The sequence below is a fragment of the Geomonas terrae genome (genome assembly GCF_004791675.1).
In the GTDB taxonomy this organism is placed as follows: Bacteria; Desulfobacterota; Desulfuromonadia; order Geobacterales; family Geobacteraceae; genus Geomonas; species Geomonas edaphica.
Genome location: NZ_SRSC01000002.1, coordinates 461,016 through 922,388 on the forward strand (window position 1 = coordinate 461,016; position 461,373 = coordinate 922,388).

At 61.3% G+C, this 461,373-nt stretch carries 389 protein-coding genes, 1 tRNA gene, 1 other RNA gene and 1 pseudogene (2 of these 392 running past the window's edge); 150 read left to right on the forward strand and 242 right to left on the reverse strand.

Going from position 1 to position 461,373, the window contains the following annotated elements; translation table 11 throughout:
- Nucleotides 1-2,455 carry the 5' portion of a PAS domain S-box protein gene (locus E4633_RS09280; RefSeq protein ID WP_246037994.1) on the reverse strand. The gene continues 1,316 nt to the left of window position 1, outside the view, so 2,455 of the gene's 3,771 nt are visible here — the first part of the coding sequence; it begins with the start codon at nt 2,453-2,455; the stop codon falls past the left edge of the window.
- 277 nt (nt 2,456-2,732) lie between these two features.
- Here E4633_RS09280 and E4633_RS09285 point away from each other — a divergent pair, with 277 nt between their 5' ends.
- Nucleotides 2,733-3,557, forward strand: coding sequence for a CvfB family protein (locus tag E4633_RS09285; RefSeq protein WP_135869966.1), 825 nt, complete (start codon nt 2,733-2,735; stop codon nt 3,555-3,557).
- 86 nt (nt 3,558-3,643) lie between these two features.
- Here E4633_RS09285 and E4633_RS09290 read toward each other — a convergent pair whose 3' ends face one another.
- Nucleotides 3,644-4,318: a Bax inhibitor-1/YccA family protein gene (locus tag E4633_RS09290; protein ID WP_135869967.1), complete on the reverse strand. Its 675-nt coding sequence runs from the start codon at nt 4,316-4,318 to the stop codon at nt 3,644-3,646.
- A 223-nt stretch (nt 4,319-4,541) separates the two neighbouring features.
- Here E4633_RS09290 and E4633_RS09295 point away from each other — a divergent pair, with 223 nt between their 5' ends.
- Nucleotides 4,542-4,865 carry a hypothetical protein gene (locus tag E4633_RS09295; RefSeq protein ID WP_135869968.1) on the forward strand — a complete coding sequence of 108 codons (324 nt, stop codon included), beginning with the start codon at nt 4,542-4,544 and terminating at the stop codon, nt 4,863-4,865.
- A 76-nt stretch (nt 4,866-4,941) separates the two neighbouring features.
- Here the strand turns inward: E4633_RS09295 and E4633_RS09300 are convergent, their stop codons facing one another.
- The 3 genes from E4633_RS09300 to E4633_RS09310 form a co-directional block, all read right to left on the reverse strand.
- Nucleotides 4,942-6,006 carry an NADH:flavin oxidoreductase/NADH oxidase gene (locus E4633_RS09300; RefSeq protein WP_135869969.1) on the reverse strand — a complete coding sequence of 355 codons (1,065 nt, stop codon included), beginning with the start codon at nt 6,004-6,006 and terminating at the stop codon, nt 4,942-4,944.
- Nucleotides 6,007-6,127: 121 nt separating this feature from the next.
- Nucleotides 6,128-6,940 (reverse strand): bifunctional DNA-formamidopyrimidine glycosylase/DNA-(apurinic or apyrimidinic site) lyase, encoded by an 813-nt coding sequence (mutM, locus tag E4633_RS09305; RefSeq protein ID WP_135869970.1) that lies wholly within the window; start codon nt 6,938-6,940, stop codon nt 6,128-6,130.
- An 11-nt stretch (nt 6,941-6,951) separates the two neighbouring features.
- Nucleotides 6,952-7,083, reverse strand: a complete 132-nt coding sequence (locus E4633_RS09310) for a hypothetical protein (protein ID WP_342791904.1) — start codon at nt 7,081-7,083, stop codon at nt 6,952-6,954.
- A 401-nt stretch (nt 7,084-7,484) separates the two neighbouring features.
- On the opposite strand from E4633_RS09310, the gene E4633_RS09315 reads away from it, so the two are divergent.
- Nucleotides 7,485-9,824, forward strand: coding sequence for a PAS domain-containing protein (locus tag E4633_RS09315; RefSeq protein WP_135869972.1), 2,340 nt, complete (start codon nt 7,485-7,487; stop codon nt 9,822-9,824).
- Between the two features lie 308 nt (nt 9,825-10,132).
- Nucleotides 10,133-10,837 (forward strand): GntR family transcriptional regulator, encoded by a 705-nt coding sequence (locus tag E4633_RS09320; RefSeq protein WP_135869973.1) that lies wholly within the window; start codon nt 10,133-10,135, stop codon nt 10,835-10,837.
- A gap of 13 nt (nt 10,838-10,850) precedes the next feature.
- Here the strand turns inward: E4633_RS09320 and E4633_RS09325 are convergent, their stop codons facing one another.
- The 5 genes from E4633_RS09325 to E4633_RS09345 form a co-directional block, all read right to left on the reverse strand.
- The gene (locus tag E4633_RS09325) at nt 10,851-11,768 is read right to left on the reverse strand and encodes a sensor histidine kinase (protein ID WP_135869974.1); all 918 of its coding nucleotides are present in this window, start codon (nt 11,766-11,768) and stop codon (nt 10,851-10,853) included.
- Between the two features lie 237 nt (nt 11,769-12,005).
- Nucleotides 12,006-13,784 (reverse strand): acyl-CoA dehydrogenase family protein, encoded by a 1,779-nt coding sequence (locus E4633_RS09330; protein ID WP_135869975.1) that lies wholly within the window; start codon nt 13,782-13,784, stop codon nt 12,006-12,008.
- A 37-nt stretch (nt 13,785-13,821) separates the two neighbouring features.
- The gene (locus tag E4633_RS09335) at nt 13,822-14,994 is read right to left on the reverse strand and encodes a thiolase family protein (RefSeq protein WP_135869976.1); all 1,173 of its coding nucleotides are present in this window, start codon (nt 14,992-14,994) and stop codon (nt 13,822-13,824) included.
- A gap of 41 nt (nt 14,995-15,035) precedes the next feature.
- Nucleotides 15,036-17,384: a 3-hydroxyacyl-CoA dehydrogenase/enoyl-CoA hydratase family protein gene (locus E4633_RS09340; protein ID WP_135869977.1), complete on the reverse strand. Its 2,349-nt coding sequence runs from the start codon at nt 17,382-17,384 to the stop codon at nt 15,036-15,038.
- A 23-nt stretch (nt 17,385-17,407) separates the two neighbouring features.
- Nucleotides 17,408-19,216 (reverse strand): AMP-dependent synthetase/ligase, encoded by a 1,809-nt coding sequence (locus E4633_RS09345; RefSeq protein ID WP_135869978.1) that lies wholly within the window; start codon nt 19,214-19,216, stop codon nt 17,408-17,410.
- 315 nt (nt 19,217-19,531) lie between these two features.
- Here E4633_RS09345 and E4633_RS09350 point away from each other — a divergent pair, with 315 nt between their 5' ends.
- Nucleotides 19,532-19,834: a hypothetical protein gene (locus E4633_RS09350; protein WP_135869979.1), complete on the forward strand. Its 303-nt coding sequence runs from the start codon at nt 19,532-19,534 to the stop codon at nt 19,832-19,834.
- A gap of 21 nt (nt 19,835-19,855) precedes the next feature.
- On the opposite strand, the gene E4633_RS09355 is transcribed toward E4633_RS09350, so the two are convergent.
- From E4633_RS09355 to E4633_RS09400, 12 genes are all read right to left on the reverse strand, one after another.
- Entirely contained in the window at nt 19,856-21,562 is a 1,707-nt protein-coding gene (locus tag E4633_RS09355; protein ID WP_135869980.1) for a putative bifunctional diguanylate cyclase/phosphodiesterase, read from the reverse strand.
- 3 nt (nt 21,563-21,565) lie between these two features.
- A complete protein-coding gene (locus E4633_RS20760) occupies nt 21,566-23,092 on the reverse strand; it encodes a PAS domain S-box protein (protein ID WP_246037996.1) in 1,527 nt (508 codons plus the stop codon).
- Nucleotides 23,093-23,128: 36 nt separating this feature from the next.
- Nucleotides 23,129-25,078, reverse strand: coding sequence for a PAS domain S-box protein (locus tag E4633_RS20765; RefSeq protein WP_246037997.1), 1,950 nt, complete (start codon nt 25,076-25,078; stop codon nt 23,129-23,131).
- 16 nt (nt 25,079-25,094) lie between these two features.
- Nucleotides 25,095-25,898 carry a sensor histidine kinase gene (locus tag E4633_RS20770; protein WP_246037999.1) on the reverse strand — a complete coding sequence of 268 codons (804 nt, stop codon included), beginning with the start codon at nt 25,896-25,898 and terminating at the stop codon, nt 25,095-25,097.
- A 141-nt stretch (nt 25,899-26,039) separates the two neighbouring features.
- Nucleotides 26,040-26,678 carry a response regulator gene (locus E4633_RS20775; protein ID WP_246038001.1) on the reverse strand — a complete coding sequence of 213 codons (639 nt, stop codon included), beginning with the start codon at nt 26,676-26,678 and terminating at the stop codon, nt 26,040-26,042.
- Nucleotides 26,675-27,073 carry a response regulator gene (locus tag E4633_RS09370; protein WP_135869981.1) on the reverse strand — a complete coding sequence of 133 codons (399 nt, stop codon included), beginning with the start codon at nt 27,071-27,073 and terminating at the stop codon, nt 26,675-26,677. The genes E4633_RS20775 and E4633_RS09370 overlap by 4 nt, the downstream gene beginning before the upstream one ends.
- A 170-nt stretch (nt 27,074-27,243) precedes the next feature.
- Nucleotides 27,244-29,484: an ATP-binding protein gene (locus E4633_RS09375; RefSeq protein ID WP_135869982.1), complete on the reverse strand. Its 2,241-nt coding sequence runs from the start codon at nt 29,482-29,484 to the stop codon at nt 27,244-27,246.
- Between the two features lie 14 nt (nt 29,485-29,498).
- Nucleotides 29,499-31,538: a pilus assembly protein PilZ gene (locus E4633_RS09380; RefSeq protein ID WP_135869983.1), complete on the reverse strand. Its 2,040-nt coding sequence runs from the start codon at nt 31,536-31,538 to the stop codon at nt 29,499-29,501.
- A 67-nt stretch (nt 31,539-31,605) separates the two neighbouring features.
- Entirely contained in the window at nt 31,606-32,094 is a 489-nt protein-coding gene (locus tag E4633_RS09385) for a response regulator (protein ID WP_135869984.1), read from the reverse strand.
- A 12-nt stretch (nt 32,095-32,106) separates the two neighbouring features.
- On the reverse strand, nt 32,107-33,249 hold the full coding sequence (locus E4633_RS09390) for a sensor histidine kinase (RefSeq protein ID WP_135869985.1): 1,143 nt from the start codon (nt 33,247-33,249) through the stop codon (nt 32,107-32,109).
- A 205-nt stretch (nt 33,250-33,454) separates the two neighbouring features.
- Nucleotides 33,455-34,006: a DNA-3-methyladenine glycosylase gene (locus E4633_RS09395; RefSeq protein ID WP_135869986.1), complete on the reverse strand. Its 552-nt coding sequence runs from the start codon at nt 34,004-34,006 to the stop codon at nt 33,455-33,457.
- 21 nt (nt 34,007-34,027) lie between these two features.
- A complete protein-coding gene (locus E4633_RS09400) occupies nt 34,028-34,657 on the reverse strand; it encodes a DUF4136 domain-containing protein (protein WP_135869987.1) in 630 nt (209 codons plus the stop codon).
- Between the two features lie 179 nt (nt 34,658-34,836).
- On the opposite strand from E4633_RS09400, the gene E4633_RS09405 reads away from it, so the two are divergent.
- The 13 genes from E4633_RS09405 to E4633_RS09470 all read left to right on the forward strand — a co-directional run bounded on the left by E4633_RS09405 (nt 34,837) and on the right by E4633_RS09470 (nt 61,584).
- Nucleotides 34,837-35,319, forward strand: coding sequence for a universal stress protein (locus E4633_RS09405; RefSeq protein WP_135869988.1), 483 nt, complete (start codon nt 34,837-34,839; stop codon nt 35,317-35,319).
- 25 nt (nt 35,320-35,344) lie between these two features.
- Nucleotides 35,345-35,518: a rubredoxin gene (locus E4633_RS09410; protein ID WP_135869989.1), complete on the forward strand. Its 174-nt coding sequence runs from the start codon at nt 35,345-35,347 to the stop codon at nt 35,516-35,518.
- A 416-nt stretch (nt 35,519-35,934) separates the two neighbouring features.
- Complete coding sequence (locus tag E4633_RS09420; protein ID WP_135869991.1) at nt 35,935-36,615, forward strand: ABC transporter ATP-binding protein; 681 nt, start codon at nt 35,935-35,937, stop codon at nt 36,613-36,615.
- Nucleotides 36,608-39,106, forward strand: a complete 2,499-nt coding sequence (locus E4633_RS09425; protein WP_135869992.1) for an ABC transporter permease — start codon at nt 36,608-36,610, stop codon at nt 39,104-39,106. The genes E4633_RS09420 and E4633_RS09425 overlap by 8 nt, the downstream gene beginning before the upstream one ends.
- A 78-nt stretch (nt 39,107-39,184) precedes the next feature.
- Complete coding sequence (locus E4633_RS09430) at nt 39,185-39,862, forward strand: arylesterase (RefSeq protein ID WP_135869993.1); 678 nt, start codon at nt 39,185-39,187, stop codon at nt 39,860-39,862.
- A 211-nt stretch (nt 39,863-40,073) separates the two neighbouring features.
- Nucleotides 40,074-41,687, forward strand: coding sequence for a PfaD family polyunsaturated fatty acid/polyketide biosynthesis protein (locus E4633_RS09435; protein ID WP_135869994.1), 1,614 nt, complete (start codon nt 40,074-40,076; stop codon nt 41,685-41,687).
- A complete protein-coding gene (locus E4633_RS09440) occupies nt 41,684-49,042 on the forward strand; it encodes a type I polyketide synthase (RefSeq protein WP_135869995.1) in 7,359 nt (2,452 codons plus the stop codon). The genes E4633_RS09435 and E4633_RS09440 overlap by 4 nt, the downstream gene beginning before the upstream one ends.
- Before the next feature lie 2 nt (nt 49,043-49,044).
- Nucleotides 49,045-56,229, forward strand: coding sequence for a beta-ketoacyl synthase N-terminal-like domain-containing protein (locus E4633_RS09445; RefSeq protein ID WP_135869996.1), 7,185 nt, complete (start codon nt 49,045-49,047; stop codon nt 56,227-56,229).
- A gap of 48 nt (nt 56,230-56,277) precedes the next feature.
- A complete protein-coding gene (locus tag E4633_RS09450) occupies nt 56,278-57,321 on the forward strand; it encodes a 3-oxoacyl-ACP synthase III (RefSeq protein WP_135869997.1) in 1,044 nt (347 codons plus the stop codon).
- On the forward strand, nt 57,318-58,202 hold the full coding sequence (locus E4633_RS09455) for an alpha/beta fold hydrolase (RefSeq protein ID WP_135869998.1): 885 nt from the start codon (nt 57,318-57,320) through the stop codon (nt 58,200-58,202). Before E4633_RS09450 ends, E4633_RS09455 begins: the two co-directional genes overlap by 4 nt.
- Before the next feature lie 21 nt (nt 58,203-58,223).
- Nucleotides 58,224-59,873: a fatty acid CoA ligase family protein gene (locus tag E4633_RS09460; protein ID WP_135869999.1), complete on the forward strand. Its 1,650-nt coding sequence runs from the start codon at nt 58,224-58,226 to the stop codon at nt 59,871-59,873.
- The gene (locus E4633_RS09465; RefSeq protein ID WP_135870000.1) at nt 59,861-60,853 is read left to right on the forward strand and encodes an NAD-dependent epimerase/dehydratase family protein; all 993 of its coding nucleotides are present in this window, start codon (nt 59,861-59,863) and stop codon (nt 60,851-60,853) included. The genes E4633_RS09460 and E4633_RS09465 overlap by 13 nt, the downstream gene beginning before the upstream one ends.
- Entirely contained in the window at nt 60,850-61,584 is a 735-nt protein-coding gene (locus E4633_RS09470; RefSeq protein ID WP_135870001.1) for a 4'-phosphopantetheinyl transferase family protein, read from the forward strand. The genes E4633_RS09465 and E4633_RS09470 overlap by 4 nt, the downstream gene beginning before the upstream one ends.
- A gap of 60 nt (nt 61,585-61,644) precedes the next feature.
- Here E4633_RS09470 and E4633_RS09475 read toward each other — a convergent pair whose 3' ends face one another.
- The 4 genes from E4633_RS09475 to E4633_RS09490 form a co-directional block, all read right to left on the reverse strand.
- Nucleotides 61,645-62,028: a type II toxin-antitoxin system YhaV family toxin gene (locus E4633_RS09475; protein ID WP_129125516.1), complete on the reverse strand. Its 384-nt coding sequence runs from the start codon at nt 62,026-62,028 to the stop codon at nt 61,645-61,647.
- A gap of 2 nt (nt 62,029-62,030) precedes the next feature.
- Entirely contained in the window at nt 62,031-62,897 is an 867-nt protein-coding gene (locus E4633_RS09480; protein ID WP_135870002.1) for a hypothetical protein, read from the reverse strand.
- Nucleotides 62,898-62,904: 7 nt separating this feature from the next.
- Nucleotides 62,905-63,171 carry a hypothetical protein gene (locus E4633_RS09485; RefSeq protein WP_135870003.1) on the reverse strand — a complete coding sequence of 89 codons (267 nt, stop codon included), beginning with the start codon at nt 63,169-63,171 and terminating at the stop codon, nt 62,905-62,907.
- Between the two features lie 100 nt (nt 63,172-63,271).
- A complete protein-coding gene (locus tag E4633_RS09490; RefSeq protein WP_135870004.1) occupies nt 63,272-63,562 on the reverse strand; it encodes a hypothetical protein in 291 nt (96 codons plus the stop codon).
- 203 nt (nt 63,563-63,765) lie between these two features.
- Between E4633_RS09490 and E4633_RS09495 the strand changes: the two genes are divergently transcribed.
- The 4 genes from E4633_RS09495 to E4633_RS09510 all read left to right on the forward strand — a co-directional run bounded on the left by E4633_RS09495 (nt 63,766) and on the right by E4633_RS09510 (nt 68,295).
- On the forward strand, nt 63,766-64,386 hold the full coding sequence (locus tag E4633_RS09495; protein ID WP_135870005.1) for an OmpH family outer membrane protein: 621 nt from the start codon (nt 63,766-63,768) through the stop codon (nt 64,384-64,386).
- A gap of 200 nt (nt 64,387-64,586) precedes the next feature.
- Entirely contained in the window at nt 64,587-65,054 is a 468-nt protein-coding gene (locus tag E4633_RS09500) for a DUF2844 domain-containing protein (RefSeq protein ID WP_135870006.1), read from the forward strand.
- A complete protein-coding gene (locus E4633_RS09505; RefSeq protein ID WP_135870007.1) occupies nt 65,041-66,495 on the forward strand; it encodes a DUF3443 family protein in 1,455 nt (484 codons plus the stop codon). Before E4633_RS09500 ends, E4633_RS09505 begins: the two co-directional genes overlap by 14 nt.
- Nucleotides 66,496-66,771: 276 nt before the next feature.
- On the forward strand, nt 66,772-68,295 hold the full coding sequence (locus tag E4633_RS09510) for a S10 family peptidase (protein WP_135870008.1): 1,524 nt from the start codon (nt 66,772-66,774) through the stop codon (nt 68,293-68,295).
- A 7-nt stretch (nt 68,296-68,302) separates the two neighbouring features.
- Here the strand turns inward: E4633_RS09510 and E4633_RS09515 are convergent, their stop codons facing one another.
- Together E4633_RS09515 and E4633_RS09520 are read right to left on the reverse strand one after the other, a co-directional pair.
- Nucleotides 68,303-69,070 carry a DNA/RNA non-specific endonuclease gene (locus E4633_RS09515; RefSeq protein WP_135870009.1) on the reverse strand — a complete coding sequence of 256 codons (768 nt, stop codon included), beginning with the start codon at nt 69,068-69,070 and terminating at the stop codon, nt 68,303-68,305.
- Between the two features lie 79 nt (nt 69,071-69,149).
- Nucleotides 69,150-69,350 (reverse strand): hypothetical protein, encoded by a 201-nt coding sequence (locus tag E4633_RS09520; RefSeq protein WP_135870010.1) that lies wholly within the window; start codon nt 69,348-69,350, stop codon nt 69,150-69,152.
- A gap of 229 nt (nt 69,351-69,579) precedes the next feature.
- On the opposite strand from E4633_RS09520, the gene E4633_RS09525 reads away from it, so the two are divergent.
- Entirely contained in the window at nt 69,580-70,461 is an 882-nt protein-coding gene (locus E4633_RS09525) for a hypothetical protein (protein WP_135870011.1), read from the forward strand.
- A gap of 13 nt (nt 70,462-70,474) precedes the next feature.
- On the opposite strand, the gene E4633_RS09530 is transcribed toward E4633_RS09525, so the two are convergent.
- From E4633_RS09530 to E4633_RS09550, 5 genes are all read right to left on the reverse strand, one after another.
- Nucleotides 70,475-72,448 carry a heterodisulfide reductase-related iron-sulfur binding cluster gene (locus E4633_RS09530; protein WP_135870012.1) on the reverse strand — a complete coding sequence of 658 codons (1,974 nt, stop codon included), beginning with the start codon at nt 72,446-72,448 and terminating at the stop codon, nt 70,475-70,477.
- 191 nt (nt 72,449-72,639) lie between these two features.
- Nucleotides 72,640-73,977 carry an FAD-binding protein gene (locus E4633_RS09535; protein ID WP_135870013.1) on the reverse strand — a complete coding sequence of 446 codons (1,338 nt, stop codon included), beginning with the start codon at nt 73,975-73,977 and terminating at the stop codon, nt 72,640-72,642.
- Nucleotides 73,978-74,043: 66 nt separating this feature from the next.
- Nucleotides 74,044-74,856: an electron transfer flavoprotein subunit beta/FixA family protein gene (locus tag E4633_RS09540; RefSeq protein WP_135870014.1), complete on the reverse strand. Its 813-nt coding sequence runs from the start codon at nt 74,854-74,856 to the stop codon at nt 74,044-74,046.
- Nucleotides 74,857-74,958: 102 nt separating this feature from the next.
- Nucleotides 74,959-75,762: a GNAT family N-acetyltransferase gene (locus E4633_RS09545; RefSeq protein ID WP_135870015.1), complete on the reverse strand. Its 804-nt coding sequence runs from the start codon at nt 75,760-75,762 to the stop codon at nt 74,959-74,961.
- Nucleotides 75,763-75,764: 2 nt separating this feature from the next.
- Nucleotides 75,765-76,619 carry a radical SAM protein gene (locus E4633_RS09550; RefSeq protein ID WP_135870016.1) on the reverse strand — a complete coding sequence of 285 codons (855 nt, stop codon included), beginning with the start codon at nt 76,617-76,619 and terminating at the stop codon, nt 75,765-75,767.
- A 498-nt stretch (nt 76,620-77,117) separates the two neighbouring features.
- On the opposite strand from E4633_RS09550, the gene draG reads away from it, so the two are divergent.
- A complete protein-coding gene (draG, locus tag E4633_RS09555) occupies nt 77,118-78,035 on the forward strand; it encodes an ADP-ribosyl-[dinitrogen reductase] hydrolase (protein WP_135870017.1) in 918 nt (305 codons plus the stop codon).
- Here draG and E4633_RS09560 read toward each other — a convergent pair.
- The 10 genes from E4633_RS09560 to nifV form a co-directional block, all read right to left on the reverse strand.
- Nucleotides 78,032-78,604, reverse strand: a complete 573-nt coding sequence (locus E4633_RS09560; RefSeq protein ID WP_162604969.1) for a leucine-rich repeat domain-containing protein — start codon at nt 78,602-78,604, stop codon at nt 78,032-78,034. The two genes, draG and E4633_RS09560, sit on opposite strands and share 4 nt — an antisense overlap.
- A gap of 21 nt (nt 78,605-78,625) precedes the next feature.
- Entirely contained in the window at nt 78,626-79,417 is a 792-nt protein-coding gene (locus E4633_RS09565) for an NAD(+)--dinitrogen-reductase ADP-D-ribosyltransferase (protein ID WP_135870019.1), read from the reverse strand.
- A 90-nt stretch (nt 79,418-79,507) separates the two neighbouring features.
- Nucleotides 79,508-79,837, reverse strand: a complete 330-nt coding sequence (locus tag E4633_RS09570; RefSeq protein WP_135870020.1) for a NifB/NifX family molybdenum-iron cluster-binding protein — start codon at nt 79,835-79,837, stop codon at nt 79,508-79,510.
- A 190-nt stretch (nt 79,838-80,027) separates the two neighbouring features.
- Nucleotides 80,028-80,291 (reverse strand): ferredoxin III, nif-specific, encoded by a 264-nt coding sequence (gene fdxB / locus E4633_RS09575; RefSeq protein WP_135870021.1) that lies wholly within the window; start codon nt 80,289-80,291, stop codon nt 80,028-80,030.
- A 171-nt stretch (nt 80,292-80,462) separates the two neighbouring features.
- Nucleotides 80,463-80,852 carry a nitrogen fixation protein NifX gene (gene nifX / locus E4633_RS09580; protein ID WP_135870022.1) on the reverse strand — a complete coding sequence of 130 codons (390 nt, stop codon included), beginning with the start codon at nt 80,850-80,852 and terminating at the stop codon, nt 80,463-80,465.
- 86 nt (nt 80,853-80,938) lie between these two features.
- The gene (locus tag E4633_RS09585) at nt 80,939-83,695 is read right to left on the reverse strand and encodes a bifunctional nitrogenase iron-molybdenum cofactor biosynthesis protein NifEN (protein WP_135870023.1); all 2,757 of its coding nucleotides are present in this window, start codon (nt 83,693-83,695) and stop codon (nt 80,939-80,941) included.
- A 198-nt stretch (nt 83,696-83,893) separates the two neighbouring features.
- Nucleotides 83,894-85,357 (reverse strand): nitrogenase molybdenum-iron protein subunit beta, encoded by a 1,464-nt coding sequence (gene nifK / locus E4633_RS09590; RefSeq protein ID WP_135870024.1) that lies wholly within the window; start codon nt 85,355-85,357, stop codon nt 83,894-83,896.
- 60 nt (nt 85,358-85,417) lie between these two features.
- The gene (gene nifD, locus E4633_RS09595) at nt 85,418-86,860 is read right to left on the reverse strand and encodes a nitrogenase molybdenum-iron protein alpha chain (RefSeq protein WP_135870025.1); all 1,443 of its coding nucleotides are present in this window, start codon (nt 86,858-86,860) and stop codon (nt 85,418-85,420) included.
- Between the two features lie 44 nt (nt 86,861-86,904).
- Nucleotides 86,905-87,774, reverse strand: coding sequence for a nitrogenase iron protein (nifH, locus tag E4633_RS09600; RefSeq protein ID WP_135870026.1), 870 nt, complete (start codon nt 87,772-87,774; stop codon nt 86,905-86,907).
- A gap of 400 nt (nt 87,775-88,174) precedes the next feature.
- Nucleotides 88,175-89,317, reverse strand: coding sequence for a homocitrate synthase (nifV, locus tag E4633_RS09605; RefSeq protein ID WP_135870027.1), 1,143 nt, complete (start codon nt 89,315-89,317; stop codon nt 88,175-88,177).
- A gap of 579 nt (nt 89,318-89,896) precedes the next feature.
- Between nifV and E4633_RS09610 the strand changes: the two genes are divergently transcribed.
- From E4633_RS09610 to E4633_RS09625, 4 genes are all read left to right on the forward strand, one after another.
- Nucleotides 89,897-90,274 (forward strand): response regulator, encoded by a 378-nt coding sequence (locus E4633_RS09610; RefSeq protein WP_135870028.1) that lies wholly within the window; start codon nt 89,897-89,899, stop codon nt 90,272-90,274.
- Nucleotides 90,275-90,332: 58 nt separating this feature from the next.
- Entirely contained in the window at nt 90,333-91,148 is an 816-nt protein-coding gene (locus tag E4633_RS09615) for a glycosyltransferase family 25 protein (RefSeq protein WP_135870029.1), read from the forward strand.
- Between the two features lie 73 nt (nt 91,149-91,221).
- Nucleotides 91,222-91,881 carry an HAD family acid phosphatase gene (locus tag E4633_RS09620; protein ID WP_135870030.1) on the forward strand — a complete coding sequence of 220 codons (660 nt, stop codon included), beginning with the start codon at nt 91,222-91,224 and terminating at the stop codon, nt 91,879-91,881.
- Nucleotides 91,882-92,014: 133 nt separating this feature from the next.
- Nucleotides 92,015-93,529 (forward strand): HAMP domain-containing methyl-accepting chemotaxis protein, encoded by a 1,515-nt coding sequence (locus E4633_RS09625; protein ID WP_135870031.1) that lies wholly within the window; start codon nt 92,015-92,017, stop codon nt 93,527-93,529.
- Nucleotides 93,530-93,674: 145 nt separating this feature from the next.
- Here the strand turns inward: E4633_RS09625 and E4633_RS09630 are convergent, their stop codons facing one another.
- From E4633_RS09630 to E4633_RS09660, 7 genes are all read right to left on the reverse strand, one after another.
- The gene (locus tag E4633_RS09630; protein WP_135870032.1) at nt 93,675-94,427 is read right to left on the reverse strand and encodes a DUF1499 domain-containing protein; all 753 of its coding nucleotides are present in this window, start codon (nt 94,425-94,427) and stop codon (nt 93,675-93,677) included.
- A 91-nt stretch (nt 94,428-94,518) separates the two neighbouring features.
- Nucleotides 94,519-95,520: a methyltransferase gene (locus tag E4633_RS09635; RefSeq protein ID WP_135870033.1), complete on the reverse strand. Its 1,002-nt coding sequence runs from the start codon at nt 95,518-95,520 to the stop codon at nt 94,519-94,521.
- 204 nt (nt 95,521-95,724) lie between these two features.
- Entirely contained in the window at nt 95,725-96,678 is a 954-nt protein-coding gene (gene cysK, locus E4633_RS09640; protein ID WP_135870034.1) for a cysteine synthase A, read from the reverse strand.
- A gap of 154 nt (nt 96,679-96,832) precedes the next feature.
- Nucleotides 96,833-97,900 (reverse strand): sulfate/molybdate ABC transporter ATP-binding protein, encoded by a 1,068-nt coding sequence (locus E4633_RS09645; RefSeq protein WP_135870035.1) that lies wholly within the window; start codon nt 97,898-97,900, stop codon nt 96,833-96,835.
- Nucleotides 97,901-97,911: 11 nt separating this feature from the next.
- Nucleotides 97,912-98,784, reverse strand: a complete 873-nt coding sequence (gene cysW / locus E4633_RS09650) for a sulfate ABC transporter permease subunit CysW (protein ID WP_135870036.1) — start codon at nt 98,782-98,784, stop codon at nt 97,912-97,914.
- Between the two features lies 1 nt (nt 98,785).
- Nucleotides 98,786-99,634 carry a sulfate ABC transporter permease subunit CysT gene (cysT, locus tag E4633_RS09655; protein ID WP_135870037.1) on the reverse strand — a complete coding sequence of 283 codons (849 nt, stop codon included), beginning with the start codon at nt 99,632-99,634 and terminating at the stop codon, nt 98,786-98,788.
- A 4-nt stretch (nt 99,635-99,638) separates the two neighbouring features.
- Nucleotides 99,639-100,640: a sulfate ABC transporter substrate-binding protein gene (locus E4633_RS09660; protein WP_135870038.1), complete on the reverse strand. Its 1,002-nt coding sequence runs from the start codon at nt 100,638-100,640 to the stop codon at nt 99,639-99,641.
- Nucleotides 100,641-101,099: 459 nt separating this feature from the next.
- On the opposite strand from E4633_RS09660, the gene E4633_RS09665 reads away from it, so the two are divergent.
- The 7 genes from E4633_RS09665 to mnmA are packed head-to-tail and all read left to right on the forward strand — an operon-like array spanning nt 101,100 to nt 106,156.
- Nucleotides 101,100-102,353 (forward strand): O-acetylhomoserine aminocarboxypropyltransferase/cysteine synthase family protein, encoded by a 1,254-nt coding sequence (locus tag E4633_RS09665; RefSeq protein WP_135870039.1) that lies wholly within the window; start codon nt 101,100-101,102, stop codon nt 102,351-102,353.
- Between the two features lie 48 nt (nt 102,354-102,401).
- Nucleotides 102,402-102,617, forward strand: coding sequence for a sulfur carrier protein ThiS (gene thiS, locus E4633_RS09670; RefSeq protein ID WP_135870040.1), 216 nt, complete (start codon nt 102,402-102,404; stop codon nt 102,615-102,617).
- Complete coding sequence (locus tag E4633_RS09675; protein WP_135870041.1) at nt 102,614-103,426, forward strand: HesA/MoeB/ThiF family protein; 813 nt, start codon at nt 102,614-102,616, stop codon at nt 103,424-103,426. Before thiS ends, E4633_RS09675 begins: the two co-directional genes overlap by 4 nt.
- A 1-nt stretch (nt 103,427) precedes the next feature.
- Nucleotides 103,428-103,829, forward strand: a complete 402-nt coding sequence (locus tag E4633_RS09680; RefSeq protein WP_135870042.1) for a M67 family metallopeptidase — start codon at nt 103,428-103,430, stop codon at nt 103,827-103,829.
- 35 nt (nt 103,830-103,864) lie between these two features.
- A complete protein-coding gene (locus E4633_RS09685) occupies nt 103,865-104,809 on the forward strand; it encodes a 4Fe-4S dicluster domain-containing protein (RefSeq protein ID WP_135870043.1) in 945 nt (314 codons plus the stop codon).
- Between the two features lie 21 nt (nt 104,810-104,830).
- Complete coding sequence (locus E4633_RS09690; protein ID WP_135870044.1) at nt 104,831-105,055, forward strand: sulfurtransferase TusA family protein; 225 nt, start codon at nt 104,831-104,833, stop codon at nt 105,053-105,055.
- A gap of 30 nt (nt 105,056-105,085) precedes the next feature.
- Entirely contained in the window at nt 105,086-106,156 is a 1,071-nt protein-coding gene (gene mnmA, locus E4633_RS09695; RefSeq protein WP_135870045.1) for a tRNA 2-thiouridine(34) synthase MnmA, read from the forward strand.
- A 3-nt stretch (nt 106,157-106,159) separates the two neighbouring features.
- Here mnmA and modC read toward each other — a convergent pair whose 3' ends face one another.
- The 4 genes from modC to E4633_RS09715 all read right to left on the reverse strand — a co-directional run bounded on the left by modC (nt 106,160) and on the right by E4633_RS09715 (nt 110,771).
- Nucleotides 106,160-107,218: a molybdenum ABC transporter ATP-binding protein gene (gene modC / locus E4633_RS09700; protein WP_135870046.1), complete on the reverse strand. Its 1,059-nt coding sequence runs from the start codon at nt 107,216-107,218 to the stop codon at nt 106,160-106,162.
- Entirely contained in the window at nt 107,218-107,901 is a 684-nt protein-coding gene (gene modB / locus E4633_RS09705; RefSeq protein ID WP_135870047.1) for a molybdate ABC transporter permease subunit, read from the reverse strand. Before modB ends, modC begins: the two co-directional genes overlap by 1 nt.
- 352 nt (nt 107,902-108,253) lie before the next feature.
- Nucleotides 108,254-109,903 (reverse strand): methyl-accepting chemotaxis protein, encoded by a 1,650-nt coding sequence (locus E4633_RS09710; RefSeq protein WP_246038002.1) that lies wholly within the window; start codon nt 109,901-109,903, stop codon nt 108,254-108,256.
- An 85-nt stretch (nt 109,904-109,988) separates the two neighbouring features.
- Nucleotides 109,989-110,771: a tyrosine-protein phosphatase gene (locus tag E4633_RS09715; protein WP_135870048.1), complete on the reverse strand. Its 783-nt coding sequence runs from the start codon at nt 110,769-110,771 to the stop codon at nt 109,989-109,991.
- 158 nt (nt 110,772-110,929) lie between these two features.
- On the opposite strand from E4633_RS09715, the gene E4633_RS09720 reads away from it, so the two are divergent.
- The 6 genes from E4633_RS09720 to E4633_RS20430 all read left to right on the forward strand — a co-directional run bounded on the left by E4633_RS09720 (nt 110,930) and on the right by E4633_RS20430 (nt 115,421).
- A complete protein-coding gene (locus E4633_RS09720) occupies nt 110,930-111,904 on the forward strand; it encodes a 4Fe-4S dicluster domain-containing protein (RefSeq protein WP_135870049.1) in 975 nt (324 codons plus the stop codon).
- Nucleotides 111,901-112,749: an FAD/NAD(P)-binding protein gene (locus tag E4633_RS09725; protein ID WP_135870050.1), complete on the forward strand. Its 849-nt coding sequence runs from the start codon at nt 111,901-111,903 to the stop codon at nt 112,747-112,749. The genes E4633_RS09720 and E4633_RS09725 overlap by 4 nt, the downstream gene beginning before the upstream one ends.
- The gene (locus tag E4633_RS09730) at nt 112,746-113,504 is read left to right on the forward strand and encodes an NADH-quinone oxidoreductase subunit B family protein (protein WP_135870051.1); all 759 of its coding nucleotides are present in this window, start codon (nt 112,746-112,748) and stop codon (nt 113,502-113,504) included. Before E4633_RS09725 ends, E4633_RS09730 begins: the two co-directional genes overlap by 4 nt.
- Nucleotides 113,488-114,759 carry a Ni/Fe hydrogenase subunit alpha gene (locus tag E4633_RS09735; RefSeq protein ID WP_135870052.1) on the forward strand — a complete coding sequence of 424 codons (1,272 nt, stop codon included), beginning with the start codon at nt 113,488-113,490 and terminating at the stop codon, nt 114,757-114,759. The genes E4633_RS09730 and E4633_RS09735 overlap by 17 nt, the downstream gene beginning before the upstream one ends.
- Nucleotides 114,760-115,068: 309 nt before the next feature.
- A non-coding RNA gene (ssrS, locus tag E4633_RS09740) (6S RNA) lies at nt 115,069-115,253 on the forward strand.
- A 3-nt stretch (nt 115,254-115,256) separates the two neighbouring features.
- The gene (locus tag E4633_RS20430; protein WP_162604970.1) at nt 115,257-115,421 is read left to right on the forward strand and encodes a hypothetical protein; all 165 of its coding nucleotides are present in this window, start codon (nt 115,257-115,259) and stop codon (nt 115,419-115,421) included.
- 325 nt (nt 115,422-115,746) lie between these two features.
- On the opposite strand, the gene E4633_RS09745 is transcribed toward E4633_RS20430, so the two are convergent.
- Nucleotides 115,747-116,595 carry an NAD-dependent epimerase/dehydratase family protein gene (locus tag E4633_RS09745; RefSeq protein ID WP_135870053.1) on the reverse strand — a complete coding sequence of 283 codons (849 nt, stop codon included), beginning with the start codon at nt 116,593-116,595 and terminating at the stop codon, nt 115,747-115,749.
- A 169-nt stretch (nt 116,596-116,764) separates the two neighbouring features.
- Here E4633_RS09745 and E4633_RS09750 point away from each other — a divergent pair, with 169 nt between their 5' ends.
- From E4633_RS09750 to E4633_RS09765, 4 genes are all read left to right on the forward strand, one after another.
- Nucleotides 116,765-117,328, forward strand: coding sequence for a tetratricopeptide repeat protein (locus E4633_RS09750; protein ID WP_135870054.1), 564 nt, complete (start codon nt 116,765-116,767; stop codon nt 117,326-117,328).
- Nucleotides 117,329-117,343: 15 nt separating this feature from the next.
- Nucleotides 117,344-118,774, forward strand: a complete 1,431-nt coding sequence (locus E4633_RS09755) for a nicotinate phosphoribosyltransferase (RefSeq protein ID WP_135870055.1) — start codon at nt 117,344-117,346, stop codon at nt 118,772-118,774.
- Between the two features lie 25 nt (nt 118,775-118,799).
- On the forward strand, nt 118,800-119,432 hold the full coding sequence (locus E4633_RS09760) for an isochorismatase family protein (RefSeq protein ID WP_135870056.1): 633 nt from the start codon (nt 118,800-118,802) through the stop codon (nt 119,430-119,432).
- A 150-nt stretch (nt 119,433-119,582) separates the two neighbouring features.
- Entirely contained in the window at nt 119,583-120,650 is a 1,068-nt protein-coding gene (locus E4633_RS09765) for a 3-deoxy-7-phosphoheptulonate synthase (protein WP_135870057.1), read from the forward strand.
- A 262-nt stretch (nt 120,651-120,912) separates the two neighbouring features.
- Here the strand turns inward: E4633_RS09765 and serA are convergent, their stop codons facing one another.
- The 10 genes from serA to trpE all read right to left on the reverse strand — a co-directional run bounded on the left by serA (nt 120,913) and on the right by trpE (nt 134,353).
- The gene (gene serA, locus E4633_RS09770; RefSeq protein WP_135870058.1) at nt 120,913-122,511 is read right to left on the reverse strand and encodes a phosphoglycerate dehydrogenase; all 1,599 of its coding nucleotides are present in this window, start codon (nt 122,509-122,511) and stop codon (nt 120,913-120,915) included.
- An 81-nt stretch (nt 122,512-122,592) separates the two neighbouring features.
- Complete coding sequence (locus tag E4633_RS09775) at nt 122,593-123,213, reverse strand: phosphoribosylanthranilate isomerase (protein WP_135870059.1); 621 nt, start codon at nt 123,211-123,213, stop codon at nt 122,593-122,595.
- A 67-nt stretch (nt 123,214-123,280) separates the two neighbouring features.
- Entirely contained in the window at nt 123,281-124,636 is a 1,356-nt protein-coding gene (locus E4633_RS09780; RefSeq protein WP_135870060.1) for a TrpB-like pyridoxal phosphate-dependent enzyme, read from the reverse strand.
- 47 nt (nt 124,637-124,683) lie between these two features.
- The gene (trpC, locus tag E4633_RS09785) at nt 124,684-125,484 is read right to left on the reverse strand and encodes an indole-3-glycerol phosphate synthase TrpC (RefSeq protein WP_135870061.1); all 801 of its coding nucleotides are present in this window, start codon (nt 125,482-125,484) and stop codon (nt 124,684-124,686) included.
- Between the two features lie 3 nt (nt 125,485-125,487).
- The gene (trpD, locus tag E4633_RS09790; protein WP_135870062.1) at nt 125,488-126,546 is read right to left on the reverse strand and encodes an anthranilate phosphoribosyltransferase; all 1,059 of its coding nucleotides are present in this window, start codon (nt 126,544-126,546) and stop codon (nt 125,488-125,490) included.
- A 54-nt stretch (nt 126,547-126,600) separates the two neighbouring features.
- Nucleotides 126,601-127,170, reverse strand: coding sequence for an anthranilate synthase component II (locus E4633_RS09795; protein WP_135870063.1), 570 nt, complete (start codon nt 127,168-127,170; stop codon nt 126,601-126,603).
- A 234-nt stretch (nt 127,171-127,404) separates the two neighbouring features.
- The gene (locus E4633_RS09800; protein WP_135870064.1) at nt 127,405-127,851 is read right to left on the reverse strand and encodes a response regulator; all 447 of its coding nucleotides are present in this window, start codon (nt 127,849-127,851) and stop codon (nt 127,405-127,407) included.
- Between the two features lie 12 nt (nt 127,852-127,863).
- Nucleotides 127,864-129,744: an ATP-binding protein gene (locus E4633_RS09805; protein ID WP_135870065.1), complete on the reverse strand. Its 1,881-nt coding sequence runs from the start codon at nt 129,742-129,744 to the stop codon at nt 127,864-127,866.
- Between the two features lie 23 nt (nt 129,745-129,767).
- Nucleotides 129,768-131,816: a response regulator gene (locus E4633_RS09810; protein WP_135870066.1), complete on the reverse strand. Its 2,049-nt coding sequence runs from the start codon at nt 131,814-131,816 to the stop codon at nt 129,768-129,770.
- A 1,061-nt stretch (nt 131,817-132,877) separates the two neighbouring features.
- Nucleotides 132,878-134,353, reverse strand: coding sequence for an anthranilate synthase component I (gene trpE, locus E4633_RS09815; RefSeq protein WP_135870067.1), 1,476 nt, complete (start codon nt 134,351-134,353; stop codon nt 132,878-132,880).
- A 132-nt stretch (nt 134,354-134,485) separates the two neighbouring features.
- On the opposite strand from trpE, the gene E4633_RS09820 reads away from it, so the two are divergent.
- Complete coding sequence (locus E4633_RS09820) at nt 134,486-135,547, forward strand: 3'-5' exonuclease family protein (protein WP_135870068.1); 1,062 nt, start codon at nt 134,486-134,488, stop codon at nt 135,545-135,547.
- Between the two features lie 111 nt (nt 135,548-135,658).
- On the forward strand, nt 135,659-137,593 hold the full coding sequence (gene htpG, locus E4633_RS09825) for a molecular chaperone HtpG (protein ID WP_135870069.1): 1,935 nt from the start codon (nt 135,659-135,661) through the stop codon (nt 137,591-137,593).
- 201 nt (nt 137,594-137,794) lie between these two features.
- Here the strand turns inward: htpG and E4633_RS09830 are convergent, their stop codons facing one another.
- From E4633_RS09830 to E4633_RS09915, 18 genes are all read right to left on the reverse strand, one after another.
- A complete protein-coding gene (locus tag E4633_RS09830) occupies nt 137,795-140,824 on the reverse strand; it encodes a PAS domain-containing protein (RefSeq protein WP_135870070.1) in 3,030 nt (1,009 codons plus the stop codon).
- Nucleotides 140,825-141,000: 176 nt separating this feature from the next.
- Nucleotides 141,001-141,879, reverse strand: a complete 879-nt coding sequence (locus E4633_RS09835) for a response regulator (protein ID WP_135870071.1) — start codon at nt 141,877-141,879, stop codon at nt 141,001-141,003.
- Nucleotides 141,880-142,050: 171 nt separating this feature from the next.
- Entirely contained in the window at nt 142,051-142,698 is a 648-nt protein-coding gene (locus E4633_RS09840; protein ID WP_135870072.1) for a TPM domain-containing protein, read from the reverse strand.
- The gene (locus tag E4633_RS09845) at nt 142,698-143,570 is read right to left on the reverse strand and encodes a TPM domain-containing protein (protein WP_135870073.1); all 873 of its coding nucleotides are present in this window, start codon (nt 143,568-143,570) and stop codon (nt 142,698-142,700) included. The genes E4633_RS09840 and E4633_RS09845 overlap by 1 nt, the downstream gene beginning before the upstream one ends.
- A 51-nt stretch (nt 143,571-143,621) precedes the next feature.
- Entirely contained in the window at nt 143,622-144,206 is a 585-nt protein-coding gene (locus E4633_RS09850) for a LemA family protein (protein WP_135870074.1), read from the reverse strand.
- Nucleotides 144,207-144,303: 97 nt separating this feature from the next.
- Nucleotides 144,304-145,521, reverse strand: coding sequence for an amylo-alpha-1,6-glucosidase (locus E4633_RS09855; RefSeq protein ID WP_246038004.1), 1,218 nt, complete (start codon nt 145,519-145,521; stop codon nt 144,304-144,306).
- Entirely contained in the window at nt 145,518-146,219 is a 702-nt protein-coding gene (locus tag E4633_RS09860; RefSeq protein WP_246038006.1) for a metallophosphoesterase family protein, read from the reverse strand. The genes E4633_RS09855 and E4633_RS09860 overlap by 4 nt, the downstream gene beginning before the upstream one ends.
- Nucleotides 146,220-146,621: 402 nt before the next feature.
- Nucleotides 146,622-148,031, reverse strand: a complete 1,410-nt coding sequence (locus E4633_RS09865; protein ID WP_135870076.1) for a serine hydrolase domain-containing protein — start codon at nt 148,029-148,031, stop codon at nt 146,622-146,624.
- 237 nt (nt 148,032-148,268) lie between these two features.
- Nucleotides 148,269-149,105, reverse strand: a complete 837-nt coding sequence (locus E4633_RS09870) for a cytochrome c3 family protein (RefSeq protein WP_246038008.1) — start codon at nt 149,103-149,105, stop codon at nt 148,269-148,271.
- Nucleotides 149,106-149,227: 122 nt separating this feature from the next.
- The gene (locus E4633_RS09875) at nt 149,228-150,127 is read right to left on the reverse strand and encodes a cation diffusion facilitator family transporter (protein WP_135870078.1); all 900 of its coding nucleotides are present in this window, start codon (nt 150,125-150,127) and stop codon (nt 149,228-149,230) included.
- Nucleotides 150,121-151,839: a single-stranded-DNA-specific exonuclease RecJ gene (recJ, locus tag E4633_RS09880; RefSeq protein WP_135870079.1), complete on the reverse strand. Its 1,719-nt coding sequence runs from the start codon at nt 151,837-151,839 to the stop codon at nt 150,121-150,123. Before recJ ends, E4633_RS09875 begins: the two co-directional genes overlap by 7 nt.
- A gap of 115 nt (nt 151,840-151,954) precedes the next feature.
- Complete coding sequence (locus E4633_RS09885) at nt 151,955-152,530, reverse strand: tetratricopeptide repeat protein (protein ID WP_135870080.1); 576 nt, start codon at nt 152,528-152,530, stop codon at nt 151,955-151,957.
- A 9-nt stretch (nt 152,531-152,539) separates the two neighbouring features.
- A complete protein-coding gene (gene secF, locus E4633_RS09890) occupies nt 152,540-153,442 on the reverse strand; it encodes a protein translocase subunit SecF (protein ID WP_135870081.1) in 903 nt (300 codons plus the stop codon).
- A gap of 14 nt (nt 153,443-153,456) precedes the next feature.
- Entirely contained in the window at nt 153,457-155,055 is a 1,599-nt protein-coding gene (gene secD, locus E4633_RS09895; RefSeq protein WP_135870082.1) for a protein translocase subunit SecD, read from the reverse strand.
- Between the two features lie 36 nt (nt 155,056-155,091).
- The gene (yajC, locus tag E4633_RS09900; protein ID WP_135870083.1) at nt 155,092-155,415 is read right to left on the reverse strand and encodes a preprotein translocase subunit YajC; all 324 of its coding nucleotides are present in this window, start codon (nt 155,413-155,415) and stop codon (nt 155,092-155,094) included.
- Nucleotides 155,416-156,570, reverse strand: coding sequence for a tRNA guanosine(34) transglycosylase Tgt (gene tgt / locus E4633_RS09905; protein ID WP_135870084.1), 1,155 nt, complete (start codon nt 156,568-156,570; stop codon nt 155,416-155,418). It lies immediately after the preceding gene.
- Between the two features lie 57 nt (nt 156,571-156,627).
- Nucleotides 156,628-157,653 carry a tRNA preQ1(34) S-adenosylmethionine ribosyltransferase-isomerase QueA gene (queA, locus tag E4633_RS09910; RefSeq protein ID WP_135870085.1) on the reverse strand — a complete coding sequence of 342 codons (1,026 nt, stop codon included), beginning with the start codon at nt 157,651-157,653 and terminating at the stop codon, nt 156,628-156,630.
- Between the two features lies 1 nt (nt 157,654).
- Nucleotides 157,655-158,746 carry a SpoIID/LytB domain-containing protein gene (locus E4633_RS09915; protein WP_246038010.1) on the reverse strand — a complete coding sequence of 364 codons (1,092 nt, stop codon included), beginning with the start codon at nt 158,744-158,746 and terminating at the stop codon, nt 157,655-157,657.
- A 366-nt stretch (nt 158,747-159,112) separates the two neighbouring features.
- Between E4633_RS09915 and E4633_RS09920 the strand changes: the two genes are divergently transcribed.
- From E4633_RS09920 to E4633_RS09935, 4 genes are all read left to right on the forward strand, one after another.
- Entirely contained in the window at nt 159,113-161,221 is a 2,109-nt protein-coding gene (locus E4633_RS09920) for an HD domain-containing phosphohydrolase (RefSeq protein ID WP_135870087.1), read from the forward strand.
- A gap of 90 nt (nt 161,222-161,311) precedes the next feature.
- Entirely contained in the window at nt 161,312-162,274 is a 963-nt protein-coding gene (locus tag E4633_RS09925) for an ABC transporter ATP-binding protein (protein WP_135870088.1), read from the forward strand.
- Nucleotides 162,268-163,257 carry an ABC transporter ATP-binding protein gene (locus E4633_RS09930; protein ID WP_135870443.1) on the forward strand — a complete coding sequence of 330 codons (990 nt, stop codon included), beginning with the start codon at nt 162,268-162,270 and terminating at the stop codon, nt 163,255-163,257. The genes E4633_RS09925 and E4633_RS09930 overlap by 7 nt, the downstream gene beginning before the upstream one ends.
- A 62-nt stretch (nt 163,258-163,319) precedes the next feature.
- On the forward strand, nt 163,320-163,604 hold the full coding sequence (locus tag E4633_RS09935; protein WP_162604587.1) for an ArsR/SmtB family transcription factor: 285 nt from the start codon (nt 163,320-163,322) through the stop codon (nt 163,602-163,604).
- A 56-nt stretch (nt 163,605-163,660) separates the two neighbouring features.
- Here E4633_RS09935 and E4633_RS09940 read toward each other — a convergent pair whose 3' ends face one another.
- The 4 genes from E4633_RS09940 to E4633_RS09955 are packed head-to-tail and all read right to left on the reverse strand — an operon-like array spanning nt 163,661 to nt 167,975.
- The gene (locus tag E4633_RS09940; protein WP_135870089.1) at nt 163,661-165,001 is read right to left on the reverse strand and encodes a TldD/PmbA family protein; all 1,341 of its coding nucleotides are present in this window, start codon (nt 164,999-165,001) and stop codon (nt 163,661-163,663) included.
- A complete protein-coding gene (locus tag E4633_RS09945) occupies nt 165,001-165,450 on the reverse strand; it encodes an N-acetyltransferase (protein ID WP_135870090.1) in 450 nt (149 codons plus the stop codon). The genes E4633_RS09940 and E4633_RS09945 overlap by 1 nt, the downstream gene beginning before the upstream one ends.
- On the reverse strand, nt 165,447-167,108 hold the full coding sequence (gene recN, locus E4633_RS09950; RefSeq protein ID WP_135870091.1) for a DNA repair protein RecN: 1,662 nt from the start codon (nt 167,106-167,108) through the stop codon (nt 165,447-165,449). The genes E4633_RS09945 and recN overlap by 4 nt, the downstream gene beginning before the upstream one ends.
- On the reverse strand, nt 167,109-167,975 hold the full coding sequence (locus E4633_RS09955) for an NAD(+)/NADH kinase (RefSeq protein ID WP_135870092.1): 867 nt from the start codon (nt 167,973-167,975) through the stop codon (nt 167,109-167,111).
- Between the two features lie 138 nt (nt 167,976-168,113).
- On the opposite strand from E4633_RS09955, the gene E4633_RS09960 reads away from it, so the two are divergent.
- From E4633_RS09960 to pfkA, 3 genes are all read left to right on the forward strand, one after another.
- A complete protein-coding gene (locus E4633_RS09960; RefSeq protein WP_135870093.1) occupies nt 168,114-170,609 on the forward strand; it encodes a glycogen/starch/alpha-glucan phosphorylase in 2,496 nt (831 codons plus the stop codon).
- The gene (locus E4633_RS09965; RefSeq protein ID WP_407925452.1) at nt 170,610-171,914 is read left to right on the forward strand and encodes a replication-associated recombination protein A; all 1,305 of its coding nucleotides are present in this window, start codon (nt 170,610-170,612) and stop codon (nt 171,912-171,914) included.
- Nucleotides 171,915-172,032: 118 nt separating this feature from the next.
- Nucleotides 172,033-172,992 carry a 6-phosphofructokinase gene (gene pfkA, locus E4633_RS09970; protein WP_135870094.1) on the forward strand — a complete coding sequence of 320 codons (960 nt, stop codon included), beginning with the start codon at nt 172,033-172,035 and terminating at the stop codon, nt 172,990-172,992.
- An 89-nt stretch (nt 172,993-173,081) separates the two neighbouring features.
- Here the strand turns inward: pfkA and E4633_RS09975 are convergent, their stop codons facing one another.
- The 7 genes from E4633_RS09975 to amrS form a co-directional block, all read right to left on the reverse strand.
- Nucleotides 173,082-173,534, reverse strand: coding sequence for a tetratricopeptide repeat protein (locus E4633_RS09975; protein WP_135870095.1), 453 nt, complete (start codon nt 173,532-173,534; stop codon nt 173,082-173,084).
- Between the two features lie 15 nt (nt 173,535-173,549).
- Nucleotides 173,550-174,170: an HAD family hydrolase gene (locus E4633_RS09980; protein WP_135870096.1), complete on the reverse strand. Its 621-nt coding sequence runs from the start codon at nt 174,168-174,170 to the stop codon at nt 173,550-173,552.
- A 1-nt stretch (nt 174,171) separates the two neighbouring features.
- Nucleotides 174,172-174,492, reverse strand: a complete 321-nt coding sequence (locus E4633_RS09985; protein ID WP_135870097.1) for an HNH endonuclease — start codon at nt 174,490-174,492, stop codon at nt 174,172-174,174.
- Nucleotides 174,493-174,500: 8 nt separating this feature from the next.
- Complete coding sequence (gene rnhA, locus E4633_RS09990; protein ID WP_135870098.1) at nt 174,501-174,947, reverse strand: ribonuclease HI; 447 nt, start codon at nt 174,945-174,947, stop codon at nt 174,501-174,503.
- Entirely contained in the window at nt 174,937-175,590 is a 654-nt protein-coding gene (locus E4633_RS09995; protein WP_135870099.1) for a lysophospholipid acyltransferase family protein, read from the reverse strand. Before E4633_RS09995 ends, rnhA begins: the two co-directional genes overlap by 11 nt.
- Before the next feature lie 87 nt (nt 175,591-175,677).
- Nucleotides 175,678-177,066 carry a sensor histidine kinase gene (locus tag E4633_RS10000; RefSeq protein ID WP_135870100.1) on the reverse strand — a complete coding sequence of 463 codons (1,389 nt, stop codon included), beginning with the start codon at nt 177,064-177,066 and terminating at the stop codon, nt 175,678-175,680.
- Nucleotides 177,057-178,070, reverse strand: a complete 1,014-nt coding sequence (gene amrS, locus E4633_RS10005) for an AmmeMemoRadiSam system radical SAM enzyme (protein WP_135870101.1) — start codon at nt 178,068-178,070, stop codon at nt 177,057-177,059. The genes E4633_RS10000 and amrS overlap by 10 nt, the downstream gene beginning before the upstream one ends.
- A 460-nt stretch (nt 178,071-178,530) precedes the next feature.
- Here amrS and E4633_RS20585 point away from each other — a divergent pair, with 460 nt between their 5' ends.
- On the forward strand, nt 178,531-178,683 hold the full coding sequence (locus tag E4633_RS20585) for a hypothetical protein (protein ID WP_198419417.1): 153 nt from the start codon (nt 178,531-178,533) through the stop codon (nt 178,681-178,683).
- Nucleotides 178,684-178,743: 60 nt separating this feature from the next.
- On the opposite strand, the gene E4633_RS10010 is transcribed toward E4633_RS20585, so the two are convergent.
- The 8 genes from E4633_RS10010 to E4633_RS10045 form a co-directional block, all read right to left on the reverse strand.
- Nucleotides 178,744-179,892, reverse strand: coding sequence for a tRNA-queuosine alpha-mannosyltransferase domain-containing protein (locus tag E4633_RS10010; protein WP_135870102.1), 1,149 nt, complete (start codon nt 179,890-179,892; stop codon nt 178,744-178,746).
- Between the two features lie 29 nt (nt 179,893-179,921).
- The gene (gene rodA, locus E4633_RS10015; protein WP_135870103.1) at nt 179,922-181,022 is read right to left on the reverse strand and encodes a rod shape-determining protein RodA; all 1,101 of its coding nucleotides are present in this window, start codon (nt 181,020-181,022) and stop codon (nt 179,922-179,924) included.
- Nucleotides 181,023-181,077: 55 nt separating this feature from the next.
- Entirely contained in the window at nt 181,078-182,982 is a 1,905-nt protein-coding gene (mrdA, locus tag E4633_RS10020; protein WP_135870104.1) for a penicillin-binding protein 2, read from the reverse strand.
- The gene (gene mreD, locus E4633_RS10025; protein ID WP_135870105.1) at nt 182,979-183,461 is read right to left on the reverse strand and encodes a rod shape-determining protein MreD; all 483 of its coding nucleotides are present in this window, start codon (nt 183,459-183,461) and stop codon (nt 182,979-182,981) included. Before mreD ends, mrdA begins: the two co-directional genes overlap by 4 nt.
- 9 nt (nt 183,462-183,470) lie before the next feature.
- Nucleotides 183,471-184,295: a rod shape-determining protein MreC gene (mreC, locus tag E4633_RS10030; RefSeq protein ID WP_135870106.1), complete on the reverse strand. Its 825-nt coding sequence runs from the start codon at nt 184,293-184,295 to the stop codon at nt 183,471-183,473.
- An 83-nt stretch (nt 184,296-184,378) separates the two neighbouring features.
- Nucleotides 184,379-184,867, reverse strand: a complete 489-nt coding sequence (locus E4633_RS10035; RefSeq protein ID WP_135870107.1) for a dTDP-4-dehydrorhamnose 3,5-epimerase family protein — start codon at nt 184,865-184,867, stop codon at nt 184,379-184,381.
- Nucleotides 184,864-185,769, reverse strand: coding sequence for a glucose-1-phosphate thymidylyltransferase RfbA (gene rfbA, locus E4633_RS10040; RefSeq protein WP_135870108.1), 906 nt, complete (start codon nt 185,767-185,769; stop codon nt 184,864-184,866). The genes E4633_RS10035 and rfbA overlap by 4 nt, the downstream gene beginning before the upstream one ends.
- A gap of 117 nt (nt 185,770-185,886) precedes the next feature.
- Nucleotides 185,887-186,261, reverse strand: a complete 375-nt coding sequence (locus E4633_RS10045; RefSeq protein WP_135870109.1) for a hypothetical protein — start codon at nt 186,259-186,261, stop codon at nt 185,887-185,889.
- A gap of 185 nt (nt 186,262-186,446) precedes the next feature.
- On the opposite strand from E4633_RS10045, the gene sfsA reads away from it, so the two are divergent.
- Genes sfsA through E4633_RS10060 form a run of 3 tightly spaced genes read left to right on the forward strand, consistent with a single transcriptional unit; the run spans nt 186,447 to nt 188,145 of the window.
- Nucleotides 186,447-187,142 (forward strand): DNA/RNA nuclease SfsA, encoded by a 696-nt coding sequence (gene sfsA, locus E4633_RS10050; RefSeq protein ID WP_135870110.1) that lies wholly within the window; start codon nt 186,447-186,449, stop codon nt 187,140-187,142.
- Nucleotides 187,143-187,198: 56 nt separating this feature from the next.
- Nucleotides 187,199-187,669 (forward strand): hypothetical protein, encoded by a 471-nt coding sequence (locus E4633_RS10055; protein WP_135870111.1) that lies wholly within the window; start codon nt 187,199-187,201, stop codon nt 187,667-187,669.
- 29 nt (nt 187,670-187,698) lie between these two features.
- Nucleotides 187,699-188,145, forward strand: coding sequence for an ATP-binding protein (locus tag E4633_RS10060; protein ID WP_246038012.1), 447 nt, complete (start codon nt 187,699-187,701; stop codon nt 188,143-188,145).
- A gap of 1 nt (nt 188,146) precedes the next feature.
- Here the strand turns inward: E4633_RS10060 and E4633_RS10065 are convergent, their stop codons facing one another.
- Nucleotides 188,147-191,512, reverse strand: coding sequence for a DEAD/DEAH box helicase (locus E4633_RS10065; protein WP_246038014.1), 3,366 nt, complete (start codon nt 191,510-191,512; stop codon nt 188,147-188,149).
- Between the two features lie 609 nt (nt 191,513-192,121).
- A complete protein-coding gene (nudC, locus tag E4633_RS10070; RefSeq protein WP_135870112.1) occupies nt 192,122-192,970 on the reverse strand; it encodes an NAD(+) diphosphatase in 849 nt (282 codons plus the stop codon).
- Nucleotides 192,971-193,139: 169 nt separating this feature from the next.
- Between nudC and E4633_RS10075 the strand changes: the two genes are divergently transcribed.
- From E4633_RS10075 to E4633_RS10100, 6 genes are all read left to right on the forward strand, one after another.
- Entirely contained in the window at nt 193,140-194,168 is a 1,029-nt protein-coding gene (locus E4633_RS10075) for an agmatine deiminase family protein (RefSeq protein ID WP_135870113.1), read from the forward strand.
- 363 nt (nt 194,169-194,531) lie between these two features.
- Entirely contained in the window at nt 194,532-195,413 is an 882-nt protein-coding gene (locus E4633_RS10080; RefSeq protein ID WP_135870114.1) for a carbon-nitrogen hydrolase, read from the forward strand.
- A gap of 90 nt (nt 195,414-195,503) precedes the next feature.
- Complete coding sequence (locus E4633_RS10085; RefSeq protein WP_135870115.1) at nt 195,504-199,664, forward strand: DEAD/DEAH box helicase; 4,161 nt, start codon at nt 195,504-195,506, stop codon at nt 199,662-199,664.
- A gap of 183 nt (nt 199,665-199,847) precedes the next feature.
- Nucleotides 199,848-200,528, forward strand: coding sequence for a haloacid dehalogenase type II (locus E4633_RS10090; RefSeq protein WP_135870116.1), 681 nt, complete (start codon nt 199,848-199,850; stop codon nt 200,526-200,528).
- Nucleotides 200,529-200,582: 54 nt separating this feature from the next.
- Nucleotides 200,583-201,134 carry a cysteine hydrolase family protein gene (locus E4633_RS10095; protein ID WP_135870117.1) on the forward strand — a complete coding sequence of 184 codons (552 nt, stop codon included), beginning with the start codon at nt 200,583-200,585 and terminating at the stop codon, nt 201,132-201,134.
- 154 nt (nt 201,135-201,288) lie between these two features.
- Nucleotides 201,289-202,974: a sensor domain-containing diguanylate cyclase gene (locus E4633_RS10100; RefSeq protein ID WP_135870118.1), complete on the forward strand. Its 1,686-nt coding sequence runs from the start codon at nt 201,289-201,291 to the stop codon at nt 202,972-202,974.
- An 11-nt stretch (nt 202,975-202,985) separates the two neighbouring features.
- Here E4633_RS10100 and E4633_RS10105 read toward each other — a convergent pair whose 3' ends face one another.
- On the reverse strand, nt 202,986-203,357 hold the full coding sequence (locus E4633_RS10105) for a pyridoxamine 5'-phosphate oxidase family protein (protein WP_135870119.1): 372 nt from the start codon (nt 203,355-203,357) through the stop codon (nt 202,986-202,988).
- Between the two features lie 57 nt (nt 203,358-203,414).
- On the opposite strand from E4633_RS10105, the gene pdxR reads away from it, so the two are divergent.
- The 4 genes from pdxR to E4633_RS10125 all read left to right on the forward strand — a co-directional run bounded on the left by pdxR (nt 203,415) and on the right by E4633_RS10125 (nt 207,923).
- Nucleotides 203,415-204,809: a MocR-like pyridoxine biosynthesis transcription factor PdxR gene (gene pdxR / locus E4633_RS10110; protein ID WP_135870120.1), complete on the forward strand. Its 1,395-nt coding sequence runs from the start codon at nt 203,415-203,417 to the stop codon at nt 204,807-204,809.
- A gap of 163 nt (nt 204,810-204,972) precedes the next feature.
- Entirely contained in the window at nt 204,973-205,470 is a 498-nt protein-coding gene (locus E4633_RS10115) for a cytochrome C (RefSeq protein WP_135870121.1), read from the forward strand.
- 168 nt (nt 205,471-205,638) lie between these two features.
- Nucleotides 205,639-206,877, forward strand: a complete 1,239-nt coding sequence (locus E4633_RS10120; RefSeq protein ID WP_135870122.1) for an MFS transporter — start codon at nt 205,639-205,641, stop codon at nt 206,875-206,877.
- Nucleotides 206,878-207,050: 173 nt separating this feature from the next.
- On the forward strand, nt 207,051-207,923 hold the full coding sequence (locus E4633_RS10125; RefSeq protein WP_135870123.1) for an EamA family transporter: 873 nt from the start codon (nt 207,051-207,053) through the stop codon (nt 207,921-207,923).
- Here E4633_RS10125 and E4633_RS10130 read toward each other — a convergent pair.
- The 4 genes from E4633_RS10130 to E4633_RS10145 form a co-directional block, all read right to left on the reverse strand.
- Nucleotides 207,920-208,834 carry a carbohydrate kinase family protein gene (locus E4633_RS10130; protein ID WP_135870124.1) on the reverse strand — a complete coding sequence of 305 codons (915 nt, stop codon included), beginning with the start codon at nt 208,832-208,834 and terminating at the stop codon, nt 207,920-207,922. The two genes, E4633_RS10125 and E4633_RS10130, sit on opposite strands and share 4 nt — an antisense overlap.
- A gap of 75 nt (nt 208,835-208,909) precedes the next feature.
- Entirely contained in the window at nt 208,910-209,371 is a 462-nt protein-coding gene (locus tag E4633_RS10135) for an RrF2 family transcriptional regulator (RefSeq protein WP_135870125.1), read from the reverse strand.
- Nucleotides 209,372-209,384: 13 nt separating this feature from the next.
- Entirely contained in the window at nt 209,385-210,836 is a 1,452-nt protein-coding gene (locus E4633_RS10140) for an SLC13 family permease (RefSeq protein ID WP_135870126.1), read from the reverse strand.
- 42 nt (nt 210,837-210,878) lie between these two features.
- Entirely contained in the window at nt 210,879-211,682 is an 804-nt protein-coding gene (locus E4633_RS10145) for a hypothetical protein (protein ID WP_135870127.1), read from the reverse strand.
- A gap of 351 nt (nt 211,683-212,033) precedes the next feature.
- Between E4633_RS10145 and E4633_RS10150 the strand changes: the two genes are divergently transcribed.
- From E4633_RS10150 to E4633_RS10160, 3 genes are all read left to right on the forward strand, one after another.
- Nucleotides 212,034-213,674: a mucoidy inhibitor MuiA family protein gene (locus E4633_RS10150; RefSeq protein WP_135870128.1), complete on the forward strand. Its 1,641-nt coding sequence runs from the start codon at nt 212,034-212,036 to the stop codon at nt 213,672-213,674.
- A gap of 258 nt (nt 213,675-213,932) precedes the next feature.
- The gene (locus E4633_RS10155) at nt 213,933-216,929 is read left to right on the forward strand and encodes a BamA/TamA family outer membrane protein (RefSeq protein WP_135870129.1); all 2,997 of its coding nucleotides are present in this window, start codon (nt 213,933-213,935) and stop codon (nt 216,927-216,929) included.
- Between the two features lie 49 nt (nt 216,930-216,978).
- Nucleotides 216,979-217,581 carry a short chain dehydrogenase gene (locus E4633_RS10160; protein WP_135870130.1) on the forward strand — a complete coding sequence of 201 codons (603 nt, stop codon included), beginning with the start codon at nt 216,979-216,981 and terminating at the stop codon, nt 217,579-217,581.
- Nucleotides 217,582-217,739: 158 nt separating this feature from the next.
- Here E4633_RS10160 and E4633_RS10165 read toward each other — a convergent pair whose 3' ends face one another.
- A complete protein-coding gene (locus E4633_RS10165; protein WP_407925454.1) occupies nt 217,740-219,173 on the reverse strand; it encodes an ammonia-forming cytochrome c nitrite reductase subunit c552 in 1,434 nt (477 codons plus the stop codon).
- Between the two features lie 287 nt (nt 219,174-219,460).
- Here E4633_RS10165 and E4633_RS10170 point away from each other — a divergent pair, with 287 nt between their 5' ends.
- Nucleotides 219,461-221,446: a methyl-accepting chemotaxis protein gene (locus tag E4633_RS10170; RefSeq protein ID WP_135870132.1), complete on the forward strand. Its 1,986-nt coding sequence runs from the start codon at nt 219,461-219,463 to the stop codon at nt 221,444-221,446.
- Between the two features lie 44 nt (nt 221,447-221,490).
- Here E4633_RS10170 and E4633_RS10175 read toward each other — a convergent pair whose 3' ends face one another.
- The 7 genes from E4633_RS10175 to E4633_RS10205 form a co-directional block, all read right to left on the reverse strand.
- A complete protein-coding gene (locus E4633_RS10175) occupies nt 221,491-222,393 on the reverse strand; it encodes a sensor domain-containing diguanylate cyclase (RefSeq protein ID WP_135870133.1) in 903 nt (300 codons plus the stop codon).
- 142 nt (nt 222,394-222,535) lie between these two features.
- Nucleotides 222,536-223,438, reverse strand: coding sequence for a Ppx/GppA phosphatase family protein (locus tag E4633_RS10180; protein ID WP_135870134.1), 903 nt, complete (start codon nt 223,436-223,438; stop codon nt 222,536-222,538).
- Nucleotides 223,435-225,105: a Na/Pi cotransporter family protein gene (locus E4633_RS10185; protein WP_135870135.1), complete on the reverse strand. Its 1,671-nt coding sequence runs from the start codon at nt 225,103-225,105 to the stop codon at nt 223,435-223,437. The genes E4633_RS10180 and E4633_RS10185 overlap by 4 nt, the downstream gene beginning before the upstream one ends.
- A 134-nt stretch (nt 225,106-225,239) precedes the next feature.
- A complete protein-coding gene (locus E4633_RS10190) occupies nt 225,240-225,515 on the reverse strand; it encodes an HU family DNA-binding protein (RefSeq protein ID WP_135870136.1) in 276 nt (91 codons plus the stop codon).
- 26 nt (nt 225,516-225,541) lie between these two features.
- The gene (locus E4633_RS10195; RefSeq protein ID WP_135870137.1) at nt 225,542-226,609 is read right to left on the reverse strand and encodes a tetratricopeptide repeat protein; all 1,068 of its coding nucleotides are present in this window, start codon (nt 226,607-226,609) and stop codon (nt 225,542-225,544) included.
- Between the two features lie 36 nt (nt 226,610-226,645).
- The gene (gene rlmD, locus E4633_RS10200) at nt 226,646-227,962 is read right to left on the reverse strand and encodes a 23S rRNA (uracil(1939)-C(5))-methyltransferase RlmD (RefSeq protein ID WP_135870138.1); all 1,317 of its coding nucleotides are present in this window, start codon (nt 227,960-227,962) and stop codon (nt 226,646-226,648) included.
- The gene (locus E4633_RS10205) at nt 227,955-228,347 is read right to left on the reverse strand and encodes a hypothetical protein (protein ID WP_135870139.1); all 393 of its coding nucleotides are present in this window, start codon (nt 228,345-228,347) and stop codon (nt 227,955-227,957) included. Before E4633_RS10205 ends, rlmD begins: the two co-directional genes overlap by 8 nt.
- A 181-nt stretch (nt 228,348-228,528) precedes the next feature.
- Here E4633_RS10205 and infA point away from each other — a divergent pair, with 181 nt between their 5' ends.
- From infA to E4633_RS10240, 7 genes are all read left to right on the forward strand, one after another.
- On the forward strand, nt 228,529-228,747 hold the full coding sequence (infA, locus tag E4633_RS10210) for a translation initiation factor IF-1 (protein ID WP_129125668.1): 219 nt from the start codon (nt 228,529-228,531) through the stop codon (nt 228,745-228,747).
- Nucleotides 228,748-228,902: 155 nt separating this feature from the next.
- Nucleotides 228,903-229,466: an elongation factor P gene (gene efp, locus E4633_RS10215; RefSeq protein WP_135870140.1), complete on the forward strand. Its 564-nt coding sequence runs from the start codon at nt 228,903-228,905 to the stop codon at nt 229,464-229,466.
- A 3-nt stretch (nt 229,467-229,469) separates the two neighbouring features.
- Nucleotides 229,470-230,381 carry an EF-P lysine aminoacylase EpmA gene (gene epmA, locus E4633_RS10220; protein WP_135870141.1) on the forward strand — a complete coding sequence of 304 codons (912 nt, stop codon included), beginning with the start codon at nt 229,470-229,472 and terminating at the stop codon, nt 230,379-230,381.
- Between the two features lie 138 nt (nt 230,382-230,519).
- Entirely contained in the window at nt 230,520-231,506 is a 987-nt protein-coding gene (gene bioB, locus E4633_RS10225; protein WP_135870142.1) for a biotin synthase BioB, read from the forward strand.
- 22 nt (nt 231,507-231,528) lie between these two features.
- Complete coding sequence (gene bioD, locus E4633_RS10230) at nt 231,529-232,248, forward strand: dethiobiotin synthase (RefSeq protein ID WP_135870143.1); 720 nt, start codon at nt 231,529-231,531, stop codon at nt 232,246-232,248.
- 81 nt (nt 232,249-232,329) lie between these two features.
- Nucleotides 232,330-233,697, forward strand: a complete 1,368-nt coding sequence (gene bioA, locus E4633_RS10235) for an adenosylmethionine--8-amino-7-oxononanoate transaminase (protein WP_135870144.1) — start codon at nt 232,330-232,332, stop codon at nt 233,695-233,697.
- Nucleotides 233,698-234,008: 311 nt separating this feature from the next.
- Nucleotides 234,009-235,385, forward strand: coding sequence for a TatD family hydrolase (locus E4633_RS10240; RefSeq protein WP_135870145.1), 1,377 nt, complete (start codon nt 234,009-234,011; stop codon nt 235,383-235,385).
- Here the strand turns inward: E4633_RS10240 and E4633_RS10245 are convergent.
- Entirely contained in the window at nt 235,382-237,457 is a 2,076-nt protein-coding gene (locus E4633_RS10245) for a sensor histidine kinase (protein ID WP_135870146.1), read from the reverse strand. The genes E4633_RS10240 and E4633_RS10245 overlap by 4 nt on opposite strands.
- A gap of 560 nt (nt 237,458-238,017) precedes the next feature.
- Between E4633_RS10245 and E4633_RS10250 the strand changes: the two genes are divergently transcribed.
- The 3 genes from E4633_RS10250 to E4633_RS10260 all read left to right on the forward strand — a co-directional run bounded on the left by E4633_RS10250 (nt 238,018) and on the right by E4633_RS10260 (nt 244,416).
- Complete coding sequence (locus tag E4633_RS10250; RefSeq protein ID WP_135870147.1) at nt 238,018-240,159, forward strand: sensor domain-containing diguanylate cyclase; 2,142 nt, start codon at nt 238,018-238,020, stop codon at nt 240,157-240,159.
- Nucleotides 240,160-240,386: 227 nt separating this feature from the next.
- The gene (locus tag E4633_RS10255) at nt 240,387-242,474 is read left to right on the forward strand and encodes a PilZ domain-containing protein (protein ID WP_135870148.1); all 2,088 of its coding nucleotides are present in this window, start codon (nt 240,387-240,389) and stop codon (nt 242,472-242,474) included.
- Between the two features lie 7 nt (nt 242,475-242,481).
- Entirely contained in the window at nt 242,482-244,416 is a 1,935-nt protein-coding gene (locus tag E4633_RS10260; RefSeq protein WP_135870149.1) for an HD domain-containing phosphohydrolase, read from the forward strand.
- On the opposite strand, the gene E4633_RS10265 is transcribed toward E4633_RS10260, so the two are convergent.
- Entirely contained in the window at nt 244,404-245,219 is an 816-nt protein-coding gene (locus E4633_RS10265; protein ID WP_135870150.1) for a methyltransferase domain-containing protein, read from the reverse strand. The genes E4633_RS10260 and E4633_RS10265 overlap by 13 nt on opposite strands.
- Nucleotides 245,220-245,443: 224 nt before the next feature.
- Between E4633_RS10265 and E4633_RS10270 the strand changes: the two genes are divergently transcribed.
- A complete protein-coding gene (locus E4633_RS10270; RefSeq protein ID WP_135870151.1) occupies nt 245,444-246,700 on the forward strand; it encodes an OmpP1/FadL family transporter in 1,257 nt (418 codons plus the stop codon).
- Nucleotides 246,701-246,866: 166 nt separating this feature from the next.
- Here the strand turns inward: E4633_RS10270 and E4633_RS10275 are convergent, their stop codons facing one another.
- The 5 genes from E4633_RS10275 to E4633_RS10295 all read right to left on the reverse strand — a co-directional run bounded on the left by E4633_RS10275 (nt 246,867) and on the right by E4633_RS10295 (nt 251,773).
- Nucleotides 246,867-247,805 (reverse strand): hypothetical protein, encoded by a 939-nt coding sequence (locus tag E4633_RS10275; RefSeq protein WP_135870152.1) that lies wholly within the window; start codon nt 247,803-247,805, stop codon nt 246,867-246,869.
- Between the two features lie 131 nt (nt 247,806-247,936).
- On the reverse strand, nt 247,937-248,947 hold the full coding sequence (locus E4633_RS10280) for a transglutaminase-like domain-containing protein (RefSeq protein ID WP_135870153.1): 1,011 nt from the start codon (nt 248,945-248,947) through the stop codon (nt 247,937-247,939).
- Nucleotides 248,948-248,992: 45 nt separating this feature from the next.
- The gene (locus E4633_RS10285) at nt 248,993-249,760 is read right to left on the reverse strand and encodes a rhodanese-like domain-containing protein (protein ID WP_135870154.1); all 768 of its coding nucleotides are present in this window, start codon (nt 249,758-249,760) and stop codon (nt 248,993-248,995) included.
- Nucleotides 249,761-249,851: 91 nt separating this feature from the next.
- On the reverse strand, nt 249,852-251,015 hold the full coding sequence (locus E4633_RS10290) for a double-cubane-cluster-containing anaerobic reductase (RefSeq protein ID WP_135870155.1): 1,164 nt from the start codon (nt 251,013-251,015) through the stop codon (nt 249,852-249,854).
- Nucleotides 251,012-251,773, reverse strand: coding sequence for an acyl-CoA dehydratase activase (locus E4633_RS10295; RefSeq protein ID WP_135870156.1), 762 nt, complete (start codon nt 251,771-251,773; stop codon nt 251,012-251,014). Before E4633_RS10295 ends, E4633_RS10290 begins: the two co-directional genes overlap by 4 nt.
- Before the next feature lie 142 nt (nt 251,774-251,915).
- Here E4633_RS10295 and E4633_RS10300 point away from each other — a divergent pair, with 142 nt between their 5' ends.
- Nucleotides 251,916-252,815, forward strand: a complete 900-nt coding sequence (locus E4633_RS10300; RefSeq protein ID WP_135870157.1) for a selenium metabolism-associated LysR family transcriptional regulator — start codon at nt 251,916-251,918, stop codon at nt 252,813-252,815.
- Nucleotides 252,816-252,822: 7 nt separating this feature from the next.
- Here the strand turns inward: E4633_RS10300 and E4633_RS10305 are convergent, their stop codons facing one another.
- Nucleotides 252,823-253,149: a peptide chain release factor family protein gene (locus E4633_RS10305; RefSeq protein ID WP_246038018.1), complete on the reverse strand. Its 327-nt coding sequence runs from the start codon at nt 253,147-253,149 to the stop codon at nt 252,823-252,825.
- A 226-nt stretch (nt 253,150-253,375) separates the two neighbouring features.
- Between E4633_RS10305 and dmpI the strand changes: the two genes are divergently transcribed.
- The 3 genes from dmpI to E4633_RS10320 all read left to right on the forward strand — a co-directional run bounded on the left by dmpI (nt 253,376) and on the right by E4633_RS10320 (nt 254,447).
- The gene (dmpI, locus tag E4633_RS10310) at nt 253,376-253,567 is read left to right on the forward strand and encodes a 4-oxalocrotonate tautomerase DmpI (protein WP_135870158.1); all 192 of its coding nucleotides are present in this window, start codon (nt 253,376-253,378) and stop codon (nt 253,565-253,567) included.
- Between the two features lie 15 nt (nt 253,568-253,582).
- A complete protein-coding gene (locus E4633_RS10315) occupies nt 253,583-254,155 on the forward strand; it encodes a flavin reductase family protein (RefSeq protein ID WP_135870159.1) in 573 nt (190 codons plus the stop codon).
- A gap of 64 nt (nt 254,156-254,219) precedes the next feature.
- Complete coding sequence (locus E4633_RS10320) at nt 254,220-254,447, forward strand: hypothetical protein (protein WP_135870160.1); 228 nt, start codon at nt 254,220-254,222, stop codon at nt 254,445-254,447.
- A 68-nt stretch (nt 254,448-254,515) separates the two neighbouring features.
- On the opposite strand, the gene E4633_RS10325 is transcribed toward E4633_RS10320, so the two are convergent.
- Entirely contained in the window at nt 254,516-255,310 is a 795-nt protein-coding gene (locus E4633_RS10325) for an ADP-ribosylglycohydrolase family protein (RefSeq protein ID WP_135870161.1), read from the reverse strand.
- Between the two features lie 51 nt (nt 255,311-255,361).
- Here E4633_RS10325 and E4633_RS10330 point away from each other — a divergent pair, with 51 nt between their 5' ends.
- On the forward strand, nt 255,362-255,940 hold the full coding sequence (locus E4633_RS10330; RefSeq protein WP_135870162.1) for an acyl carrier protein phosphodiesterase: 579 nt from the start codon (nt 255,362-255,364) through the stop codon (nt 255,938-255,940).
- A 24-nt stretch (nt 255,941-255,964) separates the two neighbouring features.
- Here E4633_RS10330 and E4633_RS10335 read toward each other — a convergent pair whose 3' ends face one another.
- Nucleotides 255,965-256,243, reverse strand: a complete 279-nt coding sequence (locus tag E4633_RS10335) for a hypothetical protein (protein WP_135870163.1) — start codon at nt 256,241-256,243, stop codon at nt 255,965-255,967.
- Nucleotides 256,244-256,385: 142 nt separating this feature from the next.
- Between E4633_RS10335 and E4633_RS10340 the strand changes: the two genes are divergently transcribed.
- From E4633_RS10340 to E4633_RS10380, 9 genes are all read left to right on the forward strand, one after another.
- On the forward strand, nt 256,386-256,907 hold the full coding sequence (locus tag E4633_RS10340) for a chemotaxis protein CheW (protein ID WP_246038021.1): 522 nt from the start codon (nt 256,386-256,388) through the stop codon (nt 256,905-256,907).
- Nucleotide 256,908: 1 nt separating this feature from the next.
- Nucleotides 256,909-258,417: a CheR family methyltransferase gene (locus E4633_RS10345; RefSeq protein WP_135870164.1), complete on the forward strand. Its 1,509-nt coding sequence runs from the start codon at nt 256,909-256,911 to the stop codon at nt 258,415-258,417.
- A gap of 33 nt (nt 258,418-258,450) precedes the next feature.
- Nucleotides 258,451-259,059 (forward strand): chemotaxis protein CheW, encoded by a 609-nt coding sequence (locus E4633_RS10350; protein WP_135870165.1) that lies wholly within the window; start codon nt 258,451-258,453, stop codon nt 259,057-259,059.
- A gap of 58 nt (nt 259,060-259,117) precedes the next feature.
- Nucleotides 259,118-260,974, forward strand: coding sequence for a HAMP domain-containing methyl-accepting chemotaxis protein (locus E4633_RS10355; protein WP_135870166.1), 1,857 nt, complete (start codon nt 259,118-259,120; stop codon nt 260,972-260,974).
- A gap of 46 nt (nt 260,975-261,020) precedes the next feature.
- Nucleotides 261,021-263,258: a hybrid sensor histidine kinase/response regulator gene (locus E4633_RS10360; RefSeq protein ID WP_135870167.1), complete on the forward strand. Its 2,238-nt coding sequence runs from the start codon at nt 261,021-261,023 to the stop codon at nt 263,256-263,258.
- Between the two features lie 12 nt (nt 263,259-263,270).
- Nucleotides 263,271-264,332, forward strand: coding sequence for a chemotaxis-specific protein-glutamate methyltransferase CheB (gene cheB / locus E4633_RS10365; RefSeq protein ID WP_135870168.1), 1,062 nt, complete (start codon nt 263,271-263,273; stop codon nt 264,330-264,332).
- 17 nt (nt 264,333-264,349) lie between these two features.
- On the forward strand, nt 264,350-265,702 hold the full coding sequence (locus E4633_RS10370) for a hybrid sensor histidine kinase/response regulator (protein WP_135870169.1): 1,353 nt from the start codon (nt 264,350-264,352) through the stop codon (nt 265,700-265,702).
- A gap of 1 nt (nt 265,703) precedes the next feature.
- Nucleotides 265,704-267,227, forward strand: a complete 1,524-nt coding sequence (locus E4633_RS10375) for a sensor histidine kinase (RefSeq protein ID WP_135870170.1) — start codon at nt 265,704-265,706, stop codon at nt 267,225-267,227.
- Nucleotides 267,228-267,454: 227 nt separating this feature from the next.
- Entirely contained in the window at nt 267,455-268,870 is a 1,416-nt protein-coding gene (locus E4633_RS10380; RefSeq protein WP_135870171.1) for a sigma-54-dependent transcriptional regulator, read from the forward strand.
- Between the two features lie 114 nt (nt 268,871-268,984).
- Here the strand turns inward: E4633_RS10380 and lhgO are convergent, their stop codons facing one another.
- The 19 genes from lhgO to E4633_RS10480 form a co-directional block, all read right to left on the reverse strand.
- Nucleotides 268,985-270,178, reverse strand: coding sequence for an L-2-hydroxyglutarate oxidase (gene lhgO, locus E4633_RS10385; RefSeq protein WP_135870172.1), 1,194 nt, complete (start codon nt 270,176-270,178; stop codon nt 268,985-268,987).
- Nucleotides 270,179-270,343: 165 nt separating this feature from the next.
- Entirely contained in the window at nt 270,344-271,288 is a 945-nt protein-coding gene (locus tag E4633_RS10395; protein ID WP_135870173.1) for a 3'-5' exonuclease, read from the reverse strand.
- 21 nt (nt 271,289-271,309) lie between these two features.
- On the reverse strand, nt 271,310-272,953 hold the full coding sequence (locus E4633_RS10400) for a fatty acid--CoA ligase (RefSeq protein ID WP_135870174.1): 1,644 nt from the start codon (nt 272,951-272,953) through the stop codon (nt 271,310-271,312).
- 25 nt (nt 272,954-272,978) lie between these two features.
- Nucleotides 272,979-273,500: a PaaI family thioesterase gene (locus E4633_RS10405; protein WP_135870175.1), complete on the reverse strand. Its 522-nt coding sequence runs from the start codon at nt 273,498-273,500 to the stop codon at nt 272,979-272,981.
- A gap of 38 nt (nt 273,501-273,538) precedes the next feature.
- Entirely contained in the window at nt 273,539-273,988 is a 450-nt protein-coding gene (locus E4633_RS10410; RefSeq protein WP_135870176.1) for an SRPBCC family protein, read from the reverse strand.
- A gap of 34 nt (nt 273,989-274,022) precedes the next feature.
- A complete protein-coding gene (locus tag E4633_RS10415; protein WP_135870177.1) occupies nt 274,023-274,283 on the reverse strand; it encodes a hypothetical protein in 261 nt (86 codons plus the stop codon).
- A gap of 99 nt (nt 274,284-274,382) precedes the next feature.
- Nucleotides 274,383-274,664 (reverse strand): peptidylprolyl isomerase, encoded by a 282-nt coding sequence (locus E4633_RS10420; protein WP_135870178.1) that lies wholly within the window; start codon nt 274,662-274,664, stop codon nt 274,383-274,385.
- Nucleotides 274,665-274,674: 10 nt separating this feature from the next.
- Nucleotides 274,675-275,394, reverse strand: a complete 720-nt coding sequence (locus E4633_RS10425) for a pyridoxine 5'-phosphate synthase (protein ID WP_135870179.1) — start codon at nt 275,392-275,394, stop codon at nt 274,675-274,677.
- On the reverse strand, nt 275,387-276,751 hold the full coding sequence (glmM, locus tag E4633_RS10430; protein ID WP_135870180.1) for a phosphoglucosamine mutase: 1,365 nt from the start codon (nt 276,749-276,751) through the stop codon (nt 275,387-275,389). The genes E4633_RS10425 and glmM overlap by 8 nt, the downstream gene beginning before the upstream one ends.
- A 38-nt stretch (nt 276,752-276,789) precedes the next feature.
- A complete protein-coding gene (locus tag E4633_RS10435; RefSeq protein WP_246038023.1) occupies nt 276,790-277,185 on the reverse strand; it encodes a YbbR-like domain-containing protein in 396 nt (131 codons plus the stop codon).
- A complete protein-coding gene (gene cdaA / locus E4633_RS10440) occupies nt 277,182-277,940 on the reverse strand; it encodes a diadenylate cyclase CdaA (protein WP_135870181.1) in 759 nt (252 codons plus the stop codon). Before cdaA ends, E4633_RS10435 begins: the two co-directional genes overlap by 4 nt.
- Before the next feature lie 46 nt (nt 277,941-277,986).
- Entirely contained in the window at nt 277,987-278,820 is an 834-nt protein-coding gene (folP, locus tag E4633_RS10445; RefSeq protein ID WP_135870182.1) for a dihydropteroate synthase, read from the reverse strand.
- 2 nt (nt 278,821-278,822) lie between these two features.
- Nucleotides 278,823-280,661 carry an ATP-dependent zinc metalloprotease FtsH gene (ftsH, locus tag E4633_RS10450; RefSeq protein WP_135870183.1) on the reverse strand — a complete coding sequence of 613 codons (1,839 nt, stop codon included), beginning with the start codon at nt 280,659-280,661 and terminating at the stop codon, nt 278,823-278,825.
- A gap of 178 nt (nt 280,662-280,839) precedes the next feature.
- Complete coding sequence (gene tilS / locus E4633_RS10455; protein ID WP_135870184.1) at nt 280,840-282,216, reverse strand: tRNA lysidine(34) synthetase TilS; 1,377 nt, start codon at nt 282,214-282,216, stop codon at nt 280,840-280,842.
- A gap of 206 nt (nt 282,217-282,422) precedes the next feature.
- Nucleotides 282,423-282,935 carry a hypothetical protein gene (locus tag E4633_RS10460; protein ID WP_135870185.1) on the reverse strand — a complete coding sequence of 171 codons (513 nt, stop codon included), beginning with the start codon at nt 282,933-282,935 and terminating at the stop codon, nt 282,423-282,425.
- A 150-nt stretch (nt 282,936-283,085) separates the two neighbouring features.
- Entirely contained in the window at nt 283,086-283,937 is an 852-nt protein-coding gene (gene opp4C, locus E4633_RS10465) for an oligopeptide ABC transporter permease (protein ID WP_135870186.1), read from the reverse strand.
- Between the two features lie 33 nt (nt 283,938-283,970).
- A complete protein-coding gene (locus E4633_RS10470; protein WP_135870187.1) occupies nt 283,971-284,951 on the reverse strand; it encodes an ABC transporter permease in 981 nt (326 codons plus the stop codon).
- 53 nt (nt 284,952-285,004) lie between these two features.
- Nucleotides 285,005-286,597: a peptide-binding protein gene (locus E4633_RS10475; protein WP_135870188.1), complete on the reverse strand. Its 1,593-nt coding sequence runs from the start codon at nt 286,595-286,597 to the stop codon at nt 285,005-285,007.
- Entirely contained in the window at nt 286,594-288,312 is a 1,719-nt protein-coding gene (locus E4633_RS10480; RefSeq protein WP_135870189.1) for a tetratricopeptide repeat protein, read from the reverse strand. The genes E4633_RS10475 and E4633_RS10480 overlap by 4 nt, the downstream gene beginning before the upstream one ends.
- Nucleotides 288,313-288,528: 216 nt before the next feature.
- On the opposite strand from E4633_RS10480, the gene E4633_RS10485 reads away from it, so the two are divergent.
- From E4633_RS10485 to E4633_RS10505, 5 genes are all read left to right on the forward strand, one after another.
- The gene (locus tag E4633_RS10485) at nt 288,529-290,091 is read left to right on the forward strand and encodes a bifunctional aminoglycoside phosphotransferase/ATP-binding protein (protein WP_135870190.1); all 1,563 of its coding nucleotides are present in this window, start codon (nt 288,529-288,531) and stop codon (nt 290,089-290,091) included.
- On the forward strand, nt 290,088-290,336 hold the full coding sequence (locus E4633_RS10490) for a hypothetical protein (RefSeq protein ID WP_135870191.1): 249 nt from the start codon (nt 290,088-290,090) through the stop codon (nt 290,334-290,336). Before E4633_RS10485 ends, E4633_RS10490 begins: the two co-directional genes overlap by 4 nt.
- Nucleotides 290,336-293,569, forward strand: a complete 3,234-nt coding sequence (locus tag E4633_RS10495) for a SpoIIE family protein phosphatase (RefSeq protein ID WP_135870192.1) — start codon at nt 290,336-290,338, stop codon at nt 293,567-293,569. The genes E4633_RS10490 and E4633_RS10495 overlap by 1 nt, the downstream gene beginning before the upstream one ends.
- Nucleotides 293,570-293,661: 92 nt before the next feature.
- Nucleotides 293,662-294,003: an STAS domain-containing protein gene (locus E4633_RS10500; RefSeq protein ID WP_129125724.1), complete on the forward strand. Its 342-nt coding sequence runs from the start codon at nt 293,662-293,664 to the stop codon at nt 294,001-294,003.
- Between the two features lie 32 nt (nt 294,004-294,035).
- Nucleotides 294,036-294,461 carry an ATP-binding protein gene (locus E4633_RS10505; RefSeq protein WP_129125725.1) on the forward strand — a complete coding sequence of 142 codons (426 nt, stop codon included), beginning with the start codon at nt 294,036-294,038 and terminating at the stop codon, nt 294,459-294,461.
- A gap of 4 nt (nt 294,462-294,465) precedes the next feature.
- On the opposite strand, the gene lgt is transcribed toward E4633_RS10505, so the two are convergent.
- The 5 genes from lgt to E4633_RS10530 form a co-directional block, all read right to left on the reverse strand.
- On the reverse strand, nt 294,466-295,239 hold the full coding sequence (gene lgt / locus E4633_RS10510) for a prolipoprotein diacylglyceryl transferase (RefSeq protein ID WP_135870193.1): 774 nt from the start codon (nt 295,237-295,239) through the stop codon (nt 294,466-294,468).
- An 81-nt stretch (nt 295,240-295,320) separates the two neighbouring features.
- Entirely contained in the window at nt 295,321-295,818 is a 498-nt protein-coding gene (locus E4633_RS10515; protein WP_135870194.1) for a DUF4124 domain-containing protein, read from the reverse strand.
- 48 nt (nt 295,819-295,866) lie between these two features.
- Nucleotides 295,867-296,211, reverse strand: coding sequence for a histidine triad nucleotide-binding protein (locus E4633_RS10520; RefSeq protein ID WP_135870195.1), 345 nt, complete (start codon nt 296,209-296,211; stop codon nt 295,867-295,869).
- A 26-nt stretch (nt 296,212-296,237) separates the two neighbouring features.
- Nucleotides 296,238-297,005, reverse strand: a complete 768-nt coding sequence (locus tag E4633_RS10525; RefSeq protein WP_135870196.1) for a TlyA family RNA methyltransferase — start codon at nt 297,003-297,005, stop codon at nt 296,238-296,240.
- A gap of 160 nt (nt 297,006-297,165) precedes the next feature.
- A complete protein-coding gene (locus tag E4633_RS10530; protein ID WP_135870197.1) occupies nt 297,166-299,007 on the reverse strand; it encodes a UbiD family decarboxylase in 1,842 nt (613 codons plus the stop codon).
- 267 nt (nt 299,008-299,274) lie between these two features.
- Here E4633_RS10530 and E4633_RS10535 point away from each other — a divergent pair, with 267 nt between their 5' ends.
- The 6 genes from E4633_RS10535 (at nt 299,275) to nhaD (ending at nt 308,224) form a co-directional block, all read left to right on the forward strand.
- Nucleotides 299,275-301,785: a PAS domain-containing sensor histidine kinase gene (locus tag E4633_RS10535; protein WP_135870198.1), complete on the forward strand. Its 2,511-nt coding sequence runs from the start codon at nt 299,275-299,277 to the stop codon at nt 301,783-301,785.
- Between the two features lie 121 nt (nt 301,786-301,906).
- A complete protein-coding gene (locus E4633_RS10540; RefSeq protein ID WP_135870199.1) occupies nt 301,907-303,286 on the forward strand; it encodes a sigma-54-dependent transcriptional regulator in 1,380 nt (459 codons plus the stop codon).
- Between the two features lie 399 nt (nt 303,287-303,685).
- Entirely contained in the window at nt 303,686-304,690 is a 1,005-nt protein-coding gene (locus E4633_RS10545; RefSeq protein ID WP_135870200.1) for a TRAP transporter substrate-binding protein, read from the forward strand.
- 72 nt (nt 304,691-304,762) lie between these two features.
- Complete coding sequence (locus E4633_RS10550) at nt 304,763-305,434, forward strand: TRAP transporter small permease (protein ID WP_198419419.1); 672 nt, start codon at nt 304,763-304,765, stop codon at nt 305,432-305,434.
- The gene (locus tag E4633_RS10555; protein WP_135870201.1) at nt 305,431-306,810 is read left to right on the forward strand and encodes a TRAP transporter large permease; all 1,380 of its coding nucleotides are present in this window, start codon (nt 305,431-305,433) and stop codon (nt 306,808-306,810) included. The genes E4633_RS10550 and E4633_RS10555 overlap by 4 nt, the downstream gene beginning before the upstream one ends.
- A 130-nt stretch (nt 306,811-306,940) precedes the next feature.
- On the forward strand, nt 306,941-308,224 hold the full coding sequence (gene nhaD / locus E4633_RS10560) for a sodium:proton antiporter NhaD (protein ID WP_135870202.1): 1,284 nt from the start codon (nt 306,941-306,943) through the stop codon (nt 308,222-308,224).
- A 35-nt stretch (nt 308,225-308,259) separates the two neighbouring features.
- On the opposite strand, the gene E4633_RS10565 is transcribed toward nhaD, so the two are convergent.
- Entirely contained in the window at nt 308,260-308,748 is a 489-nt protein-coding gene (locus tag E4633_RS10565; protein WP_246038025.1) for a YcbK family protein, read from the reverse strand.
- Between the two features lie 262 nt (nt 308,749-309,010).
- Between E4633_RS10565 and E4633_RS10570 the strand changes: the two genes are divergently transcribed.
- Nucleotides 309,011-309,322, forward strand: a complete 312-nt coding sequence (locus E4633_RS10570) for a hypothetical protein (RefSeq protein WP_135870204.1) — start codon at nt 309,011-309,013, stop codon at nt 309,320-309,322.
- Nucleotides 309,323-309,379: 57 nt separating this feature from the next.
- Here the strand turns inward: E4633_RS10570 and E4633_RS10575 are convergent, their stop codons facing one another.
- Complete coding sequence (locus E4633_RS10575) at nt 309,380-310,075, reverse strand: response regulator (protein ID WP_135870205.1); 696 nt, start codon at nt 310,073-310,075, stop codon at nt 309,380-309,382.
- Between the two features lie 507 nt (nt 310,076-310,582).
- On the reverse strand, nt 310,583-310,828 hold the full coding sequence (locus E4633_RS10580) for a hypothetical protein (protein WP_135870206.1): 246 nt from the start codon (nt 310,826-310,828) through the stop codon (nt 310,583-310,585).
- 368 nt (nt 310,829-311,196) lie between these two features.
- On the opposite strand from E4633_RS10580, the gene E4633_RS10585 reads away from it, so the two are divergent.
- Complete coding sequence (locus tag E4633_RS10585) at nt 311,197-311,616, forward strand: hypothetical protein (RefSeq protein WP_135870207.1); 420 nt, start codon at nt 311,197-311,199, stop codon at nt 311,614-311,616.
- Between the two features lie 303 nt (nt 311,617-311,919).
- Here E4633_RS10585 and E4633_RS10590 read toward each other — a convergent pair whose 3' ends face one another.
- The gene (locus E4633_RS10590; protein WP_135870208.1) at nt 311,920-312,846 is read right to left on the reverse strand and encodes a LysR family transcriptional regulator; all 927 of its coding nucleotides are present in this window, start codon (nt 312,844-312,846) and stop codon (nt 311,920-311,922) included.
- A 146-nt stretch (nt 312,847-312,992) separates the two neighbouring features.
- Between E4633_RS10590 and E4633_RS10595 the strand changes: the two genes are divergently transcribed.
- Complete coding sequence (locus tag E4633_RS10595) at nt 312,993-313,895, forward strand: YeiH family protein (RefSeq protein ID WP_246038027.1); 903 nt, start codon at nt 312,993-312,995, stop codon at nt 313,893-313,895.
- A gap of 110 nt (nt 313,896-314,005) precedes the next feature.
- On the opposite strand, the gene cysN is transcribed toward E4633_RS10595, so the two are convergent.
- The 6 genes and pseudogenes from cysN to E4633_RS10625 all read right to left on the reverse strand — a co-directional run bounded on the left by cysN (nt 314,006) and on the right by E4633_RS10625 (nt 320,190).
- Nucleotides 314,006-315,655 (reverse strand): sulfate adenylyltransferase subunit CysN, encoded by a 1,650-nt coding sequence (gene cysN, locus E4633_RS10600; protein WP_135870210.1) that lies wholly within the window; start codon nt 315,653-315,655, stop codon nt 314,006-314,008.
- Nucleotides 315,655-316,560, reverse strand: coding sequence for a sulfate adenylyltransferase subunit CysD (cysD, locus tag E4633_RS10605; RefSeq protein ID WP_135870211.1), 906 nt, complete (start codon nt 316,558-316,560; stop codon nt 315,655-315,657). Before cysD ends, cysN begins: the two co-directional genes overlap by 1 nt.
- Before the next feature lie 56 nt (nt 316,561-316,616).
- Nucleotides 316,617-317,327, reverse strand: a complete 711-nt coding sequence (locus E4633_RS10610; RefSeq protein ID WP_281276764.1) for a phosphoadenylyl-sulfate reductase — start codon at nt 317,325-317,327, stop codon at nt 316,617-316,619.
- 388 nt (nt 317,328-317,715) lie between these two features.
- Entirely contained in the window at nt 317,716-319,011 is a 1,296-nt protein-coding gene (locus tag E4633_RS10615; protein WP_246038029.1) for an MATE family efflux transporter, read from the reverse strand.
- A gap of 238 nt (nt 319,012-319,249) precedes the next feature.
- Nucleotides 319,250-319,711 (reverse strand): annotated as a pseudogene (locus E4633_RS10620) (ABC transporter permease); the annotation flags it as partial.
- Nucleotides 319,711-320,190, reverse strand: coding sequence for a TolC family protein (locus E4633_RS10625; RefSeq protein ID WP_135870214.1), 480 nt, complete (start codon nt 320,188-320,190; stop codon nt 319,711-319,713). The pseudogene E4633_RS10620 and the gene E4633_RS10625, both read right to left, overlap by 1 nt.
- 228 nt (nt 320,191-320,418) lie before the next feature.
- On the opposite strand from E4633_RS10625, the gene E4633_RS10630 reads away from it, so the two are divergent.
- A complete protein-coding gene (locus E4633_RS10630) occupies nt 320,419-322,290 on the forward strand; it encodes a cytochrome c3 family protein (RefSeq protein WP_135870215.1) in 1,872 nt (623 codons plus the stop codon).
- 153 nt (nt 322,291-322,443) lie between these two features.
- Here the strand turns inward: E4633_RS10630 and E4633_RS10635 are convergent, their stop codons facing one another.
- The 14 genes from E4633_RS10635 to E4633_RS10695 all read right to left on the reverse strand — a co-directional run bounded on the left by E4633_RS10635 (nt 322,444) and on the right by E4633_RS10695 (nt 340,719).
- Nucleotides 322,444-322,755 (reverse strand): hypothetical protein, encoded by a 312-nt coding sequence (locus E4633_RS10635; RefSeq protein WP_135870216.1) that lies wholly within the window; start codon nt 322,753-322,755, stop codon nt 322,444-322,446.
- A gap of 171 nt (nt 322,756-322,926) precedes the next feature.
- Nucleotides 322,927-323,895, reverse strand: a complete 969-nt coding sequence (locus E4633_RS10640; protein ID WP_135870217.1) for a hypothetical protein — start codon at nt 323,893-323,895, stop codon at nt 322,927-322,929.
- 20 nt (nt 323,896-323,915) lie between these two features.
- Nucleotides 323,916-324,740: an MlaA family lipoprotein gene (locus E4633_RS10645; protein WP_281276758.1), complete on the reverse strand. Its 825-nt coding sequence runs from the start codon at nt 324,738-324,740 to the stop codon at nt 323,916-323,918.
- A 2-nt stretch (nt 324,741-324,742) separates the two neighbouring features.
- Nucleotides 324,743-326,029: an alpha/beta fold hydrolase gene (locus tag E4633_RS10650; protein WP_246038031.1), complete on the reverse strand. Its 1,287-nt coding sequence runs from the start codon at nt 326,027-326,029 to the stop codon at nt 324,743-324,745.
- Between the two features lie 21 nt (nt 326,030-326,050).
- Nucleotides 326,051-327,043: a TAXI family TRAP transporter solute-binding subunit gene (locus tag E4633_RS10655; protein ID WP_135870218.1), complete on the reverse strand. Its 993-nt coding sequence runs from the start codon at nt 327,041-327,043 to the stop codon at nt 326,051-326,053.
- 71 nt (nt 327,044-327,114) lie between these two features.
- Nucleotides 327,115-328,236, reverse strand: a complete 1,122-nt coding sequence (locus tag E4633_RS10660) for an ABC transporter permease (RefSeq protein WP_135870219.1) — start codon at nt 328,234-328,236, stop codon at nt 327,115-327,117.
- Between the two features lie 2 nt (nt 328,237-328,238).
- Complete coding sequence (gene rbbA / locus E4633_RS10665) at nt 328,239-331,019, reverse strand: ribosome-associated ATPase/putative transporter RbbA (RefSeq protein ID WP_135870220.1); 2,781 nt, start codon at nt 331,017-331,019, stop codon at nt 328,239-328,241.
- Nucleotides 331,016-332,083, reverse strand: coding sequence for an HlyD family secretion protein (locus tag E4633_RS10670; protein ID WP_135870221.1), 1,068 nt, complete (start codon nt 332,081-332,083; stop codon nt 331,016-331,018). Before E4633_RS10670 ends, rbbA begins: the two co-directional genes overlap by 4 nt.
- The gene (locus E4633_RS10675; protein ID WP_198419420.1) at nt 332,080-333,639 is read right to left on the reverse strand and encodes an efflux transporter outer membrane subunit; all 1,560 of its coding nucleotides are present in this window, start codon (nt 333,637-333,639) and stop codon (nt 332,080-332,082) included. Before E4633_RS10675 ends, E4633_RS10670 begins: the two co-directional genes overlap by 4 nt.
- Before the next feature lie 111 nt (nt 333,640-333,750).
- The gene (locus E4633_RS20880) at nt 333,751-333,882 is read right to left on the reverse strand and encodes a hypothetical protein (RefSeq protein ID WP_281276033.1); all 132 of its coding nucleotides are present in this window, start codon (nt 333,880-333,882) and stop codon (nt 333,751-333,753) included.
- A gap of 96 nt (nt 333,883-333,978) precedes the next feature.
- Nucleotides 333,979-335,400 carry an AdeC/AdeK/OprM family multidrug efflux complex outer membrane factor gene (gene adeC / locus E4633_RS10680; protein WP_281276759.1) on the reverse strand — a complete coding sequence of 474 codons (1,422 nt, stop codon included), beginning with the start codon at nt 335,398-335,400 and terminating at the stop codon, nt 333,979-333,981.
- A gap of 2 nt (nt 335,401-335,402) precedes the next feature.
- Nucleotides 335,403-338,561: an efflux RND transporter permease subunit gene (locus E4633_RS10685; protein WP_135870222.1), complete on the reverse strand. Its 3,159-nt coding sequence runs from the start codon at nt 338,559-338,561 to the stop codon at nt 335,403-335,405.
- A 98-nt stretch (nt 338,562-338,659) separates the two neighbouring features.
- Entirely contained in the window at nt 338,660-339,940 is a 1,281-nt protein-coding gene (locus E4633_RS10690; protein WP_135870223.1) for an efflux RND transporter periplasmic adaptor subunit, read from the reverse strand.
- A 176-nt stretch (nt 339,941-340,116) separates the two neighbouring features.
- Nucleotides 340,117-340,719: a TetR/AcrR family transcriptional regulator gene (locus E4633_RS10695; protein WP_135870224.1), complete on the reverse strand. Its 603-nt coding sequence runs from the start codon at nt 340,717-340,719 to the stop codon at nt 340,117-340,119.
- A 218-nt stretch (nt 340,720-340,937) separates the two neighbouring features.
- Between E4633_RS10695 and E4633_RS10700 the strand changes: the two genes are divergently transcribed.
- The 3 genes from E4633_RS10700 to E4633_RS10710 all read left to right on the forward strand — a co-directional run bounded on the left by E4633_RS10700 (nt 340,938) and on the right by E4633_RS10710 (nt 342,282).
- Nucleotides 340,938-341,459: a nitroreductase family protein gene (locus E4633_RS10700; protein ID WP_135870225.1), complete on the forward strand. Its 522-nt coding sequence runs from the start codon at nt 340,938-340,940 to the stop codon at nt 341,457-341,459.
- A 206-nt stretch (nt 341,460-341,665) separates the two neighbouring features.
- Nucleotides 341,666-341,890 carry a type IV pilin protein gene (locus E4633_RS10705; protein WP_135870226.1) on the forward strand — a complete coding sequence of 75 codons (225 nt, stop codon included), beginning with the start codon at nt 341,666-341,668 and terminating at the stop codon, nt 341,888-341,890.
- Nucleotides 341,891-341,913: 23 nt separating this feature from the next.
- On the forward strand, nt 341,914-342,282 hold the full coding sequence (locus E4633_RS10710; protein WP_135870227.1) for a hypothetical protein: 369 nt from the start codon (nt 341,914-341,916) through the stop codon (nt 342,280-342,282).
- Between the two features lie 103 nt (nt 342,283-342,385).
- Here the strand turns inward: E4633_RS10710 and E4633_RS10715 are convergent, their stop codons facing one another.
- The 3 genes from E4633_RS10715 to E4633_RS10725 form a co-directional block, all read right to left on the reverse strand.
- Nucleotides 342,386-344,059: an FAD-dependent oxidoreductase gene (locus tag E4633_RS10715; protein ID WP_135870228.1), complete on the reverse strand. Its 1,674-nt coding sequence runs from the start codon at nt 344,057-344,059 to the stop codon at nt 342,386-342,388.
- Between the two features lie 102 nt (nt 344,060-344,161).
- Nucleotides 344,162-344,392, reverse strand: coding sequence for an RND transporter (locus E4633_RS10720; protein WP_135870229.1), 231 nt, complete (start codon nt 344,390-344,392; stop codon nt 344,162-344,164).
- Between the two features lie 273 nt (nt 344,393-344,665).
- Nucleotides 344,666-344,842 (reverse strand): FmdB family zinc ribbon protein, encoded by a 177-nt coding sequence (locus E4633_RS10725; protein WP_135870230.1) that lies wholly within the window; start codon nt 344,840-344,842, stop codon nt 344,666-344,668.
- A 391-nt stretch (nt 344,843-345,233) separates the two neighbouring features.
- On the opposite strand from E4633_RS10725, the gene E4633_RS10730 reads away from it, so the two are divergent.
- The 7 genes from E4633_RS10730 to E4633_RS10760 all read left to right on the forward strand — a co-directional run bounded on the left by E4633_RS10730 (nt 345,234) and on the right by E4633_RS10760 (nt 353,671).
- On the forward strand, nt 345,234-347,147 hold the full coding sequence (locus E4633_RS10730) for a CheR family methyltransferase (protein ID WP_135870231.1): 1,914 nt from the start codon (nt 345,234-345,236) through the stop codon (nt 347,145-347,147).
- Nucleotides 347,148-347,178: 31 nt separating this feature from the next.
- Nucleotides 347,179-347,724 carry a chemotaxis protein CheW gene (locus E4633_RS10735; protein ID WP_135870232.1) on the forward strand — a complete coding sequence of 182 codons (546 nt, stop codon included), beginning with the start codon at nt 347,179-347,181 and terminating at the stop codon, nt 347,722-347,724.
- Between the two features lie 51 nt (nt 347,725-347,775).
- Nucleotides 347,776-349,512, forward strand: a complete 1,737-nt coding sequence (locus E4633_RS10740; RefSeq protein WP_135870233.1) for a methyl-accepting chemotaxis protein — start codon at nt 347,776-347,778, stop codon at nt 349,510-349,512.
- Entirely contained in the window at nt 349,513-351,558 is a 2,046-nt protein-coding gene (locus E4633_RS10745; RefSeq protein WP_135870234.1) for a hybrid sensor histidine kinase/response regulator, read from the forward strand.
- 40 nt (nt 351,559-351,598) lie between these two features.
- The gene (gene cheB / locus E4633_RS10750; RefSeq protein ID WP_135870235.1) at nt 351,599-352,669 is read left to right on the forward strand and encodes a chemotaxis-specific protein-glutamate methyltransferase CheB; all 1,071 of its coding nucleotides are present in this window, start codon (nt 351,599-351,601) and stop codon (nt 352,667-352,669) included.
- A 15-nt stretch (nt 352,670-352,684) separates the two neighbouring features.
- Entirely contained in the window at nt 352,685-353,062 is a 378-nt protein-coding gene (locus E4633_RS10755; protein WP_135870236.1) for a response regulator, read from the forward strand.
- A 309-nt stretch (nt 353,063-353,371) separates the two neighbouring features.
- Nucleotides 353,372-353,671: a hypothetical protein gene (locus tag E4633_RS10760; protein WP_135870237.1), complete on the forward strand. Its 300-nt coding sequence runs from the start codon at nt 353,372-353,374 to the stop codon at nt 353,669-353,671.
- Here the strand turns inward: E4633_RS10760 and E4633_RS10765 are convergent.
- From E4633_RS10765 to E4633_RS10775, 3 genes are read right to left on the reverse strand one after another with little or no spacing between them, the layout of a single operon-like run.
- Nucleotides 353,668-355,239, reverse strand: a complete 1,572-nt coding sequence (locus E4633_RS10765) for a sensor histidine kinase (RefSeq protein ID WP_135870238.1) — start codon at nt 355,237-355,239, stop codon at nt 353,668-353,670. The two genes, E4633_RS10760 and E4633_RS10765, sit on opposite strands and share 4 nt — an antisense overlap.
- A 1-nt stretch (nt 355,240) precedes the next feature.
- Nucleotides 355,241-356,086, reverse strand: coding sequence for an ABC transporter substrate-binding protein (locus E4633_RS10770; protein ID WP_135870239.1), 846 nt, complete (start codon nt 356,084-356,086; stop codon nt 355,241-355,243).
- Nucleotides 356,074-357,846, reverse strand: a complete 1,773-nt coding sequence (locus tag E4633_RS10775) for a TonB-dependent receptor plug domain-containing protein (RefSeq protein WP_246038033.1) — start codon at nt 357,844-357,846, stop codon at nt 356,074-356,076. Before E4633_RS10775 ends, E4633_RS10770 begins: the two co-directional genes overlap by 13 nt.
- Before the next feature lie 404 nt (nt 357,847-358,250).
- Between E4633_RS10775 and gptM the strand changes: the two genes are divergently transcribed.
- A complete protein-coding gene (gene gptM, locus E4633_RS10780) occupies nt 358,251-359,615 on the forward strand; it encodes a geopeptide radical SAM maturase (protein WP_135870240.1) in 1,365 nt (454 codons plus the stop codon).
- Here the strand turns inward: gptM and E4633_RS10785 are convergent.
- Nucleotides 359,584-360,987, reverse strand: a complete 1,404-nt coding sequence (locus tag E4633_RS10785) for a sigma-54-dependent transcriptional regulator (RefSeq protein ID WP_246038034.1) — start codon at nt 360,985-360,987, stop codon at nt 359,584-359,586. The genes gptM and E4633_RS10785 overlap by 32 nt on opposite strands.
- Nucleotides 360,988-361,175: 188 nt before the next feature.
- Here E4633_RS10785 and E4633_RS10790 point away from each other — a divergent pair, with 188 nt between their 5' ends.
- The 3 genes from E4633_RS10790 to E4633_RS10800 all read left to right on the forward strand — a co-directional run bounded on the left by E4633_RS10790 (nt 361,176) and on the right by E4633_RS10800 (nt 364,973).
- On the forward strand, nt 361,176-361,757 hold the full coding sequence (locus E4633_RS10790) for an HD domain-containing protein (RefSeq protein WP_135870241.1): 582 nt from the start codon (nt 361,176-361,178) through the stop codon (nt 361,755-361,757).
- A 131-nt stretch (nt 361,758-361,888) separates the two neighbouring features.
- Complete coding sequence (locus tag E4633_RS10795; RefSeq protein ID WP_135870242.1) at nt 361,889-363,802, forward strand: SpoIIE family protein phosphatase; 1,914 nt, start codon at nt 361,889-361,891, stop codon at nt 363,800-363,802.
- An 82-nt stretch (nt 363,803-363,884) separates the two neighbouring features.
- A complete protein-coding gene (locus tag E4633_RS10800) occupies nt 363,885-364,973 on the forward strand; it encodes an AAA family ATPase (protein WP_135870243.1) in 1,089 nt (362 codons plus the stop codon).
- Nucleotides 364,974-365,044: 71 nt separating this feature from the next.
- Here the strand turns inward: E4633_RS10800 and E4633_RS10805 are convergent, their stop codons facing one another.
- The 7 genes from E4633_RS10805 to rimI form a co-directional block, all read right to left on the reverse strand.
- Nucleotides 365,045-365,437, reverse strand: a complete 393-nt coding sequence (locus E4633_RS10805) for a TraR/DksA family transcriptional regulator (RefSeq protein WP_135870244.1) — start codon at nt 365,435-365,437, stop codon at nt 365,045-365,047.
- 62 nt (nt 365,438-365,499) lie between these two features.
- Nucleotides 365,500-365,655, reverse strand: coding sequence for a hypothetical protein (locus E4633_RS20590; protein ID WP_198419421.1), 156 nt, complete (start codon nt 365,653-365,655; stop codon nt 365,500-365,502).
- Nucleotides 365,656-366,193: 538 nt separating this feature from the next.
- Entirely contained in the window at nt 366,194-367,102 is a 909-nt protein-coding gene (locus E4633_RS10810) for a LysR family transcriptional regulator (RefSeq protein WP_135870245.1), read from the reverse strand.
- Nucleotides 367,103-367,269: 167 nt separating this feature from the next.
- Nucleotides 367,270-368,301, reverse strand: a complete 1,032-nt coding sequence (locus tag E4633_RS10815) for a KamA family radical SAM protein (RefSeq protein ID WP_135870246.1) — start codon at nt 368,299-368,301, stop codon at nt 367,270-367,272.
- Entirely contained in the window at nt 368,301-369,218 is a 918-nt protein-coding gene (locus E4633_RS10820) for a dihydroorotate dehydrogenase (protein ID WP_135870247.1), read from the reverse strand. Before E4633_RS10820 ends, E4633_RS10815 begins: the two co-directional genes overlap by 1 nt.
- A gap of 2 nt (nt 369,219-369,220) precedes the next feature.
- On the reverse strand, nt 369,221-370,030 hold the full coding sequence (locus tag E4633_RS10825) for a dihydroorotate dehydrogenase electron transfer subunit (RefSeq protein WP_135870248.1): 810 nt from the start codon (nt 370,028-370,030) through the stop codon (nt 369,221-369,223).
- Entirely contained in the window at nt 370,020-370,526 is a 507-nt protein-coding gene (rimI, locus tag E4633_RS10830; RefSeq protein WP_342791906.1) for a ribosomal protein S18-alanine N-acetyltransferase, read from the reverse strand. The genes E4633_RS10825 and rimI overlap by 11 nt, the downstream gene beginning before the upstream one ends.
- 83 nt (nt 370,527-370,609) lie before the next feature.
- On the opposite strand from rimI, the gene purM reads away from it, so the two are divergent.
- From purM to E4633_RS10845, 3 genes are all read left to right on the forward strand, one after another.
- The gene (gene purM / locus E4633_RS10835; RefSeq protein WP_135870250.1) at nt 370,610-371,656 is read left to right on the forward strand and encodes a phosphoribosylformylglycinamidine cyclo-ligase; all 1,047 of its coding nucleotides are present in this window, start codon (nt 370,610-370,612) and stop codon (nt 371,654-371,656) included.
- Nucleotides 371,657-371,672: 16 nt separating this feature from the next.
- Nucleotides 371,673-372,287, forward strand: a complete 615-nt coding sequence (gene purN, locus E4633_RS10840; protein ID WP_135870251.1) for a phosphoribosylglycinamide formyltransferase — start codon at nt 371,673-371,675, stop codon at nt 372,285-372,287.
- A gap of 79 nt (nt 372,288-372,366) precedes the next feature.
- The gene (locus E4633_RS10845) at nt 372,367-373,233 is read left to right on the forward strand and encodes a ChaN family lipoprotein (protein ID WP_135870252.1); all 867 of its coding nucleotides are present in this window, start codon (nt 372,367-372,369) and stop codon (nt 373,231-373,233) included.
- Nucleotides 373,234-373,262: 29 nt separating this feature from the next.
- Here E4633_RS10845 and E4633_RS10850 read toward each other — a convergent pair whose 3' ends face one another.
- The 4 genes from E4633_RS10850 to E4633_RS10865 are packed head-to-tail and all read right to left on the reverse strand — an operon-like array spanning nt 373,263 to nt 378,661.
- Nucleotides 373,263-373,559, reverse strand: coding sequence for an EscU/YscU/HrcU family type III secretion system export apparatus switch protein (locus E4633_RS10850; RefSeq protein ID WP_135870253.1), 297 nt, complete (start codon nt 373,557-373,559; stop codon nt 373,263-373,265).
- Entirely contained in the window at nt 373,552-374,484 is a 933-nt protein-coding gene (gene fliK, locus E4633_RS10855) for a flagellar hook-length control protein FliK (RefSeq protein ID WP_135870254.1), read from the reverse strand. The genes E4633_RS10850 and fliK overlap by 8 nt, the downstream gene beginning before the upstream one ends.
- Before the next feature lie 17 nt (nt 374,485-374,501).
- Complete coding sequence (locus E4633_RS10860; RefSeq protein WP_135870255.1) at nt 374,502-377,603, reverse strand: efflux RND transporter permease subunit; 3,102 nt, start codon at nt 377,601-377,603, stop codon at nt 374,502-374,504.
- Entirely contained in the window at nt 377,600-378,661 is a 1,062-nt protein-coding gene (locus tag E4633_RS10865; protein ID WP_135870256.1) for an efflux RND transporter periplasmic adaptor subunit, read from the reverse strand. The genes E4633_RS10860 and E4633_RS10865 overlap by 4 nt, the downstream gene beginning before the upstream one ends.
- 258 nt (nt 378,662-378,919) lie before the next feature.
- Between E4633_RS10865 and E4633_RS10870 the strand changes: the two genes are divergently transcribed.
- Together E4633_RS10870 and E4633_RS10875 are read left to right on the forward strand one after the other, a co-directional pair.
- A complete protein-coding gene (locus E4633_RS10870) occupies nt 378,920-381,244 on the forward strand; it encodes a PAS domain-containing hybrid sensor histidine kinase/response regulator (RefSeq protein ID WP_135870257.1) in 2,325 nt (774 codons plus the stop codon).
- Entirely contained in the window at nt 381,241-382,284 is a 1,044-nt protein-coding gene (locus E4633_RS10875; protein WP_135870258.1) for a response regulator, read from the forward strand. The genes E4633_RS10870 and E4633_RS10875 overlap by 4 nt, the downstream gene beginning before the upstream one ends.
- A gap of 214 nt (nt 382,285-382,498) precedes the next feature.
- Here the strand turns inward: E4633_RS10875 and E4633_RS10880 are convergent, their stop codons facing one another.
- The 25 genes from E4633_RS10880 to E4633_RS11000 all read right to left on the reverse strand — a co-directional run bounded on the left by E4633_RS10880 (nt 382,499) and on the right by E4633_RS11000 (nt 412,496).
- Nucleotides 382,499-383,953: a sigma-54-dependent transcriptional regulator gene (locus E4633_RS10880; RefSeq protein WP_135870259.1), complete on the reverse strand. Its 1,455-nt coding sequence runs from the start codon at nt 383,951-383,953 to the stop codon at nt 382,499-382,501.
- A gap of 151 nt (nt 383,954-384,104) precedes the next feature.
- A complete protein-coding gene (locus E4633_RS10885) occupies nt 384,105-384,350 on the reverse strand; it encodes a hypothetical protein (RefSeq protein WP_129125798.1) in 246 nt (81 codons plus the stop codon).
- A 99-nt stretch (nt 384,351-384,449) separates the two neighbouring features.
- Entirely contained in the window at nt 384,450-385,427 is a 978-nt protein-coding gene (locus E4633_RS10890; protein WP_135870260.1) for a class 1 fructose-bisphosphatase, read from the reverse strand.
- A 243-nt stretch (nt 385,428-385,670) separates the two neighbouring features.
- Nucleotides 385,671-388,685: an L-glutamate gamma-semialdehyde dehydrogenase gene (pruA, locus tag E4633_RS10895; RefSeq protein ID WP_135870261.1), complete on the reverse strand. Its 3,015-nt coding sequence runs from the start codon at nt 388,683-388,685 to the stop codon at nt 385,671-385,673.
- Nucleotides 388,686-389,089: 404 nt separating this feature from the next.
- Complete coding sequence (locus E4633_RS10900; protein ID WP_135870262.1) at nt 389,090-390,535, reverse strand: sigma-54 interaction domain-containing protein; 1,446 nt, start codon at nt 390,533-390,535, stop codon at nt 389,090-389,092.
- An 81-nt stretch (nt 390,536-390,616) separates the two neighbouring features.
- The gene (gene rarD, locus E4633_RS10905; RefSeq protein ID WP_135870263.1) at nt 390,617-391,528 is read right to left on the reverse strand and encodes an EamA family transporter RarD; all 912 of its coding nucleotides are present in this window, start codon (nt 391,526-391,528) and stop codon (nt 390,617-390,619) included.
- A 44-nt stretch (nt 391,529-391,572) separates the two neighbouring features.
- Nucleotides 391,573-392,940 (reverse strand): sodium-dependent transporter, encoded by a 1,368-nt coding sequence (locus E4633_RS10910; protein WP_135870264.1) that lies wholly within the window; start codon nt 392,938-392,940, stop codon nt 391,573-391,575.
- Between the two features lie 111 nt (nt 392,941-393,051).
- Nucleotides 393,052-393,534: a YbaK/EbsC family protein gene (locus E4633_RS10915; protein WP_135870265.1), complete on the reverse strand. Its 483-nt coding sequence runs from the start codon at nt 393,532-393,534 to the stop codon at nt 393,052-393,054.
- A 128-nt stretch (nt 393,535-393,662) separates the two neighbouring features.
- Entirely contained in the window at nt 393,663-394,586 is a 924-nt protein-coding gene (locus E4633_RS10920) for a DMT family transporter (protein WP_135870266.1), read from the reverse strand.
- A 1-nt stretch (nt 394,587) separates the two neighbouring features.
- A complete protein-coding gene (locus E4633_RS10925) occupies nt 394,588-395,289 on the reverse strand; it encodes an ABC transporter ATP-binding protein (protein ID WP_135870267.1) in 702 nt (233 codons plus the stop codon).
- The gene (locus tag E4633_RS10930) at nt 395,282-396,055 is read right to left on the reverse strand and encodes an ABC transporter ATP-binding protein (protein ID WP_135870268.1); all 774 of its coding nucleotides are present in this window, start codon (nt 396,053-396,055) and stop codon (nt 395,282-395,284) included. The genes E4633_RS10925 and E4633_RS10930 overlap by 8 nt, the downstream gene beginning before the upstream one ends.
- Nucleotides 396,056-396,093: 38 nt before the next feature.
- A complete protein-coding gene (locus E4633_RS10935; RefSeq protein ID WP_135870269.1) occupies nt 396,094-396,996 on the reverse strand; it encodes a branched-chain amino acid ABC transporter permease in 903 nt (300 codons plus the stop codon).
- Nucleotides 396,997-397,001: 5 nt separating this feature from the next.
- A complete protein-coding gene (locus E4633_RS10940; protein WP_135870270.1) occupies nt 397,002-397,877 on the reverse strand; it encodes a branched-chain amino acid ABC transporter permease in 876 nt (291 codons plus the stop codon).
- A gap of 685 nt (nt 397,878-398,562) precedes the next feature.
- Entirely contained in the window at nt 398,563-401,661 is a 3,099-nt protein-coding gene (locus tag E4633_RS10945) for an efflux RND transporter permease subunit (RefSeq protein WP_135870271.1), read from the reverse strand.
- Nucleotides 401,662-401,675: 14 nt separating this feature from the next.
- Nucleotides 401,676-402,917, reverse strand: coding sequence for an efflux RND transporter periplasmic adaptor subunit (locus E4633_RS10950; protein WP_135870272.1), 1,242 nt, complete (start codon nt 402,915-402,917; stop codon nt 401,676-401,678).
- Nucleotides 402,914-404,209, reverse strand: a complete 1,296-nt coding sequence (locus E4633_RS10955; RefSeq protein WP_135870273.1) for a TolC family protein — start codon at nt 404,207-404,209, stop codon at nt 402,914-402,916. Before E4633_RS10955 ends, E4633_RS10950 begins: the two co-directional genes overlap by 4 nt.
- Nucleotides 404,210-404,321: 112 nt before the next feature.
- Entirely contained in the window at nt 404,322-404,675 is a 354-nt protein-coding gene (locus E4633_RS10960) for a hypothetical protein (protein ID WP_135870274.1), read from the reverse strand.
- Between the two features lie 94 nt (nt 404,676-404,769).
- Complete coding sequence (locus E4633_RS10965; protein WP_135870275.1) at nt 404,770-405,063, reverse strand: TFIIB-type zinc ribbon-containing protein; 294 nt, start codon at nt 405,061-405,063, stop codon at nt 404,770-404,772.
- 53 nt (nt 405,064-405,116) lie between these two features.
- Nucleotides 405,117-405,869: a TerC family protein gene (locus E4633_RS10970; protein WP_135870276.1), complete on the reverse strand. Its 753-nt coding sequence runs from the start codon at nt 405,867-405,869 to the stop codon at nt 405,117-405,119.
- Between the two features lie 61 nt (nt 405,870-405,930).
- On the reverse strand, nt 405,931-406,791 hold the full coding sequence (gene htpX, locus E4633_RS10975) for a zinc metalloprotease HtpX (protein ID WP_135870277.1): 861 nt from the start codon (nt 406,789-406,791) through the stop codon (nt 405,931-405,933).
- A 449-nt stretch (nt 406,792-407,240) separates the two neighbouring features.
- A complete protein-coding gene (locus E4633_RS10980; protein WP_135870278.1) occupies nt 407,241-408,428 on the reverse strand; it encodes an ABC transporter substrate-binding protein in 1,188 nt (395 codons plus the stop codon).
- A 143-nt stretch (nt 408,429-408,571) separates the two neighbouring features.
- Nucleotides 408,572-409,933: an alginate export family protein gene (locus tag E4633_RS10985; RefSeq protein ID WP_135870279.1), complete on the reverse strand. Its 1,362-nt coding sequence runs from the start codon at nt 409,931-409,933 to the stop codon at nt 408,572-408,574.
- 153 nt (nt 409,934-410,086) lie between these two features.
- On the reverse strand, nt 410,087-410,833 hold the full coding sequence (locus tag E4633_RS10990; RefSeq protein WP_162604973.1) for an amino acid ABC transporter ATP-binding protein: 747 nt from the start codon (nt 410,831-410,833) through the stop codon (nt 410,087-410,089).
- On the reverse strand, nt 410,820-411,605 hold the full coding sequence (locus E4633_RS10995) for an amino acid ABC transporter permease (protein WP_135870280.1): 786 nt from the start codon (nt 411,603-411,605) through the stop codon (nt 410,820-410,822). The genes E4633_RS10990 and E4633_RS10995 overlap by 14 nt, the downstream gene beginning before the upstream one ends.
- Before the next feature lie 144 nt (nt 411,606-411,749).
- Nucleotides 411,750-412,496 carry a basic amino acid ABC transporter substrate-binding protein gene (locus tag E4633_RS11000; protein WP_135870281.1) on the reverse strand — a complete coding sequence of 249 codons (747 nt, stop codon included), beginning with the start codon at nt 412,494-412,496 and terminating at the stop codon, nt 411,750-411,752.
- Between the two features lie 226 nt (nt 412,497-412,722).
- On the opposite strand from E4633_RS11000, the gene E4633_RS11005 reads away from it, so the two are divergent.
- Together E4633_RS11005 and E4633_RS11010 are read left to right on the forward strand one after the other, a co-directional pair.
- Nucleotides 412,723-413,589 (forward strand): DMT family transporter, encoded by an 867-nt coding sequence (locus E4633_RS11005; protein ID WP_246038036.1) that lies wholly within the window; start codon nt 412,723-412,725, stop codon nt 413,587-413,589.
- Nucleotides 413,590-413,696: 107 nt separating this feature from the next.
- Nucleotides 413,697-414,752, forward strand: coding sequence for a threonine aldolase family protein (locus tag E4633_RS11010; protein WP_135870283.1), 1,056 nt, complete (start codon nt 413,697-413,699; stop codon nt 414,750-414,752).
- Between the two features lie 422 nt (nt 414,753-415,174).
- Here E4633_RS11010 and E4633_RS11015 read toward each other — a convergent pair whose 3' ends face one another.
- The 11 genes from E4633_RS11015 to pyrR form a co-directional block, all read right to left on the reverse strand.
- Entirely contained in the window at nt 415,175-415,972 is a 798-nt protein-coding gene (locus E4633_RS11015) for an ABC transporter permease (RefSeq protein ID WP_135870284.1), read from the reverse strand.
- A complete protein-coding gene (locus E4633_RS11020; protein ID WP_246038037.1) occupies nt 415,973-416,665 on the reverse strand; it encodes an ABC transporter ATP-binding protein in 693 nt (230 codons plus the stop codon).
- Between the two features lie 161 nt (nt 416,666-416,826).
- Nucleotides 416,827-419,166, reverse strand: coding sequence for an ATP-dependent DNA helicase RecG (gene recG, locus E4633_RS11025; protein ID WP_135870458.1), 2,340 nt, complete (start codon nt 419,164-419,166; stop codon nt 416,827-416,829).
- A 51-nt stretch (nt 419,167-419,217) separates the two neighbouring features.
- Nucleotides 419,218-419,415 carry a DUF1858 domain-containing protein gene (locus tag E4633_RS11030; protein WP_135870286.1) on the reverse strand — a complete coding sequence of 66 codons (198 nt, stop codon included), beginning with the start codon at nt 419,413-419,415 and terminating at the stop codon, nt 419,218-419,220.
- Nucleotides 419,416-419,537: 122 nt separating this feature from the next.
- Complete coding sequence (gene greA / locus E4633_RS11035) at nt 419,538-419,996, reverse strand: transcription elongation factor GreA (protein WP_135870287.1); 459 nt, start codon at nt 419,994-419,996, stop codon at nt 419,538-419,540.
- 122 nt (nt 419,997-420,118) lie between these two features.
- Nucleotides 420,119-423,367 (reverse strand): carbamoyl-phosphate synthase large subunit, encoded by a 3,249-nt coding sequence (gene carB / locus E4633_RS11040; protein WP_135870288.1) that lies wholly within the window; start codon nt 423,365-423,367, stop codon nt 420,119-420,121.
- 114 nt (nt 423,368-423,481) lie between these two features.
- A complete protein-coding gene (locus E4633_RS11045) occupies nt 423,482-424,390 on the reverse strand; it encodes a radical SAM protein (RefSeq protein ID WP_135870289.1) in 909 nt (302 codons plus the stop codon).
- A gap of 20 nt (nt 424,391-424,410) precedes the next feature.
- Entirely contained in the window at nt 424,411-425,535 is a 1,125-nt protein-coding gene (carA, locus tag E4633_RS11050) for a glutamine-hydrolyzing carbamoyl-phosphate synthase small subunit (RefSeq protein WP_135870290.1), read from the reverse strand.
- Nucleotides 425,536-425,627: 92 nt separating this feature from the next.
- On the reverse strand, nt 425,628-426,902 hold the full coding sequence (locus E4633_RS11055) for a dihydroorotase (RefSeq protein WP_135870291.1): 1,275 nt from the start codon (nt 426,900-426,902) through the stop codon (nt 425,628-425,630).
- Nucleotides 426,903-427,072: 170 nt separating this feature from the next.
- Nucleotides 427,073-428,005, reverse strand: coding sequence for an aspartate carbamoyltransferase catalytic subunit (locus tag E4633_RS11060; RefSeq protein WP_135870292.1), 933 nt, complete (start codon nt 428,003-428,005; stop codon nt 427,073-427,075).
- A 105-nt stretch (nt 428,006-428,110) separates the two neighbouring features.
- Entirely contained in the window at nt 428,111-428,644 is a 534-nt protein-coding gene (gene pyrR / locus E4633_RS11065; RefSeq protein WP_135870293.1) for a bifunctional pyr operon transcriptional regulator/uracil phosphoribosyltransferase PyrR, read from the reverse strand.
- 507 nt (nt 428,645-429,151) lie between these two features.
- Between pyrR and yhbY the strand changes: the two genes are divergently transcribed.
- On the forward strand, nt 429,152-429,448 hold the full coding sequence (yhbY, locus tag E4633_RS11070; RefSeq protein ID WP_135870294.1) for a ribosome assembly RNA-binding protein YhbY: 297 nt from the start codon (nt 429,152-429,154) through the stop codon (nt 429,446-429,448).
- 75 nt (nt 429,449-429,523) lie between these two features.
- Here yhbY and E4633_RS11075 read toward each other — a convergent pair whose 3' ends face one another.
- The 3 genes from E4633_RS11075 to E4633_RS11085 all read right to left on the reverse strand — a co-directional run bounded on the left by E4633_RS11075 (nt 429,524) and on the right by E4633_RS11085 (nt 434,236).
- Nucleotides 429,524-429,931, reverse strand: a complete 408-nt coding sequence (locus E4633_RS11075; RefSeq protein WP_162604568.1) for a bacteriohemerythrin — start codon at nt 429,929-429,931, stop codon at nt 429,524-429,526.
- Nucleotides 429,932-430,055: 124 nt separating this feature from the next.
- Nucleotides 430,056-432,869 (reverse strand): PocR ligand-binding domain-containing protein, encoded by a 2,814-nt coding sequence (locus tag E4633_RS11080; RefSeq protein ID WP_135870296.1) that lies wholly within the window; start codon nt 432,867-432,869, stop codon nt 430,056-430,058.
- Nucleotides 432,870-433,087: 218 nt separating this feature from the next.
- Nucleotides 433,088-434,236 carry a deoxyguanosinetriphosphate triphosphohydrolase gene (locus E4633_RS11085; RefSeq protein ID WP_135870297.1) on the reverse strand — a complete coding sequence of 383 codons (1,149 nt, stop codon included), beginning with the start codon at nt 434,234-434,236 and terminating at the stop codon, nt 433,088-433,090.
- 217 nt (nt 434,237-434,453) lie between these two features.
- Here E4633_RS11085 and rsmD point away from each other — a divergent pair, with 217 nt between their 5' ends.
- From rsmD to E4633_RS11125, 8 genes are all read left to right on the forward strand, one after another.
- Complete coding sequence (gene rsmD, locus E4633_RS11090; protein ID WP_135870298.1) at nt 434,454-435,035, forward strand: 16S rRNA (guanine(966)-N(2))-methyltransferase RsmD; 582 nt, start codon at nt 434,454-434,456, stop codon at nt 435,033-435,035.
- Nucleotides 435,026-435,517 carry a pantetheine-phosphate adenylyltransferase gene (coaD, locus tag E4633_RS11095; protein WP_135870299.1) on the forward strand — a complete coding sequence of 164 codons (492 nt, stop codon included), beginning with the start codon at nt 435,026-435,028 and terminating at the stop codon, nt 435,515-435,517. The genes rsmD and coaD overlap by 10 nt, the downstream gene beginning before the upstream one ends.
- A gap of 102 nt (nt 435,518-435,619) precedes the next feature.
- Complete coding sequence (locus E4633_RS11100; RefSeq protein WP_129125839.1) at nt 435,620-435,811, forward strand: DUF1858 domain-containing protein; 192 nt, start codon at nt 435,620-435,622, stop codon at nt 435,809-435,811.
- 313 nt (nt 435,812-436,124) lie between these two features.
- Nucleotides 436,125-436,688, forward strand: coding sequence for a helix-turn-helix domain-containing protein (locus E4633_RS11105; protein ID WP_129125840.1), 564 nt, complete (start codon nt 436,125-436,127; stop codon nt 436,686-436,688).
- A 70-nt stretch (nt 436,689-436,758) separates the two neighbouring features.
- Complete coding sequence (locus tag E4633_RS11110; protein WP_135870300.1) at nt 436,759-439,008, forward strand: NADP-dependent malic enzyme; 2,250 nt, start codon at nt 436,759-436,761, stop codon at nt 439,006-439,008.
- A gap of 111 nt (nt 439,009-439,119) precedes the next feature.
- On the forward strand, nt 439,120-439,662 hold the full coding sequence (locus E4633_RS11115; protein ID WP_135870301.1) for a beta-class carbonic anhydrase: 543 nt from the start codon (nt 439,120-439,122) through the stop codon (nt 439,660-439,662).
- Between the two features lie 180 nt (nt 439,663-439,842).
- Entirely contained in the window at nt 439,843-440,178 is a 336-nt protein-coding gene (locus E4633_RS11120) for a hypothetical protein (protein ID WP_135870302.1), read from the forward strand.
- Between the two features lie 55 nt (nt 440,179-440,233).
- The gene (locus tag E4633_RS11125; RefSeq protein ID WP_135870303.1) at nt 440,234-440,638 is read left to right on the forward strand and encodes a hypothetical protein; all 405 of its coding nucleotides are present in this window, start codon (nt 440,234-440,236) and stop codon (nt 440,636-440,638) included.
- 96 nt (nt 440,639-440,734) lie between these two features.
- Here E4633_RS11125 and rocF read toward each other — a convergent pair whose 3' ends face one another.
- Complete coding sequence (rocF, locus tag E4633_RS11130) at nt 440,735-441,625, reverse strand: arginase (protein ID WP_135870304.1); 891 nt, start codon at nt 441,623-441,625, stop codon at nt 440,735-440,737.
- An 18-nt stretch (nt 441,626-441,643) separates the two neighbouring features.
- A complete protein-coding gene (locus tag E4633_RS11135; RefSeq protein WP_135870305.1) occupies nt 441,644-442,753 on the reverse strand; it encodes a putative NPN-dependent ornithine cyclodeaminase in 1,110 nt (369 codons plus the stop codon).
- A 211-nt stretch (nt 442,754-442,964) separates the two neighbouring features.
- Between E4633_RS11135 and E4633_RS11140 the strand changes: the two genes are divergently transcribed.
- Nucleotides 442,965-444,608, forward strand: a complete 1,644-nt coding sequence (locus tag E4633_RS11140; protein ID WP_135870306.1) for a methyl-accepting chemotaxis protein — start codon at nt 442,965-442,967, stop codon at nt 444,606-444,608.
- Between the two features lie 83 nt (nt 444,609-444,691).
- Here the strand turns inward: E4633_RS11140 and E4633_RS11145 are convergent, their stop codons facing one another.
- Nucleotides 444,692-445,987 carry an L-cysteine desulfidase family protein gene (locus E4633_RS11145; protein ID WP_135870459.1) on the reverse strand — a complete coding sequence of 432 codons (1,296 nt, stop codon included), beginning with the start codon at nt 445,985-445,987 and terminating at the stop codon, nt 444,692-444,694.
- Between the two features lie 234 nt (nt 445,988-446,221).
- On the opposite strand from E4633_RS11145, the gene lepA reads away from it, so the two are divergent.
- A complete protein-coding gene (gene lepA / locus E4633_RS11150) occupies nt 446,222-448,021 on the forward strand; it encodes a translation elongation factor 4 (protein ID WP_135870460.1) in 1,800 nt (599 codons plus the stop codon).
- A 54-nt stretch (nt 448,022-448,075) separates the two neighbouring features.
- The gene (gene lepB, locus E4633_RS11155) at nt 448,076-448,750 is read left to right on the forward strand and encodes a signal peptidase I (RefSeq protein WP_135870307.1); all 675 of its coding nucleotides are present in this window, start codon (nt 448,076-448,078) and stop codon (nt 448,748-448,750) included.
- A gap of 423 nt (nt 448,751-449,173) precedes the next feature.
- Here the strand turns inward: lepB and E4633_RS11160 are convergent, their stop codons facing one another.
- The 7 genes from E4633_RS11160 to nadB form a co-directional block, all read right to left on the reverse strand.
- Entirely contained in the window at nt 449,174-450,478 is a 1,305-nt protein-coding gene (locus E4633_RS11160; protein ID WP_135870308.1) for an aminotransferase class I/II-fold pyridoxal phosphate-dependent enzyme, read from the reverse strand.
- A 242-nt stretch (nt 450,479-450,720) separates the two neighbouring features.
- Nucleotides 450,721-451,920, reverse strand: a complete 1,200-nt coding sequence (locus E4633_RS11165; RefSeq protein ID WP_135870309.1) for a cofactor-independent phosphoglycerate mutase — start codon at nt 451,918-451,920, stop codon at nt 450,721-450,723.
- 157 nt (nt 451,921-452,077) lie between these two features.
- The gene (xerD, locus tag E4633_RS11170; RefSeq protein WP_135870310.1) at nt 452,078-452,956 is read right to left on the reverse strand and encodes a site-specific tyrosine recombinase XerD; all 879 of its coding nucleotides are present in this window, start codon (nt 452,954-452,956) and stop codon (nt 452,078-452,080) included.
- The gene (gene glnD, locus E4633_RS11175; RefSeq protein WP_135870311.1) at nt 452,956-455,640 is read right to left on the reverse strand and encodes a [protein-PII] uridylyltransferase; all 2,685 of its coding nucleotides are present in this window, start codon (nt 455,638-455,640) and stop codon (nt 452,956-452,958) included. The genes xerD and glnD overlap by 1 nt, the downstream gene beginning before the upstream one ends.
- Nucleotides 455,640-455,849 carry a hypothetical protein gene (locus tag E4633_RS11180; protein WP_135870312.1) on the reverse strand — a complete coding sequence of 70 codons (210 nt, stop codon included), beginning with the start codon at nt 455,847-455,849 and terminating at the stop codon, nt 455,640-455,642. The genes glnD and E4633_RS11180 overlap by 1 nt, the downstream gene beginning before the upstream one ends.
- Before the next feature lie 13 nt (nt 455,850-455,862).
- Nucleotides 455,863-456,138, reverse strand: a complete 276-nt coding sequence (locus E4633_RS11185) for a chorismate mutase (RefSeq protein WP_135870313.1) — start codon at nt 456,136-456,138, stop codon at nt 455,863-455,865.
- 7 nt (nt 456,139-456,145) lie between these two features.
- Nucleotides 456,146-457,741, reverse strand: a complete 1,596-nt coding sequence (nadB, locus tag E4633_RS11190) for an L-aspartate oxidase (protein ID WP_135870314.1) — start codon at nt 457,739-457,741, stop codon at nt 456,146-456,148.
- Between the two features lie 380 nt (nt 457,742-458,121).
- Here nadB and E4633_RS11195 point away from each other — a divergent pair, with 380 nt between their 5' ends.
- The 5 genes from E4633_RS11195 to E4633_RS11215 all read left to right on the forward strand — a co-directional run.
- Nucleotides 458,122-458,697 carry a transglycosylase SLT domain-containing protein gene (locus tag E4633_RS11195; protein WP_246038061.1) on the forward strand — a complete coding sequence of 192 codons (576 nt, stop codon included), beginning with the start codon at nt 458,122-458,124 and terminating at the stop codon, nt 458,695-458,697.
- An 18-nt stretch (nt 458,698-458,715) separates the two neighbouring features.
- Nucleotides 458,716-459,306 (forward strand): CDP-diacylglycerol--glycerol-3-phosphate 3-phosphatidyltransferase, encoded by a 591-nt coding sequence (gene pgsA, locus E4633_RS11200; protein ID WP_135870316.1) that lies wholly within the window; start codon nt 458,716-458,718, stop codon nt 459,304-459,306.
- A 60-nt stretch (nt 459,307-459,366) separates the two neighbouring features.
- Nucleotides 459,367-459,441, forward strand: a tRNA-Cys gene (locus E4633_RS11205).
- A 408-nt stretch (nt 459,442-459,849) separates the two neighbouring features.
- Entirely contained in the window at nt 459,850-460,968 is a 1,119-nt protein-coding gene (locus tag E4633_RS11210) for a TIGR03118 family protein (RefSeq protein WP_135870317.1), read from the forward strand.
- A 130-nt stretch (nt 460,969-461,098) separates the two neighbouring features.
- Nucleotides 461,099-461,373, forward strand: the 5' portion of a protein-coding gene (locus E4633_RS11215) for a type II toxin-antitoxin system RelE/ParE family toxin (RefSeq protein ID WP_135870318.1). Its footprint extends 82 nt past the window's final position; 275 of the gene's 357 nt are visible here — the first part of the coding sequence; its start codon is at nt 461,099-461,101; its stop codon lies off the right edge, out of view.

Sequence of the window (461,373 nt, forward strand, 5' to 3'; positions counted from 1 at the left end):
CCTGGTACAGTTCCGGAGCGGTCGTGCCGCTCTTGAAGATGCGCGGATTCTGACCGGTCACCTCGTCTGCCGTATATCCGCTGACCTGGGTGAATTTGGGGTTCACATACTCGATGTTGCCGGACGCATCGGTGATCAGTATGGAGACCGGGCTCTGCATGACGGCCTGGGAGAGCTTGAGCAACTGTTCCTCCGATTGCCTCCGCTCCGTCACATCCTTGTAGATCACCACGGAACCGACCAGTTCACCCCCCTCACGAATCGGACTGCAGGTGTATTCCACATAGAAACCGGAGCCGTCCTTGCGCCAGAACAGCTCGTCACTACCCTGGTAGGAGCGCCCCTCGCAGCAGGCGGCGGCCATGGCGCATTCCTCTTCCGGGTAGTGCGAGCCGTCCTCACGGGTGTGATGCATGAGGTCATGCTGTGATTTGCCCAAGAGCTCTTCCTGAGACCAACCGACCATCTGGGCTGCTGCGGGATTAGCAAAGGTGATATTGCCGTCCCTGTCGACGCCGTTGATCCCCTCACCCGCCGCATCGAGGATGAGCTGAAATTGGCGCCTGGTCTTTTCATGCGCCTCCTGGGCCTTCTTGCGTGCAGTTATGTCTTCTACGGTCTGGATCGCACCGAGCACGGTACCGTTTCTGTCGCGAATCGGAGCGGCGGTTATGGTGAGGTAATGCAGCTCACCCTGCGGATCATGATAGGAAGTCTCCGCCTGAATCGCTCCGGCGATCAGTCCTGAGCTCATGTTGTTGCTGAAGTACCTCTCGATCCCTGCGATGTCGCCGTCAAGGACGAGGTCGGCAAGTAAGGGTCTGCCGTCGTTGTAGAAGAGGCTCGATATCTGTCGCTGTCCGAGAACATCAGCCGCCTTCACACCGGTAAGGGCTTCGAATGCGTAATTCCAGATTATGACGCGGTGCTCGCTATCCAGCACGAAGGTCGGCATTGCCGAATTTAGCACGAGATTCTCGGCGAATTCCTTTTGCGCCTGGAGCGCCGCCTCCGCGTGTTTTCGCTCGGTGATGTCGAGCATGACCCCGACAAGGCCGCCGCAGGAGCCGTTGGATGCGGCGAAGCTGGTCTTGAAGAACACGACCTCCCTAGGGGCATGGTTGCCGTCGTAAGCCCGGCATTCATATACCTGCACCCCGCCTTTGGACAGAAGCTCCAAGTCGGCGCGCTGATGGGTGTCGGCGAGCGTGGAAGTGGTCAGATCCAGCACGGTCTTGCCAAGCACGGCCTCCCTGGTCATACCGGTGAAATCAAGGAAGGCCTGGTTGCAGCCGAGGTATCTGCCATCCGGCCCCTTGTAGAAGACCGGAATCGGGGTCACCTCGATGAGCTTCTGTGAGAACTCCAACTGCCGCTGCAGCTCAGTCTTTTGTTGATCAAGCTCGTTAAGGAGCTGGTTGAAGGCATCACCCAGGACCCCGATTTCGTCACCCGTTTCGACGATGATGGGAGCGGCGTTCTCCCCCTTGCTCTGGGCGCGCTTCCTGATTTGCTCGGTGAACGAGACGAGCGGTGCAGCGAGGAATTTCATGCACAGCCAAACGACGAGCGTAGAGGCAAGCAGCACCACGACGAGCGCGCCGGCGATGTAGCTGCGGACCTTGCGGATCGGGGCGTACGCCTCCTGCTGCGGGAAATTGCTGGCGAGGATCCAGCCGGTGGTTTTGAGCCGCCTGAAGGAGCTGATCACATGGACGCCGCGCGAATTTATCGTCTCCCCGGTACCTTCGTACCCGGCGATCGCCTTGTCGTAGAGCAGGTTCACCCCGGCAGGGACGTCCTGCTTCAGGACACGGTTACGATCAGGGTGCGCGATCATGACCCGGTCCCTGTTGTACAGGTATATATAACCTTTCTCGCCAAGGACGATGCTGCCTAGCTTGGTGAGCACATTGGGCCTGGTTAGGTCAAGGCTGCCGGCGAGAACACCCGCCACGTCACCATGTTCATCCAAAAGGGGTGCGGTGAGCATGACGATGGGATGGTGGTGCGGTTGAGCCGAGATGAAGGGTTGGGAAATAAGGGGTTGGCGCGTGGCCAAGGTTTCTTTCAGATAGTCACGGTAGAGGAAATTCTTACCGACTATGCCGGGCTCGTAAGGGTTCCCTGAGATCAGCGTCCCCTGGGGGGAGAAAAGGAACAACCCGTTGTCGAACATAGCCAGGGTGTCGGGGCGTTCCCGGAAAAAACGGCTCAGGGCAGCGGGGTTATGTAGATCTTCCTTTTTGAGCGTGCTCGCCGTGGCGACAAGTTCCGTCTGCATGATGCGGAACCTATCGTCGATCTGATCGGCTATGGCGGAGACCATGTTGAACTGCTGGGTGAACAGCAGCGTCTTGAGCTGGTCGACAAAGTACAACTGGGCAGTGAGCGCAAGAACGGTAAGCAACCCGGCAAAAAGCAGGGAGATGGTAACCGTCATTTTGGTCTTCATGCTCAAGGACCGCAAGCTGCCTCCTTATGTGGCGACGTTATCGCACGGCGACTGCACGTGCGACTTGCAAACATAGTATGAAAGAAGAAGCGATGTCTATATAAAACATGGATGGTTAAGAGCGGAAAAGCCTGTGTGATTACGGTTTTTTCGCCCTTTCCTATCAAGCCTTGCCGAGAGGCCCTGAAGAAGTGAAAAAAGATCGTTAGGCCGAGGAAGCGATCTGTTATAGTATCGGTGCCTCGCCGGCAATGCATTAGGAAAAGGAGCGAAACAAATGCTGGAGATCGGCAAGTATAACCGTCTTGAAGTTAAGAAACTGAGCGCCATCGGCGCCTATTTGGACTCGGAGCTTGGGGAGATCCTGCTGCCGACCAAGTACATGCCCCCCGGGTTGCACCACGGCGAGCACCTGAAGGTGTTCGTCTATCTCGACTCGGAGGACCGCCTCATCGCAACCACCCTGGAGCCCAAAGCGCAGGTCGGGGAGTTCGCTCTCCTCGAGGTGAAGGACGTAAGCCGCGTGGGCGCCTTTCTAGAGTGGGGGCTCGAAAAGGACCTCTTGGTACCGTTCAGGGAACAGCCCCGCCCGATGCAGCAAGGGGAAAGGTACATGGTGCGGGTCTACCTCGACCCGTCCGGCCGCATTGCGGCATCGGCGCGGATCGCCAAGTTCCTCGAGAAGTCCCCAGCCGGGCTGAAAGAAGGGCAAGAGGTGCAGCTCACCTTGTACGAATTCGGTGACCTCGGCGCCAAGGTGATTATTGACGGGCGCTATGACGGCCTCTTATTCAGAAGCGAGCTATTCGGCAATTACCAGGTGGGCGACACCCTTTCCGGCTATATCGGGAAGATCAGAAACGACGGCAAGATCGACGTCACCCTGCGCAAGGCTGGAAAACAGGACACCGCCGGCGGCCGGGAAACGCTGCTGCGGATTCTGAGTGAGAGCGGCGGTTTTCTGCCGGTCGGCGACAAGTCCACTCCGGAACTAATCGCTGAGATGTTCAAGATGAGTAAGAAGAGCTTCAAGACCTTGATCGGAAACCTCTACAAGGAGGGGGTCATCGAGATAATGAAGGACGGGATCAGGCTGCGCTAGTCCATTTGCAGCGACGAAAAGAGCCCCGGGTGGTCGACACGCCGGGGCTCTTTTTGTTTTTCGCCGGGGTGGCTCACCCCGCCATGTTACCTGCGGTTACCGAAGAACCTGAGCAGGAGCAGGAACATATTGATGAAATCGAGGTAAAGGGTGAGTGCACCGAGAATGGCCCCCTTCCTTCCCGAACCGCCCATCTGCTTGATCCTCTGGGTGTCATAGGCGGTGAGACCTGTGAAGACGAGGACGCCGCAAATACTCATGACCCAGCTGACCATCGGGCTTTGCAGGAAGATGTTCACAAGAGACGCGATCACTACACCGACGAGTCCCATGAACAGAAAGCTCCCCCAGGAAGAGAGGTCGCTTTTGGTGAGGTACCCGTAGAGACTCATGGCGCCGAACATGCCGGCTGTCACCAGAAAAGTCGACGCGATGGAGGATTGGGTATAGGCGACGAAGATCGTGGACATGGTGACGCCGTTCAAGGCTGCATAAAGCAGGAAAAGGGCGCTCGCAGTGGCGCTGCTGATCCTGTTGATGGCACCGCTAATGGCAATAACGAGGCCCAGTTCGCCGAAAACTAAGGCGTAGAAGAGCAGCCGGTTGCCTAAAATGGCCTGTAAAAGGACCGGCGAAGATGCTGTAATCATGGCGACGAAGGCGGTAAGGAACAACCCTCCCCCCATCCAGCCGTAGACGCCACGCATCACAGTGCTGTTTGCGACGGTTATGGTTCTGTACTGCGTCTGGTATCTTTCCATTGATGCTCCTTGTGTGTCCGACTCTTTTAGAACCGGAGGTCATGTTCGTAGTTTCAGCTCAGTCGTTATTTATACCATTACAGCTAAGACCAGGGCATCAAAATAAACATCACCACGAGAATTTTCAAGGGTGTGTGATACAATCCAGGCTTTCGTTTCCGCGAGCGTCGAAAGAAGACGCCGCTATTACGGCTTTTGCCGCATGTATAAAGGAGGATGTACCATGTTGAAAAAGTTGGCCATCATTGTCTGTCTCATATCGATGGTTCCGGCTGCAGCCGGCGCCCAGGATGTGACCATTCTTGCCCAGGCACAGCCTGCGCAGGAGGCACCGGCCACGGTGAACCTCATGCCCCAGGAAAACCGTACCGGCGTGATCCTGGCTGCGAACGATATGCAGGGGACCCGGGAGGAGCACCCGAAAAAGACACACACCGGTCTTACCTTTAAGGAATTCTGCGACGTCCACTTCGGCGAGTACCGCTGGGTGTACTGGGTCGGTGCCGTCGCGGCGATCGTGGCCATCCATGTGGTGGCTGCAGACTAGCGACAAAAAAGGGCGGCAGGAAAGACTTCCTGCCGCCCCTGCCCTAAGCACCCCTGCCCTTTACCGCCTCTAAATCCTATTTAGCCCTTTCATACTGCAAGGGCCACGGCAGATCCACCCCGAGCGCCTTGGCGGCATGCAGCGGCCAGTACGGGTCCCTCAGCATGGCGCGCGCAAGCAGCACGGCGTCGGCCAGCCCGGTGGCAACGATCTGTTCGGCTTGCGCCGGGTCGGTGACGACCCCCACGGCCCCGGTGGCGATCCCCACCTCCTTCTTTATCTCGGTGGCAAACGGTACCTGGAAGCCTGGCCCAAACGGCGGCATGGCCTCCGGGACGAGACCTCCCGAAGAACAGTCGATAAAATCGATCCCCATGTCCTTGAGCGCACGGACGAGGTAGAGCGTCTGCTCCAGGTCCCAGCCCCCCTCCATCCAATCCGAAGCGGACACCCGGACGAACACGGGGAGATGCTCGGGCCAGATGTCGCGCACAGCCTTCGCCACCCTGAGAGGGAAACGGCAACGGTTCTCGAGCGACCCTCCGAATTCGTCGCTGCGCCGATTCGATAGAGGCGAGATAAACTCATGCAGGAGATAACCGTGCGCCATGTGGATCTCGACGACCTCGAAACCGGCGTCGATGCTGCGGCGGGCAGCTGCGGCAAACTGGCCAAGGAGAGTCTCCAGGTCCTGAACGGTGGTTTCCCTGGGGAGTACCGGGTCCTCTTTTGAGAAGGGGACCGCACTCGGGGCGATGGTCTGCCAGCCGCGGTTTCGGGCGTCGACGGGCCGCCCCCCTTTCCACGGAAGATCGGTGGAGGCCTTGCGCCCGGCATGGGCCAGCTGGATACCGGGCACCGAGCCGTGCTCCTTGATGAATCTGGTTATCGGCGCGAAGGCAGCGGCGTGCTCGGCGCTCCAGATGCCGCTGTCGTCAGGCGAGATCCTTCCCTGCGGCGTCACCGCGGTGGCCTCGACCATGACCAGTCCTGCTCCCCCGACGGCACGGCTTCCAAGATGCACCATGTGCCAGTCGGTAGGGAGCCCGTCCCTGCTCGAGTACATGCACATCGGAGAGACGAAGATGCGATTCTTGATGACCAGTTCGCGCAGGGTAAGCGGGGTGAAGAGACGGCTCATGTTGAGATGACCTCCAGGTGTGTTTGACATCTGCGGCAGTTTACCAGGCAGCGCATCAATTTCAATGAGAGAGGAAGGGAGCATGCTCTAAAGTGCACGGCATGCCTTAAAGGCTCTGCGTTCAACTCTGGCAGTGAGTGCAGAAAAAGGTGGAGCGGTTGCCGAGCCTGCCTCGTTGAATGGGCGCCATGCATTTCCGGCACGGTTTCCTCTCCCGGCCATAAACGTAGAGCTCTTGCGGAAAGTAGGCGAGCTTCTCTTCGGCGCGGGTGAAGTCCATGCTGGAACTACCGGTGGCGATGGATACGGTTAGCGTCTCCTTTACGGCGTCGACGAGGGCCTTGCATTGGGCCTCAGTGAGGCTCCCTGCGAGGGTGTCGGGGAGCATGCGGCAGCGGAAAAGGCTTTCCGCCGCGTAGATGTTTCCGATCCCGGCGACAACGGCGCTGTCCATGATAAAGCGCTGGATGGCAACCTTCCTGTTACGGCTCAAACGGTACAGATACTCGGTGTTGAAGGCAGCCGTCAGCGGCTCCGGCCCGATCTTTCTCAGCAGTTGATGCTGCATGGGGTTCTCGCTGGTCCAGTGGATCGAGCCGAAGCGACGGTAGTCGTTAAGTCGCAAGACGAGTCCTGAGTCGAGTACAAGATCGAAGTGGTCATGTGGCCCGGGCGCCGTCGCGGCAGACACAAGCCGCAGGTGCCCGGTCATGCCGAGGTGGAGCAGCAAAGACCCGTTGGGACATTCGAGGATCAAGTATTTGCCACGACGCTGCACCGACGCTATGGTACGGCCGCACAGCAGTTGTGGCAGTCCAGCCGGGACCATGGCGCGCAGCTTTGAGCTGTGCACGGAAACCGCACTGATGCGGGCACCGGTAAGGGCACGGGTGATACCGAGACGGGTTACTTCGACTTCCGGCAATTCAGGCATCGAGGTTCCTTTTACTTATCGAGCGGCATCGGGTTACAGACGTTCTCCGGGGAGTTCGCCTCAACCCCGCAGGTAAAGCAGACCACGGTGGGGCTTGTCGTTATGTGTTCGATCTCTTCAAAGCGCCCCATGCTCTTAAGCATGCATATGTGTCCTTTGTGCTCAGCTCCACATTGGCAGATTTTAGTTTCCATGACGTCTCCTCGCCTCAAAATGGCCGATTGCGGCTATCAGAAAGTACTGCAAAGGGGCATTTGCAGTCAATAGGTTCCGTGTTTTCTGGCACAAGGTCTGCGGTGCCATATCCACTTGCAGTCTATCTAGGATAATTTTTCACAATTTGCAGTTGCCACAGAGAGAAAATGTGGTTATATTAGAAAGCATTGTTAATACTAATCTTAACAGCGGGCCTGCCGTCTTCACAGTGCCAGACACTGCCGGCACTAACAGTAACAAGATGACGGCTGTGCATGCTTCCGGCTATCTTCCGGGAAAACGGCTCGACGTTATGAGTATTATCATGATTGCCCAAAGGGGTAAAAACATGAATCGAGCGGCGCAACTGCAAAACCACGTAAAGACCCCGGTCCGGACCGCCTCCGCCAGCCGGGCCGGGAGCCCCACGCCCCCTACCCTTTCTTGGGAACAGGTTTTGTGCAACATTTTGGAGCACACGCCGTTGGGGCTGTACCGGACCGACATCAACGGAGAGGTGCGCTCCACGTCTGGCGCAACGGCTGGGGAAAACCGGCTCAGATTGACTGTTGTGGAGCGCAAGGCACTCACCGAAACCTTTTGCTGCGCCATGGAGAATGAGGCCCAGTGGTCGCAGCGGTTTTGCCGTCGCTCCGCCGATGGTCACATCCGTTGGCTGCAGACCGTCATCGCAAACCTTAGGGATGAAAACGATTCCCAGATCGGCTATCAGGGTTTCACCACCGACGTGACGCATGAGGTTCATGAAAAACACGAAGTGGCGGTCAATGAGGAGCGCCAGCGGCTGGCGATTGAGGCCGCCGAACTCGGGATTTGGGATCTGGACGTCTTGACGGGCAACTGTTTCTTCAGCCCTTACTGTTACGAAATGCTCGGTTACGCCCCAGGCCAGATGCAAGGGAGTTTGGCCGACTGGATCAACATCATCCATCCGGAGTACCTGGAAAACGCGCGCAGGTCGCTGGAGGAGTGCATTGAAGGCCGCATCGACAAGTTCGAGCTAGAGTTCCGTTTGAAGACCAACGAGGGGAAGTGGCGCTGGTTCCGCCTCACCGGTAAGGCGGCGACAAGGGATGCTTCGGGTCGTGGTTTCCGGCTGGCGGGCACCCTCCTGGACGTCAACCAGGCCAAACTGATGGAACACCTGCTGCGCATGGAGCACGACCTGCTGAACCTGATCACGGCAACAAGCCCCGTGGGTATCATGTTCATCGAGCCCGACGGCAACACCGCTTTCGCCAATCCAAGGGCGGAAAAAATCCTGGGGCTTGCCAAGAAAGAAATGCTCACATGCGGGGACTGGTCACTTTTAAGGACGATCCGGTCCCCGGAGAAAGACGGCGGCGAGGAGGAATCGCTGGAAGATGTGCTGCGCCAGGGGGTGTGCCTGCAAAACGCCTGTTTTCTCTTCACGCGTCCCGACGGCTCCAGCGTCTTTCTCTCCATAAGCACCGCACCTTTTCTTGACAAGGCGAGCAAGGTGAGCGGCACCGTGGTGACCCTCGAAGATGTAACCGAACAGAAACGGCGCGAACAGGTCATCTCGGACAACGACCACCTGTTGCAGGAAACACAGAGGATAGCGCAACTCGGGAGCTACGTCCTCGACCTTGAACAGCAGCACTGGGGATGTTCCAGTAAGCTGCGTGAGATCCTCGGCATCGACGAGCGCTACCCGATGACCCTGCAGGGGCATTTCGACCTCGTACACGAGGAGTTCCGTGCCCGGTTTGTAGAAAGCTACCGCTCGGCAATCGCCCACTCCCGCCCCTTCGAGATGGAGTACAAGATCAAGCGGCACAGCGACGGCGAAGAGCGCTGGGTAACCGAGTGTTGCGAGATGACACTGGACACCGCGGGCAAGAAGCGGCGCATGATCGGGACGATAAAGGACATCACGGAACGCAAGGCGGCCGAAGAGGCGATCCGCAACCTTAATAACGAGTTGGACCGCAGGGTCATCGAGCGCACTTCACAGCTCGTAGCTGCTAAAAAAGAGATCGAATCGTTCAGCTATTCGGTTTCTCACGACCTGCGCGCGCCGCTTAGGCACATCAACAGTTACAGCTCGATTCTGGTGGAGGAGCACGGCGCCGCCCTGCCGGATGAGGCACGCTACTACCTGGAGCGGATCTGCACGGCAAGCAACAGAATGGGCGAGCAGATCGATGATCTGCTCGCCCTCACCCGGGTAGGTCGCGCCATTATGAAACGCACCAACTTCAACATCAGCCAGCTAGCGGCGGAAGTCGTGGACATGATCCAGGACGACGATGTGTCCAACGCGGCCGAGTTCGTCGTGCACCCCGCGATCAACGCCTACGGCGACGCCGCACTGGTGCGGCTCGTGCTGCAGAACCTGCTCGGCAACTCGGTGAAATACTCGTCAAGGAATCCAAACCCGCGCATCGAGTTCGGCCAGACCACGGTCAACGGCGCTTCCGTCTTCTTCGTCAGGGACAACGGCGTCGGCTTCGACATGGCCTATGTGGAAAAGCTGTTCCAGCCCTTCCAGCGTCTGCACGGATCGGAATTCGAGGGGACCGGCATCGGGCTCGCTACGGTGCGGCGCATCATCGAGCGTCACGGGGGGAGCATTTGGGCCGAAGGAAAGGAAGGCGAAGGGGCGACCTTCTACTTCACCCTCTCTCACCCACGCAAAGCCTGAGAGGGGGCCCCTCCTCTCTCGGGTCGCAGCATCCCCCGCTGTATTATAAAACAGCGTACAACAAACCCACTATCTCTGCATCGACGCCTTCACCTCAATTTCTAACGCTGCATCCATCTCAGCCCTTACGCCCTCACATCCCACGTTATTCTGCCTCCATATGCTAACTTTTCGACATTCCCGTGAGGAAAAGAGTTGTCATTTTAGCAGAACTATGTTTTACACTTAATCAAGTTCCTGATACCATGAATAGCTACACCGCAAATGGCACGACAAGAGTTGCCTGCGGTCTCACGTGCGAGGGCTTTATGAAAAAAAGCTGCCAGATGGTGGAAAGGGCCTTGGTGGAAGGACTGCTTAAAGGGGAGTTCAAACCGGGGTGTCCGCTGTCGAGTGAACGGGAACTTGCGGCACGGTTCGGGGTTAGCAGAGCGACGGTACGGGATGCGCTTCAGAAACTGCAGAGCGCCGGGTGGATCTCGGTGCAGGAGCGCCATACCACCGTCGTCAACGATTTTTGGTCTCACGGAGACCTGGAAATCCTTTCCTCGATAACGAGAAACAGCGAGGAGTTCCCGCCCGAACTGGCTGCCCACCTGCTGGAGTTGAGGCTCCAGTTCGCCCCGGACTATGCGCGCAGGGCGATCGAAAACAACGCCGCCGGGGTCGCTGCGATCCTCAGCAAGGCCGAGAAGTTACGTAACTGCGCCTCGGCGCTGGTGAAGTTCGACTGGGAGTTGCACCTTGCGATGGCCGTCATGTCCGGAAACCGCGTCTACCCGCTCGTACTGAACAGCTTTTCCGGCGTCTACTCCAAACTCAGGTCTTCGCTTTTTACCAAAGAGAAACACCGGCTGCAATTGCGCAACTACTACCGCGAGATGCTCGCCGCGGCAAGTGCCGGTAACGCGCTGCTGGCCGAGAACATCACCCGCACCGCGATGCTCTTCAGGCTGAACGATTTCAAGAACTGTTTCGGCCCGCTGCAGGGAGAACTACCGGCCCCCGCCTGAACCGTGGCCGGTCTCACGTTGTGATGGTGAAATAAAAAGAAGCGCCGACGTCGGGCTGCGCCTCTACCCAGACCCTGCCGCCATGGCGGTGCACGATGCGCTGCACCGTCGCAAGTCCAACCCCGAGCCCCGGGAAATCCTCCTCGCGGTGCATGCGCTGAAACGGGCTGAAGAGCCGGTCGGCAAAACGCATATCGAACCCGACACCGTTGTCGCGCACGAAGAAGACGCGCTCTCCCCCCTCCTCTTTGCTCCCCACCTCGATAATGGCGGGATCTTTCCTCACAGTGAACTTCCAGGCGTTGCCAAGCAGTTGTTCGAGGACGGCTCTCATAAGAACCGCGTCACCGTGCGCATGCAGATGCTCCTGAATCTTGAACTCGGCCTTCCTTGCCGGATCGGCCTCCTTCAGAGTCGCGGCATGACTCGTTGCCATCTGGGTCAAATCGAGGTTGAGCAGGGTCATCTCCTGCCGCCCGATCCGGGAAAGCCCAAGGAGAGCCTCGACCAGGTTCTCCATTTTCCGGCCCGCCCTGACGATGCAATCGAGGTAGCTAAGCGCTGTGGGTTCCAGTTTGTCGCCGAAATCTTCCTGCAAAGCGTTGCTGAAGCCGATCATATGCCTGACAGGGGCGCGCAGGTCGTGGGAGATGGAGTAACTGAGGGATTCAAGCTCGCGGCTCACGTTGTCCAGGGAAGCCTTCAGGCGCACCGTCTCGTCGTGCAGGCGGCCAAGCTCCCGCTCGGCTTCGGCACGTGCGGCCTGCTCCTGCTTGAGCTTCGCCTCCACTTGCCCCAGACGGAGTTCCAACTCCTCAGAGTTTCCCCGCGTCTCGTGCCCGGTGTCGCGCTTTGCTACGGGCTCAGCCGCGGCCGCAGCCGTGGTCCCATGCTTTCCGTGCTCATCAACGACGCTCTTCGGCCCCGCCATCTTCCCCTCCCTACGCTACTGGCACAGAGAATCTTAAAACTCTCTTAAAGGAACATTGTGCCACAAGAATTGCGTCCGGACTATTCCCGAATGCATTATTTTTTGTTCTAAAAAAAGACTATGTCAGAAAAGGGTGTTCATCAGAGAGTGCTTACGACCGGCATAAGGGCTTTTCGGAAACGACACGAGCCGGCGACACGGCTGTGTACGCCGGCTCTTTATGCACTACCTGCTGTGCTAGAAGGGATATCTTTCGGACTCTATGACTGCATCGGCTAAAAGCCGCTTCGCATCCAGAAGACCGGTCGCGTCATACTTGGTGAAGCGCCTGACCGCTCCAAGCAAGACCGCCAGCGCATCCCCCTCTTCCACGTAAAAAGCGGCCTTGCGTGCCGCAGAGGCGGCCTGCTCGTTGGCGCTAAAGGTGAAGGTAAACACCGCTGCAGAAACGGTTTTTCGGCGTGCTTCGCTCAGAGCGGGGAGGATCTTCTCAGCGCGCAGCACTACGCTCTCAAGCGCGAAAATCCCGATCACCACGTCGGCAAGAGCGAGGAGAAGCTCCTGCTCCTCCTTGATCCTGGCCTGGTATTTCCGCGCCGCGGAACCCGCAAGGACGAGGAAGAGCTGCTTGAGACCGGAGAGGAGCGCCTTTTCCCGCGCGAAGGGAACCGCCTCGTCGAGCTCTTCGAAGGACGGGGTGGTGAGGGCGTCGAGCGCCTTCATCGCCTCGCGCTCGAGCGGGAGCTCCCCTTTCATCGCCCTGGTCAAAAGGGTGCCGGGGATGAGCAGGCGGTTGATCTCATTGGTCCCCTCGAAGATCCGGTTGATGCGCTCGTCCCGGTAGTAGCGCTCCGCAGGATACTCCTGGATGAAACCGTAACCGCCGTGGATCTGCACCACCTCGTCGGCCACGAAGGCGAGCACCTCGGAGCAGAACACCTTGGCGATGGCGCACTCCATGGCGTACTCCTCGATGCCACGCTGGTAGACGTCGTAGTAGTTCGGCGTTTCCTTCGGGATGGTGGCGAGCCGGTCGTCGATCAGTCCGGCAAGGCGGTAGACGAGCGATTCGGAGGCGAAGATCCCGGCGGCCATGTCGGCGAGTTTCTCCCGAATGGCCCCGAACGAGGCGATGGGACGACCGAACTGCTTTCTCAGCACCGCGTATTTAGCACCGTCGGCAAGGGCGCCCTTGGCCGAGCCGGTGACTGCCGCGCCGAGCTTGAAGCGTCCTACGTTCAGCACGTTGAAGGCTATCTTGTGCCCCTTGCCAATCTCACCCAAGAGGTTCTCCACGGGCACCTTCACGTTGTCGAGGATCACCTGGGTGGTCGATGATCCCTTGATCCCCATCTTCTTCTCTTCCGGGCCTACACTCACCCCTTCCATGCTCCGCTCGACGAGGAAGGCGGTAAAGTGCTCCTTGTCGATTTTCGCGAACACGGTGTAGAGGTTGGCGATGGCGCCGTTGGTGGTGAACTGCTTGGTCCCGTTCAGGACGTAATGGCTGCCGTCGGCGGAGAGGGTGGCGCTCGCCCGGGCCCCGAGGGCGTCGCTGCCGGACTCGGGCTCGGTGAGGCAATAGGCGGCGACCCACTCCCCGGTGGTCAGTTTCTCCAGGTAACGCGCTTTCTGCTCCTCGGTGCCGTAATAGACGAGAGGTAGCGTCCCGATGCCGCTGTGGGCCGCATAGACGACCGAGAAGGAGCCCGAGCCGGAGATCTTCTCGGCCGCCAGCATGCTGGTCGCCTTGTCGAGCTCGAGGCCTCCGTACTCCTCGGGGACGTCGATCATGAGGAGGCCCAACTCGCCGCAGCGGCGCAGCAGGTGCACGACCTTCTCGAAGTCCTGGTGCTCTATGTCGTCACGGACCGGGATCACCTCGTTGGTGACGAACTGCTCGGTGGTGGCGCCGATCTGGCGCTGCTCGTCGCTGAAGTCCTCCGGGACGAAGACATCGTCCTTGCCCGCCTCGGTGATCAGGAATTCCGCTCCCTTGAATATTCTCGCTGCCATGACACACCTCACAAAATGGTGGTTGCTGCTCCAAGGCTCAGAGCAGTTCGAAGATACCCGCTGCCCCCATGCCGCCGCCGATGCACATGGTGACCATGCCGTGGCGCGCCTGCCGGCGCCGCATCTCGTGCAGCAAGGTTGCGGTCAGTTTGGCCCCGGTGCACCCAAGCGGGTGGCCCAGGGCAATGGCGCCGCCGTTCACGTTCACCCTCGCAGGGTCGAACCCGAGTTCACCGATGCAGGCAAGCGTCTGCACCGCGAAGGCCTCGTTGAATTCGAAAAGGTCGATTTGATCGGCGGTAAGCCCCGCCATTTTGAGCGCCGCCGGCACCGCCTCGACGGGACCGATCCCCATGATCTCGGGGGGGACACCTCTGACGGCGAAGCAAATGAAGCGGGCCAGCGGTTTCATGCCGCTTCTTTTGAGGAACTCCTCGGAGACTACGAGGGTGGCCGCCGCGCCGTCCGTCATCTGGGAAGAGTTCCCGGCCGTGACCGAACCGTTCACCTTGAAGGCGGGTTTCAGCTTTGCCAACGCCTCCAGGGTGGTGTCGCTTCTCACCCCGTCGTCCGCGTCGACCACCTCGTCATGGCACTTCATCTTCCCCTTTTCGAGGGCGCAACGAGAAGCGGTCACCGGGATGATCTCCTCGGCAAACCTCCCTTCGGCGATGGCACGGGCCGCTTTCTGGTGGCTTCCCAGGGCGAAGGCGTCCTGATCCTCGCGGGAGATGCCGTACTTCGCCACGAGGAGCTCCGCCGTGATCCCCATCGAGGCGTAGCTCTCGGGCCAGGTTGCGACAAGCCCAGGGTTGGCGCTGTACTTGTTGCCCCCCATCGGGATCATGGACATGCTCTCGGTCCCACCAGCGATGATGCAGTCGGCAAATCCCGCGATGATCCGGTCCGCCGCCGCGGCGATGGTCTGCAGCCCGGAGGAGCAGAACCGGTTCACGGTCTGGCAGGGGACCTGGTAGGGGATCCCCGCCCTCAGCGCGGCGATGCGCGCCACATTCATCCCCTGCTCCCCTTCCGGAAAGGCGCACCCTATGATGACGTCTTCGACCTGCATGGGGTCGACCCCGGTGCGCTCCACAAGCCCCCGGATTGCGGCTGCCGCCAGGTCGTCCGGGCGGACGTCCTTCAGTTTTCCCTTGTAGGCCCTGGTGGCCGGGGTGCGTACTGCTTCGACTATGTATGCTGCGCGCATGGCTCGCTCCTTTATTTGTTTCCGCCAGACGTAAAGCCCCCCTAGTTTCTGAGCGGCCGTCCTTTCTTCAGCATGTGCTGGATGCGCTCGAGGGTCTTTTTCTGACCGCAGAACTTGAGAAACATCTCGCGCTCCAGGTCCAGAAGATGCTCCTCGGTGATCATGGTCCCGGCCGGCACGTCACCGCCGGTGATGACATCTGCGATTCCCGAGGCCAGGTAGCGGTCGTAGGCCGAGATGAAGCCCCCCTCTTCCAGGTTCCAGAGCTGCGTCTTGATGCTTGCCGCGATGGAGCGGCCGGGGGCCTTGAGATCGGTCGCCGGTCGGCCGGGGCGGTAGTTCGCCGAGAGCGCGATCGCCTTCAGCTTCGCATCATGGATGCGCCGGTCGAGCGCAAGGGAGATGCCGTCGCCCGGCCGCATGAGCCCCATCCGCATCAGGTCGGCGGCGGACGTGCTCACCTTGGCCATGGCGATGTTGCGGTAGTTCTTGAGGATGAACGGCATCACATCGGCGTCCTGCTCCTCGGCAAGCCTGATGGCGCGCAGGGCCATTTCCTTCGTGCCGCCGCCCGCCGGGATGAGTCCCACGCCGATCTCCACGAGTCCCATGTAGGTCTCGGCATGGGCGTTGATGGCGTCCGCGTGCAGGCAGGTCTCGCACCCGCCCCCCATCACCAGGGCGTGCGGAGCCGCCACCACCGGGACCTTGGCGTACTTGATGGCCATCATGGCGCGCTGGAAGGCGCGTACCGTGAGGTTCAGGTCATCCCAGGCCCCTTCCGCCACGGCCATGGCGATCAGCATGAGGTTCGCCCCGGCGGAAAAGAGGCTCCCCTCGTTGGCGATGACCATGCCGATGCCGTCCTGTTCGGTCCGGCGCACCCCTTTCTGGATCATGGAGAGGGTGTCGTTGCCGATGGTGTTCATCTTGGAATGGAACTCGAGGCAGAAAACCCCGTCACCCAGATCGACCAGAGAGGCGGCGCTGTTCTTCTCCACGACGTTCCCTGCGCTCTTCAGCAGGGAGAGGGAGATCTCCCCTTCGCTTCTCGGCACCTCGCGCCACTCCCTCTCCGTTACGCTGTAGAAAAGGCGCTTGCCATCCTCGGTGCGGTAGAAACTTTCCACCTCGTTGAGAAGCTGCGGCACGGCGACGCCGTCGTACCCGGCACGCGCCACGAAGGCGGCGACCCCGATGACGTCGAGAAGCTCGAAGGGGCCGAGCTCCCAGTTGTACCCCCACCGCATGGCATTATCGACGTTCACCACGTCGTCGGCGATCTCCGGGATGCGCTTAACCGTGTAGATCAGCGTGTCCCTGAGCGTGAGCCATGCGAGGCGGGCGCCCTTGTCGTCCCCCTGGATCAGGGTCCTCACCCGCGCCGCCGGGTCATCGACCTGTTTTGCCGCGCCCACCGAGGGGAACTTGGGGGATGCGGCCTGGCGGTAGGCGCCGGTCGTCGGGTCGTAGAAGAACTTGGTGCTGACGCCATCGACGGTCTCGCGTTTGAAGAAGCCCCCCTTCCCTTTGCGGCCGGTGAGCCCGTCGGCCACCATGCGGCGCACGCTTTCCGGCACCCGGAACAGCTCGCGTTCGTCATCACCGTCAAGAATCTTGTAGCTGTTGTCCATCACGCGGACCACGGTATCGATGCCGACCAGATCCCAAAGGGCGAAGGTCGCCGTTTTCGGGCGCGCCATCGCCTGCCCGGTCACGGCGTCCACCTCCTCGATGGTAAGCCCCGTCTCCTCCATGTGACGCCAGGTGGCGGCGCCCGCATAGGTGCCGATCCGGTTTGCAATGAAGTTCGGGGTATCCTTGGCGAACACCACCCCCTTGCCGAGACGCCTGCGCAGGAACCCGGCCATCTCCTTGAACGTCTCGGGGTCGGTCTCGGCGCAGGGGACCATCTCCATGAGGCGCATGTAGCGCGGCGGGTTAAAAAAGTGGGTCACCATGAAACGGGGACGCAGCGAGGCCGGGAGCACCTGTGCCAGTGCGTTTACCGACAGCCCGCTCGTGTTGGTGGAGAGCAGCGCGTTTTCGGAGAGGTTGGGCACCACCACGTCCTGAAAGAGCCGTTTCTTCACTTCGAGGTTCTCCACGACCACCTCGATGACCCAATCGCACTCCTTGATCCGCTGCGCGTCGTCCTCGAAATTGCCGGTCTCGATGTAGCGGGCGTACTCGGGAAGGTAGAGCGCCGCTGGCTTGGACTCCAAAAGGGCGGCGAGCGCACGCTGCGCGACAACACTGCGGTTAGTTCCGGCCTGATCCGGAACCAGGTCGAGCAAGAGCACCTCGAGCCCCGCATTGGCGAGATGCGCTGCGATGGCGGCGCCCATGACACCAGCACCCAGCACGGCAACTTTGTTGATCTGTCTCATAAATCCTCCCGCTAAACGCCGGCTCAGTTGTCGGCGGCGTACATCCTGTCAATGGCGTCCTTGTAACGCTCGGAAATCACACGCCGCTTCAGCTTGAGGGTCGGGGTAAGCTCGCCCGCCTCCAGGGTGAAATCGCGCGGCAGCAGCACGAAGTTCTTGATGGTCTCGTGGTGGGCGAGGTCCGTGTTCACGGCCTCTACGCGCTGCCGGTACAGCTCCTGTACCGGCTCGTGCACCACGAGTTCTTCCAGGTCGTTATAGGTGATCTTATGCTCGCGCGCGAACTCGAGGAGCTTCTCCAGCGTCGGGACGAGAAGTGCGGTCAGGTAGGGCCTGCGGTCGCCGTAGACGTATGCCTGGGAGATGTATTTGTCGCGTTTTAAGAGATTCTCGATCGGCTGAGGGGCGACGTTCTTACCCCCTGCCGTGACGATCAACTCCTTTTTCCGGTCCGTAACGAACACGAAGCGCCCCTCGATGCGGCCGATGTCGCCCGTTCTGAACCACCCGTCACGCGTCGCCTCCTTGGTCTCCGCCTCTTCCTTATAGTAGCCCATCATCAGCTGCGGACCGCGGACAAGTATTTCACCGTCGTCCGCTACGGCGATCTCGGTTCCCTCGAGCGGAGTACCTACGCTGCCAAACCGCAGTTCCGAGAAGGTGTTGGCGCAGACGACGGGGCTCGTCTCGGTGAGCCCGTACCCCTCGAGGATCGGCACGCCGATGCTCCAGAAAAATTCGTTGATCTCGGGATCGAGGGGTGCCCCGCCGCTGGAGCAGAACTTCAGGTTCTCGCCGAAACGCATGCGCAGTTTCCTGAAGACGACCCGGTCCGCGATGGCGTGCTTAAGGGCGAGCAGGAGCGGCACCTTTTTGTCGACGTAGCGCGCCTGGACCCAGGCGCGACCGATGGCAAGGACGGTCCTGAAGAGCTTTCTCTTGTAGAGCGAGAGCTGGTGCACGTGCTCGTAGATGCGCGAATGGATCTTCTCGAAAAGCCTCGGCACGCAGACCATGATGCTCGGCTGTATCTCGAGCATGTTCTCCGCGATCTTCTCGATGCTGTCCGCAAAGGCGATCATCGCCCCCTTCGCGATGGGAAGATAGTAGCCGGTGGTCCTCTCGAGTACGTGACTCAAGGGGAGAAAGCTCAGGAACACCTCGCCATCCCCCAAAACGGCGACCTTCTCCATGGTGGCAAAGACGTCGAAAAGGATGTTTCGGTGCGACAGCATGGCGCCCCTCGGGATCCCGGTCGTTCCCGAGGTGTAGATGATGGACGCGAGGCTTTCCGGCTCGATGGAATCAACGACCGCCTCCAACTCGGCCCGCTCCTGCTCGGTGATCGGATCGTCGATCTCGGAGAGCTGGTAGAGCGTGGTGAGCGGCAGTCCGGGCTCCCCGAGGAAGCGCTCGAAGGAAACCACGAGCTGCACCATGGGGATGGCGTCTTTCACCTTTAAAAGCTTCCGGTACTGCCATTTCCCGGAGATGAAGACTATGCGCGCATCGCCGTGATTCAGGGTGTATGCGATCTGGTCCGGCGTGTTGCTCGGATAAACAGGAACGGTGACGGCACCGGCGCACAGGATCCCCATGTCCGCTATGATCCACCCGGCTCGGTTTTCCGAGAGTATGGCGACCTTGTCGCCCGGTTTTATGCCGAGTTTGCGCAGTCCGCGCGCCACCATGAGGGCGCGGTTGTAGAACTGGGCGTAGCTAAGTGTGACCCAGTTCCCCTGCTTTCTAAACTTCACAGCAAGTCGGGCGTCCTGTTTGGTCGCCTGATGCCGCAGCAGGTCGGGTATGGATCGAAACGGCACCTTTTCCACGGCAGACTCCTCGGAGCGGGAAAAACCTCTCTCCCATAGTTAAAAGATAATTGATGCAATGCGCATTACAAGCAGAAAGAGAGACTGTCGCAAAAAAAGACAGTATCTGTTGCTGTCAGTGACTTACATGACAGTCGCAGCATTTTGGAGATGAAGGATTTGACAAGTCTGCGGTAGATCAATACTATCCCGGAATACGTATTGCCCCTGACTTCGGTTTTCTTGAGAATGGATCTGCGCCGCAGATACAGTCAGTCAGCGTGCGGTAAGGCCTTCGGCACTTTTAAAAAAGCTGCAAAGCGCAAGGAGTTAACTATGATCGAAACCATGATTTCGGAGATGGAGTCCGCATTCTGCAAAGATGTCTTCAGCAAGAAAACGACCTTCAGGTTCCGGCTTGAAGATACCACCATCGTGATAACCGTGGATGGGGATGGCTATCAGGTGGAAAGAGGCGGCACGGCAGTTGTGGACTGCGACTGTGCAACCAGTGCCGAGATTTTCCGCAAGATCTGGTACGAAGGGTACCGGCCCGGGATCACGGATTTTCTGTCCGGTGCGATCGTTTGCAACAACCCGCTGCTGCTGCCCCAGTTTCTGCGCGCTTTCGGCCGGTAGCTTTCGGCCGGCCCGTCAAGGCTATGCCGATACGACCAGCCGCTCGAATTCGGCGGCAGCAAGCGGCTTGCCGATCAAATCACCCTGCACCTCATCGCAGCCCCGGTTCTCCATGAGCGTTAGTTGTTCGGGGCTCTCGACGCCGACCGCACTTACCCGCAGCCTCATGCTGTGCGACATGCAGACCACCGCCGTCACCACATCAAGCGCCTCCGGCTCGATGATGGTGTTGCTGATGAAACTCCGGTCGATCTTCAATTTCGCGACAGGAAGCCGCCTGATTCTCTGCAGCGACGATGCCCCGGTGCCGAAGTCGTCGACGGCAAACGCGACGCCACGCTCGGTGAGCCGATGCATGTTCTTTTGGCCGAGCGACCCGCCGTCCATGAGGGCGCGCTCCGGAACGTCGAGCTCGAGGGACCAGGGGCTCAACCCGTTGTCCGAAAGTTCCCGCAACACGGTCTCCGGCAGGTCGGGCTGCTGCAGTTCGCGGCTGGTGAGGTTCACGGTAAGCTTCAGGTCGAGCCCAAGCTCCTGCCATCTCCTGGCCTGTGCGCAGGCACGACTTATCACCCAGGCACCGATTGGTATGATGGCTCCGGTCTCCTCGGCGACGGTTAAAAACTGCGCGGGTAAGAGAACGCCTTGTTGGGGGTGGCGCCAGCGCAAAAGCGCCTCGGCGCCGCAAATGCATCGGCTCCCCAGGCTGTAAAGCGGCTGATACAAAAGCTCGAGTTCCCCGTTATGGGCCGCCACGCGCAGGCTCCGCAGAAGGCTTTGACGGTTTGCAGTCCGCGCGTTGATCTCGTCGTTGTAAAACAGGTAGCTGCTCCCGTCGTGCTGCTTCGCCGCATACATCGCCGCATCCGCTTTTTTCAGCAGCTCCTCTGTGCTGTCTCCGTCTTCGGGATACATACTGACGCCGACGCTGGTGGTCGCCTTCACCTCGACCCCCTCCAGCCGGAAAGGAGCTTCGAACACCCCCATGATCTTGTGCACCACCACCCCCACGTCGTCGGTCTGGGATAGGTCCGGCATAAGGACGTTGAACTCGTCCCCGCCGATGCGCGCTACCGTGTCGGACTCGCGCACACAACCTTTCAACCTGCGGGCGACCGCCTGCAGGAGCTCATCTCCGGCGGCATGACCGAGGGTGTCGTTGATCTGCTTGAAGTGGTCCAGGTCCAGAAAGAGCACGGCGAGGCTCTTTCTGTTGCGGCGCGCCTGGGCAAGCTCCAGGGTGAGAAAGTCCATGAACAGCTTCCGGTTCGGCAGGTCGGTGAGCGTATCGTGCTGCGCCTGGTGCATCATGAGCTGTTCCATACGCCGGAGCTTGATCTTTTCCCCTACCCTTTCCATGATGCGGAACAGTTCCGGGTAGTTCACCGGTTTGAGCAGATAGTGGTCGATGCCGATCTCGATGGCGTTCAAGAGGTAGGATGTTTCGCTGTGCGCGGTGACTGCGACGATGGTGGCATCCCGGTCGATCTCCTTGATCTCACGGGCCATTGCGATGCCGTTCATGTGGGGCATGTTGAGGTCGGTGATCACCACCTCCGGCCTGAATTGGCGATACATCTCCAGACCGGCGGCGCCGTCATCGGTCTGGTAGATCTTCGCCTCGGGATAGTTGAGAGAGAGCATCCTGCCGAGCATCTCGCGCGCTTCGACCTCGTCTTCCACGAGCAAAAGCGCCGCTCCGCTGAAGAGCTTTTCGGCCCGGTCCATCGGCTAAACCTCGATACGGAAACGGGCGCCTTCCCCGGTGTTGGTCACGGTGAGCGCCCCGTTCATGTTCTTTTCCACAATGGTCTTCGACATGAAAAGCCCTATGCCGGTCCCCTTGTCGGGTCCTTTGGTGGTGAAGTACGGATCGAAGACCTTTTCGATGATCTCCTGGGGGATCCCTCCCGCGTTGTCCTCGATGGTGATCACCGTCTTACCTTCCGTCACGTTCAGCCTCACTGCCACCCGCGGTCGCTCGACTTTTCGCTCCACCAGGGCGTCCTTCGCGTTCATGAGGATATTGAGGAGCACCTGCGCAAACTCGTTCGGGATGCCGACCACCCAGGCGTCGGGGTCGGCCTGCAGGTCGATCTCCACCTTTGCCGCAGCGAAGGCCCCCTGGAGTATGGTCAAGGTCTGCTCGAGAACGTCCAGGGCCCTGAACCTCTGCTTTTCCTTGTCCGGGCCGAAGAAGTTTCTGAAACCGTCGATGGTCTGGGACATGTAGTTGATCACCTTCATGGCACGGGCCACGCTCGTGTCTAGGTAATCCTCGTTGAAGAGCCCCTGGTTGTAGTAAGTGGGTAGTTCCTGCACGATGAGCCCCAGGGTGTTAAGGGGCTGACGCCACTGGTGCGCGATGTTGGCGATCATCTCCCCCATGGCGGCAAGCCGCCCCTGCCTGATGAGAAGCTGTTCCTGCCGGCGCAACTCTTCCACCGCCCTCAGACGCTCGGTCATCTCCTCCCTGAGCGCCTCCTGGGACATGACGATGTCCGATATGTTCATACAGGCGCCCACAAGCCTTAGCGGTGTCCCGTCCTCGGCATAAGAGACCCGCGCCCGCATGCTGAGCCAGCGCACCTTCCCGTCAACGGATCCGACGGTTCGGTACTCTGCGCTGTACAGCCCGGCGCCGGCTGGAGTGCGTGCGTCTTTCACGATCTGCTCCAGCCGTCCCCTGTCGTCCGGGTGAACACACCGCAGGACAGTCGCCAGATCGGTCACGGCATCTTTTGGAAGACCGTAATGCTGCCGCGCGATTGCCGACCACTCCCCCGCCCCGGTGGCCAGATCCATGGAAAAGATGCCGAGCCCGGTGGTTTCCACCGCGAGCTTCAGGGTGGCCTCGCTGTCCTTGAGCGCCTGCTCGGTGCGTTTCAGTTCCGTGAGATCGACGGCGAAACCGATCCCTTCCTCGTCGGTGTCGGCCATGCGAGCGAGGGCGGTCAACGCGGCAACACGTTGGCCGTTTCTGGAACGGATGAACACCTTCTCGTAGGTTTTGCTGATGCCCCGGGAGATGATCTCGTCCATCGCGCTCCTATCCTTTGCGTGATCCTCCGGGGCGGTGACATCAACGAGATTCAGGTCGCCGCTTCTGCACTCTGTCCCGGTGTGGCCGATCAGGTCACAGTATGCATCGTTTGCGTCGGTGATCCTGCCATCGCGGTTCCAGAAGAATATTGCAATCAGGTTGGACTCGTAAAGCCAGCGAAACCTCGTTTCGCTGGTGCGCAGCCGCTCCTGCACCCCCCTCAGCTCGTGAATGTCGGTGGCAGTCCCGTATCACTTGGCAACTTTGCCATGCTCGTCACGTTCGGCGGTGGCGCGGCTTAGGTGCCAGCGGTAACTACCGTCGGCACAAAGGATGCGCTGTTCGTTCTGATATGTCGTCCCCGTGGCGATCGCCTCCCCCCAGAGCTCGGCCGTGCGCTGCCGGTCGTCCGGGTGGATGCAACAGGCGATCAGTTCCGAAGGTGACCCGCCGCATTCATGCAGGAAAGCCGAGCCGATTCCGGTGTAGCTGTGAAAGTGTGCGTTCAGGTAATCGATTGTGCCGTCGGGATCCGCAGTCCAGACGATCTGGGGCATGGAGTCGGCGAGGTTGCGCAGCCTCCTCGTGGAACGCAGGAGTTCCTCCTCAGTCGCCTTTCGGCGGGTTACGTCGAAGATGACACCGATGAAACGGCAGGAGCTTCCCACCCGCTCGCAGACGAAGCGGCCGATCACGTTGACCCACACGGCATCACCGCTATCTGCACGGATAATCCGGTGCTCCGAGCTGAACAGCTGGTTCTGTCGACAGGCCTCATCAAGAGCAGACCGAACCCGTTCCCTGTCCTCGACGTGAATCAGATCCTGCCACATGGAAAGGGAGGCGGGGGCGGGATCCCTGCCCGGCGCCGGATATCCCATGAGGAGGAAGTGCCTGCGGGACCAGTTACCCTCTCCGGTAGCTACGTCGATGTCACAGGCCCCCATCTCAGCGGCATCAAGGGCAAGCTTCAGGCGTTCCTCGCTCTTCGCAAGCGCCTTAGCCGCCACCCTGCTTTCCGTCACGTCGGTAAAAGTGGCAAGCCCGGAGATGATACTGCCGGACATGTCGCGCAGCGGTGTCGCGTTGATGCTCACAAAACCGCGGGACCCGTCTCCCCTGAGTATCTGGTACTCTTCACCGAGCACGGTCTCCCCCTTGGTTATGGCGCGGCTCAAGGGGATATCCGGTGCCGAGACATGACTTCCGTCCAACCGGTACAGCTTCCAGCTGTCGAAATCGGACACGGTGGCCGTCTCCTCCGGTTGAACGCGGAAGATGGCACGGATGATGTCGTTTTGGTACACGACCTTACCCGAGGAGGCCTCTGCTACCACCACGCCGACGGGAAGCTGCTCAACTACCAACTCGAAGCGGTTCTGCTGAAAAGCGAGCTCGCGAAGCATGGCCTCATGCTCGGCCTGAGCCGCCTTACGCTCGGAGACGTCACGTGCGATGGTCTGGACCGCCGGGCTTCCCCGGTACACGATGACAGTGGAAGAGCCTTCCATGAACCGCTCCTCGCCGTCCAGGCGCCTGATGCGGAACTCAAGCAGCGGAATTTCCTCCCCGTCCTTCATCGCCACGATCTTATGCTCCATCGCCTCCCTGTCGTCAGGATGAATCAGATCGTACAGCGTGTGACGGCGCAGCGTATGTAGATCTCGCGCGCCGAAGACACCGAGCGCGGCGCAATTCGCGTAGAGAAAGTCGCCGCCGCGGTGCACGAGCACCGGGTCCGGGGCCATTTCCACCAGGGTACGGTAATACCGCTCGCTATCCCGCAAGAGGCGCTCCATCTGGACGCGCTCGGCGTCTTCGCGGGCGATGATGGAGATGCCGGTTAGATTTCCGGCGCTATCGAGGATCGGGGACAGGGTGAGGGACACGGGGACTTCGCGCCCCCCTTTGGCCAGGCGCACCGTCTGCAGGTTGCGGATGCGTTCGCCGCGCAAGATCTTCTCGGTGATCTCGCGCAGCTCGTCACGCCTGCTTTCCGGGACGAGGAAGGATATGTTGCGTCCGACCGCCTCTTCGGCGCTGTAGCCGTAGAGCGTTTCGGCGGCATGGTTCCAACTGGTGATGATCCCTTCACGGGTCTTACTCAATATCGCGTCATCGGAGGAGTCAACAATGGCGGCAAGATGAGCCATGGCCTCTTCGTTACCTGCCGCCTGGATTGCGCCCGCTTTCCCTGTCATGACGCCTCGCTGGTACTCATCCCTGTCTGAGGTAGCTGCCCGATTCAGGATTCTCAGCAAGGGTGAAATAAAAAGTTGCGCCCGTACCAACCTCCCCTTCTGCCCAGATACGACCGCCGTGCCTGAGCACGATGCTGTGCACGATGGCGAGCCCGATGCCGGTACCGTTCCAGGCGAACTCGCCGGGCGTATGGATGGTCTGAAAAGGTTTGAAGAGCTTGTCGGCGTATTTCATGTTGAACCCGACGCCGTTGTCCGAAACGAAGTAGACCGGCACCCCCTGCTGCTCGGTGATCCCGAACTCGATACGGGCGCGCTCCCTTTTAGAGGTGAACTTCCAGGCGTTGTACAGCAGATGCTCGAGCGCCTTTTTCAAAAGGGCCGGGTCTCCATTCACCCTCAATCCCTCGGCTATGACAAACTCCACCTCTCGCCCGGGATGTAAGACCGCGAGATCTCCTGCAACGGTTCTCGCGATGCCGCTTAAGTCGGCGTCGGCGATGGAGAGGGTGCAGCGCGCGAGATGGGTAAGACTGTTGAAGGCGTCCATGATCAGCTTGATCTGCTGCACCACGAGCCCAGCCCGCTCGGCGTACCTGCGGCAGTCGGCGTGGCCGCAGGTGCCGCAGTCTTCCAAGAGCGCGGTGCAGTACCCCTCCAGGCGGGCCACCGGGGCCCTGAGGTCATGAGAGACGAAATAGCTGAAGCTCTCAAGTTCGCTCACCGTAGCCTGGAGCAGTGAAGTCCGCTGCTCCACACGCCGCTCCAGTTCCCCGGTGAGGGTGCGCACCTGCTCCTCGGCACGTTTCAGCTCCGTCACGTCATGACATGTGCCGATCACGGTCCTGATGCCGCACGTGTCGACGACCGTCTCCGCCTCAAGTCTTACGGTCCTGAACGAACCGTCCGGGCGCAGGACCCGGCAAAAAAGCGGCCCGGCGAGCCCCGACTCCCCTGCCCCCTAGATCGCCTTCAGGACTAGGTCGCGGTCTTCCGGGACGAAACGCTCCAGAAAGGAGGCCGGCGAAGGGGTGACGGTGCCGGGCTCGACCCCGCAGATGCGGTAAAGTTCCTCGGACCAGCTCATGGCGCCGGAGTCCAGGTCCTGCTGCCAGCTCCCCAGCCGTGCGATACGCTGCGCCACCGCAAGCTGCCGCTCGTTTTCTTCAAGACGCCGGTGCTGCTGCTCCACGAGCCGTTTCAAGGCGATCTGCTCCAGCACCTTGTCGAGAACCGCGAAGAGTTCCTGGTAATTAAGTGGTTTCAGTACGTAGTTGTGCACGCCGATTTCTATGGCGCTCAAAAGGTAGGAGGTGTCGCTGTGGGCCGTGACGGCGATGATCGTCACCGCGGGGTTTATCTCCTTGATCTCGCGCGACATCCTTATCCCGTCCATCAGCGGCATGTTGATGTCGGTCATGACGATGTCGGCTTTGTGCTCGCGGTACACCTCCAGTGCGGCAAGGCCGTTCTCCGCGACGTAGACCTCGAGCATCGGGTAGTTCATGGCGAGCATCCTCGTCACCATCTGACGGGCATCCGCCTCGTCCTCGACGTAGAGCATGCTGGCAGCACCCAATTCCCTGGCCCCTTCGCTCATTCGTGCCCTCCGCCCCGCGACAGGACACTTTTGAGCCGGTCCGCGGTCATCGGCTTGTAGATGTAATCAACGACACCGAGCTCCCAGCAAGTTTCCTGATCGGTCTCGTTGTCCGAGGAGGTGAGTATGGCAACTGGAAGCTGGCACAGCCGCTCGTTTTGACGTATGAACTGCAGTATGTCGAGGCCGCTTATCTTTGGGAGCTTGAGATCCAAAAGCACCAACCTGATCCTGTCATGGCCACCTTCCTGTTCCATGCGCCGCAAAAGCTCACTCGCCTCTTCGCCGTCCCGCGCGACCAGTATCTCGTCAGTGCAGACCTTACGGATGATGCGACAGGCGAGGAACATGTCGTCGGGGTTATCTTCAACGAGCAGGATGAATGACTGAGCCATCGGCATCTCCGCGCCCCGGAGGGTAACTGCAGACCGCAAAACAGCCGAGCGCTTGGAGTAAGGTTTCGGCTCGGCTGATTGTGCTGCGACGCAGTACATTTACCACTTAACATTAGCACCCGCTTATTCTATCCGCATGCACCCCCTTGTCAAACGGCGCCGTCCGTACTTCACCCTATGGGAACCTCGATGGTGAATTCCGCCCCCCTGTCCACATTGTGAACAGTGAGCCGCCCGGGGATGTTCTTTTCAATGATCACCTTGGACATGTACAAACCGATCCCGGTCCCCTGTTCAGGGCCTCTGGTAGTGAAATAGGGATCGAAGATGCGGTCCATTATCTCTTCCGGGACCCCACCCGCGTTATCCCGTATCCTCACCGCGGCGTATCCGCCCTCTTTTTTGACCGTAATGGTGATGATGCGTCGTTCGACCTTGCGGTCGAGGAAGGCGTCGCGGGCGTTAAAGAGGATGTTGAGGATCGCCTGGGAAAACTCGTTCTGGTGCCCTGTCACTACCAAGTCGTCCACGGCGTTTAACGCTACGTCGATCTGCAGGTGGCGGAAGCTGTCCTGGACCAGCGACAGCGTGCGCCCCACCACCTCTACGACCTTGAAGGGCGCGGTGGCCTTGTCCGGCCGGAAGAAGTTGCGGAAATCGTCGATGGTGCGCGAGGTATGGTTCAGCACCTTCATGAACCTCGCCACGCTGTCGTTTAGGTAGTCACGGGTAAAGCTGCCATGGTCGTACATGACGGGCATCTCCTGCACGATGAGACCGAGCTCGTTCAACGGCTGACGCCACTGGTGCGCGATGTTGCTGATCATCTCTCCAAGCGCCGCCAGACGGCTTTGCTGCAGCAGCATGCGCTCCTTTTCGCCCAACTCCTCAAGCGCCTTCAGCCTCTGTGCGGTCTCCTCCTCCAGCTCGAAAAGGGTCCGCGAAAGTTCCTCGTGTTGCAGTTCCACCTTCTTCCGACTTAACTCAAGATCGGCGGTCCGTTCGACCACCCGGGCTTCCAGATCCTCCTTTGCCTGCTCCAGGGCACCGATGAGCTCGCAGTTGCGATAACTGATGCCGATCACCGAGGCGGTCCCCATCATGAGGCTCACGTCACGCTCCACGAGAGGGCGCTTGCTCCTCACGTTCTCCGCAGTCAAAACCCCGATGGACATTCCCTCCGAGGTGATGGGGCAGCAGATGAACGACCTCGTGCCGTTTTTAACGGCGCAGGCCAAGGTGCGTCTGCCGAGGGTCTCCTGCTCACGTTCGAGGTCGTTTATGAGAAAGGGGCGTTTCTCGTTGAAGCAGGCGACGTAGACGTCACGACCGGCGCCGTTTTTGTCAAGGTGAAGCGACAGCCCGTTCAGACATTCAAGCTCCCGCGCGCCGTAGCCGTACGAGGCCCGCAGCTCGAGCCTGCCGCTGTTGCCGTCGGCGAGGAAAATGGCGCCCCGGTCGTATTCGAGCCGACGCTGCATGATGTCGGCGACATCGACGAGCATCTCCTCGATGCGCGTGAAATTGCCGAGCCGCTGTCCGATCTCGTTGGTGAGCATCGCGGTGTTGTAGTTCAAATCGATCAGTTCCAGGAGGTTGTCGATGGAGTCCTTGGTGCTGCTCAGGCTGTCCTTTACGGCCCGTTTCTCGCTCGTCTCCGCGGCCAGCGCCACGAGGAGCAGTAGGACCAGCGATCCGAGCAGAGCGTATCCCGAGGCCATGCCGGCGACAGCAAGGGCGATATTCAAAAGCGCCAGGGTCGGCACCAGGGTATTGCGCAGCTTCTTCAGGTAGGTGTAAGCGCTCTTCTCCCAGGTGACCACGTAGCGGCAAACCGGGTCGCCGCGAAAGACGCACTCGGGCTGCTGGATGGTGGGGAGGTGTCTGATCTCAGGGAAGTACTGCAGGTCGGTCAGCTTGTGGTTGAACATGAGGACGATCGCCTCGAAAAAACCGATGCGGTTTTCGCACTGGTACTGCTGTTCCATCTCCCCATCCACCGGGGTGACCGTAATCTCCACCGAGTTCGAGGCGAGGCGGCGCGAGCGGTAGCTCGTGCTTCTGGTGAAGTTAGCGGTCGCTTTGCTGATGATCTCGAAGGTGCTCGAGGCGTCCACGAGACCCAGGATGTACTGGCGCATGGCACCCAATACGTCGGGGGAGGCGGCGTAGCGTCCGGCCTCCCTTGCGATGCGCGGGTTGCCGGTCATCTGCAGGAGCTTTTCATAGAAACGGTCCACCTGGGTCTGACTGAACCAGTGTGCCTGGTCTGCCACTTCGTACTCCTTCATCCCCGCGTACTCAAGGAGTTCGGCGATGTCGACGTGGCTGTACTTGTGCTTTATGAGCAGGATGAAGGAATTGATGATCCTGCTGTTGTATAGCGGCTTGTCGCGCTGGAAAGCTTCCATGTCGGCTCCGGGGATCACTGCGTCTTGCGCGGCCCCTTGAGGAGCGCGTCGCAGTAGTGCAGAAAATGGTCCGTGTATCGCATGTCGAGGATCCAGAGCAGGTAGGTCTTTTCGACGGGAAGGGCCTTTTCAACGGCATACGAGTGCGGAAACACCAGAGCCGGCATCGCCCCACCTTCGTAGTGCCGGCTCACATGGCGCAGCGACAGTTCGATCAACACGCGCGGCATGCTGTCATCGATCACGAAGATGGTCACGCAGTTGGTGAGTTCCGCCATATTGAAACCGGCGTCGGTGCAGTTGACGAGAAAGAAGGCCTTAAGGCTCCCCTTGCGGCGCAGGGAGTAATGGTGGACTTCCTTACGAAAGCCAAGCCCGTTGTATTCTCGCGCAAGCCCCTTATCGCCGTTGCCCCCCGGGCGAAGGTCGAAGGCCTCGATGAGGGCGCCGCCGGAGACGTGCCGGTAGAAGCTCCCCATCTCGGAAAGATCAAAGGCGCTACTTTGGGAGAGCTCCCATTGCGGCGGAAGTGCTTCGCCCCCCCCATCGTTTTGGTAGTGAAAATAGGCGAAGAGGTCGAGCGAGCAAGTGCGCTGGTCCGCATGCTTCGCCGAGAAACCGCCGAAGACACGCGCCGGAAAACGGTTGTCGGGACGGTAGTAACAAAAGGCGTAGCGCAGTCGCGCGAAGGCGAAACTTTCCAGTTCGCTCAGGTAGTGGCTCACCTGGTCCAGTACGGCGATACCCGCCTTGGCCGCTGACTTGCGCGCTGCGTGGTGATGTATGAGCCAGGAATTGCTGTAGAAGCGGACCATGGCCAGGTGCCCTAAAATGACGCCGTGGTCCAGGTAGATGAAGTGGCGGGCGATCTGGGGATTGCCGCTGTAAAGCCTCGCGTAGGTCTCCTTGATCCTCTTCTTGTTCTCCTGGAAATGGGCGTACTTTGACGGGTAGATGAACCCGGTCTGGAAGAAGAAATCCCAGAGGTCGTCGAGATCGACCTCGGTGTCGACGTAGGACTTACGGTTCGTCACCTGGTGCAGCAGAGAGAGGAGTTTTACGTGGTCGCCGATTTCCATATCCAAAATGGCGAGGCCGCAGCGCACGAGCTTCTCGTCCCCCTTTTCGCCCGCGGGGTTGCGGGAAAGCACCTGGGCAAGACAGCAAAGGCTCATGCCGTGACCGAAGGTAATCTTAAGACCAGGGATCATCAAACCGGGCATGAGCAGAGAATCGCCCTCGCTCTCCTGGACCGAAAAGCCGGTGCCGGACATGTCGGTGACCATCAAGTTGACGCGCTTGCCGATCAGGGGGTGATTGAAGACGGCGTTCGGCGTCGGGACGAGTTCCTGCCGGAAGTTACGATATTTCTTCGGCTTGAAGCGTCGTATCGAGCTGTGCCGCAGGCTAAGAACAAAAGAGCAGGAGCCGCCTGCGGACTCCATGGCATGGACGTCGAAGACGCCCGAATAGAGCATGGTTTCGCCGCGAAACAGGCGCAAATGCACCGGCTCTTCCGTGTTGATCCAGCGTAGCGTTTCCGGTTTTTCCCACGTACCTGAGATGCGAAGCGATACCGGGGTGTAGTCGACCAGGCTGCCGTCGAAGAGGACGCCGTTCTGCATGATCTGGGCGGATACGCCTTCGGAGAGGTGCCGCCGGATCTTGCGCGCCTGGAACTCACGACAGGCCGGTGGGAGCATGAGGGCAAAGCCGCAGTCGTCAATGGTGACCGGCTCGGGATTCACCACCAGGTATTTCCTGCCGTCGGCGATGAGCAGGTAATCGAAGCGGTAGCTCTTGAGGAGTTCCCTGAGGCTCGGCACGTCCTCCCACAGGCAGTCAAGCCTCTCACCCGCGCAGGGAAGAGGCATGGCTTTCAGAAAGATCGACTCGTCGTAGGCTACGTGCCTGAGCGCCACCAGGATGGACTGGTTTTGGAAGTTGATGTAGTTCAGACGGTTAACCAGATGGCTGCGGCCGACACTTTTGCCGGTGGCTGGACTCTCCGCATCGGAGGGAACGACATGAAGTCTCGGTACCGCGTCTCCCATGGGAAACCTCGCAGGGGTACCCCGGGAAGCGCGGACTGGCGCAGTCGGGGCGGGTTCCAGACGCCGTCTAGGCGGCCGGGCCGTACTGCCCACCGGCCTCCGCAGCTGCCGCGCCGACCCCGGGAGGAACGTTGAAGCCAAGCCAGTACTGCGCCACCCCCTGCATCAGCACAAGGAGGGCGTTGAAGGAATTGGGTTTGAAAAGAAAGGAGTTGCAGCCGAGTTCGTAGGCGCGGTTCAAGTCAGCGGCGGGGACGGGGACGGTGAGCACAACGACGGGCAGCCGCCTGAGCGCCTGCTGTTCGCGCAGCCAGGAGAGAAGCCCCACCCCAGAGATGTGCGGCAACTTGAGGTCGAGCAGCATCAGCATAGGTAGGGGATGCAGTTCGCGGTCACCGAAGTCTCCAGCGCCGCTTAGGTAGGCGATGGCCTCCTCGCCGTCGTGCGCGTGTTGCACCGGCGTGATCACCCCGACCCGCTGCAGGGCAAGCCTGGTGAAATGCGCCTGATCGGGGTCGCTGTCGACGAGGAGAACGGTGTGGTGCACGTAGCTCATGGCGAAGCCTCCCTACTGCTCCTTCCTAAGTTCGATCCAGAACCTGCTCCCCTCCCCCTCCTGCGACTCGAGCCCAATGCGTCCACCCAGCCGCTGCACGGCCTTCCGGACGATGGCGAGCCCCACCCCGGTACCCGGGTAACTTTCGATACTGTGCAGCCGCTCGAAGATCTTGAAGATTCTCTCCTGATGCTGTGGAGGTATGCCGATGCCGTTGTCCTGGATGTAGAGGCGGCAGTACTCACCGGAGTCCTCTGCCCAGATGCGCAGCAGCGGTACCATCCCTTTCGGTACGAACTTGATGCCGTTGGTCATCAGGTTCAGCAGTACCTGCACGAGCACCGTGTGGTGTGCAATCACATCGGGGAGATCTCCTGCAACTTCAAGGCGGTATCCCTTGCCGCCGCTGGCGAGCTCCAGCTGCTGAGAGGCATCCCGGACCGCCTGTTGCAGGCTTACCGTCTCCATGGTGATCTCCTGGCGGCTCACCCTGCTATAGGCTAGAAGATCCTGGATCAGCCGGTCCATCCCCTGGGCTGCCGTCTTGATGCGCACCAGGTAGGCGTTTCGCTCGGCGGGGGACTGGAATTCATCATCGAGCAGGATTTCGGCGAAGGCGTGCATGGCGCGGATGGGAGCGCGCAGGTCGTGGGAAACCGAGAAGGCGAAGGTGTCAAGCTCCTCGTTGATCTCCTCGAGCTGCGAGGTGCGTTCGGCGACGCGGCGCTCCAGGGTGGCAGCCTCGTACTCCAGGCGCGCGTTCAACTGCGCGATCTTCTCCTCTTCCTGCCGGTACTTCGTGCAATCGCTGATCACGAAGCCAAGATGTTCCTCGGTAAGCGCGAAGATCCTGATCCGGTAGAAGTGGCCTTCCAGGCTTACCTCGCCCAGCTCCTGGGAGCCGCCGAAGGCGGCGATTCGGTGACAGGTCTCACGGAACCCCTCCGCCTCGAGCCAGCCGGGGAAACAATCACTGACCCGGCAATTGCCGAAGTTGAAGGACCGGCACTGACATAGTTTCACGGCTGCCGGGTTCATTTCGACGATGAGGGGCATTGCCTCCGGGTCTCTCACGTCCAGACGCAGGATGGCCAGCCCTTCTCTCATGTTGGTGAACATCAGTCGGTAGAGTTGTTCGGCCTGTTCCATGTCCATGATGGCCTCTCCCTGGGCAAACGCAGAAGAGTATAGCGAAGAGTTATTAGTTTGCACCAATGTTTCACAACAGGTAGTGCGCTTTAGCAAGCTTGAGTGTCGGATGCCCAGCAGTGGCAACGAAGTGCGGGAGCGTTCGTCCAATGGGCGCAGGTTGGATGGAGGCGCGATGGCGTGGCCTGGATGGGGATTTGATGGTGTGGTGTCAGCGTTTAGATACGTGGGGATTTTCTGCAAGGTAGAAGCGAAGCGGCTTGGCGGCCCAATCACCGGCGTAGGCGACGCCGATGCGCGGACGCGCGACGATGCACCTTTCCTCCTCGTCCATGCGTGCCGCGACGAAGAGGTTCCCGCTCAAAAGGTCGTGACCGTTGCAGCGCAAATCGATTCCCATGGCGCGACAGAGAAGCCCCGGGCCGCAGGTGCGCTCGTGTACGTTTCGCACCGGCTCGAGGGCGCGCAGCAGCACGGCGCAGGCGTTTCCTTCACGCTCGGTGACCACGTTCAAGCAGCAGTGGATGCCATAGATGAGGTAGACGTAGGCAAAGCCGGGTGGGCCGAAGAGGATGCGGGTGCGCGGGGTGAGCCCCCTGGAGGAGTGGGCGGCAAGATCCTCCTCCCCCAGGTAGGCCTCGACTTCGACGATCTTCCCCACCCGCGTCTCTCCGGCGACATCATGGACGAGGTAGGCTCCTAAGAGCTCGTGTGCGACGGTCACCGTGTCCCGATCGTAGAAGGAGCGCGGCAACGGTGTCAAAGGCAGGGAGCACCGCGGCACCTAAAAAACCCCTTCCTTTCTGAGCGCCTTGACCACCTTGCTGGCCAGTTCCTTGCCGACGCGGGTCACCTTCTCCGGTTCGGTCGCCTCGATGGTACCCGCCCAGAGCAGTTTGTCCGAACGTGCGTCGAAGAGGTTCACCTGCATGGTAGCGATGTCGTAAGTCGTCACGTAGGTCGGCCCGTACGCGGCCATGGAGCGGTAGTAACCGGGGAAATCCCAGTCCGGGAAGGCGGGCGGGTACCAGTAGCCGGGGTACGGTGTGGCGACGGCGCTCGGCTGCACCGTGGTCTGGCGCTCGACCTTGATGGTCTGCACGGTGAGAACGGCCTGAGCCCCGACCCGTCTGACGGCGCGGTCAAGCGCGTACCAGTCGGGAAGTGCGTTCCCCTGGTTGACCGAGTAGCTCGCGACCCCTTCGACTCCGTGGCTGCTCAATTCGCTCACCAGGGTGTCCTCGTACACAACCCGGCTGGACTGCTTGGGGGAGAACCCGACCACCAGCACCTTCCGGATCCCTTCGCCGCGCAGCGACGGGTTGCGCCAGGTATCGACCATCGAGACCGAAGCGCAGGAGCAAAGCATGGCAGTGAGGCAGATAAAGACGGCTATCCTGAACAGATTACGCATGTGACACCTCCGACAACAGGCTCTAGTTGCGTGATTACGGCGGCTCATCAGGTGCCCGGGCAGAAGACCCGAATACTTATACCAAGTTGCTGCGGGTTGGCAATCGTATATACTGGGTGGGTCTCGTCGGCCGAAAGCCCAGGCCCAGGGCCACATCCACTAAATCAGGAGGCAAGGCGATGGAAAATTTCAAACGCGTTCTCGTGGTAAACAGGATGAGTGAGTACTGTCGGGATGCGGTGCAGGCAGGGATCTCGATAGCCAGGAAGTACGGCTCGGAGCTCATGGTTCTGCATATCGCTACCAACCCGGAGGGGACCATGAGCATGGCGGGGGGTGCGCTGAACGCCCCGAGTGCCATTCCGGACGAGGTGAAGAACTACGCGAGCATTCAGGAGCGGGCAAAGGACGAACTGGAGCAGATGATCGGGCAGGAAATCCGGGCCGGGCTGCCGATCAAGGTGATCATCAAGGAAGGCAAACCGGTAGACGAGATCGTGCAGACGGTGAAAGACGAGCGGATCGACCTGATGGTGCTCCTTTCCCACGAGGAGGGACGCCTGGAGCACATGCTCTTCGGAAGGGATAACGACGCCGTCCTGCGCAGGATGCCTTGCAGCATCCTTCTCATAAAGCGCGAGCCCGAATCGGTGGAGTGGTAGTCGCGGAGGCAACGGGAGAATGCCCATGCAGAGATGGATCTGTACCATCTGTCAGTACGTTTACGATCCTGCCGAAGGTGATCCTGTCAACGATGTCCCGCCTGACATATCCTTCGAAGAGTTGCTACCCGAATGGCACTGCCCGGTGTGCGAGGCGGCCAAGAGCTTCTTCGAACCCCTGGCGGAAGAACCACACTGACAAAGCGAACAGAGTGGCTTTACGAACAACCTGCGGAGCAAGTCTTATGACCTGCTCTTCTTTTTGAGACCTGCAGCGCCGCGTTGTGGCGGTCTCACAGCGGGCTGTTCCTGGAACCGCTCAGACTCCGGATGTTTGCAGACTACGTCATAGCCGACCGGCAGAGCGTAGCCGCACTCGGTCTCGTCGAGGCAGCAGTAAAATAGCTCCCTGCCGAGTCCGGGCATTACGGCACCTACACTGCTGGTTCTGCAGTCGTCGTGGCGGTCACCTCTTTTTCGGCATCGACTTTTGACATTTGCCATGGCACCCTCTCCTGGTTGCATAGTGCGGGAGAGTATAATAAAAATTCTTTAACTGTAAACCCGGTCGACAAAAAAGGCCGGAAAGAGTGCACGGCACCGGAACCACACCAGATGACCATCCTGAAAGCCAAAGAGATCACGAAGCAGTACCACATCGGCAACCGGGACATCACCGTCCTCGACAACGTCACCCTGGAGGTAGCCCAGGGAGAATTCCTCGTGGTGAAGGGAGAGAGCGGCAGCGGCAAGTCGACGCTTCTCACCATCCTCTCCGGCCTGGACCGCCCGGACCGCGGACGCATCTCCATCGAGGGGCGCGACATAACCGACCTGGACGAAGACGCCATCGCCCCGCTTAGAAACAGCACCTTCGGCTTCGTGTTCCAGTCCTTCCACCTCGTCCCCTCACTCAGCGCACTGGAAAACGTCATGTTCCCGGCCGAGCTCAAGGGGGACAAGGAGGCCCGCACCAAGGCGCTCGCACTTCTCGACCGGGTAGGCCTCGCGCACCGGGTCGCCAGTTTCCCGCACCAGCTCTCGGGAGGCGAGAAGCAGCGCTGCGCCATCTGCCGGGCGCTGATCAACGACCCGCGCATCATCTTCGCCGACGAGCCGACCGGCAACCTCGATTCGGTGAACGGCGAGGCGATCCTCGCTCTGCTACTGGAACTGCAGCGCGAGCGCGGCACCACCATGATCCTCGTCACCCACAGCCCTGAAATAGCCGGGAGTGCAGATCGGGTCATCACGCTTAAAGACGGCCGGATCGTCACGGGCGCCGACCATGGTTAACACCCGCTTCATCCTGCGCCAGATGACCGGCGCGAAACGCCAGTGCGCCGTCTTCATCCTCTGCGTCGCCCTCTCCATGGTTACCCTCGTCTCCTTAGGCAGCTTCCGGGAAAGCGTTGACCGCTCGCTCTTGCGCGATGCCCAATCGCTGCACGCAGGCGACATCATCATCAGGTCCCACGCCCCCCTGCCCGCTCCACTCGAGAATGAAATCGCGCGGCTCGCTCGGGCAGGCGAAGTAAAAACTGCCCGCTACTGGGACTTTTACACGGTGGTCCAGAAAGCAAAGGATGAAGGATCGCTGCTGTGCGACCTGAAGGTGGCGGAGCCCGCCTACCCCTTTTACGGGCAGGTGACGCTTCGCTCGGGCCGTAACCTCAAAGATGTGCTGAAAGCCGGGAGCGTGGTCGTCGAGCAGCAGTTCCTGGATCGTTTGCAGGTGCATCTGGGGGATGCCGTGAAGGTGGGCAACGCAACGCTCGTCGTGCGCGATGTGGTGCTCGCCGAACCGGACCGGCCGGTGAACTTCTTCTCGCTTGGTCCGCGTGTTTTCGTCGCCGCTGCCGATCGTGAGGCGCTCGGACTGATCGGGCTCGGCAGCCGGGTCGATCACGTGACCCTTTTGCAGCTTGCGGATCAGGGAAAGCTCGATGCGACGGCGGAGCGTCTGGGCAAACTGGCCGACCAGTCCCGCGTGCGCGTGGAAACCTACCGGAACGCCGGCTCGCGGGTGAAGCGCTTCTTCGACAACCTCCTTTTCTTCCTGAACCTGAGCGGCATCTTCACCCTGCTCCTCTCCGGCTTCGGAATCCAGAGCACGCTTTTCGCGCTACTGAAGGAACAAGAGAAGACCATCGCGGTGATGAAGGCCCTGGGGGCCGGGAGCCGCTTCATCATCGGCCACTTCCTCGCCCTGACCCTAACGCTCGGCTGCATCGGGACGCTGCTTGGGCTTTGCGGCAGCGTATTCCTGCAGCATCTCCTTCCCGCCCTGTTCAGCGGTCTCATCCCGGCGCGGGTGACGCTGCAAATCTCGTTCAACGCCGTCTGGCAGGGGATGTCCATCGGCCTCATGTCGGTATTGCTCTTCACCGCCCTCCCCCTGTACCGCCTGAAAGAAGTGAAGCCGCGCGCCATCTTCGGCAAGGAGGAGACGACCACCCTATGGAGCCGTTCCACCTGGCTCATCGCCGGTGCCGGGGCCCTTTTCTTCCTCGGTATGGTGCTGGTGCGGCTGCGCGACCTGAAGACCGGGCTCTACTTCATGGCCGCACTGGTGCTCCTCATTCTTGTTTCCTACCTGCTTGCCAGTCTGGCATTGCACCTGCTCAGAAGGAGCGCTCCCGGAAACCTCGTACTGCGGCAGGCGTTGAAGGGGCTCTTCCGGCCGCACAATGCGACTCTATCAATCATGGTGACGCTCTCGGCGGCGCTCGGCGTCATCTTCTCGATCACCCTGGTTGAGAAGAACCTCGACGCCTCCTTCATCGAATCGTTTCCCCCGGGGGCTCCCAACGTATTCCTGATCGACATCCAGCCCGGACAGAAGGAGGAGGTTGGCACGCTCCTCGGCCCGGGCGCCACTTACTACCCGATCGTCAAGGGGACGGTGAGCGCCATAAACGGAGCGGTCATCGATCCGGATAAGGAGCGGCAGTCGCGTAGTGACAACCTCGGTCGCGAGATGAACCTCACCTACCGGGACGGGCTTCTCTCCGACGAGAAGATCATCTCCGGGAAGACGCTCTTCAGGAAGGACTGGGGCGACGTCCTGCAGGTTTCCGTGCTGGACACCGTGCTCAAGATGCACGAGATGAAGGTAGGCGACAACATCACCTTCAGGATCCAGGGGGTGCCCATGACCGCGCGGGTTGCCAGCGTCAGGACCCGCACCAGCAGCGGCTTCACCCCCTTCTTCTATTTCGTCTTTCCCGAGCAGGCGCTCTCCGACGCGCCGCACACGATCTTCGCCGCGGTGCGCGTGGACAAGCGGAAGATTTCCGCGTTGCAGAACCAGGTGGTGGCCCGTTTACCCAACGTCAACGTGATCGATCTTACCGAGACTGCCCAGCTTTTCGGCAGGATCATGGGGAAGCTCTCCACCATCGTCCGTTTTTTCACCTCGTTCAGCATCGTCGCAGGGGTGTTAATCGTGGTAGGATCGGTTTTCGCCACACGATATGCGCGCATACAGGAAGCCGTTTATTTCACCGTTTTGGGAGCGAGGAGGCGGTTCGTGCTCGGGGTATTTGCCGTGGAGAACCTCGTGATCGGCAGTGTGAGCGGGTTCATCGCCCTGTTGATGTCCCAGGTTGCGAGCCGGCTGATCTGCACGAAAGGGTTGGACATGACCTATGCCCCCTACCCCGTCGACAGCCTCTTGTTGGTAGTGGCGACCACCGTGCTGGTAGAGCTGGTCGCGCTCGCCGTGACCATCCCCCTGGTCCGTCAAAAGCCGGTGATCTTCCTCCGCGAGCAAACCGATGAATAGGCCAAGGAACGCCTTCCCATAATTCCCAGGCCTCCATTATTCCCATAAATCCGCTGCCGCCAAAACCAAGGAGCCCCCATGCCCACCCCTCCCTCCCGCAAGCTTCTCACCCTCTTCGCCCTAACCCTCTGCTCGGCCATCACCGCCGGTCCTGCGATCGCCGCCGGAACCGCGAAGCCCGCGGCAAGCTCCACCCAGGGTACCATCGTAGCCTTCGGCGACAGCCTCACGGCCGGCTACGGCGTGGCCGAAAGCGACTCCTACCCCGCGCAATTGCAGCGCAGGCTGCATGAGAACGGGCTTCAATGGACCGTGATCAACGCCGGGATCAGCGGCGAAACTAGCTCCGGTGCGCTTGCCCGCGTCGACTGGGTCATGAAGCTCAAACCCGACATCGTCATTCTGGAAACCGGCGCCAACGACGGCCTGCGCGGTCAGGACCCGGAGCTCACCCGGAAGAACCTCGACAGCATCATCACGAAGCTGCAGTCCAAAAACGTGGTCGTAGTGCTCGCCGGCATGCGTATGCTGAAAAACCTGGGTCCCGCCTACACGAGCAAGTTCGCCGAGGTGTACCGCCGCGTCACCAAGGAGCACAAGACCATCCTGATCCCGTTTTTCCTGGACAAGGTCGCCGGCAAGGAAGGGCTCAACCTCTCCGACGGTGTCCACCCGACCGGCAAGGGGTACGCCATCGTGACCGAAAACATCTACCCCTACGTCATCAAGGCGATAAGTCAGAAGACGCGGCGCTGACCATTCGGAAGCGGCTAAAAGTTGTCTGAACCCGCGTCTTCTCTTGCTTTTTCGCTCGATTTAATGTACAGATGCTCTGTTAAACTGGGCATCTTTGCTTACAGTCGGTGGACCTGCCTCCTCAACTCCCGACTCTTGTCCTTCTGCCGATTCATCACCTTAACGCCATCGCAATTCCGCTGCTGATTCGCTGGCAACAGGAGAATCCCGTTTGGATCTATTTTCACTTCAGGGCGATGCAAGCGTTCGCTCTGCCAGACCCGACAGTTTCGAGCCTGACACTATGAGCCTCCAAGAGGCGCTTCGTGACATACGCCATCCCCTGTACCTGCAGAAGAAAGACGGTGCCCTCGTTCCCCACCTTGGGAACGCCGAGGGACTGGCTTCCTTCGCCGGATACGCCCCCGCGTGTCTCCCGGAAAACCTGGGCGACCCCTCCTTTTGCCGCGAACTCGGCATCCGCTACCCCTACATTGGCGGCTCCATGGCCAAGGGGATCAGCTCCGCCGCAATGGCCGAAGAACTGGGGCGTGCCGGCATGCTCGGCTTCTTTGGCGCTGCCGGGCTCCCAATAGCGAAGGTCGCCGAAACGGCAGACCGCCTGAAGGCCTCCTTGGGCGACATCCCGTACGGCTTCAACCTGATCCATTCTCCGCACGAGCCTGAGCTCGAGAAGGAACTGGCCGAGCTTTACATCCGGAAAGGGGTGCGCATCATCGAGGCATCCGCATTCCTCGGCCTCACCCTTCCCCTGGTGCGCTACCGCCTGCACGGCATAAGCCGCGCCGCGGACGGCAGCATCGTCACGCCGAACCGTATCATCGCCAAGGTGTCGCGCGAGGAACTCGCCGCCAAGTTCTTCGCCCCGCCCCCGGAAAAGCTCCTGCGCGCGCTGGTTGAGAACGGCTCCATCACGCCGGAGCAGGCCGAGCTCGCAGCCCACGTCCCCCTCGCCCAGGACGTAACCGCCGAGGCGGATTCCGGCGGGCATACCGACAACCGCCCCGCCATGGCGCTTTTCCCGACCATCCTCTCGCTCGCCGCGCGCCTCGAGCGCCAGTACGGCTACGACTGCCGGCTGCGCGTCGGCCTCGGCGGCGGCATCTCGACCCCGGCCTCCTGTGCCGCAGCGTTCGCCATGGGGGCCGCCTACGTCATGACCGGTTCCGTCAACCAGGCCTGCGTCGAGTCCGGCACCTCCGACACGGTGCGCGCCCTTCTGGCCGGCACCCGCCAGGCCGACGTCACCATGGCCCCCGCCGCCGACATGTTCGAGATGGGGGTCACCGTGCAGGTCCTCAAACGTGGGACGATGTTCCCGATGCGTGCCGCAAAGCTCTACGAGATCTACCGCGCTTACGGCAGCATCGATGAGATCCCGGCCGCGGAACGCGAGAAACTGGAAAAGACCATGTTCCTTGCGCCGCTTGAGGAGATCTGGCGCGGCACCCGCGACTACTTCCTGAAGCGCGACCCGTCCCAGGTCGAGCGCAGCGAGCGCGACCCCAAGCACAAGATGGCGCTCGTCTTCCGCTGGTACCTCGGCATGGGCGCCCACTGGGCGAAAGACGGCGTGGAAAACCGCAAGATGGACTACCAGGTTTGGTGCGGCCCCGCCATGGGGGCCTTCAACGAATGGGCCGCGGGCACCTTCCTGGAGACGCCCGCCGAACGTAGGATCGTCACGGTAGCGCTCAACATCCTGCACGGTGCGGCGCACCTCACCCGCGCCAACTTCCTGCGCGCCCAGGGGATCGACCTCAGGCAGGAAGAGATCGCACCGCAACCTCTCGATATCGCACAAATCAAGGAGTACCTTTGTTGAAAACTGATGATCTGAAGCCCGCCACTTCCAGCAACGGAAATCAGCTCGCCATCATAGGCATCGGTTGCCTCTTCCCGAAGGCCGGTGACAAGGACGCCTACTGGGCGAACATCACCGACGGGGTCGACGCGATCACCGAAGTCCCCCCCACGCACTGGCCGGTGGACGCCTATTTCGACGAGGACAAGAGGAGCCCGGACCATACCTACGGTCGTCGCGGCGGCTTCCTTTCTCCGGTCGATTTCAACCCGATGGAGTTCAACATCCCTCCCAACGTGCTCGAGGCGATCGACACCTCGCAGCTTCTGGGCCTCATCGCGGCAGGCCAGGCGTTGAAGGACGCGGGTTACGGCCCGGAGCGCGCCTGGGACAAGAGCAACGTTTCCGTCATCCTCGGGGTTACCGGCACGCTGGAACTGGTCATCCCGCTGGGAGCACGTCTTGGGCACCCGGTCTGGCGCTCCGCCCTGAAGGACGCGGGTGTCGACGAAGAGACCGCCAAAGACGTAGTCGAGCGCATCTCCGACTCCTACGTTTCCTGGCAGGAAAACTCCTTCCCTGGGCTTCTCGGCAACGTCGTCGCGGGCAGGATCAGCAAACAGTACGACCTGGGTGGAACGAACTGCGTCGTCGACGCCGCCTGCGCCAGTTCCTTGAGCGCGCTGCATCTCGCTTCCATGGAGCTGAACTCCGGTAAATCCGACATCGTCGTGACCGGTGGTATCGACACCTTCAACGACATCTTCATGTACATGTGCTTCAGCAAGACCCCCGCACTCTCCCCCAGCGGTAACGCGAAACCCTTCGACGTCTCCGCGGACGGGACCATCCTGGGCGAGGGACTCGGTCTCGTGGTGCTGAAGCGGCTTGCCGACGCCGAGCGCGACGGCGACAGGATCTATGCAGTCGTCCGCGGCGTAGGCTCCTCCAGCGACGGCAAAGGGGACGCGATCTACGCGCCGAGCGCCGCAGGCCAGAAGAAAGCGCTTCTCGACGCCTACAAGAACGCCGACGTCACGCCGGAGAGCATCGGGCTCCTTGAAGCGCACGGCACCGGTACCAAGGTTGGCGACGCGGTCGAAGTGAGCGCGCTGCGCGATGTGTACGGGAAGTCCGATGCGCCGTGGTGCGCACTGGGTTCGGTGAAGTCGCAGATCGGCCATGCCAAGGCTGCGGCGGGTTCCGCAGGCCTCATCAAGGCCGCCCTTGCCCTGCACAACAAGGTGATCCCCCCTACGATCAAGGTGCAGACTCCGCAGAAAGAGGTGGTGGCCGACAACTCTCCGTTCTACCTCCCGGCCCACAAGCGTCCCTGGTTCCCGCGTCCCGACGTGCCGCGCCGCGCCGGCGTCTCGGCATTCGGCTTCGGCGGATCGAACTTCCATGTCGTGCTCGAGGAGTACCGTCCGGAGAAAGAGGCGGCCGACTGGGACGGCAACACCCAGATCATTACCCTTGCCGGCGCTGATGCGGCGGCCATCACGGCACAGCTAGACACCGTCCCGGCAGGGAGCGCGGAAGCTGCTTCGGCATGGACCGCGGTGAGGGATTTCGCCCTCGCCTCCCGTGCCTCGTTCGACGCCAAGGCACCTTGCCGCCTCGCGCTCGTTGTGGAACACGACAAGACGAACCTGGCCGCTATGGTGAAAAACGCCCGCGCCATGCTGGCAAAGAATGACAAGTCCGCCTGGCAGACCCCGGACGGCGCCTACTTCGCCTGCGGTGGCGTGCCCGGCAAGCTCGGTGTCCTCTTCCCTGGGCAGGGTTCGCAGTACAACGGGATGCTGAACGATCTCGCCTGCAGTTTCCCGCAGGTGCTCGACGCCCTCGTCACAGCCGATTCAGGTTTCCTCTCCGAAACCGGGTCGCGGCTATCCGACCTCATCTATCCGCCGTCCGCCTATGACGAGGCAACACGCGCGGGCCAGGAAGAAGCGCTTCGTGCCACCCAGGCCGCACAGCCCGCCATTGGTGCTACGAGCCTCGGTGCGCTGCGTCTGCTCCAGACTTTCGGCGTCGCCCCTGAAGCGGTCGCCGGTCACAGCTACGGCGAACTGACCGCGCTCTGCGCCGCCGGAAGGCTCGACGAAGGCGCCTTCCACGAACTCTCCCGCCTGCGCGGCAAGCTCATGGGCGCAGGCGACGGGGACAAGGGGAGCATGTTGGCCGTCTCCGCACCGCTCGCGAAGATTGCCGAGGTGGTCGCAGCCGAGAAGCTCGACCTCGTCATCGCCAACAAGAACGCCCCGACCCAGGCAGTCCTCTCCGGCGCCACCGCCGAGATCAAGCGCGCCGTCGCCATCTTCAAGGAGCGCGGGCTCACCTGCAAGGAGTTGCCGGTAGCGGCAGCGTTCCACAGCTCGCTTGTCGCCGACGCGGCGAAGCCGTTCCTGGCTGCGCTGGAAAAGATCGACATGCCGCAGGGTCGGATCCCGGTCTACGCCAACACCACCGCCGCCCTCTACCCGGCCGACACGGCCCAGGCGAAGGCGCAGCTTGCCGGCCAACTGGCCAAACCGGTCGAGTTCGTAGCGGAGATCGAGGCTATGTACGCGGCAGGGGTCACCACCTTCGTCGAAGTCGGCCCCGGCAACAGGCTTACCGGTCTTGCCCAGGCGATCCTTTCCGAGCGTCCGCATCTCGCGGTAGCCCTCGACGCCTCTTCCGGCAAACGTTCAGGCATCGCCGATCTCGCCCGCACCCTGGCTCAGCTGAGCGTACTTGGCTACGGCGTCAACCTCGCCCTGTGGGACGAAGGGCATCGCCCTGCCCCGGTCACCGGCAAGAAACCGGCCCTCAGCATTCCGATCAGCGGCGCGAACTACGTGAAACCGAAGCAGAAGAAACCGCCGGTTCCGCCCAAGCCGGTCGCGGCACCCGTTGCTCCGGTCCAGGCAGTTCCCACAAATACAAGCCAGGCCGCCGCTCCGGTTCAGCATGTGGCGCAGCGTCCCCAGGCGCCCCATCAGGTTGCGGCACCGGTAGCGCCCGTGGCACAGCCGAACTTTGCGCCCGTACAGGCAGCAGGCCAGGAGTCGCTCAGCGAATCGTTACGTCTAGCGCGTGAAGGGATGGCGGTACTGCAGAGGATGCAGGAAGACACCGCTCAGTTGCACCGTCGTTTCCTCGAAGGACAGGAAGTCGCCGCCAAGACCTTCCAGGCACTGCTCGAGCAGCAACAGCAGCTTGTCATGGGCGGCATGAGAGCGCCTGCGGCCACCGTCGCACCTCAAGTTGCGCCCGCAGCACCAGTACAGGCCGCAGCGTTTGTCGCGCCCACACCGACCTATACTCCGGCAGCCGTCGCCCAACCCGTGCCGTCGGTACCTGCCGCTTCACCGGCAGCAGTCTCGCAGCCCGCGGCAGCCATTCAGGCAGCGTCCGTCGCGGCACAGGCAGCACCCGTAGCATCTGCAAAGCCCGCTGCCGACAATGAACACATCACCCAGGCCCTGCTTGCCGTGATCGCCGAAAAAACCGGCTATCCCGTAGAGATGCTGGAACTCGATATGGGCATGGATTCCGATCTTGGCATCGACAGCATAAAGCGCGTGGAGATCCTGTCCGCGCTGCAAGAGCGTCTGCCCGGCAGCCCCGTGATCGGCCCCGAGCATCTCGGCACCCTGCGTACCTTGGGCGACATCGCCGGTCACCTCACTGCAGGTTCCGCAGCCGCAGCCCCGGTTGCAGCACCCGCTGCCACCACACCTAGCGCAGCAGCGGCCACCGAGTCCACCGATGGTGCCGCCAAAGTCACCGAGACCCTTCTCTCCGTGGTGAGCGAGAAAACCGGCTATCCCATGGAAATGCTCGAACTCGACATGGGCATGGACTCCGATCTCGGCATCGACAGCATCAAGCGTGTAGAGATCCTTTCCACCCTGCAGGAGCGTCTACCCGGCGCCCCGGTGATCGGCCCCGAGCACTTAGGCACCCTGCGCACCCTGGGCGACATCGCCGGTCACCTCGCTGCAGGCGCCGCCTCAGCGCCCGCAGTAACGGTTGCCGCGTCGACCGTCAGTGCCGCCCAGATCACCGAGACCCTCCTCGCGGTAGTGAGCGAGAAAACCGGCTACCCGGCAGAAATGCTCGAACTCACCATGGGCATGGACTCCGACCTCGGCATCGACAGCATCAAGCGCGTTGAGATCCTCTCCACGCTTCAGGAGCGCCTTCCCGAGTGCCCGACCATCGGTCCCGAGCACTTAGGCACCCTGCGCACCTTGGGCGACATCGCCGGTCACCTTGCCGCAGGCGCCGCCTCGGCGGCCCCAGTAGCAGTTGCCGCGCCCGTCGGGGCCGTCGCGTCCACAACGTCCGCGGTGTCCGCCATCAGCGCTGCCCAGGTCACCGAGACACTTCTCGCGGTAGTGAGCGACAAAACCGGCTATCCCGCAGAAATGCTCGAACTCACCATGGGCATGGACTCCGACCTCGGCATCGACAGCATCAAGCGCGTGGAGATCCTCTCAACCCTGCAGGAGCGCCTCCCCGAGTGCCCGACCATCGGTCCCGAACACTTAGGCACCCTGCGCACCTTGGGCGACATCGCCGGTCACCTCGCCGCAGGCGCCGCCTCAGCGGCCCCAGTAGCAGTTGCCGCACCCGCTGCGTCCACCGGGTCCACATCCACTACGTCTACCATCGACGCCGACAAGGTCACCGAAACCCTCCTCGCCGTAGTGAGCGACAAAACCGGCTACCCCGCAGAAATGCTCGAACTCACCATGGGCATGGACTCCGACCTCGGCATCGACAGCATCAAGCGCGTGGAGATCCTGTCCACCCTGCAGGAGCGCCTCCCCGAGTGCCCGACCATCGGTCCCGAGCACTTGGGCACCCTGCGCACCTTGGGCGACATCGCCGACTACCTTGCCGCTCCTGCGAAAGCTGCCGCCCCGGCCGCCCAGCCCGCGACTCCGGCCGTAGAAGCAATCCCGGCACCCGTCGCAGAGCCGGTACAGGCCGCACCGCAAAACATCCAGCGCAGCACCGTCGTCCCCATGCTTCTCACCGAGAATGACGACGCCGACACAATCACCCTCGCCAACGACGGCGAGATATGGGTCACCGACGACGGCTCCGCCTTCGCGGCGGAACTCTGCGGTATCCTGCTCGAGCACGGCTGCTCGGTCCGCAAGGTAAACGCCGCACAGGCAGGCCAGATCGCCCCGGCCGGCAAGCTTTCCGGCCTGGTCATCTGCGCGCCCGTAGCCGGCACCGACGACCAGTTCCTGGAGGACGCCTTCCTCCTGGCGAAAGACGCCTCGGCGGCACTCGTCGAGTCCGCCCGCGCCGACGGTGCCGTTTTCGTCACCGTCTCCCGCCTTGACGGGGCGTTCGGTTTCGGCTCCGCGAAATCACTCAAGGACCCGCTCTCCGGCGGCCTCGCCGGCCTCTCCAAGACCGCCGGTTACGAGTGGCCGGAAGTCTCCTGCAAAGCGATCGACCTCGGGGAGTTCGCACACCCCGCCACGGCAGCCGGCGCCGTCGCCGTCGAGATGCTGCGCCGCGGCCCGAGCGAAATCGGCCTCACCCCGGAAGGGCGCTTCGCACTGCAGACCACTGTGCTTCCGGCAGCTCCCGCACCGGAGCGCGCCGCTCTCGAGAAGGGCGACGTGGTCGTGATCACCGGCGGCGGACGCGGCGTTACCGCGGTATCCGCCCTGGCACTGGCAAACGAGTACCACCCCTTCCTGGTTCTGTTGGGTCGCTCGCCCGAGCCGCAGGAAGAGCCTGCCTACCTCGCAGGCCTCACCGAAGAGGCGGACATCAAGCGCGCCATCATGCAGAACGCAACCGGCAAGCTGCACCCGCGCGAGATCGAGGAGCGCTACCGCTCCGTGGTGGCCGGCCGCGAGCTGCGCGCCACGCTGGAAAGCATCTCCGCCACCGGCGCTCAGGCCATCTACCGTTCGGTCGACATCCGCGACCAGAGCGCCATGGAACTCCTTCTAGGTGAGGTGCGCCGCGCCCACGGTCCGATCCGCGGCATCGTCCACGGCGCCGGGGTCCTCGCCGACCGCCTCATCGTCGACAAAACGGCTGAGCAGTTCGAGCAGGTCTACAGCACCAAGGTGCACGGCCTCCGCTCCCTCCTGCATGCAACCCGCAACGACGAGCTGAAGGCCATCGCCCTCTTCTCCTCCTCGACCGGCCGCTTTGGCCGCGTCGGCCAGGTGGACTACGCGGTGGCTAACGAGGTGCTCAACAAGACCGCTCAGGTCGAAGCGCGTCGCCGCACCGACTGCCGCTGCGTCAGCATCAACTGGGGCCCCTGGGACGGCGGCATGGTCACCCCTGCCCTCAAGAAGGTGTTCGCTTCCGAAGGGATCGGCGTGATCGGTCTCACCGAGGGAGGCTCCTTCCTGGCCCGCGAGATCGCAGCCAACGACGCACCGGTGGAAATCGTCGCCATCGCCGACCTGCCGGAGCAGGCAAGCGTCACGCCCGCCGTACCGTCTAGGGCGCAGAACCTCTCCGAGGCATTCGCACTCACCCTGACCGTGCCCGAATTTCCCTTCCTGCGCTCCCACGTGCTGGACGGCAAAGCGGTACTCCCCATGGCCGTGATCGTCGAGTGGCTCGCCCATGGCGCTCTGCACGGCAACCCGGGCTTCCGCTTCCACGGCTTCAACGACCTGCGCATCTGCAAGGGAGTGGTTTTCGAGGACAACACCCCCTTCACGGTGAACGTGATGGCGGGGCGCGCCGAGAAACGCGAGTCCTTCTGGCTCGTCCCCGTCGAGCTTTGCAGCCCGGGTGTGAACGGCAAGACCGTACTCCACGCACGCGCAGAGATCGTTCTCGCGACTAAACACCCGGAAGGAATCCGCTCTATAACGGAAATTCCGAGCACCACCTATCAGCCGCTCGAAGGGGTGATCTACAACAACGAGCGTCTCTTCCACGGCCCCGACCTGCACGGCATCGAGCAGGTGGTCGGCTGCTCCGCGAAGGGGATCGCCGCCACGGTGAAGGGTGCCCCGGCGCCCGGGAAATGGATCAGGCGACCGCTCCGAAGCGCCTGGATCACCGATCCGCTCGTTCTCGACAGCGCCTTCCAGATGATGATCCTCTGGAGCTTCGAGCGCTTCGGCGCAGGCTCGCTGCCGTGCTTCGCGGCACGCTACCGCCAATTCCAGGAATCCTTCCCGCGTGAAGGGGTGCAGGCGGTGATCCGCGTCACCCAGGAGAGCGCGCACGGCGCCAGCGCCGACATGGAGTTCCTCGACCGCGCCAGCGGCAAACTCGTGGCGCGCCTCGAAGGTTATGAGTGCGTCATCGACCCGTCCCTCAAACAGGCCTTCCAGCGCAACAAGCTGCGCACCGTGACGGTCGTGGGGGCGGCATAAGCATGAAGCAGCAGTCCCCATCCGTAGCAATCGTCGGCATCGGCGGGATCTTTCCCGACGCGCCGGAACTGACCGTCTTTTGGGAGAATATCCGCAACGGTAAAAGCGCCGCCCGCGAGGTCCCGCAGGGGCGCTGGGCCGTTTCCGCCGACACCGCCTTCGACCCGGAGGCAGGGAAGCCGGACCACGTCTACTCCAGGCGCGGCTGTTTCATCGAGGCGATCCCCCATGCTTCCGAGCTTTCAGGCCTGCAGTTGGACCCGAAACTCGCCGACGGGCTTGATCCCGCGTTCCACCTCCTGCTGAACGCAGGCAAAAGGGCCTTCGACAGCGCGGTAACCGCAAAGCTCGACCGTTCCCGCATCGGCGTCATCATCGGCAACCTTGCCCTGCCGAGTGAATCGTCGGCGCAGCTCTCCCGCGCCCTCCTCGGGCGCTCCTTCAAGGAAAAGCTTCTTGGGCACGCGGGAAGCGACCCGATCACCAACCCGCTGAACCGCTACGTTGCCGGGCTTCCCGCCGGACTTCTCGCCTCCGCCCTCGGCCTTGGCGGCGGTTGCTGCACCCTGGACGCCGCCTGCGCCTCGTCGCTCTACGCCATCAAGCTTGCCTGCGACGAACTTCTTGCCGGGCGCGCCGATGCCATGCTCACCGGCGGTCTCTCCCGTCCCGATCCCCTCTTCACCCAGATGGGCTTCTCGCAGTTGCGCGCCCTCTCGCGCCGCGGCATCTGCTCGCCGTTCGACGCCTCCGGCGACGGCCTGGTCGTCGGCGAGGGTGCCGGCATCTTCGTCCTGAAGCGCCTCGACGACGCCCTCGCCCAAGGGGACAGGATCTACGGCGTGATCAGGGGGATCGGCCTCTCCAACGACGTGGGGGGAAGCCTGCTCGCCCCGATGGCCGACGGCCAGTTGCGCGCCATGCGTGCCGCCTACGTGAAGGCCGGCTGGACGCCGCAGGACGTCGACCTGATCGAGTGCCACGCCACCGGCACCCCGGTTGGGGACGCGACCGAAGTCGCGAGCCTCAGGGAGCTCTGGGGCGAGGTCCCGGGCAAGCCGTGCGTGATAGGGTCGGTCAAGTCGAACATAGGCCATCTCCTCACCGCCGCCGGTTCCGCAGCGCTCACCAAGGTGCTCCTCGCGATGAACGAGGAGACGCTGCCTCCCACCGCCAACTTCAGCCAGGCGCCCGAAACCTTCCGGCTCGAGGAAAGCCCGTTCCGTGTCCTGACCAAGGCGCAACCGTGGAAACGGCGTGCCGACGGCGTACCGCGCCGTGCCGCGGTCTCTGCCTTCGGCTTCGGCGGCATCAACGCCCACCTCCTCGTCGAGGAGTGGCTCCCGGAAAATAAAGCCGCGGCAGCCGCCCCCCCGAAGCAGGTCGGAGCGGTGGCCGTGGTCGGCCTCGATGCCCGCTTCGGCAAGTGGCAGGACCTTGCCTCCTTCCGTACCCGCGTGCTCGGCGGCGACGAGGCTTCGAAGCCTTCCCGTCCCTCCGACTGGTGGGGCGCCGAGAAGTGCTCCTGGTTCGACCGCGAAAAGTTCAAGGAGACCCCTTTCACCGGCTATTTCCTGGACGAGTTCGCCCAAGGGACGGACCAGTTCCGCATCCCGCCGCGCGAGATGGAGGAGATGCTCCCGCAGCAGCTTCTCATGCTGCAATCGGCGGCCGCCGCGATGAAGGACGCTGGATTTAACAACAGCGACAACCTGCGCGCCGGCGTTTTCGTCGGCATAGCACTCGACCTGAACAGCACCAACTTCGCCTTCCGCTGGTCCATCGCCGAAAAGGCACGGGAATGGGCGAAGGGGCTCGGCCTGGAACTCTCCGACGCCGAGCTTGAGGCGTGGATCGCCGAGCTGCGCGACCAGAGCGGGCCCGCTTTGACGGCGAACCGCACCATGGGCGCGCTCGGGAGCGTGGTGGCGAGCCGCGTCGCGCGCGAGTTCCGCTGCGGCGGCCCGAGCTTCACCATGTCGAGCGAGGAAAGCTCCGGCCTGCGCGCCCTGGAGACCGCAGTGCGCCAGCTGCAGTCCGAGGAGATCGACCGCGCCATCGTGGGCGCCGTAGACCTCGCGGGCGACCTGAGAGCCGTCATCGCGCAGCACCTGAACCGCCCGTATTCCGCCTTCGGGAGCGCCACCCCGTTCGACCAGTCCGCCGACGGCACCGTCATCGGCGAGGGGGCGGCCACCGTGGTCCTCAAGCGCCTGGAGGACGCGGAGCGCGACGGCGACCGCATCTACGCAGTAATCGAGGGGATCGGCGCCGCCAGCGGCGAAGTGATCCTCCCCGGCGCAGACGCCTACCGCCACGCACTGGAGCGCGCCTACGGGGAGGCTGGGTTGACGCAGCAGAGCGTCGACTTCATCGAGGCCCACGGCAGCGGCTACGCCGGTGAAGACCGCATGGAAGCGGCAGCCCTGAGCGCGTTCTTCGACGAACCCGGCGCCGTGGCCAAGCCGCGCCGTCTCGCCGTCGCGAGCGTCAAGGGAGACATCGGCCACACCGGTGCCGCCTCCGGCCTCGCCTCGCTCGTGCGCGGCTGCCTGGCCCTTTACCAGGAGATCATCCCCGGTGCCCGTACGGGCGAACGTCCGTTGGACGCCCTCTCCGGCTCCGGCACCCTCTTCCTCCCCGCCGGGTCGCGCTACTGGCTCAGAAACCGCAGTGAGGGCGCACGCCACGCAGGTGTCAGCGTCTTCGGGGTGGACGGCAGCGTAAGTCACGTGGTGCTGAAGGGTTACGAGAAGGTACCGGAACGCGCCGCACAGGAGCGGGTGGCGCCACTTGGCGCATGGGACGAGTTCCTCTTCTGCCTCACCGGTTCCGATCGCCAGGAACTCTCCGAGAGGCTGCGGCAGTTGCGTGAAGCAGCGGAGGCAAAGCCCGCGCCGGACCTCGCCGCCCTCTCCCGGAAGACCTGCTCCGACGCAAAAGTCGGCGCCGAGATGCCCCTCGCCGTGGCGCTCGTGGCTCGGAGCGCCTCCGAACTGGCATCGCTTTGCCTGCAGGGAGAGCGGATGCTGGGAGAAGATGCCGTCTACGCCGACGCGGTGCTGCACCCGTCGCTGCGCGACAGGCTCTTCTTCAACGCGACTCCGATGGGCGCCGCCGCGAAAATCGGCTTCGTCTATCCCGGTTCCGGGAACCATTTCCTCGGCATGGGGATGGAGCTCTCGGCGCGCTGGCCGGAGGTCTACCGGCGCCAGGACGCGGAAAACCTCTACCTGCGCGACCAGTTCCAGCCCGAGCAGTTCTGGAACGGCGCTTCGCTCGAGAGCGTCAACGAAGACCACCTCGCCGTCATCTTCGGCCAGGTGGCGACGGGATGTGCCGTTACCGACGTGGTGCAGCGCTTCGGGATCAAGCCGAACGCCGTGATCAGCTACAGCCTGGGCGAATCGGCCGGTCTCTTTGGCACCCGGACCTGGACCGAGCGCGACCTCATGCTCACCCGCATGAAGGCCTCCACCCTCTTCACCCGCGACTTAGCCGGAGAGTGCCGCGCCGCGCGCAAGGCGTGGGGCGAGCCTGAAGGGAAGGAGATCAACTGGTGCATCGGCGTCGTCGACGCACCGGAGCGCGAGGTGCGCCGCGCGCTCAAAAAGACCTCCCGCGTCTACCTCCTCATCGTGAACACCCCGGACGAGTGCGTCATCGGCGGGGACGTCAAGTGGGTGAAGCACCTTGTCGCCATGCTGAACTGCCGTTTCTTCGCGCTGCAGGGGGTTACCACGGTCCACTGCGAGGTGGCGCGCGAGGTTGGCAACGCCTATCGTGACCTGCACGTCTTCAACACGAACCCGCCCGCCGGTGTCACCTTCTACAGCGGCGCAGCAGGCAGCGCCTACCAGGTAAACCGCCGCAGCGCCGCTGAGTCCATCCTGGCCCAGGCGGTAGAGGGGATCGACTACCCGAAGGTGATAGAAGCGGCCTATGCCGAAGGGGTGCGCTACTTCATCGAGATGGGTCCGGGCGCATCCTGCAGCCGTATGATCGGGCGCATACTCGGGAACCGTCCCCACGTGGCCCGTTCCGTCTGCCAGCCCGGTACCGACGCCAACTCTGGACTTTTGAGGCTCCTGGCGCAGCTGACCGCCGAGAGGGTCCCTGTCGACTTGGAACCGCTCTTTGCCGCGGCCGCGACTACGACCAGCCTGCCGTCCGCAGCGAAAAAGGGACTCCGCTTCACCACCGGCGGAACCCCGTTCGCACCGACTGCTCCGCAACCCGCACGACCGTTGCAGTCGCAACCGGCACAGCCTGAACCTGCGTCTGCCGCCGCGCCGTCCAGCGCCCCGCTCAGTTCAAGCGCCACGCCCGTCGAAAAAGAGACGGCTGCGGCTTCCGCATCGGGTACGGCGCCGCAGATAAGGCAACACCCCGATGCGCCGATACTTACCCGGCAAAAACCGGCGTCACAACAAGTATTTGTGCAACCCGCACCTGCAGCGCCGACCGTTTCACATGCGGCACAGGTATCGGCAACGGAGTCGCAGATGAGGCAACCGGAAGCTCAAGCAAGGCCCGCCGCGGCGTCCCTTCAACCCGAAAGGGAGCAGGTGACCGAACCGTTGCTGCGCCAGTTCGCGCAGGCGCAGGACGCGGGCCGTCAGGCCCACGAAGCCTACCTGCGTATCGCCGACGATCTCAACCGCTCCATCGCGCAGACCCTAGCGATGCAGATCTCGCTCCAGCAGCAGATGCTCGCTGCCGGGATCCCTGTAGAGGCGGCGCACGACCTCACATCCCACACGTCCACATCCCCTCTCCCCCCGGGAGAGGGTCAGGGTGAGGGCGCTCCCATAACGTCCGCCCCCTACCCCGGCGCTCTCCCTGCCCTGTACGACTACGACGCGTGCCTGGAGTTCGCGGTAGGTTCCGCCGCCAAGATGCTCGGTCCCGAGTTCGCCGAGATCGACAGCTACCCGACCAGGGTAAGACTGCCGGACGTGCCGCTGCAGCTCGTGCACCGCATCGTCGCCCTCGAAGGCGAGCCGAAATCGATGACGCACGGCCGCGTGGTCACCCAGCACGACGTGCACCCCGGCGCTTGGTACCTGGACGGCGGCCGCATCCCGACCTGCATTGCAGTCGAAGCAGGCCAGGCGGACCTGTTCCTTTCCGGCTACCTCGGCATCGACTTCATCACCAAGGGGCTCGCCGTCTACCGGCTCCTCGACGCCGTGGTGACCTTCCACCGCGAGCTTCCGGCGCCGGGCGAGACCATCAACTACGACATCCACATCGAGCGTTTCTTCAGGCAGGGGGAAACCTACCTGTTCCGTTTCCACTTCGAGGCAACGGTGAACGGGGCGCCGCTTCTCTCCATGCGCAACGGCTGCGCCGGGTTCTTCACCCAGGAGGAGCTCGACGCCGGCAAAGGGATCGTGCGCGGCGCGGTCGACCTGCGTCCCCGCACCGGGAAGCTCCCCGCGGACTGGCGTTACCTGGTGCCGATGCAGCCCGCCTCCTTCAGCGCGGCGCACCTGGGCGCCCTCAGGCGCGGCGACCTGGCCGGCTGCTTCGGCCAGCTCTTCGCCGGTCTGCCGATCAAGCGCCCGCTCACCATCCCGGGTGGACGCATGGAGCTCGTGCATCGCGTCACCGAGCTTTCCCCGGACGGCGGACGCTGCGGGCTCGGCTTCATAAGGGCTGAGGCGGACATCCACCCGGACGACTGGTTCATCACCTGCCACTTCGTCGACGACCGCGTCATGCCCGGCACGCTCATGTACGAGTGCTGCATGCACACGCTGCGCATCTTCCTGCTCCGCCTGGGGTGGGTCGCCGAGGCCGATGGCGCGGCATGGCAGCCGGTTCCCGGCGTGGCAAGCCAGCTCTGCTGCCGCGGTCAGGTACTCGAAACGACCAAGGTGGTCACCTACGAGGTGACGGTGCGCGAACTTGGGTACCGCCCCGAGCCCTACGCCATCGTCGACGCGCTCATGTACGCCGACGGCAAGCCGATCGTGGAGATCACCAACATGTCGGCCCGCCTCACCGGCACCGATCAGCAGACCTTGCAGCGTCTCTGGCAGGGGGAAGCTCCCGCCGCAGCGCTCCACGCGGCAACACCGGCGGCGGACTACGACCGCAAGCCCGCGATTTACACCAAAGAGCAGATCCTCGCCTACAGTAACGGCAAGCCGTCCGAAGGGTTCGGCGACCGCTACAAAGTGTTCGACAGCGAGAGAAAGATCGCCCGTCTGCCGGGTCCCCCCTTCCAGTTCATGGACCGGGTCACCGCCGTTGCGGGCGAGCCGTGGGTGATGGCGCCGGGCGCCATGGCCGAGGCGCAGTACGACATCCCGGTGGACGAGTGGTACTTCGCGGCGGACCGCCAGCCGCGCATGCCTTTCTGCGTGCTGCTCGAAGCCGCTCTGCAGCCCTGCGGCTGGCTCGCCGCCTACGTTGGCTCCGCGCTCGTGAGCCCGACCGACATCTCCTTCCGAAACCTGGGCGGTACGGCCGTGCAGCACCGCCCGGTCACCCCGCAAAGCGGCACGCTGACCGCCACCGCGAAGCTTACCAAGGCGGCCACCTCGGGCGGCATGATCATCCAGGAGTTCGACTTCTCGGTATCGGACCGTCAGGGCGTCATCTACGAGGGGGAGACCATGTTCGGGTTCTTCGCCAAAGAGGCGCTGGCAAACCAGGTCGGGATACGCGAAGCCGCACCGTACCAGCCCACGGCGGCCGAGGTATCGCGCGGGCGTTCGCTCCCCTATCCCGAGTCCCACCCCTTCCCGGAGAAGTCGCTCCGCATGATCGACCGGATCGAGCTGTACGTCGCCGACGGCGGTCCTGCCGGGCTTGGCTACCTGAAGGGGACCAAGCGGGTGGTCGCCGAGGACTGGTACTTCAAGGCGCACTTCTACGAGGACCCGGTCACGCCGGGGTCGCTCGGGCTCGAGTCGTTCCTGCAGCTGGTGAAGTTCGCCGCCGTGCAGCGCTGGGGATGGCACCAGGGGGACACCCTCGCCGCCGTAGCACTCGGTCACAAACACCGCTGGCTCTACCGCGGCCAGGTGGTACCTACCGACAAGGAAGTCACCGTGCTGGCCTGGATCACCGCCGTCGACGAAGAAAGGCACGTCCTGACCGCCGCCGGTTATCTCTACGTCGACGGTAGGGCCATCTACCAGATGGAAGATTTCACGGTCCAGCTGGAGCGGTAAAGGCGTTCCGCCTACAAAGTTTTCAAGCATCCCAAGTTAAGGTGATAGATGAAGTATTCCAAGGTATACATCGAATCTTTCGGCTACGAGCTCGCCCCGGTCGTAGTCACTTCCGACGAACTGGAAGCGCGCCTCGAGCCGCTCTACAAGACGCTGCACTTCTCCCCGGGACAGCTCCAGGCGCTGACCGGGATCCGCGAACGCCGCTGGTGGGAGCCGGGCTTCCAGCTCTCCAAGGGGGCCATCGCCGCAGGCAAGAAGGCCCTCTCCGCTGCGGGAATCTCCGCCGGCGACCTCGGCGCCCTCCTCTACACCGGGGTCTGCCGTGAGCGCTTCGAACCGGCCACGGCATGCCGCGTGGCAGCGGGTCTGGGCGTCTCCGGAAACGCCGCGGTCTTCGACCTCTCCAACGCCTGCCTCGGTGTCTTAAACGGCATCCTCGAGGTGGCAAACCGCATCGAACTCGGCCAGATCAGGGCGGGCCTCGTGGTCTCATGCGAGAGCGCGCGCGACATCAACGACATCATGATCAAGAAGATGCTAGAGGACCGCAGCATGGAGAACTTTGCCAGTTCGCTTGCGACCCTCACCGGCGGCTCCGGTGCTGTTGCGGTGCTTCTCACCGACGGCTCCTTCTCCAAGTCAGGCCGCAGGAGGCTGCGCGGCGGCATCACCCATGCCGCACCGGAACACCACGCGCTCTGCCTCTGGGGCATCACCCCGGACGGCAAGGGTGGCTACGAGCAGTCCATGAGCACAGACGCGGTGAGCGTGATGAACTACGGCGTCGACCTCGGACGGCGCACCTGGGATGAGTTCCTCCCCGAGGTGGGGTGGAGCGAGAGCGACGTGGACCGCGTCGTCTGCCACCAGGTCGGCAGCGCCCACCAAAGCGCCATCCTGAAGACGCTCGGCATACCGCTGCACAAGGACTTCACCACCTACGAATTCCTCGGCAACATGGGTACCGTATCCCTGCCGCTCACCGCGGCCCTGGCCGACGAGCGGGATGTACTCTCGGCCGGTGACCGGGTCGCCCTGCTTGGGATCGGCTCCGGCCTGAACTGCCTCATGCTGGGGGTCGACTGGTGAGAGACGAAGTGAACAAGCACTACCCCTTCACCGGCCGCACCCTGGACCTCGACGGCCTCTCCTACCACTACCTCGACGAGGGGGCGGGCGAGCCCGTGGTCATGGTACACGGCAACCCGTCGTGGTCTTTCTATTACAGAAACCTCGTGCTCGCGCTCAGAAACCGCTACCGCTGCATCGTTCCGGACCACATCGGCTGCGGCTTCTCGGAGAAGCCCGGCGACGACCGCTACGACTACACCCTCTCGCGCCGCATCGATGACCTCGAGCGCCTGATCGACTCCCTCAACCTCGAAGGGAAGATCAACCTCGTGGTGCACGACTGGGGCGGGATGATCGGCATGGGTTACGCGAGCCGCCACCCGGAGCGCATCGGCCGCATCGTCATCCTCAACACGGCGGCCTTCCATCTCCCCAAGGAGAAGACCTTCCCGCTCGGCCTCAAGATCTGCCGCGACACCCTACTCGGAACCCTGCTCGTGCGCGGCTTCAACGCCTTCAGCGTCGGTGCCTCCATCGTCGGGTGCAAGAAGAACCCGATGTCGAATGAGCTGATGCAGGCATACCGCGCACCGTACGACTCCTGGGCGAACCGCATCGCGACGCTGCGCTTCGTGCAGGATATCCCGTTCGCGCCCGGCGACCGCAACTACGCCCTCGTGAGCGAGATCGCGGACTGCCTGCCGCGCTTCGCCGACATCCCGATGGCGATCTTCTGGGGTGAGCTAGATTTCGTCTTCGACACGACCTTCCTCGCCGAGTGGCAGCGTCGTTTCCCGAAGGCCGAGGTGCACAGCTACCCCGACGCCGGGCACTACATCCTCGAAGACATGAAGGACGAGGTGGTGCCGCTCATCGCCGACTTCCTGAAACGCACCTGACCCCGGAGAGCACCTGAGACCATGGCAGAGACCGAACTCGTCAATATCGCCGCGCACCTGCCGGAGATGGCCCGCCGCCAGCCCGACACCAGGGCGATCATCTTCCCGAAGGGGAAGCGCAGCCTCTCCTTCTCCGAGCTGAACCGACTGAGCGACCGTATCGCCCGCGGCCTCCTCGAAAACGGCATCTGCCGCGGCGTGCGCACCGTGCTCATGGTGACGCCGAGCCCCGAGTTCTTCGCCCTCACCTTCGCCCTCTTCAAGGTCGGCGCGGTGCCGGTGCTCATCGACCCGGGCCTCGGAATCAAGAACCTCAAGCAGTGCTTCGCCGAGGCGGAGCCGCACGCCTTCATCGGCATCCCGAAGGCGCATATCGCCCGCAAGCTCTTCTCCTGGGGCAAGGAGACCATCCGCACCTGCATCACCGTCGGGCCGCGCCTTTTCTGGGAGGGGACCACACTCGCCGCCATCATCGAGGGACAAAAGGACGATTCCCCCTTCACCCTGGCGCCGACCATGAAGGAAGACGTCGCCGCGATCCTCTTCACGAGCGGCAGCACCGGCGCCCCCAAGGGGGCCGTCTACAGCCACGGCAACTTCGCCGCCCAGGTGCAGGCACTCAAACAGGTGTACGGCATCGAGCCGGGCGAGATCGACCTGCCGACCTTCCCACTCTTCGCCCTCTTCGCCCCCGCGCTCGGCATGACCGCGGTGATCCCTGAGATGGACTTCACCCGCCCCGGTTCCGTCAATCCCAGAAAGATCCTGGGACCGATCAACGAATACGGCGTGACCACCATGTTCGGCTCCCCGGCCCTCATCAACCGCGTCGGACGCTACGGTGTCGAGCACGGGGTGAAGCTGCCGACCCTGCGCCGCGCCATCTCTGCGGGCGCGCCGGTCCCCGCCTCGGTACTCGAGCGCTTCACCAGCATGTTAAACCCCGGCGTCCAGGTCTTCACCCCCTACGGCGCAACCGAGGCGCTCCCGGTCTGCTCCATCGGCAGCAGGGAGATTCTGGAGGAGACGCGCCAGATCACCGATGCAGGGGGCGGGGTCTGCGTGGGGCGTCCGGTCGAGGGTATCCGCCTCGAGATCGTCCAGATCACCGACAACCCGATCTGCGGCTGGGACGAATCGCTGCGCGTGCCAACCGGGACGATAGGTGAGATCGTGGTGCAGGGCGAACAGGTGACGCGCGGCTACTACAACCGCCCGGAATCTGACCACATCTCGAAGATCGCCGACCCGGCCACCGATTCCTTCTTCCATCGCATGGGGGATCTGGGCGGGATGGACGAGGAGGGACGCGTCTGGTTCTGCGGCCGTAAGGCGCACCGCGTCGAGACCGAAACCGGCCCCATCTACACCATCCCATGCGAGGCGGTCTTCAACACGCACCCGGCCGTCTTAAGGAGCGCGCTCGTCGGCGTGGGCGAGCCCGGTAGCCAGCGTCCGGTCATCTGCATCGAACTCGAGAAAGGGCTCCAGGTCGACCAGGAGAAGGTGCGCAAGGAGCTCGCGGAGCTTGCGCAGGAACACATCCACACGAGCTCCATCGACACCTTCCTCTTCCACCCCGCCTTCCCGGTGGACATCCGGCACAACGCGAAGATCTTCCGCGAGAAGCTCGCGGTCTGGGCCGCTTTGAGGCTTAAATGCGCGCATTAGTCACAGGCGGAGGCGGGTTTCTCGGCTCGGCAATCGTTCGGCAGCTGCGGGCCCGCGGCGACGAGGTGGTCAGCTTCTCGCGCGGCGACTATCCCGAGCTCGCTGAGCTGGGCGTCGAGCAGCGTCACGGCGATTTGGCCGACGCGCAGGCTGTTTTACAGGCCGCCACCGGATGCGACATCGTCTTTCACGTCGCCGCCAAGGCCGGGATCTGGGGTGATTTCGAGGAATATTTCCGCGCCAATGTGATCGGGACGAAGAACGTCATCGCCGCCTGCCACGCCCTGGGCATCAGGCGCCTCGTCTACACCAGCTCGCCGAGCGTGGTCTTCGACGGCTCGGACGTCGAGGGCGCGGACGAAGCGCTCCCCTACCCCGCCCACTTCGAGGCGCCCTACCCGAAGACCAAGGCGCTCGCCGAAAAAGCCGTTCTCGCCGCCAACTCCCCTGAACTCGCGACCGTCTCTTTGCGCCCGCACCTGATCTGGGGCCCCGGCGACAACCACCTTGTGCCGCGTATCGTCGCCAAGGGACGTGCGGGCCAGCTCAAACGCATCGGCAAGCGGCCCTGCCTCGTCGACACCGTCTTCGTTGAGAACGCGGCCGAGGCGCACTTAAACGCCGCCGACCGCCTCGTCCCCGGTGCTCCCCTCTCCGGCAAGGCCTATTTCATCTCCAACGGCGAACCGATCCCGCTTTGGGACATGGTGAACCGCATCCTTGGCGCCGCAGGCGTTCCCCCGGTGACCCGCACCATACCTTCCGCCGTGGCCTACGCGGCGGGTGTCGTCTGCGAGTGCCTCTGGAAAAACCTCAAGCTCTCAGGGGAACCACCCATGACCCGGTTCGTCGCGAAGGAACTCGCCACCGCGCACTGGTTCGACATCTCCGCCGCACGCAGGGATCTGGGCTACGTCCCACGCGTCAGCATAGACGAGGGAATGGAGCTTCTGCGCCGCTCCTTAGGGGGCGGGCGGTGAGAGAGGTAGCGGGACTGGAAGACACAGCGGTACGTTACCGTCTTCTTTCCCTCCAGCGCACGGCGGCCGAGCGGGCGCGTCTGGAAAGCTTTTTGTCCGATGCGGAGTTGCGTCGCGGGTCGAGGCTTCTGGACACAGTAAAACGTGATGAATTCATGGTCGGGCATGGCTTGGTCCGGGAAGTGCTCGCGGAGCTTCTGTGTGTTGAACCACGTACAGTCGAGTTTTGTGAAGGGGAGTTCGGGAAGCCGTATCTGCGCGGTCAGGAGGAGCTTCAAGACGGGCTGCGCTTCAACGTTTCGCACTCAGGCGGAAAGCTGCTTTTAGCGGTAACTCGCGGCTGCGAGATCGGCGTCGACCTGGAAGAGATCAGGGAGGATCTGGCGTTTCGCCCTATGGCGGAGCGCTATTTTTCTTTGCGGGAAAATGAGGAGCTTTTCGGGCTGGATCCTGCGGAGCAGTTGGAGGCCTTCTACCGCTGCTGGACCAGGAAGGAAGCGTACATGAAGGGGACTGGAAGCGGCTTTTCGCACCCTTCCACCGGCTTCGACGTCTCGCTTCTTCCCGGCGCGCCGCCGGCCCTGCTGGGGCATCGTGGGGATCCGAGAGAGGTCGAAAGATGGAGCATCGTCGAACTCGATGCCGGTCCCGGCTACTGCGCCGCGCTGGCCTTCTTCTCTTCTCCTCCCCCCGGAGGGGGGAGGTTGGGAGGGGGGCATTCGCAGCGATAAGCAGGCCCCCCCCCACCCTAACCCTCCCCATCCGGGAGAGGGGACTCTTCACCTCATCTGCTACTTCATCCTGAACGCCCGATACGCGTCCATGTGGCTCTTGTACTTGGTGAGGCTCACCTCGCTGTTCAGCCAGGCGTAGATGATCGCGTTGGTCTCCTTGTCCCACTTGAAGAAGAGCCGGTGCTCCTTGGTCGGCTTCGCCCTGCGCCACTGCCGGTAGGCATGCCCCTCCGCCTCACCCTGGTAATATGAGGCGTGCTGCGGGTCCGCCGGTATCTCGTCCTTGATCGCCCGATAAACCCGCGCCAGAAGCTTCGCCTGCGGCGAATTCATGTACGTCTGCGGGTTCCTCTCCCGCTCCTTCGCCACCACGTTTATCAGCTCATCCAGCACCTGCTCGAACGCGGCGTGAAACCGGATGCGCGACTCGTTACTCACCATGATCAGACCTCCACGCCCCGCACCAGTTCCTCGATCAGCTTCATCTTGTCCGGGTCCGGCACCTTGATGTTGTCGGCGCTGCCTGCCAGCTCACGCTCCATGTAGTCATAGAGCTCGTATATGGTCCCGTTCTCGACGGAGAAGGAGAAGACATCGAAAATGCGGGGATGACAGGCGACAGTCGCGAGCCTCTCGGCGATCAGGTCCTCGTAATAGGTGGCGACCAGGCTGTCCGGAAGCACGAACCGGTAATGGATGAAGGAGGAAGCCTTGCCGGTGACCAGTTCGTAACGGTAGCTCGAGAGGATGACGTCGGTCTCGGAAAAGGCGGTGCCTATCGCCGCCAGAATGACCTTGAGATCCTGTTCCGCGAGTCCTTGGGCGGCGAGGATCGCAGTCAACTTCTCGAAGTCCCCCTGCCTCGGGTGGTGCACACCCTCGTGGCTTTCCTGCCACTGGGAGAGGAGCTTTTTCAACAGGGAAAAGCGGCCGGTGAGCGGTGCGATGCCGATCGCCGCGTTCAGAAGCTTCTGGTCTTTCGGCGCGCGGTCGAGCGCGAGCAGGGTGTACTTGGCGGACTCGTTCCACATGCAGGAGGTCTCGAGGGAGAATGCGTAATACATGAGCCCCAGGTGGGACGGGGAAAGCTCGATAGCCTGGGCGTATTCGGCAGTCATCGCCTCGATGTTATGTTCGAGACAGGCCACCATGCCGAGGAGGGCATGCGCCGAGACCGGGTCCTTCTTGAGCAGGGAATGCGCCGCCTTCCGATACCGGGCAAGCTTCAGCCCTTGGGTGACGTCCCGGCGGGTGAAGCCCCCCAGTTCGCGGAGCAACTGGGCAAAATCAGGCTGTTTCCAGAAAAGCATGTGGAACTCAGGAAAGCTCGGTGCCGCAGAAACGGCACGAGGTCTCGCGCCATTTGGAGAACTCGCGGCATTTCGGACACTGGCGATAGTGTCCGTCCACCGGGCGCAGCGGGCGCTGGAAGATGGTGACCATCACGGTGGGAGGGAAGCAGAAGTTAAGCAGGAACCACATGAGGGGATTTCTCCCCTTGGTGTAGGCAACCCAGGCACCGATAAGCCCGGGCAGCAGGAAAAAGACGCCGATGTAGCCCCACTCCATGATCTCTTTAGGCATGTCTGCTCCACGTGCATCTGGTTTCAAGTTAGAGATTGCAGCTGCCGACGCCCTCACCCGGCCTTCGGCCACCCTCTCCCGGGGGGAGAGGGAATGTCAATCAGGTCTTGGGTTCGGTCCTGGTGATGGTGCTGCGCACGTCGAGACCGAGCAGCCTGGACGCTTCGTGCATCGCGTTCAGGTACCGTTCCTTGAAGTGCGGCAGGGTCTCGGCGGGGTCCTCTTCGTCGTCCCAGGGAAGCTTGGTGCGGGCAAGCACTATGAGGATTTCCTCGAGGGCATCCCTTTGCTCTCTCAGTTCGCGGATCTCCAGCAGGGCCTCCTGCAACAGCGCCTTCTCTGCACTCTGACTTTCGATCGCCGACTGCAGCTTATGTAGTATATCGGTCATGGATCGCTCCTCTTGAGTGGAGGCATCCTATCAGCGTGCCGTATACGAGTCAACAGCGTTTATCTGCGCACGGGGCTACTGTTTTCACGGCTTCGAGAGCCTTTTCACGCAGAAGGAGAGCGTTTCTTTTAATTGCCAAACAGCCATAAAGGTTCTATGCTCTCCCTTCGCAGTCACCACTACACAGACAAAAGGACGATTACATGAACAGGTTCGCAACGTTACTCATCGGCTCCGCCCTCAGCTCGCTTGTCGCCGCCCATGGTTTCGCCGCAGAGTCCGCACCTGAAGCGGCAAAGCCCGCTGCAACATCTGCCGCTCCGGCCGCCGTCGCTTCTGCCGCTCCCGCAGCGTCTGTCGATGCCACTCCGGCAGCAATCAAAATCGGCTTCGTGGACATGAGCAAGATCGCTGAGGAAAGTGCAGAGGGAAAGGCCGCCACCAACACTTTGAAGGCGAAGTCCGAGAAGCTCCGCAAGAAGATTGAGTCGCAACAAAAGCAGTTGGAGAAGCAGAAAGAAGCCATCCAGGCGAAGCTTCCCAGCATGACTCCGAAAGAGCGTGCCGCCAAAGGGAAGGAGTTCGAGAAGAAAGTCGACGAGTACCAGAAAACGGTGCGCGCCAGCGAGCTCGAGGTGACCAAACTGCAGGACAGGCTGACCAAAGAGGTCGGCGGGGTCCTCAAGAAAGCGGCATCCGACTACGCCAAAGCGAACGGGTACCTTCTCGTTGCCGAGGAGAAAGCCGTGCTCTTCCTCGACGACAAGGTGAAACCGAAGGACCTCACTGACGAGATCATAGCTTTCATGGCTAAGTCCAAGTAACCCGCTTTTCACGCGAGAAACACGAGCCGCCCCACTTCACCAAGGGGCGGCTCTTTTTTTGCCCCGCCTCCTTGGCGTTCTGCATTTCCCCCCCTCTGTCTACAAAAAATTAATACACTCCAACAAACCTCGCCCACGCATGGTAGAATCCCCCCTTGTTTGCGTCAGGAAGGAATTTCCACGACATGAAGGGGGAAATCATGGACCTGCGTTGCCTCATGCCGCTCTGCCTTGCGGCCGCCATCTGCTTCTGTCACGGCCGGGCAGAAGCAACCCTCGGTGAGCCGGCCGACACGATCGCAAAGGACAAAAAGGCGTTGGCGGCTGTATCCCAAAAGTCACTCAGCAGCGCGCGTTTCAAGGTGCAGCAAATGGCATCCGGAACGACCAAAACAGCGATCAGGGAATACGTGTCTCCCACCGGCGTCGTCTTCGCGATTGCTTGGAACGGACTCGTTCACCCGGATCTCAAGGTGCTCCTCGGCTCTTACCACGACGACTACCGAAAGGCGCTCTCGCGCCGGGCTCGCAACCCTGGGCGCAGAGAGATGAAACTCGTTTCGGAGCGGCTGGTTGTGGAGACGTGGGGACACATGCGCAACCTGCAAGGGCGGGCATACCTTCCGGCACTGCTCCCCGAAGGAGTGAACATCGATGAGATACGTTAACCTATCAGCGCTGCTCACCATCTGTTGCCTCTTCATCATGACCGGATGCGGCGGCGGTGGTGGCGGCGGTTCGCACCCCTCCCTAACCTCAATCACGATCACGCCTGACGCCTCCACGCTCGCAGTCGGCTCGACCACACAACTCACCGCGACAGGCACCTATTCCGACAACAGCACCAAGAACATCACCAACGACGTCACCTGGAGTTCGTCTGCCGCAGGCACGGCGACGGTAAGCAACACGCAGGGGAGCAAGGGGGTGGTCACCGTCATCTCCCAAGGGGCGGTAACCATCACCGCGTCTTTTGGGGATGTTTCCGATACCACCGCACTCACTACGACACCATCCGCCAACGCGGCAAACGTCATGAAGATCACGGTGAACGGATCGCTCTGTGCCGCGGGGAGCTACATCAACAAGCCCTGCGTCAGCGTCACCATCTGCAACCCCGACCTCTCGGCCTGTCAGACCGTGAACGACATCCTGCTCGACACAGGCAGTTTCGGTCTGCGCATTTTCCAGCAGGCCATCCCCGGCCTCACCTTGCCGCAGGTCGCAAGCGGCCAGGGCGCCCTCACCGGATGCGTAGAATTTGCTGACGGGAGCTCGCTTTGGGGACCGATCCAAAGGGCGATGGTGAAGCTTGGCGACGAGCCCTACGTCTCCGTGCCGATCCAAGTAATCAACTCCAGCTTCGGATCGCTACCCCTCCCCTGTTCCAACGCTGACCCCACACCGGTATCTTCCGGCTTCACCGGCATCCTCGGGGTCGGCCTCTTCAAGGAGGACTGCGGTCTTGACTGTGCCTTTACCGCCGCGAACGGGGTCTACTACAGTTGCATCGGTACATCCTGCACCGGCGCTGCGGTCCCGCTCTCGGATCAGGTGCAAAACCCGGTGGCAGCCCTGTCCACGGACGGCAACGGCGTTATCGTCCAGCTACCGTCGGTACCGCTTGGCGGCGCCTCCTCCATCGACGGTTCACTGATCCTCGGGATCGGCACCAGGAGCAACAACACGCTCACCTCCCCGACCGTGCTTCGTACCGATTCCACCGGGGACGTGACCACCGTGATCGACAGCATCAGTTCCTTCGGTTTCTTCGATACGGGCTCCAATGCCCTGTTCTTCCCAAACCCGGACACGTCGCTACTACCGGTCTGCCCCTCGCCGAACACGGACTGGTACTGCCCACCGGCAACCCGGACACTTTCTGCGACCAACACAGCGGCGACCGGCTCACCTTCCTCTACCGTCAACTTCAGCATCACCAGCCTCGAAACGCTACTCAACACCTCGAATAACGTGTTCGTCGATATCGGCGGTCCATCCAGTTTCGGCTTCGACTGGGGACTTCCCTTCTTCATGGGACGCAGCGTTGCCTTCGGCATCGAGAGCGAGACCTCGCCGCTGGGCACCGGGCCGTACGTCGCCTATTGAGACCCCTCCAGCCGCCCTACCCCCGAAGCTGGGGCGGCCGGAGCATGAGACCGATAGGGCGCCATGACCTCCAGTAGGGGCGAATGATTATTCGCCCAGCCGACGATGCATCGACTCAGTCGTTGGCGATATCGACGCCGGAACGATAAAGGGGGGCGAATGATTATTCGCCCCTACAGTCATCCGGTCTAAATGCACGTTTGACCCTTCGAGCGCCTTCCGATACTATGACTCCTTGTGATGTCATGCATTTGCCCTCAAGGAGGCGCTCCAAAAATGAAACCAATGGTCCTGCTGGTTGCCCTGCTTGCAGCCTCGCTCTCCGTACCTTCTTTCGCCGCGTCGACACCCGACACCAAACAGGAGCCCGCAGCCCGTCAGGAGCCGCAACAACATCCCTCCGCCGCAACCGCCGCGGCCACCCGGCACAAGGTGCGCATCGACGGCAGGGAGATTGCCTACGAGGCGAGTGCGGGCACACTCCCGGTGCAAAATGACGCGGGGGAGACCGAAGCGGAGATCTTCTACGTCTCGTACCGCGTGCCGCAGGCAAAAACGGCGCCCCCACGCCCACTGCTCTTCATCTTCAACGGCGGCCCCGGCGCCGCCTCGGTGTGGCTGCACCTCGGAGCGCTCGGGCCGAAACGGGTGCAGATGCTTCCCGACGGCAACATGCCGGCCCCTCCATTCAAGCTCACCGAAAACGCCTCAAGCTGGCTCGATCTCGGCGATCTCGTCTTTGTGGATCCGGTAGGAACCGGCTACAGCCGCGGCACCAAACCGGAGCTCACCAAGAAGTTCTCCGCGGTACAGCCGGACATCGACTCCCTGCAACGCTTCATCAGGCTCTACCTCACGCGCAACCAGGCGTGGAGCGCACCGCTCTTTCTTGTCGGGGAAAGCTACGGCACCTTCCGCTGTGCCGGGCTCTCCGACCTGTTGGTCGAGCACGGCGTAGCGCTAAACGGCGTCATCCTCATCTCCAGCATCTTGAACTTCCAGACGATCGCTTTCGACTATGGCAACGATCTCCCCTACCAGCTCATCCTCCCGAGCTACACGGCAACCGCCTTTTATCACAAAAAGCTCGCACCTGAGCTTATGGCTGACCTCGACCGGACTCTCGCGCAGGCGGAGCATTGGGCATCGACGGATTACGCGCTGGCGTTGGAAAGAGGTGATCGGCTTGACGCGGAAGGGAAAAAGAGGGTGGCGACGGAGTTCGCCAGGTTTACCGGACTGGATCCGGCGTTCGTACTGAACCGAAACCTGCGCATCGACAACAGGGATTTCGCGCGTGAAATTTTGCGCAAAGAGGGACGGATGGTGGGGTTCATGGACAGCAGGCTCAACGCCGAGAACCCCGAACCGGCGAAATCTGCCGGTTTCGATGCGACGATCACCACGATCCGCCCCCCCTTCACCGCGGCGATCAATACGTACCTGCGCGAGGAACTCGGCTACCAGTCGGATCAGGAGTATTTCACCCTGGGGGGCGGTATCGGGCGGTGGGATTGGGAGGCGAAGAACAGCTATGCCGACACGGCGGAAAACCTGCGTAACGCCATGGTGAAGAACCCGTACCTGAAGATCTGGGTCGCCTCTGGGCTCTTCGACCTCGCCACGCCGCACTACGCAGCCGAGTACACCATGGCCCACCTGGGCGTCGGTGAAAAGCTGCGGGAGAACATAACGATCAGACGTTACCGCTCCGGACACATGATGTACCTCGAGACGGAAGCGCTGGCTCAGCTCAAAAAGGATGCCGCGCAGTTCATCGGCTCGGCAGTAAAACGCTAGAGCGCGTCTACTGCCAAAGCCCTGCGGGTTGCGCCGTTTCGATCCGGTCCTGCTCCTCACGCGGCAGGACCGAGAAGAAGTCGAGCCCGGTCCGCTTCTCGACCTCGCGCACCGGGACCAGGTACTTGGGCATGTCCTCGGTTTCGAGCGGCTCGTTCGGCATGATGACGGCGATTGCCTCGCGCCGCTTCGGATCGAGAATCACCTTGTATAGCGCCTCGGGAACCGCGACCCGGTTGCGTCCGATGGTCTTTCCTCCGGTAAGCGGATAGATCGGACCGCTGTAGATGAAAAGCTCGCCGCGCTTTTGGACCCACGCGCGCACCTTCCCTTCCAGTTCGGCCCAGATGCCACGGTTCATCCCCTCACCGGCCTGGGGCACCATGTTCGAGAGATAGAAACTCTCCGACATGGCCTCTTCGTCCCACGCCATATCCGCCGCAGGCGCCATGTGCCCCCTGTCGTACCCCGATCCCTTGTAATCGGAAAGCTCGGCACGGCTCCCCCTCGGGAGGTCGACGTCAGGTCGGAAGTTGTTTCCCCTTTTCAGCTTTGCAAGCAAGCGCTCCCGCGTCATGCGCTCGGCGACCCAGAGCGGCGTCTTTTTCTCGGCGTCGTGGCTCAAAAGGTACCCCTTGCGGCACAGAAGGTCGCCGGAATGCCCCGGGACGCCGAAGGCAGCGTACTCGCCGCAGTCGTCGATGGCACCGCCAAAGGCAGCGCCGGCACTCAGAAAAACGATAAGGATGAGGTTGAATAAACCGGTTCGAAGCATGGAAGGACCGCCTTGTATCCGCTCACGGCGGAGAATGCAGGCGGCAGTTTAACAGGAGGGACGCAACAGAAGCAACACCCTACAACAGGTCCCGTTCCGTCTCGACGTTGTTCATATAGAGTTTCTGGTTGATTTCCCGCACATACTCAGGTTCCGTTTTGGACAGGCCACGCAATTCGGACAGGTAGTCGAGGTACAACTTGAACAGGTAACAAAACAGTCCCAGTCCCAGACAAGGGAGCACGCACCCCAGCACCAGAATGAACCCGGAATATCCCACGCCGACCTCCTTGGTTGTAATCTCAGGATCCAGCGTGGCAAATATATATTAGTCTAAATTAATGTCAAGCAGACCTACCATTAATGTGGTGCATGAATTGCGGCTCAACGAAGGAGCTCGGAGCGAGCAGGACAACGGTGAAAAAAAACTAACCGGCCTCATTTACACAAGGATAAAATCATCTATCATAGCCATTGTCTTTACATGCCGGTCTCACAGCGAGGTATCAATGACAATGCATGAGGATTTCCTGGGCAACCACAGCCACAGTCCAGCAGCGCAAGCGTTTCATCGTACCTCTATATCCGGGCAGCCCGCCGAGGTAAAAGCAAAGCTGATTCACAATGTCAGACGAAACTCCAAACGGTACGGCGTTCTTACCTCCTCTCACATCCTGACCGTCATCGCCCAGGACCTCCCCGCCAACTTTCATTGTCCGCTTCTGGAATCCATCTCGCACGACCCGCTCTGCAGTGACATCCGCACCCTTGTGACCAAGTCGGGGCAGCTCTTCTTCTACTCGATCGCCCATATGAGCATCGAAGATGCCGCGACCAAGGGACAACTAGAGGAAGTAAAGTTAGCCATGGCGGAAAGGATCCGCAGAGACTCACGCATCGCCACGGCACTCACGCCACTGAACGCCATGTTCGCCCTTTTCCCCGAGATAACTCAGGTGAAGGTCTGTGCCATGCTGAACGAAATGCAGACACAGGCGCACTACCGGGATATAAAGACGGTCTCTTCCACGAGCGGCGAACTTTACCTCTACTGCGATGCCCATGTAACAGAGAAGTACGCGAGCATGCTAGCGAGATCCGCGGTCAGCGACGCCTGCCAGACCATAGTCGATACGGTACGGGAAGAGTCGCGCCTCTACCCGAAACCGACGAAGGTCTCCGCCTTCACAAGTCAGGTCTACGGCATCCCCCCAACGACGCTCCAGCCATGCATCGTTCGGGTGCTCAATGCGACGGAATACGCCGACATAAGGAAGCTGGTGCACCCGGAGACCGAGTCTGAATACCTCTACTCGAACCTGCACATGACCGAAGAGCAGGCGGTCGCGCTTATGAAGTGGCTCGAGGAAGGACGACAGCCTTCGACCTGAAAACCGGGCGGCACTAAAGCGCTAGAGCGACGACCTCGGCGATGTCCTTCACCTGAGTCTTGCTTCCGGATACTTCCTTTATGCCGTCCTCGAACATGGTCATGCAAAACGGACAGCTGACACAGACGGTAGCCGGGCTTTGCGCCAGTGCTTCCCCCACCCTGTTTCGGTTGATCGGCGTCCCCTCGTGCTCTTCGAGCCACATCCTGCCGCCACCTGCGCCACAACAGAAAGCGTTCTCGCGGCTGCGTTCCATCTCAGCGGATTCCGCTCCGGTACTTTTCCGCAGCACCTCGCGCGGCGCATCGTACACGTCGTTGTGACGCCCGAGATAGCATGAATCGTGAAACACCACCTTCCCGAGATCAACCGTCTGCGATAACTCGAGCCTTCCACGCTGCATGAGATCCAGGATCAGCTCGCTGTGGTGCATCACCTCCAGTTGGATCCCGTACTGGCGATAGTCGTTCTTGAGTGTGGTGAAACAGTGCGGACATTGGGTGATGATCTTCGCAACGCCCTTTTCCCTGAACTGCCGCGCGTTCTCCTGCGCCATCTGGTCGAAGAGGTATTCGTTACCGAGGCGCCGCACGCTGTCACCGCAGCATTTCTCCTCCTTCCCAAGGACTCCGTAGGAGACGCCCGCCGCGTCGAGCACCCTGGTGAGCGCTACGCTCACCTGCTTGTTGCGCGCATCGAAGGCCCCGGAGCATCCGACATATAGCAGATACTCGGTCTTTCCCGCTTCGAACGGGCGCAGTTCCAGCTGCGAGCTCCACTTGCCCCGCTCCGAAGGCGCCATCCCCCACGGGTTCGAACGCTGCTCCATGTTCTCGAAGAGGTTCAACAGTTCCTCTGGAAACCGCGCCTCCATCTGCACCAGGTGACGCCGCATCTTGACGATCTTCGGCAGGTGCTCGATGAAGACCGGGCACGCCTCCATGCATGCGCCGCAAGACGTGCAGCTCCAAAGGGCGGCTTCGCTCGTCGCAGCCTTCCCCTCGCCCCCGATGAGCGAGACGCAGCGCTCCGCTTCAGTATCGCCGGCGAGTTTTTCCATCACGGCGCCGTTTCGCAGTAGGTTCTCCTTGATGGCATGGATCACCTCACGCGGGTTCAGCGCCTTGCCGGTCGCCGCCGCTGGGCATGACTGCTGGCAACGGCCGCACTCCGTGCAGGAGAAGGAGTCGAGCAGGTCCTTCCAGGAAAGCCGGTCCACGGTGGCGGCTCCGTAAGTACTGTTCGCCATGAATTCTTCGCGCTCCTGGGTGTTGCTCTTCCCCATGGTCCGCAAGAAGACGTTCGGTATGGCGGTAAGTATGTGCATGTGCTTGCTGTACGGCAGAAAGTTCATGAAGCCGAGCAACACTACGGCATGGATCCACCAGAAGAGCCGTCCGGCGGAATCAAGGTTGGGGGCAAGGGGCGAGGTCTGGAGCAGATGCGCGGCGAGGTTGGACACGGGCGTTGCCGTGGACGTCGCAAGTGCCCCCTGCGCGATGCGCACGCCGTTCAGTCCGAAATAGGCGAGCATCAGGGTCGCGATCATCGACAGGATCAGGTACGCCTCGAAGGTCCTGGCACCTTTAAAGGGCGGGTTCGCGGTGCGGCGCGCCGCGGCCACGGACACCGCGACCAGCGTGGCAAGCGAGCAGACGTCGAACAGCAACAGCAGGGTCGCATGGAACGGCGCCGGGAGCAGATCGAAGGATAGCGCAGGGACGACGCCGGAAACGAGAAACTCAAGGTTGGCTGCGGCGAGGACAAGGAAGGCCCAGAAGATGACACCGTGGTTCACGCCGAAGGGGCGACTCACCACTCGTTTCTGTCCCACGGCGTAGATGAGCATCTCCCTAAAGCGGGCGACCGGCCGGTCGAAGCGGTTGTCACTGGTGCCGACGGCGACCAGCGCCAGGCGGCGATAACAGCTCACCGTGAAAGCGGCAAGGGAAAGAGTCAAAAGGGAGATGAATAGAGTCTGTTCCATGGGTGCTCCGTTAAAGTTGCAGGAAGAATTTGGAAGAAGCTGCCTTTGCCCGCGACGCGCCGCAGGTGACCTCGCGCCCCCCCTTGCAAAGAGGGGAACGTTTGGCAGGCTTTCTGCTCCGAGGCAACACTCACGTGCCTCCACGTAATTTCCTGAAGAACCTTCGCAAAGGTGGGAACGTGCTGCCGTGCTTACTGCTTCGAGACTAGCGCACATGCCTCCCCGGCATTTCCTTTCACGTTCCTGATCCCGGCGGTGAGTGCCGGGATCACTTCGAAGAGGTCGCCGACGATGCCGAAGGTCGCCACCTCGAAGATGGGCGCTTCGGCGTCGCGGTTGATGGCGATGATGACGTCGGAGTCCTGCATCCCGACCAGGTGCTGGATGGCGCCCGAGATGCCGCAGGCTATGTAGATCTTCGGACGCACCGTCTTCCCGGTCTGTCCGACCTGTCGGTCTTGCGGGAGCCAACCTGCGTCGACAGCGCTGCGCGAGCCCCCCACCACACCACCGAGTTCATCGGCAAGTTCTTCGAGCATGGCGAAGTTCTCCTTCGCCATGAGGCCGCGGCCGCCGGAGACGATGAATTCGGCTCCTGCCACGTCGACCTTCTCCTTGCCCCCCTTTTCGGTGATGACCTCGAGAACCCGCGTGAAGATCGACGCCTCGGAGACGGGACAGCTCTCCTTTATGAGGATGCCGGTGGCGCCTGCGCGCTGCGCCGGCATGGGCATCACGTGCGGACGGACCGTCGCCATCTGGGGCCGGAAGCGGTCGCACATGATGGTGGCCATGATGTTGCCGCCGAAGGCCGGGCGTGTCTGCATCAGGTTCCCTTTTTCATCGATGCCGAGACCGGTGCAGTCGGCGGTGAGTCCGGTCTTCACCCGTGTTGCCACGGCGCCCGCGAGATCGCGCCCCATCCCCGTCGCCCCCATCAGCACGACCTCGGGCTTATGCTTGCCGATGAGGTAGCACATCGCCTCGAGGAAGGGCTCGGTGCGGTACTGGCGGAACACGGGATCGTTGATGAGATAGGCCTGGTCGGCCCCGTAGCTGAAAGCGAGGTCGGCAAGAGGCTGGATGCCGCTGCCGATGATCACCGCCGAGAGAGGGACGCCTAGCTTGTCGGCTAGTTCGCGCCCGACGCCGGTGAGTTCCCAGGAAACCTTGGCCGCTTCGCCGTCGTTTTGTTCGATGAAGACCCAGACCCCCTTGTAGGCCGAGATCCTGCGTCGGCGCTCGAGTTCCTCGTCGTCCGCCTCCTCGCCGCCGTGTTTCTCGAAGCTCGCGATGATGGCCAGCTCCTCCGGGGTGTAGAACATCTCCAGGGCGCCGGCCGGGCACGCCTTAACGCACTTCACGCAACCGATGCATTTGTCGGCAGCGATGATCGGCTCGCCCTGTTCGCTCATCTCTACGCCGTTCACGGGGCAAACGCTCTGGCAGCGTGCGCCGCAGGCGATGCACTTGCCGCTTATCACCCGCGCCTTGCCGCGCGGCCTTTTCAACTTTTGTGGTTCAGTCATGGGTTCACCCTGTTTGTTTTAGTGCCAGTCCGACTGGTCCGACTGGTCCGACCGACGAGCGATCTGTCACACCGCCAGCATATCCCCTTCGATCAGCCGCTCGAGCAGCAGGCGGGCGGCACCCGCGGGGTCGTTCATGCCGTCGCCGACGATCTCCCCTTCCTTCCTCTCCGGGGAGAAGATCCGGCTTACCCAGGTGGGGGAGCCCTTGAGTCCGACGCTGTTCACATCGAGCTGCAACTGCTCGTTGCTCCAAACCTCTACTTCGGCCTTAGCTGAAGCAAGCCGCATGGGAACGGTCGGGTAACGCGGCCGATTCAATTCGCGCACCACGGTGATCATCGCGGGCAGTCGCGCTTCCACGATCTCGTAGCGCCCCTCCAGCTTGCGCCTCACCGTAATCGTCCTTTCGACCAGATCTATCTTCTCGATCCGGTCGACAAGGGTCAGCTGGGAAAAGCCCAGACGCACCGCGATACCGGGCCCAACCTGGGCGGTGTCACCGTCGATGGTCTGCTTGCCGCAAAAAACTATCCCCACTTCTTCATCTTCGCGGAGCTTGGCGATGGCAGCGGAAAGGACGTTGCTGGTTGACAGGGTATCGGCGCCGCCGAAGACCCGGTCGGAGAGAAGGACGCTTCGGTCTGCTCCGAGCGCGAGCGCTTTTCTGAGCGTGGCTTCCGCGTTGGGCGGCCCCATGGAAAGCGCCACCGCCTTGAAACCATGACTGTCCTTGAGGCGCAGGCTCTCCTCCAGGGCGTGACTGTCATATGGGTTGATGATGAACGGAATCCCGTCTCTCACCAGCGTGTTGGTCACTGGATCGATCTGTACCTGCGTCGTATCTGGAACCTGCTTGATACAGGCAACGACTATCATACGCCCTCCATTAATGGCATAGCCTCGGGTTAAACATTGTACTTACCGGCTTACAGCAGTATTGACATATCAAATTACCAACTTATGATCCATCATCGCTAATCACCCCATACTTCCCATACTTGCCAAGGCATAGACGCTTTGAGGATGGTAGTCGGGAACGGCTCCAAGATACATCAGTGCATTGTTGCCACGGATCGAGAAACCTTTGCGTGCAAGCAGCGAGGCTGCCGCAACATTGCCGGCGGGAACATCCAGAAAGATAGGCTCGGCGGTGCTACATAGAGCGAGTTCAAAGAGAGCTGCCGCCTGCTCGTCTCCGAGCGCACCCCACGGTCCCACTTGCATCCCCCCCTCCCAATGCTGCGTACAAAGAAAGGAGGCCTCTGCGCAGAACACCCGCCCCCTGCTGCTGGTTACCTGGAGCAAGGCCTCACGCCAGTCACCCCAGCCGTAAGCATCCACCTTCCCGATGACGTTCCGGTCAATGGGAGCTGCGGAAAAGGGTGTGCACACGACACCACCCTCCCCCACCCATCGGTTGATGCTGTCGATCGCAACGAAACCAAGCTTGCGGTAAAGATCCACACCTTTCGCCGAGGCGGTGAGCCAGACCGTTTTCACACCCGCACAAAGCAGCGCGTCGATAGCGCCGCGCATCAGTTCCATCCCGATGCCGCGCCTGCGGTGTCGCGGGGCAACTAGCAGGTTGCCGATCCAGCCGCTTTTATCGTGGCGCACCGCGGTTACGTAACCCAGGACCTCGTTTCCTTCCCGCTTCACAAGACACCCCTTTGGGAAGGCCTGCAGCAGGAACTTCAGTTCCCACTCGCCGCAGACCCACCCCTCGTCAGTACCCATGGCGATAAATGGGGCTATATCGTCGTTGCGAAACGGTGCCGTCATGATCAAAGGGGCGTCGTGGCAAGCTGCAGGTTTTCGCCGATGAGCCCAACCGCGTCGGCCCGGCACTGCTTGCAGTGTTTGAACTGCCCTATGGTCTTCTCGTTGTCGCGGCGCAAGGCATCGAGCCTTTCCACCGAGGGGGCTTCGATGTGGGCGAAGTCGGCCTGCGGGATGAGGGGCATGATGTTCATCACGAAGGCGCCTAATTCCTTGACCTTCTTGGAGATGAGTGGTATCTGCTCGTCGTTGACTCCCGGGATGAGCACCGTGTTGATCTTTATGGTCATCCCAAGCTCTGCCGCCAGCCTGATCCCCTCCAACTGGTTTCTCAGCAGGATCTCGCCCCCTTCTTCGCCGGTGTAGGTGGTGCCGTTGTAATGCACATGGGAGTAAATCCTGCCCCCCACCCTGGGATCGAGGGTATTGAGCGTTACGGTGAGGCTGTGCAGCCCAAGCGCATACAGAATCGGCATCTTGTCGGGCAACAGCAGGCCGTTTGTGCTCATGCACTTGATGAGGTGCGGGAATTCCTGGTCCACGAACTGGAACGTCCGGAAAGTCTCGTCGTTGAAAAGCGGATCACCCGGACCAGCTATGCCGATCACCTTGATGATCGGGCCGGTTATGGGGCTCGCCATCACCTCGCGGACTCTGACGATCGCCTCTTCCGGGGAAAGCAGACGGCTGGTCACGCCGGGGCGCGATTCATTGGCGCAGTCGTGCCGCCTGGTGCAGTAACCGCACTTGATGTTGCATTTGGGAGCCACGGCGAGGTGCATCCTGCCGTTTTTGTGGTGGTTGCCGCCAAAGCAGGGATGCCCCTGGATCTTCTCCATCTTTTTGCACGCCGTTGCCATGATATCCTCCTTGATCCTCGCTCCAGGCTGGTCCTGAAAAACGAAAAATGCCCGGTCGGATAGTGTTCTCCGCCGGGCATCGTTGCCGTCAATGTGAGATACCTCTTTGTATCTGTTGATCCTCGTTGAGCATTTAGCGTGCCAGCTTCCGGGCTGAAGACGTCTACACAACCTCACGATACGGCGGCTAAGCCGGTTCATGGCGGTCTCAGCGCCTCCACATCCATTGCTGCATAAGGGTTTAAGGACTTTTATACGACATCGCCGCTGTAGTGCCTGATTGTGCCTGACAGTGCCAGTTGTAAATGGGCGGTGGCGCTATCAGCAACAGGCTGTGATGCCTATCAGGTACCCATGAGACTATTTTTTGTGCACGGCAGGCCGGCATAACCTTCCTGAACACGTTTCGAAGAGAAGCGCAAACCGCAGCTTCGCGCGCTTCCGTCGCAGCATGAGCAATTTCAAGGCGATCGGAGTGGATATTGCACCGTAGTCTGCATGAGCTTCCATTCCTTCCATAGCGAGACAGTGTCCAGAGCGCGGGGGGCCTTCATCGGTCTCGCGGTTGGCGACGCGCTCGGGGCTCCGGTTGAATTCATGACCCGTGGCGAGATAAAGGGAAAGTACGGCGTCTTAAGGGAAATGGTTGGCGGCGGATGGCTCAGGCTCAAACCGGGACAGGTGACCGACGACACGGAGATGTCGCTCTGCCTCGCACGGGCCATCAGCAGGGCCGGAGGTTGGAGCCTAAGGGACGCCGCCGACAACCTCGCCGCTTGGCTTAAGTCTAAGCCGATAGACGTCGGAGACACCTGCCGGCGCGGCATTCGGAACTACATGCTGCACGGCACCACGGAGACCCCACCGAACGAATGGGACGGCGGCAACGGCGCCGCCATGCGCACCCTTCCAGTCGCCCTCTGTACCGTTGGGGACGCCACCCTTCTCAAGACCTGCACCATCGGCCATGCCCACCTGACCCACAATCACCCTCTCTCCGATGCGGCCACCCTTTACCTCGGGCGCCTGCTGCATCTGGCCCTTACCGGCCGCTCCATGCAGCGCATGAGGCGCGAAACTGCCGACCTGATTTCCCTCTACCCGAATTTCAACTTCGAACCATACAAGGGGCTCGCCTCAGGATACGTGGTCGACACGATGCAGACCGTCCTCCACTGCTTCTTCAGATCACGTTCTTTCGAAGGATGTGTGACGGAAACGGTGAACCAGGGAGGAGACGCCGACACAACGGGCGCCATAGCCGGCGCACTTGCCGGTGCATACTACGGCGAGGAAGCGATCCCCGCACGGTGGAAGAAGAAGCTTTCGAAGGGACTTGTGAGCGAGATCGTCGAGCTTTCAGAGCAGTTGGTGCAACTTTCGCCGCTATTTACAGAAAAGCAACATCGCTTCTAAGCAATTAAGTAAAGCTCCCGGCATGGCCTCAACGACTCATGCATCGCACCCAACGACTCGTGCATCGCTCCCAACGACTCGTGCATCGCTCTCAACGACTCGTGCATCGCTCTCAACGACTCGTGCATCGCTCTCAACGACTCGTGTATCGCTCCCAACGACTCGTCCATCGCACCCAACGACTCGTCCATCGCACCCAACGACTCGTCCATCGCCCCCAACGACTCGTCCATCGCAGCTAACGACTCGTTCATCACCCCCAACGACTCGTTCATCACTCCCAACGACTCGTTCATCGCTCCCAACGGCTCGTCTATCGCACCCAACGGCTCGTCTATCGCACCCAACGACTCGTCCATCGCACCCAACGAATCGTGCATCGCTCTCAACGACTCGTTCATCGCACCTAACGACTCGTTCATCACTCCCAACGACTCGTTCATCACTCCCAACGACTCATTCATCGCACCCAACGACTCGTGCATCGCTCCCAACGACTCGTGCATCGCTCTCAACGACTCGTTCATCGCACCCAACGACTCGTGCAACGCTATCGAGAACTCATCCACCGCTCACAAGGACTGATGCTCCTACACGGTACACATGAGCCGTGTAACCCTGAACTCACCGCCGACGACGAGGCACTCTCCCTCCCCTTTCAAGATGGAGTTGGGCAGAAGCTCACTGAAAAAGAAGATCTTGGCGAGTGGGACCCGAACCTCCCAAACGATGAAGCCGAATTCCCAAGCGCGTTCCTCGTCGGTCGTAAACGAGTTCAGGTTGTTGAGTCGCACGATCTCTTCGCGCTTCGAGACGGTCTCCAGTATATCGTGCTCCGAACGCTCGAAGGTCCCGCGGTACAGGATGAGGTGCTTACGGTCGGGATAGCGTTTGGCGAGTTCGTACTGGCAATATTCATAGAGCAGGTCCAACTGGGAATTGATGGCGGAGGTCCGCGCACTCCCCTTGGTTCGGTCGATGGCGTACTGCAGGTAGTTTTGGTCATGGATACCGGTTATGCGCACGTTGTGGAAGGTAGGTGGAAGCCCCATCCGGCTCTCGACCCATCCCTTCAGCACGGCGCCCTCCACCGAGTTGGAATCCATCATCCACCCCCTTAGAAAGCGGAGGTAGCTGTTTTTGAGACTCTTGCGCGCCAGGGCGGTTTCCTGCTGCCATTGATGCAACTGGAATTTCACCGACATGTAGTCGTTGAAGACCGAGGCGCGCTCTTCGGCGGAATCTATGCCGTCGAGCTTGTCGAAGAGGAAACGGTTCACCGCACGTACCCCCTGGATCTCGAGAGGTTGCGGGTGGTCGTTGAAGTGGCGGGAAGCGATGACCCACGGGGGAAGGTTGCAGTGGTTGAATGAATTCTCCATTGAATCGCCACTTTTGTTACGGATTAAGGTTAAGGTTGGAATCCGGGACTCGCACGGATTAGCCGGAGTTCCCAGCAAGTACCGGGCTTTCTACAGCACTTTGGCAAGATCCTTCAAGACGGGCTCTATCTCGCCTTCTATCACGTACGGCTCGACGCCGAGGCGTTCAAGCTCAACCTTGGGAGCTTCACCGATCATGGAACAGACCACGGCACGGCATCCTTTGAGGGCGTCGGCGGTGTCCTTCAGCGTGTGGGCCCTGAGCGGGTGCTCCGGATCGAAGCGGCAGTACTTCTCGACCGGACGCTCCTCAACGAAACTGACCGTGTCGTCCTCCACGCGGTAGATCAGGAACCGCTCGACATGCCCGAAGTGCTGGTTGATTTCCTTGCCATCTCTGGACGCGACTGCAAAAAGCATCGGAACCTCCTAAACACAAATCAATTGGAAGATCCAGCCCCCTCCCCCCGGAGGGGGGAGGATGGGAGGGGGGAAGACTGATCGAGCCGCTGCGCCCCCCTCCCTGCCCCTCCCCCTCCGGGCCTTCGCCCACCGAAGGGCTTCGGTCCGCAGGCGGGGGCGGGAACTAGTAGATCCTGAATATCTGTCCTTACGCCACCACCGGTTCGAAGGTGAAGCATTTCTTCGAGCAGGTTCTGCCACAGGCCTGGCAGCCGATACAGTTGCCGGGGTTCTCCACCTTCATGAACATCTTGGCGGAATCGTCCTCGTCGACCTCTTCGAAATTGAGCACACTGTGGGCGCAGACCTTGAAGCAACGGCCGCAGCCAATGCAGGTTTCCTCGTCAATGGACGTGATGAACTGCGGGGTCCACTCTTTCTTGTCCTTGGTTAAACCGGTGATGTAAGCCATGGCAAATCTCCTTTTTTCGATGTATTGACTGCTGATTATCGATTCATTGCTTTAACCTTTACTGTTCCTGCAACGTCCCCTCCCCTGGAGGGGGAGGGCCAGGGAGGGGGCGCGAAGCTACTTCTCCCCCTTCCCCCCTCCCGACCTCCCCCCTCCAGTGGGAGGAGTTGGCTACTCTTCGTCGAGGAAAGAAGTCGCATGGTCCTTGTTCATCGCCTTGCGCAGCCAGGGCGGCGGGTTACCTCTGAGCACCTCCTGCATCCGTTCGATCGATTCCTTGAGCCCCACCTCCACGTTGGTCTTCATGGGATGGATGCGTTTGGCTACCAGCTTGGCCGCGGCCGGCCCGCCGATCTGCATGGTATAGACGATGGCGCAGTCACTAAGGAGATTCGCCCTCGCGGCGATGCGGTCCTCCTCGTCGCTGCCGCTTTCGCCGACGGTGAGGGTCTGAACGTAGTGCGCTTCCTCCGGCCCCACTTCCCACACGTGAAACGAATCAGCTTGCCCGAAGTGCATGTCGATGGATTCACCGGTTTTACTCGTAAAAGCGATCTTCATAGCGGTCTCCTTTGAAGGCGATGTCAGGATATTACATCTGCCGACGCCCTCACCCTGACCCTCTCCCAAGGGGAGAGGAGACTGTTTTAGTTGTGCGCCAGCTTCTGCGCTTCTTTCGCATTTGCCTGGAAGATGTTGGCAACCTCGAAGATGAGGTTCAGCGTTCCCTGGTAGCCCACCCACATCTTGTGATGCGATCCGAGCCGGTCGAATACCGGCATCCCGGTCCTCAGGTGCGCCCCTATCCCCAGTTTCTTCGCGGCCTGCCTGCCGTTCGAGTTCGCCACCAGGAGGTCTGCACCAGCAGCACTCTTTTCCAGATCTTCCAGATCTCCCACGAAGAGATGCTCAACCGGCAACTGGTCAAGCCCCCGCGTCCTCGTCGCGGCGATGGCCACCTGAATGTCGCAGCCAAGGCTCGCGAGGAAAGTGGTCATCCCCTTCAGGTGGTCGGCCTCCAGCGCCAGAGCGATCTTCTTCTGCCCCAACTGGTAATGGCAGTCGACCATGGCGTCCATAAGACGGCTCCTCCAGCGCCTGAGCTTCTCGGGAACGGGACGCCCGGAAACCTTGGCAAGCGTCGCCATCAGGAGGTCGGACTCGGCGAGTCCCGTGATCGAGGTGAAGCCGTAACTCGGGATGCCGTACTTGTCCTTCAGAACTGCGGCGGCATCGGCCAGCGAATCTCCAAAATAGAGCGTCGCCTGGCTTCTACCCGCAGCCTTGATCCGTTCCACGGCTATCCCCCCTACGGACAGGGCGGAGACCGTCGCGTCGATGTGTCCGTCCAGCGCGTTGGAGATGTCGGGAACGATGATCGGGTCGAGCCCGAAAGACTGGCACAACTCCGCGATTTCCTCCACTTCCGCCGGCGTTAAATGACACCCGGGCAGGATACTTACCTGTCCAGGTACTGGGATATCCCCTTCCGGGATGGTGGCTAGAATCGCCTCGACCGCGGCGGCATATCCCTCCTGCATGGAGCCGCAGTAGTCCGGGGTGGATGCGTGGATCACCGGGATCTGATCATGCTCGGGATGCGCCTCGCGGAATTTCACGATCGCGCTACGCACGTCGTCCCCCATGGTCTCGGTAAGACCGGTGGTCATCACGCCGACCACCGCCGGCTTGAACTTCTCCATGACGCGGTTCAGCCCGAGCTTCAGGTTCTCCCACCCACCGAAGATGGCGGCTTCCTCGCTCATGCTGGTCGAGTTGAGGGCGATGGACTCCTTGAAGTGACGCGAGAGCTGCAGCCTTATGAAGGTTGAGCACCCCTGGGCGCCGTGCAAAAGTCCCAGCATCCCGTCGATACCGAGGTACGCGAGCGTGGCGCCGAGCGCCGGAGAGTTCTTCTGCGGGTTCACCGTCGCGTGCTTCGTCGGGACTTTCACGCGGGAAGCTTTCATGTCGAGGGCGGCAAGGCGCTCTGCGTGTCCCGCGGCGAACGCGAGATCCGTTTCCAGCGAGGCGGCGTCCTTCTCCCACGGCGCCTTCGCGTTCAGAGCGGTCCAGATCGGGTTGTTCACGGTCAGGTCGAGCTGCTTTGCGAAGGTGACCATGCCTGAATAACCGGCGTAGGGGTGGCTGCGGCCGTGGTTAATATCCAGAAAGGGCGTTTTGGTCTTGAGGGCCAGGTATTTTGTCTTCCCTCCGGCAACGATCAGATCCGGAAGCTTGTCGTACATGACGGATAAAAGACCGGCCGTGCTGGTGTCCGCGATGATGGAAGCGTCCTCGTGCATGAGCGCCTTCATGCGGTAGAAGTCCTCAAGCGTGGAGTTTTGAGTACCGGCGGCGAGGATGTCGACGCCAAGCTCGGCCAGCGCGTTAACCATGGACCATGTCTTGACGCCGCCGGTGAAGAGAACCGCCCTCTTCCCGACGAGCCGCTCGCGGTAGGGCGCCAATTCTGCGCGGCAGGCCTCCTCGCACTCGGCGATAAGCGCCTCGACCCGCTCCTGCATAACCCGCTTCTCCAGGCCGTTCACTTGGTCGTCCAGCTCGCGGGCGATGTCGCGCAGCGCCTTCGCCACGTCGGTCATGCCGTAGAAGGATTCCTCCAGGTACGGGATGCCGTAATTCTTCTGCATCTTCTTGGCGAGGTTGGTGAGACTCTTCGAGCAGACGATGATGTTCAGCTTCGCGCGGTGTGCGTAGCGCAGGTCCTCGAATTTGGCGTCGCCGCTGATGCAGGAAAGGACGCGGATGCCGAGCCGGTCGAAGAGCGGCAGCATCCCCCACAGGTCGCCTGCGATGTTGTACTCGCCGATCAGGTTGATGTCGTAGTCGGTGGTGTACTCGGGCTCGGCGGTGCCGATCACGTATTTGAAGAGGGTCTCCCCCGCGAGGCGGTTGCCGATGTTCTTGTCGCCGATGAAGCCGGGGGTGTTCACCGGGATCACCGGTACGCTCACCTTGTCGCGGGCCGCCTTGCAGACCGCCTCGATGTCGTCGCCGGTCATGGAGGTGACGCAGGTCGCGTAGACGAAGATGGCCTTCGCCTCCGGGTAGCGCGCCGCGAGTTCCTGGATGGCGCGGTAGAGCTTCTTCTCACCGCCGAAGATCACGTCGTTTTGCAGCATCTCGGTGGTGAAGCCGCGGCGGTAGATCTGGGAGTCGGAGGAACGCGCGCCGCGGTTGTCCCAGGAGTTTCCGGCGCAGGCGATGGGGCCGTGCACCAGGTGAATGACGTCAGTTATGGGCATGAGGACGACGCGCGCACCGTCGTAGGCGCAGCTGCGCTCGGTCCCTTCGCCCGGTTCGGATTTCTTGCAGAACTTGGGAGCCCCGGCGTCGTGTGTCTCGCAATCTGTCGTGTCGTACCAATCCGGCTTCGCCATTGGAGCCTCCTTTTTGTGTGCGGTTTGCTCAGCAACCCCTCTCCCCCCGGGCCTGCGCGCCGAAGCGCTTCAGTCCGCGAAGGCGGGAGAGGGTGCCCGAAGGGCGGGTGAGGGAGTTGCCCAAAGTGACACGGGTGCCTGTGGCAACGCCCTCACCCCTGCCCTCTCCCGGAGGGAGAGGGAGTTATGGCGTCGGGGTTACCTCATCATCTCGAAGTTACGGTCGTCACAGGTCTCGTCACGGATGTCGATGAACTTGTTGCAGATGGTGGTGAGCATGTTGATGGCGCCCTGGTAACCGATGAGCGGCATGCGGTGCAGGTTCACGCGATCAAAGATCGGGAAGCCGAAGCGGAACAGCGGCACCTTGGCGTCGCGGGCCATGAACTTGCCGTGGGTATCGCCGATGACGGCGTCGACCGGATCGGTCATGAGGAGGCTCCTCATGTGCCAGAGGTCCTTGTTGATGTAGATCTTGCACCCGGCGCCGTAGGGGGAGCCGTCGAGGAGCGCCTGCAGCTCCTTCTCGAGCTTCTTAGTCCCCTTGCTGCAGAGGATGTGGTACGGACGCGCACCCATCTCCAGGAGGAAGGTGACGTACCCGATCAGGTAGTCGGGGTCGCCATAGAGGGCGAACTTCTTACCGTGGATGTACTGGTGCGCGTCGGTCATGGCGTCGACGGCGCGCCCCCTCTCCGCCTTCAGGGATTCGGGGATCGGCTTGCCGAATTCCCTTGCGAGGGTCATCAGGAGCTGGTCGGTCTTTTCAACGCCGAACGGGGTCGGCATGGAGATGTGCTTCCCGGAGAAGTTGTCCTTGATCCAGTTGAAGGTCTTGGCGCTCGCGTAGGGGGCGACGGTGAGGGTCACCTTCCCGTTGACGGAGTCGGCCGCATCCTCGAGCGGCGTGCCGCCCGGATAGGCGCGGTAGGTGCCGTCGAGCGGGGAATCGAAGGATTCGGAGATGTCAGCAAGCAGCGTGCTCGGGATGCCGATCTCCTTCAGGATCCGCTTGTACTCGCGGTAGTTGCCGGTGTTGGCGTCGAACCCGGCGATGAGGTTCAACTTACCGGTGCAGCGCCCCTCGATCTTCTTCCCCTCGGTGAGGGTCTGCAGAATGGAGAGGAGCATCGCGTCGTAGCCGTGAACGTGCGAGCCGTTGAAACTCGGGGTGTTGGCATAGGGGAGCGGGTAGTCCTGCGGCACGATCCCCTTGTTCCTCGCGTTCTTGATGAACGCGGTCAGGTCGTCGCCGATGACCTCCGGCATGCACGAGGTGAAGATCGCCATCATCTTGGGCTTGTAGATGGTGTAGGCGTTTTCCAGCCCTTCGTGCAGGTTGTTCTGTCCCCCGAACACCGCGCCATCCTCGGTCATGGAATCTGACACGGCCGGCGCCGGCTCGCGGAAGTGACGGTTGAAAGTGGAACGGTAGTAGGAGGCGCATCCCTGGGAGCCGTGCACGAAGGGGAGCGTCCCCTCGAAACCGTGCGCGGCGAGCTCCGCACCCAGCGGTTGACAGGCGTGGGCCGGATTGATCACCAGCGCCTGGCGGGCGAAGTTCTTCTCCTTGTACTCCTCGCTATTGATCCACTCGGAAACCCGGCTCACTTCCTCTTCGGGTATCTCGGTGACGTATTTCACGGCAGCTTCTGCAGTCATAGTATTGCTCCTTTCGGCCGGAGACTAATCCGTCACACGGCGGTAGGTCTTGGTTGTGTTCTAGAAGGGTGCGTTCACGAGTTTCCATGTCGGGCTGTTCACCGCCATGTCGATGTCGCGGGCAAAGATCGGGAAACCGTTGTAGGCGTGGTAAGGACCGGAGTAATCCCAGGAGTGCATCTGCCGGAACGGGATCCCCATTTTCTGGAACAGGTACTTCTCCTTGATGCCGGAGCCGACCAGGTCGGGGCGCAGCTCGTTTACGAACTGCTCGAGCTCGTGTTCGGAGGCATCGTCGTAGATGACGGTCGCCTCGGGCATCTCGGGGGAGGTCCTCTCGTAGTCGTCGCCGTGGGCGAACTCGTAACCGGAACCGACCACGGTCATGCCGAGGTCCGCGTAGGCGTTCACGGTGTGACGGGGGCGCAGGCCGCCGACGTAGAGCATTACCGTCTTACCTTCCAGGCGCGGACGGTACTCGTCGATGACCGCCTGCATGATCGGGTCGTACTTGGCGATGACCGCCTCCACCCTCTCCTTGATGTAGTCGTCGAAGTACTCGGCGATCTTTCTCAGGCTCTCGCGGATCTTGGTCGGACCGAAAAAGTTGAACTCGACCCAGGGGATGCCGTACTTCTCTTCCATGACGCGGCACATGTAGTTCATGGAGCGGTAGCAGTGGATCAGGTTCAGCTTCACCGTGTGGGTCGCCGCGATCTTCTCGAGCTCGCCGTCGCCGGTCCATACCGCCTTGACGTTGAGTCCTATTTCCTCAAGCAGAGGTTTAACGCTCCAGACGTCGCCGCCGATGTTGTAGTCGCCGATCAGGGCGATGTCGTACGGGCTCGCCGGCTCGCGGAACTCGCGGGTGCCGATGATGTGGTCGCGGATGGTGTCGTTCGAGATGTGGTGACCAAGCGACTGGGACACGCCGCGGAAGCCCTCGCAGTTGCAGGGGATGACCGGGATGTCGAGATCCTTCGATGCGGTCTTCGCGACCGAGTTGATGTCGTCGCCGATGAGACCTACTGGGCACTCGGACAGGACCGAGATCCCCTTGGCGAGCGGGAAGAGCTCGTGGGCCTCCTCGAGAAGGGTCCTGAGCTTCTTGTCGCCGCCGTAGACGATATCTTTCTCCTGAAAGTCCGAGGTGAACTGCATGGCGAACTGGGAGACGCCGTTCACACCGGTGACCAGGTTGCGGCGCGTGCCCCAGGAATACCAGCCGCAGCCGACCGGACCGTGGGAGACGTGCACCATGTCGCGGATCGGACCCCAGACGACCCCTTTGGCACCGGCATAGGCGCAACCACGGGCGCTCATTATGCCGGGGACCGTCTTCCTGTTGCTCTTGACGCAGGCCCCCTCCCCCGCGTTCGGGGCGAGGTGCGGCGCCCTCTTCTTCTTCGCTTTATCGGGATAGATCTCCATGGCGGCGTCGATCATCGCCTGCGTCGACTCCATGGTGATACCGTCTACCTTCTTCTTTGTTTCCTCAGACATATCTGGCTCCTTTTAAGGGGCGGCGCCGGCCGCCCCTTCCCGAATTAGACCGCTGCCGCCTCGGCCACGCCCACGATGCTCTCGTCCTCGGCCTCCATGATGCCGAACTCCATGAGCAGGTCTTCCAACTCCTCCATCTCGAGCGGGGTCGGGACCACCAGCATCTTGTTGTCCGCGATCTTCTGGGCAAGGGTGCGGTACTCGTTGGCCTGCGGGTGTTCCGGGGAATACTCGATGACGGTCATCCTGCGCAATTCGGCGCGCTGCACCTGGTTGTCGCGGGGGACGAAGTGGATCATCTGGGTGCCGAGCTTCTTCGCGAGGGCGTCGATCAGTTCGTACTCCTTGTCCGTCTTTCTCGCGTTGCAGATCAGGCCGGCGAGCCTCACCTTGCCGGAGGAGGCGTATTTCAGGATCCCCTTGGCGATGTTGTTGGCGGCGTACATGGCCATCATCTCGCCGGAGCAGACGATGTAGATCTCTTCCGCCTTCCCTTCGCGGATCGGCATCGCGAAGCCGCCGCAGACGACGTCGCCCAAAACGTCGTAGAAGACGAAGTCGAGGTCCGGTGTGTAGGCCCCGTTCTCCTCGAGGAAGTTGATGGCGGTGATAACGCCGCGCCCCGCACAGCCGACACCCGGTTCCGGTCCGCCGGACTCGACGCATTTCACGTCGCCATAGCCGACCTTCATCACGTCCTCAAGCTCCAGATCCTCTACCGTACCGAGTTCGCGCACGAGGTCCATGACGGTGGACTGCGCCTTCGCGTGCAGGATGAGGCGGGTGGAGTCCGCTTTGGGATCGCAGCCTACGATCATTACCTTCTTGCCGATGGAGGCGAGGCCTGCCACGGTGTTCTGTGTGGTGGTGGATTTGCCGATGCCGCCCTTGCCGTAAATCGCGATCTGTCTCATGTCTTCCTCTCCTTTTGGTTGCCCCGCCGACCGCGTCCACCCTCAGGCTGGAGCGCTTAGTCACCGTCGCCGGCCTATCCGGCAAACCTGGCACCTGGCATGCTCCTGTTCGGGGCGGGCTGCGATGCGGGGCTCGTTTGATTTGCGGGGGCCCTAAATAAAAAAAAGGCGCTCCGTTACTGCTAACGTGGGCGCCTTTGCCAAAACTCTCGACGGGATACGACGTCGTATCCTTTATTCGGTTGTTGTCTTACTATTAGCAGCTACCGTGCCAAGTTGTAACCTATAGCTGTTACAGGGTTTTGCCGATTGCGAGTGCTTCTTCTGCCGCCTTCGAAGTTGTATACCGGGGCAGCTGCCTAACTATTGTGCAGCCGACGTCTCGGACTTCTCGGAACTGTCAGGCGGCCAGCGAGACGGCGCGACCCTCGTGCAGCTTCAACAGGTCCCGGGGGGCCAGGGGGCCCTTGATGCGCTGCGCGGTGCTGCGCACCTTTTCCATGAGCTCCTGCGCCTCCTCCCTCGAAATGGGGATACCGATCTGGCGGTAACTCTCCACGATCCCGTTCGTACCGGAATGTTTACCGGCGACGATGTGCCGCGTGAGCCCCACCTCCTCGGGTGCGAAGACCTCGTAGTTGCGCGGATCCTTCAAAACCCCGTCCGCGTGCAGCCCGGACTCGTGCGCGAACACCTTCTCCCCCACCACCGCTTTCCAAGCCGGGACCTCACGATTCGAGGCGCGCCCGACGAGCCGCGAGACGCCACGGAAGCGTCTCGTATCGATACCGACGTCTATGCCACAGGCCACCTTGAGCGCCATCACCACCTCTTCGAGAGCCGCGTTCCCCGCCCGCTCTCCGAGACCGTTCACCGTGGTACTGATGCAGCGCGCCCCTCCCCTCACCCCGGCCAGGGCATTCGCCGTGGCGAGCCCCAGGTCGTTATGGGTGTGCACCTCGATCTCAAGCTCCGGCACCGCCGCGGTGAGCCGGGCCACCTTCTCATACATCCCGAACGGTTCCAGGACGCCCAAGGTATCGCAGAAGCGGAAACGGTCGGCGCCGTGCGCACGGGCGATGGAGAGAAGCTCAATCAGGAAATCACCGTCGGCACGGCTTGCATCCTCCCCTCCCACGCAGACGTAGAGCCCCTTCGCCTTGGCGAAATCGAGAGCCCGCTTCAACTGCTCCTTCACCCACTCCCTCGTTTTATTGATCTTGTGCTCGATCATGATGTCCGAAACGGAGAGGGAGATGTCGACGGCTTCGACACCGCAGGCAAGGCTCGCCTCGATGTCCGGGATCACCGCGCGGTTCCAGGTGATGAGCCGCGCCGACAGCCCCAAGTCTACGAGCGCCCTGATCGATGCCCTCTCTTCTTCCCCCATTGCAGGAATGCCGCATTCCAGTTCGTGGACCCCCATGGCGTCTAGATGCCGGGCGATGGCAATCTTCTCGCGTGCGCTGAACACAACACCCGCGGTCTGCTCGCCGTCGCGCAGGGTTGTGTCGCCGATACGTACCTTCACTTCCTCAACCATGTCGCCTCCTTCCGGGGAACATGCGCCCCCCTGTCAAAGCGTGACGGGCGTCGTTGCCCGGAAGCTGCGTCAACCGCAACCTGAGCATGCCTTGAGCAGGAGCTGTGCCAGATGAATGCGAGACTTCGGTATACGGGCAGACGCGAGCACCTCAATTTCGTGCCCCGGGTCGCCCCCTCCCCTTGCGTGAGGGAGTACGGGGGTGGGGTAAGAGGCGATTATTTCCGCTGTTTGCGGCTTTACCCACCCTCCATCCCCCTACCGTAAAGGAAGGGGGCCGTGCGAGTGACGTTCTTGGTGCAATAGCAGAAAAGAACGTTTTGGGGGCAAGGAGCACTTAGGTCGGGATGACTTGGCGGGATGCGCAGGCTGACCTCGCATTATGCGGCGCGCTTAAAATAGCGGCACAATGAGCGGTCCATAGACTGGAAGCGCTCTTGATCAGGAGGACACTTGGTCATAGAAGTCCTCCCTGTGAACTTTTTCGTTGTTCCACATTAACCCTGGTGCTATGATCCGGCCAGCCAACCCACATATACATATTGCGGTTTTCAATTGTCACGAACGGAGGCATATGCCATGGCTTTGAAAGACGTACGGATACTTATCGTTGACGACGAGTCTTTTTTCCGTGACTCGCTGCGGGAGACGCTTGAGAAGATAGGTTTCACCGTGGTTGGGGAGGCGACAGACGGCAGACAGGCGGTGCGGCAATACCTCACCCACCGACCTAACATCACCATAATGGACGTGTACATGCCCGAGAAAAACGGCATCGACGCCACGCGCGAGATCCTCGCCATCGACCGGAGTGCGAATGTCCTGACAAGTAGCGCCTCGGACTGTGCCAGCGACACGCAGGCCGTGCTGAAAGTTGGCGCAAAGGGCGTGCTGAAAAAGCCGTTCGAAGCGAGAGAAATCTACGACACCATCAAGACCATACTGTGCGGCCGGTAATATCAACCAAGGGGAATAGAGAACCACTACCCGGGATGAACTGATACGGGACGGGAATATGTACAACGGCTTCTACATCAATCTTGACCGCGCAGTGCAAAGAAGAGAAAGCCTGGAGCAGCGGTTGGAGGAGAGCGGTCTTGCCGGCTGTTACCAGCGTTTCGCCGCCATCGACGGCCGTTCCATCACCTACGGTCCCGACGCCGTCCCCGGTTCGGCGGTGTTGGGATGCACGCTTAGTCACCTGAGCATCATCAAGGGTCAGTTGGGAAGCAGCCGGCACGTCCACATCGTCGAAGACGACGCAATGCTGCACCCCGACATCGGCCGGGTCTTTGAGAAGTTCGTCGAACTGAAGCAGGATGAGGAGTGGGATCTGCTCATGACCGACGTCTTCCTGCCGCCGGACCTCTACCTCTTCAAATATCTGCACGAAAGCTATCAAAAGCTTTCCGCCACCGGCTCACTCTCCTTCTTCGACATCGGATCATGGGAATTCGCAGGCACCAACTCCTACTTCATCAACAAGAGGAGCATGGAGGGGTTCCTGCAGATGGCCGAGCACTGTTTCCCCCCGGAGACGCCTTACGACCTTAGAATCAGGGAACTTGCCAAGCGAAAGAAACTTAAAGTATTCCTCTGTTTTCCTTTCTTCAGCACTGTGTCCAGTACGAGCGGCGACTCCACGATAGCCGGAAGCTTTACCCACGTTCTACCGCTCACCGAGTACAGGCGCGCCTTTTACGTGTCGGCAGACCGAGAGGCCATCGCCCGCGATCTGGAGACCCTTTGCAAGGAAGAGGCGGATACGTTCACCAGGATCTACCTCAACCTCGTGAAGTGTATGGTAAGTCCGCAACACGAAGCGTTCTAGCCCGCCTGCGCACCAACCTGAAGCCACACGGTTAACTATCCGGTGACATGAATACACAACCAGGAGATCTGCAATGAGAAGAATCAAAGCGGCAATGATGGCGCTCGCACTATACAGCGCACTCGGCAGCAGCGCGGGCGCGACATCTGCGCGCTACGTCACCCTGGATGGGCTGGAAAAGAGCCTTCCCACCACTCCCATCGTCGCAGGATTCGACATCGACGACACGGTGCTCTTTTCCACCCCCGCCTACTCCTACGGTGCCAACAACGGGGAAGGTCCTGGCGGCACGAACCGCTACGGCGCCGATTACCTTGCGAACCCTCAGTTCCGCAAGGACCTGAACCAGTACCTGGACAAGTTCAGCATGAAGAAGAAAGCAGGTGAGGAGCTGATCGCTATGCACAAGCGTCGCGGTGACACCATCGTCTTCATCACCAAGCGAAACTGCTATGACGACGATGCGGAGGTGATCCAGAAGCGCATGAACAAGCTATTCGCGCTCACCTCTCAGGTCTTTTGCACCAACGAGCAGTCGAAGACTCCGTACCTGGAGAAAACCGGAGCGAGGATCTATTACGGGGATGCCGACACCGACATCGAATATTCGATGCAGGTCAAAGGCGATAAGGTAAGACCGATCAGGGTAGAGAGGAGCAGGATGTCGACCAACAAGGGGGAATACCACCCGGGGAAATACGGCGAGGAGATCCTTGCCGACTCGGAGAACTGAGAAGAACCTGCATCCAGGCCGACCACGGCGCGAGTAGGCCTTCGCCTTTCCTCTTAAGTAATTGTATACAGTGCCGATAAGCCAAGGGCTATTGCAACTATCCGGCTAGGGTGCCGGAAAAAGGAGTTGGCCCATGTCTATATCTAAGAGGTTGTTCCTGCTGTTGGTCGTCGCGGTCATGGGGATGCTGGGACTCACCATCTTCAACGAGTTTCAAACCGGGAGGGTCTATACCGCCGCCAATTTTGGCAACGTCAACACGGTACCGAGCCTGGTAGCCCTTGGGCGGGCTTCTACGGCTATGCGCAACCTGCAGACCTGGACCCTTACCCACGTCCTGAACACCGACGCAGGCAGGATGGCGGAGCTCGACAGGTCGGTTCAGACCGAGAAAGACGAACTGGAAAAGGCGCTGAAGGATTACGATCAGTTGCTCGTCGACGACAAGGACCGGCAACTGTTGGCGAACGACCGTGCCGCGGTCGCCGAACTGTACGCCTTCACCGACAAGATCCTCTCCCTGTCCCGCGCGAACAAGAACGAAGAGGCGCGTGACTATTTCTCGCATAACCGCTCAGTCAGCAAGAAAGCCGACGACGTTTTCGAAGCGCATCTCCAATACAACCTTTCAATGTCAGACAAGGGGAGCAAGGAAGCGGTCGCCATAAAGAAATCCTCGCTGATCCTTGCCATCGTTTCCGCTGCGGTGGTGATAGCCATCGTGGTCTTCGTCGCACTCTTCATCATCCGTTCCGTTCGGGCCGTCGTCGCCGAGGTGCTTGACGCAGCCAACAACGTATCGTCCGGCAGCCTGCAGATGTCGCAGGGGGCGGAAGAACTGTCGCAGGGGGCCACCGAGCAGGCAAGTGCCGCGGAAGAGGCATCGTCTTCAATGGAAGAGATGTCCGCAAACGTGCGGCAGAACGCGGATAACGCCCTGCAGACGGAGAAGATCGCCCTTAAAACGGCGGCCGACGCGAAGGAAAGCGGCGAGGCCGTCACAAATACGGTCCAGGCCATGAAGGAGATCGCGGGGAAAATTTCCATCATCGAGGAAATCGCTCGGCAGACCAACCTCCTAGCCTTGAATGCAGCCATCGAAGCGGCAAGGGCTGGCGAGCACGGCAAGGGGTTCGCGGTCGTGGCAAGCGAAGTGAGAAAGCTCGCGGAACGTTCGCAAAAGGCGGCGGCCGAGATCTCCAGCCTATCCCAGGCAAGCGTGGAGGTGGCGGACAAGGCCGGCGAGATGCTGGCAGAGATGCTGCCGAACATCCAGAAGACATCGGAGCTCGTCCAGGAGATCACGGCGTCGTGCAAGGAGCAGGACACCGGCGTCCAGCAGATCAACAAGGCGATCCAGCAGCTCGACCAGGTGATCCAGCAGAACGCGTCGGCCGCCGAGGAGATGGCGAGCACCTCCGAAGAGCTTTCGACCCAGGCAGACCAGTTGCAGAGCGCAATCTTGCAGCTGACTGCGGGTGAAGGGAGCGGCAAACAAGGCGCCAGACGGCGCGTCCCCCCCGCAAAACCGCCCGTCAGAAAGACGCCCGCCCAGACACAAGGCAAGTCTGGTTCCAGCCAGAAACTCACCTATTCCGGGGCCGACCTCGATATGGAGGAGCGCGATCAGGGGTTCGAGCGGTACTGACGGGGTGGGATAAGACAGCAGCGTGGGGTGAAAAAACCGAGGGATGGACGCAGCATCCCCGGCCAGGCGTTCCCACGCTTGAGCGCAGGAACCATTACATTGCAAAGATGCCGCGACCGCGTGACGCTACGGTCGCGGCATCTTTTTATCTGGCGGCGGGCGCCATCTTCGCCAGGAAGGCCCTGATCCTCTTCGCGTTGGTCCCGACATCGCTGATACCGACCCTGGAAACGGAGCGGACGTCGAGGAGGGATCGGTCGCCGGCCGGCACGATCCTTATCGCGATATCGTCCTTGAAACCGAACCAGCGCGTCGTGTCGGTTGCCTCGATGATCCACTCCGCCGGACGCTCGGCCACCACGGTCCACTTCAACTCCCGCGCGATCAAAAGCGCCCTTTTGTAGGCCTCGTCCGCAGGCATCGACAGCACCACGGTCTTGAGATCGGGATAGGCCTTCAACTGCTGTGTCGCTACGTCGATCCCGCCATACCGGACCCCGGCGCCGCGCGCGCTGCTGATGGCCACGAAATGAGGCGGGTTGCTGAGATCGGTGCTTATGTCGTGGATGCGCGGGTAGCTTTGCGCCTGGAAATTCCAGTAAAGCGGAATGGCGAAAGCGAACAACGCCACGATGAGGGCCAGCAAGGAGATGAATATACCCTTGAAGTGCCGCCGCCGGACCGACACGACGGAGGACGCCAGGGCAAGCACGGCGCAACCGAAACCGATGTAGCCGGCGAGTTTTATCATGGTGAAACCGGTTCTGAAGTCCCACAGGTTCAGCCGGGCGCCGGGACCCGATGAGAATAGGAGCAGGAAGGCGCTGGCCGCGCACGCCGCGGCGAAAAACGGCAGCACCATGCTTGTTACTGCGGCTGAAGGTTTCTTCTCTTCCATACGCCCTCCCTTCGTGACGTCACCCCGATGCTATGACACGGCTAGTGCCATTCCACCAAGACGCTACAGCGGCACCCTGAGCCGGGTCCGGTCATGGGACGATACCGGCGACCACGCCGGCACCGTTGGGAAGCTCGATGGGGAGGCGGCGCACCCCCTTCGCTCCAGCCGACTCGAGCATCCCGAAAAGCTCGCTCTCGCTGTAGGACTGCCCGTCCGGAGTGCCAAGCAGCATGTTCAGTGAGAACAGCGCCGGGAAAACCGGGGCGTCCCTCGTATCGTCGAGGATAAACTCCTGTACCAGGATCATCCCTCCCGGTTCAAGCGCCGCGACCGCCTTTTTCAGCACGCTCTGACAGGCATCGGGACCGATGCCGTGCAGCACATGGGAAAGCCAGGCGACGTCAAACCCGCCCGGCAGGTCGTCCTGCTCGAAATCGACGGCGATGAAGCCGATGCGCTCGGAAAGGTCGAAGCGGGCGACGGTCTGCTCTGCGAAACCGCGCGTGGTCGGAAGATCGCAGATGACGGCGTCGAGTCCCGGGTTTTGCCGGCAGAAATGTATCGCGTAGGTGCCGGGGCCACCGCCCAGGTCCATCAGGCGCCTGCGTCCGCTGAGGTCGATCTGCGGCACGATCTTCGGTGCGATCATCTGGGCTAAGTTGAACATCCCCATGAGGAAGCTTTCCCTTGCGCTCTCGGCATCCTCGTGGGAGACGCGCTCACGCACGGGATGACCGGTCTGCACGGCTTCGTCGAGCCTGCTCCACCCGTTCACCAGGTGATGGTGATGCATGATGATGTGCCCGAGGTAGTCGGGTGAGGTGCGGGACAGGAACTTTGCCGCGAAGGGGGTGGCGAGGTACTCCCCTCCCCTCTTTTCGAGAAGCCCCAGTGCCGCCAGGGCATCGAGCAGCATGGCGAGGGCACGGCTGTCGCAGCCGATCGCTTCAGCAAGCCTGAGAGCGGATGACGGCGCGGCGGACAGGGGCGTGAAGACGTTCAGTTTCACACCGGCGTGGAGGGTACAGGTACTCCAGTAGCTTCCGGAAGTCTCAAGCAGTGTCGCGGGCGACCATTCTTTCTTTTCCACACTCCCCCCTGAGGTGCCGAGGTCGCCGTCGTAGGTGCCAAGACGACCATCGTGCTGAAATCATTGAACCCGGCAAGTCTACCCGGCGGCGACATCAGCGTCAAGCAGAGCCGCCGCCGGGTGGCCCATGGAGATGTCCATCGCAGGAAACAAAAAAAGCCCCGGGAAGTCCCGGGGCTTTTTTAAAGGGAGAAGCAAAGTTGGTTACGCTTCGTCGAAAAGCGCGGTGGAGAGGTAACGCTCGGCGAGGTCGGGAAGGATCACCACGATGGTCTTCCCGGCGAACTCGTCCAGGTTGGCGAGGCGGACGGCGGCTGCCGCTGCGGCTCCACTGGAAATCCCGACCAGGAGACCTTCCTCCTTGGTGAGCCGCTTGGCGAATTCGATCGCCTCGTTGCTCTCTACCTGCTCGACGCGGTCGATCAGTGAGAGATCGAGCGTGTCGGGGATGAAGCCGGCACCGATCCCCTGAATCTTGTGCGGGCCGGGGCGCAGTTCCTGACCGGCGAGTTTCTGCGTGATAACCGCGCTTTCCTTGGGCTCGACGGCCACGGCGACGACGTTCTTACCTTTGGTGTGCTTCAGGTAGCGGGCGATACCGGAGATGGTGCCGCCGGTCCCTACGCCGGAGACGATGACGTCGACAGCGCCGTCGGTATCGGCCCAGATCTCAGGACCCGTCGTTTTCTCGTGAATGGCGGGGTTAGCCGGGTTCTTGAACTGCTGCGGCAGGAAGTAACGGGCCGGATCGGAGGCCACGATTTCCTCCGCCTTGGCGATGGCCCCCTTCATCCCGGCGGAACCGGGCGTAAGGATGAGGTTCACCCCGAGTGCGGCCAGTACCCTGCGACGCTCGATGCTCATGGTCTCGGGCATGGTAAGGGTCAGCTTGTAGCCGCGGGCTGCAGCAACGTACGCCAGCGCTATGCCGGTGTTTCCGCTGGTCGGCTCCACGATCTCGACACCCGGCTTGAGCACGCCACGCTCCTCGGCATCCCAGATCATGTTGGCGCCGATGCGGCACTTGACCGAGTAGGCGGGATTGCGCCCCTCGACCTTGGCCAGAACGGTTGCCTTGGCCCCCTTGGTCACATGGTTCAGACGCACGAGCGGCGTGTTACCGATGGATTGGGAGTTATCCAGATAGATACGTGACATGGCGGTTGCTCTCCTTTTTGTTTGGATCCCGGCGCATGGTGCCGGACGCATGGATTTCTTACAGGCGTCTGTATTTTTATATTTAACCTGCAACGTTGTCAACTATTTTATTTATGTTCTTGATAGACAGAGTGTACTTTGATCGATGGTGCCGTTAGATCTGGTAATCATTGACAAAAAAACGAACGTTACGCGGGCGTGCGAAGACCTGCTCCCCCACCTGCAAGGCCAGCCGATCCGCCGCATCACGGGAGAGATCGACCTCGAACTGCTCGCCTCCGGCATGCAGCAGATCGACCCGCACCAGGGGCCCCACCCGCAGTACGCCACGCACCTGGGCCGCGATCGCATCACTCCCGCTACCGTGACGCGAGATGTCGATATCGTGGGAGCGCACGTAGCCGACTGCGGGGCCGTCTGTGCCGGAGGAGGAACCGGAGGCGGGAAGCCGCACCCCTCCGAGTTGAGCCACGCCGTTGTCGATCCGGCCGTGAAACAGGTTGACCTTGCCGAGAAAGTCGAAGACGAAGGGGTTCGCCGGATGGTCGTAGACCTCGCTCGGCGTCCCTTCCTGCTCGACCTTGCCCCGGTTCATCACCACGATACGGTCGGCCACTTCGAGCGCCTCCTCCTGGTCGTGGGTCACGAAGACGCTCGTGACATGGATCTCGTCGTGCAGCTGTCGCAGCCAGCGGCGCAGTTCCTGGCGTACCTTCGCGTCCAGGGCGCCGAACGGTTCATCGAGCAGCAGCACCTGGGGTTCCACGGCCAGCGCACGCGCCAAGGCGACCCGCTGCCGCTGTCCCCCGGAGAGTTGCGACGGGTAGCGGTCCCAGAGATGCTCCATCTGGATGAGCTTCAGCAGTTCGAAGACCTTGCTCCGGATCACCTCCTTGCCCGGCCGGGTCCTTTTCGGTTTCACAGAAAGACCGAAGGCTACGTTGTCGAATACGTTCATGTGCCTGAACAGGGCGTAATGCTGGAAGACGAAGCCGACCTTCCTGTGCCGGGGGTCGTGCAGGCTCGCGTCTTCCCCGTTCAGAAGGACTTTCCCCTCGTCGACGCTCTCAAGCCCGGCGATGATGCGCAGCAGGGTCGTCTTCCCCGACCCGGAGGGACCGAGGAGGGCCACCAGCTCCCCGGAGGGTACCGAGAGGCTGACGTCGTCCAAGGCGGCGAAGGCGCCGAAACGTTTGCTCACATTTTCTATTTCGATGCTCATCTTTTCTCCTTTCATGCCCCGGCTTTTTGAAGCTGGCGCATCTTCCACTCGGTAAACGTCTTGAGCGCGAGGGAAACCAGCGCGAGCAGCGCAAGCACCGAGGCGACCGCAAATGCGGCGACGAAATTGTACTCGTTGTAAAGGATCTCCACCTGCAGCGGAACGGTGTTGGTCGCGCCGCGCACGTGCCCTGAGACGACGGAGACCGCGCCGAACTCCCCCATCGCCCGTGCGTTGCAGAGGATAACCCCGTACAGAAGCCCCCACTTGACGTTGGGCAGGGTGACCCGAAGGAAGGTTTGCAGCCCACCGGCCCCGAGGGTGAGAGCGGCCTCCTCTTCTTCGCGCCCCTGCGCCTCCATGAGCGGGATAAGCTCCCGCGCTACGAACGGGAAAGTGACGAACACGGTCGCGAGCACGATGCCGGGCACAGCGAAGATGATCTTGATGTCGTGCGCCTGAAGCCAAGGTCCCAGCCACCCCTGCAGTCCGAAGACGAGGACGTAGACGAGCCCGGACACCACAGGAGAGACCGAGAACGGCAGATCGATCAATGTCACGAGCAGGCTTTTGCCCGGAAAGGTGAACTTGGCGGTGCACCAGGAGGCGACGATGCCGAAAAACAAGTTGAACGGAACGCAGATAACCGCCGTGACAAGGGTGAGCCTCATCGCGGAGAGCGCATCCGGCTCGAGGAGCGCCGCACGGTACTCCTGCCACCCCTTCGAAAGCGCTTCGGAAAAAAGGGCTCCGAGAGGCAACAGCAGAAACAGAGTGAGAAAGAGCACGGTGCCGCCGACCAGGAGCAGCCGGACGGGGAAGGGCTCGGCGAGAGCCCCCGCCTTTTGGACACGAAAGACGCCGGGATAATGGGAACTGTTCATGTCATTGCTCCGCATAGCGCCTGCTCCATTTCTGCAGCAGGTTCAGTACAAGAAGCAGCATAAATGAGACCAGCAGCATCACCACGGCTACCGCCGTTGCGCCTGCATAATCGTACTGCTCCAGCTTGGTGATGATCAGCAGCGGCGTGATCTCGGACACCATCGGCATGTTCCCTGCGATGAAGACGATGGAGCCGTACTCGCCTACAGCACGCGCGAAGGCCAGGGTGAAGCCGGTGAGGACCGCGGGAAACATCAGAGGGAATACGACCCTCGTGCATATCTGCCACCGGTTCCCGCCAAGGCACGCCGCCGCCTCCTCCACCTCGCGATCGAACTCCTCCAGCACCGGCTGCACGGTCCGCACCACGAAGGGGAGACCGATGAACACCATGGCCAGCCAGATCCCGACCGGCGTGAAGGCGACCTTGACACCGAGCGGTTCCAGCACCTTTCCGAGCAAGCCGTTGGAGGCGAAGATACCGGCCAGGGTGATGCCGGCAACCGCGGTCGGGAGCGCGAAGGGAAGATCGACGAGCGCGTCGAGGATCCTCCTTCCGGGAAACCGGTAGCGGACCAGGGTCCATGCCACGATGACGCCGAAAAAGGCGTTGGTCAGGGCCGCAAGGAGCGCGGCACCGAAGGTGACGCGGTAGGAGGCCAGCACGCGCGGAGCGGCTACGGCGCCTACAAATTCGTCCCAGCTTAGTGTGGCCGCCTTGAAAAACAGGGTGGACAACGGGACGAGAACGACCACGAGCAAGCAGAGGAGCGTGTACCCCATGGTGGGGGCGAAGCCGGGCAGGTTTCCCCACCCGGCGGCGTGACTTTTCTTCAAGCTTCTTGCCATGACATCACCTGCTCGGCCGGTAGATCTGGTCGAAGGTGCCGCCGTCGGCGAAATGCGTCTTCTGAGCCCTGGTCCACCCGCCGAAGGTCTGATCTACCGTCACTAGTCTCAATTTAGGGAAGAGCTTCGCGTATTTGGCGGCCACCTTGCGGTCCGAGGGGCGGTAATAGTTCTGTGCCGCGATTTCCTGACCTTCCTGCGAATAAAGGTATTTCAGATACTCCTGCGCGACCACGCGGGTGCCTTTGCGGTCGACAACCTTGTCCACCAGGGCGACGGGCGGCTCCGCCAGAATGCTGAGCGAAGGAACCACGATCTCGAACCTGTCTTTGCCCAGCTCGTTCACGGCGAGAAACGCCTCGTTCTCCCAGGCGATGAGGACGTCGCCCTGCCCGCGCTGCACGAAGGTGGTGGTGGCCCCCCGGGCCCCGGAATCAAGCACGGGAACGTTGCGGAAGAGCTTGCCGACGAACTCGCGGGCCGAAGCCTCGTTGCCTCCCTTCTGTTTCAGGGCGTAGGCCCACGCGGCGAGGTAATTCCACCGCGCACCGCCGGAGGTCTTCGGGTTTGGTGTGATGACGCTTATCCCCGGGCGCACCAGATCGTTCCAGTCCCTGATCTGCTTCGGGTTACCCTTACGGACCAGGAAGACGATGGTGGAGCTGTAGGGAGAGCTGTTTTTAGGCAGGCGTTTCTGCCAGTCCTTCGGGATGAGCTTCGCCTTGTTGTGGATCTCGTCCACGTCGTAGGCAAGGGCTAGCGTGACCACGTCGGCGTCAAGGCCGTCGATGACCGCCCTCGCCTGCTTTCCAGACCCGCCGTGCGACTGCTTCACGGTGACATCCTGGCCGGACTTCTGTTTCCAGTGCCGTGCGAAGGACTTGTTGAAATCCTGGTAAAGCTCCCGGGTCGGATCGTACGAGACGTTCAGCAGCTCGGTAGCGGCAAAGACGTGGGATGCGTGAAAGAGTGTTGCGACCAGCAACAGCATGACAATACGGTACATTTACTCCCTCCTTTTTGGGCGGCCGCCGCACCTATTCCGGGCAAAGCGGCTCGCGTGTTAATGAGCATTACATGACAAGAACGAGAGATGGTTGCGGCGCGCCCGACACTATCTACTCTACCAAACAAGTAGACATAGCACTAACACTACCCGAATCATCGGGTCAAGTATATTAACAATAAAAGCAGTTCAGTTCACCACCTGACTGCTCAACAAACTCGCAACAAAAGGCATAATAATATAGGCTTACCCCCTCGTAACCTCATATCAAAAAAATACTACTCGCAACGATTTAGTTGATTAACCAGGGATTTCCGCCCTAAAAGATTTCCACACGGCCACACAGTGGTTACCAGATATATTTCTTGACAAAATGAGTAACTAAAACTACCCTCGCACAACCCTTGCGCCGAGTGCTGGTTTAATCGGTGTCTTATAGTTGGAATGGGAGGAGCGACCGTGGGAGTAGTTGACGGCAAATTGAGGTTCGACACGAAGCTGATCCATGGCGGGTCAAGCAGGGACGCTTCCGGCGCCACCAAGACGCCGATCGTTCAGGCGTCAGCCTTCGCTTACAACACCGCAGAGGAACTGGAAGACGTCTTCAGGGGAAGAGCGGTCGGGCAGGTATATACGAGGATCGGCAACCCGACCCTGGAGGGCCTGGAAAAACGCCTCGCCGCGGTTGAGGACGGCATCGCCGCCGTCATCACCTCCTCGGGAATGTCGGCCATCACCACCGCGGTCATGGCCGTGGTGCGCAGCGGCGACGAGATCCTTTCCTCGTCTTCGCTCTTCGGCGGCACCTACTCCCTGTTTCACGACACCCTCTCCAACTACGGCATCACCACGAGCTTTTTCGATCCGGTCGACCTGTGGGCGCTGGAGGCGGGCATCAACGAGCGGACAAGGCTCATCTTCGTGGAGACCATAGGCAACCCGAAGATGGACGTGCCCGACATCGCGGCGTTCTCTGCTGTGGCGAAGAAGCACGGCATCCCGCTCATGGTGGACGCGACCGTCTCGACGCCCTACCTTGCGCGCATGCGCGAGCTCGGCGCCGACATCATCGTCCACTCGACCAGTAAGTACATTAACGGCACGGCCAACTCCATCGGAGGGGCGATCATCGATGCCGGCAGCTTCAACTGGAACAGCGCCCTCTTCCCGCATTTCGAGCCCTTTTACAAGAAGTATCGCAACTTCGCCTTCACGGCCCGGGTGAGAAAGCTGATCCACAAGGACTTCGGAGCATGCGCCGCGCCACTCAACGCCTTTCTCTCCGGTGAGGGGCTCGAGACGCTGTCGCTCAGGATGGAGCGTCACTGCTCGAACGCCATGAAGCTCGCCTCCTTTCTGCACGCGCACCCGAAGGTCGCCTGGGTGAACTACCCGGGGCTTGCCGACTCGCCGTTTCACAACGTCGCCAGACGCCAGTTCAACGGGCGCTTCGGCGGGCTGCTCACCTTCGGCCTTGCCGACCGGGCCGCCGCCTTCCGGTTCATCAACGGCCTCACGCTCGCGAAGAACCTGGCCAACATCGGGGACACGAAAACCCTCGTCATTCACCCGGCCTCCACCATCTGCGCCGATTACACGCCCGAGGTGAAGGCGCTCATGGGTGTCTCAGAGGAACTGGTGCGGGTATCGGTGGGAATCGAGGCACCGGAGGACATCCAGGACGACTTCGCTACCGCTTTGGAACAGGTTTAACGCTGTTTTTTGCCCAATATCTATGCTATCAAACGAGGAGCGCATCTAATGAACCTTATGGTCAACGGCAAACCGGCCAGTATCACCGAAGCACAACCCGTCTCCATCACCTACCTGCTCGAAGCGCTGCAGGTAGAGCAGCGCGAATACGTCACCGTGGAACTAAACGGCGACATCATGGACCGCGCGCAATTCGACGGAACCACGGTGAAAGACGGCGATAACGTAGAGTTTCTTTATTTCATGGGTGGAGGTAGACCGTGAAGCTCACCGAAGAGCAGATCAACCGCTATTCGCGTCACATCCTTCTTAAAGAGGTCGGCGGCAAGGGACAGCAGAAGCTGATGAACGGCCGCGTGCTGGTGATCGGCGCAGGGGGCTTAGGCTCCCCGATCGCCCTGTACCTCGCCGCAGCCGGCGTCGGGACCATCGGCATCGCCGACGCGGACCAGGTCGACCTCTCCAACCTGCAGCGCCAGATCATCCACAGCACCCCGGACGTCGGCAAGGCCAAGGTCCTTTCAGCGAAGGAGAAGATGGTCGCCATCAACCCGGATCTGAACGTGGTCACCTACGAGACCTGGGTCAACGCGGACAACATCCTCTCCATGATCGAGGGGTACGATTTCGTCATCGACGGCACCGACAACTTCGCGGCGAAGTTCCTCATCAACGACGCCTGCGTGCTCGCCGGCAAACCCTACTCGCACGGCGGCATCCTGCAGTTCGACGGGCAGACCTTCACGGTGGCCCCGGGTGAGTCTCCCTGCTACCGCTGCGTCTTCCCGGAGCCTCCCCCCAAGGACGTCATCCCCACCTGCTCCAGGGCGGGGGTCATCGGCGTCCTCCCCGGCATCATCGGGACCCTGCAGGCGACCGAGGCGATCAAGTACCTCCTGGGCATCGGGGACCTTCTGCACGGCAGACTCCTCACCTACAACGCCCTGCGCATGCGTTTCCGCGAGGTTCCCATCCGCAAGAGCCCGAAATGTCCGATCTGCGGCGAGCACCCCACCATCACCGAGGTGAAGGACGAGCTCGACGCCCTGACGGTCTGCGACCTGGGGCACTAGCATGCTGGAGATCCCCAGAGAGATACTGGAGGCGACCATCGCCCAGGCAAAAGAGGGCTTTCCCCTCGAGGTGTGCGGCATGATGGGCGGGGTGGGACACCGCGTCACCACGCGCTACCCGATGACCAACACCGACGCGAGCAACGAACACTTCACCATGGACCCGAAGGAGCAGTTCGCCGCAGTGAAGGCGATGCGCGCCGCGGGCGAGGAGATGCTGGTCATCTACCACTCGCACCCCGAGTCGCCGGCCCGCCCCTCCCAGGAGGACATCCGGCTCGCCCTCACACCGAACGTCTGCCACCTGATCATCTCCCTGGAGAGGCCGGACGAGCCGGTGGCGAAGGCGTTCCGGATCACAGCCGGGGTCGTGGAGCCCGTACAACTTACCATCGCAGGGTAGTCCCCCTACCCTTTGCTATCGAACAGGAGAGCGTTTTGGCAGAACAGAAAATAGATCTGAGGAACCTGAAGGCCGGCGGCTTCATCAAGGAGCGCGGCAAGGATTTGTTCACGGTGCGCCTGCGCGTCCCGGGTGGGAGGCTTTCGGTGGACCGCCTGGCGAAGATCGCCGAAGTCGCGCAGAAGTACGGTAAGGGTTACGTGCACCTGTCGGTGCGCCAGTCCATCGAACTCATAAACGTGAACTTCGCCGATTTCGACACGGTGGTCGCGGAACTGGGCGAAGAGCAGCAGAAGGTCGCCTCCTGCGGCGCCCGGGTCCGCGTGCCGACCGCCTGCGGCGGCTGCGAGTACAACCCCAACGGCCTCGTGGACACCCAGAAGTCGGCCCTTCAGGTGGACGAGAAGCTCTTCGGCACCGCCACCGGCCATCACAAGTTCAAGGTATGTTTCGCCGGTTGCCCCTTCGACTGCCCCAAGTCGGCCATCAACGACGTCGGGTTCCAGGGTGCGGTCTGGCCGAGGCTTGAGGCGGACGCCTGCATCGGCTGCGGGCTGTGCGCGAAATCGTGCGCCGAGGGTGCCCTCGCCATGGCGGATGGCAAGCCGGTATTCGACGCTGAAAAATGCATCTACTGCGGCGATTGCATCAAGGTCTGCCCCACCGGCGCCTGGAGCGCGGCGAAAAAAGGTTACACGGTCCGCATCGGCGGGAAGTGGGGACGCCGTCCCCTGGTTGGAACGCTTTACGCCACCTTCTTACCGGAAGAGCGTGCCGTAGACTTCATCGCCGCCGTGCTTGCCTGGTACCAGGAGAAGGCGGAAGGGGCCGGACGGGTGCGGCTGGGCGACATCATCATCCGCGAGGGGTGGCAGTCGCTGCTTAACCACCTGCGCCGCGACTTCGCCGACTTCGTCGTCGCCGAAACCACCGCTCCGCAGGTCATCGTCAACCAGATACCGCTTCCGAGCCAGGCCTGAAGCACTTATAGAGGAACCTCCATGCAAACCATCGATTTAAGGGGCGTTACCTGCCCGACCAACTTCGTCATGGCCAAACTCGAGCTCGAGGATATCGAGGCGGGGACCACCGTTGAGTTTCTCCTGGACGACGGGGAACCGGTCAAGAACGTGCCGAGAAGCCTCAAGGACGAGGGGCACAAACTCTTGGGCCTCCAAGAACAGGATGGTTACTACACCCTGCTCCTGGAAAAGGGTGCGGATTAAGAGGCGGGCGCTTCAGCGGGAATGAAAGAGATGTCAGAAAGAAAAAGAGTACTAGTGGCGATGAGCGGCGGCGTCGATTCCTCGGTGACCGCCGCTCTTTTGAAGGAACAGGGTTACGATGTGATCGGCGTGTCGCTGCAGCTCTACGACCGTCCCGAGAACACCCCCTCCGGCGGCAAGACCTGCTGCTCGCTCACCGACGTGATGGACGCGGCCCGGGTCGCCAAGAAGCTCGGCATCCCCTTCCAGGTGATCGACATGCGTGAGCGCTTCAAGGAACTGGTCATCGACGACTTCGTGGCCGAGTACGCCTCCGGGCGCACCCCGAACCCCTGCGCACGCTGCAACGAAAGGATAAAGTTCGGCCTGCTCCTCGAGACGGCCGACGCCCTGAACGCCGACCTCCTCGCCACGGGGCACTACGCCCGGATCGAAAAGGACGAGGACGGCGTGTTCCAGCTGTGCAAGGGGCACGATCCCCGCAAGGACCAGACGTATTTTCTCTTCGCCATGAACCAGGAGCAGCTCTCGCGCACCATCTTCCCGGTGGGGAGGATGGAAAAACCGGAGGTGCGCGCACTGGCGGCACGCTTCGGCCTTCCGGTGGCAAGCAAGCAGGAAAGCCAGGAGATCTGCTTCATCCCGGACAACGACTACGTCCGCTTTCTCGAGGAGCGTGGCGTCTCAAACCCCGGCGGCGACATCGTCGACCGTGAGGGGAAGAGGCTGGCAGGCCACGACGGCATCCACCGCTACACGGTGGGGCAGCGGCGCGGGCTCGGCATCGCCTGGAAGGAGCCTCTCTACGTGACGGCGCTTGATGCCGAAAACGCGCGGGTCGTGGTGGGGCCGAAAGAAGAGCTTTTAAGGACAGAACTGCTCGCCGACCAGCTCACCTGGACCGGCGCCCCCATCTCCGGGATATTCCGCGGTGCCTGCAGCATCCGTTACCGGCAGCAGCCGGTTCCTTGCCGCGCCGAGCCGCAGGCGGACGGTGGGCTCAGGATCGCCTTCGACACCCCGCAATCCGGCGTCACCCCCGGACAGGCCGCAGTCCTCTACGACGGCGACCGGGTCGTAGGCGGCGGCTGGATCCTCTGACGCTCAGCTGAGGCGCCTGAAAGAGGCCGCCTTGATCACGGCATAAATCTCGTTGCGCGCCTGGATGGCCAGGTCGTCCGCGGCCTGGACCACCACCTCGGCTATCAAAGTCTCGTGGCCGCAGCGCAACTCCACCCCCACCTTGTTCCCGGACGGAAAGGTGTCCACCACGGTGCATTTCAAAAGGTTTCTGGCGCTTATCGCCTCAGGGTGGCGCGTGAAGAGGATGATATCGCGCGAGGATAGCTCGAAGACCGCCATCGGCTCCTCGTCCCCGGCAGAGATGAAGAGTTCCTCCAACCCCCACCGGTACACGTACAGCCCACCCATCTTGCGCAGTTTCTCCAGCTGCAGCACGTTGATGTAACCCACCTGGCTCCCCCCCATCCGCTCGCGCGCGAGTTCTTCCGGCGTCGTCTGCGCCAGCACGCGGCCTCCCGCCATCGAGATGACCCGGTCCGTCATGAGCCGGATTTCGAGGAGCGAGTGCGAGATGAAAAGATAAGGAATCCCGAACCTTTCACCGGCACGTTTCAGGTAATGGATGATCTGCAGCTTGAGGCCGTCGTCGAGCGCCGAGAGGGGTTCGTCCATGAGCAGGAGGTGCGGATTGGCGAGGATGGCGCGCCCGAGCGCCACGCGCTGACGCTCCCCTCCCGAGAGACGGTTCACGCCGCGCCCCAGGAGTTCACCGAGCTGGAGCACCGATACCAGCGTGGCAAAATCGACGCTGCGCCGCCCCACCCCGCTCCTTTTGTACCCGTACCTTAAGTTCGCCTCGACGCTTAGGTGCGGGAAGAGGCACGCATCCTGGAAGACGAGCGAGATGCAGCGCCGCTGCGGTGCTACGTTGATCCCCCTTTTGCTGCTGAACAGACACTCCCCATCCAGCCATATCTCTCCCTCTTCAGGCCTCTCCAGTCCGGCGATCAGCTTTACCAGGGTGGACTTGCCGCTTCCGGAGGCGCCGAAGATGCCGACCTGGCTCCCTGACGCAGTGCAGTCGAGGTCGAGATTGAAGGATTCTGCGAAACTCTTGCGCACCTTCAGAGTCAGCTCCATCAGGTCCTCCTTGCCAGGCGTTTGACGAGCGCCTCGTGGCCCGCGAGCACGAACACGGAAATGCCGACGGCGACGGCGCACAAAGAAAGGGCGGCCCGCTCTCCGCCGGGCGAGGAGGCGTAATCGTAGATGGCTAGTGGAATGGTTTGGGTGCTGCCGGGCATGTTCCCGGCAACGATGATGGTGGCGCCGAATTCGCCGAGGCTTCGGGCGAACATGAGCGAAGCGCCGGAAACGACGCCGGAGACGGACAGGGGGAGGATCACGGAGAGTAGCGTGTCGATGGGCCCGGCACCCAGGGTGCGCGAGGCCTGCACCAGCCTCCCGTCTATCCCCTCCATGGCGATCCTGATGGACCTTACCAGAAGCGGAAAGCCGACGATGGCCGACGCCAGCACGGCGGCCTTCCACGTAAAGATGAGGCGCACGCCGAAAAGATCCAAAAGAGGCGCCAGCCAGCCGTTTCTACCAAGGGAGACGAGCAGCAGGTACCCCATGACAACGGGAGGCAGGGTGAGCGGGAGGTTCACCAGCACCTCAAGGAGCACCTTGGCCCGGAACCGGAAGAAGGTCATCAGGTAGGCGTATAGAAAGCCCAGGGGGAGGCTGATCAGGGTCGCCGTGAGGGCTACCTTGATGGAGAGGATGATGGCGTCGCAATCGGCACTGCTCAGAAGGGGCATGGCTCACCTCGCTGTGATGCCCATCTTCTAGCAGGTTCCGTTCCAGATGTGGTAAACGGTAAAAACGCCTGTTTCAGTGGAATTCTAAGTGCTGCGGCAAAAGTGGGCGGGCCTGCACCGTGGGCGTTTGCTGAAATTTAAAGCAGCGCGGCGGCAAATGCGCCCCTTCCATCGCGAAGAGGGGCCATGAACTAACAAAAGCAAATCCCCCCTGTCCCCCCTTCGCAAAGGGGGGAACGTAAGGCTCATGCAGCGCTTCGTCGTAGCACCAAGCTACTTCAGAAAATCCAAGAAAAAGGGGACGGCCGCATGCAAGGCCGTCCCCTTTTCCGCTGACAATATGTCAGTCGCCTCAGCCGACGAGCCTGAACCGGCTCACGATGCGCTCGAGGTCCTTCACGCACCCGGTGAGCTGGGAGGCCTGCCCCGCGCACTGGTGCGCCCCATCGGCGGTCCCCTGCACAAGGTCGGTGATCTGTCTTATGTTGCCGCTGATCATCCCGGTGGTCGCGGTCTGCTCCTCGGCAGCCTGAGCGATCTGCACCACTTCTCCCGCCACGGCATTCACCTGCTCGAGGATCTCCTTTAGCGCCGTGCTCGACTTGGTCGCCTCGGCAGTGCCGTTTTCGACCTCGTGCACCCCTTCCTCCATGGCGTAAACGACCTCTTTGGTATCGGACTGGATCGCCTTGATCATGTCGGCGATTTCCCTCGTCGCTCTGGTGGTCCGCTCAGCAAGGGCCCTCACCTCGTCGGCGACGACGGCGAAACCCCGCCCCTGCTCGCCGGCACGGGCCGCCTCGATGGCTGCGTTCAGGGCGAGGAGGTTGGTCTGGTCCGCAATGTCCTCGATGGTCCCGATGATGAGCCCGATCTGATCGCTGCGTTCTCCGAGCTGTTCGACGGTCGTGGAAAGTCCTTTTACCCGCTCGGCGATGCGCTGCATCACGGTGATGGTATTGCCTACCACCGACACGCCCGTTTCAGCGATGTCGCTCGTGGTGCGCGAATTGTCTGCTGCGTGTTGGCAGGTCCGCGATATCTCCTGGGACGTAGCCGCCATTTCTTCGCTGGCGGTGGCGATGGTGACGGTCTCGGTGGCGACGACCCCGGCGTTGCCCGCTATCTGCCCGGAGGCGACTGAGAGCTGATCCGCAGAGGTGACGAGGGTGATCGAGGTGGCGTTGATCTGGTGCATCACCTCGGCGAAACGCTCGACCATCGTCTTCATGGTCTCCATCATCACCCTGACGCTCCCCCTCCCCTCCACGGCGACCTGCACGGAGAGATCGCCCCCCGCAATGCGCTCGAGCACCGAGGTGCAGGCCGAGAAAGATCCCTGGATACTCCTGATGATGAAGAGGCTCAAGAGCACGCAGCCGAGGGTGACCGCGATGCACATGACGATGAGCACGGCAAGCGAGCGCGATAGCTCGCTGACGGTCGTTTTTTCCAGGGCACTCCCCTTGCTGTCGGCGATTTGCACGAGCTTGTCGATAGTCGCCCGGTGTTCCTCGTACAGGCCGGTGAGCCTGGTCAAAACCTCGCCGGCCTTGGACGCATCACCCGAGGTGACGGCAGGAAAGAACTCGTCCGTCGCGGTGCGGTAAAACTGCTCCGCAGGCCGGTAGGAGGACTCAACGAGCAGGGTCTTCTCCTCGCCTGCGGCAAGTTCCTTGACCCAGAAGGCGTGGCGCTCTTCGTATTCACCCTTCAGCTTCTTGAACGATTCCTGCAGTTTTTGCAGCTTGGCGGGGTCGGTCTCACGGGAAGCCTGCAGCACGACGAGATAGGACTCGATGATGTACTCGGGAGGGGGGAGTATGTCGGCAACGAGATCCTTTCCCTGGACAAGCTGGGCGTAAATCGGGCCGTTCACCTTTACCCTGTTTATGATGGAATGCGCCGTAATGGATACCAGGATCAGTCCCGCGATTGAGACTGCCGCCATGGTGACGATTAGTTGCAGAATGCTGAACCTTGATACTTGGGACTTGCTCATCGTTACCTCACAGAGGGATTGGTTCACTCCGTCAACCGTTATCGGCTTCCCACTGGAGGTGCTTGAGGTAAAAAATGCGGTGCTTTTACCGTGACTGCAGGAGGGTGCCCCTCAGAAGAGTCAAAGCGGCCTCCTCGCCGACCTCGGCTGTTATGGCCTCCTTCCCTTTTTGCAGCATCTCGGCGAGACCTTCGGGACGATGAGCGTCGCTGCCGATGCAGGAATAGAGACCGTGACGCAGAAACAGTAGGGCACGCTCCCGGACCTCGTTCCCGTAACGTCCGGCGAAGCTGCCGAGGTTACCCTGAAACACGCAGCCCGCGCGCTTCGTAGCCATGATCGTCGAGTCGTCCGACAGTTCGGAGGTTTTCTGCCATCCCATAACGGAGAAAAGCGCTCCATGCAGACCGTGCTCGCGCACCTGCGGTTCGAAGGCGCGGCACCGCTCCGGGTGCGCGATCAAGGGTTCAAGGCCGAGCCGGAAGAATCTCTCCACCATGGAGGAGAGCAGTTCCGGGCCGTCCCGAAAGGGGACCTCCACCAGCATCCTCCTGTCCTCCGGCCTGGCGTGGACCGATTCGAGCAGCAACTCGGGCAGAAACTCGTCGAGATAATGCTCGCACCCCGGTACGAGTTGAAGAGGGATGCCGGCGTCGTTTAGATGCCCCTGCAGCACGCTCACCGCGCTGGTAACGCGGGCGGGATTATTCTCAAAGCAGCCGCGGATCATGTGCGGCGTGCAGACTACGGTACGGAAACCGAACTCACTGAGGATCCTCGCCATGGCAAAGGACTCTTCGAGATCGGTTGCGCCGTCGTCAACGGCAGGCACGATATGGCAGTGATAGTCGGTAAAATCTTTCTCCATATAGTTTCTGTAGCACCTATGCCGGTCGAAGTCAAAAATCACCAGTGAAAATTGCCGTTTCTCCTCGCGATCAGAGCATGTAACGCTGGCAGTCGCAGTATGGCACTTGCCTTTGCCTTCTCCGCCGATAAAATTGAGCCTTGTGCAAGGGGGTAAAAATGGAGAAGTCCTTCCTCGAAGCGACACAGCTAAGCAGTTTCCTTGAGAAGCTACGGCTGTTCGGCGAACTGCACGGTCCGACAGTGACCGATGCCGGAGTCGCCACCTTCGCACCCATTACGGCTCCCTCACAACTTCGCATCAATTACCGCAGAACCCAGATCCCCCCAAAGAAATACCTGCTCCCCTTCCGGGAGCAACTCCTGAGCTACCGGGACGGGCGCTACGCTGAACCCGCCGAAGCCCAGCCCCCCATCGTCCTTTTCGCCCTTCATCCGTGCGACCTGGCCGGGATCGCCTACCTGGACCTTGTCTTCCTCGGCGACAACACCGATCCGGGGTATGCGGCGCGCAGGGCGCGGCTCACCCTGGTCGGCATCTCCTGCGAGCCTGATGATTTCTGCTTCTGCTCTGCTCCGGATTCCGCTGCCAACTGCGACGCATTCCTCACGGCGGTTGAAAGCGGATACCTCTTCTCCGCGGTTACCGCGCGGGGGGAAGAGATTGCCGCGGCGGCAGCTGATCTCTTCAGCGCAGCCGACGTCCCTCAGCCGGTGGCAGCGCAGCATCCGGGAACTGGCGTCGCCCCCCAGGATCCCGAACTGCGCTTCTCGGACAACCCGCTCTGGCAGAAGTTCGCCGACACCTGCGTCTCATGCGGTGCCTGTTCCGTCTGCTGTCCCACCTGTTACTGCTTCGACGTGCGTGAATATCCCGCTCTCGACGGCGGGGGAGTACGCATCAGGGAGTGGGACAACTGTTTCTTCGCGACACACGGAGAGGTGGCGGGCGCGAACTTCCGCCCCACGCGTCTCGACCGACTGCGCTACCGTTTCCTGCACAAATACTGCGGCTTCACGCCGCTGCAGGGCACCACCTCGTGCGTCGGCTGCGGACGCTGCAAGGCCGTCTGCCCAGTCGGCATCGACCTGCGCGAGCTCTTCAGTGCGGCACGTGGGGAGATGTCGCCATGAACGAGAGGGTAAAAGACATGCACCTGCCGTTCACCGCCCGGCTTATCGAGCGGCATGAGCTCACCGAGGATACATCCCTCTTCCGTATCGCCCCCGAGGGGGCGGCCCTCCCTCAGCTGTCCCGTTTCGTCCCGGGTCAGTTCGTTCAGATCTCCGTTCCCGGCGCGGGAGAAGTCCCGATTTCGCCGGCCGACCTCCCGGGAGAAGACGGGACGCTTGAACTGTGCGTGCGCCGCGTGGGACACGTGACCGAGCTGTTGCACCAACAGCTCCCGGGAGCACCGCTCGGCATCCGCGGTCCTTTCGGCAACGGATTCCCTCTGGAGGAAATGACCGGCCATCCCGTTCTCTTGCTCGCCGGTGGCCTCGGCATTGCTCCGCTACGCTCACTACTCATGCACCTTCTCAGGCACCGCGACCGTTTCGGCGAGATCACCCTGATGTACGGGGCGCGCCAGCCAAGGCTCATGATGTTTCGCGAGGAGATGGCGGCACTCGCCGCACGCGGGGAGATGCGGCTGTACCTCACCGTCGATTTCGCACCGGAAACGAACGGCATCCAATCCTGCGCGGTCGGGCTGCTGCCTGATCTACTGAAGGGGTTCCGCTTCGACGCACCGGCGACCTACGCTGCGGTGTGCGGTCCCCCTCCCCTGTACCGCTGTCTCATCGCCGATCTCGAGCAGGCGGGGGTGGCGCCGGGGCGTATCATGCTGAGCCTCGAACGCAGGATGCGCTGCGGCATTGGGCGCTGTTGCCACTGCGCCATCGGGCAGAAACTCTGCTGCGTGGACGGCCCGGTCTTACGGGCCGGCGAATTAAAAGACATACCGGAGGCGCTGTGAAACCTGTAAGGCTTGCCATAGCAGGACTCACCGCCTGCTCCGGTTGCCAGCTCACCCTGCTTAACTGTGAGGATGAGCTCCCGGATGTGCTGCGTCGCTTCGAGCTCGTTTATTTCCCGATGGCGCAAAGCGGCGGCCGCCGCGAAGGACCGTTCGACGCCGCCCTCGTCGAGGGCGCCGTTTCCACACCGGCAGATCTTGATATGCTCTTCAGTCTGAGAAACGCGAGCCGCCTGCTCGTGGCGTACGGAACCTGCGCCGCTTTCGGCGGCGTCGCCGCCATGAACAACGGCCAGTCACAGAGACAGGAACTGCTCCAGACCGTGTACGGGAGCGAGGCGAGCCTGCCTGAGAGCTTCGCCCCGGCCCCCTTCGGTAACTTCGTGAGTGTGGACTGGACCATACGCGGCTGTCCTCCCGAGAAGGAGGAGGTCGTAGAACTACTCGCCGCACTCCTTGCGGGGACCCTCCCGCCGGTCCGGTCCTACCCGGTCTGCACCGAATGCCGCAGCAGGGAGAACCTCTGCCTCCTTTTGGAAAAAGGGGAGCTGTGCCTTGGGCCCGTCATACAGGGTGGATGCAACGCGCGCTGCCCTGCTACGGGCATCGTCTGCGAGGGTTGCCGCGGCCCGGTGCGAGAGGCGAACGTGGCACAGGAACTGGAGCTTCTGCTCGAGCGGGGCTTTGGCCGCGAGGAGATCGAGCGCAGGATGAACAGGTTCAAGCCGGGGTGGGACTATGGGCAGCGTCGTTGAAATAAACCCGTTGACGAGGCTCGAGGGGCACGGCAGCGTGAAGGTCTTCCTTGACGGCGCCCGCGTCGAGCGGGTGGAGCTGCACCTGAGCGAGTCCCCTCGCCTTTTCGAGGCCCTCCTGGTCGGGAAGAGCTACGCCGAGGTCCCCGACATCGTGTGCCGCATCTGCTCGCTATGCTCGACGGTACACAAGGTCACGGCGCTGCTCGCCGTCGAAGACGTCCTCGGCATCGAGGTCTCCGAGCGGACCTCGCTCACCAGGGAGCTCATGCTGAACGGGGCTACCGTCCAGGACCACGCGCTACACCTTTATTTCCTGGTGCTCCCCGACCTCCTCGGCGTTCAGGGTGTCGCAGAGCTTGCCGGCGCGGCGCCGGAACTCGTCAAGCAGGGACTAGCCATCAAGAAGGTCGGGAGCCTCATCCAGGAGACGATCGGGGGGCGCCTGATCCACCCGGTGAACATCCGCCTTGGCGGGCTAGGACGCGTGATCCCGAAGCCTGAACTTACCCAACTGAGAGACGAGTTGCGCCTGGCGCTCCCCGCCTGCCAGGACGTCTGCCGGCTCTTCAGTACCCCGTTTCCCTTCCCCAAACTCCCGGAGCCCGCCTTTCTCGCCCTCGAGCCTTTATCGGCCCCACTTGCCTCGCGGCGCTTGCGCCTCAGTCGTGACCGCTCTTTTGCCGTAGGGGAATACCGGGAACATGTCGAGGAAACGTTTCTTGCGCACTCAAACGCGAAGCTTTCAAAGGTGATGGGGGTGGAGGCGACCGTGGGGGCCCTGGCCCGCTTGCATCATGGCCCCACCTTGAGCGACGGCGCACGTGAGATTTTCAAGGCACACAGGCATGAACTGATCGGGAAGGACATACGGGGCAACAACCTGGCCCAGGCCATCGAACTCTACGACGCTGCCGAGCGCGCCCTTCAACTCGTCGACCGTCTATTGGAACTGGGACCCGGCCCCGATGCCGGCGTCGCTGCGTCGCCGCGCGGCGGCACGGGAACCGCGGCCTGCGAAGCACCGCGCGGGGTGCTGATTCACAGCTATACCTTCGACGACGCAGGCATTTGCACGCAAGCCGATGTGATCACCCCAACCGCCCTGAACCAAGGTGCGATGGCTCGTGACCTGCTGGCGCTCGCGCGCGGCATGGAGGGTGAAGAAACGGCGCGCATGACCGCCGCGCTCGAACGGCTGATCCGCTGTTACGATCCGTGTATCTCGTGTTCGGTCCACACCTTCCCACTGTAGCTGCGCTAACCGGTGCTGACTCGGGGCGCTGCAAGGAAGCAACTTTTGTTGCACCCCGACACGGAACAGGACATCCCGGCAAAGGGCAACTGTCATACCAACAAGCAATAAAACTGGTCAGACAGGTCCTTCTAGCCGCTATGACGAAAGGGAAAAGACGGCGAAATAATTGCCGCTTTACGGAACAGTCATAATTGAAAAAAATGCAGTTTTACAGTCATTTACATCAGATGAAATTAATTTCATCTCCGTGTTGACTCTCTCTGGAGCGTTGCTACAATACCATCAAGCTTTAGCATGTGAGTGCGAGCCGCTCTGGAATACTCGTAGCGCATCCATTTGGGTCCCTGACTACCTTTTCATCACACTGTCTCTGGTTTCAGACGTGGTGAGCAAGCCCTCACAAGCAGAGGGAAGCCTGAAGCGTCTCACCGGGGAATGTTGCGACAGAGGTCAGTAATCCAAGTCTTCCCGCACGGTGTTCCGGAGCAACCAAATTGGCGTTACTGGGAACAACGCTGAAAGCGACTTATCTCATCCGCCAGGCGGTTCGCCGCTTGAAAAAGGGTTGCGAAACGGAAACCTGCTGCGCGGCGGCACCGACCACGCAGCAACAACCGCGACGCTTCACCGACGGATCGGAAGAAAGTGTTCCGCTTTAACGCCAATGTACGAAAAGGCCCATGGAGATCCCATGGGCCTTCTTTATTAAGTCCTTGTAAAACAAAGAAATACGTCACACCCCGCGACAACGCCTCATAAATATAAGTAGTTATATTATCAGGGCAAATATCGTTACCGATATTCCACAAAACCTGTGGAAAACTCTGTGGGAAAACCTGACCGCGTGGCTAGAAAGTGGCGTTTTCGTCGCTAATGATAGCGTTTTGCCTGTTTTTTAGGCAGCGCCTTCTCCCGATCCCACGGCATCAAAAAGGGTCACGACCTGTTAGGCCGCGGACGCGCCTGTCATCCCCATAACTTAACTCAATCCTTCAATCCCGCCTCCAGATTCGGGTAGAGCAGGGTGATGCCGAGCTCTCTCAACATCTTTCCGCTATCGACGATGCGCCCTTCGGAGAAATAGGAGATCATGAGCGGCGTCATCACCTTGCGCGCCTCTTCCATGGTGACCTGTCTAGGCCTCGGTAGTCCCAGCTTGTCGGCGGCTGCGTTGAAATAGGCGGTCATCGAGCTGGGGGCCCCGTCGCTTACGTTGTAGATCGCGCCGTCCGGCCCCCTGTCGAGGGCGGCAAGGCAGATGCGGGAGAGATCGTCGGCGTGGATCCTGTTGCTGGGAAGCGACTCCTCTTCGCGCAGCACCGGCTGGCCCGTGGTAAGCTGCGACACCGGCAGGCGGTCCGGCGCGTAGATCCCCGTGACCCGTAGTACGACCACCGGAACGCCGTGCTCCAAGCCCCACTGTTGAACTATGCGCTCCGCGTGCAGCCGCCTCTTGCCGCGCGCGGTCTGCGGCACCGCCTCGGTTTCCTCAGTGACCACGTCGCTGCCGTGATCCCCGTAGACGCCGCTCGTACTTATATAGACGATCTTCGTCGGTTCGCTGCCGTCGCCGATACCGGCAAGGAAGTTACGCATCCTGGTGTCCTCGATCCCTCCCCCCGGCGGAGGAGCCAGGTAGATGACGCCGGCACCGCGGGTCGGCAGGCCCGCCAGCGTTTGCGGCTCATCGAGGTTCCCGGCGCAGTGCGTCACCCCCTCCAGTGGCGCTACTTCGTTCCTGTTGAAAGTACTGACCTTAAGCCCCCGCTTAAGAGCGAGAGAAGCGACCCTGCGTCCTATGGCGCCGCAGCCGATGACAAGCAGATGTTCCATATGATCCCCTTTCTGATGGATTCCCCGCCACGACAAGTCCCGCAGCGCCTACTTTATCTATCAAATGGCGCCGGCGATGTCAGCAAAAACCTGGGGAGGCGTCAGGGTTACCCAGTTTTTGTAAATATCCTCTAACATGCTATCTTTGTGCTTTCCGCGGAGGTCCGCTATGAAGCACCGCAAGGGGACATACCTCGCACTGCTCATCGTCACCGGCTTTGCCACCGGCGCCCTTGCCCCAACGGGTGAACCGCTCAGGATAGGTAGCGAGGAGTACTTTGAAGCCGACGACTGGTTCGAGGCTGGCGTGGAGCTAAACGGCGACAGGAATTACCCGGAGGCGGCCGAGGCCTTCAGCAGGAGTATCGCTCTTGAGCCGTACAACGCGCTGTCCTGGTTGAACCTCGGCACCGCCCAAGCCCTCGCCGGTGACTACCCGCATGCCATAGACTCGCTCAAGAAATCGGTAGAACTGGACCCTTCTCTCGCCCTTGCCGTTTCGAACCTCGGGGAAGTCTATTTCCGGGTAGACCGCTACGAGGAGGCGGCGACCGCCTACAAGGATCTCCTCTCTCTCTGGCCCGGAAATGCAAACGCACTGTACAAGCTTGGACTGTCACATCTCATGCTGAACGATGCGGGCAAGGCACAGGCGGAGTACCTGTTACTGAAAATCATCGACCCGGAACTGGCAGAAAAGCTGCATCGTGCGATAATTCAGGGTGCCAAATGACTAAAAGGGGGCGCCATGCGTTATTCGCCGCTGATTACCGACCTTTATGAGCTAACCATGCTCGCAGGCTACCATGAGCAGGGGATGCACGAACGTCCCGCCGTTTTCGATCTCTTTTTCCGTCACAACCCGTTCAAGGGTGGATACGCCGTCTTTGCCGGGTTGGAACCCGCGCTTTCCTACCTCGAGGATCTCTCCTTCAGCGAGGAGGAACTCGCCTACTTAGATAGTCTGAAACTCTTCCGCCCGTCGTTTCTCGACTACCTCGCCGGTTTCCAGTTCAAAGGAAGAGTCATCGCCCCCGGTGAAGGGACCGTGGTATTCGGTACCGAGCCGCTGGTCACCATCGAGGGGGGACTTGCCGAAGCGCAGTTCGTTGAAACAGCACTATTGAACATCATCAACTTCCAGACCCTCGTCGCCACCAAGGCCGCGCGCATCAAACAGGCCGCCGGGGACGCCACCGTCCTCGAATTCGGCCTGAGACGGGCCCAGGGGCCCGACGGCGGTTTGTCCGAGGCCCGGGCGGCTTACGTCGGCGGGGTGTGCAGCACGAGTAACGTTCTCGCCGGCATGCGCTACGGCATACCGGTCAGGGGTACCCACGCCCATAGCTGGATCATGGCCTTCCCGGACGAACTCACGGCATTTCGCCGCTACGCAGACAATTTCCCGGACAGCTGCATCCTCCTCATCGACACCTACGACACCCTCGGTAGCGGGCTCCCCAACGCGCTCACCGTGGCCCGGGAACTGCGTGAGCGTGGCCATGAACTGGTGGGGGTGCGCATCGACTCGGGCGATCTTGCCTATCTCTCACGCCAGGTCAGAAGCGCCTTCGACGCCGCAGGCTTCCCCGCTGTCAAGATCGTCGCCTCGAACGAACTGGACGAGTTCGTCATCGAATCGATCAGAAGCGAGGGTGGCCAGGTGGACATCTACGGCGTCGGCACACGGCTCGCCACCTGCGCGGGAGAAGGAGGAGGCGCTCTCGGCGGGGTCTACAAGCTCGTGAAAATCGACGGCGAGGCGAAGCTTAAGATAACGAGCGACCTGGCGAAGTCCACCCTGCCGGACCGCAAGCGGGTGCTGCGCGCCGTGGCCCCCGACGGCTCCTTCATTCAGGATGTCATCGCCCTACATGACGAGGAGGTGCTCCCCGGAGCACAGGTATTCGACCCCGCCAATCCGATTCAGCAAAAGCGGATACCTCGGGAGGCACGACTTATAGAGTTGCGCGGCACGGTGATGGTGAACGGCAGAAGGTGCGCCCCCTCCCCCACCCTGCAAAGCTGCGCCGAGCTTTCGAACAGCGAGCTCAAACGGCTGCCCGAGGGTTGTCTGCGCCTCGTCAACCCGCACCTGTACAAGGTCTCCATCAGCCCGGGTGTCAACACGCTCCGGCTAAAATTGATGTCTCAGATCCAGAGCAGGTACGGCGAATAACCGCTCACCTGCAAAGGAGGTCTCGATGAAAAGGAGATCTGCCCTTCTTGTCGTAGATGTTCAGGTTGATTTCTGCCCCGAGGGAGCGTTGGCCGTTCCGGACGGCGACCAGGTCCTGGCGCCGCTCAACCGTTACCTCGACCTCTTCAGCGAGGCGAGTACCCCCGTATTCGCCTCGCGGGACTGGCACCCGCCGGCCAGCAAGCATTTCCGGGAGAACGGCGGAATCTGGCCGCCGCACTGCATCCAGGGGACCGCGGGGGCCGCCTTCCACCCACGCCTGAGGTTCCCGGAGGGTACCATCGTCGTCTCGAAAGGGATGGCCGACTGGGACGACGGCTACTCCGCCATGGCAGGCGTCACGGAAAATGGCACCCCGCTTACCATGCTCTTGCACCGCATGGCCCTGGACCGCCTCTACGTCGGCGGACTCGCTACCGACTACTGCGTCAAGGAGACGGTCCTGGATGCACTGAAGGAAGGTTTTGCGGTGACACTTTTGACCGACGCGATGCGCGGCGTGGACGTTCAGCCGGGCGATTCCCACCGCGCGGCAAAGGCGATGCTGGAGGCGGGTGCCGAGGAGGCTTCCTTCGACTCGGTGCTCAGCGCGCTGACCGCGGACCGAAAGGGCGCAGGTCACGCCAAACGCGGCTAAACCGTCGGCTTTTACAGCGTTTTTTATACCTGCACCATACAAAAATATGCTCAGGGCAAAATTCCTACGCCCCCGGGCATTTTTTTTTGACAGCGGATGGGAAACGCGCTAGATTACGCCACATTAAAAACCGCTAGCGGGGAGCATACGATGATTAAGACCAACAACCTGAAGATCAAAAGCATCACCCCGATCATTGCACCGACCGACCTGCGGCAGGTCTTTCCGATCTCCGTGCAGTCGGGCGCCTGCGTAACCGAGAGTCGCGCAGCCATCGCCAAGATACTGAGGGGCGAGGACAAGAGGCTCATGGTTGTGGTCGGCCCCTGCTCGATCCACGATCCCAAGGGGGCGCTGGAGTACGCGGAGAAGCTCGCCGCCCTGTCGAAGGAAGTATCGGAAGAGCTCCTCCTCATCATGCGCGTTTACTTCGAGAAGCCGAGGACCACGGTAGGGTGGAAGGGACTCATCAACGACCCGGGCATGGACGGCACCCACTTGATCTCCAAGGGGTTGGGCATCGCGAGGGGTCTTCTCTGCAAGGTGACCGAGATGGGACTTCCGGTAGCGACCGAGATGCTCGACCCGATCACCCCCGAGTACCTGGCCGACCTCCTTTCCTGGGGCGCCATCGGCGCGCGTACCACGGAATCGCAAACGCACCGCGAGATGGCGAGCGGGCTTTCCTTCCCCATCGGTTTCAAAAACGGCACGGACGGTAACCTGCAGATCGCCATCGACGCCATGAATGCGGCGCTCCATTCGCACAGCTTCCTCGGCATCAACCGTGACGGGCTCTCTTCCATCATCCAGACCACCGGCAACCCCGACGTCCACATGGTGCTCCGTGGCGGCAACAAGAAGCCGAATTACTACCCCGAGGACATCGCCAAAAGCGAGGAGATGCTCAAGAAGGCGGGCCTCACCCCGACCCTCATGGTGGACTGCAGCCACGGCAACTCGGAGAAGAAATACGAGCGCCAGCCCGAGGTGCTGAGAGCCGTTGTCGACCAGATCGTCGCCGGCAACCGTTCCATCTCCGGCGTGATGATCGAGAGCTACCTTAAAGACGGCAACCAGGCGTTGCCGAAGAACCTGGCCGAGCTTAAATACGGCGTATCCATCACCGACAGCTGCATCTGCTGGGAAACCACCGAGAAGGCCCTGCGCGAGGCGCACCAAAGGCTGAAGGCCTGCGGCGGGAGGAAGATCTCCTAACGACCCCCTACAGATGCATTAACGCAAAGACGCAAAGGCGCGGAGACGCAAAAGGAAAAGCGGGTAACCCGAAAGACCTTTCAAGTCTTGGACTTTGGTTTTGCAGTTTCCATCCAGAAGGTTTTCTTTGCGACTTGGCGGCTTTGCGTCTTTGCGTTGAAGCTTTAAAACCCTTCAAAAGCAAAAGGCACAATATTCAAACCATAAAAAAAGCCCCCCGGCGGACGCCGGGGGGCTTTTTCGTTCTGCAGCTATCGCAACACTACTTCGCGGTGACGAGGTAGAGCGGTTTGACGAAGTTGGCTTCGGTCGCCTCCCTCACCTCCTGCACGACCTCGGCGGGTACTGCGGAATCGAGGGAGAGGATGACCATCGCCTCCCCTTTCTTCTCGCGGCGACCGAGGTTCATGGCGGCGATGTTGATCTCGTGCTTGCCGAGGATGGTGCCGATCTTGCCGATGATGCCCGGGCGATCGCCGTAGGCAAGAAGCAGCATGTGCTCCTCCGGACGGAAGTCCATCTGGTAGTCGCGCAGCTTCACGATGCGCGGCACCCCTTCGAACGCGGTGCCGGAGATCAGGCGCTTCTCGCCGGAGCCCTCGATGGTCACGGTGATCATGTTGGAGAAATCATCGGAGTGGGTGCTCTTCACCTCTTCGATCACGATCCCCATGTTGTCCGCGACGAGCTGGGCGTTGACCATGTTGACTTCCTGCTCGACCCTGCGGTTAAGCAGCGAAGCGAGGCCGCAGACGGTGATCGGGGTGCAGTCGTACTGGGCGAGACCGCCGGTGTAGGTGAAGGTGATCTTGTTCAGGTTGGTGTCGACCAGTTGGATGATGAAGTCGGCCAGCACGTTCACAAGGTTCAGGTACGGACGCATCTGCCCCATGAGGGAGGCGTCGAACTTCGGGATGTTGATGGCGTTCTCGATCGGCTGCTCGTCCATGTAGCGCAGGATTTCCTTGGCCACGTCGACGGCGACGTTCACCTGAGCCTCAAAGGTGTTGGCGCCCAGGTGCGGGGTGACGACCATCTTCTCGTGACCGATGAGCTTTTTGAGGACCTCGCTGTCGGGCGGCTCCTGGCTCCAAACGTCGAAGGCTGCACCGGCTACGCGGCCGGAGTCGAGGGCTTCCAGCATCGCCTCTTCGTTGATGATCCCGCCGCGGGCGGCGTTGATGATGATCACGCCTTCCTTAGTGGCTGCGAGCTCCTTCTTGCCGATCATGTTGTGCGTTTCGCTGGTGAGCGGGGTGTGCACGGTGATGATGTCGCAGTTCTTGATGATCTCGTCGAGGGTGACCAGCTTGACGCCGAGGTCGTGAGCGCGCTTCTCGGCGATGTACGGGTCGCAGGCGAGGACCTCGCACTCGAACGCCTTCAGGCGGGTGGCGACGCGGCCGCCGACCTTACCGAGGCCGATGACGCCTGCGGTCCGCCCTTTGAGCTCAAAGCCGGTGAAGGGGGCGCGTTTCCAGGCGCCGCCCTTAAGGGAGTTGTTCGCCTTGGTTACGTTGCGGCAGAAGGAAAGAAGCAGCGCCATGGCGTGCTCGGCGGCGCTGTTGGTGTTGCCGAAGGGGGCGTTGACCACGATGACGCCTTTGGCGGAGGCATAGTCAACGTCGACGTTGTCGACGCCCACACCGGCGCGGGCGACGAGCTTCAGGTTGGTCGCTGCGTCGAGCAGGGGCTTGTCAACGGTGGTGCCGCTTCTGGTGATGATAACGTCGTAATCACCAATGATCGAGTAAAGCTCTTCTTTCTTCAGTCCCAGCTTGATGTCCATCTGCACGCGCGGGTCACGCTGCAAAATCGCCAGTCCTTCCTGAGCCACCTCATCGGTTACGATAATCTTCATTGCCACTCCTTTGCTTTGGGTTAGAAACCGTTCTACGTTCAACGTTCTACATTCTACGTCCGTATTCTACGTCACACCGCATCAGATCGGGTGCGGATGTTTTGCCAGCTGGATGAAGCGCCGCACCTTGTCAGGGTCCTTCAGGCCTGGTGATGCCTCGACGCCGCTTGATACGTCGACGCCGTAGGGGCGCACCTGTGTCACGGCTGCGGCGATGTTGTCGGGGGTGAGCCCTCCGGCAAGCACGATGGGGCCGTGCTCCTTGGCGGCAATGGCGCATTCCCAGTCGAACACCTCACCCGTCCCCCCGTGGGCGTTGGGCGAGTACGCGTCCAGCAGGTATGCGGCCACATGGAATTCCGGCAGCGGAACGAGACTTTCGGGTCCGCGGACACGGAATGCCTTCATGATCCGGCGCCGCACCAGCGTGCAGAACTCGGGGCTCTCCTCGCCGTGCAGTTGTACGATGTCGAGCCCGCAGTGGTCGGCGGTTCGGTTCACCACGTCCAGATCGGCGTTGACGAAAAGACCCACGACCTGCACGAGCGGAGGAAGCTTGGCAATGATCCCCGCCGCAGCCTCCGGGTTGACGTAACGGGGAGACTTCTCGAAGAAGACGAACCCCAGGGCGTCCGCTCCGGCATCCACCGCCATGAGAGCATCGTCCACCGATGTTATGCCACAGATCTTGACCTTTGTCATGGGCGTATACCCTTAGAATCGTTCAATTTGCTGCTGACATCCGGCAGCCTGAGCAGCGTTGAGACTTCTACAAACAGACCTTGGGCAGCCTTTCCAGCGACTGGCGGATCGACTCCTCGGGGTACTCATAGTCTTCGAGCTTGCCGGAGAGGTACGCGTCGTAAGCCATCATGTCGAGCTGGCCGTGGCCGGAGAGACCGAAGAGGATGGTCTTCTCCTTCCCCTCCTCCTTGGCAAGCACCGCTTCGTCGATGGCGGCACGCAGCGCGTGGGAGGACTCGGGCGCCGGAACGATCCCCTCGGTCCGTGCGAAAAGAAGCGCCCCTTCGAAGCAGGCATTCTGCTTGTACGCCTTCGCCTCGATCTCGCCGGCGTGGTAAAGCTGCGAGATAAGCGCGGACTCGCCGTGGTAACGAAGCCCGCCCGCGTGGATTCCCGGCGGCATGAAGTCATGCCCCAGGGTGTACATCTTGGTGATCGGCGCAAGCTTCGCGGTGTCGCCGTAGTCGAAGGCGTAGATCCCCTTGGTGAGGGTCGGGCAGGAGGCAGGCTCGACCGCGAGGCAGCGCACCTTCTTGCCGTTCGCCCGGTCACTAAGGAACGGGAAGGCAAGACCGGCGAAGTTGGAGCCGCCGCCGCAGCAGGCGATGACCACGTCCGGGTAGTCTTGGGCTAGCGCCATCTGCTCTTTCGCCTCGAGGCCGATCACGGTCTGGTGCAGACAGACGTGGTTCAAGACGCTGCCGAGCGCGTAGTTCGTATCGTCATGGGTCGCCGCATCCTCGACCGCCTCGGAGATGGCGATGCCGAGGCTACCGAGGTTGTCCGGGTCGTGTGCGAGTATGGTGCGCCCGGCGTTGGTGAGCTCGGAGGGGGACGGAATCACCGTAGCACCCCAAAGCTGCATCATGCTCTTTCTGTACGGCTTCTGCGTGCAGGAGACCTTGACCATGTAGATGGTGCACTCCAGACCGAACATGGAGCAGGCAAGGGCGAGCGAGCTCCCCCACTGCCCGGCACCGGTCTCGGTGGCGAGCCTGCGGATGCCGGCCTGTTTGTTGTACCAGGCCTGCGGGATGGCGCTGTTCGGCTTGTGCGAACCGGCAGGCGACACCCCTTCGTATTTGTAGTAGATCTTCGCGGGGGTCCCAAGCGCCTGCTCGAGCCTGTGGGCACGGAAAAGCGGGGACGGACGCCAGATACGGTATTTCTCACGCACCTCGTCCGGGATGTCGATCCAGCGCTGGGTCGACATCTCCTGCTCGATGAGCGACATCGGGAAGATCGCGGTCATGTCCTCGGGGGTGACCGGCTTCAAGGTCGCCGGGTTGATCACCGGCTCGAGCGGACCCGGCATGTCGGGGATGATGTTGTACCACTGTTTCGGGATGCGCGATTCATCAAGCAGGAACTTGGTATTCATAGCCTCTCCTTTTCAGTTGGAACATTGCATTCCATAATACGGGCGCCCTACCCCACCAGTTCGGCGAGTTTCGCCCCCACGTCGGCCTCTCGCATGAGCGATTCGCCGATCAGGAAGGCGTGCAGCCCCTTTTCCATAAGGTGCACGATCTCCTCGCGTTTGTTGATGCCGCTCTCCGCGACGATGATGCGCCCCGCGGGAACCATGGCGGCAAGCCGCTCGGAGGTGGCGATATCCACCTCGAAGGTGCGCAGGTTCCGGTTGTTGATGCCGATCATGCTGCAGTCGGTCTGCAGCGCCATCTCGAGCTCGTGCTCGTCGTGCACCTCGAGGAGCACGTCCATGGAAAGGTCGCGGGCAAGGGCGTGGAAGTCACGCAACTGCGGCACGTCGAGCATGGCGGCGATGAGGAGGATGGCATCGGCCCCGGCGGCGCGGGCCTGGTAGATCTGGTAGGGATCGAAGATGAAGTCCTTGCGCAGCAATGGGAGCGAGACCTGTTCCCGGATCAGGGCGAGGTAGCTCAGGTGCCCCATGAAGAAGTGCTCGTCGGTAAGCACGGAAAGACAGGTGGCGCCGTTATCCTGGTAGGTGGTGGCGATCTGCAGCGGATCGAAATCGGCCCGGATCAGCCCCTTGGAGGGGGAGCCCTTCTTCACCTCGGCGATGATGGGTGTCCACCCGGAGCCGAGGGCATTGATGATGGCGTTCTGGAAGCCGCGCGGGGTGTCCTCGAGATCGCCCAGACGGTCCATGATCTCGTTGAGCGGTACGGCGGCCATCGCCGCTTCCAGCTCGCCCTGCTTGTGGTCCACGATCTTCTTCAGTACGTCTGGTACCTGGGTCATCTGCTACTCCACCTCGTTGGTGAGCGCTACGAGCCGCTCCAACTGTTTAAGGCCACTGCCGGAATCGATGGTCTCGGTGGCGAGCCTGATCCCCTCTGCGACGTCCTGAACCTTTCCGGCCGCAAGCAGTGCGTAGGCCGCGTTCAAAAGCACGATCCGGCGCTTGGCGCCGTCCTTGCCGGAGAGGATATCCCGGACGATGACGGCGTTGCCTTGTGCGTCGCCGCCATGCAGTTCGGTGAGCGGCGCGCGCTCGAGGCCGAACTGCTCAGGGGTGATCTTGTACACCCTGACACCATCAGGTCCGACTTCGCCTATGGTGCTCTCGCCGGTAAGGGTAACCTCGTCCATCCCGTCGCAGCCGTGCACCACGTAACCGCGGCGGCACCCGAGTTTCTTGAGCACGTGGGCGAGTTTTTCGACCAGATCTTCGCGGTAGACGCCGAGCACCTGGCAATCTGCCGCGGCCGGGTTGGTGAGCGGGCCCAGGATGTTGAAGATGGTGCGGACGCCGATCTCGCGGCGGGGGCCGATGGCGTGCTTCATGGCGCCGTGCAGCGCCGGGGCGTATAAAAAGCCGATGCCGATCTCGGCGATGCTGCGCTCAACCGTTTCGGGGGTTACGTTCAGGTTCACGCCGAGCGCCTCGAGGACGTCCGCCGAGCCGCAGGAAGAAGAAACCGCGCGGTTGCCGTGCTTGGCGACCTTTACGCCGCAGGCGGAGACGATGAAGGCGACGGTGGTGGAGATGTTGAAGGAGTTGGTGCCGGAGCCGCCGGTACCGCAGGTGTCGAGGATGGTCTCACGATCGAGGTTGATGTCGTCGCGGTCGATGCCGAGGACGCTTTTGCCGACCCGGATCGGCATGGCCCGGTCGCGCATGACCCGCGCGGCGCCCGTGATCTCGTCCACCGTCTCCCCCTTCATCCTGAGGGCGGTGATGAAGGAGGCTATCTGCGCGGGCGTGGCGCCGCCGGACATGATCTGGTCCATCACCTCGATCATCTCCGCCTCGCTCAGGTCCTCCCTCTCGACGACACGTGCTATTGCCTTGCGAATCATAGCGACTCCTTCACAAAAGAATTTAAAGGCCGGGAGAGCTGCCCCGGCCGGATACTATCTCGACATCTCGAGGAAGTTCTTCAAAAGGTCCATCCCCCCTTGGGTGAGTATGGATTCCGGGTGGAACTGCACCCCCCAGAGCGGAAGAGTGCGGTGCCGCATCCCCATGATCTCCCCCTCCTCGACCCAGGCAGTCACCTCCAGCTCGGCAGGAAGCGTATCGCGCTCGACGATGAGGGAGTGGTAGCGGGTGGCGGCGAACGGATTCGGAAGCCCCTTGAAAAGCCCCTGACCGTCGTGATGGATGGGCGATGTCTTGCCGTGCATCAGGGTCGCGCTCCGGATGACCTTCCCGCCGAAAGCGTAGCCGATGGACTGGTGCCCCAGGCAGACACCCAGGATCGGGATCTTGCCTGCGAAGCGGCGGATCGCCTCGACCGAGATGCCTGCCTCCTCGGGCGAGCAAGGCCCGGGGGACACCACGATCCGGTCCGGCGCGAGCGCCTCGATATCGTCAAGGGTGATCTTGTCGTTGCGGAAAACCTTCACATCCTCACCCAGTTCGCCAAGATACTGGACGATGTTGTAGGTGAAGGAGTCGTAATTGTCTATCATCAGGAGCATGGCTGGTAACCTGCGGGAACCGGAGGCGTTAGATGCGGCGTCGCGGAACCCCACCCTTTTGGTGTCTTATGCGAATCGCAAAAATATAAAGGTTTTGCCGAAGAAACTCAAGAGATTCCGTCAGGAAATGCGCAAAAGAGGCGGACCAGGAGGGGTGATGCGGGGTAAATTAGGGTGGTATCCCACCCGCGGGCGTGGGAATATTTCACACCCCCAAAAAGAATTTTGCCCTCCCTAGCCGGAGGGGCGTTTGTTCCAGGCAAGCCAGTAGAAACCGAGGTCTTGCAGAAGACGGCTGAAGGAGTCGAAGTCCACCGGCTTCGTCAGATAACTGTTGGCGTAATGGTTGTAGGCCTGGGCAAGGTCGCGCTCGGCCGCCGAGGTGGTAAGGATGACCACCGGGATCGCCTTTAACTGTTCCGAAGCCTTCACCTGTTTGAGCACCTCTATGCCGTCGACTTTCGGCAGGCGCAGATCAAGCAGTACGAGGTGCGGGCGCGGGTAGCTCAGTTGGTCGACGAAGCGCCCGCGGTTGTGCAGATAGTCGAGAGCGGCCTCGCCGTCCTCGACATGGAACACGCGGTTGGCAAGGCCCGCGTCGGAAAGGTTTCTAAGCGCGAGTTCGGCGTGGTCCGGGTTGTCTTCCACCAAAAGAATGCACAACGGTTCGCCTTCCACCATGTGTTCCCCCTTTCAGCTTTCAGTTGCCGCGGCAGGCGGCGTCATGTTCAGCGTGAAACAGAAGGTGCTCCCCTGCCCCGCGCCCTCCGACTCGACCCACAGCCTCCCGCCATGGAACTCGATGATGCGCCGCGCGAGGGCAAGCCCGATTCCGGTCCCCTCGGAACGGGCATCGAGCTTGTTGAACAGGCCGAAGATGGTCTCATGGTACTGCTGCGCCACCCCCATGCCGTTGTCGCGGACCGTGAAGACCGCGCCTTCCTCACCGTCGCGCACGCCGATCTCGATGCAGGGGTGCGGTTGCTCTCCGGCGTACTTGATGGCGTTTTCCAGAAGGTTCTGGAGCACCTCGCAGATGCGTCGCTGGTCCCCCCACACCGTGGGAAGTTCCTGCTGCAAAAGTACCTCGACACCCCGCTGCTCCAGGGGACCTGCCAGTTGGGCGAGCACCTCGTGGGTGAGGGCGTTCATGTCTATGAGGGTCGGCGCGTTCACGATGCGTCCGACGCGGGAAAGCTCCAGAAGGTCGTCAAGGAGTGCCGTCATCTTGTCGGCGGCGGCCATGATGCGGCGCACGTCGCCGTCAAGCCGCTGCGACTGACCGTTTTGGAGATCCTTGATGACGGCCCCGGCGAACCCCTTGATGGTGATGAGGGGACTCTTGAGATCGTGAGACACCGTGTAGGTGAAACGCTCGAGTTCGGCGTTTTTCGCCTCCAACTCGAGCTCGCGCTCCTTGCGCTCGCGTACCTCGCTTTCCAGGAGAAGCGCCTGTTCCCTGAGTGCTTCGTCGGCACGCTTTCGGTCGGTAATGTCGCGGTTGCTCGCCCTTACACCGCTCTCCGCCCCCTCTTTCGTGTAGACGACGCGGCAGATGTGCGAGATCCAGCGCACCTCGCCGTCAGGGCGTACGATGCGGAAATCGATCGGACTGGGGTTCCCATCAAAGGAAGCGTGTTCGTGGTCCAGGTATGCGGCGAGATCGTCGGGATGGATGACCCTCTCGATGAGGGTGTGGTCGGCATAGAACGCTTCATGGCCGTAACCGCAGAGCTTTTTGCAGGACGGCGATACGTACCTGAAGGTCCGGTCCGGCGCCTGCCAGTACTCCCAGTCGTCAGTGTAGTCGGCAACGGTGCGGTATCGCTCCTCGCTCTTTTCGAGGACCCGGGCGCTGCGGGTCAGGACGCGCGAACCGGTACCGATCATCCCCACACCCAACAACCAGAGAATGGAGTGACTTGCCACGCCCCCCATTATTACCGATGCGAAGGCCCCCTCGTTCGGTTCGATGGGAACGGAGGCGCTTATGCCCCCGCGGATGTCACCGACCTTGTACCCCTGCCTGGCATGACACTTAAGACACCCCTCTTCGGTGACGAACGGGCGCATGAGCCTCATGTACCTGCGCCCGTTGATCACCTGAACCTCGCTCACCTCCTTAACTCCCTGCTCGAACTTGAGCAGGGCCCGGGCTTCCCACGGGTCGGGAACGTTCTCGGGGCGTATCGGCTTCAGGCTTGTTATGTGACCGCGCACCAGGTTCTTCTGGCTGTCGGCCAATTCGAAGACCTGCCGGGTCATGTAGGCGGGGTTGACCAGGGTTAGTGCACGCCCTGACGGGGTGACGACGTCGCGTTCGGGGACCATGGCAAGGTTCGGATTCGGCGGGCTGGAGGCACTAACCGTTACATAGACGCCGCCATGATTGGTTGCCCAGCGACGGTAGAGGCTGTCCTTCTCGTAGGTGGCCCGTGCCTCAGCGCGGGCGATCTCGAGAACGGTATCCTGTTCGTGCTTGTAAAACCATAAGAGTGAAACCGCGATGCCGGCAGTCCAGAAAAGGGCGAGCACAATGGAGAAACGGCGTATGGTGTGTATCTGCGTTACCATGCCAGCGGGACTCCTTTTCGGCGTTAAGGGCGGTCCAGCATGTCACGGACCTTCGTGAGAAGAACCGCGGGCTTCACAGGTTTCATGACCAGTTCGGCCCCCTCGTCGAGATCGCTTCTGCTGCGGATGATATCGGCGGTGTAGCCGCTAGTGAAAAGGATCTTCGCGTCAGGAGACATGCCGCGTATGTGCTCAGCCGCCTCCTTGCCGTTCATCACGGGCATGATGATATCCATGAGCACCAGGCCGATCTGCGGGTTCTCCTTGAATTTCTGCACCGCCTCCAGACCGTTGGCGGCGTGAATGATGGTGTAGCCGAACTGCTGCAGGATCGAAGAGACCAGGTCGAGAACGTGCAGGTCATCCTCGGCTACCAGGATGGTCTCCGTCCCCTGCATCACCGGCTCGGGTGCGGGTGGCCCCTTCTTCTCGCGCTTTTCGGTTCCGATGGCAGGAAGGTAGATGCGGAAAGTGGATCCGATGCCGGGCTCGCTGTAGACGTTCACGAATCCCCTGTGCTGCGTGATGATCCCATACACGATGGCAAGACCGAGGCCGGTCCCCTTGCCGACCACCTTGGTGGTGAAGAAGGGATCGAAGATCTTCTTACGCGTCGTCTCGTCCATCCCCTCCCCGGTATCGGAGATGGTCAGGAGGGCGTAGTGGCCGGGCTCCCCGAAGCCGTGCGCGTGCACGAAGGCCTCGTCTATTTCGTGATACTCCGTCTGAACCATGAGCCGCCCACCCTTAGGCATGGCATCGCGCGCGTTGGCCCCAAGGTTCATAAGCACCTGTTCGATCTGGCCGGTATCGACGACGGCCCAGAGCGGCTCCTCGGCCAGGGACGTGGTGAGAGTGATGTCCTCGCCGATGATGCGCTGCAGGAACTTCTCAACCCCCTTCACGATTTCGTTCAGGTTCGCAGGAGCCGCCTTCACCTCCCCCTTGCGGCTGAAGGCGAGGAGGCTCCGGGTCAGGTTGGCGGCACGATCCGCAGCGGCCGAGATCTGCAGCACCTTATCCCTTACCGGGCTACCCTCATCGATATCCAGCTTCAACAGTTCGCAGTACCCGCCGATCACGGTGAGTATGTTGTTGAAGTCATGAGCCACGCCGCCCGCGAGGATACCGACCGCCTCGAGTTTTTGGGAGTGGCGCAGCTGTTCCTCGAGCTTCACCCGCTCGGTGATGTCGAGCGCGATGGCCAAAAGGCGCTCGCTTCCGTCGACGACGATCCGCTCGCAATAATACTCACCTTTCAGAACGCGACCGTCCTTCGCGTGGAGCGTGACCACATACCCGGTCACGATCCCTTCCTGGTTGAGTTTATCCAGCAGCGCCGCCCGGTCCGCCGCGTCGATCCAGCCGAGGGAAGTCGAGGTTTTCCCGAGTACCTCATCCCGACTGTAGCCAGAGAGGTCTACGAACTTGCGGTTCACGTCGATGAAGACACCGTCATCCATGTCGGTGATCACCATGATGAGGGGGGCGCTGTCGAAGGCCTTGTGAAACTTCTCCTCGCTAAGGCGCAGGGTCTCCTGGGCGAGTTTTCGTTCGGCGATCTCTTTCTTCAAGAGAAGCGCCTGTTCCTGCAGCGCCTCCTGCGCCATCTCGCGTTCCGCCACCTCGTGCTCCAGGCGGTTGCTTTGTACTCTTAACGCCTCCTCGGCCCTGCGGTGCTCGAGGATGTGGTCCCACTCGCGCAAAGCGCGCTCGACGATGCGCGGCATGGCGTCGAAAACCTCGGGCATCTTGACCACGTAGTCGATGGCACCCGATTTCATCGCCTCGACCGCTACCTGTTCGTTGCCATGCGAAGTCATCACCACGACCGGAGCAATGTCGGCCGATAGCGTTACCAGGTCTCCACCCTTGCCGTCGGGCAAAAGGTAATCGGTGAGCACGATATCGTAGTCACGGGTGCGTACATGCACCAGGGCTTCCTGGAGGCTTCCGGCAACGGTCAGCTCGTACTGGTCGGTACATTCGCTGAATCCGCGACGTATCAGTTCTGCGTGGGAATCGTCATCTTCGACAATGAGGACCTTCTTCACGGGACAAGCACTACCCATACAATCGGCTCCTGCGGCGGCATCAAACAGATCGGAAGATAGGTTGGATTAACGTGAAAATTCTACTATGTTTTTTTCTCCTGTGTGTTATTCCCTTCACAATATAAAATTAAATTACACACATTTTGTCTATTCAATGCCAGTTTTTTTCTTGGCAGTGAATAAGAGGTATAAACACATTGACGGATTAACACACCGGTTCTGCGCAAAAAAGTTTGGGCTAGACGTTTTAACAGAAGAGGGAAATTAGTCAGTGCAAGTTATACCAAACGTGAGGTCGGCCTCGCATATCCCACCCGCATCGGTACGACTTTTCAACGAGCGCACGCTAATTTGAAACGCGGCCGCGGAAATTTACAACGCGTGCGTAGAAACTTGAAACGTCCTCGTACAAGTTTGCAACGCGCACGTACAAACTTGGAACGTCCCCGTGGAGGTTTGCAACGCGCGCGTACAAACTTGAAACCTCCCCGTGCAAGTTTGCAACGCACACGTACAAGCTTGAAACCTCCTCGTGCAAGTTTGCAACGCGCACGTACAAACTTGAAACATCCTCGTGCAAGTTTGCAACGCACACGTACAAGCTTGCAACATCCTCGTGCAAGTTTGCAACGCACACGTACAAGCTTGCAACGTGGTCGTGGAAATTCGCAACACCTAGGTACCAACTTGTCGCGGCTCTTCAGATAATTCCGGGGAAACGTGTGTGTGTTAGTTTCGAAGCAGTGATCATGGCATTACGTTCCCCACTTTGCGAAGGGGGGACAGGGGGGATTTGCCTTGGTCGGACCTACAAGCACCCGCTGCCGCAGCCATCGCGCGCGCAATGTTAAATCTAAATAGCAGATGAAGAACAACCGCCTTAGTCTCTTCCTTTAGAAAATGAAGGTGGGACAAAAATCAAATCCCCCCCCGTCCCCCCTTCGCAAAGGGGGGGGCATGGTCACCAGCTGCGCTTCGTGGACACATTTTCCCGCCGTCCCCGGAATTCTCGGGCGCACCAATAAAAAAGGCGGCCGGAATTCCGGTCGCCTTTTTCTGAGCGTTGCAAACGATGAGGTCTAGTCGATGCCGCGCTCGGCCATCTCGATCGCCTTCACCACGGCCTTAGCCTTGTTCACCGTCTCCATGTATTCGGAGGCGGGGTCGGAGTCGGCCACGATGCCGGCACCGGCCTGCAGATGCACTTTGCCGTCCTTGATGACGAGGGTCCTGATGGCGATGGCCATGTCCATGTTGCCCGAGAAGGAGAAGTAGCCGACGGCCCCGCCGTAGACTTCACGCCGCGCCACTTCCAGTTCGTCGATGATCTCCATGGCACGCACCTTAGGCGCTCCCGAGAGGGTGCCCGCCGGGAAGGTGGCACGCACCACGTCGAAGGCGTCAAAGCCCGGGGCAAGGTTTCCCTGCACGTTGGAGACGATGTGCATCACGTGCGAGTACCGCTCGATGACCATCAACTCGGAGACCTTCACGCTTCCCGTGGTGCAGACGCGCCCGAGGTCGTTTCTCCCGAGATCGACCAGCATGACGTGCTCGGCACACTCTTTGGGGTCGGCCAGAAGGTCGCGCGCCAGCTCCTCGTCCGCAGCAGGGGTGGCGCCGCGCGTGCGGGTGCCGGCAATGGGACGCAGCTCAACGAGTTCCCCCTCCTTGCGCACCATGACCTCGGGGGAGGCCCCAACCACCATGGTGTCCTCGAGACGGAGGAAAAACATGTAGGGCGACGGGTTCAGCGTCCTCAGCACCCGGTAGATATCGAAAGGATCGACGGTCAGGTCGCCGGAGAAGCGCTGGGATAGCACCACCTGGATGATGTCGCCACTTTTCACGTACTCCTTGGCGCGCGTCACCGAATCCTCGAACTCCTCCCGCTTCACGTTGGAGGTGAGATCCACCTTCCCGTTGGCGGTTTTCTTCGGCTGCACGGGAAGGGGTTTCTTCAGGCGCTCGATGAGCCCTTCGATCTTGCTCACCGCGTCGGCGTAGGCCGCCTCGGGAGAAGTATCTCCGTCAAGGTGCGCGTTGGAGACGACCTTGATCTTCTGACTCAGGCTGTCGAAGATGATCATGGTGTCGGTGATGATGAAGTAGGAGTCGTAAGTATCGATGAGTCTCGGGTTGCTGTCCGGGAGGGTCTCGAAATGGCGCACCGCATCATACCCCAGGTAGCCGACGGCGCCGCCGAAGAACCTTGGGATCCCGGCCACCTCGACCGGCTGATAGCGAGCCATGTAGTCGCGGATGTAGTTCAGCGGATCGGCCACCTCGACGCGGCTCACCGCCCCACCCTCCACGATCTCGACCCAGTTGTCCTTGCCGCGTATCACCACCGCCGGCGATGAGCCGAGGAAGGTGTAGCGCCCCCACTTCTCCCCACCCTCGATACTCTCGAGCAGAAAACCGAAACGACCGTCGTCGATCTTCTTGAAGGCACCTACCGGAGTATCCAGGTCGGCCAGGATCTCACGAAAGACCGGAATCAGGTTGCCTTGTGCGGACAGGGTCTGGAACGAAGCGAAATCGGGGAAATACATGGGGCTCCTTGTTGCGCTGCGAGGTGTTTGGTGGGGCTATCCCCTTGCCGGGCAAAGAGTTTTAGCCCGACTTTATTAACATAGCTGGGAAATGGTGTCAAGAAACGGGGGATCTGGTAGAATCAGGTGCTAATGAAAACCATGCCGGTACTGAACACAATTAAAAAGCGTCTCTCGGCCTTCGCACTCGGGGTGGTCGACCTCGTCGTGCGCTTCAAGCGCACCACGGAGAAGATGTTCCTGCCATGGGACAAGTGGGTGAAACCGGAGGGAAGCATCGCGCGGGAGAAGCTGTTCTCGCGTTTCCCGCGCTACCTGAAGGAGCCCGCCGGAAGCGTGCGCTGCGGCGAGGGGTGGTATCCGCTGGTGTGGGATCTCTGCACCGCCATAGAGGCGATGGAGCACCTCGGCATGCCGCGCATCGGGCACTTCAAGGCTGAGGAGCGTCTGGGCGGGCTTTTCGTCCGGGTGGAGTCTGGCTCCTTCATCGTGAAGGAACTCGCCCGCGACGCGGAGCACAGAGCTGCCGCAATCTGCGAGGAGTGCGGTGAACCGGGGTCGCTACAGCTTGGCCACGGCTTCGCGAAGACGCTCTGCCAGTTGCATGCGGCGCAGCGCAAGCCCCACAAGGTGAAGACCGTCCCCATTCCAGAGAACCTCGCCACGCAAAGGCCCAAGCTACTTTTCCTGGATACCGAGTTCACCGATTTCGACTACCCGCAGTTGATAAGCATTGCCCTGGTCGCCGAGAGCGGCGAGAGCTACTACGCCGAGCTGGAAAACGGCTGGAGCCGCGAGGGATGCTCCGCGTTCGTGGTCGAGAAGGTGTTGCCGCAGTTAACCGGCGGCGAATTCTTTCAGGAAAGTGGCTACGCGGCGCGCCGGTTGCGCGAATGGCTCGCCGGCTTCGGGGTGCCGATACGCGTGGTGACCGATGCGCCGGGGTACGACTGGGTGCTCATGCTTGATCTTTTGCATCACGAACTCCCCCCCAACCTCTACCCTACCCCGCTCAATTTCTACAGCGAGAGCCTCCCCGAGCTGCGCCCGCTGCTCAAACAGGCCCACGACGACGCCTGTCGTGACCTTTCGCCGCACCATGCCCTGCAAGACGCCGAGGCGCTGCGCGAGGCATGGGAGGTGATGAAAGAGCACCTGCACCCCGCGATCCTTAGGCAGTACCTCAAACTTTAAAACCGAAGCTACAAACCGGAACACTTTTTTCCTCCCGCCCCTTGAAATCCTTACCCGCAATGCTTATGTTCCGTCGAGCACCCACTCAAGTACAAAGGAGACCACGAAGACATGGCCAAAACCGTCAAGAAGTTCGAGACCGAGGTCCAGCAGCTTTTGGACCTGGTGATCCACTCCCTCTACTCCAACAAGGAGATCTTCCTCAGGGAGCTCATCTCTAACGCATCTGACGCCATTGACAAGATAAAGTTCGAGTCCCACTCCAACATGGAACTGCTGGAGGGGAACGCCGACTGGAAGATCAAGCTGCATGCGGACAAAGAAGCGGGAACCATCACCATCATCGACAACGGCATCGGCATGAGCATGGACGAGGTGGCCGACAACATCGGCACCATCGCCAAGTCCGGCACCAAGAGCTTCGTGGCCGCCCTCAAGGAAAAGAACCTTTCCGAGAACCCGGAACTGATCGGCCAGTTCGGCGTCGGCTTCTACGCCTCCTTCATGGTCGCGGACAAGGTGGAGCTCACCACCCGCAAGGCGGGCGACAAGCAGTTCGGCTGCCGCTGGGAATCGGCCGGTGACGGCTCCTACTCCATCGAGGAGGTCGAGAAGGAGACGCGCGGTACCGAGATCGTGTTGCACCTGAAAGACGACATGAAGGAGTTTCTCGATGAGTGGAAGATCCGCTCCATCGTGAAGAAGTACTCCGACTACGTCCAGTACCCGGTCGTCATGGACGTTACCCGCTCCGAGCCGGTGAAGGACCAGGACGGCAACGTCATCGAGGGTGGCGGCAACATCGAGAAGACCGTCGAAGAAACCTTGAACTCCATGAAAGCGATCTGGACCCGCCCGAAGAGCGAGATCACCGAGGAGGAGTACGAGGAGTTCTACAAGCACATCTCCCACGACTACGACAAGCCGCTCTCCACCATCCACTACTCGGCCGAAGGGGTGAGCGAGTTCAAGTCCATCGTCTACATCCCTTCGCACAAGCCCTACGACCTCTTCCTGCGCGATCATAAAAAGGGCGTGCATCTCTACGTGAAGCGCGTGTACATCACCGACAACTGCGAGGCGCTCCTCCCCGACTACCTCCGTTTCGTCAAGGGTGTGGTCGACTCGGCCGACCTGCCGCTGAACGTCTCCCGCGAGATCCTGCAGGAGGATGTGCAGATCAAGCGCATCCAGAAGTCGCTCGTCGGCAAGATCCTCTCCACCCTCTCCGATATGAAGGAAAAGAACATCGACGATTACCTGAAGTTCTACGGCGAGTTCGGGCCGGTGATGAAGGAAGGGATCCATTTCGATTACGCCAACAAGGAGAAGCTGCAGGACCTCCTCCTCTTCGAGAGCTCCAAGACCGAGAAAGGGAAGTTCACGTCGCTCAAGGAATACGTCGAGCGCATGCCCGAAGGACAGAAGGAGATCTACTTCATAACCGGCATGTCCCGCGAGTCGGTTGAGAACTCCCCCTACATGGAGGCCCTGCGCAAGAAGGACTACGAGGTCCTCTACATGACCGATCCGGTCGACGAGTGGGTGGTGCAGGCGATCAACGAGTATCAGGAAAAGCACCTGAAGGCGATCGACAGGGGCGACCTCGAACTGGACAGCGAGGAGGAAAAGAAGGAGAAGGAAGCGAAGAAGGAGGAGGCCAAGAAGGAATTCGGCGGCATCCTCGACTTCATCCAGGAAACGCTGAAGGATAGAGTGAAGGAGGTGCGTCTCTCCTCCCGCCTAACCGAGAGCGCCTGCTGCCTCGTGGCGGACGAGATGGGGCTCAACGCGAATATGGAGAAGATCCTGAAGGCGATGAACCAGGAAGTGCCGGAAGGGAAAAGGATCCTCGAGCTCAACCCCGAGCACCAGATCATGCAGGTGATGACCGCCATGTACGAGAAGGACAAGTCGAACCCGAAACTCGCCGACTACAGCGAGCTCCTCTTCGACCAGGCCCTTCTGACCGAAGGCTCCCCGATCAAGGATCCGCTCCGTTTCACCAGGCTCGTAAGCGAGCTCATGGTGGTCGGCGGCAAGTAGCCGGCAACGCCCTACGCATAAGACGGCAAAAGCCGGGAGGATCGCATCCTCCCGGCTTTTTATTTTTCAGGTAACAAGAAGCAAATCCCCCCCGTCCCCCCTTCGCAAAGGGGGGGGCGCGAGGTCACCTGCGGCGCTTCGTGGACACACTTTTTCGCCTTTCCCTGAATTCCCGAAGTACCTTATTTGCCCTGCCGGAATTTATTCCCCCAGCACTCCTCGCAGCGTCCTGCTCATCTCGTTCACCCGATACGGCTTTTGTATGAACCCCGAAGGCCCGGCACCTACGAACTTCATGGTGACTTCCTGCTCGTTGTAGCCGCTGGAGATGACCACCTTCACATCCGGCTGCAACTCCCGCAGAGCCCGGAAGGTCTGTTCCCCGTCCAGATGGGGCATGGTGAGGTCCAGGAGCACGCAGACGATCTCCTCTTTATGCCGGCGATAGACTTCAAGCGCCTCCTGCCCGTCGCAGGCGAGCAAAACGTCGAAGCCCATGGTCTCAAGCATGTCGCGCCCAAGCCCCCGGATGCTCTCCTCGTCGTCGGCGAGCAAGACGGTGCCGCTGCCCCGCCAGAGCGGACCCGGATCGGCAGCCTCGTGGTGATCGGCGTACCCCTCTACGCAAGGCAAAAGGAGGCGGAAAGTACTCCCCCTTCCCTTCTCGCTGTAGACCTTGATAGCCCCGTGATGTGCTCTCACGATCCCCAGAACCGCTGCCATGCCGAGGCCGCGTCCCGTGAACTTGGTGGTGAAAAACGGGTCGAAGATCCGGGGTATCACCTCGCGCGCCATGCCGCAGCCGTTATCGGAAACTTCGATCACCACGTAGTCCCCTTCCGGGAGCCGGTCGTCGATCCAGGACTCGGATAGGTACGCACGGTCGCAGAAAAGGCGTTTGGTGCTGATGACGATCATGCCATTGGCATCGCCCACCGCCTCGCTCGCGTTGAGCACGAGGTTGAGAACGACCTGCCGCAGTTGAGTCGCGTCGCCGCTTACCGGCGGGAGCCCCGGCGCAAAGTCGTAGCGCAGCATCACCTTCTTCGAGATAGAGACCTCGAGCATCTGCCCCATCTCCTGCACCAGCCGGGTCATGTCGAGTTTCTCAATGACGAATTTACCCCTACCAGAATAAGCCAGCATCTGCCGGGCGAGGTCAGCCGCACGGCTCGCAGCCTGTTCGATCTGGGCCAAGTTTTCGCAGGCGGGCGAATCGGGCGCCATCCGCATCAGCGCGAGGTCGGCGTTACCGAGGATCACCATCAGGATGTTATTGAAGTCGTGGGCGATGCCGCCTGCGAGCACCCCGAGGCTCTCAAGTTTTTGCACGTGGAGCATCTGTGATTCGATCAGGCGCTTCTCCTGTTCCAGGCGCTTGCGCTCCGTCATGTCCACGGCGATAAACATCAGGTGATGCTTCCCCTCAACATCGAAGCGCGACAGGAAGCATTCTACTTGCAGCAGTTTTCCAAACGAGGAAGTCGTAGCGATCTCGATGCTCCTCGTCTGGCCGTCGGAGAGCACCAGCTCCGCGGCAGCACGCATCCCGGCCTCCCAGGACGGAACTTCGCGGAAATTCTGACTGAGCAACTGCTGCACGGTCCCACCTGCTAGATCCGACGCCGCCTGGTTCGCCTTGACGCAGGCGCCGCTTTCTCCCTCGTACACGAGAATGGCGGTAGGGGAAGAAGCGAGCAGCGATTCGAGCATGGCAAGAGCCCGGTCGCGCGCCTCCTCGATCATCTTTCTCTCAGTGATGTTGTCGTAGACCCCGAGTATGCCGGTCACGGTCCCGGTTTCGTCGCACAAGGGAACCTTGGTCGTGTCCACCCACAGGTGCCGGCCGCTCGCCTGCAACTGCTGCTCTATGATGTGGCACTTGGGACGGTTGCCCTCCATGACGGCGCGGTCATCGCTGCGGTAGGCGTTGCTCTCCTCCCGCAGCCAGGGGAGGTCGTAATCGCTCTTGCCGGCGATCAGCTCGGGGTCATCTAGCCCGGCCGCTTTTGCAAAGACGATGTTGCACCCCTGGTAGATACTGTCGCGATCCTTCCAGAAGACGAACTGGGGGATGGTGTTGATGATCTGGGCAAGCATGTTGCGCCCGCGGCGCAGTTCCTCCTCGGCGCGTTCCCGCACGGCAAGCTCGAGTTTCAGCTGTTCGTTGGTCAGCCGCTGCGCTTCGGTCCTCTCAGCTACCCTCACCTCGAGCTCTTCCCTCGCGCGGCGTTGTTCTTCCTCGGCCTGTTCCTGGCGCAGCAGACGGAGGTAGATCACGCGGGACAGGGCGGAGGTGACCGTCAGGAACAGCACAACCAGCGCCAGGATCTGCAGGAGTTCGCGGTGCCAGCGCATCAGTATCTCATCGGGAAGGAGGGCTATGCTGATGTACAGGGGGTAACGGCCGACCTTGCTGTAGGAAACGAGCCGTGGCGTACCGTCTGTGCTCCGGTCGGCATAATAGGTGTCACTCGACATCCCTCTAGCGATGCGCTTTTGCATCTCCGGAGAGACAGGCTTGCGCCCGAGCTCCGTGCTGACCGGGAGTTGCTGCGGGTGTCGCAGGATCAAATTGAGGGACTCGTCGCGCAGCGTGATGCGCCCTCTCACACCGACGTCGATCGTGGAGAGCATGTTGCGGATCTTCTCAAGGGGGATGGAGCAGTAAACGACCCCGGCGAAAGCACCGTTCGCACCGCTCACCCTGCGGGCAAGAATGACCACCCATTTGCCGCTGATAAGCCCAAGGACCGGCTTGGATATGACCAGCGCAGCCCGCGGGGTGTCGCGCAACTTCACGAAATAGTCGCGCTCCTCAATGCTCTTCCTGGAACCGGGGTCGACTCCGGTGCCGTAGAGGATGTTCCCCTTCTCGTCGGCCATGCGTATGCTGTCCAGAGCCGGTAACCGTGTATGCTGAGCGATGATGAAGGCGTTCAGGGTATTCGCGGAGATCCCTCCCTGCCGGTGCTGGCGTGCGGCCTCGTCCACCACGCTAAGGAGCGAGATATCGGCAGCGTCGAGAACGCCGGAGATGCTGTAGACGAGGGTCTGGGTGAGATTGCGCCCCTGGATCTCCGCACTTCTCAGGTACTGGTCCCTGCTCTGCCGCAAGGTCACCGTCCCCAAAACGATGACGAAGAGGTTGACGGCAAGCACCAGTGCCACGGTGCGCGCCATCAGTGTGGTCCCCGAAGTTTTTGTTTTCTCTGGCAGCGAACTTCGCATATCTGATCTCCAGCGGTCCGGACCTCAACTGGTGGACCGGCCGTGCGGGGCACGCACGGCGGCGGTACTTACCGGTACCTTATCGGCGCAGCGCCATCATTTCATTAGTCAAATTGGAATATGGGGGAAAGAGGAAGAGGCGGCCGTCGTGAAACGGCCGCCCGTAAACGAAGTGTTCAGGCGGTCTTCCCATACAGGGCTTCCCTGCTCGCGAAGGCCCGCTTCACACGGGTGAGAAGTCCTATCTCCTTCACGGGTTTCAGTACGAAATCGAAGAAACCCTTTTCCAGGGCCTCCTTCTCCTCGTCGGGGGTCGCCGCGGCGGTCATGAGGATCACCGGCATGTAGCGGAACTCAGGGATATTGCGGATGGCGAAGAGGAACTCGTACCCTCCAAGTTTGGGCATCACCTTGTCCGTAATGACCAGTTTGGGCTTAAGGGTGAAGATCTTGCTGAAAGCATCCATGCCGTCCAGGGCAGTTTCCACCTGGTACCCCTGGCGGGTCAGGATCTTCGACACCATCTCGCGGGAGAGCTGGTCGTCCTCGACAAGGAGGATGGTCTTGCTTGCGCCGCCGCCTATGGCCTGACCCAGGTAGTGCCGGGCGATGGCGCGGTTGATGTCGAGGCGGGTGGCGACGTAGAGCACCAGTTTCAGGTTATGCTGCGCCGAGATGCTCGCGAAAAGCTTGTCGGTGGTCGGGTCGGCCACGGCGAGCCCCAGCCTGCCGTCATCCAGCTTGAGCGGGAAGATGCAGTGCTTCACCGCCATGTCGATGGGGATGAGACTGAGGACGTTGGCCTGGTAGGTGTACTTGGCGAAATCACCGATTTTTCTGACGTGGTACTGAATCGCCAGCGCCTCCGCCAGCTCTTCGGGCGTCACGAGGCCGATCACCTCCAAAAGCTCTCCTAAACGAATGTTCTTACTCTTGGCGTGCGAGATGAGACGGTCCACGGAGGCCCTGGTGAGGAGGCCGCGCTCGACGAAGATCTCCCCAAGAGGCTTGCGGATCGGCGCCGGGGCGGGGGTGGGTTTTACATCTGCGGTCATGCTACTTCTCCTGCAGGACAAAAAACGGTATGAAACGAGGCCCTGCCGCGGATGCCGAAGGACCAGCCGTCGCAAGGGACGGGGTGCGGCGGGCGCAGGGCGAGCCATGATAATGAGAAACTACCGGACGGGATGTCTATGTCCATATCGGCAGGATCGCAAAAAAAATGATCAGGAAATGATGAGGTTGTCAGCCAACTCGTTGCGATCGTCGGCCCTGCGGGGAAAGTGACGAGAGAGTTCTTCGCCACAGGCGGCGACGACGCCGCAGACGGCCTCACCGCCTCGTCCGGCTCGCAGCCCCTGGGCGAGCTCTTCGGCGAGCTTCTTCCAGTAGCCGGGGGGTATCTTTTCGTTGATGCCGCGGTCTCCTACGATCCAGACCTTGCGCTCGAGAAGGGAGATGAAGATGAGAATCCCGGTTTCCTCCCGGGTTTTATAAAGCCCCTGCTGGTAGAAGGCGACCAGGGCGCGCTCCTGCACCGCCTCGGTCAGACGCCTGGGGCCGACGAAGGAAAGTTTTAGCTGCGGGAAACGGCGCAGGAAGAAAAGTAGCGGCAGGTACAATATGGCCACCAACGGTATGTAGGTCCAGATGGTGACGTGATGCCACAAGACGGCGACCACGACGCCGAAAAAACCGGCAAGCAGCAGGGCGCCTAAAGCCTCCGCCTCTCGATAGCGGTCACTTTCCGAGACCACCATGGTGGCGATTTCACCGCTGGACGCCGCTTCGGCACGAACCACGGCCTGACGGATCGCCTCCTTTTCGGCGTCGCTGAAGTAATTGTGAGCAATCGACTTATGCGAAAGGTCCATCACCAGTCTCCCGAAGCGCCGCCGCCACCGAAACTGCCGCCGCCACCTGAAAAGCCGCCCCCTCCCCCGCCGAAGCCGCCTCCTCCGAAACCACCCCCTCCGTACCCGCCGAAGAAAGGAGGTCCGCCCATGAAGCCGCCTCCTCCACCTGAGGAGAAGAGAAAGGCGATGAAGAGACCGGCGAGAAAACCTACCACGGCAAGTATGCCGAGAAGCAGCATAGAGAGCCCGGAGAAAGATATGAAAGCCGCGATGGGAAGCCCTATGGCACCGGCCACGCCGCCGAGAACGCGGGAGATGCCGCCCAGGAACACGGAGGCGACCAACACGAACAGGAGCAGGGTGAGGATGGGAGGGGCGCCCTTCTTACCGTGACGCAGGTCGGTCGGTTCGGCCTTGTACTCGCCGCGGACCGTGGCCATGATGGCGGCGACACCTCGGGCAATGCCGACGTCGAAGTTCCCCTGCTTGAAGGCGGGGGAGATCTCGTTGCGGATGATGCGCCCGGACATAAGGTCGGTCAGCTTCCCTTCGAGGCCGCGCCCCACCTCGATCCTGATCTTGCGATCGTTCTTCACCACCAGTAGCAGCGCGCCGTTATCCTTTCCCTTCTGGCCGATCTGCCATTTTTCGACGACTTTTATCGAGTACTGCTCGACCACCTCCCCTTCCAGGCTCGGAATGGTGAGGACCACGATCTGGGTGGAGTCGCTCTTCTCGAAGGCGGTGAGCTCGTCCTCGAGTTCACGCGCCGCCTGAGGAGAGAGCATCGAGGCGTAGTCGTTCACGTGCCCGCGCAAGGCTGGCACCTCGGCGGCCCAAGAGCCACCAGCAACCAGAAGCGCTATCAAAAGGAAGAGCAGTTTCTTCATGAACTCTCACACCTCGTTCTCAACCTGCTGCTTTTCGAGTAACCGATAAGGTTAGAACTTGACCTTCGGCGCCACCTTCGCTCCCTCTTCAGCCTTGAAGGGCTCCTTACGCTGCAGATGCAGCATAACGGAATTGGTGAGCGAATTCGGGAAGGTGCGGATCGAGGTGTTGAAGTCCTGAACCACCTGGTTGTAACGCACGCGCGCCACGTTGATGCGGTTCTCGGTCCCTTCCAACTGGTTCTGCAGGTCCATGAAGTTCTGGTTGGCCTTGAGCTCAGGGTAACGCTCGACGACAACCATCAGGCGCGAAAGGGCGCCGGAGAGCTGGGATTGCGCCTGCTGGAAGTTCTGCAACGCCTTGGGGTCGTTGATGGCGTCCTTGGTGACCTGCATCGAGCCCACCTTGGCACGCGCCTCGGTGACCGCCTTGAGCGTGTCCGCCTCATGTTTCGCATACCCTTTCACCACCTCGACCAGGTTGGGCACCAGGTCGGCACGGCGCTGGTAGGAAGCCTCTACGTCGCCCCAGGCTGCGAATACCGCCTCTTCCTTGGCCTGCATGGTGTTATAACCGCATCCGGAAAGGGATGCGATGGTCAAAAGCGCCACGAACATCAGGATCAAACGTCTCATAGTCTCAACCTCCTTGAACAGCATGTGCACAATAATAATCATGAGAGGGACTAATGTCACCCTCTAAGCAAAAAAAAACAAGGAATATCAACGGGCCTCAGATGATAAGGCGAAGATCACCGGTCAGGCTGTGGCCCGCGAGCAGGTACATGGCTGCGTTCCACGACTGCCTCGGCATCCCCATCGGTTCCCCGCTCCTGCCGTGAAACCACTCGTTGAATTCCCATCCGTTGACGCGGCTGCTGTGCGCCATCTTGATCAGTTCTTCCCGGGCCATCGCCTTCTCTCCCAGTGCGGCGAGGAGCATCACCCAGAAGCCTCCCACGAAGGGCCAGGCGCCACCGTTATGGTACTGCCAGGGGAGGTTCTGCCTGTGCCGCGCCATGTAGGAGCGCCAGACGCCCGAGTGCTCGTCGATGGGAACACCTACCACGCGCACCGGATGCGGTTCGTGCGCCCTGAGCGCTACCACAGCGGAAACCATCCTGCAGGCGTCGGAAGGGTACCCGAGACCGGTCAGGTAGGCGAGGATATTGCCGAAGATGTCGACTTCCTCTCCCCAGGCGGACAGGTTGACCCAGCTCAGCATGAAGGGGGTGGACCGGCTGCGGTTGCGGATGTAGTGGCGCATGAGGCGCACGCGCTTTTGGAAAGGTACGGCTGCGTCGAAGGGGTGAAAGAGTTGCTGCGCGAAACGCCTGGTCTCGCCGGTGCAGGGGAGCTGGTAGAGCCGCTTGACCCAGTACCAGAGCGCGTTGGTGTAAAGCACGAAACCGGAGCGCGGCATGATATCGGCCCAGTCCGAGGCCTCGTTTTGCGGCAGCAGGTGCCACCCCTGGTGTTCCTGGCAGCTTAGCCAGTTGAGGGCGCGCTCGGCGTGCTGGGAGAGCCGTTCCGCCAGGGTGAGCCGGGGGTGGGTACGGTCGAGGAAATGGAGGGCGATCAGCCACCAGAGGGTCGCGTCGATACACCCTGCGTACCAGAAATCGACCTCTCCCGTTTCCGGCTTCACGTACTTCGGGATCTGGCCGTTTCCCGCCTGATGCCGGGCCAGGGTGAGCAGCCCCTGCTCGGCCGCCTGGACGAGGGAGTCCTCGCCGGAAACGGCCATGCCGAGGGCACAGATGGCGGCATCACGTCCGAAGATGGCGTCGTAGTTGCGCGCGCTTGAACGGTCGTTGCGCGCCGAGGCGAGCACGCCCGAAGGGGTGGAGTTTTCCAGCAGAAGAGCGATCGCCTCGCGGCGGCACTGTTCGAGCAACGCGGTATCGGCATCACCGCACGGCTGAGCAGGCAGAACCGGGGCGTCGGTCACTTGAGGGGCACCATCTGATAACTTGCCCGGCCGTTTTTCACCCGGACCACGATGATGTGATAGACGCGCTCGCCGTAGCGGCTCATCCAGGCAAGCGGAGCCCCCGCTCCCCCCGAAATGAAGGCAGGCTTGCCGCCGAAGAGGTCACGGTCGTAGACATGCGAGTGGGCGAAGAAGCTTGCCTGGACCGGGCCTGAGGAGGCGATGACGCGCGCAAGCTCGGAGGCCCCGTCAGTAAAGGTGTGTCCGCGCCAGCGTGAAGTCTCGGGCGGCACGTGCATGGCGAGAAAAGTCGCCTGCGGGGCCGTGGCAAGCTCCTTCTCGAGGAAAGAAAGCTCTGGCGCCTTAAGCTCCTCCCCGGCGTTGTCGACGACGAGCACCCTGAGGCCGAGCCGCTTGCTCCCGAACCGGTATTGCCTTGGCGCAACCAGTTTCTCGAAGACGGCGGGGCTCTCATGGTTGCCAAAGACCACGAAGACCGGGATGGCCGGGACAGTACTCTCTACCAGCGACAGGAACTTCCTCGTTTCCTCATCGCTCCCCTTGTCGGAGTAATCGCCGCCATGGAGGATGAAGAGCGGTCGGTAAGTAGCAGCGACGCTCAGCGCCTTCTTGAAGACCGCCTCGTTGCCGCGGCTGTCGCCGAGCACGACGAAGCTGTAGTCGCCGGGGGTTGCCTTCGCCGCAAGCTGCTGCATCAGAACGCTCGAACGCTGGAAGAGGGTCTCGGCGTGAGCTGCGGAGACGGCCCCGAAACTGAGCAGCAGTATAAGGATTAAGAGGGAAAACTGAGAGTGGAACTTGCAGGTGCGTGAGTGACTAGAGGTTTGAGACATTGGGATTGTTGATCTCGATACAGAGTTTACACAGCTTCTCAATGGTAGCTACCTGTGTGGCAGTGAGCCCCGTAGTGTCAGGCAGCCGAAACGAGCGACAGTCACAGCAGCGACAGAGAATCCCAAGATCAAGACCTGTATCGTACGTTTCCATGTCAGAGCCCCAGCGAAAGCATGTGCTGTTTTTAATCTGCGCGATGGTAACACAATCAGAGAGCTAAGGCAAGTTTCTTGAAGCGGTGTTCAGGCAACACAGCCAGCGGATCAGCTTCTTGATAGTGTGCGGCGCTTTTTGACACCCGCGCGTGTCTTGCCGGTATCGTTCTTGGCGACCTTGGCGGTGAGCTTGCTGCGATGCCCGGCACGGGCCTGGACCACCCGGCGTCCCGGCTTGACCGAACACTTCGCCGCACGGCGATCGTCACGGTGCCCGAATAAGGCGAGCCTGAAACGGCGCGGCTCCTTCCTGAACACGGCAGCCGACGCCGCGATGACGCGGGCTTTGACGACCTCCGCCTCGACTGCGGGAACCTCGCCCCCCGCCCCTACCCTGAAGTCGGCGGCGGCAATGGTGGAAACGTTGCGGCGCAGTTGGTTGAAGTTGTGCACGTTACGGTAATCGACGCGCCTGGTCAGCATGATCACGAACATGTCCTGCTGGGGGTCGATCCAGATCGAAGAGCCGCTGTAGCCGGTGTGGCCGTAGGAGGCATCCGAGAACAAGGTCCCCTTAGGTGCGGAGAAGGGCGAAGAGATGTCCCAGCCGAGGCCGCGCTTCACCCGGCCGTTGTTGCAGAGGTACGGGGTGGTCATCTGGCCGACCGCTTCTTCCGAGAGGATCCGGGTGCCGTCCAGGGTACCCTTCCCCAGCATGAGACGCGCATAGCGTGCGAGGTCGTAGGCCGAGCTGAAGAGGCCGGCATGCCCGGCCACCCCGCCCAGAAGGCGCGCGTTCTGATCCTGCACTACCCCGCCCAGGCTCCCCGATGTCGGGGCGATATCGCTTGTGCCGTCACGGGAGGGAAGAAAAGCCGTGTCGCGAGTGCCAAGCGGAGCGTAAATCTCTTCGCGGCAGAACTGGTCCAGCCTCTCGCCGGAAACGCGGTGCACCAGTTCGCCGAGCAGGATGAAGTTTATATCGGCATACTCGAAACCGGAGCCGGGCAGGCGCGACCGCTGTGCCGCCACCTTGCGCACGAGCCCCTCGACGCTGCGGTCCTGACCGACCATCACGTCGGAAAGGCCCGAGGTGTGGGTCATCAGGTTGAGGATGGTGATGCTGCCCTTGTCGGTGCCGGCAAGTTCCGGGAACCAGCGGGAAAGAGGGTCGGTGAGCGCGATACGTCCCTCGTCCAGGAGTTTGATAACGGCCGGGGTGGTGGCGATCACCTTGGTGAGGGAGGCGACATCGAAAATGGTCCGGTCTGTGATGGCGGGTGCCCCGGCGGAGGAGCTCACCTGGCCGCGCGCCGCGGTGGCGAGGATCCCCTCGTGATTGCCGACCACGACCACCCCGCCTGCGATGAGGTCGTCGGCCATGGCACGTTCCAGAAGGCGATCAAGGTTTGTAGTGGTGACGGCAGCGGTAACCGCGGGGTCGACCATGGCATGGAGCTTGACCGGGGCGATAAGCGGGAACGACAGGAGTAACAGAAAGAGGACTATAACGCGCACGAGCTTCCTTTTACGTTCCGTGTTGCCACAGAAACTTCGAGTTAGGACTGCGGTTGACGTTGAAGTGCAAAAGCGGGAGGTTGCGGCGGGCGAAAAGGCTTCTGCATGCAAACAAGCTGGAAGCTACGATACCGGATGGGCGGGGATTTTTTTGTGACGGAAGTCACGTTTTGGGCGCAGAAACAACAAAAGGCCCCGGGGATTCCAGGGGCCTTTTGTTTGCCTGAGAGGCGAAGCTTACTTCATGCTCGGCAGGTCGTGAACATCGAGGTGGCAACCCAGGCAGTTCGGGAAGCGATCCAGGATGGTCTTCGGATGCGGAGCCTTGTGGCACTCGGTGCACTGCGGGATGTAGCCGTGCTTGGATTTGTGGCAGGAAGCGCAGGCAACCTTGTTGTGGCGGCTGGCGGTCTTCCTCAGCTTTTCAGCGATCTTGCCGTGGCAGGAAGCACAGGTCTGGTTCCAGTCGGTACCCTGGTAGGTGACCATCTTCGGCTTGTGAACCGAGTGGCACTTGGCGCAGGCTTCGACAGGCTGATCCTTGTAGTGCGGCCTGTGGCACATGAAGCAGGACGGCTTGTAGCCGTGCGAGGTGTGGCAGCGGTCGCAGGAGACGTTGGTGTGCTTGCTCGGGAACTTGACGAGCTCGGCCTTTTCGGCGGCGTGGCAGGTGGCGCAAGCGCCGGCAAGCCTCGGGGTCATGGCAACCTTACGCGGGGTGTGCGGGTTGCTGTGGCAGCTGGCGCAGTCCTTCGCGGTCGGACCGTGGATATCGGTGTGACAGGAGGCGCACTTGGGCATCACCTCGTCGTAATTGGCCTTTTTCGGGTTGTAAGCGTGGATCACGGTGTGGCAACCCTGGCAATCGAAACGGTGCTTGCCGCCGGCGTTCTTCAGACCGTTGAAGGCGCCGGTGTGACACTGGGCGCACTGCTGCGGGGTAAGCGCAGCCGGAGCGGTGGCGTACATCTCGGGCTTTTCCGGGATGTCAACGGTCGCCATCTTGCCTGCAAAGGCCGTAGAAGCGACGAGAATCAAGGCCGCGATGAACAGCGACAGACTACTTTTTTTCATCATTCCTCCCCAAAATAACATTGTATTCACTGCAATCGACTGATCCTAATACTACCTAACATGAGTATCTGTCAAGAGAGTTGTGACAAAAGCCGACCTAAAAGGTGGGTGTAAAGGAAAAGTCACAGCCGGATGAGATCCTCGTGCGGCTCGTCGGAAGGGTTGATGTGGATCATGACGTCCCCCACGTTGTTGAAGTGGTCGAAGATGCGTTTTTTGACCTCGGTCGCGATGTCGTGAGAGTGCTTGACCGTCATGTCGGGGGGCATGTCCAGTTTCAGATCGACGATGAGGTACTGTCCTGAGTGGCGGGCCCTTATCTCGTGCACCTGGTCCACCCCCTCGACAGAACCGGCGAGGCGCGAGATGGCGTCTAGGACCTCCTGTTCGGGCTGGCCGTCCATGAGCTCGTGCGCGGAGGTGCGGAAGGTGTGGACACCGATGTGGAAGATGAAAAACGAGGTGACGCCTGCCGCGATCGGGTCCATGATGCCGACGCCGAGATAGGCACCGCCGACGCCGATCAGGGTGGCGATGGAGGTGACGGCGTCCTTTCTGTGGTCCTTGGCGATGGCAAGAAGGGCCGGACTGCCGAGGCTCCCCCCTACCCTCATGGAATAGCGGTAGAGAGACTCCTTGATCACGATGGTCGCCGCGGCGGCGACCACGGCGATTAGCGCCGGGGCCTCATAGCTCCCCTCTCGCACCGTGGAGGCGGCCCCGTAAAGGACCCATACACCGGTGCCGCAGATCACGAGGGAGACCAGGATGGCGGAAAGGCTTTCAACTTTGCCGTGTCCGTAGGGATGGTCCTCGTCGCAGGGCTTGCGCCCCACCTTGAGGGCGATGATGGTAAGCCCGATGGCGATGAAATCACAGGCGCTCTCGATACCGTCAGCGAAGACGGCGCCTGAATGGCCGTAGTGCCCGGCGGCAAGCTTGACGGCCATGAGGACGGCGTTACTCCAGAAGCCGATCCGGATCACGCGGTCCGCCTTGTTGAAACGCTCCCCTCTTAGCATGTTCCCTCCGGGCGCAGGTCCTTCACCGTAAGCTGTAGCGAAGTCCTGCCGTTCCATACGTTGATCGCCGGCGAGAAGAGGAGGTCCACGCGACCGTCCGGGACCCCTTTTTCGGCAAGGCCGAAGGCGATGGCGTCGAAACTGCGCCCTCCCTGCCCTACCCTCAGTTTCAGATGTCCGCCCCTCAGCACGCGGCTCTCCTCAACCACGGCGCCCCTCAAAACGAAGAGCGGCTCCGGGTTCCCCATGCCGAACGGCCTCAGCCGCTCGAGCTCTTTGACGAGCCCCTGGTCGATGGCGCGGGCTTCCAGTTCCAGGTCGTAGGCAAGCGTCGGCGTGAGCGCATCGGCGTCGAGGACCTCCTGGGCGGCTTCGTCGAAGCTGAGCGCGAAACGCTCCAGTTCATCCTGCGCTATGGAAAGGCCGGCGGCGTGGCTGTGTCCGCCGAAACGCAGCAGGTGGTCGGCGCAGCTTTTGATGGCGTCCAGCAGATGAAAACGCGAGATGCTGCGCCCGGAGCCGCGCCCGGTGCCGTCTTCGAAGGCGAAGAGGATGGCTGGACGGTGGAACATCTCCACGATGCGGGAGGCGACGATGCCGATCACGCCCGGATGCCACATCTCGGAGCCCAAAACGATGCTCTTTCTGCCGCGGCAGGCACCCTGTTCGAGCATGGCGCGCGCCTCTTCGAAGGTGGCCCGTTCGAGGGCCTGCCGCTCGGCGTTCGCCTCGTCGAGCTCTTTTGCGATGGTACGGGCGCGTGAGGGATCGCTGCAGAGCAAAAGTTCGAGCCCAAGGGCGGCGTCCTCGAGTCGCCCCGCCGCGTTGATGCGGGGAGCGAGACGGAAGCCGACCGCGCCGCAGCCGATTTCGCCCGTGATCCCCGCCACCTCCTTGAGCGCTTCGATGCCGACCCTGCTCCCTGAGCAGAGCTGTTTCAGCCCGTAGCTCGTCAGCACCCGGTTCGCCCCTAAAAGCGGCACCACGTCCGCGATGGTGCCAAGGGCCACGAGGTCCAGGTACTCCCTCAGGTCGGGTTCGCTGCCGCGATCGAAGCACCCTTCCTCGCGCAGCCTCGCGCGCAGTGCGACGACGAGGTGGAAGGCGACGCCGACGCCGGCCAACGATTTGAAGGGAAACGGGCAGCCCGGCTGCAGCGGGTTCACGATGGCGCAGGCGTCCGGCAGTTCCGCCGCCGGTGAGTGGTGATCGGTGACGATCAGGTCGATACCGGCCTCGCGGCAAAGGGCGGCCTCGGCGACCGCGGTGATGCCGCAGTCCACCGTCACGAGCACCTTGGCGCCCGCCTGTGCTGCGGCGGCGACCCCTTGGGCGGAAAGGCCGTACCCTTCGGTGAGCCGTTTAGGGATGTACGGGAAGCAATCGAGGCCGATGCGCGTGAAAAAGCTGATGAGAAGCGCGGAAGAGGTGACGCCGTCCACGTCGTAGTCGCCGTGCACGCAGACGCGCTCGTTGTTCGCGAGGGCGCGCGCCAGCCGCTCCACCGCCTGCGCCATCCCCTTTAAAAGCATGGGATCGTGCAGCCTGGAGAGAACCGGGTTAAGGTACGCCTCGGCGTCGTCCGGCGTCGAAACGCCGCGTTGCGCGATAAGGCGCGCGATAAGCGGGGAGACACCGCTACGTGCGAGTTCCTCGACGGCCCCCGCATCGGCTTCTCTTGCCCGCCAGCATCTATCCGTAACAGGTTTCATGCACCCTCCACCCGATGAAAAACAGTGAGAAATAATATCATAAGCGCCGCCCGCTCGCGAACCTAATGTGGAACGGCACCGGGCAAAAAAAAACCCGCCGAAGCGGGTTTTTCTTCTACTTTTTGAAGCTTGGGGGCATGTTCCCCATGGTGCTCATGTCGCTCTGGATCTGCTGCGCCGTCGGGCTCGTGGAGTCGAACTGCAGGTACTTCATCCACACCTCCTTGGCCTTTTCGGGCTGCTTCAGGTCCTGCCAGTACACCACGCCGAGGTTGTAAAGGCTCTGCAGGTGCTTGGGATCGATGGTCTGCGCCTTCTCGAAGTTGGCGATCGCCTTGTCGTACCAGCCGATCTTTCGGTACATGATCCCCTGGTCCGTCATCACGTTCAGGTTTTTCGGGTCCAGTTCCAGGGCCTTGCCGTAGGCGTTCACCGCCTTCTGGGGCTGATCGGTGTCGAAGTAGTCGTTTCCGAGCTGGATCCAGGCCTGCAGGTTGCCGGGATCCTTGGCGACGATCTTCTCCGCCTCCAAGATGCGGCGCTGGTAGTCGGTCGGGGAACCGGCGCCCTGCGGGACCGACATGGCCTGCTGGGGCGCCTTGTTATGCCCGGCGATGCTGAAGATCAGGTACCCGCCGAGAAGCCCCACGATCAACGCCACCACGATGGTGAGTACGTTTTCCCTGTTCACGGGACCTCCTTAGGCGGCCTCAACCTCTACCGCTTTCTTTTCCCAGACCGCGACGATGGGGCTCGCCACGAAGATGGAAGAATAGGTGGCCACCACGACCCCCACGACCAGCGCGAAGGCAAAATCGTGGATCACCTCGCCGCCGAAGAGGTAGAGAGATACGGCGGCAAGGAAGGTGGTCACCGAGGTGATGATGGTACGGGAAAGGGTCTCGTTGATGCTGCGGTTGAAGATGGTGAGCATCGGGTCCTTGAGACTCTTGTGCATGTTCTCGCGGATACGGTCGAAGACGACGACGGTATCGGTGAGCGAGTAACCGGCGATGGTGAGCACCGCGGTGATGAAGAGGATGTTGACCTCGCGGTGCAGCACGTAGAACACGGCGATCATGGCCAGGACGTCGTGCATGGTGGCGACGACCGCGCCCACGCCGAACTTGAAGTCGAAGCGCCAGGCGATGTAGATGATGATCCCGAGCATGGAGAGCGCCACGGCGACGAGGGTGTCCTGCTTTAGCTTCTCGCCGATGGACGGGCCGATCTCGGTGGAGCTTTCAACGGTGAAGCTGTTGCCGGGGATGCCCGCTTTCAGCGCGTCGGAAACCGCGTCGGCGGACTTGCCGGTCGACTTGTGCATCTTGATGAGGATCTGGTTGCCGCCGGTTACTTCCTGCAGCTCCACTTCCTTGATGCCGGCCTTGCCGAGCGCGTCGCGCACGGCCTGGCTGTTGGCGGGCTGGGCGAACTTGATCTGCATCGAGGTGCCGCCGGAGAAGTCGATCCCCATGTTGGCGGTGCCGCGGGCGATGGCGATGATGCCGAGAATGCCGATGATGGCCATGATACCGGAGACGAGGAAGGAGAACTTCCTCATGCCGATGAAGTCTATGTTGGTCTTCTTAATCAGTTCCATGTTCGTCCCCCTCCTTATATGCTGAGTCTCTTCACGTGGACGCGCTCCAGGAAGGCGTCAAAGATCACCTTGGTGGAAACAAGCGACGTGAACAGGTTGATGATGATACCGAGGCTCAGGGAGACGGCGAAACCCTTGACCGGACCGGTGCCGAACTGGAAGAGCACCGCCGCGGTGATGAGCGCGGTCACGTGCGAGTCCATGATGGTGAGAAACGCCTTGTCGTAGCCGGCGTCGAGGGCTGCGTGCGGCGTCTTGCCGAGCCTTAGCTCCTCCCTGATCCTCTCGAAGATGAGGACGTTGGAGTCGACCGACATACCGACCAGAAGGACGATAGCGGCGATGCCCGGCAGGGTCAGGGTGGCGCCCAGGGCCGAGAGCGCGCCCATCAGGAAGAGGATGTTAAGCACCATCCCGAAGTTAGCCACCATGCCGGAGATCTTGTAGTACATCGCCATGAAGCCCACGACGAGTACGACGCCGATGAGACCTGCCATGAGACCCTTGTGGATCGAGTCGCGCCCGAGGGAAGGACCGACGGTGATGTTCTGCAGGATCTTGACCGGTGCGGGGAGCGAACCGGCGCGCAGCACGATGGCGAGGTCGGCGGCGTCCTTCTCGGTGAAGGAGCCGGAGATCTGGGCGGAACCGCCGGAGATCCTCTCGCGGATCACCGGAGCGGAGTAGATGTTGCTGTCGAGCACGATGGCGAAGCGCTTGCCGACGTTGGCCGCGGTCACCTGATCGAACAGACGTGCGCCCGTCGAGTTGAACTCGATGGCGACGTAAGGCTGGTTGTACTGGGAATCGATCCGGATCTGAGCGTCGGTCAGAAGCTCGCCGGTGATCATGGCCTTCTTCTTCACGACGAGCGGGGTCTCGCTCACCGCGCCGGTGGCGGGATCGGTTCTCTTCTCGTAGAGGAGCTCGTCGTCCTCGGGGACCGAGCTTGCGGTCGCGGTTGCCGCGTTCACGGACTCGTCAACCAGCTTGAACTCGAGACGGGCGGTCTTGCCGATCAGCTCGATGGCGCGCTTCGGATCCTTGATGCCCGGAAGCTGCACGACGATGTGGTTCAGCCCCTCACGCTGGATCACCGGCTCGGATACGCCGAACTGGTCAATCCTGTTGCGGATGGTCTCCAGGGCCTGCGCCACGGCGCGGTCCTTCTTGACCTGGGCTTCCTTCTCGTTGATGCGCAGCTGCATGTTGACGAAGCCACCCTCGTCGAAGACCGGAAGCGCTTCGAGGTCGGGGTACTTCTTCTTGACCATGGCCTGCACCTTGTCGGCGGAACCGCGGTCGTAAAGGGTGAGCTGCACCTTGTCGCCGCCAAGACGGGCCACCTTCTTGAAGCGGAGGTTCTGGGCGTTGAGAGAGTCCTCAAGGTCGGTTGCGATCAGCTCGAGGGAGCCTTCGACAGCCTTCTGGGTCTCTACCTCCATGACGAGGTGGGTACCCCCCTGCAGGTCAAGACCCAAGTGGATCTTGTCCTTCGGGAGCAGACCGCTCCACCACGTGGGGAGCGTGTCGACCAGCGTCGGCGTCAGGTAGACGCACGAGGCGATGATGAAAATAAGGATGAGAGAAATGCGCCAGGTATAACCCTTCATGGGAAAAGCTCCTTTCGGAAAAATTGGATCAATGCATTAGTCCTGCTTCACAGACGCAATATACCCCTTGTTGATCCTGACGTTGACGCCGGGAGCGATCTCGAGGGTCACCACCTGGTCGTCCAGTGCGGTCACCTTGCCGTGCATGCCGCCGGCAGTCACGATCTGATCGCCTTTCTTGAGCGCGTCCAAAAGCGCCCTGTGCTCCTTGGCCTTTTTCTGCTGCGGCCTGATGAGCAGGAAGTAGAAGATGGCGAACATGAATACCAGCGGGATCAACCCCTGGAACTGGGCCATCATACCTCCGCCCGCAGCTGCACCCTGGGTGGGACCAGCCATCGCAAACGCCAAACCTAACATTTAGTTACCTCCTGGATTGTTTTCTTGCTCTTTCACTGCAAAAGCGGCGCTTCTTGCCGCATAAAAGTCCTTCCTGAACTGCACGAACTCCCCCTTGCCGATCGCCTCCCGCACCTCTTTCATCAGGTTCAGGAAGAAGTGCAGGTTGTGCCAGCTGTTCAGCCTGGAGGCGAGGATCTCCTGGCTACGGTACAGGTGCCTCAGATACGCCCTAGAGTAGTTGCGGCAGACGTAACAGTCGCAAAGCGGATCGATCGGGCCCTGGTCCTCGGCGAACTGTGCGCCTTTGATGTTGATCCTGCCGAAGCTCGTGAAGAGCGCACCGTTGCGCGCGTTTCTCGTCGGCATGACGCAGTCGAACATGTCGAAGCCGTTGTAGACCGCCTCGACGAGGTCTTCCGGGGCGCCGATCCCCATGATGTAGCGCGGCGCATTTTCGGGAAGGATGCCGCTGCACTCCTCCATCATGCCGTGCATCACTTCCTTTTCCTCGCCTACCGAGAGGCCGCCGAGCGCATAGCCGTCGAAACCTATGTCGGTGATCTGCTTCGCGCTCTCGCGCCTTAAGTCCCCGTGCATCCCCCCCTGGACGATGCCGAAGAGGGCCTGGTCCTCGCGTTTGTGGGCGTCCTTGCAGCGCCTGGCCCAGCGCGTGGTGAGCTCGAGCGATTTCTCTACGTAGTGGCGCTCCGCCGGGTACGGCGGGCACTCGTCGAAGCACATGGCGATGTCGGCGCCAAGCGCCTCCTGGATCGCGATGGAGACCTCGGGAGAGATGAAGTGGCGCGAGCCGTCGATGTGGGAGCGAAACTTTACCCCCTCCTCGGAGATCTTCCTCAGCTCGCCCAGGGAGAAGACCTGGAAGCCGCCGGAATCGGTCAACATGGGGCGGTCCCAGTGCATGAAGCGGTGCAGGCCGCCCAGGCGCTCGATCAGCTCGTGCCCGGGGCGCAGGTAGAGGTGGTAGGTGTTCGCCAGGATGATCTGGGAGCCGACCTCGACCAGTTCCTCCGGCGTCATCGCCTTCACCGTCGCCTGTGTGCCGACCGGCATGAAGATCGGGGTCTCGATCCTGCCGTGCGTTGTTGTCAGAGAGCCGAGCCGGGCCGCGCAGCCCGGGTCCTTCTTGATGAGTTCAAACGATATGGCTGCCAATAACTCTTCCCGTCATTAAATTCTGTGATCCTGCTTGATACCTCTGCCCATCCCGCATCAGGAGATGAACATCGCATCGCCGTAGCTGAAGAACCTGAAACGTCGCTTCACCGCCTCGCCGTAGGCGTGCAGCATGGTCTCCTTCCCGGCGAATGCGCACACTAACATAAATAGTGTCGACTTGGGGAGATGAAAATTCGTTATCAGCGCGTCGACCACGCGGAAGCGGTACCCGGGAAGGATGAAGATGTCCGCCTCCCGCTCCCCGGCGACGAGCTCCCCGGAGGCCGCGGCGTGCTCCAAAGCCCGCAGCGACGTGGTTCCAAGGGCGATCACCCTCCCACCCGCCTCCTTGGTCCTGCGGATGGCGGCGGCGGTCTCCTCGGGGATCCGGTACCTCTCCCGGTGCATGGTGTGCTCCGAGAGTTCCTCCACCCGCACCGGCATGAAGGTCCCAAGCCCCACGTGCAGAGTGACCGACGCGATCTGAACGCCCCGGCTCCGGATCTCGTCCAGAAGCTCCGGGGTAAAGTGCAGCCCGGCGGTCGGGGCGGCGACGGCTCCCTTCTCGCGGGCGAACACGGTCTGGTAACGCTCCAGATCCTCCCCTTCGGGCTGCCGCTTGATGTAAGGGGGAAGCGGCATGCTCCCGGCCCCCTCCACCCAGCCCATGAAGTCGGCAGCCCCCTCGAAGAGGACCTGCCACTCCCCGTCCTCGCGCGACACTACGGTTGCGGTGACGCCGCCGGGAAGGAGGATGCGGGTCCCCTCGCCGGGGGAGCGGGAGGCCTTGATGAGGCAGCTCCAGATCTCGTCCGCGCCAGGGAGGCGGCGCACCAGGAAAACCTCTACCGCGCCGCCAGTCTCCTTCTGCCCTTTGAGCCGTGCCGGGATCACGCGGGTGTCGTTTAAAATCAGCAGGTCGCCTGCCCGGAACTCTCCCGCGATGGCGGCGATGGTGGTCTCGGCAACCGCCCCGCTTGCGCGGTCCAGGGTCAAAAGCCTCGAGGCGTCCCTGCGGCTCGCCGGGTGCTGCGCGATCAGCTCCGGCGGGAGTTCGTAGTCGAAATCGGAAAGGCGCATGTTATCGACCGTACCCCTCGGCAAGTTTCACCCCGGGGTAGTAATAAGTCAGGATCTCCCGGTAGGCGAACCCCTCGTTGGCGCGCCCCTTGGCGCCCCACTGGCAAAGGCCGACGCCGTGCCCGGAGCCGGTGCCGACCACCTGGAGGCCGTCACCTTTCATGCGCAGCTCGAAGTTGGTGCTCTTAACGACGCCGTAGCCTAGCGCCTTTCTGAAGGCGACGCCCGGAACGGTGACCGACCCGCGGGCACACTCGGCGACCACGTCCTGCACCCTGCCGCTTTGGTTGCGCCCCCGCACGCGGAGCTCTTTGAGCCCGGAGACCGGATACCCGGCCGACCGGAGCGCGCTCTCCACCTTGCGCGTGGTGAGGTTCACATCCCACTTGATGGGGTTGGACTCGCTGCAGTAGCGGCAGGGGACGCCCTGGAGGTACGGGATGGAGAGTCCCCAGACGTTGCGGGAGGACTCGGTGTGCCCGGCGCAGTTGGAATGGTAGAAGGCCTGGATGATCTTGCCGTCGTAGGTCAAGACCTGGCCGGCGGTCTCGCGCACCCCGTAGGCGGCGCGGCCGTCCTCGGCGTCGGCGCCGTCGTAGACCTGGTCCATCACGCTCGACTCGAGCTGGTACGCGGCGCCCCGGCGTGCCTGGATCTGATACATGGCGTAGGAACGTGCGATGACCGCCTGCGCCTTGATCGCCTCGATGGGCCAGGCGGAGCTGATCTCGCAGTTGATGAGACCGATAAGGTATTCCTCGAGCGGCAGCTCGTTCACGACGAGGAGCCCCTTGTCTCCCGGGGTGACCTCGATGAGGGCACGGTACCCTTTGCCGTTCACGGTGACGCGGGAAAAAGCCGAGGCGACCAGCCGGTTCACGGTCCTGCCGTTCACGGTTACCGCACTTCCCGACCTCTTCACCTCGAGAGGCATCTCGACACGGAGCGGCTCGCCGCTGCCGTCGGTAAGGAGCACGCCGTCGCCGTCGATGCGGACCGTTTCCGCCCCTCTCAAGAGGGCGACCCGAACCATCTCGGGTCTCGTCGCGGCGGCACTCGCTCCGGCGGCGAGGCAGATGACAACTATGATCAACGTCCTGAAGAAACTCATCAATTCCGTTTACACATGGGTATGGCGCGAGCCTGAAAAGCCCTAGATATAAACCATGGAACAGCCGACAAAGTCAATAATTTTGTCGTTCTAATGCTTGACCACAGCGGGCGGAATTGGCAAGCGTTTTGCTATCATTCTCATTAATTCTTCGACGACACCGTCGCGCCCGGGAGGGGTCCCCTCACCCATAGCGCGCTAAAGTGCCGAACTCTATCGGTTTGGAGCCGCCGACGCGGCGCCGCCGGCGCCAAATAAACTGTTGCCAGAACTTGAAAAAAAGGCTATATCGCTGAGTGGCTTAGCGCTTTTGCGTGATTTGCCGCACACCTATAAGTACGGAACCGTATGTGCAACTCCCTTAAAATCAAGATACTGACCCTGGTCACTGTCATACTGGTGGTCATTATCTCCACGGTGGCCTATCAGAACTACCGGCAGCAGAAGGAAATGCTGCACGAGATCGCGAACCGCAACACCTCGGTACTCATAGAGACGATAAAGAGTTCCGTTGCCAACGCCATGCTCTCCGGCCGTTCCGACGAGGTCGCCGCCATCTTCGCACGGATCAAGTCACGCGAGTTCGTGAACTCCATCCGGATCGTCGACGAGTCGGGGAAGATCCTCAACTCCGCCGACCGCGAGGAGATCGGCACGACGCTCCCCGAGCTCGGGCGGCAGCAACTGCCGACCAGGAACCTCTCCGTACTACCCGAGGATGGGGTCTTCCTCTCCTACGCGCGCATCTTCAACGCCCCCCAGTGTTATAAATGTCACCCGGCAAGCAAGGAGACGCTCGGTCTTCTCGAGATCAAGCTCTCGCTCGGCTACATGAACGGGTTCATCACCCGGGAGCGCAACATAGCCGTGGTCTCCGCGATCATGCTCGTCCTTCTCACCGTGGCGACCATATTCGTATTCCTCGTCATCTACGTGGAGCGCCCGATACGCAAGCTGGTCCGTTCCATGGAGAAGGTGGAACAGGGTGAGTTCGACCAGGAGATCAGCCTCACCTCGAGCCACGAGATGTACACCCTCGGCAACAGCTTCAACCACATGGTCGGCACCATGGCGAACCTCATGGAGGCGACGGTCAGCCATGAGAGGGAGCTCGCCCGCACCCAGGAGAAGCTGGAACACCACCGAGAGACGCACCAGATGAACGGCAGGCTAGAGGAACAGATCCGCGAGATCGAGAACCTGAACGTCACCCTCGAGGAGCGCATCGAGGAGATCGAGGAGGCGAACTACAAGATCGCCGACCTCGCCGGGGAGCTGGAGGACAAAAACACCAACCTCGAGAAGGCGGTCGCCAAGCTCTCCACCCTGAACCGCCTAGGTCTCGCCATCAATTCCACCATCGAGGTCGAGGACCTCTACCAGCTCGTGGTGAAGACCACCATGGACACGCTTCAGGCCCAGGTCGGCTACATCGTGCTGTACGACGCCGAGCGCGGTGAACTGCGCATCACCAACCTGATCGGTTACCGCGACCCGAACTCGCAATACCTGCGCGTCCCGATGAAACCCTCCAGCGTTTCCAGCTGGGTGATCCAGAACAGCAAGCCGCTGCTCATAACCGACATCGCCCTGACGCCGGAGTTCGACCGGGTGAGCCCGCTCGGGTTCGAGAGAAAGACCCTGATCTGCGCGCCGCTCATGGTGAAGGACGAGATCATCGGCACCCTCACCGTGGTCAACAAGCTGAACAACACGGTCTACAACCACGAGGAACTGGAGCTTCTCTCTACCATCGCCGCCCAGGCCTCCATCGCCATGAAGAACGCGATGCTCTACGACGAGCAGCAAAAGACCTACCTGAACACGATCCAGGCGCTCGTCTCCGCCATCGAGGCTTCCGACAGCTACACCCGGGGGCACTCCGAGCGCGTCACCCGCTTCTCCCTGGCCCTCGCCCGTAAGCTCGAGCTCCCGGCCAATCGCCTGAAAGTCATCGAGCGCGCCGCCATCCTGCACGACATCGGCAAGATCGGCATCGACCTCTCGCTTTTGCACAAGGAGGATGCCCTCACCAGCGAGGACGTCGCCGAGCTGCAGCAGCACCCGAGCATAGGGATGAAGATCCTGGAACCGATCGAGTTCCTGCACGACGTCCGCCTTTGCATCGGGCAGCACCACGAGCGCTACGACGGCAAAGGGTACCCAAACAGCCTCACCGGGCAGGAGCTGCTCCTGGAGTCCAGAATCCTCGCCATCGCCGACAGCTTCGATGCCATGACCTCGGACCGCCCCTACCGCAAGGCGCTGAAGCTCGAGGTAGCCATACAGGAGCTCGCCGAAAATGCCGGAACCCAGTTCGACCCCGAGCTCGTGCCCATCTTCATCAAGCTGTTGAAGACGCCGAATTTCCTGCCGCAGCGCGAGGAGTACCTCGGTCTGCACGTGGTGTCGGCCTCGCAGAAACCAGGTAAGCCGCACTCCTGTATTGCCCAGTAATCCGAATAATGGTATAAGGTAAACTTTTGCAGCGCGGCCCGCAGAGCCGGTTCGCGCCATTTTTGTACCCAAAGGTAATCGGAGAGCCTCGTGCCGGCACTTCTCGAAATAACTGGACTGCGTACCGAATTCCGCGTGAAAGGCGGGACGGTGAAAGCGGTGCGCGGCGTGGACCTCGCCGTGGAGGCGGGAGAGACCCTGGCGCTTGTCGGCGAATCGGGCTGCGGCAAGAGCATCACGGCCGCCTCGGTGCTGCGTCTCGTCCCTCCTCCGGGCAAGATCGTCGCCGGTTCGATCCGCTTCAAGGGGGAAGAGCTCCTGGAGCTCTCCGAAGAAGGGATGCGCGGGATCCGCGGCAACCGGATCGCCATGGTGTTCCAGGACCCGATGACCTCGCTGAACCCGGTCTTCACTGTCGGCTACCAGGTGGCGGAGGGGCTCCGTATCCACCGCGGCCTCTCGGCGGCGGCCGCCGAGCGCGAAGCGGTTGAGCTCCTCACCCAGGTGGGGATCCCGGCTGCTATAGAGCGCATCAGGGACTACCCGCACCAGCTCTCGGGCGGCATGCGCCAGCGCGTGATGATCGCCATGGCGCTTGCCTGCGGGCCGGAACTCGTCATCGCCGACGAGCCGACCACCGCCCTGGACGTCACCATCCAGGCACAGATCCTCGAGCTTTTGGACCGGCTCATGGCGCAAAACCGGATGGGGCTCGTCCTGATCACGCACAACCTGGGCATCGTGGCCGAGCGTGCCCATAAAACCGCCATCATGTACGCAGGCGAGATCGTCGAGAGCGCCGCCACCGAGGCGCTCTTCGCAAACCCGCTGCACCCGTACACCAAAGGGCTCTTAGCCTCGCTCCCGGAGTTCGGTACCCCGGGAGAAAAGCTCGCCACCTTCGCCGGGGGCGTGCCCGACCTGAAAAGCGACTTCGTCGGCTGCCCCTTCAGGGAGCGCTGCCCGATCGGGGACGCGGAGTGCGGCAAAGCGAACATCGAAATGCGGGAGGTGGCGCCGGGACATCTCGTGCGCTGCAGGAAGGTATCGTGACCCCCATACTGACCGCCGAAAATCTGGTGAAAGAGTTCCCGGTGCGCGGAGGGATGTTCGCCCCGAAGAGAACCTTGACCGCCGTCGCAGGTGTGGACCTGGAACTCTACCCGGGCGAAACCCTGGGTCTTGCCGGCGAGTCCGGCTGCGGCAAATCGACCATGGCGCGACTCTTGACCGGGCTCACCGCCCCCACCTCGGGGAACATCCGCTACCAGGGGCGCGAACTCGCCGCCATGTCGAAGGAGGAGCGCACCCGGTTCCGCAGCGAGGTGCAGATGGTCTTCCAGGACCCCTTCTCCTCGCTGAACCCGCGCATGCGGGTCGCCGAGATCGTCGGGGAGCCGCTCGCGATCCACGGCATCGGCAACGCCTCGGAGCGGCGCGAACGGGTCGCGGAGCTTTTGCAGCGGGTGGGGCTTTCTCCCGAGCAGATGATGCGCTTTCCCCACGAGTTTTCCGGCGGGCAGCGCCAGAGGATCGGGATCGCCCGCGCCCTCGCCGTCGCACCGAAACTCGTGATAGCGGACGAACCGGTTTCCGCGCTCGACCTCTCGATCCAGGCGCAGATCATCAACCTGCTCCAGGAGGTGAAAATGGACCTCGGGCTCTCCTTCCTCTTCATCACCCACGACCTCTCGGTGCTGAGACACATGAGCGACCGGGTGGCGGTGATGTACCTCGGAAGGATCGTAGAGACCGGAAGCCGCGACGCGGTGCTCTCGCGCCCCCTGCACCCTTATACCGAGACGTTGCTCTCCGCCATCCCGAGCATTGATCCGAACAGGCGCAGAAAGCACGTGATCGCCAAGGGGGAGCTTCCCTCTCCGGTGTCGCCCCCGAGCGGCTGCCCATTCCACCCGCGCTGCCCGTACGCACGCGAGGTGTGCAGCCAGAAGCGCCCCGAACTGGTGGAGAAGGTGCCGGGACAAAAAGCCGCCTGTCATTTCTCTGAGGAAATCTACCTAGGCGGCAGCAAGTAATTCGTTGACAAGTCCAATTAGCATATATAGATTGTTTTCTAGCACAGACGGAGGATACCAACTTGGCATTTGACAAGACGAAGGATTACGGGAAAGAAGCGGAAATGCTGAAGGTGCTCGGGCACCCGATCCGCCTGAAGATAGTTGCGGGGCTTTGCGCCCAGGAATGCAACGTGAAGCACATCTGGGAGTGCCTCGCATTGCCGCAGGCGACCGTGTCGCAGCACCTGGCGCTTTTGAAGAACAAGGGGATCATCGAGGGGACCCGCGACGGGGTCGAGGTGCACTACGCTGTGGTGAGCCCGTTCGTGCGCAGGCTGATCGAGATCCTGCACGCCGAACCGTAAAAGAAGCATCCAGGCGGCAACAGGCTTTTGCGCCGCACCCTCTTCGGGGTGCGGCCTTAGGTGCCGCTTACGTCCAGTTCTGCGATCCTGAGCGACGGCGCGCCGGTTGAACCGAAGAAGCGCAGGTCGCTGCCGACCATATCCACCTTCCTGAAGAGTTCCAAAAGGTTTCCGGCCAGGGCGAGCCCCTTCACCGGATGCCGCAGCTCCCCCCCTTCCACATAGAACCCGGAGGCCCCGACCGAGAAGTCGCCGGTAATGGGATTTGCCGTATGCATCCCCATCACGTCGGTGATGAGCACCCCCTTGGCCACGCCGCCGATAAGCGCGCCTGCGTCCGCCGTTCCAGGCTCGATGAAGAGGTTGTTCGCACCGAGCCGGGGCGGGCTTTTGATGGCGCCGCGCTGGGCGTTCCCGGTGGACGCAGCACCAAGGCGCTTCGCCCAGTAACTGTCGTAGAGGTAACCCTGGAGGACGCCTGCGGTGACGAGCGGCGTATCCTGCTGCGGCACACCCTCGCCGTCGCAGGGGGCGCTCCCCATCCCCCCCTCGAGAAGCCCGTTGTCGCGCACCGAGACGAGCTCTGAGAAGATGCCCTCCCCTACCCTCCCGGCGAGGAGCGACTTCCCCTTGTGCACGCTCTCGGCGAGGAAGGAGGTGGCGAGGACGTCGAGGAGGTCCGCCGCCACGCGGTTGTCGAGCACGACCTGGCAGCGCATGGTGGGCATGCTGCGGGCACCCAGAAGCGCCGTCGCCTTGCGACCGGCACCGGCTGCGACCTTTTCCAGATCGATGGCGGCAAAGCTTGGGGCAAAGGCGAAGTCCCAGCCGGTCTGAGCGTCGCCGTCGGCCTCGGCCACGGCGGAAACGCTGCAGCTGTTGAAGCTCCCCATCGTTGCGGCGTTCAGGCCGTGCGAGTTCCGGACCAGGGTGTGGTAGACCGACTCGCCGTAGGCGCACTTTCTGACCCTTTTCACGCGCGGGTCATAGGCCCGCACCAGGCGTTCGAGCTCGAGGGCGCGCCCGATCTTTGCCTCCTCGTCAAGGGCCGGGAGCGCGGGATCGTAGAGCCAGGGGAGTTCGGGGTAGGATGCGGCGGGTCCGGGAAGGGTGTACCAGGAATCCGGGCTCTGCATGCGGGCGGCGACGAGGGCCGCGTCCACCATCCGCTCGAGTGCGGCGGGGTCCATCGTGGTGGAGAAAGAGAAGCCGAGCCCCTCTCCGGCAAGGAGCCGGACCGCCACACCGAAGGGTTCGGCGCACCGGAAGGCGTCCACCTTCCCTTCTTTCACCTCGATGGCGAGATCCCGCGCGCCGTAGAGCGCGATCTCCCAACCGTCGATGCGCCGCGCCCCGATCAGGCGCTCCACCGTCTCTGCGTGCCGGGCAAGTTCCATTAAAGCTCCAGTATCATCGCGATCTCGTCGCAGTCAGGGAACTTCACGCACTTGATGCAGTCGCCCCATACCTTGTGCGGGAGCTCCGACTTGTCCGCCACCTTGAAGCCGAACTTGGCGAAGAAGTCGGGCTTGTAGGTGAGGCAGAAGATGCGCTTCAACCCGAGCGATCTCGCCTCGTCGATGCAGGCGCCCACCACCTGGCTCCCGATGCCGCGGCGCCCGACGCTTTCGGCAACCGCCACGGAGCGCACCTCGGCCAGGTCTTCCCAGACGATGTGCAGCGCCGAGGTCCCAAGCAGTTGCCCGTCCTCCTCGAAAACGTAGAAGTCGCGCAGCGCCTCGTATAGTTCGGAAAGCGAGCGGGAGAGCATCTCTCCGCGGCTCGCGAAGTTGGTCAACAGTTTCTGAATGTCCTTTACGTCGCCAATTCTGGCCTTTCTGATCATCTTGCCGCCTCCTGAATCATCTCCCTGGCGTGTTCCAGGGTCTTGTCGGTGACGCGCGCGCCCGAAAGCATGCGCGCCACCTCGGCCACCCGCTCCTCTCCTTCCAGGAGTTGGACGCTGGTGGCGGTCCTGCCGTGCTCCACACCCTTCTCCACCTTCAGGTGCTGGTCCGCGAACGCGGCCACCTGCGGGAGATGGGTGATGGCGAGCACCTGCTGTTCGCGCGCCACGCGCTTTAGCTTCTCACCTACGAGCGCCGAGGTCGCACCGCCAATACCGGTATCCACCTCGTCGAAGATGAGGGTCGGCACCTCGGAGTCGGGGTGGAGCTGCTTCAAAGCGAGCATGAGGCGTGAGAGTTCGCCCCCCGAGGCGACCTTCGCGATCGGCCTCGGCGGCTCACCCGGGTTGGGGGAAAAAAGGAACTCGGCCCGCTCGAAGCCAAAGGACCTGGGCTCCGCGCTTTTCTCGAAGGAGGTCTCGAACACGGCGTGCTTCATGGCGAGCTCGGAGAGTTCGCGCTCCATCCCCTCCTTGAGGCGAACGGCTCCCGCCTTACGTGCACTGGTAAGCTTTGCGCCGAGCGACGCCAGTTCCCCCTCGAGATCACCGATGCGCGCCTGCAATCCCTCGCGGGTCTCGCCCCGGTTGGTGAGCGCGGCGAGCTCGGCGTCGATCTCGGCCTGGTAGGCGAGGATCTCCTCGACGGTCGCGCCGTACTTCTTCTTGAGGCGGTTGATGAGGTCGAGCCTGTCCTCGAGCTCCTCGAGGCGCGCCGGGTCGGAATCGATGCGCGCGGCGTAGTCGCGCAGGGAAAGCGCGGCGTCCTCGAGCTGGGCGTAGGCCGTTTCCAGCGCCTGGGCGACCGGCGTCAGGGCCTGGTCGATGCGCCCTGCGTCCGCCACCCCCTGAATCACGCCGGTGAGACCGCCGAGGATGGCGGCGTCGCCGCCGTAGAGCTGATCGAAGGCGCCCTGGGAGACCTCCGTGAGCCTGCCGCTGTGTGCAAGGCGCACGCGCTCCTCGGAAAGCTCCTCCTCTTCGCCCGGGACGAGCTTCCCGTCGGCGATCTCGCCGCTCTGAAAGGCGATGAGGTCGAGCCGCCTTGCCGCCTCGCGCTCCCCTTCCTCTAGCGCCTTCAACTCCTGCCTCGCGCCCTGGTACTCCTCGAAGCGGGCGGCGAACTCGTGGCGCATGGGGAGGCTTCCTGCGAAGCCGTCCAGAAGAAGCAGGTGCTGGTCCGTCTTCAAAAGGGTCTGGGCGTCGTGCTGGCCGTAGATGTTGATGAGGCTGCGGCAGACCTCGGCGAGAAGGGCAGTGGTGGCGAGCCCGCCGCCGATGAAGACGCGGTTCTTGCCGCCGGGCGCCACGGTACGCCGCACGAGGAGCTCGCCGTCGCAATCGATCCCAGCCGCGGCAAGAGACTTAAGGAGCGTATCCCGCCCGGTGAGATCGAAGACCGCCTCCACGGAGGCCTCCTTCGCACCGGAGCGGATCAGGTCCGAGCTGCCGCGCCCCCCTAAGATGAGGTTCACCGCGTCGATGATGATCGACTTACCCGCACCGGTCTCGCCGGTCAGTATGTTGAGCCCGGGGCTGAATTCGACGTGGAGTTTGTCGATGATGGCGAGGTTGGTGATCTGGAGTTCTCTGAGCACTTACCGTTCACCCCACTTGAGCTTGGTGCGGAGCACCTCGAAGTAGTCCTTGCTGCGCGACTGGATGAGCCGGGTCACCTGCGCGGCCTTGGTGATCTGGACCGTATCGCCGGAGAAGAGCTTCATCCCGACCTGGCCGTCAAGGGTGAGGAAGACGGACTCGTCAGGGGCGTATTTGAGCTTTATCGCTATGTGCGCGTCGGCGGCCATGACTAGCGGGCGGTTGGTCAGGGTGTGCGGGCAGATCGGGGTGAGCGAGATGCACTCGAGTTCGGGATGCAGGATCGGCCCGTTCGCGGAGAGGGAGTAGCCGGTCGATCCGGTCGGCGTGGACAGTATGAGGCCGTCGGCCTTGAAGGTGGTCAGGTAGCGACCGTTCACCGAGGTCTCCATGTCGATGATCCTCGCGAGCGCCCCCTTGTTGATGACCACGTCGTTCAGCACGCGGTGCAGCTCGACCACCTCGCCGTCGCGCTCCACGCTCGCCATGAGCATCATGCGTTCGCTCACCTCGAAGTCGCCGGCGAGGCAGCGCTCGACCGAGGGGTAGAGCTCGCCCAGGGTGATCTCGGTGAGAAAACCGAGGCTCCCGAGGTTCACCGCTAGGATCGGGACGTCGCGCTCCCCGACGAGCCGGGCCGCCGCGATGAGGGTACCGTCGCCCCCCAAAACCACGACGAGATCGGCGTCCTGCGAGATGTCCGAACTCTCGGCGCTTTCGGCGAGGGTGGTGCGCCTGAGCCGCCTGGAGAGGTGCTTCTCGACCTGCGCGGTAATGCCGCGGGCCGCCAGCCACTCGATGAGCTCCTCTGCGACCCCTAGGCAGCGCGGATCGTGCACTTTGGCGAAAATGGCGATTTTTTTCATCACTGGCCCTTTACTTGTACTGTAATCTAGGATTTACTAGCACAGTTGTTGTATCATGTCCAACGGAAAACTGGGGCGGTGCGGCTGCTCCAATCGGCGCCTTTCCCGTAATAACTACATGCAGATGCAGGGTGACTCATGACCGAAGAGCAGATCGGTATCAACGAAGAACTAGACGAGCAGATGCTCATCATAAAGTCATTCCTGGAACACCTGGAATACACACTGGGAAAGGACAAATACTCCGCCACCCCGTATGACAGGTATAACGCTCTCGCCTATGCGGTAAGGGATCATCTGGTTGAGCGCTGGCTCGACACACAGCAGGCCTATTACAATTCCGACAACAAGCGCGTCTATTACATGTCGATGGAATTCCTGATGGGGAGAACCCTCTCCAACAGCCTCATCAACCTGGGCCTTTGGGACGATTTCAAGGACGCGATCACCTCGCTTGGCAACGACTTCGACCTGATCCTCAACGAGGAGCAGGACGCGGGCCTCGGCAACGGCGGCCTCGGACGGCTTGCCGCCTGTTTCCTCGACTCCATGGCCACCATGTCCATCCCGGCCTACGGCTACGGCATCCGCTACGAGTACGGCATCTTCAGGCAGCACATAGCCGACGGCGCTCAGGTGGAGATCCCGGACAACTGGCTGCGCTACAGAAACCCCTGGGAGCTCGACCGGCAGGAGCACCTGCACACGGTGAAGTTCTACGGGCGGGTCATCTCTACCTTCGACAAGAACGGCAAGCTGGTACGCGAATGGGTCGATACCGACGACGTCATGGCCATGGCCTACGACACCCCGATCCCCGGCTACCAGACCCACAGCGTGAATACGCTTAGGCTTTGGAGCGCCAAGTCGAGCCGCGAGTTCGACTTGAAGTTCTTCAACGAGGGGAACTACATCCGCGCGGTGGAAAAGAAGATGCAGTCGGAGACCATCTCCAAGGTGCTCTACCCCGCCGACAACGTCGTCGAAGGGAAGGAGCTCCGCTTCAAGCAGGAGTACTTCCTCGCCTCGGCCACCGTGCATGACGTCCTGTACCGCTTTAAAAAGAAGCATCAAGACACGCGGCTACTTCCCGACAAGGTCGCCATCCAGTTGAACGACACCCACCCCACCCTCGCCATCCCCGAGCTGATGCGCGTTCTCATGGACGAGGAAGGGCTCGATTGGGACGAGGCGTGGGCGATCACCAGGAAGACCTTCGCCTACACGAACCACACCATCCTCCCCGAGGCACTCGAGCAGTGGCCGGTCTGGTTCTTCGAGCAGATCCTCCCCAGGCACCTGCAGATCATCTACGAGATCAACGAGCAGTTCATGATGGAGATCAAGGCGCACTTCCCGGACGAGCCCGAACGCCTCACCCGCATGTCCATCGTGGAAGAGCACTGGGAGAGAAAGATCCGCATGGCGCATCTCGCCATCGTCGGGAGCCACTCGGTGAACGGCGTCGCCGCGCTGCACACGGAGATCCTGAAAAAGGAGCTTTTCCGCGACTTCTACGAGATGTACCCGGAGCGTTTCAACAACAAGACCAACGGCATCACGCAGAGGCGCTGGCTCAAGATGTCGAACCCCGCCCTCTCTGCCCTCATCGACGAGTACATAGGCGACGGCTGGACCAAGAACCTCTTCGAGCTCGAGAAGCTGCGCGCCATCGCCGGGGACCCGGAGTTTCTCGGGCGTTGGCAGCAGGTGAAGCGGGGGAACAAGGAGGACCTTTGCCGCTACATCAAGCAGCATAACGACATCGACGTCGACCCCGACTCGATGTTCGACGTGCAGGTAAAGAGGCTCCACGAGTACAAGCGCCAGCTATTGAACGTCCTGCACGTGATCACCCTTTTCAACCGCATCAAGGACGACCCGTCGCGGGAAGTGGCCCCCCGGACCTTCATCTTCGCAGGGAAGGCGGCTCCGGCCTACGCGGCGGCGAAGCTCATCATAAGGCTCATCAACGCGGTAGCCGCGGTGGTGAACCACGACCCGGACGTCGCGGGAAGGATCAAGGTGGTGTTCCTCGCCAACTACAGCGTTTCCCTTGCGGAAAAGATCTTCCCCGCCTCCGACCTCTCAGAACAGATCTCCACTGCCGGCACCGAGGCGTCAGGGACCGGGAACATGAAGTTCGCCCTGAACGGCGCGCTCACCATCGGCACCCTGGACGGCGCCAACATCGAGATCATGGAAGAGGTGGGTCGCGAAAACATCTTCATCTTCGGCATGACCGCGGCCGAAGTGATGCAGCTGCGCGAGCGCGGCTACAATCCGCGGGAATACTACAACGGCAACCGGGAATTAAAACGTGTCATCGACATGATCTCCTCGGGGTACTTCTCCCCGTGGGCTCCCGACCTTTTCACCCCGCTCACCGACTCGCTCCTGGACCTCGGCGACCACTACATGCTCCTGGCCGACTACGCCTCGTACGTCGCCTGTCACGAGCAGGTGGCCGCGCTTTTCAGGGACCAGCGCGAGTGGGCGCGGCGCGCGATTTTGAACTGCGCCGGCATGGGTAAATTCTCCAGCGACAGGACCATCGACGAGTACGCCAGAGAGATCTGGGGCATCAAACCGATCGACATCCGCCCGGGGGCCGTGGAACTACAGAGGCTCTGATTGGATCTTTTCAACGGCAACCAAGAACAATTCGCGCCGCTTGCCGAGCGCATGCGGCCGCGCACCATCTCCGAATACCTGGGCCAGGGGCACCTTCTGGGCGAAGGGAAGATGCTCAGAAGGCTCATCGAGAGCGACCGGATCACCTCCCTCATCTTCTGGGGCCCTCCCGGCTCCGGCAAGACCACCCTCGCCCGCATCATCGCGGGTGCCACCAAGAGCCACTTCATTTTCTTCTCCGCCATCATGAACGGGATAAAGGAGATCCGCGAGGTGGTCAAGGAGGCCGAGGATGCCCTCAAGTACCAGGGGAAGCGGACCATCCTCTTCGTGGACGAAATCCACCGCTTCAACAAGAGCCAGCAGGACGCCTTCCTTCCTTACGTGGAACGCGGCACCTTCACCATGATCGGCGCCACCACGGAAAACCCCTCCTTCGAGGTGATCGCCCCGCTTTTGTCGCGCTGCAAGGTGCTCGTCTTGCACCCGCTTTCCGACGAGGACATCCTGGAGATCCTCAAGGGGGCGCTTGCCGACGAGGAGCGGGGGCTGGGTGCCGCCGGCCTCACCGCGGCCGACGAGGCGCTCGCCTTCATCGCCGAGCAGGCAGGCGGTGACGCGAGGATCGCGCTGAACACCCTGGACATGGCGGCCCGCCTCGCCCAGGAGGGAACGATCACCCTGGAGACGGCGCGCGACGCGCTGCAGAAAAAGCCGCTACTCTACGACAAGGGGGGCGAGGAGCACTACAACGTCATCTCCGCCTTCATAAAGTCCATGCGCGGCTCGGACCCGGACGCGGCGCTCTACTGGCTTGCGCGCATGCTGGAGGCGGGGGAGGACCCGATCTTCATCTTGAGGCGCATGGTGATCTTCGCCTCGGAAGACGTCGGAAATGCCGACCCGCGCGGGCTTCAGATGGCGGTTTCGGCGCTCGAGGCCTTCCGCCTGGTCGGCATGCCGGAGGGGAGGATCATCCTGGGACAGGCGGTCACTTACCTGGCCACCGCGCCGAAATCGAACGCGAGCTACGCGGGGATCAACGAGGCGCTCGCCGAGGTGAGAAAGTCCGGAGGGCTTCCGGTGCCGATGCAGGTCCGCAACGCGCCGACCAAGCTGATGAAAGGTTTAGGTTACGGGAAGGGTTACCTCTACCCGCACGACCACAAGGACGGCATCGTGGTACAGGACTACCTGCCGGAAGAGCTGGCCGGGAGGCGCTTCTACACACCCAAGGCCTCCGGGTACGAAAAGAGCATCAAGGAGAGAATGGAGTGGATCAGGGGAGAGCGGGAGAAGGCCTAGCGGCGCCTTGCCGCAGTCGTTGAAAACGATTCCCCGCATGTTATATTCAACCCTGGTTTGGAGGCCCCCTCTCGCAGAGGGAAACGTCAAGGGCGGCAACAGCAAAGCGGAGCGACAGATGAAGAGGATAGGGATTCTGACAAGCGGCGGCGACTGCTCCGGCATGAACGCCACCATTCGGAGCGCGACCCGCACGGCCCTCGCGCGTGGCGTGCAGGTCGTGGGCTTCCGCAAGGGGTACGCCGGGCTTTTAAAAGGTGACTTCATCGAGATGACGACCAGAGAGGTGGCCGGCATCCTGCACCGCGGCGGCACCTTCCTGCAGTCGGCGCGCAGCGAGGAGTTCCGCACCGTGCTCGGACGCGAGAAGGCGGTGCGGCACCTGCAGGATTACGGGGTGGAGGGGCTCATCGTGATCGGAGGGGACGGCTCCCTAAACGGTGCGCTCGCCCTGCACAAGATGGGGGTCCCGGTGATCGGCGTACCGGCGAGCATCGACAACGACATCGCCTTCACCGACATGGCGCTCGGGGTCGACACCGCGCTCAACAACATCATCTACGCCGTCGACTGCATCAAGGACACGGCGAGTTCGCACGACCGCGCCTTCGTCATCGAGGTGATGGGGAGAAACTCGGGCTACCTGGCCAGCATGTCCGCCATCGCCACCGGGGCCGAGTACGCCATCATCCCCGAGGTCGAGTATGACGTGGCGGACCTTTGCAACCAGTTGCGCAGGCGCTACGAGGAGGGACGCAGTAACGCCATCATCATCCTCGCCGAGGGGGCCGGGCGTGCCCAAAACATCGCCGACAACATAAAGGACGCCATCGGCTTCGAGACCAGGGTGACCGTGCTCGGCCACTACCAGCGCGGCGGGGCCCCTTCGGTATTCGACCGGCTGCTTGGCAGCCGTTTCGGCAATGCCGCGGTCGAGCAGCTTTTGGCCGGAGAGATGGGGAAGATGGTGGGGCTTTGCTGCGGCGAGATCTGCAGTACGTTACTTGAGACCGTGGTGGTGAGCGAGAAGACGACCCTGGACGAGTTGCACGAGCTTTCAAAGATCCTGGGCATCTGACAACAAGCCCCTGGCAGAAAAAAGGCCGCGCCACCGGTACGATCCGGGGCGCGGCCTTTTGTTTTACCGGTACGGCCCTGGCCGTACCTTCAGCGGAGCCCGATGCGGCTCAGCGCGATGCCGAGCCACTTGTTAAGGAAATGGTCGCGTGACAGGAAGGAGAGCGGTGGCGGCTTTCTCGTCCCAAGCTTCGCCAGCAAGGCGACGATATCTTCGCTGCCGCCCATCCCCATCCCTTGCCTCAGCACCACGATGGCCTGCGGCTTGTCGCCCGCCACCTGGTGCACCCGGGCAAGGTTTAAGTAGTGCACCGGGTTCTGCGGCTCGTGTTCGAGCGAGGCGAGGCAAAGCTCCGCCCCTTTTTTCACCTGCCCTCTCTCCTTGGCGATGCAAAAGCCGAGGTAGGAGTGGAGCTGCGGGTTGTCACCGATCTTCAGCACGCGCTCGAACTGGGCGAGCGCGGACGAAAACTCCCCTGCGGAAAAAGCGCAAAGGGCGCGGTTGGTCAGCTTCTCAGCATCTTCCTGCGGCGCGGGCTCCATAGATCGACCTCCGGATTAAAGCAGTGACAGCAGATCCTGGTGTTTCTCGATTCTCAGCGGGGCGGGGAAATCGCCGCGGTACGAGACGAAGCGGACGCCGGCTCCCTGGGCGGCCTCCCGGTCGACCACGGAGTCGCCTATGAATATCGCCTCGCCCGGTTCGATGCCGTAGTGCTCCAGCACCTTGAAGACCGGCTCCGGGTGCGGCTTCGGATTTTTAACCCGTGCCGCGGTCATGACGCAACTGAAATACCCGTCCAACCCGAAGGTGGCAAGGAGTGCCTCCATGGAACTCGAGCGGTTGGTGCAGACCGCCAGCTCCACCCGCCCCTTCAGTGCGTCAAGCGTCTCGCGCAACCCATCCTCCATCACCATGAGGGGGAAGAGCTTGCGGTAGTCGAGGCTCGCCGAGAAGGCACGTACCTCGTCCATGCGCTCCTCGCCGGCGAAGATGTGCTCGAGGACGACCTTGTTGCTGTAGGTGTGCAGGATGCGCATCGTCTCATGGTCGGCCCGGTCGAGCGGCGGCCTGCCGAAGCGCTCCAGTATCAGGTGGTAGAAGGCGTAGTTCGCCTCGAAGGAGTCGAAGAGGACGCCGTCGCAGTCGTAGATGACCGCCTTGATGCCGTTGTTCAAATCATTCTCCACGGGAAGGCTCACCCTCCCCCGTCCCCATCTGTTCGAGGTATTCCTGCCACTCGATGGGGAGCATGTGCTTCTTCTTGTTGTTGCATTCCTTGCAGCATGGAACCACGTTGCCACGCGCCGACTTGCCGCCGCGGATCACCGGCACGATATGGTCCATGGAGAGCTGGTCCGGGTAAAACCTCCCACGGCACCAGTGACACACCCCCTTGGCAACGCGGTTCTTCCACCACTGGGTGCGCCGCAGTTCACGTCCCTTCTCGCGTTCGCGCCGGATCTCCTCCTCGGAGATCTCGATGATGAAGTAATCCATCCCCGTCCCTATCTTCCTGCGCCCAGGCGGTAGCTGTCAATCGCGGCACGCGCGAGCTCGTCGCAGCGTTCGTTCTCGACGTGGCCGTTGTGGCCGCGCACCCAGACCCAGGTGATCCTGTGCATCCTGGAGAGGGCCATGAGGCGCTCCCAGAGTTCCCGGTTCAAGACCGGCTCCTTCTTCGAGTTGACCCATCCGCGCTTCACCCAGCCGTGGATCCACTCGGTCATCCCCTTTACCAGGTACTGGGAGTCGGTGGTGACGACCACGTCGCAGGGACGGGTGAGCGCCTCCAGGGCGCCGATCGCCGCGCTCATCTCCATGCGGTTGTTGGTGGTTTGCCCGTCGGCCCCGGAGAGCTCCTTAACCTTGTCACCGTAGCGCAGGATGCTCCCCCATCCGCCGACGCCGGGGTTGCCGCTGCAGGCACCGTCGCAGAAGATCTCAACTTGCATAAGGTTTACCCCCTTGCCGTTCAATCAGTTCGGCAATGGCGGCCATGACCCGGTCCACGATGAGCTGATGCGTCTCTTTGCAGTCCTCCAACTGGTACAGATCGGTGAAGTCGAGCGGCGCGCCGAAGGAAACGCTCCCCTGCAGCCCCAACCCGGGGAACGTCCACCGGTTGATGCCGACGAGGGCGGTAGGTATGACATGCGGCCTCGTGTCGTAAATGATCTTCCCGACGCCGCGGTTACCCTTGCCGAGGACGCCATCTTTATGGCGGGTCCCCTCGGGGAAGAGCATCACCTTCTGATCGGCCAAGAGAGCGTTGATCTGTTTCCCGGCCCGGACGTCACGCCCGCGCTTCACCGGGAAGGCACCCCAGGAGCGGTAAATGAGACCGGGAAACGGCTTCTCGAAGAGCTCCTCCTTGGCGGGAGCCCACAGCATCTGCATAGGGTGGCTGCGGATGACAGCCCAGGGGAGAAAAACCGTGTCGTAAGCGGAGATGTGGTTGGAAGCGATAAGCACGCCCCCACTACCGGGGATCGCCTCGCCACCCACGATGCGGAAGCGGTTGAGAAACGAAGCGTAGAAGCCGATCACCCAGATGGAGAACGTCACCCAGAAGCGGCGTAGAAATGAGACCTTCAAGAAGATAACCTCTTCATCACGTGGATTTCATTACGAAGAATGGGTATAGCACGAATGCCGGACCCGGGGCAACCGTTTCGAGCCCCCCTACCCGGGGAGCGTGAAGTAGAAGCTCGCCCCCTTGCCCGGCTCGCCTTCCGCCCAGATGCGGCCGTTGTGGCGGCGCACGATGCGGCGTACGGTGGCAAGCCCGAGGCCGGTACCGGGAAAGTCGCGGTAGCTGTGGAGCCGTTTGAAAGGCTGGAACAGTTGGTCGGCGCATGCGCCGTCAAATCCGGCGCCGTTGTCCCGTACGAAAAAGACCGTTTCGCCGCAGGAACCGGCCATGGTGCCAAGCTCGACGGCAGGGGACGGCATGCCGGAGGTGTACTTCCAGGCGTTCGACAGCAAGTTTTCCAGCACCACGCGGACGAGGCTCGCATCGCCGTTTGCGACCAGTCGCTCCGGAAGCTGGAAGGAGACCGGGTGCCCCTCGTAGTCCTGACGCAGTCGTGCCGCGATCTCGAGAGCGGTCGGGACCAGATCCAACTCGCCGCGTTCGATCTCCACCTGGGTCACACGGCAAAGGACCATGAGGGAGTCGAGCAGTTCCTCCATCTGGACGCAGCCGTCGTGCACCAGGTCGACGAAGAACCGGCCGTTGTCGTCCAGAAGCTCGCGGTACCCCTTCAGCTCCTGGGCCGAGCTGTAGACGCGGGTGAGCGGCGCCCTCAGGTCGTGGGAGATGGCCTGGCAGAAGGATTCCAGTTCCTGGTTGGTCTGTTTGAGCTCCTGAGCCTGGCGGGTCAGGGCAGCGTTCAGTTCGATCGCCTCACGCTCGGCGCTCTTCCGCGCAGTGATGTCACGGACCACCTCGATTCCGTACAGGGGCGTTCCGTCGCCGGCACGCAGCGCCGATCCGATGATTTCGACATAACCGCCGGTCGCGGAGGTCCCTGGTCCGAGTTCGCTGCGGTGCACCTGACCATCCTCGAAGGCGGCCGTAAGATGGCAGTCCTCGCACACCGTGCTTCTTTTACGATACGCCTCGTAACAGGGACGGCCGACGCTGTGCCCTGTCAACTCCTGGTGAGCGCGGTTCTGGTAGATGACATTCAGGTCCGGGTCCTGAATGGAAATGGCATCCCCCATCGCCTCGACGATACCTTCAAGCTTCGCTCGCTCCCGCTCGGCCTTGTCGAGCGCCTGCTGCAGGGCATCCTCAAGACGAGTCTCGATACGGTGAGACCTGCGTGAGTACAAAAGCAGGCAGCAAACGAGAAAGAGAACCAAGGCAAAATCGGAAATTTCGTGGGGATCGGGGTGTAACAGGAACTCGAGGAAGGTACGGTCACCTTGAATCAGGAAATCCATGACCGCGTCGGCGAGCCAAAAAATGAAGATCAGCAGGGCCCCAAGGAGCGCCTGGCAGACAAACGATGCTAAACCCGGCTCACCGAGCCGGGTTAATCGGGACAACTTGCGTACTAATTCCATACACCCTCGATCCCCGTGCCGCAGCCGGGACAGCGGCCGCCTGAGAGGAGGTTCTTCTCCACCAGGTAACCGTACCTCTTTATCAGGAGCAACCCGCAACCGGGGCAGTAGCTGCTCTCCCCCCCTTCCCCGGCAACGTTTCCTTCGTACACGTATCGAAGGCCTGCGTCAAGGCCTATCCGGCTTGCCATCCTCAGCGTCTCCACGGGGGTGCGGGGCTGGTCGGTCAGCCGGTGCGTAGGATAGAACTGGGTCACGTGCCAAGGCGTCTCGACCCCGACCTCGGACGCGATGAACCGCGCCAGGTCGCGCAGCTCCCCCTCTGAGTCGTTGCGGTTCGGTATTACCAGGGTAGTAAGTTCAACCCAGATGCCGTGCCTCTTGTAATCGAGGATGCAGTCGAGAACCTCGGCGAGCGAAGCCCCCACCACATCGCGGTAGAAAGACTCGGTGAAACCCTTGAGATCTATATTGGCGGCATCGAGGAAAGGGGCGATGGCGGCGAGGGCCTCGGCGGTTATATAGCCGTTGGTGACGAAGACGTTTTTCAGCCCTGCGGCTTTGGCAAGTCGCGCGGTCTCGTAGGCGTACTCGAAGAAGATGGTCGGCTCGGTGTAAGTGTAGGCGATGGACCGGCACCCGGTGGCGATGGCCCGCTCGACAACGGCCTCAGGGGGGACAAAGCTCCCCGAGCGCTCGACGCTCGCCTCGTCCGGCTGGGCGATGGTGTAATTCTGGCAGTGCAGGCAGCGGAAATTGCATCCCACCGTGGCGACGGAGTAGGAGCGGCTCCCTGGAAGCAGGTGAAAAAACGGCTTCTTCTCGATGGGGTCGACGTGCTCGGCAACGAGATTGCCGTACACGAGAGAGTACAGGGTCCCTTCACGGTTTTCCCGGACCCGGCAACGCCCACGCTGCCCGTTGCTGATGAGGCATCCAAAACGGCACAGCCCGCAGCGCACCCTACCCCCGTCCAGCTTTTGGTAGAACATCGCCTCTTTCATGCCGCCTCCCTTGTTGAGTCAAAGGCAAATTAACAGCGGCCAATAGTACCATTAACGCAGAAAAAATTCCAGCGCAAAGTTAGCGACATCCGTCGTCGCCGGCAAAATGGCGGCGATGCCGTATACGCGGACACAAACCGGTGTTCCACAAGCCCCGGGTGCAAAAAAAAAGTTGAAGAAGCCACTCATTTACGCAAAGGTAAACCTGATTATTCAAAAACGTCATACCTTTGTTTTATACCGGAAAATGAATTGAAATTACGAAGTGTTACGACAAGATTAGGAGAACTAATCTCCGAAAAAGAGAGAGATGTTTTAAAATGAAGGCTCGTAGCAGCGGGGGTACGCAAAAGCTAAACTACTGTTTTAGGTCATTTTTTCACAAAATTAGCACTTGACCGACCAGGCATGTTCTATATATTGTCAAAATCAAAATACCCCCAACGTAGGAGAAACAAACATGGAATGCCCGCACTGCAGCAACAAAATCGGAATCGAGATCGACATGCATTCCGACGGTTACGCGAAAGACCTTCTGGAATGCAACTCTTGTGGCACCATCTGGCTGGAGAAGGCCAGCAAGATCATCACGGTGAACAGGAAAGCGGCCTAAACGGGAAAGGGGGCGCCCCAGGCGCCCCCCCTCCGATTCCTTCCTCGCATACTTCCCCACTCACCCCGGGAACGAAGCTACCTCGGGCACCACTTGACGCTCACCCGCAGCCATCCCCTCGAAAAAGTCGTCGTACACCGGAGCAAGACGCGTCCAGTCGTAACGCGAAACGTGCCGATCCAACCGCGCGCGCTCCTCGTCCGGCTGTTTTAAAATCGACCTGAGCCGGTCCACCAGAGTCTCGTCCTCGCGGTACAGAACATGAGACGACAAGTGCTGCGGCACGTGCTCCGGGTAGGCAAGCCGGTCCGGTAGCAAAGGAACGCAGCCGCAGTAAAGCGCCTGCACCACGCTCGCCCCGAAGAACTCCTGACGCGAGGTAACCGGCAGCACGTCACCCCTCCAGAGCCACTTTGCATAATCGGCGAAGCTCTCCTGGTATCCCCACTGCACCACGCGGACACCTAGGCGCTTACGCGCCTTCTCGAACACCTCGGGCACTCTCCCGAAGGACTCCCCAAGCACCGCGGCCTCGAAAGGCACCCCCTCGTCGTCCAGCTGGTAAAGCGCCTCGAAGAAGGGTTCCGGGGCCTTGTCGAATTCCCATCGGTGGTTCCAGAGCAGAAGGGGCGCCCCCTTCCCCGCGGTTTCGGTCGGGCGATGCTGGTCGAAGCGGCCCAGATCGAGCCCAAGCGGCAGCACGCGGCTCTTGGCGGCGATTCCCCCCACCGAGTCGAGATCGACGGCATCCGGGAAGCGCCTTAAAAAGTCGGGGAGCGCCCCGAGGAAGGAGTCCATGTGATAGCGGGAGTTGAAGAGGACCGCATCAGCCGCCAGCGCGCTTACGTAGTTGATGAAGGCGTAGTGCAGGTCGCGCTGACGGGACGGATCGGGGTCGCCGGGTGACCATGGGTAGGTGAGCTGGTTCTCGTGGAAATAGACGGCGCTCGGGCAGCCGTCGGCAAGGGGCCGGGCGAGCGCCAGGAAGGTGGTGAGGTCGAGCATGTCCGTCGCCAGGATCAGGTCCGGACGCCTGCCCCCTTCGAGAAAGCGCGAGGCGAGCGTCACCGCCCCGCCGTGCATGCGCCACTTCCAGTTGCGGCCGGCGAGCGTGAAGAGTTCCACCTCATGGCGCGAGTGGGAGGCGTATTCCCTGGCCCAGGCGGCGTGCGACCCGGTGCAATAGGGCTCGACGAGGGCGATGTGCATCTTTGGCCTCCTGCGGCGGAAAAGCCGCCTCAGAACATGAAGCGGCGCATGCTGATGTTGAGGAGGATCCCGACGCCGACCATCGAGGTCACCATGGAGGTGCCGCCGTAGGAGAAAAACGGCAGCGGCACGCCTACGACGGGCATGAGACCGATCACCATCCCCATGTTGATGACGATGTGCCAGAAGAGCATCGCGGTGACGCCTACGGCGAGCAGCGAACCGAAACGGTCGTTGCACCTCTTGGCGATGCCGAGCCCCCAGAGGATCAGGAACAGGTACAGGGCGAGCATGAGCAGGCACCCGATGAAACCCCATTCCTCGGCGAAAACGGAGAAGGCGAAGTCGGTGTGCTGCTCCGGAAGGAAGCGGAGCTGGGACTGGGTCCCCTGCATGAACCCCTTGCCGAGCGTAGCGCCGGAGCCGACGGCGATCTTGCTCTGGATGATGTGGTAGCCGCTCCCCAGCGGGTCGAGATCGGGGTTCAGGAAGTTATAGACGCGCTTTTTCTGGTAGTCGTGCAGCAGGAACTGCCAGGCGACGACGACGACCGGGACCGCGGCGGCGAAGAGCGAGCCGAGGGCGGACCAGCGCACGCCGACGAAGAGGAGCATGGTACCCGCGATGAGCGAGACGAGGATCGCGGTACCGAGGTCGGGCTGCTTCATGATGAGCGCAGCAGGAACCCCTAGAAGCAGCAGCGGGTATACCAGCTCCTTAAGGGTCAGCCCCTTGAAGACGGGATAGCGGCTGAAGAAGCGGGCGAAGGTCATGATGATGACGATCTTCATCGGCTCGGAGGGCTGCATGTTGAAAAAGCCGAAGCTGATCCAGCGGGTCGCCCCCATCGTGGTCTTACCGGCGACGAGAACGAGCAGGAGCAGGATGACGACACCACCGTAGAGCCAGTAGGCGAAGTCCTCGAGCATGTGATAGTCGAGGCTGCAGACGGTGAGGCTCAGCAAAAGGCCCGCGAAGATCCAGTAGAGCTGCTTGATGTAGTACGGCGTGCCGATGTCCCGGTAGGAGGACGAGGCGCTGTATATGTTGATCACCCCGAAAGCGGTGATGAGAAGCACCACGCCCAGGAGGGTCCAGTCGAAGTTGGTGAATAGTCGTCTATCGAACATCTCTTCCTCGTATGGTTCAGCGTCGCGGCGTTACCCCCGCGTGCGCCGGACTGCGTCATTCTTCCTTCGCTCCGGTATCGGGCTCGGCAACCCCCTCGCCCCCGGCTTCTTCCTTCACGGACGCTTTGGGTACCGGCTTCTTGATGACCCCTTTCCCCTCGAAGTAGGCACGCAGGATCTTCCCGGAAATCGGGGCGGCGGCGGAGCCTCCGTGCTCGCCGTGCTCCACGATGACGGCCACGGCGATCTCGGGTTTATCGAAGGGAGCAAACCCGACGAACAGGGCGTGGTCGCGGAACCGGTACGGGATGCCGCCCTTGCTGTCGCGGAGCTTCACGACCTGTGACGAGCCGGTCTTGCCCGCCACCTTGACCTCCCAGAGCCTGGACATGCCGCCGGTGCCGTGCGCCTCGTTGACGACGGCGAAGAGCCCCTCCTTAACGAATCGGTAGGTGGAGGGCTTGAGCCCAGTCCTGCCGATCACCTGCGGCGTGTAATCCTGCAGCACCTTGCCGTCCGAGTCCACCACGCGCTTGACGAGGTGCGGCCGGTAGATGGTCCCCTCGTTGGCGATCGTCCCGATCATCGAGGCCAACTGCACCGGCGTGGTGAGCACGTACCCCTGGCCGATGCCGACCGGGAGGGTCTCACCCGCATACCACTTCTTGCCGAAGCGTTTCAGCTTCCACTCCTCGGTCGGAATCACGCCCCCCTTCTCGTTCTCGAGGCCGATGCCGAGCGGAGCACCGAGGCCGAAGGCCTTGGCGTATTTCGCGATCCGGTTCACGCCGAGGCGCTCGGCGAGCTTGTAATAGTAGACGTCGCATGACTCGCGCAGCGACTTCTTAAGATCGACGGTGCCGTGCCCCTTGTGGTCCCAGCAGCGGAAGGTGGCGTTGCCGAACTTGTAGGAGCCGGTGCACTGCACCGTGGTGTGCTCGTCGATGAGCCCTTCCTCAAGCCCCGCGATCGCCGTGATCACCTTGAAGGTGGAGCCCGGGGGGTACATCCCCTTCAGCGCCTTGTTTTCGAGGGGATGCCGCTCGTCCTCGAGATACTTCTTCCAGACGTCCGGGGGCATTCTGCCGGTGAAGAGGGCGGGGTCGAAATCGGGGCTGGATACGAAGGCGAGGATCTCGCCGGTGTTGACGTCCATGGCGACGGCCGCGCCGGCCTGCTCGCCAAGCGCCTGCTCGGCCGCCTTCTGCATGTCCAGGTCGATGGTGAGCATCACCGTGTTGCCGACGCTCGAGCCGGTCTCGGCGACGGTGCGCAGGAAACGTCCGCGTGCATCGACCTCGATCTGGCGCCCGCCGTCGGTGCCGTGCAGGTAGGACTCCCACGCCCGCTCGATGCCGCTTTTCCCGATGTAGTCGCCCGCGTTGTACTCGCGGTAGCGCTCGGAGTTCAGTTCGTCCTCGGAAACCTCGCCCAGGTAACCAAGCAGGTGCGAGGCGAGCGAGCCGTTTGCGTAGGCGCGGATCGGCTTCATCTCGATGTTGACCCCGGAAAGGGCAAGCCGGTTCTCCTCGAGGAACTCCATCTGGTCACGGGTGATGCCCGAGGCGACGACCAGCGGGTAATACTTCGCCCGCCCCTGCCCCTTGGTCCACTTGGTCTCGATCTCCTTGCGGTCGAGGTTCAGGTAGCGGGCGAGGTTGTCGATCAGCTGATCCTTGTTCTTCACGTCCTGCGGGATGACCGCGACGGAGAAGGACGGCGTGTTGGTGACGAGCACCTTGCCGTTTCGGTCCAGGATGGCGCCGCGCGGTGCCGCGACCGGGACGAAACGGAGCCGGTTGCTTTCGGACTGGTCGATCAGATCCTCTGCGCTGATCACCTGCAAGTACCAAAGCCTCGACAGGAGCAGGAAAAACATGGCGAAGGCGCCGAGGGAAAGGCCTATGATGCGGCGGCCGCCTCCGTCGTCGTCGGGAATGATGTTGTTCAAATTCTTCATCGCGCCTCCTCCACGGGGAGCCTCACCCCGGACACCAGGGAGGCGACCAGGGCGTTGATCAGGGCCTGCGGCAAAAGCGCCGGCAACAGCGAGGCGTAAAGGCCGTTCGAGACGGAGAAGACCAGGAGCATCAAGAGGTTCAACAGGGCACTCACAAGCGTTGCAATGAAGACGACCAGCACGAACAGCACCCGGTTATCGGTGTAGAGCCGGTCGGCAAGCTCAGACAGGAGCGTGTAGATGCAGAGATAGGAAAAGGCATGCAGCCCGAGGTAGATGCCGCTGAAGCTGTCCTGCAAGAGCCCCAGGAGAAGAACGGCGACTCCGGAGTAGCGGTGCGGCAGCTTAAGCCCCAGGTACACCACCAGGATGATGATCAGGTTGGGCTGGAAAGGGTCCTGCAGGTACCTCGGCAGGAGCGTCATCTGGAGGAGACAGGCGGCCACCACCACGGCGGCTATCTTAAAATAGGTTATCACTGAAAAATCCTACTCATCGCGCTGCCGGACGAGCACCAGCATCTCTTCAAGCTGCCCGATGTTCACCAAGGGGCGCACCTCAATGGTCTGGAACACCCCGTACTCCCCCTTCTTCACCATGTTGACCTCACCGATGGGAAGCCCCTTCGGGAAGACGCCGCCGATGCCGGAGGAGATCACGGTGTCGCCCACCTTTACGTCCTCGTCCTTCACGGTGAACTCCATGGAGCAGCGCCCACCCCCTGCGCCGCGCACCACACCGCGGGCGCGGGTGCGCTGCACGATGGCGGCGATGGCACTGGCATGGTCGGTGAGAAGGAGCACGCGCGAAGAGTGCGGCGCCACCTTGACCAGGCGCCCCACGACGCCGCCTGCGGCAACCACGGGCATCCCCTCGGCAAGCCCGTCGGCAGCGCCCCGGTCCACCACGAGCGTCTTGAACCAGGCCGAGCTGTCCTCGCCGATCACCGACACGGCAACCGATGGGATGGCCACGCTCTCCTTGAGCTCGAGCAGCTGCTTGTACCTTAGGTTGGCGGCAATGGCCTCGTTGTTGGCGACGATGCGCTCGTTGAGACGCTTCACGCTCTTTCTGAGCTCGATGTTCTCGCGGCGTACATCGATCAGGTCGATGTAGTTGTTCCAGATGTCGCTCAGAAAACCGGTAGCGCTCGCGGCGGAGCCGGCAACCGGTGCGGTCATGCTCATCACGGTACGCTCGACCGGGTTCGCGTGATCCCTGTTCCTCAGGTTCATGGCGTAGGTAAGAAACGCCACCAGCAGGATCAGGGCGGTCAGCAGGAATCGCCTGTAGCGGTTAAGAAGGTTTTTCATCGGCCTCAAAAATGGTTTAGGGGGCACTGCGGCCCCCTATTTGTCGAATGATGTCATCGCATGTCGCCGCGAAGAAGAGGCGCTCAGTCAAGCTGAAACGGAGAGTCCACGAGTTCCTCGTGGCGGATTTCGTCGACCGTCTCGCGTTTCCCCTCCCCCGCGTACAGCCGGTTCGGGGCGTTGAAGACGATCCCGCTCTCGAGACCGACGTTACGGTACGCATGCACCACGCCTGGCGGCACGATCACCATCATCGGCGCGTCGGCGCCTGCGTAAAGCACCTGCTTGACACCGCAGCTCGGAGAATCGGGGCGGGCGTCCCAGAGGTACACCTTGAAGTTCGAAGGCCCCATGAAGCAGAAAAGGTCGGTCTGGTCGACGTGTTCGTGCGGGCCGCGCGCCACTCCCGGGAGTGTCATCGAGATGTACGCCATGGCGGGCATGACGCTCGGTTCCAGTTCGTCGGAGCGGAAAAGTTCGGTGAGCCACCCCCGCTCGTCCAGGAACTTGCCCAGGGGCTTGCACACCACGTCGTGGATGCGCCCCTTTTTGTAAACTAATGTATCGCTCATTTCATCCCCTCCCCGCCGCAAAGCTCGGTCTCGTTGTACACCCGCACGAGGTAGTCACGGTAGGACGAGTTGGGCGTCTGCTCGATGACCCGCGCCATCCCCTTGCAGTCGAGGTAACCCATGCGCAGGGCGATCTCTTCCAGACAGGCGGTCTTGAGCCCCTGCCGTGCTTCCAGCGTGCCGATGAAGTGTGAGGCCTCGAGGAGACTCTGGTGGGTACCGGTGTCAAGCCATGCGATGCCGCGCCCGAGCTTCTGAACGGTAAGCTCGCCACGCCTCAGGTAATCAAGGTTTATGTCGGTGATCTCGAGTTCGCCGCGCGGTGAAGGCTTGAGAGCCCTGGCCACTTCGACCACGTTCCCGTCGTAGAGGTAGAGGCCGGGTACCGCGTAGCTGGACTTGGGAACTTTCGGTTTCTCCTCGATGCTGAGAACCTTGCCGTCGATATCGAACTCGACCACGCCGTAGCGCTCCGGGTCCTGTACGTAGTAGCCGAATATCTTTGCGCCGCCGTCAAAGTCGGCGATCAGCTTGTCGAGCTCCATCTTGCCGTAGAAGATGTTGTCGCCGAGAATCAGACAGACCGGGTCGCCGGCGATGAACTCTTCACCGACGAGAAACGCCTGGGCGATCCCCTTCGGTTCGGGCTGCACCGCGTAGCTCAGCCGGATGCCCCAGCGTGACCCGTCGCCGAGGAGCGCCTCGAAACGGGGGGTGTCTTGCGGCGTGGAGATGATCAGTATGTCGGAGATGCCCGCCATCATGAGGGTCGCCAGCGGGTAGTAGATCATCGGCTTGTCATAGACCGGCTGCAACTGCTTGCTGGCCACCATCGTGAGCGGGTAGAGCCTGCTGCCGGCCCCGCCTGCCAACAGGATCCCTTTTTTTATCCCTTGCGCCATACCAACCTTTCCAGAACCGAAATTGACATTTAACAAACTGTATTTACTACCACAGTGGCTCATCATGCGTCAAACAGATAATCCCGGGCGGACCCGTCGTAAACGGTACCCGGCACGCTAGAGGAGGCGTTGCTTGAGCGTCTCGTCGATGAAGCTCTCCTCGATCGCCTCCCGCGCCCAGGGCTCCTTGCAGCGCGCAAGCACCACGGCGGCCCCTTCGGCCACCGCCGGGACCGGGCTCCAGAGCGCGTTCCTGATCGAGCGCAGCCGCCTGGGGTCGGGGGCTTTCATGACGGCGAGCTCACGGCAGGAGCGGCACAAAAGCGCGAGGTTATCCTCAGCAGGTTCATCATCCGGCCGGTATTCCCAGAGACGCAGCTCCTCGTTCCCCTCGCACCATTCGCACTTGAAAGCCGCCCTCTTGCTCACGGTCTTGCCGAAAAGCTGCACCGCCTCCAGATGGTCCTTGTTTTGCTGTGCGCCCTTTGCCATTCCCGCCTCCTTGCCGCCTGAATGGCAGCGCTCCCGAGTCTAGCAGAATGGCCAACGGGATCAACAGTTTTCTCGCCCAGGCGCCATATTCGCGGGACAGTTTTCACTGGACAGCGAGCGGGATTCGCGGTTAAGGTCTCGACGGGAAACTCCCAAGACAAGCCGTAACACGAGGACGAAGAAACATGATGCTGCCGCCCCCCCTGTACCAAGGAACCCTGATCCGCCGTTACCACCGCTTTCTCGCCGACGTCGAGCTCGACGACGGCACCTTCGTCACCGCGCACACGCCGAACACCGGGAGCATGATGGGGTGCGCCGTGCCGGGGAACCGGGTGGTCCTTTCCGTGAGCGGCAACCCGGGGCGCAAATACCCGCACAGCTGGGAACTGGTGCAGGCGGACGGCGTGTGGGTCGGCATAAACACACAGCTCCCGAACCTGCTTGCCAGGGAGGCGATCCAGAACGGGACCATCGCCGAGCTTTCCGGCTACGAGAAGATCACCCTGGAGGTCCCCTATGGCACCGGAAGCAGGATCGACCTCCTGTTGACCGGCGAGCGCGGTCTCTGCTACGTGGAGACCAAGAACGTCACCCTCGTCAAAGAGCGCTGCGCCCTCTTCCCGGACGCGGTCAGCACGCGCGGACAGAAGCACCTGCGCGAGCTTATGGAGATGGTGCGCCAGGGGCACCGGGCGGTGAACCTCTTCGTGGTGCAGCGCGGCGACGGCGACGCCCTCGCCCCAGCCGACGCCATAGACCCGGTCTACGGCAGGCTGCTGCGTGAGGCGGCAGCGGCAGGCGTCGAACTCCTCGCCTACCAGGCCCGGGTCGACCTCGGCGAGATACGCCTCACCCATCCGGTCCCGGTATTGCTCTAGGTATTTGACATCCTTGGCAAGGACGCTAAAGTTATACGCGTTGCCCGGGGGGACCAATGAGAATACCGAAACTCACCATCTTCGCCAAGGAAACCGGCGTCGAAATAGCTCCCAGTGAAAAAAAACAAAACGGCAGGCCCGAAGAGGGGCGCGTCGCCTTCCGCTTCTTCCGGCTCGCCGCAGGCCGCCAGCACATCCGTTTCGTGGCGGAGCCGTGCGAGGCCTTCGAGATCTCGAGGAAGATCGCACAGGTAGAGGCGAGCGGCGGAAAGGAAACCTTCACGCACCGCTACGAATCCACCGACGGGGAGACGATAACGAAGCTCAGTGTGGAGTGCTATGAGCGCCACGGCCGGAAGGGATACGCCTTCTCCATCCAGCGCGGCGAGGAGAGCATAAACGTGGCGGCGCCGCAGGGGGAGTTTCTCTTCGCGGCCGAATTCTTAAAGCAGCTTTCCGTGGCGCAATCCTGGGTATCATGGGTGGAACCGGACTCGCAGAAACAGCAGGCGGCCTCTCCTGCCTGACCCACCAAAAACTACGAAAGCGGGACAGCGTGATAATCAAGAAGCCGAGCAAAACCCTCTATCTAAGCATCGAAAGCAGATTGTGCGACGTGGCCCTCGTGGGACATGCGGTGCGCGGCGTCTGCGCATGTTCCCCCCTCAAGGAGGAGATCTACGGGGAGATGGAGGTATGCGTGGTGGAGGCGCTCAACAACGCGATCACCCACGCCTACCGCCGCCAGGAAGGGTACCGCGTCGACACGGCCATCACGCTGCATCACGACCGCATCTCCTTCGAGGTTTCCGACGAAGGGACCGCGATCGAGGACTTCGCGCCGAGAAGCCTCGAGTTCGACCCCGAGGTGATCGGCTCCATCCCCGAAAACGGCATGGGGCTCTTCATCATCGAGACCCTCATGGACGAGGTGAGCTACCGCTCCCACAACGGCAGGAACACCCTCTCCTTCTGCCGCTACTTCACCCAGCCCCAGGCCTGACCTACCCCAGCAGGAACTCGAAGTCCTCCCGCCCGATCGAGACGCTCCCCCCCTGCTCCGCCTCCTCCAGAAGCGCCCGGTACAGTTTCAGCTTGCGCTTTTTCAGCTCCATCATCTTCTCCTCGATGCTGTGACGCATCAAAAGCCTCGTGATGGTGACCTGCCGCTTTTGCCCGATGCGGTGCGCCCGGTCCGACGCCTGGCTCTCGACGGCCGGGTTCCACCAGGGGTCCAAATGAAAGACGTAGGAAGCGCGGGTCAGGTTGAGGCCGCGACCCCCCGCCTTGAGGCTCAGGAGAAACACGCCGGGTTCGGTCGCTTCCTGGAAGTTCTGCACCAGTTCCTTCCGGCGCGAAACCGGGGTGGAGCCGTCAAGGCGCGAGGAGGCGATGCCGTGCTGGGTGAGCCCCTGTTCGACGATGTCGAGAAACGAGGTGAACTGCGAGAAGACGAGCACGCTGTGCCCTTCGGCGAACAATTCCTGCAGCTGGTCCACCAGGAATTCGATCTTCGGTGACCGGTCGTTGGCCCCGGGGAGGACGAGTCTAGAGCAGAGGCAGATCTGGCGCAGCTTGAGGATCGCGGTGAGCGCGATGATGCGCGCCTGCCCGGCGGCGTTGGAGGCGAAGGCACGCGCCACCGTCTCGCGCACCTCGGTGACGGTCCGGGCGTAGAGCGCCTTCTGCCTCGGGCTCATCTCCAGGTAGAGATCGGTCTCCACCTTCGGTGGGAGCTCCGCGGCGATCATGTCCTTAGAGCGGCGCAGGATGAAGGGACGGGTGCGCCGGATCAGCGTCTCGATGAAGTCGCTTCCCTCGCGCCCCATCTGCTTGCGGAACTGCTCGTACGGTCCGAGGAGCCCTGGGAGAGCCAGGTCCATGACCGAGAAATACTCGCCCAGGTGGTTTTCCAGCGGCGTCCCGGTGAGGGCGACCTTGAAGGCTCCCTTCAGCCTGCGTACCGCCCCGGTGGTCTCGGCGTGGATGTTCTTCACCGCCTGGGCCTCGTCGAAGACGACGACGTGGAACGGGATCTCGCGCAGCACCTCGATGTCGCGCTGTACCACGCCGTAGCTCGTAATGACGACGTCGAAACCCGCGAATTCCGCACGGCGCCCCTGGCCGCGATAGACGCCGACCTTCAGGTCCGGATAGAAGCGGGCAAGTTCGCTCTCCCAGTTGAAAATGAGGGTGGGTGGGACCACGACGAGGTGCGGCACCTCGCGGGGGACGTCGGAGACGATGGTCCCCTCCTTGAGCCCGGCCAGCAGCGCGATCGCCTGGATGGTTTTGCCAAGCCCCATGTCGTCGGCGAGGCAGGCCCCGAAGCGGTGCTCGTAGAGAAAGGCGAGCCAGCTGTACCCTTCGAGCTGGTAGTTGCGCAGGGTCGCCTGGAGCCCCGCCGGTGCGTCGAGCTTCGGTATCCCCTCGAAGCGGGTGAGACTCTCGAAGATGCGCTCGTCCTCGGGGGACAAGAGCACCCGCACGCCGTTTTTCCTGAGCGTGATCCAGTCGAGAATCTGCAGGCGCGGCACCCGCACCACCTCGCGTTTCGTATGGGGGGCGAAGAGGGCCAAGGTGCTGCTCGTGAGCGGGTCGAGAAGAAAGACGGCGCCACCGCGGCGAAAGACCCCGCCGCCGTTCAGGGCGGCCATGAGTTCGTCCTCGCCGACCAGTTCGCCGTCGGCGCGAATCTCCGGGCGCAGCTCGAACCAGTCGATGGTCGACCTGGTGGCGTCCAGGGTGAAGGTCCAGGAAACGGTCTGCAGCTCCTCGCCGGCAAGAGCGATGGAATACCCCTCCGCGACAAGCGCCGCCTTCAACTCGCCCAGGCGCCCCATGAAAACCTTGCGCTCCAGGGAGAAGTGCTCCCCCTCCCCTGCCTGCCAGAAGATGTCGAAGCCGAAGGTCTCGGCGAGGATCTCGAGCAGACGCGTCTGACGCGAGACGTCGACACCTAGGGCGAGCCACTCTCCATCCTCCGCTAGCTGCAGCAAGGTGAGCGTCCTGCGCGCCTCTTCGCAGAAACCGTTGATGATGGCGCGGGCGTCGGCTCTGATGCCGCGCTTGAAGAATTCGGCACCTTCCAGCGTCTGACGCACGAGGCGGTCGCGCTCCGCAAGGTTAGTTGAACCAAAGGCGGCGAAGCAGGCCTTCGCGATGGCAGCGACACGCTTCTTCGCCTTCAACGGCTGCGGGAACGAGGCGCGGCCGTCTCCATTCAGGAAACGGAAGGCCTCGGAGTAGAAGGAAAAGACGGCCTCCCCGGCCGCCCCTTCGGCCACCAACGGCACCATATCCTCGAGCTCGAGGATGTTTAGTCGGTAGCGCGGCTCCACGACTCTAGGCGTCACGCAGACGCCGGAGACGGAGAGGATAAGGCGCGAAGCCGTCTCCCATTCGGCGCCGAGATCGAACTGAAGCCGGTTGAAGAGCGCCGCGGGAAAACGGCAACCTGTCGCCTCCGCCGCCGGGGCTTCGGGAAGCCGCGCAAGGAGGGCGGTGAGGCTTCCGTAGAGGCGCTGGCCGGTGTCATCGACCTTCTGGATCAGGTTGCGCTTGAGATCGAATAGGTACCCCTGGTGGAGGAAGAGCGCGTCGTCCATCGAGGCGCCGTCCTCGAGGGAGAGGCTCGCGGTGACGTCCCCTTTATCCAGATCGAGCTGCAGCAGGACGGCACGAGTCACCGAGGCATCGAACGAGAACGGCCTCGTCTCATCCCCGGAAAGGTAGAGGATCGGGAAGCGCCCACGGAAACGTCCGAGGAACTCTTCCACGACGCGGCCGCGCAGCGCCGAGGAATGCAGCAACCTCAAAAAGTCGCGCATGGAGGCGGGAAGAGCCGTGTCGTAGAGCGCGACCGGCAGGAGGTTCTGCATGAGACGGAGGCGCACTTCCCCCTGCTGCCTTTCAAGCACCAGGGCATAGCCGCTATCGGCGGGAATCGTTCCCTCTTCGGCAGCGACTTCTTTAACCGGAACCAGGGAGAGTTTCTCACGGATTCCGGCCAGGTAATCGTTGGGGAGTTGCAGCATGGGAAGGGAAGCGGGGGCGAGCGCCTTTTTCACCGTGGCGAGGGCCGCGACGAGGTGCGGGCAACGCCCGTGCGGACTCCAGACGCCGCAATTACAGCTGCCGTTGAATTCGCCATGGGCGATCGACAGGCTCACCCGGCAGGTCTGCCCCGCATCCGACAGGCCGACCTCGAGGACGTCGCCGGCCTGCTGCCAAGCGACGCTTGCGACCGGAGTCCTCTTGCACAGCTCGAAGCCGTTAAAGAGGTGCACCTTGTCGGCCAGCGCGTAGATGCCCGCCGCAGGCATCTGGAACAGGTGCCGCAGCAATGGGTTGGACGGAATGTCGATCACGTGGGAACTCCCCGGGTGTGCGAGCAAAGGATCGTATAAGGTATCAGAAACAGAGCCCGAATACAACCGCGCCTTACCAAGGGATTGAAAAGAAGGCGGGAGCCGGCCCCAAGATCCAAAACCTCCCCGCCGGCAGCGAAGGTCCGGCAGCAAACATAAAACTTTATACAAGATGGACTTTATCCACTAAGACGCGACTTTATCCACTAAGTTGCGTCTTTGTCCACTAAGTTGCGTCTTTATCCACTAAGTTGCGTCTTTGTCCACTAAGTTGCGTCTTTGTCCACTAAGTTGCGTCTTTGTCCACTAAGTTGCGTCTTTATCCACTAAGTTGCGTCTTTAGCCACTAAGACGAGACTTTAGCCACTAAGACGCGACATTAGCCACTAACATGGACGGTTAGCCACTAACGTCAATTTTAGCTTAACAACGAAAGGAGGTTATTTGTGGGCGCGCACCTGCAGTTGATCCACAGTGGGGAGAAAAACGATGGGAGGGGAAAAAAAATGGGGACGGCAGCGACCGTCCCCTCGAAAAGGAGACCCAGGAGTGTGTTCCAAGGTTCACAACCACTCTTCGGACACAGCTTCCAGGACTTTAATTATTTTTTCACCCCTCGTCTTTAAGGGCGAAATTGTCGATGATCCAGCGCGCGATGCTGCGCTTTGGGGGAAGCGCCGGGGGCATGCGCTCCCTGGTGAACCACTGCGCATCCTCCAGCTCGTCGTGATCGACCCTTATCTCGCCCGACTCGTGACGCGCGACGAAGCCGGCCATGAGCTGGCTCGGGAAAGGCCAGTTCTGGCTTCCGACGTAGTTTACGTCGGTTACCTTTAGTCCGGTCTCCTCGAACACCTCGCGCGCCACGCACTCCTCAAGCGACTCTCCGAAGTCCACGAAACCGGCAACGAGGCTGTAGCGCCCGGCGGCCCATTCCGGCTTTCGCGCCAGCAGAAATTCATCGCCGCGCTTGATGAGGACGATGACGCAGGGATGGATGTGCGGGTAATGTTCGTGACCGCAGCCGCCGCAGCGCTTGCCCCAGGTGGGGGCGATGCGGGTCATGTCGCCGCTGCCGCAGCGCGAACAGTGGCTACTTTGCCGTTCCCAGTAAAGGATCTGTTTGGCGACGCCGTAGATGGTGGCCAACTGGTCCGGAAGGTCGGTCCACGGGACGGGCTGAAGCGTTTCGGGAACCTCTTCGGTTTTCCCGAGGCTTAAAAGGCGCACCGGTGCCCCGTCCCACTCCCCGAACTGCAGCGCGCGGCCGTCGTCGTTTAGAGATAAGGGGAGCTCGCCCCGGTAGAGGTCGCCATCCTGCAAGAGAAGCGCGTCCCCCTGAAGGAGGACCCAGTAGCCCGGCCTGGAATCGGTGGCCGTGTCCGGCTTCAGCTGGGTAAATCTGGTTCTTATGATCTCGCCGTTAAAGGGAAGGTTGATGGTATCGGGATATGACATGGACCGCTCCTGTTGCGTGACTGGGGCCTGCGACGCCGAGCATAATACAGGAACGGCGCAGGGAAGCAATGCCCTTTTCATTCAGAGCATTTGACTTGCATTGCTTTCGCGCGCCATGGTATTTTTTCCGTTCGCCAATACCCGGCCCAAGGCCCAAGCAGGAGATCAAGTGAACCAAAACAGAAGACTACCGGCGGAGTGGGAACTGCAGGACGGCGTGCTCCTGGCATGGCCGCACGAGAACAGCGACTGGCTGCCGTATCTCGACCAGGTCCAACCGGTTTTCGCCGCCATCATCGCCGTCATCAGCCGCTTCGAAACGGTGGTGGTAGCGGCCGACGCCCCCGAAGAGGTGTGTGAAACGCTGGCCGCCGCCGGGGCCGACCTCGAGCACGTACGCATCCTTCCCATCGACACCAACGACACCTGGGCACGCGACTTCGGCCCCATCACCGTTCTGGAAGACGGCACGCCGAGGCTCTTGAACTTCGGCTTCAACGGTTGGGGGCTCAAGTTCCCCTCCGACCTCGACAACCGGATCAACAAGCAGTTGCAGGCACAAGGTCTCTGGAAGGCGCCGCTCGACACGGTGGGCCTCATCCTCGAGGGGGGGAGCATCGAGAGCGACGGCAGGGGGACCATCCTCACCACCGAAGAATGCCTCATGAACGATAACCGCAACCCGCACCTGACCCGCGAAGAGCTGGAAGAGGAGCTGCACGGGCTTTTCGGCAGCGACCGCTTCCTCTGGCTTTCCAACGGCTACCTGGCGGGCGACGACACCGACTCACATGTCGACACGCTCGCGCGCCTCTGCCCCGACAACACCATCGCCTACGTCACCTGCGACGACCCGGATGACGAGCACTACCCTGCCCTCAAGGCGATGGAGGAGGAGATCCTCGCCTTCCGTACCAGCGGCGGGCGGCCGTACCGCTGCATCCCCCTCCCCTGGCCGGGCGCGAAGTTCGACGAAGACGGGGAGCGGCTGCCCGCGACCTACGCGAACTTCCTGGTGATCAACGGAGCCGTGCTGGTGCCGACCTACAACGATGAAAAGGACGCCGCCGCGCTGGTTGCCGTCGGCGAGGCGTTTCCGGGCTTCGAGATCATCGGCATCGACTGCCTCCCGCTCATCCTGCAGCACGGCTCGCTGCACTGCGTGACCATGCAGCTGCCGAAGGGGACGCTTAAGTAAGGCGCCGCTGGTGACCTCGCGCTCCCCCCTTTGCGAAGGGGGGACGGGGGGGGATTTGTTTTTTACAGCGGGTTCCGCAGGTTTGACAGGATTCCAAGAGCCACTTTTCCATAATAGAAGGCCAATGGTTCTGTAATCGTTCCAGGCGCAGCACGCGCGATGGCCGCATCAGCAGGTGCTGTTATGGTAAGACCAAGGCAAATCCCCCCTGCCCCCCCTTCGCAAAGGGGGGAACACTGGGGCACCTGCGGCGCTTCGTTGGAAGTGAACTCAACGTTCCCGAACTCCCTGAAGACCGGCCGAAAGCCCTACCGTGAGCGAAGGACGGAAGGAGAAGGGCTTCATAACATGACGGAGAAGAACATGAAAAAACTGAAAGTAGCCCTCGTACAGCAGGCCCTACAGGAAGGGCGTGAAGCCATGGTCGCCGCCACCATCGCCGGAATCCGCGAGGCAGCCGCCAAGGGGGCTCAGCTCGTGGTGCTCCAGGAACTCCATACCGGCAGCTACTTCTGCCAGACCGAGGACACCGCCTGCTTCGACTTGGCCGAGACGATCCCCGGCCCCTCCACCGAGCAGTTCGGCGCACTGGCAAAGGAGCTCGGCGTCGTCATCGTCACCTCCCTCTTCGAGCGCCGCGCGCCTGGGCTGTACCACAACACCGCCGTGGTACTGGAAAAGGACGGCAGCATCGCCGGCAAGTACCGCAAGATGCACATCCCGGACGATCCCGCCTTCTACGAGAAGTTCTACTTCACCCCGGGCGACCTCGGTTTCGAACCGATCGAGACCTCGGTGGGGAGGCTCGGCGTTCTGGTCTGCTGGGACCAGTGGTACCCCGAGGCGGCGCGCATGATGGCGCTCGCCGGTGCCGACCTCCTCATCTACCCGACCGCCATCGGCTGGGACCCGCGCGACGAAAAGGACGAGCAGGCGCGTCAGTTGGACGCCTGGGTGACCGTGCAGCGCTCGCACGCGGTGGCAAACGGCATCCCGGTGGTCAGCGTGAACCGCGTCGGCTTCGAGGGCGACCCAAGCGGCGCAGGCGCCGGCATCAAATTCTGGGGCTCGAGCTTTGCGGCAGGACCGCAGGGTGAATTCCTGGCACGCGGCGGCGAGGAAGAGGAGCTCCTGGTGGTCGATCTCGACATGGGACGCAGCGAGGACGTGCGGCGCATCTGGCCCTTCTTGCGCGACCGCCGCATCGACGCCTATGGCGATCTGGTGAAGCGCTACCGCGATTAGCTTCCCCATTCCTTCCCCCTCCTGCCCCCCTCTCACCAGTAGAGAGGGGGGACCGGCTGCAGCGCGTAGATTACTAAACGAGGTCCCGCCGTGAGGAACGACACCTCGCCCCAGCAAAAACTTCTCGATGCCTTCGCAGCCTGCACGCCGGAACAGCGCAGCTTGCTCCAGCTGCTTTCGGTGGTCTACGCGCCGGTCTCCAAACACGTCTTGCTTAATCTTGTCAAACGACTCCAGCTCCCCTCTCCCACCGGACAGAGTTACACCGGCGCCGTGCTTTCCGAGACGCTGGAAAACCTCAAGGCGACCGGCCTGGTCCAGGGGAGCGACCGCGGCGTCCACTGCCGTCCGCTCATCGCCCACGCGGCCACCCTTAGCGCCCACACGGAGGGACGCTTCGAGGCGATGGCGAACACGGTGCAGTCCGAGTTCCCCATAGTTTCGGAATGGGGCAGCAGTTACTATCGTGTCGCCGAGCACGGCCTGCGCGACGTCCGCATCTGCTTCTACAGGAAGGATGTAGCAGGGGCCTTTGACGCCGCGGAGAGGTACCTGAAGCAGTTCCCTTATGAGGCCATGCGCTGTCATCCCTTCATCGTTGCCTGTTTCATGCCTTACGACGACGCCTGGTTCCGCTCCCTTCCCAACCCCCTCAGAGGCACCGCACTGCTCGTCCAGATCCCTCACGCCCGTCGCCAACTGATCCCTTGCATCGCGCCGTTTAAGGCCCTGACAGACCTCCTCGCCACCGACTCCAGGGCATCGTACCTGCTGCACGACATGTACTGCCGCGAACTTCTTTGGCGCGGAAGGAGGGGCGAAGCAGAGAAAAGCGCCTGCGAGGGGGCAAGTTCCGCGCAGCTCTCGGTGCTTGCCTGCTGCGCCTTGCAGCGCGGAGCGTACCCTGATGCGGTGACCTTTTTCCGCAGGTCACTGGCGGCGTTGAAAAAGGAAACGGGCAAGCGCAAGACCTTCTTCGAAGACGGCCTTGGCCCCTTCTTCGTCATGGCGCTCATGGCGTCGAACGACCCGACGCATCTCGAAGAGGCCGCCGAACACTGCCGCTACGTCCTGGGTAAGCGTGAATGGCCCGACCAGCAGATCTTTCACCTCCTGCAACTGGTTGCCGCGGAACGGCGTGGCGAGGCAGGCATCAAGGAACTACTCGAAAGCCTGCTGTCGCGCACGACAGCGTCCCCTCTTGAGACGTTCACCCATCTGCTGGCTCTGTACTGGTGCGGCTCTGAGAGACGCAAGGTCCAAGCATCGAAACAAAAGGAGCTGGTCGCCCGCCTGCGCGAAGCCTCGCAGCTCTGGCTTGCCGACGAACTGGAACTTCTCATGGCCGCATGCGGCGTCCAGGAGGCTGCCGCAGCCTCCCTTTTGAAGCGCTATGAGGCGAAAGGGCTCGTCCCTCTCTACCGCTGCGTGGAGCCGGTGGAATCGTGGCAAAGCGCCCTCGCCGCGCTACTGCGTCTGAATGCGGGGCCGGAATCGGAGTCCGACACGGCGCTGCCTCAGTCGCGCCTCATATGGCACTTCGAGGAGTTGCGCCACAACTTCGAGATAACGCCGCGCGAACAGAAGCAGGGTGCGAACGCTAAGTGGAGCGCGGGGCGCAACGTCTCGCTGAAAAGACTCGCCGAGGAAGCGGACGCAATCGAATACCTCACCCCGCAGGACCGCCTCATCTGCGGCTGCATCAAAAAGGAGCGCGGCTCAGGATACTACGGCCGCGACACCTACCTGTTGGACCTGAACCAGGCCCTGCCGCTCATGATCGGGCACCCGCACGTGTACCTCGATTCAGGTGCGTCGGTGCGTCTCGAACTCACACGCGGCGAGCCCGAGATCCAGCTCGTCGCCGACGGTGACGGCTTTAAGCTGCAGCTCGCCCCTCCGTTCCAGCAGGGCCAAAAACTTTACTTGCAGAAGGAAACACCCACCCGCATCAAGGTCTTCGAGGCCAAAGCCGAGTACCTGAAGATCGCCGCCATCCTCGGAAACGGCCTCACGCTTCCGGCACGCGCGAAAGATCAGGCGCTGAGCGCCGTGAACGCCCTCTCCTCGATGCTGACGGTTCACTCCGACATCAGCGACGCCTCGACCGAGACCGTGGCGGGCGACGTCACCCCATGTTTCCACCTGCTCCCGTACCAGGCCGGGCTCAGGCTCGAGGTCCTCGTACGCCCGTTCTCGAACGCCGCCCCCTACTTCCGTCCGGGTTCCGGCGGAGAGACGGTGATGGCCGAGCTGGACGGAAAACGGGTGCAGGCGAAGCGTGATCTCAAACTCGAGGAAAGCCGTGCCGCCGAGGCCCTCGTCCTCCTCACCGCGCTGGGCGAAGCGGAGGAGAACGAAGGCGAATGGCTGGTCCCATCCACCGAGAGTGCGCTCGAGTTGCTTTTGCAGTTGCAGTCTTTAGGGGAATCGGCGCACGTGTCGTGGCCGCAGGGGGCGCGCTTCAAGATAAAGCAGATAGTTACCCCCTCACGTTGCAAGCTTTCCGTGAGACAGGCGAAAGACTATTTCGAGCTTTCTGGCGAGGTGAAGGTGAACGAGGAGCTCGCCCTCGACCTCCGGGAACTGGTAGATCTGGTGCGCGGTACACAGGGGCGATTCGTGCAGTTGGGTGACGGCGAGTTCATCGCCCTCTCGGCGCAATTGCGGAGATACCTCGACGACCTCGCCGCCTGTTGCGACCCGCACGGATCGACCTTCCGCTTCCATCCCCTCGCCGCCACGCTCTTCGAGGATTTCGCGGTGGACGCCGGGGAATTCGAAGGGGATAAGCAATGGCAGGCGCAACTCAAGCGTTTGCGCGAGGCGCAGAGCTTCCGCCCCGAGTTACCGAACACGCTGCAGGCCGAGCTGCGCGGCTACCAGGTGGAAGGTTTCAACTGGCTGAACCGCCTGGCGTACTGGGGTGTTGGGGCCTGTCTTGCCGACGACATGGGGTTGGGAAAGACGGTGCAGGCGCTGGCTCAGATCCTCACCATGGCGGCGAAGGGGCCGTCCCTCGTCGTCGCCCCCACCTCGGTCTGTCTGAACTGGGAGAGCGAGGCCGCGAAGTTCGCGCCGACACTCAGGTGCATCATCTACGGCGGAAACAAACGGGAAGAACTTCTGAAGGGGCTTGGGCCTTTCGACCTCGTCATCTGCAGTTACGGCCTTTTGCAGCAGGACGGCGAGCTGCTCGCAGCGGTGCAGTGGCAGGCGATCGTGCTCGACGAGGCCCAGGCGATCAAGAACATGTCCACCAAGCGCAGCCAGGCGGCTATGCAGCTCTCCGGCGCCTTCAAGATGGTGGCGACCGGCACTCCGATCGAGAATCACCTGGGCGAACTCTGGAACGTTTTCCGCTTCATCAACCCGGGGCTCCTCGGCTCACTCAAGCAGTTCAACGTCCGTTACGCCTCACCGATCGAGAAGAGCGAGGACAAGAAAGCGCGTCAGCGCCTGAAGCGGCTCATCCAGCCCTTCATCCTCCGCCGCACAAAGAACCAGGTGCTGGAGGAGCTCCCGCCGCGCACCGAGATCACTGTCGCCGTCGAAATGGGAAACGAGGAGACCGCGCTCTACGAGGCGATCAGGAAAAGCGCCCTCGAGAACTTGGCCGGCATCGGCAAGGTGGAGGGAAAGGGAGAGCTGCACCTGAAGATCCTGGCCGAGATCATGAGGCTGCGCCGTGCCTGCTGCAACCCGCGCCTCATCCTTCCCGACAGTGCCATCCCGAGTTCCAAGCTCGCAGCCTTTGCGGAGATAGTCGAGGAACTTCGGGAGAACCGTCACAAGGCCCTCGTCTTCAGCCAGTTCGTCGGCCACTTGGAGATCATCCGCAAATACGTGGAGCGGGCAGGCATCCCCCACCAGTACCTCGACGGGTCCACTCCGGCGCCCGAGCGTAAGCGGCGCGTGGACGCCTTCCAGTCCGGCGAGGGAGACCTCTTCCTGATCAGCCTGAAGGCAGGCGGGGTCGGACTGAACCTCACGGCGGCGGACTACGTCATTCACATGGATCCCTGGTGGAACCCGGCGGTCGAGGATCAGGCCTCGGACCGGGCGCACCGCATCGGGCAGCTGCGTCCGGTGACCATCTACCGCTTGGTGACCAAGGGGACCATCGAGGAGAAGATCGTCGGGCTGCACCAGCAAAAGCGCGGCCTCGCCGACAGCCTGTTGGAAGAAAGCGATCTCTCCGGCAAGGTGAGCGCCGAAGAGTTGCTGCAACTTTTGCGGGCGGATAAATGAGGCAATAATTTAGCCCTCCCCTCCCCCCATATCCCCTCTCCCCCTGGGAGAGGGTGCCCGAAGGGCGGGTGAGGGCGTTGCCCACGCAGCTACATCTCACTAACCGCAACGCCCTCACCCCTACCCTCTCCCGGAGGGCGAGGGGGAGGACCAGACTTCAAACCAAAACGGAGGGCACGACCAATGGAAATCACCCTTGCCTTTGATGTCTACGGAACGCTGATCGACACGCACGGCGTCATCGTCGCGCTGGAAAAGATCATCGGCGACAGGGCGGCCGCCTTCTCGCGCACCTGGCGGGAGAAACAGCTCGAGTATTCCTTTCGCCGCGGCCTCATGCAAAACTACGAGACCTTCGCCGTCTGCACGAGGGACGCCCTCAACTACACGGACGCCTTCTACAAAACCACACTGACCGAAGCAGAAAAGGAAGACCTGCTGGCCCTTTACCGGGTGCTCCCAGCCTATGACGACGTGGAACCCGGCTTGCAGCGCGCTAAGGACGCCGGTTTCAAGATGTACGCCTTTTCCAACGGCAGCGCCGACGCGGTGGAAGAGCTCCTCACCAACGCGGGCATCCGCCAGTACTTTCTCGACGTGGTAAGCGTGGACGAAGTAAAGTCCTTCAAGCCGAACCCCGGTGTCTACGCCCACTTCCTGCGCAGGTCCGGCGCAACCGGCGCAAACGCCTGGCTCGTCTCCGGCAACCCATTCGACGTGATCGGCGCCATCTCCGCAGGCATGAACGGCGCATGGGTGAAGCGCTCACCTGACGCGCTCTACGACCCTTGGGGGATCGAGCCGACTCTTACCGTCTCGTCACTCGCAAACCTCGCTGAAAAGTTGAAAGAAATCAACTCTTAGCACCCCGATACGCTATAGCCATCCGACCTGTCGGACCTGAAAGGGAGAAGCCTTATGTGCCTCATCATCATCGATATCCAGAATGATTATTTCGCGGGCGGCACCATGGAACTGGTCGGCATGCCGGAGGCCGCAGCTAATGCGCGTCTGCTGCTCGACGCCTACTGCGCGGCCGGGCTCCCGGTAATCCACGTACAGCATTTGGCCGCACGCCCCGACGCCACCTTTTTTATTCCCGGAACGCCAGGAGCCGAGATCAACCAGATCGCCGCCCCCATTGCATCTGAGCCTGTCGTTGTAAAGCACTTCCCCAACTCCTTCCGTGAGACGGGGCTCCTCGACCTCCTAAAATCGAAGCAGATCACCAATCTGACCATCTGCGGGGCCATGAGCCACATGTGCATCGACACCACGGTCCGCGCCGCGTTCGACCTGGGCTTTACCTGCACCTTGGCGGCCGATGCCTGCGCCACGCGCGACCTCACCTTCGAAGGGCACATAGTTCCGGCTGCAGACGTTCACGCCGCATACATGTCCGCGCTGTCGCTTGTCTTTGCGCGCGTCACGGCCACGGCGACGGTCATCGAAGAGCTAAAACGCCCTTAGCCGGGCGCGATAATCCTGAGCTATCGCTATCTCATGAAAACAATCGGAGCAAAAAGCTCATTTTCAGGTTATTATTAACCGACAAGAAAGAAAAACTCTGCCTCACCGACTTCATCGATAGACGGTGCACGGGCGTAACATTGGCGGACTGTTTGTGAGCTACCTCAACCATTCCTATAAGCGTGTCAGGATCATCGATCTCACCTTTTCATCGGCCTTGCTGCTTCTCGCAGCGATGCTGGTACTTGCCTACCACATCAGGATAGAAGTGGCGCTGTCGAACAAACTGACGGAACACAGCTATGAAGTGATCATGTCAGTCGACCAGCTCAACAACTCACTGCTGCAGGCGGAAAGCAGCAGGCGCGGTTATGTCCTGACGGGGAACCCGCAGGAGAAAGCGCGTTGTCTCTCCTTTTCCCAGAGAACGGAAGACAACTTCCAGGACCTGAAAAAGCTGACCCTTGACAACGGCTCGCAACAGGGACGACTGAACCGGCTGCAGGAATACATGAACCGCAAGCTGACCATCTTCCGCCTCTCCCTGAACGACTACGACAGAAAAGGCTTCAACCCCGACTCACAGGCACAGTTCACCGAGGAAGGATCCACCCTCATGGGCTACCTGCGCAACGGCATTCAGGATATCAAGATCCACGAGAAGGGGCTGCTTGCCGTGCGGCGCGCCGAGGAGCAAACCTCGCTTATGGTCCTCACCATGGTGATCCTGTCCGGGATGTTCATATCGTTCATCCTGCTGAGCCTGAGCTACTACATCGCGCGCAGGGAGACGCGCAATCATGTTCTTGCCGCCGATGAACTCGAATCAGCGAACAGGGACATCTCTGACCTGAGCAGCATGACACAGCTGTTACAGACATGCTCCGATTTCGAAGAGGCTCGCTCCATACTCGCAAGCTACGGGCACAAGTTCTTCAGTGGGGATTCCGGCGGTATTTACCTGATCAACCCATCGAGAACCCTTATGTCGGACGTGGCGGTCTGGGGCAATGCGGAACAAGCCCCCTTCACTCCCGACCAGTGCTGGGCCTTGCGACTGGGACAACCGCACATCTCGGCAACGGAGGCGGATGTGAGATGCCAGCACGTCCCGGAAACTGAAGGCGCCCATCTGTGCATCCCACTTTCAGCGCACCACGAGACCCTGGGGACGCTCGACCTGAACCTCGCGCCGGGAATAACCGGAGCAGAACTTGAAAAGCGCAAGGCAAAGGCGGCAGCCTTCGCCGAACAGGTTGCCTTGGCCATACGCAGCCTACAGTTGCGCGAGCAGTTGAGGGAGCTGTCGATTCGCGACCCGCTCACCGGTCTGTTGAACCGGCGCCACATGGAAGAATCGCTGTTGCGCGAGATCAGCCGTGCCACCAGGACGAAGCAGCCGCTCAGCGTGCTGATGATGGACGTCGACCTCTTCAAACATTTCAACGACACCTATGGGCACGAGGCGGGGGACCACGTATTGAAGGAGTTCGGGCACCTGCTGCAGAATCAGGTCCGTGAGAGCGATATCGCCTGCCGCTTCGGTGGCGAGGAGTTCACCCTCATCCTGCCTGAGGCGGACTGCGACACGGCCTCAGAAATCGGCAACCGGATCAGAAGCGCGGTGATGGATTTACAGCTTGTGGTGGGAAGGCAGCCTCTTGGGCGAGTCACCATCTCGGGAGGGATCGCGGTGTTCCCGGAGGATGGGGACACCATTCAGCAGCTCCTGGCGCGCTCCGACGAGGCGCTTTATGTCGCCAAGAAAAACGGCCGCAACCGCATCGAAGGAAGCTGTGCGGCCGCGGCCGTTGCGGCAAAGGGAAAGGCTGACAAGTAGAGGGCGAGCCCCTACCAGGTCTGGGTCACGGTATCGGGGGTAACCACAAACGCGGCACGCAGCCAGCTGAACTTAGCCTTCAGCAGATCGAACTCCTCACCCGAGGTCAGAAAGGCCGCCTTGCCGCGAATCAGGAAACCGGCGCCCGGCCCGTGCAATCCCTGCACCTTGCTGCTCCCGACGGTGATGAGGACTTCCGGGTTGAACGCGACGTTGGCTTCGGTTTTCTGCATGTAGCCCGCAGGGATCAGCAGGCGCCCGTCGGCGGTCACCCGGATGTAGCTGTTCCAGGTATTCACCATGTGCGGCCCGTCCTCACCCAGCGTGGCTATGGCGACTACTCCATCCTGCTTCAGGATCTCAAGCAATTTTTCTGCAACCATTTCATTTCTCCTTCGTTGTTATGCGGGCATGACGCCCGTTGATTCAGGGATACCACCATGTTCATCCTAAGTGACAGTACTCCGCTTCCCTTCTATAAGCAGCTCTACAACCAGATCAGGGAGAAGATCCTTGCCGGCAGTCTCGCGCCGGACCAGAAGCTCCCCTCGGTCAGGGATCTGGCCGCGGAACTCTCCACCAGCCGCAACACGGTGGACGCAGCCTACCAGGAGCTTTATTCGGAAGGCTTCATCTACAGCCGCGAGCGCAGCGGGTACTTCGTATCGCCCCTCGAGCGGGGTTTCGCCTCAGCGCTCCCCTACCCTTCACCCCGCCGTTCCCACCCAGGGAAACCGGATCAGCTGCGTTATGACTTTCACCCGGCACGCCTTGCGCCTGGGACCTTCCCCGTGGCGCAGTGGCGCAACTGCTACCTCGAGGCGCTGCGCGATTGCGCCGATTCCCTCACCACCTACACGGAGCCGCAGGGAGATTTGGAGCTCCGCACTAACCTGCGCGAGTACCTGGAACGCTCACGCGGCGTCATCTGCGACGAGGGGCAGATCATCATCACCTCGGGGCTGCAGCATGGCCTGGAGCTTTTATGCCGCATGATGCAGGACCGGCGTCCATCGGTCGCGCTGGAAGAGCCTGGCTACCACCTGCCGAGGGCGGTGTTCGCGAACAACGGTTACCATCTGCACAAGGTCGCGACGCACCCCTCGGGCATCGACATCGACCATCTCAGATCGAGCGGAAGCGGCATCGTCTATGTCACTCCGTCGCACCAACTACCCTTGGGGCACGTGATGCCCGTCGCCAATCGGCTCAAGCTGATCGAGTGGGCACAGACGGGGGACAACCTCATCCTCGAAGACGACTACGACAGCGAACTGCGCTACCACGGCAAGCCGATCTCGTCGTTGCAGGGGCTGCGTCCCGACGGCAACATCGTCTACCTCGGCACCTTTTCCAAGGTGCTCTCGCCGACCCTGCGCCTGAGCTACATGGTGCTGCCGCGCCCCCTGCTTCCCGCCTACCGGGCACACTTCGGAAACTACTTCTCCACGGTGCCGCTGCTGGAGCAAAGGTGCATGGCTAAATTCATGGAGCAGGGGTACTGGGAGCGCCACGTGCGGCGCATGAGGACGCTGTACCAGCAAAAACACGACCTGCTCCTCGCCGCGATCGGGCGGGAGTTCGGCGCAGACGGCGTGGTGCTCGGGGCCGACGCCGGTCTGCACGTGGTACTGCGCCTTGTGTCCGAGAACCCGGGAGAGGCCGAGATCCTGCACCGGGCCAAGGGTAGCGGGATGCGACTGGTCCCATTCTCGCAGATGTGCGCCGGAGACCCGCCTGCGGATACCCATCTGCTTTTAGGCTTTGGCGGGTTGCTTCCGGAACGGATCGATGAAGGGGTTGCCCTGCTTCGTACACTGTGTAAGGGAAGATAGCGAAAACTCAAAAACGGCAACAGGTGCAGTTTTCAACTAAATCATGGGGGCAGTAGATACAGATACGCCTTTCCTTTTCCTACAACGCTTGCTGCGTGACGACATCCCCAATGGTACAATCGTGCTGGTTTCTATCTCTAAGCCAATCAAAGGGGGGCGAAGCATGGCTTTACTGCGCAGGACCATCGCAGGAGCGCTGCTCGTGACGGTAGCAGCATCGGCACAAATGGCATGGGCGGCCGGGAAGAGCACAAGTAGTTCAGGCGCAATCGAGCGGGGACGCTATCTCGTGAGGATCGGCGGCTGCAATGACTGTCATACGAGCGGCTATGCCATGGCCGCCGGCAAGGTAGCAGAGGAGCACTGGCTGACCGGAGACCGGCTCGGCTGGAGGGGCCCCTGGGGCACCACGTACCCTGCAAACCTGAGAAACTTCATGGCGCAGATGACGGAAAAGCAGTGGCTCAGCTTCGCGCGTACCGCCGAGACCAAGCCCCCCATGCCCTGGTACGACCTGCGCGCCATGTCCAGTGAGGACCTGCGGGCCATCTACCGCTACGTCAAGGCGTCCGGCCCCAGGGGCGAGGCGGCCCCGGCTTATCTCCCTCCCGAGCAGGAGCCCCAGGGTCCCTTCATCCTCTTCCCGCAACCGCCAAAGTGATCTCTGGTCAGGCGGGAGCTGCACCTGCAGCTCCCGTCGCCTTCCCCACCCCGCTCCAGCGGAAAACCCTTCCTCGCCCGTATTCTCGTTGACTTGGCGCAGCCGACCGGTGTATTAGAGTAAAAATTTTAATGTTCAACTGAACGCAACGAGCTTCCGGAGCATGCCATGACCGCATCATCACAAGGTTCCCTGCGCCAGGTGCTGGGGCTACCCGTCATCGTCGCCGCCCTCGGCTATTTCGTCGATATCTACGACCTCGTCCTCTTCAGCATCGTGAGGGTGCCGAGCCTGAAGGGGATCGGCCTCGCCGGGCAGGAGCTGATCGACAAAGGGGTCTTCCTGCTGAACATGCAGATGGCGGGGATGCTGCTGGGGGGGATTCTCTGGGGGATCCTCGGCGACCGCAAGGGACGCCTGAAGATCATGTTCGGCTCGATCTTCATCTACTCCCTCGCCAACCTCGCCAACGGCATGGTCGGCTCCATCGAGGCCTACGCGGCACTGCGGTTTCTGGCCGGCGTCGGCCTGGCGGGCGAACTGGGCGCCGGCATCACCCTGGTATCCGAGGTGCTGCACCGCTCCATCCGCGGTTACGGCACCATGATCGTCGCCACGGTCGGGGTCTCCGGGGCGATCCTCGCCAACTTCGTCGCCAGGGAGTTCGACTGGCGCAGCGCCTTCGTCATCGGCGGGGTACTGGGCCTCATGCTGCTCGTACTGCGGCTTTCCGTCGTCGAGTCCGGCATGTTCAAGGGGATGGAAGGGGCCTCGGTTTCCAAGGGGAACTTCCTCGCCCTCTTCACCTCACGCGACCGCTTCGGGCGCTTCCTGCACTCCATCCTGATCGGGCTCCCCTCCTGGTTCGTGGTAGGCGTGCTGATAACCTTCTCGCCGGAATTCGCCAAGGCCCTCGCCGTGCAGGGGAACGTGAACGCGGGGAACGCGGTGATGTACTGCTACCTGGGCCTGGTAGGAGGTGACCTCGTGAGCGGCGTCCTGAGCCAGTTGATGCAAAGCCGCAAAAAGGTCGTGCTCCTGTTCCTGCTGCTCACCGTCTTAGGAGTGGCCGTCTACTTCAACGCCTCAGGCGTGAGTGCCGGTGCCTTCTACGGGATCTGCTGCCTGCTAGGCTTCGGCATCGGTTACTGGGCCATCTTCGTCACCGTGGCCGCGGAGCAGTTCGGCACCAATCTGCGAGCGACCGTCGCCACCACCGTCCCCAACTTCGTGCGCGGCATGACCATCCCCATCACAATGCTCTTCCAGGTGGCGAGAAAAAGCATGGGACTGGAGGCAGGCACCATCGCCGTCGGAGTGGCGACCCTCGCCATAGCGCTCTTCTCCCTTTCGCGCCTGCAGGAGACCTTCCACAAGGATCTCGATTATTTCGAGGAGTTCATTTAGACCAAAAGACTTAACGCAAAGACGCAAAGGCGCGGAGGCGCAAAGAGAACCGGATACATGGTAGAACCAAGAGTCAGGTTTTTATCTTTGCGCCTTTGCGGCTCTGCGTCTTTGCGTTGATGCCTTTTGTTTTTGGATAATAGACTTCCGCGCACCCAGGAGTTCCCCTGCACATGCACCAGGACCACAGCCGACACACGCTGCGCACTTCGCTCATCACCGCCATCGCGCCCTGCATCTGGGGCAGCACCTACGTGGTCACGACGCAGATGCTGCCGCCCAACCATCCCCTGACCGCGGCGCTTTTACGCGTACTCCCCATCGGCGTCCTCATGGCCCTCGCGCTACGCACCCTTCCCAAGGGAGAATGGTGGTGGCGCCTTTTGTTCCTGGGGCTCTTGAACATCGGCGTCTTTCAGGCGCTCCTCTTCATCGCCGCCTACCGCCTCCCCGGCGGCGTGGCCGCGACGGTGATCGCCACCCAGCCGCTTGCCGTGATCTGCCTCTCCCGGGTGCTTTTGCAGGCGCAGCACTCGCGGCTTGCCTGGGCGGCGGCAGGGACCGGGGTGATCGGCGTCGCCCTTCTCGTCCTCACGCCGGCGGCCCGGCTCGACGCCATCGGGGTCGCCGCAGCGTTTGCCGGCGCCGGGTGCATGGCGCTCGGGACCGTGCTCACCAAGCGCTGGACCTCGCCGATGCCGCTCGCCGCCTACACCGCGTGGCAACTGGTCTTCGGCGGGCTCTTCCTGCTCCCCTTCGCGCTTCTCTTCGAGGAACCGATCACGCACCTCACCGCCGTGAACGTCATGGGATACGCCTACCTCGGCATCTTCGGGACGGGGATCACCTACATGATCTTCTTCTGGGGGATAAGGCGGCTGCAGCCGTCGGCGGTCTCCCTGCTCGGGCTCTTGAGCCCGGTGATGGCGACGCTGCTCGGCTTTCTCGTGTTGGGGCAGCGGCTTACCCCGCTGCAATTGTTGGGAGGAGGACTGGTCTTGTGGAGTATCTGGGCGGGACAGCAACCGGCGTCGGAGCGTCGCTAGGACCGCTCGAGAAGGTAGGATTCTAGTTCGGCAAAGGTGGGGAGTGCGGCACGGCCGCCCAAGGCGCGCGTATTGAGGGCTCCGACGGCACTCGCCATGCGGGCGGAATCACGCAGGGAATAGCCGCGAATCAGCGCGAAAAGAAAGGCGCCGTGGTAGGCATCCCCCGCTCCGGTCGTGTCGACCACGTGTTCGACCGGAAAAGCGATCTGGTGGAACTGCTCACCGCCCCTGGCAGCGACGTGGCTTCCGTCGGTGCCGCAGGTAACGGCGACGACGCCTGGGCCCGCTTCGACGAGAGCGAGTGCCGCTTTCCCGGGATCGGCTGCACCGGTGAAGGCAGTGGCGTAGTCGTGGGCGACTATGCAGATGTCAACGAGCGGCATCAGCTCGCGGTGCGCGGGCTGGAATCGGTGCGAGCCGCCGTCGAAGGAGATCCTCACCCCTGCCTCCCGCGCGACTCGTGCTGCGCGCAGCGAGGCATCCCAGTGGCGGCCGTTCAAGTGCAGAATGCGGGCGGCTCGGATCGCATCCACCGCAAGGTCGGCGGCATCAAGCTCGCCGCTGTCCCCAGGGGCGAAGGTGATGGCCCGGGCGCCGTCGCGCCGCCGGACCAGAATGCTCGCCTGCGACGAGCTTTTCCCCTGCGCTATCGCGATGCCGGAGGTATCCACCCCTTCGCGGCCGAACTCCTCGAGGATCATACGGCCGAAGAGATCGTCTCCCAGCCGGTCGAGCATGGCGCCCTTTCCACCCAGCCGCGCCAGGGCGACCAGCGCCGTTGCCACCGGCCCTCCGCCCGCCACCGCCGTCGCATGCGCCTTCTGCACCAGCTCTCCACCCGGCAGCTCATCGACCACCATGAGGAGATCGATGGTCGAGACGCCGAGGCCGACCACATCGTATTTCATCGCCGCTCCTCTCGTTCGATATGAACGCAGAGCAATATACGGCGATAGTGACGCCGATGTAAAGGGAGTCCCGTGTCAGATGCAGAAATCGACCACGTCCGGTCCCTGGGCACCGGCCCGGTCGATCTTCTCCAGCACGTCGGCGAGCGTGGTCCCGTCGAGGATCCTGGCCATCTCGTCGCGCACATCCTTCATCACGAGCCTTATGCCGCAGGTGAGCTCACTGCCGCACTCGGTGCATCTGGCATAGGCCATCTCGCTGACGCAGGGAACCGGGGCGAGCGGCCCCTCCATGAGGCGGATCGCCTGTCCGAAGGTGATCTTCTCGGGCGGACGCCCAAGCGAGTACCCGCCTCCCCTTCCCTTGCGGCTTTGCAGCACCCCCGCGTTTTTCAGGTTGAGCAGGATGTTCTCCAGGAACTTCTTCGGAATCCTCTCCTCGCGCGCGAGATCGGCAATCAGGATCGGCCCCTGCTCGTAGCGTCGCGCCAGGTAGATAAGCGCCTTCAGGCCATATTTTGTTTTCTTTGAAATCATGCGGGTATTCCTGTCAGATCTTCAGGCCGAGTACCGGCCAGACAAACACCACCGACCCCATGAAGAGGAGCCACGAGACGGCCATGACAACGCCTCCCGCCACGATGATGTCGCGGCTTTTAAGATAGCCGGATGCGTAGGCAATTGCGGTGGCGGGCGTCCCCATGGGGAGGCAATAAGCCAAACCTGCGGGAAGCGCGATGGATAGGGTCATCACCTTGGGGTCCATCCCCATGGTCTGGCACAGCCCCATCCCGACCGGCATCAGGATGGCTACCACGGCGGCGTGGCTGATGCACTCGGTCACTAGGATCGCCACCAGCGAGATCACCGCGATCACCGCAAGCGGCGCGTGCGCGTGGTCCCCCATCCCCTTTTTCACCACCCAAACCGCCGCCCCGGTTTTTTCCAGTGCGGAGGCGAGCGCTATGGTGCCGCCGTACATCAGGATGATCCCCCAGTTGACGTACTCCTCGATCTTCTGCCAGGAAACGACCCGGAAGGTGAACAGCGCGGCAGCACCTAGGATGGCGATGGCAGCAAGGCCGGTCTTCTCGCCGAGGAACATCCAGCACCCGACCGTCCCCACCATGACGAGCGCGGTCAGGATCTCGTCACCGCTGATCTTCCCCATTTCTATGCGCTTGCCGTTCAGAAATTTAAGTCCTACTTCAACATCGTCGATGTCGGGAGGGAAGAACCTCAAGAGGATCACGAATCCGAGCACGAGGAGCGGCAGGACGATCATGCAGGCGGCGGTGGACCACTCCACGAAGGAGAAGTGAAGTCCGGTAGCCTCTTTCAGAAGTCCGGCCGCGAGAGGTGCGCGAGCACCTCCGAGGAAGGTGGCGATGCCGCCGATGATGCATCCCCACGCCATGGACATGAAAAGGAGCCTCCCGAAACTGCTCTTACCCTTCTCGAGGCGCAGCGCAGTGGTGAGTTCCGTCACCACCGGGAAGAGCATGGCGGCGACGGCGTGCTCGCTCATGATGAAGGAGAGGAAGGCGGACAGAAGGAATACGGTCAAAGCGAGCCTGGTCGGGGTCCGGCCGAAGCGGGCGAGCATGGCCCTCGCGAGGCGGGCCGAAATGCCGGTGCCGGTCATGGCGGCGGCAAGGATGAAGGCGCCGAGGATGAAGAAGACGGATTCGTTCCCGAACATCGAGTAGGTCTTCTTCGCGTCCATGATGCCGAGAAGCGGGAGCATGACCATGGACAAAAGGGCGGTGACCGCGATGGGGAGCAGTCCGGAAATCCAGAAGAAGACCGTGGCGCCGAAGAGAACCAGCGCCCGATAACCTTCCACGGAGAGGCCCTCGGGAGGAGTCAGGCGAACCAGCACGGCGATGACCAGGACCACGGCGGCCATGACCTGGTAGCGCGCGGTGCGGTCCAGCAGGATGAGCCACATGGGACGGTTGTCGATCTTGAGCGGTTTTTCTAGGAGGTGGTTGTTTTCCATTGGTGCGGCGTGCCCTCTTGCGGATCTATTTCATGACAGGGACTACAGTCCGGACGACTCGAAAGATTCTGCCACTTCCTTCACGCGCAGCAAGCGCCTGAGGTCGGAGGTGGCCAGCAAGCGACGGTCCTCAACGCTGTCGATGAAGCCGCGCAGGATCCCCTTACGCGAAGCAGGCGCCAGGGGGGTGATCAGATAGATGAGCGGCAGCAGCGGCTTGACCAGCACCTTTTTCTCTCGCCACCCGGACTGCAGGTAGCCGAACAGTTGGGTGAGGTCTTTCACGGCACCCCTGGCAGCGTCTCCCGACAGCTCAACGAGCGGGACGATGCCATCCTCCAGCAGGACATCGATCCCCGCTTTGATGGCAGCGGGAGTTTCCTGGGCCGCGGCAAGGGTTGAGACGACGGACCACCTGGGAAATATGGTGCGGGCGTATGCCAGGGCCTTAAACCGCTCTTCGTGATCGCCCCCCTCGACTGCCGCGTGTGCGCGACGGTCAGCGTGCAGGGGGATGTCGAGAATGTCGATGCCGGCGGCGTAGGCGCGATCGATCATCTGCGGCGTCGCCGCGAAGTCGAGCCTGCCGGTCAGGCGGGCATTGAAGTTCTTCTTGATGAGACGGGCAAGGTTCTCGCCGCTTGCGAAGCGGTCCCGCTCACCAAAGGTGAGGTGAAAGAGTGCGGCGTTGCTCTGGTAATGACTCTCGTACAGGGTCTCTATGGTCTGGCGCTCGGGAAGGTTGCCACCTATGAAAAAAACGTTCTCCTCCCGCCGCAGTGCGTCCGGAGAAAACGGAGAAGTCCGGGCTGCCAGCTCCCGCATTTTATTCTCGTCTATCCTCATGGCCCCTCCCCCATCGTCGATTCGAAAAGCGCAAAGCACACCTGAGCGTGCAATTTTAGGCAAGATACGTTATTCAACCAATTCAGTCAACAAAATTAAATGAATTGTCTACAGCATAAGTAGAGTATTCAAATATCCCAGAAAACCGGTGTGTTACCGTCAGGAAATGCGTGCAGATCGAGACTGCTGAACGGAAACTGCAGGTTCTAGCGTCGCGCACCGCAGGCCTGAGCCCATACTCATTGACTTGCCGTCACGGACGCGCTATAGAAACAGGGATTTTGCAAGCCATCACAAGAGGATATCCATCCGCCGCTCCCCTATAACCGATACTTGGAACCGAGGTGTCAAATGCATGCTTTAAGATTGTTCCTGACAACCCTCCTGCTTGCCTGGCCGCTTTCCCTGCACGCCGCTACCGGCACCCTACAGGCGCAGTCGAGGATCACGGCTGTTACGGTGTTCTCCGACCGCGCCCAGGTGACCCGGCAGGCGTCCGTCACTCTCAGGCCGGGCATGAACCTGGTGAACTTCGACGACATGCCGCAGCTCATGATGGAAGAATCCCTCAGGGCCGAAGGGAAAGGATCCGGCCGCGCGCGCATCGCCGGCATCTCCGTGAAAAAGGTCTTCCTGGACCGGTCCCATGAAAAGCGGGTGCGCGAACTGGAGGACGAGATCGTGCAGCTCACCCGCAAGGTTGAGAGCATCGAGGCGCGTCGCAAGGCGCTCGCGGCGCAGAAGGCGTTCATCGACTCGATCCGGGTCGGCTATGGAGAGAGGATCTCGAAGGAGATCGGTGCAGGAAAACCGATCACCGGCGAACTCGACCAGGCGATGCGCTTCGTCGGTGATAACACCGGCAAGATCGAGGAGAAAATCTACGATGCGGAGGCGGAGAAACGCCCACTGCAGGACCGCATCGCCGCCCTGAAAAAGGAGCTGGAGCAAAACCGGGCGGACGGTATGAAGGAGGTGCGCTCGGTTCAGGTGGCGATCGAAGCCGAGCGCGAGATGAAGTTCGACATGGAGTTCAGCTACCTGGTGCCGCAGGCGACATGGATCCCGACCTACGACGTGCGGCTCGCGCCGGACGGTAAAGAGGCGGAGCTGGTTTACCGTGCGCAGGTTTGGCAGATGACCGGTGAGGACTGGCCCGGGGTGAAGCTTACCCTATCCACCGCGAGCCCCGCCTCTGGCGGCGGCGCGCCCGAGCTTTTCCCGTGGCGCGTTTCTTTCTACGAGCCGCCACGTCCCATTCCGTACCTGCCGCGCGCCAAGATGGAGATGGCTGCGCCCGCGTACGGCGCGGTCCCGGCGGCACCCGCCGAGGATCGGATGCAGCAGGCGGAGTTCAGTGCGGCCCAGGTGGCACAGGGACAGACCTCGGTACAGTTCCAGGTGGTACAGCCGGTGGACGTCACCGCCGATGGCAGCCATGCACAGAGCATGATCGCGACGGAGAAGCTCCCGGTCACCGTCGGCTACGAAACGGTGCCCAAGCTCTCACCGCGGGTCTATCTCAAGTCCACCGTCACCAACCGCACCGCTTATCCCCTTCTTGCCGGCGAGGTCAACATCTTTAACGACGCCGTCTTCGTGGGTAAAAGTCAGCTGAAAGCGGTCGCTTCCGGCGAGGATTTTGACCTTTACTTCGGCAGCGATGATCAGGTGAAGGTGAAGCGCGAAGTGGCGAGGGTGAAGAAAAAAGGCGGCCTCATCGCCGACAGCAGCGTCACTTACCACGTCGATATCGAGCTGCAGAATTTCAAGGCCCGTCCGGTTCCCGTGGGACTGAAAGACCAGAAGCCGCTGCCGGGGAACGCCGAGATCGCAGTCAAGGTGGAAGAACTCTCGCTGAAACCGGTGGAGACAAAGGAAGACGGCACCATTATCTGGAAACTCGAGCTTGCACCAGGCGAGAAGCGGAAGGTCTCCTACGACATCGTCATCGACTACCCGAAGGGGCGCGACTTGCTCGGGCTCGAGTAAGGTCACCCCCGGCGAACCGTGCATGTGTTTCCTTGAAGCAGCAACCATGGCCAAACGCCCCCTTTGCAAAGGTTCTTCATGGAATTTCGTGGTGTACGAATAAATGCCCACGAAGCGCCGACCGTGAACCCCCGCCCCCCCCTTTGCGAAGGGGGGACGGGGGGGATTTGCCTTAATCGAATCATCTAATCACTAGCTGAGGCACCCCCCCCCATCCCTCCCGCAACAGCTATCCCACTACCGTTTGGAAAGGACATCATGAAATCTTTGATGCTTGCCGTCGTCGCCCTCTTCTGGCTGGCAACCACTGCACAGGCGGCCAAGTTCGATACCAGGTTCACCTACTCCACCATCGAGACCGCTCACTTCACCATCCACTATCACCAGGGACTGGAGGCCGCGGCGCAGAAGGCCGCTCGGCTGGCCGAGGAGGCGCACGAAAAGCTCACCCTCGAGTTCAAGTGGCAACCAGCGGAAAAGACCCAGGTGATCCTGATCGACGACAGCGACTTCACCAACGGGCTCGCCATAACCATCCCGTACAACACGATCTACCTTCAGGTGGTCCCCCCTTCACTCGCCTCCACGCTCGGGGAGTACGACGACTGGATGAGGACGCTGATCACGCACGAGTATGCCCACATCCTCTCCGCCGACCCGGCGCGCGGCTACTCCAAGGTGACCCGCGCCATTTTCGGCAAACCGCTTCCCTGGATGGATCCCATCGCCGTGGTCATGTTCCTTGCGACGGCCCCGCCCAACACCTTCATGCCGCGCTGGTGGCACGAGGGGATGGCAACCTGGGCCGAGACGAAGTACACCGGCCAGGGGCGCGGCAAGGGGAGCTACTACGACATGATCTTCCGTGCGGCCGTAGCGGAAAACAACCTCCCGGGCGTGGACCAGATCAACGGCGACGTGCCTTTCTGGCCCGCTGGGAGCCTCCCCTACATCTACGGCTACCGCCTGCAGCGCTACATCGCCGAGACCTACGGCGAGGACGCGGCAGGAAAGCTCACCCAGGCCCATGCCGGGCGTATCCCCTACACCATCAGCGCGCCTGCCAAGAGGAACTTCAACGGCAATAGCTATCGGGATGTGTACGAGGATATGCTCGTGGCGCTCAGAAAGGAGCAAAGCGCAAGAATCGCCCTCCTCTCTCGGAAGCCCTTCACGACGCTGTCCCGCATCAGCGACGAAGGTGAAAACCTCACCTACCCGCGCTTTTCCCCGGATGGAAGCCGCATCGCATTCACAAGGCGCGACCCGCACGACCATGCATCTGTCGTGGTGACCGACGCCACCGGCCGGCACGTGCTGGCAAGTTTCAGGCGCCAGTTCTCCGACGGGAGCCTCAGTTGGTCGCCGGACGGCAAACGCATCTACTTCACCCAAGCCGAGATCACACGGGGCTTCGACCTCTACCAGGACCTCTACGTCCACGATCTCGACCATGACCGCACCGACCGACTCACCAAGGGTGAGCGCCTCGGCGAAGTGCAGCTCTCCCCGGACGGGAAACTCTTTGCCGCGGTGCAAAGCGGCACCGGGAGCCAGAACCTGGTCCTCTTCGAAAGCGGAGCGGGACAGGAGAAGCCTAAACCTTCCCCGGTGACGCGTTACCAGGGGGAGCGGGTTTCCGCCCCGCGCTGGGCGCCCGACGGCCGCATGCTCAGCTACGTCCGGACCGACAATTATGGCCGGAGTTCCCTCATGATTTACGACATCGACCGGAAATCCGAGAGCGTCCTGATAAGCGCGGGGAACTCCCTCGCCTACCCCGCCTGGGCGCCCGACGGCGCGGTCGTCTATTACGTCTCGGACGAGACCGGGGTCTTCAACGTCTTTGCCTATGATCTCAAGGCGCGCAAGAGCTACCAGGTGAGTCACCTGCTGACCGGCGCCCTGCAGCCTGAGCCTTCTCCCGACGGAAGCCGCATGCTGATTGCGCACTACACCTCGCACGGTTTCAGGATCGCGGCATTCAACTTGGAGCACTCGGCCTGGAGTGAAAGCCGCGGCCCCTCGCTGCCGCTTACCCGCGCCCTCCCTACTTCTCCCGCATCGGAGCCGACCGCACCCGAAGGCGCCACTTCCGATACTGCGGCAACACAGGCTGGGACAGCCCAGTCGACGACGGTCCAGACTGCCACCTCTCAAACTCCGGCGCTGCTCCCGTCCACCTCGTACACGCCGCTGAAGACGATCGCACCGCGCTTCTGGCTGCCACGCTTCTACGCCGACGGCGAGGGAGTCGCCATCGGCGCCTATACCGCTGGAAGCGACGCGCTCGGCTACCACACCTACGCCGTAAGCGGCGCCTACAGTGACGGCCGCAAACGCGGCTACGGGAGCCTTATCTACCAGAACGACTCCTTCTACCCGACCTTCACCCTCCGGGCGCACAACGAACCGTTTCTGTACGGGGACCTTTACCAGACGGGCAACGACTACTACGAACTGAACCGCGGGGTGTCCGTCGAGGCCGCTGTCCCCCTGAACCGGCTGGAATCGCGCTACCGCCTGCGGGCCGGCTATGAGCTTCTGGACCAGAAAGCGCTGAGCGACGTGTCCGACGACGGCACCTTCCATGGCGTTCCAGTCTTTCAGGGGCGCAGGGACAACCTCTTCGCCGGGATCGACTTCGACGACGTGCTGAAGTACCCCTATTCGATAAGCTCCGAGGAAGGGCGGAGGGTTTCGCTTTTGTACCGCCGCTTTGACAAAGGGTTCGGGAGCGACATCAACCTCTCCGAGTACAGCGCGACCTGGCAGGAGTACCTGCATATGCCGATCAGGCAGTCGGGAAATCAGGTGTTATATCTGCGCCTGGCCGGTGCCTTCGCCGATGGCGACCTGCAGTACGGCCAGCAGGCCTTCCAGTTGGGCGGTGCACCGTCCGACCTCAACCCGTACCCATTGCGCGGCTATCCGCTCCGTTCCATGACCGGCAAGTACGTGGCAACGGGAACCATCGAATACCGGGCACCGATCATGTATCCCCTCTCCGGGCCGGGCACCGTTCCCGCCTTCGCAGAAAAACTGCACACCGCTCTCTTCGTAGACGCGGGACAGGTTTGGGGCGGCCTGCGCCCCTTCGCAGCCGACGAAACGAGAGTCGGCGCGGGTGTCGAGTTGCGCGCCGATCTGACCATCGGCTACTGGGCCAAAGTCACCCCGGCACTAGGATTTGCTCACGGCTTCAACAAGGACGGCGAAGATCAGATATACTTCGCGCTGTACCTGGGGCTCTAAAGATAGACACCGGGCCCCAAAAACCATAACCGCTGAACAGGAGGAACATATGCGGATTATCGTGGTGGGAGCGACGGGAACCATAGGGAAGGCAGTGGCGAAACTCCTGGCGACTGAGCACGACGTCGTCAAGGTCGCCTTCAGAAGCGGCGACCACAGGGTGGACATGTCGGACAAGGAGTCCATCGAGCGGATGTTCCAGGAGGTGGGCCATTTCGACGCCCTCACCTGCGCCGCAGGCGTCGCCCGTTTCGGGTCGCTGGCGGAACTTTCCGACGAGGACTTTCAGACCGGGCTGGCCGGCAAGCTGATGGGCCAGGTGAACCTGGTGCGGGTGGGGATGAACTACATAAGCGACAACGGTTGCTTTACCCTGACCAGCGGGGTCCTGAGCCATAGTCCGATGCCGGGGAGCGCCTCGATCAGCATGGTCAACGCCGGGCTCGAAGGTTTCGTGCGCGCCGCGGCGCTCGAGATGCCGCGCGGCATACGCATCAACGTGGTGAGCCCGCCGTGGGTAAAGGAAACCCTCGAAGCACTCGGGATGGACGCGACCGGGGGGATGCCGGCTGAGCAGGTAGCCCAGGCTTACTGGTCAAGCATCCACGGCACGCGCAGCGGCACCGTGATCAACGCCAAGGATTTCGCCTGAGATAACGCGCCGACAACGCGAGGACAAGAAAAAGGGCAACGGAGCGGGGAGTATTTCCCACGATCCGTTGCCCTTTTTTTATGCGTCACGGGCACCTTCCCCCTGGGGGGGGGGAAGAACGCGCGCCTTCCTCCCCCTCATTCACATGGCAATCACATCTACCGCACTATAGTCGGCGGCTTCACCTCGTGTTCCGGCTTGAACTGGAGTTTCTTCGCACCGCGGTTGTTGAGGTACTTCGGAAGTTCGAGGTCGACCTTCTCGGGTACCTTCTCGCCCGCCTGGGCGAGGAGCTGGCGCAGGTGCATGTCAGCCGCAGAGGCGTGGTTCGCCGCATCCTCAAGGACCCGCATCCCTTCGGCGGGGTTGTGGAACCCGGTTGAGTTCTCGGCCCCCACGAACACGAGCCGGTAGAAGGCCTGCTCGTAATGCTCGCGCGCCATCCCGTACAACTCCTGGTCGATCTGCTTGCCCGCACTCCTCGCACGGTTCGCCATCTCGAACAGCTTCGCATTCGTGGCAACTGCGTACCCGGCTTTGAGATACCGGTCGGTGAAACGGTCCTGGATGTCGATTACCTTCTGCCTTAGCTGGACGGGAGTCTCGCCGTGGCAGGCGGCACAGGCGGACATGTTCCCCTTCAAGGGACTCATGATCCTGTGGTCGGTGAGATCCTCGCCGTCCACCGTCATCACAGGCATATGGCAATCGGCGCAGGTGACGCCTGCCATGTAGTGCGGGCTCTGGTTCGAGTAGAACTCGTACTCGGGGTGGCGGACAAAGCCAAGCTTGAAGCCGGTAACCGCCTGGACCCACTCACCGTTCGCAGGTGAGCTCTTGATCTGCTTGATGATGTTCTCGATGGTAATGTGCCCTTCCTGGCTACCCGCCCAAGGAAAGATCACGTTGGTGGAGTGCATGTCCTTGTCCTTCGGGATCATGTAGGTCACATGACACTGTGCGCAGACGAAGGTGCGTTTTTGTTCCCTGGTCAGCTTCGTCTCGTCGAGTCCGATCTCCTTGAGCGCCTTGCCTAGCGTGAAGCCGCGCGAGATCTTCAGGGCCATCCCCTTGTTGTCGTGGCAATCGACACAGGCAACGCCCAGGGTCTGCTTGTCCTTGGGAAGCCTCGCCAGGACCTCTTTGTACGGGGTCGGGAAATAGGCCTGTCCCATGTCCTTGGCAAGTTTGGGCGCGTAGGGAGTCTTGCAGGTGAGACAGGAGCCGCCCGCCTTGATCCTCCCGGGATCGACCTCGAGCTGGTCCTGCACCATGTAATAGTGGCCGCGCGGCTCATTGTACTCGGCCCCGAAGCCCCAGCCGTTGTACAAAAGCGCAAGGAAGGGGTATTCGTCCAGTTTGTCGCGCCGCTCCTCACCGACGTCATACCCCCTCTTGTACTTGCTGAGACCTGCGGGGGTCGGCTCGCTGGTCAGCTTCCACTGCTGGTAGTGAATGGGATAGAGCTTACCCCAGTGCGCCGGGTCTATGGCGACATCGGCTGGATCTAACTTGCCTTCCGGGGCCATTTCGCCGGTCATGGGATCCATTCTTTTCTGCACGCACGCGCTCCAGATCAAAACTGCAGTCATAAGGGCGAAAAATGAAAGGTACCTTGCTTTCCTGCTCCGCATTTGTGCCTCCTTTTGCTCAAGATTTGATTGGAAAACGCACCACAGTCTACCACCGATTCCGCAGTTGTCCTCCTCCGCGTCGTCAGGACGTCATAGGCACCGTACAAACTCGAATTCAGACAGGGGGTTGATGATTGTTATTTGACCTAAGTCAAAGATGTATACATATAAAGAAGTTACTAAAGTAACCGACAAGTATTTAGAGCTCATTTTCAATGGTTTTACTTATTACTACCGGGGGGCACATGTTACAGAACCTGAAGATTCGCTACAAATTGCTGCTGCTACTCGTCGTACCCTTGTGTGGCATGTTGATGTTCGCCTCCTGGGGGATAAAGAACAACTATGCCCTGTCACAGAGGATGGTTCAGACGGAGACCCTTACCAGATTCGCGGTGCAGGTCGGCGACCTGATTCACGAAATCCAGAAGGAACGTGGATATTCCTCAGGATTCATAAATACAAAGGGGACGAAGTTTGGTACGGAGCTGAATGGACAACGTGAAAAGGTGAACCAGAAACTTAACTCGGTAAAGCAAATATTTACCACAAACGCTTCGGCGCTTGCTGCGGCCGGGCCCGGGTTCGACACGGCCGGCACGGTGCTTTCCTCCCTCCAACAGACACGCGGCCGAATCGACGCGCTGCAGATTCAAGGCTCCGAGTCGTTCGCGTTCTACACGAAGCTTGTCGATGCGTACACCAAGGTCATCGCCAAGGTGGCAACAACGAGCGGCGCCCCCGAGGTCATGCGGGAGGCGTCGGCCTACTACGCCTTCGTCAAGGCGAAGGAAGAAGCGGGAAAAGAGCGTGCTACGCTGAACGCGGTGCTGGGCGCGGACCGCTTTGACGACGAGACCTACCAAAGAACCTTCGATATCGCGGGCGCCCAGAAAACGTACCTTGAACAGTTCAGGACCTTCGCACCGGAATCGGTCCTGCGTTCCTACGACGAGAAGTCGACTGGTCCGAGCTTCGAGAAAACCCGGCAGATTCGCTCGGCTGTGCTGGCCAAGGGGGTGAGCGGAGGGTTCGGCATCGCGCCGGAAGAATGGTTCGCCAGCGCCTCGGAAAAAATAAACGTGCTGAAAGAGCTGGAGGATGAGCTGGCAAAAAGGATCCTCGTGACCGCAGAAGGCCAGGCCACCGAGGCGAGACACTCACTGCTCGTGGCTCTTCTGTCCACCTTCGCCCTCTGCGTGGTAACCGTCATCGTCTGTTTCATCATCATGCGCGGCATAACAAACCCCATCGCACAGCTCCTCGCGATGCTGAAAGACATCGCCCAGGGCGAGGGAGATCTCACCAGAAGGCTCACTGCCGAACGAAAGGATGAACTGGGAGAAGTGAGCCTCTGGTTCAACCGCTTTGTCGAGAACGTCCACGGCATCGTCGCTTTGATAGCCAAGAGTACCGTTGAAGTCTCGAGCGCCTGTCACCAACTTAGCAGCACGGCGGAACAGATAGCCACCGCTGCGGAGGAAGTCGCCTTCCAATCAGGGACCGCGGCAACCGCAAGTGAAGAGATGTCGGCGACCTCGAACGAAATTTCCAGGAACTGCGGTGAGGCAGCGTCATCCTCCAAGCGGGCTACCGACACGGCACAAGGTGGCGCAGCAGTGTTGCACGAGACACTGCAGGGGATGGAAAAAATAGCGGCCAACGTCCGGGAGTCCGCCCGGACCGTGTTGAACCTCGGGACCCGTTCGGACCAGATCGGCGAGATCGTGGGAACGATAGAGGACATCGCCGACCAGACGAACCTGCTTGCCTTGAATGCCGCCATCGAGGCGGCGCGTGCCGGCGAACAGGGGAGAGGTTTCGCCGTCGTTGCCGACGAGGTGCGCGCCCTTGCCGAGCGCACCACACGCGCGACCCGGGAGATCGCCGAGATGATAAAGACGATTCAGTCCGAGACCGGGGGCGCCGTGGAAACCATGAATCAGGGTGTTGCCGAGGTGGAAAAAGGGATGGAGAGTTCCAGGAAATCGGGCGAGGCTCTGCACCGCATCCTGGAGGTGATCGACGAAGTGAACCGTGAAATCGACCTGATCGCGACGGCCGCTGAGGAGCAGACCGCGGTGACCGGCGAGATATCGACAAACGTGCACCAGATAAAGGACGTGGTCTCCGAGACTGCGCGCGGCGCGCACGAAACGGCGGACGCCGCGGCCCATCTGAACCGGATGGCGGACGACCTGCAAAAGATCGTGGCACGCTTCAGGCTGTAGCGGGATTAGGCGCCCCGTCCCTGCTAAAGCCTGGGCGGGGCGCGCTACCCGATGCTGAGCCGGTTTTTGCCGGCCGTCTTGCTCTGGTACATGAGGGAATCGGAGCGCTGCAGGAGGGTGTGCAGCGTATCGGTCTTGAGCGCCATGGTGGCGCCGATGGAGATGGTGACGCGCAGATGCACGTCATCGACCAGGAGAAAGGACTTCTCGACGAGCTTGCGCAGGCGCTGCCCCATGTGCTTGAGGTTCGCGGCGGTGACGTTTCGGACGATGCCGACGAACTCCTCGCCTCCCCAGCGCCCGTAAAGGTCGAAGGGGCGGGAGTTAGCGCTCAGCGTACCGGCGACGAACTGCAGTACCCGGTCCCCGGTATCGTGTCCGTAGCGGTCGTTGATGCACTTGAAGTCGTCCAGGTCCATGAACAGGACGCCGAAGGGGATGTCGTAGCGGTTCAACTCCTCAAGGCGGGCCTCGAGCTCACGGTCCAGGTAACGGCGGTTGGCAAGCTGGGTGAGTCCATCCAGGAGGGCCAGTTTTTCCAGCTCCTGCAGCCGCATCTCGTTGGCCGCGGTGAAGCTGTCGTCGGAGAACATCTCGACGCCGCCGATTACCTTGCCGTCGTCGTCGGTGAGCGGCACGACCCGGACCAAGACCGGCAGCCGGTGACCGTTTTTATGGTGCAGAAAGACGCGCGCTTCGTGCGGAGTGCCGGATTCTATGGTGGTCGCGAGGGGACATTCACTGCAGCAGAGGTTTAGGCCTATATCGTCGACGTGGCAGAGGATGTTGTCTGCACACGGCTTACCGACCACCTCATCCGCGCCGTAGCCAGAGATCCTTTCCGCGGCGTGGTTCCAGAAGACGATCTTCCGGTTCATGTCGACGATATACAGGCCGTCACGCAGCTCTTCGATGATTTTTAAGTATGAAGCGCTGCTGAGATGCATGACACGTGCTCCTTCAGGACGGAGAAGACTGAACCGGTATCCGAAGGATGCACGGCCAGACAGCGAATAATGAGCAAGATGTGGCCGAAGTGTTAATGAGTATAGTCGCTGCCCGTAACGTTGTCAAAAAAGCCCGCCCCAGCTAGACACCGAGGATCGCCCCTTCAAGCAGTCCGGAATCGCTCACCTTGAAGCTCCCGAAACCGAAGACGCGCATGGTGGTCAGCACCACCAGCACTCCTGCGATGATGAGATCCTCCCTGCCCGGCTCAAGGCCCGGCACCAGGAGGCGCTCCTGAGGCGTCAGGGGAAGCAGCCGCTCGAACATCGCCTCGACCTTCGCAAAAGGCAGGGTGTAGTTGTTCACCCGCCGATAATCGTAGTCGGTCATGCCAAGGTCGATGGCGGCCAGGGTTGTAGCGGTCCCGGCGGTGCCGACCAGGGTTGCGGCGGCAAAACGCTCGAGATGCCCTTCCCCCTGAAGTTCCCTTTTGAGCCCTTCGAGTTCGCGTCTGACCTTGTCCTCCATGGCGGCGACGCTCCCCTTCCCTTCCGTGAGACGTACCACCCCGATCGGGAGGCTGCGCGAGAATAGCGGCTGCTGCAGCGCGGCCAGCGTGTACTCGGTACTCCCCCCTCCGACGTCGAAAACGGCGAGATCCTCGTCCTTGTTGTCGAGGATGGAGGCGACCCCCCTGAGGGTGAGGACGGCCTCCTCGTTGCCGTCGATCACCTCGAGGGTGATGCCGGTTTGTTCCTGCACACGACGGCAGAACTCCGCGCCGTTTTTGGCGTCACGGACCGCGGAAGTTGCCACGGCTCTCACGCGACGGACGCCGTGCGCCGCCATGTCGGCGGCAAATTCCTTGAGTGCTGCAAGCGAGCGCAATTGCGCCTCTTCCGAGAGCCCGAACTCCCTGGTGAAGCCCCCCCCGAGCCTGGTGATGATCCTCTTGAGCAGGATCTGGCGGTAGGGATCCCGGCTGGCGATCAGGAGGCGCGCGGTGTTGGTGCCGAGGTCGATGGAGGCTACTTTGTCGGTCATGGGGTTATTCCTTTCTTTTCGTTGATCATGGAGAATCCGAGTTGGGCGATCTTGGAGAACGAAGCGATCATGTCGCCGTACAAAAGCCCGGAGACGATGCTGCACTTACCGCTTTTCAGACGGCGCAGATGACTTGTCTGCAGCTCGCTTTCAAGCGAAGCGATCTCGAGCTGGAGTGGGGTCACGTCGGGGGCGTCCTCACCCTTCAGGACCGCCTCACAGAGTTGCACCACGGCGCCCACCCGCGCCGCGAAACGTTTCAACTCGTCCATCGCGCTTGATGAAAAACGAAGCCGCTCTTCCTTCTTGCGCATCAGGTAGTTGAGCACCGCTTCGATATGGTCCCCCACCTGTTCGATCTCGTTCACAAGCTCGAGCATGGCCGGGATTTCCACGGCGCGCTCAATCGAGAGCGTCTCGCGCGAAAGGGCCACCAGGAACTGGGACATGTCGCGATGCAGGATGTCGAGAACCACCTCCTTGTCGCGTACCGCGGCGGCTACCTTGGGGTTGAAGCCGTCGAACTGGGAAACGAGGTCGGCATACATCGAGGCGGCGATGCTCCCCATGCGGGCCAGTTCGTTCCAGGCCTGCACGAGAGCGATGGTCGGCGTCTTGATCACCCGGACGTCGATGAAACGGGGCCTCGGCTCGCTCTCGGAGCGTCTCGTCGGGAGGAGCGTCTCGGCGGAGCGGGCGAAGAATCCGATGGTCGGGAGAAACACGAGAAGCGACGCGACGGTGAAGATGGTATGCGCGTTGGCCAGGTGTCGGGCGATGTGCGGGCGCAGGGCCTGCACCACGGCCTCGGGCGGAGCGCCCTGGTGCAAAAGGGTAAGGTCGCCGGGCGAGACCTGGGCGACCAGGCGCAGAAACAGCGGGAAAAATATGAGCGCGAGGGCGATGGCGCCCCAGCTGATACCAAGGTAGATGATCACGGCCCGTTTGGCGGTCTGGCTGCCGCCGATCGATGCGATGAGCGGGATGAGCGCCGCACCAGCCACCTCGCCTATCACCATGGCGATGGCGGAATCGTAGGAGAGAACACCGGCCGAGGCGAGTGCGATTACGATACCGAGGGTGGCGCTGCCGGACTGCACCACAAAGGTGAGGAGCGCGCCGATAAGGACCGCCACCAGGCGCAGCGAAGGAAGCGTCTGGTGCAGCCCCGCGATGATGGCGCTCTCGCTGAGCGGCAGGCAGGCCCCCTCCAGGATGGAAAGACCGAAGAAGACGAGACCGATACCGAGGAGCATCCGGCCGAGATTGGAGAGTCTCCTGCTGCGCGAAAAGAAGCTGAAGAAGACGCCGAGGGCGATGGCCGGCAGCCCGAGTGCGGAGACCCGGAAGGCGATGAACTGGATGGCGAGCGTGGTGCCGATACCGGTGCCGAGCAGTACGCCCAGGGCCTGGTAGAGCGAGAGGAGACCAGCGTTAACGAAGCCGACCACGAGCACGGACGCAGCCGGGCCGGACTGGAGCAGCGATGCGAGACAACTGCCGAGCAAAGGGGCGGTGAGGCGGTTTCCGGTGGTGCGCTCGAGGATGCGGCGCAGGCGCTCTCCGGTGACCTTCTGCAGCCCCTCCGACATGGTCCGCATGCCGAGGATGAAGAGCGCGAGGCCGCCGAGGGCCTCTACGATGTACGACCAAAAGGTGGGAAACATGGCAAGGCCGGTTCTGGCTCTGTAAAAGCTGTACTACAGCTACAAAACAATGGGCGCCCGCCGGCGGGAGGCCGGCGGGCGCAATGGTGACTACGAAGATCTTCGGATCCCGCGGACTTCGACGGAAAGTTCAGCTAACCGGAGACCTTTTCCTTCAGTTCCTTGCCGACCTTGAAGAAGGGAAGCTTCTTGGCCTTTACTGAAATGGATTCGCCTGTCTTGGGGTTCCTTCCGGTGTAGGCGTCGTACTCTTTCACCACGAAGCTTCCAAAGCCCCTTATCTCGATCCGGTCACCGGATAGCAGGGCTTCGGTCATCGAAGCGAAGACCGCGTTGACCACCTCCTCGGCTTTCTTGAAGGAGAGGGTCTTTCTGGCAGCGAGAGATTCAATGAGTTCTGATTTGTTCATTGTCCACCTCCGGGGAACCACTTGCTTTAACAACAACCCTTTAAATATTTTTTGGTCAGGAACTTCACGTCGTCGGAGCGTCCCTGCCCGTTGAGAATCGGAATGAGCCTTTCAGCGGCGGAACGCGCCACGCTCGGATGCTCGAGCGACTTGGTCCAAAGCTCCATGGCGCGCTCGGTGTTGCCAGTAGTTTCGTGCAACTCGCCCAGCATGAACTGAGCCTGGTCGGGGAGGATATCAAGCTCAAGCATCTTCTCCACAACCGCCATGGCCTGCGGATAAGCCCCGCCGCCTGCGTAAAGCTGGACCAGCGCGAGGTATACCGCGGCGTTCTGCGGATTGAGGGCAAGAGCGCGATTCAGGAGCTTTTCGCTCTCATGAATTTGGCCGCCCCTGAACATTATAAGTGCCACTTCGTATAATACAATGTCATTTTCACCAGATAACAACATTTCCTGCAAAATTGTGAAAGCGTCGCGGTCGTTACCCTCATGAATCAGGAGGTAGGCACGGGCAAATTTAGGACCCATGGCAGCATAGCGTCCCGGCAGGTCGCCTGGGAGCGGCTGAACCATGAGGTAGAACTGATCCTCCTCTGAGAGGCTCATTTCCATGGGGGCCGGCTCCTCGTGATGGTGGCCGCCGTGCCCCTTGCAGCTCGTGCAGGAGCCGCCGCTGTGCGGCTTGTAGTTGCCTACAGCGGCAGCTGCTGCCGGTGCGGCAGCGGCACCGTCCGCGGGAGCTGCGGCGGGTGCAGGCTGCTCCAGTTTGAGGGCCTCAGCCTCGGCGCGCGACTTGATGCCGCGGTCGACGGCCAGGTCGGCGGCAAGCCGGAAATGGTCGTATGCCTTCTGCGCCTCGCCCGCCCTGAGCGCATGCTCCCCTTCCTGGAGGTTCAACGCCCCCAGGTGGTCGCAGGCCTGATTAAGACCCTCACGGATCGCCGCAGCCTCCTGCGCCGCGTCCTTGGGGCAAAGCCTCAGCGCTTCCTCGAAATCAACGCGTGCATCGGAGAAACGCTCCGCCGCGAGGTGCTTGGCACCCTGGTTCTGGTAGTGACGAAAATCCTTTTTGCCGAACAGTCCGAAAAACATGCAGCCTCCGATAATGGTGGAAATAACAAACTCACATCACATTCGAATGAGTTCGGTAACGCTTTCTAGGTGATAGGTCTGCGGAAACATGTCGACCGGCTTGGACCGCGTGACCCGGTATCCGGCGCCCTGCAGTTGCGCGAGATCGCGCGCGAGTGTCGTCGGGTCGCAGGAGACGTAGATGATCCGTTCCGGTTCGAGCTGAGCCAGTTCGGCAGCGGCTTCGGCGCCCGCACGCGGCGGATCGAGCACGACGAGGTCGAACCTCTCCTTGCGCTTCGCCAGACGCCGGACCGCGAGTGATGCGTCGCTCACCTGGAACGAGGCGTTCTCGACGCCGTTTGCCTCCGCGTTGGCCGCAGCATCCTGGATCGAGGGAGCGAATCCCTCCACACCGAAGACCTCGGCGGCGTAAGGGGCAAGCGGAATGGAGATGTTGCCGTTGCCGCAGTAAAGATCGAGCACCCGTTCCTTGCCGGTGAGGGCCGCCCACTCCCAGACGGTGCGGATGAGTTCGAGGTTCTGCCGGTAGTTCACCTGGGAGAAGCCGCCGCGGCTGAAACGAAGGCGCATCTCCCGTGCCCCCGGAAACAGGTCGGCCGGGATGCGGTAGCTCAGGGAATCGATGCCGAAGGCGCGGATGAGCTCGCCCTTCCCCCCCCCCTTCACGTACGCTCCCGATACGGATGGGATCAGGTCGCGTGCGGCGGCAAGCTCCTCAGCCACCTGTTCCGGCCGCGCCTCGCGGCAGTGCAGGATGGCGATCCCCTCCCCGTCGTCGCCCATGGCAAGATCGAGTTGCTGTACCGCCTCGCCGCGCGGCAGCCGCGACAGGAGAGAGCGGAACTCATCCGCCATCCGGTTCAACAGCTCGTGAGCCAGGGGACACCCGGCGCCGAAATCGACGATGTCGTGGGAACCGGTGCGGAAGAAACCAAGCCTCAATGCGCCCTTGTGCCGGGAGACCTTCAACTGGACCCTGGAGCGGTAGCCGTAGCATTCCGGCGAGGGGGAAACCGGCAGGACCACCTCGCGCGGCACCTTGCCGATGCGGCTCAAGGTGTCGGTGAAGATGGTCCCCTTTGTCGCCAATTGCTCGGCATAGGAGAGGAACTGCCAGTCGCAGCCGCCGCAGGCGCCGAACACCGGGCAGGAGGGCTCGATGCGCAGCGGGGACGCCGCCACCAGTTCGAGCAGCTCGGCCTCCACGAAGGAGCGCTTCTCCTTGACGACGCGGACGCGGGCGGTATCCCCCGGTGCGGTGAACGGTACGAAACAGGCCTTGCCGTGGAGGCGTGCGAACCCGGCGCCGCCGTAGCAAAGGCTCTCGATGGAGACTTCGTGCTCAGCCATGGACGCCCCGCGGGATGAACCCTCTTTTGGGCCCCTGGGCCTTGACGAGCTCGGACTGCGCGAGTTTTTTAGGGAAACCAGGACCGCTGAAATACTCGAGGGAGTGTTCTACGAAATGGGCGATCACCCGGTCGACGGTCTCCTCGACTGAGGCGCCGGCAACGCCCTGGTGCTCGATCTCTTTCTGGTAACTGACACAGGCGCCGAGAAGCTTTGTGGCTTTCTCATAGGACGCCTCGTCCTGGAACAGGTCCGGAGTAAGAGGCACGTCGCAGCTTATCTTCACCCTTACTTGGTGGTAGTCGCCGAAGTAGCGGCGGGATGCATCGAAGAAACGAACGGTGAGCCCGTTGGAGAGCGGGATCTCCTTGATCAGTTTTGGCATGTAAAAGGACACCTCTGGCAGAAATCTCGTCATTTTTTTAGCATGTTATGGGTGTTCTGTAAATAGCGATGATACCGAGAGGAAAATGGAGCAGACGGCGAAAACCAGCTTGCTTTTTTAAGTAAATATTTGTAGACTCGCCTGTTGTTAAAACAAGCCACACATACCGCCAGGAGCGAAAATGAGCAAGGAAGAAGCAATTGAAGTCGAAGGGACGGTCATAGAGCCGCTTCCCAACGCTATGTTTAAGGTGAAGCTGGAAAACGACCACATCGTGCTGGCACACATCTCCGGCAAGATGAGGAAGTTCTTCATCAAGATCCTGCCGGGCGACAAGGTCACCGTAGAGCTTTCCCCCTATGACCTGAGCCGCGGCCGCATCACCTATCGCGCCAAGTAGTCCTCCCCCGTACGTCACCGGCGTCTGTCCCAGCCACATTCAGCATCGCTGCAAGGCAATACGGATAACATAGACCCGATACCGGTTTAGTGCGTGCCGCCCACGCAGCACACTAGAGCCCTATCCAAATATCAATAAAGAACGAGGAAGAACCTATGTACACTGCAGCCGATCTGAGAAAAGGCCTGAAGATCGCCATCGACAACGAGCCGTACATCATCACCCACTTCGACTTCGCTAAGCCGGGCAAGGGGCAGGCGCTCTACCGCACCAAGCTTAAGAACATGATCACCGGTTCGACCCTGGACCGCACCTACCGCTCCGGCGAGACCTTCGAGCCCGCACAGCTCGAGGACCGCAAGATGCAGTACCTCTACAAGGAAGACGATCACTACTGCTTCATGGACAACACCACCTACGAGCAGATCCACATCAGCGAAGGCGCCATGGGCGACGCCAAGAACTACCTGATCGACAACCTCCCGGTTGACGTGCTCCTCTTCAGGGAGAAGGCGATCGGCGTCGAGGTTCCCAACTTCGTCAACCTCCGCGTCGTGCAGACCGACCCGTGGGTCAAAGGCGACACCTCCGGCAGCGACTCCAAGCCCGCCACCGTCGAGACCGGCTACGTCCTGCGCGTACCGCCGTTCATCGAAGAAGGCGAACTGATCACCATCGACACCCGTACCGGCGAGTACTCCACCAGGGTGAAGGGGTAACAGATGCCCGGAAGTTGGCCACTGGCCAGGCGCTCACAGGCCCTGGCCCAGCGTGGCGCGATCTTCAACAGGATCAGGATGTTTTTCCATGAAAAGGGGTATCTCGAGGTCGAGACCCCTTTTCGCATACCTGCTCCCGCCCCCGAGGCCCAGATCGACGCCATCCCCAGCGACGGCTGGTTCCTGCAGACCTCCCCGGAACTCTGCATGAAGCGCCTTCTGGCCGCGGGGTATCCGCACATCTTCCAGATCTGCCGCTGCTGGCGGGATGGCGAGCGCGGCTCGCGCCACTTAAGCGAGTTCACCATGCTCGAGTGGTACCGCGCACAGGCGGACTACCAGGTCCTCATGGCCGAGACCGAGGAACTGGTCCGTGCCGCCGCCGGGAGCGAAAGCATCGACTACCGCGGCCACAAGGTCGACCTCTCGCTTCCCTGGGAGCGGATCACGGTCCGCGACGCCTTCCTGCGCCACACCGACACCACCGCCGAGGCGGCTCTTGCCGACGGGAGCTTCGACGAGCTCATGGTGGAGCGCATCGAACCGCACCTGGGCCTCACACGTCCCACCTTCATCTACGACTACCCCGCCAGCTGCTCGGCCCTCGCGAGGCTCAAGGCGTCCGACCCCACGGTGGCGGAGCGCTTCGAGCTCTACATCGGCGGACTCGAGATCGCGAATGCCTTCTCCGAACTGATCGACCCGGTCGAGCAGCGTGCCCGCTTCGAGGCCGAAGCGGCTGAGCGCGCGGCGCAGGGTAAGCTCACCTACCCGATGCCGGAGAAGTTTCTCGCTGCCCTGTCCGGGATGCCTGAGGCCGCCGGCATCGCCCTCGGGCTCGACCGCCTGGTCATGGTGCTCCTTAACGCCGACTGCATCGATGACGTCGTCGCCTTCACCACGGAAGAGCTCTAGCCCCGCCCTGCCCCCGCCTGCAGTCTGCCGATTATTGTTGCCCCTGAGACCGGCCGGAGGCAAATCGTCAACCATATTTCTCGAAGAGGTTGACAACCAGTTCCTTCGCGTGCTACATGACCCGCTGGAGGATCGTACATGGAAAAATTCATCGCTGAAATTGCACAAAGGATCATCGCCGGTGGCTCCATCACACCCGAGGAGGCAGTCCGCCTCACCGAGGCCGAGGGCTCCGCAATATACGACCTGTTCCGCGCCGCTACCCGCGTGAAGGAACACTTCGTCGGCAACGAAGTACATCTCTGTTCCATCATCAACGCGAAGTCCGGGCGCTGCGCCGAGAACTGCGCCTTCTGCGCCCAGTCCTCGCACCACACGACCGACGCGCCGGTCTACCCGCTGGTCCAGGAGGATCAGATGGTGGAATGCGCCAAGACGGCCGAGACCAACGGCTCCGCCTGTTTCGGCATCATTACGAGCGGCACCACGGTGAAGGGTCAGGAACTGGAGCAGATCCTCGCCGCGCTGCGCCGCATCCGCAAGGAAACCACCATCCTCCCCTCCTGCTCGCTCGGCATCATCGACGAGGAGACCGCGCTCAAGCTGAAGGACGCTGGGATGGACACCTACCACCACAACCTCGAGACCGCCGAGAGCTTTTTCCCCAACATCTGCACCACGCACGCGTACAGCGAGGACGTCGAGACGGTTCGCGCCGTGAAAAAGGCTGGCGTCAAGGTCTGCTCGGGCGGTATCTTCGGCATGGGTGAGAGCGCCGCACAGCGCGTGGAGATGGCCTTCACGCTGAAGGAGCTCGACGTCGACTCGGTACCGATGAACTTCCTGAACCCGATCGACGGGACCCGCCTCGAGGGTGCCGCCCTCATCAGCGCAATGGAGTGCCTGAAAACCATCGCGGTGTACCGCCTGATCCTGCCGGAGAAGCGCATCACCATCTGCGGCGGCAGGGAGAAGAACCTGCGCGACCTGCAGTCCTGGATTTTCTTCGCCGGCGCCAACGGCACCATGATCGGCAACTACCTCACCACGCTCGGGCGCAACGTCGACACCGACCTGACCATGTTCAGCGATCTCGGCCTCACCACGGTGATGTGCGCGCACTAGCACGAAGCGGAAAGGAACCCACATGTCAGCAAAAAGCATCTTCATCACCGGCACCGATACCGGTGTGGGAAAAACCATCGCGTCAGCGACCATCGCCATGCTGCTCAGGCGGCTGGGACACAGCGTCGGCGTGATGAAGCCGGTAACGAGCGGCTGCATCGAGCGGGACGGAAAGCTTATCTCAGAGGACGCCGAACTCCTCTGCTTCGGGGCTGGCGTGCCGGTGACGCCCGACTGCACCCCTTACCTACTCAGAGCGCCCCTCGCCCCTTCGGTCTCGGCCAGCCAGGACGGCGTCCGCATCAACTTCCAGGTGATCAAGGAGGCCTACGACCGGCTTGCCCAGAAGCACGAGTTCGTCATCGTCGAAGGGGCCGGCGGGCTCATGGTACCCCTCGCCGGCGGGCTTCTCGTCGCCGACCTCGCCCTGCACCTGGGGCTCCCCATCGCGGTGGTGGCGCGCCCGAATCTCGGCACCATCAACCACACCCTGCTCACCACCTTCACCGCACGCACCATGGGGCTGAATGTGAAAGGGGTCATCGTGAACCGCTACCCGGACACCCCCGACCAGGCCGAGTCCTACGCGCCGCACATGATCGATTCCCTTTCCGGCTCGCAGCTACTCGGCCTCTTCCCGGACATCCAGGGAGCGGACGAGCGCGAGACGGTGACCCGCGTCACCGATCACCTGCTGCAGCAACCGGCAACCGGGATCATGCTGCGCGAGATGTTTGACTAACAATTGACAATCGACGATTGACAACGATGGCTCTGCCGCCGATACCTTGAACGGTGCGGCGGCAGAGCCTTTTTCAGGAGGATGAACGTGGTCGAACTGGATACGGAAACTCTCAGGCGCTACGACAGCGATTACCTTTGGCACCCCTTCACCCAGATGAGCGAGTGGGAGGGAGCGGAAAACATCATCATCACCAGGGGCGAGGGCTCCTACATCATCGACTCGGACGGCAACCGCTACCTGGACGGCGTGGCGGCCATCTGGACCAACGTGCACGGCCACTGCAAAAAAGAGATCAACGACGCGATCAAGGAGCAGGTGGACCGGCTCGAGCACGCAACGCTCTTAGGTCTCTCCAACGACCGCGCGGCGCTACTCGCCAAACGCCTGATCGATATTGCTCCTCCGGGACTCGCCAAGGTGTTCTATTCCGATAACGGCTCCACCGCGGTGGAGATCGGCGTCAAGATGGCCTTCCAGTACCAGCAGCAGACCGGAAAGAAGGAAAAGAAGAAGTTCATCCGCTTCGACAACGCCTACCACGGCGACACCGTCGGCTCCATGAGTGTCGGCGGCATCGCCATCTACCACGAGGTCTATGCTCCGCTCCTCTTCCCGACCATCATGGCCCCCTCCCCTTACTGCTACCGCTGCCCGCTCTCGTCGGAGGGGGACTGCACCAAGTGCGGTCTGCTCTGCCTTAAAGAGCTGGAGCGCCTCATGGAAGAGCACGCGCACGAACTGGCGGGTCTGGTCATCGAGCCATCGGTCCAGGGTGCGGGGGGTATGATCGTGCAGCCTCCGGGGTTCGTGAAGGGGGTGCGCGAGCTTTGCGACCGCTTCGACGTTCTCATGATCGCGGACGAGGTCGCCGTCGGCTTCGGGCGCACCGGCGCCATGTTCGCCTGCGGCAAGGAAGGGGTGACGCCGGACATCATGGCGATATCGAAGGGGATCTCGGCCGGTTACCTGCCGCTTGCCGCGACGCTCACCACCCGCAAGGTCTACGACGCCTTCTGGGGGGAGTACAGCGCGCTCAAGACCTTCTTCCACGGGCACACCTTCACCGGCAACCCGATCGCCTGTGCTGCGGCCCTCGCAAGCCTCGATATCTTCGAAAAGGAGCGGCTCCTGGAGCAGCTTCCGGAAAAGATCGACTACATCCAGGACCGTCTGCAGCGGCTCATGGAGCTCCCCCACGTGGGAGACGTGCGCCAGGAAGGGATGATCGGCGGAATCGAGTTAGTGCGGGACCGTCACACGCGCGAGCCGTACCCCTGGGAAGAGCGCGTCGGCGTGAGAGTCATCATGGAGGCGAGAAAGCACGGCCTCTTCCTGCGTCCCCTGGGCAACGTGATCGTCGTGTTCCCGCCCCTCTCCATCTCCATGGACGAACTCACCATCCTCATGGACGGCATCGAGGCCTCGATCCGCAGCGTGACCGAATAGCCCCCCGAAGCAGAGCCGGTTTGCAGCTTCGCGGGTATGGGAAGGCAATCCAGAAAGCTCTGGCATCTCACAATATCTTCCAGTAATATATGGTGCTTCGCCCTCACCCCTCTCGCGGGGGTGAGGGCGAAGCGATCCGTACCTAATCGCCTTGGCATCTCCCTCACCCGCCCTCCGGACACCCTCTCACGCCTTCGCGGACCAAAGCGCTACGGCGCGCAGGCCCAAAGGGAAAGGGGACGGACATGTGTACATCAGGCAAACATCAACGAAAACAGAAATTTACTGAACAAAAGCCGAAGGAGCACCTCATGGAACTGATCGACAGCCATTCGCACATATACGGCAGTGAGTACACGGAAGATTTCGAGGAGATGATGGCACGCGCCAAAGAGGCGGGGGTCGACACCATCATGGCGGTGGGCGCCGACCTCGAGTCGAGCATCGCCGCCTGCGAACTCGCCAAGACGCGCGATAACATCTACTGCTCGGTCGGCATCCATCCCCACGACGCCGAGGGGGTGACCGAGGCGGATTACCAGACGGTGCGCGAGCTTGCCCTCAACAATCCGAAGGTGGTCGCCATCGGGGAGGTGGGGCTGGACTTTTTCCGAGACCGCTCGCCCCGCCCGGCACAGGAAGAGGTGTTCCGCCGCTTCATCAGGATGGCGCGCGAACTCTCGCTGCCGCTCATCATCCACGACCGGGATGCCCACGACCGGATCCTCGCCATCCTAAAGGAGGAAAAGGCGGAGGAGGTCGGCGGCGTGCTGCACTGCTTCTCCGGCGACCTGGACATGGCCCGGACCTGCATCGACCTGAACTTCATGATCTCGATCCCCGGGACCATCACCTACCCCTCCAACGAGGCGCTAAGGGAGGTGGTACGCGGCGTGAAGATCGAAAAACTGATGGTGGAGACGGACGCCCCCTACCTGACGCCGGTGCCGCACCGCGGCAAGCGTAACGAGCCCGCTTTCGTACGCTACGCGGCAGAGAAAGTCGCAGAACTGAAGGGTCTCTCGCCGGACGACGTCGGGCGCATCACCTCCTTCAACACGCGCAGGCTCTTCCGCATCGAGCAGGCGGCTCAGGAAGACACCATCGCCTACAAGATACGCAATTCGCTATATCTGAACATCACCAACCGCTGCTCGAACCGCTGCACCTTCTGCCCCAAATTCGAGGAGCTCTCGGTGAAGGGGCACGAGCTGAAACTCTCGCACGAACCGAATTACGCCGAGGTGATCGCGGCTGTCGACGCCGCTTCGGATTTTAACGAGGTGGTGTTCTGCGGCTTCGGCGAGCCGCTCATCAGGCTGGATCTTGTGAAGGAAGTGGCGGCCGAGTTGAAGCGGCGCGGGCTGAAGGTGAGGATCAACACGGACGGGCAGGCGAACCTCGTGCACGGCAGAAACGTACTGCCCGAACTCTCCGGGCTCGTCGACGCGCTTTCGGTAAGCCTGAACGCGTCCGACGCCGAGGAGTACGAGAGGCTCTGCAATACCCCGTTCGGAGGGGGCGGTTTTCAGGGGGTATGCGATTTTCTGCGCGAGGCGCCGCGGCACGTGCCACAGGTGACGGCAAGCGTGGTCACGGTACCCGGGGTGGACGTGGACAAGGTGCGTGAGCTCGCGCTGTCACTCGGGGTCGAGTTCCGCGAGCGCGAGTTTGAAGAGGTTGGCTAAGAGGCGTCACCCGGCGGGACAGTGAAGAAGAAGGTGGCTCCCTCGCCGGGCTTACCCTCGCCCCACACCGTCCCCCCCATACGTTCTATCATGCGCCGCACCATGGATAGACCCAGGCCGTGCCCGGCGAAGTCGGAGCCGTGGTGCAGCCGCTGGAAAGGCAGGAAGAGCTTATTCGCCTGCGACATGTCGAACCCTACGCCGTTGTCCTTCACGTAACAGATCCCGTCGCGCCTGCCGAAGGAGATGATGGTTTCCGGCTTACCGGCGCTGTACTTCCAGGCGTTTCCCAGGAGGTTCTCCATCACGCTGGCGAGGAGTTTCTCGTCGCCGTTCACCTGCACCCCTTCCTCTATCTCGACGCGTACGGTGCGTTTCACATCGGTAACCCTCAACTCACCCACGATACGCTGCGCCATCGCACTCAGATCGACGCCGATCTCCTTGATGGGAGCAATACGCGCCTCGGATATGTCGAGCATCCGGTCGAGCGTCGCCTCCATCCGCTCGCCGCCGCCGATGATGTTCGACAGGTACTCGCGCGCCGTCGCGTCCAGCCGCTCCCCGTAACCGTCTAGGAGAAGTTCCCCGTAGCCGTAGATCACCCTGAGCGGGGTGCGCAGGTCGTGCGACACCGAGTCGTAAAGAAACTCGAGCTCGGCGTAGGCCTGGCTCAGCTCCGCGGTCCTCTCGGAGACGCGCCGCTCCAACTGTTCCGACGCCTTTCTCAGCTGATCGGAAAGCTTGCGTTCGTTGGCAAGACGCATGGCGTTGCGGATGGCTACCCCGATCACCGGTGCGATCCCCTGGATCAGGTTCAGGTCGCTTTGCAGCAGCCCCCCGTCACGGTTCGCGTCGTCAACGGCAAGGACACCCAGGGCCTCGCCTTCGCAGACGATCGGTACGCAGATGAAAGAGTGCACCCCGAGGGCCACGAAGAGGGAGAAATTCTCGGGGATCGCCTGGTCCCTTACGTCGTCTATGTTGTCGACAAGCATCGGCTTTTGGGCCCGAAAACAGCTGACCATGACCCCAGGTGCGGCGGAGTAGTCGAGCGGGAGCTCGATACGGCTGATCTTCTCTTCATCATCGGGGGAGAGCCCGAAACAGCCACGCAGCAAAAGCGCATTTTTTTCCGGGTCTGAAAGCATCATGATGCCGCGCCCGTAGCCAAGCCGTTTGTGCAGCACCTGATTAACGCTGGCAAGGATGTCCTCCAGTTCGGTCCGCGTCGAGATCACCTTGCCGATCTCGTTGATGGTGAGCGCGCTGTCGCAGTTCTCCTGGACCTGGGCAAGCAGCTTTTCGCTGGAATTACGCATGCTGGTGAGCGAGGCAAGAAGGTCCTTGCGCTCGACACGGTTGCCGAGCAAGGCGAGCAGCAGGTAGAACACCAGGCTGCAGATGAGGACCGGCTCCAGCAGGAAATGGCCCAAAAAGAAGGTGGAGACACAGAGAACGAGCAGGACGACGAAGGTGATACGCCGTGCGAGCAACAGGCGCGCAGTCAATGAGGGGCGCCAACGGATCAGGTACCGGCAGACCTCGCCGCCGTCGAAGACGCACTCGGTATGCTCGATCTCAGGGAAGTCATGACCGAAAAGGAGGAAGGCCGCCTCGAAAAACCCCATCCTGTTCTCGCACTGGTTCGGATTCTCCCGCACCCCCTCGTTGAAGGTGACGTTGACCTCGATCTCACGGGAACCGGTCCTGCGGTGCGCACAGCGGGAAGAGCGGGTGAACCTGGGGGCGACCTTGCTGATGAAGTGAAGGATGTACTCGGGACCGACCATGCCTAGCATGAAGGAGCGAAGCGGCCCAAGGGCCTCGGGAGAAGCGGCGTAGCGGCCTGCCTCACGGGCTATGCCGCGCCCGCCGGTCAGTTGCACCAGCCTGTCGTGAAACCGGTCCACCTGCCGCTGCGTGAACCAATGACCCGGGTCGGCCACCTCGTGCGGTTTCATCCCGGCGTGAGCCAGTAGCGCCACCGTGTCGATATGGGGGTATTTCTGCCTGAGGAGCTTCAGGTAGGAGTCGAAAATGCGGCTGTTGTATAGCGGAGTATCGTGCAACGCTGGATTCCATGCCCTCGTAACGCTTCAACGGAGCGTGGAGTTTACCGGCTAAATGCGCGGGAATCAATCAAATTATTTCTCACGAGACTCATGGCGAGAATCGCACCGTCAGCCGGCACCGCGGGTCGCCCTGAGACAAAGGTTCTTTTAATCAGTCAAGACTCAGGCGTGACAAATTCGTTTTTTGTGAGCCAGTGCAAGGACAATGCAGTGTGGTCGTCCCGTCCTTCCTGGTATTCAGCACACAAAACTGTGATATATGTGATTTAAAATACTGACTTTATGCATGAGGTCCATAATATTAACATAGCCCAAAATGCAGCAAGCCTTACCAACTTTCGCCAGTGAGTATCCCGACTGGCAGCGTTGAGTGAAGTCGAAGAAACCGGTAATTATCAAGATGTAATGTCCGCCGCCAATGGGGCGCTTGTGCCCTTTTGATAGAAAGACAGCGTGCGAACCTTGGCGCAGAACGTGCATTTTTTGATGTGATTCCGGGCGCGGTCGATATGCCTGCCGCCTGTGAAAAGCAACTTTGAAACCGGAGTGACTGAAACGTGGCGCAGCAAACGGCTGACATACCACTTCACGACCTGCTGGTGCAGCTGAAGGAGCTCCCCTCCCTCGCGCACTACAGCCTTACCCTGTACCGCAGGCGTAACGGCGCCGTCGCGTCCTGTCACCAGTTCGAAACCTGTTCCACCATCGTCGAAGACCCTCTCTGCCGCGATGTATCCCGCCAGTTTTTCGAAGAAAACATGGACGTATTCTTCGAGGAGGGAACTCCGTCGGTGTGCCGCTACGGCGGCGGCTTCCTCGGGTTCCTCATCCCCTTCGGCGTGGGCGGCGACGATTGCTGTCTCGTGGGCGACGGGGTGCGCGACGAGTCCATCGACCTGTGGCAGCTTGCCGCCCTTTCCCGCACCGAAGGCGGCGGAGATGCCTTTTCACTGCTCCCCTACGTGGAATCGCTTCACACGGCACGCTACGAAGAGGTGGAGGAAGTAGCCCAGGAGGTCGGGCGCGCCGTCGAGCAATACCGCTTCCCGACGGCAAGCCCCCCCGTCCTCCAGAACGCCGCCGTTCCCTGCGAGTCGGTCACCGACCAGCGCCTGCAGGCCGTTTCCCAGGCGCTCGAGCGTATCGACCGATGTACCTCGGTCACCGCCTGCGTCGCCATCGGCTGCGAGACCATAGCCACCGAGTTCGAGGTCCCGCGCATCGCCGTGGCGCTCCCAGACGCCGAGGGTAAATCCTACCCGGTGACCGGGGTGTGGGGGATGCCCGACGAGATCGGGGTCGTTCCGGCCGAGGCCCTGCACCTGTTTCTGGCGCCTGCCAAGGGGGGTAAAGCGGTTCCCTGCGACGTCAAGATGCGCGCCGCCCTTCCCGGGCTCAACAGCGCCATGTGCGCTTTCTTCCCTCTCAAGTCGCAAGGGGAGCGGCTGGGCTTTTTGGCGCTGCCGGAGAGCGATATCCCGCAGAACTCGGCCCTGCTCATCAACATGCTGACCGGCGCCATGGCCGCCAAGATGTCCTGGATCGTGAGGGACGCGGAGCGCTCCAAGGAAAACGCCCTCTCCGAGCGCCTCATGTCGCTCACCGACACGCTGCTGCAGATCGACAGCAAGGAGCAGCTGTACGAGGCGATCATGAAGATCGCGTCCGACCTGATCGAGGCGACCCAGGGATCCATCATGCTGATCGACAAGGACGGCGAAGGGATGCACATCGTCTTCACGCTCGGCATGACGCTCAACATCGCCCGCTGTCTGCAGTTGAAGGTCGGCAAGGGGATCGCCGGCATGGTGGCGAAGACCGGGCAGCCCCTCCTGGTGAACGACGTGGAGAAGGACAGCCGCGTCGCCATGGCAAACCGGCTCCGCTTCAAGTCCAAATCGCTCATCTGCCTCCCCCTCAAGCTCAAAGACAAGGTGATCGGGGTCTTGAACCTCTCGGACAAGAAGAACCTCCGCCCCTTCACCAATGCGGACCTGCAGCTCCTCACCTCGTTCGCGAACCTAGCCTCGCTCATGATCGAGCGCACCGAGGTGCTCGAGGAGTCCGAACGTTTCGAACAGCTCTCGGTCACCGACGCCCTTACCGGACTTTACAACCGCCGCTTCCTGAAAAGCAGGCTCGAAGAGGAATTAAACCGCAGCACGCGCCACAGCCTGAACCTCACCATCATCTTCATCGACCTCGACTTCTTCAAGAGCTACAACGACCTCTGCGGGCACCTCGCAGGGGACGAGGCGCTGAAGATTACCGCGGACATCATCAAGGAATCGTTGCGCGAGATGGATATCGTCGCGCGTTACGGCGGTGAGGAGTTCTGCGCCGTCCTTCCCGGCACCTCGAAAAGCGAGGCTCTCATCGTCGCCGAGAGGATCCGTACCGAGATCGAAAACAAGCGCTTCCCAGGCGAGAGCGACATTCCGCTGCGGCGCCTGACGGCAAGCCTCGGCGTCGCCTCCTTCCCCGAGGATGGCAGAACCTTCCACGATCTCGTGCACGCCTCCGACGTCGCGCTGTACGAGGCGAAGGCCCGGGGCAGAAACCGCACCGTCGCGGCGCGAAGCTCGGTATCCCAGCAAGAGAAAAGTGTCGACGTGGAGCCGCGCCAGGCCGTGTCCCCCCTCGCGAAAACCCTCGATTTCAACGCCTACCTGGAGGCATCGCTGCAGTCCAAAGCATGACGTCCCATTCAGCCAAACGCTTAACGTCGTTCCCTCCTTATAGAACCTCTGCTACTGCTGTATTTTTGTTGCATCACACGGCGTTTTATTAGTGAAAATGTGTACGAATCGTGCTAATAATCACATCGCGCTTCGGAAGCATGCTTTGCGCTCTGCTGACAGCCGCCGGTCACGGTTAAATTCGGCAGTACAGCCTTTGCTTTCTCCTGTCGCCATGTGAGGTACTGATGAAAGACGCCAGCAAGATTCTTCAATTTGCCCGGCCAGATACAGTAATAGAGTTTGCACCCGGTTCAGAAAAGGAAGTTGGTCTAAACAAGCTGATCAACAAACTGAACTTCATCAACTTCCAGGAAGAATCCATCCTTGTCAACTTCAGACACTCAAAGTATCCCCGCACCGTAACGCTCGAGGCGGCTCCCCTCCCCTGTCTCAACAACAAGCTCGAATGCCGCTGGGTCACGACCGACGCCATTAACACGTCGACGGTCGGCTGCGTTTTCGACAACATATTCGTGGTGAGCGGCCATCGGCTTATCATGGCCGAGCCTGAGCTGATCAGCATCGACGAGGAAGGCGCCACCTTTCTCCTTCCCGACAAGGCCATCGAGGTAAACTACCGGAAGTCACGCCGACACCCCTGCCAGGGGATCGCCGTCGAACTCTTTCAAAACGGTGCACGCCTCAACGGAACCCTGCTCGATTTCAGCGCCCTCACCTTCCGGGTGGAGGCAACCGGAGACGGCAGCAGGAACTTCAACTGGATCAACGACGAAGCGGCGGTGCAGGTCATCTTCAGCGACGATCACACCACCCTCTATTCGGCTGAGTGCCGCATCGCAACGCAGACGCTCGGACACAGCCGCAGGATCTACGTCCTGGAACCGTTGCAGGCCCACATGCGGCGCTTCAAGGCAAAGGAGGTCCGCAGCCTCCGCCACGAGCTGCTCCCCCTACCCAATGCCGTCTTCAGGCACCCATTCAGCCATAGAAACATCGACCTGAAGGTGCTGGACATCTCCGGTTCCGGCTTTTCCGTGTGCGAGGATTTCGAGTCGAGCGTGCTTTTGCCGGGGATGATCATCCCGGACCTGGAACTGCGCATCGGCAACGGCTTCGCGACGAGGTGCTCCGCACAGGTGATCTACCGCGAGGACAAGCCGTTAAAGGAAAAGTCCTCCCTGGTGAAGTGCGGGCTGTGCTTTCTCGACATGGACATCCGCGACCATGTGAGCCTTCTTTCCATCCTGTACCTCGCCAAGGACAAGCACTCCTATATCAGCACGCAGATCGACCTCGACGCACTGTGGCAGTTCTTCTTCGACAGCGGCTTCATCTACCCGGAGAAGTACCACTACGTGCAGGCCAACAAGGCACAGTTGAAGGAGACCTACCGCCGCCTCTACACGGAGAATCCGAGCATCGCGCGCCACTTCGTCTACCAGGAACACGGCACCATCCTGGGACACCTGGCGATGCTCCGTTTTTACCGGGGAAGCTGGCTTGTGCACCACCACGCCTCGAACAAGGCGGAGTCGAGCCTTGGCGGGCTCATCGTGCTGAACCATCTCTCGCACTCAACCAACGACTCCTACAACCTGAAGTCGTCCAAGATGGACTACCTCATCTGCTACTACCGGCCGGACAACAAATTCCCGAACCGGGTCTTCGGCGAAGCGGTGCAGGCCATGGGCGACAAGAAGGGTTGCTCCATCGACACCTTCGCCTACTTCCATTACCACCGCACCTTCTCGGACAACTGGAACTTCTCCGGCCCGTGGAGCCTCACCCGCACGACCCGCGAAGACCTGTTCGACCTCGAGGCCTTCTACGAGCAGCACTCCGGCGGGCTCATGCTGAACGCCTTCGACCTGGAGCCTGGGTGCGACTGCGGCGAACTCGCGCAGGATTACCGGGAGGCGGGCTTCAAGCTGGAGCGGCACCTTTACACGCTCAAAAGAGGCGGGACGGCCAAGGCGGTCGTCATGGTCAACATCTCCGACATCGGCCTGAACCTCTCGGACCTGACCAACTGCATCACGGTACTGATCATCGACCAGGAACAGTTCCCGAAGGACATCCTGCTCATAGCGTTATCCATAATCACGCACAAGTACCAGCAAAACGACCTGCCGGTACTCGTCTACCCGGCGAGCTACGCCGAGCACACAAGTCTCCCGTTCGAACGCAAGTACACGCTCTGGGCGTTCAACATCCAGACCCATACCTCCAAGTTCATCAAGTACCTAGGTGACCTCCACAACCGCAACAGGCACAGAAGGACACAGGGAACAGAGTCGGCTCAAGGCACTTAAGGAACAGATGATGAACGATCCGTTATACAACAGCAGCATCATCGACACATACATCAAGCTGATAAAGAACCGGTACAACTTCATCAACGTCGGTGAACTGCTGAGCTACGCCGGGATGACCCCGCTCGAGGTGGCCGATCCGGGGCACTGGTTCACCCAGGAGCAGGTCAACCTCTTCTACGAACGCCTCCTGAAGCTTACCGGCAACGAAAATATCGCACGTGAAGCAGGGCGCTACGCGGCCTCCCCCGACGCCATCGGGATACTCAGACTCTATTTCCTCGGGCTCGTCGGCCTTGCGCGCGCATTCAGCCTCATCGGGGATACCGTCAACTGCAACCTCGTCCGCTCCTCCACCTACACCTCGAGGCAGATCAGCAGCAACAGCTATGAAATCATCGTGACCCCGAGGCCCGGCACCCAGGAAGAGCCGTTCCAGTGCCAGAACAGGATGGGCTTTTTCGAGGCGGTGGCGAGCCTGTTCCAGGCAAAGCTTCCCCGCATCGAGCATCCGGAGTGCATCTTCAATGGCGATCCCGTGTGCCGTTACATCGTCACCTGGGAGAAGTCGAGCATCAACTTCTGGCGCTACACGAGAAACTACGCCTTGGTCGTCATCCTACTCGTGATGGGCCTTTGCTTCCGCGCAGGCCAGATGAGGTCGATCTACCTGTTCGCCCCTTGGGCGCTTTCCCTGCTCCTCGCCCTGAAGATCGGCTCCCTGCGCAGCGAGAAGACTGCCCTCTTCACCAGCCAGAAAAGCCTGAAGGACCTGAGCGACAACCTCTTCAAGAAGATGGAGATCAACTACACCAACGCTCTCGTCACCAACGAGATCGGGCAGGTGATCAGCAGGCAGACCGCGGTCAACGACATTTTGCAGAACGTGGTACAGATCCTGGAGAAACGTCTCGACTACAGCCGCGGCCTCATCCTGCTCGCCAATCCCGAAAAGACGCGGCTCGTGTTCCAGGCCGGCTTCGGCTACCACGACGAGCAGCTTGCCTTTCTCGGCAAGACCACCTTCCACCTGGACCGCCCCGATTCCAAGGGGGTCTTCGTCATCTCCTTCCGTGAACAGCGCCCCTTTCTGGTCGCCGACGTAAAAGAGATCGAGGGGGCTTTGTCGGGCAAGAGCCAGAACTTCGCGAAGCAGCTCCTTTCCCAGACCTTCATCTGCTGTCCGATCATATGCGAGGGGGAGTCGCTCGGGATCATCGCCGTCGACAACCTGAAGTCGAAGCGGCCGCTCGTGCAAAGCGACGTCTCCCTTTTGATGGGGATCGCCCCCGTGATCGGCATCAGCATACGCAACGCAAAGCTGCACGAGGCGAAGTCGAACCAGTTCAGCTCGTTTCTCAAGGTCATGGCGGCATCGATCGACGCCAGGGACCCGCTCACCGCCGGTCACTCCGAAAAGGTCACCGAATACTCGGAAGAGATCTGCGAGGAGCTGGGCCTTGAGCCGGCGGAGCGGGAGATGATCAGGGTGGCGGCGCTTCTGCACGATTACGGGAAGATCGGGGTCCCCGACGCGATACTGAAGAAAAACGGGCGGCTCTCGGAGATGGAGTACGAGATCGTCAAGACACACTGCCACAAGACACGCGACATCCTGGAACAGGTCAACTTCGAAGGTATCTATCGGGAGGTGCCGGAGATAGCCGGCGCCCACCACGAGAAGATCGACGGGACCGGCTATCCGAAAGGATTAAGGGGAAAGGACATACCGCTTGGGGCTAAGATCATCGCCGTTGCCGACTTCTACGAGGCGGTCACCTCGCAGCGCCACTACCGCGATCCGATGAAGACCGAAGATGCCTTCCGGCTGCTCCGGGAGGGGGCTGGAAGCCATTTCGACAGGAACATCGTCGACGCCCTCATCACATGCCGCACGAGAGCGGCAGAGCAGGAAGAGGGTTGCGAGGCTCAGGAGGCCTGAGGTTTGCGTCCCCGGCAGGAGATGATCGGTGTGTAGGTGAAGCGGCGCGGGTTGGCGAAGAAGCTGCGGAATTCCTCGAGAAACTCCTCGTATCCCCCAGCGTACTCATCAAAACCGTATCCTGATCTCTTGGCGGCAACCTCGACCTTCTTGGTCCAGTTGAACTCGTCGACCTGCTTCAACTCTCCGAAGATCTGGTGATGCGCCCCGACCTGCACGTCGATCTCCTCGTAGCCCAGGTCGTACAGAAAAGAGTAGAGCTTGCGGCCGACGTAGGGATCGAAGTCGTCGTTCACCTCGAGGCTCCTGATCGTCGCGGCGACGGCGCGCTCCATGCGGGGTGAGTGGCCGAAATGGCTGAGACAGTTGTAGTCAAGATCGACGAGGCAGAGGATGCCCCCCGGCTTCACCGCCTCGGACATGTTCTGCACCAGTTGGAAGCAGTTGGAGAGGTGGTATTCGAGGAAGAACCTGCACCAGGCGAAGTCGAACTGCCCCAGGTAGTTGAGCGGCTGGTAAAGGTCGCAACGTTCGAAACTCACGGTGTCCGAGCCGTAGTGCTCCTGGGCGTAGGCGATGCGTTCCTCGGAGAAATCGACGCCGACCGCCCTCCCCCCGGGCTGTACCAATTCGCCGAACATCGCGGTGGTCTTGCCCGGGCCGCAGCCGATATCGATAACGCTCATTCCCGGTGCGAGCCCCGCCCAGCGTGCCTGCTCCCCGGTAACGGCGTTGTCGGTCTTCATGTCGAGCCGCAGCGATTCTTCCGCGTGCTCCATCAGGTACTTCCGGTCTGACTGCATCAAACGCTCCTGTTAAGTTTTTCGAATTATTAGGGTTTAGCACATCTGCCGCTGATTCGTCAATCGCGCAGATGGGTATGTCCCCGCTGCTTAGCGCACATTCCCGACGCAGCACGGCACATGCAAGCTTTACAAGATTGGTAGGCTATGGTATTTGGAATGCCGCCTGCCCCCGGGCGGAGCGGAAGGTACCGTCGAATGAAATAAATCCTTGAGGAGGATCCATGAACTACAGGAAGAGCCTGATCGCCGGCGTGTTTGCATCGGCGGTCACCCTCGGAGCCGGAGCCTTATCCGCAGCGCACGCCGCCGGTTACGCAGTCTTCACCCACGGCGCGTCCGCGCTGGGACAGGGGAACGCGGTCACCGCCCACACGAGCGACCCGAGCACCATTTTCTACAACCCCGCACTTATGAACAAACTGGAGGGTACCCAGCTCCAGGTCGGCACCACGGCCATCATCTCTTCCCGCGAGTACACGAGTTCCGTCGGCAGCAACACCGCCTCCGACAGTGCGGCGTTCTTTCCGAGCACCTTCTACGTGACCCACAAGTTCAACGACAAACTGAGCGCGGGCTTCGGCGTCTTCAATCCCTTCGGCCTCGGCACCGAGTGGGGCAGCGGCTGGGACGGCCGCTACATCGCGACCAAGTCCGAGCTCACCACCTTCGACTTCAACCCGGTCGTCTCCTACCGCGTACTCCCATCACTCACCGTCGCCGCAGGTTTGGACGTCTTCTATCTCGACGCAACGCTGCAGCGAATGATGCCGTCTTCCGCTCTGTCCACATATGGGATGCCGGGGGGGTACGACATCGGCGTGAAATTCAAGGGCGACGGTACCGGCATAGGGTACAACCTTGCCGCAGCCTACGACATCTGCGAGCACCTCACGGTGGGGGCCTCGTACCGCAGCCAGGTACATGTCGACATCTCAGGCGACGCCACCCTCTCCAGCCCGGTGTTGCCGGTAAGCGCCTTCAACAGTGGCGGGAAGACCGACCTCACGTTGCCGCCGCAATTCACCGCCGGTGTCGCCTTCAAGGGTATCGACAAGCTGACCCTCGAGGCCGGGATGCGCTGGGAGGGGTGGTCCAAATTCAAGGAGCTCAGCATCCAGCAGGACAACGGTTTCAAGAGCGAGACGCCTAGAAACTGGAAGGACAGCTGGGGACTCAACCTCGGCGGCAGGTACCAGTACGACGACACCGTCGCTCTCCTGGCCGGCTACGTGTACGGCGACACCGCTGTACCGGACAGCACCTTCGACCCCTCCATTCCGGATGCCAAGACCCACGTCTTCTGCGTCGGTACGGACCTGAACCTGAAGCCGGTCACCATCGCCCTCTCCTACGCCTATCAGCTCTACGAGAACCGGAGCAAGCACAACACGCTCTACGGAGTTGACGAAACGTCAGCCAACGGCAAGTACGAAAATGACGCGCACCTTGTGGCGGTCTCCCTCGGCTACAAGTTCTAGAGAAACACGAGCTAGAAAGTAAAAAGGCCTCTTCCCTGACGGGAGAGGCCTTTTTTGCGTGCAATCAAATTTAAAGCTGCCGACGCCCTCACCCCTCCCTCTCCCAGTGGGAGAGGGAGGGAGGGTCCGACGGTGTCTTAGGCGGGATAGTGCGCCGTCGTCCTAGTTACTTCGCCTTGGCAAGCTTCGGCTCCATGCTGCGCACCAGGTCATCGTAGGCGACCAGCGCCTTGATCTGCGGCGAGGTCTTCTTGACCGTCGAGTCGAAAAACTGGAGCTTCGTGTTGAACACCTGGGCCTTGTTCCTGAGGGCCGCGGTGCTCTCGGCGAGGAAACTCTTCTCCGCCTTGTCGTCGCTTTTAAGAAGCGCCTTCGTCTTGTTCCAGTATTCGTCCGTGGTGCCGACGTAGTGGTTCAGGCTCTCCAGGAACGAGAGCGAAGAGGTGGAAAGCTGGGAGGTGGTGACCAGACGCTCCTGCACGTCCCCCATCCCCTTAAGAAGATCCTGGTCCGCGAAACGGACGAGGTCGGAGACTTCCTGGTTGTAGTTCGGCTTGTTCGGGTCGAGGGCGTCGGCGCGGTTCAGGAACTGCTGCGAAGTCCCCAGGTACTTGTTGATGGAAACCGATGTGGCCCCGAGTGAAACCGCTGCGTCGGAGACGAACTTGGTGAAGAGCGAGGCCTGTCCCGCGTAAGGGATGGGCAATACCCTGGCGAAGCGCGCCGCGACCGAGCCGGCCTGAATGTACTTGGAATATCCGGCGACGTGTCCGGACATCCACTTGACGTAGCTCTCGAAGTCGGCCATCGACTGACGCTGGGCACGCACGTCAGCGGTGATCTCCTTGAGCCTCTTGCTGTTGCGTGCGGCGAGATCGGTCGAGGTGATGCTGCAGCTTTGCAGCGCCTTGAGCTTTTCCTGGAGGAGCGCGTTCTCCTGGGTCAGTGCGGCTATTGTTGCGGCCTGGTCGACGGACTGCGGCATGACAACGGCGGCCGGGGTTGCAGCTGCAGGGGATGCGGCCGGGGCTTCGGAAGCCATGGCATGGGACGCGATGAAGCCGGCGCCGAGGATGGATGCGGCGATAACGATGCGGATTTGCACGGGTAAGCTCCTTGGACAAAATCGGACAAACAGTATGGGAAGATACATCAATCGCACCGGACAGACAAACAAAAAAGGGGCCGCGCATGTCACAGCGCGGCCCTATAAAAAGACTGAGGTATTTTTATTCTTTATTTTTCCTTGTAGCTGATGCGGTAGCTAAACCCTTTCGGATCGTACCAGTTGAGCACCTGACCACCGACCTCGGCATAGGGATAGCCGAAGGTGTTGAGCGGAGCGCCGGCCTGGGGCGGGTTGAGGACAACGTCACGACCCGAGGCGATCTTGAAACGGTATGGATCGATGCCCCCCCAGAAATATTCGCGGTATGCGCGGGTCTTGGCGTCGGCAAGCTCGAGCTTCTCGACGAGCATCGCTTTTCTCACGTCGGCAGGGTCGACCGGGACCCAGCCGGTACCGGGGAGGAAGAACTCGACCCAGCAGTGCTGCCAGGTGGTGATATCCTCCTCCGCCTTCTTGCCGAGGCGCACGCCGAATACTTCGCGCGCCGGTACCCCGGCGGCACGGGCAAGGGCGATGTAGACCGAGGAAATGTCGGTGCACTTGCCGCCCGGCTTCTTCAGGAGTTCGCAGACATCCCCCTTGCCGCAGCCGACCGTCGCCGGGTCGCGGTACATGTTCTCGCAGGTCCAGTCATAGATCGCCTTCGCCTTATCCAGAACGGTCTTTTTGCCTTTGACGATCGATTGAGCGAGCTTCTTCACCTCGCCGTCCACCGGTCCCATCGAGGTGGGGGCAAGGTATTCCGCGTAATCGGCGGGGTTCCATGCCGGTTCCTTGCCCGACAGGTTCTTCATCTGGATTTCCTCGCGCTCCACCTTGAAGGTGTAGGTGAGCTTGCGGCTCTTCGCGTCCTTGTCCCACTGGGCGAAAAGCATCGGCGTACCGTTCACCTTGTCGGTGTAGACCGCAGAAGCGGAGAAATCACCGGAAACCTTGACGTCGGTGACGTTCTGGTACCGGTCGGATACGGCGTAGGGTACCCAGAGTTTCGTCTCCTTGCCCGCTTCCTGGCGGGACAGATCGACTTCGACGCTCACGATACCGCTGCGGCTCTGGGCCCAGGCGGCGGGAGCGAGGCAGAGGGAAAGGGCCACTAGCGGCAACAACAACCTTTTCATTACGACTCCTTGTTCAGACAGATATTCAACGGCACGACGCCGTGCCTAAAGCTGCGACTTGACCACAGGCAGGCCCGCCTCTTTCCATTCGGAAAGGATGGCCTGGTAAATGGAGGGATAGGCGAGTTTCATAAGCTTGCGATAGGCGGAGTAGCTGCGACCGCCGCTGTTGCAGTAGACGATGATCCCCTTCTCCTTGGGAAGAACGCCCGACTTCGATGCGAAGGTTTCGGCAGGGATGTTTAGCGCACCCTCGATGTGCCCCTCGGCAAACTCGAACTCGTCACGTACGTCGACCAGGACGTAGGCGTCCTTTTTCTCTTTCAGTATCACGCTCAGCTGCGCCGGCGTAAACTTTGTCGTCTCTATCTTCTTCGCATAATCGGCTCCTGCGACGATCGGGTACCCCTTCTCTTCCCAGACCGGGAAACCGTCCGCGTAGACGACCAGGTTGGTGTAACCAGCGGCTTTTGCCTTTGCGGCGACCTTCTTGCTCTTGCCGCATTTCACCCCGTTGCAGTAGAGCACCACGAGGGCTCCCTTCTCCTTGGGAAGGAGTGCAAGGCTCTTATCGAAATCCTTTTCGGTGATGTTCAAAGCGGTAACCAGATGAGCGGCCTGGTATTCGTCGGCCGTGCGGGCGTCCACCAGTGTGAAGCTTTTCTTTTCATCCAGCATGTCCTTCAGGGCCTCGCTGGAGATGGTCTTGAAGTCGGCGTCCGCGGCAAATATCGGCAGCGCGGTAGCCATCATCAGAAAAAGGACCAGTAGCGAGATCACCGACCTGCCCGTTAAACGAGTGATGCTGTTCATTGTTTCCTCCCATTGACTTGCATGAAATTAAAAAATCGACATGGCATCTCTGGTTGTCGAACATCGGGGTCAGACGATACCGTCTCATCGGTCAGCCTCCAAGCCTCGCGCTGATCATCTCGAGGAAAGCCTCGATCCTCACCCTGAGCTGCTCGGTGTCCGACTCCGAATAGTCGGTTTCGATCTGCAGGAACGGAGTCCCACCCCCCTGCTGCAGGTGGTGCTTCACGCTGAGCGACTCCACGTTGTAGGTATGGCACCCCTGCCAGGTGAGGTCGATGACGCCGTCGACCTGAAACTCGTCGACAAGACGCTCCAGAAGGGAGAGCCTGCCGTGGTTGGGGGACATGCACGAGCAGGGTATGTGCAGGTACTTCTCCGCGATGCTGCGCAGCAGGTCCGCGCCGGGGACGACGGGGTCCACCTTCTTGTAGGCCCCGCAGCTCTCGAAGCAGACCACGGAACCACCCAGTTCCTCGACCAGGCGCACCACCTTGTCCGACCCGACGCCAACCGGTACGCCGGTGAGCAGGATGCGCGGGGTGGTGCTGTCGAAGGGGGAAACGCCCCGCTCGGCCAATTCGGTGAGCTCGGCGGTCAGCCGGTTGACAAGTCCGATCGCCTCGCGCTTGTCCACCGTAAAGCCGCGGTTGTGGAGTACGGTCAAAAGATCGATCCCTGTGATAGGTGCGGGCTTACGTTTCATCACGTCCTGGAGCGCCTTGAGGGAGCGGCGCTCCTCGTTCAGGAGCATGACGGCGGATGCGAGACGCTCCGGGGTGATCTGAACCGAGAACTCCTGCTCTAGCCGTCGTATCAGGCGTTTAAGCTCAAGGATCCAGTACTCGAGGGCCGCCTCGTCCTGCACCTGCGGCAGCTGCATCAGGTGCAAGGGCTTCATCTGGCCGAGCAGTTCGTACATCTTTTTCTTGCCGTCGCAGGTCGTTTCGGCGAGCAGCAGGTCGGAAAAATGAAAGAACGGGCAGGTATCGGTGAGAGCGAATCCGTAGCTCGATTTGATCAGAGGACAAAGCGTGCGCGGCAGCACCTTCTCGGCGGCCGGTATCGGCGTTGGGCTTGTGCCGCACAGGGAAACCGGGATCGCACCGGCAGCGACGATGAGCTCTACCGGCGAAAACAGGCAATAGGTGCCGACCACCTTCCTGCCGTGATCCTTGGCGACCTTGAGGGCTATCGCGTTTCTTTCCCGGAGGGCGTTGATCTCCAGTAGCGTCGGAATGCAGGGTTCACTCATGCTTCGTATCCAACGAGGGCGGCGCCGAGTGCGCCCACCAGTTGTGGAGCAGCGGGGACGCGGATTTCGACTGCCAGCCCGGAACCGATGGCGCGGCAGATGGCAGGGTTCAGCGCCACACCGCCGCTGAAGGTAATGTCACCCGAGACCGATACTTTCCCCGCGAGCCCTTGAACCCTTGTGGCAATGGCATGAAAGACACCGGCGGCGATGCGTCCCTTGTCCACGCCCTGGGCGAGAAGTCCGATTATCTCCGACTCCGCGAAAACGGCGCACATGCTCGAGATGCGTGCCGGCTCGGCGCCCGCAGCGATGAGGCCAAGCTCTTCAAGGGACAAGCCGAGCACGCCGGCCATGACTTGCAGGAAACGACCAGTTCCGGCGGCGCATTTGTCGTTCATGGCGAATTCGACGACTTTCCCACCGGCGTCAACGCTGATCACCTTGCTGTCCTGTCCGCCGATGTCCAGGACGGTACGGGTTTCCGGGTGGAGGAAATGGGCGCCACGGGCGTGGCAGGTGATCTCGGTCACCTTCTTATCGAACAAGGGTAGCGATACCCGTCCGTAACCGGTGCCGACCACCCTTCCGACCGCCCCCTCGGCGATACCAGCGGCGTCGAGAGCCTGGCGAAATGCGGCAAGTCCCGCGCCGGCCGGGTCCCAGCCGGTAGGAACTACCGCGGTGGCGCGGATCTCACCGTCAAAGAGAACGGCCTTGGTACCTGTCGATCCTATATCGATTCCTGCTGCGATCATGGTGCCTCTTATTTACGTTTCTATCAGGCGGCCGAAGGAGAATAAGGGCCTGACATCAATAACCAATTGACCATCAAGAGTCAAATTGATAAATTCGATAAAATAGATACTATGGATCGCATCAACCAATAAGGAGGGGGCGGTGAACCTGAAACAGCTCGAAGTGTTCATAAAGGTCGCTGAAAGCGGGAGTTTCTCGAAGGGAGCGGAGGCCACCTTCATCACCCAGTCCACGGTCAGCCAGCACATATCCGCACTGGAAGGCGAGTTCGGCGTGAAGCTTCTGGACCGCACCGGCAAGGGGGCACTACCGACCGAGGGTGGGAAGATACTGCTCGAGCGCGCACGCAAGCTCATAGATTATGCGAAGGAGATTCCGGTCGCCATGGCGCGTTTCAAGGGTGTCGAGGAGGCCGAGCTGAATATCGCCGGGAGCAGCATCCCGGGGGAGTACATGATCCCGGCGGCCCTGCCGCTTCTCATCAGCCGTTTCCCCGGGGTCACCATCGTGCTGCGCCAGGGGGACAGCCGCGATGTGCTGGGAAAGCTGATCTCAGAAGAAGTGGAGCTGGGTGTGGTAGGCGGGCGTTTCGAGGAGGAGAGCCTCGAGTTCATGCCGCTTGCCGACGACGAACTCGTCCTGATCGCGCCCGCAGGGCATCGCTGGAGCGGCAAGAAGGGAATCAGCAAGGAGGATTTGCTGGGCGAGCAGGTCGTGCTTAGGGAAACAGGTTCCGGCACCGGAAAGGCTGCCGCTCAGGCCCTGCGCGAGGCGGGGATAGACCCCGCGCGTCTCAATGTGGCGGCGCATCTTGGCAGCAACGAGGCGGTGAAGCGTGCGGTGATTGCCGGAATCGGGGTATCCTTCGTCTCGGCGGTTTCGGTACAACACGAACTGGAGCAGAAGTCACTTGTGCAGGTTCCTGTCGACGGCGTCAGCATAAAGAGGCAGTTTTTCCTCGTGGGCCGCAGAGGTAGGGAACTCTCCCCCGCCGCCCTCGCATTCAGGACCATCATGACGGAGATGTATAAAGGCAATTGACAATCAGCTAATCGTCAATTCTTCTCCCCCTCCCCTTCTTCCTTTCGGATATCGCCTTCTTGTCGGAAAGCCGTTTTTCCTTGGCGCTTCTCGGCACCTTGGTCTTTATCCTCTTCTTCGCCTTCTGCGCGCGCCTGCGCAGCAACTCGGCCAGCCGCTCCAGCGCTTTTTCCCGGTTTTGGGCCTGCGAGCGGCTCTCACTTGCCTGCGCCACGATCCCGGTCGGGAGATGGCGTATGCGCACCGCTGAGTCGGTCGTGTTGCGGTGCTGCCCGCCAGGCCCGGAGGCGCGGTAGAATTCCACCTTTATGTCTGCTTCCCTGATCTCGATCATATACTCTTCAATCCTTCCAACTTACTGTCACTGCCGCGCGTTACGCTGTAGCCGTAACAGTCGTAACTTCAGCAACTAACGCCGCGATACTCATATTTACCGCTTTACCGGATTACATACCCACAAAGCCGTAAGGTATATACCTTCAGCCCGTGTTGAACTGTCGTGTGATATCTGTTACAGTGCCACCCTTCAGAAAAACACTGCCTCAAGGAGGAGCACCTGCATGCCCGTCATCACCATCGACCTTGGAACCATGGCGAACAAAGAGAAGAAAGGCGAACTAGTTCAGGCTTTGACCGAAGCCGCCAGCACTGTAACACAGATCCCCGCTGAAAAGTTCATCGTCTTCATCAAGGAAATGGATCGCGATAACATCGGCGTCGGCGGCAAGCTCCTGTCTGACACCATCAAATAATTCCACGGAGGACCTATGAAAAAGAGCCTGGGCAAAGCAACCCACGCCATGCCGACCCCGGTCTGGCTGGTCGGCAGCTACGACAGTGAAGGAAAAGCGAACCTGGCCACGGTCGCCTGGGGGGGCGTGTGCAGCTCCGACCCGGCCGCGGTCACCGTCTCCCTGAGAAAGGCACGGCACAGCTACGACGCCATCATGGAGCGCCAGGCCTTCACGGTGAATATCCCCTCCCGCGACTTCGTGGTCGCCGCCGACTACGCCGGCATCGCCTCGGGCAAAAACGCCGACAAGTTCGCAGCCGCAGGCCTCACGCCGGTGAAAAGCGATCTGGTCGATGCACCGTACGTTGCCGAGTTCCCGCTCGTGATCGAGTGCAGGCTGCTGCAGACCGTGGAGATCGGGGTACACACCCAGTTCATCGGCGAGATCATCGACGTCAAGGCCGATGCATCGGTGCTCGACGAAGCAGGCCTCCCCGACCCGACCAAGGTGCAGCCCATCGTCTACAGCCCGACCAACCGCGGCTATTACGCACTGGGCGAAAAAGTGGGCCAGGGTTTCGACATCGGGAAACAGTTGATGAAGTAACTGGAGCCTCGCCGCTCCTACGGTATACTCCTTCCCGTTATCTCATCTGGGCTGGGGGAGTGCTATGGACGACGAGACCTTCAAGAAGGAAGTGCTGGACCGGCTGCAACAGATCATCGAGACGCTCACCTCGATCCTGCCTGAGGCTTGCATCGAGGAGCCGGAAGGGACAACAGCGACAGCAGATAGAGGGGTGCGAAACAGAGCCGACGAAGCTTATTCCATGCTTGAGGAAATGCAGGATAACTACCAGTTCGCCGTTGAGAAATGGCAACGGGAGCACGGTGCCTGATACCTCTTATCCCCGCACCTTAAAAGGCTGGTTGACCGATGGTCGACCAGCCTTTGCCGTTTCAGCGCTCAGCTTTTTGCAGCAGCGAAACGCCCCGCCACGAAGCGCGCTTCGAAAGCGACCGTCACTCGCCTCAACCGGTCATCAAGAAAACCCATGGTCTGCTCTGCAATGCGAGCCGGGACCCCACCGTAGAAGGCCTCGGCAATCGCGCCGGTGATGCAGGCAAGGGTGTCTGAGTCCCCGCCCAGGGAGACGGCGAGGCGGATGGCGCCTTCGAAATCGTTTGATTCGAGAAACGCGGTGACGGCCTGCGGAACCGTCCCCTGACAGGAGACGTCGAAACGGTACGACGGCCTGATCTCATCGCAGCTGAGCGCGAGATCGTAGCCGAATTCTCCGGCGATGAAGCTGCGCAGCTCGTCTTTTGAGGCGCCGCTGCGCCCGAGAAAGACCGCACCGGCAACGGCCTGCGCCCCCTTTACCCCTTCGGGGTGCCCGTGGGTCGGGAGGGTGTAGTTCCGTGCCAGGGACAAAGCGTCGGCGAGCGTATCGCAGGCCCACCCCACCGGGCTCACGCGCATCGCGGCACCATTGCCCCAGCTATTGTAGGGCTTGGGGGCGTCCGCCTTGGCCCACGCGACGAAGCCCCTGCCGTACCCCGCGTCCGGGTAGCTGCGGTAGTAATGCCTCATGGTGTCGTCGTATGGCGCGCCGGTCATGATCGCGTCGGCGAGCGCCACGGTGAGTACGGAGTCGTCGGTAAAGCGGCAGCTGTCCTGGAAGAGCGGGAATTCCGTGCTCTTTATGTTGTTCCACTCGTAGATGGAACCGACGATGTCTCCGGTCAGAGCACCCAGCATGGCGCTTTACCCCCTACCCCGTTTCGGGTGGTTCTGGTATCATCCCTTCTCATGAACTACCTGTTCCATCTATACCTCTCCGGCGACGACCCCGACATCCTCACCGGCAACTTCATGGGTGACTTCGTGAAGGGGCGCCTCACCGACGCCTACCCGGACAAGCTGCGACGCGGCATCGAGCTGCACCGTCGCATCGATTCCTTCGCCCAGAACCACGCCGCCTTCACCGCGAGCAGGAAGCGCCTGGGGGCCGACTTCGGACTGTACCGCGGCATCATGGTCGACATCTTCTATGATCACTTCCTCGCCGTGGGATGGCGGCAATGCAGCACGGAAGCGCTCCCGGACTACCTAAAGCGCGTACGCGCAAGCGTCGAGGCGCGCCGCGACCAGCTCCCGGAGCGTCTCAAGGGACTGGTGCCGGTGATCTTCGAGGAGCTGATCCCTTCCTACCTGAACGCCGAAGGGGTGGCCGACGCGCTGCGGCGCATGTCGCGGCGCGTGCCGAGGGCGAACCCGCTCGCTTCGGGCGGCGTGGAACTTACCCGCCACTACCGCTTCTTGCAAGAGGATTTCCACGCCTTCCTGCCCGACATTCGCGGTTTTGCAGAGGAGACCATCCGGCGCTGACCCTTTCTTCGGCGCGGTAACCTTTCAGATGATGCGCGTGAATTTTTCCTTGGGGTAGATGGAGCGCGCGAAGAAGTCGACGAAATCGTCGACCACCTGTTCCACGAGGGCCGGCTCAAGCACTTCCGGGCACTCCTCCTTCGGGGGACCGTCGAACTGCATGGTAAACTTCCGCTTTTCCAGTTCCGCACTTATCGCACTGCCGCGCAGGCCATCGCCACCCGGTTCGCGCTCCCAGTAGACGCGCGCGTATGGCAGGGCCTCTCTCAGCCTCAACATGATCTGCCTGCCGATATCGTGCATCGGTTCACCTCCCGCTAACGTTCCGATTTGGCAAAAACAGCTGCAATACTAGCGGCACCCTTCGGATTTGCAATCGCTAACGGTTGCAAGTTCTCAAAGCGCACCTCCCCCCTTTTTTTAGCCCATTAACCCTACAATACGCTTGAATCCGAGCCCTGCACAAGGTACATTAGAGCGCCGCATAGACGCCGCTAATTGGAGAAGACCGATCGACACGATTCAACTGCTCATCTTCACCCTTGACGACCAGCGTTACGCGTTGCGTCTGGACCACGTAAAACGGGTGGTCCGGGCGGCGGCCCTCACCCAGCTCCCCAAGGCCCCGGACGTGGTAATGGGCATCCTGGACCTGCACGGAGAGATCGTTCCCGTCATCAATCTGAGGAGGCGCTTCAGGCTCCCCGAGCGCCCCGTCGCCCTGAGCGACCAGTTCGTCATCGCGCGCACCGGCAGGCTCACCCTTGCCCTCGTCGTGGACGGTTCCGAAGGGGTCATCGAGCCGCCTGCGGCCGACATCCTTGCAGCCGACGAAGTCGTGGCAGGAGCCGGGTTCGTCGCCGGAGTGGCGCGAACCACGGATGGACTGGTACTGATCCACGACCTCGACGCCCTGCTCTTCCCTCACGAAGAGGAGCAGATAGCCGCGGCGCTGGAACGCGCCTGACATGGCGGAGTCGCAGACAAGCGCGACGCTGCAGCTCTTCGCCGCGTTCGTAGCAAAAGAACTTGGGCTTCACTTCCGCAAGGAACGCTTCTCGGAACTGGCGCAGAAGATGGCTACCCTTGCGCAGCAGGAAGGGGTCGAGGATCTGGAGCGCTACCTGCTGCAGCTCATGTCCGTCCCCTTGGGTAAGGACCGGCTGCGGCTTTTGGCCAGTGCCCTCACCATCGGCGAAACCTATTTCCTGCGCGACCCGAAAAGCTACCAGGTGCTCGAGGAGCAGGTGCTCCCGGGACTGGTTGCGGCTCGTCGGCGCGGCAACCGAACCATCCGGATCTGGAGCGCCGGATGCTCCACCGGCGAAGAGCCCTACAGCATCGCCATCATCCTGAGCCGTGTGCTCCGGGACACGACCGGCTGGAAGATCACCATCCTCGGCACGGACCTCAACGAGCACGCCCTGGAACGAGCCAGACTGGGGGTGTACGGCAAATGGTCCTTCCGGAACGCCCCCGGGTGGCTCATGAATTATTTCTCCCAGCGGCCGGACGGCAGCTTCGAAATCGCAAACGGCATCAGGGAGATGGTCCGTTTCGGGCATCTGAACCTCGCCGAGGACGCCGACACCCCTTCCCCGATTGCCGGAGGGGCCGATGTCATCTTCTGCCGCAACGTGATGCTCTATTTTCACGAGGAGCAGATCGAGAAGACCGTCGCCAGGTTCCGCGCCGCGCTGAGGCCGGGCGGTTGGCTATTCATGGGACCGACTGAGGTGGACCACCACAAGGTGGAAGGTTTCACCTGTCACATCTTCGATGGCGCCCTCGCGCTGAAAAGAAGCGAGCCGCGCCAGAAAGCGACGCGAGCCGAGTTTCGGGTTCCTGCTGACGCGCCGGCGCCCCAACCGGGTGCACACCCCGGGCGTGTGGTCGGGCGAACCGTGACATCGGCCGCGGGAAAGCAGCCCCCGGCCAATAAAACGGCGGGCGGGCCGGAACTCCATGCGGCGCCGGCATCAGCAGACGCGCCGCAGGGCCCGGACCTGCTGCAGCAGGCGCTTTCGCTCTTCGACACGGGCGCCTATGAAAAGGCCGCCGAGGTTGCGCTCGCCGGGGCACAGCACGCCGAGCACCTAGCCCTCGCGGCCCGCTGTCATGCAAACCTCGGGCGCTACGACGAGGCTCGCGAGCTCTGCGAAAGATCGATCCGCCTCGAGCGGCTGAACCCGCACAGCCACTACCTCCTCTCCATGATCCGCGAGCAGACGGGAGATGAAGAAGGCGCCGTCACTTCGCTGAAGCACGCGCTCTACCTCGACCACGACTACCTGCTCGCCTATTTCGCGCTCGGAAACCTCTTCAGAAAGCGCGGTGAGCGGCAGGAGGCGGAACAGAGTTTCGGCAACGCCCTGCGCCTTTTGCAGCGGCTCGACCCGAACGAGGCCATCCCCGACACCGAGGGGATGACGGCCGGCATGTTGATCCATCTGATCAAGGGGATCAGCAGGCGGTAATGCAGCACGTTTTCCACGCTTAGGAGAAGAAGCATGTCGCAGAGAAGTTCCGCCATAGACTGGGCCTCACTGCTCACCCGCCAGCAGGTGGCCTTCGACGCCGTTCTCCAGGACCGGCACGACCATGAGCGCGAGCAGGCACTGCTTAAGGAACGCGCCCGGCTCATGAGCCAAAAAACTGCCGAGGACGCCGGCAGCGTTGCCTGCGTCGACTGCCTGGAGTTCACCCTTTCCGGCGAGCACTACGCCATCGAGCTTTCCTTCATCGCGGCCACGCTTCCACTGGCCGATTTCACCCCTTTGTTCTGCACCCCTCCCTTCGTCCTGGGGATCACCAGCGTGCGCGGCAAGATCATCTCCATCGTGGACCTGCGCCGCTTTTTCGAGCTCCCGGCAGCCGGACTTTCCGACCTGAACCGGGTGATCGTCGTAAGCGACGGCACCATGGAATTCGGCGTCCTGGCAGACCGGGTCGAGGGGATGCGCTCTCTGCCCCTGTCGGATCTGCACCCGACACCCGATACCTTTACCGGGATGAGAGGGGAGTTCCTTGCCGGGGTAACCGCCGAGCGGCTCGCCCTGCTCGACATGGCCAGGATCCTGGCCGACCCGCGCCTCATCGTGCACGAAGAGGTCGGGTAGATAGTGAAATCAAGATCGAGGTTGAGGTCGCCATCTCAACCTGACTTTTGGAGGTTCCATGCTCAGCAACCTTAAAATCCGCTCCAGGTTGATCGCAGGCTTTTCCGTGCTGCTCGTGTTCCTGGTCCTGATCGGCACGCTCTCCCTCAAAAACCTCGCCGCCGAGGGGCGCCTGCTCAGCGAGTTCTACGAGCACCCCTTCACGGTGACCAACGCGATCCAGCAGGTCGACACCAACATCGCACGGATGCACCGCGGCATGAAGGACGTGGTCCTCTATGCAGCCGACCGTGAAGACCTGGAAGCGACCATCGCGGAGATCGCCAAGTACGAGCAGGAGGTCTACCGCGGACTGGCACTCGCCCGCGAGCGCTTCCCCGGCGACCAGGCGAAGATCGACCGGATCAAGGAGTCGATGGATCAGTGGAAGGAGGTACGCGCCAAGACCATCGCGCTCACCCGGCAGGGTAAGGTGAAGGAGGCGGTAGCCTTCCACAAGAACTACGCCCGCCGCACCGTGGCCCAGATCGACGCCCAGGTGGAAGAGGTGCTGAAGGCATCCCACACTACGGCCAGCAACTTCGCCGCCGAATCCGCGAGGAACCAGCGCTTCACCTTCGCGATCACCGCTGTCCTCCTGGCACTGGCCTGCATCATCGCCGCCATAATCGCCTTCGCCATAACCGCATCCATCACAAGGCCCTTAAACGACGCCGTGCAGGCCGCCGACCGCCTGGCCCAGGGGGACGTCTCCGTCGAGCTCGACAGCGCCTCTCCCGACGAACTGGGACAGCTTTTACGGGCGATGAGGAAGATGGTGCTCTCCCTGCGCCGCATGGGGGAGACCGCAAACCGGATCGCCATCGGCGACCTCGATCTCGAGGTAGTTCCCCTCTCCGAACGCGACGTCTTCGGCAACGCCATGAGCAACATGGTTGCCTCCCTGAAAAGGCTCGCCGCCAGCGCCGACCGCATCGCGGCCGGGGATCTCACCATCGAGGTGCTCCCCGCTTCGGACAAGGACCGCCTGGGTAACTCCTTCAGCCTGATGACCAGGAACCTCAGGGACTTGAGCCTCGAAATCTCCGAGGTGGTGAGCGTCCTCGCCGGGAGCGCCGCCGAGATCATGACTACGGTAAGCGAACTTGCCTCCAGCTCGGCCCAGACCGCCACCTCCATCTCCGAGACCAACGCGACGGTCCAGGAGATCCGCCAGACCACCGACCTCACCTCGCAGAAGTCGCGCCAGGTTTACGAGGGGGCGCACCGCTCCGCGCAGATCGCCAAGACCGGCCGTGACTCGGTGAACAGCACCCTGGACGGCATGCAGGGGATCGACGAACGCATGGGCTTCATCGCCGAGCGCATCGTGAACCTCTCAGAGCAGAGCCAGGCCATCGGCGAGATCATCGCCACGGTAGCGGACCTCGCCGAGCAGTCGAACCTCCTCGCCGTGAACGCCGCCATCGAGGCCGCCAAGGCGGGTGAGCACGGCAAAGGGTTCGCCGTGGTGGCCCAGGAGGTGAAGAACCTCGCCACCCAGTCGAAGCAGGCGACCTCCCAGGTGCGCAGCATCATAGGCCAGATCCAGAAGGCCACCACCGCCGCCGTCCTTGCCACCGAGCAAGGGAGCAAGGCGGTCGAGGCGGGGATGAAGCAGTCGAGCGAAGCGGGCGAGTCGATCCGCCAGCTCGCCGCGAGCATCGAGGACTCCTCGAACGCCACGTTGCAGATCGTCACCTCGACCCAGGAGCAGGCGATCGGCATGGACCAGATCGCCATCGCCATCCAGAGCATCAACCAGGCAAGCGATCAGAACGTGGAGGGGTCGCGCCAGATCGAGGCGGCCGCGAAAAACCTCTACGAGCTGAACCAGAAACTGCAGAAACTGGTGAGCGGCTACCGGCTCGCCTGATCCCCCTCAGCGGCGGGAGATCACGAATAAAGGTGACTATTACGACATGAGCGACCACGAGGCGCTGTTAAAAGAACTGCTCGCGACCTTCGCGATAGAGGCACAGGAACACCTGGACGCCCTCTCCTCCCATCTCCTCGCCCTGGAGCGCGAAGAGGAGGAGGCCGGGCGACAGCGCCTGCTGGAAGGGGTGTTCCGCCGCGTGCACACCCTGAAAGGGGCGGCGCACGCCGTGAACCTCGCCGACGTCGCCCACGACTGCCAGGAACTGGAGGAGGTGCTGGCAGAGATCAAGCGTGGCGAAGCGGAGTTCGGCGTGGAGATCTTCGACCTCCTGCACCGCGAGATAAACCGGCTTTCGGCCCGCATCTTTCCGGCAGGCGCCCCCACCGCCGCACCTGGAGCGGCGCAACAGGGCGCTTCCCAAACCGCCCCCCACTCTCCTCTTCCGACGGCGCCAACGCCCCCTGTTATTGCCGTTACGACCGCCCAGGCGCCTACCCCGGCGCAGCCACGCCATGCAGCGCCTATACATGGCGCCGACGAAACGGTACGGGTCTCCGCTCGGCTTCTAGAGACGCTCCTTTTGCACTCAGAGGAGCTCGTATCCGCGAAACTCGCCGCCTCGGTACTGCAGGAGGAGCTCTCCACCCTTGTCGGCGAGGTTGCCGAGCGGGGCGCCGAACGCGACCGTGCCCTCGCGGCGGCAAGGCGCGCGGTCAAGAAGGGTACCGGTGGCGAGGCCTCGCTGGCCGGACTTCTCGAACAGGGGTGCCTGCATGAACGTACCGTAGAGGGACGTCTGCGCCTTCTGGAGAAAAGCGCTGAAAAGCACACCCGTTCGCTGCAGGCACTCGTCGACCCGCTCCTCGAGGAGATGAAGAAACTGCAGCTCCTCCCCTGTTCCTCCATCCTCGACCCCTTTGCGAAGCTGGTGCGCGACCTCACCCGCGAACTCGGCAAGGAGGCCGACTTCTCCCTCTCCGGTGGAGAGTTGGAGTTCGACCGCCGCATCCTTGCCGAGCTGAAGGAGCCGCTTTTGCACCTCGTGCGCAACACGGTGGACCACGGCATCGAGCTGCCGCAGGCAAGGGAAGCCGCTGGCAAGCCGCGCCGCGGCACGGTGAGCGTCGAGGTGAGGCTGCAGGACGCGAACCGCGCCGAGCTCATCCTCGCCGACGACGGCTGCGGCATAGACCTCGAGCAGGTGAAACGTTCGGCGCTGCGGCGGGAACTCGCGACCGAGGAGACCCTCGCGCGCATGCCCGACGCCGAGGCGCTTCAGTTCATCTTCGAGTCAGGGCTTTCCACCAGCGGCACCATCAGTAGCATCTCCGGACGCGGCGTCGGCCTAGCCATCGTGCGAGAGACGCTGGAGCGACTGGGCGGGCACGTCTCCGTCACCAGCATGCCCGGCACGGGAACGACCTTCCGGCTCGTCTTCCCGCTCTCATTCGCCCGGATGCGCGCGCTCTTGGTGCAGGTCGCCGGCCGCGACTGCGCCATCCCGGCGGCGGTGGTCGAACTGAGCGCACGCGTGCCGCTCTCGGAGGTGAAACGGGTGGAAAACCGCGACACCGTGGTCGCCGCGGGGGAGGTGCTTCCCCTCGTCTCGCTGGCCGGCATCCTGGAAACGGGTCGCCGGAGCATCGAGCCCGACGTTACGGTCTCTTACGTCATCTTGCGTGCCGCCGACCGGCGCATCGCCTTCGCCGTGGATCAGGTGCTCGGGGTGCAGGAGATACTGGTGAAGCCGCTCGGGCGCCAGCTCTCGCGGGTGCGTAACGTGGCCGGCGCCACCGTGCTCGGTTCGGGGCGCGTGGTCCCGGTTTTGAACGTGGCCGACCTCTTCCGCTCCGCTTTAGGGGGTGGTGCCGCCGTCGCCTCACTGCCGTTAGCAAACACCCCGGCACGCCAGGCGCGCGTATCCGTGCTGGTGGCGGAAGACTCGATCACCTCGCGGACCTTGCTGAAGAACATCCTGGAGGCCTCCGGCTTCCTCGTGCGCACCGCGGTCGACGGGGCGGACGCCATGGCCCAGCTGAAAACCGACCCCTGCGACGTGGTGGTCTCCGACATCGAGATGCCGCGCATGGACGGCTTCGAGCTCACCCGGTCGATCCGCGCCGACGCGAAGCTCGCCTCGCTCCCCGTGATCCTCGTCACCGGGCTCGAGTCCCGTACCGACCGGGAGCGCGGCATCGACGTCGGCGCGAGCGCCTATCTGGTCAAGAGCAGCTTCGACCAGACAAACCTCATCGAGGTCATCCAGAAACTCACCTGACAAGGAATCCGCGTGATCAGAGTTCTCGTAGTTGAAGATTCCAAAACCGTGCAGCAGGCGCTGGTGGCCGCTTTCGACGCGGACCCCGAACTGACCGTGATCGGCACCGCGGAGAGCGGCGAGTCCGCCGTGGAGGCCGCAAAGAGCCTCAAACCGGACATCATCACCATGGACGTCAACCTCCCAGGTATGGACGGGTTCGACGCCACCCGCGCCATCATGTCGAGTTGCCCAGTCCCCATCGTGATCGTCACCGGGAAGATGAACCCGAAGGATTCGGCCACCCTGTTCCGGGTCATGGAGGCGGGAGCCCTCATGGTGCTTGCCAAGCCCGCCGCGCCAGGCTCTCCCGGTTACCACGAGTCGGTGGCGGACCTCATCCGCCACGTGAAGCTCATGTCCGAGATCAAGGTGGTGCGCCGCGTTTTCCCGACCGGCAAGATCGCCCCCACACAAGCCGCAGTCCCGGCGCCCCGGACCGCTCCCGCCGCCCCGGTAAAGGTGGTGGCCATCGGCGCCTCCACCGGCGGTCCTCCCCTTTTGCGCCGCATACTCTCAGCGCTCCCGGCATCCTTTTCCGCCGCGGTTCTCGTCGTACAGCACATGGCCGTGGGCTTCACGGAAAACTTCGTGCACTGGCTGAACCAGCACTCCACCATGCCGGTGCTCCTCGCTGCCGACGGCATGACCGTGGAGCCGGGGCGGGTCTACGTGGCGCCCGACAGCTACCATATGGAAGTCGCCCCACAAGGGCGCATCCGCCTTACCAGCACGGCCCCTGAAAACGGGGTGCGTCCCGCCGTGTCGGCGCTTTTCCGCACCGTGGCGCAGCACTACGGTCGGCACGCGGTCGGGGTACTTTTGACCGGCATGGGGAAGGACGGGGCCCTGGAACTCAAGACGATCCGCAGCAGTGGAGGCGTCACCGTAGCGCAGGACAAGGAGACGTCCATGGTCTTCGGTATGCCGGGCGAAGCGATCCAGATCGACGCGGCCCAGCACGTCCTTTCCCCCGACGGCATCATCGATCTGCTGACCACGCTGGCGGCAAAAGGCGCCGCCGCCTTGAAATGAAGGAGTTGGCAACGAACATGAATCAAAGCAGCGCAACAGCGGTTCCGCACCGTATCCTCATCGTAGATGACAGCCCCACCCAGGCAAAGCTCCTCGAGCAGATGCTCGCCGAACAGGGGTACCGGGTCGTCGTGGCTAGAAACGGAGACGAAGCGCTCGAGGCCCTTCCGCAAATGCCGGATCTGGTGATCAGCGACATTCTCATGCCGGGGATGGACGGCTTCGAGCTTTGCCGCCGCATCAGAGAGTCGAAGACAGGGGGTGAAACACCGATCATCCTGCTCACCCACCTGAACGACCCGGCCGACGTGCTGCACAGCCTCGAAGTGGGCGCCAACTACTTCGTATCGAAGCCGTACAGTAAGAAACTGCTCCTGTCCCGCATCAGCGCCGTGTTGAACGGGGAGCGGGTTTGCCGCCAGGGTGACAACGACGGCGAGGTCGCCGTCAGCTACCGCGGCAAAAACTACCGCGTTCAGGCCGACTGTGCCCACACCATCGAACTGCTTCTCGCCACCTACGAGATGGCTGCGGAAAAGAACCAGGAACTGCTTGGGGCTAAGGCGTCCCTGTCGAGCCTCAACCGGGAGCTCGAGCAGCGCGTCGTGGAGCGGACCGCGGCCCTCACCCAAGAAACCGCGGAACGCCTGCAGGCTATGGACGAACTGAGGAAGAAGGACGAAGTGCTCATGCAGCAAAGCCGCCAGGCTGCGATGGGCGAGATGATCGGCAACATCGCGCACCAGTGGCGCCAGCCGCTGAACGCTGTGGGGCTGCTGGTCCAGGACCTCACCCTCTCCTACGAGTACGGCAACTTCAGCCGCGAGTACCTGGAGGCGAGCACCGGGAAGATAATGCAGATGGTCCGGCACATGTCGCAGACCATCGACGACTTCAGGAACTTCTTTACGCCGGACCGGGAGAAGAGCGCGTTTGAACTGAAGAAGGTGGTCCGTCGCACCCTGGCCCTCATGGAGGGAAGCCTCGCCGACAAGGGGATCCAGGTCGAGGTCTCGGATGGCGACGTCCCTCCCATCGTCGGCCACCCCAACGAGTTTTCCCAGGTGCTGCTGAACATCATCAACAACGCCGCCGACGCCCTGTGCGAAAAAGGGATACCTGGGCCGAAGATCAAGGTCATCGTGGCCCGCGAGGGGGAAAAATCCGTCATCACCATCGCCGACAACGCAGGCGGCATACCGGCAAACATCATGGGACGGATCTTCGAGCCCTACTTCACCACCAAGGAACAGGGGAAAGGAACCGGCATCGGCCTGTTCATGGCAAAGAACATCGTGGAAAAAAGCATGAACGGCTCGCTCTCGGCGCGAAACACCGGGAACGGGGCCGAGTTCAGGATCGAGGTCTAGCATGTCAACGAAACCAGGGGCGGGGTTCACCCTGCTCTACGTAGAGGACGAGGAAGTCACGCGTGAAACGGTGCTGGGGCTTCTCGCGCGCCGTTTTCCCGGCCTGACCATCCGTGGCGCGGAAAACGGGGCAAAGGGGCTTGAGCTTTTCGGCAGGATATCCCCGGACCTCGTGGTCACCGACATAAAGATGCCAGCCATGAGCGGCATCGAGATGTCACGGCAGCTTCTAGCGCTCAAACCGTCCCTGCCCGTCATCATCACGAGCGCGCACAGCGACATGGAGTACCTGATCGAGGCGATCGAGCTCGGCGTGTCACGCTACGTTCTGAAACCGATCGACTCCGGGAAACTCTTCGCCGCCATCGAGGCCTGCCTCGGCGCCCTGGCCATAGGGCGGGAGCTCGCCGCGCAGCAGGCATTCGTGCGGAAGCTCTCCCGGGCCGTGCAGCAAAGCCCGAGCAGCATCGTGATCACCGATCCGCGTGGCTTCATCGAATACGTGAATCCGAAGTTCGTCGAGCTGACCGAGCGCCCGGAGCCGGAAGTCAAGGGCCGCCACCTCGCCACCATCTTGCAAGGTGGAGATGCCATCTGGTCCTCGGTCGCACCCGGGAACCAGTGGCACGGAGAGCTGACCGGAGAGCGCAAGCACGGCGCCCCCTTCCACGAGGCCGCATCCATCTCGCCCGTCTTCGACGAGGCCGGCACCATCAGCAACTTTGTGGCGGTGCTGGAGGACATCACCGATCGGGTGCAAAACGAGCGCGAGATCAGGCAGCTGAACGAATCCCTCTCCACTCGCGCCAAGGAGCTTGAGATCGCCAACCGCGACCTGGAAGGGTTCAGCTACACGGTCTCCCACGACCTGCGCGCTCCCCTCACCAATATCAACGGCTACTGCCAGGTGATTCTGGAGCTTTACGGGGAAAAGCTCGAGCCGGGGTGCAAGGAGTTCATCGACATCATCTTCAACGAGACGGTGAACATGAACCAGTTGATCCGCACCCTGCTTGAGTTCTCTCGCGTGTCGCGCTCAGAGCTCTCGAAGCAGCCGGTCGACCTGAGCGACATGGCGCTTCTCATCGCCGCGGCGCAGCAACTGGCTGAGCCGGGACGACGTTTCTCCTTCTCCATCGCGCCGGACCTGACCGCCTACGGAGACCCGGACCTCCTGAAGGTAGTGCTGCAAAACCTCATCTCCAACGCCTGCAAATACTCGGCGCAGAAAGATGAAGCGCGCATCGAGTTCCTTAAGACGGAAGTGGACGGTACAGAGGCCTTCGTCGTGCGCGACAACGGTGCCGGGTTCAACATGGAGTACGCGGGCAAGCTATTCAGCCCTTTCCAGCGGCTACACACCGACCGGGAGTTCAAGGGGTTCGGTGTCGGGCTCGCCACCGTGCAGCGCATCGTGCAGCGGCATGGTGGCCGGGTGTGGGCGGAAGGTGAAGTCGGCAAAGGGGCAAGTTTCTTCTTCACCCTGCCCGCACTCGAACCTGGGCGTGACGGAACCGGTTTATAGGAAATCCCGGGAAGGCGGGTGCAGCACCCTCACGAAGCTCTGCGCGAGCCCTAGGTTCCCCCCTTTGCGAAGGGGGAGCCTGCCCCCCGTAGCGCCTTTGCAAAGGGGGAGCCTGCCCCCCGTAGCGCCTTTGCGAAGGGGGGACAAGGTGGGATTTGCCTTGGTGAGACCGCACCGAAACTGCTGAATAATTTTGTCGAGTCAATTGTGCTGGAGGTTTTACTGTTGTGAAAAGACGCAACACGCAACGGATCTTGCTGGTAGACGACGAACTGGACATCCTCGACGGCTGCCGCTCCTGCCTCAAAAACAGCGGTTTCGGCGACATCCTCACCGAAAGCGACAGTCGCCTTGTGCTGCCGCTTCTGGAGCGCGAAGAGGTCGATGTCATCGTGCTCGACCTGCACATGCCTAACCTATCCGGCGTCGACCTGCTGCCGCAGATCGTAAACCGGTACCCGCAGATCAAGGTGATCGTCTCCACCGCCAGCAATGAGGTGGAGACGGTGGTGAGCTGCATGAAGGGGGGCGCCTTCGATTACATGGTGAAGCCGATCGACGTGAAGCGCCTGCTCACCTCGGTCCGAAAGGCGCTCGAGCTGAAAAGCCTCTCCAGCGAGCTTTCCACCCTGAAACAGTACATGTTCACCGATCGCCTGGACCACCCGGAGGCCTTTTCCAGCATCGTCTCGTCGAACAAGGCCATGCGCGCCGTCTTCCAGTACATCGAGGTGGTCGCCGGGACCAGACAGCCGGTCACCATCACCGGCGAGACCGGCACAGGAAAAGAACTCGCCGCCCGCGCCATTCACGACCTGAGCGGACGCAGCGGCCCCTTCGTTCCTCTGAACGTCGCGGGGCTGGACGACAACATGTTTTCCGACACCCTTTTCGGCCACGTAAAGGGAGCCTTCACCGGTGCCGACGTGGCGCGTGACGGGCTCATAACCCGCGCATCCGGCGGGACGCTCTTCCTCGACGAGATCGGCGACTTGGGCGAGATGTCGCAGATCAAGCTCCTTCGCCTTTTACAGGAGCAGGAGTACTACCCGGTCGGCTCCGACTTCGTGAAGAAGAGCGACGCCCGCATCGTCATGGCGACGAACCGGGACCTACAGGAGCTCATCAAACAGGGAAAGTTCAGAAACGACCTCTACTACAGGCTCTGCGCGCACCGGGTACACCTCCCACCCCTGCGCGACAGGCTGGACGATGTCCCGCTTTTACTCGACCACTTCCTCGAGAAGGCCGCGGCTCAACTGGATAAGAAGAAGCCTACCCCGCCCCCCGAGCTTGCTGTCATGCTGACCCTCTACCGTTTCCCGGGGAACGTGCGCGAGATGGAGGCGCTTGTCTCCGAAGCGGTCCTTCGGCATAAAGGAGGCGTTCTCTCCATGGAGACCTTCCGAAGCGCCATGGGGTCCGAGGTGCAAAGCGTGCCGGAGGCACCGGCGCCGCGGACGGAGAGCCTGGAGCAGGCCTTGGGCGCGGTTTTCGGCCGGTTCCCGACCATAGCAGAGGTTGAGGAGCAGATGATCGCCGAGGCAATGCGGAAGGCGAAGGGGAACCAGGGGATGGCGGCGAACATGCTTGGCGTTGCGCGCCAGACTCTCAACAAGCGTCTCAAGTCGCAGTCCGCCTGAAGTAAAGGAAGGGCGCCTAAATAACAAAAACCGCCGGTAGCCCAAAGGCCCCGGCGGTTTCTTTTTTTTGTTATCCGTAACGTAGAACGTAGAACATAGAACGTAGAACGCTCTCTAGAAATATCGTTCGACGATCCCCTGCGCCAGATCCATGGACGAGGTGAAGGCGGGTGAGATGGGGTTCAGGACGTGCACCCCCTCCCCTTCGGCCACCACCAGGAAGTCCATCACCAGCTCCTTTTTCTCCCAATCCACCAGTTGCGGCCTGATCCCGACCTTTGAGGCGGGCACCACGTCTTCGGGCTTGAGCTCCTTCACGAGCCTCGCGGCATCCTTGAAGAAGACCGAAGGGAGGTACTTGGCAGGCTCGCTAAGCGCCACGTTGCGAAACGGCTTGTTGGTCATGAAGAGGATGAGGTCTTCCCAGGCGATGGATAGCGCTTCGGCATCGATCCCGGCGATGATGCCGTAGTTCTCCCTGCCGAAAGCGGGGATGGCGGTGGGCCCTAGATAGACGTCGCCGTGGACGCTGCGGGTGAAATGGACCCCGAGGAAGGGGTTACGGATATCCGGCACCGGGTAGATGCTGGAGTTGACCGTGTAGGGAGCGTCCTTTTTGAGCAGGCGGTACACACCCTTGAAGGGGATGAGACGGTACTGTTCCCCCACCCCGAAGAAGCCCGCCACCTTGTCGCAGAAGGCCCCCGCGGCGTTCACGAAACGGTTGAAGCGGATCTCCCCGCGGCTCGTCACCGCGACACCACTCCCTTTGATCCCGGTTAGGCGGCACCCCATGACGAAGGTGACCCGGCCGCTCTCCTCCAGGTCCGTTCTGAGGCTCTTCAGCACCGCCTTCGGATCGACCACGGCGGTGTAGTGGGAAAACAAGGCGCGCTCGACGGTGCGAGCGTTGGGCTCGATGGCGGCAAGCTGCCGTTCGTCGATCATCTCCACCTTGGCGCCGTTCGCGGTCGCGCGGCGGAAGAGCTCATCCAGGACGGGGAGTTCCGCCGGGGTCCGGGTGACGATGACCTTGCCATTTTCCAGCAGGGGGAGCCCCTTCTCCTTGCAGTACGCCCGCATCAGGAAGTTGCCGTTTAGGCAGGACTTCGCCTTCATGCTGTCCGGCGAGTAGTAGATCCCCGCGTGCAGCACTCCGCTGTTGCGCCCCGAGGCGTGCACCCCGAGTTCCGCCTCCTTCTCGATGATGACGATGTCGCCGTGGCCGGTACGCACCAACTCGCGTGCTATGGTGAGGCCGATGATGCCCGCCCCGACGATGAGGATGTCGGCTTTGTCGAAGCTCATGTATCACACCTCCGGATGTTTTTCGGGGAAGATGCCGCTATCCCGTTGCATGGTCTAACCAAGGCAAATCCCCCCTGTCCCCCCTTCGCAAAGGGGGGAACGCTGGGGCTAGTGCAGCGCTTCGTAGACGCACTTACCCTTCCCTCTTACCCCGGGACTTCGACGCTACTCGCGGATGGAGAAGCGTGCTAGGGCGTCGCAGCGTACCACCTGCACGGCGCTCGTGTTGCCGCGCGGATAGATCTCCCGGGCAAGGTAGGCAAGCTCCTCGTGCTCCTCGTCAGCGGGAACGTCGCGCCACCACGCCTTGTTTCCACCCTGCGAGCCGTCGCTCCAGCGATAGCCGCGCTCCTTTAAGACGTCCTTCTTGTCGAAGGGGGCGGAGACGGCGAAGATGCGCGAGGTGATCTCGTGGGCCCGCTTCAAAAGGGTCATGAAAATGGAAGCGCCGGTCACCGGGAGCCGCTCGAGAAGGAGCCCAAGCACCCCCTCGGCGTCGTCCAGCGCGCGATGCGCGTTGATGGTGAGCGAACCGGTCTTGAAGAGCAGAAACTCCAGGGTTCGCGAGGAAAGCCGCTCAGAACCCCAGTCGATCTGCGATACGGTGCAGGCCCAGGGGAGTTTAGCATAGGCGGGATAACGCGACTCGACGAACTTCCGGTCAAAGGCGGCATTGTGGGCGATGACCAGATCGGCCTTGGCGGCAAGGGCGTTCATGAACGCATCGTCGAAGGCCTGACCACGCACCATCTCGTCCGAAATCCCGGTGATCTCCTGCACCTCCGGCGGAATGGGGAAGCCGGGATCCTCAAAGCCTGAGTAGCGGTCCGTGATGCGGTATATCTCGCCCGTCTCGGCGTCGTACTCGAAGGCGACCACACCGAGCTCGATGATCCGGTCGCGCCGGAAATCAAGCCCGGTGGTTTCGGTATCGAGGCAAAGGGCCACGCGCGAGTGCTCCGGCCCCGGTCGCCCGAGCCTTGCATCGCGCGCCAGATTCAGGCGGCGCAGCACCTGGTAGTCCCCGGTGGAGTGCAGCGAAGCGATGGCGATCTCGATCTCCAGCGGGTTCATCTCCACTACCCTCTTTTTCTGTGGCGTCTTGGCCATCATCACCTCAAAAGCGCCCGATCAGGAGAGGTACTTCTCCCTGAGCGCAACCTTGTTGATCTTCCCGACACTCGTCTTGTCGATCGCTTCGACGAACTTCACCTTGACGAGCACAACCTGCTTGCTCACCACCCCCTTGTCGGCATACGCCCGGACGTGATGGGCGATATCCTTCTCGGTCACGTTGGTGGAAGGCTTCGGGACGACCAGGGCCAGCGGACGCTCACCCCACTTCTCGTCCGCCTTACCGATGACAGCCACCTCGGCGACCAGCGGGTGATGCGTGATGATATCCTCAAGTTCCAGCGAAGAAACCCACTCACCGGCCACCTTGATGACGTCCTTGCTCCGGTCGGTGATGCGCAGGTACCCGAGTTCGTCGCGCACCGCCACGTCGCCGGTGTGGAGGTATCCGCCAGTCCAGAGACGCTCCGAAGCCTTGTGATCCTTCAGGTACCCCTGGCTGAGCCACGGCGAGCGGACCACCACATTGCCGGCGCTCGCGCCGTCGCGGGGAAGCTCCTTCAGATCATTGTCCACGACACGAAGGTCGACCAGCGGCAGGGTAAGCCCGGTCTTGCATCGAACGTCCGCCTGCTCCGGGTGGGATAGCTCCAGCATGGCAGGGGTGAGCTGCGAGATGGTGAGAATGGGGCAGGTTTCCGACATGCCGTAGCCGGTAAATACATCGATACCCGCTTTGAGCGCCTCGACGCAGAGGTTGCGCGACATGGCGGCCCCGCCGATGATGAGCTTCCATCCCCTGAGATCCATCCTCTCGGCATGAGGGTGCTTCAGCATCATGTGCAGGATGGTCGGGACGCAGTGCGAGAACGTGACACCTTCTTTCTCCTTCAACTCGAGCAGGGTCTCAGGGAGATAGCGGCCGGGGTAGACCTGCTTCAGCCCGAGCATGGTGGCGACGTAGGGAAGCCCCCAGGCATGCACGTGGAACATCGGGGTGATCGGCATATAGACGTCGTCGCGGTGCAGTCCGCCATGCGCGGTAATCGACCCGAGCGTCGCAAGCAGCCCGAAGGTGTGCAGCACGAGCTGACGGTGGCTGAAGTAGACCCCCTTGGGCATGCCGGTGGTGCCGGTCGTGTAGAAGGTGGTCGCCCGCGTGTTCTCGTCCAGATCGGGAAACTCCGACATCGGGGCGGACTTGGCGAGAAGCTCCTCGTACTCTCCGGCGAAGGGGACGGTACCGTCGTGCTTTTCGCAGTCGTCGCTGATGAGGATGTAGGTGCGCACGTTATCGATCCTGCCGCGGATCTGCTCCAGAATCGGGAGGAATTCGGCGTTCACGAGGAGCACGTCGTCCTCGGCATGGTCGATGGTGTAGAGGATCTGCTCGGCCGAGAGGCGGACGTTGATCGTGTGCAGCACCGCCCCGATCATCGGCACAGCGAAGAAGAGCTCCAGGTAGCGATGGCTGTCCCAGTCCATGACCGCGACGGTCTGCCCGGGACGGACGCCGAGTTCGGTCAGCATCCCTGCCGCACGCCGCACCCGTTCCCTTAAGTCGCGATAAGAGCCACGGTAGAGGTCGCGGTAGACGATCTCCTGCTCGGGGTTATCGACCACCGGGTAGAGCAGCATGTTCTTTATCAGCAGCGGGTAATCGTAGGCGGACGGGGTGCGAGGGATCAGCAATTCACTCATCGTTGAGTTCTCCTGTATCTGTCAATTACATCTTGCGGCAGTCGTCGAGGAAATCCTGAAGCACCTCCTCCTCGACGCCGGCCAAAGCGGCGATGCGAGAAAGGCGCGGAAAGGACCAGTTGGTGCGCCCCTCGGCCAGGCGCTGCCCATCGGCGTCGTAGATCGCCATGGCGACCTCGGCCTGGGGAGGATCGAAGCTGACGATCTCGCCAACGACGCGGATCTCTGTGCCGGTCGGCACCGGCTTAAGGAAACGGATCGTGATGTCGCGAGTGACGCCGAGCTTGCCGTGGCGGGCGAAGATCGCGTAGGCGGCGGCCTCGTCCATGAGGGCGGATATGATGCCGCCGTGGACCATACCGTCGAACCCGCAATAGGTGGCGGGGATGCTCGTTACGCAGGCGACGCCGTCGGTGGTGTGATGGAAGCGAAGGCCGAGGCCGTGAGGGTGACCTTCGGAACATACAAAACAGGAGCCGGGCCAGCGTCCCTGCACCTTGGGCAGGTTGAGCACGGATGCATGGTCCGGACAGCAGGATTCTTTCATCTCTCCTCCTTCAACGCGGCTGACGCCGCGATTTCATTTCAACATTTGAGGCAGCGCACGTTCCCCTTTTCGCCCCAGCGCCGCACCGCGCGTGACAATTCTTCCAGCCCCGAGACGGCGGGACGGTTCAGGGCAAGGCAAAACAGGGGGGCCAGCAGGCCGGTGAATTCGGAGCGCTGCTGGAATAGAAGCCGGTCGGAAGCCTGAGTGACGATGCGACAGGAGAAAGTCCAGGCGAGCAGGCCGGAAAAGAAGAGCCTGCTTTTCCAGAAAACGTGCCCGGGCTCGGCAGTGACGAGGGAAGCGGTTACGTGGAAGATTTCCATCCCGGGCAGATGCACGACGAGGTCGTGGCGCCCATCGTCACCGAGCGGGGTCACCCTGGGGAAAACCGGGTTCCATTGCGAGTAGAGCGAGAAATCGGCGAGAAGCGGAGCGACCCTGTCGAACGAGGTTTGCAGCGGGGTTTCCAAAGTTACGGGTTTCATTTTCACCTGCCGAACAAAAGATGGGAAGGGACGGCTATTTCTTTTTCTCCGCCTCTTCGGTCATTCTCTTCTCGTGGGCCTCGCGGATCTGGTCCATTTCCTTCCAGTGGGCGTCCCAGTCCTTCTTTCTGATTAAGTGCAGGGCGAAACTCCCGAGGACGATGCAAACCCCGAAGAAAAACTGCATCACCTTGAACCCTTCGGCGACTCCGTAGATCATGCAGCCGACCCCGACCATGCCGAGCAGGAAAGGTGCGCTGAAAATGAGGCTTCCCAGGGATTGCTTCTCTGCCATCTAGTTTCCTCCGTGTCACGGGTGATCCGGGTTTATCCAACGAGGGCGCTGCCGATGTCTGTCCCCTCTCCCTTAGGAGAGGGGTGCACGCGGAAAGCCTTACGCGGTGCGGCTGGTGATCTCGATCAGGTGGTAGCCAAACTGCGTGCGCACCGGGCCGAGCACCTTGCCCACTTCGCCGCTGAAGACGACCTTGTCGAACTCCTCGACCATCTGGCCGGGTCCGAACTCTCCGAGAAGTCCCCCCTGGTTGCCGGACGGGCAAAGGGAGTGCGCCCTAGCGACCTCGGCGAAGTCGGCACCCGCTTCGATCTTCTCCTTGAGTGCGAGGCACTCGGCCTCGGTTTCCACCAGTATGTGACGCGCTTTTGCTCTTGCCATGTCTGTCTCCTTATGAGTAGCGGACCAGTTCGGACATATCACGTACGGCGCGGTCGAGACCGACCAGGATGGCGCGCGACATGATGGAGTGGCCGATGTTGAATTCCTCGATGCCGCCGATCGCGGCAACCTTCTTCACGTTGGTGTAGTTGAGGCCGTGCCCGGCGTTGACGCCCAGGTCGAGCTTGCGCGCAAGCTTCACCGCATTCTCGATCTTGATCAGCTCCTGCTCCTCTTCTTTCCAGGTGGGCGCATCGGCGAAGGAACCGGTGTGGATCTCGATGTAATCGGCGCCGATCTTGTTGGCGACCTTGATCTGGTCGGGATCGGGATCGATGAAGAGGCTCACGATGATGCCTCCCGCCTGCAGCTTCTCGATGGCGACCTTCAACGCTTCTTGGTGGATCCGGACGTCGAGCCCCCCTTCGGTGGTCAGCTCGGCCCGCTTCTCGGGGACCAGGGTGCAGCACTCCGGCTTCACCGCGAGGGCGATGGCGATCATCTCGTCGGTGGCCGCCATTTCCAGGTTCAGCTTGGTCTGCACGGTCTGGCGCATGATCTTGAGATCACGATCCTGGATGTGCCGTCTGTCTTCGCGCAGGTGGATGGTGATGCCGTCGGCGCCCGCCAGTTCGGCAATGGCCGCGGCCGCGACCGGATCGGGCTCACTCCCGCCCCTTGCCTGCCTCAGAGTCGCTACATGATCGACGTTGACGCCCAGTTTAGCCACGGTTCTCTCCTCCCAGGGCCGACGCCGCGGTTTCGGCTATCTCGTTGGCCCAGTTGCGAATTTTCGTCTCGTCATCACCTTCGAGCATGATGCGCAAAAGGGGCTCGGTGCCGGACCAGCGGATCAGCACCCTCCCCTCCCCTTTCAGCCTCCCCTCTACGTCGTTCACGAGGTTCGCTATCTCGGGGACCTGCATCACGTCGGTCTTCTGCGAAAGGCGCACGTTCACGAGCACCTGCGGCAGGGAGTGCATGACGAGGGCGAGCTCGGAGAGGCGCTTCTGGCGGCGCTGCATGATGGCGAGCACCTGCAGTGCGGAGAGGATGCCGTCACCGGTTGTGTTGTGGTCGAGGAAGATCATGTGGCCGGACTGCTCGCCGCCCAGGTTGTAGCCGCCTTTCAGCATCTCCTCCACGACGTAGCGGTCACCGACGGCTGTCTTGATAACCTGACCACCGGCGCGTTTCATCGCGATATCGAGACCCATGTTGCTCATCACGGTGGCGACCAGGGTGTTCTGCTTCAGGGTCCCCTGGCGGATCATCTCGGTCCCGCAGATAGCCATGATCTTGTCGCCGTCCACCACGTTGCCGTACTCGTCGACGAAGATGACGCGGTCCGCGTCGCCGTCGAGCGCTACGCCCAAGTCCGCGCCGTGCATCTTCACCGCCTCGCTCAGCACCTCAGGGTGCAGCGACCCGCAGTCCGCGTTGATGTTGGTGCCGTTGGGCTTCACGCCGATCGTTATCACCTCGGCGCCCAGTTCCTCGAACACCGCCGGGGCGACCTTGTACGCCGCGCCGTTGGCGCAGTCGAGAACGATCTTCAATCCGGAGAGGTCGAGGTCCTTCGGGAAGGTGCTCTTCAGGAAGACGACGAAGCGCCCCTGGGCGTCGTCGATGCGGTACGCCTTGCCGACCTCTTTCGCGGTCGGGCGCAAGGAGTCGATGCGTTTCGAGAAGATCAAGTCCTCGATCATCAGCTCGGTCTCGTCCGGCAGCTTGAAGCCGTCGCTCGAGAAGAACTTGATGCCGTTGTCCTCGAACGGGTTGTGCGAGGCGGAGATCACGACACCCGCATCGGCACGCATCGAGGAGGTGATGTTGGCGATGCCCGGCGTCGGGAGCGGGCCGACCAAGAGGACGTCGACGCCCATGGAGCAGATGCCTGCCATGAGCGCGCTCTCAAGCATGTAGCCGGAAAGACGGGTGTCCTTGCCGATGACGATGCGGTGGCGTTTCTTGCCGTTCTTGAATATGTAGGCGGCGGCGCGGCCGATCTGCATCGCCATCTCCGCCGTCATCGGGTAGACGTTGGCCACACCGCGGACCCCGTCGGTACCGAAAAGTTTCTTCATTCTCTTCACCTCGTAAAAATAGTCATTCTAAAACAGCCTTACTTCTGGTCCCTGCTGGTAAGCGCGATGGTTACCGTCGCGGGGGCTACGTGAACCACCTTGATCTCCGAATCGAGATCGAAAAGGCCGTCCTTCAGCGAGAGCTGCTGCTGCCCCGCATTGGCGCCGGTCAGATCGATCCTGAGACGAGTCTGGTGAAACGGCAGCAGGAACAATAAAATCCGCGGCCCGGAGACAACGACCTCCGCCTCGGCCGGTGCCACCCCGTCAAGCTGCAGCCCCGGCGGCATGCGATCGAGGCCGACGGGAACGGTGAGCACCATCTCCCCGGGTCGCTCGAGGATCACGCTGAGCCAGATCAGGACGGCCAGCAGCACGGAAAGCGCCTTGACCCCCTTCAGCCATTCATGCCCTCTTGCGTGCATGGTCGTCATTTGAGCCACCTCGGTTCGACGAGCCTTCTAAGCGTCTTGCCCAGGGACGGCATGTCCACCACGTCGGTCTTCTTCCCCCCCACCACCACCGAGGCGGTCCCGGTCTCCTCGGATACTACGACAACCAGGGCGTCGACCAGCTCGGAGAGGCCGATGGCGGCGCGGTGCCTGGTCCCGAGGGCTTTGTTCACCTCAAGGTTCTGGGTGAGCGGCAGGAAGCACCCCGCCTTGGTCAGCTTGCCGTGCTGGATGATAACGGCGCCGTCGTGAATAGGCGAATACGGCAGGAAGATCGAGGAGATCAGCTCGCTGGTCACCTTGGCGTCGATGTCGGTGCCGACCGCTAGGTAGCTGTCCACCGAGATGGCGCGCTCGATGACGATGAGCGCCCCGATCTTCTTCTGCGCAAGCCCCGCGACGGCGAAGACGAGCTCGTCTATGACGTCGGACATCTCGACGTCCTTCTCGGTGCGGCTTCTGGTCAGCGTGGCGAAGGCCCTGCGGATGTCGGTCTGGAAGATGACCGCGAGACCGACCACGGAGGAGGCCAGGATCAGGTCGATGATGAGCCGGACGGTCTGCAGGGAGAAAAAGCGCGCCAGGAGATGAAGGGCCACGAGTGCCGAAAGGATGGCGAGGATGCGCAGCGCGAGCACTCCCTTCAGGAGCCGCGCCAGCCTGGAGATGATCAGTATCGCGAGCGACAGGTCCAGGAGGTCCCGCAGTATGCCTATGTTTTGCAGGAATGAATTCATCCGCACCGGTCGGGAAGCAGCGCTTCCGGTTTGTCGGGCCTGCGGGTTACATGAGCGCCCGCGTCATGACGGCGACATCCCTCATGGCTGCCACGTCATGAACCCGTATGATGGCGGCTCCGTGCACGATCGACATGACGACCGCGGCTGCCGTGCCGAATATCCTCTCTCCTCCGTCCCTTCCGGTGACCGCCCCGATGAACGACTTCCGGGAAGGCCCTACCAGGATCGGACAGCCAAGCGGCCTGAATTCCTCAAGCCGTTTGATCAGCTCCAGGTTCCCCTGGACGCTCTTGCCGAAGCCGAGCCCCGGATCGACGACGATGCGCCCCGCAGCAACCCCCGCCCGTCGGGCGAGTTCGATGGAGCCTGTCAGGTACTCCTTCACGTCGGCGATCAGGTCGTCGTAGTTCGTATCCTTCTGCATGGTGTCGGGCATGCCGCGGGTGTGCATGACCACCACTCCCGCATCGGATTCGGCCACGACGGCGGCCATCTCCGGATCGAACATGAGGCCGGTTACGTCGTTGACGATCTCGGCCCCGGCGGCGCAGGCTGCCTTCGCGACCCCCGCCTTGTAGGTATCGATGGAGATGGGGACCGAGACGTTTCCTTTGAGCCCCTCTATAACGGGAAGCACCCGGTCCAGTTCCTCCTGCAGGCTTACCGCAGGGGCATCGGGCCGGGTGCTTTCGCCGCCGATATCGATGATGTCGGCCCCCTCACGCTCCATCTCGCGGGCCCGTTCTACCGCCCTCTCAACGGAGAAGAAGCGCCCCCCGTCCGAGAAGGAGTCCGGAGTCATGTTCAGGATGCCCATGATCTGCGGACGCTCCAGGGACAGGGTGCGTCGGGAAAGTTCCCACTTCTGAACCTGCATCGTTACGCGGTTACGACAGGCTCGGAGGCGATCTCTTTGCCTTCGATGATGCGGTCCACTTCCTCGCCGGTTAGGTTTTCCTTTTCGATGAGTGCGTGCGAGATGCGGTGCAGGGCGTCGAGGTTATTCCGCAGCAGATCCTGCACGCGTGCGTAGTTCTGCTCGACGATGAGCCTGATCTCGTGATCGATCTCGATGGCGGTCGCCTCGGAGTAGTTCTTCTGGTGCGCCATGTCGCGTCCGAGGAAGATCTGCTCGTCCTTCTTGCCGAAGGAAACGGGACCGAGTTTCTCGCTCATGCCCCACTCGCAGACCATCTTGCGTGCGATGTCGGTAGCGCGCTCGATGTCGTTACCTGCGCCGGTGGTCATGGAGTTGAAGATGACCTCCTCGGCTACGCGGCCGCCAAGCAGCACGGCGATGCGGTCAAGCAGCGATTCGCGGGAGTAGCTGTGCTTGTCCTCGATCGGGAGCTGCATGGTGACGCCGAGAGCGCGCCCACGCGGGATGATGGAGACCTTGTGCACCGGGTCCGCGCCCGGGATGAGTTTCGCGATAAGGGTGTGCCCCGCCTCGTGGTAGGCGGTGTTCTTCTTCTCCTCGTCGGAGATGACCATGGAGCGGCGCTCGACACCCATGAGGACCTTGTCCTTCGCGTCGTCGAAGTCGATCATCTCGACCATGCTCTTTTCCTTGCGTGCGGCGAGGAGTGCAGCCTCGTTGACCACGTTGGAAAGGTCCGCACCGGAGAAGCCCGGGGTACCGCGGGCCACGACGCCGAGGTCGACGTCCGGGGCGAGCGGGGTTTTCTTGCAATGCACCTTGAGGATCATCTCGCGACCCTTCACGTCGGGACGCGGCACAACGACCTGGCGGTCGAAGCGGCCCGGACGAAGGAGCGCCGGGTCGAGCACGTCGGGACGGTTGGTTGCGGCGATGAGGATGACCCCTTCGTTGGATTCGAAGCCGTCCATCTCTACCAGGAGCTGGTTCAGGGTCTGCTCACGCTCGTCGTGACCGCCGCCAAGACCAGCGCCGCGGTGACGGCCCACTGCGTCGATCTCGTCGATGAAGATGATGCAGGGAGCGCTCTTTTTCCCCTGCACGAACAGGTCGCGCACGCGGGAGGCGCCGACGCCGACGAACATCTCGACGAAGTCGGAACCGGAGATAGAGAAGAAGGGAACGCCCGCCTCCCCCGCGATGGCGCGGGCAAGAAGCGTTTTGCCGGTGCCCGGAGGGCCCATGAGCAGGACGCCTTTCGGGATACGGCCGCCGAGTTTCGTGAATTTCTTCGGGTCCTTCAGGAAGGAGATGATCTCCTCGAGCTCTTCCTTGGCCTCCTCGATGCCGGCCACGTCCTCGAAAGTGACGCGCCCCTGCGCCTCGGTGAGAAGCTTTGCGCGGCTCTTGCCGAAGGCCATCGCCTTGCCGCCGCCACCCTGCATCTGGCGCATGAAGAAGATCCAGACCGCTACGAGGAAGATGATCGGGAACCAGGAGATGAGCAGCGAGAACCAGGAGAAGTGCTCCTCCTCCGGGCGGGCCGACACGGCGACCTTCTTCTCGATCAGCAGGTCGGTCAGCTTGGCGTCTGCCGGCTTGAAGGTCCTGAACTCCTTGCCGTCGGCGAATTTGCCTAAGACCTCGTCCCCCTGGATGACGACGCTCGCCACCGGACGGTTCACGTTCTTCACCTTGCCGGTTTCCACGGCCTCGATGAAGTCGCTGTAGTCGAGTTTTTCCTGGGTCGGCTTCGGCTTGTTGAACAGGTTGAACAACAGGATCATCATCAAGCTGATAACGAGCCAGAGCGCCAAGTTTTTATAGAATTGATTCAAGTTTCCTCCCGATTAATCGGTGTGCCGCAACTCCGTGTACTATCAGTGTTTGTCGTTGATACATAGCACGGGCCGCGAGGTTGAAGTTCGTCTTATGCCTAGCATTTATGAGAAAGAAAGAAAAAGCATTCAAATGAGTAAAAAGGATTACCATAAAGGGTGCAGGTTGACAAGAGCTTTAAGGTGTAATTTCAAGAATTTCCAAACGTAAAACCGCGTCAGCTGCGGGTTTTACCCGTCCTTTCTCGGCAAGTCTCACCCCGGCTACCCAGATGACATCCCCTTCGCTGAAAACAAGCGGCACTCTGCTGCGCTCGTGCGGCGGGAGTTTTTTGTTGATGAAGAGCTCCTTCACCTTCTGTGAGCCGTTCAGCCCCAGCGGGGTGAAGCGGTCACCGGCTGCAAAAGGGCGCACAAGCCACGGAAAAGGTGCGGCTTCCGCCGACACGTAGGCGATCTTCTCAGAACCGGTCACGAGGTCGGCAGGCCGCGGCAACCGCTGCACGCTGAGCGTCATACCGTTCGGCAAGGGGTAGCTCCCCTCTCCGGAAATCGTCATCTCCCAGCTCTGCTCGATGGGCTTAGTTACGGAGGTGAAGCGGAGTTCGTCGTAGCTGCGCTCGACGCGCAGATCGTCCGGGAGGTTTAGGCTCGCGTTGGGGCGACTGGAGGCGACGAGGCGGTCGATCGCGTCGAGGTGCGTCAGGGCGATGCGCATGAGGTCTCCGCGCAGTTCGCACAGCGCGTGACGGTACAGGCGCAGACGCAGACCGCGGCGCTCGCCGAGCAGGGAGGCGATCCCCAGGCGGACGCTTTCATCCTCACTGCGGGCCAACCGCGAGAAGGTCTCGTCGGTCAACTGCTCGAGGAGTTCCTCGTCCGAGGCAAGGATCTCCGCGGTGGCCGCGAGTCGCTCGGTCACCTTCGGGTTGTATTTTTTAAGCAGAGGGATCAGCTCGTGCCGAATGCTGTTGCGCAGGATTGCGGTATCCGCGTTAGTCGAATCGGTACGCCAGTTTAGGCCGCGCTCGTTCAAGTAACGCTCAAGCTCAGCGCGGGTCACTTTCAGGAGCGGTCGTTTCAGCATGTTGTCGCCGACCGCAGCCATGGCGCTCAGCCCTGCACCGCCGGATCCGCGCAAAAGGCGGATCAGCACGGTCTCGGCCTGGTCGTCCATGTGGTGGGCCAAGGCGATACTCGTCGCGCCGTGACGTCGGGCGACCTCGCGGAAAAAGGCGTAGCGCGCCTGACGTCCGGCATCTTCGAGGGAAAGCCCTTCCGCAGCGGCGAAAGAGCCGACATCGACCCGGATGGAGAGAAAAGGGATATGGTAGCGGGCGGCGAGGTCAGCGACGAAGCGTTCGTCACCGTCTGATTCCGCGCCTCTCAGGCAGTGGTTCAGATGGGCGACTATGAGTTTCAGGCGTTCAGTATCGAGTCGCGTAAGGATATCGAGGAGCGCCACCGAGTCGGCGCCGCCCGAGACCGCGACCACCACGGTTTCACCGGTGGAGAAGAGGTTTTGGTTGCGGACTTTCGCGAGTAGGTCTTTCAAACGGCATGGGCTCCGTGAGTGTTGAGTAGCAAGAGCGATGAGGAGGCTGGCTGGTCAGGACTTTTTTTATGGTCACCGCCGTGTCCCCCTCTCCCGCCTGCGGACCGAAGCCCTACGGTGGGCGAAGGCCCGGAGGGAGGGGGAGGATTTTGCGAATTGGAGCAAGGTCTCAACGCAGAACGTAGAACATAGAACGTAGAACGCTTCTAGTCTTTAAGCGTGCACTCCTTCTCCCAGGTGAGGTACCCGTCCCCGACGATGTCCCAGAACGACTCAATGCGCCCGGCGTAGTAGTCGAGTTCCGAGCATTCCGCCTCGATGGCCTGGAGGAACTTGAGCGAGATCAACTGGTGCCCGTACAGGAACCGGTAGAACTCGCGGACCCCGGCAAGGTACCCCTCGATCTCGTCGATGAGCGGCTCCATGGTGTTGACGATGTACCAGTTGCCGGCGAACTGACGCACGATCCCCGCACGCTCGTCGAAGATGCTGCGCTGCTTGATGGAGACGACGAAATCGCGGGTGAAGTAATCGGCGGCGCCGGCCAGTGCCGTCGCCTGTTCCGGCGACATGCCCGTCTGCTGTATCTCCTCGTAAAAACGGTGCAGCAGGTCGCTGACCAGTTTGTCGACCCGCACCTCGTCCTCGAGGGTGGTCGGAACGTAATCCCTTTTATCGACCTTCAATACGTCAAATGCCTCTTCGCAAAATTCTGCCATGTGCCCCTCTTTAAATCAGGTTCTATGTTCTACGTTCTAAGTTCTACGTTCTTGGGCTCAAGCTGGTTGGCACCATTCCAAAAGCTTACGAAAACCTTTCAGGTTTTAACGTAGAACGTAGAACATAGAACCTAGAACGTTTTTCCGCCTCTACCGCCTTCTCGGGTCGAGCGCGTCGCGGATCCCCTCCCCTACCAGGTTGTAGGAGAGCACGGTTACCAGGATGGCGAGCCCCGGGAAAAGGGAAAGCCACCAGGCGAATTCTATGTAGTCCTTGCCGGAGGTCAGGATGTTCCCCCAACTGGGCGTCGGGGGTTGCACCCCGATACCGAGAAAGGAGAGTGCCGACTCGGTGAGTATGGCACCGGCCACCCCGAGCGTCGCCGAAACCAGCACCGGCGAAAGCGCGTTGGGCAGAACATGGCGGAAGATGATGCGCAGATCCGACGCCCCGAGCACGCGGGCGGCTAGGATGAAGTCGCGGCTCTTCAACGAGAGAACCTCGGCACGCACCAGACGCGCCACCCCCATCCATCCGGTAAGTCCGATGATCACCATGATGTACCAGATGGAAGGCTCCAGCATGGCGATGACGGCAAGGATCAGGAAGAAGGTCGGGAAGCAGAGCATGATGTCGACGATCCGCATCAGCACCGAATCGATCCAGCCACCGTAGAACCCGGCGAAGAGCCCCACCACCGTACCGACGACGACGGCGATGCCGACCGCGACGAAACCGACCTTCAGGGAGACGCGCGCGCCGTAGACGACGCGGGTGAAGACGTCGCGCCCCAACTCGTCGGTGCCGAACCAGTGTGCCGTGGAGGGAGGCAGGAGCACGTGCCACGCGTCAATGGTGTCCGGACTGTAAGGCGTCACAGCGGCTGCCGCCAAAGACAGCAGGAACAACACCGCGATGACGACGAGCCCCGCGGTCGCGAAGCGGTTGGTCGTGAAACGCTCCCAGAACTCCCTGGCCGGGCTGCTCACCTTGTCACGCATGGCCCCTCCATGAAGCGACGATATCCGCATCCCCTACCCCTTTCCATGCCTGATCCTTGGATCGGCAAGGGCGTAGCTCAGGTCGGCCAGGAGGTTTCCGATCAGGGTGAGGCAGGCGCCAATGACCAGGATCCCCATGACGAGCGGATAGTCGCGCGCCATGACGCCTTGGTAGAAGAGCTGCCCCATCCCGGGGATGGAGAAAATAGTTTCGAAGATGACGCTGCCGCCGATCAGGGCGGGGAGCGAAAAGCCGAGCAGGGTGATCACCGGGAGCAGCGCGTTTTTGAGGGCGTGCCGGTAGATGACCACGCGTTCCTTCACCCCCTTGGCGCGGGCGGTGGTGATGTAGTCCTGCGAGAGCACCTCGATCATGGTGGAGCGCATGTAGCGCGACAGCCCGGCAAGGCTACCGAAGGTGGCGATGGCGATGGGAAGCACCAGGTGTTTCCCGAGATCGAGAACGCGCCCGAAAAAGGGGAGCTGTTCGCTGCCAAGCGAGTGTATGCCCGAGATCGGCAGCCAGGAGAGCTTCACCCCGAAGAAGTACATGCAAAGAAGCGCCAGCCAGAAGGTCGGCACGGCAAATCCTACGAAGACGAAGACCGATATGGCGCGGTCGAGCAGCGTGTCACGGTGCACCGCCGCCAGGATGCCGATGGGAAGTGCCAGACCGAATTCGAGGATCAGCGCTATCACGTTGAGCGAGATGGTGATCGGGATCCTTTCCTTGATCTTGTCGAGCACCGGGCGGTTGTCCGGCGCGAAAGAGCGGCCGAAGTCGAGCCGGGAGAGGTTCCCGAGCCACTTGCCGTACTGCACGTGCAGCGGCTTGTCCAGTCCGTAGAACTCGCGCAGCCGTGCGCGCGATTGAGCCGAGACCTTCGGGCTCATCGCCGTCTGCATCTCCACCGGTTCGCCCGGTGCGAGATGGATCACCGTGAAGGTGATCAGCGTGATCCCAAGGAGCAGCGGGATCAGCATGAGTATGCGTTTTATCAGGTAGTTGGCCATAGTTCTCTGAAGTAGTGGAGATGTACCAGAGCTTCGCTGTCAATCGTCAATTGCTATTCGACGTACCACTTGATGAAGTTATGCATGATCCCCGCTGGTGCCGGTTCGATTCCCTTTATCCTGGAGGAGACCACCGGCAGGGCGTCAGGGACGTACAGGAAGGTGTAGGGCTGGTCCTTCGCGAGGATCTCCTGGATGCGGTAGTAGCAGTCGCGCCGCTTCTCCATATCGAAGGTCCCCCTCCCCTCCACGATAAGCCGGTCCAACTCGGGGTTCTTGTAGTTGATGAAGTTGAGTTCCTTGGGGCCGGTCTTCGAGGAGTGCCAGACGTCGAAAAGGTCCGGGTCCTGGGAGATGGTCCACCCGAGGAGCACCGCCTCGAACTTCCCCTTGTCGATGAAGTTGGTGAGAAACGACGCCCATTCCACCACGCGGATCTTCACGTCGATGCCGACTCGCTTCAGCCGCATCTGGATGATCTGGGCCGCCTTAAGACGCTGGTCGTTCCCCTGGTTGGTTAGGATGGTGAAGCTGAGCGGCTTGCCGTCCTTCGCGAGGATGCCGTCCGCCCCCATGACGTAGCCCGCCTCACGCAATAGCGCCTGGGCGCGTGCCGGGTCGTAGCCGGGGTCGTTTTCCACCTTCGCCTTGTAGGCCCAGGTCCCTGGCTTGTAGGGGCCATGGGCGATCTGCCCCATCCCGAGTAGCACCCCCTGGATGATCTCTTCCTTGTTGATGGCGCAGGTGATCGCCCGGCGCACCCTCGCGTCCTGGAACATGGGGAGACGCAGGTTGTAACCGAGGTAGGTGTAGGCAGAGGCCGGATAGCGGTACTTGTTGAAGCGCGCCAGGAACTCCTTGGTATTGGTCTGGCGCTGGTACTGCACCGGGGAGAGCCCCATCATGTCGACCCCGCCGGCCTTCAGCTCCATGTACATGGTGGAGCTGTCCGGGATGATGCGATAGACGTAGCGGGAAAGGCGCGGCTTCCCCTCCCAGTAGTTCGGATTCGCTTCGAGGATAAGGCGCTGCCCGGGGATCCACTCCTTGAAGATGTACGGGCCGGTGCCGATCGGGCTCCGGGCGAGCGGACTCTTGGTGATGTCCTTGCCCTCAAGCAGATGGGCGGGGAGGATGTTCATCCCCCAGGAGGCGAGCGCCGGTGCGAAAGGCTTCGCGTAGCGTACCTTGAAGGTGTAGGCGTCCGGGGCCTGCGCGCTCTGCACCTGCTTGAAATCCTCGGCGTAGGCGGTCGGGGTCTTGGGGTCGACGGTGACGCGGTAGGTGTAGAGCACGTCGCGCGAGGTGAAATCCTTGCCGTCATGCCATTTCACGCCGCGGCGCAGGTGGAAGGTGATCTGCAGGCCGTCCGGGGAGACCTCCCAGGACTCAGCCAGGTCCCCCTCGAGCTTCAGGTTCTTGTCGTAGCGGACCAGGCCGTTGTAGACGAGCCCGGCGATGTCGCTCGACGAGGTGTCAGTAGCGAGGGTCGGGATGAGGGTTGAAGGCTCCCCGATACTCCCGGTGACGAAGGAGGAACCATTGGCGCCTGGTCCACGGCTCCCGGCCCGGTCCGCGGGCGCACCCTGGCTGCAGGCGGTCAGCGTCAGAAGGACGAGGAGGAGAAGACGACGCAGCGGGATCATTTCTCGCCGGCTTCCTGTCGGCAGTGTTTGATCTTCTCGGCGAGCTCGGCGCTTTGCTCCGGCTCCATCTTCTGCAGCTTTTTGTAGAGCGGCAGTGCCTTCTTGTAGGCGTGGACGGCGCAGTAAGCGTCGGCCAGGTGTCCCATGACGATGGCGTCACCGTCGGAAAGCTCGACCGCACGCTCGAGCTGGGTAACCGCATCGTTGTAGCGCTTGAGCTTGAAGTAGGTCCACCCGAGGCTGTCCAGAATGAACCCGTCGTCCGGCTTCAGCTCGACCGCCTTTTTAAGGTAGGTGAGCGCCTCGTCCAGGTTCACCCCCATCTCCGCATAGGTGTACCCAAGGTAATTGAGCGCCTGCGCGTCGTTCGGGGTCGCCGCGATGACCTTCTTCATCATGTCGACGGAGAGTTCCTTCTGTCCCAGCTTGTCGTACATGATCCCAAGCCGGAACAGGACGCGCGGGTCCGCCTGGAGTTTCACGTCCATCATCTTCAGGGTATTGATGCCGAGCTGGTACTGCTCCATTGACTCGTAAAAGCCGGCCAGGTGCAGGTACGCTTCGATGCGGGAAGGCTGCTTGGCGATCTCCTCCAGCAGCAGGGTTACCCCCTTTTCCGGGTGCCCCTTCTCCTTGTACAGGTAGGCCAGGTGCCCAAGGGAATCCAGGTAATAGGCGGAGTCCCGCGGGATCATCTGGAACTGTTCGATGGCCTGATCTACGTCCTCTTTCTCCTCGAAGGCGCTGGCAAGATAGAAACGGACCTGCTGCGCGTCCGGCTCGGCCTTGAGGATATCCTGGAAGACCTTGATGGCCTCGTCGTAGCGCTCAAGCTCAAGCAGCAAAAGCCCGATCTTGCGCGAATTCTCCAGCGAGCGCCCGCCTTTTTGCTGTAACAGGGCGAGGGCCTCGTCGAGGCGCTTCTGCTGGATGTAAAGCTGCACGAGGTGCTGGATCACGTTTGCGTTGTTCGGGTTGATCTCAAGAAGGTCCTTGTAACTATCGATCGCGTCCGGGATGAGCCCCTGGGTCTCCTGGGAGATGCCCATCTCGATCAGGGCCTGCTCGAAGTCCGGCTTTATCTCGATGGCCTTCTTGTAATAAGAGAGCGCCTCCTTCGGCAGACGCATCTGCTCGTAGGTCTTGGCCAGGTAGTAGTACCCGAGCGCAGAGTCGGGCGAAGCCTTCACCAGCGCTTTCAGCGTGTCCACCGCCTGCTCGTACTCGAAGCTCTTCAGGTAGTAGATGGCGACGTGCAGGTAGACGTCTTCCTTGGAAGGGTCGAGCTCGATCACCTTCTTGTAGTGCTGGACCGCCTCTTTTTCACGCTGCAGCGTCATCAGGATGTTGCCGCAAAGAAGCTGTGCCGGCACGGACGAGGGGTCGATGCCGATGGCCGCCTGGCACTCTGCAAGCGCTTCTTCAGGACGGTTTTGCTGTAGGTAGATCTGGGCCGAGGTGTGATGCAGGAATGCGGAGTTCGGGTCGGCCGCTATCCCCTCCCGCAGCAAGACCTGCGCGGCGTCCAGATCGCCTTCGGCCGCCCGCAACCTCGCTAGAGCGAACAGGTACATGGTCTTCCCTCCACCGGGGGGCGGAGTCGGCGCAGTGATGACGCCCAGATCGGCAAGCGGCTTCGAAACCGAAGCTTGCTCGGTGGCGCAGGCGTTGATCAACAGGGGTAGAAAAAGGAGTGGCAGACACTTCTTGGTCATGGGGTACCTGTGGCTTCGGTAGATTTGGGGCAAAAACCTAAAAAACGCGGCACCCTCTCTGGATACAGTATCCGTGGGTGGCGCGGTTAATTACCATGAAAGCTAGCATAAATAGGTAGCAGCGTCAAACAACATTTAGCTGCATTTTAGGCGGTTGCGCCTCAAATGCGGTATGATACTATTCTCAAATGAAATCATCATCTTACAGGTAAAACGATGATCCGAAGTGTTATAAAATCGCTACTTGAAGCTAAGGCCTACCCGGACCCGACGACGGAAGTGCGCCTGGTAGAGACGCACGTCTCCTTCATATTCCTCACCGATAACTTCGTCTACAAGGTGAAAAAGGCGGTAAATTACGGCTTTCTCGACTTCACCACCCTCGACCGGCGCCGCTTCTACTGTAACGAGGAAGTGCGCCTGAACCGCCGTCTTTGTCCCGAGGTCTACCTGGGCGTTGTCGAGCTGCGCGACACCGCGGACGGCCCCTGTTTCGGCGGTACCGGTCCGGTGCTCGACTACGCGGTGAAGATGCGGCGCCTGCCGCAGGAACGCATGCTCGACAGGCTCCTTGCCGAAGGAAACGTCGACGCCCGCGACATGACGCGCATCGCGCAGGCGGTGGCGCGCTTCCACGAGGGGGCTGAACGCGGTCCGGTGATCGACGCCTGCGGAGAAACCGACGTTATCCGCGAGAATTGGGAGCAGAATTTCCGACAGGCGGCCCCCTTCGTAGATGCCACCATCTCAGCCGCCCAAATGAAGGAGATCCGGCAGTGGGTGACCTCCTTTCTCCAGGGAAATGACGCACTCTTTCGGGAGCGGGTGACTGGGGGCTTCATCAGGGACTGCGACGGCGACCTGCACTCCGGCAACATCTGCCTCACCGACCCGGTTTGCATCTTCGACTGCATAGAGTTCAACGAGAAGTTCCGGTACATCGACACGGCCGCCGACCTCGCCTTCCTGCTCATGGACCTGGAATACGCCGATCGAAAGGACCTGGCCGGCGAACTTCTTAACGCCTACCAGGCGGCAAGCGGAGACATGGGGATGGCGCCGCTGCTCGACTTTTACAAGGCGCAGCGCGCCTTCGTGCGGGGCAAGGTGACCAGCCTGCGCCTGGAACACGCGTCCCTCACCGAGACGGAGCGTGCCGAGGTCAAGAACGTGGCGCTCCGCTACTTCAGGCTGGCGCGCGGCTACACCTTGAGAGCGAGCATGCAACCCATGCTCGTCCTCACCTGCGGGATGATCGGAAGCGGCAAGAGCACGCTCGCACGCGCGCTCAGCCGGGAGTTGGGGCTCGCACTAAAGCGTTCCGACGTGGTGCGCAAGGAACTGGCCGGCGGTGCCATCGTGGGAGCGACGCCCATCCAGTCCTACCGCGCAGGGATTTACAACAGCGACATGGATCAGGCCACCTACAACGCGCTCCTGACAGAGGCGGAGCGCTCGCTTTCCCGGGGTGAAGGGATGGTGGTGGATGCCACCTTCCGGCGCAGTGCGGACCGGGAGCGCTTCCGCGAGCTCGCCATGAGGCTCGGCGTGCCGTTTCTGATCGTCGAGACGCGCTGTTCCGAGGAGGTCGCGCACCGGCGCCTGGAGGCCCGAAACAGCGATGCAGCAGAGGTATCGGACGCGCGTTGGGAACATTACCGCCATCTGCAGGCGGAGTTCGAGGCGCCGCAGCCGGGCGAGGCGATCGTCGTCGACAGCGCCCTTCCCGTTCACCAGGGGGTCGACCTGGTGATCGAGGCAGCGGGGTTACCGTCATGAAAAAGACCCTGAAGGAAGTGGTGATACACCGGCTCAAATTAAAGGACACCTGGGTCATCTGCTTCGTGCTCGGGCTGGTAATGATGAACTACCCGTTCATCAGCATCTTCAACAAGGAGTATCTCCCCTTCGGGATACCGCTTCTCTACCTGTACCTGCTGGTCGGATGGAGTTTCTCCATCTTCATCGTCTACCTTTTCAGCCGCGCCGCGCGTCGCGAAGCCGATACCAAGGGGCACCTTTGATGCTTGAGGTCAACTGGGTCTGGGGCACTGCCCTGCTCTACATAGCCCTCCTCTTCCTGGTCGCCTACTACGCCGATCTACGGCAGAAGGCGGGGCGCAGCATCACGGCCAACGCCTGGGTCTACTCCCTATCCATCGCGGTCTACGCCACATCCTGGACCTTCTACGGCAGCGTCGGGAAAGCCGCCACCACCGGGATCGATTTCCTCCCCGTCTACCTGGGCCCCACCCTGACCGCCTTCACCTGGTGGTTTCTGCTGAAGAAGATGGTGCGGATCTCCAAAGAGAACAACATCACCTCCATCGCCGACTTCATCAGCTCCCGCTACGGTTCCTCGCAGTGGCTTGGTGCCATCATCACGGTGATCACGCTCATGGGAGTGATGCCCTACATCGCCCTGCAGCTGAAGGCGGTCTCCACTTCCTTCACCATCATCACCGGCTACCACGACTTCCACCTGGGCTTCATGGAACGGGCCTACATCCCCTCCCCGCACCCCGGGCTTTTCACGGCGCTGCTGCTGGCGGTGTTCAGCGTGCTGTTCGGGGCGAGGCACCTGACCTCCACCGAGCGCCACGACGGTCTCGTGGCGGCCATTGCGCTGGAATCGGTCGTCAAGCTCGTCGCCATGCTGGTCGTCGGCGCCTTCATCACCTACTTCGCCTTCGACGGCATGGGGGACATCTTCTGGCGCATGTTCCAGAAGGAGCCGCACACGCTGTCGCGCCTCGTCACGCTCGACGCGACCGGGGAGAACTCCTACGCCTCTATGTTCAGCATCCTCGCACTCTCGATGAGCGCGGTCATGCTCCTACCGCGCCAGTTCCAGGTCATGGTGCTGGAAAACGCGCACGAGGCGCACCTTAACAGCGCATCCTGGCGCTTCCCGGCCTACATGTTCCTCATGAACCTGTTCGTCATGCCCATCGCCCTCGCCGGAATCCTGATGACAGGGAGCAACCGCGGTGCCGACTACTTCGTGCTCACACTGCCGATGCGGCTCGAGTCACCGTGGCTCGCCCTGGTCGCCTTCTTGGGCGGGTTCTCGGCATCGGCGGGGATGGTGATGGTCGAATCCATCGCCGTCTCCACCATGCTTTTGAACCACGTGCTGATGCCGGTCGTGATCCGCTTCCGGCCCCAGTCCTGGTTCCCCCTCCTGCTCATCAACCTGAAGCGCTTCGGCATCGTGCTCGTCATCCTGCTCGGGTACCTGTACCAAAGTGCGGTGGGCGAGAGCTACATGCTTGCCAACATGGGGCTCATCTCCTTCTCCGCCGCGGTCCAGTTCGCCCCCGCCCTGATCGGCGGTCTCTACTGGCCGCGCGGCAACAAGGCTGGCGCCATAACCGGACTGTTGCTCGGTTTCGCGGTCTGGTCCTACACCCTGCTCCTCCCCTCCGTGCTGCAGGCGGGGGGGTGGCAGACCGATCTTTTGCTCTACGGCCCGTTCGGGATCGAGTTTTTGCGCCCCCAGGCGCTCTTCGGGCTGACCGGACTGGACGAGTTCACCCACACGCTCTTCTGGAGCATGTTCATGAACATCGCAGCCTACCTCTCCCTCTCCATCCTCCTTGGCCAGGGTGAGAAAGAGAGCGAACAGATGAACCGCTTCGTGCGGGTCTTCTCGCAGGAGGGGACGCCGCAGTGGGAGACCAAGCGCCTGTCGAAACCGGTCACCATCGTGCAGTTCGTCACCCTCATGTCCAAGTTCATAGGCGAACAGCAGGCCCACGCCGCGATCGCGGACTACCTGGGGGAACGCGAGATCGACGGCAAGGGGGGGGTCTCCGAGTTCGAGCTCCCGAACCTGAAGCGTTTCGTGGAAAAGACCCTCGCCGGCTCGCTTGGGGGTGCCGCCGCCGGCGCGGTCGTCGAGAGTTTTCTAAGCGACATCGGCTCCCGGATGGAGCCGGTGTTCGACATTTTTTCCACGGTGCGCACCTCACGCGACCAAAGCCGCGAGGCCCTTTTCGTCAGGCTGCGTGCGTCCGAGATCATGAACCGCTCGCTCGAACTCGACATCATCATGGGGGATCTTCTCGAGCTTCTTTTGCGTGAGTTCAAGCTCGACCTCGCCGTGATACGGCTTTTAAACGAGGAATCGGTACTGAAGGTCCGCTCCTACCGGGGCGTCGGCGGGGAAAGGATCACGGCGGAGGATCGCATCCTCGAGATAGACACCCACGTCGGCGAGGCCTTTCTCGGGCGCCGGACCGAATTCTTCAACGACACCGCCTTCATCACCAAGCCGATCGCCAAGGAGATCTTCCAGAAGGAAGGGATCAAGTCCTTCGCGCATATCCCGATCGCGAGCGAGGGGGCCCCTCCGGTGGGAGTTCTTTCGGTATTCTCCCGCTCCATCATCGGTCTTTTCACCGAACAGTTCGTCGAGCTTCTTGAGAGCCTTGCGGGACAGCTCGCCCAGGCGGTGCGCATCGTCGAGGAGCGGGAGGCGAAGGAGCGCGAGCGGCGCCAGAAGGAGGCTGCACTTCTGGAGAACGCGCGGGTCACCCGCGACCTCGAGCTCGCCAAGCAGATCCAGCTCTCGCTCCTGCCGGAAAGCCCGCCGTCACTCCCCGGGCTGCGCATCGCCAGCCGCTGCGTGCCCGCCGCACACGTCGGTGGCGACTACTACGACTTCTTCCACCGCAGTACCGGGGTCATGGACGTGGTCATGGGGGACGTCTCAGGCCACAGCGTCGGGGCCGCCCTCATCATGGTCGAGACGAGAAGCGTACTGCGCGCCCAGATGCAGGAGTCGAGGTCCCCGAAGGACCTTTTGAAGCTTTTGAACGAGCTTTTGTACGACGACCTGACCGGCGCCGAACTCTTCATCACCATGTTCTGTGCAAGGTACGACGGCACGGAACGCGCCCTCACCTTCGCCAACGCGGGTCACACCCGCCCCATCCTGTTCCGCGGCGGGACCTGGCAGGAATTGGACGCCGAGGGACTCATCCTGGGTGTCGAAAAAAATGTCGTTTTCGAGGAGCGCCATACCCCCCTGGAACCGGGGGACCTCCTCTTCATTTACACCGACGGCATTATAGAGGCGGAGAACGACGCGGGGGATTTCTTCGGGGTGGACCGGCTTTGCCGGCTCCTCTCCGGGCTGCTTAAAGAGGAGCCTGAGGTGGTTATCGAGAGGGTGCTGACCGAGGTGGGAAACCACGCCTGGCCCCAACCTTTACAGGACGACATTTCCATGGTAGTCATGAAGGTGGCGTGACCACAAGGGGGCGCCTCTTGCTAAATGTCGGCACTTATTGCACAATAAGGCAGGGTATATACCGTATCGGACCTCACAACAAGGAGAAGGCCATGAACCTAGCAAGCGAGACGAGGAACGACGTTGTAATTATATACGTCAAGGAGGAAAGGCTGGACGCGCACAACTCTACCGAGCTGAAGAGCGCGGTGCAGAAGCTTTTTGAGGACGGCAAGAAGAACGTGCTGGTGGACCTTAAGGATGTCCGCTTTATCGATAGCTCCGGTCTCGGCGCGCTGGTGTCAGGTTTTAAGAACGCCATTTCGCATCAGGGGAACTTAAAACTCTCCTCGCTGCAGTCTCAGGTCAAGTCGATGTTCGAACTGACCCGATTGCACCGGGTCTTCGAGATCTTCCCATCCACAGTGGAGGCAGTGGAGAACTTTCAGTCCTAGGCGGGGCCCATGGTCCTGAAGCGAGGCTCTAGATGCAAGGGAACACGATCGAGGTCGACATAAAGGTCCCCAACAAGACCAGGTACCTGAGTCTTATCGGGAAGATCGGGGAGGACATCGCCCGCGAGCTTGAGCGCTTCAGCGGCGACAAGGAGGTGCTCGCCTACCACCTGAATCTGGTCCTCACCGAGGCGATGGTGAACGCCATAAAGCATGCCGGCCCCAAGGAACCGGAAAAGCTCGTTCGCATCGTGATAAGCCTGCACCGGGACGATCTCACCATCAGGGTGTACGACGACGGTCAGGGATTCGACATCAACGCCATCCCCGCCCCCAACTTCGAGGAGTTGGAGGACCGGGGACGCGGCATCTTCCTGATCCGTACCCTGATGGACTCGGTCGCTTACAGAAAGAGCTGCAAGGAAAACATGCTGGAGATGAAAAAGAAACTCGCTTGAACCGCTATCCGCGGCGGTAGCGCCGGATCACCATCGCCGCGCCCAGAAGGAACATCGGCAAGCTGAGCATCTGCCCCATAGACAGCCCTCCGAAGAGAAAACCTATCTGCTCGTCGGGTTCCCTGACGAACTCCACCAGGAAACGGAACAGTCCGTATAGCGCGATGAAGGACCACACCACGACCCCGTCCTTATTCACTTTGCGCGAAACCAGGTAAAGAATCGTGAACATGACCGGCCCCTCGAGAAACGCCTCGTAGAGCTGGGAAGGGTGGCGCGGCAGCGGTCCCCCGCTCGGGAAGACGATCCCCCAGGGGACGTCGGTAACCCGGCCGTAGAGCTCGCCGTTGATGAAGTTGCCGATCCTGCCGAAACCAAGCCCCACCGGGCCCGCCAGAAAGCCTATGTCCGCCAGTGGGTAGAAGGCGAGCTTGTGCTTGCGGATGTAGTAAAGGCTAGCCAGGGTGGCGCCGATCAGGCCACCGTGGAAGGACATACCCCCCTCCCAAACCGCGAACAGTTTCAGCGGGTGGCTCAGGTAATAGGAGAGGTTGTAAAAGAGTATGTAGCCGATGCGGCCACCAAGGATAACCCCGAGGGCGACGGTGAAGATGATGTCGGCGACCTGGTCCTTGTTGAGCGGCAGCCCCTTACGCTTCACGCCGGAGAGGATGATGAAGTAGGAGCTGACGAAGCCGCAGATGTACATGAGACCGTACCAGCGGAATTCCAGCGGCCCAAGGCGCAGGAAAACCGGGTCGATGTTGGGAAAAACCATGCTTTTCTCCAGGCGATGATGCCGGCCGGACCGGGTAACCGCACTTGGCGGTGCCCGGTCCGGGGTTGGCGAGATGTCTTGTTATTTACGGTATTCGGCGGGGACGCCCAGGCGGTCGGCGCTCTCCTGAAGCTGTTCGAGTCTCTTGCGCTGCGCCTGGACCCGGTCCTCGGCGTACCTGATGCTGTTCTGGATGGAGAGGTACTCGGAGCGGCTCATGGTCGAGGTGTCGCGCAGCCTCCCCTTGAGCGTTGCGAGGTCGGACTCCGCGTTTTTAAGGTTGAACTCGGCCTGTCCAAACTCCCTGCGCCAGGCGGCCTCGTCCTTCCCGCCGTAGAGCTTCTTACCGGCTTCCAGCTCGTCCTTCTTCGCCTTGGCCGGTTCCGCCGGGGCCTCGTTGATGATCTTCACCGGTTCCTCATCGCCGCCGAGCCTTTTGGCCTTTTTCCGGTACTTCTTCGGAACCTTGCCGAGGTCCTCGGCGAAGTTCACCGTTCCCCTCTCGTCGGTCCACTGGTAGGTCTCTGCGATGGCCGTGATCGGGTAGAGCAGTAGCAACAGCACGAGCAGTTTTTTCATCTTTTCTCTCCTTAGGCTGTACCGTTTCAGGTTCCGTTACCCCCGAAGCTAACCCGGAGGCCACCCGAGCTTGCGCCCGGCCAAAAGGTGGAAATGAATGTGAAATACGGACTGGCCGGCGCCGGCATTGGTGTTGTTCACCAGGCGGAAACCCTCCTCGTCGAAGCCGCGTTCGCGGGCGAGGGAGGCGGCAACACGGTGCACCGCGCCGATCAGCTGGTCGTCCTCGGGGGCGAGCTCAAGCGCGTTCACCAGATGCTTCTTCGGGATGAGGAGCATGTGCACCGGGGCCACCGGGTTTATGTCCTCGATGGCGAAGAGGAGGTCGTCCTCGTAGACCTTCTTGACCGGGATGCGCCCGTCCGCCATCTTGCAGAAAAGACAGTCATTCATGTGAAAACCTCCTGCGGGATGGAAATCTACTCCGAAGCGACCGCATCCCCGGGTTCGGGAACCGCGCCGCCTTTTTTCAGATGGATCAGGAACTCCTTGTTCCCCTTCGGGCCGAGGATCGGGGAGTCGCAGACGCCGAGAACGGTAAGGCCCAGGCCACGGGCGAGATCGGTGATGCCGTCGACCACCTCCTGGTGCTTTTTCGCATCCCGCACCACGCCCCCCTTACCTACTTGCCCGCGTCCCACCTCGAACTGCGGCTTGATGAGGGCGACGACGATGCCGTCCTCCTTTATGAGGCGCAGCGTCGGCGGAAGCACCTTGTCCAGAGAGATGAACGAAGCGTCGATGACCGCCAGGTCCGGGGTCTCCGGGAGCGACTCGAGGTAGCGGATGTTGGTCTTCTCGAGGTTCACCACACGCGGGTCTTCGCGCAGCTTCCAGGCGAGCTGGCCGTAGCCCACGTCGACGGCGAAGACGCGCCGGGCGCCGCGCTGCAACAGGCAATCGGTGAAGCCGCCGGTGGAGGCGCCGACGTCGACGGCGCAAAGCCCGGTGACCTCGATACCGAAGCGGGCAAGCCCCTCGGCGAGCTTTAGGCCGCCGCGGCTTACGTACGGCAGCGGCTCCCCCTTCAGGCGGATCTCCGCCTCGGGGGCGACCATGAGCCCGGCCTTGTCGGCCAGGTGGTCGTTCACCACCACCTGCCCCGCCATGATGAGCGCCTTGGCCCTCTCCCGCGAGGGGGCAAGCCCCCTTTCGAACACCAGCTTGTCCAGTCTTTCCTTCGCCACCGTTACTCCAAAATCAAAAACAAAAACAAAGCTTCAACGCAAAGACCCGGAGCCGCAAAGGCGCAAAGAAAATAATCCACGTTATAAGCCTTAACTGTGATTCGTTTTTCCGTCTTTGCGTCTTCGCGCCTTGGCGTCTTTGCGTTAAGGCCTTTTGCCGTTAATAAAGCCCGTGCAGCGGGCCGCCGGGTGCTGCCAGTTCGTCCACCTTGCGCTCCACCGCGGGATCCTCAACCAGGGGCGGGGCGTGGTGCGGTTTCACGCGCGCGTCGATCACGACGGGTCCGGTGCACCCCCACTGCTTGCAGACCATGGAGGCACCCACACCGTAGATGTCGGCGGCGGGATCGCTGCGGGTGAAGGTCACCCACAGGAAGTTGTTCAGTTCCGCCGCGGCGAAACGGCTGTCGTCGCAGACCACGATGAGCGGGAAGCCCTCCAGCCCATCGACGCCGGCAAGCGTCTCACAAAGCTCATCCATCCGCTCGTCCGGCTCCCCTTTCCTGGTCCGGCAGGCAGGTCCGCGCAGTGCGATGACGCCCGGGAGACAGAGCCTGGGGTCGTCGAAGCCGGCGGGAAGCCTGAGCCCGGCGGGAAGCTCGGTGGCGAGGGTGCGACGCTTCTCACCGATCGCAGCGATGACCACCTTGGAGCCGCTGTTCAGTCCTGAGCCTGAGTAGTCCAGGGTGTCCATAGTGGTTGCCGTCTGGAAGTGCAGATCGCGGCGCGGGTCGAAACGCTCGAGGACGTGAGCCAAAAACGCGGGGATGTCGTGGATATCCAGGCGCGGCGCGTCCTCGTGGGCGGCGATCATCAGGTACTTCGCCAGGGAGAGCTGCCCCTGACCGAGCACCGCGTTCGCGATGGTAAGAAGCTCCTGCGGCGTGCGCCGCTCACCGTAGGGGACGTAGCGCTCGCTGCCGACGGCGAACAGAAGCGGGTGCACCCCCGCCGCATCCACCGCGTGCACCGCCTTCACCCCGGGTATGACGGTCGGGATGAGCGGGCCGGTGAGCTCGTGGATGAAGGCACCGAACGAGGTATCCTCCTGCGGCGGACGCCCCACCGTGGTGAAGGGCCAGATGGCACCGTCGCGGTGGAAGACCTCCTCCACCTTCACCACCGGGAAGTCGTGTGCGAGGCTGTAATAGCCGAAGTGGTCGCCAAAGGGACCTTCGGGGAGCGTTCTTTTCGGGTCGACGATGCCGGTGATGCAGAAATCCGCCTGCGCCGGGACGGGAAGCCTCCCCTCGCGCCGCACCATTTCGATGCGGTGCCCGGCCAGAAGCCCGGCAAAGGAGAGCTCCGGCATCCCCTCGGGGAGCGGCATGACCGCGGCGACCGTCAAGGACGGGGGGCCGCCGACGAAGATGTTGACCCGGAACGGCTCGCCCCGCTCGATCGCCTCGGCGTGGTGAAAGCCGATGCCGCGGTGGATCTGGTAGTGCAGCCCGATCTCCTCGTTCTCCCGGTAGGCGCCGCCGGAGAGCTGCACCCGATACATGCCGAGGTTCGAATGGCGCAACCCGGGTTGAGCCGCACTCTCGGAATACACCTGTGGAAGCGTGATGAAGGCGCCGCCGTCGTCGGGCCAGGATTTCAACTGAGGGAGGCCGGCGATCGTGGTGCGGTTGGCGAGAACGGGGCCATCTCCCACCGTTTTCGGGAGGAGGTGCCAGGTAGCGGGAACCGCGCCGAGCAGGGTGGTCGGTTCCTTCAGCGCCGTGCGCGGGTCCACCTTGAGCTTGACCAGGCGCTCCACCGCTTTAAGGGTGTCCCTGAAGATGTATCTCGTGCGGTCGAGGGTCCCGAAGAGGTTGCCGAGCATGGGGAAGGAGCTCCCCTTAACCCTGGTGAAGAGCAGCGCCGGGCCGCCAGCCTGGTAGACGCGGCGCTGGATCGATCCGATCTCGAGTTCCGCGGAAAGTTCGCAGTCTATCCTGACCAGCGCGCCGGTGCGCTCCAGGTCAGCGACGCAGGATGCAAGGTCTTTATATCCCAACCGATTCCTCCGGACGATTCCAGCCTGAACAACGGAATACTATTAATGCAGCCCCGCAGCCAAGTCAACACAAAAGACCCCCGAGCCCGCGCGCAGAGAGGGCTCAGCCGCGGTTACCGGCACAGTCGAACAAGGCCTTCGGCACCGGAGCCCCCGGGCGCGCCCCCTCACCTCGCCTCCTAGCTCTCCCGAACGGTGTCGAAACACTATTCTGAAAAAAGCTTTTGTGCTAACCTGCCGAACTGATTAACCACATGGGAGAGCCACGTGCCACGTTTCACCATCTTCAAAAAGATCCTCGTCATCACGCTGCTGCTCTCCCTGCTGCCGCTCTTCGTCTCGTCCGTCATCCTCTTAGCCAACCTGCAGGCGACCAGCACCAACCTCTCGATGGAGATAACGGAGTCCGACGACCGACAGGCCGTCGAGTCGCTGCAGATGAGGGCGCGGGACCTCGCGGAAAACATCAAGGATTTCCTGCACCAGTGCGAGAGCGATCTCCTCTTCGTCTCCCGATCGCGGCTGGACCGAGAAACCCTGCTCGACTTCTACCAGACCAGGCTCTCAGAGGTCTGGCAGCGCGGCGGCGGAGCGACCGAGGCCCAAGGGACCCACGAGTTCCGCCCCATCTACCGCTCCATCGCCATCATCGACGCAAAGGGGCGGGAGCGCCTCGCGATCCGCAACGGCACCTTCGTCCCGGAAAGGGAGCTTGCCGACGTCTCCGACCCAGCGAACACGGAGTTCAAAAGCGAGGACTACTTCCGCCGCGTGCGCGCCTTGAAGCCGGGCGAGATCTACGTATCGCACCTTACCGGCTTTCACGTCAGCAAGCAGGAGCAGTTGGCGGGCGCCCCGGACCCGGAAAGCGCCTACGACGGCAAGATTTACCAGGGTGTGATCCGCTTCGGAGCGCCGCTTTACGACCGCAAAGGGAATTTCACCGGCATGGTGCTCCTCTCCCTGGACCACCGCCACCTGATGGAGTTCACCCAGCATATCGATCCGGGCAAGAACGCGGCGTCGCTCTTTCCCTCCTACCAAAGCGGCAACTACGCCTTCCTGTTCGACGACGAGGGGTGGATCATCACCCACCCGAAGTACTGGGACATCCGCGGTGTGGACCCAAGCGGCAAGCTGGTCCCCCCCTACAGCAGCAAGTCGAGCAAGGCGGACGTGGAAAGCGGCCGCATCCCCTTCAACCTCGACTTCGCCGGTTTCATTCATCCCGGATACCCGCAGGTGGCCGCGGCGGTGCGCACCAAGCGGGAGGGGCACGTGGACATCACCAACGTGGGGGGAGCCAAGAAGATCATGGCCTATGCGCCCATCTTCTACGACACCGGTGACTACGCGAAGCACGGCATTTTCGGCGGCGTCACCATAGGTTTCCAGGTGGACCGCTTCCACGAGGCATCCCGCAAAGGGAGCAGGCTCATCAACCGCCAACTAGGGGAACACCGCAAGGCAAGCGCCGCCATCATCCTGATCACCGCCGTCTTCTCCGCGCTTTCAGCCTGGCTTTTGTCACGCGGCATCAGCGTTCCGCTCAGACAGCTCACCGTAAGTGCAAAAAAGTTAGCCGCCGGCGACAGCGCGGTCCGGGTCGCGGTGAGCTCCGCCGACGAGATCGGCGTCCTCGCCCAGACCTTCAACTATATGGCCGACGAATTGGACCGCCGCAAGCATAGCCTCCTCGCCACCCTGGAAGAGCTCGAGAAGTCACGCCTGGAGATCCTGGACGAGCGCAACTTCAAGGAGAGCGTGCTGCAGAGTATCTCGAGCGGCATCGTGACCTTCTCCCCGGAAGGCTTCCTCACCTCCATCAACAGCACCGGCCGCCTCTTCCTGGGCGAAGGGATCACGACGGGGATGCACTACCGCGAGGTTTTCAACGGCTGGGGAATACTGGGCGACCGGATCGCGAACGTCTTCGCTACCGGTGCCGGATACGGGCGCGAAACCTTCCGTTTCGACCATGAACCGGGCAAGACCCATTTCGACGTCGGCTTCTTCCCCATCGGCGTCGATTCGGACCAAGGGCTTACCGTGACCCTGCGCAACGAGACCGAGCGCGAGAACCTGCACGAGGAGATGATGAGACTGGACCGCCTCGCCTCCCTTGGAAAACTCTCGGCCGGGATCGCCCACGAGGTGCGCAACCCGCTGACCGGAATCTCGCTGTTACTGGACGACCTGCACGACCAGACGACCTCCAACCCGGCGGACAAGGAGCTCATCAAGAAGGCCCTCGTCGAGATCGAGCGGGTGGAAAAGCTGATCAACGCCCTTTTGAACTACTCTTCCCCGGTGCGCGCAGAGTTCAGGGAGTGCGACCTCAACCGGCTTGTGAACGACACCGTGCTCCTGATGCGGCGACCGTGCGAGAAACAGCAGGTACAGCTGGTCATGAACGAGGGTGAGGTCCCCCCCTTCCGATTCGACCCGGAGAAGATCAAGCAGGCGGTGCTCAACATCATCAAGAACGCGCAGCAGGCCCTTCCCGGCGGTGGACGCATCGAGGTCTCCACCGCCGTTACCGATGGGTACGCCGTGATCACCATCAGCGACGACGGCCCCGGCATCGCCAGCGAGGACCAGCCCCTCATTTTCGAACCGTTCTTCACAAGGAAGGGAGCCGGCACCGGTCTCGGGCTCTCGATCACCCAGCGCATCGTCGAGGAACACCAGGGGCGGGTGCAGGTGGAGAGTGCGCCGGGCCGGGGAACCCGGTTCACCGTCGAGTTGCCGCTTGGCGATCAGCAGGAAGCCGATTGAGTCCATGGCGCAAAGGTAATCCCCCCTCCCGGCCTGCCCCCTCCTGGGGGAAGTGCAGAGCCGCCGATTACTCAATCTAGATGCGGCATACGCAGGTCAGCCGGAACAGGAAAAGGAACGCATGGAAAAGATACTGATCATCGACGACGAAGCCTTCATCTGCGAAAACGTGCAGCGCATCCTCTCCGGCGAAGGGTTCCAGGTCTGCACCGCCCAGACCGGCCAAGAGGCCCGCGACATCGTCGCCTCCGAGCAGATCGACCTCGCCCTTTTGGACCTGAACCTCGGGACCGAGAACGGCATCGACATCCTGAAGGCTCTGAAGGAGCTTGACCCGGAGCTGCTGGTGATCATCATCACCGGGTACGGCTCGGTCGAGAGCGCAGTGGAATCGCTTCAGCTGGGCGCCTTTCATTACATGAAAAAGCCGTTCAAGGCGGACGCCTTGCGCCTCATCGTAAAGCTCGCACTGAAGACCCAGACCCTGAAGCGCGAGGTGCGCAAACTGCGCCAGGGAAACGCCACGCTCCCTGGTTCCTCCCCCATCATCGGGAAAAGCGAGGCCTTCAACGAGGTGGTAGCCCAGGTACGCGAGATAGCACGCATCCCCTCGACGGTCCTGATCACCGGCGAATCTGGGACGGGCAAGGAGCTGGTAGCCCGCGCCATCCACGACTTATCCGACCGCAAGGAAGCCCCCTTCATCGCCATCAACTGCGCCTCGATACCGGCGACGCTCCTGGAGAGCGAACTCTTCGGCCACGAGAAAGGGTCCTTCACCGGCGCGAGCGGCCGCAAGAAGGGTCTCTTCGAGGAGGCGCACCACGGCACCATTTTTCTCGACGAGATCGGAGAGATGGACATGGCGATGCAGGCAAAACTCCTGAGGGTGCTTCAAGAGAGGTCCATACGCAGGGTCGGCGCGGTGAAGGACGTCACCATCGACGTGCGGGTGATCGCGGCGACGAACCGCGACCTTTTGCAGCGCATCGCCGAAAAGAGTTTCCGGGAGGACCTATTCTACCGTCTGAACGTCTTCCCGATCCACATCCCGCCCCTGCGCGAGCGCACCGCCGACATAGCCGCCCTCGCCGCCTACTTCCTCGACGGGTTCAGCCGCTCCTTCGGGCGCCAGTTCCGCGACATCTCGCCCGAGGCGGAACAACTCATGGCGCAGTACGCCTGGCCCGGAAACGTGCGCGAGCTAAGAAACGTCATCGAGCGCATCTGCATCATGCGCACTGGGCCGACCCTCTTGCCGGAGCACCTGCCGCTGGAAATCAGGAACAGCCAGGACGGCGATCATACTGCGATCGACACCAACGCGACGGCGATAGAAGTTCCCGAGGGTGTCGGGCTGGAGGAGGCGATCAACAGCATCGAGAAAACGCTCATTCGACAAGCGTTGCAGAAAACGGGCGGCAACGTATTGCAGACCGCTACGATATTGAGGATCCCCCGCGGCACCCTGCGTTACAAGATGGACAAGTACGGTCTCTAGCTTTTGCAAGATCTTGATGCTGCGAAACGATGACGAGGCGTGGCCGTTGGCCCGCCTTGTTCTATTTTCGGCACCGCACCAACATTAGTCTCCACCAACCACAGCTACACTCCCCCGGCGCACCCGCACAAAGTTTTTAATCCGACAAGCGAGACGGCTTTTGGCAGATATCCGCCACTCATGTGGCCGTTTTCCGCCACTGCCTTCCCTTTCAACCATCATTCTGTAACCACCAGCTCTCATTAATCAGCACGTTACAACCATGACGATGTGGCACCGCAGTTGCAACAAAACAATGTATCGTATACGAACACGCCACAAGCCTCAATCAACGTGCCGTTACGAAATTAATAAATATTTTCACATAACAGCAGGACACCAACCAAGGAGGAATACCCTATGAACCTGAAAGCCTGTTTTAAAACGCTGGCCATGGCAGCGGCACTCGCCCTGCCGGTGAACGCCTTCGCAGCCCCGATCGTGATCAAGTTCAGCCACGTCGTCGCGCAGCACACCCCGAAAGGACAGGCCGCCGATTACTTCAAGAAATTGGCCGAAGAGCGCACCAAGGGGCGCGTGAAGGTCGAGGTCTACCCGAACAGCCAGCTTTACAAGGACAAGGAGGAGATGGAAGCCCTGCAGCTCGGCGCGGTCCAGATGCTCGCCCCCTCCCTTGCCAAGTTCGCACCGCTCGGCGTCAAGGAGTTCGAGGTGTTCGACCTCCCCTTCATCTTCGACAACTATCAGGAACTGCACAAGGTGACCCAAGGTCCGGTGGGCGCCAAGCTCCTCAAGAAGCTCGAGCCGAAAGGCATCCTCGGCCTCGCTTACTGGGACAACGGCTTCAAGGTGATGAGCGACAACAAGCCGCTCAGGAACGTCGCCGACTTCAGGGGCCAGAAGATGCGCATCCAGTCCTCCAAAGTGCTCGACTCCCAGATGCGCTCGGTCGGCGCCATCCCGCAGGTACTCGCCTTCTCCGAGGTGTACCAGGCGCTGCAGACCGGCGTCGTCGACGGCACCGAGAATCCCCCCTCCAACCTCTACACCCAGAAGATGCACGAGGTACAGAAGTACGTCACCCTCTCCGACCACGGCTACCTCGGCTACGCGGTCATCGTGAACAAGAAGTTCTGGCAGGGACTCCCGGCCGACATCCGCACCATCCTTGAAGGGTGCATGAAGGACGCTACCAAATATGCCAACGACGTGGCCAAGAAGGATAACGACGAGGCGCTCGCCGCCGTCAAGAAGTCCGGCCGCAGCCAGCTGATCTCTCTCACCCCGCAGGAGCGTGCCGCCTGGAAAAAGGCGATGGACAAGGCCCACAAGGATAACATGGGCCGCATCGGTGCCGACATCGTGAAGGAAGTCTACGCGGCTACCGGCTACAACGCGAAATAATCACCCCGAACCTTAACGCGACGGCCGCTGCATCGAGGCGGCCGTCGCCGAGAGTTCCAGGAGAAGCCCATCATGATGAAGTATCTTGACCATCTTGAGGAAATCATCATCACCTTCCTCATCGGCGCGGCCACGGTAATCATCGCCGTTGCCGTCGCCCATCGCTACCTGTCCGGCCTCCCGATCCCGGGGCTGCAGGACTGGCTGCTGACCATTAACATGAGCTGGGCGCAGGAGCTCTGCATCTACATGTTCGTCTGGATGGCGAAGTTCGGCGCCGCTTACGGCGTCAGAAGCGGCATCCACGTGGGGGTGGACGTTCTGGTCACCCGCCTCCCCGATTCCTGGCGCAAGACCACCGTGATCATCGCCGTCCTGGGCGGTGTCATCTTCACCGGCCTGATCGGCTCGCTGGGCGCCAAGTTCGTCTGGGAAAACGGCATGCATTACGCCGTGTTCAACAAGCTGGGCATGAACGTGGTCGACCTCATCGAAGGCCCAACCACCCCGGACCTGGAGTGGCCGACCTGGATCGTCTATTGCGCCGTGCCGCTTGGCTCGTACCTCATGTGCTTCCGCTTCCTGCAGGTAGGCCTCGCCTTCCTGCGCACCGGCGAGCTGCCGCGCCACGACCACACCCACGTCGACGGCATCGACGAGATAGGCACGCTCGACTCCACCGAGGCGCTAGAGGAATACGAGCAGCACAAGTTCTATCATAAGGAAGCTGGGGGTGTGAAATGAGTACTGCAGTAGCCGGCTGGGAACAGTTTTCCAAGAAAAAAGCGGCGACGTGGCTTCTCGCCATCGCCGTGATACTTGGAGCGATAGCCACCCTCGGCAGCACCGGCGTCGTCTTCGCGCTTCTCTTGGCGCTGATGCTGACGGGCATGCCCATCTCCATCGCACTCGGCCTCACCGTGCTCACCTTCCTCTTCTTCTTCTCTGAGGTGCCTACCGAGGCGGTCGCCATGAAGCTCTTTACCGGCATCGAGAAGTTCGAGATCATGGCGATCCCGTTCTTCATCCTGGCCGGTAACTTCCTGACCCACGGGGGCGTCGCCAAGAGGATGATCAACTTCGCCACCTCCATGGTGGGGCACTGGCACGGCGGCCTGGCACTCGCCGGCGTCATGGCCTGCGCCCTCTTCGCCGCGGTCTCAGGTTCGAGCCCCGCGACCGTAGTCGCGATCGGATCCATCATGATGCCCGCGATGGTGCGCGCTGGATACCCGAAGCGCTTCGGCGCCGGTGTCATCACCACCTCGGGTTCGCTGGGCATCCTGATCCCGCCCTCCATCCCGATGGTGGTCTACTGCGTAGCCACCAACTCCTCGGTGGGCGCCCTCTTCATGGGGGGTGTCATCCCTGGCCTCATGCTCGCCACCCTGCTCGGCCTCGTGGCGTGGTACAGGGCGAAACAAGGAAATCTTCCCCGCATGAAGAAGGCGACCTGGGGCGAGCGCGCCAAGGCGTTCCGCGACAGCGTCTGGGGCCTGTTCCTGATCGTCATCGTCCTTGGCGGCATCTACTCCGGCATGTTCACCCCGACCGAGGCTGCCGCCATGAGCGCGGTGTACGCCTTCATCATCGCCGTCTTCGTCTACCGCGACGTCCCCTTCAAGAAGGTCCCGAAGGTGCTCCTGGACTCGGCCAGCATGTCGGCGATGCTTCTGTACATCATCACCAACGCGGTGCTCTTCAGCTTCCTGATGACGCACGAGAACATCCCGCAGCTAATGGCAGACTGGATCCTCGGCCACAACCTGGGCGTGGTCTCCTTCCTTTTAGTGACCAACGTGCTGCTGCTTCTGGCCGGAAACGTCATGGAGCCCTCTTCGATCATCCTGATCCTCGCCCCGATCCTGTACCCGGTCGCCATGCAGCTCGGCATCGATCCGGTCCACTTCGGCGTGCTCATCACGGTGAACATGGAGGTCGGCATGTGCCATCCACCGGTCGGCCTCAACCTCTATGTTGCCAGCGGCATCACGAAGATGGGGATATCAGAGCTAACCGTGGCGGTCTGGCCTTGGCTGCTTGCCATGCTCTGCTTCATGATCCTCATCACCTACGTACCGATCATCTCGCTCTGGCTGCCGCGCGCACTCGGTTACTAGCGGTGTCGCCTAACCGTTGAACGAAAAAGGGCCTGTCCACACGACAGGCCCTTTTTACCTTTACCCGCTGACCGAGTTGCGCTATCAATGCCCGAGTCCCCAAGCGCCACTCCTAAGGAACGTCATCCCCATGGTAACCTTGCTCGTCGCCATCTTCGTCATCGCCTATGCGGCCATCGCCCTTGAACACCCCATCGGGATCAACAAGTCATCCTCAGCACTTCTCGGCGCGGGTCTCCTCTGGTCCGTGTACGCGCTTGCCAGCCCGGACTCCCACATTGTGGTGCACCAGTTGAACGAGTCGCTCGCGTCCACGGCGCAGATCGTCTTTTTCCTGATCGGGGCTATGACCATCGTGGAGGTGATCGACGCCCACAACGGGTTCGAGGTGATCACCTCACACATCAGTACCAGAAAGCTCTCCTCGCTCATGTGGCTCGTGGGCTTCGTCACCTTCTTTTTGAGCGCGGTTCTCGACAACCTGACCACCACCATCGTCATGATCTCGCTGATGAAGAAGCTCCTCGACAACCACGAGGACCGCCTCTTCTTCGCCGGTCTCATCGTCATCGCCGCCAACGCCGGCGGTGCCTGGACCCCCATCGGCGACGTCACCACCACCATGCTCTGGATCGGCGGGCAGATCACCACCCTGGCCATCATGAAGGGTGTGCTCGCCCCTGCACTGGTGAACCTTTTGCTGCCGCTTACCGTGGTCGCCTTCCAGTTGAGAGGCCGCGAGGTGGTGGCTCCGGTCCGCGAGGAAAACGGCGACATCCCGCAGAGCACCCTCTTCGAGCGCAACCTCATGTTCATCCTCGGCATAGGCATCCTGGTGAGCGTCCCTCTGTTCAAGACGGTGACCCACCTCCCCCCCTTCATGGGGATACTGCTCGGGCTTGGCATCCTTTGGCTCGCCGGTGACCTCGTGCACCGCAAAAAAGAGGAGATGGACAAGCGGCACTTCACCCTGGCGCACGCCCTGGAGAAGATCGACATGAGCTCTATCGTCTTCTTCATCGGTATCCTGCTCGCGGTGGCGACGCTCGAACACACGCACATCCTATCGGCAATCGCCGGCTGGCTCGACCGGACCGTTGGACGCCTCGACCTGATCGTCACCCTGATCGGGCTGGTAAGCGCCATCGTCGATAACGTGCCGCTCGTTGCCGCCTCCATGGGGATGTATGACCTGGCAGCGCACCCGGCCGACAGTTTCCTCTGGGAATTCATGGCTTACTGCGCCGGCACCGGCGGTTCCATTCTCGTCATCGGTTCGGCCGCCGGAGTGGCCGCCATGGGTCTCGAAAAGGTGCACTTCTTCTGGTATGTGAGGAAGATCAGCGGGCTTGCCCTTTTGGGCTACTTCGGAGGTGTAGGTGTTTACTTGCTGCAGGTGAGGGTCTTTGGGTGACGGTTGGTGCTTGCGCAGTCCTGTGGCGTTCCGGGCTATCCCCAGGTCCTGAAGTGCCCGGAGTCGATGTGAACAAAACCGGACTGAGGGTAGTAACCGACGCCGCCCGCGGCAAGAGTAAGGGCGCTTTTCCTTATACGGTCGAGCCCGAATCTCGGGATGACAAGGTCGATAGCCATCCCCTTCATGTGGAGGCTGTCCTTCGCCACCCCTTTGGAGCGGCGGCGCAGCTCGGCGTTGTATTCCGGGGAGCGGTAACCGGAGATGATGTGAATCTCATTGTCCCCCCCCAAGGTATTGTCCAGCCGGTTCAGGTATTCGACGACACGCAGGTCCATTTCCGTGGTCTGGTTGGTTTGGTGGCAGCGAAAGATCCAGTTCAGGGCCTGCAGCGCCTCATCGCAGTACTCGCCGAGGCTGTTGCGATAGGTTACGGTCAGCCGTTCCTTGCAGTTGACGTTGTATAAGGAGAGTTTGCCCTCAGTAAGGCTACCGTTACCGGCGCCATCAACGAACCTCGCCAAGGCAGATTTGGCACCAATAAGGGTCGCAGCAAAAAAGGCGGAGGACCTGAGAAACATCCTGCGGCACAACATTGCATCTCTCACATAAACCTCTATAAATCAAGCAATTAGCGACCTGAAATCGCCCCTCCTTGCTACCACAAAGTCTCCCAAGCTGTCAACCATTCCCCATACTCTTCCACTGTCTTTAACTTGCTAATGTGGCTTTGTATGCTTTGCTGTGTGGGTCGGCACCCACCTCCCGGACAGCACGGGGTCTGCCATGAAAATACCCTACGCCACTAAGACCACAGCACTCGTTTCAGGAGTCACGCTGGCGCTTCTGCTCTCCATGGGCGAGCACCTCAAAGGCCCGCTGAGCGCCCTTCTCACCCTATCTGGGGCCCTGTGGTTCCCCGTCTCCATCGCGGTGTTCGTCCACGGCAAGCAAACCATCGAGTACAGGATTCAATCGCTGCGTGGCGAGCGACCGTACCTGGACATTCCCAAGGACATCACGCCGCGGGCGATCATCTGGTTCTCCTCAACCCTCGCTACGGCCTGGATGCTCAGCCTTTTGTACCAGCAGGGATAAAAAAAAGGGACGTTCGCCGGAACGTCCCTTCATGGATTCATCTTTCTACAGAGCTGGTCAGCGATCGCCAATTACATCCTGCTCACTCTCCAGCGCGCTCCTAATCGCCTTGATCATCTCGACCGGGGAAAACGGCTTCTGAATGAGCTGGAAATCGGGCTTCGCCTGAAGGTGATCCGGGCGGTAGCCGCTCATGAACACCGCCTTCGCGGCCGGGTTCACCTTCTTTATCTCCCTGAAACAGCTGATACCATCCTTGCGGGGCATAACCACGTCCATGACCACCAGATGGATCGGTTCGTTCTGTTTGTACTTGTCCAACGCATCCTGGCCGTCTTCAGCAGTGATCACTCGGTAACCGTAGCTTACGAGGAAATCAGAGAGCATCTCACGCAACTGTTTCTCGTCGTCGACGATCAGAATGGTCTCTGTCCCCTGGTAGCAGTTGTTAATCTTGTTCATCATGATCTCCATGCTACTTATCCAGTCGATCTTGCTCCCATCAGGCCTCATCCTTTCCGGAGTGTTAATTTTCAGGATGAATTCTGTCTCGAAGATGATACTGGAGGCGGAAGCGTTGAGGGCGGAGGCAAGAGCAAATATGGACAAGAGACTCGGCTGCTGTTTACCGCCTTCGATGTTGGATATGAATTTGCGGTCCAGACAGCTTAACATAGACAGCCTGTCCTGAGAGAGGTTGCGTTCCCTTCTCAGTCTTCGTACGACTATGCCGAATGCTTCTTCAATGGTCATTAATACTCCTCCAGACATGGGAAGCTTTTATAGCAAATATTCACTTAAATTACTGTAGACAATTACCCCCACAACAAAAAAATATCTCCTATGACAGCACTATGCAATCAACAACCGCCATTGCGAACCGTGGAATGCACGGTCGACACCACCATGGCCCCCTCTCACCACAGCAGCCATTAAACATTTGATTTAACGTATAAATGCCAACGACAAAAGGTGAGCAAGGCTACCATGTTGATGTTTAGGCTGCAGTATCCTGCTTGCATGTTCAGAACCGGGTAATTCCGAACGACAGTAAATTTTATTCATGTGTAGGCAAAAATACGACAAGTATTTCGGTAGCCCCACCGGCGTATACAGGGGTCTGGCTGTTACGAAGGAAGGTTGTCTCAGCCAACGGTCAACATAAAGCTAACGGGCTTAACATGCCTCCACGACAGGCTGCTTTCGGTGGAGGCTGCCAGCATGAGCCGGGACAAGTGGGGAAAAATCAGGAAAGAAAAACTAGGAAAGATATTTGCGCTGAAGAGTATCCGTCGAGGAGAACGAGAAGTTTCCTATCCTCTGTGGGGTGGGCGGCTCCGGGAGCAACATGGCGATGGCACAGTAGCAGAGGAAAAGCAGCCCCAGTAGTAAAAGGACAACCGCAATGGCCAGACCGGAATGCATGGAGCTGAGAAACCACCACTCCAGCAGGAATGGCAGGCAAAACAGTATCATCACAAAAACGCCCCCCTTACCGCTTCTCATAAACTCCTTCATCCTCCTAAAAGATAACCTCGCGAGCAGTTGAGCACATTACTGTATAGCCTCAAAGTCTTCAAGCTTGAAAGCATTAACCATCTGGTAAGAACCACTACTCATTGGCAACTACTACAGGAAAAGCCGCCTGTCGCACGAGCAGCCAGGAACCATTACCTGCCGGTCCAACTGAAATGTAGGAATCTATACCGAAGGATATATTCATTTATTCCTACATATATATTTCATTTGCTTATCAGGTCATGTATGTGTAGAATGCCGCCAACTTTGGGGAGGTGTAGCCTGACCTACAGGTGACCGTCAAAATCCATCGGCCGAATGCCCCTTTAAAGCGGGTGCCGGCTAGCGAGATCGCCATGAACAAGCTCTCGATGTGCAGATTTGTCATTAGTTTTGTTACTGTGTTATGCATTGCCGTCATCGCAGAAGCTGACGTGCCTTCTTGTGCGAGTTCCGAGGGAGCGGACCATGCGGCTAACGCGCCCGTCGCTGTTCCAGGGGCGGGCAAGGTGTGTCAGTTCTGTCATGTCCCGCATCAGGATACTACCGAGGGTGGCATGTTGTGGAACAGCAAGACGGAACAGACCAAGTCCGGGAAAGCATATGCCCTCAACATTCCGGCCAATGTCGCCGTTCCTGAGGATTTCGATCCACGACTTGGCAAAGGGAGGTTGTGCATGTCCTGTCATGACGGGACAGTCGCTACGCCTTCCATAAAAGAGAGAAAAGATCTTCGCGCTTCTTCGTGCGTAAACTGGAAGCTTGTTGCACCGTAGGGACAGCTGTCTTTTACGGGCAGCCACTCCATCACCGGCAGTCATAGAGGCGGCATGAACGTCGCCTCAAAGTACAAACGCAAAAAGCCCCTGTATCTCTACAGGGGCTTTTTGGTTGTGGGCCGCCCATCTCTTCCGAGACGGGCTAAATACTGCAACCTTCTTTGCAGTGCGATACAGGACGAATAGCAAACTTAGAGGTCCACATTGCCTGATCTCCTTTCCCATAATTGAGGTTATTTATTTCTACACCTGCAGCGTTATCAAGTCAACATAAAAAAGATCATTTTGGTCTTCTTAACGTCAAACCGATTCCATTGCCTTCTCGCTCTTCACTTCGTCGACATCCCGGCTCTCTTCAAGCATCCCGAGGAACGCTCGCATCAACGCGGTGCGGTAGTCGTTTTTTCTGGTAACAAGAAGCAGGGTGCGCTGTAGATCCACCGTACTGGTGACTTCTAAAAGCCACCCGTGATCCAGTTCCCGCTGGACCGCCATTCTGGAAACGCACCCGACCCCAAGCCCCGCTTCCACCGCCTTCTTGATTGCCTCGGTATGACCGAGCTCAAGGGCAATGGAGTAAGTCACTCCTGCCCTCTCCATTGCCGCCTCGAAAACCTCCCTTGTTCCGGACCCCCTCTCGCGCACGATCCATGGGGCTTCCCGCAGCATGTCCTGAGTGGCCGTTCGGGCCGCCGCCCAAGGATGCTGCTGCCCGACAACAATCACGAGTTCATCCCGCCTCCAGGGGGTGGTAGCGAGCGACGAAAGATGCGGCAGGCCTTCGACGAGCCCAAGGTCCAATTCACCCGACTCGACCCCGTGCTCTATCTGAAGCGCGTTGCCTACCTGCAGCAGAGCTTTGGCGTCGCAATACCGCCTCGAGAACTCGCCGACCATTGCAGGCAACAGGTAATTGCCGATGGTCGTGCTCGCCCCGATAACCAAGGTCCCTTTAGGTGCACCAATGGACTCGTCCAGGAAAAGCTCAATCATGCGTACGCGCGAAAGCACCTCCCGCGCTTGAGGAAGCATCTCCCGCCCGCGATCGTTCAAAAACAGCCTTCTCCCGGAGCGCTCGAAGAGGGGCGCTCCCGCCAGCCGTTCCAGCTCAGCAAGCGCCATGCTGACCGCCGACTGGGTCAACAGCAGTTGGCCACTAGCCTGGGTCACCCCGCCGCATGCTGCGACCTTCTCGAATATCTCTAGCTGCCTGAGCGTAATCGTCATAGCCTCCCCCGGATAAACATAAATCAAATTGATGCTATTTATCTAAATTACTAATTTTTATTTATATCTCAAAAGACATATTATCCGCAATAGATTTCCACATTGAGGAGGGGAAAATGAGACACATGGAGGTCCGAAGCATTGTTATGATTCTATGTCTGGCGCTGGCCATCTCCCCATGGGGTGGTCCCGCCTTGGCCCTCGCCCTCGGGACTGGCTACGCCCTGACCTTGGGCAACCCGTGGCCGCAAAGGACGGCGAGCTTGAGCAGGGTGTCGCTGCAGCTCTCCGTGGTCGGGCTTGGCTTTGGACTAAAACTGGGAGAAGTGGTGCAGACAGGAAGGGAAAGTCTTGGGTACACCATAGTGGGGATTGGCTTCACCCTCGGCGTCGGATACCTGTTGGGAAGGCTCTTCGGCACTCAAAGCAACACATCTGCGCTGATATCTGCGGGAACGGCAATTTGCGGCGGCAGTGCGATTGCGGCATTAGCGCCGGTGCTGGATGCCAAGGACGACGAGACGGCGGTGGCCCTTGGGACCGTCTTCACCCTCAACTCCGTGGCTCTGTTGCTGTTTCCTCTGATAGGGCATCTGCTGGACCTGCGCCAGGATGTGTTCGGCACTTGGGCAGGACTTGCCATTCACGACACGAGCAGCGTCGTCGGTGCGGCATCCGCCTTTGGGGAAGAGGCCCTGAAGGTCGGGACCACCGTGAAGCTCACCCGCGCCATGTGGATCATGCCGGTCGTTTTCGGCGCGGCCCTGCTGAAAAAGTCTGACAAGAGAGTACGCGTACCGCTGTTCATCATCGGCTTCATCGCAGCAGCAGCCGTGCGGAGCCTATTACCGGCTTTTGAGGTGCAGTGGAATCAGGTTGCGGCCTTTGCCAGGCACGGCCTGGGTGTGTCCCTGTTTTTCGTCGGGTTGGGGCTCAGCAGAGAGGTTTTGGGCAAGGTCGGTGTACGCCCGATGCTGCAGGGTGTGACACTGTGGCTCGTGGTTAGCGGCGTGACACTGGCGGCGCTAATGGTGAGAGCGGCTGGGTAGCCCGCCAGCCGGACCAGCCCGCCAGCCCGCCAGCCCGCCAGCCGGACCAGCCGGACCAGTCAGACTGGTGGACTGGCCTGACTGGCCCGACTGGCCGGGTTGGTACTCTGCTAGATACCGGTGCCGTCGTCGCCATAGCCCTTGGCAGGGGCTGTGCCGCGCTTGAAGAGGAGCACACTGGCACCGTCACCGTTGCGGTCGAACTCGAAGGCGAGGTTCTTGTCGTAGGCCAACTGCGCCACCGGCTCCATCTGTGCCAGGTCGCGCAGCCTTAACAAGATGCGGTTCCCCTTTTCCAGGTACTCTTCGATGCTCCTGGCAAGATCCAGCAGGAAAAGCCCCTTCTCTTCGGTCAGATCGACCACGTTCAGGTTGGTCGCGGCAACGGCATCGAGCACGATGCGGCGCGGCGCCCACGGGCTATCTTCCTGCGAAAGGTGCGCCTTCTGCGCTTCGTCCGGCCCGTCCAGCACCATGCCGGCGGCCACGGTCGCATTGGTGAACCGGTCGATGAGAATGAAGCTTCCCGTGTCGCGATTGCTCCCGTACGGGTCGAAGGAGACCGGACGGTCCAGCTCGAGCCTGGCAAGGCCTATCTCGTTCAGCCCCAGGGTGGCAACCTGCTTCTGCTCCAGAGTGTTCACGTCCACCGCATACTGCACCGCCGTAACCCGCCCCGGGGTCACCCCGGTCGCCGTCTTCACGAGGTAAAGCTGCCCCGGCTGCAACGGCTCATCATGCATCCAGACTACGTGTGCCTCGGGATGCCTCGTGTAAAGGGGGGGAGCGTCCAGACGCGTCAGCATGTCGCCGCGGCTGATGTCGATCTCGTCCTCAAGGGTCAGCGTGACGGCCTGCCCTGCCACCGCCTCCTCCAGATCCCCGTTGTAGGTCACGATCCTCGCTACCCGGCTCGTGTGGCCGGAGGAGGCAACGCGGACCTCGTCGCCTGGACGGATGGTGCCGGAAGCGATGGTGCCGCAGAAACCGCGGAAATCGAGATTCGGACGGTTCACCCACTGCACCGGAAGCCGGAAGGGGCGCTCGTCCCTATCGTCCTCGACCTGCACCGTCTCCAAAAAGTGCATCAGGGTGGGCCCCTGGTACCACGGGGTCTCGGCGCTCATCTCGATGATGTTATCGCCGTTCAAAGCCGAGATGGGGAGCGCGGTAATGGACTCGAAACCAAGCGGCGCCGCGAACGTGCGGTAGTCCTCCTCGATGGCCCGGAACTTCTCCTCGTCGTAGCCGATCAGGTCCATCTTGTTGATCGCCAGCACGATGTGCCTGATCCCGACGAGCGACACGAGGAAGCTGTGCCTGCGGGTCTGGGTCAGCAGCCCCTTGCGCGCATCGACCAGGATGACGGCGACCTTGGCGGTGGAGGCGCCGGTTACCATGTTCCGGGTGTACTGCTCGTGACCGGGGGTGTCGGCGACGATGAACTTGCGCCGGTCCGTGGAGAAGAACCGGTAGGCGACGTCGATGGTGATCCCCTGCTCGCGCTCCGCCTGCAGCCCGTCAAGTAGAAGGGCGTAGTCGATGGCGCCCCCCTGCGTCCCCACCTTCTTGCTGTCGGCCTCGAGAGCCGCCAACTGGTCCTCGAAGACCATCTTGGAGTCCCACAAAAGGCGCCCGATGAGGGTGCTCTTGCCGTCGTCGACGCTGCCGCAGGTGATGAAGCGCAGAAGCGACTTCTCTTCCTGGCTCTTCAGGTATGCGAGGATATCTTGCTCGATCAGTTCCGATTGATGTGCCATTAGAAGTACCCTTCCTGTTTCTTCTTCTCCATGGAGCCGGCCTGGTCGTGGTCGATCAGGCGTCCCTGACGCTCGGAGGTGCGGGTGAGCAGCATTTCCTGGATGATTTCCGGCAGCGTGTCCGCCTCGGACTCGACCGCCCCGGTCAGGGGGTAGCAGCCCAGGGTGCGGAAGCGGACCGACTTGTACTCGATCTTCTCGCCGGGCTTCAACTCGAGCCGATCGTCGTCCACCATGATGAGCATGCCGTCCCGCTCGACCACCGGGCGCACCGCCGAGTAGTAGAGCGGCACGATGGGAATCTCTTCCAGGTGGATGTACTGCCAGATGTCGAGCTCGGTCCAGTTGGAAAGCGGGAACACCCGGATGCTCTCCCCCGGCTTGATGCGGGTGTTGTAGAGGCTCCAGAGTTCGGGGCGCTGGTTCTTCGGGTCCCAGCGGTGGTTTGCGCTCCGGAAGGAGAAGATGCGCTCCTTCGCGCGGGACTTCTCCTCGTCGCGGCGGGCCCCGCCGAAGGCGGCATCGAACTTGTACTTGTCGAGCGCCTGCTTCAGCCCCTCGGTCTTCATGACGTCCGTGTAGAGGGCGGAACCATGGGTGAACGGAGAGACGCCTTTTTTCACCCCTTCCTCGTTCACGTGCACGAGAAGCTCCATACCGGATTCCTTCGCCATCCGGCCGCGGAAGTCGATCATGTCACGGAACTTCCAGGTGGTGTCCACGTGCAACAGCGGAAAAGGCGGCGGCGCCGGATAGAAGGCCTTGCGTGCCAGGTGCAGCATGACTGCGGAGTCCTTGCCGATCGAGTAGAGCATCACCGGGTTCTCGAACTCGGCCACCACTTCGCGGATGATGTGAATGCTCTCGGCTTCCAGTTGCTGCAGGTGCGTCAGATTTTTCTTCATATCGTTTCCCGTATCGAATCTTTGTACCGGCGCCGGTCGCGCCGGGCTCGCGCCGTCTATCTCCGGTGCAGGCCGCATTCCTTGTGCTCGGGGTTCTCCCACCACCACCTTCCCGCGCGGGCATCCTCTCCCGGCTGAACCGCCCTGGTGCAGGGGGCGCAACCGATGGAACGGTACCCCTGCTTCAGAAGGCGATTCTGCGGCAGACGGCGCTCTGTTGCGAAGTCCAGCAACTGGGCCTCGCTCCAGTCGAGCAGCGGGTTGATCTTGATGATGCCGCCGTTCAGCGTATCAAGTTCGATGGCCTTCAGGTCCGTCCTGGTCACGCTATGTTCGCGGCGCAAGCCGGTGACCCAACCGGAAAGCTCCTTGAGCGCGCGCCCGAGCGGCTCCACCTTGCGGATATGGCAGCACTCGTGGCGGTTATCCAGCGACTCGCGGAAGGAGAAGAGCCCCTTCTCGCGCTCGAGCTTTTCCACCGCCTCGTGCCGGGGAAAATACCAGTCGATCTTGATGCGGTAGCGCTCTGTGATGGCATCGGCCACCTCGTAGGTCTCCTCATTCAGCCTGCCGGTGTCGAGCGCGAAGACGCCGACCTCCAGGCCGGCCTCCCGGGCCAGCTCGATGATGGCCACGTCCTCGAGGGAGAACGAACAGGCGAGCTTCACGGGGCCTTGCGCTGCGGTCACACCGAGGCGGAGAATCTCCTGGGCGGTTGCGTTGGGGGCGACTTCGGGAACAGATGTCATGTTGGCTTCCTCTTGGATAGATTCGAGACGGGCATTCCCTCTCAAAAAAACTTGAGTCACCTTTTACCCTATCACACCAATACAGTCAACAAAAATATCATCGATTTCAGACAATATCGGTGGGTTTTATTCGGACACACATTACACCCTCTTCAAGGACGCCTGGTCTATGAAGTTAAACATCTGTTTCAAGGTGGTTATTATAAAAGACACCGGCCATACAAAATGTCACACGTCAGTGGAATTTTTGAGATACGCAGCGCAAAATCAGAACTATTGCCGACATACAAGGTAGGAAAATAGAAACGGATAAGACCGCCGCTACCGGGACGCGGCTCGCCCGGTGCGGAGGATCTGGTAGTGACGTATCAGTCGGGGGGGGGAAAACGGGGAAGCGAAGCTCAGGCTAGTGATGCTGATGCAGCACCTGGATCTTTCTCCAGGCACCGGAGCGGAATCGCAGCGACCAGACGACGGCCGTGAAGAAGACAAAACAGGTGGCGAGGGTCCATTCCGCGACGAGGCTCGGGATCAGCCAGGAGATGAGCCACAGCAAAAGGAGAAAACCTGCCGAGCAGTAGAGGAAGGTGCGGGCGACCCAACCGGTGTCACCCGCCGAAGAGAGGACGCACCCGGTCATCACGTTGGCGGCGTCGAAGAGGCAGTAAAAGGCGACGAATTTCATGATCACCGAGCCGGTCTCGATGATGCGGGCGCTTTCCGGCCCGGTCCCGGCGAAGAGCGACATGAGCGGTCCCGAACAGGTGGCGAAGAGGACCGCCATGGCGAACATCCAGATCTCGCAGACGACGAGCGACTGCGACGCGATCTCGGGAACCTGGTCGTCCTCCCCGGCCCCGCGGGCGTGCCCCACCAGGACTCCTGCCGCCTGACCAAGTCCGAGGGCCGGGAAGAAGGCCATGCCGTTGATGCGGAAGGCGATGCTGGAAGCGGCGAGTTCCACGGTACCGAGCCTGCCGAGCGCGACGAGAAAAAGGGTCCAGGCACAGAGCTCGCCGCTGATGCGAAGTCCCATCGGCATGGCGAGTTTCAAGAAGCGTGAAAAGTCCGGCCACGCGAGGCGCCTAGCTATACGGTCGGACCACCCTCCCGCGACCATGAAGATGCCGCTGTAAAGAAAAGCGGCGACCGCCTGGGCTGAAACGGTGGCGAGAGCGGCACCGGTGATTCCCAGGCGCGGCAGCCCCCATTCCCCGAGTACCAGCCCCCAGGCAAGCAGTGCGTTGACGACAAAGGAGAAGAAGGTGACCGCGGTGACCAGAACCGGCCGGCCGATCCCCGAGAGCCACCCGGCGAGCGCGGAACCGAGCACGGGGAAGAGCGAGCCCGCCATGCAGATCCCGAAGTAGGCGGTCTCGTCGCGCGCGACCTGTGGGGCGTGCCCGGCTAAAAGAAAGAGTTGCGCAAGCGGCCAGGCAAAGGCCAGTGCAGCGACGCCGGAGATGAGCGAGGTATGGATGCCGAGCCAGGCGGACCTGCGTACGCCCGCGAGGTCGCCGCGGCCGTGGTTATGGGCGACGAAGGTCCCGGCATAGCCGGCGGTGCCGAAGAGAAAGCCCTGGAACAGGATGACGGCGAGCCCCGACGGACCGATCGCCGCCACCGCCTCGCTGGAGTAGCGCGAGAGGACGATGGCGTCGACGATCTGCATCAGGGTTATTGCGGAGGTGGAAAGTATCATGGGGCCTGCCAGTTTCAGCAGGCGCGGTACGTGGTTCATTGCCGGCAAAGGGTGCCCTTCCTTGTTCTTCGCTTGGCGGCCTCACTCGTGACGCAGAGCGTCGATGGGGTTGAGACCGGCAGCCCGGCGCGCCGGGAAATAGCCGAAGATAACCCCAATGGCCGCAGAAAACAAGAACCTTGACCCGGATCTCGCTACCCACCGGGTTCTGGCGCCCGAAAAGCTTCTGGCGCACCGTTTCGCCGATGACGCAGACCGCCTTCCCTCCCCTCTCCTCCGCATCGGTGAACATCCGGCCAGCGGAAAGCTCCCAGTTGCCGGCGTGGAAATAGTCGTTGGTGGTGCCGCTTACCACCGTCGGCCAGTTCTTGGACTGGTAGACCGTGGTGGCCGATTTGCCGGTTATCGGCGCGACCCACTCGGCGCTGGAGATCTGACTCTTGATGGCGTCGATGTCGGCGCTCTTGAAGCTTGGCGCGGCATCCGAGCCAGGCCCGAAGCGCTGACCGGGCATCAGCATGAGGAGATTACTCCCCATGCTGGAGATCTGGTCAGAGACCGACTTCGTGGCGCCGTTACCAAGCGTTACCATGACCACCACGGCGGCGACGCCGATGACGATCCCCAGCACGGTGAGAAAGGAGCGCATCAGGTTGCGGCGGATGGCGCGCAGGGAGAGTAGAAGCGTGTTCCAGAACATCAGAGAATCTCCCTTTTGCGCTCGTCGCTGTTGAGAAAGCCGTCGACGAAATGAACCACGCGCCGCGCGTAAGCGGCGATGTCAGGCTCGTGCGTCACCATGAGCACGGTGATGCCGAGTTTCTCGTTCAGGCTGGCGCTCCCCGATGCGGTGACGCCGGGATACCGGTCAGCGGCGGGCACCGAGCGCCGGGCGCGTGACTCGCGCAGCTTCGCCTGCGCGCTGCGCAGGTCCGGGCTTGCCGAAAGCGCCTTCTCAATCAGCTCCGAAAGAAGCGTGTCATCCAGCGAGAGCCACCATCGGCTCAGGTCATAGTTCTCGGCCCCGGTGGTGCGCGTGCTCCCCTTGGCATCAAGCTGCTGCCAGGTGGCGGGCGTCGTCACCTCGGGGGTGACGTAATTAGGGCCGACGGTGGCGCACCCCGTGAGGCCCATGGCGGCGCACGCTATAACCGCACGAGCCAGCGTTGAAGTCTTCATCTCATCCTCTAGGTAATCGTTCTTTTAAAAGCCAGCCCAGTATAGCGGCAAAGGCATTCCGGAGTTGTAAAGAATTGAAATGTCTACGGTTACCGTTTTTTACAAAACTTTACGCTGAGCCGCCGCAGGTCTTGACTGGAACAGTTTCCGTATTGCCAACGAGGGAATTCGCTGTAACATCTCCCCCCAGACACAGAGGAAATCTATGTCTGTATCAAGGAGGATTGTATGAAAGTTGTAGCGTTCGTCGTACTGTCTCTGATCGTATCGGCCCAGGTGTGGGGTTACGATGCGGACTCCCAGTGCGTGGTTTGTCACAGTGACAAGGCCAGGTTGAAGGCGCTGGGCGCCGAGTCGATGTACCTTGACCCGACACAGGTTGATCTCGAGGTGAACATGCCGGGGGCTACCTGTGTGGACTGCCATCTGGGCGAGGGAAAGGAAAAAGACAAGGAAGCGGCGCATCGCGGCATGCTGCGCCCCTTTGTGGTCGGCGTGGGCCCCAAGGTCAAGGGTGAGGCGCTGTCCAGGCAGACGGCAGGGGCGACGAAGGCCCTTCTGCCGCGCTCGTCCGACATGGAGGCGCTCATCCCGGAAGGGGACCCGGCGAAACTGGCGGCTGCGGGGGCCAAAGCGGCTACGGGGCTTCACTGGCAGGACCGTGATCCTAAGACCTTCGCCTTTTCCCCGGACATCGCACGCAAGACCTGCGGCAGGTGCCATGAGCAGGAGGTGAAGGATTATGCAAACTCTGAGATGGGATTGAACAAGCACCAGAGATCGTTCCGCAGTTGGTCCGAGAAACTCCCGGGTCCGCAAAACTGCGGCATGTGGTTCGGGCAGAACTACGACAACCTGAAAAAGCAGACCGCGGTCCCCTACTCCGAGGCGCAGAACGACGCATCGAACCGCGCCTGCAACATGTGCCACGCCGGGTGCAACGACTGCCACTACAAGCCGCACGCAGGTACCGGCAGCCACCGCTTCGGCCGTCCCGACACGACCAGTTGCTACGGCGGCGGTCGCGGCACCATCTGTCACGCAGGCCCCATGGACCGCAGGCGCGGCGCCGGGTATTTCCGCGGCGACTACTCCTTCCCGCCGAACCTTCCGCAGGAGGCACATTTCAAGGCCGGGGTCACCTGCACCGACTGTCATAAGCCCACGAACCACAAGTTCGGGCACTTGGGTTCCGAGCAGGCACGCAGCTCCTGCAAAACGTGCCACGCCGATATCGTCAAAGCAGTTGAGGCGTCACCACACGCGAAGGTCGACTGCGCCGCCTGCCACGTGACCGTGGTCGGCGCCTACCAATACACCTTCTGGGGCCCCGGCGTCACCTTCGGAACGGAGACCCCGTACGGCAAGCACAAGGAGTATTACGGCACCCGTGACCTCCCCACCATCATCAAGAACGCCGACGGGCGCTGGATCGGCGTCAAGCCGTACCCGATGGCGGTGATGAACCAAACCATGGAGCTCGCCCCCACGGGGCTCTTGTTCCGCGAGATCCCGAAACGGCAGATACCGGGGAACACGGCGATCGGTGAGCCGTCCTCTTTCGAGGCTGTGCGCAGTGCGCGCGAGGTGAACGACGCCTACATCGGTGTCGGAACGCGCGGCGGTCTCCCGTCAGGCAACAAGGCGATCCTTTGGGTGCAGATGGACAAGATGAGCCATGCCATTGGAAAAGCGCGCGGTTGCGGGACGTGTCATGACTCAGCGGTGCAGGTGGGAAAATCGGCTTGGAACTACTTCGAGAAGACCGACGTTAAAAAGGCCTTCAAGGGGAGCTATACGGTGCTTGCCGACAAGGACGGGCTAAGGTTCACCGACCAGACGTGGGAAAAACCGGAACCGGCGGGAAACCGGAAGCTGGAAGATTTCGCCCCCTTCGCCCTGCTCCCGATGAGCGCCTGGGACGTGAAGGGGATCGACTTCTCGCTGCCGTACGAGAGGAAAAGGACGGATGCAGCGCGGAAGGAACTCGATGCGTTTCTGGCTCAGCTAGACGACAGCAAGGAGCCCGACAAATCCAAGCTTAGAGCGATTGCGTATCATAACCTGGAGCTCGCCAAATCCATGTTTCGGAAACGCTGAACCGAGGCATCGAGGTGTGTGCGGTCCCCGGTGAGGCCCTAAGCCTTAGATAGAACAACAGAGAAGCGACAAAAGAAGGGCCCGCCTCTATCGAAGCGGGCCCTTTCTTTTCCGGGTCTCATCCGCCCCACGGCGGAGGCGGCTATCGATCCCCTAGTGCCTCGTGAGCTGGCGCAGCGTCTCGTTGGCTTCCTGGAGCTTTTTATTCAGGATCTGCAGCTCATCGCGGGTGTAAGTGGTAGCACCCTTCTCGTTGATGGCCGTTTGAAGCTTTTTGATCCTGTCCTGGATGCTGTCTACCTGGTTGTTGCAGTCTTTGATGAGAAGAGCGCAGTCCCGCTCGCAGTTGGCGTCACCAGCCTGATGCTGATGCATCATGTCGTGGGTCGTCGTGTTTTCCGCCCACACCGGAACCGCTGCCGAGAAAAGGGATACCGCCATCAACACTGCCAGTTTGCGTTTCATAGAAAATCCTCCTGTTCTGAGTTGGTTTTATGTAGCGACATCCGCGCTACTGCCTTAATAAGAGCATCAGGCATGCCAACCTGTAACAGGTTGATTTCACGTCGTCACAGAGATTACACCCGAGAAAAGTAGAGAATATCCAACAACATTCGCAGCATATTCCTCAGGAATCTAGGCGCCGCCGGCCGTACCAGCGATGGTGACCAGAGCGACCACGAGCCTCCTCCCTTCCGCATCGCCCAGCACGTCCAACTGAACCTCTCTGGCGTCGGCGGAGACCTCCTTGCGCTTGATTCCCATGCGGTCGACTACCAAGGACTCCCTAGCGACCCAGAGGTGCTCCTCGGCATGCCCCAGCACGTCGGCCACCACCCCGAGGTAGACCTCGAGCATCTTGTCGTCCTTTCCTATTTCCAGAAGCCTCGCCTCGATATCGGCGAGGTTTTTCTCCACCTCGGCTACGTTCGGCTTCTCACCGGTAGTGGGATCGAAGCCCCACCCCTCGCGCTGCAAAAGTGACAGCTTCGAGTTCAGCAGGGCGCGGTGCTTTTCCAGCGCGCCGCGCCTGGTCTTGATCTCGGCGATCCTGCCGAGGGCGATGCGCAGCAGGTGGTCGTAAGCGCGGCGCTTCAGCTGGTACCGGGTCTCCTCCTCCTTCCCGCTCACGTCCATGAGGCGGTGCGCCTCGAAGCTGACCGACACCTGCGGCACGTCCTTCAAGATGACGTCGCCGGAAATCTCGGCGCCAAGCCCCACCCGCTCCCTCTTCTGCATGAGCAGAAGCCCGGTCGCGCCGTGGCGCGTGCCGTGCCTTTCGCGCAGTTCGGCCAGGCTCGGCTCCTGCTCCAGGAATATCCGCAGCTCGTTTGTCGATATGAAATAGGTGCGCAGGTAGGGATCGCTGTCGTAGGCGGCCACATCCAGCATAAGCGGGGACACGGTACCGTCCACGAGGGCGACGACGTGCTCGATGGCATGCAGCACCGCGGGGCGGAGCTTTTTGCGATAACCGGAGACGGCCCGGATCCAGGGATCGGTGCCGTCCACGGCCCGCTCGATGGCTTTGATGACGAGGGAATCGGGGATACCGCCCCCTTCTTTGCGGGGGCGGCGGAAGATGGACTGGAAAAACCTGAGCAACGCTTCCTCCTGCTTCTAGATCACTTTACGTCCTTTGTTTTGGTCTGTTCGATGTCGAAGTCGCGCTTCATCGTGTAGAGGGTCCTGATCAGCTCGTACTCGAACGGTGAGCCGGTCTGGCGGTACCTGAACGGGGTGCGGTGCCTGCGGTCGACCGCGTAGACGCCGGAATAGACCCAAGTGGCGGTGCGGTCGTTCACCCAGGCGACCGGACCGATGAAATTGAAGGTGGCAAGGTCGGCCACAAACCCAGTGGTATCCCGGACGTTGGACGCGCCGACCACCGGGAGCATGAGGTAGGAACCGCCGCCGGTTCCGTAGTGCCCGAGCGTGAGCCCGAAGTCATCGGTCTGGCGCTTCAGGCCGAAATGGGTGGCAGGGTCCCAAAGCCCGGCGACGCCCACCGTCGAGTTGATCACGAAGCGGCTCACCGTGACCCCGGCGGCCTTCAATTTGAACTGGAACAGGTTGTTAGTCAAGTTGGTTATTTCGTTGAGGTTGTCGATGGCGTCCGAGACGCGGTCCTCCAGGTAATCGGGCGTGATGATCTCGTAGCCGCGCACCACCGGGCGGTACAGGTACTCGTCGAAGTAATAGTTGAAGTGGTAGCTTCCCCGGTTGAACCCCTCGACGGAGTCCTTCACTTCGAGCATGTTGGGCTGCCCCGGCTTCACGAAATCCTCGTAACGGCGCAGCGGCGGCTCCACGGGCCCGGTCGTGACGGGAAGGGTGCTGCAACCTGCCGCCAGGATGGCGCCTGCCGCAACGACGATAAGACGCGCGCGTCCCCTTCCCTGCCGGCCGCGCATGTTGTTGGAACCTTTGCAGGGGGCGTGCTTTTTCATGGTCACTCCTCCTTACCCTTTAGAAAGCCGGTTATCGCCGAGACCACGTCTGGCTGGAACATGTTCCCCATGTGGCCGCCGCTTGGAAAGATCCAGGCCCGGTCGCCGAACACCCGTTCCAGGTACTCGATGTCGCCCGGGACGAGGATGATGTCGTCCTCGTTGTGCACCAGGCCGAACTTGGCGTTCCCCCTCAGGTACGGTTCCAGCGCCCGCAGGTTCTCGCGCTGCAGGAGCGCCTGGCGCGTCAGCCCTGGTTCTTTCATCTGGTAGTGCGGTAAGAGCCATTCGTTGAAGTAATCGGCAAAACTGGTCTTGTAGGCGACGATGGCATAGCGGGTGAGCGAGGTGGTCGAGGTAAGGCGCACGTTTTTGGGTACGATGTATCCGCCGCCGTTCATGACGTCCGCGGTGAAAATCATGTCCGCCGCGTTCATGCGTGCGGTGAGTCCGATCAACGCAGCGAGGTTGCTCTCGCTTGGCTGCATCCGCTTGTAGGTTCGGTACATGGATTCACCGCTAAGCCCTCCCGGCCCCCACGACTCGGCCAACTGCATGGTCTGGCTGAAGACCCCGCGGAACCAGGCATCGAAGTTGTCCATGCCACCCGGGACGTTGTCGACCAGGAGTTGATCCAGGGCGGTCACCGAGTCGTAAAGGCAGACCGGCGGGTTGATGAGCAGCACGCGCTTGAAATCGAAGCGGTGCTCGCGGTCGTCGATCCTGGCGATGAAGGCGGCATCGAAGCCGCCAAGGCTGTAACCGGCGAGCATGAAGGAAGACACCCGGACATCCCCCCGCACCTTCTGCCAGGCGAGCTCCATGACCCGGTAGAGGTCCTTCGCATCGTCGCTCGCGATCCCCGGAAGCCCGCTGGCCGCGTTTACCACAAAATCCATGTGGGTTGGGGAAGTAATCGAGATAACGTGGAACCCGGCCTTGTAAAGAACCTTCTGCAGCTTGAGCATGCGCGGCACGTCGAAGCGCGATCCTGATCCGGCGATCAGGAAGACAAGGGGGGCTTCCCGGTCCTGATAAGCGAGAGAGCAGGTGAGGCCGTTTTCGTACCAGAACACCTCAGGGATGTGCCTTTTCGGGAAGGGGTGCACCACGAATTCGCGCACCGGGATCTCGCTTGGGAGCCGAACCTCGAACTCGCGGGGAAGCTCCATAACCGTCGCCTCGTACGGGTTCACGAACGGATAGAAATAGGTCGGCGGGACGGGAACCGCCGCGAGAACGGCAGCGGGAAGAATCATGAGGAGCGCCAGAACCAGAAGACTTTTCACGATGAACCTCCGCTAGCGGCCTTAAGGGATGAGGCCGGACTCTCTGAAGTAACGCACGGCGCCGGGGTGCAACGGGATCACCGCCACCCTGGAGGCCTGCTCGGGGGTGAGCTGCTGCAGGATCGGGTGCTGGCGCCGGAACAGTTCGAAATTCCCCATGATATCGCGTACTATGGCGTACACCTTTTCATCCGGGAGATCGCTGCGCGTGAAGAAGACGGTGCGGATACCGAGGCTGCGCACTTCTCCGCCCAACTCCACAGCCGGGTAAAACCGCGTCGGGATGACCACCGGCGAAAGGAGCGGGTTGCTTCCCGCCACCTGCCCGATCAGTTCGTCGCTCAAGGGGACCAGGCGGACCTTCCTTGCTCCCGCGCTCGCCTCAAGCACGGTCAGGTTGGGGTGGCCGACGATGCAGAGGTAAGCGTCGATCTCCCCTTTTTGCAAGCGCTCAGGGGCGAGAGCCGTGGACTTCTCGGTGGTGATCACCTCCCCCGGGTTGAGCCCCGACATCTGCAGGAACGCACCGGCGAAGGTGTTGTCGATTGAGCCTGGCGCGCCTATGCCGAGCCGCTTCCCCTTCAGGTCGGCAACGCTTCTTATACCGCTGTCAACCGCGGCGACTATGGTGACTGTGGCGGGATAGAGTCCCAGTACGGCACGCAGGTTCCCTCTTGATTTACCTTCCCACGGGCGCACTCCGGCAGCGGCACGCTTCAAGAGTTCGGTCTCCGCGATGCCGAAATCGGCCTTCCCCTCGGCGACGGCATCGATGTTGGCGACGGACCCGGCCGAAGCTGTGTTGGCCAGTCTGAAGCCGTACGCCCTCGCTTTTTTGTTGAATACCTTTGCGACGGCGCTGGCGGCAGCGTAGTAGGAACTGGTGGTGGTACCTGAAGAGATGGTCAGGGACTGAAGCGGTGCGGCTAGAAGCCGTACAGGTGAGAGCAGGAAAAACATTGCGGCAACTGCGAGGAGCGCCAGAATGGGCGCAGGCGGCCGGCGAAAATCCATGGGTTCCTCCTTTGAGCCGAAATCGGCAACAAGGCATAGTTATACCATCTTTTCACGCTGCCACACGGCGCTCACGCCATGGTTCCGATAGTTTTGCGGAAACGTGACAGCGATATGGCAAAGAGCACGCACCCGATGAGAAAGAGCGCGGCGAACTGGGGCCACACCACGTCGAAACCGGCGCCCCGGTAGAGGATCGCCTGGGCGAGCATTACGAAGTGGGTGTTCGGGGCGGCGAGCATGACGCCGCGCACCGGTGCAGGCATGCTCTCGCGCGGCGTGGTGCCTCCCGAAAGGATCTGCAGCGGCAGCAGCACCAGCATGGTCAGCAGGCCGAACTGCGGCATGCTGCGCGCGACGGTTCCGAGGAAAATGCCGAGTGAGGTGGTAGCGAAGAGGTGCAGCGCGGTCCCCGCGAGAAAGAGCGGCACCGATCCCTCTATCGGCACACCGAGCGCCCCCTCCACTACGAGGTAGAGGGACGCGGTGGTGGCAGCAAGGACCACGACGGCCATGGCCCAGACCTTCGCCGTCATGATCTCGAAGGGGGTAACCGGCATGACCAGGAGGTGCTCGACGGTGCCGTGCTCGCGCTCGCGGATCAGAGCGGCGCCGGTCAGGATGATCGATAAGAGGGTTATATTGTCGATGATCTTCATGACCGCGCCGAACCATGACTTGTTCAGCTCCGGGTTGAAGCGCGCCCTGAGTGCGAGATCCACCTGCTGCCCGGAGTCCGGGCGGTAGCGCTTCAGGAAGGTAGTGATCTCGTTGGAGACGATGGTCTGGATGTGGCTGTTGCCGGTGAAGGCCTGGCTCATCCTGGTGGCATCGATGTTCAGCTGGATCTCGGTCTGGCGTCCGGCGAGGAGATCGCGCTGGAAATCGGGGGGAATGGCGAGGGCGAAGGTGTCGAGCCCCGCATCCATCCGCGCGTCCATCTCCTCTCGGGTTATCAGGGATGGCGCGGAGAACTGCGGCGGGTAAAAGGCGTCGATGATGCGGGTGGAGAGCTGGGAGCGGTCCTCGTCTACCACGGCGATGGGCGCCTTGTGGAGCGTTTCCGGCATCGCGGTGGCGGCGGCGTAGATGGCGAGCGAGAAGGCGTAGCCGATGAGCACCAGCATGACCGGATCGCGCAGCAGGCTGAAGAGTTCCTTCACGCCGAGGTTGAAGACGTTCGCCACACGCATGGTCACGGCTCCTGTTTTTTAAGGAGGGCCGTCCCCAGCAGGATAAGGAGCGGAACAGCGAGCGCCAGGGGGATGAAGAACAGCTCCAGCTCGTCGAAACCGAGTCCCTTGCCGAAGGTGCCACGCGAGATCAGGAGAAAGTACGTGGTGGGATAGACCCTGCCGATCAGCGCCCCCGCCCCCTCGAGGGAGCGGACCGGCTCCAGCATGCCGCAAAACTCGACGGCCGGGAGGATGGTGAGCAGCGCGGTGCCGAAGAGCGCGGCGATCTGGCTTTTCATGAAAGTGGAGATGACCAGGCCAAGCCCAGTGGCGGTCCCGACGTAGAGAAGCCCGCCGAGACAGAAGGCCACGAAGCTCCCCTTCATGGGAACCCGGAAGATGAAGACCGCCTGGAGGGTAAGGAGCAGAAAGCTCGCCATGGAGAGGAGCAAGTACGGCATCTGCTTGCCGAGCAGGAATTCGAGCCTGGTCACCGGCGTCACGTAGAGGTTCACGATGGAGCCGAGCTCCTTTTCGCGCACCACGGAAAGGGCGGTGACGATGGCCGGGATCATCATCAAAAGAAGCGGGATGACGGCGGGGACCATGGCCGGAAGGCTCTTCACGTCCGGGTTGTAACGGTAGCGGGTCTCGATGCGCACGAGGGAGGCCGCGGGTGGCGAGGTGAGACGTTGCCGCGCCTGTGAGGCGAGCCAGTGGGCGTGCATCCCCTGGACGTAGCCGCGCACCGTCTCGGCGCGGGATGGCATGGCGCCGTCGATCCAGGCGCCGACGCTGACCGGCCTGCCGTGCTGCAGGTCCCTAGCGAACCCGGGGGGGATCTCGATGGCGAGGGAGATGTCGCTTGCGCGCATGCGGCGGTCGAGCTCCTGGTAGTCGTGCAGCGGGGGGCGCTCGCTGAAGTAGCGCGAACCGGAAAGGTTCAGCGCGTAGTCGCGGCTTAAGACACTCTGGTCCCGGTCCAGGACCGCGAAGCTCAAGTCCTCCACGTCCATGGTGATGCCGTACCCCATGACGAACATGAGGATGACGCTGCCAAGAAGCGCAAGGCAGAGGCGGACCGGGTCGCGAAAGAGCTCAAGGGACTCGCGGTGCGCGTAGCTTAGCAGGCGGCGCATGCTGAAGTTCCCGGCGGGCGCCGCACCGCTGTCCCCTTCCACCCCGGCACCCGGGCCGCTCGCAGCACCGGGTGCGAAGGCGCCGTCCACTGCCGCGGGCTCTTCGCAGGCCTCTTCCAGGTAGGCGATGAAGGCATCCTCCAGGTTGGCGGCTCCTCTTTTTTCCACAAGATGCGCCGGGGCGTCGCTCACGAGAACCCGCCCGGCGTGCATCAGGGAGATCCTGTCGCAACGCTCCGCTTCGTTCATGAAGTGGGTGGAGATGAAGATGGTGACCTGATCGCGACGGGCCAAGTCGACCATGATCTGCCAGAAGGCATCCCGTGCCACCGGGTCTACGCCGGAGGTGGGCTCGTCCAGAATCAGAAGCTCCGGCCCGTGAATCATGGCGACCGCCAGGGATAGGCGCTGGCGCACCCCGAGCGGAAGCGACTCGGGAAGGGCTTCCATCACCTTATCCAGCCCGAAGCGCCGCGCCATCTCGGCGACGCGCTGGGGGATAGCCCGTTCCGGGAGGCGGAAAAGCCGCGCATGCAGCACCAAGTTCTGGCGCACGGAGAGTTCCGTGTAGAGCGAGAAGGACTGGGTCATGTACCCGACGCGGCGCCTGACGTCGAGATCTCCGGGATCGACGGGGCGGCCGAAGAGGCTCGCCTCCCCTTCGGTGGCGGGAAGCAGCCCAGTGAGCATCTTCATCGTGGTGGTCTTGCCACAGCCGTTGGAGCCGAGGAAGCCGAAGATCTCCCCCTTGCCGATCTTGAAGCTGACCCGGTCCACCGCGGTGAAGTCGCCGAAACGCATGGTAAGCCCCGAGGCCTCGATGGCGGTTTCCGCGGCTAACTCACCTTCCCTAGGGGGGATCTGCACCGGGCGATACCCCTCGCGCTGCGCCGGTGGGAGGAGCGCGATGAAGGCCTCTTCGAGCGACCGGCTCCCGGTCCCGGCGAGCAGTTCCGCCGGCGTCCCGGTGGCGAGGACGCGCCCCGCGTTCAGCGCCACCAGCCAGTCGAAACGGGCCGCCTCCTCCATGTAGGCGGTGGCGACCAGGACGCTCATGCCGCGCCGGCGCTCGCGGATCCTTTCGATCAGTTCCCAGAACTGGCGCCTCGATAACGGATCGACCCCGGTGGTCGGCTCGTCAAGGATGAGCAGGTCGGGGTCGTGGATCAGCGCGCAGCAAAGCCCCAGTTTCTGCTTCATCCCCCCGGAGAGCTTCCCGGCGGGACGCCCCGCGAAGGGTTCCAGTCCGGTGGCGCTCAAAAGCTCGCCGATGCGGCGCTCACGCTCGGCGCGGCCGTGGCCGAAGAGCCGCGCAAAGAAGTCGACGTTCTCGAACACGGAAAGGGTCGGGTAGAGGTTTCGGCCGAGCCCCTGCGGCATGTACGCGATGCGCGGACAGACGCGCCTGCGGTGCGCGGCATCCGCCATGCTCCCCCCGAGCACCTCCACCCTCCCCGCCTGCAGCCTGCGGGAACCTGCGATGAGCGAGAAGAGGGTCGATTTACCGACCCCGTCCGGGCCGATGGTCCCCACCATGCGCCCGGCTGGAACGGCAAGGGTTACCGAGTCGAGCGCAAGGGTCTTTCCGTAGCGCAAGGTGACGCCATCGACGATGACGGCGTCCCCCCCGACCGGTTCTTTTGGAGGCGCAGGCAGGTTCATCTGACCACCTTATTAAGGCGCTCGGGCCACGGGCGCTTTTCGTCGAGCCTCACGTAGGCGACACCCGGGAGACCGGTCTTGACCTGGGTGATGTGCCTTTTGAGCAGGTCGACCGGGAGCTGGGCTCTCACCCTGAACATGAGCTTCTCCCGCTCGCTTGCGGTCTCCACCGTTTTCGGGGTGAACTGGGCCACATCGGCAATGAAGGAAACCCGGGCCGGGATCACGTACTGCGGCGCCGCATCGAGCACGAGACGCACCTCGGTACCGAGCGCCACCCTTCCGGCCGCAGCGGTAGGAAGAAAGAAGGTCATGTAGACGTCGCTCAGGTCGACGAGGCTTAGTACCCGCCCTCCCGCGGCCACCACTTCACCCGGCTGGGCCACCCGGTACTGCACCCGCCCGTCACGCGGCGACTTGAGTGCCGCGTCCTTCAGGTCCGCCTCGATGCGCTGCAGCGTGGCAAGCGCCGCCGCCACGTTGGAACTTTCGCCCAGCGTCTTCTGCCGTGCCGTTGTCACTGCCGCCTCTGCCGCCGCCACCTGGGCGCGCGCCGCGGCGGTCGAGGCCTTAGCACTCTCCAGACGGGCGAGGTCATCATCCGCCTCCTGCTTTGAGGTGGCCCCCTCGGCGGCGAGGGTCGAGGAGCGGGAGACCCTTTTCCCTGCGAGGGCGAGCTCCGCCTCCCGCTGCGCCACCACCGCCCGGGCCGCCGCCTTCTCGCTTGCGCGCTGCATCATCTCGCTTTTCGAGGTAAGCACCGCGTTTTGCGCTTTCACCAACTGCGCACCGGCCTCCCGGTGCTGGGCTTCGAGCACCTCGGTATCCATGACGGCGAGGGTCTGTCCTGAGCGGACGAAATCCCCCTCGCGCACGATGATCTCCCGCACCCGGCCGGGGCTCTTAGGTCCGACGTCGATCTCCACCGCCTCGATGCGCCCGTTGCCGCTCACGATCCCCTCATCCCCGTTGCTGCGGCCGAAGCGCTGCCACAGAACCAGGGCGAGCAGCACCAGTAAAACGCCCGTTACGACGAAGATCCTCCACTTTCCCCACCCCCTCATGGCATGGCCTCCTTCCCACCCGTAGCACTCGCCGCACCGGGGTCCCCCTCGTCACCTTCCCCACCACCTCCCCCCAGGGCGGCGTAGAGATCCACCCCGGCGGCAAGGATGGCGCGCCGCGTCTGCACCAGGGCCTGCTGGGCCGCGAAGCGGTCCCTTTCCGCGTCAAGCACCTCCAGATAGGGAGCGGCGCCGGTGTCGTAGCGAAGGCGCGCAAGCCTCGTCCGCTCCGTCTGGGCCGTGAGGGTCGCCCGCTGCGCCTGTACCTGCTCGGCCAGCCAGCGCCGCTGCGTCAGCGCGTCGGACACCTCGCGGAAGGCGCGCTGCACCACGCGCTCGTATTGGGCGACCGCTTCCACCTCGCGCGCCCGGGCGAGTTCCAGGTTGGCGACGTTGCGCCCCCCCTGGAAGATTGGGACGGAGATGGCGGGGGCGAAGCTCCAGGCGCCGCTTCCGGAGGCGAAGAGCCCGCTTAACGCGCTGCTCGCGGTGCCGAAGTTGCCGGTGAGAGCGATGGCCGGGAAGAAGGCGGCGCGCGCCGCACCTATGGCCGCGTTGGCCGATTTGAGTTCGTGCTCGGCGGCGATGACGTCGGGGCGGTAAAGGAGGAGCTCGGAGGGGAGCCCGGGGGGGATTTCGGCAAGGAACCTCTCCTCCACGGTGGATAGGGGAAGCGGATCGAGGTGCACCTCCCGTCCGACCAGCAGACCCAGCGCGTTCAGGTTGAGATCGCGCAGGCGTTTGAGAACGCTCAGTTCGGCCCGCGCCTGGTTCAGGAGGGTCTCGGCCTGCACCGCGTCGAGCTTCGAGGCGGAGCCGACCTCGTAGCGGCGCCGGGCGATGCGCCACGATTCCTCGCGGCTCGCGATGGTGGCCTCGGCAAGGGATACCCTTTCCGCCAGTTCGCGCTCCTGCAGGTAGCTCTGGGCGACCTGGGCGGTCAGGCTTACCTGCACGGCGCGGCGGGCCTCGTCCGTTGCGAGGTAAGCCTCGAGGGCGCCCTCCTTGAGGCTCCTGAGGCGCCCCCAGAAGTCGAGCTCCCAGGCAGCGAGGAAAAGACCGGCACTGAAAACGTCGGTGATCATCGCCCCCCCCGTGACCGAGAGATCGGCGGGGGTGCGTGAACGCTCGTAACCGGCGCCCGCAGTGATCGCGGGGAGCAGGTCAGCGCGGCGGATGCCGTAGAGGGCACGTGCCTCCTCGACCTTGGCGCGCGCGACGCGGAGGTCCCGGTTGTTACCGTGGGCGAGGAAAAGAAGGCGTTTCAACTCGGGGTCGGTGAAGAAGACGTTCCATGAGGCAGGGGCGCCGGCAGCCGCACCGCGATCTGAGACACCGGGATACTGCTGCGGGACAGGAAGCGCGGGTCGCTGGTAAGCAGGCTTGAGGGAACAGCCAGCAAGGGCGGCAGCCGTGACGATAGCGGCCAGGGTGAAGAAGAGACGGCGAAGGTGCATGAAAGCATGCACCGCGCGTGGGAGGCTCCGGACGAGCGGTTGCAGCGCCCGGAGCGTAGGTTCAGGCTCCCGTGGATCGCCCTCTTCTTTCTGTGCCATGAATGTGCTCCTCTGTCACAAGGAATTCTTCACAAGCTACAGCAAGCACCATGGAGCGGGAAAGTCTCTCATAGCCGCAAGAGGGCGCTTAGTTAAAACTATAAACCCAATCTAGTGTTTGAAAAGAAAATGCACCAGATTGATCGGCCAGTCGGGATGAGGCTCCGGTGCCAGCATGTAGTAAGCGATGAACAAGGCCACGACGGCGATGATGCAGTAGATGGTGATGCGTAATCTGGACAACTGTGCTCCTTTCCGCCACGGGGGATTCGACACCGTTCGCCCCCCCGCGCGTTACCGCCTCCCCGGGCCGTGATGGCCCGGGGAAACGATGCTGCCTTACTTGCTTCCTCCGCCAAGTACCTTGTAGAGGGTCACCATGCTGTTGAGCCTTGCCAAGCGGGTGGTGATGAGCCCCTGCTGTGCCGCGTAGAGCGAGCGCTGCGCGTCCAGCACGTTCAGATAGCTGTCTACCCCGGTCTGGTAGCGGGCCTGGGACAGACGGTAGGTCTCGGAGGTGGCACCGGTAAGGGACTGCTGGGCCGCTACCTGCTCGTCTATGGTGCCGCGCTGGGCGAGGGAGTCGGCCACCTCGCGGAAGGCGGACTGGATGGCCTTCTCGTACTGGGCGACCGCTATGTCGCGGTCGACCGTTGCCACATCGAGGTTCGCCTTGTTGCGCCCGCCCTCGAAGATCGGCACCGAGATGCGCGGTGCGAAGTTCCAGGCGAGGTTCCCTCCCTTGAAGAGGCCGGTCAACTGATCGCTGCCAAATCCCACGCTCGTGGTCAAGGTGATGCGCGGGAAGAAGGCGGCGCGCGCCGCACCGATGTTGGCGTTCGCCCCTTTCAGGTTGTACTCCGCCTGCAGTATGTCGGGACGGGCGAGAAGGACGTCGGAGGGAAGTCCCGGCGCCGCGTCCTTGACGGCGGTGAGGTTCTCGGTGAGCGACTTCGGCAGAAGATCCTGCGGCACATCGGAGCCTACCACCAGGGTGAGCGCGTTCAGGTCCTGCGCCACCTGGGTCGTGAAACGGGCGATGTCGACGCGGGCCGAATCGACGCTCGTCTGGGCCTGCTGCAGGTCAAGGGCCGAGGCGACACCCGCCTCGAAACGGCTCTTGGAGAGCCGGTAGGATTCCTGCTGGTTCGCCAGGGTATCCTTGGCGAGCTGCAGCCTCTCGAGATCAGAGCCCAAGGTCAGGTAGGCGGTGGCCACCTGGGAGACCAAGGTGATCTGGACGCTGCGGCGGGCCTGTTCGGTGGCGAGGTATTGGTCGAGCGCCTGGTCCTTAAGGCTTCGCACCCGGCCGAAGAGGTCGAGCTCGTAGGAGCTGATGCCGACGCCGACATCGTAGGAGTGGCTGACCCCTCCCCTCCCCCCTTGGGAGAGGTCGTCGGCGGTGCGTTTCACCGCGAGCCCGCCGTCCCCGGTGACGCTCGGGAAGAGGTCGGCGCGCTGGATCTGGTAGAGGGCGCGGAAGCGGTCCATGTTGAGGACCGCCACCCTCAGGTCGCGGTTGTTGTCCAGGGAAAGCGCAATCAGCTTCTGCAGTTGCGGCTCTACGAAGAACTCCTGCCAGGGGATCTCGGCGAGCGGTTTTTGCTGCGCGGCGGGCTGCGTCGCCTGGGAAGAGGGGCCTGCGGGCCAGGCGGCCGGAACCGGTGCCGCAGGCTGGCTGTATTTGGGAGCCATGGAGGCGCACCCTGCCAGGAACAGGAACAGGGTGGCGGCCAGGGGTTTAACGGTCATGCGTGTCATGTCTAATGCACCTCCGGGACGGGTGCGGCAGCGGCCTTGGCCGTCGCGTGCTTTTTGGAGAAGGTCTTCGTCACCATGACGAAGAAGAACGGGATGAAGATAAGGTCGATGAAGGTCGCCGACAAAAGGCCGCCGGTGACCGCGGTGCCGATGGCGTTCTGGGCCCCGGCGCCGGCCCCCTTGGTGAGTGCTAGCGGCAGGGTGCCGAAGAAGAAGGCCAGCGAGGTCATGATGACCGGCCTCAGCCTGATCTTCACCGCGGTGAGCGTCGCATCCACCAGTTCGTGCCCCTGGTGCATCTGGTCCTTGATGAACTGGATGATCAGGATCGCGTTCTTAGTGGAGAGGCCGACCGTGGTCAGAAGGCCGATCTGGAGGTAGATGTCGTTCGGGAGCACCCGGAGGGTGACCGCGGTGACCGCGCCGACCAGGCCCAGCGGAAGCATGAGCAGGTTGACGAACGGGATGCTCCAGCTCTCGTAGAGTGCGGCGACGGCCAGGAAGACGACGAGAAGCGAGATGGCGTAAAGGGCCGGAGCCTGCTTGCCCGCGTTCTTCTCCTCGTAAGAGAGACCGGTCCACTCGTAGCTGATCCCCTGCGGGAGCTTGGCGGCCATGGCCTCCATCTCGGCCATCGCCTCACCGGTCGAGATCCCCTTGGCGGCGTTGCCCATGATCTCGACGCTCGGGATGCCGTTGTAGCGCTCAAGGCGCGGCGAGGCGTGCTGCCATTTCGCCGTCGCGAAGGCCGAGAAGGGAACCATCTCACCCTTGTCGTTTTTCACGTACCACTTGTTGATGTCCTCGGGGACCATGCGGTACGCCGCGTCGGACTGCAGGTACACCTTCTTGACCCTGCCGTTTTGCAGGAAGTCGTTCACGTAGGAGGAGCCCCACGCGGTGGCCAGCGTGTTGTTGATGTCGGCAAGCGAGACGCCGAGCGCACCGGCGCGCACGTCGTCTATGTTCAGCTTGAACTGCGGGGTGTCGTCCTGGCCGTTCGGGCGGACCGCCATGAGTTTCTTGTTCTGCATGGCCATGCCGAGGAGCTGGTTTCTCGCGTCCATGAGCGCCTGGTGGCCGAGGCCGCCCCTGTCCTGCAACTGGAAGTCGAAGCCGTTCGCCTGGCCGAGCTCGACCACGGCGGGGGGGGAGAAGGCGAAGGCCATGCCGTCACGGAACTGGGAGAAGGCGCCCATGGCGCGCCCGGCCACGGCGGGAGCCTTAAGGTCCGGGGTGGGACGCAGCTTCCAGTCCTTGAGCTTCACGAAGGCAAGCCCCATGTTCTGGCCGCGCCCGGCGAAGCTGAAGCCCGCGACGGTGATGAGCGAATCGACCGTCTTCTTCTCGTTCTCGAGGAAGTGCTTCTCCACCTTCTCGAGCACCTTGATGGTGCGCTCCTGGGTGGCACCTGCCGGAAGCTGAATCTGGCAGATGATGAAGCCCTGGTCTTCGTCCGGGAGAAACGCCGTAGGAAGACGCAGGAAGAAGGTCGCCATGGCGGCCACGAGGCAACCGTAGAAAACGAGGTAACGCAGCGGCTTCCTGAAGGAGTTCCCGACGATGGACTCGTACTTGTGGCGCCCCTTGTCGAACATCTTGTTGAACCAGCGGAAAAAGCCGCAGTACCATCCCGACTCGCACGCCTCGTGCCCCTTGGTAACCGGCTTCAGAAGCGTCGCGCAAAGCGCCGGGGTGAGGATCTGTGCCGTCATTACCGACAGGATCATCGCCGAGACGATGGTTATGGAGAACTGGCGGTAGATGACCCCGGTCGAGCCCCCGAAAAACGCCATCGGGATGAAGACCGCGGAGAGCACGGTCGCGATGCCCCAAAGGGCCGAGGTGATCTGCCCCATGGACTTCACCGTCGCATCATGCGGCGAGAGCCCCTCCTCGCTCATGATCCTTTCGACGTTCTCGACCACGACGATGGCGTCGTCGACCAGAAGGCCGATGACGATGACCAGGGCGAACATGGTCAGGGTGTTGATCGAGAAACCAGCCGCGAAGAGGACACCGAGGGTACCTAGCAAAACGACCGGCACCGCGATGGTCGGGATCAGGGTGGCGCGGATGTTCTGCAGGAACAGGAACATGATGATGAAGACGAGGAAGACCGCCTCCATCAGGGTCTTCACCACCTCCTCCATGGAGATCTTCACGAAAGGAGTGGTGTCGTACGGGTAGACGACCTTAGCACCGGCCGGGAAGAACTTCTCCAGCTCGGCCATCTTGGCCTTTACGCGGTCGGCGGTGTCGAGCGCGTTGGCGCCCGCGGCAAGCCTCAAGGCCATCGCGGCCACCGGCTTCCCTTTGTAACGGGCGATCATGTCGTAGTTCTCGGTGCCGATGTCGAGCTTCGCCACGTCCCTAAGCTTCACGGTGGAGCCGTCGGGATTGGTGCGCAGCACGATCTCCTCGAACTGCTCCTGGGTCTGCAGAAGCGTCCTCGCCGTGATGGTGGCGTTCAACTGCTGCCCCTGCGCCGCAGGCATGCCGCCGAACTGGCCCGCGGATACCTGCGCATTCTGGGCCTGGAGGGCGTTCGAGACGTCGTTCGGGGTCAGCTTGTAGTTGTTCAGCTTGTCGGGGTTCATCCAGACGCGCATGGCGTTCTGGGAACCGAAGACGGTCACCTCCCCTACCCCCTCCACGCGGCTCACGAGGTCCTGGACGTTGGACACCATGTAGTCGGTGAGCTGGTAGCGGTTCAACGAGCCGTCCTCGGAAACCATGCCGACGATGATCAGGAAGTTACGGGTGGACTTGACCACCTGGATGCCCTGCTTCTGCACCACCTGCGGCAGAAGCGGCGTGGCGAGCTGCAGCTTGTTCTGCACCTGCACCTGGGCGATGTTCGGGTCGGTCCCGGCCCTGAAGGTCAGGTTGATGGAGACCGCACCGGCCGAATCGCTGGTGGAGGACATGTAGAGCAGGTTGTCGATGCCGTTCATCTTCTGCTCGATCACCTGGGTCACGGTGTCCTGCACCGTCTGGGCGGAGGCCCCCGGGTACATGGCGTTGATCGAGATCTGCGGCGGCGCGATGGGCGGGTACTGCGAGACCGGCAGCGACTTAATGGCCAGAAGGCCGGCCAGCATGACGGCTATGGCGATGACCCAGGCGAAGATGGGTCTGTTTATGAAAAACCTGGACATGGATAAAGCTCCTATTAAAGCGACGTTCTACGTTCTATGTTCTACGTTCTACGTTTTCAGTCGCGTCGACGGTTGCGCCTGTTTTTGTGTCCGCGGGACTACTTCTTCTGGGACTGGGCCGGGGCCGCAGGTGCTGCCGGTGCTGCCGGGGCGGCAGGCTTCGCGCCGGGGGCACCCTGGCCACCCTGTGCTGCTGCTCCAGGAGCGCCACCGGGGCCGCCGTGCCCCTCGGGGGACTGGAACGGCACCATCTTCACCTGAGTGCCGGGGCGCGCTTTCTGGATCCCCTCGAGAATCACCTTGTCGCCGGCCTTCAACCCGCCGCTCACAAGCCAGTTGTCACCAACGGTGCGGGCCACCTGGACCGGACGCGGCTCAACCTTGTTCTCGGCGCCAACGACCATGACGATGGCCTGTCCGGCCGCATTCCTCGTCACACCGCGCTGCGGCACCAGGATGGCCGCCTCGTTCACACCCTCCTCGAGTACGGCACGGACGAACATGCCGGGGAGCAGGGTCTGCTTAGGGTTCGGGAAGACGGCGCGCACCGTGATCGAGCCGGTGCTCTGGTCCACGGTCACATCGGAGAACTTGAGGAAACCGGTTACCGGGTATGCAGTACCGTCCTCGAGGAGGAGCTTCACCCGCGCCTCACCGGCCTTGTCGCGCTTCATGAGCCCCTGGGCGAGACTCTGCTTCAGCTTCAGCATGTCCGAGCTCGACTGGGTCACGTCCACGTACATGGTGGAGAGCTGCTGGATGGTGGCGAGCGGCGCCGCCTGGTTCGCGGTGACCAGGGCCCCGTCGGTTACGCTGGAACGACCGATGCGCCCGGAGATGGGGGCGGTCACCCTCGTGTAGGCCAAGTTGATGCGCGCGCTTTCCACCTGCGCCTTGGCGGAGGCGACGTCGGCTTCGGCCTGCTTGAGAGCCGCGTAGGCGGAGTCGTAGTCCTGCTTGCTGACTGCGTTGATCTTCACGAGCTCGCGGAAACGCTCCTCCTTAAGCTTCGCGGGAAGTACGTTCGCCTCGGCCCGCGCCTCGGCCGCCTTGGCGCTCGCGTAGGCCGCCTGGTAGGTGGCCGGGTCGATCTGGTACAGCACCTGGCCTGCCTTCACGTCGCTCCCCTCGGTGAATACTCGCTTCTGAATGATGCCGGTAACCTGGGGACGGACCTCGGCGATCAGGTACGGGGAGGTACGACCCGGAAGTTCGGTGGTCAAGGCAACGTGCTGCGGCTGGATCTCGATCACCCCGACTTCGGGGGGGCCCTGCGGCGGCCCGGCGGGCTGCTGCTTTTTGCCGCACCCGGCAAGGACCAGGGAGCCGCCCAACATGAGAACTACGGATAACAACTGTGCCCTGTACGTGATCTGCATATACACCTCGTTTGTTATTTACTGCCTCGATAAAGGGTCTATGGTGGCTTTGCCACCTTACTTGCGTCTAAATGAGACGATCAGGACGATGCCGCCCCAAGTCAGGGCGAACAGGATCAAGCAAAGTTTCATCAACATGACGTTAATACCTCAGAATAGAATGAACGATCATTCTGCTAGCGCCGCAGGGCGTCCCAGCATGCCCCGACCACCTGTTCGATGAGGGCGTCATCCAGCTTTATGAAGCCCAGGATGTGATCACGGCAGATGTCGACCAGCGGCCCGAAGAAGAGCGAGAAGAGGATGGCGAGTTCCAGCGGCTTGAAGATCTGTTGCTGGAGCGCCTCCTGGAAAAGGTCGCTGATGACGTCCTTTCTGCCCTCGCTAAAGAGCTTCTCCCTGCGGTGGTCCACGCCGTACGGGGAGTTGTGGAACTGCTCCACGAAGCGCAGTTGCAAAGGCTCCCGGATCAGGTGGCGCACAAGCTCGGTCCCTATATGCAGAAGGCGCTCGCGCACCGCCCCGTTTTCCGGGTACCCCTGCATCATGACCTCTACGAAGCGCTCTTCCACGTTCTTGTAGATCCAGCGGATCAGGTCGTCCTTGTTCTCGAAGTAGCGGTAGATGGTCCCCGCGCCGACCCCCGCCTTCTCGGCGATCATAGCCATGGGGGCCCCGTGGAACCCCTGCTCGGCGACGAGCTCGAGCGCAGCCTGGATGATGAGCTCACGCTTGTCGCAACACTTCTCTGCCTTCTCACACTTGTCGGTCTTATCCATCGTCTTTTTCTCCTGCGGAATGAATCTTCATTCCTTATAGACCCGCACCGACGTACCTGTCAATAAGGCAAAAGCGAAAATACGATTAAAAGCCGTAAAGACCTGACACTTGGCGCCCGCGACGCTGACATTGCGGCGGTTTGACTCCGTATCACTTTTGGAGTAGATTTGCGCTCTTGTTATAGCGCCGCACCCAATGTCGCCTGAAAGGGAGAGCCATGATTGAACTGTTACGCATACGTCGCAGCACCAGGAAGTTTACCAGCGAGAAGGTCTCCGTCGAGGCCGTCGAGACTCTCATAGAGGCCGCACTGAGAGCTCCCGCCTCGCGCAGCATCAACCCGTGGGAGTTCATCGTCGTGGACGACCCGGAACTGCTTCAGAAGCTTTCCCTCTCCAAGCAGCACGGCTCGGAGTTTGTGGCACGGGCACCGCTTGCCATCGTGGTCTGCGCCGACGAAACGAAGTCCGACGTCTGGGTGGAGGACTGCTCCATCGCCGCCATCCTCATCCAGTGCACCGCGGTCTCCCTCGGGCTCGGAAGCTGCTGGGCCCAGATCCGCAACAGAAAGCACGACGCGCGGCAAAGCGCCGAGGCATACATCCAGGAGCTTCTGGGCCTCCCAGACAACATCAAGGTCGAGTGCGTCCTTGGCATCGGCCACGCGGCGGAGCGCCTGAGACCGCTGCCGGCCGAAAAGCTGCAGCACGACAAGATCAGACGCAACCGCTGGGCCTGACAAATCCCACGCAAAGGGGGGCGCCGAGCTGCGCGCCCCCTTCCTTTGATTCCCTTCCCCGCCCGATTTAAGAAAACCGCCTACAAGATAATCCGATGCATGCGGGCAGACCTCCCGCCCTCTTCTTGCTAAATGTGACACGACCACACATGCAGCAAGTCCTTACGAAGAAGGCGGTTTCGCCTCAGAAAGGGAGGGGTCCGCAGATGCCCGCAACGATTCGCAATCAACAGGGGTTCACGCTCTTCGAGCTCATCACGGTCATGCTCATCATAGGCGTTTTGGCTACGCTCGCCATCCCGGAGATGACCGCGTACCGTGAAAAGGCCTTCAACAGCGCCTCGGCAAGCGACTTGAAGAACCTAAAGGCCAGCATGGAGAGCTACGCTGCGGAAAACCAGGAATACCCTGTAGTGGTGGCATACCGGTAGCAATAAGGAAAAGGAGTCGTGAGATGAAAAAGAGCATTGCCGTAATCCTGATGCTGTTCCCGTTCACAGCGGCGTACTGCGGCACCATGGGGAACAGCGATTTCAATAGAACCGGCCTGACGCTCTACGGCGGCAGGGAAGGATCCACTGCGGACGTTGCCCTGCTGAAAAACTCGACTGGGGTGAAGCCGAGCATCAATACCACCAATGCGGGTTACGCGGCGATCATGCAGCACCAGAGCGGTTCGCTGGCCTTCGGCATCGCATCCGACATCCAGACTGTTTACGCGAAGACGGTTACGAAAGGGGTGTACGAGAAGGACCCTGCTACGGCGGACGGGACGTTTTTTACCACCGGTTGCGCGTGGGCCGCGGAACGCAGTCCCAAATAGCTCGCTTAAACAGCTGCCGGCCTTGTGGCTGCGGCGATGTAAAAGAAAGGGGGGGGATGCCGCAGGCACCCTCCCCCTTTTTTTACATGAGACCGAAAGCGGATCAGCGATCCCTGAACTTGTAGGGCCACGCCATGATGCCGCCGTCCATGAACTTCACATTGGTGAACCCGGCCGCGTCGAGGATCTTCTGCGCCTCGTACCCCCTGAGGCTTATCTTGCAGAAGGTGACGATCTCCTTGTCCCTGGGAAGCTCCTCCAACTTTTCGCGCAGTACGCCGAGAGGGATCAGCTTCGCCCCCTCGATGCCGATCTCGCCGTGTTCGGCCGGCGAGCGGACGTCGAGCAGGATGAAATCCTCCTCTTCGTCGAGCTTGCGCTTCACCTCGCGGGCCGAGATGCCGCGCGCGTGCCCGGAGAGCTTGTTCTTCATGATGTCGGCGGCGACGATCAGGTTGTCCATGGCCGCGCCGTAGGGCGGGGCGTAGGCCAGGTCAAGCTGGGAGAGCTGCTCGGCGGTCGCCTTGAAGGTGATGGCGGCAGCCGCCGCGTCGAGACGCTTGTCCACCGCCCCCTCACCCGCCGCCTGCAGGCCGAGAATCCGACCGGTGCTGCGGTCGGCGACGAGCTTCAGCATGATCGGCTTCGCCCCGGGGAAGAAGTGGGCCCGGTCGGGCGCCGGCGAGAGTACCGTTTCCACGTCGAAACCGTTTGCGCGCGCTTCGGTCTCGGTAAGCCCGGTTTTTCCCGCGTTGAAACTGAAGACCTTGAGGATGCTGGTACCGATGATGCCGGCGAAGGTCGCCTCGCCTCCGGCGGCGTTGATGCCGGCGACGCGCCCCTGCTTGTTGGCGGTGCTCCCGAGGGGAACGAAGACTTTCTTGCCGGTCACAAGGTGGGTCGTCTCGCAGCAGTCGCCGCAGGCGTAGATGTCGGGATCGCTTGTGCGCAGCATCTGGTCGACGGCTATCGCCCCGGTGGTGCCGATGGCAAGCCCCGCCTCACGGGCCAACTGTACGTTCGGGGTGGCGCCGGGAGCGAGCACGACCAGATCGGCCTTAATTTCCAGGTCCCCCACCAGGACCGTGGCGACGGTACCTTCGCCTGCGAACCCGGTCACGGCGCACCCGGTGAGTACGGTCACCCCCTGCTGTTTCACGTGTTTTTCCACCGCCGCGGCGACCTCGGGATCGAGGACACCCGGGAGGAGCTGGTCACGCATCTCGACGAGGGTCACCTGCATTCCCTTTTGCCGCAGCGCCTCGGCGGTCTCAAGGCCGATGAGCCCCCCGCCGACGATGCAGGCAGCACTGCAGGAAAGGGCGCTTTCTTTCAAAAGCTCGGCATCCTCGATGGACTTCACGGTGAGGATGTTCTTCAGACCGACGTTTTCGATCTTGGGGACGAACGGGGAACTGCCGGTGGCGAGGATCAGCTTGTCGTAGGGAAGCGAGGTCTCGGCTCCGGCCCCTTCGCGCAGCCGGATCACCTTCGCTTCGCGGTCTATGCCGGTCACCTCGGTGTTGGTCTTGACCGACACCCCCTTCACCTTCTTGAAGAAGTTGGCGTCACGCACGACGCCGACCGGGGTGCTCATGAGTTCCTTCACGTCGGTAACCGTGTCGGATACGTAATAAGGGATGCCGCAGGCGCCATAAGATATGAAGCTGCCGCGGTCGATGACGGAAATCTCCGCCCTGGGGTTGATCCTTCTGGCCTTTGCAGCCGCCTTGGCGCCGGCTGCGTTGGCACCGACCACGACGATTCTCCTCTTCATCCACTTCTCCTTGCTTTTACGACAATTCCAGGCCCGGTGATGGAACCGGACAAAACACTACAGACTACACTCTGACGCCTTACCATTTAGGTTGGCGCTTCGCTAAGATTCGCCCTTTTTCCCCTTCAGGTCGACGACGATGCGCACGAGCAACAACGCAAACGGCCACGTATGCCAGAACAGGTCGAAAACATCCAACGGTTTCGACAAGGTGCCTGCAAACAGCATCCTCACCTTGCCTACCAGGTGCGGCTCCGGATAAAAGGGGGCAAACCCGAGCAGCAACGCGACGGGAATAAGGGTTCCGTACCCGGGAAGACACAGTTTACGCACCGAAAATCCTCCGGCAAAAGACGAGCACCGTCCGCGGTGCCAGTCATTTTACCCATTTCTTTGCCAACTCTCCCAGCCGAAACTGCACAATATACATTCGGTTTTCCTCATGTCAACAGATATTTACGGCTGCACCCCTCCGGCGCGCGCCGTATACGCTCCGGCGTTCTGTCCCCCGGGAGGTGTCCCCCCCGGATATGCGAAAAAGGGAGACCGAAGCCTCCCTTTTCCTTTGCAAATCGCCGCGCCGACCGGCGCGGTGGTTCAGAACCTTCAGCCGCCGCTGAAACACTTGCTGTCCGTGCTCCCGGATGCGGCGAAGATGGACAGCGCCTTTTTCACGTCACCGGACCCGCAGGCGGGGCAGTTTTTCTCCTCGACGGTGCCCCCTTTTTCCAGTTTCTCAAACTTCTGGCCGCACGCGTTGCAGACATACTCAAAGATAGGCATTTGTTCACGCTCCTTCCGTATACATTCAAACTTTTGAATATAGTATATCCAGGATAAGCGGGTGTCAAGGGTGATCTTACGAGGTTGGCGCCGACATGCTCTCCCGGTGCTGCACTCCAGGGACGACCTTGACGCCCCTTGGCGCGGTCGATAGCACCGGTTGTTTCTCCTTGATGATGGCGCAGGCGGACCGGGAGCAAAGGCTGGTACAAAACATTATTTTAGCTATGAGATTAATTTTAGTTGACCCAATCATTAAAAATGCTAGCATGGCCGTTATTGCTAGGAATCATGTCACGACAGACCGTTTTATTTCAATGTAATACAGTCACGCAAAACTCGAAGAAACAGCTAGCGCCACAACCGAAGCAGCAGAAAGAGGACCAGCCACTTGTCTTTGCAAATCCTCGTTATAAGCGATAACGATCCATTCGCTGCTTATCTCTGCGGCCTGCTTCAGAGTGCGGGTCACACCCCACTCCCCGTCTGTCCGGCAAAAGAAGCGTTTCCGGCGGTCAGAAGACGGAAGCCTGATCTGATCGTCCTTGCACTGGAGGCCTCAAGCGTCCCCTCCCTCGCGGTGGAACACAGGGTCCAGACCCCGCAAGGGCCACGCTCGGTACCGGTCATCGTCATTTCAGACTGCCTGAGGCTCGAAGCGGAACTGCTCCAGGTATTCGACTTCATCCCGACGCCGTTAGACGAGAAGCGCCTGTTCGACGACCTGGCCCTCGTCGCACTCAGAAAGTCCGGGCCCCAGCATGAGGAGGAACTATCCTCCCGTCTGGCCTGTGCCTTCTCAAAGCACATTCTGAAGCATACCGGGCTGCATTTCGAGGCGCGCAACCATGCGGCCCTGGCGCGCGGGCTGCGCAAGCGGATGGCGGCGCTGCGCATGTGGAGCTTCGAAGAATACCTGCAGTACCTGAAGCTGCACGGCGAGGACCGCCACGAACTCCAGCGGCTCCTGCAGTTTCTGACCGTGGGCGAGACCTACTTCTTCCGTTACCCGGCCCATTTCGACGTCTTGAGAGAGCGTCTCGCCCTTTTAAAGGACGACCCGGCTCCGGTGTGCATCTGGTCGGCCGGGTGCTCCACCGGCGAGGAACCCTACTCCATCGCGATGACCGTGATGGAGGCGCTCCCCGACTGGAGCGAGCGTGACATACGGATCATCGCCACCGACATCAACAACCGTTCGCTGAAGCGCGCCCGCGAGGGGGTGTACTCCCCGTGGTCGATGAGGATCACCAGACCGGACCAGGTGCAGCGCTACTTCACGCGGGTCGGCGAAAGCTTCCTGATCCGGGACGAGGTGAAGCAGCTTGTCCGGTTCGCACACCTGAACCTCTCCGCCCCCTGCCACGAGCCGCTTTGCGAAGAGCTGCATGGACTCGACGCCATCTTCTGCCGCAACGTCCTCATCTACTTCACCACGCAAAGCGCGGAGCAGATGCTGGAGCGTTTTGCCGACGCTCTTGCCCCTGGAGGGCTCCTCTTCCTCGGGCACTCCGAAACGCTCCTGCAGCATGAAGGGCTCCCCTTAAGCCTCAGGCGCCAGGAGCGGAGCTTCTATTACGTGAAGGGGGGGCAGCCGCAAAAGGAGAGCCGAGCCCCCGGCACACCCCAGCCGGAGTGGGAGCTGACACCGGAGCAGATGCGGCTTGCCGCGCAGGCGCCGACCGTTTTGGCTCCGACCGTTTTGGCTCCGACCGTTTTGGCTCCGACCGTCCCGGCTGCGGCCGTCGAGGCGCCGCCACCGGCCGAGGACTCTCCCCTACCCCTCCCCGCACCTGTGACGCAAGGCGCAACCGAGATGTTCCGGCAGGCGCGCGAGCTCTTCGACCGGGAGGAGTTTGACGCCGCCCTGGCGCTACTTGAAGAACTGCCGCAAGAGGCCCCGGAGAACGCCGAGGCGCTTGTTCTCACCGGGTTCATCCTTGCCGGCAAGGGAGAGCTTCCCCGTGCCATGGAGAGCTGCGAGCGCGCCTTGAAGCTCAACGACCTGCTGGCGGAAGCGTACTTTCTCAAGGGGGTGCTCCTGGACGCCGAGGACCGTCTCGCCGAGGCGGCCGCCGAGTACCGAAAGGCGCTTCTTCTGGACCATGACTTCATCATGCCGCGCTACCACATGGGGCGGCTGCACCTGCGCCAGGGACGCGTGAGCGACGCGGCCCGCGAGCTCAGAAACAGCATCCGGATCCTCTCCCGGTGGAGCGACGACCAGACCATCCCCTTCTCGGGGGGGCTGACCCGCGCGGTCTGCATGCTACAGCTGCAAAACGAGCTGGCACGGGTGGCGTGACAAACGGCCGCAAGGCCCCGCGAGGTAGACCATGGCAACCGGTAACGACAACGGATACGACATCCGCAGCATATTGAACCAGATGCGCGAGGAGTACTGGGAAGCGCTTTCCGAGGAGGAGAGCGAAGCGAAGCAGATGCTCGAATGCCTCGTCTTCACCCTGGGTGGAGAGCGCTACGCATTCGAGACCCACTTCGCCTGTGAGGTGATCCGCATCCCGAAGCTCATCCGGGTCCCCGCGGTGCAAAGCCTCGTCACCGGGATTTTCAACCTGCGCGGCGACATCACAGCGGCGATCGACATCCGTCCGATGCTCGGGCTGACACAGCCTGAGTTAGGCCCCGCCGGGAGGATCCTCGTCGTGCGCGGCGACCTCTTCTCGACCGGCATCCTGGTGGAGGCGGCGCACGGGGTGCAGCCACTCGATCTGGAACGGTTCGAGACGGCGGTGGCGGGGCTCTCCGCCGAGAGGAAACAGTTCATCCGGGGGCACTTCAACCTCGAGGAGGGGGCGGTTCTGCTCCTCGACATGGAGGCCCTTCTTGCCGCGCCCGAGCTTTTGGTGGGCGAGGCATAACCGCACGGGTTCCCTTTGAGGGGCCGATAAAATACGAGACCGGGGTTCGACATGTCCAACAAGCTATCGGTAAAAATCGTCAGCGTGCTCATCATGGTCATGGTGGTCATCATGACCGCCTTCTCGATCTACTTCGTCCGCTCGCGCCGCGCCAACATGGAGCAGGAACTCCTCTCCAAGGGACGCATCCTCGCGCAGACCGGCGCGCGCTCCATGGAGCGTATTCTCGAGGAGGCGGTGGCAAACGGCAACCTCACCATGGAGCAACTCTTCGACGAGCACTACGTGCCGATACCGAACACCGAACCGCAGAAATTCCACACCCAGTTCGACCGCTTCACCGATCAGGCGGTGCAGGCCCTTGAGGACGAGTTCCTGCACGACGACCAGATCGTCTTCGCGGTCCTTACCGACCGAAACGGCTACATCCCTACCCACAACGCCATTTACTCGGCGCCCCTTACCGGAGACCGCGAAAAAGACAAGCTGAACAACCGCACCAAGCGCATCTTCGGTGACGCGGTCGGGCTCGCCGCGGCCAAGAACCGGGATCCCTTCCTGAAACAGGTGTACCAGCGCGACACCGGCGAGACCATGTGGGACCTCTCCAGTCCGGTCATGGTCCGGGGCAAGCACTGGGGCTCCTTCAGAATCGGCTTCTCCATGGTGAAGACCGAGCAGAAAGGGGCCGAGCTCAGAAACCAGATCGTCGGGAGCATGGCGATCATGCTCCTCGTAGCAAGCGTCACCATCCTCCTCGTGGTGAGCCGCGCGGTCAGACCCCTTTTGCAGCTCACCGAGAAGGCGCACAAGATAACCGGCGGCGACCTCGAAGAGACCATCCCGGTGGAGAGTAACGACGAGATAGGAGAGCTGGCCGAGGCCTTCAACGTGATGACCACGGTCATCGTGCGCGACCTGAAAGACGAGATCGGCCGCAGCGGCCGCCTGATCGCCTCGGTCAAGGAGGCGGTGATCCAGCTCTCCAGCGCCGCGAACGAGATGATGGCGATCAGCGCGCAGCAGGCATCCGGCTCGACCCAGCAGGCAAGCGCGGTCCAGGAGGTGACCACCACGAGCGAGGAGATCGCGATCACCGCGAAGATGATCACGGCCAACTCGAAAAGCGTGGAGGCGGTGGCCGAGGACACCACGAAGAACTGCAACGGCGGCCGCGAGGACGTCGTGAACGCCATCGACGGGATGGGTCAGGTGAGAAGCCAGGTGCAGAGCATCGCGAAGAGCATGCTGGAACTCGGCGAGAACAGCCAGAAGATCGGCGGCATCGTGGAGATCATCGACGAGATCAGCGACCAGACGAACCTCCTCGCCCTGAACGCCGCCATCGAGGCGGCCGGCGCCGGGGAGGCGGGCAAGCGCTTCGCCATCGTGGCCCAGGAGGTGAAGCGGCTCGCCGATCGCACCGTCGAGGCGACGCGCCAGATCAAGGGGCTCATAAGCGAGATCCAGCGCGCCACCAACAACACCATCATGGTGACCGAGGAAGGGACCAAGGCGGTCGACGCCGCCTCGCACCTCGTGGACAAGGTGCAGTACTCCTTCGCCACGATCCAGGCGACCGCCCAGGAGACGGTGCGTACCGCCAAGGAGATAACCCTCTCCACCCAGCAGCAGACCTCCGCCTGCGAGCAGATGGCGGAGACCATGAGCGAGGTGCGCGACGTGGCGCAGCAGGTGGCGCTCTCCGCGCACGAAACCGAGCGCGCCATCGCCGAGATCCTGGAGCTCGCCCAGAGGCTCAAGGAGATCACCGAGGAAGAGGCCTAGATGGGAAACCGGTACCTCGAGATCTTCTGCCGGGAGGCGGAGGAGCATCTCGCCTCGCTGCAAAGCGGCCTTTTGGTGCTGGAGAAGAACCCGGCGCGGACCGAGCTTTTGCACGAGCTCTTGAGAAACGCGCACACCCTGAAGGGGTCGGCGCGCATGGTGGGGCTTGCCGACATAAGCGCCATCACCCACACCATGGAGGAGCTCCTGAAGGGGATGGAGCAGGGCCTTCGCCGCGTGGACGCGGAGACGATCGACCTTTTGCTGAAGGGTGCCGACGCGGTGGCGCTCATCACCTCGGCGCTCATGCGGGGCGTCCCCCCGGAGCTTGACGTGGAACGCTTCGTCGCCGAGTACGAGCGGGGCGAATCGGGACGGCTTTTGCCGGCGGAGCCGCTCGAGGCGAAGGCGGAGGGAGCGGTAGCGGATACGGTGCGCGCCGACGTGAAGACCCTCGACAACCTGGTGAACCTGGTCGGCGAGATGATCATCAACAGAAAGCGCCTTGAGGCGAAGCTTGACGGGCTGAAGGAGCTCTGCTACGAGCTTCCACCCGAGAAGGCGGCCCCCTTCACCGCCTTTCGCGGCGAGCTGGAGGAGGACATCCTCTACCTCGGCTTTTTGATCCAGGACCTGCACGAAAAGGCGATGGGGCTCAGGATGCTGCCGCTAAAGACCATCTCGGACGGCCTCGAACGGCTCGTGCGCGACCTTTCGCTGCAGCTTTCCCGCGAGGTGCAGTTCGAGATCGAGGGGCAGGGGATCGAGATGGACCGGGTGCTCCTCGACGGGCTGAAGCCCATCCTCATCCACCTTTTAACCAACGCCCTAAGCCACGGCATCGAGCCCCCCGAGGCGCGCGAAGCGGCCGGCAAGCCGCGCCGGGGGAGCGTCCTTTTGAGCGCGCGCCACGAGGGGAACTCGGTGCTCGTCGAGGTTCGGGACGACGGGCGCGGCATGGACCCTGCAGCCATCAAGGCCGCCGCGGTAACCCGCGGCGTCATCGAGGCGCGCGAGGCCGAGGGGCTCACCGACGAGGAGGCCCTCTACCTCACCTTCCGCCCCGGCTTTTCCACCGCCGAGATCGTCACCGACATCTCCGGGCGCGGGGTCGGCATGGACGTGGTCAAGAAGAACATCGAGCGCGTCAAGGGCAACGTGACGCTGTCGAGCGAGACTGGGCGCTTCACCCAGGTGACCCTGCAGCTGCCGCTCACCCTTTCGGTCCTGGACGCGCTCATCATCACCTGCGGCGACGAGACCTTCGCCGTCCCCGCCACCTACCTGCAGGAGATCCTGAAGGTGCGTCGGTCGGAAATCACCACCATGGGAACGGACGAGGTGATCAAGGTGCGCGGGGCGACCACGCCGCTTTACAGCCTGGCGGGCATGCTGGGACTCCCAGCGCGGCGCGACGCGGGGGACGCCCCGCTGCCGGTCATCGTGCTAAAGCACTGCGACCAGAGGATCGCCTGCATCGTCGAAAGCCACGTGGGGTACTCCGAGGTGGTGGTCAAGGGGCTCGGCAAGCAGTTCGGAAACGTCCGCTACCTCTTCGGCGCGACCATCATGGGGGACGGCAACCCTGCCCTCATCCTCAATGTACCCGACCTCTTCCAGCCCGGGGGGGGGGCGCCGCGCGCCGTCCTCACTCCCGAGGAGGAAGAGGCGGTGAGGCGCCGCCCGAAGGTCCTGGTCGTGGACGATTCGATCACCACCCGCACCATGGAACAGAGCATCCTCGCGGGCCAGGGGTACCACGTGGTGACCGCGGTCTCGGGCGAGGACGCCATGGAAAAGAGCGCGGCCGATCGTTTCGACCTCATCATCTCTGACGTGGAAATGCCGGGGATGAACGGCTTCGAGCTCACCCGGCTCCTGCGCGCCTCGGAAACGTACCAGGACACCCCGATCATCATCGTGTCGTCCTTGTCGCGTGACGAGGACAAGCGGCAGGCGCTTCAGGCGGGGGCGCAGGCCTATATCGTGAAGGGTGCCTTCGACCAGGGGCTTTTGCTGGAAACGGTGCAGATGCTCATAGGGTGACCGGGAAGGGGCGCCTGAGCGCCCGATGAAAAGGAGCGACATGACCACGAGGATTGTGCTGGCGGACGATTCCCTCCTCGCGCGCCGGCTTTTGAAAGACATGCTGCACGGCGTGGACGGCATCGAGGTGGTGGCCGAGGCGGCCGACGGCGTGCAGGCGGTCGAGGCGACCCAGTCGCTCGCCCCGGACCTCGTCGTCATGGATCTGCTCATGCCGGTTTTGGACGGGCTGGACGCCATCGAGGAGATCATGTCCCAGGCCCCTACCCCGGTCCTCGTCCTCTCCGGCAACGTGGAGGCGAACGAGGTGGACCGCGCCTTCGCCGCCATCAAGCGGGGCGCCCTGGATGTCATGGAGAAACCGCTTTTGGAGGACGAGGCGTCGCTGGCACTCTTCGCGAAGACGCTGAGGGAGAAGATCCTTTTCCTCTCGAGGATCCGGGTGATCCGGCACCCAAGGCGCAGGATGCGGCTCCCCGAGGCGATCCCTCCCCCGCACGGCGGCGCCGGCCACACCATCCTCGCCATCGGAGCGTCAACCGGAGGGCCTAAGGCGGTGATGCGGCTTTTGAAGTCGCTTCCAGCGAATTTTCCGGGGACCGTCTTCGTGGTGCAGCACATAGCCCCCGGCTTTGCCCGGGGCTACGCCAAGTGGCTCGACAGGGAGTGCGCCCTGCCGGTCACCACCGCCCGTGACGGTGCCACATGCAACTCCGGCGAGGTACTGGTCGCGCCCGACGGCAGCCACCTCACCCTCGACAACGGCACGATCCGCCTGGTCGATACCCCCCCGGTGAACTGCTGCCGCCCCTCCATCGACGTCTTCTTCTCGTCGCTCGCCCGGCAGCGCTGCGATCAGGTCGTGGCGGTGCTGCTCACCGGCATGGGGAGAGACGGCGCGCAGGGGATGCTGCGCATCCGGGAGGCCGGGGGGACCACCATCGTGCAGGACGAGCCCTCCTGCGCCGTATTCGGCATGCCCAAGGCCGCCATCACACTCGACGCCGTGGATCGGGTGGTCCCGCTGGACCTGATCCCCGCCGTCCTGGAACGACTCTTCGGAGATGTACGCCCCGCCCCCTCACCGGGCGCCGCCGCGCCCGTCACCTGACCTAAAGGAGCCACCATGAACGAGAAGATCCTCATCATAGACGACAGCGAGCTTGTGCTCGCCATGGCGAAAGACGCGCTGGAGCAGGCAGGATACCTGGTGCTTACCGCCACCAACGGCATCGAGGCAAATCGGTACATCTTCTCCAAGGAGAGACCGGACCTGATCATCATGGACATCATGATGCCGATGCTGGACGGGAACAAGAAGGCGAAGCTGCTAAAGGAGAACGAGGTGAGCCGCGACATCCCGATCCTGCTCCTCTCCTCGAAGAGCGAAGCGGAGATGCGCGCCCTGATGGCCGAGGCCGGTGCGAACGGTTACATCCTGAAGCCCTTCACCGCGGCGCAGATCACCGACACGGTGCGCAGTTGCCTGACCCGGGCCTGCTGACGAGTGCACAGTTCGGCGCGGCGCTGCCCCCCCTCCCCTTTTTCCCGCGCGCGAGAGCCAAGGCGGCGCAGGTTGTAAAAAAACGAACAGTGCATTTTTTTACCCGGCGCCGCAAAGGTTCGAAAGTGCGTGGTTTAGCAGAAGTCAAAGACTGAAAGTGTAAATTTTTTCACACTCCCACCGCTCGGCGCCCCCATGCAAGTGCCACCGTAACACACCGTTTTCCCGTGATTTTCACCAATGGCCGCCTTGGCATACATATTGGAATAAGGTCCCTGTTGTCGATGCCATCGTTACGGGGAGAGAATCATGGACCAACAGTACAGCATCATCAATCAGTGCCTCCAGCTGCTCAAGCAAAGCGACATGCCTACCATAAAGAAGCTGAGGGTGGAGATCCAGCTCATCCAGATGAAGAGACTATTGCTGAACGATGCCCTGACCAACGAGGTAGTCCGGGGCTCCTGCGGCGAGGACGTTTTCGAGGGGCTCCTAAGCCAGATGCGCAGGATCTGCGGTGAAGGGTCTCACGGTGATGCGCTCACCGATCTGATGGAGCGGATCGGGGGGATGCTGACAGTCTTAGGCGGGGAACACGTCCACCACTAGCAGGAGGCGGCCGGGAGCGTCACGGTGGCGAGGGTCCCCTCGCCCGTGCGCGAAGTAAGCTCCAGCCGGCCGCCATGCTCGGCGACGATGTACTGGGAGATGTAGAGCCCGAGGCCGCTGCCGCCGCGCTCAAGCTTCGTCGAATAGAAGGGCTCGAAGAGCCGTTCCATCGTTTCCGGCCCTATGCCGCTGCCGTTGTCACGCACCTCGACTAACACCTCTTCTCCCCCCGCCTCGCAGCGGGTGGTAAGGCGGATCTCGCCATGGCCGCCGGTGAAGGACTGCATGGCGTTCAGGATGAGGTTGATGAGCACCTGCTCGATCTGCTGCTGGCTGCCGGCGACGACCGGTAACCCGGTGCCCAGGGAGGTGTGGAGCTGGATGTCCTTGTTGGTCTGGCAGGCAAGCACCGACAACGCCGCGCCGACCGCCGCGTTCACGTCCAGCTTCTGATGCTGCCGCACCGTGCCCCCGACCCCGTAGTCCCTTAGCCCCTGCACCACCATCGCGATCCGCTCCGAGTTCTCCACGATCTTTCCCGTGTTTTCCACCAGGACGAGCCGCGCCTTGTGGTACGGCACCCCTCCGAGGTAGAAGTCCCCCTCTTCCTGCCATACACCGTCCAGAAGCGGTAGCGCGTCAGCCAGCATCTTGCCGATCATGTGCCCGGAGAAGCGGATCGACGCGTTCGGGTTGTTGATCTCGTGCGCCATCGATGAGAGCAAAAGCCCGAGGGAGGTCATCTTGTTGGTCTGGATAAGCCGCGCCATGACCCGCTTTTTCTCCTCCTGCACCTCGAGTTTCATCGCTTTAAGGAGCTCCTCCTGCAGCGCGAGGTTCTCCAGCTCGCGCAGTTCCAGCGAGGCGGCCATGGCGTTTATGGCGTTCGCGGCGCGACCGAGCTCGTCGTCGCCGTCGAGATCGACGCGTGCCGAGAGCTTGCCGGAGCCGATCTCCTCGATCCCGCCCAGAAGGAGGTTGAAGGAGCCGGTCACCCGCTTCAGGACGTGGTAGCTTAGCAGCGAGACGACGATCCAGAAAAGGGTCCCTATGCCCAGGGAGGCGACGACCAGGGTGAGGACCCGCTCGCGCTCGCCGCTGGTGTCGAGTCTCAGGCGCACCTCTCCGATAACCCGGTCCTCGTTCCCCTCCCGGTGGCCAAGAAGGGCCGACTCGGGAGAAAGTCCGCTCGGCAGGCTTATGGGCACCGCCATGGTTACCGCATCGTCCGGGATGCGCTCCGACTTCGCCTGCCGGGCGTACACCCTCCCCTCATTGTCCCTGATCGATACGGAGAGCACCGATGGGTAGCGCGCGGTGCTCTCGGCGAGGGACTCGAGCGCCTTCACGTTCTCGGCGAAAAGGGGCAGCCGCGCGTTGTGCGCAAGGATGGTGGCAAGGAGCTTCCCCTCGCGCTCGAGGTTGTTGCGGTACGCGCCCGCCTCGGTGGCGACATAGAAGGAAACGAAGGCGGCGGTAAGAAGCGCAATGGTCCCGGTGAAGATCAGATAGAGACGGAACCGGAAGCTCTTCGCGTAGGGGGGAAGCCGGAGTTTTCTCCTCCTCATCTCAATGCCCCCCCAGACCGCTTAGCTTTAATTGGCGCACCACCCCATCGTTGGTCCTGCTGAGCACCTTGCGCGGGGGGACCATCCCCTCTTCCGGGTCTCTCCCCTCGAGCAGATCCTGGGCCATCTCTCCCAGCTGCCTTCCTATGTCGTACCGGTCGATGGTGAGCGCCACCGCCGCCCCCATGGTGAGGTAGACGTCGGCGAAGCTGACGACCGGGACCCTCTCGGACTGCGAGAAAAGGAAGTAGGCCTCGGTCGAGGCGGCAGATACCGCGGTGACGTCCGGAATCATCCAGAGCGCGTCCACCTTTCCCCTGAGCGACTGGAGCATGGCCGGAGTCTCCTTGGGAGCGTGAACCTCGCGCAGAACGAGACGGAGATGCCCCTTGGAGGCGGCCAGGGCCTTTTTCACGTAGACGCCGCTGCGCCCGGGGTCGTAGAGCACCCCTACCCGGTCCGTGCCGAGCGATTGGAAGAGGGAGAGGTACCGGGCCGGATCGAAGAGCATGCTGATGCCGCTCACCCAGCGACGCGGCTTCACGTTGAGCGCCATCATGCACAAAACGGGGGTATCCCCCTGCTTCTGGGCCAATTCGAGGGCGCGGTCCCCGACGGCAACGATGACCTTTGGGTGCTCTTCCCGCACGATCCGGACGAGGTCAAGGTCGGCGTAATCGGAGAGGACGATCATGCGGCTCGAGGCGCGGCATTCCTTCTTGAAGCCCCGCACCGCCTCCGCGTACCCCTTTTCATGCATGGACTGCAGTATGAGCACATCGTAGGCAAAAGCGGGCAGCGGACTGAGCAGCAACAACAGAAAAAGCAGGAATCTTAGAACTTGCATCTCACCCCCGCTTCGCCCCAACGTCCCGCGTTGCGAAAGATGCTGTCCATGTATTGCCGCCCGTCGAATATGTTGCGCACGGAAAGGAATACCTCGAGGCTAAAGGTATCCGTAGTGGCGATCCACTTTCTCAGGTGCACGTCCCAGATGACGCCCCCGGTACGGGAGTGCCCAGGGTCATTCCAGTCGACCAGGTTGCCGATCAGTTCCGCGTGCAACTGCTCCGCGACGTCATACTTGAGTCCGATCTTCACTGTGTGCACCGGAACACCATTGAGGACATCACCGGTGGCTTTATCGGTGGCCCTGACATAGGTGTAACCTGCGGAAAGGGAGGTGTTAAGAACTGGGAGCGTTTTGGCCTCCACCTCCACCCCCTCCTTTAGCTGCCGCTGTTTTGGTCCCAATGGCCCAACGGGCTGGACGTTACTTGTGTCGTTTCTGAAGAAGGTTCCCTTGAGCCAGAGGTAGGGGACATCCCCGGTTTCGAAGCCTACCTGGGAAGTCCATACTTTCTCCGTGGAATCGGAGCGGTTGAGGGAGGTGAGACTGTACCCTTTGGCGGTATAGGCTCGCAGCACGCTGTTTTCAGTCAGTGCGTAGGTGAGGCCCAGGCTCGGGCTGAAGTGATCTCCCCCGGATCCGGTCCTGTCGAAGCGGGCACTAGGGGTAATGGCGAAGGAACCGAGGGTAATGGTGTCGATTGCATAGACACCGACACGATCGGCGCGCCATACCGCCTTTTCTCCCGCGAAGTCCAGTTTAGCCTTCACGTGGTCGTAATCGACACCACCCACCAACAGGTGCATGTCCCCGAGCCACGAGAGTTTCACTCCCCCTCCACGGCTGGTCTCCTTGGTGAGGGTGGACTGGTACTGCAATGTCTCAGTGGGATCGAGAACGGATACATGCGATGAGTATCGACGCCCCTGCAGCGAGGCATCAAGGACAAGCCGGTGCGAGAGCGGGTAGCGCAGGGACAGCATCGAGATGACCTGTCGGGTGCCCTGATCTACGTGCACCATATCCGTAGCGGTCTGCCCGCTATCATTTTCGGTGAACCCTGTACTGAGGGTGATTGCTCCGTCCGCCGGCAGCTCGTAGCGTAATTTACCGTACAAGCTGCCGAGGCTCACATCGTTGTTGGGAAGCAGTCCGTCGGAGCGGAGCTTTCCTGCGGTCAGATAGTAGCCAAAGCGGTGTAAGGTCCCCCCCCCCTCGACCCTGCCGTCAACCGTATCGCGGGTACCGGTGGAGCCGGAAACGAGCCCGCCAAAGGGTCTGTCATCGTGAGGGTTCTTCGTGATGACGTTGATAACGCCACCAAGGGCGCTTCCCCAGGAAGAGGAGGCGGCCCCTTTCACGGCCTCGACCCGCTCGATCATCTGCGCCGGTATGGAGCTGATGTCCGCGAAGTTGTCAGCCAGGTTGTTGATGGGAATGCCGTCGACGAGAACCAGGACATGGTTGAAGTTTGCGCCCTGCACGCGGGCGTTGCTCACCGTGCCAGGCGTCCGATAGGTCTCTAGCGCTACTCCAGTCACGATGTAAAGCACGTCGGTCAGGTTGTGCGCGTTTATATCCTCGATCTCCTTCGAGGTCACGACGGTTATGTTCTCGGCGGTCTGCGAGGCGGGGCGCGGCGATCTGCTGCCGGTGACGACGTCGGTATCGGGGCCATTGAAGAGCTCAAGAGAACTGAGATCATCGCTGGCACCTGCCGTACCTGCAGACAGCACCAGCAATAGCAGCGCAGACACCAACACCCCCCTCATATTGGCACAGCGCCGCTCGTGCAAGTCATTACGATTGCTCAACAGCACCCCCCTTAGATAAATTATTTTTAAAACTTGTTGCAATTAAGCTTAAGCGATGCTAACCTTAGCACGCGTTAACCCACATTGCAAAACAAATTTGCTAAAACACAAGGAGGGAATGGCAATGGCAAAAGAGAACCTGGCATTGGAAGTCCTCGAAACGGGCACGGACGTAGAAGTTCAAACCGAAGGCGTAAGTTGCTGCTGGACGTTGTTTATTTACTTCTACAGCTCGCTGTAAGAAACATCCTCTTGCGGCGGCGCCCTGTATGCGGGGCGCACGCCGCAGCCGCTTTCAAAGTCCCTGCAGAAAATGCCATAACCACGTCGCAGAATGGAACCCAGCCATGCACCTGTCACGCTACCTGAAGATCTACCCCGCGAAAAATCGTCCCGATCACTTCCTTCTCTACTCGACCCTGCGCCTTTCCGCCGTCATCCTCTCCGGCGCCGTCCTCGATCATGCCCGCAACGGCACCCTTCCGGACGCCTTGCGCGACAAGCTCGCGCACCTGGGCATGCTGGTGCCCGATCCCGTCGGCGAACGGGAGCAGGTGCGCGGCATGCTGGACCGGGTGAACGCGAAAAGCCGCCGCTTCACCGCGATGGTGGTGCTGAACCTTGACTGTAACCTGAACTGCGGTTACTGCTACGAGGCAGAGTTCCGTGACGGCAGGTATATGAGGGACGCTACCGCCGACCTCCTGGTCGAGTACCTCTTGCGCGAGCAGATCACCCGGGGCTTCGACGTGGAGCTTAGCTTCTACGGTGGCGAGCCCCTCATGTCGCTCGACCTGATACGTCGCATCTCCCTGCCGCTCAAGGAGCAGGCGGAGCGCCACGGCGTCGATTACCGCTTCTCCGTGGTCACCAACGGCACGCTTTTGAACCGGCGCTGCGCCGAGGAGCTCGCTGCCCTTGGCCTTAAGGGGGCGAAATTCACCCTGGACGGGCCAAGACACATCCACAACATCGAGCGCCCATACGCCTCCGGCGCCGGGAGCTTCGACGCCATCGTCGACAACATCGCAGCCATATGGGACCTGGTCCCGATCCAGCTTGGCGGGAACTTTCGCAGGGAGAATTACCTGCACTTTCCGCGTCTGCTCGACCAGTTGGTCGAGCGCGGCATCACCGGGGGCATGATCCAAAGCGTCCTCTTCACACCGGTGACCCCAAAGGCGGGATGTTCCGAACGCAGCTCAGGGTGCGCAAATCCAAGCGCCCCATGGCTCGTCGACGCCCAGCTCTACCTGCGCGAGGAGATACTGAAGAGGGGCTTCGCGACCTCGAAGCCGAAGGTCTCCGCCTGTATCGTGGAACTGGAAAACAACCTCCTGGTGAGCTGCGAGGGGGAGTTCTACAAATGCCCGGCCCTTATGGGGTGGGACGGGTTCTCCATCGGCAACCTCACCGACGGGATCAAGGACTACCGGGAATCGCACGCCGTCGGCAACTGGCAGGTCGACAGCTGCCTTGAGTGCGCCTATCTTCCGCTTTGCTTCGGCGGCTGTCGCTTCATGAACCTCCTGCAGGACAAGACCGTAGGCGAGGTCGACTGCCGACGCGATTATTTCGACGCCGCCCTGCAGCTGATCGTGGAACAGGACCTGTCCCGGGCGGGTAATCCTGGAACGGCAAGGACCGCGCCGTCTCCGCGCGCCATCCCCTCCCCTGCCCCTAGTGGCGCTCCTGCTTCAGCCGCTTGTTGAGGGTCGGGCGGGTCACCCCCAAAAGTTCGGCCGCCTGGGTCTGGTTGCCGCTGGTGAGCTTCATCGCCTCGGCAATCAGATACTCCTCCACCTGCAACACCGTTGGAAACTTCCCGAAGAGCGCGAAGAGCGGGTTCCCGCAGTCTACCGGCTGCGGGGCCCGCGCCGGGGCGGGTGCCACCCCGGGGAAATCGGCCACCGACAGCGGGGCCCCGTCGTTGCAGGTAACGGCGTGGTGCACCATGTTGTAGAGTTCGCGAACGTTGCCGGGGAAGCTGCATTGCTGCAGCGCAGCGATCACCGCAGGCGGCACCCTGGGCACCGGCTTTTCCTGCTCGGTCGCGACCTGGCGCACGAAGTAGTCGACGAGCACCTCCAGGTCCTCGAGCCGCTCCCGCAGGGGGGGAACGCGGAACTCGTGGGCGCAAAGGCGGAAATAGAGGTCGTTTCTGAAGGTCCCTGCGCCCCTGAGCGCGGTGAAATCCATGTTGGAGGCGGCAACGATGCGGGCATCGCTTTTAAGAAGGAGGTCCGACCCCAGCCGGTAGTACTCACGCTCCTGCAAAAGCCTCAAGAGTTTGATCTGCGAGGCGTGGTTCAGGTCGCCGATTTCATCCAGAAAGAGGGTCCCGCCTGCCGCAGCCGCGATCAGGCCGTCGCGCTTGCTGTCCGCACCGGTGAAGGCCCCCTTCTTGTGCCCGAAGAGGGTGTCGGAAAACATGAAATCGTCGAGCCCGGCCGCGTTCAGCGAAATGAAGGGTCCCGATACCCCGGAGACCTCGTGGACCGCGCGGGCGAGGAGCTCCTTCCCAACGCCGGTCTCGCCTGTGATGAGCACCGGCAGCCGCGATGAGGCGATCGCCTCGATGTACTGGAAGATGCCGCGCATCTTCTTCGATTCGGTGACGATGCCGGCGAATGCGTCCGGGTTCCCCAGGGTGTCGGCCAGGAGGTAGTCCTTGAGCATCCGGTTCTGCTGCCCGAGCTCGCTCACATGCATCGCCTTTTTGACGCTCGCCACCAGGCGGTTCGGGTCGACCGGCTTGGTCAGAAAGTCGAAGGCCCCCTGCCGCATGCAGGCAACCGCTGTCTCCACGTCCCCCATCGCGGTCATCACGATCACCGGGACCTCGGGGTGTTCCACGGTGAGGCTCTGAAGGATCTCCGCCCCCGAGACGTTGGGCATCACCCAGTCGAGGACCACAGCACTCACCCGGCGCTCCCGCAGGTAAGGGAGCACCTGGCGACTGTCGGAGATGGTCGTGACCTCGGGGATGTCGCTGGACGCAAGGAGCAGCGACACCTCGTTAAGGATCCCCGGTTCGTCGTCCACGACGAGCATCTGTTGTTGGGCAACCGTATTCACTCTCATCACACCACCCGGATCGGCAGAGTATACTTAAAGGACTCACATCATATATTGTTAAGCTCCGTTGTTCAACCTTCTTCTCGTTACAGGCGGATATTTTCCTCAGACACGCCGCGTCAATCATGTTGCAATGACAGGCGTAATCGGCTTAATCTAGCCCTTGAGCAGGACCATAAACAACGGAGGCTGATATGAATCCCAGAGCACTCCTGGAAAAATACTTCACCGATAACGCCCAGGGGCTGGAGATAGTGTACCGACACAGCCGTATGGTGGCCGACAAGGCGCTCTCCATAGCCGAAGGCGTCAAAGGAAAGCATCTCGACCTGCGTTTCATCGAGGAGGCGGCGCTTTTGCACGACATAGGCGTCTCCCGCGTCTATGCGCCCAAACTCAACTGCTTCGGCAAGGCGCCCTACATAAGCCACGGCATCATCGGGCGCAAGATACTCGATGCCGAGGGGCTGCCGCACCACGCCATGGTCTGCGAGCGCCACATAGGCGTCGGGCTCACCGCGCGGGACATCGTTGAGCAAAAGCTCGCCCTTCCCGAGCGCGAGATGTCCCCGGTGACCGACTGCGAGCGCATCGTGGCTCTCGCCGACCTTTTCTACTCCAAGAAAGGGGGCGAACTGGAACGGGAAAAGAGCACCGAGCAGGTACGCAGCGACCTCGCGCGCTTCAGCCTGGAAAAGGTCCGCATCTTCGAGAACTGGCTCGCCGACTTCGGCCTCGGCACTCCCGCGGCAGCCCTCCCCCTTGCCTCATCCTAATTAGCCTCCCCTCCGCACCGGACCAAGGAATATGCTATACTGCTAAGGGTGCAGCGTCACAGGGCATTTTATGCGCCCCACCCTCAAGCCGGTTCTGCACCGATCATGTGTCCCTCTCTACAGGTGTATTCATGGGAAAACCGCTCCGCGTGCTGATTGTGGAAGACTCCGAGGACGACACCCTGCTCCTTACCTTCGAGCTGCGCCGCGGCAACTACGCACCCATCGCCAAGCGGGTCGAGACCGCGGAGGCGATGCGCCGGGCGCTGGAGGAGGACGAGTGGGACGTGGTGATCTCGGACTACGTCCTCCCGGGCTTCACCGGGCTCGAAGCCCTGCAGGTGCTGCGCGAGTCGGGCCTCGACATCCCTTTCATCATCGTTTCTGGCAAGATCGGCGAGGACACGGCGGTGGGCGCCATGAAGGAAGGGGCCAACGACTACCTGATCAAGGGGCACACCTCACGTCTGATCCCGGCCATCGAGCGCGAGATGCACGAGGCGGAGGTGCGGCGCAAAAAACGCGAGACGGAAGCCGCCCTGGTCCGAAGCGAGCGGCGCTACAAGAGGCTCGTCGCCGCGGTCACCGACTACATCTACACGGTCAACCTAAGCGACGGTGAGGTGGTGCGAACGACGCACGGCCCGGGATGCCTCTCGGTGACCGGGTACAGCAACGAGGAGTACGTCGACAACCCCTTCCTCTGGTACCAGATGATCCACGAGGAGGACCGCGCAGCGGTAACCGGGCTCACCGAGGAGGTGAAGGCCGGCAGGGAGGTCCCCTCACTGGAACACCGGATCCGCCACAAGGACGGCTCGCTGCGCTGGGTCATCAACACCATCGTGCCGCGTTACAGCGAGCGCGGGGAACTGATCGCCTACGACGGCCTCATCTCGGACATATCCGAACGAAAGCGCGCCGAGGAATCGCTGCAGGTGCAAAGTGCGGCGCTGGAGGCGGCGGCGAACGCCATCGTCATCACCGACAGCCGCGGCATGGTGCTCTCGGTGAACGCCGCATTCACCAGGATGACCGGCTATACCCAAGCCGAGGCGGCGGGACGGGATCTAAGCTTCCTCAAATCGGACCGTCACGCCCCCGACTTCTACGAAGACCTCTGGAACACCATCATGTCCGGCAGGACCTGGCACGGCGAGATGGTGAACCGGCGTAAAAGCGGCGAACTCTACCCCGAGGAGCAGACCATCACGCCGGTAACCGACGAGACCGGTCGGATCAAGCACTTCATCTGCATCAAGCAGGACATCACCGAGCGCAAGCTCGCCGAGCAGGCGCTTTTGCAGAACACGAGCCTCCACAAGGAGATGGAGATCGCACGGCAGATCCAGCTCTCGCTGCTTCCCGCCTCGCCCCCCCTTTTAAGCGGCATCGACTGCGCGGGGCGCTGCGTCCCGGCAAGCCACATCGGCGGAGACTACTTCGACATCCTGCCCCACGGCGAACGGCTCGACCTGGTCATCGCCGACGTATCCGGGCACAGCGTGGGAGCCGCGCTCATCATGGTGGAGACGAGAAGCGTACTGCACGCCCAGATGCCGGCCCTGGACGGCCCGGCCCAGGTAGTCGCGGCGCTGAACGAGATCCTCCTCGACGACCTAAGCCGCGCTGAGCTCTTCATCACCATGTCGTACCTGAGCTATCAGCGGGCCACCGGCAAACTGCGCTACAGCAACGCCGGGCACCCCCCTCCCCTTCTGTTCCGCCCTTCGGAGGAGCGCTTCTTCGAGCTCGACGCCGAGGGGCTCATCCTCGGGGTGCAGCGCCGCGTCGCCTTCCACGAAATGGCGATGCAGGTGGATAAAGGGGACCTGCTGCTTTTGTACACCGACGGCATCACCGAGACGGAAAACGGCGACGGCGAGTTCTTCGGCAAAGAGAGGCTGAAAGGGGTGCTGGCCCGCGAGCACAAAAAGCCCGCCGCAGGCATCATAGAGGCGATCCTCGATGCCCTGCGCGCCTTCACCGGCAGCGCCACCTTCAACGACGACATCTCCATGCTCACCCTCAAGTTCCTCCACTGACCCCTCACCCGATTACTTTTCTTGACGATGCACGCCGCGATGGTGTAAACATACGCCATTCAAAAGATTCAGGGGTGTGCATATGGCGAAAAAGATCTTCGTTGCGGCGACCGGACAAAACTGTGGCAAGACGACCATCAGCATTTCGCTCATGCACCAGGCGAGGAAGAAGTACAAGCGGGTCGGTTTCGTGAAACCTTTCGGTCCGAAGGTGCTCCTCTACGACGATTTCATGGTGGACATGGACGCCCTCTTGATGGCGAAGGCCTTCGGGATGGAGGAGGACATCGCCCTCATGTCGCCGGTCGCCCTGCACCGTGACTTCACCAAGGACTACCTGGCGGGAAAACTGGACGACCTATCGCTGTCCGACTGCATCCTTGAGGCGGTGAGGGAGCTCGAGAAGAAGTACGACTTCCTGATCATCGAAGGGGCCGGACATGGCGGCGTGGGTGCGGTGATCGGGCTTTCCAACGCCAAGGTGGCGAAGCTGATCGACGCGCCGGTTGTGATCGTGAGCGAAAGCGGCATCGGTAAGGTGATCGACGCGGTACACCTGAACCTCGCCCTGTATGAACGCGAAGGTGCGGACGTGAGGGGGATCATCGTCAACAAGATGATGCCGAGCAAGAAGGAAGTGACCTGCAAGTACCTGAAACGCGCCTTCGAACCGAAAATCAAGGTGATCGACGGCTTCAACTACTCGCCGATCCTCGCCAACCCTACCCTCAGTCACATCTCCAAACTGTTCGATCTGCCGCTTCAGGGGGATCACCAGCAGAAAAGCCGGATCATACACAACATCCAGCTGGGCGCCGCCTCCTCGCAGCGGGTGGTGGACGGGCTTTTGGACTCCACGCTGATGATCGTGACAAGCTCGAGGGACGAGCTCGTCGTGACGCTCTCCTCGCTTTACCACATCCCCGCCTACAAGGAGAAGATCGCCGGTCTCGTCGTATCGGGCCACGCCCCTGTTTCCGAGGTTACCCAGCAGATCCTCTTCGACTCGGGGATCCCCTTCATCAGGGTAGAGGAGACCACCGCCGACGTCTTCACCGCCCTTTCCGACGACGTGGCGAAGATCACCTACGAAGACCAGGAAAAGCTCAACTGGATCATGGCCAACGCCGAGAAGGACGTGGACTTCTCCGCGATAGACGCACTGTTATAAAAAAAAGGGCGGGGACAAGTAAATAGATACCAGTCCCCGCCCACCTTACCCTACCCCTTCTTATTTTCCCATCAAAGCTTCGTCCCCGGCGGTTTCGTCGGCGCTTCCCGATCCCTTTGACAGTCGATGCAGTACGCCGTAAAAGGCATGAGCTTCAGCCGGTCCAGGCCGATCCGCTCTCCGCACCCCTCGCATTTGCCGTAAGTTCCCGACTCGATGCGCCTTTGCGCCTCTTCCAACTGGGTCAGTTGCTGCCGCCTGATGTCGGCTACGGCAAGCCCCGCGTCGGAGAGACTGTCGAGCATGCTCTTCTCGCCGGGGTCCTGCGGTATGTCGTACTGCGTGGCGAGATCTTCGCCGGTCTGGGAGAAGATCTCCTCTCTCAACTCGGCCCAGAGCCTGCGCTTGTGCTCGGCCAAGAGGTTCCTGAATTCCAGTTCGTCGCCTGCCAGCTTTTCCGGCATCTCGTCCTCCTTTGCACCTGCGTCCATCGGGACGCGGTGCACGTGCATGCACAAACGCCGCCTCAGGGAAGGTTCTCGACATCGCACACGGGGCAAAAGAGTTCGCCGCTCTCCTTGTCCTTCTCCAGTTGCGAGCCGCACAGTGCACAGACCTCGGTCCCCTCTTTGATAACGGAGCGGTCCTTCCCTATGTCCTCTTCCGTGCTCACTCTTCTCATATGGCCTCCTTGGCAAGAGCCGTTTTCAAACCAGCACCAGTATACCCCAAAATGTCGAGCCGACGGGAAGTGCGCGTCCCGATGGGTCGAGGTTGATCATTGTCGGGTGCAAGGCATAAAAGACACTAATAATAAAATAAGAATCTTCTTCAAACTGAACCTGTGCGGTCGAAGTCGCCATCCGTTAAAGCACACGAAAGAGAGAGAATGGAGCAAGTACTGTCTTTGGTAGGAAAAAGAGAATTTGTCGTGAGGAAATAGCAGGGTGCAAGTGAATCGAAAATAATTTGACAGGAAACAAGAAGGACTGCTATAGATAAATTGTTAGTCTAAGTTTATAAAACAACACATAGCAAACCCGAATGACTTTGTCTTGCCGGAGCTTCTGCCACACTGACAGCAAAAGCGGATTGCGACACTTTTCAGGCTCCGCAAGAAAGCGAAGACCTGCTGACCAAAAGATCGAACCAATTCCCTGCAGCACTGCTATTACGCCCCGGATGCCGGCAGCTTCCGGGGCCATTTTTTTGCCTTAACCTCAGCAGACGCGCCCCATGGGAAAGGAGGCGCTGATGCACTCAAGAAAGCTCACCACTTCCTGGTCATCCTTGCGCTCGGTATTTATGATCACGCTGCGTCTGCGCAACTGCTCGAAGCCCCGAACGGAATGCTCGAGGAGTTGACCGGCTTCCAGTTCCCTGGCCGCAAGGCTGCGTGAAACGAAGGAGACCCCGCCGCCACTCAACACCGTCTCGAGTGCGAGACGCAGGTCATCCACTATCACGACCCTCTTGAAGTCCTCGACCTTGTGGCCGTGCCGAGAGAGGTTCACGTCGAGCAGCTTCCGCGAGGTACAGTCGGGCTTGCGTGCGATGAGGCAGTGCTGGAATAGTCGCCCGAGCTCCACCTCACTATCCTGCAACCCGAGCGACGGCGCGCTCACGAAGACCAGCTCGTCCCGAGGCAGCTCCACGGCGTGGAACCCGCCGACCTCGATCTCGTCGCAATGCTCGATGACGGCCAGGTCGAACTCGTTTTCCTGCAACTCCTTGATGGTCTGGTCCAGGGAATGGAACATGAAGCGAAGGTCGACGGTGTCCGCCTCACGCAGCATGAAACGCTCCATGACCTGGGGAAGAAAGGCGACGCCGAAGGTCGGGGTACAGCAGATGGAAAGGCGTAGCTTTTCCCCCTGCTGCTTCAGATCGTTCGTCAACTGGGCCTCAAGGAGCAGGATCTGTTCGGCGCGGCTCACCACAAGCTTCCCGGCATCGGTGAGCAGCAGCACCTTCCCGCCGCGGTCCACCAGTTGCCGTCCGTAGTAGTCCTCGAGAAACTTGATCCTTTGTGACACCGCGGACTGGGTGATGGAAAGATCCGTCGCCGTCTTCGAGAAGCTCCCCACCTGCCCCAATACCACCAACGTTTTCAGGTACTCAGTTTGCATTCAAAACACCTTATATATAAAAATCGGAATTTAGCAATTCTTATAGCACGATTGCCAAACACAAGGCAAGGGGTCTCCTGTCCACAAGGATCGAAACACCGCGGACGCAAAAAAGGCCGGATCACGGATGATCCGGCCCTTGGCCGCTGATTGACTCGGGTCGCCGCTCAGACTTCGCGGTACTCGATCTCCTCGCCCAGGTAGTTGGTCACCGTCAGGCGGCTGCCGTCCGCGCTGAAGCGCGCGGAAGAGACCTCGACCTTCCCCTTCCCCCCCGGCAAGTCGATGACGTAGTGCGGCACGGCGAGCCCCGATGTGTGTCCGCGCAGGGCGGCCACGACCTTCATGCCGTCGGCCACGCGCGTCCTGAAGTGGGCGGTCCCCTGCACGAGGTCCATCTGGTGGATGTAGTAGGGACGCACGCGGATGGCGAGCAGGCGCTGCATCAGTTCGCGCATGACGCGAGGATCGTCGTTCACCCCCTTGAGGAGGACGCTCTGGTTGCCAAGCTGGATGCCGGCGTCGGCCAGGCGGGCGCATGCCTTCGCGGAAGCCTCGGTCACCTCGCGCGGATGGTTGAAGTGGGTGTTCACGTAGAGCGGCTGGTAGCGCTTCAGCATGCGCGTAAGCTTCGCGGTGATGCGCTCGGGCAGGGTAACCGGCGCACGGGTCCCGATCCTGATGATCTCCACGTGGGGGATGCGGTGCAGCGCGGCGAGGATCGCCTCGAGGCGCTCGTCGGAAAGAAGCAAGGGGTCGCCACCGGAGAGGATCACGTCGCGGATCTCCGGGTGCGCCGCGATGTAGGCCACAGCCTCGTCCACCGGCGCGGGGCTCATTCCCTGGCACCCGACGCCGCGTTTTCTCATGCAGAAACGGCAGTAGACGGCGCAGGCGGTGGAGACCAGGAACACCACCCGGTCCGGGTAGCGGTGGATGAGCCCCGGAACCGGAGAGAGGCGCTCCTCGTCAAGCGGGTCGGGGGACTGGACGAAATCGTGCAGCTCCTCAGGGTCGGGGACGCACTGGCGCCAGATCGGGTCCCCCGGCTCGCGGATAAGCCCCAGGTAGTAAGGGGTGATCCGCATCGGGTAGCGGCGCACCACCTGGGCGACATCCTCACCCTGCACATGAAAAAGCCCGGCAAGCTCCTCCGGGCTGGTGATGCAGTTTCTAAGGCTCTTCTCCCAGGCTTCCATCAGACCTCGAGGGCTCCGATCAGGGAACGTACCGAGGCGATGCCGTGCTCGACCAGGTACTCCTCCATCTCGCGGGCGATCCTCTGCGCCGCCGATGGGTCAAGGAAGCTCGCGGTGCCGACCTGGACCGCGGTGGCGCCGGCCAGCATGAACTCGAGGGCGTCCCGGCCGGTCATGATGCCGCCGATGCCGATGATGGGAAGGGAAACCGCCTTCGCCACCTGCCAGACCATCCTGAGCGCAACCGGCTTGATGGCCGGGCCGGAAAGGCCGCCGGTCACGTTGGCAAGCACGGGGCGGCGGCGCTCCAGGTCGATCGCCATGCCGGTCAGGGTGTTGATGAGGGAGAGCGCGTCGGCTCCGGCGTCGGCGCAGGCCTTGGCCATCACCACCACGTCGGTCACATTGGGGGAGAGCTTCACGATGAGCGGCTTCGAGGTGTTCTTCTTCACCAGGGAAACCACCTCCTGCGCCGCGCTGGGATCGGTCCCGAAGACGATGCCACCTTGCTTCACGTTCGGGCAGGAGATGTTCACCTCGATGCCGGCGACACCGGCAAGCCCGTCCAGGCGGCTCGCCACCTCGCCGTACTCCTCGAGGGTGTTGCCGTAAAGGTTCGCGATCACCGGGGTGTTCACGTTTTTAAGGTAGGGGAGCTTCTGCTCGATGAAGGCGTCGATGCCTACGTTTTGCAGGCCGATCGCGTTCAGCATGCCGCCGGAGGTCTCCACGATGCGCGGCGTCGGGTTGCCCGCCTTCGGTTTCAGGGAGAGCCCCTTGGTGATCATCGCGCCGATGCTCTCGAGATCCAGGTAATCGGCGAACTCGGCCCCGTAGCCGAAGGTGCCGGAAGCGGTCATCACGGGGTTGCGCATCTCGATCCCGGCTATGGCCACGGACATATCAGGTCGTTGCATTGTTAACTCCATTGCAGTTCGAAGCTGTCGAAGACGGGACCGTCCTTGCAGACGCAGCGGTAGTCGGGGGTCTCCTCGGTGTGATTCGCCCCCTTCATGACGCAGCCAAGGCATGCACCCACACCGCAGGCCATGTACGCCTCCATGGAAACCTGGCAGGGGACGCCGCTTTTTTGCGCCATCTTAGCCACCGCGTTCAGCATGGGGGTCGGGCCGCAGGCGAAGATGCGCGTTCCCGGGGCGAGGTGAGGTTCGAGAACCTGGGTCACGAAGCCGCGCTCGCCCAGTGTCCCGTCGTCGGTCGCCACGTAGGTCTCGACGCCAAGGCGCTCGAATTCGGTGATGCAGAGGATGTCGTCGCGGTTACGTCCCCCCGCGAAGAGGCGCACCTTTTCGCCGCGGTTTTTCAGCTCCTTCGCGAGGTAGTAAAGCGGCGCAAGTCCCACGCCGCCTCCGACCAGCACCTTCTCCTCGCCGGCGGGCCCGAGGTCGAACCCCTTGCCGAGCGGGGCGAGAAGGTCCACCAGATCGCCGTGGTGCAGCGCGGAGAGGAGCTTCGTCCCCTTCCCCACCACCTTGTAGAGGATCTCGCAGTAAACCTGTGCGCCGCAGCCCGCGTATTCCGGGAGGAAGCTGCCGACGTCGAAGAGACCGAAAGGACGCCTCAAAAGCGGGTCGATGGCATCGTTCACCTTGAGCATGAGAAACTGCCCCGGCGCCGAGGACGCCAACTCCTGCGGAGCGGTCATCCTCATCCGGAAGTAACCGGGCGACAGCTCCACGTTCGAAAGAACCATAGCTTTAAACTGCATCGCACTCCTCTGTTTCACCGATATTCAGATCCATCAAAATGGCGTCGTCGCCATTTTCGTAGTATTTCCGGCGCCGCCCGACCTCGCGAAAGCCCATGCTTTCATATAGGGAGATTGCCTCTAGGTTCCCGACCCGCACCTCCAGGGCGAGAACGCACACCGCGTGCTCGCGGCAGAAGGAGGCGGCCCAGCGCACCAGGGCGCGCCCGATCCCCCTCCCCCTGGCCCTTGAGTCGACGGCGACATCGAGGATCTCCGCCTCGTCGAGGACCTGCTTCAGACAGAGGTACCCGGCGACCGGCAGGTCGTCCGTCTCGGCCACCACGGGATGGCTTCCGGTGGCGGAAATTTCTTCCTCGAAGTGCTTTCTTGACCAGGGGCGGGGAAAGGAAGCTGTCTCGATTTGAAGGACACTATCAAGGTCATCGCTACGCATGCGGCGCAGCGTTATTTTCTCCCCTGGGGCAGGCACAGCCCGGCATGATAAGCAATGCATAAGGCGAAGTAAACAATTTTTTCACTTTGACTTTTAGAGGGATATGAGATAGATTTCTCCTTTAATTTATTGGAGGTTTCACCTTGGAAGAGACGAAAATCACATATAAAGATGCCGGTGTAGACATAGACGCCGGGAACACCTTTGTAAAGATGATCAAGCCGTTGGTCAAAGCCACTTCCCGTCCGGAAGTGCTTGCCGACATCGGCGGTTTTGGCGGGCTGTTTTCACTCAATACCGGCAAGTATAAGCACCCTGTGCTTGTCTCGGGCACCGACGGCGTCGGCACCAAGCTGAAAATCGCCTTCCTTGCCGATCGCCATGACACGATCGGCATCGACCTCGTCGCCATGTGCGTGAACGACATCATCGTGCAGGGGGCCGAGCCGCTCTTCTTCCTCGACTACCTCGCGACCGCAAAGCTCCACCCCGAAAAAGGCGCCTCCATCATCAAAGGGGTATCCGAGGGATGCGTACAGGCAGGCTGCGCCCTGATCGGCGGCGAAACCGCCGAGATGCCCGGCTTCTACACCGGTGACGAGTACGACATGGCAGGTTTCGCCGTGGGCGTGGTCGAGCGCGAGAAGATCATCGACGGCTCCTCCATAACCGTGGGGAACAAGCTGATCGGCCTTGCCTCCTCCGGTCTGCACTCCAACGGCTACTCGCTGGCACGCAAGGTGATCCTCGAGCACATGGGGCTCGGCATCAACGATACCCTCCCGGGGCTCGACAAGACGGTCGCCGATGAACTCCTCACGCCGACCCGCATCTACGTCCGCTCGGTACTGAACCTTTTGCGCGACTTCAACATCTCCGGCCTCGCCCACATCACCGGCGGCGGCCTTCTCGAAAACGTCCCCCGCGTGCTCCCCAACGGCTGCAAGGCGGTGATCAGGAAGGAGAGCTGGGAGATCCCGGCCATCTTCCAGACCATCCGCAAGGGCGGCAACATCGAGGAGAACGAGATGTACCGCACCTTCAACTGCGGCATCGGCATGGTGCTGGTCGTCCCGGAGCGGGAAGCGGACGACATCATGATCAGGCTCACCGGCCTGAACGAAACCGCGTTCATGATCGGCGAAGTGGTCAAGTGCGAGCCGGGCAAGGAGTGCGTGGAGCTGGTCTAGGCCGCGCGAAAGCCGTATGGGAAAAGAGCTGAAAATAGGGGTACTGATCTCCGGCAGCGGCAGCAACCTGCAGTCCATCCTCGACGCCTGCGCTTGCGGCAAGATCGCGGGGCGCGTCGTCTGCGTGATCAGCAACAAGGCGGACGCCTTCGGCCTTGAGCGCGCGAAGAAGGCGGGGATCCCGGCACTGCACCTGGACCACCGTGCCTACTCGGGACGTGAGGCGTACGACGAGGCGCTGGTGGCAAGCCTGCGCGAATTCGGCGTGGAGCTCGTCGTGCTCGCCGGCTTCATGCGCATCATCACGCAGGTGCTCTTGGACGCCTTCCCGATGCGGGTGATGAACATCCACCCGGCGCTCTTGCCCGCCTTCCCAGGGCTGCACGCCCAGCGCCAGGCGCTCGACTACGGCGCCAAGGTCGCCGGCTGCACCGTGCACTTCGTCGACTGCGGCTGCGACACAGGCCCCATCATCATCCAGGCAGCCGTTTCCGTCATTGAAGGGGACACCGAGGATACCCTCTCGGCCCGCATCCAGAAAGAGGAACACCGCATCTACCCCGAGGCGATCAGGCTCTTCAGCGAAGGTGCCCTCAAGGTGGACGGCCGCGTGGTAACGGTCAGAGCCTAGCAAAAGACAACATCATCAAGACCCCGCCGGACTCCGGCGGGGTCTTTTCGTTTTTACTACCCAACGAAAGGCTGCCGCCATGACCTTTTTCCGTCACATGCAGTCGATGCCGCTACCGTTCGCCGCGAAGGCACTCCTTCCCCTGCTTCTCATCCTCCTCACCGGCTGTTCCATCAACAAGGCGCTCAAGGTGGAGGACCGCACCGTGGTGGAGGTCCCCGCCATGATCAGCGACGTTTCCGGTGCGCGCATCATCTTCGTCGGCGAGGCCCACGACGCCGGGGCGCACCACGAGCTGCAACTGCGCGTCCTCGAGGCGCTCAAGGCGCAGGGAAAGCATCTCGCCATCGGGATGGAGATGTTCGAGCAGACGAGCCAGCCCGCCCTGGACGCCTACACAGCGGGAAAGGTCCCCGAGGCGGCCTTTAAGAAGGTGTACGCGCTCAGTTGGCGTTACATCCCCTGGGAGATGTACGCCGACATCTTCCACTTCGCCAAGGAAAACCGCATCCCGATCGTCGGACTGAACGCGCCGCGGGAATTGGTGCAGGCGGTGGCGCGGCGCGGTTTCGGAGACCTGTCAAAGGAAGAGCTGGCCCAGTTGCCCCCCGGAACCAATGCCACGGTGAGCGAGAACTACCTCCGCTTCATGCGCGGCTATTCCCCCTCGCACGGAAAGGATGCCGAAGGGTTCCGCAACATAGCCGAGGCGCAGATGCTAAGAAACGTGGTGATGGCGCGGCGCATCGAGAGCTACCTTGCCGCCAACCCGGACCGGGTAATGGTGGTGATCGCAGGGGGGGCGCATGTAAGGGGTGTCGGCGGGATTCCTTCCGAGCTGCACGGCGGGCTTTCGTACCGGATCATCCTCCCCCCGATGCCCCCTTTAAACCAGGGTAACGTCACCAGGGAGGACGCGGACTACCTTTTGATCGAGCCGTTCTGACCGCTCGAATTAAGGCGTGGGTGGAAGCTTCAAAGGTGTTCCGCCCGCGTCCCGGCCAGCCGCTCGTCCATCTGGTAGAGCCAGGCGAGGAGCTCGGCCACGGCCTGGTAGAGCTCGGGCGGGATTTCGGCGTCCAGGTCCACCTGCATCAGCATGGAGACGAGTTCCGGGGACTGGTGCACGTAGACCCCGTGCTCGCGCGCGAGCGAGATCATCGCCTCGGCACTGATGCCGGCCCCCTTGGCGATGACCCTGGGCGCGCCTGCCTCGTCAGGGTTGTAGACCATGGCGACGGCGCGCTTCATGTCGGAAGGTTTCCTAGCCATCCTTTGCCGCCAGCTTGTTCAGGTGGAGCCCCTTCGCCGCGAAAGAGGAGCGGAGCTCGCCGCTGTTCTCCCTCAGCATGTCGGCCATCCCCGCGTTCGCGCAGGTGAGCTCCACCGCGACCCCGTCCGGGGTGAAGCGAAGCTTCGCCTCCACACCTCCCAGGCGCGGCAACTCAAGCGACAGATTCGCCTCGATCCCCTGCTCCCACTGCTCGGGGTTCCCCTCGCCTATGGTCAGTTTCATCTGCTGACCGGGCCACGCCTCACCCTGCCAGGCAAGGATGCCGGTGTTCAGGAGGTGCAGTTGCTCCTTGATGAGCGGCAGGGTCCTGCTGTCCGCTATGGCGCCATCCCCATCTCCCGTGTCATCCCCTTCCGAAAGCATCGGGGAAAGCTTCCCCTGCGGCTCCTTCAGAAGTTCCTTCACCGAGAGCCCGCCCACGGCCCACTGGGCTAGGTGCGACTCGTAGAAGAGGCCGTTTTGAGTGAGCCCCGCCTTCAGTTTGCCGGCAAGCTCTGTCGCCGCGTGTTCCGGGTGTTCGACGAGAGGCTCCAGCGGGGGTGGAAGCGCCGGTGCGTCTCTCACCACGTCGGAGAGCCATTTACCAAACGAACTCAGTTGTACCGTCTCGGAACTCGGGCGCTGCATCTGGAAGGTGATGCGGGGATCGGCGGTGACGAAGGTCATCTCCAGGGTCTCGCCCGGCTGCACGTTGAGCGGGATCTCCAGCTTGTAAAGCTCCCCCGCCACGCGGGCCATGTAGAGGTTGTTGGGGAGGTTAGCGATGATCTCCGCCTTCACCTGCTGGCCCGGGTTCAGCTGCAGGAGCGCGCTCGCGCGCTGCTGCACGTCGGCGGTCGGGGTGACCGCCGTCTTCGCCAGGATGGTGAGAACCTGTTTTTGTACTTCGTCGTTGATCAGCATGGTGCGTCCCTAAAGGATCACTGCTGCGGCACCGGCGCCTTCTTCGCAAAGAGATGCGCTGCCCTCTCTTTGGCCCGGTCCATGTAGTAGTACACCACCGGCGTGATGTAGAGCGTCAGAAGCTGCGACACGAGAAGCCCCCCGACTACGGCCAGCCCCAGGGGCCTTCTCCCCTCCGAACTGGCGCCGATGGCGAGTGCTATGGGCAGCGTCCCCATGAGCGCCGCCATGGTCGTCATCATGATGGGGCGGAAACGGATCAGGCATCCCTGGTGGATCGCCTCCAGCGGGCTCTTACCCTCGTTTCGCTGTGCCTCCAGCGCGAAGTCGATCATCATGATGGCGTTTTTCTTCACGATGCCGACCAGCATGATGATCCCGACGAAGGCGTACAGGTCGAGCTCCTTGTGGAAGAGCATGAGGGTCAGGAGCGCGCCGAGCCCAGCCGCCGGAAGTCCGGAGAGGATGGTCACCGGATGTATGTAGCTCTCGTAGAGGATGCCGAGCACCAGGTAGATCACGACCACCGCGGCGACAAGGAGCCAGGTGAGCCCGCTCGTCGAGGACTGGAACGCCTGCGCCGCCCCCTGGAAACCGGTGTTGATCGCAGGGGGAAGTGACTCGCGCGCCCTCTTCTCGACCGCCGCCACCGCGTCGCCCAACGGGACGCCGGGCTTCACGTTGAAGGAAACCGTGACGCTCGTGATCTGCCCCAGGTGGTTCACCGACAGCGGCCCAAGCGACTTCGAGAGCGAGGCCATCGTGGAGAGCGGCACCAGCGCCCCGGTAGAGGACCTCACGTACAAAAGCCCCAGGGCCGACGGATCGAGCCGGTACTGCGGCTCCAGTTCCAGGATCACCTGGTACTGGTTCGTCGGCGCGTAAATGGTGGACACCTGCCGCGAGCCGTAGGCGTAGTAGAGGGCGTCCTCGACCTGCTGCTGGGTGACCCCGAGCGCGGTCGCCTTGTCCCTATCTATCTTCACGTCGACCTGCGGGTTTTTAAGCTGCAGATCGCTCGTCACGTCGATTAGCTGCGGCACCTGCTTGAGCTTCTGCTCGAAGGCCGCCGCATTCTCGTAGAGAACCTGCGTGTCCGGACTCTGCAGGATGAACTGGTACTGGCTCTTGGAGAGCTGCGCCTCCAGCCGGATCGGTGGCGGGTTCTGCATGAAGGCGAGAATTCCCGGCACCTCGGCAAGTTTTGGGCGCAACTGCTGGATCACCTTGTCCACCGAGTCCTTCCTCTCACTTCTCGGCTTAAGCGTGACAAACATGAAGCCGGAATTGGAGCCGACCCGTGAACCGGAAGCGCCGACCGTCGACATGAACCCCTTGATGTTCGGGTTCGCCGCGATCCTTTTGGCGAGCTCCTGCTGGTGCGTGACCATCTCCTCGAAGGAGGCCCCCTGCGCCCCCTCGGTGGTCACGTAGAAGGAATCCAGGTCCTCGCTGGGGAGAAGCCCCATGGGCATCTTCCAGAAGAGGTAGCCGGTGAGAAACATCATGATCACGGTAAGGGCCAGGGTGGTGCGGCGCAGCCCCAGCACCTTCGTGAGGCTTTTGCTGTAGGCGGCGTGCATGGCATCGAAGCAGCGCTCGAGGAAAAGGTACATGCGGCCGTGGCGCTCCTCGGCGGGAGGGCGCAGGAAACGGCTGCAGAGCATGGGGGTCAGGGTGAGCGAGACCACGCCGGAGATCATGATGGCGCAGGTGATGGTGACGGCGAACTCGTGCAAAAGCCGCCCGAGCATCCCCCCCATGAAGAGCACCGGGATGAAGACGGCGACAAGGGAGATGGTCATGGAGACGATGGTGAAGCCGATCTCCCTCGCCCCCTTGAAGGCCGCTTCCATCGGGCGCTCCCCAAGCTCCATGTGGCGTACGATGTTCTCCAGCATGACGATGGCGTCGTCCACCACGAAGCCGACCGAAAGGGTCAGCGCCATCAGGGTGATGTTGTTCACCGAGAAACCCAAGAGGTACATGGCGGCGAAGGTCCCGACGAGCGAAATCGGGAGGGCGAGGCTCGGGATCACCGTGGCGGAGAGGTTTCTCAGGAAGAGGAAGATCACCATGATCACCAGGGCGATGGTGAGCACCAGGGTGAATTTAACGTCCGCCACCGAGTGCCGGATCGCCTGGGAACGGTCGTAGAGCTCGTAGAGGGTGACCGAACCGGGAAGCTGCGCGCGAAAGCCCGGGAGAAGCTTCTTGATGGCGTCCACCACCTCGATGGTGTTGGTGCCTGGCTGTCGCTGCACGGCCAGGATGATGGCCCGCTCGCTTCCGTTGAACCACCCCGCGATCTTGTCGTTTTCTACGGAGTCGACCACGGTGCCGACATCGGTGAGGCGCACCGGGGCGCCGCCGCGGTAGGCGACGATCAGAGGACGGTAAGCGGCGGCGTCCAGGAGTTCCCCCTGGGACTGGATCGCGAAGGAGCGGTCGGCGTCCTGCAGCGTCCCGGTTGGGAGGTTCACGTTACCCTTGGCGAGCGCGTTGGAAACCTCGTCTATGCCGATCTTCCTGGCGGCGAGCGCCGTCGGGTTCACCCGCGCGCGCACCGCGTACTTTTGCGCGCCGTACACCTGCACCTGCGCTACGCCCGAGACCATGGAGATGCGCTGGCCGATCATGGTGTCGGCGTACTCGTGCACCTGGGAGAGCGGCAGGGTTTTCGAGGAGAGCACCAGGTAGAGCACCGGCTGGTCCGCCGGGTTCACCTTCTGGAAGGACGGCGGGGCGGGCATGTCCTGCGGGAGCTGTCGCGCCGCCTTGGTGATGGCCGACTGGACGTCCTGTGCCGCAGCGTCGATGTCACGCTCCAGGGCGAAACGCAGGGTGATCCTGGTCACCCCCTGGCCGCTCGTGGAGTTCATGCTGTCGATCCCCGCGATGGTGGAGAGCTGGCGCTCAAGCGGCGTCGCCACGGCACTCGCCATGGTTTCCGGGCTCGCACCGGGAAGGTTCGCGGTGATCTGGATGGTCGGATAATCGACGGAGGGAAGGTCGTTCACCGGCAGGAGCCGGTACCCCATCACGCCCGCAAGCACGATGGCGAGCATGACCAGGCTGGTCATCACCGGTCGTCTGATGAAGAGTTCCGCAAGGTTCATGCGGGGGTTCCCCCCTTGACCGCAACCTTACCCCCGGGAACGAGTTTCAACTGCCCGTCGGTCACCACGGTGTCCCCCGGGGCGAGCCCCTTCTCGATCACGGTGACGCCGTCCTGGGCCGGTCCGGCGGTGACCGGACGCACCTCGACTGTGGCATCGGGCTTCACCAGGAAGACGAAGTCACCCTGCTGCCCGGTCTGCAGCGCGCGGGTCGGCACGACGACCGCCCCTTTCCTCACGTCGAGGCGAAGCGCCACGTTCACGAACTGGCCGGGCCAGAGTTTGCGCTCCCGGTTGGCGAAGGTCCCCTTCACCTTGATGGTGCCGGTGGCGGGGTCGACGCCGTTGTCGAGAAAACTCACCGTCCCCTGCTCGGCGACCGGGCTCCCGGGAACGGACGCCGTGACCGGGAGTTTGCCCCCCACCCTACCCTTGATGGCGGCGAGATCCTTTTCCGGCAGCGAGAAGGTGACGTAGAGCGGCGTGATCTGGTTGATGGTGACGAGCGCGGTGTCGTTTTCCTTCACCAGGTTCCCGGCATGGGTGGTGAGCCCGCCGGTGCGCCCGGAAAGGGGCGAGCGGATGTAGCAGTAATCGAGCTGGAGCTTCGCGCTCTCCACCGCTGCGGAAAGGGAGGCGACCGAGGCTGCGAGCGCATCGGCGTTTGCCTGCAACTGGTCGTACTGCTCGCGGGTGACGATCCCCTCCTGCCAGAGCCCCGCGTAGCGGCGTGCCTGCTCCTTCGCGTTCTGGGCGTTCGCCCGGTCGCGCGCGAGGTTCGCCTTCGCCTGGGTGAGCGACGCCTGGAAGGGGCGCGGATCTATGGTGAAGAGGAGCGCGCCTTTTGGTACGTCGTCCCCCTCCTTGAAATGGACCGCGGTGATGATGCCGGCGACGCGGGACTTAAGCGCCACCGTGGAGTAGGCCTCGACGTTGCCGATGGCGCGCAGCTCCACGGGAACGTCCCTGACCGCGGCCCGGGCCACAGTTACCGGTGCCGGGTTATTCTGCTTTGTTTTTTCCTTTTCCTTGGCACACCCCGCGTTTAACAAGCCCATAACAAGCAAAGACAAGAAGAAAGCCGAGAAACGATGGACAAAGGACGTGGTAAACACTCTGATTCTCTCCTTTTAAGCCGCTGTGGCAGCACGATTCATAGCACAATCCGTCCCCAAATAGTAGCCAAGAAACCGGATTCCATATTCTTTCCTTTTTTCATAAAAATACGTTGTGCTGCTAAATATATCGGGAGGGGCGGCCGATAAGGAGGTGAAGGAACATCAGAAACTAGATGCATGACGCGAGGTCCCGGCCGGATGAAACATCCCCTGCGCATCCTGATCGTAGACGATTCTGCCGAAGATGCACTGCTCATCGTACGCGAGCTGCAGAGGGAGTTCGTTCCGGACTACGAGCGTGTGGAGACTCCCGAAGAGATGGAAGCGGCACTGGATCGCGGCGGCTGGGACGCCGTCATCTCCGACTACGTCATGCCCAGGTTCTCGGGCCTTGCCGCCTTAAAGCTCATGCACGACCGCAGCATCGACCTCCCCTTCATCATGGTTTCCGGCCAAATGGGCGAGGACGCCGCCGTCGAGGCGATGCGCGCCGGGGCGCACGACTACCTGCTCAAGGACCGGCTGTCCCGCCTTATCCCGGCCATCAAGCGCGAAATGCGCGAAGCGGTGGAAAGGCGCGAAAGGCGCATGGCCGAGGAGGCACTTTCCGCCACCGAGGCGCGCTTCCAAAGCCTCGTGGAGCAGTCGCTGGTCGGCATCTTCATGCTCCAGGACGACATCATCATCTACGTGAACCCGAAGTTCGGCGACGTCTTCGGCTACCGTCCCGAGGAGCTGATCGAGAAGAAAAACCTGCTCGAACTGGTGCACGCCGACGACCAGATCGGGATGATGACACGCTTTCTCTGCCCTTTGAAGGAAGGGAGCGAACCGCTGCACGTCTTCTTCCGCGGCAAACACCGCAGCGGCGTCACCATCGATCTCGAGGTGAACGGCACGAGAACCGTGATAAACGGTGCGGACGCGGTGATCGGCACCCTGCTCGACATCACGGAACGCAGGCGTACCGAAGCCGAGCTCAGCAAACTGTGGCAGGCCGTGGAGCAGAGCCCGGTATCGGTGGTGATCACCGACCTGCGCGGTCTGATCGAGTACGTCAACCCGAAGTTCATCGAGGTGAGCGGCTACTCCGAGGCGGAGCTGATAGGCGAGCGCCCGAGCATCATCAAGTCGGGCAACATGGAGGACGCCTTCTACCGCGACCTCTGGGACACGATCTGCGCCGGCAAGGAGTGGCACGGCGAGCTGCATAACCGGAAGAAGAACGGCGAACTCTACTGGGAGAGCTGCTCCATCTCGGCCGTCAAGAATCCCGAGGGGGCGATCACCCATTTCGTCGCCCTCAAAGAGGACGTAACCGAGCGGAAATTCGCCATCGAACAGCTGCGCCAGGTGCAGAAGATGGAGGCGGTCGGCCAGTTGGCCGGTGGCATCGCCCACGACTTCAACAACCTGCTCACCGTCATCAACGGCTACAGCACGCTCCTGATCCGGGCCATGGAGGAGAACTCCCCCATGCGCAAGGAGGCGGAACAGATCCTCAGGGCCGGCGAGCGCGCCGCGGACCTCACCAGACAGCTACTCGGCTTCAGCCGGCGCCAGATCATGGAGCCGCGGGTACTGGACATCAACAAGCAGGTGAAGTCGGTGCAGAAGATGCTCGAGCGGCTGATCGGCGAGAACATACGCCTCGCCACGAGCCTAGCCCCCGACGCCGGCCTCATCAAGATGGACCCGGGGCAGCTCGAGCAGATCGTGATGAACCTCATCGTGAACGCGCGCGACGCCTCGGACACCGGCGGGGTAATCACGGTGGAGACGGCCAACTGCGAACTGGACGATGCCTTCACCGGCACGCATCCGGGATCGCAGGCCGGAAGCTACGTGAGACTGAGCGTTACCGACCGCGGCCAGGGGATGACCGAGGAGGTCAAGCAGCGGCTCTTCGAGCCGTTTTTCACCACCAAGGAAATGGGCCGGGGCACCGGCTTGGGACTTGCCACCGTGTACGGGATCGTCAAGCAGTGCGGCGGCTACATCCAGGTGACCAGCGAGCCGGGACAGGGGGCGCGCTTCGACATCTACCTGCCGCGTACCTTTGACAGCACCAAGGCGCAGTCAAGGCAGCAGCTTGACGAGGCTATCGACACCAATTACACGATCCTCGTGGTCGAAGACGAACCCGGGGTACTGAATTTGGTGGTGCACACGCTTAGGATGCGTGGCTTCAAGGTGTTGGAGAGCACCGATCCGGAGCAGGGAATCGCCTTGTTCGACAAACACGAAGGTGATATAGACATGCTTTTGACCGACGTGGTGATGCCGTTTATGAGCGGCCCCACGCTCGCTGATATACTTCTAGGCAAAAAGCCCGACCTCAAGGTACTCTTTATGTCTGGACACATGGAGAACCGGGCCGGCTTTGAGAAAACACTGGAAAAAGGGATGCAGTTCCTGCCCAAGCCCTTTGCAGGCGATGCCCTCATCAGAAAGGTGCGGGATACGCTACAGGGAACCGTGACGCAAGAAGCGCCAAGGGCGATTCTAGGAGGTAGCAATTGAAAGGGAACATACTGATAGCCGATGACGAGGATATGATCAGAGAACTGATCAATATCACTCTGTCGAAGGAAGGATTCACCTGCTTCCAGGCGGCAAGCGCGGAAGAAGGTATGGAGATTATCAATAACCAGCAGCTCGACCTCGCCCTGCTCGACATCATGATGCCCGGGCGTTCCGGGATCGACCTTCTGAAGGACATAAAGCAGGTTACCCCCGACACCACGGTCCTCATGATCACCGCCATGAACGACATGGATACCGCCCTCTCCTGCATCCACAACGGGGCCGAAGACTACATCACCAAACCCTTCAACCTGGACCGGGTGCTCCTCACCGTCAAGAACACGCTGGAGAAGCGCCGCCTGATCATGGAGAACAAGGAGTATCAGGCGCACCTCGAGTTGAAGGTACGCGAGCAGACCGAGGTGATCAGAACCGTGATGGGCGAAATCAACCTCGCCTACGAGCACACTCTCGCGGCGCTGATCCGGGCGCTGGACGCACGTGAGAAGGAGGTGGGTTCCCACTCGGAAAGGGTGATGGCCTACACCTGCCTTTTGGCCGAGAAAGCGGGGATCACGGAAGAAGAACGCATCATCATGGGCAAGGGGGCGCTCTTGCACGACATCGGCAAGATCGGCGTCTCCGACAACATCCTTCTGAAACCGGCGAAGCTGGACGACGAGGAGTGGAAGGTGATGCGTCAGCACCCGAAGATCGGCTACGACATCCTCGCCGGGATCAAGTACTTCACGGGCGCGGCGGAGCTCGTTTTGTACCATCATGAGCGCTACGACGGCGCGGGGTATCCTCACCGTAGCGCCGGAGACCAGATACCGATCAGCGCCCGTATCTTCGCCCTCGTGGACACCCTGGACGCGATGACCTCGGACCGTCCGTACCGCAAAGCGCTCTCCTTCCAGGCGGTGCTCGACGAAGTGATCCGCTGCTCGGGTCAGCAGTTCGATCCCAAGCTGGTCGACGTCTTCCTCTCCATCCCCAAGGAGGATTGGGAAAAGGCGGCAGGGAAGAAACTGTAAAAAAAATTCAAACGGAGCAGATCACGCATCCCCTCTCCCCCCGGGAGAGGGTGCCCGAAGGGTGGGTGAGGGCGTTGCCACGAAGCTATATGTCGCCAATAGCAGCGCCCTCACCCTACCCTCTCCCAAGGGGAGAGGGTGGAAATAAGAAGAGCCGGCGGACCATTGGTCCCCGGCTCTTTTTCATTCCCCGTTGCGATCTAAGTCTGCGGCCCTACGCCTCCGCAACCATCCCGATCCGATACTTCTCCAGGCGGTCGCGCAGCGTGTTGCGGCTGATCCCCAAAAGCTTGGCGGCGAACACCTGGTTGTTGTTGCTCTTCTCCATCGCCATGTGGATGAGCGCCTTCTCGAGCCCCATGTTGACGCTCTCGTAGATGGCACCCTTGTTCTTCTGGCAGATGCCGTCGAAAACCGGCTCCAGCATGCTCCAGAACACCTCGTAGTAGTCGTCGCCCGCCGCCTCGAGGTCGACCTCCTTGAAGCCAGCCTTGGCGGTGAGGAAGGATTCGAAGTCCCCCGGGACGAGGATGTCGCCGCGGCAGAAGACCACCGCCGAGTTGATGACGTTCTTCAGCTCCCTGATGTTCCCCTCGAACTGGTGGTTGGTAAGGAGCGCCATGGTCTCCGGCGCCACCCCCTTCACGTTCTTGCCGTACTTCTTGGAGAACTTTTTGACGAAGAGGTCGACCAGCAGCGGTATGTCCTCGGCCCGATCCTTCAGGGGCGGCAGGAAGAAGTTAACCACGCGCAAGCGGTAGAAGAGGTCCATCCTGAAGGACTTCTCCTTCACGCAGTTCAAGAGGCTGCGGTTGGTGGCGGCGATGACGCGGACGTCGACCTTGATGGTCTCGTTCCCCCCCACCCTCTCGAACTCCTGATTCTCTAGGACGCGGAGGAATTTCCCCTGGTTCGTCGGGCTCATCTCGCCGATCTCGTCGAGGAAGATGGTGCCGCCGTTGCACTGTTCGAACTTGCCGATACGGCGGGAGTGGGCGTCGGTGAAGGCCCCTTTCTCGTGGCCGAAAAGCTCGGACTCAAGCAGCGCCTCGGGGAGCGCCGCGCAGTTAACAGCCAGGAAGGGGCGGTTCTTGCGACGGGAGTTGTTGTAAATGGCACGGGCGAGGAGCTCCTTGCCGGTGCCGGATTCCCCCTGGATGAGGACGGTGGCATCCGAATCGGCAACGGTTCCGACCATCTTCCAGATCTCGATCATCTCCGGGGACGAGCCGATCATCAGGTCCTCGGTGAGATCCTCCTCCACCTGGGCGCGCTCCTTGGTGTAGCGCACCTTGCGGCTCAGGAGGTTGCACTCCAGGGCCTTTTTCACCGCCCCCTTCAGCTTGTTCATGTCGAAAGGTTTGGTGACGTAGTCGAAGGCGCCGTGCTTCATCGCCTCGATGGCGTTCTGGGTCGTCTTGTAGCCGGTGGCCATGATCACCGCGAGGCCGGGATCGATCTTCTTCGCCTCCTTGAGCACCTCGATACCCGATTTCTGCGGGAGGCTTATGTCCATGATGGCCACGTTGGGACGATCGGCTATGATGCGCTTCAAGGCCCCTTCGCTGTCGCTTTCCAGCAGGAGTTCGTACTCCTCGCCGGCGAAGATGGTCTTAAGCATGAGCAGGATGTCGTGATCGTCATCCAGGATAAGCAGTTTTGCGGTCATGGCCAATCCCCCGATGGCTATTAAAATCGCCGTGCCCCGGGACCGGGGCGGGCGTAGCAGGAACAAGTCGGATGTTGCGCCGGTTGATAGTAAAAGAACCGCCCTTTTTTGGAGAAGCGGTTCTCTTGGTTGCATCTAAAGATCGAAGCTGTTACTGCTCGTCATCTTCGTAATCATCGTCACCGAATGCATCAAGATCGTCGGCATCCTCCTCGCCTTCCTCGTCATACTCATCGGCCAGGTACTGCGGGCGGTCGTCTTCCTCCTTGATCGCCTCGAAGCGCGCCAGTATTGCGGGGTTGGTGCAGAAACGCCCGTCCTTGCAGGTGCAGGTGTCGAGGTCGCACAGATCGAAAAGCTGAATTTCGCTGCACAACCGTTTGGTACCAGTGTCCATTCCTTACCTCTGAAAATTACTCGTTAATACAGTTATCGCCATGCTATGCGGCAACTTTAGAAAAAATCGCCGACGGACGGGCAATAGTACAACAAATTGCTAGGCGTTGACAAATGCCGCGTCGCCGGACGCCGCTTTCCCCTCTTCGAGGAAGTCGGTGGCGACCTTGACGTCCTTCTTGCAGCCGATGTAGATCGGCGCCCTCTGATCCAGGGACTCGGGCACGATGTCGAGGATCGGAATATGGCCGTTGCTGGCGGAGCCGCCGGCGTGCTCGATGATGAAGGCCATCGGGTTCAGTTCGAACAGCACGCGCAGCTTGCCGTTGGGCGACCCCTTGAGGGCGGGGTACATGAAGAGCCCCTTCCCTTTCATCAGCACCTGGTTGATGTCGGGAACGAACCCGCCGGAGTAGCGCAGCTTGCACCCTTTCGCCTCAAGGTGACGGATGAATTTCTCGTCGCCGTCGTTGTACTTGTTCCTGAGGCCGCCCGGCGCGTAGATGTTCCCTTCTTCCTGCATGGTGATGTTCTCGCGGGTGAGCGTGAACTCCATCAGGTTGTTCATGGTGAACTCGTGCACCCCGTCGCCCACGGTGTAGACGAGAGATACGCGCGGACCGTACAGGATGTACATCGCGGCCACCTGGTTGCGGCCCGGCTGCAGCAGATCGCAACCGGCGTAGATGCCGACGATGGTGCCGACGGCAAGGTTCACGTCGACAAGCGAAGAGCCGTCGAGGGGATCGTAAGCAACCGAGTAGAGCCCGTCGGCTGAGGCCTGCGCCTGGTAGATCTCGTCCATCTCTTCGGAGGCGATGTTGCAGACCACGCCGGAGTGGACGAGACGTTTCCTCATGATGCGGTCGGAGAGGACGTCGAGGGCGAGTTGCTCTTCGCCGTAGAGGTTAGAGGTACCTGCGACGCCGAGGTCGCCGGTGCGCACGGCATTGATGACGTACTTGCTCGCCTCCGCGATCTCACAGATCAGGTGAACCAGGTTGTCACTGATGTTCTGGGCGCGCAGATGGCGGCGCAGATCTATCTGGAATTTCGAAGTTCCCGGTGCAGCTGGCATAGCTCCCTCCAAGATTAAATTAAAATTATTTTACGACCCGGTAGATTAAGTCAAAAAGAGTCACAAAGCAAGGAAAAAAAGGGGTGAAACGGTTAACCTGAAGAGGAAGTTGGTAAACAAAATTGACCACATAGTGAGAGCAATAGGTTATGAGATCTCCATAAAAAAAGCGCCTGCACTCATGACAAGTGCAGGCGCTCTCTCAGCTACTTTAGGGGCGAATAGTTACTCGCCGCCCTACCCTTATGCGACCCAGTCGTCGTCCTCCTCGACCGGTGCGAAGCCGCGGCGCATGGTGTTCTCTGTGACCACCCTCGGATCCATGAAGTGCAGCAGGTAGTCGTGCCCGCCAGCCTTTGTGCCGACGCCGGACATCTTGGAGCCGCCGAAAGGCTGACGGCCGACCAGGGCGCCGGTGTTGTTGCGGTTCAGGTACAGGTTGCCGACGCGGAATTCGCGGCGTGCCTGTGTGAGGTGCTCCGGGCTTCTGGAGAAGACGCCGCCGGTGAGGGCGAACTTGGTGGAGTTCGCCCACGCGATCGCCTGGTCGAAGTCCTTCGCGCGCATGACGGCGAGAACCGGTCCGAAGATCTCCTCCTGGGCGATCCTGTGCTCGGGCTTGATGCCGCCAATGATGGTCATCGGGACATAGTAGCCGCCGTCGCTCGGAACCTTGCTCTCGTAGAGCACGTGCCCTTCCTTCTTGCCGATCTCGGCGTATTCCTTGATGGTCTTCATCGCCTTGTCGTCGGCGACGGCGCCCATGTAGTTGGCCGGGTCCTCGGAGGGACCGACCAGGGTCGCCTGCGCCATGGAGACGAGACGCTCGACGAACTTGTCGTAGACCGCGTCGAGCACGATGACACGGGAGCATGCCGAGCACTTCTGCCCCTGGAAGCCGAAGGCCGAGTAGAGGACATGCGGCACCGCCTCGTCGAGGTCGGCGTCGTCGTCGATGATGATGGCGTTCTTGCCCCCCATCTCGCAGACGATCTTCTTGACGTTCTCCTGGCCCGGGTGGACCTTGGCGGCGCGCTCGATGATCCTGAGGCCGACCTCCATGGAGCCGGTGAAGGCGATGAGGGAGACGTCCGGGCTGTCGACGAGGTAGTCGCCCATGACCGAGCCGCGGCCCGGCGTGTAGTTGAAGACCCCTTCGGGGAGCCCTGCCTCGCGGAACAGCTCCACGATGTGGTAGCCGATCACCGAGGTGAGGCCGGAGGGCTTGAACACGACGCAGTTGCCGGCCACGATGGCGGCGGAGGTCATGCCGAGGCTGATGGCGAGCGGGAAGTTCCACGGCGCGATCACCGCGGCGACGCCTTTCGGTTCGTAGAAGTAGTGGTTCAGCTCGCCCGGGGCGTTGCCGACGCGCTTCGGCGTGCCGAGGGTGATCATTTCACGGGCGTAGTATTCGAGGAAGTCGATCGCCTCGCAGACGTCGGCGTAGGCCTGGTCCCACTGCTTGCCGACCTCGAGCACCTGCCATGCGGAGAGCTCGAAGATGCGGCGGCGCGCCACGGCGGCGGCCTTGATCAGGTACTGCGCACGATCCTTCGGGTCGGTGTCGCGCCATGCCGGGAAGGCCTTCTTGGCTGCAGCGATGGCGTCGCCCACTTCCGCGGTCCCCGCCTGGCAGATCACGCCGATGGTTTCCGACGGCTTGTTCGGGTTCACCGACGGGATGGTGTCGGCGGTCTTCACTTCCTTGCCGTTGATGAAGAGCGGGTAGGTCTTACCGAGCTGCTTTCTCACCTCAGCCACTTCCTTCGGGAACGCGGCGCGGTGGTCGGCACGGGTGAAGTCCACCATCGCCTCGTTGTAGAACGGCTTCAGGCCGCCAGGGCCCTTCGCTTCCGGTTTCTTGCCGGCGGCGCGTGCCGCACGCTCGCGCTGCACGGTGATTTCCGGATCCTCGAGCAGGCGCTCGATCTGCGCGTCCTCGGCGAAGCTCTGACGCAGGAAGGATTCGTTCGCGGTGTTCTCCAGCAGGCGGCGCACCAGGTAGCCCATGCCCGGCACCATGTCGCCGTACGGGCAGTAAAGGCGGATGCGGCCGGCAACCTTCAGAATGCCCCTTCTGACCGGCTCGGCCATACCGTAAAGCACCTGGAACTCGTAGCGCTCGTCGGGAACGTTCAGCTCTTTGGCCATCTCCATCACGGCCGAAATGGTCCTGATGTTGTGGGAAGCGCAGGCGAAGTGGCAGATATCGGAGCTCTCCAGGATCATCCTCGCCTGGCGCTCGTAAGCGGCGTCGGACTCTGCCTTGATGGTCCAGACCGGAATCGCCCAATCGTTCTGCTTGGCCTTCACTGTTTCCATATCCCAGTAGGCACCCTTAACGAGGCGGATGGAGATGTTCACCTTGTTCTGGCGTGCCCAGCTAAGGAGTGCCGGAAGGTCCTTGTCGGTGTCGACCAGGTAAGCCTGGAGCACGAGACCGAACTGGTCGTAGGTCGGGAACTCGAGCTTAAGCCGCTTGTACACCTCGATGATGATGTCCTTGTGACGGTAGGACTCCATGTCGATGCAGAGGAAGCCATCCAGTTCCATGACCTTCTTGGCGATCTTTCTGACGCGCTCCAGAATCGCGACGACGGAGCCTTCGAAGTCCTGCGGGTTGGCGAGGCAGAAGAGCGCGGTCGGCTTGACGGCCACGTTGACCTTCGGAGCATGCCCCCAGTCGAGGTTAGCGCTGCCGCCTTTGCCCGGCAGCGGCTTCCAGTCCTTGTATTCCTTCTTGAGCGAATCGAGGAGCTCAAGGTAGGTGTTCATGTAGATGTCGGCTTCCTTCTCTGAAAGGGTTGCCTCGCCGAGCACGTCCACGACGAACGCGAAGCCGTCTTTTCTCAGGCGCTCCATGTTCTTGATGGCTTCCTTGGTGTTCTCGCCGACGATGAACTGGCGCGCCATCTCCTGGATGTTGGTGGTGAGGAACTTGTTGAGCATGGCCCCGCCGAAGGAGCCGAGCATGCCTGCGACCTTGGCGCCGGTGGAGAGAACCGGCGGCATGTCCTTCTCCTCGCCGAAGTACTCACGGATGTGATCGGTAAGGAGCTTGCCGGTGGTGAGAGACGGGAAGACGTCGACAAAGCGGAACATCTGGATCTTGAAGGTTTCGTTCTGCATGGACCAGTCCATCACCTTGCCCATCCAGGCCCCTTTGTTGAAGAGGGACGGCTTTTCGCCGGAGATGGTGGAGAAGAACTCCTTGCCCCGTGCAATGACTTTGTTGTTCAGTTCGGTGTTGTTCATCCAAAGGCTCCTTTATTACAGGTTGTTCCAAGAGGAAATCATAAACGTGTAAAGCTAGAGCACAAGCTGTGCCATCCGGTATACGATTTCGCTGATGGTGGAGACACGGAAGTACTTGTCGGGATCGGAACAGGCGTCGTAAAGGCGTATCGCTGGGCTAAAGTGCCGGAAGTATTATAGCAGGGGTATTGAGAAAGGTAATGTTGGATGGATGATTAAATAGAGCAGAGTAAGCGAGAGGCGCTGACAGAGGGAAGATTTGACCAGAGAAAGAGAGGTGCAATATGCAATCGCGCATAACGCATCCCTCCCCCGGAGGGGGAGGGTCAGGGAGGGGGATGCGTAGCTGCTCACACAGGCATGCGATCCCCCCTCCCAACCTCCCCCCTCCGGGGGGAGGAGCGCTACGCAATCCCATGCTTTTTCAACTTCCGCGCAATGGTCGACTGGTTCACCCCGAGCGCCTCGGCCATGCGCACCTGGTTGCCGTGCATTTCCAGCGCCTTCACGAGAACCGCCTTCTCCACCTTGTCCAGCGTCTCCTGCAGGGTCACCTCGTCGTGCCAGACACCCCCTCCCCTCGTCGGCTGATGACCTCCGGCGGCAATCTCGGCGGGCAGATCCTTCACGTCGATGAGGTCCGTTTCCGTCATGACGACAAGCCGTTCGCAGATGTTCATCAGCTGCCTGACGTTGCCGGGGTAATCATAGGCTAAAAGGGCGTCGGAAGCGGCGCGGGTAAGACGCTTGCGGATCGAGTCGCGTGCGCCGAACAAATCCACGTAATGCCGGACGAGCGGCAGGATGCAGTCCCGCCTTTCCCTGAGAGCTGGCACGTGGATCGGGATCACGTTCAGGCGGTAGTAAAGGTCGAGGCGGAAGGTGCCGTCCTTGACCATCTGATCGAGGTTGCGGTGCGTTGCCGCGAGGATCCTGACGTCCAGCGTCCTCGCCTTGGTGCCGCCGAGCCTCACCACGCGGCCGTTCTCCAGGAAGCGGAGGAGCTTCACCTGCGCCGCCTGCGGCAGTTCGGCAATCTCGTCGAGGAACAGTATCCCGCCGTCGGCAAGCTCAAGGTACCCCGGCTTCCCGCTTGTCTGTGCGCCGGTGAAAGCACCCTTCTCGTAGCCGAAAAGTTCGGATTCTATTAGGGATTCCGGGATGGCACCGCAGTTGATCTCGATAAGCGGCTTGTCCGCGCGGCTGGAATTCTTATGTATCAGTTCCGCGATGAGCCCCTTGCCGACGCCCGACTCACCAAGGATAAGCACGGTGGAATTGACCGCGCTCACCTTGAGCGCCTGCTTCAGCGCGTTCACCATGAGCGGGCTACGCGCGATGACGCTCCGGGAGGCGAGATCCGCCTGCTGCATCTCGAGCATGTGGCTGCGGAACTGGTCGCGGAGCGCCTCCTGTTCCTCCAGTTCGCGCTGCAGGTTGTCAATCTCGGTAACGTCACGCTCACTTACCACGACCCGGATGACCCGGCCGTTGCCGTCCAGAACCGGGGTGCCGGTCGAGATGAGCTTACGTCCCTGGCGGTTTTGCAACTGGCTCACCACTTTGCCGGTAGTCAGCGCCTCCAGCGCCGCCGAACGGTCGATAAAGCCCTGATCCAGCAGGTCGCGCATGTTCTTACCGACGACCTCCGAGGCCTGGATGTTGTTGATGCGCTCGGACGCCGGGTTTATGCGGATTACGACGGCATCCGCGTCACAGATCCATAGTCCGTCCGAGGACGAGTCGATGATCGCGTCCAGTTCCCGAGTGAGATCTTGGAACGCGAGCATCTGTCTCGCCATCTCTTCCAGATCAAGTGCCGTTACAGATCCAGTTACTGCTTCAGTCATAAAAACCTCCGGCAAAAGTAACGCCGACAGGCATTATGCTAAAATGCATTTCAATATGCAAGCAGGAATACTAGGACTGCATTAGCCTCTGACAGTGCGGTATGCGTGCACCGAGTAGAGCACAAGGCCTGCCCAGATAAACATGAAGCTGATCAGGTGGGTGTGGGTGAAGGTCTCGCCGAAGAGAGTTATGGCGAGCAGGAAGTGCATCGTGGGTGTGATGTACTGCAGGAAACCGATCGTTGCCAGACGCAGCTTCTTTCCGGCCGCGGCAAAAAGCAGCAAGGGAATGGCGGTCACCACACCGGACATCGGGATCAGGATGTCCAGAGTGGATCCATGGGTTAGGAAGATGCCGGTCCCCTTCTGGTTCAAATGCACCAGGTAGAAGAGCGCAACCGGCATGAGAAGCAGCGTCTCCACGGTGAGCCCGACCAGCGGTTCGACGTGAAGCATTTTCCGGATCAGCCCGTAAAGACCGAAGGAGAGCGCAAGCAGCAGGGAGAGCCAGGGAATGGCCCCGTGCTGGATGGCCAGGTACAAGACACCGGTGGTGGCAAGGCCGAGGCTGATCCATTGCGGGCGCTCAAGCCGCTCGTGCAGGAACAGAAAACCCAGCAGCACGTTCACCAGCGGGTTGATGAAATAGCCGAGGCTCGACTGCAGCACCTCGCCGATGCTGATGGCGTAGATGAAGACCAGCCAGTTGGTGGCGATGAGGATCGTGGTGATGGTAAGGACGGCCAGCGACTTGGGACGCTTCAGCACTTCGATGGTGCCGGGCCAGGCGCCCTTCCAGGTGATGAGCAGCAGCAAAAAGGCGAGCGACCAGACAATCCGGTGCGAGACCATCTCCAGGGGAGGGACGACCTTGACCGATTTGAAGTAGACCGGGAAGAAGCCCCAGCAAAGGTAAGCCGCCAGGCCGTAGATGACGCCCTGGCGGCTTTTTTGTGCGGCGGTGAGCTCGGTATGTTCGGAGTTATCGCTCATGTAAGTGGTCCACGCTCCTCCCCCCGGAGGGGGGGAGGGAATAGTTAGATGATCTTCAAGCCGCGCAGCAGGATGACGGTAATGGTAATCGGCGCGACGTACTTCACAAGGAACAGGAAGATGCTGATGATCGGCCCGTTCTGCAGTTGCCCGTCGTTGGAAAGGGCCGCCCTCACCTTCTCCTCGCCCCAGACCCAACCGACGAAGATGCAGATGAAGAGACCGCCGACCGGCATCAGTACGTTCGAAGTGAGGAAATCGTAGAAGTCGAACATGGTCATGCCGAAGAACTTGAAGTTTGCCATGGTGCTGTTGGAAAGCGCCGCGGTGGAACCGATCAGGGCCAGCAGGATTACGGTGAGTGCCGTCGATTTGAGGCGGGACATACCGAAACGCTGGTGCAGGTACGCAACCGGCACCTCGAGGATCGAGAGCATGGCGCCGGTAGCAGCGATGGCGCCCAGTACGAAGAAAAGCACCACGAAGATGTTGCCGAAGGGCATCTGCGAGAAGACGGCCGGGATGGTGATGAAGAGGAGCGACGGACCCGCCTCCGGCTTGAAGCCGTAGGTGAAGACGGCCGGGAAGATCGCTATGCCCGCCAGGATGGACACGGTCAGGTCGGCGAGCATGACGCGCAGCGCGGTCATCGGAACGTTCTGGTCGTCACGGAAGTAGCTGCCGTAGGTGATCATGGTCCCCATGCCGACGGAAAGTTTGAAGAAGGCAAGGCCCATAGCGGTCAAGACGACGCCGCCGGTTACCTTGGAGAAATCGGGGCGGAACAGGAACTCGAGGCCGGCAGCGGCACCAGGGAGCATGAGGCTTCTGACACCAATCATCACCAGGATGAGGAAGAGCACCGGCATGAGGCGCTTCGTGGTCTTCTCGATCCCCTTGGAAACCCCGGCGACGATGATGGCGCCGACGAAGACCAGCACCAGGCACTGCCAAAAGACCGACTGCACCGGGTCGGTGATCAGTTTCTCAAACCCTGCGGATGTCACCTTGGGATCGGACGAGAGCACCGCCCCGGAGGCTGCCTTGAAGATGTAGGCGAAGACCCAACCCGCCACCTCGGTGTAGAAGGCGAGGATCAGGAAGGCGGAGAGAACACCCGCGGCGCCGATCAGCGCCCAGGATTCGTTCTTGGGATGCAACACCTTGAAGGTGGTGAGCGCGTCGGACTTGGAACGGCGCCCAAGCATGAGCTCGGCAACCATGACCACGAGGCCGGCCATGAGGGTGGAGAGGAGATAGACGATGATGAACGCAGCCCCGCCGTTGAGGCCGGTCAGCGCCGGGAACTTCCAGATGTTCCCCAATCCCACCGCAGAGCCGAGCGTTGCTGCGATTACTCCCAAACCGGTGGTAAAACTGTCCCGTGCCTTCGTTACTGTTACGTTTTGCATGAGTTCGTGCCCGAATGCTTAGGGCTGCTCCCTTTAAAATAGCGGCAGTATTGCCGCGTTGTGTTGAATTGCTGTATCAGCAAGGACCGGCGGACGAATGATTATTCGCCCCTACTTTTTAACGTGGGCGACCTGGCCTGAGGTGATGTGGCAGAGTTGCTCCGGCGTCAGTGCGAAGACCGCATTCGGAGTCCCGGCCGCGGCCCAAAGCTCCTGGTAGCCAAGCAGGTCCTCGTCGATGAAGGTGGTAAGTGGCGTCGGATGACCGACCGGCGAGACACCGCCGATGGCGTAACCGGTCTGTTCGCGCACGAAGTCCGGCGTAGCCCGTTCGATCTTTTCCCCGATCAGTACCGCGAGCGCCTTCTCGTTCACCATGTTGGCGCCGCTGGCCACCACGAAGACCGCTTTGCCGCTTTCCTTGCCGCGGAAAACCAGCGACTTCACGATCTGCCCCACCTCGCAGCCGACTGCGTTTGCCGCATCGACCGCGGTGCGGGTGCTCTCGCCCAGTTCCTTGACACGGCAGTCCACGCCGAAGCTGTTGAGCGCATCCTGCACCCTCTTCGCGCTCGCACTCAGATTGGTATCCATACTCGTTCCTCCTGTGCAGTCAGTGTATTGAACGTCTGTGCCGATACGGTCCACGCCCCCTCTCCCTCCGGGAGAGGGATGGGGTGAGGGCGGCGCAACCGGCATCATCTCTCTTCGTGGCTACGCCCTCACCCCTGCCCCTCTCCCAAAGGGCGAGGGGATGAAACGCCAGCCGTGACTCTGGTGAAGAGGTACAGTCCGGCAAAGATGATCCCTCCCCCTACCGCCTGGCGCGGCGTCGGGTTCTCCCCCAGAAAAACTGCGGCCCAAAGGATCGCCCCCAGCGGCTCACCAAGAATACTCACCGAGACCACCGAGGCCTGCACGTAGCGAAGCACCCAGTTAAAAACGGTATGCCCGAGGATGGTGCAGACAAGCGCCAGCGCCACGAAAATGAGCCAGTCCTGCGCGGGATAAGGGTAGAAAGCGACCCCGCCGACAGCCGCCGCACCGCTCAGGGTTAGCGCACTCGCGCCGTAGGTTACGAAGGTGTACCCGGTAAGCGGAACGCCGTGACGCAGCCTGCGGCCGATCAACAGGTAACCGGAGACCATGACCGCGGCAAAAAGGGCAAGCAGATCCCCAATAAACGCCTGGCGCCCGATCTGAAAATCGGTGGCGCCGATGACGACGCTCCCCACAAAGGCGAGGAGACAGCCGTACAGCGCCTTGCGCGGCACGCTCTCCTGGAAGAAGATCCAGGAGCCGAGCACGACGAAAAGCGGCTGCGTGGTCACGAGTACCACGGAACTGGCGATGGAGGTGTACTTAAGCGAGATGAACCAGGTGACGAAGTGCAGCGCCAGAAAAACGCCGCTTCCGGCCGAGAGGCCGATCTGGCGCGCGGACATGCCACGTAAAGACAAAGCGCCGCCCCACAGGGTGAAGGGCGCAAGGAAGCAGAAGGTGAAGATGAGCCGGTAGGCAGCAATCACCAGGGGGGGAGCCGTGCAGACCCTCACCAGAATTGAGGAGAAGGAGACAGCAAAAACCCCTACCAGGATGGCCAGGTAGGGGTTGATCCAAGGCTTGGTTGTGGCGGTTGGGGACACCCTACTCTCCCAGGTAAGCCTTTCTCACTTCGGGGTTGGACGCCAGTTCCTTGGCGTCGCCCTGCAGCACCACCTCGCCGGTCTCGAGGACGTAGGCGCGGTGGGCGATGGAGAGCGCCATGTTGGCGTTCTGCTCGACCAGGAGGATGGTGGTGCCGCTCGCGTTGATCTCCTGGATGATCTGGAAGATCTGCTCGACGAGCATCGGCGCGAGACCCATGGAAGGCTCGTCAAGAAGGAGCAGTTTCGGGCGGGACATGAGCGCCCTGCCCATGGCCAGCATCTGCTGCTCACCGCCGGAAAGCGTCTTTGCCGCCTGTTTCTTACGCTCGTTCAGACGCGGGAAGCGCTGGAAGATCTTCTCCATGTCCGAGGCGACCTCGTTGTCGCTTCTCGTATAGGCGCCCATCTCCAGGTTCTCGAGCACGCTCATCTTGGCGAAGACACGGCGCCCCTCAGGTACCTGCGAAATGCCGAGCTTCACGATCTCGTGCGGCGGAAGCTTGGTGATCTCCTTGTCGAGGTAGGTGATCTTCCCGGCCACCGACGGAACGATGTTGGAGATGGTGTTTAGGATGGTCGTCTTGCCCGCGCCGTTGGCACCGATCAGCGCGACGATCTCGCCCTGGTTGATCTGGAAGGAAACGTTTTGCAGCGCTTTGATGGCGCCGTAATTCACGCTGATGTTCTCTACCTTAAGCATCCGCTGCTCCTTTGCCGAGATACGCCTCGATGACCTTCGGGTTCTTCCGGATTTCCTCCGGAGTCCCCTCGGCGATCTTCACCCCATAGTCGAGGACGGCGATGCGGTCCGAGATCCCCATGACGAACTTCATGTCGTGCTCGACCAGGAAGACGGTGACGCCGGTCTTGCTGATGGCCTTGACCATCTCGGCGAGAACCTGCTTCTCCTGCGGGTTCATGCCGGCCGCCGGCTCATCCAGGAGGATGATCTGCGGCTTGATGGCGAGGGCACGGGCGATCTCGAGACGACGCTGCTCGCCGTACGGCAGGTTGCCGGCCAGTTCGTACGCCTTGTGGGTCAGGTCCACCTGTTTCAGGCAGGCCATGGCAAGTTCCTTAAGCTCAGCCTCCTGACGGCGCACCCACGGCAGGAATTTGAGCGCGGCGCCGGTCAGGTCGAAAGTCCCCTGGGTATGGGCGCCGATCAGGACGTTCTCCAGCACGGTGAGCTGGGTGAAGAGCCTGATGTTCTGGAAGGTCCTGCCGATGCCGGAACCGGCGATCTTGAAGGCGGGCTTTCCTGAGATGCTCTCGCCCATGAAGGAGATCTGCCCTTCGGTCGGGGTGTAGATGCCCGTGATCAGGTTGAACATGGTGCTCTTGCCCGCGCCGTTCGGTCCGATCAGGGCCATGATGCTCCCCTTCTCGACCTCGAGGTTTACCTTGTCTACGGCGACCAGGCCGCCGAAGCGGATGGTGACGTTATCGAGTTTAAGAATGGACATGCTTTACTCTCGTTTCGTGAGTTATTTTCTTGTTTCTGCTAGCCCTTGCTGGTCGGCTTCTTGCCTATGGCGCGTAGTAAAAGGTCGGTCAGGTTCACGCCGCCCAGAAGCCCGTTGGGACGGAAGACCATGAGGAACACAAGGAGTGCACCATAGACCAGCATGCGGTACTGCGACATGAAGCGGAGGAATTCGGGCGCCGAAGCGAGGATCGAGGAACCGATCACCGCGCCGGGTACGGACCCGAGGCCGCCCAGAACTACCATGGCCAGGATGTCGACGGACTTGAGGAAGCCGAAGTCCGAGGGGTTGATGTAGCTCAAAAAGTGTGCGTAGAGACCGCCGCCGATACCCGCCAGGAAGGAGCCGAGAGCGAAGGCCTGGATTTTGTAGCGTGCTGTGTTGATCCCCATGGCGTCCGCGGCGATCTCGTCTTCGCGGATCGCCTTCAGCGCGCGTCCGAAGCGGGAGTTCTGTACGAAAGTGACCAGGACGATGGCGAAGATCGCGACCACCCAGACGTAGATCGGCATCGGGATGGCGGTCTTGGCGGGAGGAACGGTGAGGCCGAGCGCCTTGTTGGTCGGCTCGAAGTTCAGGAAGAATACCTTGACGATTTCAGCAAAACCCAAGGTGCAGATGGCAAGATAATCACCGGTTAGCCTGAGGATCGGGAAACCGATCATGGCGGCAACGATCGCGGTCACCACCCCTGTGACGGCCAGGTTGGCGACGAAGGGAAGGCCGGTCTTGATGGTGACCATGGCGCTCGTGAAGGCGCCTATGCTCATGAAGGCCGCGTGCCCCAGGGAGAGTTGCCCGGTAAGACCGGTGATGACGTTGAGCCCGAGCGCCAGCACGATAGCGATGCCGACGTTGACGAAAATCTGCAACATGTACGGGTCGATTGAGCCGACCAGGCTGTTCAGGAAGTCTGCCATCGAATCTATACCTTCTTTGTAATTTTTTGTCCGAGCAGGCCGGTCGGCTTGACAAGGAGGACCAGCACCAGGATGGTGAAGGCGATCGCGTCACGGTAGGAGGAGTAGCCGATGGCTACGCCGAAGACCTCGGAAACGCCGAGCAGCAGGCCGCCCAGCATCGCGCCGGGGATGGAGCCGATCCCGCCAAGAACCGCAGCGGCGAAGGCCTTGAGACCGGCCATGAGACCCATGTTGAAGGAAACCGCGTTAAAGAGAACCCCGACCAGCACCCCGCCCGCCGCAGCCAGCGCGGAACCGAGTGCGAAGGTGAAGGAGATGACGCGGTTCACGTTGATCCCCATGAGCGCGGAGGTGTTGTAGTCCTCAGAGGTGGCGCGCATCGCCTTGCCGATCTTGGTTTTCTGGACGATGAACTCGAGCCCCATCATGAGCGCAGCGGAAACCCCGATGATGAGAAGCTGCAGCGTCGAGATGTCGGCGGAGCCGACCTTGATCTGCCTCACGGGGAATGCGCCGTCGGGGAATCCTTTCGCGTCGGCGCCGAATACCATCAAGGCGAGCGAGCTGAGGAAGATGGAGACACCGATCGCGGAGATCAGCGCCGAGAGGCGGGAGGACTTTCTGAGCGGGCGGTAGGCGATCAGTTCGATGACCACCCCCATGAGCATGCAGAAGATCATGGCGCCGATGATGGCAACGAATACGTTCACCTTGAAAGTGGCGACGAGGAGCAGGCCGACGAAGGCGCCCGCCATGAAGATCTCGCCGTGGGCGAAGTTGATCAGGGTGATGATACCGTAGACCATGGTGTAGCCCAAAGCGATGAGCGCATACACGCTACCTAAGGCCACGCCGTTTACTAGCTGTTGTAGGAACATGTCGACTTCCTTCCGACTGGGATTGTTGGAGAGCTTTTTTTTGCGGTATGACCAAAGCGGGAAATTCCGCGTTCAGCTCCGGCGATTCACAAAAATAGAACAGCGGAATGCCCTGAACGTATACCACAAAGTCCTTGAATTGTGCAAGGCATTGCTGATCTTAGATCCAGTACAGATGATGAGCGTTTGCTTAGAATAAAACACTACGCCCTGCTCTTCTACTGGTCAGGCAACATGCTGCTGCGAGCGCAACCGCTTGCTTTAATGAGCTGCGTGGCTTGACAGCGCGACACTGTACAACAGCTCCCCCTGTTTAGTAAAGGCAAACTTTTGATTGAATCGAAAATTGTTTGCATCTGTATCTTGACATCCCTGTTTGCGTCCGTTTCTACCCCGCTATTGGGCAACTGCTCCCAAAGGATGGTTACAGTCAATGAGACCGGAAAGTATATAGAATACAGCTGCCCCAAAAGCGTTGCCTGCGCCCCAGCGTCCCCCCCTTTGCGAAGGGGGAGCCTGCCCTCCGTAGCCTTGGCGAAGGAGGAGCCTGTCCCCCATAGCCTTGGCGAAGGGGGAACAGGAAGGATTTGCCTTTGGCTGCTACGACAGAAAAAAAAACGCCGTGACACGAGGAGTTGTCACGGCGCTAATTGCATTGAAAACGTAAAGAGTTTGCTTGTTTTACTTATTCGGCCTGCGTTTTCCTTTCAAACCACCCGTACACCGCCGGGATGATCAACAAGGTGAGCAGCGTAGAAGTTATCAGTCCGCCAACGACAACGGTTGCCAGCGGCTTCTGGATTTCGGACCCGGTTCCGTCGGCAAGAAGCATCGGCACCAGGCTGAAGATCGCGATCGACGCCGTCATCAGCACCGGCCGCAAACGATCGAGGGCGCCCTTGCGCACCGCTTCATCGACCGAAAGCCCTTCCTCCCGCAACTGTACGATCCGGGAGACCAGTACCAGGCCGTTTAGCACCGCCACGCCGAAGAGGACGATGAACCCCACCGAGGCAGGTACGGATAGATACTGCCCCGAGAGGAAAAGGGAGAATATTCCGCCGATCAGGGCGAACGGCAGGTTCGCTATCACTAGGAATGCGAGACGAATGGACCTGAAGGTGACGTAAAGCAGAAGCAGTATGAGCGCCACGGCGACCGGCCCGATGATCATGAGCCGGTTCATCGCCCGTTGCTGGTTCTCGAACTGGCCGCCCCAGGTGAGGTAATATCCCGGCGGCAGCTTAACCTGCGACCGGATCTTCTCCTTGGCCTCCGCAACGAAACTCCCGATATCTCTGCCGCTTACGTTCATCTCGATACCGATCCGCCTGACGCCGTCCTGGCGGCTGATCTGCACCGGTCCTTCCACCATCTTCACTTCCGCCAGTTGTTCCAGCGGCACGTTCAACCCGGACTTGGTAGTTACGAGGAGGTTCCGGATCGCCTCGAGCGAGTTGCGCTTTTCCTCGGGGAGACGGACGGTGATGTCGAAGCTGCGGTTCGCCTCGTAGAAGGTGGAGGCAGTCTTGCCGGCCACGGCGATCTCGATCACGTTCTGCACGTCACTTATGTTGAGGCCGTAGCGCGCGATCTTCGCCCGGTCGATGGTGACAGTCAGGTACGGCTGTCCCGATACTTTTTCCGTGTTGAGGTCGGTGCCGCCGCGCACCTTGGCAAGCACCCTGGCGATCTCGGAGGACTTGTCGCGTAAGATGTCCAGATCATCGCCGAAGAGCTTCACGATGAGCTGCGCGCGCGTTCCCGCCACCAGCTCATCGATGCGGCACTGGATCGGCTGGCTGAACCCGAAGCTGATCCCGGGGATCTTTTCCAGCTCTTCACGCATCTCGTTGGTCAGTTCCTCCTTCGAGATGTTGCGCTTCCACTGCTCCTTCGGCTTCAAGACCCCGACGTATCCGGTCTTGTCGGGGCCGCGGGTATCAAGCGCCACGCCGGTCTGCCCGATGCGACCGACCACCACGTCCAGTTCTTCGAACTTCTTGAGTTTCTGCGTCGCCTGCTGATTCACCTCGAGCGCCTTAGCAAGTGAGACGCCCGGCAGCATGGCGATGTCCATGTCGAAGGACCCCTCGTCCATGATGGGCATGAACTCGGTGCCAAGCCGCGTCACGAGAAAAAGGGAGAAGACGAGAAGTCCCCCCGCGACGCCGAGCACAACCTTCCTGCGGTTGAGCGCGTACTCCAAAAGCGGGAGATACTGCTCCTTGGCGTACAGCATGATGCGGCTTTCCTTCTCGAGCTGCGGCTTGAGAAACAGGCTGCAAAGCACCGGGATGATGAATATCGACAAGAGCAGCGAGGACAAGAGCGCGATGGCGACGGTGATAGCCAGGGGGCCGAACATCTTCCCCTCGATCCCCTCGAGTGTGAGGATCGGGATGAAGGTGAGCGCGATGATGAGCTCGCCGAAGATGCTCGGCTTGCGCACCTCCATGACCGCCTTCAGAACGGTAACGAGTTTCGGCTGACGCTCCCCCTCCTCGCTCAGGTGGCGCTGCACGTTCTCCACCTGGATGATGGTGGTGTCGATGATCATGCCGATGGAGATGGCAAGTCCGCCCAGCGACATGAGGTTCGCCGTGATGCCGGTAAGCTTCATCACGATGAAGGTGACCAGAAGCGACAGCGGCAGCGCGAGCAGCACGACGATGCTGCCGCGGATGCTGTTCAAAAGGAGGTACAACACGACGAGGACAAGGAGCGCCCCCTCGACGAGCGCCTTGTTCACGGTGCCGACGCTCGACTTAACGATGTCGCTTCTGTCGTAGTACGGCACAATCTTTATGCCGTCGGGAAGCATGTTGCTTTCGTTGATCTCCTTCACCTTGGCCGCGACCCGCGCCACGACGTCGCGGCTGTTCTCGCCCCTGAGCATCATCACGATGCCCCCGACCGCCTCACCCTGCGCGTCCTTTATCGCGGCACCCATGCGGACCGCCTCGCCGATTTTCACCTGGGCCACGTCGCGCAGGTAGACCGGGGTTCCCCCCTGAGACTTGAGGACGATGTTCTCGATGTCCGCAGTAGTCTGGATGAGGCCGACGCCGCGCACGATGTACTGGTCGGTGCCGCGCTCGAGGACGTTACCTCCCACGTTACTGTTGTTGCTGCCGATCGCACCGTAGACGTCGTCCACCGTCACGCCGAACTTCAAAAGCTTCTCGGGCGAGACCTCCACCTGGTACTGCTTGAAGTACCCGCCGAACGAGTTGATCTCGTTGACGCCGGGGACCCCCTTGAGCTGCGGGGCAAGAACCCATTCCTGGATGGTGCGCAGGTTGGTGAGGTAGGCGCGTTGTCCCTCGGGGTCCTTGGGCATCTTACCCTCGAGGGTGTACTGGTAGATCTCCCCCATCGCGGTACCGATCGGCCCCATGGAAACCTCGACTCCCTTGGGAACCTTTTCGCGGGCCTCGGCCAGGCGCTCAAAAACCAGCTGTCTGGCGAAATAGATGTCGACGTTGTCCTTGAATACGACGGTGACGATGGAAAGTCCGAACTTGGTTACCGAGCGGAGTTGCTCTATGTCGGGAAGCCCCCGCATCGCCGTCTCGATGGGATAGGTTACGTTTCTCTCGATCTCCTCCGCCGAAAGCCCGTCGGCGTGGCTCACCACTTCCACCTGGATGTTGGTGACATCCGGGAAGGCATCTATGGGTAGTTTCAGATAGGAATAGAAGCCGAAGACGACGATCACCAACGCGAGGAAGATGACCATACCCTTTTGCTTCAGCATGAATGCGACTGTTCTTTCAAGCATGGGTGCTGGTCTCCTTAGTGATCGTGCCCCTCGATTTCGCCTTTCTGCAATTCCGACTTGAGGACGAAGCCCCCCTTCACCGCCAGGCGTTCACCTTCCTTGAGACCGGAGAGCACCTCGACCATGCCGCCGGAAGCGCGGCCAAGCTGAACCGGGCGCGACTCGAACACCCCTTCCCCCTCGGCGACGAAAACGAGCTTCTTACCTTCCAGTTCCTGGACCGCCTCCTCGGGAACCGCGAGCACCGCTGCCGCGTCAGCCGCTATGGCGAGCTCGACGGTGGCGAACATCTCCGGCTTGAGTTTGCGCCCCGGGTTCGCCACCTCCACCCGGGCCTTTATGGTTCGGGTCGCTTCGTCGACGACGTCGGCGAGGTAAGTGACACGCCCCCGGAACTTGGTATCGGGGAAGGCGTTCACCATCACCGTCGCCGCCTGGCCGCGCCGCACCTTGGCGAGATCTTTTTCGTGAATATCCACCATCACCCAAACCGAGGAGAGGTCGGCGACCGTGTAGAGACTCTTGGCTGGATCGGCGAGTTCGCCTACGATGGCGTGCTTTTCCGTGATGACGCCGGAAATCGGCGAACGAACCGGAAGAATGGGCTTTTTGCCTGCATTGAGATCGCCCGCGGAGACGCCGTACAGCGCCAGGCGTTCCTGGTCGGTGTGCAGTTCCGTCTGTGCGGTCTTATAGTCGGTCTCGGCCTGCAGGATCTCCTTGCGCGCAGCGATCTTCTTGTCCACCAGCACCTTCACCCGGTCCATGTTGGACTGGGCCAGTGAAAGCCGCGTCTTCGACTGGTGGTAGCGGCTTAAAGCCTCCCCGAGTTCGACGCTGTCGAGCGTGGCGAGCACCTGCCCCGCTCCAACGCTGTCCCCCAAGGACGCGCGAACCGCGACGACTTTTCCGGAGATGCGCGGAGAGACGTGGGCGATGCGGTCGGCGTTAGCCTCCACCTTGCCGGTAGCGCTGATCAGACCGGCCATCTGCTGTTTTTTCGCGGCAGCGACGACCACGCCGCTTTGCTTTTGCACCTCTGCGCTCATCTTGACGAGCTTTGCTCCGTGCTCGTCGTGGCCTTCGTGCCCCTTTTCCTCTTTCCCTTCGGCGTGCTCGCTTTTTTCCTCGCCGTGCCCAGCCTCCGCATGTTCCGCGTGCTCTGCTGCCGTGGAGGAGTTGGCCAGCCGGTATGCAACGCCGCCGCAAAGAGCGACAGCCAGAATGAGTCCTATGATGATTCCCTTCTTGTTCACTGCTCACCTCCGTTCATGTCAGCGGCTACCGCCGATTCTAATTTCGCCATGGCCATCTGCCGTGCATGCAGGGCGGTCAGGTAACTGTCGCTTACCTCGAAAAACTTCTTCTGTTCCTCGATCACCGCGAGGATGCCGACCTCGCCCAACCGGTAGGCCTCCTGGGTGAGCGTCAGGTTCTCTTCAAGCTGACGCAGGATGCTTGACTTGTAGAGAGAAACGACCTTTTCCGCGTTGGCGAGGCTCGCCCAGGCGCTCTCCACCTCACGCTCGACGGTGACGGCAGCAGCCTTGGCGCGGATCTCCGCACTGCTGCGCTTCGCCCGCGCCTCCTGCACCCCGGCGCGATTTCGGTCGAACAACGGGATCGGCATGGAAAACTTGAGGCCCACCGTGTAGGCAGTCTCTCTCCCCTCAACGCCGCCAATTTCCATGGAACTCGCCTCGCGAGACAGTGCGACCCCTGCGGTCAAGTTGGGAATCGCCTCGGCTTCAGCGAGCGCCACCTCCGCATCACCTTTACTAGCTGCGGCATCGACCGCCTTAAGGTCAGGGCGACGGTTGAGGGCCAGGCGCTTCAGGTCGGCCAGGTTCGCGACCTTGAAAGTCCAGGCATCGAGGCTCCCGTTCAGCAAAGGCGCTTCGCCGTGAGGGAGAGCGAGCAGGGAGAAGAGTCTTGAACTGGACTCGAGGTAAGCACGGTCGATATCGATGCGGGCTCCCTCACTGCGGGCAAGTTCCACCTGGACCAGGTACATCTCAAGCTCCGGGATATCCCCTGCGTTGAGACGGTCCTCCGCCACCTGGAGCAACTGTTTGTTCAGGTCTATGGAACGGTACGCCAGGGCGAGTCTCTGTCCGGCGAGAAGCGCGTCGTAGTAGGCACCCTGCACCTGCTCCTTGAGGGTACGCTCGCGGTCGAGCACCTGCCAGCGGTACGCTGCCATGTCACGCTCGGCGACAAGACTGCGCTTGTTCCGCTTGTCTCCAAGCAGAAGTTCCTGGGAAATACCGAGGGAGAGGGTGTTGTCGGCACTGCTGCCGGTTAAGGCTCCAGTTGCGCCCTCCACTTCGAGGGTCGGATTGGGAAGCAGTCCGGCGCGCAAGGATGCGGCGTCGAAAATGCCTGCCTCCTTGCGCAAAGAGGTGATATCGGGGTTGTTACTGAGCGCCGTTTCAACGGCCTGGCGCAGAGAAAGGGCCTGCGTTTCAGCCACTACGGGTGAAGCTGCCAAAAGGCAAAGGGCTACGGGCAGAAGAAGCCGCGCTCCCCTGAATGCAGTTGTTCCCAATGGGAAAACCTCCTGATCAGATGATGAAAAATACGAAAATGAACGTGACACGGCATGACTGTCCCGAGAGGGCAAGCCTATGCGTTAGACGCACTACAGCCGTAAAGGGGAATTAGGCGCGCAACTGAGGGGGAACGAACTTGGAGAGAAAAACTTCCGGGAGGAAGGTGAAACGGTCGAAGCTTTTGATGTCTGAAAGAAGGGGAAGGTAGTTGAAAGAGAAAGAACCGAGGTTCAAGGAAAGATGGCAGGCGCAATCGCAGCAGAAATCGCAGTCGGTATGTCCGTCTTCCTCGTCCGCCGGACAACCGGGGAGATCGCACTCGACGCCTTCGTGGGAGACGGTTTGTTCGCAGCTCGCAGCGCTTACGCCAAGTTGCTTGGCATGGGCGCTTTCGCACGTGCCACCCAGGATGAAGCAGAACAGCACCATGAGCAGCAAGGTAGAGATCGATTTAAGTGGCATCAAGTATCGCATCGCGCCGGAAAGATAGCTAAGGAAAGGCGAAGGTGTCAAGGAAAAAGCTGGCAGGAGGAAAGCTTCCCCCTGCCGGCATCGATTAGTCGAAGAGCTCTTCGAGAAATGATTTCTTACGATACGGCTTATGCCCGTGGTGCTGCGCATGGTGATAATCGGGCTGTGGCGCGTACTGTTGCTGTTGCTGTTGCTGTTGATGTTGCTGTTGATGTTGCTGGGGCTGGGGCTGCTGCGGCTGTATTGCAGAGCGCTCTATGATCTTGTCGAGCTCCCCGCGATCAAGCCAAATGCCGCGGCACTGTGGACAGTAGTCGATTTCAATCCCCTGACGTTCAGACATGACAAGGTTCGCGTCGTTGCATACGGGGCACTTCATAGCATCCTCCTTTGTCTTTGCCTCCCGCCAGGGGCGAGAGGGTTGGCGGCAGGCTACTCCCCTGCCCTGTCCGTATCAAGATGCGGCTCATGCAGTTTAACAGGTTTACCCCGCCGCACCCGCAGGTTAAGCATCTCGACCATCACCGAGAAAGCCATCGCGAAATAGATGTACCCCTTGGGGATGTGCATCCCGAAGCCCTCGCCTATGAGCGAAACGCCGATCAAGAGCAGGAAGCTCAGAGCGAGCATCTTGATGGTCGGATGTCTTTCGACGAAGGCGCTGATCTTGCCGGAAAATAGCATCATGAATCCGACTGCGATGACCACGGCCGCGACCATGATGAAGAGCTGGCTCGCCATGCCGATGGCGGTGATGATGGAATCGAGCGAGAAAACGATGTCCAGCAGCAGGATCTGCACGATGACGGCGCCAAAAGTTGCACCCACCTTGGAGGCGTGCACGACCTCTTCGCCTTCGAGCTTCTCGTGAATTTCCATCGTGCTCTTCCAGATGAGGAAGAGACCGCCGCTTAGGAGGATCAGATCACGGCCGGAGATCTCGTTTCCGAAGAGGCTGAAAAGCGGCGTGGTGAGCCCCATGAGCCAGGTAAGCGAGAAGAGAAGCGCCACGCGGATGAACATGGCGAGGCCGAGGCCGGTCAGCCTCGCCTTCTCCTGCTGCGCCGCTGGGAGCTTGCTTGCCTGGATGGAGATGAAGATGATGTTGTCGATGCCGAGCACGATCTCCAGCGCGGTCAGCGTGATGAGAGCCATCCAGACCTGCGGGTCGGTAAACCAGTCCATTTACAGCGTCTCCTTAGAGGCAATTTTTATAGTTCTCCTCCCCCCTCCGGGGGAGGTGTCTTTAACGCCTGACCGCCATCTGCTCGAGGCGTGCGATGCGCTCTTCCATCGGAGGATGCGTGGAGAAGAGTTCCATCAAGCCGCCGCCGGTAAGCGGGTTCACTATGAACATATGCGCCGTTGCGGGTCTCGCCTCCTGCATCGGGAGCTGGTGTGAGGCCATGTGCAGTTTCCTCAAGGCCGAGGCGAGCGCCAGCGGACGGCCACAGATCTCGGCACCGGTGGCGTCGGCTAAGTACTCGCGCGACCTGGAGACGGCCATCTGAATAAGCATCGCGGCGATCGGAGCGATTATCGCCATGGCGAGCGACCCGACCAGTCCGGCGATGCCGCCGCCGTCCTCCTCGTCGCTACGGCCGGCGCCGAACATGGCACCCCACTGCAGCATGTTGCCGATCATGGAGATAGCGCCGGCGAAGGTGGCGGCTATGGTGCCGACCAGGATGTCCCGGTTTTGCACGTGGGCCAGTTCGTGCGCCATTACCCCTTCGAGCTCCTCCGGCGAGAGGATGCGCAGTATCCCTTCCGTCGCGGCAACAGCAGCGTTCTGCGGGTTACGGCCGGTTGCGAAGGCGTTGGGGCTGTCGGAAGGTATGATGTACACCTTCGGCATGGGAAGCCCTGCGCGCATGGCGAGGTTACGTACGAGGTTGTAGAAGGTCGGGTGGTCGTGCTCGCCGATCTCCTGCGCGCCGTACATGCGCAGCACGATCTTGTCCGAGAACCAATAGGAGAAGAAGTTCATGCCAAGGGCGATGACGAAGGCGGTGACAATGCCGGACCGCCCGCCCATAGCGTTACCCATGGTCACCATGAGAACGGTGAGAAGAGCCAGCAGAAATGTCGTTTTGAGTCTTTGCATAGTATTTACCTCTAGATTGAAGATGTCCCGAAGGACTTGTTTCAGCTGAGGGCAAATAAAAAGACCTTTACCCTCGGCATAGTTACCAGGATAAAGGTCTTGTTGGCAGGATGTCTGCCCCGGTTCCGGGTCTTGCGACCGTATTGACGAAACTCGGGTCGGCCATGTCTCCGGCCGATAACTACTCCCCTTTAATGGTACAAAATATAATTTTTCCTATGCCAGTTGTCAAGGGTAATCGGTACAGCACAGACCAAAGTAAAGACACTAAAATCACAACGCAAAGACGCGGAGCCGCAAAGACGCAAAGAGAAGGCAAGCTGTTAAACGGTTTGAAAGTTTACCTTTGCGCCTCTGCGGCTTTGCGTCTTTGCGTTGAAGCCTTTACGGTTCGCACAAAAAAAGCGGCCCCGCCGAAACGGGGCCGCTTTGTACTGCAAGGTCAGGCATTAGTCCATCTTGACGGGGACTTTTGCCCTGAGGACGAACTTGCCGTCCTTGACGTACAGAAGGCTGAGCGGGCTCTTGATCGGCTCGCGGTTTGCCTGCATGCTGATGGTGCCGGAAACGCCTTCGAACTTCTTGGTCTGTGCCAGAGCGGTCTTGAAGGTTTTCGCTTCAACGCTGTTAGCACGCTTCATGGAGTCGACGAGGAGCATCACAGCGTCGTAGCCCTGGGCGTCGAAGAGGCCCGGGAGTTCGCCGTTGTGCTTGGCCTTGAACGCCTCGATGAACTTGGCGGTAGCCGGGGATGCCTGCTCGGTGGAGAAGCCGAGAGCGGACATGGAGCCCTCGACGGCCGGGCCGCCGAGCTCGATGAATTTCGGGGAGAACAGGCCGTCGCCGCCGAACATCGGAGCCTTGAGGCCCTGCTTGCGCGCTTCCTTCATGATGAGAGCGCCTTCGGTGTAGTAGCCGGAGAACAGGATGACGTCCGGCTTCTTAGCCTTGATGTTGGTGATCTGGGCGGAGAAGTCCTTGTCGCCGTCCTTCACTTTCTCGTCAGCTACGATCTTGATGGACGAAACCTTGGCGGCCGCGTCGCGGAAGGTCTGGGAGAGACCAACGGAGTAGTCGTTGTTGTCGGAGGTTACGATAGCAACCTTCTTGAAGCCGAGGTCTTTCGCGAAGTACTCGATGCAGGCCGGGATGGCGATGGAGTCGAGCAGGGTGTCGCGGAAGATGTAGTCGCCTACCTCAACTACGCCCGGGCCGGTTGCGCCGGCGGAGAGGAGGACTACGCCTGCTTTCTGTGCGATCGGAGCGGCAACCTTGGTGATGCCGGTGGTCGGGTCGCCAACGATGGCGGTAACGTTGTCGCGGGAGATGAACTTCTGGGTAACGGATGCACCTTCCTGCTTGTCGCCACGGTTATCAGCCTCGACGATCTCGATCTTCTTGCCGAGAACACCGCCGGCAGCGTTAACCTCGTCGGCAGCCATCTTCATGCCTTCGAGGGTCGGCTTGCCGAACATGGCAACGTCGCCGGTGAGGGCGCCGAGGAAGCCGATCTTCACGGTGTTGCCGGCCGGCTTCGCGGCCTCGGGTGCAGCGGCCTCTTCCTTCTTCTTGCAGCCGAATGCGCCGACTGCGAGCATTGCCACGAGAAGCAATGCACTCATCTTCTTAAAGCTCATGCAGGTACCTCCTAAGTTTGATTGATTACATTGTGCCAGGCTACATTACGTCAACAGAGTCTAGTAGTCACTGTACCTTTGTCAAGACAGTGACATTGAATATTCCCTTCCCGGCACAGGATGTACCGGGAAGGGATGATGAACTAGAAGCTGTAGTTTACGAGGGCTTTCATATCCCAAAGGTTGTCGGAGCCTTTAGCGAAGTAATCACCAACGACGAGGTAGCCACCGCGTACGCCTACAATGACGTTCGGGGAAACCTTGTAGTAGCACTCTGCGTTGAACTCGGTACCGAGGTAGTTGCTGTCGCCTTCATGCCTTGCAACGCCGGTGTCCTTGGCAGTAGCGGCAAAGCCGACGTTAGCAGCGGTAGAGATCTTGTCGCTGAAGTCGTAGTCGTAACCGAGGGTGCCCATGATCACGCCTTCGTTGAAGTTGTTCACGTCGTAGATCAGCGCGTTGTCGATGGTGGTCGCCCACTTGTCACGGCCAAGCATGATCATCTCGGAGTCGTAGAACTGACCGCCTTCGGTAGCGAAGTCCCCACCGTTGGTGGCTACGTAGAAGGCATCTTTCCCGCCGGAAACGTAGAGGAAGTTGGTGCGAGCGGTACCGCCTGCGAGGGCCATTTTAGCAGCCACGTTGAAGGCATAACCTTTGGCATCCATGTCAGCAGTGAGGTCGCCGAACTGCTTGGCAGCAAAGCCGCTGAGAGAAACCGGGCCGATCACGCCTTCAGCATTGAGCCCCAGGGTGTGAACCTTGGTGTCGTTTTTGGTGGTGACGGTAGAAGCGGGGACGAAGTTGGCGTTGTCGAGGAAAATCGGGTTGCCGTTGGCATCGACACCTGCAACATCGCCGGAAGCGTCAACCGTGGTGGAGTTGGTGCGGTTGTCCTTGATGAAGTAGTAGGCAGCGCCGACCTTGAAGTTTTTGCTGACATTGTACTTGGCATCGAGGGAGACCATGTCCTCGGTGTTGTCGCCAAGAACGTTGCCTTTATCGTTGAAACGGAAGAAACCGGCAGACACGCTCGCGTTGGAGTAGTCATGCGAAAGGAGGACACCGGCCATGTCACCGTCAAACAGGATGCCTTTGAGGGAGTCGGTGTTCGGCATCATACCGATTTTTGCGTTGATGGAGGGGTAGTTCAGGTCCAGATAGATGCTCTTTGTCTCCATGTTGACGGTGTCGGCACCAAGAGCGCCACCGCCGCCGCGCGCGTTCACGTAGGAGCTGTTGCCCCAGTAGTTGTAGTCGAACTCGAACTTGGTAACCAGTTTGACATGGTCGTCGGCTTTTGCCGTGTAACCCAGACGCATGCGCTGAACGAAGTAGTTTGCGGTATCAGAGTTTTTTTCAACGACCCCGGTGCTGGCAAAGTTGCCGGTATCGAAGAAGGTGGTGAACGCGCCGGTGAACTGGTTCTCGAGAGCGAGAGCGGGGACTGCGGATGCTGCGGTGAGAGCTGCTGCTACTGCAACTACAAGCTTCTTGTTCTTCATTACTGCCTCCTCGTTGTTTTAGTGAATTGCAATTCCAGCGTGTGAAACGGTACTACGGTAAGTCAGAAGAAGACCTATCACCCCTTTCCTGTTGCTGAAGTAAATTACACCGGATACAAAAACTGGCCCCTACTGACGCAGGGGCCAGTTAAATTACAAAATCTGGCTCAGGAACAACTTGGCGCGCTCGTGCGTTGGCTGCGTGAAGAAGTGCTCTGGCGTCCCCTCCTCCACGATGCGACCAGCGTCCATGAAAATGACGCGGTCCGCCACTTCGCGCGCGAAACCCATCTCGTGCGTTACGACGGCCATGGTCATGCCTTCTTTAGCGAGGTCCTTCATGACGTCGAGAACTTCACCGATCATCTCCGGGTCAAGCGCAGAGGTCGGCTCGTCGAAGAGCATCAGTTTCGGCTCCATGGCGAGCGAACGCGCGATGGCAACACGCTGCTGCTGACCGCCGGAGAGCTTGCCCGGATAGGACTTCGCCTTGGAAGCAAGGCCAACGCGCTCGAGAAGCGCCATTGCCTTCTCCTCCGCCTCATGTCTGGAGCGCTTGCGCACCACGATCTGGGCGAGGGTCAGGTTGTCGAGCACGGTCTTGTGCGGGAACAGGTTGAAGGACTGGAACACCATACCCACCTCTTCACGCACCTTGGTAATGTCCGTTTTCGGGTCGTAGAGGTCCATGCCGTCGACGACGATGCTGCCGCGGTCGATTTCCTCAAGACGGTTGATGGAACGAAGCAGCGTGGACTTCCCGGAGCCGGAGGGACCGATGATGACCACCTTTTCGCCGTCGTACACATCCAGGGAGACTCGGTCAAGGGCACGGAAGGAACCGTAGACCTTGATGATCTCTTTTGCCTCTACCATTTTCCTGCGGTTATTTGTTGACACTGACACGCTCCTCCATAACGCCGATGATCTTCGAGAAGAACAAGGTGATGATCAGGTAAATCAGCGCGATGACCGTGTAGGTCTCGAAATAGGTGAAGGATTCGGAGGCATACTCGCGGCCCCGACGCAAAAGGTCGGCGACGGCGATGATGGAGACGAGCGAAGAGTCTTTCAAGAGCGCGATGAACTCGTTGCCTACTGGCGGCAGGATGACCTTGACCGCCTGCGGCAAAATGACGTGGATCATGGCCTGACGGCCGTTCATCCCGAGGGAGAGAGCCGCCTCGCGCTGCCCCTTCGCAATCGACTCGATCCCCGCACGGACCACCTCGCCCATGTATGCGCCATAACAAACGGCCATGGCGATGATGGCGGAAAGGATGGCGGGAACCTTCACGATATTGCCGAGTGCATAGTAGATATAGAAGATCTGCACCAGCAGCGGGATACCGCGGATGATCTCGACGTAGAGAGAGGCGACGCCGTTGAAGAAGCGGTTCTTGGAGATGCGGCCCAAACCGGTGATGAGGCCGATGACGATGGCCAGAACGATCGCCCCGAGGGTCACCTGGAAGGTAACTGCGATGCCGTCGGGAACGAACTTGAGAATCTCGAGGTACGGGTCGGGTTTGGAGTATGCCAGGTAAGAGATGGTGCCGATGGCGCCAAAAAACGCGATACGCCACGCGGTGAACAGACCGCGGTCGCTCTTACGGGGGATGGCCGCGCCGTCCCCTACATCAATGATCTGCTTCTTTGCTTCAATGCTCATGCTTTCTTCTGACCGTCCTGCGCCGGCATAACTTGTCGGCTTGTGTATTTGCTGCTCGGATCCTGCTCTGCCCGTAAATCGAAGAAAGCTCCTGCAGAAGCGGCCAACATGAGGCCATTCATTCCGCAGGAGCTTTTTCAGGTGTTATTTAAGCTGCCACTTCTTCTTGAGCTGTGCGTCGATCTTCTTCTTCTGGACGGCTGCGATGCCTTTGTTCAACTGCGCGACCAGTTCCTTGTTGCCCTTCTTCACGACGATGCCGTAGGCTTCCTTGGTGAAGGACTTGCCGACGATCTTGAACTTGCTGCTGTACTCTTTCTTCTGCAGCGCGTAGGTGATGGCGGTCGGCTCGTCGCAAACGACACCGGCGATGCGGCCGGCAGCCATGTCCTCAAAAGCCAGACCCACTTCGTCATAGGTCTTCAGCTCGACGCCGGCAACCTTCTTGACCTCCATCGCACCGGTGGTGCCGATCTGGGCGCCGAGCTTCTTGCCCTTCAGGTCAGCGATCTTGGTCCCCTTCTCAGCCTTGGGAACAACGAGGATCTGACCGATCTGTACGTAAGGAACGGTGAAATCGTACTTCGCCTGACGCTCGGGGGTGATGGTAACCGAAGAGATGATGGCATCGTACTGGCCGGCTTCAACCCCGGCGAAGATGCCGTCCCAAGCGGTGTTCTTTACGGTAACCTGAAGACCGGCCTCTTTGGCGACGGCGTTGATGAAGTCGATGTCGAAACCAACGACCTTCTTGTTGGCATCCACGAACTCCATCGGCGGCCAGGTCGCGTCGGACGCAACGGTGATCGCCTTCTTGGGAGCGGCGAATGCCGCGGACGCAACGCAGAGCCCCAGAGCCAGTACTGCAGTCAGAATACGAAGTGATTTCATGTTTCCTCCTTAATCGGGTTTAATATTAGGCGGAGTACACCATTTAGCTTTATCGCCGCATACTTTTAAAGGTATTCCACACTCTTGTCAACCACTTATTAATTAGGGATTGCGCTGGTTTTAAGCCCATGTTAACTTGTCATACCACAATTTAGTGAATTCAAGGTTTTATGAGGTCAAAATTACTTTGGGATCTGTCAAAAAAATTCGTGCTGGTATACTCCTTTTGATAACGACGTTCTTCTGGGGCGTCACCTTTACCGTGGTGAAGGACGCGATCAGCCAGGTAGACGTATTCGTTTTTCTGGCTCAGCGTTTCCTTTTTGCGACGGCGATCATGCTTCCTCTAGCCTTGGTTCGGGTCAATAAGATCAACTCCAGAACCCTTAGCCATGGTGCCATCCTCGGAGTCCTGCTGTTTGCTTCTTACGCCTTCCAGACTGTAGCCCTGAAGTACACCAGTGCATCGAATACCGGCTTTCTTACCGGGCTAAGCGTCTTACTCGTGCCGCTTTTCGGCGCAGCGATCTTCAGGCATTCCATCGGCAGCGGCATCAGATGGGGTGTCGGTCTTGCCACACCCGGTCTTTTCCTTCTCTGCACCGACGGCAGCCTGAGCTTCAACCGGGGCGACGTCCTCGGTGCCATCTGCGGCGCCTGCGTCGCGCTGCACCTGCTTTACACGAGCCACTTCGCCCGGCATGCCGGTAACGACGTCTACCTCCTCACCACCTTGCAGCTCACCGTGGTCGGTCTTCTGAGTCTGGCCTCCGCGTCCTTTCGCGGCAAGGAGGTCTTCATCTGGCACCCGGAACTCCTCTGGACCTTGGTAGTCTGCGTGCTGATCGCGACCATCTTCGCCTTTTTGGTGCAGACCACCATGCAGAAGTTCATCAGCCCTGCTCACACCGCGCTCATCTTCTGCACCGAACCGGTCTTCGCCGCAGCATATGCGTATTACGCCGCAGGAGAAAGGCTCGGGGTCTTCGGCCTGATCGGAGCGGTCCTCATCCTTGCAGGGATGATCGTTTCGGAACTGCTCCCTGACGGGGCCCAAAGCGATGACGCCGTCACGGTGGCAGCGGAAGGTTGAACCGGCACTTGGCTGTTGACAGAGTTTCGTGGTTGTAATAATTCTTTCAGTCCGGCCAGACTCAATCACACGCACGTGCGGCTTATGCCGCGTAAGAAGGGGAAACTATGATCAACTCGGGAGACCACAGCGAGCTCAAGCATCATTTTGCCAGCGATAACTACGCAGGGATCTGCAGCGAAGCGTGGCAGGCGATGGCCGAGGCGAACAGCGGACTCGCCAGCTCCTACGGGGACGACCGCTGGACCGCACAGGCCTGCGAGAAGATCCGTGAAGTCTTTGAGAAGGACTGCGAGGTCTTTTTCGTTTTCAACGGCACCGCGGCCAACTCTCTTGCCCTCGCCTCGCTGTGCCAGTCATACCACTCCATCGTCTGCCACGAGATGGCGCACATAGAAACCGACGAGTGCGGCGCCACCGAGTTCTTCTCGAACGGCACCAAGGTGCTGCTGGTTCCCGGTGAGAACGGCAAGATCGACCTTGATGCCGTGGAGCATACCATCACGAAGCGTAGCGACATTCACTACCCGAAGGCCCGTGCCCTGAGCATCACCCAGGCGACCGAACTTGGGACCCTCTACTCTCTTGATGAGCTGCAGGCGATCGGGGAGTTAGCCAGAAAGTACAACCTGAGAGTGCACATGGACGGCGCCCGTTTCGCTAACGCGGTGGCGTCCATGAACGTCGCCCCCAAGGAGATCACCTGGCAGGCAGGCGTCGACGTCCTTACCTTCGGGGGGACCAAGAACGGCTTCGCCGTCGGTGAGGCGGTGGTCTTCTTCAACAAGGAACTCGCCAACGAATTCGATTACCGCTGCAAGCAGGCGGGACAACTCGCCTCGAAGATGCGCTTCCTTACCGCCCCCTGGATCGGCATGCTCGACAGCGGAGCCTGGCTCAGGAACGCGGCCCACGCCAACAGTTGCGCGAGACTCCTCGCCAACGAGATCAAGAAGATCCCCCAGGTGCGCATCATGTTCGAAAGCCAGGCCAACTCGGTCTTCCTCGAAATGGCACCCGAAGCACTGGAAGCGCTGCGCGCCAAGGGGTGGCACTTCTACACCTTCATCGGCTCCGGTGGCGCACGGTTCATGTGCTCGTGGGACACCAGGGTTGAAGAAGTCGCCCGGCTCGTCGCCGACATCAAGGCCTCGGTCGCCTAGCTGATCTCAAAAACCGGGCGATTCAACAGATTTCCGACAAAACTTGAAACATTTTGGTCGGAATCTATCAAGTTTTGAAAAAACCTGACAGATTTCAGCTCAAATCTTTCAATTTTTTGAAAAACTTGTCATATTCCGGGCAGAATATGCTAACTTTTTGAAAAACTTGTCATATTTCGTGCGAAATATGGCAACTTTAAAAAAAACTTGTCCTGTTCCAGGGAAAACTCGTCGTATTCCGGGCAGAATGTATCAACTTCCTTTTGCAGGGTAATTTATTTAATCACGACCCTGCAAAATTTGCCCGACCCGTCGCCGCCACGCAGGCTTCGGGCATCAGATAAAAAAGGGGACGCCGATTTCGGCGTCCCCTTTTTTGTTCCTCAGATAATAATTCATGCATTGAAGCCTAGGAACACGGCTCAACTGCGGACCTGATCGAAATCCAACTGGTGCGCCTTCGTGAAGTAGCGCCGATAGCCCTGGAGAACGATAAGGTAGGCGGTTATGGCCACGGCTCCCGTAATGGCGCACATGATGGCCACCTGGTAGCGCACCGCCACCATCGGTTCCGTCCCGGAGAGGATCTGCCCGGTCATCATTCCCGGCAGGGAGACGATTCCCATCGCTGCCATGGTGTTGACCGTGGGCATGATAGCCGCCTTGAACGCGTTTCGTAGCGCAGGCCTCGACGCCTGGCGCGCGCTCGCCCCCAGACAAAGGGCGGTCTCAATCTCCTCGCGTCGCTCCCGCATCTCGGACCCGAGCCGCTCAGCAGCGAGGCTCGCTCCGTTCATCGAGTTGCCGATGATCATACCGGCAAGCGGAATCAGGTAGCGAGGGTCGTACCAAGGGGAGTAATGCACCACTAGGGTGCAAAAAAGGAAGGTGACGCTCCCGCAGCCGATGAGGAGCGAAACGCCGACCACGCGGTAAAAGCGCGGTACTTTCGTTTTGATGCGGCCGCCGATCACCTGCAGGGAGAAGACTCCCATAAGAAGCAGTATGGCGAGTACCGGCAGCGGACTCTTTACCGCGAAGATGAAGTGCAGCAGATAGCCAACGGCAAGAAGCTGGAACACCATGCGCAACGAAGCCCACAGCATCTGACCTTCCTGCCCGATCCTCTTCAACCGGGCGAGCACCACCGCGACAAGCACCAAACCATAGGCAACGAGCAGGTCCAGCAGGCTTAAATTCACCAGTCCCTGATTATCCATTTACCCCTCCTGATCGAGCGGTTCAGCGAGAAAGGCTCTCAATGCCGCCGTCTTCGGGTGAGCCAGGAGTTCCGCAGCCCTTCCCTCTTCCAGGATGCGCCCGGCCTCAAGGTAGAAACAGTAGTCGGCAACCTTTTGCGTCAGGCGCAAATCATGCGTCACCATGATCATGGTGATGTTTTTCCCGCGGGCAATTTCACGCAGCGTCGACGCCAGTTCGTCCGACGTTCTGCGATCGAGTGCACTGGTCGGCTCGTCCAGAAGGATGACTTGAGGTTTGGTGATCAAAGCACGCGCCACGCCTACCCTTTGTTGCTGCCCAAGACTCAGAGACCTGGCGCCTCGTTCCAGCAGTTCCGGGTCCAGTTTAGCGAGCGACAGCACCTCCAGGACCTCGGAACTGCCCGCCCCCGGAGGTGGCTCCTGCCGATAAATGAAGGGCATCTGCAGGTTGTCCAGGACCGTCCCGTCGAACATGAAAGGCTTCTGCGGCACGAGAGCCACCAGACGCCTAAGTTCAAGGGGGTCAAGCGTCGCTATATCCTTTCCGTCAAGTTCGATGCGCCCTTCACCGGGCTCGGTCAGACGGTTGATCAGACGAATGAGGGTACTCTTGCCGCCACCGGAAGGGCCGATGATGGCGGTGATTTCGCCGGACTTCGCGCAAAAGGAAACCGAATCGAGCAACCGCACGCGTCCACCATCGGATCGGCGCCCGAAATATGACACATTTTTTAGTTGAACCGAACAGACGGGGGAACTGTCCACAGCTTTCTCCTTCCCTACAGAAAAAGCACGGAGTGCGGCGCACCGTGCTTTTCGAACCTCATCGTCAAGTTGTCCTCTCGGAGAGACTAACCGATAGAAGCGAGTTCCAGCCTGCCGCCCCAGCGCAGCATCAACTCTCCACAGAGCCTTTCGTGCCCCGGCATGCTCAACTCCGGATCATGCTCCACCAGTGCGAAGGCTTCTTTCCTTGCCTGTTCTAGAACACCGCCGTCGCGCAGGATGTCCGCCACGCGCAACTCGGGAAGCCCCGCCTGACGCGTACCCAGAAAGTCTCCCGGACCCCGGATCTGCAGGTCCGCCTCGGCGATGACGAAGCCGTCCGAACTCTTTACCATCACCTCGAGCCTCTTCTGCCCGTCTTCGGAGAGCCTGTCCCCGGCTAGCAGGATGCAGCGTGAGCGCTCGCTGCCGCGCCCTACCCTACCGCGCAACTGATGCAGCTGCGACAGGCCGAAACGCTCGGCGTGCTCGATCACCATCACGGTCGCGTTGGGGACGTCGATCCCCACCTCGATTACCGTGGTGGAGACGAGGATGTCGGTTTCACCCGCCTTGAATCCCTTCATAACCGCCTCTTTCTCGGCGGCACTCATCCGCCCGTGCAGGACAGCGACACGCAGGTCAGGAAAAACCTCCTGCGCCAGGTGATCGGCCATCTGCACGGCAGCCTTCAGGTCGATCTTTTCCGATTCCTCGACGAGGGGATAGATGACGTAGGCCTGCCTTCCCTTCTGCGCCTCCTCGCGTACCAGCGAGTAGACCTCGCGACGGCGCGATTCGCGCACCATCCGGGTCTCGATCGGCGTGCGTCCCGGGGGGAGCTCGTCAATCACGGAGAGGGAGAGATCGCCGAAGACAGTCATGGAGAGGGTGCGCGGGATTGGTGTCGCGGTCATGACGAGGATGTCGGGATTCCCTCCCTTTTTCTTCAAGAGGGCGCGCTGTACCACGCCGAAGCGGTGCTGCTCGTCGATGATGCCAAGACCCAGTCGGTGAAACTCCACCTTGTCCTGGATCATGGCGTGTGTGCCGACCACGATCCGGGTCTCACCGGAGGCGATTTTGCCCAGCGTGTCACCCTTCCCCTTGATGCTGGCGGTCAAAAGCGCAACGCTGATGCCGAGCTGCTCGCAGAAGCGGTGGATGTTCAGGTAGTGCTGTTCGGCCAGAAGCTCGGTCGGGGCCATGATGGCCACCTGGTACTCGTTCTCGACGCTGACGAGCGCGGCCATGAGGGCGACCAGCGTTTTCCCGCAGCCGACATCCCCCTGCACCAGGCGGTGCATCGGGTGCGGCGCCATCATGTCCTCCTTGATCTCGGAGAGGACGCGTTTCTGTGCGCCGGTCAGGCTGAAGGGGAGGAGCTTCAAAAGCTCCTTGGTATAACGGTGGGTCACCTGGAAGCTGATGCCGTCCTCGAGCGCGATGCCCCGCTTTTTCATGGCGAGCCCAAGTTGCAGGAAGAAAAGCTCGTCAAAGGCGAGTGAGCGGTGCGCCCTGGAGCGGCCGCTGTTCATCTCGGCGATGGCGGCGGAGGGATCAGGCTGGTGGGCCTCCCGAAGCGCCACGGGAAGACTCAAAAGGTGATGCCGGTGCAGCATCGCCTCGGGGAGCGCTTCCTTCACGTAACGGCTGTAGCGCGGCACCGCCTCGCGCATGATGCGGCGCATCACCTTCTGGCTCACCCCCTCGGTGAGCGGGTAGACGGGGAGGATGCGGCCGAAATTCTCCGGGTCGCGCGCCATGACCTCTTCGATCCCCTCCCCCTCCCCGGCCCATTCCACCTCGGGGTGGTGCATCTCGCGTTGGAACCCGAACTGGTGCACGTCGCCGATGAAAATGCCGCGCCGGCCCGGCGTGAACTGTTTTTTCAGGAAGTTCGGCTGGAAATTGAACCACTTGAGCGGCATGCTGCCGCTCTCGTCCCTGACGATCGCCTCGAAGTAGCGCCTGCCGCCCTTGGTTACCTGCGCCTCGGCAGAGACCACGGTCGCGAAGAAGGCCTCACTGTTCCCCGGGCGCAGCTCCGCAATACACTTCAACTGGCGCCGGTCCTCGTAGCGGTGCGGCAGCAGGTAGAGGGCGTCCTCGACCGTCACGATCCCTTTCTTGGCGAAAAGATCGGCGAGCTTAGGCCCCACCCCTTTTATGGCGGTCATTGGGGTTTTCAACTCTTCCGGTAGTGACACGGTTGCGGGAGTTGCTTTCAGCGATGTGGGAGGCGGAACTGCAGAGGCGCTTGTCTTGGGCTTTGCGGCGTCCTGTGCCGGAAGCTGCCTGCTGACGCGCAGGGCGCCGTCGACGACCTCGACGCTGACCCGGTCGCCCGGACGCAGCTGCAGGGCATTCCTGAGCTCTTCCGGAAGTTTAAGGGACCCGTCTGGCGCGAGTGTTATGATCGGCATGGGAGGAAAAGGAAAGCGCCCGGCGGTTGTATCCACCGGGCGCCTTTGTTGTTAAGCGAAGATCTTGTTGAGGTCGTTGACGATGTCGTCCACGTTGATGCCGTGGGCCGCGCATCCCTGCTCCAGGGACTCGTTCTGAGCGCCCATGCAGCCGATGCAGCCGAGGTTGTATTTGGCAAGCACCTTGACGACGTCCGGGTGCATCCTCATCACTGCGGCAAAAGTCATATCCTTGGTTACCTGAGCCATGTAAATCCTCCTGTTACGCGCGAAGCGTTTGGTTTGCGTTGCCCGACGGGAGCGTCCCGCCCTTTTGGTCAAGCCGTCTGCCGCGCGACGCCACGCTGCGCAGCGCGAGACTGCCGGTCCATCTATTCGTAGCGGATCTCAATGATCTCGTATTCCTTCATGCCGGAGGGGACACTGACGCGGACGGTATCGTCCAGCTTGTGCCCGATGAGCGCCTTTCCTACCGGGGAGGTACAGGAAATCTTGCCCAGCTTGATGTCGGCCTCGTCCTCGCCGACGATCTTGTAGGTGACTTCCTCCTCGGTGGCGGTGTCATACATGGTGATCGTGGCACCGAAGACGACCTTGTCCGGCTTCAGGTTGGAGAGGTCAACGACGTATGCCCTCGCCAGTTTGTCCTGCAGTTCCAGGATGCGCCCCTCGATGAAACCCTGACGGTTCTTGGCCGCATCGTACTCGGCATTCTCGGAAAGGTCGCCGTGCGCCCTCGCCTCGGCGATATCCTGGATCACCTTCGGGCGTTCTTCCTTAATAAGGCGTTTCAGGTCCTCCTGGAGGACCTCGTAACTCTCCTTGGTCAATGGAACGGTCTGAGAGACATCGCTTCTGCTCCTTGTGAACTTATAGGGGGGCCTGGCGGCCCCCCCGTTGCACTGCTAGCTGGATTTGCAAAGGGAGCGTCAACTCGACGCTCCCCGGTCAGTTACTTCAAATAATCCTGAATCGATTTCACTTCCAGCTTGGACTGCGACATAGCTATGATGCCGTCCGCCGCGGCCCGCGCCCCGGAGGCTGTCGTGTAGTAGGCTACGTTGTGGATCAGGGTGTTCCTGCGGATCGAATAGGAATCGGCGACTGCCTGGGCACCGTGCGTGGTGTTGATGACCATGCAGATCTCGTTGTTCTTGATCATGTCCACTATGTGGGGACGCCCTTCAAGCACCTTGTTCACCACCTGCACCTTGACTCCCCTGTCCTGCAGGTAGGTCGCGGTGCCGCGGGTGGCGACCAATTCGAAGCCCTGATCATACAGTCTTTTGGCTGCGCTGACAATATGTTTTTTGTCAGCGTCCTTCACTGATATGAACACTTTACCGGCCGTAGGAAGCTTCACGTTGGCCCCCATCTGCGCCTTCGCATAGGCCTTGGCGAAGGTCTCGCCGATCCCCATGACCTCGCCGGTCGATTTCATCTCGGGTCCGAGGATGGTGTCGACCCCGGGGAACTTGGCGAAGGGGAAGACCGACTCTTTCACCGAGATGTGCTCGGGGATGATCTCTTCGGTGACGCCGAGCTCGGTGAGGGTCTTGCCGGCCATGACGCGGGCGGCGATCTTCGCGAGCGGCCTACCGGTCGCCTTGGAAACGAAGGGCGAGGTGCGGGAAGCGCGCGGGTTGACCTCGATGATGTAGATATCGTTGTCCTTCACGGCGTACTGGACGTTCATGAGCCCCTTGACGTTGAGTTCGAGCGCCATCACCTTGGTCTGGCGCCTGATCTCGTCGGCGATCTCCTGCGAGATGGAGTAAGGGGGGAGCGAGCATGCGGAATCGCCGGAATGGATACCGGCCTCCTCGATGTGCTCCATGATGCCGCCGATGACGGCGATGTTGCCATCGCAAAGCGCGTCGACGTCGATCTCTATCGCCTCGTCGAGGAACTTGTCGATGAGGATCGGGTGCTCTGGCGAGGCCTGCACCGCGGTGTGCATGTAGCGGCGCAGGTTGTCCACGTCGTAGACGATCTCCATGGCGCGGCCGCCAAGAACGTAGGAGGGACGCACCACGACCGGGTAGCCGATACGCTCGGCGACGGCCTCTGCCTCCTCGAAGGAGCGCGCGGTGCCGTTTTCGGGCTGGCGCAGGTTCAGCTTCTGCAGCATCTCCTGGAAGCGCTCACGGTCCTCGGCGCGGTCGATGGCGTCCGGCGAGGTGCCGATGATGGGCACGCCAGCCTTCTCGAGCGCGACAGCGAGTTTCAGCGGGGTCTGCCCGCCGAACTGCACGATGACGCCGGTCGGCTTCTCGACGTCGACGATGTTGAGCACGTCCTCGTAAGTGAGCGGTTCGAAGTAGAGACGGTCAGAGGTGTCGTAGTCGGTGGAGACGGTCTCCGGGTTGCAGTTGACCATGATGGTCTCGTAGCCGTCCTCGGCGAGGGCGAAGACGCCGTGCACGCAGCAGTAGTCGAACTCGATCCCCTGGCCGATGCGGTTCGGTCCGCCGCCCAGGATGATGATCTTCTTGCGGTTCGTCACGTCAGCCTCGCACTCCTCCTCGTAGGTCGAGTAGAGGTACGGGGTGTGGGCGACGAATTCGGCGGCGCAGGTGTCGACCCTCTTGAAGACGGGCTTCACGCCGAGGGAAAGACGGAGCTCGCGCACCTCCACTTCCGTTATCTTCCAGAGCTGGGCCAAGTACTTGTCCGAGAAGCCGTAGCGCTTGGCGTCCCAGATGGTGTCGCGCAGCGTTTCGCCTGACTTGTCCTTGATGTCGGCCTGTTTCAGGCATTCCTCCATCTCGATGATCTGGCGGATGTTGTGCAGGAACCAAGGGTCGATGGCGGTGAGGGCGTAGATTTCTTCCACGGTCATGCCGCAGCGGAAGGCGTCGCCGACATACCAGAGGCGGTCGCAGTTGGGGGTGCGCAGCTTGTCGTTAAGGAGCGTGCGCTCCTTTTCGGAAAGCGCCCGGCGGGTGTCGCCGCCTACGCCGAAGAAACGGGACTCGAAACCGCAGGAGCCGATCTCAAGGGAGCGAAGCGCCTTCTGGAAGCTCTCCTTGAAGGTGCGGCCGATGGACATGACCTCGCCCACCGATTTCATCTGCGTGGTGAGGGTCGCGTCCGCAGCCGGGAACTTCTCGAAGGTGAAGCGCGGGATCTTGGTCACCACGTAGTCGATGGTCGGCTCGAAGCAGGCCGGGGTCTCCTTGGTGATGTCGTTGGTGATCTCGTCCAGGGTGTAGCCGACCGCGAGTTTCGCCGCGATCTTCGCGATCGGGAAGCCGGTCGCCTTGGAGGCGAGCGCCGAGGAGCGGGAGACGCGCGGGTTCATCTCGATGACGATGAGGCGGCCGTTTTTCGGGTTGATGCCGAACTGGATGTTGGACCCGCCGGTGTCGACGCCGATCTCGCGGATGATCTTCAGCGAGGCGTCGCGCAGGATCTGGTATTCCTTGTCGGTGAGCGTCTGGGCCGGTGCCACGGTGATGGAGTCGCCGGTGTGCACGCCCATGGCGTCGAAGTTTTCGATGGAGCAGATGATGACGACGTTGTCAGCGGTGTCGCGCATCACCTCGAGCTCGTACTCCTTCCAGCCGATCAGGGACTCCTCGACCAGGATCTCGTCGGTCGGGGAAGCCTCGATGCCGGCCATGGACATGCGCTCGTACTCTTCCATGTTGTAGGCGATGCCGCCGCCGGTGCCGCCCAGGGTGAAGGAGGGGCGGATGATGGTCGGGAAGCCGACGTATTTGATCACGTCCATGGCCTCCTGGTAGTTGTGCGCGAGCCCCGACCTCGGGATATCGAGACCGATCTTCACCATCGCTTCCTTGAACAGGGTGCGGTCCTCGGCCTTCTTGATGGCCGGGAGTTTCGCGCCGATCAGCTCCACCCCGAACTTGTCGAGGGTGCCGTTCTCGGCCACCGCTACCGCCGTATTGAGCGCCGTCTGCCCGCCGAGGGTCGGCAGCACCGCGTCCGGGCGTTCCTTCTCGATGATCCTCGCGAGGACCTCCGGGGTGACCGGTTCGATGTAGGTGGCGTCGGCAAAGTCCGGGTCGGTCATGATGGTCGCCGGGTTCGAGTTGAGGAGTACTACCTGGTACCCTTCCTCCTTGAGCGCCTTGCAGGCCTGGGTGCCGGAATAGTCGAACTCGCACGCCTGGCCGATGACGATCGGGCCCGCGCCGATGATGAGGATCTTCTTGATGTCTGTGCGTTTAGGCATTTAAATCTCCTATTGAATCTAGTTCTACGTTCTATGTTCTATGTTCTACGTTAAAACCGAAATTCGGATTGTTTTTTAACTTAGAACGTAGAACCTAGAACGTAGAACCTGCTTTTAAGGTTCTTCCTGTACCCACCCGTTTTCCAGCTCCAGCTCTTCCAGGGCGTCGACCGCCTCGGCGTACTCTTCGCTGGTGATCCTTCTCTCAATCCCCGGCGTCTGCGCGGCGGCGTGCGCCGGGAAGTACTGGCTCATCAGGGCAATGTGGGTCTCGGCCCCTAAGTTCTCCGCGATCCAGCCGAGCGTCTCCGGACTCCCCGCCTGCCCCTTAGGCAGTACCAGGTGACGCACGATCAGGCCGCGCACCGCGATACCGTCTTCGTCACACTGAAGATGCCCAACCTGCCTCAACATCTCAGGAAGTGCCCGCCGGTTCACCTCGGTGTAACCCTTGGCACCGGAGAGCCTTACCGCTACTTCGTTCGAGCAGTACTTCATGTCGGGCAGATAGATATCCACCACGCCGTCCAAAAGCTCGAGGGTCTCAAGGCTCTCGTAACCGCTCGTGTTCCACACGATGGGGATTCTGAACCCCTTGCGGATGGCAAGGTAAAGGGCGGCCAGTATCTGCGGCGTGAAATGGGTCGGCGTGACGAAGTTTATGTTGTGCACGCCCTTTTTCTGCAGCCCCACCATCTTGTCGGCCAGCTGTCCCACCGTGAGGTCGGTCCCGTTTCTAAGCTGGCTGATCGGGAAGTTCTGGCAGAACTTGCAGTTCAGGGTGCAGCCCGACAGGAAGATGGTGCCGGAGCCCCGGGTTCCTGAGATGGGCGGCTCCTCCCCCCGGTGCACGTTGGCGGAGGCGATGCGCACTTCCTTGCCGCTTTCGCAAAGCCCCGTCTCTCCCGCCAGGCGGTTCACGCCGCAGGCGTGCGGGCAGATGTCGCATGCGGCGAGACGGGCGTAGGCTGCCTTTATGCGCCGGGTCAGCTCGCCGCTTTCATATAGTTCCAGATATTTCATGAACCTGATGCCGCGTCCTTCTACGCCTTGTGCTTCTCCATGAGTTCCACGAACCTGTTGAACAGGTAGTGGGAGTCGTGCGGCCCGGGGGACGCCTCGGGGTGGTGCTGCACCGAGAAGATCGGGAGCGTCTTGTGCGCCATCCCCTCGACGGTCTGGTCGTTCAGGTTCTCGTGGGCGAGCCCTGCCACGTTCTGCAGCGAGAGGATGTCCACGGAGAAGCCGTGGTTCTGCGCGGTGATCTCCACCTTTTTGGTCGCCATGTCCATGACCGGGAGGTTGGAGCCGTGGTTGCCGAACTTGAGCTTGATGGTGCGCCCGCCAAGGGCCAGGCCGAGCAACTGGTGGCCGAGGCAGATGCCGAAGATCGGCTTTTTGCCCACGAACTTCTTGATGTTCTCGATCACTTCCTTCATCGGCTCCGGGTCGCCCGGGCCGTTGGAGAGGAAGATGCCGTCCGGGTTCATGGCAAGTGCCGACTCGGCCGGGAAGGTGGCAGGCACGACGGTCACGTCACAGCCGGCGGAAACCAGGCAGCGCAGGATGTTCAGCTTGATGCCGAAGTCGTAGGCGACCACCTTGTACTTGAGATCCTTGCGGTCCACCTCGGGGTAACCGGTCTGCAGGTCCCAAAGCCCCTGGGTCCAGTGGTAGGGCTTATCGCAGGTAACGCCGGTGGCGAGATCGAGTCCGGACATGGACGGAATGGCGCGCGCCTTTTTTACCAGGCTCTCCGGGTCGAAGTCGACGGTGGAGATGATGCCGTTCTGGGCGCCCTTGTCGCGCAGGTGCCGGGTGAGCGCGCGGGTATCGATCCCCTGGATGCCGACCACGCCGTTTTCCTTCAGGTAGGCATCGAGGCTCATGGTGGCGCGGTAGTTCGAGTAGCAGTCGAGGTACTCGCGGACGATGAAGCCGGAGAGGTAGAGCTGGTTGCTCTCGATGTCCTCGGGGTTGATCCCGGTGTTGCCGATCTGGGTATAGGTCATGGTGACCATCTGCCCCCTGTACGAGGGGTCGGTGAGCACTTCCTGGTAGCCGGACATGGCGGTGTTGAACACCACCTCGCCGCTCGTTTCGCCCGTTGCGCCGAAGGCCTTCCCTTTGAAAATCCGGCCGTCCGCCAGAGCCAGTACTGCTTTCATGTATCTTCTCCCGAATCCGTTATATTTCTGCCGCGCCAAGAGGCGCGTATCTTCTCTATGGTCTGCCCCGCTGGAGTCTCCTTCGAGCGGTATTACGCCTGGTACACCACCTGCCCCTTGACGACGGTGTACACCGCCTTCCCTTTCACCTTCCAGCCGATGAACGGGGAGTTTTTAGACTTGCTCTCAAGCTTTGCCGCATCGACTTCCCACTCTTTCGCCGGATCGATGATGGTGACATCGGCCACCGCACCCGCCCTAAGTGTGCCGCGATCGATACCGAGGATTTTGGCCGGGTTGCACGACATTACCGAAATAAGCCCTTTAAGGTCCAGCACCCCCTCCTCGACGAGCTTCAGGGAAAGGGGGAGCGAGGTTTCGAGGCCTATGATGCCGTTCAGCGCGAGGTTGAACTCGACGTCCTTCTCGTCCAGGTGATGCGGCGCGTGGTCGGTTGCGATGGCATCGATGGTACCGTCGGCAAGACCGGCCTTCATCGCGGCGACGTCGGCGTCGCTTCTCAAGGGCGGGTTCATCTTGGCGTTGGTGTTGTAGCCGCGCACTGCCTCGTCGGTCAGGGTGAAGTAGTGCGGCGCCGTCTCGCAGGTGACCTTCACGCCGCGAGCCTTGGCGTTTCTGATGATGCGCGCAGAGCCTTCGGTGGAGATGTGTGCGATGTGGACCGGTGCGCCGGCGAACTCGGCCAGGTACACCTCGCGGGCCACGGCGATGTCTTCGGCAGCCCAGGGTATCCCCTTGAGTCCGAGCTCGGTGGAGACGAACCCTTCGTTCATCACCCCTTCGCCGACCAGGGCGAGATCCTCGGAGTGGGAGATCACGGTGATGCCGACCCCTTTCGCGTACTCGAGGGCACGGCGCATGAGTTCGGTGCTGCAAACCGGCTTGCCGTCGTCGGAAACCGCGACGCAGCCGGCCTCTTTCAGGTCGCCCATCTCGGCCAGGCTCTCACCCTTGCTTCCCTTGGTGATGGCACCGACCGGGAACACGTTCACCAGTGCCTCGCTCTTGGCCTTGTTGACCACGTAGCTTGCCACCGCCTTGTTGTCGATCACCGGAGAGGTGTTCGGCATGCAGGCGACCGAAGTGAAACCGCCGGCCGCAGCGGCGCGGCTGCCGGTGGCAATGTCCTCTTTGTACTCAAGGCCCGGATCGCGCAGGTGCACGTGCATGTCGATGAGTCCCGGGGTCACCAGGAGGCCGGAAGCGTCGATCACCTGAAACCCTTCCGGGGAGCCGAGCCCCTTGCCCAGTTCCAGGATGACGCCGTCCGCGATGAGGATGTCCATGGTCTCGTCGATCCCCTGCGAAGGATCGATCACCCGCCCGCCTTTTATCAGAAGATTCATCTTTATACCCTCCTAAACCCGTTCAAGGTTCAACGTTCAACGTTCAAGATGCCGCCCTGCCCGTGGCATCCAAAGCGGAACGGCTGCTTCATTCCAGGAAAGTTAAGATTCAACATCCGGTTCGACTAAAGCCTAACGTCGAACGTTGAACGTTGAACGTCCTCTCGGTTCTATTCGACGGGCTCGCCGCCGCAGACGTGATACAGCATGGCCATACGGACCGCTACGCCGTTTTCCACCTGCTTCAGGATGTGCGACTGGTCGCAGTCGGCGACGAAGGAGGAGAGCTCCACGCCGCGGTTGATCGGGCCGGGATGCATGACGATGGCATCCTTCTTCGCGAGAGCCAGCACGGCGGGGTTCAGACCGAAATAACGGGCGTACTCGCGCATGCTGGGAAGCAGGGTTTTCCCCTGACGCTCCAGCTGGATCCTCAGCATCATCACGACGTCGGCCTGGTCGACCGCCTCGCGCATGTCCTTGCAGACGGTGACGTTGCCAAGCCGCTCTATGCCGATCGGCATCATGGTCGGGGGACCGGCGAGGAAAACATGGGCGCCCATGGTGGTGAGCCCGTAGATGTCGGAGCGTGCGACGCGGCTGTGCGTGATGTCGCCTACGATGGCTACCTTGAGCCCCTCGAGCTTGCCGAACTTCTGACGCATGGTGAGCATGTCCAATAGCCCCTGGGAGGGGTGCTCATGCGCGCCGTCGCCCGCGTTGATCACGGAGCAGGAGACCCTTTTGGCGAGGTACTCGTGTGCGCCGGAGATGGAGTGGCGCATTACGATGATGTCGGGCTTCATGGCGAGGAGGTTGTTTGCGGTGTCGGAAAGGGTCTCACCCTTGGTGACGGAACTGGTCGACGCGGTGATGTTCACGGCGTCGGCGGAGAGTCTTTTCGCGGCGATCTCGAAGGAGGTGCGGGTCCTGGTGGAAGCCTCGTAGAAGAGGTTGATCACGGTCTTGCCGCGCAAGGTCGGCACCTTCTTGATGTCCCGACGGTTGATCTCGCTGAGACTGTCCGCCGTGTCGAGGAGCAGCTCAATCTCCTCTTTGTTCAGATCCTTCAGGGCAATGATGTCTTTGTGCCGAAAACCCATGGTCCCCCCCAAGAAACAAGTTTTACGCCATGCACCGTGCGAGGCGCGTTGAAACGATCAGACAATCACAAAAAGCTCCCTCCCCCATTGCGGGGGAGCAAACAGTTACTTCTGCAGGATGACTTCGGTCGGCTTGTTGTCGGCGTCGAACGCAACCATGATGTTCTCGCTGCGGCTGGTCGGCACGTTGCGGCCGACGAAGTCGGCGCGAATCGGCAGATCGCGGTGCCCGCGGTCCACCAGCACGGCCAACTGGATGCAGGAGGGACGCCCCTGGTCGATGATGGCGTCCATGGCGGCCCTTATGGTGCGACCGGTGAAGAGGACGTCGTCAACGAGCACGACCCTTTTCCCTTCCACGGAGAAGGGGAGCTCGGTCTTGCCGACCGGCAGGTGCTCGTGGTGCCCCTTTATGTCGTCGCGGTACATGGTTATGTCCACGGCGCCGACGGGGACTTCGACCCCCTCGATTTCGTTCAGGCGGTCACCTAGTTCCTGCGCGAGATATACGCCGCCGGTCCTGATGCCGACCAGCACGAGCCCTTCGACCCCCTTGTTCTTTTCCAGCACCTCGTGGGCTATCCTGGTGAGCGCCCTTTTTACGCCGGTGCCGTCCAGTATCACAGTGTTTTCAGCCATAATAACCCCCTGTCATCGGCGTAAGCGCCTGTCGTGAAAGTGTTGCGCCGGGGCGCGTAATTAAAAAAAGCCTTTCCGCGCAGATGGGCGAAAAGGCTCTTCCTTTAAATAGTAAAAGAGTACTTTATGCTTCACCTTTGCTAACCTCACGGGGCTAATTTAAAAGGCAACGATAAATTTGTGACAAAGTAGCATCGAGGGTCCACAGAGTCAAGGAAAAGAGGAGGTAAAGCACAAAGATTTAGATTAAGATTTGACAATAAATGGCGCACGATAAAGCGGCGACCTTGGAGGTTATAGAGGGGCCACAGAGAAGGCCGATAACGGCAGCTTACTCCGTGGAATCTGAAAACCTCCGTCTCCTCTGTAATAATGCTTCCGGGGTGTCCTCCCCTGCCCTTGCCATAGTCGCGGCAAAATGCTATAAGGCTCGGACCGTATGGGAATTTATTGACTCATGGCAGCCGCAAAGAGCGGCATAGCGCATCGAGGACAAAGGAAGACGTGATGTTGACAGGAAAACAGAAGAGATTTCTCCGGGCGCTCGGACACGGGCTGAAACCGGTGATACAGGTGGGCAAGAGTGACGTGAGCGAGGCGCTGATCCGCGAAACCTGCGAGGCGCTCGCCGCCCACGAGCTCATCAAGGTAAAGGTGCTGGAGAGCTGCCTCATGGACCGCCATAGCGTTGCGGAGGAGCTGTGCACCGCCTGCGAGGCGGAGCTCGCCCAGGTGCTCGGGCGCACCATGCTCCTTTACAAGCCGGCAAAGGAGCCGAAGCTGGAACTTCCCAAAGGGAAGTAGCTCGGCCAGCCACCAAGGACAAGAAAAAGCCTCCCCGCTCCGGCAGGGAGGCTTTTTTGTCTGGCCGGTAAAAGGTCAGCAGACACCGCAGGCGTTGAAATGGGAGGAGTACTTCATGTCCGTCCCCTGGATGTGATCCTGCAGCCAGCGTTTGAGGAATTCGAGAATTTCCGCGGTGAAGATGAGTCCTGCGTTGTCGACCCTCGCCTGCAGTTCGAGCGCCTTCTCCGCGAATGCGGCGTGCTCTTCCTTGTGCTCCGCGAGAGCCGGATACTGCAGCTTGCGCATGTACTCCTCCTCGGCGTCGAAGTGAGTTCTTGCGTAGCTGACCATGCTTGAGATGATCTCCTTCTGCGCCTCCTTCCCCACGCGCGCGATGTGCGCGTCATGCAGGGCGTTCAACATATCGACGAGTTTTTTGTGCTGCTCGTCGATCTCCTTCACTTTCACACTCAGTGAGTCGGTCCACTCGAAATACGCCATTGCCATCACCTCTGTAAGTAGGAATTCTCAGATGGCTTTAGATACCATATTTCCTAAGAGGTTCAAGCGCACTCTCACCGTTGAAGCGTTTACACAGAAAGTACACCTCGTCGACGTTTGAGTCTCACTGAAGTTTCCGCACCGCGTCGCGCAGCGTTGCAAGGCGGTATGGCTTCTGTACAAAACCGGTCACCGCTTCGCCGGTAAACTTCCTTGCCACCTCCTGCTCACTGTAACCGCTCGCTATAATCACCTTCACCACTGGATCGATGGAGTGCAACGCGCGATAACACTGCTCCCCATCCATGCGCGGCATGGTCAGATCGAGGATGACGAAGCTGAAATCACGGCTCTCGCTGAAACGCTGTACCGCCTCCTCACCGTCGGCAGCGGTGACGACGGTGAAGCCGAGCGCTTTCAGGAGTTCGGCCCCCACGCTACGCACCTCGTCCTCGTCGTCCACCAGCAGCACTCGCCCGTGTCCCTGCCAAAGCCCGGTCCCCCCGGCTGCTTCTGCGACCTTGGGTCTTTCATGCGCGGCTGGAAGAAAGACGCGTATCGTGGTTCCCACGCCGGGGTCGCTGTGCACCTTGATGCCGCCCCGGTGCCCCCTGACGATCCCCATCACCGCGGCCATCCCCAAGCCCCTGCCGGTGAACTTGGTGCTGAAGAAGGGATCGAATATCCGACCCGCGGTGTCCTGGTCCATGCCGCAGCCGTTATCGGAGACACCGATGAAAACGTAGCGCCCTTCGCCTCCCGGGTGCACGGGCCATGCATCCCGGAAAAAGCCGCCGTCACAGTGCTGGGCCCCGGTGGCAAGCTCGATCACCCCTTCCCTGTCCCCTATCGCTTCGGCGGCGTTGCACACGAGGTTCATGACAACCTGGCGGATCTGGCCAGGATCCGCGTCGACGGGGGGGAGCGACGAGGCCAGTTGATAACGCAGTTGCACCGACTCCGGCACGGCCTCCCTGATGGCTCCCTCCATCTCTTCGATCAGCCTGGAGAGGTCCAGTGACTGTACGAGGAACTTCCCCTTGCCCGAGTACGCCAGCATCTGCCTGGCCAGATCGGCAGCCTTCTCGGCCGATTTCTCGATGCGTTGCAGGTTTCCAAGCACGGGAGATTCGGGGGAAAGCTGCATCATCGCGAGGTCGGCGTTGCCGATGATGGAGGTGAGTATGTTGTTGAAGTCGTGAGCGACGCCACCGGCCAGGGTCCCCAGGCTCTCGAGCTTCTGGGCCTGAAGCCGTTGCCGCTCCCGCTCCGCCTGCTTGCGTTCGGCGATGTCACGGACGAACGCGCAGTTGAGTTCCTGGTGATCGAAGTGAACGTAGTTTGCCACAACCTCGATAGGCACAGTGCCGCCACCTTTGGTTTTATGTCTGGATTCGAACACTATGGTGCCCCGAGTGCGCAACTCCTCGAAGTGCCTGAGCCAGGCATCCTCCTTATGCTGGATGTCGAGATCCCATACCCGCATCCCCATAATTTCTTCGCGGGTGTACCCGACGCTGCGACATGCGGCGGGGTTGACGTCTATGATACGGCCGTCCCCGCGAATCCAGTATATGGCGTCGGACGCGGCGTCGACGCTGATCCGGATCATCTCGAGCTTCGCCTCGACCTTCTTCATCTCGGTAACGTCCCTCGACGCGCCGTAGCGTACCAGCTCGCCTGCCGCCTTCCCGGCGACACAAAGGCTCGTCTCGGAGATCCAGCGCACCTCCCCCTCCTTGCTGATCATCCGGAATTCTATGACATCCTGCTCGCCCGGAAGCATCGCCATCATGTGCGCCATGACCCGTTCGCGATCGTCGGGATGCACCGTCCCCATCCAACAGCCGACCTCGCAGATCTCCCGGGGACTGTAGCCCGACATGACCTTTAGTCCGCCTCCAGCCCAGGTTACACTGTAGGGTGCGTCGCCCATCCGGGAACACTTGTAGACGAAGTCGGAGGTGATCTCTGAGATGCAGCGATAATTCTCCTCGCTCTGGGTGAGCTGTTCCTCCATTTTCTTGCGCTCGGTCAGGTCGTACAGAAAAACCACGCTGGTCCCGGTGAAGCTTTCCGGAAGCCAGATGGCGCTGCAGAGCGCGGTGCGCGTGGCGCCGTCCTTGCTGACGATCCTCGCCTCGATCGGGGCGAAAGGACGGCCGGTGGTCCGGGCTTCATGAAGTTCCCGTTCCCACGCCGACGCCACCGTGTTGCGGTAGTCGAGGTCGGGATAGGCGCGGGGCCACCACTGCTCTACGGTGGGGACATCCTCGACCGTATAGCCGAATAGGTCACTGAAGCATCGGTTCAGGTAAAGGATCTTCCCGCTGCCGTCGTTCATGGCGATCGGTATGGGAGCTGATTCGATGACGGAGCGAAACTTGAGGTCGCTGCGGTGCAGTGCGTCCTGAACCTCCTTGCGGCGCAGGTTCTGCATCCCCTGCTCGGCCAGCATCTGCGCCAAGGCATGGATGAAGGTCAGGTTGCTGTGCAGATCCGCTTCGGTAAAAAGCGGAACGGTACGTATCGCTTCGAGGTAATCGCTCTCGTCGAAACCATAGCGGTGCGCCTGTTCGATGAAACGCTCCTCGTCCGGCGGTTCGGTGAAGAGCTGTCCGACGAAAACATCGCCCAGATGGTGTCCGTCAACGACGATCGGCGCAGCCACATCCACAAGCCCCATCGGGCAGCGGTGCGTTACGTGCCGGCCTGCCCTGGCGGGAGCCTTCGCCCGCTGTTGCTCCTCAACGCAAAATTTGCGCAGCTCCGGGATCATCCGGTGGAACCTTTTACAGATGTCCTGCCAGGCGGTAGAGGTAAGGACCGTGCCATCCACATCGATGACCGCGGATGGCATGCGGTATATTTCGTTGAAGGAACGGAGCAGTTCGTGCAACCTCGGGACGTCAAGCAACTCTTTGAGAGAGTAGTCCATCGGCCACCTCCATGCTCAAAAGGAAGGACAGTGTGAAGGAGAGTGTGGATCTTGAAAAGAATGTGACACAATCGTTGCGGTTTGCAAGGCTATGTCTTTGTAGGAACGTGATTTTTTTACTGTCACAGCGGGGTGCGTGGATGTGAAAAGAGAGGCAGGAGAGGCGGCAGCGCTCCCCTATGACACGGGGAGCGCTGCCTGCAAGCGTAGGTATAGAGTCAGACTCGCTCGTAGGGTTCGAAGAGCCTTTTGAACTCGTCAAGGGCGAAGCGATCGGTCATGCCTGCTATGTAGTCGCAGATGACCCGCTCGCGCCCTTCCCGCTCCATCTTCACCTGGTGTTTCTGGGGGAGAAGCGTCGGGTGCTTCAGGTAGACCTCAAACAGCTCGGCCAGGTAACGCTCTGCCTTCACCCGCATCCGCTCCACCTTATAGTGGCGGTAGAGGTTCTGGAACAAAAAGCGCTTGAGCGCCGCGTTTCTTTCGGCCATGGCGGGGCTGAAGGAGACCACCTGGAGGTTCACGCGGCGCAGGTCCTCCTGGGTCCTGATCCCGAGCTTCTCGATGTTCTGCGCGGTGGTCTCGACGAGGTCGAGGATGAGAACGCCGATGAGCGCGCTCACCGTCTGGCAGACACCGCGATCGACGTCGATGGAGGGATACTTCTCGAGGATCCGCTCGTGCACCTCGTTCCAGAGATCGACCTTCTTCAGCTGGTTCAGGTTGATGTAACCGGACTTCAATCCGTCGTCTATGTCGTGGTTGTTGTAGGCGATTTCGTCGGCGAAGTTGATGAGCTGCGCCTCGATGGCGGGTACCACGCCGGGAAGAAACTCGGCATAGGTCGCGCAGGGGGTGTCGTACTGCGAGGAGTGCTTCACGATCCCCTCGCGCACCTCCCAGGAAAGGTTCAGCCCGTTGAAGCCAGGATGGCGTTCCTCGAGCTCGTCGACCACCCTAAGCGACTGCAGGTTGTGCTCGAAGCCGCCGCACCCCTCCATGAGCCGGTTCAGCACCTCCTCGCCGGTGTGGCCGAAGGGGGTGTGCCCGAGGTCATGGGCAAGCGCCAGGGTCTCGGTCAGCTCCTCGTTGAGACCGAGCCTTCTGGCGATCCCCTTCCCTATCTGGGCCACCTCGAGGGAATGGGTGAGCCGGGTGCGGTAATAGTCCCCCTCGTGGTTCACGAAGACCTGGGTCTTGTACTCCAGACGACGGAACGCCGCGCAGTGAATGATGCGGTCGCGGTCCCTCTCGAAGGCGGGACGGTTGTCCCTGAACTCCTCCTGGTAGCGCCGCCCTCGGGATGTGGCGCTCGTGGCCGCGTAACTGGCCAGATCGGTGCGCTCCATGGCAATGCCGTCTCTCATCCGCCCCCCTGCTGAATCAGCTAAAAGTACGTAATTTATATACTGGTCGCCGACAGTGTCAACAGCAAAGTTGATTGACGCGGTGGTTGCATCGTGCTAATAGAGCTGCGTGCGACATACTGTCAGAACCGGAAGAAACGTCCGGATCAAAGGTAAGCCGCACCACGAAAACGCCCGAAGGAGAGGCCATGATGTATCAAGACCTGTGGTGGTCCTCATGCGGGTGATCGCAGGGAGCGCGCGCGGGCGCCAGCTGACAGCGCCCAAGAACATGCGGGTGCGGCCGACCGCGGACCGGGTGAAGGAGGCGCTTTTCAGCATCCTCGTCAGCCGCCTTGGCGACCTGACCGGGATGCGGGTTCTCGACCTCTTCGCCGGCACCGGAAACCTGGGCATCGAGGCGCTCTCACGAGGCGCGGAGTTCGCCCTTTTCGTCGATGCGCACCGCGAGTCCGCGGAACTGGTCCGCAAGAACCTGGAGCTGACGAGGCTTGCGGAGCACGCGAGGGTCGTGGTGCAGGAGGCAGGCGCCGCGCTCAAGTGGCTCTCGCGCGGGGAGCCCCCGTTCCACCTCGTGTTTCTCGACCCCCCATACGGCGAGGGGCACACGCAGAGGCTTTTGGAGCTGCTCGCGCAGTCGCCGGTCGTCGACGGCGGCACCACCGTCATCGCCGAGTTCTCGGTAAAAGAGGATGTACCCACGCGCTTCGGCAGGCTAAAGGAGAGCGAGCGCCGCATCTACGGCGACACCGCCCTCTCCTTCCTGACCATTACAGACAGAGGTGAAACGTGCCCCTGAGAGTAGCTGTCTATCCCGGTTCCTTCGATCCCGTGACCTACGGGCACCTGGACATCATCGACCGGGCCCTCAAGATCTTCGACGGCGTAATCGTCGCCGTCGCCCGCAATTCCGAGAAGAACGCGCTCTTCACCGTGCAGGAGCGGATCGACATGCTCACCGAGATCCTCAAGGACCGCCCCCAGGCAAGGGTGGAAACCTTCGAGGGGCTCCTCGTCGACTACGTGCGCCAGGCGGGCGCCACCGTGGTCATCCGCGGCCTGCGCGCCGTCTCCGACTTCGAGTTCGAATTCCAGCTGGCCCAGATGAACCGCAACATCACCCGCGAGGTGGAGACCCTCTTCATGATGACCTCGGTCCCTTACAGCTACCTCTCCTCCTCCATCGTGAAAGAGGTGAGCCACCTGAACGGCCCGGTGGACAAGCTGGTGCCGCCCCTGGTGAAAAACGCCCTGGACGAGAAGTTCAGGCCGGCGCGGTGACCGGGAGGGCGGCTGCGATACACTGATAAGAGGCGTTTGCGTTGAGCGGCGCCTTTTTTATTACCAGGCTTTCAACGAGCCAAGGACCATCGGGAGGAAAACATGATCAGCAAGGAGATGACCATCAGCGACATCCTCAGACGCTACCCGCAGACCCTTCCCGTCTTCGAACGCTACGGCCTGGACTGCTACGACTGCCAGATCGCCGAGTTCGAGCAGCTCGAACATGGTGCGACGGTGCACAAGGTGAACCTGGACGCACTGCTCGCCGAATTGAACCGCTGCATCTCCTAAGTCCCGCCTCGCTTCGCGACGACGCCGCTAGCCACCCAAGAGGAGGCGGAGGATCTCCGCCTCGTCATATCCGGCGCTTCCACACTTCCCCTGTTCACCTTCAATAAACATCATTTTAAATCCCGGTAAACACCACTTCTCCCCTAGACACCACCTACATTGTGATGCCATAATGTCGCCCGCTCCAGTATCGACGCAACCTTAGCCGAAAGATTAAATTTACCTACCAGTTCATTATTGAATTGACTTTTTACCAAAACTGAATAATTTTAGCCGAAGTAAAACACTGGATTATTATGTAGAGGAACGGCGAATGTCAGAATACAACATCGGTCCGCGACTGAAGAAACTCCGCCTTGCGAGAAAACTGACCCTGCAGGCGGTGGCCACGGAGACGGGGTTCTCGCCGGCACTCATATCGCAGATCGAGAACGATAACGTCTCCCCGCCGATCGCCACGCTCTCCAAGATCGCCAAGTTCTTCGACATCAAGCTTGCGCAGCTTTTCAGCGAGGACGAGGACGACCGCAAGTTCGAGGTCGTCCGCGCCGGCGAACGCCACATCGTGCCGCGCGTCATCTCCAAGGAAGGTACCAAGCAGGGGTACTTCTACGAATCGCTCTCCTTTTACAAACAGAACAAGAAGATGGACGCCTTCATGGTCACCCTGACCGAAAAGGCGCCCGAGGCGAACACCTACAGCCACGACGGCGAGGAATTCATCTACGTCATGCGGGGAAACGCCGACTTCATCCTGGACGACAACAAGATCACCCTGCACGAGGGGGATTCCCTCTACTTCGAATCGAGCATGGGACACCGGCTCCTAAGCCACGACGGCAAGGAGGTCAAGGTGCTGGTCGTGGTCACCAAGTAGAGGCATAACCGGAAGCAGACCGTTTCAATGGCGGGCAGCCGCTCACCCAATGGGTCAAAGGAGGACTTACATGAGCAAAAAGTTAGGGGCACTGGACTATCACTCCAGCGGCAGGAAGGGCAAGATCGAAGTCATCGCCACCAAACCGTGCCAGACCGCGGCGGACCTGTCGCTAGCCTACTCTCCCGGGGTCGCCGAGCCCTGCCTCGCCATTCAGCAGAATCCGGATGACGCCTACAAGTACACCGCCAAGGGAAACCTGGTCGCGGTGGTGTCCAACGGCACCGCGGTTCTCGGGCTCGGTAACCTGGGCGCTCTCGCCGGCAAGCCGGTCATGGAGGGGAAAGGTGTCCTCTTCAAGCGCTTCGCCGACATCGACGTCTTCGACATCGAGCTGAACACGGAGAACCCGGACGAGATCATCAAGGCGTGCCAGCTTTTGGAGCCCACCTTCGGCGGCATAAACCTCGAGGACATCAAGGCGCCGGAGTGCTTCTACATCGAGGAGACGCTCAAAAAGACCATGAACATCCCGGTCTTCCATGACGACCAGCACGGCACCGCCATCATCTCCTCCGCGGCCCTTCTGAACGCGCTGCAGCTGACCGGCAAGAAGATCGAGGAGATCAGGATCGTGGTGAACGGGGCGGGCGCCTCGGCGAACTCATGCGCGAAGCTCGCCATAGCGCTCGGCGTGAAACCGAACAACATGATCATGTGCGACACCAAGGGTGTCATCTACAAGGGGCGGGTCGAGGGGATGAACCCCTACAAGGAGCTCTTCGCGGCCGACACGCCTTTCCGCACCCTCGAAGAGGCCGCGGCCGGGGCCGACGTCCTTTTCGGGCTCTCCGCCAAAGGCGCCTTCACCCCCGAGATGATCCGGAGCATGGCGCCAAACCCGATCATCTTCGCCATGGCGAACCCGGACCCGGAGATCACCCCGGAAGAGGCGCACGCCGTGCGCGGCGACGTCATCATGGCGACCGGCAGAAGCGACTACCCGAACCAGGTGAACAACGTGCTCGGCTTCCCCTTCATCTTCCGCGGCGCCCTCGACGTCCGTGCCACCGCGATCAACGAGGAGATGAAGCTGGCCGCCGTGCATGCGCTTGCGAAGCTTACCCGCGAGGAAGTGCCCGATTCCGTATCCAAGGCCTACGGCAACGAGAAGTTCACCTTCGGGGTCAACTACATCATCCCGAAGCCCTTCGATCCGCGCGTCCTTTTGCACGTGGCACCGGCGATCGCCCAGGCGGCCATGGACACCGGCGTCGCACGCCAGCCGATCGAGGACATGGCGAAATACATCGAGCAGCTCGAGTGCTCGCAGGGCAAATCCAAAGAGGTCATGCGCATGATCATCAACAAGGCGAAGAGCGACCCGAAAAAGGTCGTCTTCCCCGAGGGTGACAACGAGAAGATCCTGCGCGCGGCCCAGACCCTCGTCGAGGAGGGAATCGCGCAGCCGATCCTCGTCGGAGACAAAAAGAAGATCCTGCAGAAGATGGACGAGCTGAACCTCGACCTGGACGTACCGATCGTCGATCCGACCGAGTCGGAGCACACCGAGTCGTACGCGCAGGAGCTCTACCGCCGGCGCCAGAGAAAGGGACTCACCCTCACCGAGTGCCAGCGCATCATGCGCAGAAAGTCGCGAGTCCAGTTCGCGACCATGATGGTGGCGCAGGGGCACGCCGACACCCTTTTGGGCGGCATCGACACGCATTACCCGGAGACGATCCGCCCGGCGCTGCAGGTGCTCGGCAAGCAGGCCGGTCTCTCCAGCGTGCACGGCCTGTACATGATGGTGTTCAAGAAGGAGGTCTACTTCCTGGCAGACACCACGGTAACCATCGACCCGACCGCAGAGGAGCTCGCCGAAACCGCGATCCTTGCGGCAGAAAAGGTCGCCATGCTCGGCATCGAGCCGAGAATCGCCATGCTTTCCTTCTCGAACTTCGGCTCGGTGGACCACCCGCAGACGAGAAAGGTGAAGCGCGCCGTCGAACTCGTCAAGGAGCGCGCCCCCGGCCTCATCGTCGAGGGTGAGATGCAGGCGGACACCGCGGTGGTCCCCGAGCTCCTCGAAGGGTTCACCTTCTCGAAACTGAAGACCCCGGCGAACGTCCTCATCTTCCCGGACTTAAACTCCGGCAACATCTGCTACAAGCTTTTGCGCCGTCTGGGAGGCGCCGAGGCGATCGGTCCCATCCTCATGGGGATGAACAAGCCGGTGCACGTGCTGCAGCGCGGCGACGACGTGAACGACGTCGTCAACATGGCCGCCATCGCCGTGGTCGATGTGCAGAACGTCTAGACACGCACGCCCCCGCCCGTATACCGGGCGGGGGTCTCTTTTCCTTGACTTGCAGGGACTTTGGGCTTAGAAAAGTGTTTTGCACAAACGACAACCAAGGAACCGAAACCAATGTCTCTTCTCCAAAAAGTTCTCGACAACAACAATAAGTTCGTCAGACCTGGCGCGTTCCCCCCCCTTCCAAAAGATCCCAAGAAACAGCTGGCCATATTCACCTGCATGGACACGAGGCTCGTCGATTTCCTCGAACCCGCCATGGGAATCAAGCGCGGCGACGCAAAGGTGATCAAGAACGCCGGCAATACCCTGGTCGACCCCAACGGCGGCGTGATCCGCAGCCTCGTAGCCGCCGTGTTCCTCTTAGGCGTCGAGGAGATCTTCGTGATCGGCCACAAGGATTGCGGCATGGCGTCGGTGGACGTGGACCTGCTCAAGCAGAAGATGGTGGAGCGCGGTGTCGATCCCGCCGCCATCGAAGGCCTCGACCCGGATCTCGGCCAGTGGGTGGGCGCCTTCAGCTGCCCGGAAGAAAACGTGGAGCGGGTCACCTCGATCATCCGCAACAGCCCCCTCATCCCGAAGGACGTGCCGGTGCACGGCCTTATCTTCTGCCCGAACGACGGGCACCTGGAAGTCATCGTCTCCGGTTACTGAGCCTGACGACGGTGACCGACTCAAAAGGCCCGCTCTCTCTCTGAGGGATGCGGGTCTTTTCTTTTTGTCGGCACCCACCCAGGCGTGCATACTCAAAGAGCCGGAAAGGCGCGGTTTTCACGACTGAACGCGCCAGTTTTGAGCTTGCAAAATAAGATAAAACTTCATAAAGTGTTCGGCGTGAAACGAGGAACACTCCGCATAGCTGCCATCTTAATACTGATGGTCTCTGTTTTGACCCTGAGCGGCTTGACGGCCACCGCGGCCGCCATGGCGCAACAGGCCCCTGGCATCTCCTGCCTCGACAGCGGCTGCGACGACCACCCCGTCCCAGGTGCAGGGCACGGCGCCTCGCCCGACTGTCACTGTTTCGCCTGCATCACCATGATCCTGCAGACTTCCATCTCCGTTGCCCGCGTTACCGTTGACGCGGCTCCCCTCCCCCTGCTCCCGCCGAAGCGGCATCCCCTGAGCTCCTTTGTGCGCAGCATAGACTACCCACCCGAGACGGCCTGAAACCTACGGAGCATCGCTTCGGCGCGCGCGCAACCAACTTACTCAGGAGAAAAGCATGCAAAAGGTAGCAATCACCGCAATATCGGTCCTCCTCGGAGCGGCCTTGATCTTCATGATGGTAAAGGTATTCGAGGGAAAGACGATCGGGGTAAACGAAGTGGGTAGCCCGAAAACGCACACCGGCACCATCACCATCACCGGCGTTATGGCCGGCTCCTCCCAGTACGACAAGTCCGTGATCGGCATCATGGATACCAAGGAGGCGGAGTGCAAAACCGGCTGCGAGAAACTCTACATCCCGGTGAAGTGCCCCGGCGGAGAGCAGCCGGTGATCGGCGATGAAATAAAGGCGAGCGGCAAGTTCCAGAAACTCCCGGCAGGCTACGTCTTCGTGGCGAGAAAGCTGAAGGTCGTGAAACACCACGATATCGCACCGCAACAGGCTCCACCTAAGAGCTGATCCACCCCGGGTAAGCCGCCCAGCGATTGAACGAAGAAAAGCCTGTCCGCTGCGGACAGGCTTTTCTTTTTTGGCGCAAAGTAAAAGAGCGGCGCTTTACAGGATGGCCGCGCCGAAGGCCGAGGCGGCAAGCTCGACGGCGATTTTCGCGGTGCGGTTACTGTTGTCGAGGATCGGGTTGATCTCGACGATATCCATCGAGCTCAAAAGGCCGGAGTCGGCGATGATCTCCATCAACAGCTGCGCCTCCCGATAGGTGATGCCGCCGGGTGCCGTTGTCCCCACCCCGGGCACCTCGAGGGGATCAAGCCCGTCCAGGTCGAGGCTCACGTGCAGCCGCGTCCTGTGGGCAAGCCTTCCCAGCGCCTCGCGCGCCACCGCCGCCATGCCGCGTTCATCGATGTCGCGCATGGTGTAGGCCATGATGCCGCTTTCGCGCAGGCGCACCCTTTCCTGCGGATCGAGCTCCCGAAGCCCTATGATGACTATGTCGGAGGCGTGCAGCTTGGGGCCGGGGCGTCCCACGTCGACCAGCTCGGGGAACCCCTCACCCAAAAGTGCGGCGAGCGCCATGCCGTGGATGTTGCCTGTTATGGTACTTTGCGGCGTGTTGAAATCGGCGTGAGCGTCCACCCAGATCACCGCGGCAGGATGCTCGTCGGTGACCCCGCCTATGGACCCGACCGACATGGAATGGTCCCCCCCCATGAAAATGGGAAGATACCCCTGCGCCACGGCGCTCGCCCCCGCCCGGTAAACGGTCTCGCACACCGCCGTGATCGAGGGGAGGTAACGCTGCTCCCGCTCCGCGCCGAGGACGTCCCTGACCGGAACCGGAAGGTTCCCCATGTCCTCGACCAGATACCCAAGCCCCGAGAGGCGCGCCGCGAGTCCGGCATAGCGAAGCGCACCGGGCCCCAGGTCCACGCCGCGCTGTTCCTGTCCCAGGTCAACCGGGACCCCTATCATCCTGACGCTGTTCTCCATCATCATTCCTTTTACAGGCTATCCCTGCTTTTTCAGGTGGTTCCAGAGGTTTACGACGAAGTCCTGCGCGTTGGTCAAAAGCCCTACCGCCTGCGCCGAGCCCCGGTTTGCCAGCTTGTCCACGGAAAATTCGGTCATGTCCACCACGTAGAAGTAGACCGGGCGCACCGATCCGTCCGCCTCGACACGGTAGCTGGGCACCATGTTGCCGAAGGCGATGGAGTGGAGCTGCGTCGCGATGGCGAGCACGGTGGTCGCCTTGCGGGCATGCACCCGCATGGCATCCTGGGCCTGGTACGCGTCCTGGATCACCCCGGGAAGAGGGCCGTCGTCGCGTATCGAGCCGGCGAGGACGTAGGGTATCCCCTTCCGCGCGCAGGCGCACATGACCCCGTCGTCAAGCCTCAGCTTGTCGATCAACTGCGGGATCCCTCCGGCCATACGCGCCTGGTTGATGATATCGAGGTGGTTGTAGTGCCCCATCGGCATGATGGCCTGGGTATATATGTTCTGCCCGAGACCGGTGCGGAAGTGGGCCGCCTCGAGGTCATGGGTTGCGAGAGCGTTGCCGGCAAGAAGGGCGTGGCAGTATCCCGCCTCGAAGAGCCCCTGCATGGCGTTGCGCGAATCCATGTCGAAGGCGACCGCCGGTCCCAGCACCCAAACGATGTAACCGTGATCCCGGTCGTGACGCAGCACCTGGTACAGCTCGTCGTAAGAGCGGGAGAACGGGGTCTCACGGGTCCCCCGGCTTCTGAAGGAGAACTTGTCGGCGAAAGGCTCTGATAGGTTCAGAAATCCCCCGATGTGCAGGTAGATCCCCTCCTCGCCGTTCTCGGTCCGCCCCACCAGCACCTGGTCTCCCTTTTTGACCAGACGCGGCTCGACCACCTCGAGACGTCTTCCGGAGAGGACGATGACGCAGTCCATGCGGCTTTCAGGGGCAAGAAGCCACTCCCCTCCCCCCAGATGCACGTATTCCGGGTGGTTCGAGGTGGCGTGGAAATTCTCCGGTAGGACGCCGTCCGCAGGTGCGGGGACCACCTTCGCCGCAGGTGCCGCAGCGAGCTTCGGACGACGGAACTCCGGCGGGGTGTAGGAAGGGATAACGCCACTTCTGTCTGACATATGCACGCTCCTTCACTCTCATTTGGGCAGGCCGCTGCCAGCGAAAACTGTAGCATGCCATCCTTCAGTTACAACGGCTGCCGCCTGCACCCCTGCTTAGACAATACTAATCGCCAATACATTCAAGTATTCAGACGAAGCGCCGATTAGACCAGTATGTGGAGATGCTGCCGCTACAGAACATTAACCTGACAGCATGAAGGAGCCAAGCATGAAATTCTGGATGGACCTGAAAGTAAAAACGAAGTGTCTAGTACTGGTCACCATCGCCGTCGTCACCCTGTTAGCCATCGTCGGCGCCGGACTGCAGAAGATGAAGGTTATGGCGGGCAATGAACACGACATGAGCGACTCTGTAAGCCAGGTCGAGATCATCAACAACCTGAAAAACGACCTGCTCGCCATCAGGCTGGACCTGGTTTACATGATGCTGCTGGAAGACCCGGCGCTCATAAAGGAAAAAGCCGACGACCTTGCGCAACGCAAGAAGAGCATCGAGGAGGGGCAGGCCAAGTTCCAGAAGTTCAACCTGGAGCCCAAGGAGAAAGAGCTGATCCAACTCTTCAAACAGGGGTACGAGCAGTACCTCGTCCAGGGGAGCAAGTTGCAGCAGATGAGCCAGGATTCCCTGGGTAACGTCGAGGCGCGCAGGGCGACGGTAAAGTTCGCCACCGAATCGGTAGCCCCGCTTTACAAGAGCCCGGCCGCCGCGGTCTCCGACCTCGTCGCCTTCAACTCCAAGGAGGCGGTGGACACATACAAAAAGGACCTCGCCGGTTACCACGCCTCACAGGTCTTCCTCGTGGTGCTGGCCCTCGTGGCAGCACTGTTCATGGCACTGGTGGGGTACCTGATCGCGAACTCGATCAGCGTGCCGCTAAAAAAGGTCTTTGACACCCTGGCACAGGTGGCGGCGGGCGACCTGACCGCCCGCTCCAACATCGATACCCGGGACGAGATGGGGATGCTGGCCGCGGAAGTGAACGAGATGGCCGGGAAGCTTAACGACACGCTGAGCAAGGTCGTCGAGAACTCCCACGAGGTCGCCGCGGCAGCAAACCAGCTCCACTCCACCTCGGAGCAGATCGCAACCGGCGCGGAAGAGGTGGCGGCACAGACCGGCACTGTGGCGACCGCAAGCGAAGAGATGGCGGCCACTTCCTCCGAGATCGCACAGAGCTGCCACAGGGCCGCGACCGGTGGCGAGGAGGCGACCGGCCGCGCGCGGGACGGCCGGATGGTCGTTGAGCAGACCGTGCAGGTCATGAACCGGATCGCCACCCAGGTTAAGTCCTCCGCCTCCACCGTCGAAGGGCTCGGCGAGCGGAGCGACCAGATCGGCGCCATCATCGGCACCATCGAGGACATCGCCGACCAGACGAACCTCCTCGCACTCAACGCGGCCATCGAAGCGGCACGCGCCGGTGAACAGGGACGTGGTTTCGCCGTCGTGGCCGACGAGGTGCGGGCACTTGCCGAGCGTACCACCCGCGCCACCCGCGAGATCGGCGAGATGATCAAGTCGATCCAGTCCGAGACCAAGGCGGCGGTTTCCGCCATGGAGGAAGGGGTTCGCGAGGTGGAAAGCGGAACCAGGGAGGCATCGAAATCGGGGCAATCGCTTGAGGAGATACTGCGGCAGATCAGCGAGGTAACCGAGCAGGTTAACCAAATCGCCACCGCTGCCGAGGAGCAGACCGCCACCACCGGCGAGATCACTAACAACATCCTGCAGATCACTGAAGTAGTGCAGGACACCTCGAGGGGCGCCCAGACCTGCGCCACCGCGGCGAGCCACCTGGCCGGACTCTCGCAGGACCTGCAGCGCCTGGTGGGGCAGTTCAGGCTCGCCTGATCGGCTTACCCAGGGAAGCCGCCGCCCAGGCGGAAGACGACGACACGAAGGCGGCCGGCGCGAAAGTGCGGGCCGCCTTTTCTTTACCCTCGCGGGGCGCCGCGCCTCTTCTCCAGCATGATGCTCAACATGGTGTCATCGGCGAGGGACATGCCGTCGTCGGTGATCCGGCTCAGGTTACGGATGGTCTCCTCGGCGCTCGCACCCACGAACCCCTCCTCCTCGGTGATACCGTGCCCGGACAGGGCCATGTAGGCGGCACGGATCGAGGCGTCGGTCGAGCTCACCACCTTCAAGGCGCATCCCCCCTTAGCCCCGTCGCAGAGCATACCGCCGATGTCGCTTATGATGGTGTTCACCGCGAGGTTCATCTTCTCTATGTCCGCACCAGCCTGCTGGTAGACGATGGCAACGGCCGCGCCCACGCCCGCCGCGATGGCACAGCCGCAGATGGGCGCTAAGTCCCCGGTGTGGCACTTGATGTAGGCGTTAACCAGGTGCGACAGGGCGATGCTCTTGAGGATGGTCTCTTCAGGGATCCGGAAAAAGAGCCCCACGTTATATGGGACGAGGATCGCCACGATCCCCTGGTTGCCGCTACCGCCGCTGGACATGACCGGAAAGGAAAGCCCGGCCATGCGGGCGTCCGATGCGGAAGCGGTGAGGATCTTGCTCGAAGAGACAACGTCGGAGAGTAAAAAGCCCTTGCGCACCAGTTCCTCGACGTAGTACCCCACCTTGGTGAGCGCCTTCCCCGCCTCCGCTATGCGCAGGTTCATCTCCACGCCGCGCTTCAGGTAGGCGAGATCGTCGTCATTCACCTCGTCGAGCAGGGATATGAGGCTTGAAAGGGTCATCTCCTTCAGTTCGGCGCGGTAGCGGTGGTTCTCCTCCCCAGCCGAGTCGCGCTCGACCTGTACGAGGACCTCCCCGTCGCGCTCCAACCGTACAAGGTTCGTGTGGCCGCCGGAGAGCACGGCGCGCGCCACGCCTCCCCCCCGGTGGACGGTGACATCGATGTGCAGCCCCCCCTCCTTTCCGGCGAGAGAGACGGAGACCTCGCCCCGCTCCACGAGGAGCTTCGCCTGTCGCAGCAGTTCCTCGGAGGCGCCGGAGAGTATCTCCATCTTGAGTTCAGGGCGGGCGACGAGCGCCCCGAGTGCCGCGGCGATGACGTTCCCCTTGAGTCCGCCGGTCTCAGGCACGGTGACGGCGAAGCCGTTTTTGAAGACGCCGGGGTCGGCGAGCACCGCTACCCGTTCCAGTTCTCCCTCCAGCTGTGCGGCGGCAAGGCTCGCGGCATAAGCCACGGCAATCGGCTCGGTACACCCAAGCGCCGGAAAAACCTCGTGCTCTATCACCTCACGGTACATCCCCATATCCCCTCCCACGACTCGTTTCATGGCCGCAACGCCTGCGCCGAACGGCATGACAACTACGTTTTCGCGACGGCACTTTTATACCTTCAGCAGCGGTGGAAAAGCAAAACATTTCCACACAGTGAGTGTGGAAATATGACCAACAGGCAAAGGTTAGCGAACCAGAAATCCCTTTACAATTACGGGTCGCTTCTATATCCTTCATGAGTTAATCTCCGCGTGATAAAGGACCATATGGTAATCGAGCACATCCGCAACTTTTCCATCATCGCCCACATCGACCATGGCAAGTCGACCATCGCCGACCGCCTCCTCGAATTCACCGGCACCGTATCCTCCCGTGAAAAGCAGGACCAGTTCCTGGACAAGATGGACCTGGAACGCGAACGCGGCATCACCATCAAGGCACAGACCGTCCGGCTCAACTACCGCGCCGACGACGGCAAGGATTATATCCTCAACCTGATCGACACCCCGGGACACGTGGACTTCACCTACGAGGTCTCCCGCTCCCTCACCGCCTGCGAAGGGGGGCTCCTCGTCGTGGACGCGTCCCAGGGGGTGGAGGCGCAGACGCTCGCCAACGTCTACCTGGCGCTCGACGCCAACCTTGAGGTGTTTGTCGTCCTGAACAAGATCGACCTCCCCGCCGCCGAGCCGGAACGGGTGAAGGCGGAGATCGAGGAGATCATCGGCCTCGACACCCACGACGCCGTGCTCGCGAGCGCCAAGGAGGGGATCGGCACCAAGGATATCCTCGAGGAGATCGTTAAGAAGATCCCTCCGCCGCAGGGCGACCCGGGCAAGCCGCTGAAGGCGCTTCTCTTCGACTCCTGGTACGACCAGTACCAAGGCGTCATCATCCTGGTGCGCATCGTGGACGGGACCCTGAAGAAGGGTGACAAGATCCAGCTCATGTCGAACCGCAAGTCCTACGAGGTGCTGAAGGCCGGCGTCTTCGCCCCGGACATGCGCGAGACCCCGGCGCTCACCGCAGGCGAGGTAGGCTTCATCATCGCGGGGATCCGCGAGGTCGCCGACGCCAAGGTAGGCGACACGGTCACCCTTTTGCACAACCCCTGCGACGCGGCACTCCCCGGCTACAAGGAAGTGAAGCCGATGGTGTTCTCGGGGCTCTACCCCATCGACACCGCACAGTACGAGAACCTGCGCGACGCGCTCGCCAAGCTCAAGCTGAACGACTCCTCCTTCTCCTACGACCCGGAGACCTCGCTGGCACTCGGCTTCGGCTTCCGCTGCGGCTTCCTCGGTCTCTTGCACATGGAGATCATCCAGGAGCGTTTGGAGCGCGAGTTCAACCTGGAGCTCATCACCACGGCACCTACCGTCGTGTACCGCGTGCACATGACGGACGGGAGCATGATCAGCATCCAGAGCGCGAACCAGCTCCCGCCGACCCAGGAGATTGCCTACGTCGAGGAGCCCTTCATCCTCGCCTCGATCCACGTCCCGAACGAGTTCGTGGGTGGGATCCTCGCCCTTTGCGAGGAGAAGCGCGGCGTGCAGCGCGAGATCAAGTACCTTACGCCCACCCGCGTCATGGTCGTGTACGAACTGCCGCTGAACGAGGTGGTGCTCGACTTCTACGACCGCCTGAAATCGATCACCAAGGGTTACGCGTCGCTCGACTACGAGCTCCTGAACTACCGCCAGAGCGAGCTGCAGCGCCTGAACATCATGATCAACGGCGAGGTGGTGGACGCGCTCTCGCTCATCATACACAAGGACAAGGCCTACTACCGCGGCAAGGAACTCGTCTCCAAGATGAAGGAACTGATCCCGCGCCAGATGTTCGAGATCGCCATCCAGGCCGCGGTCGGGACCAAGGTCATCGCCCGCGAGACGGTCAAGGCGATGAGAAAGGACGTTCTCGCCAAGTGCTACGGCGGCGACATAACGAGGAAGCGGAAACTTTTGGAGAAGCAGAAGGAAGGCAAGAAGCGCATGAAGAACGTCGGGAACGTGGAGCTGCCGCAAGAGGCGTTCCTCGCCATCCTGAAAGTCGAAGGGTAGCCACGAAGAGGACGTTTTACGCCCTCCCATCATCCAAAAAGGAAGCAACAGCACATGGAAGATTACAAGAACGTCTGCGAAGAAAAGCCCGCCGAGCCTGCAGCGAAACCGACCAAACCCGTCAAGGCGAAACACATCGTCCGCGAGTATGCCGAATCCATCATCATCGCGGTCCTTCTCGCCCTGGTGATCCGCACCTTCATCGTGCAGGCGTTTAAGATCCCCTCCGGTTCCATGGAGGACACCCTTGCCATCGGCGACCACCTGCTGGTCAACAAGTTCATCTACGGCACCAAGATCCCCTTCACCGACACGGAGATCCTCAAGCTGCGCGATCCGAAGCAGGGCGACGTCATCGTGTTCCAGTACCCTGAGGACCCGTCCAAGGACTTCATCAAGCGCGTCATCGGCGTTCCGAGCGACGTGGTCGAGGTGAAGAACAAGCGGGTCTACGTGAACGGGAAGCTTTACGCCAACCCGCACGAGGTGCACAAGGAAGCGGACCTCATCCCCAAGGAGATGAACCCGAGGGATTTCAGGGACCCGGTCACCGTCCCCCCCAACTCCTACTTCGTCATGGGCGACAACCGCGACCGTTCCTACGACAGCCGTTTCTGGGGCTTCGTAACGAGGGACAAGATCAAGGGGCTCGCCTTCATCAAGTACTGGTCCTGGGACAGCGAGAAGATGCGCCCGCGCCTGGGGGCAATCGGCAAACTCATAAACTAAAACACGTTCAACGTTCAACGTTCAACGTTCAACGTTCAACGTTCAACGTTCAACGTTCAGCGTTCAACGTTCGCAGCCTCAACTCAAAAAGGGCCCTCTGAATACCAGGGGGCCCTTTCTTGTTCTTCGGCGTGGCTAGATGCTGGAGCCCCCGGTGTTTATCCCCTCTCCCCGCGGGAGAGGGTGCCCATAGGGCGGGTGAGGGCGTTGCCAGAGGGTGAAATGTTGCAGGACAGCATCGCCCTCACCCTAACCCTCTCCCTCCGGGAGAGGGTATGTGGACACTCAATCATAGTGGGAGATATGTGGACATTACGGCAGGCCGTACCTGGCCCGAAGACGTGAAAAAAGCCCCTGCGCGCAAGCGTCAGGGGCTTTTGAGTTTTTAACGTCGAACGTTGAACGTTGAACGTCCGTTAGCTTTTAAGCCAGATCCTGTGCACCCTTGTAGATGATGTCGAACAGTTCCGGGATGTCCTCCTCGGCGATGCAGGAGAAGGCGATACGGAGGTCGGTCTTGGTGGTGGAGATGGCGCCGACGCCGTATTTCTCAAGCAGGTGTACACGCAGCTTCTCGGAATCCACGTTCTTAAGCTTCAGACACATGAAGTAGCCGGAGTTGAACGGGTAGTAATCCCAAGCGCTGTCGTACTTGCCGCTGTTGAGCACTTCCTTGGTTTTGAGCGCACGCCCCTTCATGATCTCGAACTTCTCCTCTTTCTGCTTGAGGAAGTCCGGGGAACGCAGCGCCTCGATGACGAAGGTCTGGGACGGATGCGGGCAGTTCGAGATGCGGGCACGGATGATGCCCATCGCCTTCTTCTCTAGGGCGTTCATGACCGGTGCGTTCTCGTAGTCGTTACCGTCGGCGAAGGTGACGAAACCGGTGCGGAAGCCCCAGACGAACTCTTCCTTGGTGGCGCCGTCGAGCTTAATTGCAAGGATGCGCGGGTGGATGTTGGCCAGCTTGCCGAAGAGCGACTCCTTCAGGCTGTCCTCGTAGAAGAGACCGAAGTAGGCGTCGTCGGTGATGGCGACCACGTTGCAGCCGGCCTCGGCGACTTCCTTGATGGCGGCGACCAGGGCGTCACCTTCGGCGACGGTCGGGGTGTAGCCGCTCGGGTTGTTCGGGAAGTTGAGCAGCACGATCACCTTCCCCTTCTCCTCTGCCGAGTTTTTCAGGACGGCCTTGAACGCGTCGACGTCGAAGCCGCCCGCCGCGGTGAAGGTCGGGTACTTCTTGACGATGGCGCCGGAGCAGGTGCCGAAGGTCAGGTTGTAGTTGCCCCAGAGCATGTCCGGAAGGATCAGGTGGTCACCCTTGTCGACGAACATGTCGGCGACTATGGAGAGGCCGTGGGTGAGCGCGTTGGTGACGATCGGGTTGCTGAAGTGCTTGCCGACCTGGCTCGGGTTCTCGCGCAGCATCTTCTCGCGCCACAGGGAGCGCAGCTCGGGTTTGCCTGCCGGCGGAGCGTACGGGAAGATGTCCTTCGGATCGAAGGAGGTCAGCTTGTCCTGGATGCAGGAAAGGTACATCGGGCCGCCGTTCTCGGTGGCGATGCCGATGGTGGCATTGAATTTGTGGGCTTTATCCTTGGCTTCAGCCGACTGGGTAAGGATTCCCTTGGGGAAGAAGAGGTTCTTGCCGAGATCGGACAGCATCTCCAGTACGTGGGGGCTGTGCTGGGCCAGAGACTCGTTTAACTCCGCGGCTAATGGATTCATCAAATTCCTCCTGAAGCTTAGTGTGATATCGCCCGGGGGCATGACCGTGGGTCGGGGCGGTCATAGACTCGCCATTAAAACCCGACGCCAGGCGGTTGTCAACGCTTAATGTGAAGGTGCAGGGAAGACGATTTCATTTTATGTTGACGGCAGCGAAACGGGCCCCTTTGCCCATGCAGCACGCTTCCTTGCCGGCATCTCCCTCACCCCTACCCCTCTCCCGGAGGGCGAGGGGACCGCTACTACCGGTTCAGCAGCATCTCCATCAGTTTGTAGCCGGGGTCGACCTTGATGCCGGTCGCGGTGGCGGATACCTCGTCGTACCCGGCAACATTCCCCTTCTCCTGCTCTTCACCGGCATAGATCACGAAGGGAACCGCCTCACCGGTGTGGGTCATGAGGGCGACCGGCGTGGGATGGTCTGGGGCGCAGAGGATGCGGTACGCGCCGTACTGCTTAACCCCTTCGAGCACCGGACCGACGATCTTCTCGTCGAAGAGTTCGATCGCCTTGATCTTGTCTTCCAGCTTGCCGGAGTGCGACGCCTCGTCGGGCGCCTCTACGTGCACGAACACGAAGTCACGTTCCTTGAGCGCCTCGACCGCGGCCTGGGCCTTGCCGTCGAAGTTGGTGTCCAGGTAGCCGGTCGCACCGGGGACGTTAATGATGTCGAGGCCGGCGTAGACGCCGATTCCCTTGATGAGATCGACGGCAGAGATCACCGCGCCTGAGAGGCCGAAGCGGGTGGTGAACTTATCCATGGCGGGCGCCTTGCCGTGCCCCCAAAGCCAGATCGAGTTGGCGGGAGTCTCGCCCTTCTCGGCGCGGCGCTTGTACTGCGGGTGGTTGTGGAAGACCAGCTGCGCGGCGTTCATCAGGTAGATGAGGCGGTCACTCCCCTCTCCCACCGGCATGTAACTGGTGATGTCCTGACCGGAGATATCGTGCGGCGGAGTCATCTTGATCTGGGTCTTGCCGCCATGCCATACCATGAGGTGACGGTAGCTGACGCCGGGGTGGAAGGAGAATTCCTCGCTGCCGAGATGGCGCTGCAACTCCTCCACCAGTTCGCGGCCGTCCGCGGTCGAGATATGCCCGGCCGAGTAATCTTCCATGATCAGCTTGCCGCCGCGCGGCTCGAGGTGCACGAGGTTTAAGCGGAAGGCGACGTCGTCCGGCCCGAGGGATACCCCCATGCTTGCCGCCTCGAGGGGGGAGCGGCCGGTGTAGCAGTCAACCGGGTTGTAGCCGAACATGGCGAGGTTCGCCACGTCGGAGCCGGGGGGGTAGCCTTCAGGCACGGTCTGCGCGAGCCCGAGCGTTCCCCTCTTGGCCATGAAATCCATGTTGGGCGTCTTTGCCGCCTGCAGCGGCGTTTTTCCATTCAGTGCACCGACCGGGTGATCCGACATCCCGTCGCCAAGCAATATCACGTACTTCATAGCATCCATCCTTATAAGTGATTGGTGTTAACTGAAACACTTCTTTAACGCAAAGACGCGAAGCCGCAAAGGCGCAAAGGTTGAAACCGGAAAAGGTGTAACACCGGAAATCTCTTTGCGTCTCCGCGCCTTTGCGCCTTTGCGTTGAGTCTTTTATTCATCCCCTGGGGTGCACCTTTTCGTGCAGCCGCTTGAGCCTTTCCCGGGTCACGTGGGTGTAGATCTGGGTGCTCGAGAGGTCGGCGTGGCCGAGCATGATCTGCACGCTCCTCAGATCCGCGCCGTTCTCCAAAAGGTGCGTCGCGAAGGAGTGCCGCAAGGTGTGCGGCGAGATACCGCTTCTCACCCCGGACTGAAGCGCCCTTTTCTTGATGATGTTCCAGAAGGCCTGCCGGGTCATCCCCTCGCCCAGACGGCTTATGAAAAGAAGCGGTGAGCTCTTCTCCTTCAAAAGCTCCTGACGTGCCTGGCCGAGGTACTCGCGCACATGACGGCAAGCGCTCTCCCCCATCGGCACCAGACGCTCCTTGTCACCCTTACCTATCGTCATCAGATAACCGGCGGAGATGTTGACGTCGCTCGCCTTGAGCCCAACCAGCTCGGAAACCCTGAGCCCGGTCGCGTAGAGAAGCTCCAGCATCGCCTTGTCACGCAGCTCTATGGCGCCGGTGTCGAGCGGCGCGGCGAGCAGCGCCTCCACCTCGCGTGGGCTTAAGACCGCCGGGAGCTTCTTCACCCCCTTGGGGGCCTCGATGATGGCGGTCGGGTTCGTCTCGCAGTAACCTTCGCGGACCAGGAAGCGGTGCAGCATTCTGAGCGCAGAAAGCGCCCTCGCCCGGCTTCTCGGTGCGATCCCCTCCCCTTTGAGCCTCGTTAAGTACCCGGTCACGTCGCTCGGGCGGATGTCCCCGGGTTCCCGGTTACCCAGGTGGGCAAGGTAGCGCGTGAGGTCGCGGCTGTACGCCGCCACCGTGTTCGCCGCAGCCCCCTTCTCCACCAGGAGGTAGTGCAGGAAGAGGTCGAGATAGCGGTCCACTAGCCGTCAACCGCCTCCAGGAGCTCCTTGCGGATCTCCTCGAGCTTGCCGGGATCCGAGATCTTGTGGCCGAAGATGTCCTTCACGTAGAAGACGTCGGCCACCTGGTCCACCTTGGTGGAGATCTTGGAGACGCCTATGTAGAGCCCTAGCCGCGTCAGCGTACTGGTGATGCTGTACAAAAGCCCCACCTTGTCGTGAGCGTAGATGTCGATGACCGTGTAATCGGAGGAGACCTCATTGTCGATCTCCACGCGCGCCGGCACGGTCGGCTTCGCCTTCTCGGTGAGGATGCTCGGGCGGTGCCTTTTCGCCACCAGTTGCCCTACCCGGACCTTTCCTTCCAGCACCTGCCTCAGATCGGATTCGAATCGGGCCCAGCGGTTCTCTTCGGTGATCACGAAACCCTGCGGCGAATTGACCTGCAGGATGTCCAGCGCCTTCTCGTTCCTGTTGGTGTGGATCTGCGCGCCTAAGATGTTCATGCCGTTGGCCGCCATAACCCCGGTGATCATAGAGAAGAGACCGGGAACGTCGTAGGTGCAGATCGTGCAATTGGTGAATCCCTTGTCCACCTCGTGCGACACCTGCAGCACCAGTTGCGTCTTGGGCATCTCCAGCAGGATGCGCACATGCCCCGCGATGAGCTCGGGGGCGTAGGAGAGAAGATGCCTCGTTGAGAGCGCCTGCAGCTCGTCCTTGATGAACTGCCCCGGATAGTCGTCGGCAAGAAGGTCGAAGATGGTCCGCTTGACGCGGCGCACGCGCTCGCCGGACGCCTCCAGTTTGAAGTCCCCGCGCTCCAGCACAGTGAACGCCTTCTCGTAGAGTTCCTGCAGCAAAAGCGCCTTCCACTCGGTCCAGACCTCCGGCCCTACGGCCTTTATGTCGGCGTAGGTGAGGAGGTAGAGCATCTTCAGGTTCTCGCTCTTTTCCATCTGGCGCGCGAACTGGATGATCATGCGCTCGTCGTGCAGGTCGCGGCGCTGGGCGATGTGGGCCAAAAGGAGATGCTGGCGCACGAGGAACTGCAGCCTTTCGGAATCTTCCTTGATGAGACCCATGCGCCGGGCGATGGTCTTCGTGAGTTCGGCACCGATCTCAGCGTGTCCCCCCCCTCCCCCTTTCCCGATGTCGTGGAACAAGACGGCGAGGAGCAAAAGCCAGCGCTTGTCGACCTCCATGGCGAGTTGGGTCAGAAGCGGCAGGGTTTCCTTGTGCTCGCCGCGCCACAGCTTCGCGATCTCCTCGACGGCGAAGAGGGTGTGGGTGTCGACCGTATAGATGTGGTAGACGTCATGCTGCACCTTGCAGTAGATGCGCTCGAACTCAGGGATGAAGCGGTTCAGAAAGCCCAGGTGGTGCATCTGCTGCAGGGTGTCGTAGAGCTTCTTCTCGGACTGCAGGATGTTTATGAAGGAGGCATTCGCCTCTTTGGATCGGCGGAATTTGTCGTTGACGAGGTCGAGGTTGTTCCTGATCAGGGTCTTCGTGGCGAGTCCGAGGGCCACCCCCTGCCTCTGGGCATGCTCGAAGATCTTGATGAGACGGACCGGATCCTTTTCGATCACGCTCTCGTCGGGGACCACGAGTTCCCCCTTCACGACGTAGAACCCGTCTCCGATGGGACGGCGCGTGAAGTAGCCGAGGATCTTGCGGGTGGAGTCGTCGCGCTGGCTGCACTTGGTGATGAGAAGCGAGCTGAAGTGTTCGACGCGGTTCGCGTGGAGGTAGAAGTCCTGCATGAACTGTTCGACGGCGAGGGTCTTCTCTCGGTCCTCATAGCCGAAGAATCGGGCGATGGAGATCTGCGCCTCGAAGGTCAGCTGGTCGTTTTTCCGGCCGGCCAGGTAATGGAGCTCGTTTCTGATGCGCCAGAGGTAGGAGAGCGAGCTGTAGTACATGCCGATCTCCTCCTCGGAGAGGACACCCTTCATCACCAGCTCGCGCGGCTCGTCCACCTTGTACTTGATCTTGGCGACCCACATCGCTGTGTGCAGGTCCCTAAGGCACCCTTCCCCTTCCTTGATGTTGGGTTCGAGGATGTAGACGCTGGAGCCGTACTTCTCACGCCGCTTCCTCAACTCCTCCAGCTTCTCGCCGATGAAGGCGTCGCTTCTCTTGGCGAGCACCTGGGTGACCATCATCTTCTTCAGCTCGCCGAAGAGGTGCTCGCTGCCGGTGAGAAGACGCGCGTCGAGCAGCGCCGTCTTCACCGTGATGTCGTTATTCGCCATCTCCACGCAGTCGGTTATGGTGCGCACCGAATAGCCGACGTCCAGGCGCAGGTCCCACAGGAAGTAAAGCAGGCGGTTCGCCGCCTCCTCGACCACCTTGGACTCCTTCCCGCTGTAAAGAAAGAGGAGGTCGAGATCGGAGTACGGGTTCAGTTCGCGCCGGCCGTACCCCCCGACCGAAACGAGCGCCAGCTGCCCGCTTTTATGCATCTGCAGGTCGTCCGAGAGCGCGGTGAAAAGTCGCGTCACCAGGGCGTCGGTCATCGCCGTTATCGACTGCACTACGGAGATGCCGTCCTCACCCTCCCGGTGCGAACGCTTGGACTCCTCCCGGAAATGCTCCAAAAATTCGCGCGCCGCCGCGAGGTAGGCGCCGCGCTTCTCCTCGAAGCTCTTGCCGTCTCCCTTCATCGACTCCGAGAGGTATGCGTTTATGTTGAGGCGCATCACTCTTCCTTGGCGATGCGGACCACTTGCAGGACGCCGGGAAACGCCTGGATATCCGCTTCGGGGATATTCTCGGTGTCGCCGATGACGCCTATGATGACCCGGTTTGCTCCGGTGGACTGGTGGATGTCGAAACCGCGTTCGATGAGGTACGACTTGATCTCTTCCTGGGCCTTTTCGTCGGCCGTCTTGCGCATTACGATCAGCACCTGCAAACCTCCTTTAGTGTTCGCCCCGGGTCATGATCCTTTCAAGGCGCCGCGATTCGTCGATCACCCTCTCGAAGAGACGCACGATGGCCTGATCGTCCAGCGGGCCCTCGTTCTCCGCCGTCATGCGAGCGAAGATCCGCTTCTCCCTGGCAGGGTCGTAGACCGGCAGATCGAGCCCCTTCTTAATCTCCCCTATCTGCAGGGCAAGTGAGGCACGCTCGTTGAAGATGCGCAAAAGGTCGCTGTCCAGCCGGTCAATCCGATCCCTGATGTCGTCTATGCTCATGGAGCCCTCAGAACTTCTTCTTTATGTGGGTGTCGCATTTCCAGTTCACGTCGTCGACGCCCGGATAGTCGATGTTATAGTTCAAGCCGCGCGACTCCTTCCTCATCTGCGCGCAGGCGACGATCAACTGGGCGACGGTGGCGATGTTCCTAAGCTCGATGAGATCGGAGGTGACGATGAAGTTCCAGTAGTACTCCTCGATCTCGTCCTGGATGAGCTCGATGCGGCGCATGGCGCGCGCCAGACGCTTGTCGCTTCTCACGATGCCGACGTAATTCCACATGAAGCGGCGGATCTCGTCCCAGTTCTGGGAGACCACCACCATCTCGTCGGAGTTGGTCGCGGTACCGGCGTCCCACTCGGGGATCTGGGGGAAGCTGAACTCGCCGTCTTTCAGGACCTGCACCGCGTGCTTGTAGGCGCGCCCAGCGTAGACCGCGGCCTCGAGAAGCGAGTTGCTCGCCAGGCGGTTGCCGCCGTGCAGGCCGGTGAAGGCGACCTCGCCGATGGCGTAGAGGTGCTTTATGTCGGTCTCGGCGTTCTTGTCCACCGCGACGCCGCCGCAGAGATAATGCGCCGCCGGCACGACCGGGATCATCTCCTTCGTCATGTCGATGCCGTACTCGAGGCAAGTCTGGTAGATGTTCGGGAAACGGGAGGTGATGTACTCGGCGCCGCGGTGCGTGATGTCGAGGTAGACGCAGTCGTCGCCGTAGGTCTTCATCTCGTTGTCTATGGCGCGGGCCACGATGTCGCGCGGGGCGAGGTCTTTTAGGTGGTGGTACTTCTCCATGAAGGCGGTGCCGTCACGGCGCTTGAGGATGGCTCCCTCGCCGCGCACCGCCTCGGAGATGAGGAAGGAACGGGCGTTCGGGTGGTAGAGCGTGGTCGGATGGAACTGCATGAATTCCATGTTGGCGATGGTCGCACCGGCGCGGTAGGCCATGGCGACGCCGTCGCCGGTGGCGACGTCGGGGTTGCAGGTGTAGAGGTAGACCTTGCCCGCGCCACCGGAGGCAAGAAGCGTGATGCGCGCCGTGAAGGTGCGTACCTCACCGCTCTTTCTGTCCAGCACGTGGGCGCCCAGGCAGCGGTTTTCCTCGAGGTTCTTCTTGAGTACCTTCGCCTCAGTGACGAGATCGATGGCGATGTGGTCCTCGTAGATGGTGATGTTGTCGTGCTTCAAAACCGCCTGCACCAGGGCGCGCTCGATCTCGCGGCCGGTGATGTCCTCGGCGTGCAGGATGCGCCGCGCGCTGTGGCCACCCTCACGGGTCAGGTCGTAGGCGTCGCCGCTCTTGGTGAACTGCACCCCCCACTCGATCAGGTTGCGGATCACCTGCGGCCCTTCCTCGACCACCATGCGCACCACGTCCTCGTGACAGACACCGGCACCGGCGACCAGCGTGTCCTGCACGTGGGCGTCGAAGGTGTCCTCCTCCGAGGATACGGTGGCGATGCCCCCCTGGGCGTAGTTGGTGGCGGATTCGGAAATGTCCTTCTTGGTGACCAGGGCGACCCTGCCGTGAGCGGCTGCCTGCAGCGCGAAGGAAAGCCCCGCGATGCCACTGCCGATCACAAGAAAATCAGTTTTCTCTTTCATTACTCCCCCCATAAGCTGGATTGGGCCCACATCGGGCCCGAAGTATGAAACGAAGCCGTGCAGCAGTCGCGAGTACGAAAAGGAAAAGCTTTAGGGGGTCTGGGAGGCAACGTTGGGCCTGTGCCCTCAAAGGAGATCGCTTCGGGTGCGTCGCGGATACCTTGCGTTCTTCGCATGAACCGGTACTGGAAAACCCGCAAATTATTGATCCCCCCAAGATTTTTGTCAAGACTTTTGACAGGTTATGCGTCTCTAAGGATGTATTAGACCTTGAATTATCATGCTTATTAGTCTATATATTTCGGTGGCATAATTTTCTTTCCCATTAAAAAAGGAAGCACATGCTCCATTTGTCACACCGAATTGCAGTGACGGCCGCCATGATGACGGCAGCCCTGTCGCTCACCCTATCGACGCCGGTCCGCGCCGACATATACAAGTACGAGGCTCCCGACGGTACCGTCCACTTCACCGACGCTCCCACCGACAAGCGCTTCAAGATCTTCATGCGGGACATCAAGAAGGACAAGAAGCTGCGGACCGCCTTCAAACTCCCCGGGTACGCAAGGAATCCGGCCGAGTTTGAGCCGATCATCAACTCCTGCTCGCGCGAGTACGGCGTAGACAGTTCGCTCATCAAGGCGGTGATCCACGCCGAGAGCGGCTACAACCCGACCGCGGTCTCCTCCAAGGGGGCCCAGGGGCTGATGCAGCTCATGCCGAAGACCGCCCAGGGGCTCAAGGTGGCCGATTCCTTCAACCCCCAGGACAACATCCGCGGCGGGGTGCGCTATCTCAGGTTCCTTCTGGACACCTTCAAGGGGAACGAATCGCTAGCCGTCGCCGCCTACAACTGCGGCCTCAACAACGTGGCGAAGTACGGTGGCATCCCCCCCTATCCCGAGACCCAGACCTACGTGGCCAAGGTACTCAGTTACCGCAACAACTACCGATAGCGCAAAGGCAGACACCGCATGCCCTCTACCCCAGCCCAGATCATGAACCTCCCGAACATCCTCACCATGGTGCGCATCGCGGCCATTCCGCTTCTGTGCGTCCTGCTGCTTTCGCCCGAGCGGGAGAGCGGCTTCTGGGCCGCGGCCCTCTTCGCCGCCGCCTCGGTGACCGACTGGCTGGACGGCTACCTCGCCAGGAAGATGCAGATCGTCACCGTGTTCGGAAAGTTCCTCGACCCGATCGCCGACAAGCTGATCGTCATGGCCGCGCTCATCATGATCCTTCCCTTCGACCGGGTTCCCGCGTGGATGGTGCTCGTGATCCTTGGGCGCGAGATGATCATCACGGGGCTGCGCGGCATAGCATCCACCGAGGGGATCGTGATCGCCGCCAGCAACCTCGGTAAGTTCAAGACCATCTTCCAACTGGTCGCCATCATCGGACTCTTGCTGCACTACGACTACCACTGGTTCTTCGGTATCGATCATCCTCTGCTCGTTGTGAACATGCACAACGTCGGCATGTTCTATCTCTGGATCGCGACCGTGATAACCATCTGGAGCGGCGTGGATTACCTTTACAAATTCGTTCGGGTCATAGTCAAATAAAAATTTCCCATTGACACCGTAGCGGGAATCGGGTTATATACGGGTTCCTTCGATGTACAAGGCGGCATGGCCAAGTGGTAAGGCAAAGGACTGCAAATCCTTCATTCATCGGTTCAAATCCGATTGCCGCCTCCAAATAGAAAGGGCCTACAGTGATCACACTGTAGGCCCTTTTTCTTTATGCCGTAGTCCGTGCCGTAATAAATCCTCCCCCTTCCTGTTCCATCTCCGTGAGATGCCGTTGCAGTATCCCTGAAGGCTCAGACAACCGGATCTGGATCAAAAGCACCGCAACAGGAACGCTTCCCCACCTTTCCGCCACTTCACGCCACCGTTTGGCCCTGTCGCTATCAACGCTGTCCGCTCATAGGTTCCATCTGCCCTTCCACGACGAGTCATATATTAATGCGATTTAATTTATCTTTGGTATATTTGCCTGTCTTCCGAGAAGATGTCCAACAAGGCTGGTACGGGCAAGGGGGGTGAACCTGGCGGGACGAAGAGAGAAAAGCGAAGTTAACCGACGGAAAAAGGAGGCGTCACATGTGCAGAACGTTCCCATTTGTAGTTGCGGCTTTGCTGGTGTCCATGTCGTTAGCCGGTTGCGGCGACGATGACAAGCATGCATCGACAACGTACCGCCAGACCAACCTCGTTTCCAACATACCAGGGCTTGCGTCCACTACAGACGCCAACCTGGTGAACTCCTGGGGAATAGCCCATTCGTCCACCAGCGGCTGGTGGGTAAGCGACAACGGAACAGGATTTTCAACGGTCTACAACGGGTCGGGTCAGCCTTTCCCCATCGCTACGCCGCTCACGGTAACCATTCCGCTGCCGTCAGCTCCCGGCACGGCCACCTCCGCGACTCCGACCGGCGTTGTCTTCAACAACTACTCCGGCTTCGACGTGACACCCGGGGTGAACACGACGGCGGCACGGTTCATCTTCGTCACCGAGGACGGCACCATCTCGGCCTGGAACACAGGAACTACGGCGACACTGAAGGTCGACAATCCAACCTTTGCAGCGGGAACGGGGGCGGTCTACAAGGGAGCAGCCCTAGCCACCACCGGCACCGCCAACTACCTTTACGCCGCCAACTTCCGTGCAGGGACCATCGACGTCTTCGACTCCACCTTCACTCCGGTCGCCCTGCCGGGGACGCCGTTCACAGTGCCCGCACCGCACGTCGCCCCTCCGGCAGGTTACTCCCCCTTCAACGTCGCCAACATCGGAGGCAAACTCTACGTAAGCTATGCGCTTTTGAATACGGATACGCTACTGGATGACGTTGCCGGACAGGGGCATGGTTTCGTAGAGGTCTTCAACCCGGACGGGAGCTACATAATGAGCCTGCAAAGCGGAACCTGGCTCAACTCCCCTTGGGGCATGGCACTGGCGCCGGAAAATTTCGGCAAGTTCAGCAACATGGTCCTCGTAGGGAACTTCGGCAGCGGCCAGATCGCCGCCTTCGACCCAGTGACCGGTGCTTTCAAGGGAGTGATGCGCGACGCAGACAACGTACCGATCGTCATCAACGGGCTGTGGGGTATCGGTTTCGGCAACGGCGGCAATGCCGGCCCGACGACTACCCTGTTTTTCGCCGCGGGACTAAACGGCGAAAGCGACGGACTCTTCGGCACCATAACCCCACGTTGATGCACGCAACAAACAAGCCTTCGGAGCCCCTCCGGGGGCTTGTTTGTTTCAATCAGTCCCCCGCCATCGCCCCCCAATCGCTGGGTTATGGAAAACATTGCTCAAATATGACTTCTAAGGTATATACCAAATGACGTGGGATATCGAGTTTACCGACGAATTCGGGGTTTGGTGGGAGGATCTCACCGAGGCGGCGCAGATCGACGTGGACACGGTGGTGGGCCTTCTCGAGGAATGCGGTCCCAACCTCTCCTTCCCCTACTCGTCCGGCGTCAGCGGTTCCAGGCACTCGCACATGAGGGAGTTGCGCATCCAGCACCAGGGACGCCCTTTGCGCGTGCTCTACGCCTTCGATCCCTGCCGCACGGCGATACTGCTTTTGGGTGGCGACAAGACCGGCAGCAA

Excerpts from the sequence above, each read along its gene's own strand:
- E4633_RS10585 (WP_135870207.1), top strand. The coding sequence starts at position 311,197 with ATGAACAAGCTCTCGATGTGCAGATTTGTCATTAGTTTTGTTACTGTG.
- E4633_RS10475 (WP_135870188.1), bottom strand. The coding sequence starts at position 286,597 with ATGATCCCGCTGCGTCGTCTTCTCCTCCTCGTCCTTCTGACGCTGACC.
- E4633_RS10320 (WP_135870160.1), top strand. The coding sequence starts at position 254,220 with ATGGACGACGAGACCTTCAAGAAGGAAGTGCTGGACCGGCTGCAACAG.
- E4633_RS10305 (WP_246038018.1), bottom strand. The coding sequence starts at position 253,149 with ATGATCGAGATCAGGGAAGCAGACATAAAGGTGGAATTCTACCGCGCC.
- E4633_RS09565 (WP_135870019.1), bottom strand. The coding sequence starts at position 79,417 with ATGGAGAATTCATTCAACCACTGCAACCTTCCCCCGTGGGTCATCGCT.
- E4633_RS10790 (WP_135870241.1), top strand. The coding sequence starts at position 361,176 with ATGAATCCCAGAGCACTCCTGGAAAAATACTTCACCGATAACGCCCAG.
- mreC (WP_135870106.1), bottom strand. The coding sequence starts at position 184,295 with ATGAAAAACCTTCTTAACCGCTACAGGCGATTCCTGCTGACCGCCCTG.
- E4633_RS10850 (WP_135870253.1), bottom strand. The coding sequence starts at position 373,559 with ATGGCTAGGAAACCTTCCGACATGAAGCGCGCCGTCGCCATGGTCTAC.
- nadB (WP_135870314.1), bottom strand. The coding sequence starts at position 457,741 with ATGAAAGAGAAAACTGATTTTCTTGTGATCGGCAGTGGCATCGCGGGG.
- dmpI (WP_135870158.1), top strand. The coding sequence starts at position 253,376 with ATGCCCGTCATCACCATCGACCTTGGAACCATGGCGAACAAAGAGAAG.
- E4633_RS09490 (WP_135870004.1), bottom strand. The coding sequence starts at position 63,562 with ATGACCGATATACTACATAAGCTGCAGTCGGCGATCGAAAGTCAGAGT.
- infA (WP_129125668.1), top strand. The coding sequence starts at position 228,529 with ATGAGCAAGGAAGAAGCAATTGAAGTCGAAGGGACGGTCATAGAGCCG.
- E4633_RS09975 (WP_135870095.1), bottom strand. The coding sequence starts at position 173,534 with ATGGAGCCCGCGCCGCAGGAAGATGCTGAGAAGCTGACCAACCGCGCC.
- E4633_RS09870 (WP_246038008.1), bottom strand. The coding sequence starts at position 149,105 with ATGAAAAAAAGTAGTCTGTCGCTGTTCATCGCGGCCTTGATTCTCGTC.
- E4633_RS09805 (WP_135870065.1), bottom strand. The coding sequence starts at position 129,744 with ATGGTAACGCAGATACACACCATACGCCGTTTCTCCATTGTGCTCGCC.
- E4633_RS10940 (WP_135870270.1), bottom strand. The coding sequence starts at position 397,877 with ATGTTCCTACAACAGCTAGTAAACGGCGTGGCCTTAGGTAGCGTGTAT.
- cdaA (WP_135870181.1), bottom strand. The coding sequence starts at position 277,940 with ATGAATTCATTCCTGCAAAACATAGGCATACTGCGGGACCTCCTGGAC.
- E4633_RS09850 (WP_135870074.1), bottom strand. The coding sequence starts at position 144,206 with ATGAGACGTTTGATCCTGATGTTCGTGGCGCTTTTGACCATCGCATCC.
- rsmD (WP_135870298.1), top strand. The coding sequence starts at position 434,454 with ATGCGGGTGATCGCAGGGAGCGCGCGCGGGCGCCAGCTGACAGCGCCC.
- E4633_RS10375 (WP_135870170.1), top strand. The coding sequence starts at position 265,704 with ATGTCAACGAAACCAGGGGCGGGGTTCACCCTGCTCTACGTAGAGGAC.
- E4633_RS09720 (WP_135870049.1), top strand. The coding sequence starts at position 110,930 with ATGGAGAAGTCCTTCCTCGAAGCGACACAGCTAAGCAGTTTCCTTGAG.
- E4633_RS10345 (WP_135870164.1), top strand. The coding sequence starts at position 256,909 with ATGGCGGAGTCGCAGACAAGCGCGACGCTGCAGCTCTTCGCCGCGTTC.
- nifX (WP_135870022.1), bottom strand. The coding sequence starts at position 80,852 with ATGAAGATCGCTTTTACGAGTAAAACCGGTGAATCCATCGACATGCAC.
- adeC (WP_281276759.1), bottom strand. The coding sequence starts at position 335,400 with ATGACACGCATGACCGTTAAACCCCTGGCCGCCACCCTGTTCCTGTTC.
- E4633_RS10825 (WP_135870248.1), bottom strand. The coding sequence starts at position 370,030 with ATGCAGTTTAAAGCTATGGTTCTTTCGAACGTGGAGCTGTCGCCCGGT.
- E4633_RS11105 (WP_129125840.1), top strand. The coding sequence starts at position 436,125 with ATGTCAGAATACAACATCGGTCCGCGACTGAAGAAACTCCGCCTTGCG.
- E4633_RS10980 (WP_135870278.1), bottom strand. The coding sequence starts at position 408,428 with ATGAGCTTTAAGAAGATGAGTGCATTGCTTCTCGTGGCAATGCTCGCA.
- E4633_RS10690 (WP_135870223.1), bottom strand. The coding sequence starts at position 339,940 with ATGCAGATCACGTACAGGGCACAGTTGTTATCCGTAGTTCTCATGTTG.
- E4633_RS09475 (WP_129125516.1), bottom strand. The coding sequence starts at position 62,028 with ATGGTGAGTAACGAGTCGCGCATCCGGTTTCACGCCGCGTTCGAGCAG.
- rarD (WP_135870263.1), bottom strand. The coding sequence starts at position 391,528 with ATGAGCGATAACTCCGAACATACCGAGCTCACCGCCGCACAAAAAAGC.
- E4633_RS10290 (WP_135870155.1), bottom strand. The coding sequence starts at position 251,015 with ATGAGTGAACCCTGCATTCCGACGCTACTGGAGATCAACGCCCTCCGG.
- E4633_RS10965 (WP_135870275.1), bottom strand. The coding sequence starts at position 405,063 with ATGAAGTGCCCCGTATGCAACGACGCGAACCTTGTCATGTCTGAACGT.
- E4633_RS10105 (WP_135870119.1), bottom strand. The coding sequence starts at position 203,357 with ATGGTTGCAGAAAAATTGCTTGAGATCCTGAAGCAGGATGGAGTAGTC.
- E4633_RS10540 (WP_135870199.1), top strand. The coding sequence starts at position 301,907 with ATGGAAAAGATACTGATCATCGACGACGAAGCCTTCATCTGCGAAAAC.
- secF (WP_135870081.1), bottom strand. The coding sequence starts at position 153,442 with ATGGAACTGATTAAGAAGACCAACATAGACTTCATCGGCATGAGGAAG.
- E4633_RS11115 (WP_135870301.1), top strand. The coding sequence starts at position 439,120 with ATGTCTCTTCTCCAAAAAGTTCTCGACAACAACAATAAGTTCGTCAGA.
- E4633_RS10355 (WP_135870166.1), top strand. The coding sequence starts at position 259,118 with ATGCTCAGCAACCTTAAAATCCGCTCCAGGTTGATCGCAGGCTTTTCC.
- E4633_RS10010 (WP_135870102.1), bottom strand. The coding sequence starts at position 179,892 with ATGCACATCGCCCTCGTCGAGCCCTATTGCACCGGGTCGCACGCCGCC.
- epmA (WP_135870141.1), top strand. The coding sequence starts at position 229,470 with ATGCCCGGAAGTTGGCCACTGGCCAGGCGCTCACAGGCCCTGGCCCAG.
- E4633_RS10180 (WP_135870134.1), bottom strand. The coding sequence starts at position 223,438 with ATGACCGACAAAGTAGCCTCCATCGACCTCGGCACCAACACCGCGCGC.
- E4633_RS10890 (WP_135870260.1), bottom strand. The coding sequence starts at position 385,427 with ATGCCAGCTGCACCGGGAACTTCGAAATTCCAGATAGATCTGCGCCGC.
- pdxR (WP_135870120.1), top strand. The coding sequence starts at position 203,415 with ATGTTCATCCTAAGTGACAGTACTCCGCTTCCCTTCTATAAGCAGCTC.
- E4633_RS11165 (WP_135870309.1), bottom strand. The coding sequence starts at position 451,920 with ATGAAGTACGTGATATTGCTTGGCGACGGGATGTCGGATCACCCGGTC.
- E4633_RS10330 (WP_135870162.1), top strand. The coding sequence starts at position 255,362 with ATGAACTACCTGTTCCATCTATACCTCTCCGGCGACGACCCCGACATC.
- E4633_RS11085 (WP_135870297.1), bottom strand. The coding sequence starts at position 434,236 with ATGAGAGACGGCATTGCCATGGAGCGCACCGATCTGGCCAGTTACGCG.
- E4633_RS10630 (WP_135870215.1), top strand. The coding sequence starts at position 320,419 with ATGAAAGTTGTAGCGTTCGTCGTACTGTCTCTGATCGTATCGGCCCAG.
- E4633_RS09340 (WP_135869977.1), bottom strand. The coding sequence starts at position 17,384 with ATGAGACAGATCAACAAAGTTGCCGTGCTGGGTGCTGGTGTCATGGGC.
- lepA (WP_135870460.1), top strand. The coding sequence starts at position 446,222 with ATGGTAATCGAGCACATCCGCAACTTTTCCATCATCGCCCACATCGAC.
- E4633_RS09715 (WP_135870048.1), bottom strand. The coding sequence starts at position 110,771 with ATGGAGAAAGATTTTACCGACTATCACTGCCATATCGTGCCTGCCGTT.
- E4633_RS10615 (WP_246038029.1), bottom strand. The coding sequence starts at position 319,011 with ATGATACTTTCCACCTCCGCAATAACCCTGATGCAGATCGTCGACGCC.
- E4633_RS10715 (WP_135870228.1), bottom strand. The coding sequence starts at position 344,059 with ATGAAGAGGAGAATCGTCGTGGTCGGTGCCAACGCAGCCGGCGCCAAG.
- htpG (WP_135870069.1), top strand. The coding sequence starts at position 135,659 with ATGGCCAAAACCGTCAAGAAGTTCGAGACCGAGGTCCAGCAGCTTTTG.
- E4633_RS11185 (WP_135870313.1), bottom strand. The coding sequence starts at position 456,138 with ATGAGCATAGACGACATCAGGGATCGGATTGACCGGCTGGACAGCGAC.
- E4633_RS09485 (WP_135870003.1), bottom strand. The coding sequence starts at position 63,171 with ATGCCTAAAGAGATCATGGAGTGGGGCTACATCGGCGTCTTTTTCCTG.
- E4633_RS09570 (WP_135870020.1), bottom strand. The coding sequence starts at position 79,837 with ATGCTTTTTGCAGTCGCGTCCAGAGATGGCAAGGAAATCAACCAGCAC.
- E4633_RS10655 (WP_135870218.1), bottom strand. The coding sequence starts at position 327,043 with ATGGATTTTCGCCGGCCGCCTGCGCCCATTCTGGCGCTCCTCGCAGTT.
- E4633_RS09845 (WP_135870073.1), bottom strand. The coding sequence starts at position 143,570 with ATGAAGAAACTGCTCTTCCTTTTGATAGCGCTTCTGGTTGCTGGTGGC.
- rbbA (WP_135870220.1), bottom strand. The coding sequence starts at position 331,019 with ATGAACCTGCCTGCGCCTCCAAAAGAACCGGTCGGGGGGGACGCCGTC.
- E4633_RS09450 (WP_135869997.1), top strand. The coding sequence starts at position 56,278 with ATGAAGTATTCCAAGGTATACATCGAATCTTTCGGCTACGAGCTCGCC.
- E4633_RS09325 (WP_135869974.1), bottom strand. The coding sequence starts at position 11,768 with ATGGCGGGGCCGAAGAGCGTCGTTGATGAGCACGGAAAGCATGGGACC.
- E4633_RS10685 (WP_135870222.1), bottom strand. The coding sequence starts at position 338,561 with ATGTCCAGGTTTTTCATAAACAGACCCATCTTCGCCTGGGTCATCGCC.
- E4633_RS09510 (WP_135870008.1), top strand. The coding sequence starts at position 66,772 with ATGAAACCAATGGTCCTGCTGGTTGCCCTGCTTGCAGCCTCGCTCTCC.
- E4633_RS10160 (WP_135870130.1), top strand. The coding sequence starts at position 216,979 with ATGCGGATTATCGTGGTGGGAGCGACGGGAACCATAGGGAAGGCAGTG.
- secD (WP_135870082.1), bottom strand. The coding sequence starts at position 155,055 with ATGAAGGGTTATACCTGGCGCATTTCTCTCATCCTTATTTTCATCATC.
- E4633_RS09495 (WP_135870005.1), top strand. The coding sequence starts at position 63,766 with ATGAACAGGTTCGCAACGTTACTCATCGGCTCCGCCCTCAGCTCGCTT.
- mutM (WP_135869970.1), bottom strand. The coding sequence starts at position 6,940 with ATGCCTGAATTGCCGGAAGTCGAAGTAACCCGTCTCGGTATCACCCGT.
- E4633_RS10285 (WP_135870154.1), bottom strand. The coding sequence starts at position 249,760 with ATGAACAGCATCACTCGTTTAACGGGCAGGTCGGTGATCTCGCTACTG.
- E4633_RS10035 (WP_135870107.1), bottom strand. The coding sequence starts at position 184,867 with ATGAGCGATACATTAGTTTACAAAAAGGGGCGCATCCACGACGTGGTG.
- opp4C (WP_135870186.1), bottom strand. The coding sequence starts at position 283,937 with ATGCGTGACAAGGTGAGCAGCCCGGCCAGGGAGTTCTGGGAGCGTTTC.
- efp (WP_135870140.1), top strand. The coding sequence starts at position 228,903 with ATGTACACTGCAGCCGATCTGAGAAAAGGCCTGAAGATCGCCATCGAC.
- E4633_RS10470 (WP_135870187.1), bottom strand. The coding sequence starts at position 284,951 with ATGGCCAACTACCTGATAAAACGCATACTCATGCTGATCCCGCTGCTC.
- E4633_RS09535 (WP_135870013.1), bottom strand. The coding sequence starts at position 73,977 with ATGACTGAACCACAAAAGTTGAAAAGGCCGCGCGGCAAGGCGCGGGTG.
- E4633_RS09985 (WP_135870097.1), bottom strand. The coding sequence starts at position 174,492 with ATGGATTACTTCATCATCGAGATCTCCGAGGAGGAGATCCGGCGCGAA.
- E4633_RS10350 (WP_135870165.1), top strand. The coding sequence starts at position 258,451 with ATGTCGCAGAGAAGTTCCGCCATAGACTGGGCCTCACTGCTCACCCGC.
- E4633_RS10205 (WP_135870139.1), bottom strand. The coding sequence starts at position 228,347 with ATGCCAAAACTGATCAAGGAGATCCCGCTCTCCAACGGGCTCACCGTT.
- pyrR (WP_135870293.1), bottom strand. The coding sequence starts at position 428,644 with ATGGCTGAAAACACTGTGATACTGGACGGCACCGGCGTAAAAAGGGCG.
- E4633_RS09960 (WP_135870093.1), top strand. The coding sequence starts at position 168,114 with ATGACCGAAGAGCAGATCGGTATCAACGAAGAACTAGACGAGCAGATG.
- E4633_RS10410 (WP_135870176.1), bottom strand. The coding sequence starts at position 273,988 with ATGAAACCCGTAACTTTGGAAACCCCGCTGCAAACCTCGTTCGACAGG.
- E4633_RS10760 (WP_135870237.1), top strand. The coding sequence starts at position 353,372 with ATGGACCAACAGTACAGCATCATCAATCAGTGCCTCCAGCTGCTCAAG.
- E4633_RS10815 (WP_135870246.1), bottom strand. The coding sequence starts at position 368,301 with ATGGAAGCCTGGGAGAAGAGCCTTAGAAACTGCATCACCAGCCCGGAG.
- pruA (WP_135870261.1), bottom strand. The coding sequence starts at position 388,685 with ATGAACAACACCGAACTGAACAACAAAGTCATTGCACGGGGCAAGGAG.
- rimI (WP_342791906.1), bottom strand. The coding sequence starts at position 370,526 with ATGCATTGCTTATCATGCCGGGCTGTGCCTGCCCCAGGGGAGAAAATA.
- E4633_RS10195 (WP_135870137.1), bottom strand. The coding sequence starts at position 226,609 with ATGTTTTTCGGACTGTTCGGCAAAAAGGATTTTCGTCACTACCAGAAC.
- E4633_RS10270 (WP_135870151.1), top strand. The coding sequence starts at position 245,444 with ATGAACTACAGGAAGAGCCTGATCGCCGGCGTGTTTGCATCGGCGGTC.
- E4633_RS09390 (WP_135869985.1), bottom strand. The coding sequence starts at position 33,249 with ATGGACATGGAACAGGCCGAACAACTCTACCGACTGATGTTCACCAAC.
- queA (WP_135870085.1), bottom strand. The coding sequence starts at position 157,653 with ATGCGCCTTTCCGATTTCGACTACGAACTCCCGCCGGAGCTGATCGCG.
- nifH (WP_135870026.1), bottom strand. The coding sequence starts at position 87,774 with ATGAGACAGATCGCGATTTACGGCAAGGGCGGCATCGGCAAATCCACC.
- E4633_RS09625 (WP_135870031.1), top strand. The coding sequence starts at position 92,015 with ATGTCTATATCTAAGAGGTTGTTCCTGCTGTTGGTCGTCGCGGTCATG.
- carA (WP_135870290.1), bottom strand. The coding sequence starts at position 425,535 with ATGAAAGCAGTACTGGCTCTGGCGGACGGCCGGATTTTCAAAGGGAAG.
- draG (WP_135870017.1), top strand. The coding sequence starts at position 77,118 with ATGAGCTTCCATTCCTTCCATAGCGAGACAGTGTCCAGAGCGCGGGGG.
- E4633_RS09840 (WP_135870072.1), bottom strand. The coding sequence starts at position 142,698 with ATGGACCTTTCGCATAAGTCGATTGCTCACAATTACTTCAGCGACGCC.
- E4633_RS10370 (WP_135870169.1), top strand. The coding sequence starts at position 264,350 with ATGAATCAAAGCAGCGCAACAGCGGTTCCGCACCGTATCCTCATCGTA.
- E4633_RS11145 (WP_135870459.1), bottom strand. The coding sequence starts at position 445,987 with ATGGGGATGTACCGTGAGGTGATAGAGCACGAGGTTTTTCCGGCGCTT.
- E4633_RS09350 (WP_135869979.1), top strand. The coding sequence starts at position 19,532 with ATGATCGAAACCATGATTTCGGAGATGGAGTCCGCATTCTGCAAAGAT.
- E4633_RS09285 (WP_135869966.1), top strand. The coding sequence starts at position 2,733 with ATGCTGGAGATCGGCAAGTATAACCGTCTTGAAGTTAAGAAACTGAGC.
- E4633_RS09375 (WP_135869982.1), bottom strand. The coding sequence starts at position 29,484 with ATGGAAGCTTTCCAGCGCGACAAGCCGCTATACAACAGCAGGATCATC.
- E4633_RS09515 (WP_135870009.1), bottom strand. The coding sequence starts at position 69,070 with ATGCTTCGAACCGGTTTATTCAACCTCATCCTTATCGTTTTTCTGAGT.
- cysD (WP_135870211.1), bottom strand. The coding sequence starts at position 316,560 with ATGAAGAAAAATCTGACGCACCTGCAGCAACTGGAAGCCGAGAGCATT.
- E4633_RS09445 (WP_135869996.1), top strand. The coding sequence starts at position 49,045 with ATGAAGCAGCAGTCCCCATCCGTAGCAATCGTCGGCATCGGCGGGATC.
- E4633_RS09795 (WP_135870063.1), bottom strand. The coding sequence starts at position 127,170 with ATGCTCCTGATGATAGACAATTACGACTCCTTCACCTACAACATCGTC.
- E4633_RS11160 (WP_135870308.1), bottom strand. The coding sequence starts at position 450,478 with ATGAATCCATTAGCCGCGGAGTTAAACGAGTCTCTGGCCCAGCACAGC.
- E4633_RS10805 (WP_135870244.1), bottom strand. The coding sequence starts at position 365,437 with ATGCCGGAAAAGCTGGCAGGCGACGAACTGGAATTCAGGAACCTCTTG.
- E4633_RS10190 (WP_135870136.1), bottom strand. The coding sequence starts at position 225,515 with ATGAACAAATCAGAACTCATTGAATCTCTCGCTGCCAGAAAGACCCTC.
- E4633_RS09545 (WP_135870015.1), bottom strand. The coding sequence starts at position 75,762 with ATGACGGCACCGTTTCGCAACGACGATATAGCCCCATTTATCGCCATG.
- E4633_RS09530 (WP_135870012.1), bottom strand. The coding sequence starts at position 72,448 with ATGGAACAGACTCTATTCATCTCCCTTTTGACTCTTTCCCTTGCCGCT.
- E4633_RS10695 (WP_135870224.1), bottom strand. The coding sequence starts at position 340,719 with ATGGATAAGACCGACAAGTGTGAGAAGGCAGAGAAGTGTTGCGACAAG.
- E4633_RS10710 (WP_135870227.1), top strand. The coding sequence starts at position 341,914 with ATGAAAAAGAGCATTGCCGTAATCCTGATGCTGTTCCCGTTCACAGCG.
- E4633_RS10095 (WP_135870117.1), top strand. The coding sequence starts at position 200,583 with ATGTGCCTCATCATCATCGATATCCAGAATGATTATTTCGCGGGCGGC.
- E4633_RS09660 (WP_135870038.1), bottom strand. The coding sequence starts at position 100,640 with ATGTACCGTATTGTCATGCTGTTGCTGGTCGCAACACTCTTTCACGCA.
- E4633_RS10280 (WP_135870153.1), bottom strand. The coding sequence starts at position 248,947 with ATGAAAAGGTTGTTGTTGCCGCTAGTGGCCCTTTCCCTCTGCCTCGCT.
- E4633_RS10545 (WP_135870200.1), top strand. The coding sequence starts at position 303,686 with ATGAACCTGAAAGCCTGTTTTAAAACGCTGGCCATGGCAGCGGCACTC.
- E4633_RS10460 (WP_135870185.1), bottom strand. The coding sequence starts at position 282,935 with ATGGCAGAATTTTGCGAAGAGGCATTTGACGTATTGAAGGTCGATAAA.
- cysK (WP_135870034.1), bottom strand. The coding sequence starts at position 96,678 with ATGTCACGTATCTATCTGGATAACTCCCAATCCATCGGTAACACGCCG.
- E4633_RS20585 (WP_198419417.1), top strand. The coding sequence starts at position 178,531 with ATGGAATGCCCGCACTGCAGCAACAAAATCGGAATCGAGATCGACATG.
- E4633_RS10675 (WP_198419420.1), bottom strand. The coding sequence starts at position 333,639 with ATGGCACAGAAAGAAGAGGGCGATCCACGGGAGCCTGAACCTACGCTC.
- E4633_RS11010 (WP_135870283.1), top strand. The coding sequence starts at position 413,697 with ATGATCAACTCGGGAGACCACAGCGAGCTCAAGCATCATTTTGCCAGC.
- lgt (WP_135870193.1), bottom strand. The coding sequence starts at position 295,239 with ATGGTTTTTCCCAACATCGACCCGGTTTTCCTGCGCCTTGGGCCGCTG.
- E4633_RS10930 (WP_135870268.1), bottom strand. The coding sequence starts at position 396,055 with ATGTCCATTCTTAAACTCGATAACGTCACCATCCGCTTCGGCGGCCTG.
- E4633_RS10845 (WP_135870252.1), top strand. The coding sequence starts at position 372,367 with ATGACCTTTTTCCGTCACATGCAGTCGATGCCGCTACCGTTCGCCGCG.
- E4633_RS10140 (WP_135870126.1), bottom strand. The coding sequence starts at position 210,836 with ATGGAAAACAACCACCTCCTAGAAAAACCGCTCAAGATCGACAACCGT.
- glmM (WP_135870180.1), bottom strand. The coding sequence starts at position 276,751 with ATGAAGAAACTTTTCGGTACCGACGGGGTCCGCGGTGTGGCCAACGTC.
- nifV (WP_135870027.1), bottom strand. The coding sequence starts at position 89,317 with ATGGTTGAGGAAGTGAAGGTACGTATCGGCGACACAACCCTGCGCGAC.
- E4633_RS09940 (WP_135870089.1), bottom strand. The coding sequence starts at position 165,001 with ATGGAACTTGCCCGGCACGCAGAGACGGTGGAGCGCCTGATCGGGGCG.
- fliK (WP_135870254.1), bottom strand. The coding sequence starts at position 374,484 with ATGCTGATCAACGACGAAGTACAAAAACAGGTTCTCACCATCCTGGCG.
- E4633_RS10315 (WP_135870159.1), top strand. The coding sequence starts at position 253,583 with ATGAAAAAGAGCCTGGGCAAAGCAACCCACGCCATGCCGACCCCGGTC.
- E4633_RS11030 (WP_135870286.1), bottom strand. The coding sequence starts at position 419,415 with ATGGCTCAGGTAACCAAGGATATGACTTTTGCCGCAGTGATGAGGATG.
- folP (WP_135870182.1), bottom strand. The coding sequence starts at position 278,820 with ATGCAGGTTCAGAAGTGGGAACTTTCCCGACGCACCCTGTCCCTGGAG.
- E4633_RS10520 (WP_135870195.1), bottom strand. The coding sequence starts at position 296,211 with ATGAATGACTGTCTTTTCTGCAAGATGGCGGACGGGCGCATCCCGGTC.
- bioD (WP_135870143.1), top strand. The coding sequence starts at position 231,529 with ATGTCAGCAAAAAGCATCTTCATCACCGGCACCGATACCGGTGTGGGA.
- E4633_RS10135 (WP_135870125.1), bottom strand. The coding sequence starts at position 209,371 with ATGATTTCAAAGAAAACAAAATATGGCCTGAAGGCGCTTATCTACCTG.
- E4633_RS10915 (WP_135870265.1), bottom strand. The coding sequence starts at position 393,534 with ATGGATACCAATCTGAGTGCGAGCGCGAAGAGGGTGCAGGATGCGCTC.
- E4633_RS10800 (WP_135870243.1), top strand. The coding sequence starts at position 363,885 with ATGGCGAAAAAGATCTTCGTTGCGGCGACCGGACAAAACTGTGGCAAG.
- E4633_RS09800 (WP_135870064.1), bottom strand. The coding sequence starts at position 127,851 with ATGGTGGAAGGCGAACCGTTGTGCATTCTTTTGGTGGAAGACAACCCG.
- nifK (WP_135870024.1), bottom strand. The coding sequence starts at position 85,357 with ATGACTGCAGAAGCTGCCGTGAAATACGTCACCGAGATACCCGAAGAG.
- nhaD (WP_135870202.1), top strand. The coding sequence starts at position 306,941 with ATGGTAACCTTGCTCGTCGCCATCTTCGTCATCGCCTATGCGGCCATC.
- E4633_RS10725 (WP_135870230.1), bottom strand. The coding sequence starts at position 344,842 with ATGCCTATCTTTGAGTATGTCTGCAACGCGTGCGGCCAGAAGTTTGAG.
- E4633_RS10055 (WP_135870111.1), top strand. The coding sequence starts at position 187,199 with ATGAGAATACCGAAACTCACCATCTTCGCCAAGGAAACCGGCGTCGAA.
- E4633_RS10740 (WP_135870233.1), top strand. The coding sequence starts at position 347,776 with ATGTCCAACAAGCTATCGGTAAAAATCGTCAGCGTGCTCATCATGGTC.
- E4633_RS10170 (WP_135870132.1), top strand. The coding sequence starts at position 219,461 with ATGTTACAGAACCTGAAGATTCGCTACAAATTGCTGCTGCTACTCGTC.
- E4633_RS10795 (WP_135870242.1), top strand. The coding sequence starts at position 361,889 with ATGGGAAAACCGCTCCGCGTGCTGATTGTGGAAGACTCCGAGGACGAC.
- E4633_RS09330 (WP_135869975.1), bottom strand. The coding sequence starts at position 13,784 with ATGGCAGCGAGAATATTCAAGGGAGCGGAATTCCTGATCACCGAGGCG.
- E4633_RS09505 (WP_135870007.1), top strand. The coding sequence starts at position 65,041 with ATGAGATACGTTAACCTATCAGCGCTGCTCACCATCTGTTGCCTCTTC.
- trpC (WP_135870061.1), bottom strand. The coding sequence starts at position 125,484 with ATGACCCAGGTACCAGACGTACTGAAGAAGATCGTGGACCACAAGCAG.
- rodA (WP_135870103.1), bottom strand. The coding sequence starts at position 181,022 with ATGTTCGATAGACGACTATTCACCAACTTCGACTGGACCCTCCTGGGC.
- E4633_RS10400 (WP_135870174.1), bottom strand. The coding sequence starts at position 272,953 with ATGAGTGAATTGCTGATCCCTCGCACCCCGTCCGCCTACGATTACCCG.
- E4633_RS10970 (WP_135870276.1), bottom strand. The coding sequence starts at position 405,869 with ATGGACTGGTTTACCGACCCGCAGGTCTGGATGGCTCTCATCACGCTG.
- nifD (WP_135870025.1), bottom strand. The coding sequence starts at position 86,860 with ATGTCTGAGGAAACAAAGAAGAAGGTAGACGGTATCACCATGGAGTCG.
- E4633_RS10700 (WP_135870225.1), top strand. The coding sequence starts at position 340,938 with ATGATTGAACTGTTACGCATACGTCGCAGCACCAGGAAGTTTACCAGC.
- amrS (WP_135870101.1), bottom strand. The coding sequence starts at position 178,070 with ATGAAAGAGGCGATGTTCTACCAAAAGCTGGACGGGGGTAGGGTGCGC.
- pgsA (WP_135870316.1), top strand. The coding sequence starts at position 458,716 with ATGCCCTCTACCCCAGCCCAGATCATGAACCTCCCGAACATCCTCACC.
- modB (WP_135870047.1), bottom strand. The coding sequence starts at position 107,901 with ATGCCCCTTCTGAGCAGTGCCGATTGCGACGCCATCATCCTCTCCATC.
- E4633_RS10155 (WP_135870129.1), top strand. The coding sequence starts at position 213,933 with ATGAAATCTTTGATGCTTGCCGTCGTCGCCCTCTTCTGGCTGGCAACC.
- E4633_RS10960 (WP_135870274.1), bottom strand. The coding sequence starts at position 404,675 with ATGCCACTTAAATCGATCTCTACCTTGCTGCTCATGGTGCTGTTCTGC.
- cysN (WP_135870210.1), bottom strand. The coding sequence starts at position 315,655 with ATGGCACATCAATCGGAACTGATCGAGCAAGATATCCTCGCATACCTG.
- E4633_RS10165 (WP_407925454.1), bottom strand. The coding sequence starts at position 219,173 with ATGACTGCAGTTTTGATCTGGAGCGCGTGCGTGCAGAAAAGAATGGAT.
- E4633_RS10500 (WP_129125724.1), top strand. The coding sequence starts at position 293,662 with ATGAACCTAGCAAGCGAGACGAGGAACGACGTTGTAATTATATACGTC.
- E4633_RS09550 (WP_135870016.1), bottom strand. The coding sequence starts at position 76,619 with ATGGCAACGGCGTGCAAAAAGATGGAGAAGATCCAGGGGCATCCCTGC.
- serA (WP_135870058.1), bottom strand. The coding sequence starts at position 122,511 with ATGAAGATTATCGTAACCGATGAGGTGGCTCAGGAAGGACTGGCGATT.
- E4633_RS10985 (WP_135870279.1), bottom strand. The coding sequence starts at position 409,933 with ATGAAGAACAAGAAGCTTGTAGTTGCAGTAGCAGCAGCTCTCACCGCA.
- recG (WP_135870458.1), bottom strand. The coding sequence starts at position 419,166 with ATGCCGATCATAACACTCGCGCCAGACGGGTCCCTTAAACTTCCGGAA.
- trpE (WP_135870067.1), bottom strand. The coding sequence starts at position 134,353 with ATGTATTTCCCCGATTTCGCTTCGTTCCAGACCCTGTCCGCACAAGGC.
- E4633_RS10485 (WP_135870190.1), top strand. The coding sequence starts at position 288,529 with ATGATCCGAAGTGTTATAAAATCGCTACTTGAAGCTAAGGCCTACCCG.
- E4633_RS11135 (WP_135870305.1), bottom strand. The coding sequence starts at position 442,753 with ATGTCAGACAGAAGTGGCGTTATCCCTTCCTACACCCCGCCGGAGTTC.
- E4633_RS09410 (WP_135869989.1), top strand. The coding sequence starts at position 35,345 with ATGCAGAGATGGATCTGTACCATCTGTCAGTACGTTTACGATCCTGCC.
- E4633_RS09710 (WP_246038002.1), bottom strand. The coding sequence starts at position 109,903 with ATGAGCAAGTCCCAAGTATCAAGGTTCAGCATTCTGCAACTAATCGTC.
- nudC (WP_135870112.1), bottom strand. The coding sequence starts at position 192,970 with ATGTCATATCCCGATACCATCAACCTTCCCTTTAACGGCGAGATCATA.
- E4633_RS09810 (WP_135870066.1), bottom strand. The coding sequence starts at position 131,816 with ATGGGTAGTGCTTGTCCCGTGAAGAAGGTCCTCATTGTCGAAGATGAC.
- mrdA (WP_135870104.1), bottom strand. The coding sequence starts at position 182,982 with ATGAAGAATTTGAACAACATCATTCCCGACGACGACGGAGGCGGCCGC.
- E4633_RS10555 (WP_135870201.1), top strand. The coding sequence starts at position 305,431 with ATGAGTACTGCAGTAGCCGGCTGGGAACAGTTTTCCAAGAAAAAAGCG.
- E4633_RS09320 (WP_135869973.1), top strand. The coding sequence starts at position 10,133 with ATGAAAAAAAGCTGCCAGATGGTGGAAAGGGCCTTGGTGGAAGGACTG.
- E4633_RS09860 (WP_246038006.1), bottom strand. The coding sequence starts at position 146,219 with ATGCAGCAGCTTGCGGCGAAGGCAACCCCCGGCGACTACAGCTTCGTC.
- E4633_RS09525 (WP_135870011.1), top strand. The coding sequence starts at position 69,580 with ATGACAATGCATGAGGATTTCCTGGGCAACCACAGCCACAGTCCAGCA.
- E4633_RS11015 (WP_135870284.1), bottom strand. The coding sequence starts at position 415,972 with ATGGATAATCAGGGACTGGTGAATTTAAGCCTGCTGGACCTGCTCGTT.
- E4633_RS09405 (WP_135869988.1), top strand. The coding sequence starts at position 34,837 with ATGGAAAATTTCAAACGCGTTCTCGTGGTAAACAGGATGAGTGAGTAC.
- E4633_RS10415 (WP_135870177.1), bottom strand. The coding sequence starts at position 274,283 with ATGGCAGAGAAGCAATCCCTGGGAAGCCTCATTTTCAGCGCACCTTTC.
- E4633_RS10765 (WP_135870238.1), bottom strand. The coding sequence starts at position 355,239 with ATGAGGAGGAGAAAACTCCGGCTTCCCCCCTACGCGAAGAGCTTCCGG.
- E4633_RS10420 (WP_135870178.1), bottom strand. The coding sequence starts at position 274,664 with ATGGCAAGAGCAAAAGCGCGTCACATACTGGTGGAAACCGAGGCCGAG.
- E4633_RS09875 (WP_135870078.1), bottom strand. The coding sequence starts at position 150,127 with ATGCTAAGAGGGGAGCGTTTCAACAAGGCGGACCGCGTGATCCGGATC.
- E4633_RS09955 (WP_135870092.1), bottom strand. The coding sequence starts at position 167,975 with ATGAAAAAAATCGCCATTTTCGCCAAAGTGCACGATCCGCGCTGCCTA.
- E4633_RS10360 (WP_135870167.1), top strand. The coding sequence starts at position 261,021 with ATGAGCGACCACGAGGCGCTGTTAAAAGAACTGCTCGCGACCTTCGCG.
- E4633_RS09775 (WP_135870059.1), bottom strand. The coding sequence starts at position 123,213 with ATGACAAAGGTCAAGATCTGTGGCATAACATCGGTGGACGATGCTCTC.
- E4633_RS10860 (WP_135870255.1), bottom strand. The coding sequence starts at position 377,603 with ATGAACCTTGCGGAACTCTTCATCAGACGACCGGTGATGACCAGCCTG.
- E4633_RS09680 (WP_135870042.1), top strand. The coding sequence starts at position 103,428 with ATGCTGGAGATCCCCAGAGAGATACTGGAGGCGACCATCGCCCAGGCA.
- E4633_RS10090 (WP_135870116.1), top strand. The coding sequence starts at position 199,848 with ATGGAAATCACCCTTGCCTTTGATGTCTACGGAACGCTGATCGACACG.
- E4633_RS09620 (WP_135870030.1), top strand. The coding sequence starts at position 91,222 with ATGAGAAGAATCAAAGCGGCAATGATGGCGCTCGCACTATACAGCGCA.
- rocF (WP_135870304.1), bottom strand. The coding sequence starts at position 441,625 with ATGGAGAACAGCGTCAGGATGATAGGGGTCCCGGTTGACCTGGGACAG.
- E4633_RS10705 (WP_135870226.1), top strand. The coding sequence starts at position 341,666 with ATGCCCGCAACGATTCGCAATCAACAGGGGTTCACGCTCTTCGAGCTC.
- E4633_RS09480 (WP_135870002.1), bottom strand. The coding sequence starts at position 62,897 with ATGCTTTTCTGGAAACAGCCTGATTTTGCCCAGTTGCTCCGCGAACTG.
- E4633_RS09760 (WP_135870056.1), top strand. The coding sequence starts at position 118,800 with ATGAAAAGGAGATCTGCCCTTCTTGTCGTAGATGTTCAGGTTGATTTC.
- E4633_RS09355 (WP_135869980.1), bottom strand. The coding sequence starts at position 21,562 with ATGGACCGGGCCGAAAAGCTCTTCAGCGGAGCGGCGCTTTTGCTCGTG.
- E4633_RS10120 (WP_135870122.1), top strand. The coding sequence starts at position 205,639 with ATGACCGCATCATCACAAGGTTCCCTGCGCCAGGTGCTGGGGCTACCC.
- E4633_RS09380 (WP_135869983.1), bottom strand. The coding sequence starts at position 31,538 with ATGGGAGACGCGGTACCGAGACTTCATGTCGTTCCCTCCGATGCGGAG.
- E4633_RS10635 (WP_135870216.1), bottom strand. The coding sequence starts at position 322,755 with ATGAAACGCAAACTGGCAGTGTTGATGGCGGTATCCCTTTTCTCGGCA.
- E4633_RS09295 (WP_135869968.1), top strand. The coding sequence starts at position 4,542 with ATGTTGAAAAAGTTGGCCATCATTGTCTGTCTCATATCGATGGTTCCG.
- pfkA (WP_135870094.1), top strand. The coding sequence starts at position 172,033 with ATGAAGAGGATAGGGATTCTGACAAGCGGCGGCGACTGCTCCGGCATG.
- E4633_RS10660 (WP_135870219.1), bottom strand. The coding sequence starts at position 328,236 with ATGCGTGTGGCGAACGTCTTCAACCTCGGCGTGAAGGAACTCTTCAGC.
- E4633_RS09290 (WP_135869967.1), bottom strand. The coding sequence starts at position 4,318 with ATGGAAAGATACCAGACGCAGTACAGAACCATAACCGTCGCAAACAGC.
- bioA (WP_135870144.1), top strand. The coding sequence starts at position 232,330 with ATGAACGTGGTCGAACTGGATACGGAAACTCTCAGGCGCTACGACAGC.
- thiS (WP_135870040.1), top strand. The coding sequence starts at position 102,402 with ATGAACCTTATGGTCAACGGCAAACCGGCCAGTATCACCGAAGCACAA.
- E4633_RS10295 (WP_135870156.1), bottom strand. The coding sequence starts at position 251,773 with ATGATCGCAGCAGGAATCGATATAGGATCGACAGGTACCAAGGCCGTT.
- carB (WP_135870288.1), bottom strand. The coding sequence starts at position 423,367 with ATGCCTAAACGCACAGACATCAAGAAGATCCTCATCATCGGCGCGGGC.
- E4633_RS10240 (WP_135870145.1), top strand. The coding sequence starts at position 234,009 with ATGGAACTGATCGACAGCCATTCGCACATATACGGCAGTGAGTACACG.
- E4633_RS09835 (WP_135870071.1), bottom strand. The coding sequence starts at position 141,879 with ATGACCGCAGATGTAAAACCCACCCCCGCCCCGGCGCCGATCCGCAAG.
- mnmA (WP_135870045.1), top strand. The coding sequence starts at position 105,086 with ATGTCAGAAAGAAAAAGAGTACTAGTGGCGATGAGCGGCGGCGTCGAT.
- recJ (WP_135870079.1), bottom strand. The coding sequence starts at position 151,839 with ATGAAACCTGTTACGGATAGATGCTGGCGGGCAAGAGAAGCCGATGCG.
- E4633_RS10735 (WP_135870232.1), top strand. The coding sequence starts at position 347,179 with ATGGCAACCGGTAACGACAACGGATACGACATCCGCAGCATATTGAAC.
- E4633_RS10625 (WP_135870214.1), bottom strand. The coding sequence starts at position 320,190 with ATGAAGACTTCAACGCTGGCTCGTGCGGTTATAGCGTGCGCCGCCATG.
- E4633_RS09750 (WP_135870054.1), top strand. The coding sequence starts at position 116,765 with ATGAAGCACCGCAAGGGGACATACCTCGCACTGCTCATCGTCACCGGC.
- rlmD (WP_135870138.1), bottom strand. The coding sequence starts at position 227,962 with ATGGCTGAGCACGAAGTCTCCATCGAGAGCCTTTGCTACGGCGGCGCC.
- E4633_RS10255 (WP_135870148.1), top strand. The coding sequence starts at position 240,387 with ATGAAAGACGCCAGCAAGATTCTTCAATTTGCCCGGCCAGATACAGTA.
- E4633_RS10670 (WP_135870221.1), bottom strand. The coding sequence starts at position 332,083 with ATGAGGGGGTGGGGAAAGTGGAGGATCTTCGTCGTAACGGGCGTTTTA.
- yhbY (WP_135870294.1), top strand. The coding sequence starts at position 429,152 with ATGTTGACAGGAAAACAGAAGAGATTTCTCCGGGCGCTCGGACACGGG.
- E4633_RS09780 (WP_135870060.1), bottom strand. The coding sequence starts at position 124,636 with ATGAATACCAAGTTCCTGCTTGATGAATCGCGCATCCCGAAACAGTGG.
- E4633_RS10480 (WP_135870189.1), bottom strand. The coding sequence starts at position 288,312 with ATGACCAAGAAGTGTCTGCCACTCCTTTTTCTACCCCTGTTGATCAAC.
- E4633_RS09920 (WP_135870087.1), top strand. The coding sequence starts at position 159,113 with ATGTGCAACTCCCTTAAAATCAAGATACTGACCCTGGTCACTGTCATA.
- E4633_RS10550 (WP_198419419.1), top strand. The coding sequence starts at position 304,763 with ATGATGAAGTATCTTGACCATCTTGAGGAAATCATCATCACCTTCCTC.
- E4633_RS09945 (WP_135870090.1), bottom strand. The coding sequence starts at position 165,450 with ATGATCAGAAAGGCCAGAATTGGCGACGTAAAGGACATTCAGAAACTG.
- E4633_RS09610 (WP_135870028.1), top strand. The coding sequence starts at position 89,897 with ATGGCTTTGAAAGACGTACGGATACTTATCGTTGACGACGAGTCTTTT.
- E4633_RS09755 (WP_135870055.1), top strand. The coding sequence starts at position 117,344 with ATGCGTTATTCGCCGCTGATTACCGACCTTTATGAGCTAACCATGCTC.
- E4633_RS10900 (WP_135870262.1), bottom strand. The coding sequence starts at position 390,535 with ATGACTGAAGCAGTAACTGGATCTGTAACGGCACTTGATCTGGAAGAG.
- htpX (WP_135870277.1), bottom strand. The coding sequence starts at position 406,791 with ATGCAAAGACTCAAAACGACATTTCTGCTGGCTCTTCTCACCGTTCTC.
- E4633_RS20590 (WP_198419421.1), bottom strand. The coding sequence starts at position 365,655 with ATGAGAAGAGTGAGCACGGAAGAGGACATAGGGAAGGACCGCTCCGTT.
- E4633_RS10505 (WP_129125725.1), top strand. The coding sequence starts at position 294,036 with ATGCAAGGGAACACGATCGAGGTCGACATAAAGGTCCCCAACAAGACC.
- glnD (WP_135870311.1), bottom strand. The coding sequence starts at position 455,640 with ATGCGCCTCAACATAAACGCATACCTCTCGGAGTCGATGAAGGGAGAC.
- E4633_RS10590 (WP_135870208.1), bottom strand. The coding sequence starts at position 312,846 with ATGACGATTACGCTCAGGCAGCTAGAGATATTCGAGAAGGTCGCAGCA.
- E4633_RS10175 (WP_135870133.1), bottom strand. The coding sequence starts at position 222,393 with ATGCATCTCAGCAGCGCTTCATACTTAAAAATCATCGAAGAGCTGCGT.
- cysT (WP_135870037.1), bottom strand. The coding sequence starts at position 99,634 with ATGGCAAGAAGCTTGAAGAAAAGTCACGCCGCCGGGTGGGGAAACCTG.
- E4633_RS10490 (WP_135870191.1), top strand. The coding sequence starts at position 290,088 with ATGAAAAAGACCCTGAAGGAAGTGGTGATACACCGGCTCAAATTAAAG.
- E4633_RS11140 (WP_135870306.1), top strand. The coding sequence starts at position 442,965 with ATGAAATTCTGGATGGACCTGAAAGTAAAAACGAAGTGTCTAGTACTG.
- E4633_RS09690 (WP_135870044.1), top strand. The coding sequence starts at position 104,831 with ATGCAAACCATCGATTTAAGGGGCGTTACCTGCCCGACCAACTTCGTC.
- E4633_RS10995 (WP_135870280.1), bottom strand. The coding sequence starts at position 411,605 with ATGAGCATTGAAGCAAAGAAGCAGATCATTGATGTAGGGGACGGCGCG.
- E4633_RS09615 (WP_135870029.1), top strand. The coding sequence starts at position 90,333 with ATGTACAACGGCTTCTACATCAATCTTGACCGCGCAGTGCAAAGAAGA.
- E4633_RS11195 (WP_246038061.1), top strand. The coding sequence starts at position 458,122 with ATGATGACGGCAGCCCTGTCGCTCACCCTATCGACGCCGGTCCGCGCC.
- E4633_RS11060 (WP_135870292.1), bottom strand. The coding sequence starts at position 428,005 with ATGGGTTTTCGGCACAAAGACATCATTGCCCTGAAGGATCTGAACAAA.
- E4633_RS10335 (WP_135870163.1), bottom strand. The coding sequence starts at position 256,243 with ATGCACGATATCGGCAGGCAGATCATGTTGAGGCTGAGAGAGGCCCTG.
- E4633_RS10395 (WP_135870173.1), bottom strand. The coding sequence starts at position 271,288 with ATGGCCAAGACGCCACAGAAAAAGAGGGTAGTGGAGATGAACCCGCTG.
- E4633_RS10595 (WP_246038027.1), top strand. The coding sequence starts at position 312,993 with ATGATTCTATGTCTGGCGCTGGCCATCTCCCCATGGGGTGGTCCCGCC.
- sfsA (WP_135870110.1), top strand. The coding sequence starts at position 186,447 with ATGATGCTGCCGCCCCCCCTGTACCAAGGAACCCTGATCCGCCGTTAC.
- E4633_RS10885 (WP_129125798.1), bottom strand. The coding sequence starts at position 384,350 with ATGGACACTGGTACCAAACGGTTGTGCAGCGAAATTCAGCTTTTCGAT.
- E4633_RS09645 (WP_135870035.1), bottom strand. The coding sequence starts at position 97,900 with ATGAGCATCGAAATAGAAAATGTGAGCAAACGTTTCGGCGCCTTCGCC.
- E4633_RS10265 (WP_135870150.1), bottom strand. The coding sequence starts at position 245,219 with ATGCAGTCAGACCGGAAGTACCTGATGGAGCACGCGGAAGAATCGCTG.
- lepB (WP_135870307.1), top strand. The coding sequence starts at position 448,076 with ATGGAAGATTACAAGAACGTCTGCGAAGAAAAGCCCGCCGAGCCTGCA.
- E4633_RS11125 (WP_135870303.1), top strand. The coding sequence starts at position 440,234 with ATGCAAAAGGTAGCAATCACCGCAATATCGGTCCTCCTCGGAGCGGCC.
- E4633_RS10935 (WP_135870269.1), bottom strand. The coding sequence starts at position 396,996 with ATGGCAGACTTCCTGAACAGCCTGGTCGGCTCAATCGACCCGTACATG.
- E4633_RS10910 (WP_135870264.1), bottom strand. The coding sequence starts at position 392,940 with ATGCAAAACGTAACAGTAACGAAGGCACGGGACAGTTTTACCACCGGT.
- purN (WP_135870251.1), top strand. The coding sequence starts at position 371,673 with ATGGGAAAAGAGCTGAAAATAGGGGTACTGATCTCCGGCAGCGGCAGC.
- E4633_RS11045 (WP_135870289.1), bottom strand. The coding sequence starts at position 424,390 with ATGAAATATCTGGAACTATATGAAAGCGGCGAGCTGACCCGGCGCATA.
- E4633_RS11075 (WP_162604568.1), bottom strand. The coding sequence starts at position 429,931 with ATGGCGTATTTCGAGTGGACCGACTCACTGAGTGTGAAAGTGAAGGAG.
- E4633_RS09315 (WP_135869972.1), top strand. The coding sequence starts at position 7,485 with ATGAATCGAGCGGCGCAACTGCAAAACCACGTAAAGACCCCGGTCCGG.
- E4633_RS10185 (WP_135870135.1), bottom strand. The coding sequence starts at position 225,105 with ATGTTTCCCACCTTTTGGTCGTACATCGTAGAGGCCCTCGGCGGCCTC.
- E4633_RS11110 (WP_135870300.1), top strand. The coding sequence starts at position 436,759 with ATGAGCAAAAAGTTAGGGGCACTGGACTATCACTCCAGCGGCAGGAAG.
- E4633_RS09430 (WP_135869993.1), top strand. The coding sequence starts at position 39,185 with ATGCCCACCCCTCCCTCCCGCAAGCTTCTCACCCTCTTCGCCCTAACC.
- E4633_RS09820 (WP_135870068.1), top strand. The coding sequence starts at position 134,486 with ATGAAAACCATGCCGGTACTGAACACAATTAAAAAGCGTCTCTCGGCC.
- E4633_RS10575 (WP_135870205.1), bottom strand. The coding sequence starts at position 310,075 with ATGACCATTGAAGAAGCATTCGGCATAGTCGTACGAAGACTGAGAAGG.
- E4633_RS09765 (WP_135870057.1), top strand. The coding sequence starts at position 119,583 with ATGATTAAGACCAACAACCTGAAGATCAAAAGCATCACCCCGATCATT.
- E4633_RS11080 (WP_135870296.1), bottom strand. The coding sequence starts at position 432,869 with ATGGACTACTCTCTCAAAGAGTTGCTTGACGTCCCGAGGTTGCACGAA.
- E4633_RS09630 (WP_135870032.1), bottom strand. The coding sequence starts at position 94,427 with ATGGAAGAGAAGAAACCTTCAGCCGCAGTAACAAGCATGGTGCTGCCG.
- E4633_RS09460 (WP_135869999.1), top strand. The coding sequence starts at position 58,224 with ATGGCAGAGACCGAACTCGTCAATATCGCCGCGCACCTGCCGGAGATG.
- E4633_RS11100 (WP_129125839.1), top strand. The coding sequence starts at position 435,620 with ATGATCAGCAAGGAGATGACCATCAGCGACATCCTCAGACGCTACCCG.
- E4633_RS09370 (WP_135869981.1), bottom strand. The coding sequence starts at position 27,073 with ATGGCTCAGTCATTCATCCTGCTCGTTGAAGATAACCCCGACGACATG.
- E4633_RS10125 (WP_135870123.1), top strand. The coding sequence starts at position 207,051 with ATGCACCAGGACCACAGCCGACACACGCTGCGCACTTCGCTCATCACC.
- E4633_RS10405 (WP_135870175.1), bottom strand. The coding sequence starts at position 273,500 with ATGAAAGAATCCTGCTGTCCGGACCATGCATCCGTGCTCAACCTGCCC.
- yajC (WP_135870083.1), bottom strand. The coding sequence starts at position 155,415 with ATGTTAGGTTTGGCGTTTGCGATGGCTGGTCCCACCCAGGGTGCAGCT.
- E4633_RS10260 (WP_135870149.1), top strand. The coding sequence starts at position 242,482 with ATGATGAACGATCCGTTATACAACAGCAGCATCATCGACACATACATC.
- fdxB (WP_135870021.1), bottom strand. The coding sequence starts at position 80,291 with ATGGCTTACATCACCGGTTTAACCAAGGACAAGAAAGAGTGGACCCCG.
- E4633_RS10580 (WP_135870206.1), bottom strand. The coding sequence starts at position 310,828 with ATGAGAAGCGGTAAGGGGGGCGTTTTTGTGATGATACTGTTTTGCCTG.
- E4633_RS10080 (WP_135870114.1), top strand. The coding sequence starts at position 194,532 with ATGAAAAAACTGAAAGTAGCCCTCGTACAGCAGGCCCTACAGGAAGGG.
- E4633_RS10045 (WP_135870109.1), bottom strand. The coding sequence starts at position 186,261 with ATGGCAAAGGGCGCACAGCAAAACAAGGACCATCTGGAGGCGGTGCAG.
- E4633_RS10150 (WP_135870128.1), top strand. The coding sequence starts at position 212,034 with ATGCATGCTTTAAGATTGTTCCTGACAACCCTCCTGCTTGCCTGGCCG.
- E4633_RS09400 (WP_135869987.1), bottom strand. The coding sequence starts at position 34,657 with ATGCGTAATCTGTTCAGGATAGCCGTCTTTATCTGCCTCACTGCCATG.
- E4633_RS09725 (WP_135870050.1), top strand. The coding sequence starts at position 111,901 with ATGAACGAGAGGGTAAAAGACATGCACCTGCCGTTCACCGCCCGGCTT.
- E4633_RS10145 (WP_135870127.1), bottom strand. The coding sequence starts at position 211,682 with ATGAGGATAGACGAGAATAAAATGCGGGAGCTGGCAGCCCGGACTTCT.
- E4633_RS09540 (WP_135870014.1), bottom strand. The coding sequence starts at position 74,856 with ATGATAGTCGTTGCCTGTATCAAGCAGGTTCCAGATACGACGCAGGTA.
- E4633_RS10130 (WP_135870124.1), bottom strand. The coding sequence starts at position 208,834 with ATGAAATACGATGTGGTCGGCCTCGGCGTCTCGACCATCGATCTCCTC.
- E4633_RS10515 (WP_135870194.1), bottom strand. The coding sequence starts at position 295,818 with ATGAAAAAACTGCTCGTGCTGTTGCTACTGCTCTACCCGATCACGGCC.
- E4633_RS09830 (WP_135870070.1), bottom strand. The coding sequence starts at position 140,824 with ATGCGAAGTTCGCTGCCAGAGAAAACAAAAACTTCGGGGACCACACTG.
- E4633_RS09425 (WP_135869992.1), top strand. The coding sequence starts at position 36,608 with ATGGTTAACACCCGCTTCATCCTGCGCCAGATGACCGGCGCGAAACGC.
- E4633_RS10325 (WP_135870161.1), bottom strand. The coding sequence starts at position 255,310 with ATGCTGGGTGCTCTGACCGGAGACATCGTCGGTTCCATCTACGAGTGG.
- E4633_RS09300 (WP_135869969.1), bottom strand. The coding sequence starts at position 6,006 with ATGAGCCGTCTCTTCACCCCGCTTACCCTGCGCGAACTGGTCATCAAG.
- E4633_RS09385 (WP_135869984.1), bottom strand. The coding sequence starts at position 32,094 with ATGAGCTACGTGCACCACACCGTTCTCCTCGTCGACAGCGACCCCGAT.
- E4633_RS10745 (WP_135870234.1), top strand. The coding sequence starts at position 349,513 with ATGGGAAACCGGTACCTCGAGATCTTCTGCCGGGAGGCGGAGGAGCAT.
- trpD (WP_135870062.1), bottom strand. The coding sequence starts at position 126,546 with ATGATTCGCAAGGCAATAGCACGTGTCGTCGAGAGGGAGGACCTGAGC.
- E4633_RS10435 (WP_246038023.1), bottom strand. The coding sequence starts at position 277,185 with ATGACGACCATGCACGCAAGAGGGCATGAATGGCTGAAGGGGGTCAAG.
- E4633_RS10785 (WP_246038034.1), bottom strand. The coding sequence starts at position 360,987 with ATGAGAGTGAATACGGTTGCCCAACAACAGATGCTCGTCGTGGACGAC.
- E4633_RS11055 (WP_135870291.1), bottom strand. The coding sequence starts at position 426,902 with ATGAATCTTCTGATAAAAGGCGGGCGGGTGATCGATCCTTCGCAGGGG.
- E4633_RS09310 (WP_342791904.1), bottom strand. The coding sequence starts at position 7,083 with ATGCTTAAGAGCATGGGGCGCTTTGAAGAGATCGAACACATAACGACA.
- E4633_RS10880 (WP_135870259.1), bottom strand. The coding sequence starts at position 383,953 with ATGACCGCAAAACTGCTTATCCTGGATGACGATCACGACATCCTGCTC.
- E4633_RS20775 (WP_246038001.1), bottom strand. The coding sequence starts at position 26,678 with ATGAGCGAAGGGGCCAGGGAATTGGGTGCTGCCAGCATGCTCTACGTC.
- bioB (WP_135870142.1), top strand. The coding sequence starts at position 230,520 with ATGGAAAAATTCATCGCTGAAATTGCACAAAGGATCATCGCCGGTGGC.
- E4633_RS09745 (WP_135870053.1), bottom strand. The coding sequence starts at position 116,595 with ATGGAACATCTGCTTGTCATCGGCTGCGGCGCCATAGGACGCAGGGTC.
- E4633_RS09500 (WP_135870006.1), top strand. The coding sequence starts at position 64,587 with ATGGACCTGCGTTGCCTCATGCCGCTCTGCCTTGCGGCCGCCATCTGC.
- E4633_RS10945 (WP_135870271.1), bottom strand. The coding sequence starts at position 401,661 with ATGCTTGAAAGAACAGTCGCATTCATGCTGAAGCAAAAGGGTATGGTC.
- E4633_RS10755 (WP_135870236.1), top strand. The coding sequence starts at position 352,685 with ATGAACGAGAAGATCCTCATCATAGACGACAGCGAGCTTGTGCTCGCC.
- E4633_RS11000 (WP_135870281.1), bottom strand. The coding sequence starts at position 412,496 with ATGAAATCACTTCGTATTCTGACTGCAGTACTGGCTCTGGGGCTCTGC.
- E4633_RS09735 (WP_135870052.1), top strand. The coding sequence starts at position 113,488 with ATGGGCAGCGTCGTTGAAATAAACCCGTTGACGAGGCTCGAGGGGCAC.
- E4633_RS10810 (WP_135870245.1), bottom strand. The coding sequence starts at position 367,102 with ATGCAAACTGAGTACCTGAAAACGTTGGTGGTATTGGGGCAGGTGGGG.
- gptM (WP_135870240.1), top strand. The coding sequence starts at position 358,251 with ATGCACCTGTCACGCTACCTGAAGATCTACCCCGCGAAAAATCGTCCC.
- E4633_RS10645 (WP_281276758.1), bottom strand. The coding sequence starts at position 324,740 with ATGAAAAAGCACGCCCCCTGCAAAGGTTCCAACAACATGCGCGGCCGG.
- E4633_RS09335 (WP_135869976.1), bottom strand. The coding sequence starts at position 14,994 with ATGCGCGCAGCATACATAGTCGAAGCAGTACGCACCCCGGCCACCAGG.
- E4633_RS10570 (WP_135870204.1), top strand. The coding sequence starts at position 309,011 with ATGAAAATACCCTACGCCACTAAGACCACAGCACTCGTTTCAGGAGTC.
- E4633_RS10115 (WP_135870121.1), top strand. The coding sequence starts at position 204,973 with ATGGCTTTACTGCGCAGGACCATCGCAGGAGCGCTGCTCGTGACGGTA.
- modC (WP_135870046.1), bottom strand. The coding sequence starts at position 107,218 with ATGGAGCTGACTCTGAAGGTGCGCAAGAGTTTCGCAGAATCCTTCAAT.
- E4633_RS09465 (WP_135870000.1), top strand. The coding sequence starts at position 59,861 with ATGCGCGCATTAGTCACAGGCGGAGGCGGGTTTCTCGGCTCGGCAATC.
- lhgO (WP_135870172.1), bottom strand. The coding sequence starts at position 270,178 with ATGAGCTTCGACAAAGCCGACATCCTCATCGTCGGGGCGGGCATCATC.
- E4633_RS10770 (WP_135870239.1), bottom strand. The coding sequence starts at position 356,086 with ATGCAAGTTCTAAGATTCCTGCTTTTTCTGTTGTTGCTGCTCAGTCCG.
- cheB (WP_135870235.1), top strand. The coding sequence starts at position 351,599 with ATGACCACGAGGATTGTGCTGGCGGACGATTCCCTCCTCGCGCGCCGG.
- E4633_RS11210 (WP_135870317.1), top strand. The coding sequence starts at position 459,850 with ATGTGCAGAACGTTCCCATTTGTAGTTGCGGCTTTGCTGGTGTCCATG.
- rnhA (WP_135870098.1), bottom strand. The coding sequence starts at position 174,947 with ATGCAAGTTGAGATCTTCTGCGACGGTGCCTGCAGCGGCAACCCCGGC.
- E4633_RS20765 (WP_246037997.1), bottom strand. The coding sequence starts at position 25,078 with ATGACAGGGAAAGCGGGCGCAATCCAGGCGGCAGGTAACGAAGAGGCC.
- E4633_RS10820 (WP_135870247.1), bottom strand. The coding sequence starts at position 369,218 with ATGCAACGACCTGATATGTCCGTGGCCATAGCCGGGATCGAGATGCGC.
- E4633_RS10000 (WP_135870100.1), bottom strand. The coding sequence starts at position 177,066 with ATGGAATTAGTACGCAAGTTGTCCCGATTAACCCGGCTCGGTGAGCCG.
- E4633_RS10925 (WP_135870267.1), bottom strand. The coding sequence starts at position 395,289 with ATGCTTAAGGTAGAGAACATCAGCGTGAATTACGGCGCCATCAAAGCG.
- E4633_RS09585 (WP_135870023.1), bottom strand. The coding sequence starts at position 83,695 with ATGGCGAAGCCGGATTGGTACGACACGACAGATTGCGAGACACACGAC.
- cysW (WP_135870036.1), bottom strand. The coding sequence starts at position 98,784 with ATGAACAGTTCCCATTATCCCGGCGTCTTTCGTGTCCAAAAGGCGGGG.
- rfbA (WP_135870108.1), bottom strand. The coding sequence starts at position 185,769 with ATGGCGCAAGGGATAAAAAAAGGGATCCTGTTGGCAGGCGGGGCCGGC.
- E4633_RS10495 (WP_135870192.1), top strand. The coding sequence starts at position 290,336 with ATGCTTGAGGTCAACTGGGTCTGGGGCACTGCCCTGCTCTACATAGCC.
- E4633_RS10870 (WP_135870257.1), top strand. The coding sequence starts at position 378,920 with ATGAAACATCCCCTGCGCATCCTGATCGTAGACGATTCTGCCGAAGAT.
- E4633_RS09420 (WP_135869991.1), top strand. The coding sequence starts at position 35,935 with ATGACCATCCTGAAAGCCAAAGAGATCACGAAGCAGTACCACATCGGC.
- E4633_RS10865 (WP_135870256.1), bottom strand. The coding sequence starts at position 378,661 with ATGGGCTTGTTAAACGCGGGGTGTGCCAAGGAAAAGGAAAAAACAAAG.